Here is a 454406-nt window from a genome sequence, read left to right on the forward strand (position 1 = left end):
GGTCAAGGGCATCCAGACCGTTGAGGACGCCCGCCGGGTTGTTGACCACGGCGCGGACGGCGTCATCCTGTCCAACCACGGCGGCCGCCAGCTGGACCGGGCACCCATCCCCTTCCACCTGCTCCCCGAGGTCAAACAGGCGTTCACCGCGGACAACACCGATGCGGCGATCATGCTGGATACCGGCATCATGAGCGGCGCGGACATCGTGGCAGCCCTGGCCCTGGGCGCCGACTTCACGCTGATCGGCCGCGCCTACCTCTACGGCCTGATGGCGGGCGGCCGGGCCGGAGTTGACCGCACGCTGCAGATCCTCGAGAAGGACATGGCCCGCACCATGGCGCTGCTGGGCGTCAGCAAGGTCTCGGAACTTACCCCGGACCACGTGCGGGTGCTCAACAAGTAGGCGCCCGCCCAACTGAGTAGCGCTAAGTGTCGTTTTGACGGTTCAAAACGACACTTGGCGCTACCTACTTGGGGTTGGCGGCTATTTCTTGCGGCCGAACTTGGGCAGGTTGGCCAGGAGGTCGGCTGCCTTGGTGGCGGCGCGGCCCACGGTCCGGCCGATCTGCTGGGGGACGCTGTCGTCACTCAGCGGCGCCGAGGTTCCGCCAGGAATCACGACGGCGGGACTCAGCTCTGCCCCGGCCGGCGCCAGGACTCCGGCGGACACGGCCTCGGCCGCCACTGCCCCGGCAGTAGCGGGCTCCTTGTGTGCGGCTGCCGCCTTTCGGGCCGGTGCGGGGGCAGCTTCAGGCTGCTGGCCTTCAGTGGCTGCGGCCGGGGCCGGGCTGGCTGCCGCTGCTGGCGCCGGCGCCGCCGAACCGACGTCGAGCGTTTCCAGCCAGCTGGCGATCCCCTCCAGCGGCTTACGGTTCAGCGCGTAGTAGCGCTTTTGGCCCTGTGCCCTCATGCTCACCAGCTGGGCCTCGCGAAGGACTTTGAGGTGCTTGGAGATAGTGGGCTGGCTGGCCGCCAGTTCCTCCACCAGTTCGCCCACGGCCTTGTCTCCGGAACGGAGGGAGACCAGGATGTCCCGCCGGGTCGATTCCGCTATGACGGCAAATACGTCGTCTGTCACCATGCCTCCCACCCTAGCGACATATACGCCGAAAGGCATCAACTATTTCGGCCGGTATCGGTCCCATTGCCCAGGTTTCGCGGCAGTGCTAGAACGGTGTCACTGCTGCCCAAATATCCCGGCAGCGGCCACACTGGCCTAGAGGGGTGGGTGGTGATGGAATTCCTTCGCCAGCAACTGTTCAACATCATCGCGTTCGTGTTCCTGGGCCTTTTTGTAGCGGTCTGGGGCGCGGTGCTGCTGCGCGTCGGATTCTGGGTGCCGGACGGGCGGACGGTCGCGCCGCCCCTCAACGGAGCCCTGGTCACGGCGGCCGGAGTGCTCGCCACGTCCTTGAGTTCACTGACAGCGTCAGCCTTAGGATTCACCATCGCCGAGGTCCGCCGGGACGAGCTCCAGCGCGAGCCGGGCAGGCCATCAGGACCGGGGACCACGGCCAGCACCGTGGCCTTCAATCCTTCCGAGGTCACGGCCAGGCTGTCGGGGCGGATCGTCGCTGCCATCGTGGTCTACCTCGCGGTGGGCCTGGCTGTCCTGCTCCTCTGGCTGGCCAAGGGGACCGCATCCACAGACCTGATCGGCGCGTTCGCGTTGTCCCTGCTGGGCTGGCTCATCGGTGCCGCCGGGGTAGTGTTCCAGACGGAAAAGCCCAGCAGCTGACCCCGTAGTCAGTCAAACCACGGGTCCAGCCCATGCAGCGGGAAGACGGACTTCCGCGTAGCCATGACGGTCCGGTCCACGGCATCGTTCGGGTCGAAGCCCACTTCCCAGGACCGCCACCAGAGCTCCACGTCATCGCCCATCAGGAGGGGGGCGTCCGTGCCGAACTTCGCCAGCACATAGGCGCGCCAGTCCTCGGGGACGGGCGTTCGCAGCGGCACGGGCCGCCCTGACGCGATGGCAATCAGGTGGCTCCAAGACCGCGGGACCACGTCCGTGACGTTGTACCCGCCGCCCCCGGTGGCGATCCAGCGGTTGCCGCAGTGGCGGGCGGCAAGATTGCCGACGGCGGATGCGGCCTCGCGCTGCCCGTCGACGCTGAGGTTGAGGTGCGTCAGCGGGTCGTTGCGGTGGGAATCGCACCCGTGCTGGCTGACGATCACCTCCGGCTGGAAAGCGGCCACCAGCTGCGGCACCACCGCGTGGAACGCCCGGAGCCAGCCGGCATCCCCCGTCCCCGAGGGCAGAGCTACGTTGACCGCCGTCCCTTCGGCCTGCGGACCGCCGATCTCGTTGGCGAATCCCGTCCCAGGGAAGAGCGTGAGGCCGCTCTCGTGCAGCGAAATGGTGAGCACGCGGGGATCATTCCAGAAGATGCTCTCCGTCCCGTCCCCGTGGTGGGCGTCGACGTCGATGTACGCCACCTTGCCAATCCCGCCGTCGAGCAGCTTCTGCACGGCAAGTGCAGCGTCGTTGTAGATACAGAACCCGCTGGCCCGCTCGCGGGCGGCATGGTGCATGCCGCCGCCGAAGTTGACCGCGTGCAGCGCGGAGCCGTCCAGGATCCGGGAGGCGGACAGCAGCGAACCGCCGGCGAGCCGGGCTGCGGCCTCGTGCATGCCCGCGAAGGCGGGATCATCTTCGGTGCCCAGCCCGCGGGCTTCGTCGGGCTCGCCGGGGTTGGCGCTGACCCTGCGGACCGCCGCAACAAAGTCCGCGGAATGCACTGACTCCAGATCGGCGTCGTCCGCCACTTCGGGCGCTTCCACCGCAACGTGGTCCAGGCCGAACAATCCGAGGCTGCCGGCCAGGCGGGCCGTCAGGTCCATCCGCTCCGGCGCCATCGGATGGCCCGGGCCGAAATTGTAGGCGGTCATGTCGGAACTCCACGCCACCACCGTTGGGGGCGCGGGCTGGCTGAGACCCGGGAGGTATGTCATCAATCACAGGCTACCTGAGGCGGCAGCCCCTCCTGCCCGGCCATTACGCCGGCATTAGTGGTTTACTACTGAGGGAAGCAGTTTCGACCGAGGAAAAGCCACACATGACGCAAAGCCAGTCGAGGCCCCGGAACCCGGCCAGCTGGCATCCCGCAGCGCAGGAGCGGGAAGGCCTCTGGATCCTTACGCGGCTGCGCGACTTCATTGACGACATCGCGAACACCTCCCCGGCCAGGCTCGCCCTGACCGTGTTCGCCGCCGTGTGCCTGGTGTTCACCCTCATCCTCTCGCTGCCGGTCTCCTCCGCCGCCGGCACCCCCACCCCGATCCACCAGGCGCTGTTCACGGCTGTTTCGGCCGTGTGCGTCACCGGCCTGACGGTGGTGTCGACGGCGGTCCACTGGTCCTTCTTCGGGCAGCTGGTGATCCTGGTGGGCGTCTTCATCGGAGGCCTGGGCACGCTGACGCTGGCCTCGTTGCTGGCCCTGATGGTCAGCAAGCGGCTGGGCGTGCGGGGCAAAATCATCGCGGCGGAATCCATGAACAACGCAGGCCGCCTGGGCGAGGTGGGCACCCTGCTGCGGATCGTCATCACAACATCGGTGGTGATCGAAGGGATCCTGGCGCTGGCCCTGGTCCCGCGGTTCCTCACCCTGGGTGAGCCGTTCTGGCAGTCAGTCTGGCACGGCATCTTCTACTCCATCTCCGCCTTCAACAACGCAGGTTTCACCCCGCATTCGGACGGCATCGTGCCCTACGAAACGGACCTCTGGATCCTGGTGCCGCTGATGCTCGGCGTCTTCCTGGGCAGCCTCGGTTTCCCCGTGGTGATGGTCCTGCAGCAGAACGGGCTTAACTGGAAGAAATGGAATCTCCATACCAAGCTCACCATCCAGGTGTCCTTCATCCTCCTGTTTGCCGGCACTTTCCTGTGGGCCTTGATGGAGTGGGACAACCTGCGGACCATCGGAACCATGAATTTGGGCGACAAGGTGACGCACTCCCTGTTTGCCTCCGTCATGATGCGTTCCGGCGGCTTCAACCTGGTGGACCAGAACCAGATGGAATCCACCACCATGTTGTTGACCGACGCGCTGATGTTTGCCGGCGGCGGCTCGGCATCCACCGCCGGCGGCATCAAGGTCACCACCATCGCCGTGATGTTCCTGGCGATTGTGGCCGAGGCCAGGGGTGACGCCGACGTGCAGGTGTACGGCCGGACCATCCCGCAGGGCACCATGCGCGTTGCGATTTCCGTGATTGTGGCTGGCGCCACCCTGGTGTCCGTCTCCGCTTTCCTCCTGCTGCACATCAGCGGGGCGTCCCTGGACCGGGTGCTGTTCGAGACCATTTCAGCCTTCGCCACCGTGGGGCTCAGCACCAACCTCAGCGCGGAGGTGGCGCCGGCGGGCGTCTACGTCCTTGCCGGCCTGATGTTCGCCGGCCGCGTCGGCACCGTGACCCTTGCGGCCGCCCTGGCCCTCCGCCAGCGCAGCCAGTTGTACCACTATCCCGAAGAGAGGCCCATCATTGGCTAGTTCCCCAGACGCCCCACGGCGCCCCGCCCACAACGCTCCAGTGCTGGTGATCGGGCTGGGCCGCTTCGGTTCATCCACGGCAGAACAACTGGTGAAGCAGGGCCGGGAAGTCCTGGCCATTGAACGGGACCGGTCCCTGGTGCAGAAGTGGGCCCCGCTGCTGACCCACGTGGTGGAGGCCGACGCCACCAACATCGATGCGCTCCGCCAACTCGGCGCACAGGAGTTCAGCTCCGCCGTCGTGGGCGTGGGCACGTCCATCGAGTCCTCCGTGCTGATCACTGTCAACTTGGTGGACCTAGGCATCGAGCACCTGTGGGTGAAGGCGATTACCCCCTCGCACGGCAAGATCCTCACGCGGATCGGAGCCAACCACGTGATCTATCCGGAGGCCGACGCCGGCGTCCGGGCAGCCCACCTGGTGTCCGGCCGGATGCTCGACTTCATCGAGTTCGACGACGACTTCGCGATCGTGAAAATGTACCCGCCGCGCGAAACGGTGGGGTTCACCCTGGACGAGTCAAAGGTCCGCTCCAAGTACGGCGTGACGATCGTGGGCGTGAAGTCGCCCGGCGAGGACTTCACGTATGCCCGTCCGGAGACCAAGGTGTCCTCCCGGGACATGCTGATCGTGTCCGGCCACGTGGACCTGCTGGAACGGTTCGCTGCCCGGCCTTGACCTGGGGATTAGCCGAGCTGCTTGGTGATTTCGGCTGCCCGCTCCGTAGCCGCGCGGGCCCCGGCCACAATGATGGCGGGAAGGCCCCGCTCGTCAAAGGTGGCGATGGCCCGTTCGGTGGTGCCGTTCGGGCTGGTCACGGCCCTGCGCAGCGCTGATGGATCCGCACCGGGCTCGGCCAGCATATAGCCGGCTCCGGCCACGGTTTCCCTGGCCAGGAGAAGGGACAGTTCGGCATCCAGGCCCAATTCCCGGCCGGCTGCCGCCATCGCTTCCGCCAGATAGAACGCGTAGGCGGGTCCAGAGCCGCTGATGGCCGAGACGGCGTCCACCTGCTCCTCGGGGACCTCCACCACCGTTCCCGCACCCTGCAGGACGTCCTTGACCCTTTGAAGCTGCTCGGGCGTGCAGTTCGTCCCCGGCGACACGGACACCACGCCGCGGCCCAGCTTCGCGGGAGTATTGGGCATGGCGCGGACTACCGGCTGCCCCGGCGGCAGGGCGGCCTCGAGCTGGGCGATGGACACCGCGGCAGCCACGCTGACCACGACGGCGGTCGGCGAGAGGGAGCGGCTGATCTCACGGGCAAGTTCAATGATGCCGACAGGCTTGACGCCAAGGATGACGACGCCGGATCCCTTGGTTGCCTGTTTGTTGTTGTCCGGCTCCTCCTCACCGGCGATCGCGGTCACCCCGTGGTGCCGCTCGGCGAGTTCCGCGGCGCGCTCGGCACGCCGGACCGTGGCGACGACGTCCGCCGGGTCCGTCCCCGCTTCCAGCAGGCCACTCAGAATTGCTTCGTTCATGGATCCACAGCCCAGGAAGGCGATTCGGTTGCTCATGGCTCCATCATTACAGTTGGGCCCTGCCGGTGCCGAACTTGATGACCAGGAGGTGGACATCCTTTTCTTCGGGGAACTCACTAAAAAACACTCACAGCTGGCTCACATGTAAGGCGCAGGTGCCTCACAAGTTGGGCTCCTAACGTAGTAACTACCTCATTGAGGGTGCGAGTGATGCGGCAGGGATGGGGATTCCTGCCAGGGCACCGGTGGTCGGCAACAGGTTTTCCCCCATTTTCCTGTTGCGGACCCCGGTGCTTCCGCCTTTAACGGCCTGCCGGGATTTGACGTCCGCCATGGGCCCGCGGTCCGCAGCGCGCTACGCCGGGGCTTCCACGACCTGCGGCGCCGCCACATGGGGGGCGGGCTCCAGCGGCCCGGAAAACACCAGCTGGTCCAGCCTGCGCAGAATCAGGCCCTCACGCAGGGCCCAGGGGCAGATCCGGAGTTTCTTGAACTTGAAGAGCTCCAGCGCGGCCTCGGCAACCAGTGCGCCGGCCAGCAGCTGGTGGGCACGTGCCTCGGAAACCCCCGGCAGGTGCAGGCGGTCCTCGGCCTTCATCGCCGAGATGCGCTGCGCCCATACTCCAAGGTCCGTTGCATGGAGCTCCCGCTTGACGTACGGGCCGGCCGCGCTCGGGGCCGCGCCGGCGATCCGGGCAAGGGAGCGGAAAGTCTTGGATGTTCCCGCCACAACGTTGGCACGGCCCAGCCCGTCGAATTCCCGCACGGCGGGCTTGAGGGTGGCCTGGATGTACCGCCGCAGTTCCTTGACGCTCTTGGCCGTCGGCGGGTCCTCGGACAGCCAGTCCCGGGTGAGCCTGCTGGCACCCAGCGGCACGGAGGTGGCGACTTCCGGAAGCTCGTCCTGGCCGAAGGCCATCTCGAAGGAGCCGCCGCCGATGTCCAGGTTGAGGATGGGCCCCGCGCCCCAGCCGTGCCAGCGCCTGACGGCGAAAAAGGTCATTGACGCTTCTTCGCTGCCGGTGAGCTCCTGCAGCGTGACGGTGGTTTCGTGCTTGACGCGCGCCAGGACCTCAGGGCCGTTGGTGGCCTCGCGGATGGCCGACGTACAGAAGGCCAGGAGGTCCTCGGCCTTGTGCCTGGCGGCAAACTCCCAGGCTTCCAGCACGAATTCGGTGAGCTCGTGCTGGCCGGCATCGCTGATGCTGCCGTCGGGTTCCAGGTACTGGACCAGGGACAGGGGGCGCTTGTGCGAGGCAAACGGCACTGGCCGCGCGCCGGGGTGCGCATCCACCAGGAGGAGATGGACAGTGTTTGACCCGATATCGAGGACGCCTAGCCGCATGGTGCCATTATTGCTCGTCGGCCCGCTTGAAGTCGCGCTTGATGTTGGCCACGCCCTCGGGGTTGATCTCGAACCCGTACGCCGCGCCCGGGTTGATGACCATGCCAAGCTCGTCGCCGATGTTCGCGATGATGGCTGCGCCCTGGGTGCCAAGCACGTTCGGCGCCGCTTCGAGGTACTGCTGGTCCACGCGGCTGGGGTGCGAGAAGACGGCAAGGACGGGGTCGCCGTCGGCATTGCCCAGGACCAGCGGCTCCACCTGGGAGTCCTCGCCCTCGATGCCGTCCGAACTGATGATGTAGACCTCGCTGTTCAGGAAGGACAGGATGACGTCCACGGGGCTCGCATCAGGCTGCCCGCCCTTGGCGAGCTTCTCCTCGAGGTCGTTCAGGGGCGTAGTGTCATCAATTCCGGGCTGTTCAGTCATCCCCCTACCCGATCACGATCCGATGCCGCATGCAAACATATGTGCTGGCATGCGGGCCACCTGCGCTATTTCTTCGCCGTTGCCTTCTTCTTGGCCGGCGCCTTGCGGGCGGCAGTGCGCTTCACCGGACCCTTGGCACGCTTCTCCGCCAGCAGTTCCACGGCCTGTTCGCGGGTCAGTTCCTCCAGGGAGGTAGCGCGGGGCACGGTGATGTTGGTGACCCCGTCCGTGATGTAGGGGCCGAAGCGGCCTTCCTTCACCACGATGTTCTTCTCCGACACCGGGTCCGGGCCGAACTCCGCCAGCGGTGGGACGGCGGCACGGGCACCGCGCTGCTTCGGCTGGGAATAGATCTCCAGCGCCTGCTCCAGCGTGATGGTGAAGATCTCCTCCTCGGAGCCGATGGACCGGGAATCCGTCCCCTTCTTCAGGTAGGGCCCGAACCGGCCGTTCTGCACCGTGATGAGGTTGCCTTCGGCGTCCTCGCCCAGGACCCGGGGCAGGCTCATCAGCTGCAGCGCCTCGTCCAGGGTCACCGACTCGACGGTCATGGACTTGAACAGCGAGCCTGTGCGCGGCTTGGCCTTGACCGGCTTCTTGGGCGGCTTGGGCTTGCCGTTCTTGTAGTACTCCACCGGCTGGGCGGCGATCTGTTCCTCGGTCATCTCGGGGATGACCTCGGTGACGTATGCGCCGTAGCGGCCGTTCTTTGCGACGACGGTGTGCCCGGTGTGCGGGTCCGTGCCCAGCACGCGTTCCTCGGGGGCGGCGGTCTCCATCAGCTCAATGGCCTTGGCGGCGGTCAGCTCGTCCGGCGCGAGGTCCTCGGGCACGTTGGCGCGGGCCGACTCCACGATCTCGCCTGTCTTCGGGTCAACCGTGGCTGCGGAGCTTTCCAGGTACGGGCCGAACTTGCCCACCCGGAGCGTGATCTGGTCCGTGATGGGGATGGAGTTGATTTCCCGCGCGTCGATTTCGCCGAGGTTGTTCACGATGCTCAGCAGGCCCGGATCGGAATCTTCACCAAAGTAGAAGTGCCGCAGCCAGGAAGCGCCCACGGCCTGCCCGTTGGCGATCTTGTCCAGGTCGCCTTCCATGTCCGCGGTGAACTCGTAGTCCACGTAGTCGCTGAAATGCTGCTCCAGCAGGCGGATCACCGAGAAGGCGATCCAGCTGGGCACCAGGGCCGAGCCCTGCTTCCGGACGTAGCCGCGGTCCTGGATGGTGGAGATGGTGGAGGCGTAGGTGGACGGGCGGCCGATGCCCTTCTTCTCCAGCTCCGCCGTCAGCGAGGCTTCCGTGTAGCGCGGCGGCGGCGAGGTTTCGTGGCCAACCGCCACGATCTCGGATGCGGCCAGCGAATCACCCTTGGCCACATTGGGAAGGCGGCGGGCTTCGTCCGAATCGTCGTCGCCGCGGGTCTCGTCCTTGCCTTCCTCATAGGCGGCAAGGAAGCCGGGGAACGTGATCACGGTGCCGGACGCGGAGAACTCAGCGTCACGCCCGTCCGCAGCGACGGCACCCAGCCGGATGGTCGCCGTCGAGCCCTTGGCGTCAGCCATCTGGGAGGCGACGGTGCGCTTCCAGATCAGTTCGTAGAGCCGGAATTCGTCGCCGGAGAGCTGCTTGGCCACCTGGGCCGGGGTGCGGAAGGAGTCGCCGGCGGGACGGATGGCCTCGTGTGCTTCCTGCGCGTTCGCTGCCTTGCCGGTGTACACGCGCGGGGACTGCGGGATGTATTCGGGACCGTACAGCTCCGAAGCCTGGCGGCGGGCGGCCGTGACAGCTTCATCACTCAGGGCCGATGAGTCCGTACGCATATAGGTGATGTAGCCGTTTTCGTACAGCCGCTGGGCCACCTGCATGGTGCTCTTGGAGGAGAAGCGCAGCTTGCGGCCTGCTTCCTGCTGCAGGGTGGAAGTGGTGAACGGCGCGGCGGGACGGCGGGTGTACGGCTTCGTATCAACGGACCGGACGCGGAACTCGGCGTCCTGCAGCCCTGCTGCAAGGGAGGTTGCCAGCTCCTCGTTGAGGTGCGCGACGTTCTTCGAGGTGAGGACGCCGTCGTCGTTGAAGTCCCGCCCGCTGGCCACCTTGGCGCCGTCCACGGCGGCCAGCTTGGCTTTGAAGGACCCGGCGTCTGCGCCGAACTGGCCGGTGAGGTCCCAGTACGAGGCGGCCTTGAACGCCATCCGCTCGCGCTCCCGGTCCACCACCATGCGGGTCACCACGGACTGCACGCGGCCGGCGGACAGGCCGCGGGCCACCTTGCGCCACAGGACCGGGGAAATTTCGTAGCCGTAGAGACGGTCCAGGACGCGGCGGGTCTCCTGGGCATCCACGAGGGCGGAATCGACGTCGCGCAGGTTGCCCATGGCGCGCTGGATGGCTTCCTTGGTGATTTCGCCGAACGTCATCCGGTACACGGGGACCTTGGGCTTGAGCACTTCGAGCAGGTGCCACGCGATGGCTTCGCCCTCGCGGTCCCCATCGGTTGCGAGGTAAAGTTCGTCGGCGTCCTTGAGCGCGGCCTTGAGCTCAGTCACCTTTTTCTTTTTGTCCGGGGACACCACGTAGTACGGCTTGAAGTCGTGGTCAATGTCGACGGCGAACTTGCCTACCGAGGTCTTCTTCAGCTCAGCGGGGAGTTCGGACGGCTGGGGAAGGTCGCGGATGTGACCAATGGAGGCCTCTACGATGAAGCCCTCGCCGAGGTACTTGGCGATGGTCTTGCTCTTGGCCGGAGACTCCACAATCACGAGTTTCTTGCCGGTTTTGGCCTTGCTTGGCACGGTGCTCCTACAGAAAAAGGTTGCTCGGGCAGATGCGCCCATACTGGCCTAGTTCACCATATTTTGCAGAAATGTGCGCATCCATGTGGAAAAGAGGGGGATTGGCCGGACGGCCTTCAGCGCCCGGATCCCCGCCCTATTCCGCTGCCGGGATCAGGAAGCCGTCCCGCACCAGGTTGGCCACCTCGGTGAGCAGCCCGGCCCGGAAGGAGGCGGCGTCGAACCCTTCCCCGCCGCCCAGCAGCGCCTCCAGCGCCCCGGCGATCTGCCCCGCCGTCAGGTCGCCGTCGCAGGCTGAAACAAAGCCGGCGAGCTCAGTGCTGAGCAGGTTGGTCCGGCGCAGCCCTGCGCCCTGGCGCAGCAGGATCACACCGGGGTGTTCGGCGCCCGGCCGCTGGTGGCGCTCCTCCGTGACGTCCTCTGCCACCAGCAGGTGCGCGTCCTCCAGCGCGTGCGCGGCCAGCCAGTCAGCACGTTCGACGGCGGCCCCCAGGTGGGGTCCGATCGGCTGCTCGATGGGGTACGTGATTTCCTCAAACCGGCTGATGGCGGCCTGCCCGGGTTCAACCGGGCGGCGCAGCCAGACCATGCCGAAGCCGATGCCTTCCACGTTCCTGGACTCGAAGTCTGCAAGATAGGCCGCGTAAGCCTCCCGGTAGTGTTGCCGGTCCCGGCCCTCGGAGGCGTCCCGGAGCCATGTTTCCGCGTACTGTTCCGGCCCCACCTGCTCGCGCTGGATGAACCAGGCGTCAATGCCTGGACCGGCCCAGCTTTGCGGCCGTTCCTGCCATGACGTTCCCGCAATGACCTCCCAGTTGCCTAGAAGCTGGGCTGTTCCGGCAGGCGCGAGGACGGACGGCAGTGCCTTGACGAGCGAGGAGACAATCTCATCGCCCGGCAGGCCGCCGTCGCGGTAGGTGAACTGTCCTGCCGCGTCCTCGCCTGCGCTGCGGGGGGTGATCACGAACGGAGGATTGGACACCACCAGCCCGAACTCCTCCCCCGCCACAGGGTCCAGGAGCGATCCGAGGCGTAGGCTCACCCGGTCCCCAAGCCGCGCCGGATCAACAGAAAGCGCCTCGGCATTAAGGAGGATGTTGAAGCGGGTGAAGGCCAGGGCGCGTTCGGAGATGTCCGTTGCGGTGACGTGCCGGCAGTGCTGGAGCAGGTGGAACGCCTGGATGCCGCAGCCCGTGCCGAGGTCCAATGCCCGGTCAGTGAGGCGCCGGACGGTGGTCTGCACCAGGGTGGTGGACGCATGGCCGATGCCCAGGACGTGGTCGTGCCGGAGCACCCCTTCCTGCTGGTGGGCCGCCAGGTCGCTCGCCACCCAGAGTTCCACGCCCCCGCTGCCGTTCGTGGCGTCCCCCGGGGTGCCGTCCCAGCCGTAGGGCCGCAGGTCCACCTTCGCTGCCAGCAGCCCCGGGCCGGGAACCGGCTCCACCAGCCCCAGCGTGAGCAGGCCTTCAGCACGGATGCCCGGGAGGGCGGCGTCGAGCGTTTCCACCGCCTGCGGCTCGGCGAGGAGCCAGAGGCGGACGACGGCGGCGAGCGCCTTGTTTCCTTCGTCCTGCCGCACGGCCCGGTCGGCGGCGAGCAGGGCGGGGATGGTCTGGTCCCGGTCCAGGGCAGCGGAGGCGGCGGGGCCCAGGAGCCGGGCGACACCGTCGGGCGTGTAGTCCAGCTTGCGCAGGTCTGCGGCGAGGGCCGCGAGGAGCTCCGGCTGGTCGCTGCGGGGCGCGTCCGGTGTGTTGCCGGCGGTGAACTCGTATGGGGATTCAGGCACCGCTCAAGTTTAGTCCGGCGGGCTGCGGGGCCTTGCGGCGGCGTAGACGGGGTAGCGTGGAGCCATGCCTTCCCGTTTTGCCGTCCTTTTGCGCGCCCGGCTGCAGCGTCCGGGGCGCGCCCGCCTTTTCCCATGGTCCGGAGTAGTGGCAGGCGCGGCCGCCCTTGCCCTGGCCGGCTGCTCCCCGGTGGTGTCGGTCGAGAACGCGGACGTTCCACAGTGGCAGGCAACCGCGCTGCCCTCTGCGCCGGGCGCCGTCGTCGAGGACGCCGGCAAGATCCTCAACCGGAACCGCATTGTTAAGGAAGCCGCGGATGTTCCGGCAGGACGCTACGTCCTGACTGCGACGTGCGATGGCGGCGGAAAGGCGTTCTTCGCCGTGTCGCTTAATGGGGCAATGCTGGCGGACGCGGGAGCCGCGTGCAATGGCAGCCGGGAGACAACCAAAATCGCGCTGCCCCAGGCCGGCAAACTGGAAATCAGCGCTTCGAGCGTGGACGCGCCCCTCATCTACGCGTACCGGCTGGATCCCGCCGGATAACGGTACTTTCGGCTCTGGCCCGCCGGCGGCGGCGGGCATACAGTCTGACTATGCCCAGCGTGCGGATCGCCTCCGCGCCTTGTACCGTGCGGACGCCCCACGTTCGCACAACCCCGGTACCGCCGGCCCGGAAGCCACGCGCCGCCGTCGTCATTGCTGCGCTGGCCGCCTCGATGGTGCTTGGAGGGTGCGAATATACGTACGACGACGGCCGGAACCTGCCCGGGCCCGTCGAGGCAGAGGCAACGCGGCTCCCGGGGCCGGTGTTCACGCGCGACCCGCTGCAGAACGACCCCGTCAGCGAGGCTGAACTTGGTTCGTGGGTGGCCCGGACACTGCCGGACACGGGACAACCGGTGGCCCACGCCAGGTCGGGGCTCATTGCAGCCGGGGAGGTACGGACCGAGTCGACGCCCGTCCTGGGGACCGGCACGTATGCCCTGGCCCTGGCGTGCCGCAGCCAGCGGCGCGTGACCTTCACTGTCCGCAGCGAGTCACTTACGCTGGTGGACCTGGGGCTTCGGTGCGGGATCAACCGGGAAAACGTCATTTACCTTTCCTCGGAAACAGCCCTCACCATCCGGGTGGAAGCCAGGACGGGCGCGAACTACGCCTACCGGCTGCGGCTTCTCTCAGATCCTGTTCCCTAGGCTGCGCACCCTTCGGGGCAGCGCAGGGTTTCCGGGCTTGACGCGCAGTCGGCGCAGTACAGGGTGAGGGTGCGGCAACTCGGGTTTGAGCAGTTCTCGAACTTGCTGGTGGGCGCTGCGCAGCGCGTGCACTTGCCGATGGTCTTGGCTTCTTCGCTGAACTCGAGGTGCATGCGCTTGTCGAAGACGTAGAGCGAGCCTTCCCAGAGTCCTTGGTCCTTGAAGGCCTCGCCGTAGCGGACGATGCCGCCGTCCAGCTGGTAGACCTCCTTGAAGCCCCGGTTCACCATAAGGCTGGAGAGCACCTCGCAGCGGATACCGCCGGTGCAGTAGGTGACTACGGGCTTGTCCTTGAGGTCGTCATACTTGCCGGACTCCAGCTCCGTGATGAAGTCGTGGGTGGTGGCGACGTCGGGGACGATCGCGTCCTTGAAGCGGCCGATCTGGGCTTCGAAGGCATTCCGGCCGTCGAAGAAGACCAGGTCCTCCCCGGCCTCCTTCTTGCTGTCCACCAGCTTGTGCAGTTCCTCGGGCTTCAGGTGGATGCCGCCGCCCACCACGCCGTTCCCATCCACCGTGAGTTCCCCGGGCGCGCCGAAGGAGACAATCTCGTCCCGGACCTTGACGCTGAGCCGGGGAAAGTCCTCCGCGCCGCCGTCGGACCATTTCACGTCGATGCCGCGGAAGCCCTTGTACTCCCGGGTGGTCTTCACGTACTGCTTCACGGCGCCGATCTCCCCGCCCACTGTCGCGTTAATGCCGTCCTTGGAGATCAGGATGCGCCCGGTCAGGCCGAGCTTCTCGCACAGCGCGCGCTGCCAGAGGCGTACCGCCTCCGGGTCCGCTATCGGGGTAAAGCCGTAAAAAAGCACAATTCGGTTCAAAGCCACGTATTTAAGGGTACCGGCACGGTCCGCGGGCAGGTGCCTGTGGGTCCGCTCCAGCGTCCGGGACGGTTCCTGGTGGTTTCGGCGCATCACGATTGCATAAGCTCTGTGCCACCCCCTGTTGCTTAAGATCGGGCTGGAATAGTCTCATCCCATGACCCCGGAAACCATGGTTGAAGACATCACTGGCCTTCTTGAGGTGTGGGTGGCAGGCTGGGCCGGTTGCCGCGGCTACAGGACATCCACCGAGGGGCGCTTTCCCGCTGTGCTTCGGGCTGACACCAGCGGCGAGTGGGAATTCTTCGCGTCCGAGCCCACGGACGATGAGTTCGCGGCCCTGGCTGCCAGGACAGCGGAAGTCCCGGCCAGGGTCCTCACCATCCTCACCAATGACACAGCCCGCTATTCCGCCCTCGCCGCAAGGCACGGGCTCAATGTCACCTCCGACTCGCAGGCGATGATGATCGTGGACATGGAGACCCAGGACGCCGAGGATCCCTGGCTCTCCGACGACGAACTGACCTGGACCACGTCCGCGCAGAACGGGGTCCACTACGCAGAGGTCCGTTCCGGCGACACCCTGGCCGCCAGCGGACGGGTTTTTGTGGTGGGCGACACCGCAGTGTTCGACAAGATCATCACGGAACCGGCTTTCCAGCGCCGGGGCCTGGGCAGCTTCATCATGCGGGCCCTGGCAGCCAAGGCCTTCGAGCACGACGTGCAGGAAGGGCTTCTGCTGGCCTCCGCGGACGGCCAAAAGCTCTATTCGCACCTCGGCTGGACCACCGTGTCCCGGGTCCTCATGCTGTCCGCTTCCCACGACGGCTCCGACCTCTCCCTGAGCTGAGCCTGTTTACCCCTGTGGCGAACCGGGGCCTTCAAGACCCTGCCGGGTGAAACAATGTTGGGGTGAACCCCCATGACTCCCTGATTCCTTTGCTGGGCCGCGGCCCGGATCCGGAGCAGCTGCGTCATGTCCGCACTATTCCGGCCCGCGAGGCCGAGCATGAGCCCTGGCCTGCGTGGGTGCATCCGGACCTGGTTGCGGCGTACGGGTCCCTGGGCATCCAGGAGCCCTACCGGCACCAGGTTGAAGCAGCCGGCATTGCCCACGCCGGCGAACACGTTGTGGTGGCCACCGGAACCGCGTCGGGAAAGTCGCTCGCCTATCAGCTCCCGGCCCTGGATGCCATCCACCGTTCCGAACTCCGGGTGCTGGCCGAGCCCGGGAAGATCCACGACGACGGCGCCGTGACGCTCTACCTGTCCCCCACCAAGGCCCTCGCCGCGGACCAGCTCAATGCCATCAGGGCCTTGCAGCTGCCCACCGTGCGGGCGGAAACGTACGACGGCGACACCGATCCCGCGTCGCGCCGCTGGATCAGGGACCACGCCAATTTCATCCTTGCCAACCCGGACATGCTGCACTTCGGGATCCTTCCCAACCACGCCTGGTGGGCCGGATTCTTCCGCCGCCTGCGCTACGTGATCATTGACGAGGCCCACAGCTACCGGGGTGTCTTCGGTTCCCACGTGGCCAACCTGATGCGACGGCTGCGCCGGATCTGCGCGTACTACGGTGCGGGCACGAACTATCCGGAGCCGGTCTTCATCGCGGCCTCTGCCACCGCCTCTGACCCCGAAATCTCCTTCGCCCGGCTGATCGGGGCTCCGGTGAAGGCCGTCTCCAAGGACGGCTCGCCGCACGGTGCCACTACGGTGGCGTTCTGGGAACCCGCCCTGACCGAAGTGCGGGGCGAGAACGGTGCCAAGGAGCGGCGGACGGCGGTGGCTGAAACCGCAGACCTGCTGGCGAACCTGGTGTCGGCCCAAGTGCGCACCATAGCTTTTATCAAATCCCGGCGAGGGGCGGAGACGATCTCCTCCATCACCAAACGCCTCCTGGACGAGGTGGATCCCAGCCTGCCGGAGCGGGTGGCTGCCTACCGTTCCGGGTACCTTCCCGAAGAACGGCGGGCGGTGGAGAAGGCGCTCCGCTCGGGGCGGCTCCTGGGCGTTTCGAGCACTTCCGCTTTGGAACTGGGGATCGACATCTCCGGCCTGGATGCGGTCCTGGTGGCGGGCTGGCCCGGCACCCGCGCGTCCCTGTTCCAGCAGATCGGACGGGCGGGCAGGGCAGGACAGGACGCCATCGCCGCCTTTGTCGCCAGCGATGATCCCCTGGACACCTTCCTGGTGAACCATCCCGAAGCGATTTTCGATGTGTCCGTGGAGGCAACTGTCTTCGACCCCTCGAACCCCTATGTGCTGGGCCCGCACCTGTGCGCCGCGGCGGCGGAACTTCCACTGGGTCCTGCCGAGCTCGGTCTCTTCGGCGGCACGGCGGAGTCCCTCCTGGACCGGCTGGTAACCCAGGGGTACCTGCGCCGGAGGCCCGCGGGCTGGTTCTGGACACACTCCCAAAGCGCGGCGGCCATGGTGAACCTGCGGGCCGACGGCGGCGGGCCGGTGAGCATCGTGGATGCCGAGACCGGGTCCCTCCTCGGAACCATGGATTCCCCCCAGACCCACTACCAGGCCCACACCGGTGCGGTTTACATCCACCAGGGTGACAGCTATGTGGTGGAGGACCTGAATGAAGATGACCACTGCGTGATGGTGCGCCGCGCCAATCCCGACTACTACACCACCGCCCGGGACGTCACGCAGATCGAGGTGCTGGAGACGCAGCGCACGGTGCAATGGGGCGACGTTTCCGTGCACTTCGGTGATGTCAAGGTCACTACGCAAGTGGTCTCCTTCCAGCGCAAGGCCCTGATCTCCAATGAGATCCTTGGCGAGGAACCGCTGGAACTGGGTGCCCGCGATCTCTTTACCAAGGCCGTCTGGTTCGTGGTGGACAACCGCTCCCTCACCGGGGCGGGGCTGATCGAGGCGCAGTTTCCCGGCGCTTTGCATGCCGCGGAGCACGCGGCCATTGGCCTGTTGCCCTTGGTAGCGTCCAGCGACCGGTGGGACATCGGCGGCGTGTCCACGGCCCTGCACGCGGACACCGGGGTGCCCACCATTTTTGTGTATGACGGGCATCCCGGCGGCGCGGGCTTCGCGGAACGGGGTTTCGACAAGGCGAAGGTGTGGCTCACGGCCACCCGGGACGCCATCAAGGCCTGCGAGTGCGATTCCGGATGCCCGTCCTGCGTCCAGTCACCGAAATGCGGGAACAAGAACAACCCGCTGGACAAGGCCGCCGCGGTGTCCCTCCTCGACGTCCTGCTCAAAGACGCCACCGAGGCCAGCTCCCTGAGGATGGAAGCCCAGCGCTGATGGGGCATGCTCAGGGCAAGTAACCGAGGCTCAGGGCGGCGGACCCGCACGCGAACGCCCGGTTGCTGTCCCGAACACGGTCCGCTCCACCAGTTCCGTCCTGACCTCGACCGTCTGCCCTGCACCCTCGGCGCAGCCAAGGACCGTGGCCCCATGCCGGGCGGCAACCTGGGACGCAACGGTGCAGGGTTCCCCGTCAGTAACGCCCCGGAGGGCATCGGCCGCCGCAAGCGCCGCGAGGTCGGCAGCGGACGCGGCCCTGCTTGCCAGGACGGCCGACTGTGCCAGCAGCAGCATCAGCGCCATGGCCATCATCACCACCAGGGCGAGGCCGGACGCCAAAACTGTCCCGGAACCGCGCTCCCGGCCTCCGGCCTGGGCCCGCCGATGCAAGCCTGAATCCTCCAGCCCCGCCCGACGCGAGTAGAGCAACACCCGGTAGGAGCGGCGACCAGGTGCCCACCCCGACGGCGCAGCACGCATCATCCGGCCGTCTCGGTGCGGGTGGAGGCCCTGGCAGTGAGCAACCAGGGGATGGACGATCCCAGGGGGCCGCCCACGCGGCCGCTGACGGTGACGTTGAGCCACTCCCCGTCGGCCGATACCGCCGCCGACGCGGACCCGCCCGTCAGGGTATGGACGATTTTTTCCACAGTGGCTGAATCATCACCGCGGGCCAGGGCCCGGGCACCGGCGCGTGCTCCCTCCTCCAGCCGCAACTGGGTGACCCCGGCGGAGGCACCTGAGAGCAGCATGGCCAACAGCAGCAGGACCGCAGGCAGCGTGACGGCGAACTCGGCCGTCACGGCGCCGCGCGACTCCTCCCGTCCGGGACCGAACGGGAACCTGCGTGATCTTTGGGGCTGCCGGCGGCCCGGCGCGGTGGCGCACGGACCAACAGGCGGGAGTACGGCCGGCGCGACGGTCATGGCAGGGCCAGCGCCGTGCGGATCAGGGTCAGCAGGAAGCCGCGGACCTCCTCGCTGCGGAGGATGAAGACCAGCAGCCCCGCAAAGCCCACGGCAGCGAGAGTGGCTATGGCGTATTCGGCCGTTGCCGTTCCCGCCTCCGATCCCAGGAGCCGCGTACCCCGATTGGGGCTGGATGGAACCTTCAGGCCCGGGTACAGTTCCACCAGGTTGGCTGGCAGGGAACTGTTTCCAGCCGCGCCCGGGCGGTGGATGCTGGTTCGGTGCTCCCGTGCGGCAGAACGGCCAGCGGCGAGCGCGGCGGACCCGTCGGCGTAGTGGCGGCGGTAATGAGTGGACATGTAGTTTTTCCTTCCGTTGAGCCGGTGGTGTTGCCGGCTGCCTCGACTCTTCCCGGCCTTGCCGGAAGCGGTAAGTGCCGCGGACTCCTAAGTGGAAAAGCCGGTGGTTCGGTGGTGTGGATCCCCGCTGTGGAGGAGAAGAGCCAAGAAAAGGCAAAAGCTGCCTTAGCCCGAAGGCACCAGCGCAAGCAGCACCGGGACTACGCCCAGGCAGATGAAGGCCGGCAGGGAACACAGGCCCAGCGGAACCACCAGCTTCACGCCGAGCGACGCGGCGCGTTTTTCTGCCGCCCGGAACCGCTCGCGGCGGAGCCGGGCAGCTTGGGCGTAAAGGATCGCCGACGACGGCGCACCGGTCAGGGCCGCGAACCCCAGCGCATCCCGCAGTTCCAGGACCTCCGGCAGGCGGACGGCGCTGCTGCGCCAGGCGGTTTCCCAGTCGGCCCCGATCGCCAGGGCCGCCACCACCGGCCTGAGCGCATCGCCGTACCTGGCGGAAGCGGAGGCTGACACCAGGTCCAGTGCACGGCCGATGCCCGATCCAGCATCCAGCATGGCGGCCACGAGTTCCAGCATCATGGCGGTATCCCTCAGGCCCTCCGGCGCCCCGCGCGGCAGCGGTCCTCCGGAGCCGGCCGGCGCGTCCCTCATCGAGGGGTTGCCGGACACCGAACGGAGCCTCTTTCCCGGGCTGCCCCTCCCGGCACACACCAGGGCGGCCGCCGCGGCCAGCATAAGGAAGAGGGCGAGTGCCGAAGGGGCAGGCCAGGTCATGCCAGTCCCGCCCCTGCTGCCGCGGCCACCAGCCTGGCGGACCACAGCCTTCCGGCGACTGTCAGGGCAATTCCGGCGGCGAACGCTGCGAGTCCCCATGGCGTTCCCAGCAGCATGGCCAGCGGATCCACGCCCAACGCCATTCCCAGGCCCAACCCCAGCAACGGCAGCCAGGTAAGGAGGCTGACCGTGGCTTTGGGTCCTGCCAGGGCGGTCTGCCGGGCGGCGTCGGCGTCGTCCTCCACGTCGAGCTGCGCGGCGAACCGGGCGAGCACGTCCGCAAGCGGGCAGCCGCTTGCTTCCGCAATGTCAAAGCAGGCCGCAAGTTCCGACCAAATGCGGGATTCCCGGTCCCGGCGGGGAAAGGCGGAGGGCAGCGACCGGCGGATGGCGTCCGAGACCGGAGTACCGCCGGAGGCCGCAGCGCGTGCCGAGCCGAGCATGGCACTGGAGCCCGCTGAGAGGCCGGCCGCGTGGGAACCGGAGGAGCCGTACACCAACCAGATCTCCTCCCAGAGCCGGGCCGGCGTCCGCCCGCCTTTCAGCAGGGCAGCCAGCTGCTGCACCACGACGGTCATGGGTGCTGCGGACTGCTTGTTTCCCTTCCCCGCGCTGCGCCCGGGCGGTAGAAAGAAGCCTGCCCGGACGGCAGTCCGTGCCGGTGCCGGACCGGGGCTTCCTGCACCGCCGGTATTCCCTGCACGGCCGCCGCTCCGTGCACGGCCGGTATTCCCTGCACGGCGCAGCCTGGCAGCAGCGCCACGCGGCGGCTTGACCAGCAGCACCGCGGCAAGCACCAAGACCATAACAAGAAGGAGGATCATTCGACCTCTCCCCGGCCCAGTCCCAGGCGTTCCGCCAGGACCGGCCACGCCGGGCCTTTGCCTGCCGGGCCTTCACCACTTTCCAGGGCAGGCAGAACCGTCAGGCCGTCCGGCCCGCCTCCCACCACACCCACGCACGCTACTTCCCGGCACCGGGGCGTCCGTTCAACGTGGATCACCACGTCCAGCGCGCTTGCCGCCTGGAGCCGTACGCCGTCGGGGCTCAGTCCCGCCAGCGCGCCGAGGGCTGTGAGCCTGGCCGGAACAGCGGTGGCGGTATTGGCGTGGATGGTCCCGCCCCCTCCGGTGTGGCCGGTGTTCATGGCCGTCAGCAGCTCCCGCACTTCGGCGCCCCGGCATTCACCAACCACCAGCCGGTCCGGACGCATCCGCAAGGCCTGCCGGACAAGATCCCCCAGGTCCACTTCGCCGCCACCCTCCAGGTTTCCGTGGCGGGATTCCAGCGAAACGACGTGCGGGTGGACAGGGTTCAGTTCGGACGCGTCCTCGATCAGGACCAACCGCTCTGAGGGAGAGCACAGCCCCAGCAGGGTGGAAAGCAGGGTGGTCTTGCCGGACCCGGTGGCACCGCTGATCAGGAAGCTCAACCTGCGCTCCACCACCCGTTCCAGGACATGCTGCAGTCCGGAACTGAACATCCCGCCCGCCCGGAGCTCATCCATGGTGAACACCCGTTCCCGCCGGATCCTGATGCTCAGCAGCGTTCCCGCCGTAGAGACCGGCGGCAGCACGGCGTGGACCCGGTAACCGCCGGCCAGCCGCACATCAACGCAGGGCGAGCCGTCATCCAGTCTCCTGCCGCCGGCGGCCACCAGCCGGCAGGCCAAGGCCCGCAGCTGGGCTTCATGGTCGAAGGCCAGCGGCACGCGCTCTATCCCGCGACCCCTGTCAACCCAGACAGAGTCCGGGGCGTTCACGAAGATGTCCGTCACTGCGGGGTCGCGGGTGAGGCTTTGGAGAGGGCCCAGCCCGTTCAGCTCGGCGCTGATCCGTTCCACGGCGGCGAGGGATCCCGCGGTGCCCAGCAGTTTGCCGGTGGCCTGCACCGCAGCCGCCACCCGGGAAGGTGTCACGGCTGCCGCGTCAGCCATCATGGACTCGCGCACCGATTCGAGTAGGCCCACGTCCACTCCCTCACGGGTGTCTGCCGCAGGGATGGCTCCCGGCCGGATGCCTGCCTCACGGATCCCCCCACGGCGGTCGCGCCGCCGCCACTCGCCCGATCCATAACCCGATCCGGACCCCGATCCGGGACCGGAACCGGAACCAGAACCAGAACCAGAACCAGGCTGCTGCCTCACTCGAGGTCCCCGGCGGGCAGGTCGTCTCCCAGCAGATCCAGCACGGAGGCGGCGAAGTGCCTGACGCTCCGCCGTTTGCCCAGCTCAAGGAGGCGGCCCGACTCCATGGCGGCCGGGACACCCCGCAGCTCAGGCACGCGCCCCTGGACGGGAAGGCCGATGGCTTCGGCAATGAGGGCAGCATCCAGTGCCGCCCCGTGCTTGCCACGGACAAGGAGGGAAGCCTCCACCGGCGGAAATTCCTGGAGCAGCCGCACCGCTGCGACAGCAGCCTTCAGCTGCGCCGGAACCACCATGGTGATGCGGTCGCAGTCCCAGGCGAACGTGTTGATCGGCTCCGCTCCCCGGCCGATGTCCACCACTACCAGCTCATAGCCGCGGCGGGCGGCATCAAGGACTCCGGCGGTGGTGGCTGCGGCGACGGGCACCGGCTGCTCACGGCTGGCGGGCCAGGACAGGAACGAGAACCCTCCTGCAACAGGCAGGGAGTCCGCGAGTTGGACGGGATCGATGCTGCCCCTGGCTTCGGAAAGGTCGGGCCAGCGCAGGCCGGGGTCTTCTTCGGCGGCGAGGGCGAGCTCCAGCCCGCCGCCCCAGGGGTCACCGTCCACCAGGAGCACCCGGGCCCCCAGCCCGGCCGCGGCCTGGGCAATCCAGATGGCTGCGGTCGTGGCACCGGCGCCGCCGCAGCCGCCGGTCACGCCGAGGATGAGGCCGCCCGGGCCGGGCGAACGGGACCTGCTGAGATGGTCAGCAAGCCAGGCTGCAGCGTCCGGCAGCACAGCCACGCGTTCGGCTCCAAGGACCGCGGCAAGGTGCCACAGACTGTCCCCTTCACCATCAAGGCCCACCAGGACTGCGGGTCCACGGCGCCGGGGAGGCAGTTCGCGGACGTCGCTTCCCACCAGGACTGCTGCCGCCCCGTCCCAGTACCTGCCTGCCTCGGCGGCGTCGGCAGCAGTGCGCAGCTGTGCTCCCGCCGCTGCAACGATCCGCTCCACCTCCGAACGGAGGACAGCGGACGAGGTCACCAGCAACACCTCATCGCCGCTGTCCGGCAGCCAGGCATCCCGGGCTTCTCCCGCGGCGTTCACCGGCAGCGCTGGGCGTGTGGGCGGACCATCCCCTCCCGCAAGGCTGAAGGCAGCGGGAGGGGAAGGTTCAGGGTGGGACGGAATCAGCTGATGCCTGCTCATGGACCCACTCTCCACCGCCGAAAGATGGCCGGTAAGGGCTGCGGCGCCCTATGTGGAAAAGCAGGCCGCGCCACCCGCCCAAAGCGCTGGCTCCAAAGCCTGCGTCCCCGAAAACAAGGCAGAATGGGGACCATGTACCTGCTGCTCGCCGCCCACCCCCATGGCGCCGCCCTGCAGGAACTCTCCCAGGCGGGAGACCCCCTGCCGTCCACCCCGGAGCCAAGGCTTATCAGCACAGGCGACCTTGCCGCCGTCGTGCATGACCTGGAACACAGGAGGCCGAACGGGCAGCCGCCCCGCTGGATCTGGCACCGCACCCAGGATTGGTACCCTGCCCTGCTGGCGGCCGGCGTCGAGCTGGAGAGGTGCCATGACCTCAGCCTGTGCGCCAACATCCTGGCCTTTTCCCGCTTCACCGCCCACACGGACTATGCCCGGAACGCGGACAGGGTGGTTGTTGAGGACCCGCTCCTGCCTCCCAAAGCGCTGCAGCCCCCGCCTCCCCCGGCAGACCAGGGCGCCCTGTTCGAGGATCCCGTCACCGGCCCCGTCGCCGGCCGTACCCCCGAAGAGCTGCGAGCCGAATACGCTGCCCAGCAGACGGCACTGGCCTCGGTCAGCCAGGCGGAGAACCTGAGGAACCGGCTCCAGCTCCTCCTCGCGGCAGAATCCGCCGGTGCCATGATCGCCGCCGAAATGCAGCATGCCGGTGTGCCGTGGCGGGAAGACCTGCACGAGCAGATCCTCGCCGGGCACCTTGGCCCACGCCCGGCCGTGGGCCAACGCCCGGCGAAACTTGAGGCGCTGAACCAGGAGCTGCGCGGACTCCTGAACTCGCCCACCCTCAACCCCGATTCCCCTCAGGACCTGATGCGGGCACTGCACCGCAATGGGATCGAGGTTAAGAGCACCCGCAAATGGGAGCTGCGGGAATCCAGCCATCCCGCCATCGAGCCGCTGCTGGCGTACAAGCAGTTGTCGCGCCTGCACACGGCCAACGGCTGGTCCTGGCTCGACGCCTGGGTAGCCGGTGGCAGGTTCCGGCCCGAATACGTGGTGGGCGGCGTAGTGTCCGGCCGCTGGGCCTCCCGCGGCGGCGGTGCGCTCCAGATTCCGCGCCAGATCCGCGGCGCTGTCCATGCCGATCCGGGCTACAAGCTGATCGTCGCGGATGCCTCACAGCTGGAACCGCGCGTCCTGGCGGCCCTGGCCCGGGACTCCTCCATGGCCGAGGCTGCCCGCGACCAGGACCTCTACGCGGGCATCGCCGCCAAGGGATTCGGCGGGGACCGGGCAAAGGCGAAGATGGCACTGCTGGGCGCGATGTACGGCGCAACCTCCGGCGAGGCCGGCCGCCTGATGCCGCAGCTGGCGAAGACGTATCCGCGGGCCGTGGACTTTGTGGAGCAGGCCGCGCGTGCGGGCGAGTCCGGCGGGACGGTGACCACAAGGCTGGGCCGGAGCAGCCCCCCGCCGTCCGAGCGGTGGTTCCAGAGCCAGCGCTCGGCCACCGCCGAGGAGCAGCGCCAGGCCGAGTCGATCGCCCGCTCCCGGGGACGCTTCACCCGCAACTTTGTTGTCCAGGGCTCCGCCGCGGACTGGGCGGCGTGCTGGCTGGCGGAATTACGACGCCGGCTGCGCACCCTCCGGAAGGACCGTCGCCTTAACGCTGAGCTTGTCTTCTTCCTGCATGACGAGGTGATGGTCCACGCCCCTGTGGAGGCGGTGGACGCGTGCATGGAGGCCATCGAGGACGCAGCCCGCGCCGCGAAGGAGCTGCTGTTCGGCCGCATCCCCGTTGAGTTCCCGGTCAGCGTTGCAGTGGTTGATTCCTACGACCATGCGAAATAGCCGCCCCTGCCCAGCGGTTGGGGCGTTCCGCGCCGCATCCTGACCTTCAAAGTAACCTACCCGGCGGTAGCTCGACCGGCCCCCGCGACCGGCGTTACTGTTCATAACGGCGACTGAAGCAGATCGGTCACAAGCTGATGCAACGACGCATACAGGGGAGGTCCCGGCACATGGCGGGCAGGTTTGAGATACATCGAGTAGGTGACGAGTCGTACCGGCTGCGGCTGACTGACGCGGAGGGCAACACCGTAGCCGTCTCACCGAACTTCAAGTCCATCAGCACACTGCTTGAGGGCGTCAAGGCGGTCCGGGAGAACGCCGCCACCGCCATCGTGGTGGACCTCCGCCAGCAGCAGGCCTGCAGCTAGGCACCCATGGGATGGAGCCTGCTCCGGTCCCACGGAACAGCCCAGCCGAGCTGTTCAAAAAGCCCGTTCAGGACGATCCCGGTAAACCCCCAGACCACCACCCCGTTCACGGTGAAAGCCGGGCTGTCGAAGCTGCGCCCGGCGCGGTGGACTGTTGCCATCACGCGGTTGTCCGGATCCAGCAGGTCCCGGACGGGGATCCTGAACACCTGCGCTGACTCTGCGTAATCGACCACCCTGACGGGCGACGGCGAACGCCACCAGGCCAGGACCGGGGTCACCAGGAAGTTGCTGTGGGCAAGGCCCAGTTCCTGGAGCGATCCCAGGACTTCCACACCGTCCGCATCAAGCCCCGTTTCCTCTTCGGCTTCGCGCAATGCCGCCTGGACCGGCGTTTCCCTGGCGTCAATGGAGCCGCCGGGGAACGCCACCTGCCCGGGATGGGACCCCAGGGTATGGGCGCGTTCCAGCAGGAGGACGTCCAGATCGGCCGGCGCCAGCGGCTTGCGGGACGCGGCGGGGACGTCGTCAAGTGCCCCGAAGAGCATCAGGACCGCCGCCCTCCGCGCCCGTGACTTGTCCACTGTCAGGGCGGCCCAGAGGGGATCCGGCGCAGCATCGGCACCGGATTCCGCCCTCTGCACCAGTTTGAGCAGGTCCTCGCGTGCGCTCACGGTGCCCGCTTCTGGGATTCCATCCGGATTTCGGCGGCGCGGTGGGTCTCGGCCAACAGCTGCTCCAGCAATGCCTCACTGCCGGGAGCGAGCTCGTACTTCAGCAGCTTCGCCGCCTTCGCGGGATCCGTCTCGCCCAGCCCGTAGCTGGGGCACCACGTGGCCACAGGGCAGGCCCCGCACGCCGGCTTCCGGGCGTGGCACACCCGCCGACCGTGGAAGATCACCCGGTGGGACAGCATGGTCCAGTCCTTCCGGTCGAACAGCTCGGCCACATCGTGTTCGATCTGCACGGGGTCGTCGGACTGCGTCCAGCCGAAGCGGTTGGCAAGCCGTGCGAAGTGGGTGTCCACCGAGATTCCGGGGATGCCGAAGCCGTTCCCCAGCACCACGTTTGCCGTTTTTCGGCCCACGCCAGGCAGGGTGACCAGGTCCTCCAGCCGCCCCGGCACCACCCCGTTGTATTCGTCCACCAGGCGGGTGCAGAGCGCAATGACGTTCCTGGACTTGGCCCGGAAGAACCCCGTGGGCTTCAGGATCGCCTCAAGGTCCGCAGGATCCGCCTCCGCCATGGCACGCGCATCCGGGTAGCGCCCGAACAGCACCCGCGTGACCTGGTTGACGGTGACGTCCGTGGTCTGGGCGGAAAGGACAGTGGCCACGAGCAGTTCGAACGGGTTGCGGAAATCAAGCTCCGCGTGGGCGTACGGGTACTTCTCGGCCAACGCCCTGTTAATCCGCCGTGCCCGCCGCTTCAGCGCCAGCACCGACTCGGAAGAGACCACTGGCATCCCGGCGGCCTGGCGTGCGGTTGCGTTGACGCTGCCGGCCTTCGCCGTTCCGGGCCCGGCCATGGGCGTCAGCCGCGCTCGATGTTGCTGAGGTCCCGCAGGACGCCAAGGCGCCCGTCCGTGTGCTGCACCAGGAACTCGTGGCCGCGGTCCTCGAGGGCCAGCACCCAGCCGCCCGGTTCAATCACGAACGCCGGAGCGCCGGTTTGGGGGTCATAGGCAGTACGGTGCTGTGCGACGGCAAACCAGAAGGCCTCGTGGATGGGCTGTTCTTCCGATTCATCGGGACGGCTGGCCGGATCGACCGTGGCCCCGATGGGCTGCTCGATCCGGACCTGCGGGTGCACTGCGGTGGCGTCGTGAACCGGAGCAGGCGCAGCGGAGCTTCCGCCGCCGGCAGCCGGAATTTCGCCCCGCTGGGTTTCCTCGGCGGCAGGGGCGGAAGAAGGACGCACGACGTCGGCGGGCTGGGTTGCCGGGCCCGGGTCGCCTGAGGGAGTCCACTCGGAGACCTCGGGGGCAGTGGAAACGGGCGAAGCTGCGGTAGGGACGGCCGCCGTGGCGGGGGCATGGACTGCAGTGGGCTGCGCGGCGGCACCCGACGGGCGTGCTGACGCTGGCTGCGCGGGTGACCCGTGAGTTTCGGGAGATCCGTGCTGTTCCGGTGAACCGGCTTTGCCGGTTGTACCCGGCCGGACAGCTGACGAACCTGCACCAGCACCGCTGAAGAGCCCGCCGCCCGAGAACACCTTCGCGCCCAGTTTCGACTCTTTCGGCCCGGCTGCGGACTCGTCCTTCGGCTTCTTGGGTGCGCGGGGCTTCTGGACGGGAACAACCGCGTCACGGGCAACCACGTGCGCCGGCACTTCGGCCCGACCCTGGAAGTCGCCGGAAACATACGGCAGGAAGCGTCCCAGCACCGTGACGGCGAACAGGACCAGCGAGCCGATCAGGCCCACCAGGAGGCTCGGCACGTAGGCCCCGGCCACAGAGATAAAGAAGAACGCCACGGCAAAGGAGGCAACCACTGACGCGAACTGGTCAATGGACAGGGAACCGATCCGGAGCTTCGTGGCCGGGGCCAGCCTGCGGGCGGCAAAGAGTGCGCTCACGATCAGGGGCAGGACGATGCCCAGCCCCAGGAAGAAAAGGTTGTTGAGGTTCCACAGGTTGTACCGTGCGCCAAAGATCGGCAGCAGGGAGGCGACGAAAAGGATGAGGGTGCCGGAAAACACAGCCAGGTCCCGGATGGTGAACGGACCCAGCACTGCCTCATTGGCGTTTGGAGCCTTGCCTGCCGTGGAGGCCGCGCCCGCGGTGGCCTGGGACCCTGGCCCACCGGCGGTTCCGGCGCCGTGGCCGGAACCTGCCGTGTCGGGGCCGGTCTTCTGGCCGAAGCCTTGCTGGTTCATTCTGCTCTCCTTAGCGTGGCGGCACCGGGGCCTGTATGGTCCCGAAATCGTGCCGTCTTAACAGCGGTTCCGGCGTTGCCAGGCCCTTGCGGTGCCCGGCAACAGCGGCCCAAAGTGAAGTCACAATTCCATCTCAGCCTAGTCAAGAGCCCAGCTGATCACTAGCTGGCCGCCACCCGCGGTGGGCCGGAGGGGGCGCCCCGCAAACCATTCACCGCTTAATAAATGCCGTTCACGGGCTCACGTGTGACACCGCACACATCAGCGGCAGGGCAAGCATTAGGCTTGGTTCCGGAACAGCTCTTTGCGGAATGTCCGCGACCAGCCGGTGCCCGACGTCGTGCAGGCGGCGGAGCCCGGACGGCCGGCGGACATCCCGCCCAGCAAAGATCGATGAATGATGAGGTTCACATGTCCCAGGACACTTCAAGCGCCGTTGCCACCCCTGCCGCAGCTGCAGGGCAGCAGGTGCCCCACGGGAGCGAAGAGCAGGGCGACGCCTTCGAAAACCTGCTGCATGAGACCCGCGCCTTTCCGCCTACGCCGGAGTTTGCCGCGAACGCCGTCGCGACCGCCGCGGAGTATGACGAGGCCGGCGCCGACCGTCCCGCCTTTTGGGCGAAGAAGGCGCGCGAGCTGCTGACCTGGAGCAAGGACTTTGACCAGGCGCTGGACTGGTCCAACCCGCCGTTCGCCAAGTGGTTTGTGGGCGGGGAGGTCAACGCCGCCTACAACGCGCTGGACCGGCACGTTGAGAACGGACTGGGCGACCGGGTGGCCATCTACTTCGAGGGCGAACCCGGAGACACCAGCACCTACACCTACGCGCAGCTCACCGAAGAGGTGAAAAAGGCAGCCAACGCCTTCGAGTCCCTCGGCGTGGGCAAGGGCGACCGGGTGGCCGTCTACCTGCCCATGATCCCCGAAGCCGTCATCACCCTGCTGGCCTGCGCGCGCATCGGCGCCGTGCACTCCGTGGTCTTCGGCGGCTTCTCCGCGGACGCCCTCCGCTCCCGCATCGACGACGCCGAGGCCAAGCTCGTGGTCACCGCGGACGGCACCTACCGCCGCGGCAAGCCCAGCGCGTTGAAGCCTGCGGTGGATGAGGCCCTCGCAAAGGACGGCCACACCGTCCAGAACGTGGTGGTGGTCAAGCGCAACGGCCAGGACGTGGACTGGCACGAGGGCCGGGACCACTGGTGGGCGGACACGGTGGGGGCCGCCTCCAACCAGCACACCGCCGTCGGGCATGACTCCGAGCACCCGCTGTTCATCCTGTACACCTCCGGCACCACCGGGAAGCCTAAGGGCATCCTCCACACCACCGGCGGGTACCTCACCCAGACGGCCTACACGCACAAGGCAGTCTTCGACCTGCACCCGGAGACGGACGTGTACTGGTGCACGGCCGACGTCGGCTGGGTCACAGGCCACTCCTACGTCGCCTACGCACCACTCATCAACGGTGCCACCCAGGTCATGTACGAGGGCACCCCTGATTCTCCGCACCAGGGTCGCTGGTGGGAGATCGTCGAGAAGTACAAGGTCTCCATTCTCTACACCGCCCCCACTGCGATCCGCACGTTCATGAAGTGGGGCCGGGAGATCCCGGACAAGTACGATCTCTCCTCCCTGCGCGTCCTCGGCTCCGTTGGGGAACCCATCAACCCCGAAGCCTGGATGTGGTACCGGAAGGTCATCGGTGGGGACAAGGCCCCCATTGTTGACACCTGGTGGCAGACCGAAACCGGCGCGCAGATGATTGCTCCCCTCCCCGGCGTTACTGCCACCAAACCGGGCTCCGCGCAGGTGCCGCTGCCCGGGATCGCAGTGGACGTCGTCGATGAACTGGGCGAATCCGTACCCAACGGCCACGGCGGCTTCCTGGTCATCCGCGAACCCTGGCCGGCCATGCTCCGCGGCATCTGGGGCGACCCGGAACGGTTCAAGGACACCTACTGGTCCCGCTTCGAGACGATGTACTTCGCCGGGGACGGCGCCAAGAAGGACGAGGACGGCGACATCTGGCTCCTGGGCCGCGTGGACGACGTCATGAACGTCTCCGGGCACCGGCTCTCCACCACGGAGATCGAGTCCGCACTGGTGTCCCACCCCGCCGTGGCTGAGGCCGCCGTCGTGGGCGCTGCGGACGAGACCACCGGCCAGGCCGTCGTCGCGTTCGTCATCCTCCGCGGCGACGCCGTTGACTCCGGCGACGCCATTGTCCAGGAACTCCGGAACCACGTGGGCAAGGAAATCGGGCCCATCGCCAAGCCGAAGGCCATCCTGGTGGTCCCGGAACTGCCCAAGACGCGCTCGGGGAAGATCATGCGCCGCCTGCTCAAGGACGTCGCCGAAGGCCGCGACCCGGGCGACGCCACCACCCTCTCGGACCCCACCATCATGCAGCAGATCGCGGCGTCCCTCAGGAAATAGGTAGAGCATCAACGCACGACGGCGGCGCCTGGCTTCACAGCCTGGCGTCGCCGTCGTCGTATGCTGGGACCAGCCCCACCGCCTAGTGAAGGATCTCCTACGATGCTCGCCGTCGCCCGCCACCAGGCTATTTTGGACGCTCTCCAGCGGGAGCGGGTTGTCCGGGTGTCGGACCTTGCCCAGCAGCTGGGTGTGTCCCTGATGACGGTCCGCCGCGACATTGAGGTCCTGGAGGAGGGCGGCCGGCTGGAGCGGATCCACGGCGGCGCCAAAATTCCCGGCGACACCAGCACCCACGAGCCCGGATTCGACCTCAAGTCCACGCAGCTGACCGCGGAGAAGCGTGCCATTGCCGTGGAGGCGGCAACGCTGGTCCAGGAAGGCATGGCGGTGGGGCTCAGCGCGGGAACCACCACCTGGGCCCTGGCCAACGAACTGGTCAACGGACCACAGATCACGGTTGTCACCAACTCGGTACGCATTGCGGACCTGTTCCATCATGCGGCCACGGCAGGCTCCGCCCGGTACAGCTCCACCGTGATCCTGATAGGCGGCGAGCGCACGCCGTCGGACGCCCTGGTGGGCCCCATTGCCACCGCTGCGCTGAAGCAGCTGCACCTGGACGTACTGTTCCTGGGCGTGCACGGGATGGACGCCGACGCCGGCTTTACCACCCCCAACCTGCTGGAGGCCGAGACCGACCGGGCTTTCGTGGCGGCGGCACGCAAAACCGTGGTGCTGGCGGACCATACCAAGTGGGGGTTGCTGGGCATCAGTTCCATCGCCTCGCTGGACGAGGTGGACGAGGTCATCAGCGATCCGGGGTTGGGCCCCGACGCGCAGCGGCTGATCGGCGAGCACACAAAGCTTCGGGTGGCTCCCGCCTAGCCCTGGCTCAGGCGGATTCGCGCCACATGATCACAGTTTCCAGCACCCGCGGCGGGCTAGGCTGTCCGCTCAGCTGTGCCAGGACAAGTTCGGCGGCCGCGCTTCCCAGAAGGTCCGCCGGCTGTCGCACGGTGGAGAGCTGCGGCCTGCACCGCAGCGCCCAGCTGCTGTCGTCGAAGCCCACAATGCCCACGTCTTCAGGCACGCGGCGGCCCGCTTCCTGAAGCGCCGTCATCGCACCGGCAGCCACCGCATCCGATGCAGCAAATACTCCGTCGATGGCCGGATCGCGGCGCAGCAGCTCCTGCATCCCCTCCAGTCCCGCGGCGTAGGTGTACAGCGGGTATTCCACAAGCATCCGCCGGTCGAAACGCCCGCCCATTGCCGCCCGGAAGCCGGCAAGGCGGTCCCGGCCCGAATCCCGGTCCAAGGCGCTGGCAATCATGCCCACCCTCTGCCGCCCGGTTTCCAACAGCCTGTGTGTGATGCTGCGCGCTGCCGCCACATTGTCGATGGCCGCGTACGGCAGGTCCGGGTTTCCGTCAGGATGCCCCACAAAGGCGGCGGGCAGCCCGATGTCGGCGACGGCTGCCGCGATGGGGTCCGAGGCGCGGGCCGAGATGATGACCGCGCCGTCAACGAGGCCGCCGCGCAGGTAATCCGCCACCCTGCGGCTGTCCCGGTCTGAATCGATAATGAGCGAAACCAGCTGATAGTCCGCTTTGGAAAGAACTTCGTTGGCCCCGAGCAGGATCGAGCCGATATTCGGGTCCTCGAAGAGCAGGGAATGGGGCTCGTGGATGATCAGGCCTATCGCCCGCGACTCCTGCTTGACCAGGTTCCGGGCGGCGCTGTTGCGGACGTAGCCTACGCGGGCAATCGCCTCCTCCACGGCCTGCCTGGCCTCGTCGGAGACGTACTTCTCGCCGTTGACCACCCTGGAAACGGTTCCGCGGGAGAGCCCGGCCGCGTCCGCCACATCGTTGATGGTGGCGCGGCGGGCACGGGTGCGGGTCAGGGACATATCTGTACTGTAGCGGAGCTGATGCCACCGGCATCTTTCCAACACCGTTGACAGCCCTGCAGTGTGGCCGATACTCTGTGAACGTTCCCAGATTGCGCGCGTCACAGTCTGCGTGCGCTTCTGGGAACGTTCACAGAAAGTCTGACAACAGCGTCCAATCCGCGGGACTCCCCGGGCTTGCGCGTCTGCTGCACGTCAAAGGAGCAGGGTTGAGTCCCACTACAACGCCGGTTAGGGCACTGTCCGGCAACGGAAAGCTTGTCTACGGCTGCGACTACAACCCGGAACAGTGGGACAGCGCCATCTGGCAGGAGGACGTCCGGCTCATGAAGCAGGCCGGGGTAAACCTGGTAGCCGTCAATATCTTCGGCTGGGCGGAACTGGAACCTTCTTCCCCAGGGGAATACTCGTTCGAACGCCTGGACGAGGTCCTGGAGCTCCTCCAAGCAAACAACATCGGGGTCAACCTGGGAACGGGCACCTCGTCCACACCCGCCTGGCTCACTACCCTGCACCCGGAGATCCTGCCCCAGTCGGCGTCCGGGACCCGCGCCTGGCCGGGCGGGCGCCAGGCCTGGTGCCCCAGTTCGCCGCGGTACAGGGAACACGCACTCAGGCTCGTAGGCGAGATCGTCCGCCGCTACGGCTCCCACCCTGCCGTCCGCTTGTGGCATGTCTCCAACGAGCTTGGCTGCCATAACGCGCTCTGCTATTGCGACGTGTCCGCGGCGGCCTTCCGTGTCTGGCTCAAGGCACGGTACGGCACCCTGGAAGCGCTCAACAGGGCGTGGGGCACCACCTTCTGGTCCCAGCGCTACTCGGGCTGGGAGCAGATCCTTCCCCCAAGGACCACCGTCTCCACGAACAACCCCACGCAGGTTCTCGACTTCCATCGCTTCAGCTCCGATGAACTGCTCGGGTACTACCTGGCGGAAGCTGAAGTCCTCCGGCAGCACAGCAGCGTTCCGGTCACCACCAACTTCATGGTCACAGCCCATATCCGCAACCTGGATTACTGGTCCTGGGCACCGCAGATGGATGTCATCGCCAATGACCACTACCTGGACCACCGGCTTGATGCTCCCGGCACAGAACTCGCCTTTGCTGCCGATGCGACCCGCGGACTCGCCCAGGGCCGGCCTTGGCTGCTGATGGAGCATTCCACGTCGGCAGTGAACTGGCAGCCCCGCAATATCGCCAAGGAACCCGGTGAGATGCTTCGCAACTCGCTGGCCCACCTGGCGCGGGGAGCGGATGGGCTCTGCTTCTTCCAGTGGCGTGCATCCGTCCAGGGCAGTGAAAAATTCCATTCGGCGATGCTGCCCCACGCAGGAACAGACTCCCGGATCTGGCGCGAAGTCCTGGAACTTGGCGGCATCCTCGGAAAACTTGCCGAGGTAGCCGGAACTTCGGTGAAGGCAGAGGCCGCCCTGGTCTTCAGCTGGGAGGCTTGGTGGGCCTACGACCAGGAGTCACACCCCTCCTCGGATGTGCGGTACCTCGACCAGGTTCACGCCATGTACAAGGCACTCTGGGACGCGGGTATCACGGTGGACGTCGTGGCCCCGGGCGCCGACCTGGCCGGCTACAAGCTGGCCGTCGTCCCCGGCCTTTATCTCGTCCGGGAAAGTGAGTCCGCAGTCCTGGCCGATTACGTCAGGAAGGGGGGCACCGCCGTCGTAACGTATTTCAGCGGCATCGTGGACGAGAACGAGACAGTGTTCACCGGAGGTTACCCGGGCGCGTTCCGGGACCTGCTGGGTATCCGTTCCGAGGAGTTCTACCCCCTGCCACCCGGAAAGACCCTGGCCCTGGACAACGGTTCAGTTGCCTCACTCTGGAGTGAGGCAACCCGCCTCGAAGGAGCCGAGGCGATGGTGTCCTTCACCGAAGGGCACCTCGCCGGCACCGCCGCCGTCACTCGCAACCGCCATGGCGCCGGCAATGCCTGGTACATCGGCACGGTCCTTGACCCTTCCTCGCTGCGCGACGTCGTAACCAGGGCGGCAGGTGAGGCGGGGATCGCCATCCTTGCCTCGCCTGCAGGCCTGGAAGTCGTCGTCCGCTCCGGTGGAGACAACAGCTATGTCTTCCTTATCAACCACTCCGAAGAGGACCACAAGTACACCGCCCACGGCCATGAACTGATTGTGGGCGAGGACGTGTCCCACGCCGTCGTTGTTCCCGCGGGCGCCGTCCGCGTCGTCCGAACGTCCAATGCTGTACCCCAAACCGCTGGCCTCAGTGCCGGCCAAAAGGATGATGAAAGTGACTAGACAAAGCACCGCTCCGGCATCGGCCCTGGGGGCGCCGAAGACCCGGAAACCCAAAACCAGCGGCGCCCAGCGGCGTGCGGTCTTCCTGTTCGTTGCGCCGTTCGGCGTCCTTTTTCTTGCTTTTTATGCCGTGCCCATCATTTTTGCGGTGGTGCAGTCCCTGCTGACGGTGGAGCGTAAGGGCACGTTCGGCCGGCCGCAACAGGTCTTTGGGGGGTTTGTGCAGTACCAACAGGTTTTCCAGAACAGCGAATTCTGGGAATCGGTGGGGCGGGTGCTCTTGTTTGGAGTAGTCCAGGTGCCCATCATGCTTGGCCTTGCCCTCCTCTTCGCCCTGCTGCTCGATTCACCTCTTCTCAAGGGCAAGAAATTCTTCCGGCTCGCGTTCTTCGCCCCCTATGCGGTTCCCGGCGTCATCGCCGCCATCATGTGGGGATTCCTGTACTCCCCCTCGCTCTCCCCCTTCGACGCCATCACCTCGCAGGTGAATTTCCTGTCGGCAGAGCTGGTGCTGTGGGCGGTCGCGAACATCGTGACCTGGGTCTACGTGGGCTACAACATGCTGATCATTTACTCGTCCCTGCTGGCCATCCCCACGGAGATCTATGAGGCGGCCCGCCTGGACGGTGCCAGCAACCTCCAGATCGCCTGGCGGATCAAAATCCCGCTGGTGGTCCCGGCCATCATCCTCACCGGAGTGTTCTCCATCATCGGCACGCTCCAACTGCTCGCCGAGCCCCAGACGCTGCGCAGCTTCAGCTCGGCCATCAGCAGCACCTTCACACCAAACCTCGCTGTGTACACAACAGCATCGGTCCCGAACTACAACCTGGCCGCGGCATTCTCGGTGGTACTGGCGCTGGCAACATTCGTTCTTTCCTTCGTCTTCCTCAAGGCAACCCAGCGGAAGGTTTCCCAGTGAGTACAGCAACGGCCAGGGCAGCAGAAAACACGTCCGCACCCCATGCGGCGAATGCCCGCGGGCCCCGTCACAGCGTCATGTCCCGCGGAGCAGCGATGCTCATCATGGGCGTCTTCACGCTCTACTTCCTGACCCCAATCTGGTGGCTGCTGGTGTCTTCGTCCAAGACGGGTGGAGAGATCACCAGCACCGCACCGCTGTGGTTCACTATGGATTCTTTTCCCACATTCATGGACAACCTCGGGGATCTCTTCACTTACAGTGACGGGGTTTTCGGGCGCTGGCTCGCCAACAGCGCCCTTTACGCGGGGGTAGGCGCCCTCCTGGGCACCGTCATCGCGGCCATGTGCGGCTATGCCCTGGCCAAATACGAGTTCCGTGGCCGGGAAGCCCTCTTCAACATCGTGCTCAGCGGGGTCCTGGTCCCGGCGACAGCCCTGGCGCTCCCGCTGTTCCTGATCTTCAGCGAAGTGAAGCTGACCAACACCCTGTGGGCCGTCTTCCTTCCGAGCCTGGTCAGCCCCTTCGGCGTGTACCTTGCCCGCATCTATGCCGCGGCCAGCGTCCCCACCGAGCTCCTGGAAGCTGCGCGGCTCGACGGGTCCTCCGAAGCCAGGACGTTCTTCACGGTCTCAACGCGCCTCATGGCCCCGGCGCTGGTGACCATCTTCCTGTTCCAGTTCGTCGCAATCTGGAACAACTTCTTCCTGCCCCTGATTATGCTCCGCGACCAGGTCCTATTTCCGGTCACGCTCGGCCTCTACGCATGGAACAGCCAAATCAGCCAGATTCCCGAGCTCCGCGTCCTGGTGATCGTCGGCGCACTTGTCTCAATCCTCCCGCTTATCGGAACGTTCCTTGCGCTTCAGCGCTTCTGGAGCAGCGGACTTGGCGCCGGAAGCGTCAAATAGCCCGCTCCCCTTCCCACCCAACGCGTCCCGCGGCTCCCGCCCGGTACACCCCCACTGACCCGGTACACCCCCATTGATAGGAATAGAAATGCGCGCGCATTACGGAAAAGCCACTGCCGCCTTTGCCATTGTTTCAGCGCTGGCCCTCGCCGGCTGCTCAGGCGGCGGAGGCACCACGGAAACCAAGGCCGCCGGATCCTGCGAACCCTCATCCGGTCCGGTCGAGCTGACCTTTACCACCTGGGTCCCCGGCATGGAAAAGGTGGTGGATCTGTGGAACAAGGAAAACGAAAATATCCAGGTCAAGGTACAGACCGGCCCCAACGGCAACTCCGGCACGTACCAGAACTTCTTCAACCAACTGCAGGCGGGCAACGCCCCGGACCTAGGCCAGATCGAATACGACGCCCTGCCCAACTTCCGCGTCCAGGACGGCCTTGAGAACATCGCCGCCTGCGAAGGAGTGTCCGACGCCCGGGACAAGTTCGTTGACTGGACGTGGGGCCAGGTCACCTTCGGCGAGGAAGGCTCCGTCTATGCCATCCCGCAGGACAGCGGACCGATGGCGATGTTCTACCGGGCGGATCTCTTCAAGGAGGCAGGCATCAAGGTTCCCACCACCTGGGACGAATACGCCGCGGCTGCCGAGCAGATTAGAGTCCGCGGTTCGTACATCACCAATTTCCCCCGCAGCGATGTCAACTGGTTCGCCGGCAACGTATGGCAGGCAGGCGGGCAGTGGTTTTCAAGCGCCAACGACCAGTGGGAGGTCAACCTGACCGGCGCCGAATCCGAGAAGGTGGCGAACTACTGGCAGGACCTGCTGGACAAGAACCAGGTATCCACGCTGCCGTCCTTCTCCGATGAGTGGAATGCCTCGTTCAATACCGGTCAGCAGTGGACCTGGGTCTCCGCGGTCTGGGGCGCCTCAACGCTGGCCAGCGGTGCCCCAGATACCGCCGGCAAGTGGGCTGTCGCCCCGATGCCTCAGTGGGAAGACGGTGGAAAGCCCGCCGGCAACTGGGGCGGTTCCTCCACCGCAGTCCTGAAGGGCACCAAGCACCCCTACGAGGCATCAAAATTCGCTCTGTGGTTGAACACGGATCCTGAAGCCCTGGCACTGGCCAATGAACTCGGCGGGCTCTACCCGGCTGCGAAGTCGGCCAAGGACCTCGCTGCGTTCACCGGCGGCGTGGACTACTTCGGCGGCCAGAAGATCTACGAAGTTTTCGCCGAGGCATCATCAAACGTCGATCCCAACTTCACCTGGGGCCCCACCATGACCCAGACCTACACCGACGTCTCTGATGGTTTCGGCAAGGCCGTAGGAGGCAACGGCACCCTTCTGGATGCGCTCAAGAACGGCGAAAAGAAGACCATCGATTCCCTCAAGTCCCAGTCGATCCCCGTCAAGGAATAGCCCCAGCGTCAAAGCATGGCTTCCTGAAACAACTGGGCCATCACTTCCGCTGCCGGCGGAGGTGATGGCCCAGGCCATTTAAGGATTTACGTGTCCCGGGGAACCACCCTCGGATGGCGTCCAAGGGCAGCCGCAGGACTGCCTGATCTGGAGTTTCGTGGGGAAAATCCGGTGCCGTGGCGTCTCCCCGCGGGTTGCCCCCACCAGAGCGGCAACCGCCGCTTCGGCCATGGCGGCTACGGGCTGCTCCACGGTGGTGAGCGGCGGCCACGAGTACTCGGCTTCGATGGAACCGTCGAAGGACACTACGGCTATCTCACCTGGAACATCCAAGCCCGCCTCATGCACCGCCCGCAACAGGCCCACTGCCTGTGTGTCCGAGGTGGCAAAGATGGCAGTCGGCCGGTTCACCGAGGCAATCAGGCGCTGGCCCGCGAGGTAGCCCCCGGGCCACGTGAATCCGCTGTAGACGATGGGCCCCTCCGGCAGACCGGCAGCCTGCAAAGCCTGGCGCCAGCCCACCTCGCGGCCATCGAGGCTGCCGGATACGTTGGTGCCCATGGCCAGCCCGATGTTGGTATGGCCATGGCCGATGAGGTGTTCCACGGCCATCCGCGCCCCCTCGGCCAGGTCCACGCCAATACTGTTGAACCCCGGGGCGTCCCGCTCCTGGTTCAGAAGGACCGCCGGGATGTCTGCCGTTTCCAGTACCTCAAGGTCCGGTTCAAAAAGGACGCTGGCCAGCAGGACGCCGTCCACCTGGCGGGCAGCCAGGTTGCGCACGTTTCGGCGCTCCTTGGCGAGGTTCCCGTCGGAATTGCTGAGCACCAGTGCGTAGCCGCGCTCCGCGGCGGCGTCCTCAACAGCGTGGGCGAACTGCGAGAAGAACGGGTTGCTGTTGTCCGGGATAACCAGTCCGAGTGTCTCGCTGGAGCCCAGCTTGAGCGCGCGGGCCGCCGCGTTGGGGCGGTAGCCCAGGACACGGATGGCATCCTGGACCTTCGCTTCGGTGGCCGGGGCCACTTTCTTGGGTCCGCCGTTGACCACGTAGCTGACGACGGCGGTGCTTACGCCGGCATAGCGCGCAACATCCTTGCGGGTTACGGGGCCGCCTCGCGCGGCCTGTACTGCCGGAGTAGTCATGCTGTCCATATTAGGTACCCGTACCCGGCGCATCGCCAAAGTCACGGATGGGGAGCCGTTCGCCGTTGTTGAGGGCGGACTGGTGGGCAACGATCCCGGGAAGGGTGAAGCGGGCGGCCACCCAGGCGTTCACCGGAGGCAGGGTGCCGTTGTTGACCGCAGTCACGAAGTCGTCCACCAGGAAATGGTGGCTGCCCTCGTGGCCGTTGGGCGCGCCCAGGAACTCCTCCGGAAGCCGCCCGGGATCATGGACCGGGGCCAGGCCGGAGACGAAGGCGTCCCTCAGTTCTGGTGCAACGTTCGCCAGCGAGGGGTCATCGAGGGGGATGCTGGGCCGCGTCTCCATCTGTTCGGAGATGTCGTGGACGTTCTGCTTGTCCTGCCAGACGGACACCTTGGCGAGCTGCTCGAAGCTGGCCTCCGTTCCGAAGAACCGGAACCGTGACTCGCGGATGTGGGAGGGGTAGCCCACCCGGCGCATCTCGTTGGTGCGCATTACCCCGCCGTCGTTCAGCTCAAACAGCGCGGTGGCGTTGGAGAAGTCGTTGCCGAACATGCTGACGTCCTTGTCAAAAACACCGTCGTTGCGGTCATCCCTGACGCCCACACAGCTGACGCTGACTGCGTGCGCCGGGACTGCTCCCAGCACGCCGCCAACAGCGTGGGTGGGGTACAGCATGGGCGGGTAGCTGGCGGTTTCCTTCCAGCGGTCGCCGCCGCTGTACTGGTACGCCTCGTAGAAGCCCAGATCCATGTCGTGGACGTAGTCCCCTTCGGAATAGAAGATCCGGCCGAACTTGCCGGCAGCATGTTGGTTCCGCGCGTACACCGTGGCCGGGTTGTAGTAGCTGGTCTCACCCATCATGTACACCAGGCCGGTTTCCCGGACGGCCTCGATGATCCGCGCTATTTCCTCTTCCGAAATGGCCATGGGAACAGCCGAATAGACGTGCTTGCCCGCCCGGAGCGCCTGCTCCACGAGCGGACCATGGGTCCAGCGCTGCGTGAAGACCGCCACGGCGTCGACGTCGGAGGCCAGGAGGTCCTCGAAAGTCGCCATCGTGCTGGCCAAGCGGTATCGCTCCACGGCCTCGGCGGCGCGGCGGGGAACGTCGTCGACGGCGAAGACGCTGCTGACGCCCGGGTGGAGGTTGAACAGGTGTGCGAACTGTGCGCCGAACTGGCCCACTCCCACCACGCCAATTGAAAACGTCATCGTCTGCCTTTCAAGGAGTCTTGGGAGTGGCGCGGCAAGCGCTCTCCGTGCGGCTTCCCAGTGTTTCATCGCTTTCTACTCGAGTCAACAACCCAGTGAATGGACTAAAACCCATTCGGGAGAATAAAAAATTGGCTCTTGCCGTCAGCTAATCTACTCGTGTAGATTGCTTCTCGAGTTGTTATCCACATCACAGTCAGGAAAGGGTCGACGATGACCACCCTTGCCAAGCACGCGAGACCAACACCATCCACGTCGGGCGGCCCACGCCCATCCGGCGGATACCGCCGGCTGGGTGATCTGAAGATCGCCCTGCTCTTCATTGCTCCGGCGATGATCGGGTTCATCGTCTTCTACGTTGTCCCGACGATTCGCGGCGTGTACCTCAGCTTCACCGAATACAACATCCTCGGAGACCCGGAATGGGTGGGGATGGGGAATTACACCGCCATCGCCAAGGATCCCCTCTTCTGGAACTCCCTGGCTGTCACCGGACAGTACGTTTTCCTGAACATCGTCCTCCAAACGGCCCTCGCCCTGGGCCTGGCACTCCTGATGCACCAGGTGGCCAAGTCCACCATCATCCGTGGAGCCCTGCTGCTGCCGTACCTGATGTCCAACGTCATAGCGGCACTGCTGTGGTTCTGGATGCTCGATTACCAGATCGGCGTGGTCAACCAGTTCATCGAGTGGGCCGGGCTGTCCCGCGTGGCCTTCTTTGGCAGTGAAGAATGGGCCATCCCCACCCAGGCGCTGATCAACACATGGCGGCACATGGGTTACACCGCGCTGCTGATCTTTGCCGGCCTGCAGGCTATCCCCGGCCACGTGTATGAGGTGGCGAAGCTGGACGGCGCGACCCCGTTCCAGACCTTTGCCAAAATCACCATTCCGCTGCTGCGGCCTGTGCTGGTCCTCGTCCTGGTTGTCACGGTGGTTGGTTCCTTCCAGGTATTCGACACCGTTGCCGTCACCACAGCCGGCGGGCCGGTGAACGCCACCCGCGTGATCCAGTACTACATCTACCAGCGGGCCTTCACCGAGTCGGACTTCGGCTACGGATCCGCCATCGCCGTCATTCTCTTCCTCATCCTCGCCCTGGTGGCCTTCATCCAGATGAAGTTCCTCAAGGGCAACGAGTCGGACCTGGACTAAGGAGTCCTCCATGACTACCACCACAAACCGTGCGCCGCTGCCAGCCGCAACCCGCCGCCGTCGGCCCTTCAACGTCCGCCGCGCAGGCGCCTGGGCCCTCCTGGTCCTCGCCATCGCAGTCTCAGTCCTTCCTTTCCTCTGGGTCCTGCGCACGGCGCTGTCCACCAACAACGCCCTGGCCACCAACGCCACCAGCCTCTTGCCGGCAGAATTCACCTTCGGGGCCTTCAAACGGGTTTTCGGCCTGCAGTCACCGGCTGAGGCGGTGGCGGAAGGCGGCTCCGGCGCAGCCATCGACTTCTGGCTCTACCTGCGCAACTCCATCGTCTTCTCCTCGATCACCACAGCAGGCGCAGTGTTCTTCAGTGCGATGGCCGCCTATGCCTTTGCCCGGCTGCGTTGGAAGGGCCGGAACGCCGTCTTCAGCCTCTTCCTTGGCACCATGCTGGTCCCGCCGATCTTCACCGCCCTGCCCAACTTCCTGCTGATCAAGAACCTGGACCTGCTCAACACCATGCTGGGAATGGTCCTGCCGTACGTCTTCATGACGCCGTTTGCCATCTTCTTCCTCCGCCAGTTCTTCCTGAACATGTCCAGGGAGGTGGAAGAGGCGGCCATGCTCGACGGCGCCAAGCACCTGCGCATTTTCTTCCAGATTGTGCTTCCCAACGCCGCCGCCCCGATTGCCACACTGGCGCTCCTTACATTCATCGGCCAGTGGAACGAATACTTCTGGCCGCTCCTGGTCGGTTCCCAGGACGACGTCCGCGTGCTGCAGGTTGGCCTCGGCGTCTTCAAGTCGCAGTCCCCGCAGGGCGCGCCGGACTGGTCCGGCCTGATGGCGGCGACCCTCATTTCGGCCCTCCCCGTCCTGATCCTCTTCGCCGCCTTCGGCAAGAAAATCGTCAACTCCATCGGCTTCTCCGGCATCAAATAAGAACCCCATTCCCCGCCTCCCCTCCCATCCCCAAAAGGAAAGTAGAACCATGAAGAAATCCCTCGGCGCCGTTGCCGTTGCCGCAGCTGTGGCACTCTCCCTGTCCGCCTGCAGCGGATCCTCCTCCTCGGCAGAATCAGCCAAGGGCGAGATCAGCTACTGGCTCTGGGACGCCAACCAGCTCCCCGCCTACCAGCAGTGCGCCGACGACTTCACCAAGGCCAACCCGGACATCAAGGTCAAGATCACCCAGCGCGGCTGGGACGACTACTGGAGCACCCTCACCAACGGCTTTGTTGGCGGCACCGCACCGGACGTGTTCACCAACCACCTGGGACGCTACGGCGAACTGGCAGAAAACAAGCAGCTGCTGGCCATCGACGACGCCGTGCAGAAGGACAACATCGAGCTGACCGCCTACAACGAAGGCCTCGCCGACCTCTGGGTGGGCCAGGACGGCAAGCGCTACGGCCTGCCGAAGGACTGGGACACCATCGGCCTCTTCTATAACAAGGCCATGCTCGCCGGCGCCGGGGTCAGCGAGGACCAGATGAAGGACCTCACCTGGAACCCGGAGGACGGCGGCAGCTACGAGAAGGTCATCGCACACCTCACCGTGGACAAGAGCGGCAAGCGCGGCGACGAGCCCGGCTTCGACAAGAACAACGTGGAGGTCTACGGGCTGGGCCTGAACGGCGGCGGCGACTCCTCGGGCCAGACCGAGTGGAGCTACCTCACCAACACCACCGGCTGGTCCCACACGGACAAGAACCCGTGGGGCACCCACTACAACTATGACGACCCCAAGTTCCAGGCAAGCATGGAGTGGTTCGCCGGGCTGGCCGACAAGGGCTACATGCCCAAGCTGGAGACCACCGTCGGTGCGGCCATGGCCGACACCTTTGCTGCCGGCAAGTCCGCCATCAACGCCCACGGCTCGTGGATGATCGGGCAGTACACCGGCTACAAGGGCATCGAGGTGGGCATCGCGCCCACCCCTATTGGCCCCGAAGGCGAGCGCGCCTCCATGTTCAACGGCCTGGCTGATTCCATCTGGGCGGGCACCAAGAAGAAGGACGCGTCCATCAAGTGGGTGGAGTACCTTGCCTCTGCTGACTGCCAGGACGTCGTCGCCTCCAAGGCGGTCGTCTTCCCGGCTTTGAAGGCCTCGTCGGAGAAGGCCGAAGAAGCCTTCAAGGCCAAGGGCGTGGACGTCACCGCCTTCACCGAGCACGTCAAGAACAAGACCACCTTCCTGTACCCGATCACGGACAACACCGCCAAGGTCAAGGGCATCATGGAGCCGGCCATGGACGCCGTGGTTTCCGGCAAGGCGCCGGCGAGCTCCCTCACCCAGGCCAACGAACAGGTCAACGCCCTCTTCAAGTAGGCCCCGAATCCGTGGCTGCGTATATGGTCGCAGCCACCACCCGGCTGGATGCCGTCGCCCCTCCTCGCGGCGGCGGCATCCACCACACCCACTGGACTGATGACCCACGCTTCCGGGTCTACACGCACGAATCAACACTGAAAGAGATCTTATGGACCCCCTCCACCTCCGTTCCGCCGGCACCAGCCTGGTGATCAGCTTCGACAGCGGAGAGGCCGAGGTCATCCATTGGGGTGCGGACCTGGGCACCACCTTGCCGGACCTGGCCATCCTCACCGCCCCGGTCCCCCACTCCGCCATCGACGCGCGCGTTCCGGCGGGCCTCCTCCCCCAGGCTTCGTCGTCGTGGCGCGGCAGGGCCGCCCTGCGCGGTTCCAGGACGGCCGACGGCGTCTCCGGACTTGATTTCTCGCCCCGACTCCGCGTTGTCACGGCCAGCGTCGCCGGCGGTTCTGCCACCATCGTCCAGTCGGATCCTGATGCCGGACTCACGGTGGAATCCGCCCTCTCCCTGCACGACGGCGGCCTGCTGGAGCTGCGGCACACCGTCACCAACGACGGCACCACCCCTTACCAGCTCGACGAACTGGCGACCGTCCTCCCGGTGGCGCCTGACGCCGTCGAACTCCTCGACCTCACCGGCCGCTGGTGCCGCGAACGCCACCCGCAGCGCCGGGCCATCCAGCAGGGGACGTGGGTCAGGACCGGCCGGCACGGCCGCACCGGGCACGACTCCTCCCTGCTGTTCGCCGCCGGCACGGCCGGCTTTGGAAACCGGCATGGCAAAGTCTGGGCAACGCACCTGGCATGGAGCGGCAACCACGAGCAGTTTGCCGACACCATCGGTGATGGCCGAACCATGATTGGCGGTTCAGAGCTCCTGGGCCCTGCCGAGGTCATCCTTCAGGCAGGCGGAAGCTACACAACGCCCGCCCTGTTCGCCGCCTACTCTGACAAGGGACTGGACGGGGTCACCGAAGCCTTCTACAGCTGGTTCCGGTCCCGGCCGCACCACGTGCTCCCCGCCGCTTCCACGGGCCAACCCGCCGGAAAGCCGCGCCCGGTGGTGCTCAACACCTGGGAGGCCGTCTACTTTGACCACAACCTGGACACGCTGATTGAGCTGGCCGAGTCCGCCGCCGATCTTGGCGTGGAGCGCTTCGTGCTCGACGACGGCTGGTTCCGCGGCCGCCGCGACGACCACGCCGGCCTCGGCGACTGGTACGTGGATGAAAGCCTGTGGCCCAAGGGGCTGACGCCGCTCATCGAGGCCGTCACCTCGCGCGGCATGGAGTTCGGGCTCTGGGTGGAGCCGGAAATGGTCAACCTGGATTCGGACATTGCCCGGGCACATCCGGACTGGATTGTTGGCCCGTCAGCCGTCCACCACAAGGACGGCGGGCGCCTTCCCTTGGAATGGCGCAACCAGCACATAATCGACCTGGTGAACCCCGAAGCGTGGCAGTACATCTTCAGCCGTATCGATGCGCTCCTCAGCGAAAACAACATCAGCTACCTGAAGTGGGACCAGAACCGGGACCTCATCGAGCATGGCCATGCCGGCCGCTCCTCGGTCCATGAGCAGACCCTGGCCGCCTACCGGCTGTTCGACGAGCTCCGCAAAGCACATCCCGGCGTCGAAATCGAATCCTGCTCCTCCGGTGGGGCACGCGTGGACCTGGGGATCCTGGAGCGGACGGACCGGATCTGGGGCTCCGACTGCAACGATGCGCTGGAGCGGCAGACCATCCAGCGCTGGACCGGCGCGGTGGTCCCGCCGGAACTGGTGGGCAGCCACATCGGCCCCACCACCTCGCACACCACCGCCCGCACGCACGATCTCTCCTTCCGCGCCATTTCCGCGCTGTTCGGCCATTTCGGCATGGAATGGGATGTCCGGCAGGTCACCGGTGCTGAGCGTGAAGAACTCAAGCGCTTCATCGCCCTGTTCAAGGAACACCGCGGACTGATCCACAGCGGCCGCCGCATCCACGCGGACGTTGCCGGCGACGCCCTGCTGCTGCACGGCGTCGTCACGGAGGCGCCTGCGGCCGAAGGCACGACGGCGGGCCTGTTCGCCCTGGTGAGCACCCGCACCTCCGCTGCCGAGGTGCCGGGCCGGCTGGGCATCCCCGGGCTGGACCCAGACCGGAGCTACAGCGCAGAAGCAATCTTCCCCACCCCGGACGACGCCGATTACGGCCACACGTACACCCAGGTGCAGCCGCCGGCCTGGCTGGCGGACGGAGCGGTGGCAACCGGACGCTTCTTCGCCGAGGTGGGCCTGCCCATGCCCAACCTGAACCCCGAGCACGCGCTGCTGGTGAAGTTCACCGCGCTTTAGGAACCATCGATTGCTCCGCGGGTGTCGTTTTCACGCTTCATAACGCGCGGGCCCACGCCGGCAGGGTTCCCTGGCCGTGGAACCGCCCCGGCGAGGGCCCCGGCCCGAGCTTGCGAGGGCAGGGAGCCGGTGCGGCCTTGCGAGGCTAGGGGGCCGGTGGGGACCAATCGATGGGGAGCGGACGTAAGAATGCGCGGCGCCCAAAGCCAGCCGATAGATTGTCATCCATGAATGAAGCCTCCACCGACCCTGCCGCCCGCCGCACCATCCTGGTGATCAACGGACCCAACCTGAACCTGTTGGGCACCCGCGAGCCGGAAAAGTACGGCACCTCCACGCTGGCGGATGTGGAGCAGTTGGCGGCGGCAGCCGCCGAGGCCCACGGCTTCACGGCCGAATGCGTCCAGTCCAACCATGAAGGCGTCCTGCTCGACGTTATTCACGCCGCCCGGAGCAACGCCGCGGGCATCGTCATCAATGCGGGGGCCTTCACCCACACCTCAGTAGCCCTGCGCGACGCCCTCGCTGCCGTGCAGCTCCCCGCCGTCGAAGTCCACATCACCAATGTGCACCAGCGGGAAGAATTCCGGCACCACTCGTTCCTGTCCCCGGTCTGCTCCGCGGTCATCGTGGGCGCCGGGGTGACCGGCTACAGGCTGGCCATCGACTACCTGGCCGAAGTCCTCTAGCCGCTACTTCTGGATGCACTGCCCGGCAGACACGGGGGCACTCAACGACGCCGCCTGTGTGGCCACGGGGTTCAGGTCATCCATGGTGATGGCAAATCCCATGTCCGTGTCCGAGGTGGCCTTGGCGAAGATCACCCCTGCCACTTGCCCCCCGGTGGTCAGCAGCGGGCCGCCCGAGTTCCCGGGCTGCACGTCCCCGGCCAGGCGGTAGATCTCCTCCGGGGACGCGTTGTTGCCGTAGATGTCAGGCACCATCACCGTGGTGATGTCCTGGACCGTGGCGGGCTTGGACTGGAAAGGGCCGCCGTGGGGGTAGCCGGCAAAGGCGGCGGGGCTGCCGTTGGGCAGGTCCGCGCTCAGTGCCAGCGGATCCGCGGGGAGGTTGTCCACGGCGAGCACCGCGAGGTCATGCTTGGTGTCGAAGTAGACGACGCGCCCGGGCATCGCCCCGCCGTCGGGCAGTTCCACCACCGGCTCCGACACGCCCGCCACAACATGCGCGTTGGTGACCACCCGGTCCGTGGAAACCACAAACCCGGTGCCTGTCTGGTTCTGGCCGCACTGGTAGGCGGTGCCCGCGATCCTGAGCACGGAACCGGCGGCGCGGTTGAGGGCGGGTGTATCGGTGCTGGCGTTCGGCACCGGCACCGCCGGCCCCTGTTCCAGGCCCTCAAGCAGTGTGGGAATGCCGTTGCCGATCACTGTGGAGCGAAGCTGCGCCATAGTGGCCTTGACGGGGTCCGGGGTCAGGCCATCGATAAAGCGGATGACCTTTGATTCAGCCAACTGCTGGGACACAAGCGGCACGCCCAGGGAGCTGATGCTGAAGGCCAGCATGGACATCACCAGCGCGGAAACCACCACGTTGACGGCTCCGCCGATCAGGCGGTCCACCGCGCGCAGGGGCCGGATCCGCACCGCGCCGCGGATATGCCGGCCCGCCATTGTCCCCAGGCCATGTCCCAGGACCACCAGTACGACGGCGGCTGCCACAATGGCGGTCAGCCTCCATCCGGAGTCCTGGACAAAGTCGCTCACCAGGGGAACTGCAAAAAAGGCTGCCACTGCTCCGGCAGCAAAGCCCGCAATACCGCCGGCTGTCACCAGGAAACCGTTGCGCAGGCCGTAAACCAGATAGGACAGCAACGCCAGGATCAGGACCAGGTCCAGGACAGTCAAGCCGACCACTGAGGCTCCTTATTAAGCAGTTGAAACCCCATTCTAATGTTGGACGCTGACAATATTCTGGACAGCTCCCCGCCCTGCTGGCCCTCGGCAGTCCCCTAGCCCGCCGCCTTCCATGCCATCCGCGATTGGTCCGGACCGGCCGTTCCGGCCCTGCATCAGGGCGTTTTGACTGCCAAGTTCGTCACAGAACCTTGAAAATTCTGAAACAATGGCACAAGCGCCACAGCCGACACTTTTATTCAGGAGATTTCATGGACATCGAGGTACTGCGCCGAGCACCCCTTTTCGCCACGCTCGACGACGACGCATTCCGTCTGCTGACGGACGAGCTCACCGAGGTGGACCTGTCCCGCGGCGCTTCGGTGTTCCGTGAGGGCGACCAGGGCGACCAGCTTTACTTCATCGTCTCCGGCAAGGTGAAGCTCGGCCGCACCTCACCCGATGGCCGCGAATCGCTCCTGGCAATCCTGGGCCCGGGTGAACTCTTCGGCGAGATGGCCCTCTTCGATCCAAGCCCGCGCACCGCAACTGCAACCGCCGTCTCGGAGACCCGCCTTGCGGGCCTCCGGAATGAGAGCCTGAACACACTGCTCCGCACCCGACCCGAGGTCTCCGCACAGTTGCTGCAAGCCTTGGCCCGCCGCCTGCGCCGCACCAACGATTCGCTGTCCGACCTCGTATTCTCCGATGTTCCCGGCCGCGTTGCCAAGGCCCTGCTTGACCTGGCAGACCGCTTCGGCCGCCCGGCAACGGACGGTGTCCTGGTGGCCCACGAGCTCACCCAGGAAGAACTCGCCCAGCTGGTCGGTGCGTCCCGCGAAACCGTCAACAAGGCCCTCGCCGAATTCGTCCAGCGCGGCTGGCTCCGGCTCGAAGCCCGCGCCGTTGTCATCCTGGACATGCAGCGCCTCCGCCAGCGCTCCCGCTAGCACCCCACCGCCCCAGCCCCGGCCCCGGCCCCGGCCAAACGCTCTCTCACTCGATGCGCTAAAACCACCGACGCTCTCCCACTCGATGCGGTAAAACCACGGACGCTCTCTCACTCGATGCGCTAAAACCACGGACGCTCTCTCACTTTCCTCAGGAAAGCGAGAGAGCGTCAGTGGAAAACCAGCGTTAAGTGAGAGAGCGTCCGTGGAAAACCAGCGTTAAGTGAGAGAGCGTCGCAAGTGGGCCGGGCTTCGAGCGGGCCCGGCCCACCCGCGGAACTACCGCTCGCGCTGGGGGTCGTCCGGGGTTGTCTTGGCGGCCTCGACTTCGAGCATGAGCTTGCCATCCTCTTCAACCAGGACCGGCTGGTAGACGTGGGCCTTGCGCTTGTAGCTCAGGTAGGCGATGCAGCCGTTGGCCATGGCCATCTTTTCGAGCATGATTTCGGAGCCCGGGACCAGGAGCTCGCCCAAGGTTCGGCCCACCGTGTTTTCCTGGCCCACCTCATCGCCCAGGGCGGTGGTATCACGTTCAGCGATCAGGTCGGCAGCATTCACCCAGCGCCCCCAGACGCCCTTGCCGTCCAGCAGGGTGGGCTGTTGGTTCAGGGGCACTGTGGCCGCGAAGTAGCGGGTGTCGAACCGGCGGTGCGCGAAATCCGGGCTGCGCCAGTTGACCAGGGACTTCAGCAGGTCTGTCCGGACGGACAATCCCCGCTTTGCCAGGACTTCCGGAAACGTCTTTTCCTGCTCCGCAACGGCAACGCGGGCACGCATCCACTCGGGGGTTGACGTCGCTTCAACCGTACTGGCCATGTCTGGGCCGGCCAGCAACACACCCGTTTCCTCGAAGAGTTCGCGGATGGCGCCCAGCACGTGTCGCCGCGCCAGTCCGACGTCGTCCGTTCCCATCTGCTCAGCCCAATGCTGGGGCGAGGGACCCAACCAACCGACCGGATCGTCGTCGGCCGCGTCCAGCGACCCGCCGGGGAAGGCGAGGACGCCCAGCGGCGAGGACCCCGGCCGGTAGGCCAGCCAGGTTTCCAGGCCCGTGGGGGAATCGCGCAGGAGGACCACCGAGGAGGCAAGGCGGGCCGCGCGGGGCGTCCGCTCGCCGTGTTCGAGCCAGCTCTGCGCGGCCCCTTCAAGGTCCTGGGGAAGAGCAAAAAGCCGTCGAGCTAGCTGAGGCAAGAGAAACGACCGGTCCTAGCTGAATTCCGCTATGAGTTCGACCTCAACGGGAGAATCGAGCGGCAGCACGGAGACGCCGACGGCGGAACGGGCGTGCTGCCCCGCGTCACCGAGCACGCGCCCCAGCAATTCCGAGGCGCCGTTGATGACGCCCGGCTGTCCTGTGAAGGACGGATCGGACGAGACGAAACCCACAACTTTGACAATGCGGGTGATCCGGTCAAGGTCCCCAATGACGCTCTTGACAGCTGCCAGGGCGTTGACGGCGCAGATCGCCGCGAACCGCTGGGCGTCTTCGGGGGAAACCGTGGGCTCGTCGGCGAAGCCTTCGGTTCCTGCCGACACTTTGCCGGTTGCCGGGAGTTTGCCGTTAATGAAGGGCAGCTGTCCCGAGGTGTATACGTGGTTGCCGGAGATCACGGCAGGGACGTAGGCGGCCACCGGTGCGGCGACCTCGGGCAGGGCGAGCCCCAGGTCTGCCAGCCGCTGCTCAACAGCCGAAACAGGCGCCGTTGCCGCGCCGGGAGCAGCCTCTGCGGAGGTGCCCATGCTACTGCTTCTCCCTCTTGAGGTAGGCGACCAGGCCGTTGCCGTCCGGTCCGGGGACCACTTGGACAAGCTCCCAGCCGTCGTCTCCCCACTGGTCCAGGATCTGCTTTGTGGCGTGAATAATGAGCGGAATCGTCGCGTACTCCCATTTGGTCATGAGAGAAAGACTAGTCCTTGCCGGTAAAGTGGAAAACATGGCGACTCGTACGAACCCATTATTCGACACTGCCACCACCCTTGGTAAGATCCTCGTTTTCCTTGGCGTGAGTGCTATTTGCGGTGTCCTGGTAGCAGGCCTGCTGGTTCCCGCGGCGGCCGTTTCAGGCAGCGCAGCGAGCGGTTCCATCGAGTTCTTCGACACCCTTCCGGCTGAGCTGAAGGTTGACCCGCCCAACCAGACCACCAGGATCCTGGCCGCGGACGGCAGCGAGATCGCCAGCGTCTACACCGAGAACCGCACCAAGGTCGCCCTGGACCAGATCTCGCCCTTCGTTAAGGAAGCTGTCATCGCCGTCGAGGACAGCCGTTTTTATGATCACGGGGGCGTGGACACGACCGGTATCCTCCGCGCGCTGGTCAGCACCGCCCGCGGCAACAAGCAGGGCGCATCCACCATCACGCAGCAGTACGTGAACAACGTCCTCAACGCCAACCTCGCAGCCGAGGGCAACGAGGACCAGATCAAGCTCAACGGTGTGAACAAGGGCGTGGGCGACAAGCTCCGCGAGATGAAGCTGGCCATCGCCCTGGAAAAGGAGTTCAGCAAGGAGCAGATCCTTGAGGGCTACCTGAACATCGTCTTCTTCAACCGCGACGCCTACGGCATCGAGGCCGCGTCCCGCTTCTTCTTCAGCACCAGCGCCAAGGACCTCACCCTTCCGCAGGCGGCGCTGCTGGCCGGACTCGTCAACAGCCCGTCCGCATTCGACCCCATCAACAATCCGGAGAACGCCAAGCAGCGCCGCGACCTGGTGCTGGGCCTGATGCTGGGCCAGCGAAAGATCACCCAGGCGGAGCATGATGCCGCCGTGGCCACCCCCGTGGAGACCAAGGTGACACAGCCCAAGCAGGGCTGCGCCTACGCGTCCACCGCACCCTACTTCTGCGACTACGTGCTGCACCTGCTGGAGAACAACCCGGCGTACGGCGCGGACCGTGAAGAGCGCCTCCGCCTCATCTACGGCGGCGGCCTGACCATCACCACCACGCTGGACCCGAACGCCCAGGCCGTGGCGCAGGAGCAGGTCAACGCCTCAGCCGGCGCCAACCCGGACAAATGGGGTGCCGCCATGGTCTCCGTGCAGCCCAACACCGGCAAGATCGTCTCGATGGCCCAGAACACCTCCTTCCTGCCCGCCGAAGGCGCCTTCGATTCCCAGGTGAACTTCAACGTGGACAAGCTGGACAAGGACGGCAACGACCTCAACGGCCTCGGCGGCGCCCAGCCCGGCTCTACCATGAAGCCGTTCACCTTCGCTGAATGGCTCAACGAGGGCAAGTCCATGAATACCGTGGTCAACGCGGCCCAGCGCCGCTACCCGCTGAACTTCCCGTGGCGCAACAGCTGCGGCCAGGTCACGGGCGCCTACAACACGGCGCAGAAGTCGCTCGGCGCCGCCGACGATCTTCAGAACGCCGAACCACAGTGGTACCGCCCGCTGTCGGTCCTGGAGGGCCTGTACAACTCCATCAACACCGTGACTTTCGCTTCGGCGGCGCAGCTGGACTTCTGCGGAATCCAGAAGATCGTGGACGCCACCGGCCTTCACGGCGGCCTTCCCGCTGATGGTGACCCGAACCCGAAGATCAACATGTCCACGCTGGGCAACCTGCTGGGTTCCACCCAGACGGCCCCGCTGACCATGGCCAGCGCCTTCGCCACGTTCGCGAACGACGGCAAGTACTGCGAACCCATCGCCATCACTGCTGTGACCGACCAGACCGGGGCGACCCTGCCGGCACAATCCAGCAGCTGCCGGGACGCGGTCAAGCCTGAGGTTGCCCGCGGCGTGAACTACGCACTCCAGGAAGTCCTGAACCGCGGCTCCGGTTCACTGATCCAGCCCAGGATTTCCACCCGCACCAGCTTCCCGATCGGTGCCAAGACCGGTACGTCCAACAACAACGGGTCCACCTGGGTTGTAGGACACACCACGGGCCTGGCCACGGCTGCCTGGTTTGGCGACGCACTCGGCGCCCAGGACCGGTCCGGCCAGAACATCACGGTCAACGGGAAGTTCTACCCCGGCATCGACGGTTACATGATCGCCGGCCCGATGTTCTCGAACTTCATGTCCCGGATCGCGCCGGCCTACGGCACCAACCCGTTCCCGGCCCCGCCCAGCAACCTCCTGAACGGCGGCACCGGCAGCCGCACGCCCGCCACGACGGCACCGCAGGCAACCCAGGCACCGGCTCCGGCACCCGCCACCCAGCCCGCCCCCGCGCCCGCGCCGGGCAACAGCGATAAGAACAAGAACTAGCCGCCGATGATTTCAACCAGCGAGTTGGCCAGCCGCGCCCGGACCATCGGGCGCGGCTTTGCCGTCACCGCAGGGACCGGGGCCGCCGCGGGAATGGCCGCTTTCGGGTACGGCCTGTGGGAGAAAAACCAGTTTGTGCTCCGCGAAGAGACCGTGGCCATCCTGCCGCCGGGAAAGAACCCGTTCCGGATCCTGCACCTGAGTGACATCCACTTTGTTCCGGGCCAGAAGAAGAAGGCTGCATGGCTGCAGTCCCTGGCCGAGCTCCAGCCGGACCTGGTGGTGAACACGGGCGACAATCTCAGCCATGCCAAGGCGGTGGATCCCCTCCTGGCCGCGCTCCGCCCGCTGCTGGAGTTCCCCGGTGTCTTTGTCCCCGGCTCCAATGATTACTTCGCCCCCAGCCTCAAGAATCCCGCCTCGTACCTGCTGGGGCCGTCCAAGGCCAAGCCCAAGCCGACGGCGCTGGACTGGCCGCGGCTGCGGTCAGGGTTCGGGATGGGCGGCTGGGTGGACCTGACCAACCGCCACCAGTCCCTGGTCCTGAACGGCATGCGCTTTGACTTCTCCGGAGTGGACGATCCCCACCTGCAGCGCGAGCGGTACGCAGGGTGGCCGCGCGGGACCGTGAACCAGGACGCCGCGGACCACCTCAAGGTGGCCGTGATCCATGCGCCGTACCAGCGGGTGCTGGACCATTTCACGGAGGACGGCGCTGACCTCCTGCTCGCCGGCCACACCCATGGCGGGCAGCTGTGCATCCCTGGCTATGGCGCACTGGTGGCCAATTGCGACCTCCCCACCTGGCGGGCGAAGGGCCTGCATGACTGGAGCAGCAACGGACGCACGACGCCGGTCAACGTCTCGGGCGGCATCGGCACCTCGCGCTTCGCCCCGGTGAGGATCGCCTGCCGGCCGGAGGCCGTCCTGCTGACCCTGACCTCACCCGCCTGACTCCGTCGCCCTGTCCCTGACAGCTCCCCACGGGCATGTTTGGGGACCAGGAGTGATGGGGCATCGGGGCAGTTGAAGTGTCTGTGAATCGCCTCACGCCATGGCATAGGGTAGTTGCTACGGGAAACTACATTCGTTTTAGAGCTTGAGAAGCGGTCATGGCCAGGCAAACTCCATTTTTTCGATCGATCAGTCGTCTCTACCCCCATGTCCGGCCCATCATTCCCCGGCTCGTGCTGGGACTCCTTTGCGCGTTGCTGGCCAGCGTGGTGGCCCTGGCAATCCCCCAGGTCCTGAGGGTCCTGGTCAACGAATCGCTGCAGCCGGGCGGCGCCACCGGGGCGGTCTGGCTGTCGGCCGGGATCATCCTGGTCCTGGGCGTCGCAGAAGCGGGACTGGTGGCACTCCGCCGGCAGTTCGTCATCAATCCGGCCACCACAGTGGAAACCCGGATGCGCGTCTCCCTCTATGACCATCTCCAGGAACTGACGGTCTCCTTCCACGACCGCTGGGGTTCCGGCCAGCTCCTGTCCCGCGCCATGACCGACCTGAATTTCCTGCGCCGCTGGATGGCGTTCGGGGCCATCATGCTGGTGGTCACCACGCTCACCGTGATCATCGGCATAACCGTCATGTTCACCATGAGCTGGCAGCTGGCCCTGATCTTCCTGGCCGCGGCCGTGCCCATCATGGCGTACAGCTTCCGGTTCCGGACCCGCTTCAGCAAAGTGGCGCGCCGCAGCCAGGACCAAGCGGGGGATCTTGCAACCACGGTGGAGGAGTCCGTCCACGGCATCCGCGTGCTCAAGGCCTTCGGCCGCAGCCGCGAAGCCCTCGAAAACTTCGAAGGACAAGCCGAAGAGCTCCGCCAGACTGAGATCGACAAGGCGCGCCACCAGGCCATGTTCACCATGGTGGTCACGCTGCTGCCGGAGCTCGCCCTCGGAGCAGGCCTGGTGGTGGGGATCATGTTGTGCTCCAGCGGGCAGCTCAGCATCGGCGCCCTGGTGGCCTTCTTTGCCACGGCGGCAGTCATGGCATCACCCGTTGAATTCTCCGGAATGCTGCTGGCCATGGCACTCACGGCCAAGTCCGCCGTCGACCGCCACTACGAAGTGATGGATACTGTCAACACCATCACCAGTCCCCCGGAACCGCGGCGGCCGCGGCAGCTGGCCGGTGCGCTTCGTTTCAACAAGGCCAGCTTCGCCTTCGAGGATGCCCCGGACAAGCCCATCCTGAAGGACATCAACCTGGAGCTGCGCCCCGGTGAGACCATGGCCCTGGTGGGGATCACGGGCAGCGGCAAGAGCGCCCTGATCCAGTTGGTGCCGCGCCTGTATGACGTCACCGACGGCTCCATCAGCATTGACGGCGTGGACCTGAGGGACTTCGAGGTGGAGGAACTCCGCCGCATCGTGGGCGTGGCTTTCGAGGACACCACGCTGTTCTCCAACTCCGTGCGGGACAATGTGCTCCTCGGGGCACCGGAGCGCACCGAGGCCGCGCTGGATGAGGCGCTGGACGTGGCGCAGGCGCACTTCGCGTATTCCCTCCCGGAGGGCGTGGACACGCTGATCGGCGAGGAGGGCCTCAGCCTGTCCGGCGGCCAGCGCCAGCGGATTGCGCTGGCCCGCGCCATTGCCGCCCGCCCGCGGGTGCTGGTGCTGGATGACCCGCTGTCAGCCCTGGACGTCCACACGGAGGAGCTGGTGGAGACCCGGCTCCGGACTGTCCTGAAGGACACCACCACGCTGATCGTCGCGCACCGGCCGTCCACTGTGGCCCTCGCGGACCGGGTGGCGCTCCTTGAGCAAGGCAGGATCGTCGCCGTCGGAACCCACACAGAGCTGCTGGCGGGCAACGACCACTACCGTTACGTCATCGCCAGCCTGGACCAGGAACCCCGGGACCTGGACTCGGAACTGTCAGACCTTGAGGAAGAGGCCGACATCCACGAAGCGGAGGCCACCCGATGAGCGCCGCGGCATTCGGCACCGCCAACGAAGACAACGCCCACCTCAGCAAGAGCGACAGCAGGGCTGTACGACGGCGGTCGCTGGCCCTGTTGCGCTCGCTGATCCGGCCGGTCCGGCTGCGCTTCTGGGTGACCATCGCCATGGTGGTCCTGTCCCAGGCGGCACGCGTGGCCGGCCCGGCGCTGATCGCCTTCGGCATCGACCGCGCACTTCCCGCCCTGCAGGCCGGGGACAACACGCCCCTGGTGCTCACCGGCGTCGCCTACCTGCTCGCAGCCATAGCGACGGCGGGGCTCACGGCTTTGTACGTCACGTCCACCGCAAAGCTGAGCCAGGCTATGCTGCTGGACCTGCGCCTCCGGGTCTTCCGTCATACCCAGCGGCTCAGCCTCGAGTTCCACGAAAAGTACACCTCCGGCCGGATCATTGCCCGGCAGACCTCGGACCTGGAGGCCCTCCGGGAGCTCCTGGACTCCGGTGTCAGCTCGCTGGCCTCCGGCATGCTGTTCATGGTCTTCACCGCCATCACCGTGTTCGCCCTGGACTGGCGCAGCGGGCTCCTGGTGCTGGCCGCCGGCGTTCCCATGTTCTTCCTGGCCCGCTGGTACCAGAAACACTCGCAGATCGCCTTCCGGGAATCGCGCGTGGTCTCCGCCCGGCTGATTGTGCATTTTGTGGAAACCATGACAGGCATCCGCGCCGTCAAGGCCTTCCGCAAGGAGCAGGAAAACTCCGGGCGCTACGGCCAGCTCGCAGAGGACTACCGGCGGGTCACCGTCCGGTCCATCAACCTCAACGGCATCTTCCAGCCGGGGCTGGTGCTGGTGGGCAACGTGTGTGTGGCGGTGGTCCTCCTGTTCGGCGGCTTCCGCGTCCTTGGCGGGGAGCTGGAGGTCGGGGTGCTCCTGGCACTCATCCTGTCCACCAAGCGGTTCTTCCAGCCCGTGGACCAGATGGCCATGTTCTACAACTCATTCCAGAGTGCACAGGCCGCGCTCGAGAAGGTTTCCGGGCTCCTTGAGGAGGTGCCCACGGTCCGGCCGCCAAAAAGTCCCGTCGCCCTCAAGGATGCCAAGGGTGCCATCGACTTCAATGGCGTCGAATTCCGTTATGGTGATGGTCCTGTCATCGTGCCCACCCTGGACCTGCACATCCCGGCGGGGCAGACGGTTGCCCTGGTGGGCCAGACGGGAGCCGGGAAATCCACCCTGGCCAAGCTGATAGCCCGGTTCTACGACGTCACTTCGGGCTCGATCACGCTCGACGGCATCGACCTCCGGAACCTGGGCACCACCGACCTGCGCCGCAACATTGTTATGGTCACCCAGGAAGCGTTCCTGTTCAGCGGCTCGGTGGCGGACAACATCGCCTTGGGCCGGCCGGAAGCGTCGCGGGCGGAGATCGAGGAAGCCGCCAAAGCAGTGGGCGCCCACCACTTCATCATGGCGCTCCCCGAAGGTTATGACACTGACGTCAACAAGCGCGGCGGTCGCGTGTCATCCGGCCAGCGGCAGCTCATCAGCTTTGCCAGGGCCTTCCTGGCCCGTCCCGCCGTGCTCATCCTGGACGAGGCCACATCCTCTCTGGACATCCCTTCCGAAAGGCTGGTGCAGCAGGGCCTGGCCCGGCTCCTCTCGGGCACGGAGGCGGCCCGCAGAACTGCCCTGATCATCGCCCACCGCCTGTCCACCGTGGAAACCGCGGACCGGGTGCTGGTGGTGCACGACGGCCGCATCGTTGAGGACGGCAGCCCGGCCCAGCTCATCGGTGGTGGCGGACGCTTTGCCGACCTGCATGGAGCATGGAAGGACTCGCTGGTCTGATCCCAGTCCTTCGACTCACCGGCAGCCCTGGCGGCGGCTTAGGATTTCGCATCGGACCCCGGCATCGGCTATCCTTGTAAAGTTGCTTTTGCAGCGGATCGGGATGTAGCGCAGCTTGGTAGCGCGCTTCGTTCGGGACGAAGAGGTCGCAGGTTCAAATCCTGTCATCCCGACCAGAGTGGCTTTATTCGAACCATGGTTCGAGTAGACCGACTTTAGTTGAAACAACAGAGATGGCGTCGAGAAATCGGCGCCATTTTTGGTATCCGGGAACTGGTCGGAAAGTACGCCTGAAACGGTTGAGGTCTCTCCCCACCCGCAAACCTACCTAGCTAAGCCCGACCTCAACTGATTTGTCGTTGCTCCCCGGTAGATTGAAATCAACACTAAGTGGCTGCCGTCGTGTGGCTGGAGACTACCGCATGACAAGTTCAACTGAATCAGGATCAACACAAGGGGTACGCGCCGTGGCGCTCAAAAAATCAGACCTTTATAGCTCGCTCTGGAAGAGCTGTGATGAGCTACGGGGCGGCATGGACGCCAGCCAATACAAGGATTACATCCTCACGATACTGTTCGTGAAGTTCGTATCCGACAAAGCCAAGACCGACCCGAACTCCCTGATCGATGTTCCCGCCGGCGGCTCATTTGACGACATGATCGCGCTCAAGGGTGATAAGGAGATCGGCGACAAGGTCAACAAGATCATCGCCAGGCTCGCCGAAGCCAACGATTTGCAGAAGGTCATTGACCTGGCCGACTTCAACGACGAGGAAAAACTCGGCAGTGGCAAAGACATGCAGGACCGTCTGAGCTCGCTGATCACAATCTTCCAGGATCTCGACTTCCGAGGCTCCCGGGCGGAGGGTGACGACCTCCTAGGGGATGCATACGAGTACCTGATGCGCCATTTCGCCACTGAGTCTGGCAAGTCTAAGGGGCAGTTCTACACGCCCGCGGAAGTTTCGCGGACCGTTGCAAAACTAATTGGCGTCGATTCGACAACCCCACGATCATCCACGGTCTATGACCCGACGTGCGGTTCCGGCTCACTACTCCTTAAGGTGTCTGCCGAGGCTCCCAATGGTCTAACCATCTACGGCCAAGAAAACGACGTAGCCACTTGGGCCCTATCAAAGATGAATATGATTCTGCACGGCAACGAGATCGCAGATATCCGCAAAGGAAACACGATAGCCAGCCCTCAGTTCGTTGACGGCCCTAACCTAGAAACATTTGACTTCATAGTTGCGAATCCTCCTTTTTCCAACAAGACCTGGACCAACGGTCTTGAGAACGAGTTTGGTCGATTCGAATATGGGCGTCCACCGGAGAAAAATGGCGATTATGCTTTCTTATTACACATCCTAAAATCCATGAAGAGCACGGGAAAAGCCGCTGTCATCCTACCGCACGGCGTTCTCTTTCGAGGGCACGCTGAAGCATCTATCCGTAAACAGCTTTTGAAGCGTGGATTCATCAAAGGAATTATCGGACTGCCTGCGAATCTTTTTTATGGGACGGGAATCCCTGCCTGCATCATTGTGCTAGATAAGGAAAACGCGCAAAGCCGCACTGGGGTTTTCATGATTGATGCATCTAAGGGCTTCTTAAAGGATGGGAACAAGAACCGCCTGCGCTCCCAGGATCTCCATAAAATCGTCGATGTTTTCACGAAGCAAACAGTGGTCGATAGATACTCACGCATGGTGCCTCTAGCTGAAATCGGCAACAGTATCAACGACTTCAATCTCAATATCCCGCGCTACATCGATTCATCAGAACCAGATGACGTTCAGGATCTCTACGCCCACCTGCACGGAGGCATCCCAAACCGCGACATTGAGGCGCTTCACGACAGCTGGGATGCATTTCCTTCACTTCGCCAGCACCTTTTTAAGAGCAACGGCAATCCTGACTATAGTCAGCTAACCGTCGACATCTCGGAAGTGCAGCAGGCAATTATTGCTTCGACCGAGTTCAAGGGTTTTTCAAACAAAATTCGAAGGCAAGTGGCCGACTGGTACGCAACTCACCAGCCTTCCCTCGAATTGATCAATGCCGACACCAAGCCGAATGATCTTATTGGCGAAGTTGGCGATGACCTGCTCCATCGGTTCAAAGAGACGCCACTTCTCGACGAATATGCCGTCTACGAGCAGCTGATGACGTACTGGCACAGCGTCATGCATGATGACGTATTCCTTCTCATGAACGAGGGGTGGTTGAATGCGGCTAAGCCGCGCAAAACTATTGAGGATAAAGATCGCAAGATCACTGAGACCCCGGACCTCGTGATCGGCTCGGGCCGGAGCGCGGCAAAATACAAGATGGACCTAATTCCACCCGCTCTAATCGTTGCTCGGTACTTTGCCGATGAGCAGAACAAAATTGATGACCTGACGGCAGCGGCCGATGCAGCCACTCGCCATATCGATGAATACATTGAAGAGCATGCGATCGAAGAGGGCCTTCTTTTTGAAGCCATGGACGACGGTAAAATCACGAAGGCCTTGGTAGTTTCTCGGCTGAAAGCTGCAAAGCACGAGAACGCCGTCGCCGAGGAGATTAAAGCACTTGAGTATCTGATCAAACTTTATAACAAAGAATCAACGGCAAGGAAGCTTGTCAAAGATGCGCAAGCAAACCTCGATGCTGCAACCCTGGCCCAGTACGGCAAGCTCAGTGAACAAGACATACGTGAGCTGGTTCTCACCGACAAGTGGCAGACGACTATTACAGTCGGGATCACTGGGGAAATCACAAAGCTCACTCACGATCTTGTTGATCGCATCACGGAACTCGGCAGTCGTTATGATGCCACTTTGCCTGACATCGAGTCAAAGGTTGAAGAATTTAGCGCTCGCGTCTTAGGACACCTCGCAGACATGGGAATCAAATGATCCAGTCCTCTACAGATCACATTCGACCCGTTGGTGAACTGACGAAGTGGATGTCAGGCGGGACACCAGATCGGTCGAATAGGACGTATTGGCAGGGAACCATTCCTTGGATAAGCGCGTTTACACTGAAGACCACCGAGATTTTCACGTCGGATCAGTTTGTTTCTGCCCAAGCGGTTAAAGCAGGGAGCAAGATGGCTCCCATCAACTCGACACTCCTTCTAGTTCGAGGTAGCGCGCTTCACAAGGAGATCCGTGCAGGACTAGTCACCGCTCCCGTAGCCTTCAATCAAGATGTGAAGGCGCTTGTTCCGCTGTCCGGGCTGGAACCGAAGTATCTCACTTTTTCGATACTGGGCAACTCGGAAAAACTACTCCGACTGGTCACGTCCGCAGGCAATACTGCTGGGGTGCTTGACACAAAAGTAGTTCAAGATTTCGAGATTTGGGTTCCCGGTAACCCGGAGCAACGCCAAATTATTACGAAGCTGAACGATGCCGATTCCCTAGTCGCATCATTGGAAAGGCTCGTCGCCAAAAAACAGTCCGTCAAGCAAGGCATGATGCAGCAACTCCTCACCGGGAGAAGGCGCCTGCCAGGGTTCACGCACAGTTGGTTTGATGATGCCAGTATCGAACAAGTTGCCACCCTGACCATGGGCCAAGCTCCCAGAGGGGCCTCTTACAACACCAAAGGTAACGGTCTACCGCTCATTCAAGGCAATGCCGATATTAGGGATCGGCGATCCATTGACCGTCTTTGGACAACTGAGCCTTCGAAGCTCTGCAGGGTAGACGATGTACTTCTGACGGTTCGCGCGCCAGTCGGTTTCACCGCCATCGCTTCTCGCGCCTCATGCATTGGCCGCGGAGTGTGCGCCCTGAGCACTCCTAATAGCAATAGATTCTTGTACCATGCACTCGTACATGCAGAACCCCGATGGTCTGTATTCGAACAAGGCAGTACCTTCACCGCTGTCAATTCAGCTGAGGTCAAAGCATTTACTTTCCCTTGGCCGTCGGACTTAAATGAACGAAATGCTATCGCGGCCGTTCTTGACGATGCCGATGACGAGATCGCACGTCTAAAGGATCGGCTTCAAAAAGCAACAGACATCAAGCAAGGCATGATGCAGGAACTCCTGACAGGACGGACAAGATTACAGCCAGTTAGTGAGTCCTTACTATGAGCGTAGGTAAGTCAGTCCGCCTCTTCCTGGCGGACGGCACACCCGGCGGCCTTCTGACAGCTGAAATCATGAACTGGACTGGTCACGTTGCTGCTGCCCCACGATCAGACCTTGGTGCGCTGTTGAAACGTCCCGAAGCGTCGCGGACGGGCATCTATATTCTTCTTGGAGACGATCCAGAAAGTATGGGTGGATCGCTCGCTTACATCGGCGAAGGTGATGATGTCGCCAAACGTCTCTATCATCACTCTCGCAATGAAGATCAGGGCGGAAAAGACTTCTGGGATCGGGCAATCGTCCTCACCAGCAAGGACACGAACCTAACCAAGGCACACGCCCGCTATTTGGAGTCGCGATTCATCTCACTTGCGCAAGAGGCCAACCGTTCACGGCTAACCAACGGCACAGCGCCTCCCCTCCTGCCACTTCCAGAGTCCGATATATCGGATATGGAGTACTTCGTGACGCAGGCCAAAATCATCTTGCCCGTCCTGGGCGTCAACATCTTTCGAACAACGACGACACTCCGGCAGCCGTCAGACCCAACAGATGTAGCGGCTCCGGCCGATCCATCTGTCTCGCCGATCTTCGAGATATTCGTCAAGAAGTACGGCATCAGAGCATCGGCGCAAGAAATTGATGGTGAGTTCACGGTCAAGAAGGGGTCAATGGCCCGACTCTCCTTTACCGAGAATTCAAGCAATTACGAACTTCTCCACGACGAGCTCCTCAAGAGCGGGCAGCTTGTTCAGGACGGAGAAGACACCGCGATCTTTGCCCAAGACATCGTCTTCCGCAGCCCATCGGCTGCGGCGGCAATCGTGGCGGGCAGAGCGGCAAACGGCCGAGTCGAATGGCGTATTCCAGGAACGGGCATAAGCTTCGGAAGCTGGCAGAATCAGGATGTTGAAAGTAATTTTGGGGGAAATGAATCATGAGCACAGTCGGACAGATTGAACGTAAGACACAGGACCGTGTTGTCGACCTGTTCCAAAATGAACTTGGATACGAATACCTGGGCAACTGGGAGTATCGCGAAAACAATTCTCACCTCGAAGTCAGCCTGCTTGAGCAGAATCTAGAGGCCCGTGGCTATGACGCCAATCTGATCAACAAAGCCGTTGAGCAGTTCAAGAAGACCGCGTCTCTCGGCGGCGGTCGCAACCTATACGAAGCTAACCACGAGGTCTACAACCTTCTCCGCTACGGTGTGAAGGTCAAACCCGGTATTGGCGAACAGACCGAGACGGTCTGGCTAGTGGACTGGCACAACCCCGAGGCAAACCACTTCGTGGTTACCGAAGAAGTCTCGATCAAGGGCGAGCACAACAAGCGGCCCGATGTCGTTCTCTACGTCAACGGCCTGGCGCTCGGCGTCATCGAACTCAAGCGCTCAAAGGTCGCGGTCTCCGAAGGTATCCGCCAGAACATCGGCAACCAGAAGAAGGACTTCATCCGTCCGTTCTTTAGCACGGTGCAGCTGGTCATGGCCGGCAACGACGTCGAAGGGCTGCGCTACGGAGTCATCGATACGGCCGAAAAGTACTGGCTTGAGTGGAAAGAACCATCTGACATCGAGGAGCCGCTCGATCGTGCGCTCGTCCAGATGTGTTCGAAGAGCCGATTCCTGGAAATTATCCACGACTTCATGGTGTTCGACGGCGGCACGAAGAAAACTTGCCGCCACAACCAATTTTTCGGCGTCAAGGCCGCCCAGGACCGCATCGCCAAGCGCGAAGGCGGCATTATTTGGCACACCCAAGGTTCGGGCAAATCCCTCACTATGGTGTGGCTGGCTAAGTGGATTCGCGAACATCAGACGGGCGGCGACAGCCAAGCTCGTGTCCTCATCATCACCGACCGTACTGAACTGGACGATCAGATCAAGCGAGTCTTCAATGGCGTCAACGAGGACATCTACCGCACGAAGAGCGGCGCCGATCTTATAGGTTCGCTAAACAGCAATGACCCTTGGCTGATGTGTTCGCTCGTGCACAAGTTCCGAGGTGGTGACGACGATCAAGCTCAGAATGACGCCGACGGCGACTTCATCGCCGAGCTGAACTCCAAGATTCCGGCCGGTTTCTCCGCAAAGGGCAACCTATTCGTCTTCGTTGATGAGGCCCACCGCACCCAGTCCGGCAAGATGCATAAGGCCATGAAGCAGCTCCTGCCCGGGGCTATGTTCATCGGTTTCACCGGTACCCCGCTGCTCAAAGCGGACAAAGCAACCAGCATCGAGACCTTCGGAAGCTTCATTCATACCTACAAGTTCAACGAAGCGGTCGAAGACGGCGTGGTGCTCGACCTACGCTACGAGGCCCGCAACATCGACCAGGATCTCATCTCATCAGCCAAAATCGATCAGTGGTTTGAGGCAAAGACCAAGGGCATGACTGATCTTTCCAAGGCTGAGCTCAAGAAGCGCTGGGGCACGATGCAAAAAGTCGTCAGCTCCGAGCCGCGATCCAAGCAGATCGTTAACGACATCCTGCTCGACATGGAGACGAAGCCACGCCTCATGGACAACCAGGGCAACGCCATGCTCGTTGGATCCAGCATCTATCAGGCGTGCAAGTTCTACGAAATGTTCTGCCAGGCCGGATTCAAGGGCAAATGCGCCATCGTCACGAGCTATGTCCCTCAGGCCAGCGACATCTCCAAAGAGGACTCAGGCCACGGTGCAACTGAAAAGCTGCGCCAATACGACATCTATCGGCAAATGCTTGCAGATCACTTCGATGAACCAGCTGACCAGGCGGTGACGAAGATCGAGCAGTTCGAAAAGGAAGTCAAAGACCGCTTCATCAACGAGCCCGGTCAGATGCGCCTTCTGATCGTTGTCGATAAGCTGCTGACTGGCTTCGACGCACCAGCAGCAACGTATCTATACATCGACAAGAAGATGCGCGATCACGGACTCTTCCAAGCCATCTGTCGCGTCAACCGTCTCGATGGTGACGATAAGGACTACGGCTACATCGTTGACTATCAGGACCTCTTCAACTCCCTGGAAGACGCCATCACGGACTACACGTCTGGGGCTCTCGACGGTTACGAGAAGTCCGACATCGAGGGGCTACTCAAAGACCGCGTCCAGCAAGCCCGCGAAGATCTGGACGAAGCCCTCGAACGCATCCGTGCGCTCTGCGAAGCTGTCGAACCACCTCAAGGAACGCTTCAGTATCAGCGCTACTTCTGCGCCATCGAACAGGGCAACGCCCAGCAGATCAAGAACAACGAAGCCAAGCGCGTCGAACTCTACAAGTCCGTGGCCGCATTGGTTCGTACCTACGGAGCAATCGCAAACGACATGGCCGAGGCTGGATACAGTGCGCTTGAAACTGCAGCTATTGCCAAGGAAGTCACCCACTACGTCGCTGTGCGTGATGAAGTGAAACTCGGTGCTGGTGAGAATGTCGACTTCAAGCAATATGAAGCCGGCATGCGATTCCTGCTCGATACTTACATCCGGGCCGATGCATCTGAAGTCGTCGCCGACTTCCAAAACGTCGGTCTCGTTGACCTGATCGTTGAACAAGGAGCGGCTGCGATTGACAAGCTCCCGACCGGGATCAAGAAGGATCCTGAAGCGGTCGCCGAAACCATCGCGAACAACATCCGCAAAGTCATCATCGATGAAAACGCGATGAATCCGAAGTACTACGAGAGCATGTCCAGCCTGCTTGACGCCATCATCGAGCAACGCCGCAAGGGTGCCATTGATTACAAGGAATATCTTGAGCAGTTGATCGCCCACGCCAAGAAGGTTGGCTCAAAAGAGTCTGACACTGTCTACCCCGCCTGGGCATCAAACGGCGCGCAGCGTGCCATCGTCGACTTCGGCTGGGCAGATCCGGCGACTCCGATCCAGGTCGACGCCGCCATCATGACGAGCAAACCGCACGGTTGGGTTGGCAACACGTTCAAGGAGAAGGAAGTGGCGCGAGCAATTCGTCGTGTCCTACCGGCTGACTTCGACCGTTTCGATGAACTCTTTGACTTAGTAAAGGCCCGAAATGAGTACCGCTAGCGCCTACCTCACCGTCTCCGGGATCGATGTCGATGTCATCTACAAGAACATCAAAAACCTGCATATCGCCGTCTACCCTCCCCTCGGCCGGGTGCGCGTTGCGGCGCCTGAACGACTCGATGACGATGCCATCAGACTTGCTGTCGTGCAGCGATTGCCATGGATCAAGAAACAGCGCGAGCAGCTCCGCAACGCCGTGCGTCAGACCGAACGCGAAATGGTCACAGGAGAGTCCCACTTTGTTTGGGGCCAGCGATACCGACTAAAGGTCGTAAACGAACCTGGTCGGATTCGGTTTGATATCACCGGCAAGCGCCTGACCTTGCACGCCCCCAAAGAAAGTACTCCGGACGCTCGTCGCGAAGCTATGGATGAGTGGTACCGCTCAGCCCTCAAACACGAGATCCCTGAACTCATAGCCAAGTGGCAGCCGATCATCGGTCGCAATGTGGCGAAGTGGACCGTGCGCCGCATGAAAACCAAGTGGGGCAGCTGTAACCGCGAGACCGCCCACATTTGGTTCAATCTTGAACTCGGTAAGAAGCATCCGAACTGCTTGGAGTACATCGTGGTCCACGAAATGATGCATCTCATCGAACGACACCACAACGATCGCTTCACTGAGCTTATGGACCAACACCTCCCCGACTGGCGTGCTCGAAGAGATGAGCTTAATGCCGCACCACTTGCTGCCGAGGATTGGGCGAAATGACACAAATAGCTCACTTCCCAGTCCCCCATCAGCGTTCAGACCGCCAAGCAATTACGGAGAAGCCAGCACGATGAGTCTTGAAACAAAGTTAGCTGGATGGACAGGCCCATCCAGCGATTCCGAGCAGGAGAAGCAGGATCGCACCGAACGTATGATCCGGGAGGCCATGCAAGGCCACCCAGGATTAGACGGCTGCACACTGAAGGTCTATGCCAAGGGCTCGTACGCGAACAACACGAACGTGCGGTCGGACAGTGATGTCGACATTGTTGTTCAATGCAATGACGTCACCTATTGGGAGGAGGCCGCTCCAGGTGTACATCCGACGTCAACTCCATACACCGGAATTTGGACTCCAGATAAGCTACGCGCTGAACTAGCTTCTGCTCTCCGCGCCAAGTTCCCCGGACATGTCGACACTTCCGGCTCAACTGCCATACGAATAGAGTCAAATACCGCGCGCGTCGAAGCGGACGTGGTGCCGGCCTTCAACTACAAGTACTACTTTGCGAGCGGAGGCCATCGCTCCGGGTCGCGTGTCTACAAGAAGGATGGTACGTACCTCACCAACTACCCCGACCAGCAGCTTGTGAACGGACGCGCTAAGAACACTGCAACTGGTGCGCGCTACAAGAAGGCAGTCCGCATCATGAAGCGGGTTGAAAATGGCATGGTTGCAAGCAACCATCACCGTGAAGTGCCCTCGTTCTTCATGGAGTGTCTTGTGTACAACTGCCCAAATGAAGTCCTCATGCGATCGACCTGGACCGACATTATCCAGGGCGTCATCGTGCATATCTGGAATGAGCTGCAGGGTGCCGAACCCACGGAGACATCAAAACGCTGGCTGGAACCTAACGAGATCAAATACCTATTCCACTCGTCCCAGCCATGGACCCGTGCGGACGGCCGTGATTTCGTGAAGGCTGCGTGGAACTACCTGGGGTACACATCATGAAAACCAACATAGGCATCAGGGTCGGGGCGTCTGTTCTCATAGCGGTTCTTGCGGTCGTCTCGTGGGTGACTAGCGGGGTCCTGAACTTGGAACCCTTGAAGTACCTATCGGGAGCGGTTTTTGTCGCCACAGCGCTCTTCACTCTATGGGACCTGTGGCTATGGCGACTTGCTTGGCTGCAACTGATCCCTGGCGTGCCGTTGTGCGTTCGAGGCACTTGGAAGGGCACCCTCGAGTCATCGTGGATCGATGCCAGTGGCCAAAAAATCGCACCCAAGGACGCCTACTTGGTTGTCCGCCAAACTTATAGCGTGGTACACGTCACACTCTTGACGAATGAGTCCAAGTCGGAATCTTCACTTTCTGGCGTAACCAAAACGGAGGGACTGTCAGTGCTTCATTACCTCTTCTTCAACAAACCGAAGATGAAGCACGAAGCGATCAGCCGCATGCATCACGGCTCCACGACGCTGGAAGTTTCAGGTAAGCCTGCCCGACGCCTAACTGGGCGATACTGGACGGACAGAGACACCAGAGGTGAGCTTGACTTCAACGCGCATAACAAGAAGATTGCCGATGACTTCGAGGAAGCAGCCTCACTCTTCTGATCCACTCGATAAGAGGAAGATGCGGGCGGTGTCGTAGCTACAGCCAACACTCTTAGCTATGTTGCGGATAATCACCCCCTGCCTGCGGAGGCGGAGGATCTCTTTCTCTTTCGCTGGCGTCAAGCCATGAGGCCTGGCGTTGACACCATGCTCGGCAAGCAGACGCAGGAACGTTGACTTAGCAATGCCGCTTTCACGAGCTAAAGCGGTACTCATCTCGCCGGATTGGTAGCGAGCGACCAACTGAGCCAACTCGTCCGAAGTGAAGCGATCAGCGAGACGGTATCGCTGAGTCTTCGGCGCCGCTTGCTGCGGACGCGGCATGCTCTGGCCAGAATCCATCCGCTTCAGCGCCGCCGAGACCGTCGCGAGCTGGTCTACTTTGTGGCGTCCGTGCTTCGAGTAACCTGCAAGGACCTCGACCAATACAAAAGAGGGTCTCCTTGCGGAGGCCCTCTTTTGTATTAACCGGAGTTCCGCAAAATCGGTAACTTTTTGGTAAAGGAAAAGCCCCGGAGCAGGTGCTCCGGGGCTTCCCTCGCCTCCTGTGGTGAGGAAGCTGTTTACACAGGGTCGGGCCAGTTGCCCGTGTAGGTGGTGTAGCTGGTTTCGGTGGTACCGGCTTTCTTGCCCTTCGTCTCCTTGGAGACAGGATCAGGCCAGTTTCCGGTTCCGGCTACAGCCACTCGTTCCGTGTCAGCGATGGAACCTGCAGACAAGACAGCCGGAGCCGCCGCAGAAAACGCCAACGCCCCAGCCAGGACGGCTGCCGCTGCAATCTTCTTCAACATATAAGTTCCTCAATACGAGTCGGATTCGTTACAAAGCCAGCACTGTCCTTGTTGACATACATTGTAAAATGTTTTCCACAGCGGCTGTCAAGCGCTAACAGGAAACCTGTGGAGAAAGGAGGAGTCCCGTGGGCAACGGATTCGGGGAGAAGCTCCGGGCAGAGAGGCTCGATAGGGGGCTGACACAGGCGGAACTGGGCAAGGACCTGTACTCCCCCAGCTACATTTCCCTACTTGAAACAGGCCGCAGGGAACCAACTGCGGAAGTGATCGAGGAACTCGCACGCAGGCTGGAGCTCGCGCCGAAGGCCTTGGAAGCATGGAGCCAGCCCATCACGGTCAGCGACGCCGAGTATGTCCTGGCAGGACTGTACGCCCGCCAGGCGTGGGACCTGAGGGATTACCCGCTCGCCGCAAGCCATGCCGCAGCAGCGGCCCAGATTGCACTTGACGGAAGAAACACCAGCGCCTGGTGGAACATGAGTTACATGCAGGCCGAGTGCTTGCTGAAGCATGGCGACCTGCAGGAGTGCCGGGAGGTCGTGGAACGCCTGCTGGAGCACCCGATGGCCAGGGAATCTGTGGGGCTCGGCGCCCGGGCACGTCAAATGCTCGCTGTTATATGCCAGCGTGAGGGCCAGCTGACGGCCGCCGTGGAGCACGCAACCGAGGCCTTGGCAATCGCCGAGCAGCTGCCAAGGGGCTCGATCATTACCATCGGCGCCCTGCGGGCCCTGATCGGCGCCTTGGCCGAAAGCGGCCGTCTTAATGAAGCGTGGAAGTACTGCCAGGAGTTGCTCACCCAGGTGGACGAGCACGCGATGTCCCAACTTGCCGGCGAGGTGGCCTGGGTCATCGGCAACGTGGCGTTTATGCGCCACGATTATGTGGAGGGCGTCAAACACCACGAACGCGCAGCGAAACTGCTGTCACCGGCAAATGATATTGAGCTGTGGGCACGTTTTAATAAGGCGTCCGCCGCGGTACGGCTGTCATCTGGAATTGTGGAGCCTGAAACCCTTTCATCCATTGAACGGGCTGAGCTTGCCTTTTCAATCGTCAGCGGAACCAAGAGTGATGAGCTGGAAGTCGCTTTCATCCGCGCCCGGTGGCTGTACCTGACCGGGGACATTGTTGCCGCCGTCGAGAAGCTCAGGGAAATCCACGCGGAGCGGGACAGCCTGGCAAAGCACACAGCCGGGGAAGTGTCACTGCTGCTGGGCAAGTCCCTCAAGGCCGCGGGTGAATCAGAGGAAGCGCTGGTCCACCTCGAAGAGGCGCAGAAAGCCTTCAGCGCCGCGGGAGCCGCTGACCGCGTCCAGCAGGCACTGGACGCGGTCCTGGAAATAAAGCTGGCCCAGCGGCGCGCCGCTGCCGCTGTGAAAGCCAGCTAGCAACACGCCGTTCGCCGGGAGCAGCTGGGGCTCCGTCAGGCGAAGGTTTTTCCGGTCAGTTTCTCGTAGGCCTCGACGTAGCGGCTGCGGGTACGGTCGATGACCTCGGCGGGCAGCGCCGGCGGAGGCGTATCCGAGGACCTGTTCCAGCCCGACTCGGCCGATGTGAGCCAGTCCCTGACGTACTGCTTGTCATAGGAGGGCTGAGCGCGGCCCGGCTGGTATGTGGCGGCATCCCAGAACCGTGAGGAATCCGGTGTGAGGACCTCGTCGCCAAGCGTAATGGACCCCGAAACGGGGTCGTAGCCAAATTCCACCTTGGTGTCCGCCAGGATGATGCCACGCTCCCGGGCGATCTTCTCGGCCACGGTGTAGATCTTCAAGGTGAGCTCGCTCAGGCGCCCTGCGATGTCGTCGCCCACCATGGCCACCACGGCGTCGTAGGTGATGTTCTCGTCATGCTCCCCCACCTCGGCCTTGGCCGAGGGCGTGAAGATCGCGTGGTCAAGCCGCGAGCCGTCCACCAGGCCCTCCGGCAGCGGAATGCTGCACACAGTCCCCGATGCCTTGTACTCCTGGAGGCCGGAACCCGTGAGGTAGCCGCGGGCAATGCATTCCACCGGGAACATGTCCAGCTTCTTGCAGATCATGGCACGGCCCTCAACGGCGGCGGGGACGCCGTCCTCCACCGTGGATCCCAGCACGTGGTGTTCCACGTCCAGCTGGTCGAACCACCACAGGCTCAACTGGGTGAGGATCCGCCCCTTGTCCGGAATCTCGCTGGACAGGACATGGTCAAACGCGCTGATCCGGTCGCTGGCCACCACCAGTACACAGTCCTGCCCGACGCGCTGCAGGATGGATTCGTCCGCCGGTTCGTAGAGGTCCCTGACCTTCCCCGAGTAGACATGGGTCCAACCGGGCAGTTCGGGGGCCTCGGTGCTGAAGCCGCGGGATGCTGGAACGTTGCTCATGCTAGGCCTTCGTCTTGGTCCCGTGGAGGGATGCGCTGGCATTGAAGGGGACCTTCACTTCCCCGCGGGCGGCCTTGCCGCCGATGTCCGTGCGGAACTGCGAGCCCTCAAGCTGAACCAGCTCCACGCCGTCGTACGCTCTTTCACGCGCCTCCACCAGGTCGCTGCCCAGCGCGACGACGGCAAGCACGCGTCCGCCGGCGGACACCACTTTACCCTCCTCGTCGAAGGAGGTGCCGGCGTGGATGACGTGCACGCCTTCCAGTTCCTCCACCTTCTTGAGCCCGCGGATGCGGTCCCCGATGCGCGGAGTGTCCGGGTAGTTTTCGGACGCTATGACGACGGCGACGGCAGTTTCCTTCGCCCAGCGCAGCTCTTCCGCCTTGTCCAGTTCGCCCTTGGCGGCTGCCAGCAGCAGGGCACCAAGGGGCGTCTTGAGCCGGGCCAGGACGGCCTGGGTTTCCGGGTCGCCGAAGCGGACGTTGAACTCGATCACGCGGGTGCCCCGCGAGGTGAGGGCCAGCCCCACGAACAGCACGCCGACAAAGGGGGTGCCGCGGCTGGCCATCTCGTTGACCGTGGGCTGGGCCACGCGGTCAATGACCTCCTGGGCCAGGCCTTCCGGCGCCCACTCCAGCGGAGTGTAGGCGCCCATGCCGCCGGTGTTGGGGCCTTCGTCGTTGTCGAAGATCCGTTTGAAGTCCTGTGCCGGTGAAAGCGCCACCGTGTTGTGCCCGTCGCACAGGACAAACAGGGAGACTTCGGGCCCGTCCAGGAACTCCTCGATGACCACGGTGCCGCCGGCGTCGAAGCAGGACTGCGCGTGGGCCAGGGCTTCCTCGCGGTTCTTGGTGACCACCACGCCCTTGCCTGCGGCCAGGCCGTCGTCCTTCACCACGTAGGGGGCACCGAAGGTGTCCAGGGCAGAGGCGGCTTCCTCGGCGTTGGTGGCCACCATGGCCATGGCCGTGGGCACCCCGGCTTCCGCCATGATTTCCTTGGCGAATGCCTTGGAGGCCTCGAGCTGTGCGGCCGCCTTGCTGGGGCCGAACACGGGGATCCCTGCCTCGCGGACAGCATCGGACACGCCTGCTGCGAGCGGCGCCTCCGGGCCCACCACTACCAGGTCCACGGCGAGCTTGGTGGCCAGGGCGGCAACGGCGTCGGGATCGTTGGCGTTGATCTTGTGGGTCGGGACCAGCTTGCTGATGCCGGCATTGCCGGGAGCTGAGTGGACCTCGGACACGTTGGGGTCGGCGAGCAGGGAGCGGACAATGGCGTGTTCGCGGCCTCCGGGGCCGATGACGAGTACCTTCACAGTGTCCAAGGGTACTTTGTGCACCCTGCCCGGTCCTAAGCTGTGTCGGCGCGCACAACAATTGGGCCGCAGGTCCGGTGCTGCAATCCGGGGCTGCCTCCGCTCCGAATCCCCGTCATGAAGAAGCTGAGGAATTCACCCAAGGGACCCACTGCCATGGCCGCGCTGGCAGGCGCGGTGGCGGCCGCCGTCGTCCTTGCCGTGGCTGAACTGCTCGGGGCCTTCTTCACCGCCCGCGCCACACCGCTGATCGCCCTGGGATCCACCTTCATCGACTTCACACCGTCCTGGCTGAAGGACTTCGCCATCGCCACTTTCGGCACCAATGACAAAGCAGCACTCTTTGCGGGCATGGGCCTGACCATTGCCGTGCTGGCGTGCTTACTGGGCGTGGTGGCCTACCGGCGCTGGGCATTGGGCGTGCTTGGGGTGCTGGCTATGGGCGCGGTCATCGTAGCGAGCGTGGTGACCCGTGCAGGCGTGGGGCCGGCTGATGCCCTTCCCTCGGTGGCGGGCACCTTTGCCGGCCTGGCCGCCCTGCGGCTGCTGATGAAGCGCCTGCCGCGGCAGTCAGTGTGGCCGGAAGCCCCTGCGAGCGCCGCAGCCGACCCTGCCGGACGCCCGGGCACCAGCCGCCGCCGCTTCTTCGCGGCAGCGGGGATCACCGCGGCCGCTGCCGGGGTGGCGGCCACGGGAGGCAGGCTGTTGGGCGCGGCCCGCAGCAACATCCTCCAGGCGCGGGATGCCCTGCAGCTGCCCGTCCCGGCCAAGGCGGCACCGGCCGTTCCCGCCGGCGTCCAGTCCCCGGTGCCGGGAGTCACTCCCTGGCTTACGCCCAACGGTGAGTTCTACCGCATCGATACCGCGCTCAGCATCCCGGAAATCGACGTGGACAGCTGGGAACTCCGGGTCCACGGCCTGGTGGAGGAGGAGGTCCGCCTCACCTTCCAGGACCTGCTCGACGCCGACCTGATCGAGTCCCATGTCACCCTCACCTGCGTGTCCAATCCCGTGGGCGGAAACCTGGCCGGCAACGCCAAGTGGCTGGGCTTGCCGCTGCGTGAGGTGCTGAGGCGGGCAAAGCCGAAGGAGGGCGCGGACATGGTGCTGTCCACGTCCATCGACGGCTTCAGCGCCTCCACGCCGCTGGAGGTGCTGCAGGATGACCGGGACGCGATGCTTGCCATCGGCATGAATGGCGAGCCCCTGCCGCTGGAGCACGGTTACCCGGTGCGGATGGTGGTTCCGGGCCTGTACGGTTTTGTCTCCGCCACCAAATGGGTGGTGGACCTGGAGGTGACCCGCTTCGCCGACAATAAGGCCTACTGGACGGAGCGCGGCTGGTCCGAACGCGGCCCCATCAAGACCATGGCGCGCGTGGACGTCCCCAGGTCCTTCGCCAAGGTCCCGGCGGGAAAGGTGGCCGTGGGCGGCACGGCCTGGGCACAGACGCGGGGCATCAGCAAAGTAGAGGTCCAGGTGGACGACGGCGACTGGGTGGCGGCGGATCTTTCCACGGAAGCGTCCCTGGTCACCTGGCGCCAGTGGTCCTACCAGTGGGATGCGGCTCCCGGCCAGCACTACATCAAAGTCCGGGCAACGGACGGAACGGGTGTTGTGCAGACAGACCAGCGCGCGGACCCGGTTCCGGACGGCGCCTCCGGCTGGCAGTCCGTGATGGTCACGGTCCAGTAGGGCCGCCTTCCGCCGCATTCCGTCAGGCGGCCCCTAGACTGGCACCATGCCGCACAACCCGCATGCCACCTTTACCGTGGACTCCGCAGTGGAACTGGCCGTGATCGAACGGAGCGGTTTTGTGGAGTCGCGGCACATCGGTTCTGCCGTCCTCCTGGCCGCGGACGGTTCTGTGGTCACTGAGCTGGGCGACATCAATACCCCCATTTTCGCCAGGTCCACCTTGAAGCCGTTCCAGGCCCTGGCAGCCATGCAGTCCGGCGTCCCGTTGCGGGGCGCGCAGGTGGCGGTGGCCTGCGGCAGCCATACCGGCTCCCTGGACCACATGGATGTGGTGGAAGGAATGCTCAAGGCAGCCGGAGTCCGCGAGGACCAGCTCCAATGCCCGGAGGCCTGGCCCCAGGATGAAACGGCCCGCAACTGGCTGGTGCGGTCGGAACGGGGAAAGTCCAGGCTCGCCTACAACTGTTCCGGCAAGCATGCTGCCTTCCTCTGGGCCTGCACCGAAAACGGCTGGGATACGCACAGCTACCTTGAGCCCAACCACCCGCTGCAGCAGCGCGTCCGCACCGTCATCGAGGAATACACGGGTGAGAAGATCGCGCACCTGGGGATCGATGGCTGCGGGGCGCCGGTCGCCGCGGTGTCCCTCAAGGGGCTGGCCAGGGGGTACTCGCAGCTTGCCAAAGCCCCGGGCGACCAGAGCTTCAGTGCCCGGGCTGCCACCATCGCCACGTCCATGCTGGACTATCCCTGGGCGGTGCAGGGCCGCGGCGAGGCCAACACGCTGGTCATGGACGAGCTGGAGATTATCGCCAAGATCGGCGCGGAAGGCGTCCTGGCCATGGCCACGCCGCAGGGCGTGTCCGTAACCGTGAAGATCCTCGACGGGAACGTCCGCGCCACCTCACTGGTGGCGCTGACCCTCCTGGCCGCGGCCGGCGCGGTGGAGATCCCCGGCGTTGCCAGCGTCCTGGAAAAAGTGGTGGACCCGGTGCTGGGCGGCGGAAGGCCTGTTGGAAAAATTCGGCTGGGGCCCGCAGTTTCGGCGCTGCTGGACTAGGTTGCCGGACCTGGCTGTGGCTGGCCGCATGGGATCTGGGTCCAGGCCCGCCGGGATCCTTCCCCCGCCAGGGTCCGCGGTACTCTGGTTGTCTTTGCCGTTGCACCCCACGAAAGGGGCCCGAAACATGGCTGTAGCCCGTCGCAGGATCGACCCAAAGGAGGGCGCCGCAGCTGTGGAGGCGTGGCGAAAAGCCGCCGGACCGTCGCCGGACGTTCCTGTCCCGCGAAGCATCCTGGCCACTGCGGTGCGCTACACGCTTGAGGAGGTCACCGCGCGGGCACCGGGCAATTCCGTGGAGGTGCGGGTGCCGCCGTTCGGCGTCACCCAGTGCGTGGAAGGTCCGCGGCACACGCGCGGCACGCCGCCCAACGTCATTGAGTGCGACGCCGCCACCTGGCTCGCGATGGTTACAGGCCAGTTGGGCTGGGCGGACGCGGTGGCCGAGCACAAGGTTGCTGCCTCGGGCCTCCGGGCAGACCTCTCGGCATTGCTCCCGCTGTAGACGGGCTCAGCCGCGGCCGATGAATGGCATGCCAGCGGCGGTCACCACCACGGACCCCACGCTGGCTGTCGGCGGCATGTTGGCCATCATCAGGACGGCCCGGGCGGCATCCTCAACGGGGAAGGTGGGTTCAACCCGGCGGCTGCCGTCGGCCTGGAGCGCCCCGGAACCCACACCGATGGTGTCCATGATCTCCGTGGCCGTGTTCCCAATGTCGATCTGCCCGCACGTGATCCCGAAGCCCCGCCCGTCCAGCTCGATGCTTTTTGTCAGCCCTGTCATGGCGTGCTTCGTGACGGCGTAGGCCACAGTCCTGGGGCGTGGCGAATGCGCGGAGATGGAGCCGTTGTTGATAATCCGCCCGCCCTGCGGATCCTGCGCCTTCATGGCCCTGACGGCGGCCGCGGCGCACAGCATGGAGCCAGTGAGGTTCACTGCCAGGGTGGCGTTCCAGTCCTCCAGCGAGATCTCGTCCACGCCGGCGGCCGGGCCGAAAACCCCGGCGTTGTTGAACAAGACGTCCACCCGGCCCCACCGCTGCCGCACGGCGTCGAAAAGGCGCTCGACGTCGTCGGGCCGGGTGACGTCGCAGGTGACCGGAAGCGCCTGCTGGTGGCCGGCCGCCGTCTCCAGCAGGTGCGCCTCGCGGCGCCCGGCAAGGGCGACGGCGTAGCCATCGGCCAGGAGAAGGCGGGCCACTGCCCGGCCGATTCCGGAACCGGCGCCGGTGACCACCGCAACGCGCGCAGCTTTGCCTGTATTGCTCATGGGGTTCCCTTCAGGTGTGGCCATCATTGAATCCTAGGGGCTGCATCCGGCATCACGGCTGCGGCCAAGCCGGCGCCAAGCAGCTCCGCCAGCCCACGTTTGAAACCGGACTTCCCGCCGTGGGAAGGGTGCCGGACCTTTGGCACCTCCTGGCCGCTGCCCAGCAGGCTGCGGTGCGCCACGTTGCCCACGGCCACGATGGTGCCGATCTGGAACAGTTCTGCCAGCGACTGCCAGAACGGCGTTCCGAGCCTGGCTTCGGCTGTGCGCGGCGTGCGGTTGGACTGCGGATTCCCCGGCATGTGGGTGTGCCACGGGCACGCGCTCCACAGGAGGGGAAGGAACTGCAGTTCGGCCAGGACTTCCCACATCACGGTTGCGGTGGGCTCGGCCGCAACGCCTGCCGCGTCCGCCGGCAGCGCGTAGCCCTTACCGGGTCCGAACAAGCCAAAGCTGTTGGCGGGCCCCTGGAACATGGCGCGGTTGGTGAAGGGAACCCCGGTGACGCCCATGCCCCTGAAGCCGGGGGCCTCGCCCAGCAGCAGCACGGTTGGCGAACGGTCCATCATTTCCTGGAGGTAAAGCTCGAGGTTGCGCCGCCGCTGCGCATTTTCCGGCACGCTGTGGTCCAGGAAGTTGTTGCGGGCGGGCGTCGACGGCACGGCCGCGAGCCGGTCCACGAACGCGCGCACGGGGGAAGCAGTCACGGGCATCTTCACACGCGCCGGGCAGGAAACTGGCTCCTACCAGCGCGGGTGGATGGCCTCACGGAAGTAGTGGTCGTAGATCCAGCGGACCCCGGCGTCGAATTCCCCGCCCAGGCTGACGGAGGCCGCGGCGGCGTTCGCTGCCGCCTGCTCCACGTTGCGTGCCCCAGGGATGACGGTGGTGACGCCGTCCTGCGCGGCGATCCAGGCAATGGCCGCCTGGGCGGTGCTGGCCCCGGAGGGAACCAGCTGTTCAAACTCGGCCACGGCCTTCAGGCCCAGTTCGTAGTCCACACCGGAGAAGGTCTCGCCGACGTCGAAGGAGTCACCGTTGCGGTTGTAGTTCCGGTGGTCGTTCTCCGCGAACGCGGTCTCCTTGGTGTACTTGCCGGACAACAGGCCGGAAGCGAGCGGCACGCGCGCGATGATCCCTACGTTTGCCGCCTTTGCTGCCGGAAGGACCTCGTCCAGGGGCTTGAGGCGGAAGGCGTTCAGGATGATCTGGACCGAAGCGGTTCCCCCATGGCGGATCGCCTCCAGGGCCTCGTCCGTGCGCTCGACACTGACGCCGTAATTGCGGATGGCTCCCTCGGACACCAGGGTGTCCAGCGCGTCATAGACCTCGGCGTTGCTGTAGACCGGAGTGGGCGGGCAGTGCAGCTGGACCAGGTCCAGGGTGTCCGTGCCCAGGTTCTTCCGGGAGCGGTCCACCCACTGGCGGAAGTTGGCCAGGGTGTAGTTTTCCGGCTTCTGGTCCACCCGGCGGCCCATCTTGGTGGCCACCGTAACGTCCAGGCCCGGGTTGTCCGCGAGGAACTTTCCGATGGCCTGCTCGCTCTTCCCGTCGCCGTAGACGTCGGCGGTGTCGAAGAAGTTCACCCCTGCATCCACGGAGGCCGCCAGGACAGCCTGCGCCTGCGCCGGGTCAACGTTTCCCCAGTCCGCGCCAAGCTGCCAGGTGCCGAGCCCCACAATGGAGACGTTCCGACCGGTCTTGCCCAAAATCCGCTGTTCCATCCCTCGACTATATGGCGTGGCCCGGAGGAGGCCGGAATCTTACGCGTTCCGCCACGCCCCGACGCCCATCCGCATGGTGGAAAAGCCCTTCCGGCAACCTGTGTAAGCTTAATCACACTGAAACACGCAGCGGACATTCTGGCAGTGCTGTGCGGGTACATTTCCCAGCATCAGGGGTTTGGTTGGCGCGTCGGTCTGGTTCGTACGGGGAGCGTGAAGCATGGACGGAATCGAGATAACCGTCAACGGGCAGGCCCGGGGCTGCGGCGGAACCAGCCCGCACACCAGGCTTCTGGACTGGTTGCGGGGTGAAGGCCTGACGGGGGCCAAGGAAGGCTGCGCGGAGGGCGAATGCGGGGCGTGCGCCGTCATGGTGGCCCGGCCGGACGGCCCGGCCCGCAGCCTCTGGACTTCCATCAACTCCTGCCTCCCTTCCGCGCTGGCATTCGACGGCCAGGAAATTATCACTGCGGAGGGCCTGGGTACTGTAGCCGGGCCGTGCGCGGATGAGGCCCTTCATCCCGTCCAGCGGGAAATGGCAGACCGTGGCGGGTCCCAGTGCGGATACTGCACTCCGGGGTTCATCTGTTCCATGGCCGCGGAGTACTACCGCCCGGACCGCAGCCCCGCGGACGCCAGCCTGGAGACCGGGACGGGGGCCGTGGGCGAAGGGCACGCCGCCGACCATGGATGCGGCCCGAACGGGTTCGACCTGCATGCCCTCAGCGGCAACCTCTGCCGGTGCACCGGCTACCGTCCCATCAGGGATGCGGCCTACGCACTCGGGCCGGCGCAGGACACTGATCCGTTGCTGGGCAGGCAGAACCGGCCCGCCCCGCCGGCCAGGCACACCCGGACGGACGGCGACGCACGGTTCCTGCGCCCCGGGAACCTGGCTGAAGCCCTCCAGGCCCTCGAGGAAAACCCGGAGGCAAAGCTGGTGGCAGGGGCAACGGACCTCGGCGTCGAGGTGAACCTCCGCCACTTCCGGCCGCCCGTCGTCGTCGCCATCGACCGCCTGGCGGAACTGCGGACGTTAACGTTCGACGCCGGCCGGGTGGAGATCGGCGCGGCCCTTACCCTCTCTGAGGTGGAACGGGGCCTCAACGGCCGGGTGCCCCTCCTGGGCCAGCTGTTCCCACAGTTCGCGTCCCGCCTGATCCGGAACGCTGCCACCTTCGGCGGGAACCTCGCCACGGGATCACCCATCGGCGACTCCGCACCCGTACTCCTCGCCCTGGACGCCGGCGTCGTCCTGTGCTCCGCCGGCGGAGAACGTGAGGTCCCGTTGGCGGAGTACTTCACGGGCTACCGGCAGAACGTCAGGAAGCCCAACGAACTGCTGCGCGCAGTGCGGATCCCGCTGCCGCTGGCCGAAACCACAGCGTTCTACAAGATTGCCAAGCGCCGCTTCGACGACATCTCGAGCGTGTCCGTGGCCATTGCACTGCAGGTGGCGGACGGCGTCGTAAGTTCGGCCCGGATCGGGCTCGGCGGCGTGGCGGCAACCCCCATCCGGGCGTCAGCAACGGAAGAAGCCCTGGTGGGCCGGCCCTGGACCGCGGAGACCGTGGCCGCGGCGGCCGCCATCATGGCGGGCGAGGGGACGCCCATCGATGACATGCGGGCAAGCGCGGCCTACCGTTCAGCCATGCTGGGGCAGGCCCTGCTGAAGTTCCACGCCGGGAACGCTCCGGCGCTGGAGGTGGCGAAGTGAAATCCCTGGCAGAGCGTCCCGTCAACCCCGTGGTGGGCATCCCGGTGCCCCATGAGAGCGCCGCGGGGCATGTGACCGGAACAGCCCTCTACACGGATGACATTGTTGCCCGCTCCAGCAACATCCTGCACGCCTGGCCCGTCCAGGCGCCCCACGCGCACGCACGGATCCTGGCCATGCAGACCCAGCCCGCACTTGAAGTTCCCGGCGTAGTCAGGGTGCTGACGGCGTCGGACGTTCCCGGCATCAACGACTCCGGCACCAAACACGACGAGCCGCTCTTCCCCAGCGAGGTGATGTTCCACGGCCAGGCCGTGTGCTGGGTCCTGGGCGAATCGGTCGAAGCGGCACGGCTGGGCGCAGGGGCGGTTGCGGTGGAGTACGAGCCGCTGCCGTCACTCCTGACGCTCACCGAAGCCATCGCGGCCGGCAGCTTCCAGGGCAACCAGCCCACTGTTGCCCGCGGTGAGCCGGACCAGGCGCTGGCGGGCGCCGCCCACCGCTTCAGCGGGGAGTTCGAATTCGGCGGCCAGGAGCACTTCTACCTTGAGACGCAGGCGTCCTTCGCAACCATTGACGAAGGCGGGCAAGTGTTTGTGCAGGCCAGCACCCAACACCCGTCCGAGACGCAGGAGATCGTGGCGCATGTCCTGGGGCTGGCCAACCACCAGGTGACCGTCCAGTGCCTGCGGATGGGCGGGGGCTTTGGCGGGAAGGAAATGCAGCCGCACGGTTTCGCGGCCGTCGCCGCCCTGGGCGCCAGCCTGACCGGGCGCCCCGTCCGGCTCCGCCTGACCCGCACCCAGGACATCACCCTGACCGGAAAGCGCCACCCGTTCCATGCGCGCTGGGAGGCAGGATTTGACGACGACGGGCGCCTCCAGGCGCTGAAAGCCACCCTCACGAGCGACGGCGGCTGGAGCCTGGACCTCTCCGAACCCGTCCTGGCGAGGGCGCTGTGCCACATCGACAACGCGTATTACGTCCCCAACATCGAAGTGCACGGCAGGGTGGCCAAGACCAACAAAACGTCGCAGACGGCGTTCCGGGGTTTCGGCGGACCGCAGGGGATGCTGGTGATGGAGGACCTGCTGGGCCGCTGCGCCCCACTGCTGGGGCTGGACCCCGCCGAGCTCCGCCGTCGCAATTTCTACGAGCCCGGGCAGAGCACGCCGTACGGGCAGCCGGTGCGCCACGCCGAACGGCTCACCGCCATCTGGCAGTCGCTGCTGGACCGGGCCGGCGTGGCCCGGCGGCGGGCGGAGATCGAGGAATTCAACGCGGCGCATCCGCACACCAAGCGCGCCATCGGGATGACGCCGGTGAAGTTCGGCATCTCCTTCAACCTGACCGCGTTCAACCAGGCCGGCGCGCTTGTCCACGTGTACAAGGACGGGTCCGTGCTGATCAACCATGGCGGAACCGAGATGGGGCAGGGCCTGCATACCAAGATGCGCCAGGTGGCTGCCACCGCCCTGGGCGTGCCCCTCGCGTTCATCCGGCTGGCACCCACCCGGACGGACAAGGTCCCGAACACCTCAGCCACTGCGGCAAGCTCCGGGGCGGACCTCAACGGCGGTGCCGTCAAGAACGCCTGCGAGCAGATCAGTTCCCGGCTGTCCGAGGTGGCTGCCCGCAGGCTCAACATCCATCCGGACGATGTGCGGTTCGACGACGGCAAGGTCACCGGGATCGGCTTCCATGACCCCGGCCTCAGTTTCGCCGAGGTGGTGCACGATGCCTACTTCCAGCGCGTTCCGCTCTGGGCTGCCGGGTACTACCGGACCGAAGGGCTGCACTGGGACAGCGCCCGGATGCAGGGCGAACCATTCAAGTACTTCAGCTACGGCGCAGCCGTTACCGAAGTGGAGGTGGACCGGTTCACCGGCACCTACCGGCAGGTGCGCGCGGATATAGTGCACGACGTCGGCGACAGCCTTTCGCCGTTGATCGACGTTGGGCAGATTGAGGGCGGTTTTGTCCAGGGCGCCGGGTGGCTCACCCTCGAGGACCTGCGGTGGGACGTGTCCGACGGCGAGGGGCGGGGGCGGCTCACGACGCAGTCGGCCAGTACCTACAAGCTGCCCAGCTTCTCCGAAATGCCGGAGCAATTCAACGTCCACCTGTTTGAACGGGCCACGGAGAGCGGAGTGGTCTACGGCTCCAAGGCCGTGGGCGAGCCACCGCTCATGCTTGCCATCAGCGTCCGCGAGGCGCTGCGCGAGGCGGTTGCAGCGTTTGGTCCCGGCAGCATGTCAGTGGAACTGGCCAGCCCGGCCACCCCCGAAGCCGTGTTCTGGGCCATCGAACGGGTCACGGCGCCCTCCCCGGCCCTCCCTGGCGACGCCCTCCAGGCGCCCGCCGCGACGTCGGTGCGGTGACATGGACTGGCTCGAAGCCCTGCAGCACCTGAGGTCCTCAGGTTTGCCCGGAGTACTGGCCACCGTGTCTGAGGTGCGCGGCCATGCACCGCGGGAGGCCGGCGCCAAGATGGTGGTGGGGGCCGACTCCACGTGGGGCAGCATCGGCGGGGGAAATCTCGAGGCCACCGTGGTGGACCAGGCCAGGGACATGATGGCGCAAGGTATCTCCGTGCCCCGCAACGCCGAGTTCCCGCTCAACGAGCACGCCACCACCGAGCATGGGCGGCAGTGCTGCGGAGGGAAGGTGCGGGTGTTGCTGGAGCCTTTCCTGTCCCTTCCCACTGTGGCCATCTTCGGCGTCGGGCATGTCGGGTACGAACTCGGCCGCATCCTGTCCCGCCTGCCCATGGCCCTGTACCTCGTGGACAGCCGGGAGGAGCAGCTGGAGGCCGGCCGGCTGGCCGATGTTTCAGCGGGTGTTGCGGACGTCCGGGTTGTGCACACGCCGGTTCCGGATTCGTTCCTTGGCGGCCTGCCTGCCGGCGCCCACGTCTTCATCATGACCCACGACCACTCCGAGGATTTCCTGCTCTGCCACGCGGCCCTGCGCCGTGGAGACCTCGGGAGCGTGGGGCTGATCGGCTCGCGCGCCAAGTGGCTGCGGTTCCGGCAAAAGCTGGCGGCGGAGGGGTTTGCCGAGGCTGAGATTGACCGGATCCAGTGCCCGATCGGCCTGCCTGAGGTCAGGGGAAAGGCCCCGGCGGTGATTGCCGTCAGTGCCGCCGCCGGCCTGCTGGGCACCCTCGCGCCTGCCCGGCAGTAATGCGCCTGCCCGGCACTGCGGATCGGTCACAAACGGGTTTTTCAGATTGTGATGTACACCACCGGCCGGCCGCGCTACGCTGGATGACAACTCGTGGCGCAGGTCACGTAACCTGGGAGCAGCAGGCAGGGTCGTAATGAGCTGGCATCAATCGATGTCGGCTCATTTTTTGTGGGCCGACGGTACAAGAAACGTGCGGGACACGCGCGCTTAATTTCTCTGCGGGACTCTGGTCCCATATACCGGAAGTTGGGAATCTGACCATGAGCAGCAACATCATCCTGGGCAACAACCAGTACGGAAAGGCCGAAGTCCGGGTCGTCAAAATCACCCGCGACACGGACCGCCATGAAATTGAGGACCTGAACGTCACCTCGCAGCTGCGCGGGGACTTCGCCGCGGCCCACCTTGAAGGCGACAACGGCCACGTGGTACCCACGGATACCCAGAAAAACACCATCTACGCTTTCGCCCGGGAAGGCATCGGTTCCCCGGAGGCCTTCCTGCTGCGCCTGGGCGAGCACTTCACGTCCAGCTTCGACTGGGTAACCGGCGGACGCTGGGAAGCCGAGTCCTACAGCTGGAACCGGATCCAGGCCCACGGCGCCGCGCATGACCACTCCTTCGTCCGCAGCGGGCAGGAAGTCCGCACTGCAGTCCTGGTGCGCGACGGCGCCGCGGCCCACGTCATTGCGGGCCTCAAGGACCTCACGGTCCTCAAGTCCACCCAGTCCGGCTTCGTCGGCTACCCCAAGGACAAGTACACCACCCTGCCGGAGACAACGGACCGGATCCTCGCCACGGACGTTTCCGCACGCTGGCGCTTCAAGACCGGCACGGACTTCAGCGCGCTGGACTTCAACAAGAATTACGACGACGTCAAGGCCCTCCTGCTCGAAGGGTTCACCGAGAAGTATTCGCACGCGCTCCAGCAGACCCTGTTCGACATGGGCACCAAGGTCCTTGAGGCACACAGCGAGATCGACGAGATCAGGTTCTCCATGCCCAACAAACACCACTTCCTGGTGGACCTCTCGCCGTTCGGCCTCGACAATCCCAACGAGGTCTTTTACGCCGCCGACCGCCCGTATGGCCTGATCGAGGCAACCGTCCAGCGCGGGGACGCCAGCCCCGCGGACGTCGCCTGGTCCGGGATCGCCGGATTCTGCTGAACGGGAACTCTGCCATGAACACCAAGAACCCCCTCAAAGCCGACGCCAAAAAGCGCGGCAAGCGTCCCGCTTCCAGCCGGCCGGAGGATGAACGGCTTTCGGTCGGGAGCAGCTTCGCCTACGGATTCCAGCATGTCCTGACCATGTACGGTGGCATCATCGCCGTTCCGCTGATCGTCGGGCAGGCCGCCGGCCTCTCCCCCGCGGATATCGGCATCCTGGTTGCAGCAGCGCTCTTCATGGGCGGCCTTGCCACCCTGCTGCAGACCATCGGCGTGCCGTTCTTCGGCTCCCAACTCCCCCTGGTCCAGGGCGTCTCGTTCGCCAGCGTGGCCACGATGGTGGCGATCGTCAGCGGCGGCGGCGGGCTGCCGGCGGTCTTCGGGGCGGTGATGGTTTCCGCAGCAGTCGGCCTGCTGATCGCGCCGGTCTTTTCACAGATCGTCCGGTTCTTCCCTCCGGTGGTGACCGGCACCGTCATCACCACCATCGGCCTCACCCTCATGCCCGTCGCCGCCAACTGGGCGATGGGCGGAAACCGGAGAGCCGAGAACTACGGGAGCACGGCCAACATCGGCCTCGCCGCCGTGACCCTCGCCCTGGTGCTGCTCCTGAGCAAGGTGGGCAGCGCCACCATTTCACGCCTGTCCATACTCCTGGCCATGGTTGGCGGCACCGTTGTCGCGGTCGCCACCGGCATGGCGGACTTCTCCAGGGTCGGCGACGGCCCGATCGCCGCTTTCCCCACCCCGTTCCATCTGGGCGCACCAACCTTTGAGATTGCCGCCATTATCTCCATGGTGATCGTGGTGCTGGTGATCCTGACCGAGACCATGGCGGACATCCTTGCCGTCGGCGAGATCGTGGGCACGCGCACAGACTCCAAGCGCATCGCGGCAGGGCTCCGCGCAGACATGGGCTCCAGCCTGCTCGCCCCGGTGTTCGGCTCGTTCACCCAGAGCGCGTTTGCACAGAACGTCGGCCTGGTGGCTGTCACCAAAATCAAAAGCCGCTACGTGGTGGCTGCCGGCGGGGTGATCCTGGTCCTGCTGGGCCTCCTGCCGGTCCTGGGCCGCGTGGTGGCGGCCGTTCCCACTGCCGTCCTGGGCGGCGCCGGCATTGTGCTCTTCGGCACCGTGGCCGCCAGCGGCATCAGGACCCTGGCCAAGGTGGAATACCGGAACAACATGAACCTGATCATTGTGGCGGCGTCAGTCGGGTTTGGCATGATCCCCATCGCCGCTCCCACTTTCTACGACCAGTTCCCGTCCTGGTTCAGCACCATCTTCCACTCCGGCATCAGCTCGGCCGCGGTCATGGCCATCCTGCTGAACCTGCTGTTCAACCACCTCAAGGCGGGTAATTCCGAGAACCAGTCGGTGTTCGTGGCCGGCACCGGCCGGGTGGTCCGGGAGGAGGACCTGAAATGCCTGGCCGACGGCGACCGCTTCGAGGGCGGCAAGCTGATCGACTGCGACGGCAAGGAAGTCCCGGTCCAGTCATCCGAAAAGGCGTCAGGGCATTAGCACGAAGGCCTCAGGTGCGGTTCATCTCCAGGGAGATGGCTTCGGCAGCCTCGCGGAGGATGGGCACGGCCTTATCGGCGAAGTGCTCATCCACGCGGGACACCGGCCCGGACACGGAAATGGCGGTGGGCGTGGGGGCATTCGGAACGGCCATGGCGAAGCAGCGCACGCCAAGCTCCTGCTCCTCCTCGTCAATCGCGTAACCGCGCTCACGGATGAGCTTGAGGTCTGCCAGGAGCTCGTCAATATCCCCGATGCTCTTGGCGGTGGGGGTTGGCATCCCGGCCCGGGCCACGATGCCGCGGACGGCGTCGTCATCGAGCTGGGCCAGGATGGCCTTGCCGACGCCGGTGGCATGGGTATGGGCGCGCCGGCCCACCTCGGTGAACATGCGCATGGAGTGGAGGGACGGCACCTGTGCCACGTAGATGACCATGTCCGAATCCAGCACCGCCATGTTCGAGGTCTCCCCCAGCCGGTCCACCAGGGTCTTCAGCTGGGGGCGGGCCACGGCACCAAGCTGCTTGTTGGCTCCCTCGCCGAGCCGGATGAGCCGCGGGCCCAGCGCGTACCGCCGGTTGGGGAGCTGGCGGATATAGCCAAGGGACACCAGCGTCCGCAGGAGCCTGTGGATGGTGGGCAAGGGCAGGTCCGTGGACGAGGAAAGCTCGCTGAGCGTGACGTCGCCCCCGGCGTCCGTGACGAGCTCCAGCAGTTCGAACACACGCTCCACCGACTGCACGCCGCCCGAGGTTTTCTCTGCCATTCCGTTGTCTCCTACGGCTCTGATTCCGACAACTCTTATCCGCATCGTGAAATGAGCTGCTTAGAACACCCAAGATACAGCACGGCCGGCTGACGCTGCGAGGCGCCACGTGGCGGGCCGAGGCGCGCTTGTTATTCCATTATCCAGATAATAATATCCATAATACGAGAAACCTTGAGACTAAACCGGCCCGCACAAGGCCCAACAGGAGGAGATTCAATGGCGAACCCCAGCCCCGGAAATTCGATCACCCTGCGCGTGGAAGCGCCCTCGAGCTTCAGCGCCACCAGCGAGCTTGCCGCTGCAGTCGGAGCGGCAGGCGCCGCCATCACCGCCCTGGACGTCAGCGAATCCCACCACGAAACCCTCGTTGTGGACGTCACCTGCAACACCACGGACGACGCCCACGCCGCCCGCGTCAAGGATGCCCTCAACGCGCTTGACGGCGTCACGGTCCAGCACGTCTCGGACCGCACCTTCCTGATGCACCTGGGCGGCAAGCTGGAAGTCGTCCCCAAAGTCGCACTGCGCAACCGCGACGATCTCTCCCGCGCCTACACTCCCGGCGTCGCCCGCGTCTGCCTGGCCATCGCCGAGGACCCCTCGGCAGCCCGCAACCTCACGGTCAAGCGGAACACCATCGCCGTCCTTACCGACGGTTCGGCCGTCCTTGGCCTCGGCAACATCGGCCCGGCCGCGGCCCTTCCGGTCATGGAAGGCAAGGCCGCACTCTTCAAGCAGTTCGCCAATGTGGACGCCTGGCCGGTCTGCCTGGACACCCAGGAGACCGAGGAAATCATCATGATCGCCAAGGCCCTGGCCCCGGTCTACGGCGGCATCAACCTGGAGGACATCGCTGCGCCGCGCTGCTTCGAGATCGAGAACCGGCTCCGCGCTGAACTGGACATCCCGGTGTTCCACGACGACCAGCACGGCACCGCCATCGTCACCCTCGCAGCCCTCGTCAACGCGCTGCGCGTGGTGGGCAAGAAGCTCAGCGAGGTCCGCATTGTGGTTTCGGGCGTCGGCGCCGCGGGCTCTGCCATCATCCAGCTCCTCAAGGCCCAGGGCGCGCGGCACATCATCGCCGCCGGCCGTTCCGGCGCCATCCATTCCGGTGAAACCTACGGGGACGAGCACCGCCGGTGGATCGCCGCCAACACCAACGCGGAAGGCTTCGCCGGCACGCTGCACGAGGCCCTCGTCGGCGCGGACGTGTTCATCGGCGTCAGCGCCCCGCACGTGATCGGCGAGGAGCAGGTCGCCTCAATGGCAGCGGACGCCATCGTGTTCGCCATGGCCAACCCCACGCCGGAAATAGACCCCGTCGTCGCGTCAAAGCACGCCGCGGTGGTGGCCACGGGCCGCAGCGACTTCCCCAACCAGATCAACAACGTGCTGGCATTCCCGGGCTTCTTCCGGGGCCTGCTCGATGCCGGCGCCTCGGACATCACCCCGGAGATGCTGGTGGCCGCCGCGGACGCCATCGCCAACCGGGTAGCTGACGATGAGCTCAATGCCAGCTACATTATCCCCAGCGTCTTCGATCCCCATGTGGCCGCCAATGTTGCCTCAGCCGTCGCCGCGGCCGCCAACGCGGCGGCCGCAGCCCCGGCTCCCGTTGCCGCCCTGGCCAGCGCCTGACTCACTGACTGACTTCAGCACAAGGAAAGGACCAGAAATGGCCATCACCGCCACAGACCCCCGGCCCATGGACCGCGCGGAGGAAATCCTCACCACCGAGGCGCTGGCCTTCGTGGAGGAGCTGCACAGCCGCTTCGCCGGCACCCGCAACGAACTCCTGGCCGCCCGCTCCGCCAAGCGGCAACGCGTCGCGGACACCGGCAGGCTGGACTTCCTGCCCGAGACACAGGACGTGCGCGACGGCGACTGGCAGGTTGCGCCGGCGCCGGCGGCTTTGCAGGACCGCCGGGTGGAAATGACCGGGCCGGCGGCCCCGGCAAAAATGGCCATCAATGCGTTGAACTCCGGTGCCAAGGTGTGGCTCGCGGACCTTGAGGATGCCAGCACCCCCACCTGGCGCAACGTCGTCGAATCCATCCTGAACCTTCGCGACGCCGCCCGCGGCACCCTCAGCTACACCTCGGACGAGGGTAAGGAGTACAGCCTCCGCACCGACGCCCCGCTCGCCGTCGTGGTTGCCCGCCCCCGCGGCTGGCACCTGCCGGAAAAGCACCTGCTCATCAACGGCGAACGTGCCGTGGGCGCGCTGGTGGACTTCGGCCTGCACTTCTTCCACGTGGCCAAACAGCTGGTGGAGAACGGACAAGGCCCCTACTACTACCTGCCCAAAATGGAGGGTTACCTTGAGGCACGACTGTGGAACGAGGTCTTCGTCTTCGCCCAGGATTACCTGGGACTGCCGCAGGGCACCATCCGCGCCACTGTGCTGATCGAAACCATTCCGGCGGCCTTTGAAATGGATGAGATCCTCTACGAGCTGCGGGACCACGCCTCCGGGCTCAATGCCGGGCGCTGGGACTACCTGTTCAGCATCATCAAGTACTTCCGGGACGCCGGCGGGGAGTTTGTCCTCCCGGACCGGGCCTCCGTGGCCATGACGGCCCCGTTCATGCGCGCCTACACCGAACTGCTGGTCAAGACCTGCCACAAGCGCGGCGCCTTCGCCATGGGCGGGATGGCCGCCGTCATCCCCAATCGCCGCCACCCGGAGGTCACGGAGGCTGCGTTTGAAAAGGTCCGGGCGGACAAGACCCGGGAGGCGAACGACGGTTTCGACGGTTCCTGGGTGGCACACCCGGACCTGGTTCCGACCTGCCGCGAGGTCTTTGACGCAGTGCTCGGCAACAGGCCGAACCAGCTGGACAAGCAGCGCCCGGAGGTTTCCGTGACGGCGGAACAGCTGCTGGACGTGGCCTCCGCCCAGGGCCAGGTCACCGAGTCCGGGCTGCGGCTGAACCTCTACGTGGCCGTTGCCTACACGGCGGTGTGGCTGTCCGGGAACGGCGCCGTGGCCATCCACAACCTGATGGAGGACGCCGCCACGGCGGAGATCTCCCGCTCGCAGGTGTGGCAGCAGATCCGCAACAAGTTCGTCCTGGCGGACACCGGCAACACCGTCACCCGCGAACTGGTCGAACGCATCCTCAGCGAAGAAACCGAGCGGCTACGCACCGAGGTCGGCGACGAAGCCTTCCGCCGCTACTACAAGCCGGCCAGCGAACTGATCGCGGAGATCTGCCTCTCCGAGGACTACACGGACTTCCTCACCATCCCGGCCTACGAACTGGTGGACTGAGGCATGGCATCACCCAAGCCCTCGCTCTCCGCAGGGGACCTCGCACACATCGACGTCCAGCTGGCCGCCACCGACCGCCTGCTGGAACGGAACTACCCGGGCGACGACGGCTCCCGCCAGCCCGTCCACACGGTGTACGTCCCCGCGGACCTTTTTACGGCGTCGTTCGCTGCCGACTGGGGCGCCGAGGCGCTGGCGACGGCGGAGGCCCACGGGGGCCTAGAAGAGCTCGGGGCGCTGCTTGGCCAGGACGCCGCACTAGCCGGGGCCGTGGCCCCGCGCGTCGCGGCCAAGCTTTCCAGTGAACCCATCGAGGACCTGCGGCTCGATTTCGAGGACGGGTTCGGGGACAGGGGCGACGACGCCGAGGACGCCGCCGCCGTTGCCGCGGCTTCCGCGGTGGCCAAGGCAGTCGCTGCCGGGTCAGCACCCCCGTTCATCGGCATCCGGTTCAAGTGCTTCGAAGCAGCCACGCGGGTCCGCGGGCTGCGTACCCTGGACCTGTTTGTGTCCGGCCTGGCCTCGGCCGGTGAACTCCCCGAAGGGCTGGTCCTGACCCTGCCCAAGGTGACCACCGTAGCGCAGGTGCAAGCGATGGACTACGCCGTGTCCCGGCTGGAGGAAGTGCACTCGCTTCCCGCCGGACGGCTCCGGTTCGAGGTGCAGGTGGAAACCCCGCAGCTCATCCTGGGGCCGGACGGCACGTCGCCGGTGGCACAGCTGCCGCACGCTGTTCCGGGCCGGATCAGCGGCCTGCACTACGGCACGTACGACTACTCCGCGTCGCTGCAGATTTCGGCCGAGTACCAGTCCATGGAACACCCGGTGGCCGACTTCGCCAAGGAAGTCATGCAGCTGGCCGTTGCCGGCACCGGCATCCGCCTCTCCGACGGGTCCACCAACATCATCCCCGTGGGCGACAACGTGGAGAATGCCTGGCAGCTGCACGGCAGGCTTGTCCGGCGTTCCCTGGAGCGGGGTTTCTACCAGGGCTGGGACCTGCACCCCGCCCAGCTGCCCAGCCGTTTCACGGCCACCTACGCCTTCTACCGGCAGGGGCTGCCCGCGGCCGCTGCACGGCTGCGGAACTACGTGGAACAGACCACAGGCGGCGTGATGGACGAACCCGCCACGGCCCGCGCCCTGGCCGCGTTCGTCCTGCGCGGCGTCCAGTGCGGCGCCGTCGGTGCGGATGAAGTCCAGGCGCTTGCCGCCGTCGGAATTCCGCAGCTCACTGCACTGGCCCACCCGCGGCTCGCCACCACTTCCAACTCCTAGATAAGGATCTCTCTTCATGGGCAAGTACTACTCCCCCACCGGCGGCCTGCCGCCGCAGACGCACCTGACCACCGAGCGGGCCATCGTGACCGAGGCGTACACGGTGATCCCGAAGGGCGTGATGACGGACATCGTGACGTCCAACCTGCCGGGCTTTTCGAACACCCGCTCCTGGATCATCGCCCGCCCCATCTCGGGCTTCGCCACCACGTTCTCGCAGTTGATCGTGGAGATCGGCCCGGGCGGCGGCGCCCCCAGGGCAGAGTTCGAGGCCGGCGTCGAAGGCGTTATCTTCGTGACCCGCGGCAAGGTCAACCTCACGCTCGACGGCGAACTGCACCGGCTGGAGGAGGGCGGCTACGCCTACCTTGCGGCAGGGTCCAACTGGGGCCTGGAAAACGTCTCGGCTGACATCGTGTCCTTCCACTGGATCCGCAAGGCCTACGAGCGCCTCGAAGGGTACGAGGCCAAGTCCTTCGTCACCAGCGACGCCGAAGTGGAGCCGCGCGAGATGCCGGACACCAACGGCGCCTGGAAGACCACCCGCTTTGCGGACCCCAACGACCTGGCACACGACATGCACGTCAACATCGTTACGTTCCAGCCCGGCGGCGTGATCCCGTTCCCGGAAACCCATGTGATGGAGCACGGCCTGTACGTCCTTGAGGGCAAGGCCATGTACCTGCTGAACAACGACTGGGTGGAGGTGGAGGCCGGCGACTTTATGTGGCTGCGCGCGTTCTGCCCCCAGGCCTGCTACGCCGGGGGCCCGGGCCAGTTCCGCTACCTGCTGTACAAGGACGTGAACCGCCAGGTGCGCCTCACCTAATCCCCCGCCCGTCCCCCCAACTAGGTAGCGCCAAGTGTCGTTTTGAGGCTCCAAAACGACACTTAGCGCTACCTAGTTGGGGGAAAATTGGTGGCATGGGCACACGCCGGGGTGGCACGTGGACGCGGGTCACGGCTGGCCTGTGCGCAATCCTGCTGGCGGCGTCCATGACCGCCTGCACCTCGGAGCCGCGACCTCCGGAGCCTGAGCCGGACAAGCCTGCCGCGTTCGCAATCCTGGAAGACTTCAGTGCCCGGATGCTGGCGGAAGGCGCTCCCGCGGTCCTGGTCGCCGTCCGCAGCCGGGGCGCCACCTGGACGCACGCTGCCGGCGTCCGGAACCTGGAATCCGGCGAGCCGGCAACGGTTTCAGATCCTGTCCGCATAGGCGGCATCACGGAATCCTTCATCGCGGTCTCGGTGATGAAGCTGGCGGCGGAGGGCAAGCTTGAGCTGGACGCCGAGGTAAACCGCTATCTCCCCGAGTTCGGCACCGTCCTCCATCCTCCCGGCCCTGTGACTGTCCGCCAGCTCCTGACGCACGAATCCGCGCTTCCCGACTTTTCCGTTCCCCTGCTGGCGTCCGGGAATTGGGCGGAGACCATGAACCGGCCGCTCAGCCTCGAACAGCAGCTGGCCCTGGCCGCCACCGTGCCGTGGAACGCCCGGCTGGCACGGATCTTTGACTATTCCCGCTCGAACTATGCAGCGCTTGCCCTCATTGTTGAGCGGCTCCGCGGCGAGGGGATCGGGCAGGTCCTCGCCGAGGACACGGCCGCACCCCTGGGCCTGGCGAAGACCCGGCTTGGCGGCCCGACGCCGGCGGGCATGGTCCACGGCTATGTCACCTTTGAAGGCAGGCGCACCGACGTGAGCATGCCGGCATGGCAGGCGGAGTCCCCCTCAAGCGGCGCCCTGTCCACTGTGGAGGAAGTGAACAGTTTCTACGCCGCCCTGCTGGAGGGCAGGCTACTCCCACCGGACAGCGTGACCGCCATGAAGGGCGGCTACTCGCAGTACTACGGTTTTGCCCTGCGGCGCTGGAACAACACCTGCAACAACCGCTTCTACTATGGCCTTCCCGGTGACACCGACGGCTACGGCATGGTCGCCATGACCAGCGAGGACGGCCGCAGCCAACTTGCGCTGGCCGTGGCATACCCTCCCGCACCGCCCACCCTCGAACTCAACCCACTGATCTTTGAGATGCAGGACGTCGCACAGGAGGCCCTCAACACGCTGTGCTGAGGGCCTCCCGCTGGAAGCTTTCCGGGGACATCAGGCTCCGGGATTCAGGACCACCTTGATGCAGCCGTCCTCTTTCTTCTGGAACTTCTCGTACAGGGCCGGCGCGCCCTCCAGGCCCGAGCGGTGGGTGACCAGGTCCATCACACCCAGCGGATCGGCGTCGTCCTCCACCAGCGGCAGGATGTCATCAGTCCAGCGCCGGACGTTGCACTGCCCCATCCGCACCTGGATCTGCTTGTCGAACATGGTCAGCAGGGGCATCGGGCTGGCCTGGCCGCCATACACGCCGCTCAGGGACAGGGTCCCGCCGCGCCGTACGGCGTCGATGGATGTGTGGAGCGCAGCGAGTTTGTCCAGGCCCGCGGTCTCCATCGCTTTCTGGGCCAGCTTGTCCGGCAGGAGGCCCAGCGCCTGGTGGGCGAAGCCGGCCACCGGGGAACCATGGGCTTCCATTCCGACGGCGTCAATCACCGCGTCCGCGCCCCTTCCGGCCGTCCTCTCCCGCAGTTCGTCCGCCACGCCCTTGGTGTAATCAAGGGTTTCCACCCCGTGCCGGGCGGCCATCTCCCGACGCTCCGGGACCGGATCCACGCCGATGACCCGCAGGCCCCGCTGGACGCCGATCCGGCTGGCGAACTGTCCCACGGGGCCCAGTCCGAACACCGCCAGGGTGCCTCCCGGCCGGACGTCCGCGTATTCCACCCCCTGCCAGGCTGTGGGCAGAATGTCCGAGAGGAAAAGGTAGCGCTCATCCGGCAGTTCCGTTCCCACCTTCACTGGCCCGTAGTCCGCGTGCGGTACGCGCAGGTATTCTGCCTGGCCGCCGGGAACCGAACCGTAAAGCTCCGAGAAGCCGAAGAGCGCGGCGCCGGAACCCTTGCTCTTGACCTGCGTGGTTTCACACTGCGACTGCAGCCCCTGGCTGCACATAAAGCAGTGGCCGCAGGAGATGTTGAAGGGAACCACCACCCTGTCGCCCTTGCGGAGGTTGGTGACGGCGCTTCCCACCTCTTCCACGATGCCCATCGGTTCATGGCCGATCACGTCACCCTTGTGCATGTATGCGCCCAGCACCTCGTACAGGTGCAGGTCGGATCCGCAGATGGCCGTAGAGGTGATCCGCACGATGGCGTCCGTCGGCTCCTGGATCACGGGGTCCGGTACTTCTTCCACGCTTACCGAGCGTTTTCCTTGCCATGTCAGTGCTTTCACAATTCGCCTTTCTGGAGGTTTTGCCTTCAGTCCGGGCTGGAGCCCATCACTCGACCGTATCGACTTCAGCGGAAAAAAGTAAGCAGGCTGACTAAATACTTGCTGTCCCAGCCCCGGGCTTCTAGCGTTGGAAGGGCCAGCTCCGCAGCTACGTGTGAAAGAGGAACGCCATGACGCTTTACCAGCCGGAACCCGTTGAGATCTCCACCCGCATTCGGCCCGGGGAATGGACGGAAGCCAGCCTGGAGGAGCTTGTGGGCACCTACCGGACCCGCATCATGGAGATGGGTGCCAACATGGCGGAAGTGCGTACGGACATTGAGCGGCACGACGACGGTTCGGTCCGGGTGGCGGTGGTGTGGGACAAGCCCGCGAATGCGGGCGATGAGGACGCCGTGACGGGCGGCCAGGCGCTGTAGTCGGACGGTGCGGGCAGGCTTCAAGGGTTTAGGGCTTGGCGAGCAGCCGGCCTATGGCACTTGAGGTCAGGTTGTGCAGCAGGTCCTGCGGCCCGTCGTAGACCTCTGCCGCCCCGGCTTCCCGGAGCTCGGCGGCGCTGACCCCGCCGCAGGTGACACCGATGGCGGGGATGCCCAGGGCTCCGGCGGCCATCATGTCCCAGACGGCGTCTCCGACAAAGACGGCGTCCGCCGCCGCCACGCCAATCGCATCAAGCGCCGCCACCAGGATGTCCGGGGCGGGCTTGCTCTCCTTGGCATCATTGGCGCTGGTGGCGGCATCGATGAAGGCATGGGCGTCGAGGACGGACCCCATGACCTCAAGGTCTTTCTTGCGTGCGGACGAGGCCAGCGCAACAGCAAGCCCGCCGGCGTGGCACTGGGCCAGCAGATCCTTTGCTCCCTTGAAGGCGCGGAGCGCAGGCCAGTGGGAAGCGTAGAGCGCCCCGTGGCTGGCCATGACCTCCTTATCCGCGGACCGCTCCCGCCCCTCGGGCAGGAGGCTGTCCACCAGCCGGTCGCCCCCCATGCCCACATAGTGGTGGATGGAGGCCATCGGGATGTCGTAGCCGTGCTCCCGGAAGGCGCCCCACCAGGCAATGGTGTGGATGTAGGACGAGTCGATCAGCGTGCCGTCGACGTCAAAAAGAACCCCCCGGCGTCGCCCGCCAGGGGGTGTGGTTCCTTGGGGCACCATCAGCGTACCGCTGCCCTCTTGGCCGCAGGGGCCTTCCTGTGGCGGGCAGCTTCCTCCTTGGGGGTGGCCACGGGGCGGACGCGTTCCCGGAGGACACTCCCGGCGCCGTCGTGGCTCTTGTCCCGGATCAACCCGGTACCGGCAATCTCCCGCGCCATTGCCACGCCCGCAACTGCCGCCCTTTTCGTGGGAAAGGTGACCGAGATGGCCATCAGGCTCCCGGCACCATCCAGCATCCGGACCCTGTAGCCGCCGTCAGGCGCATCCACGAGCTCAAAATACCCGGCCATACAAATCACTCCTCCGTCAGTCACCGCGTCGTGCTTTGTTGGAGCACTCCATGAGGTGTTAGTAAGTATACTTATCTATTCTGCGAAGGAGAAGCCACCCCTGGCCGCGCCGCCTCAGCGCGGTTCCGCTGACTCCGGCGGAATGGGGGTGTCACTCCGGCGAACGGTATCCTGATGAAGCTCCAAGGCGCTAGTCACAAGCGCGAAGTGGCTGAATGCCTGCGGCGTATTGCCCAGCTGCCGCCCGGCCTTCACGGCCCATTCCTCGCTCAGCAGGCCGACGTCGTTCCGCAGGTCCAGCAGCCGCTCGAAAAGTTCCCGCGATTCCTCGTGCCGGCCCGCGCCCAGCAGCGCCTCCACCAGCCAGAAGGAGCACGCAAGGAAGACGCCCTCGTCACCCGGCAGGCCGTCGTCGCTCTCCTCCGGGCGGTACCGCAGGACGAACCCGTCCTGCGTGAGGTCGCGCTGGATCGCCTCGATGGTTCCGATCACCCGCGGGTCATCGGGCGGCAGGAACCCCACGCGCGGGATCAGGAGGAGGCTGGCGTCCAGCCCGGACCGGCCGTAGGACTGCACAAACGTGTTGCGGGAAGCGTCGAACCCGTTGGCCATGACGTCCTGGTGGATGGTGTCCCGCAGCCTTTCCCAACGCTCGGCCGGCCCCGGCAGGCCGGATTCCCGGACGCCTTTCACCATCCGGTCCGCAGCCACCCAGGCCATAACCTTCGAGTGGGTGAAGTGGCGGCGCGGGCCCCGCATTTCCCAGAGGCCGTTGTCCGGCTGGTCCCAGATGGTCTCCAGGTGCTCCATGAGGGCAAGCTGGACATCCCAGGCCTCGTCCGGATGCGTCAGCAGCGAATTCCGGGTCAGCGCGAGGCAGTCCAGCACTTCGCCCCAGACGTCAAGCTGCAGCTGCTCCGCCGCTCCGTTGCCGATGCGGACCGGGGACGAATTTTCGTAGCCCTTCAGCCAGGGCAGCTCCATCTCCGGCAGGCGGCGCTCGCCGTGGATGCCGTACATGATCTGCAGGTCCGCGGGGTCGCCGGCCACCGCCCGGAGCAGCCAGTCCCGCCAGGCGGCAGCCTCCGCCGTATAGCCGGCGGCCAGGAGCGCCTGAAGCGTCATGGTGGCATCCCGGAGCCAGCAGTAGCGGTAGTCCCAGTTGCGCGGGCCGCCCAGCTGCTCCGGCAAGGATGTGGTCACGGCCGCGACGATGCCGCCCGTGGGGGCGTAGGTCAGCGCCTTCAGCGTCACCAGGGAGCGCAAAACCGCGTCCTGGTACTTCCCCTTGACGGTGCACTGGGAAGCCCAGCCGCGCCAGAACGCGGTGGTGGTCCCCAGGACTTCCTCGGCGTCCACGGTGTGCGGCCGGGCCACATGGCTTGGCGCCCAGGTGAGCACGAACGGAACGCGCTCCCCGGCGCTGACCGTGAAGTCGCTGACGGTGTGCATGTTCTCGCTCTGGAGGGGCGCCGGCGTTACGAAATAGACCGCGTCCGGGCCGGCGATGGCGTGTAGCCCCAGCTCATCCCGGCGGACCCACGGGATGATGTGGCCGTAGTCAAAGCGGAGGACCAGCTCACAGTGCATCGGCACGCTGCCGCTGACGCCCTCAACGATGCGGACGATGTCTGCCACGGAGTCGCGGGGCGGCATGAAGTCGATGACCCGCACAGTCCCCTCGGGTGTTTCCCACTCCGTTTCCAGCACCAGCGTGCCTTCACGGTAGCCCCTCCGGGTGCATGGCCCGCCGCTTTGGGGCGCCAACAGCCAGCGGCCGGCCTCGGGCGTGTCCAGCAGGGAGTTGAAGCAGGCCGGCGAATCGAACCGGGGAAGGCACAGCCAGTCGATGGAGCCGTCCTTGCTGACCAGGGCCCCTGTTTGAAGGTCGCCCACCACCGCGTAATCTTCAATGCGCGCCATGTCCTTACCCTGCCACAGCCGTCCCGAAAAGGAAGGGCATCCACCGGTGTAGCCTGAAAGAACGCCCCACGGGAGGAACTATGGCAATCCACATCGGCACCTCCGGCTGGAGCTACGACCACTGGGAAAACGTCCTCTATCCGCCTAAATTGCCCGTCAGGGACAGGCTGGCCCACTACGTCTCCCGCTTCAGCACGGTCGAACTCAACGCCAGCTTCTACCGCTGGCCCCGTGACACCACGTTTGCGGGCTGGAACCGGCGCCTGCCGCACGGCTTTACCATGTCCGTCAAGGCTCCCCGCGGGCTGACCCACGCCCGGAAGCTGCACCAGCCGGAGGTGTGGCTGGAGCGGATCGAGCGGTGCTGGCATGAGCTCGGTGACAAACGGGCGGTCCTCCTGGTGCAGCTGCCGCCCGGGATGGAACGCGATGACGCCCGGCTGGACTACTTCCTGGCCTCGGTACCGGAGTGGATCCGGGTGTCCGTGGAGTTCCGGCACCCGAGCTGGGACTGCCCAGAGGTGTACGCCCTGCTGGAACGGCACCGGGCCGCCTACTGCATCATGAGTGGAGCCAACCTCCCCTGCATCCTGCGGACCACCGCCCCGTTCACGTATGTGCGCCTGCACGGCCCCGACCACCAGCACCTCTATGCAGGCTCCTATTCTGACGCTGACCTGCACTGGTGGGCGGACCGCATCCGGGAGTGGGCCAGCAGCGGCCTGGACGTGTATGCGTATTTCAATAACGACGGCGGCGGCAACGCAGTGCGCAACGCGGAGACCCTGCGCTGGATCCTTGGGGAAGGGTGACGTCACGGAGCGACGGCAAGGGGCCGGGAGTGGCCCCGACCGGTGCAGCCTGTGGCAGAGTGGTCCCATGGACACGGCTCCCCAGACCCCGCCAGAGCATGCAGCAGCGCCCACGGCCCAGAGCAAGACGGACCACACCCAGCTCTACGGAAACCAGGTCTTCAGGCTTGCTCACCGGATCTCCGATGCCGTCAACACGGTGCGCATCCAGGTGGCCAAACGCTGGAAGTTCGTTCCGCAGACCATCGCCTACCAGGGCTACGGCTCAACCAGCATGGTGCGCGTGCTGGGCCGGGTCCTGCTGACCCAGAAGCCGCTGCCTGGCAGCAAGGCCGAACACGCGGCGCAAAACGGCAACCAGAACGTGCGCGGCTGGCGCGCCTTCACCAGCGTTCCCCTGCAGTTCACCGACGTCGAAATCACCATCGGCGATGTTGTCACCCATGTCCGGGCTGACCGCGGCGGACTGATCGACACCGAGGTCAACGTGCGGCTCGAGCCGGGCTGGCACACGGCGGTCCTGCGGGCCGAGGGCACGGAACCGGTTGAGGCAAAGATCCGGGTCATTGCCCCGGACGTCAAGTTCGGCATCGTTTCCGACATTGATGACACGGTCATGGTCACTGCCCTGCCCCGGCCTTTCCTGGCCCTCTGGAACACGTTCGTCCTCAGCGAGCGGGCCCGCATGGCAACCCCCGGGATGGCGGTCCTGCTGGACCGGCTGACCATCGAACACCCGGACGCGCCGGTGATCTACCTGTCCACGGGGCCGTGGAACGCCGCCCCCACCCTGGCCCGCTTCCTGTCCCGGAACATGTACCCTTCCGGGGCCCTGCTGCTGACCGACTGGGGCCTGACCCAGGACCGGTGGTTCCGGAGCGGCCAGGACCACAAGCACCGCAACCTGGAACGGCTGGCCAAGGAATTCCCCGACATGCGCTGGCTCCTGATCGGCGACAACGGCCAGCACGACGAAGCCATCTATTCCGGCTTCGCCCAGGAGAACCCGGACAAGGTAGCCGCGATCGCCATCCGCCAGCTGTCCATCAGCGAGTCCGTGTTCGCCGGCGGCCACTCGGAGGACGGCGACCACACGGCATCCCAGGTGCCATGGATCTACTCACCGGACGGGGCGGGCATCGCCAAACAGCTCGCCACGCTGGACCTGCTCTGAACCTGCGCTGAACCGGCCCTCACGGGACCTACCCGCCTTGGACCTGCCTGCGCTGGACGTTCCTAGGCGCTGGCACCCAAAGCCGTGACGTCGTCGTCGGGCGCGTCCGCTCCAACAACGTCGGTGCCGATGACGTCAACGTCAATGGTGTCGGCCGCCATGGCCTCCGCGATTGCGGCGCCCGCAGCAGCGGCCAGGTCACGCTCCTCGATGAGTTCCTGGAGCCAGAAGTAGGATGCTTTGGGCGTGCGCTCCAGGGTTTCGAAGTCCACGTGCAGGAGCCCGAAGGGCTGGTTGTAGCCCGCGGACCACTCGAAGTTGTCCATGAGCGACCAGACGTAGTAGCCCCGCAGGTCCACCTTCTCCGCCTCTCCGCCCGGGGCTGTTGCCCGCAGGGCAGCCTCCAGGTGGTCCGAAAGGTACTTCAGCCGGCGCTCGTCCGGGATGAACCTGGTGTTGGTGGACTTGTCCCGGACGATGATGTCCTCGAAGCTGGCACCGCCCTCGGTGAGGATGACCGGCGGGAGATTGGGGTACCGCTCCCCCATCTCCTTCAGGGCCACGGCCATGTATTCAGGCTTCACGGGCCAGCCGTAGGAGGTGATGTCCGCTTCCGGCCAAGTCTCCACATGGAAGGGCGTTCCGCCGCTGCCGGCCGCGCTGAGGTCGCTGCCCATGGCCTCGGCCATGCTCGCCGGCACGGCACCGCCGCCCGGCCCCACAGCCACCTTGGTGGGCATGTAGTAATTGAGCCCGTAGAAGTCCAGGGGCTGGGAGATGAGCTCCATGTCCTCCTCTGGATGCTCGAACGAGCTGAAGAACTTGGCGGCCCGGATGAGGTCCGGATACTTTCCGGTGAGGACGGGATCGGCGTAGAGCCGGTTCTGGGCAAGGTCCATCAGTCCCGCGCTGATGTAGTCCAGCGGGTTGATGGAGTTCGGAACCATGGGCGAGTAGACGTTGGTCATGCCGATCTCGCCCGGCACCTTGGCGGCGCGCAGTGCCTGTACCGCCAGGCCGTGCCCCAGCAGCTGGTGGTGGACCGTGGGGAACGCGGCCAGGAGCAGTTCCTTGCCGGGCGAGTGCAGGCCGAGGGTGTAGCCGTTGGTGCTGACCGTGGCTGGTTCATTGATGGTCACCCACCTGGCCACCCTGTCCCCGAATGCCTCTGCAAGGATCCCCGCGTACTCGCCCAGGCGGTAGGCGGTGTCCCGGTTCAGCCAGCCGCCGGCTTCATCCAGGGCCAGGGGCGTGTCCCAGTGGTAGATGGTGGCCATGGGGGAAATGCCGTTTTCCAGCAGCTCGTCCAGGAGCCGGTCATAGAAGTCCAGGCCCGCCTGGTTGGCCGGCCCGCGCCCGGTGGGCTGGATCCGCGGCCAGGCGAAGGAGAACCGGTAGGAGTCCACGCCCAGCTGCTTCATGAGGGCAACATCCTGGGGCATGCGGTGGTAGTGGTCGCAAGCCGTCACCGGGCTGTGGTTTTCGACGATGGCGCCGTCCTTGGCCGCGAAGACATCCCAGCCTGCAGGCCCGCGGCCGTCCTCGTCCAGGGCCCCTTCGATCTGGAAGGCTGCGGTGGCCACGCCGAGGGTAAATCCGGGCGGGATGAGTGCGGCGAGGTCTTTGGCGGTGATGTGCATGGGCGGGCCTTTTGTGACGGAGCGTGTGAGTACGTCTCAGGATTGCACAGCTGGCGGCAACTGACGAGCGGAACCTCCGGACGCTATTGGGTGCCGAACAGGAACTCCTTGGCGTGCGAGACTGCTTTGCGGAAGGCGTCGTTCCGGAGGGTCACCAGGTGCTCCGAATCGCCGTCGGCAGGTTCCAGGTAGCCGGTGTAGCCGGGCCGCAATACCCAGATGTCCCCGGCGGGCGGAAGGTAGAAAACCCCGAAGGACCGTTGCTGCTTTTCCTCCGCGCTCCAGACCGGCACAACGGCAAGTGCAGCGCCGGTGGCCGGATTGATCCACTGGGCACGGGGAAGCGGCTGCTCATGCGCCTCGGGGTCCAGGAAGGGGGCGGTGCCGGGGCCCCAGCGCTGTTCGAAGCGTTCGTGGAATGCCGGGATCAGGGGTGAGTCGTAGCGGCGCCACTCGCTCATTCGGTTCTCCGCCTCCTCGCGGTTGTCATCGTGTTTCATCCGCCCTGCATCAAGACCAGGGCCCGCTCTCCCACCGCACAGGAGTGACCCGGATGGCGGGTTCGGAGGAACCGCCACGGCTGCGGACCTTACGGACGGGTATGGCCTGCGCAGCAGCTGCTGCCAGCTGCCTGTCATAGGCGGCGCGCCGCTGGGGATCCCGCAGGACATTGAATGCCTGCATGATCTCCAGGAGCTCCCCCTCAGGCGTGGTGCCGCCGTCGACGTCCGGGTGGTGGCTGCGCATCAACGCCCGGTAGGCGCGCGAGATCTCCTGTTGGGTGGCGTGTGGCTGGACCCGCAGGGTGGCGTAGTAGTCGGGGGTGTTTGTCATGGCTGCAGGAATGCCGGGGCACGGGCAGCACCGGTTGTTGCCCGTGCCCGCCGGCTGTGGCTAGGTTCCGATCTGGTGCTTCTCGCTTTGCTCCGTCTGGATCTCGATCCTGCGCGGCTTGGCCTGTTCCGCCACCGGGATCCGCAGGGTCAGGACGCCCTGGTCGTAGCTGGCCTTGATGTTGTCAGTGTCCAGGGTGTCGCCGAGGATCAGCTGCCGGCTGAAGACGCCGCGGGGACGCTCGGAGGCCACCAGCTCCACATTGGGCTGCGTGGGGTCCTTGCGCTCCGCCCGGACCGTGAGGACGTTGCGTTCAACGTTCAGGTCCAGCGAATCAATCTTCACGCCCGGGAGATCGAACGCCACCACAAACTCGCCGTCCTCCTGCCAGGCGTCCATGGGCATGGCAGCCGGGCGGGCCGCGGTACCAAAGACCTGCTGCGTGAGCCGGTCCAGCTCACGGAACGGATCCGTGCGCATCAACATCATTTCCCACTCCTTCAGCTTTGTAGATGTAACCCGTGCCATATCCACAACCCTTAATCTATGGTGATGGATATAGATTTTTTATAGCACCCGTGGGAAACTGAGGCAAGACCACTGGACGGATTTTGGAGAACTTATGGCAAACCAGGAAGCCGGGCGGCCACCCGGCCCCAATAGCAGCAGCCGCGCGCTGTACGCCATCTCCGTTGCGGCCAAGTTGGCGGGGACCGGCCAGCAGAACATCCGGCTCTACGAGACAAAGGGCCTGCTGACCCCGTCGCGGACGTCCGGCGGCACACGGCAGTACAGCGACGACGACATTGCCGTCCTGCTGCGGATCGGCGAACTGCTTGAACAGGGCCTCAACCTTGCAGGCGTGGCCAAAGTACTGGAACTCGAGGCCGCCAACGTCAAGCTGCACCGGGCGCTGAAGCGGGCCCGGTCACGGCCGCCAGGCTAGGGCCCGGTCACAGCCGCCAGGCCAGAGCCCGGTTCCGGCTCAGTCCTTGGGCGAATCGGCCTTGGACAGCTCGCCGGTGATCCGCTCCCCCGGGATGCGGGCAGTGCGCCAGGTGTCCAGGGCTATGACTCCGCCGAGGATGATCAGCGAAAGGGACAAGGACGCGAGGGCATCGCTGAGCCAGTGGTAACCCAGGTACAGCCGGCTCACGGCAGCCAGGAAAATGCCGATCCCTGCACCCACGAAGCCCAGGACGGCGGCCCGGGGATTGCGGCGCCGGGAAAAGATCAGGAAGGCACCCACCAGGAGGAAGTCGCAGGCTCCCAGGACATGTCCTGAGGGGAATGAGAAGGTGTGGTCGATCCCGAACAGCATCTGCTCCACGGGCGGCCGCGAGCGCCGCACGATCTGGAGGATGACCTGGGAGACGATGACGCCGGTGACCATCGCGGATGCCAGCAGGATGGGCCGCCAGGCATGCTTCGCGGCGAACCCCCAGGCCAGGATCACCACCAGGACAATGATGGGCAGGGCAATCGGGCCGAAGACCACGGCAAGGACGATCATGATGACTGTCAGTGCCTGGGACCTCAGCCCGAGCAGCCAATCGCGAACGGGCACGTCGGCTGCGGACAGGCCGTCGGCCTGCACCACGCTGACCAGGGTGGCAATGAACAGGACGGTTCCCACCGCCGCCAGGATGATGGCCGCCCGGTACAGCCCGCGCCGGTCTGCGGGGTCCAGGTAGCGTTCCTCCACCACGAACTTGTCGTGGAAGGCACGCCATTTGCCGGTCTTTTGCCTGGTGGTTCCCGAACCTGCTGATCCCTGTTGTCCCACTGTCATGCCCGTCCCTGCGCCTTGAAGATTTGCCTAGGGTGAAGATTATCCCGGCTGGACTGCGTTGGCGCTGTCTGCCTGCAGTTTCCGGGCAGCCTCCTGCCAGCCGGGCCATGTCCTGCCCCCGCGGTAGCCTGTCTGCATGGGTGCCATGAACGAACTGATTGACGCGCCTGCCGTCAATTCCGTTGCCGCCATCCTGGCGGAGTCCGCTCCGGAGGTGCGGTGGGACCGCACGGCTGCCGCCGCCCACCTGCTGGGCGGACTCAACCTGCGCGCCAGGACTGACCTGGTGGCCCAGGCGTTGCAGGATGACATTGAGAACGTCCCGGGCGCGGGGTATACGACGGCGGCGGGCAGCTTCCGGGCCGCACTCGCCTTCCCGGAGTTCACAGGCTGGATCTTGTGGCCGGTGTCCGAGGCTGCCGCGGCACTTGCCGTCGCGTCCGGCTCCGGCAGGGACTTCGACGACGCCATGGCCCTGCTGGCGGAGTTGACGCCCAGGCTTACCAGTGAGTTCGCCATCCGCCGCCTCCTCCGCCAGGACCCGGACAGGGCACTGCCGATCATCCAGGTCTGGACGGCCCATCCGGACGAGCATGTCCGCCGCCTGGCCAGCGAGGGCACGCGCCCCTATTTGCCGTGGGCGGTGCGGGTCCCGGCCCTGGTCCAGCGGCCTGAGGCCACCCTCCCCATCCTCGGCTCCCTGTACCGCGACCCGTCCGAGTACGTGCGGCGGTCCGTGGCCAACCACCTGAACGATCTTGCCCGGCACGCGCCCTCGGCCGTGGTGTCCACTGCCCAGGACTGGCTCTCCGCCGCCGATGCCAATACGGGACGGGTGGTCCGCCACGGCCTTCGCACGCTCGTCAAAAAAGGACATCCCGGCGCCCTGGCGCTCCTTGGCTTCGCGCCGGCTCAGGTAGCGGTGGCCGGGCCTTACCTGGACCGGGATGTCCTGAATCTGCCCGGCGAACTGGCCTTCAGTTTCGAGATCACCAACACCGGCACGGAGGATGTGCGCTTGGCGGTGGATTACCTGATCCACTACCGCAAAGCCAACGGCAGCCATTCGGCCAAGGTTTTCAAGGCCTCAACGGTGGCCCTTGCACCCGGCGAGAGCAGGAGCCTGTCCAAACGCCATGCCTTCAGACAGATGACCACCCGGGTGCACCATCCCGGCCTGCATGCCTTGGAACTTCAGGTCAACGGCGCCGTGCACGGGCGCGTGGAGTTCATGCTCGAAACCGGCTAGTAGGAACCGGTGGTGAACTGCCAGGTCCGGCCGGTGAGCTGGTTCCCGGCCAGGTCCCGGACGGCCGTTCCGCCGCCGGTGACCGTCACGGTGTACTTGGTCTTGGCCGCCAGCGGCTGCTGGGGATCCAGGATCCACTGGTTGGTGGTGCCGTTCCTGAACACGCTGGCCGGAACCTGGGCTCCGGTGGCGGCATTCTTTACCGTAAACGTGGTTCCGTTGACGCCTTGGACGGCCTCGCTGAAAGTGACGCTGACGTTGTTGCCGCGGCGCACCAGCAGGGCGTTGCTGCCGGGAGTGTAGGCGGTGATGGCGGGGGCGGGGCCGGTGAGGAAGCTCCAGCTGGCGGAGGCCAGCGGGGTGCCGGCGCTGTCCCTGATGGCGGAGGTACCGCCAACCAGCGTGGCCGTGAAGGTGGTGTCCGCGGCAAGGGCGGCTGCGGGGTCCAGGGTTGCCGTCCGGGTGGTGGCGTTGTAGGAGACAGCGGCGGGGATGGTGGCGCCCGCAGCGTCCTTGAGCAGGAAGGTCCCGCCGCTCACGCCCTGCACAGCGGTGCTGAAGGTGGCCGTGATATTGGCGCCTGCCGCAACGGCAGTGGCATTGGCGCCGGGCGTCACGGCTGTGACCGTGGGGGCCGGTGCGGGTGCGGGAGCGGGTGCCGGTGCGGGAGCGGCCGCAGCGGAGTACAGCAGGCGGTTCGGCGTGCCGCTGGTGGCCCCCACCACCACCCCTGCCGTGGCGCTGGATGTGAGTGCGCCGGAGACCTGGGCGGGGGTGAGCGCCGGGTTCTGGGAGAGCAGTACGGCTGCTGCGCCGGCCACGTGCGGCGCGGCCATCGAGGTGCCGGACATTGACGCGGTGGCACTGGCGGACGTGTAGTACGCCGAGCTGATACCCACGCCCGGGGCGTAAAGGTCCACGCAGGGACCGAAGTTGGAGAAGGACGCCTGCCTGTCGGCGGAGTCGCTGGCAGCCACTGTCACCGCCGCCGGGACCCGTGCGGGGGAACTTCCGCAGGCGTCCACGGCGGAGTTGCCGGCGGCAACCACGGCGGCAACGCCGTCGTTCACCACTGACTGGATGGCGGTGTCCACTGCCGAGCTGGCGGCCCCGCCCAGGCTGAGGTTCACCACTGCCGGAGAACCTGCTGCGTGGTTCGCTGCCACCCAGTCCAAGCCGGCAACCACATCCGAGTTGTAGCCGGATCCGTTGCAGTCGAGCACCCGGACGGGAACGATCGTGGCGCTCTTGGCCACCCCATAGGTGGTCCCGCCCACGGTGCCGGCAACGTGCGTGCCGTGGCCGTTGCAGTCGCTGGAGCCCCGTCCGTCAGCCACAGCGGTCCATCCGGAAGCGATCCGCCCGGTGAACTCGGTGTGCGAGGCCAGAACGCCGGTGTCCACCACGTACGCGGTCACGCCTGCGCCCGAGGATGACCAGGAGTAGGAGCCGGAAAGCGGCAGCGCCCTCTGGTCTACCCGGTCCAGGCCCCAGGGTGCCGGCTGCTGGGTTTCGGAAATGCTGACCGGGGCGTCGGCTTCCATGGATACCACCCGGCCGGACTTCACGAGCGCTGCCGCCTGGGCAGGGTTGGCGGTGACCAGGGCGCCGCGGAAGGCGTGGGTGAAGGTCCGGCCGACGGCGAGGCCCTGGGCCCGCAGCCCGGCTGCCTCTGCGGCTACGTCGGTGCCGGCTGCGTACTGGACGATATAGCGTCCGGACGCTCCGGGATCAGCCGGCGCAACGGCAGCGGCGGGAAGGGCGGTGGCGGACAGGACTGCTGAGACCAGCACTGCGGCGGCGGGCAGCGCAAAGAAGGGAGTGCGAATTTTGGGGTCCTCGTTCGGCGTTTGCGGGCTGCGGGGGCAGGAGGTGCCCCCGCCCTACCAAAAGGATAGGAGCCCGCAACGCGCCGCCACGGGGTCTTTGCCCGATCCTGCGGCAACCCTTGGCGATTCCTGAGCCGGGCCGGTTCAGCCGGTTTTTGCACCGCCGGCGTTGGGTGAAACGTGCGTCCGCCACGTGTGTTCCGGCTCGAATCCGAGCAGCCGCCGCGCCTTGTCAATGGACAGCATGGTCTCGTGTTCGCCAAGGTCCTTGACCACCTTGACCCCCGGGAACACTTCCGCGGCAAGGCTTGCGCTGGACCGGCTCATGACGGTGTCCGCGTTGGCGATGATGAACGCCTCGAATCCCGGTTTCCCGTTCTCCAGCGCCCTTGCCACCGCCTGGGCACCGTCCCGGCCGTCGATGTAGCCCCACAGGTTCCATTTCCGGAGGGTCGCGTCGGAGTCGAACGAAGGGAATTTCCCGTAATCCGAGGCGTCCATGACGTTGGAAAACCGCAGCCCCACGATGCTCAGTTCCGGATCCCACCGCGTGAGTTCGGCAGCCATCTGCTCCTCAAGGTGCTTCACCAGGGAGTACGTGCTTTCGGGCCGGGCAGGGTATTCCTCATCCACCGGAATGTAGGGCGGGTCGACGTCGAACGGCAGTCCCAGCACGGTCTCGCTGGAGGCGTACACCACCTTCTTGATGCCGGCCCGGCGGGCCGCCTGGAAGACGTTGTAGGTGGACAGCATGTTGTTCTCGAACGTCGCGGCGTCAGGAATTATGCCAGGTGCCGGAATGGCACCCAGGTGCACCACGGCGTCGAACCCTTCGTGCCTGTCGTCCAGGCCCAGCAGGACGTCCAGGACCTGGCCGTAGTTGCGCAGGTCCACCACCACCAGGCCGGGGCTGCGCGCGCCCTCGCGGTCCAGGTTGAGGACCTGGTGGCCGTCCTCAGTGAGCCTGCGGACCACGTGCCGCCCGAGTTTTCCGCTACCGCCGGTTACCGCAATTCTCATCAGGTTTCCTTTTCCGTTTGTGGCTTGCGCCGGGTTTGCCGCGTGGCCGGTGGCGGTCAGCTGCCGCGCCGTGGGGTTCCAAGGAACTTTTCGACGGCGGCGATCGCCAGTCCGGTGATCTCACCGGGATCCCCGCTGCCGTTCACGGACACGAGTATTCCGCGCCCGGCGTAGACCGAGACTACTTCATGCGTCTCACGGTGGTAGAGGTCCAGGCGGCGCCGGAACACCTCCACCGTGTCGTCGGTGCGTCCCTGGTCCGCCGCGCGCCGCCGCATCCGTTCCTCCAGCAACTCGTCAGGGGCGGACAATTCGATCACCGCGTCCAGGGCGTATCCCTGGGAGGCAAGCATGTTGTCCAGCTCCACCACCTGGGGAGCCGTGCGCGGGTAGCCGTCCAGCAGGAATCCGGCCTGCAGGTCGCTGTCCAGGAGGCGGTCCTTGACCAGCGCGTTGGTGAGGTGGTCCGGGACGAAGTCGCCGCCGTCGAGATAGCTGGCAGCCTGGTTTCCCAGCTCAGTCTCCTCGCTGACGTTGCTCCGGAAGATTTCCCCGGTGGAGACGGCGGGGATGCCGAAGTGCCGTGCCAGCTGTTCCGCCTGGGTGCCTTTGCCGGAGCCCGGCGGGCCGATGATGAGCAGCCTGGTCATGATCCTGTCCCACTTCCTGCCCCGCCGGGGCGTGGCGGCCGCTGGTTTTACGCCCTGCCGCCGGGGCACCGGCGCTTGCTTCATTCTGCCGGTAACTTCCCGCCGGGCGCCAGAGAACCTCGAGTTCACGTGTGTCAACATGACGCTACCCCCTGCCGAAGGATGTATATACTTCTGGATATCGGTTTAGCAGCAGGCCGTTGGAAAGTTCTTCGATCCAGCGACCTTCACAGCCTGCCGGCACTGCGGTGGCTGCTGGAAGCCGCCGGGTTGTCCTGAGCGAATGGCACCAAAAAACCGTGGCCAGCGAGTCAACAGCAAAACCCGATACATCCATTACCGAGCACCTGCATGAGCTGGTCCTCAGCAGCCCTGACGTTGAGGACTTCCTCAATGAACTGGCACAGGTGTCCGCACGCAACCTTTCCGAGCCCGGCGACGAAATCATGTGCGCCATCACCCTGCTGCGGCAGCGCAAGGCCGCCACGGTGGCCAGCAGCAGCCCTGAGGCGAAGGCCATCGCGCAGCTTGAGTACGAGTTCAGCGAGACGCCCAGCCTGACGGCTTCCACCATGCAGGAGACCATCAACGTCCCGGACGCGCAGCATGACGGCCGCTGGCCCGAGTACTCCACTGCCGTCCTGGCCCAGGGCGTCCGCTCCGTCCTTGCCCTGCCCTTCCAGTTGGAGGGCGGAACAAAGGCCGCGCTGCTGCTCTACTCCCCCCGGCCCCACCGTTTTGAGTCCCGCATCGTTGAATTCGCCGAGGACTTCGTGGGCCAGACTTCCCTTGCCCTGCGGCTTGCGGTCCGGTTTGCCCACTACAGCGAGACGGCGGCAAACCTCCGCGCCACACTGGAGTCCCGCACTGTGATCGACATGGCCGTGGGGATCATCATGGCGCAGAACCGGTGCAGCCAGCAGGACGCCTTCGAGATCCTGAAGACGGCGTCCAGCACCCGCAATTCAAAGCTGCATGACGTTGCCGCCATAGTGGTCAACTCGCTGGGCCAGGGGCCGGCCCGGACACACTACGACGGATAGCTTTCACAGGCCCAACGCTCTCTCACTTAACGCGGCTTTTCACCCCACGCTCTTCCACTTAACGCGGCGTATCCCCCAACGGTCTATCACTTCCGGCGACGGCGGCCTCCCGCCGCCGTCGCCGGAAGTTTTTCCATGTGTGCCTTACTTGGCGAGGAAGCGCAGCAGGGCTTCGTTCACTTCGGCAGCGTGCGTCCACAGGAGGCCATGCGGGGCGCCCTCGATCTCCACGTACTCGGCGCTGGGCAGCGCCTTGGCGAAGAGCCTGCCCGTTGAATCGATGGGCAGGATGTTGTCCGCGGTGCCGTGGAGGATGAGTGCCGGAACGTCGATCTTGGGGATGTCTGCGCGGAAATCGGTGAGCCAGGTGGGCTGGGCCGCCACGGAAGCGGTGGCACCGGAGCCGGCGGCGAGGTTCCAGCTGGCATCGACTGCTTCCTGGCTGAGGCGAGGCGTACCCAGGAAGGTGTCGGAGTTGTAGAAGTTCTTGAAGAACTCGGTAAAGAACGCATACCGGTCGGCAGTGACGGCTTCCTTCAGCCCGTCGAAGACTTCCTGCGGAACGCCATCGGGGTTGTCATCGGTCTTGAGCAGGAAGGGTTCAAGCGAACCGAGGAAAGCTGCCCGCGCCACCCGGGCAGAGCCGTAGGTGCCCAGGTAGCGGGCCACCTCGCCGGTGCCCATGGAGAAGCCCACCAGCACGGCGTTGTTCAGGTCCAGGGTTGTCAGCACGGTGTTGAGGTCCGCGGCGAACGTGTCGTAGTCGTAGCCCTCCGTGGTCTTGCTCGACTTCCCAAAGCCGCGGCGGTCGTAGGTGATAACGCGGTAGCCGGCGTCCAGCAGGGCGGCGGTCTGCTTTTCCCAGGAGGAGCCGTCCAAGGGGTAGCCGTGGATCAACACGACGGGCTGGCCTGAGCCGTGGTCTTCGTAGTAAAGCTCGACGTCAGTGCTGTTTTCGGTTCCTACGGTGATGAAAGCCATCGCGGCGGGTCCTTTCGAGACTGTGGGATCGGCGCGCTGGCGGGTGCCACGGCACGCAGTTCCTACTCTAGGACGGTCCGCCACCCAGTCCAGCCCCGGCCGTGGAGCCCCACTGCTGCCCGGGCCCGCTGCGATCCCGCTACTGGGAAGGTTGCGGAAGCTCGCAGTTGACCTGCGGATTGGCTCCCATGTAGTTCAACGGGCCGGCGGCGATGGTGATGGCGATGGTGCCAGCCTCCGCACAGTTTCCGGGTGCTCCCCCGAAGTAGCCTCGCTGCCAGGCAGCGACGCCGCCGATGATCAGCCAGATGACAATCAGTGCTCCGATGATCCGCATGAGTCCTCCATTGGCCACGGCGGCGGGTGTGGATCAATTATGCGCCGTTGACCTCGAAAAATGCGAGAGCGAAGGGGAACACAAATGCACCCCCGGTTCCGGGATGAGCCGGAACCGGGGGTGCGTTGACGTGCTTGCAAAGGTGGCCGATCAGGCCTTGGCGGTTTTGCCGGGAAGGGCCAGCCTGAAGATCTTGCCCCACGTGGAGCCAACCTGCTTCAGGAGCGGTCCCGTGGTGTAGTTCAAACCGTAGCGCTGGCAGATTTCACGGACCTTGGGCGCCACCTCGGCGTACCGGTTGGAGGGCAGGTCCGGGAAGAGGTGGTGCTCAATCTGGTGCGACAGGTTGCCGGTCATGATGTGCATGAACTTGGACCCCGAGATGTTGGCGGAGCCGATCATCTGGCGGATGTACCAGTCGCCGCGGGTTTCGCCTTCAGCCATTTCCTCCGTGAAGGTGTCTGTGCCTTCGGGGAAGTGGCCGCAGAAGATGACTGCGTGGGCCCAGACGTTGCGGACGGCGTTGGCGGTCAGGGTTCCGTAGAGTGCCTGCTTGCCGGAGCCGGTCAGCATAGCGACTGCGGGGGTTGCGGCATAGTCCTTGGTGAACTGGGTGACAACCTTCTTGCCGAGGGCCTTGAGGTCCTTGAGCAGTGCTTCCTTGGACTTCTTGCCTTCCTTGAACTCCGTGAGCTCAAGGTCGTAAATAGCGATGCCCCACTCGAAGAGCGGCGCCAGGATGGCGTTGAAAAGCGGGTTGGCCAGGTTAATGGGCTTCCACGGCTGCTGTTCGTCCATCCGCAGGAGGTTGTATCCGACGTCGTTGTCCTTGCCCACCACGTTGGTCCAGCGGTGGTGCAGGTCATTGTGCGTGTGCTGCCAGGAGCGCGACGGCGTGACGAAGTCCCATTCCCAGGTGGTGGAGTGGATGTCCGGGTCCCGCATCCAGTCCCACTGGCCGTGCAGGACGTTGTGGCCGATCTCCATGTTCTCCAGGATCTTGGCCAGGCTCAGCAGCGTGGTCCCGGTGACCCAGGCTGCCTTGTTCTTGCTGACCAGCAGCGCGGCGCGGCCGGAGATCTCCAGTCCGCGCTGGATCTTGATCACGCGGCGGATGTAGGCGGCATCCGAGGCGCCGCGCTTGGCCAGGATGTCGTCCCGGATGGCGTCAAGTTCGCGCCCGAGTTCGGCCACCTGTTCATCAGTCAGGTGGGCGGCGGCCGGTGGCCGCACGGTGGGGCTGCCGGATTCGGCCAGCTTTCCGGGGCGCGTCCGTGACCCTCCGGTAGAAGTGCCTTTGGGTGCGGGCGTGGCCTTGCTGGGTGTAACTACAGACATACCGTTGTGCTCCTCAGATTTCGAGGTTGACGGGTCCGGCGGCTGCCGAGACACACGTTTGGATCAGTTGGCCGGGTTCGCCGTGGACTTCCCCGGTACGGAGGTCGCGCACCTGCCCGGACAGGAGCGGAGTGAGGCAGCTGTGGCAGATGCCCATGCGGCAGCCGCTGGGCATCAGCACCCCTGCGTCCTCGCCGACGTCCAGGATGGGGGTGTCGCCGTCGGCTTCCACTTCCCGGTCCGACGCTTCGAAGGTGACCAGGCCGCCGTCGTGCCCAACGCCGCCGGCGAAGGTGGTGTTAAAGCGTTCAATCATCAAGTTCCCGGCGCTGCCGGCAACTGCGATCTCGGAGCCGGGTGCGGCGGTGGTCAGCGCCGCCCGCTTCCACAGGGCCTCGGCGTCGTCCAGGAAGCTGTCCGGACCGCAGGCATACGCCGCGCGTTCCTTCCAGTCCGGGCAGATCTCGTCCAGCTGGTCCGTGTTGGTGAGGTCCATCCGGCCCTGTTCGCCGGTGTACCAGTGGGCCAGGCGGAAGTTGGGGAACTGGTCCGCCAGCTCGGCAAGTTCCTCGCGGAACAGGCTGTCACCGGGCGTGCGCGCAGAATGGACCAGCACGACGTCGGCATCCGGACGCCGCGGAACAAGGGTGCGGATCATGGACATCACCGGAGTGATGCCGCTTCCGGCCGTAACCATCAGCAGGGGGCGGGGGTGCTCGGGGAGCACGAAGTCGCCCTGCGGAGGGGCAAGGAAGAGGACGTCTCCCGGCTTGGTGGTGCGCACCAGCGTGCCGGAGACCGCGCCGACGTCGGTGACGGTGATGGCCGGGTCCTTGCCCGCAGGGGCGCTTAGGGAGTAGGAGCGCCAGTGGCGGACGCCATCAAGTTCGACACCGATGCGCGCCCACTGCCCTGCCAGGTGGGAGTGCCAGCCGCGGCCGGGCCGGAAAAAGATCGTGGCGGACTGCGCGGTCTCCTGGACCACGCGGGTGACCACGCCGCGAAGCTGACGCGCAGAGTAGACGGGGTTGAACAGCGCCAGGATGTCCTCCGGCGCCAAGGGCGTGGTGAGGACAGAGGCCGCCTGGGCCAGCTGACGTAGCCGGATCATGGGATAAAGCCTAAAACGGCGCGGGCCATATTTCTCTCTCTTCGTTATATGACCGTTCCGCAGTCACGCTGTAATGAAGGCGCTAAGCCCCCAAAGCCGCACTATAAGAGTAACGGCTGCGGTGTGCAGAAGGTTCCCCAGTCTTCAGTAAGCATGCTTATTTTACCGCCTTCCGCCCGGACCCGCTGATGTTTACGGGGGAAGCGTCGAGATTACAGCCAGCGGTTACCGGCTCAGGGGCGGGCCGCCCTCCAGCCCAGTGCCGGCGCGATGTAGCGGGCGATGTTCCCCAGGAGCTTGGCGTTGAAGTCCACTCCCAGCTGGTTGGGGACGGTGAGCAGGAGCGTATCCGCGGCCTGCACTGCGGTGTCGGCAGCCAACTGCTCGGCCAGGACGTCCGGGGCGCCTGTATAGCTCTTCCCAAACCTGGCAGTCAGCCCGTCAATGATTCCCACCTGGTCCCGGCTGTCGCGCAGGGCGCTGCCGGCGAAGTACATGCTGTCCTCAGCGTCCACGATGGGGAGCACACTGCGGCTCACCGAGACCCGCGGCTGGTGGGCATGGCCTGCTGCGGCCCAGGCATCCCTGAACAGCTGGATCTGTTCGGCCTGCAGTTCGTGGAAGGGAACACCGGTATCTTCAGTGAGCAGGGTGGAACTCATCAGGTTCATGCCGAGCTCCGCCGCCCAGACCGCCGTCTTCCTGGTTCCGGCTCCCCACCAGATGCGCTCCGCGAGCCCGGGCGACTGGGGCTGGACGGGCAGGAGTCCCCTGGTTCCGCCTGCGTACCGCGGGTCCGCTTCCGCCACCCCGGCTCCCGTGATTGCCTTCCGGAAGAGGGCTGTGTGCCGGCGGGCCATGTCGGCGTCGGTCTCCCCCGGCCCGGGCACGTACCCGAAGGCGGCCGCACCCTGGCGGGCGGGTTCGGGTGAACCACGGCTGATGCCGAGCTGCAGCCTGCCGCCGCTGATCAGGTCTGTGGCTGCGGCTTCTTCGGCCATATACAGCGGGTTCTCGTACCTCATGTCAATGACGCCGGTGCCGATCTCGATCCTGCTGGTCCGCGCGGCAATCGCAGAAAGCAGTGGGAACGGCGAGGCCTGCTGCCGGGCGAAGTGGTGAACCCGGAAAAACGCCCCGTCCAGCCCCAACTCCTCCGCGGCAACCGAAAGGTCAATGGCCTGGAGGAGGGCGTCGCCGGCGGTCCGGGTGCGGGAGCCCTGCCCGGGACCCCAGTGGCCGAAGGAAAGAAATCCGATGCGCTCCATACCTGCCCCAACCGACCGGGCGCTCCGGGCATTCCCGCCGGCGGCGAACTGCCTTGAGCCAGCGCCTGGCCGCCGGTCGGCACAGCCCCGCCGCGTGGCTAAACTGGCACCGTGACCAACAGTGGGCAGCCCGGCAACGCCTCCGTCCCGCCGTCGCGCGGGAAAATCGCCGAGCGACTGCTGCCCGGCGGCGAGGAGCCGGACCCGCGGTTCACCCTCGCCAACGAGCGCACCTTCCTGGCGTGGATCCGTACCTCGCTTGCGCTGCTGGCCGGAGGAATCGCCATCGAGGCGTTCACCGCCGGCCTTTTCCTCGAGCCGGTGCGCAAGGGCCTGGCGGTGGTGCTGCTGCTGCTGGGGATGCTGCTGAGCGCGGGATCAGCCGTGCGGTGGCTCCGGGTTGAGCGCAGCATGCGGAACAAGGCCCCGCTGCCGCTGCCGCTCATTGTCCCGCTGCTGGCCGGGGCAGGCGCGCTGGCAGCCGCCGTCGTCCTCATCTTTATCCTCTGGCGCTGACCTGTGGCGGCGTCCCGCACCGCCGGCGGCCACGGCGACCCCGGCCTGCAGCCCGAGCGGACCTCGCTCGCCTGGGGCCGGACCATGCTGGCCCTGGTGACGGTGAGTGCCATCTTCCTGCGCTGGCTCCCGCAGCACGGCCTCCCCATCCTGCTGCTGTTCGCAGTCTCCTCGGCCGCAGCGCTGGCCATTTACCTGACCCAACGCCGCCGGTACAGTGCCAGGTCCCGGGGGCTTTCCAAGGAAAGGTTCGACGCCGACATCACGGCAGTGCTTTGGACGGCTTTTGCGGGGGTAGTGTTGGGCGGCCTGGGCATCGGCGTGGTCCTTGCCGGCTGAGGCTGGGCCGTAAACCCCTAGAACATAGGCAGGACAAAACCGGCTAGCAAGGCCACTGCGCCGATGGCGGTAAGGCAGCGGCCAAGCACGGACGCTGTCCTGCCTGCCTCTTCCGGCGCCGTGGTCTGCCACTGGGTTGGCCGTTTGGGGTGGTAGTAGATGGGAAGCGTATCTCCCACGGCCAGGTCCCGGATGTCATGCGGCGACATGGGCGCGTGGTGGACCTGGAACTTGCGGTCGAACCACCGGAAGCCCACCCCGGAGCTGTCGGAATACACCACGGCTTCGGCGACGGCCCACGGATGAACGAAGCGGCGGAGAAACCCGGTATAGAAGAGCAATCCGAGCCCGGCGGGCAGGCACAGCCAGGTGAGCATCTCGAGGATTGGACCTGCCATATCAAGCACAGTGGGCATGATTCTGATGGTACAGGCGTACGCTGGGGGAAAACCGTACCGGCCTAAGGGGTAGACATGAACGATGAAGATCTTCTGGCACGTATCCAGTCCCTTGTGGAGGAGGAGCACTCCCTCCGCGACGCATCCGGAGACGGCCAGGTACCGGACAAGGCGCGGCTGAAGCAGGTGGAAGAGCGCCTGGACCAGTGCTGGGACCTGTTGCGCCAGCGCCGCGCAAAGGCCGATTCCGGCGAGAACCCCAACGACGCCGAAGCCCGCCCGGTCAACGAAGTCGAGGGCTACAAGCAGTAGACGCCGCAGACAGATAGGAGTTCCATGCGCCTGGCAGTCGCCCAGATCATCAGCAGCGCAGACCCTGCAGCCAACCTGGAACTGATCCGGGACTATGCCAGGCAGGCCAGTGCCGCCGGCGCGGAGCTGGTGGTGTTCCCCGAAGCCGCCATGCGCGCGTTTGGCCATTCCCTCCGGGACATCGCCGAACCGCTGGACGGTCCCTGGGCCGGCGAAGTCCGGGCCATCTCACGGGAACTGGGGATAGCGATCGTGGCCGGGATGTTCACTCCCGGGACGGACGGCAAGGTCCGCAACACCCTCCTGGTCACCGGCCCCGGGCTGGACACGTCGTACGACAAGGTGCACCTCTTCGACGCCTTCGGTTTCGCCGAATCCCGGACCGTGGACGCGGGCGAGGCTCCGGTGACGTTTGAACTCAATGGCACGGTGTTCGGCCTTGCCACCTGCTACGACGTCCGCTTCCCCGCCCTTTTCACCGCCAATGCCCGCGCGGGGGCGCAGGTCAACATCGTGTGCGCATCGTGGGGCGCCGGCGAGGGCAAGGCGGAGCAGTGGGACCTCCTGGTGCGGGCACGTGCATTGGACAGCACCACTTTCGTGGTGGCCTGCGGCCAGGGCGATCCCGAAACCATGGGAGCGGGCCCTGCGGGCACCGCACCCACGGGCATCGGCCACAGCGCCGTCATAACTCCCTTGGGCAGTGCTGTGGCGGCACTGGGCGGAAAGCCGGAACTCGCCGTCGTGGACATTGACCCATCCCTGGTGGACGAGGTGCGCAGCAAGCTGCCGGTCCTGGCCAACGCCCGCCAGTTCTAAACTGCGGATTCCAGCGCGCCGGCGCGGTGAGCTGCCGTTCACCGCGCCGTAATCTCCCCCATTCCAGCGGTCGACGGCGGCTTCTCACCTTCCCCACCCCGCCCGCCCGTGTGCCGCGGGAAAAACAGGGCGAAGCCCGGCGGCCGCGCCACCCTGCCGGATGGCGGCTGTTTACATGGCCGAAACAAAACCGACATGGGGACTTCACACGGCGGCCATTTCTGTAACGTGGGCGCAACTTTTAGGCGCGTTTCCCGAAACACAAAACGCGAAAGATGGACTGCGGGGGAAATGCGAGGGCCCGGAAGAGCGCCCCGCTTCGAGGCGCAACGCGAAGGGACCCGCAGGTGGAGATTTCTGCCCAACACGTCTGGCTGATGATTTCAGCCGCGATGGTACTGCTGATGACCCCCGGGCTTGGCCTGTTCTACGGCGGCATGACACGTGCCAAGGCCGCCCTGAACATGATCATGATGAGCTTCATCTCCGCCGGAATCGTCGGGGTTGTCTGGGTCCTGTGGGGCTACTCCATGACAACGGGCGACGGCGTCCTGGGCCTCTTCGGCAACCCGTTCGCCAACTTCGGCCTGCAGAACCTGATGGGCTCCCCGGACCTGATCAAGGCCGGATACAGCGCCACCTTCGCCATCATCACCGTTGCCCTGATCAGCGGCGCCATCGCCGACCGCGCCAAGTTCGGCGCATGGGCCCTGTTCGTACCCATCTGGATCACCGTGGTTTACTGCCCCCTTGCTTACATGGTCTGGGGCGGCGGCCTGATGAGCGCCGGGGGCGCAGTGACTGCCGTGTTCGGCCAGGTCATCGACTTCGCCGGCGGCGCCGTAGTGGAGATCAGCTCCGGAACCGCCGCCTTGGTCTTGGCCCTGATCGTGGGCCAGCGCCACGGGTTCGCGAAAGACCCCAACCACCGCCCGCACAATGTCCCCTTCATCATGCTGGGCGCCGCCATCCTGTGGTTCGGCTGGTTCGGCTTCAACGGCGGAGCGGCAACTACGGCGGAACAGGCCGGCCTGATCTGGGTGAACACCCTGGTAACCCCCGCCGCTGCAATGCTCAGCTGGCTTGTGACGGAGAAGATCCGCCACGGCCACCCCACCTCCCTCGGGGCGGCGTCCGGCGTGGTGGCCGGGCTTGTGGCCATCACGCCGTCCTGCGCCAACATCAGCCCGCTTGCTGCGGTGGGCCTGGGCCTGGTGGCGGGAGCCGCCTGCGCGGTCTTCGTGGACCTGAAGTACCGGTTCGGCCTGGACGACTCCCTGGACGTGGTGGGTGTCCACCTCGGCGCCGGGCTTATCGGAACCCTTGCGCTGGGCTTTATCGCCCTCCCGGCAGACGGCCAGGGCGGCGGGCTCTTCTACGGCGGCGGCATCCAGCAGCTCATCGCCCAGACCGCAGCCGTGGTGATCACCCTGCTGCTCTCCGGTCTCGGAACCCTCGTGATTGGCCGGGCTATCAACAAGGCCATCGGCTTCCGGGTCAGCCACGAGGCGGAAACCGCCGGTGTGGACCTGGCCGAACATGCCGAGAGCGCCTACGCATTCGGGGAAATCGGGGCGGGCTTCAACCCGCTGCCCCATGCCGCATCCCCCTTCCATGCCGCAGCGACCGCCCGTGAAATCCCGGCCGGCTCAGTGTCCAGCAAGGCTGAACGGCACAGCAAGGAAGACTCCTTCGCCTGATCAGTCAGCCAGGATCTTGTACAGCGCCCGGCGGGTCTCATCCATCTTTTCAATGGCGGCGGCACGCTGTTCCTCGGTGACCCCGCTGCGGAACTGGTGAATGGCGCCCATCAGTTTCCCGATGCTCTGGTGGAAGTCCCGGTCCGGGTTGTCCTGCCCGGCGTTCCACGCGTTTTCCATCTCCTCCGCATGCTCTGCCACGTAGGCCCGGCCTGCGTCCGTGAGCGCGAATTCCGTCCCGCGGCCCTCGCTGAGGGCTGAGATCAGGTCCTCGTCAACGAGCTGCTGAAGCGTCGGATAGATGGATCCGGGGCTGGGCCGCCACGCTCCCTCCGTTTTCTCGGCGATCGTCTTGATCAGTCCGTAACCGTTGGAGGGGGCTTCCGCCAGGAGCGAGAGGATGGCCGCACGGACATCCCCCCTGCTGGCCCTTCGTGGCCCACGGCCCAACCCCGGGCCGAAGCCCGGTCCGAAACCGGGGCCAAAGCCGGGACCAAAGCCGCCGCCCCGGTGCCCGTGCGGTCCCCTCCGGCCCCGCCCGCGCTCAAACCGTCCCCTGCTGAATTCAGGTCCCGGAAATTTTCCTTCAGGAATGCCTTTCATGGTGGCATTCTCCTTTCACTTGTAATTTTCGCTGGTCACTTCAGCGATATTTAACGATATGTCGCTAACTATCGCCTCGTCAAGGGAGAAGCGTGACCAAATCCTGATCTGCAATGTGTGGATCGCCCCCGCCCACCGGCGTATTCTTTTGGCACCCCTAGGCATGAGGGCTGAAGAATGGCGAAGAAACGGAAGCGCGGGCGCGGTTTCAGCCTTGCCCTGGGAAGATTTTTCGGGTTCCTGGCGGCGAGTGCCCTGTGTGGCGTCCTGGCCGCCAGCCTGGTGGTCCCGGCCGTGGCGGCCGCCGGCTTCGGCGTCAGCAACTCCATTGGCTTTTTCGACAGCCTGCCGGAGGAGCTCACCGTCCAGCCGCCGTCGCAATCCACCAAGGTCCTCACCTCCGACGGCCAGCCAATCGCTACCTTCTTTGCCGAGAACCGTGTCAGGATCCCCCTGGACCAGATGTCGCCGTACATCAGGGATGCCATCGTGGCTATTGAGGACAGCAGGTTCTACGAGCACGCCGGCATTGATCCCCAGGGGATCATCCGGGCATTGGTTTCCAACCTGACCAAGGGCAGCCAGCAGGGTGCCTCCACCATCACGCAGCAATATGTCACCAACGTGGTCAATGAGGCCAGGCTGTCCCAGGACAGGCCCGACGAAGTGATCCTGAGCGGGCAAAAGGACGTCGGCGACAAGCTGCGCGAGATGAAGCTGGCCATTGCCCTGGAGAAGAAGTTCACCAAGCAGCAGATCCTTGAGGGATACCTGAACATTGTGTTCTTCAACAGCGACGCGTACGGCATCGAAGCTGCCTCGCGCTACTTCTTCAGCACCACCGCCAAGGACCTCAGCCTTCCCCAGGCAGCCCTGCTGGCCGGACTTGTCAACAGCCCCACGTTCTACAACCCGGTGCTCAACCCTGACAAGTCGATTGTCCGCCGGAACCAGGTGCTCGGGGAGATGCTCCGCCAACGCATGATCACCCAGGCCCAGCATGATGAGGCTGTGGCCACGCCGATTGAACTCAAGGTCAGTCCCGAGCGGCAAGGTTGCGCCAATGCCTCCATGGCGCCCTACTTCTGCGACTATATCTCGCACCTCATCCTGAACAACCCCGCCTACGGGGCCAGCCTGATAGAACGCCAGCGGAAGCTGTACCGCGGGGGCCTCACCATCGTCACCACCCTGGACAGCCGGCTTCAGGCTGCCGCCCAGGCGCAGGTGGACGGTACCGCCGGGCCCAACCCGGACCGGTGGGCAGCGGCACTGGTGACGGTGCAGCCAGGGACGGGCAAGATCCTGGCCATGGCCCAGAACACCGTGTTCCTCCCTGAACCGGGCAAGTTCGACACCCAACTGAACTTCAATGTCGACGCCAAGGACCCGCAGGGTAATGACCTCAATGGAGCCGGCGGCTTCCAGCCCGGGTCCACCATGAAGCCGTTCACCTTTGCCGAGTGGCTCAACGAGGGCAAGTCGTTGACCGCAGAGGTGGACGCGTCCCGGCGCGTCTATCCGCTGGGATTCCCGTGGAAGTCCAGTTGCGGGAAGGTCATGGGCGCCTACAGCACCGCCCAGAACAACCCGGAACTGGGCGCGGCTGATGACTTGCAGAATGCCGAGGAGGGCTTCTACCGGAAGATGCCCATCAACTACGGACTGTACAACTCGATCAACACGGCCACGTTCGCGTCAGCCACCCAGCTGGATTTCTGCGGCATCCAGAAGATGGTGGACGCTGTGGGCCTCCACAGCGGACTCGATGGGGCCCCAATCAACATGCACCAACTGGGCAACCTCCTGGGCGGCACCGGTGTGGCCCCCCTCCATATGGCGAATGCCTTTGCGACCTTCGCCAGCGATGGCCGCTACTGCACGCCCGTCGCGCTCGTGGAAGTCAAGGATGCAACCGGCGGCAGTCTTCCCGCCCAGCCCGTGGAATGCCGTGATGCCGTGAAGCCCGACGTGGCCCGCGGAGTGAACTCCGTGCTGCAGGACGTGATGAAGGTGGGTTCCGGCGTCTGGATCAACCCCAAGGTGCATACCAGGATGCCGGTGGCGGCAAAGACGGGTACGTCCAACACCAACGGCGCCACCTGGGTGGTCGGCTACACCACCGGCCTGGCGACAGCTTCGTTTTTCGGCGATGCCCTCGAGGGCCAGAAGCGTGCCGGGCAGAATGTCACCATCAACGGGACTTTCTATCCCCGCCTGGACGGCTACATGATTGCCGGGCCGCAGTGGGCCAACTACATGCTGAACGTAGCCCCGCTCTACCCGGCCGCTCCATTCCCGCCGCCTCCCCCTTCCATGATCGGGCCGAGCCCCTCGCCCAGCCCCCGATAACCGCAGCTTCCCCGTCCAGGTGCGGCCTCCGCATGCGTGGTTCGGGTCGCTGAACAGCCGCGCAGGCATCACTTGAGACCTGCGGGAATATCTCTGCCTCCTGCCGTCCGGAACGCAGTGGTGGTGGGGTGGAGTGGTAGGTGTGGCCGGTGTGGCTGGTGGTGGGTCCGTTGCCCTGGCCAGGCCCCGACCCACATCCATACCCAAAGTCTTCCAGCAGGCCCGCGCCAGGACACCGACCCTCCAGCCCTATGTGGATAACCCGCGCGGTTCAGCCCAGGAGCACAGCGAGGTGGCAGGATTGGCGGAGTGAAGAGCCTCGAAACCGAGCGGCTGGTCCTCCGTCCCTGGAAGCTGGAGGACGCGGACTTCGTGCTGGACCTCTACTCACGCTGGGAAGTGCAGCGCTTCATCGGCAACCACCCGCAGGTGATGAGGGAACGTGCCGAAGCCGAGGAGCGCATCCGCACGTGGCGGAACATGGACCACCCCATCCATGCAATCTGGGCCGTCCAGCTGAAAGGACGCGGTGAGCTGGAACGGCAGTCCGGCCCTCTGGCCGGAACCCTGCTCCTTAAGTCCATACCGGCGTCGGGCGACACATTGCCGCTCCTGCCCTCCGGCGACACCGAGATCGGCTGGCACTTCCACCCCGACTACTGGGGCCACGGCTATGCAGCGGAAGCTGCCGCCGCGGTCCTCGCCTACGCCCTTGCGGCCGGGCCAAACAAGGCCGGGCCGGACAAAGTAGTGGCAGTCACAGCCCCGGCCAACACGGCATCACAAAAGGTCTGCCGGCGGATCGGCATGGCCCACCGCGGACAAACGAGGCGGTACTACAACGCGCTGTGTGAGCTCTACGAGGCGGAAGCGCCGAGCTAGCCCGTCCCCTTCCACAGCCGCTGCCACCACGAGGTCCGCGGTTCAGCTTTCGGCGGTGCCTCGACGGGACGGGCGGCACGGCGTTCGCGCCAGCGCGCCACCTCGTCTTCAACGTCGCGGGTCTTGGTGACCACCGGCGGACCACCCTGAAGCTGGCGCCTGGCGTCGATGACGCGCCGATTGAAGTCCTGCAGGATGTCCCGCACCTGCTGCTCCGTGTACTGGGCATCGAGCTTGGCATCCAGCTCCGAATCCTCGGTGCGGAGCAGGATCGCCGCAGGACCAAGCCCGCTGATGTTCTCCCGCTGGATGAGCCCCTTGACCCACCAATCGGGATCGTACCGCTCCCCCAGCCCCGGAATTGGCTTGCCGGCGTACTTGAGGTTGTCGAATTTGCCCTGCGCCATCGCATCCCGGACCAGGTATTCAGCCCGGGCGGCGTCGCTTACCTTCTTGCGCTTTTCGCGCTCCTGCGCCTCGAGGGCGTCGAGCGCGGCCTCCTCCTCGGCGCTGATACCGGCTCCGCGGTAGGAGCGGGCCTCAGCGGCGCGCTCCAGGCGCCTCCGGAAGTCCTCCGCACCGCCGCCCATCGCTGCCACCGCCTCACTTCTGAATGATGCTTCCTTCCAGTATTCAGAAGCTTTCCGGCCCGTTCAACGCCTGCAGGACACAGCCGGCACGTGGACAAAGGAAAGCGTACGACGACGGGACGTCCCGCCGTCGTACGCTTCGCCAGGTGCCGGAAGGCTTGGCGGGTCAGGCGTTTGCGTGTTCGGCGAGGATGGCATCGATCTGGCCGACAGCCTCGCGCATGCCTTCTTCCATGCCCATCTGCACCATCTGTTCCATCTGCTCTTCGGAGTCGAAGACGGTGGCTACTTTCATGCTGGTCCGGCCACCGGCTTCCTCGAGTGTCACCGTGACATGGCCGGCACCCATTTCCTCGACCGGCTCCCCTTTTTCGTCGGCGAAGCCGTCGTCGAACTCCAGCTTGTTGGGTGCCTGGATGGAGGTGAAGCGCCACCAACCGCGGGGCTTCTCACCCTCGGGAGTGGTCATGTAGTAGCCGGCCTTTCCGCCGGACTCGAAGTCGAACTGTTCAAACGTGGCCGGGTAGCCGGGCGGCCCCCACCAGCGCTCCAGCTGGCGCGGGTCTTCCCAGAGCTGCCAGACGCGTTGGACGCCGGCATCGAACTCTGCTGTCAAAGTGAAGCTGAGCGCCTCAACGTTCTTGGTGGTATCAATAACGGGCATAGCAGAACCCTCCTTATCCTTCAGCCAGAATGTCGGCGATCCGGCCCACACGCTCTTGCCAGATTGCCTCGTACTCATCGAGCAGGCGCCGGGCGTTTTGCAGGCCTTCATGGTTACCCCGCACGATCTGCTCCCTTCCGCGCTTTTCCTTGCTCACCAGGGTTGCGCGCTCCAACACCGCCACATGTTTCTGGACGGCGGCGAAGCTCATGGCGTAGAGGCCTGCGAGGCCGGAGACCGAGTATTCCTGCACCGTGACGCGCCGCACGATGTCGCGGCGGGTGGAATCGGCGAGCGCCTGGAAGAGGCGGTCAAGTTCGGTTTCCCTGAGCTGATCTACAACCATTTGGTTGTACGATAGTCCCCCGCATCCTCGGTGTCAACGCCTTACCGCTTTCTTTCCACCACAGAGTCCCCGCTCCCCGGTACCTTGAAGCCCATGAGCATCTTCCTGGCGGGCGCCGGTCCGGACCCTGAGGCCTTCCCCGAACTGTTTGACCGCTTCGTCCAGGACGTCCAGGCACGCACCGGCGGGGAACGGTCCGCGCGGATCGCCGTTGCGGTGCACCACCGCGGCGGGAACCCCGGGGAGGTCCTCCGTGAGTACGCGGAACCACTCCTGGCCCGCGGACCACTTGAGGTAGTGCCGGTCCTGCTCAAGGCGGGTTGTCCTGCGGATCCGGCCGTGTTCGGCGGCGTCCACGGCCTGGTGGTGGGCGGCGGCCTGACGCCGGCGTACTGGGATGGGCTGGGTGCCTCCGCTGCCGCCATCTCACGGTTGATTGCCGGCGGCGTTCCCTACCTCGGATTCTCCGCCGGGGCCATGGTGGCGCCCGGCAGGGCACTGATCGGGGGTTACCTCATCAACGGCACCGAAGTCTGCGGCGGGGAATGCTCAGAGGACCTCGGGGAAGTCGAGATCCGGGACGGACTGGGCCTGGCCCCGTTCGCAGTGGACGTGCATGCTGCGCAGGCGGGTACGCTCAGCAGGGCTGTGGCGGCGGTTGCCGCAGGCCTGGTGGACAGGGCGGTAGCGGTGGATGAGGACACAGCGCTGGTCCTGGCGGCAGCTGGAGATCACAGCTTTGAGGTGCTCGGCAGCGGCCACTGCTGGGACATCCGCAGGTCAGGACCACGCTGCAGCGTTTCGGTCCTGCGGAGGAGTTAGGAAGCCTGCGGAGGAGTCAGGAAGACCTACCGGTCGAAGTGGGTGCGGATGCTGTCGCCGGACAGCTGTTCGATCAGCTCGGCTGCAACGTCGCGCAATTTACGGTTGCGGTTGCTGGAGACCTTGGTGAGGATCTCCATCGCTTCCGCCTGCGAGCACCTGTTCTGCGCCATAATGACCCCGCACGCCAGGTTGATCGCCGTCCGGCTCTGCATGGCTGCTTCCAGGTCCTCGGCGCGGCTTTGTGCCGTCCCGATGCGGACTGAGAGGTGGAGCGTGTTGTGCGCGGCGCCGGCAAACCCCACGGCTTTGTCGTAGACGTTCGCGGTGAAGACGCCGGGCTTTGATGCAAAGAAGTTGAGCGCGGCGCTGGCCTCGCCGTTGATGTCCAGCGGCACTCCCAGCGAGCTGCGGACGTTCGCTTCCGCGAACCTGCGGGTGAGCTCCGGCCACCGCGGATCCTCGGAGACGTCGTCGATGATCACCGGGGACATCTCGCGCAAGGCCTGGATGCAGGGACCGTCACCCACAGCCTGCTCAATCTCGTCCAGTTCCATGGCACGCTGGCTGCTCCCCGCAACCGTGGTGGGCTTGCGCCTCAGCTTGAGGGTCACTGCACATTCGACGTCGTCGCCCGCAGCTTCGGAAACAGCAGCCGCAGCGAGGCCGGCAAGCCCGGTAAGGAACTCCACAGCATTTTCTGCACCCACCAGAATGCTCTGGAGTTGCTCTATCGGCTCGTTTTCCATGGAATTCGGCATGGACCAATCCTACTGTCCCGCTTGCTGAACCCGGCGGGAGCCCCACCACCCCTCGGGGCAGCGGGACGGGATGGCTTCCATAACGGGACCGGGGCTATTCGTCGAAGTGCGTGCGCAGGCGCGGAGTCGGCGAAACGGAGGCGATGATGCCGGCGGCAATTTCCCTTAGCTTGATGTTGCGGCTGTTCGATGCCTTCCGCAGGATGGTCATTGCGTCCTCCTGGCTGCAGCGGTTTTGGGCCATGATCACCCCGACGGCCACATCGATGGCCGTCCGGGACTTCATTGCCGCTTCCAGGTCCTCCTTGGCCTCCCGCAGGTGCGCCAGCCGCAGCTCAAGCTTCAGGGTTTTGGCGGATTGCTCTCCGAACATCCCGGCCCGCGCAATGTCCTCGATGGAGAATCCGTTGGCCGCAGAAGAGTAAATGTTGAGGGCGGCTGATGAGTCCTCCTCCAGTTGCAGGGGGACGCTCAGGATGGACGAGACACCGTGGGCCGCAACAGCGTGGGTGTAGTCCGGCCACCGGGGCTCCGTGGAGACGTCCTGGACGTAGACGGCGGCGCCGCTTCGCATTGCAGCCAGGCAGGGCCCGTCCCCGAAGGCATACTGCAGTTCGTCCATCGCCGTTGCGCGGGGCGTGCTCCAGGCGACCGTGATAGGCCTCTTGCGGCGCACAACAGTGACGTTGCAGAAGATGTCTACGCCGGGCGGAGCCAGCAGGGAGGCTGAGAAAACGGCGAGTTCCCGGTAGAAGTCCTGGGCGTCACCGGCCTCCAGGACGAGGTCCTGAAGGCGGGAAACGATCCCGTCCTTAAACGCGGCGGTGTGGGGCTCCGCCGCTGTTGCGGTGGTGGGTAAGGCGTCCATGGCACGTCCCTGAAGTTGGGCTTCAACCGCTGACAGTTTCCATGCGGCGTGAACACGCCCACTTCCAAACGCTTCCCCCCAGACTACATCCATTCCCCTGACTAACTACGAACAGGGGCCGGGGGATGGGCCCTTGGCTTTATGCTGAAACCATGGCGCAACTTCCCCTTGATGAGCTCAGCACTGTCATTGCTCGCATACAGGGGCTGCTGCTCACGGAGGAAAAAGCCACCACCGCCGTCCGCCTCCTGGCCCGGGCTGCGAAGGAGTCCGTTCCCGGCACCATCGGAGCGGGCGTCTCCCTCCTGGATGCACGCGGGCGCCGGACCAGCAGCGGCTACACAGACGGAATCGTGAGCCGGGCGGACGCCATCCAGTACGAGTGCGGCGAAGGCCCGTGCCTGACCGCATGGGCAGCCGAGGAGACAGTACTGGCCACGGACCTCACAAGCGAGGACCGGTGGCCCGAGTGGCGCAACGGGGTAGCAGGCCTGCCCATACTGTCAGTGGTCAGTGCACCCCTGATGGCGGGCGGTGCATCCATAGGCGTGCTGAAGCTTTATGCCGCCGCTCCCAACATCTATGACCCGGGCAGCGCCGACCTGCTCCAGCTTTTCGCTGCCCCTGCGGCCACGTTGCTCTCGCACATCCAGGCCACCGAGGCTCCGCACCGGATGACGGAGGGTCTGCAGGCGTCCCTCTATACGCGGGACCTGGTAAACCGCGCCTGCGGGGTGCTGATGGAGCGGCTGGGTGTAAGCCACGAAGCTGCGCTCCAGCTGCTGATCAGGCACGCCCGCGAAGACCAGGCAGCCTTGCACAACATCAGTGAACGCGTCCTCGCCGGGACGCTGTCCCCCGGAGCCTAGGAACTGCCCATGGGCTTTGATCCCAACGAACCGGAACAACGGCGCCGGCTCCGTGCAGCCATGAAGGCAGCCGATATCCCCGTATCCGAACTGTGGCTGAAGTACTTCAGCCTCTCGGGCGACGCAGGCGAATATGAGGTGGAGGCCTACCTGCAGGGTTTGCTTTCCCTGCCCCTGATACAGCGCGACCTGCTGGCGCTGGCGGCAAACGAACTGATTGACGACCTCCCCCGGCCACGTGCGCCCTACTCCGACGACTTCGACGGTCCTGCTTCCGCGGGCGGGCAGCACGTCGGCGGCGAAGGCGGGCAGCCGGCGGGCAGGGAAGCGGGCGGGGAAGACAGCAGTGAAGCCGGCAGCGAAGACAGCACCACCCGGCAACCGGACCCGGACGAATAGCGCGACTCCGCCACCGCATTTCAATAGCTCCCGCAGGGGCGTAGTGTCGGTAGTAGGAGATTTTCGGGATAGAAACGATCCGGAGGTTGAATACCCAGGTCCGCCGCGCAGAGAGCGGCGGCCGACAGCCAGGGCTGTTGCTTCTGGCGCACCAAGGATTGAGGCCTGATGGCCAAGGAAAGCTCTGTTGCCGCTTCGGACCGGATGCAGGATTTGCTGCTCGAAAGTCCCGGGTTTCCTGAATTCCTCCTGGGCCTTGCCACCATCTCAGCTTCCCTGCTCTCCCCGGACGGTCCGGTGATCTGCACCATTACGGTGGAGCGCGACGGCGCACTGACAACAGTTGCCAGCAGCAGCGAGGGCGGCCGCCGGCTGGATGAAACGCAATACGCGTTCGACGACGGCCCCTGCCTCACAGCAGCCCGGCAGCAGCGCCTGGTGTGGGTTCCGGACCTGAAAGGCGACGGGCGCTGGAGCGGCTACGCGGAGGCCGCGCTCCAGGAGGGCGTGCGGTCCGTCCTGGCTGTCCCCATCCTCACGGACGCGTCCTCCCGGGCAGGATTGAACTGTTATGCCCACTCTGTGAGTGCCTTCAGCGAGGAAACGGTGGCGCTCCTTGAACAGCATGCAGCATCCATGTCCAGGATTCTCCGGATTGCGCTGCGCCTGCACGGAGCAGAGGTGCATCCGGAACACCTCCGGGCGGCGCTCAAATCGCGGGCGGTGGTGGATGCCGCAGTGGCACTGATCATGCTCCAGCACCGCGGCGGCAGGGACGGCGCCGTGGAGATCCTCCGCTTGGCCGCCCAGTCCAGCAACCGCAGGGTCCATGAGATCGCCCAGGATATTGTGCAGGGTGCCGATCTCCCTGCAGCCCAAGCGAGCTGAGGACGGGACATGTATCCCCTCGGGGCCGAGGGCCCGGAAAAACCGGACCTGGCAGCTGAACAGCGGCGGGGGGTCGCCCAGCGCTTCCGCGATACGGATCTGCCCCTGGGAAAACTGTGGACGTACTACTACGGCATCGGCGGCGATCTCGACGAGATGTCCCTGGATGCCTTCCTCCACGAAGCCCTGGACATACCGGCTTCGCAGGCGGGCTTGATCGCCACGGCGATGACGGAACTGACAGAAGGCGACACTCAATGACAACCCATGCGAACGGGGCGGCGGGCCCTGTCACACCCAATTCTGCGGAGATAGACAGAACCCTGCAGGAACTCGTCCTGGACAGCCAGGACATCGCCGGCTTCCTCACCGACCTTGCCGTGGTTGCCGCTGCCCGGCTGTCCACGCCAGGCAGCCCGGTCCACGCCGGAGTCACTGTGATCCGCCACAAAAGGCCCAAGGCGGTGGCCAGTAGTGACGCTAAAGCGCGTGCCCTGGACGAGCTGCAGAACGGATTCGGTGACGGACCCTGCCTTACGGCCCTGCGCAGCAAGAGCCCGCTGCTGGTCCCCGAGCTGGCAACCGAGCACCGCTGGGCCGCGTACGTGAAGGTGGCCCGGGCCGAGGGGGTTGCCTCCATCCTCGCCGTGCCGCTGGATTTGGGCGATGACGCAGAAGCGGTCCTGAACCTCTATTCCGGCCGCAGCCACGGCTTTTCGGTCGACGACATCTCCACTGTGGAAACCTTCGCCAGCCAGGCAGCGGGATCGCTGCGCCTGGTCCTCCGCATCACGCAGCTGAGTGAGGCGAAGGCCGATCTCTCCACCGCCTTGCAGTCCCGTACGGTCATCGACATGGCCGTCGGAGCCATCATGGCCGAGAACCGGTGCAGCAGGGACACGGCATTCAAAATCCTCACCAAGGCCTCCAGCACCCGCAACATCAAACTCCGCGAGGTGGCAGCATCCGTGATCGCCTCCATTTCCGGCGAGCAGCAGATCGATACCTACTTCGACGAGTGAGAGCCCTCCCGGCGGCGAAGGCACCACTCCACGCCGCCCGGGACGTGATGAGATTCACTCGCAACAATGTTGAGAGCGCTGCTGCCAACTGGGCACTATGGAAGGTGTCGGCGGCCCTGCACCCAAAGAAATCCGCAGTCCGCCGATGGCCGGTGTGCTTAGTCACATCGGACCGTATTCAGTTGCCAACCTTTCCGGCAACCGCCACTATGGCAGGGGAATGCGCTTTCCCACCTGCAGTCGTCCTCATAGACGAGGACACGGCCCGGGCAATGAAGATTCCAGGCCGCCAACCGCAAGAAATGGAAGTTGAATAATGACGTTCGATGCCAATGACTCCGTGACCCTCAAAATCTGGGACCGGTCCACGCTCCACCACACCCTGGATTCCGCGGTCAGCGACCTTTCCGCGCAGCACAACACCACCACCTGCCGCGTCGCGGTCACCTGCAGCGGCCCCAACACCTTTACCCTGAGCCTGCGCGGCGAGGGGCAGGCGCTGGCCTCCGCCTAAGCGGCCACGCCCACAACGCAAGCGGACGACGCCGGGACCTCCCGTCGTCGTCCGCTTCGGTTAAGCGCCGCCCCGCAAGCTTGCTGCCCGGCATACTGGAGGCATGAGGATGCGCACGTGGCGGGGGCTTGGGAAGCGGCGCGGCCCGGGCGAGGTCTGGCGGGACTGGACGGCCGCGGACGAGGCCGGTGACGCGGAGCGGGCGGCAGCGCTTGCCGCCGAACTGCTGGAGCTGACCCCGCGTTCCTATTTCAGCTGGTTCCATGCGGGGCTCCTCTCCAAGGCGCTGGGGAACTGGGCCGAAAGCTGCGAACGCAACGCGCGCGCCCTTGAGCTCTTTACGCCGGAAGACGCCGAAGCGTTCGACGGCGTAAATCCGGCGGCATGGAACCTGGGCATTGCGGCAACGGCACTGGGCGACTGGGCCACCGCGCGAAGGGCCTGGACTGCGTACGGCGTGGACGGGCTCGGAAGCGGCACGGAGCCCATCGACGGTGATTTCGGGCTGGCACCGGTGAGGCTGAACCCTGACCAGCCCAGCCTTCCGCACCAGGTGATGCCCTCGGCCGGAACCCCAGAGGTGGTGTGGTGCCGGCGCAGGAGCCCCGCCCATGCGGTGATCTCGAACGTCCCGCTCCCGGAGTCCGGCCACCGCTTCGGGGACGTTATCCTGCACGATGGCGAGCCGAAGGGAACACGGCGGCTTGGCGACCGCGAAGTCGCCGTGTTTGACCAGCTCCAGCGCTTAGAGGACTCCGGCATGCCCACCTGGCAGGCGGCGGTTTCAGGAGCGTCGCAGGACGACCTCCAGGAGCTGTCCGAACTCCTGGAAATCCGCGGCCTTGGCATGGACGACTGGTCCGGCATCCGCGCCATGTGCCCGGAGTGTTCCCACGGCTCCCCGGACACAAGCCATGACCACCCGCCCGCGCAATCAGAGGGGACGTTGCTGGGGCTTGCGGGACGGGAACCGGAGCTGACGGAGGTGGTGGCAGGCTGGGCGGCGGCGAGGCCCGCGGTAGCGGTGGACCTTGCCCTGCTCTGGTGAGCGGCACGTAAAATTTGTGGGGTCAGGCGGAAGCGCGCCACCCAAGCACCAAAGGCAACCATGAGGCAGCAACCACAGGCGCGGGCCGAAACCGGTCCGGCAGGAGCGGAAAAGCCAGCAACGACGCCACTAGCCGTGGTCCCTGCGGCCCTTGTGTCGGCGTCGGGCTTCCTGCTCTTCGCGTGGCAGGACCGCCTCTTCGGATTCCTGCTCCTGGCCGCCGCGCTTTTCGTGGCCGGCTTCATCGGCCGCCGCCTCCTGGTTGACTTTGCGCTGATCGGGGTGGGGCTGACGGCCATGAGCCTGGTCCCCATCACCACGGACATCAGCACCGAGCATATGGTGGTGATGGGAACGGCCATGGTCCTCGCCGTCGGCATCCCCTACTCTGTCTCACGCTTCGTCACCAAGGACCACGCCATCCGGTTCCCCATCAGGACCGGAACCCCGTGGACGCGCGCCGAAAAATGGTACCTGCCCGCCGTCCTGGTGATCGGCTACGCCCTGATGCCCGTGTACATGATCCGCACCGGGGTTTACAACAACTGGCCGGCGGTCAGCGACCCGGACGGCATCGCCCGGCTCTTCCTGGGCACCAACGTGCTGGGCATCTGGGACGAACTCTTCTTCATCTGCACCGCGTTCACCCTGCTGCGCCGGCACCTCCCGGACTGGCAGGCCAACCTGCTGCAGGCGGTCCTTTTCACGTCGTTCCTCTGGGAACTCGGCTTCCACGCCTGGGCGCCCTTCTTCATCTTCCCGTTTGCCCTGCTGCAGGCCCGGCTTTTCACGGTGACCAAGTCACTGTCCTACATCGTGAGCGTCCACCTGTTGTTCGACTTTGTGTTGTTCCTGGTCCTGATCCACGCGCACAACCGCGAGTGGATCAACATTTTCCTGTACTGATGGGCGCATCGGAGCAGTACACTTCCGCTGCCAGAGCCGGGCTGGCTACCTGCCCGGGGCACCGCCGCCGGAATGATGAAGCCCTAGGTCGCCGCGCCGAGCTCGATGAGCTCACCGGGGGTCTTGGGATGGTCCCAGGCTGTGGTTTCCGCCGTCAGGTCCTTGCCGCAGGACTGGCACCACGTCCCGGAAGCGGACTCGGAGCCGCACCTGGTGCAAACGATCCGCAGGGCCCTTCCGCTCGGGGAATCGGTGTTCCGCTGGGCCCAGGCCGTGAGGGCGTGCAGGACTGGAAGCGCATCCGCCCCCGCGGCCGTGAGGCGGTATTCATTCCGCGGCCGGACTCCGGCGCTGTAGGGCTCAGCTACCAGGATGTCCGCCTCCACCAGGCGCCGCAGCCGTTCACTCAGGACGTTGTCCGCCACCTTCAGCGCTTTCTTGATGCCGTCGAACCTCCTGTTCCCCATGAAGACTTCGCGCAGCACCAGCAGGGACCACGGATCGGCAAAGACATCAGCTGCGCGGGCAATGGGGCAATTGTCACCTGACCAACTGGTGCGAAGCGGCATGGCATTCCTCCTCAGGACACTAACTATCTTAGAGCAAGCTTATTTACTTTCTTAAAGAAAGCTAGTAGTTTGGGCGAAGCGGTCCTCGCCCGATGGATACCGCACCGCAGCAGCCGCTCCCCCGGCGCCCCCAACCCCGGAGTTCCCCATGCCGTCAGCCCCTGCCCTGTCCGATCAACCACCCGCCATGCACAAGCCCCAATACGTCCTGCCCGAAGGCGTTGCCTTCACCGGCAACGCAGCCGCCTTCATCAGCCTGTATCTTGCCGCTGGGGCACCCGTCCCCCTGCTGGTGCACTACCAGCAGCAGTGGCACTTCGACGCCCCGGAACTGGCCTGGGCCTTCGCCGTCTATGCCGCCGGGTTCCTCGGCGCCCTGCTCACCGTTGGCTCCCTGAGCGACCATGTCGGCCGGCGCCCCGTCCTGCTCGGGGCGCTGCTGATCCAGCTTGCTGCCCTCGTCGCATTCCTGGTGGCGGACGATATCGGCGTGGTTATTGCCGCGCGCGTTGTCCAGGGCATCGCCACGGGAGCGGCCACGAGTACCTTCGCGGCTGCCCTGGTGGAACTCGCTCCGGCACACCGCAAGAAGCTCGGAACCATCCTTGGCAGCGTGGGAATGGCGGGCGGGCTGGCTGTTGGCGCCCTGCTTTCGGGGGTTGCCATCGAATTCGTGCCCCGGCCGGGCGTCCTGATCTTCACCGTCCTGGCCGCCATCACCGTCCTGGGCATCGCCGTCGCAGCCTTTACCCGCGACGGCGGCCAGCGGATGCCCGGCGCCCTCCGCTCCCTCCTGCCCCAGGCCGCGGTCCCGCCCGCCGTACGGCGGGAGTTCATCGCAGCCGCCCCCGCCATCGCGGCCGCCTGGATGGTGGGCGGCCTGTCCCTGGGCCTGGCGCCGTCGATCATCCGCACCGTCTTCCAGCTGGACAGCGGACTCCTGAACGGGTTCAGCAGCTTCATCGGCCCGGCAGCCGCCGCCGTGGCCGGGCTGGCACTTGCCGGGACAGCTGCCCGGAAAGGACTGATTTTGGGCATTGTTGCCGCAGCTGCCGGGATGGCCGGGATGCTGGCAGGCATCGCCGGCGGCAGCCTCGGCGTGATGATTGCCGGGCAGGTCATCGGCGGACTCGGCTTCGGCGCCGCCTTCACCGCCGCCCTTCGGCTGATTATTCCGCTGGCGCCCGCACAGGAAAGGGGAGGCGTGGTGGCTTCGCTGTACATCGTGGCCTACCTCGCCTTCAGCGTTCCAGTCATCCTGGTGGGCCAGCTTGCCGCGCCGCTTGGCCTGGTGCCGGCACTCGTCACCTACGGCGCAGCCACGGTGCTCCTCTGCGCGGTGAGCCTGGTGAATCAGCTGGCACCGCGCAGCCGTGCGGCCGCCTGACATACAGTCGGAACACAACACGAAAGCGGTGAAGCACCATGCCTGGACCCCGGGGTACATCCCGATTCGACCTCTCCGCCTTGGCGCTGCCTGTCATCCAGGCGCCGATGGCGGGCGGACCCTCCACTCCCCGGCTTGCGGCGGCGGTGAGCTCGGCCGGCGGGCTGGGTTTCCTTGCCGCAGGGTACAAGAGCGCCGGCGCCCTGCTCGCTGAGATCGAAGCAACAAGGGAGCTCACCGGAGCCCCCTTCGGGGTCAACGTGTTCGTTCCCCAGCCGTCGGTGGCCAACCCGGACGAGGTGGAGCGGTATGCCCGCTCCTTGGCGCCTGACGCCGCCCGCTTTGGGGTTACCCTCGGCGATCCTCGCCACGACGATGACGGCTGGGACGCCAAAGTGGACGTCCTGCTGAAGGAGGCGCCCGCCGTCGTCTCCTTCACTTTCGATCTTCCGGACCCAGAAGTGGTTGCCGCCCTGCAGGCGCGGGGCGTTTACGTCCTGGCCACGGTGACGTCCATGCCGGAAGCGGGGCGCGCGCTGGACGCCGGTGTTGACGCGCTCTGCGTGCAGGGACCGGAAGCCGGCGGCCACCGGGGGACGTTCGAGGCCGCCGGCCCCGCCCCGGACGTACCGCTCCATGAGATCCTGGCGGAGCTGTCCGGCCTCGGCGCACCCCTGGTTGCAGCGGGCGGAATCGTCACCGCGGAGGATACACGGGCCGCTCTCTCCCGGGGCGCGGCGGCAGTCCAGGCCGGTACGGCGTTCCTGCGGGCCGACGAAGCGGGCACCAAGGCAGCCCATCGAACAGCCCTCACCTCGGAGCAGTTCACCACCACGGCCGTCACCCGCGCCTTCTCGGGAAGGACCGCCCGCGGCCTCCACAACGGGTTCATGCGCCGCCATGACGGCGAGGCTCCCTACGGGTATCCGGAGATCCACCACCTCACCACTCCCCTGCGCGCCGCAGCCGCCGCTGCCGGGGAGCCGGACTGGCTGAACCTGTGGGCCGGGACCGGCTTCCGGCGCACCATCGCCGGACCTGCCAAAGAGATCCTCGCCAGCCTGCGGCCCTAGGCAGTGCACCTGGCAGCGGACGACGGCGGGCCGGCCCCTTCCGGAGCCGGCCCGCCGCACGCCTGCCTCAGGTTAGAGGGTGGCGGTGTCAATCACGAAGCGGTAGCGGACGTCCGACGCCAGGACGCGCTCGTAGGCCTGGTTGATCTTCTCCGCCGGAATAACCTCGATCTCGGCACCCAGGCCGTGCTCGGCACAGAAGTCCAGCATCTCCTGGGTCTCGCGGATGCCGCCGATCATGGAACCGGCGAAGGAGCGGCGTCCGCCAATCAGGGCAAAGGCGTTGACGGGAAGCGGCTCGGCCGGGGCGCCGACGTTCACCAGTGCGCCGTCGAGCTTCAGCAGCTGCAGGTAGGAGCTGATGTCGATCGAGGCGCTGACCGTGTTGATGATCAGGTCGAAGCTGCCGGCGAGGTCCTTGAAGGTGTTCTCGTCGCTGGTGGCGTAATAGTGGTCGGCGCCCAGCTTGAGGCCGTCCTCCTGCTTCTTCAGCGACTGCGACAGCACGGTCACCTCGGCGCCCATCGCGTGGGCAAGCTTGACGGCCATGTGGCCCAGCCCGCCGAGTCCGACGACGGCAACCTTCTTGCCGGGTCCCGCACCCCAGTGCCGCAGCGGCGAGTACGTGGTGATGCCGGCGCACAGCAGCGGCGCGGCGACGTCGAGCTCGATGCCTTCGGGAATCCGGACCACGAAGTCTTCGGTCACCACAACGTGGGTGGAGTAGCCGCCCTGGGTGATGGTACCGTCGCGGTCCACGGCGCCATAAGTGCCGACGTTGCCCTTGAGGCAGTACTGCTCCTCGCCTTCCAGGCAGTTGGCGCACTCCTTGCAGGAGTTGACCATGCAGCCGACTCCGACGCGGTCGCCCACGGCGTGCCTGGTGACGGCGGAACCCACCTCGGTGACCACGCCCGCGATTTCGTGGCCTGGAACCAGCGGGTACTGCTGCGGGCCCCAGTCGCCGCGGACGGTGTGGATGTCTGAGTGGCAGATGCCGGCGAACTTGATCTCGATCAGGACGTCGTTGGGGCCAACGGCCCGGCGTTCGATGGTGGTGGCAATGAGGTCCTCAGTCGAGGACGGGGATACATAGGCCTTGACGGTGGTCATGGGTCTCCTGAGGTCTGTTGGGGGGATATTTCGATGCTACAGGGGGGTGTTCTCGATGTAACCCTGGAATGGGCCGGCCAGCGTGGCCCTGCTGTACCTAGTCTTGGCAGTCCTACCTTCGGCCGTGATACTCCTCGGTTGGCACCCGATTCGTCGTAACGTGTCCTTTATGGATACCCGAGCCGAGGTACGGCAATTTCTGTCCACCCGCCGTGGGCGCATCACGCCCGAGCAGGCAGGAATTGAACCCTACGGCGGGCGCCGCCGCGTCCCCGGGCTCCGCAGGGAAGAAGTGGCCAGGCTCGCCGGCGTCAGCGTTGACTACTACACGCGGCTGGAACGCGGAAACCTCACGGGCGTCTCGGACAGCGTCCTCGATGCCATCGCCGGTGCCCTGGAACTGGACCGTGCGGAGCACGACCACCTGTATGACCTGGCAAGGACTGCCAACCTGTCCGGCCGGAAACGTGCCGCGAGCGCGGCGCCAGCGGGGGCGCGCCCTGAACTGCAGTACCTCTTGGACGCAATCACGGGAGCACCGGCCTTCATCGGAAACAACAGGATGGACATCGTGGCCGCCAACGCGCTCGGCTACGCCCTGTACTCGGACATGTACCGGGGCCCCACGCGCCCGGCCAACCATTCACGCTTCATCTTCCTGGACCCCCGGGCGCACAACTTCTACACGGATTGGGAGCGGGCGGCCAGCACTAACGTGGCCATCCTGCGCCGGGAAGCGGGCCGCAACCCGCATGACAAGGGCATCGCGGAACTTATCGGGGAACTGTCCATGCGCAGCGACGAATTCCGCACACGCTGGGCAGCACACAATGTCCGGCGGCACTACGCCGGGACAAAGCTTTTCCGGCACCCGGTGGTGGGTCTGCTCGACCTGAACTACCAGGTCCTGGGGCTGGAAGAGGACCCGGGCATTCGCTCACGGTCTATCCCGCCACCCCGGGCAGCCCCTCCGAGGAGGCACTGAAGCTTCTCGCCTCCTGGGCCGCCACGGAGAAGATCGCCGAGACAGCCCAGGCACACGCACGGGGCTAGGCTTCGCCGGCCTGGCCGGGCTCCGCAGGCTGGAGCCCCGATTCATACCCGATGAGCCAGTGGAGCCCGTGGCGGTCAATCACCTGGCCGTCCGAGGCGCCCCAGGGCTTGGGGCCGAGAGGGTCGACCACCTGGCCGCCAGCGCCGAGTTTGTCGAACCACTCATGGAGGACCTCCGGCTCCGCCGTTCCCAGCAGTGAGAGCATGACGCCCTCAAGCCGGACGCTCTTTTGGCCTTCTGCCGTATCCGAACCCGCCACGGCAACCACGCCCTTGAGCACCCCATGGGCGATGGCGCCGGCAGGCCCGTCAGTGCGGCCGAAGTCCTCGTAAGTGTGCAGGAAGAGCTCTCCGCCGAAAACGTCCGCATAGAAGCCAAGCGCTTCACGGGCTGTACCGGGGAAGCTGACATAGATCTGGGGTGCCGTCATTCGGCCAGCATACAGACCAAACTGCTTCCGCCCCCGCCGCCCGTCACGCTAACAGGCGTTGCGGGACAGCTGGGAGGACGCGACTGTTGTGGCCGACGCCGGCACCGGAGTTTTGCCGAAACCTCCCGGATCCACCCGATTGAGCATGAGGGCGGGTTCTTCCGGGTAGCTGGTCCGCTGAACACGCCGCGGTCCCCGCAGGGCAGGCCGGTGTTCGTGCAGGCCGGGTCCTCCGTCGACGGGAAGGCTTTTGCAGCCCAGCACGCCGAGGCTGTGTTCACCGCCCACCAGACCCTGCATGGCGCCCAGGGGTTCTACGCCGACATCAAGGCTTTGACGGCCGCCAACGGCCGGAACCCCAAGCAGCTCCTGGCCCTGCCGGGCATGAGCCCCTACCTGGGTTCCACCGAGGCGGAGGCCCGCGCCCTCAAGCAGGAGCTCGACGAGCTGACGCAGCCGGCGTACGGGGCTGGGCATCCTGCGCAAGCTGCTGGGCGTCGGCCTGGACGGCGTAACGCTGGACAAGGCCTTCCCGCCGGAGCTCCTCGCTGAAGTGGGGCGGGCTGGAAGCCGCAGCCAGCTGCTCCTCGACGTCATCCACCGGGAGAACCCCACGGTCCGCCAGCTGCTGCACCGTTTTGCCGGTGCCCGCGGGCATTACGTCTTTGCCGGAACACCGGTGCAGGTTGCATACGAGATCCAGCGCTGGTTCGAAGATGGGCAGCGGATGGGTTCAACATCATGCCGCCGTGGCTGCCCGGTGGTTTCGAGGCTTTCGCGGACGAAGTGGTTCCCATCCTGCAGTCCCGCGGACTCTTCCGCACTGAATACACCAGTGGGGCCCTGCGTGGGCCCTTCGGCCTGGACCGTACGAAAAGCCGGTACAGCAATAGGGCCAAGAGCAGCTGTCCAGGGTGGCCGGGCCCGGGCTCTTGTGGCGCATCGCCTGCCTCCGTAGAGTCGGGGCACAAGTGGCTCCGGCGCCGCCCGGGCCGAGTGTTCCAGCTGGATGACCGGAGGACTGCTGTGGCCGGAGTGGACAGGATCACCGAACCGTGGGGAACCCGGACCCCGTATGGCCCGGGCCAGGAGTGGCCCGTGCGCGTGGATTCGCATCTTGCGGAGGGCCTGGAACCCTCTGGCGTGGACCGGTGGGTCCAGGCGGCCTCCCTGCTCCACTCCAACGGTGACGCGATGGACATCGCCGTGAAGGACGGGAAGATTGCCGGGGTCAGGGGGCGGGCCGGGGACCGGGTGAACCGGGGCAGGCTAGGGCCCAAGGACCTATACGGGTGGCAGGCGAATGCGTCCCCGGACCGGCTGACCACGCCCCTGGTCCGTGAGAACGGGCGCCTGGTGGAAACCGACTGGGACACGGCCATGGACCGTGTTGTGGCCAGGAGCAAGGAGCTGATGGCGGAACAGGGCGGGAGCGCCATCGGTTTCTACACCACGGGCCAGCTGTTCGCTGAGGAGTACTACACGTTGGGCCTGATTGCGCATGGCGGACTGGGCACCAGCCATGTGGACGGCAACACCAGGCTGTGCACGGCGACGGCGGCTGAGGCGTTGAAGGAATCGTTCGGCTGCGACGGGCAGCCCGGCAGCTATACGGACATCGACCACGCGGACGTCATCGCCCTCTTCGGCCACAACATGGCGGAAACGCAGACCGTGCTCTGGACCCGGATCCTGGACCGCCTCGCAGGACCAAACCCGCCGCAGATCATCTGCGTTGATCCCCGGCCCACGCCCGTGGCGAAGGCAGCAACAGTCCACCTGGCACCGCGGCCGGGAACGAACGTGGCGCTGATGAATGCCCTGCTCCACGAGATCATCGCCAACGGGTGGGTGGACTCTTCCTACATCCGGGAGCACACAGTGGGGTACCCGGACCTGGTGGAACGGGTGAAGAACTACACCCCCGCCGTCGTGGCTGGAATCTGTGACGTGCCGGAAGAAGACCTCCGCGAAGCTGCACGGATCCTGGGCCAGGCTAAACGCCTCCTCTCCACTGTGCTGCAGGGCTTCTACCAGTCCCACCAGGCAACGGCCGCCGCGGTCCAGGTGAACAACCTGAACATCATCCGGGGCATGCTGGGCAAATCGGGCTGCGGCATTTTGCAGATGAACGGGCAGCCCAGCGCAGAGAACACCCGCGAATGCGGCGCGGACGGCGACTTTCCCGCCTTCCGCAACTGGTCCAATGACTCCCACGTCGAGGACCTGGCCCGGGTGTGGAACGTTGACCCGATGGCCATCCCGCACCAGTCACCGCCAACGCACGTGATGCAGATGATGCGCTACGCGGAGGACGGCTCCATCCGGATGCTGTGGGTCAGCGGAACCAACCCAGCGGTGTCGCTGCCGGAACTGGCGCGCATCCGGTCCATCCTCTCCCAGGACCGGCTGTTCCTGGTGGTCCAGGACATCTTCCTCTCCGAAACCGCGCAGCTGGCCGATGTGGTCCTTCCCGCCGCCACCTGGGGTGAAAAGACCGGAACCTTCACCAATGCGGACCGCACAGTCCACCTCTCGGAGAAGGCAGTGGACCCGCCGGGCGAAGCGAAGCCGGACCTGGACATCTTCCTGGACTACGCGCGGCGGATGGAACTCAAGGACAAGGACGGCAGGCCGCTGGTGAAGTGGGACAACCCGGAAGCGGCCTTCGAGGCCTGGAAGGAATGCAGCCGGGGCCGTCCGTGCGACTACACCGGGCTGGGCTACGCGAAGCTGCGCGGCGGGACCGGAATCCAATGGCCCTGCAATTCCGCCAACCCCGAGGGGACAGAACGGCTCTACGCTGACGGCAAATTCTGGGCCCAGCCTGACTACTGCGAGACGTATGGCCGGGACCTGGTCACTGGAGCGCCCGTGGAGCCGGACGAATACAAGGGCCTGAACCCCGAAGGGAAAGCCATCATTAAGGCCGCCAAGTACCTGCCGGCGCACGAGCTGCCCAGCGAGGACTTCCCGCTGCAGCTGATCACCGGCCGCACGCTCTACCACTTCCACACCAGGACAAAGACGGGACGGGCGCCGGAGCTGCAGTCAGCGGCACCGGAGGTATGGGCTGAGGTTTCCGCGGCCGACGCCGGCACGTATGGAGTCGCGGAAGGAGACGTTGTGGACATCACCACTCCCCGGGGCACGGTGCGTGCCCAGGCCAGGGTCAGCGGAATCCGGCGCGGGGTGGTCTTCCTGCCGTTCCACTACGGCTACTGGGACACTGCGGGCGGGAAGGAACCGGCGGGCCACGGGCGGGCAGCCAACGAGCTCACCATCACGGACTGGGACGCAGCCTCCAAACAGCCCATCTTCAAGACGGCTGCGGCCAGGCTGGTCCGGGTCGGGACCGGGGACGGCCCGGCGCCCGCACCGGCCATCACCGCATCCGCCCCTGTGGAGGCGCCGGCAGCCGGGGGTGCGCAGTGAAGATCGGGTTGGTCCTGAAAGAACTGCACCGTTCCGAGACAGACTTGGTGCACGCACTGCTGCACGTTTCGGAACGCCACAAGGTGGACCACGAAGTCTTTTACCTGGCCCGCGACCTGGCGGACTGGTCGCGGGACCACCTCCGGCAGTTGGCCGCCGTCGCAAACGACTACGGCCAGGACCTGGATCCGGAGCCTGCGGATGAAAGCAACGTGGGCATGAAGCTGCGGGAGAAGGGCAGCGAACTCCTGGGACGCGACAAGGACGCCGGGCTGCTCCTGCTGCAGGACCTGCGGGAAATCTACCTCAAGGCCTCCGGGGTATCCCTGGACTGGGAGATGCTGGCGCAGGCCGCACAGGGAATCAAGCACACCGGCCTGCTTGAGGTGGCGAAGAGGTGCCACCCGGAAACGCTCCGCCAGGCCAAGTGGGCCAACGCCAAGCTCAAGGAAAGCTCCACCCAGGTCCTCATCAGCTGACCCCTCCCAACTAAGTAGCGCTAATTGTCGTTTTGACCCTTCAAAACGACACTTAGCGCTACCTGGTTGGGCATGGGGCGGCCTGTCCCTGGGCACGCTGCGGATTAGCAGGGCAGGGTATGGCTGGGCGGGTCAGGGGTTGGACGCCGGAGCCTGGGCCGCTGGGTGCACCCGGGTGGTGAGGTAGAGGCGGTGGGCAGTGATTACCAGGGCCAGCCAGGCCGCTCCAAGTGCCCACGCGCCCAGCACGTCGGTAAGCCAGTGGTGGCCGAGGTAGACGCGGCTTAGCCCCATGGTCGCCGCAAAAACCGCCGCCACCACTGCCGTAAGTACCCGGGCGCTGGCCGTGGTGAGCCGGAGGATAACCAGGTAAGCCACGATCCCGGCGATCACCACCGAGTTCAGGGAGTGGCCGCTGGGGAATGAGGCCGAGTACTCGTAGGGCGGGACGGCATCTGCCAGGTCCGGCCTGGTCCTGCCCACCAGTTCTTTGCCCGCGATGGTCATCAGCAGTGAACCCAGCCCGGCAACGAGCATGAGGATGACAGGGGTCAGGGACCGGCGCTTCAACGCGAGCCCGGCCATGACGGCCAAGGCCAGCACTGGCATGCCGACAGTTCCGCCAATGTCCGTGTAGGCGGTGATGAGGAGGTCCAGGCCCGGAGACCTGAGCGTTTTTGCGCCGTCCAGGACGGGATGGTCGAGCCCGGCCACGCCATCGGCTTCGACGACGGATTCGTAGACCTGCGCAAAAACCGCGGCCAACGACACCGCCAGCGCCGCCCCGACAGCCAAGGTGAGGACCAGCACCGCATGGGACCCGAACAGGCGGCTGATGCGTTGGGCCATGGACGCCAGGAGCCGGCCGGGCCGGGTATCCCACCGGGTGAGGTCCTGCCCGCCGACAAAGCGGTCCTGGTGGACTTCGCCTTTAACCCCTGTCTGGGCCGCAGCTGTGTGGGGCGGATTCTTGCCTGCAGCCATGTCGTTTGGCCCTTCCCTGCGGGAGATCAGAAGTTAGTAAGCAACCTTACCTTGTTCCGCGGGCGCGTTCGTGGAGCCGGTCCTCCAGCGGTGTGGAGCTACGCATCCACTGCCTGGCGGGACGGGGTTTTGAGCTGGTCCAGGCAGTAGTCCTTGAACCAGTGCCGGATGCCCTGGGGCAGCTTCGGATAGGTCACGGCCAGGATCTGGAAGGTGCGCTTGAAGCGCCGCTCACGGCTGTCGCTCCATGGCAGGCCGAAATCGCTGCGCAACTGGTACGGCAGGAGGCCCGCCGTGAGGAACCTGGCGAACGGCATGATGGCGCGGTACCACAGCGCTGCATGCCTGGGGTACAGCAGGCCCCGGCCAAAGCGCACCGCATTCTCGTCGGCCCGGAGTGCGCGGATCCGCCCGTCCCAGTAGCGGGCGAACGCCGCCCTGTCCTCGGGCCACATCTGCTCGGGCAGCTGGAGGGCTGTCCCAAGCTTCGCGTAGTCGCGGTACATGGCGTCGGCGGATTCGTCGTCGAGCGGTCCGTAGATCTTCTCGATGATGGTCACGGCGGTGTCGTAGAGCGTGGCCGTCACCCACAACTGCAACTCGGGATCGTAGGCGTTGTAGCCGGGTGACCTGCCGTCGGCGGTCCCGTGCACGGGGACGTGGGCACGGTTCACCCTGCGCCGGACCTCCCTCACCTGCTCGTCGGTGCCGTAAACCACGGCATAGACATAGGTCAGCGTGCCCTTGAGCCTGTTGACGGGGCGGTCGGTAAACGTACTGTGCTCGGCGACGCCGCGCGCCACCCCGGGTTCGGCAAGCTGCAGCAGAATGGCCCGCCCTGCTCCGGCAAGCAGGATGGCCTCTGCACCCAATTCGGCAATTCCACCCACCATTGCATCAGGCTACCGGAGGTGCGCAAGGACCGACGATGCCGGCGGGCGCGAACAGTACGCGCGAAAAATCGAGTACCCACCACTCGTGCCCTCCACCCTGACTGCACGTACCGTCCTTCAAAAGCCCTGCGGGAAAACACCGCGGGTGTTCCGGCTGTGAAGGGGGCGGTCATGAATGGCACGGAGGCCCTCCGGTGACGCAGCCGGACGCCTATGCCCGGCCACTCCTGGACCCCGCAGTGCTGGAGCGCCTGCGCGACGATCTCGAGGATGACGAGGGAGTGTGGAAGGTCTTCGTGGAGAACTTCATCGCGCAGATGCCCCAACGGTTGCAGAAAGTGCGCCTTTCGCTCACTACCGGCGACGTGACGGGTTCCATGGACGCGGTGCTGAGCCTGAAGACCTCCAGCCAGATGGTGGGGGCGGAGAGGCTGGCAGCGTATGCCGCCGAACTTGAACAGTCCCTGCGCCGCGAGGCCGCGAGCACGGACCCGGCCGTCGCCCTGCCGCTGGTCGCGGCGGACCACCTCCGGCGGATCAAGCAGTGCGCCCAGCGGACCGTCTACGTCCTGCAGAACCACCTGAAACAAGGGCATTGAACAGGGCGGGCAGGCTTCGTCACAGCACCCCTCCACAAGGCAAGCGGACGACGGCGGGAGGTCCCGCCGTCGTCCGCTCCAGTGGTGTGGGACTACTGCGTGAAGGGAACCTTTTCCCATGACAGGACCGGCCCGGCCGCGCTGTTCCCCGACGCCGTGAACCGCACATAGTTGGTGGCGTTGGCAGAGCCGTCCACCGTGATTCGCTGAAGATCATCAGCTGCCGCATCCTGGCCGTAGATATCCAGCCACGGCGACCCCGGCGCCAGGGGCTGGTTCTCGGCGAAGACGTGGCTGTCTCCGTTGATGAGGTACACCGGGCCGTCGAACCGGTTCGTTTCCTCAACGATGGCGTCCACGATCTCCCGGAAGCCCGAAACTGCCGCCGGGTTGGCGGTGGCGGCAGCCAGCAGCGAGGGATCGAACATGTCGGCCTGGGCCATCAGCACCACTGCCCTGTCGTTGCGCCGGGCGGCGTCACTGAAAGTGGCGCGGATCTGGTCCAGGACTGCTTCCGTGCGGTATTCGACTTCGGCCTGCTGTTCGGGCGTCACGGCAGTTTTGCCGAGGCCGCTCCACGGCTGGAGCGAGTTGTTGCTGCCCTGGACGTTCACCACGGAAAAGGCAACCCGGTTCTCGGTGAAGCGGACATTTTCCGGAAGCCCGAGGGCCTCCTGGGACTTGACCGGCATGGTGGCGCCGAGGGTCTTGCCGGGTTCGTTGAAGAACACTTCCCTCAGCTTGTCCAGACGCTCGAGCGGGTTGTAGGCGCCGTTGTTGGTGCGGTGGCAGTCCACCCACTCGTTGTCGCCCGGCGTGAACACCAGCGGGAGCTCGAACGTGTCGAACTGTTCCCGGATGAAGGCAAAGTACCCGTCCGAGCAGACGGACGATCCGTTCTTGATGTCACCGACGTGGGCCACAAAATCGAGGCTGCGGTCCGCGTTGAGGTCCTGGATGCGGGCCGGGAACTTCGCGATTTCCTGTTCGCCGTAGGGGATGTCGCCGATGACTCCGAAGCTGAAGGCTTCGTGCCCGTCGGCATTCTTGGGGGCGTTGTCGGCGGCGTTTGCCGGCTGGGAGGCCAGGAGGCCGAGCGCAAGGAGGGCCGCCGTCGTCGTTGTGGTTGCAAGGGTCTTCAAAGCCACGATGTTTCCTGTCTGCTGGCGCGGGGTGGTTACTGCCGGCGGTTACTGCCGGCGGTTACTGCGTGCGGGCCGTCAAGAACTGCTGCAGCCCCTCAAGGTCGTCCGTGTTGATGTGGTCCACGCCGGCGTTGTAGAGCTCGTTCCAGACGGCGTCGCGGGCGTCGCCGGCCTGGTCCGGGGTTGCCCAGAAGCGGACGCGGTAGCCGTTGGCGTGCGCGGTCGCCACGTAGGCGTGCAGCTTGGCCCGCTCCAGCTCCGGCATAGGGCCGACGCCCTGCCAGGTGAAGAGCTTCGTCCAGTTGTTGCTGACCAGCGGCATCAGGGTGGCGGGCATCCCGGAGCTGAGGTCGCTCGCGCGGCCGTCGTAGAACCCGAACCTCTGGTCCTCCGCCTGCATCGTGGCGAGGGGACGGTTTCCGCTGATCACCGCGGTGACGGGACCGGTCTTGGTTTTGCCTTGGCTGTAGCGGCTCATGATGTCGCGGTGTTCAGCAAGCTCCTGCTCGATGGCGGCGTAGGTGGCTTCACCTTCGCTCTTGATGTCGATGAGGAGCTGCAGGCTGCCGTTCCAGCCCGGGTACACGCTGTGGCCCTGCTGGCCACGGACCAGGTCTTCCAGCGGGTCAAGGTAGAGGCTTTCCAGCGTGACGCCGGCCTTCGCGTCCTCAAGGTCGTGCGCCACCAGCAGTTCGCCGTCCACCAACCATACGTCGGCCTCCACGCTGGTGAAGCCGTGCTCCAGGGCGTCGAACAAGGGGCGGTCATGCTCGTAGTCGTTGTGGGCATGGGCGGCGGCCAGCGGCTGTCCCAGGACGGGTGAAGGGCTGGACGTGTGGGCTACGGCCGAGGAGGCTGCGGCCGAGGGGGCTGCGGCGGTCCCTGTCAGGGAGGCCAGGGCAACGAGGGCGGTGATGGCGCTTTTCACGAACACGAAGTTCTCCTTGGTACAGCTGTGGGGATTCACTGCCCGGCTGTTGGGTTGGGGCAGGTGTGCCTGAAAAGACTTGTCGGCGCGCAAGAACACCTGAGGACCCCCCGGTTGCGGGACGGTGAACAGGAAGAGTCGGGCCTAAAGACTCCACCAGGATCCGGCCAGGAGCGGGCATACTTGCGCCATGACTGATGCAGCGCGAAAACCCGACAGGATCATCCTCGTGCTGCTAGGCATCATCGGCGTTTTGGTGGTGGTGGCCCTTGCCGTGGTGTTTTCCCGCGGAGCCCCGGAACCGCTGGACGAGGCCAGCCCGGCAGGCGTCGTCCAGCGGTACAGTACGGCGGTGATCGACGGCGACATCACCACAGCAGAGACCTACCTCACCGATTCCGCCCGGACAGAATGCCGCGGCTCCTTCTCGGGCGAGCCCCGGCCCACCAGGGTTGTCCTGGTGTCGGCGACGGAGCGGGACCAGTCAGCCACCGTGAAGGTATCCATCGTCAACTCGAGCCAGGGAGCGCCGTTCGGCCCCTCCGAGTACGAGATGGAGGACATCTTTACCCTGGTGAAGGCGGACGGGAACTGGAAGATCAGCCAGGCGCCCTACCCGCTGATGGCCTGCTCGGGAATGCCGGTGAAGCCATGACCTCCCCCGCGCAGCTGGCGGCCCCGGCGTCGGGCCACGCCCAGGTCGCCCTGCGCCGGCTGATCCAGTACGCCCTTCTGCTTGCCCTGGTGGTGATCGCGGCTTCCGGCCTCAGCGGGCTGCTCGAACGCCTGTTCACCTCGGGGGCTGTCCTGGCCTCCACGGACGTGGCCGGACTGGCCCAATCGTTGGCATTCACCCTGATCGGCGGACCACTCGCCCTGCTTTTGTGGTGGTTTGTCTGGCGGCGGCTCGACGACGAGGCCGAACGCACTTCCGGCGGCTGGGGCCTGTACATCACCGCCATGTACGGCATCTCACTCATCATCTTCACCACCTCCTTCCTGGGGCTGGCAACCTCATTCATTGGGCAGCGGGGCAACGATTGGGCGCCCACGCTCGCCAACAGCATTGTCTGGGCGGCCATCTGGGCCTGGCACCTTTGGATGTGGAAGCACCCGAAGAAGCCCACGGCGCACCTGGACGACGTGAGGACCGTCGTCGGGTCCGTGTTCGGCCTGCTGCTCGGTGCCGGCGCAGGCATCGCAGCCTTGGGCGGGCTGCTCGATGTCGCGGTCCGCGGTTTCCCGCTGACCGTCACGGTCGAGCCCTGGTGGTACTCCGTGCTCCGTTCACTGGTGTGGGCGGCGGGCGGGGCGGTCGTGTGGTGGTGGCACTGGTTCAGGGAGGGCGGGCGGCGTTTCCAAACGGGCCTTGTTGACGTCATCATGATCGCCGTCGGGATTTTCGCTGCCGGCATCACTGCCCTTGGCGGCGCCGGCGTGGTGGTGTTTGTGCTCCTGCGGCTGGCGTTCGACCGGAACAACCCCATGAGCGAGTTGCTTGAGCCGTTGGGCCCCGCCATGGCCGGGGCGCTGGTGGGGGCGCTGGTGTGGCGGTATCACCGCGCCGTCTCGGTCCGCCGCTCCCCCGGCACCATGCGGGCGAGCCTCCTGGTTACGTCGGCAGTTGCCCTCGCTGCGGCCGCTTCAGGGGTGGGTGTTGTTGTCAACGCGCTGCTGGCTGCGGCCGTGTCGCCGTTGGCAGGAGGGGCCACGCGGACCCTGCTGCTTGGCGGCATCAGTTCCCTCCTGGTGGGCGGACCGGTCTGGTGGCTGGCGTGGAAGCCCCTGAAGCAGCCGCGGACTGCCGAGGACATTCCGCCCGGCCGCCGCATCTACCTCATTGCCTTCTTCGGTGTCAGCGCAGTGGTTGCACTCGTCACGCTCCTGGTGATCGGCTACCGGCTCTTCGAATTCCTGCTCGGGGACGTCACCGGCGGCAGCCTCCTGGACCGCATCCGCGCACCCTTCGGGCTCCTGGTGGCCGCGGGCCTCGTGGCCGGCTACCACTTCGCCCTGTGGCGGCACGACCGTGTCCTCCTCGCCGCTGCGCGGCCCGCCAGGACGCGCACCATCGACGCGGTCACGCTGGTAACCGCGCAACCAGCAGACGCCGAGGCCTTGGCCGCAGGCATCGCTGAAGCCACCGGCGGCGCCAGGGTCACCTTGTGGCTGCGCGCGGACGACGGCGCCTCCGCTGTTCCCGCGTCGGGTGCTGGTACCGGCGGGGCTGCTTCCGGCGGGGCTGCTTCCGTGGCGGAAACTTCGGCCCCGGCCGAGGACGTCATTCCGCGGATCGCTGCGGCGCTGGAAGGCGTAATGGCCCACCACGTTTTGGTGGTTCTGGGCCCGGCGGCGCGGCTGGACGTCATCCCTCTGGCCAGTGCCGGTTCGCGGCGCTAGCAGCTGCCGGAGCGGACGACTTCCCTGCGGCCGGCTGATCGGCTTAGCCACGGCAGCGCGGACAGGCTGCCGGTGGCCTTTGCCAGTTTGCTCGCCAAAGGCCGGCTTTAGGCTCCCCTGGACGCGAGTTCAGAAGGCGCCTTGGCCTCCAGTTCCCGCGCAGCGCCCGCAACCCGCCATACCGTATGCGCCCGTTCCCGGCCCGGAATAGTTTTGCACCGGCAGGACGGGCGGTGCTCTGCCCAACGCCTTAAATGTCAGACCCTCCGGCCATGATGGGTTTATGGGTAAGGCGGCGGTGGTGAAGGCGTTTGAGGACATCAACGCTGCTCTTGCTGTGCTCAATGCGGAAGCGGATGGGTGCGGTTCGGAGCCGTTCTCCGGCGCTGACCCACTGGCCGGGCTAGCCGACGGGTGCCTGGACATCCTTGCCTGGGCCGCCGGGGTCCAGGCCCGGATAGCGGGTCTAGTGGCCAACGCCGCAGGGACATACGCCAACACCGCACGGGCCGCAGCCCCGCCGGACGCCCCGGTACAGGCGCAGGAAATGGCGATCGCAGCCGAGATCAGCTGTGTCATGGCCATCGGGGACCGGGCCGCGGGCGCCCTGCTGGCCCGGTCCCACGCCCTCGCCACCTCCCTGCCCCGGACCCTCGCAGCCCTGCACAACGGAACAATCTCCTGGCAGCACGCCACAGTCATGGTGGACGAGGCCGCAACCCTTGACCCCGCTGGGGCCGCCGCCCTCGAAGCCCACTTTTTGGCCCCGGACACACCACGACTGCCCAATGCCGCCTCCATTGGCGAGATGCCGGCGTACCGGTTCCGCGCGAAAGCCCGGACGTGGCGGGAACGCCACCACGCCGAATCCATCGAGAAGCGGCACGCCAAGGGCGTGGCTGACCGGCGGGTCGAATACCGGCCGGACCAGGACGGCATGGCCTGGCTCTCCGCCTACCTGCCCGCCCACCAAGCCGCAGCCGCCTGGAACCGGCTGACCGCCATCTCCCGGGGGATGCAGGGACCGGACGAGGCCCGCACCCTGTCCCAGCTCCGGGCAGACACCTTCGCCGAAGCACTTCTCACCAGCGGCACCACCAGCAGCAACAGCGGGGGCAGCGGTACCCGGGCCGAGGTGCTGGTCACCGTGCCGGTATTCTCCCTGATGGGCCTCACGGACGAGCCCGCAGTGCTGGACGGGCACGGCCCCATCCCGGCCTCCATGGCACGGGACCTCGTCGCCGGCGGGGCGGACTCGTTCCACCGGATACTGGTTGACCCGCGGGACGGGGCACCAATGGAAATCGGCCGCACCAGCTACCGGATAACCAAGGCGATGCGGACCTGGCTCAGGCTCAGGGACGGAAAATGCCCCTTCCCCGGCTGCAGCAACAGCTCCCTGGACAACGAAGCCGACCACCTCCTCGCCTGGCACCAAGGCGGCACCACCGGAATCAGCAACCTGGGCCAGCCCTGCCCAAAACACCACAAACTCCGCCACACCAGCGGCTGGAAACCCACCCCCGCCACCACAACCGGACCACCCGGCTGGACCTCACCCACCGGCCGCCACTACACAAGCGAACACCAAGACTGGGAACCACCCCACTGGCCCCGGCAACTGGAGCCCGTCACCGGCCGGCCGCCGGACTACGCCTACACCAGGCTCTCCCCAGGAGAAGACGCCCTGACGCGCATCCTTCACGCCCACGGCTAACAGCACAGCAAAGCCGCCGCAGGGCCATTCCCGTGGCGGCTGGGCTGGTGCGATTGTTCCTGTTCCACCAGAAGGCCCTTGGACTTCAGGCCGTCCGTCAGGTTGCACAGGTCGATGGTGGTTCCACCGGCGTTGTACAGGCTGATGAGCTCGCTGGCCTTCAATGGCTTCGGATGACCTGCTGCCGTCCGGAATGCCTGCCGAACACCGGCTGGCCGTTATCGCGGAACTGCAGTCAGAGCTAACGGAGCTCGGGGAATCGAAGGCGGCACTTGAGGAGCGGCGGGTGAACCTCCTGGCCGCGGCGCGCCGGCTCGGAGTGGACGACTTCGGGCTCGCAGCCCTCAGCGGGCTCCAGAGCGATGCCATCGGCAAATTGACCTGGGGGCTTCAGCCCGATCTTCCCTAGACTTGCGAGTGAACGCTGAAACAGTGAACGCTGAAACTACGCACGAGCAAAGGAGCCAGTAATGAGTGGAGTAGTGGTAGTTGGAGTGGATGGCAGCCCGTCGGCATTGAAGGCCGCGGAAAAAGCGCTGGACCTGGCGAAATCGCTGGGAGCTTCGCTGCACGTGGTGACCGCATTCGACGTCGACCGTTCCGAGAGCTTCGGCGTCGGTTCGGACGAGGTGAGGGTCTGGAACTCCGAGGCCGCCGAAAACGTCGCCAAAGCACTGTCCGATACGCGGCCGGGAGTGGAGGTCACCCACTTCGCCGCCCGCGGCAAACCGGCCGATTCCCTCATCAAGGAGGCCATCCGCCTGGACGCCCGGCTGATCGTGGTGGGCAACCGGAGGATGCGCGGCATCGGCCGCCTCCTGGGCAGCGTGGCCAACAGCGTGGCGCACAACGCCCCCTGCGATGTCTACATCGCCAACACCTACGAGGACTAACCAACACACCCCCGAGGACAAGTCAGCGTACCAAGGATGACAGCCAGCAAGCGGGCGACGACGGGGCCTCCCGCCGTCGCCCGCTTGCTATGGCGGGGTGCGGCGACGTGGGGATGATCCGGCGAGGCTGCCCACGGCGGCATCCCAACGGGGCAACTCGAGACTGCAGCCCGAACGCCCGGAAGGCGGGGACACGCCGGGCCATCCTCAAGATTTGCGAAGTTTATCCTGTCGGTAGATAAACCCTCTTCCCATGGCATTGCGGCCTGCCTAGGGTTGCTTCACAAGCACACCAAGGGGGACCCATGAAAAGCTCAAGCAACGCCCTGCCAGAGACCCTATCCGAGGACCCGCAGCAGCAGCCCAGCCCTGAACCGGAGGGCCGGCAGCGGACCGTGGCCGAATGGACGGGCGAACTCCTGCTCGGAATCCGGCAGCCGGTGCAGTTCCGCCTGGCCGACTGGCCCTAGTTAATTCCTCGGCAAAACCCGCCCGCAACACTCGACAGTGCGGGCCACCTGGATCACCGGTATGACTTCGAAAGCCATGCGCCCAACACGGCCAGCGCACTAACCCAGGTTGTTACCCGCCGTTTCCGGCCCGCACAGCCCTTCAGGGAAACCCGCCTAACTCGAGGCGTCCTTTTCGATTTCCTCAGCGAGCTCGTCCACCGCTTCCGGACGCAGGTCGATGCCCGCCTCTTCGAAACGCTCCTCCAGCACGTGGCTCACCTCATCCTGCACGTGGCCAAGGCGGATCTCGTCACGGACCTCGTCCGCGATGCTTTCGGCAGTCTCAACGCCGTCAACCTCCGCCGCGCCGTCGTCGTCGAAAGGGGCACCTGCGGTATCAGCTCCGGAGTCAGTCATACCCAATCGTTGCCGCTTGCAGGTGGAGAGGTCAACAACCGGTCCACCCGCCCAAGGCAAAGCGGACGACGGCGGGGCATCCCGCCGTCGTTCGCTTCCGCCTACCGCAGGACGACTGTGCGGTTGCCCAGCAGCAGGATCCGGCCCTCGCAGTGCCAGCGGACGGCATTCCGCAGCGCCACGCACTCAGCATCCCGGCCCACGGCCACCAAGTCATCGGCGGTGTAGGTGTGGTCCACCTCGATGACCTGCTGCGAGATGATCGGTCCCTCGTCCAGTTCCGCGTTGACGTAGTGGGCAGTGGCACCCACGGTCTTGACGCCGCGCTCGTACGCCTGGTGGTAGGGCTTCGCGCCCTTGAAGCTCGGCAGGAACGAGTGGTGGATGTTGATGGTCTTGCCCGCCAGCCTGGCTGAAAGCTCGTCGCTCAGGACCTGCATATAGCGGGCCAGCACCACCAGTTCCACGTCGAACGCGTCCACGAGTTCCAGGAGGCGCGCTTCGGCGTCGACCTTGGTGTCCTTGGTGACCGGCACGTGGAAAAACGGGATGCCGTGCCACTGGACCAGGCCCTCCTGGTCGCGGTGGTTGGAGACGACGGCCACGATCTCCACCGGGATGTCGCCCGTCCGGGTCCGGAACAGCAGGTCGTTGAGGCAGTGCCCCATCTTGGACACCATCACCAGGACCCTGCGCTTCCGGCCGTGGGGTTCCAGCTGCCAGTTCATCTGCCACTTCTCCGCCACAGGGGCGAAGCCGCTGCGGAGGTCTTCAGTGCCGGCGGGCTGCCGGAGAGGCTGCCCGGCGGCCTGCCCGGCAGGCTGCCCACCAGCCGGCGAACCGGAGGAAAAGTGCACCCGCATGAAGAAGTGCCCCTGCGCCTTGTCGCCATACTGCTTGATGTCGATGATGTCGCACCCCTGCTCCAGCAGGAACGCGGAGACCGCGTGGACAATCCCGGGCGATTCAACGCAGTCAACCGTCAGGACATGTTCGACGGCGGCAGCCGGGTCAGGTGCCCCGGCATCGGTTCCGGGGGTGGCGGCGGGAGTGCTGGGCGGCAGTGTGGTGGCCGTGCTCATTTCTGCACCTTCTCGAGTTCCCTGGCCTTGGACGTTTCCGCTTCCTGGGCAAGATCGGCCTGGAACTGTGCGTAGCGGGCCAGGTGGGCCGGGCGGCGGCGGATGGCAAGCCACGCCACGGCCAGGATGATGAACCAGACCGGCGTGACCAGCAGCGCCAGCAGGGTGTCCGGCTGCGTTGTCAGGGCCCAGAGGACGAAGCCAAAGAACGCGAACACCACCCACACCATCGGGACGCCGCCGGGCATCCGGTACTTGGATGACTCATGCAGGTGCGGGCGGCGGCGGCGGAACGCGATGTAGCTGGCCAGGATGATGGACCAGACGAACACGAAGCAGACGGCGGAGACGGTGGTCACCATGTCGAAGGCCTTACCGATGTCCTGGCCCGCGTACATCAGCACCACGCCGGAGAGCAGCAGGACGCAGGAGAGGAAGAGGGCGTTCTGCGGGACCTTGCGGCGTGACAGGGCGCCGAACGCCGAGGGCGCGTCGCCCTCCTGGGCAAGCCCGTACACCATGCGGGAGGTGGAGTAGATGCCGGAGTTGGCCGAGGACATGGCGGAGCTGAGCACCACCAGGTTCACCACAGTGGCTGCGGCGCCGAGGCCAGCCAGGGAGAACATGGCGATGAACGGGCTGTGGCCGGCCTGGAACTGGGTCCAGGGGGTGACGGACATCAGGACGATAAGGGCGCCCACGTAGAAGAGCAGCACGCGGATGGGGATGGAGTTGATGGCCTTGGGCAGGTTCTTCTCCGGGTCCTTGGCCTCGGCTGCGGTGGTGCCCACCAGCTCGATGCCCACAAACGCGAACACCGCAATCTGGAAGCCGGCCACAAAACCCATGAACTCGTTCGGGAACATGCCGCCGTGGTTCCACAGGTTCGTGAAGGTGGCAGGGCCGGCGTCGGACTGGAAGCCCGTCAAGATCATGAACATGCCCACGATGATCAGCGCCGCGATGGCGATGATCTTGATCAGCGCGAACCAGAACTCGGTTTCGCCGAACGCCTTCACGGTGACGAGGTTCAGGAGCAAGAGGATGGCCACGGTGGCCAGGCCCGGGATCCAGAGCGGCAACCCCGGCCAGAGCTCCTTGGAGTACCCGGCGATCGCGATGACGTCCGCGATGCCGGTGATCACCCAGCAGAACCAGTAGGTCCAGCCGGTGAAGAACCCGGCCCACGGGCCCAGGAGATCGGCCGCGAAGTCGCTGAAGGATTTGTAGTTCAGGTTGCTCAGCAGCAGTTCGCCCATGGCCCGCATGACGAAGAACAGCATGAAGCCGATGATCATGTAGACAAAGATGACGGACGGCCCGGCGGCGGAGATGGTCTTGCCGGAGCCCATGAACAGGCCTGTGCCGATTGCGCCGCCAATGGCGATCAGCTGGATGTGCCTGTTGCTGAGTTGCCGCTCGAGATGCGGCTCCTGGCGGGAAGTAGTGGATTTAGTGGTCACGTGCTGCTCCTCGAATCAATGCTGGCTGGAGTGCTGCGGAAGGGGATGCCTGTTCCGGCGCTGTGTGGACGCCATAGTCCTGCGCCGAAGCAAGGCTGTTGAAGCTGTAAAGGTGGATGCCGGCGATGTTGTCCGGCTGTGTTTCCAGCCCGGTGATCAGGCTGCCTGGCGAGTAGCGGTCCCCGCTCAGAAGCTTGCGGGCCAGCGGGCCCTTGCGGCTGAGGAATTTCAGGGAACTTCCGACGCCGATCTGCGTGGCGAGTGCCACGAGCTTCGTCCGCGGGACGGATCCAGCCACGCCTGCCCACAGGGGCAGGCGTACGCCTTCGCGGCGCAAGAGTGCCGCGTAGTCATGGATTTTTCCCGCGTCGAAGCACATCTGGGTGACCACATGCGAGGCCAGGTGCTGCTTGGCCAGCAGTGCGTCCAGCAGGTCCAGGGGGCTGGCCAGCGGATGGCCCTCCGGGTAGCCGGCCACCCCGACCCGCATGGTCCCGCCGGTGTACTGGGCGATGTCTTCCAGTACCGGAAGGGCGGAGTCGTAGGTGCCGGCGGGCTGTTTCCGGTCGCCGCCGATAACGAACACCTCACCGATGCCGCCGGCGTTGCAGCCACGGATGATCTCCGTGAGCTCGGCACGGCTGCGGATGCTGCGGGCGGCCAGGTGCGGGACCACGGTGTAGCCGAGGTCTGCAGCCTCCACCGCGGTGCGCATGGTCCGCTCGATGCCGTGGTGCGGCAGGCACGTGACGCTGAGCGTGGTGGTCCGGGGCACCAGGGCCTGGACCTGCTCAATGATTCCTTCGGAAGGGATGATTTCGATTCTGATGGGGAACATCATTGGTCCTGTCTATGCATCAGGTTTCTTTGGGTGTCAGCTCTTCGTTGCGGCTGGGACCCTCAGGCCGTGGCGGCGAGCAGTGAGCTGGCTTCCTGGCGGGTGGTGCCGGAGTCCTGGATGCCGTCGGCGATGTGGGCGAGTTCGGCGGGGATGTCGCGGCCCTTCTTGCGCATGGCGGTGGCCCAGAGCCGGCCGGCGCGGTAGGAGGAGCGGACCAGCGGCCCGGACATAACACCCAGGAAGCCGATTTCGTTGGCTTCGTCCTGGAGGTCCACGAATTCCTGCGGCTTGACCCAGCGGTCCACCGGCAGGTGCCGCTCGGACGGGCGCAGGTACTGGGTGATGGTGATCAGGTCGCACCCGGCCTCGTGCAGGTCCCGGAGCGCTTCGGAGATCTCCTCGCGGGTTTCGCCCATGCCCAGGATCAGGTTGGACTTGGTCACCATGCTCAGGTTCCTGCCCTGCGTGATCACGTCCAGGGACCGGTCGTAGCGGAACGCGGGCCGGATCCGCTTGAAGATCCTGGGCACGGTTTCGACGTTGTGCGCGAACACCTCGGGCCTGGAATCGCAGATCGCGGCGATGTGTTCGGGTTTGCCGGAGAAGTCCGGGATCAGCAGCTCCACCCCGGTGCCGGGGTTCAGCTCATGGATCTTTCGGACCGTTTCGGCGTACAGCCACACGCCCTCGTCGGCGAGGTCGTCCCGGGCCACGCCGGTGACGGTGGCGTAGCGCAGCTGCATGGCCTGCACGGAGCGGGCCACCTTGGTGGGTTCGAACATGTCCACCGGCGAGGGTTTGCCGGTATCGATCTGGCAGAAGTCACACCGGCGCGTGCACTCGGACCCGCCGATCAGGAAGGTGGCTTCCTTGTCCTCCCAGCACTCGAAAATGTTGGGGCAGCCGGCCTCCTCGCACACCGTGTGCAGGCCCTCTTTCTTGACCAGGTTCTTGAGCTGGACGAACTCCGGGCCCATCTGGACCTTGGCCTTGATCCAGTCCGGCTTCCGCTCCACCGGGACAGCGGAATTGCGCTGTTCAACGCGCAAAAGCTTCCGGCCTTCAGGTGCCAATGTCATTTCTGTACTTCCCTTAGCATTCGACGACGTTGACGGCGAGGCCGCCCATGGCCGTTTCCTTGTATTTGGAGCTCATGTCCTTGCCGGTCTCGCGCATGGTCACAATGACCTCATCGAGGGAGACCCGGTGCGAGCCGTCGCCCCAGAGCGCCATCTTCGCCGCGTTGATGGCCTTCGCCGCGGCGATCGCGTTCCGTTCAATGCACGGGACCTGGACCAGCCCGCCGATCGGATCACACGTCAAACCCAGGTTGTGCTCCATCGCGATCTCCGCCGCGTTCTCCACCTGCGCCGGGGAACCACCCATCACCTCCGCCAGGCCCGCGGCCGCCATCGACGACGCCGACCCCACCTCGCCCTGGCAGCCCACCTCAGCCCCCGAGATCGACGCCTGCTCCTTGTACAGCACCCCCACGGCGCCGGCGGCGAGCAGGAACTTCACCACCACATCGTCCCGGTCCTCCTGGGACGCGTTCTCCATCCCCGGCGCGAAATGCAGCGCGTAGTACAGCACCGCCGGGATGATCCCCGCCGCACCGTTCGTCGGCGCCGTGACCACCCGGCCGCCCGAGGCATTCTCCTCATTCACCGCCAGGGCAATCAAATTAACCCACTCCTGCCAATACTTCGGGTCATGGAACTCCCCCGAGCCGGCGCCGGCGTCGCTTCCCGCGCCGCCGCCGCGGGCGCTTTCCTTCCGCAACCGGTCGTACCAGTCCGGGGCACGGCGGCGGACCTTCAACCCGCCCGGCAGCACCCCCTCACGCTTCAGGGACGTGGCCACGCAGCCCTCCATAACGGAGTAAATATGCAGCAGGCCTTCCCGGATTTCCTCAGGGGTCCGGCTGTCCTCCTCGTTGACCCGCATCACCTCACTGATGCCCAAGCCGGTGTCCCGGCAGTGCTCCAGCAGCTCCGCGGCGGTCCGGAACGGCAACGGCAGCTCCTTCTTGGACTCCTCCAACTCCTGCAGCGCCGCGTCCTCCTCACCCTCACGGACAATGAAACCGCCACCCACCGAAAAGAATGTGGCGGTGTGCAGGACGTCGCCGCCGGCGTCGGACACCGTAAACGTCATCCCGTTCGTATGCCGCGGCAGGACCGTCAACGGCCGCAGCACCATGTCCTTCACCCCATACGGCAACGCCACCGCACCGGCCAGCTGCAACATCCCGGTCCCGGCGATCGAGGCCAGCCGCTCCTCCACCTCGTCCGGCAGGATCAGCTCCGGGTGGTAGCCCTCCAGCCCCAGCAGGATCGCGGTCATCGTCCCGTGTCCATGACCGGTCGCCGCCAGCGACCCATAAAGATCCACCCGCAACGACGCCACATCAGCAAGCCTCCCGGAACCCTTGAGCTCCTCCGCAAAAACAGCAGCAGCCCGCATCGGCCCCACAGTATGAGAAGAAGAAGGCCCAATCCCGATGCTAAACAGATCAAAGACTCCAACAGCCATGTGCTTGGTTCCTAACTAGAAAGTTCGTGTCGGGGTTGGGTGCGCCTGGCCGAATTCCTCCGCGTGCTCGGTCGCGAAGACGTCCGCTGCGCGGACGTGACGCTCCCTTAGACGCACGTCTCCGGAATCCGCCCAGTCGTCAAGGCCGCCCACCTAAGCGAGGGACCTCGCGAGCGTCAGCGGAGCCGGACTTTTCGAAAGCGTGCGTCAGAGGCGAGGAACGAGCCAGCACGCGTGAAAATGTCTGGTCCGCCGACGCGGACGCAACCAGGGTGAAGCACTTAGGCGAGGTTGGTGATTGACGGGTAGAGGGGGTGTGCTTTGGCGAGGGTTTCGACGCGGTGACGCAGCCCCGAAAGGTCCGCATCGGCGTCGGCCGTCAATGCCTCGGCGATGATGTCCGCAACCTCACGGAAGGCAGCCTCACCAAATCCGCGCGTCGCCAGCGCAGGCGTGCCGATCCGCAGGCCCGATGTGACCATCGGCGGGCGCGGGTCGAACGGCACGGCGTTGCGGTTGACCGTGATGTCGATGGCCGCGAGCCGGTCCTCGGCCTGCTGCCCGTCGAGCTCGCAGTTGCGCAGGTCAACGAGGACCAGGTGCACATCGGTGCCGCCGGACACCACGCTGATGCCCTTGGCCGTGACGTCCGGCTGGACCAGGCGTTCGGCCAGGATCCGGGCGCCGGCCAGCACGCGCTCCTGCCGCTCGCGGAACTCCTCGGACGCGGCGATCTTGAATGCCACGGCCTTGCCCGCGATCACGTGTTCCAGCGGGCCGCCCTGCTGACCCGGGAACACAGCCGAGTTGATCTTCTTGGCGATATCGGCGTCGTTGGTCAGGATGATGCCGCCGCGCGGACCGGCGAGGGTCTTGTGCGTGGTGGACGTGGTGACGTGCGCGTGCGGGACGGGCGACGGGTGCAGCCCCGCGGCCACCAGGCCGGCGAAGTGCGCCATGTCCACCATCAGGTAGGCACCGACGGAGTCGGCGATGCGGCGGAACTCGGCGAAGTCCAGCTGCCGGGCGTAGGCGGACCACCCGGCAACGATCAGCGCGGGCTTGGTCTCCTGCGCCAGACGCTCCACCTCTGCCATGTCCACGGTGTGGGTGTCCTCGCGGACGCCGTACGGGACCACGTTGTAGAGCTTGCCGGAGAAGTTGATCTTCATGCCGTGCGTGAGGTGGCCGCCGTGGGCCAGGTTCAGGCCCATGATGGTGTCGCCCGGCTTGATCAGCGCATGCATCACGGAGGCATTGGCCTGCGCGCCGGAGTGCGGCTGGACGTTGGCGAACCCGGCACCGAAGAGCGCCTTGATCCTGTCAATGGCGAGCTGCTCGATGACGTCCACGTGCTCGCAGCCACCGTAGTAGCGCTTGCCCGGGTAGCCTTCGGCGTACTTGTTGGTCAGCACCGATCCCTGCGCCTGCATCACGGCGACGGCGGTGTGGTTCTCGGAGGCGATCATCTCCAGGCCGTCACGCTGGCGGACGAGCTCGTCGTCGATCTTGGCGGCAATCTCCGGGTCCAGCGCGGACAGGTCCGCGTCCAGCGACGGCGACACCACCTGTTCGAAGGCGGTGGTTACCTCCGCCGCGGTGCTCACAGTTCGCCGCCGTTGGCTGCCGCGTACTCCTCAGCGGACATCAGCGGACCCTCGTCGATGACGGCGACTTTGAAGAGCCAGCCGGCGCCGTAGGGATCGTTGTTGATCAGGGCGGGGTCGGAGACCACTTCGTCGTTGATCTCCACAACTTCGCCGGTGACGGGAGCGTAGAGGTCGGAGACGGACTTGGTGGACTCCACCTCGCCGCAGGTCTCCCCCGCGGTCACCGTGGAACCGACCTCGGGCAGGTCCACGTAGACGATGTCGCCCAGGGCTTCGGCGGCGACGGCGGAGATGCCGATGTTGGCGGGGCCGGATCCGTCAGCAGCAACCCATTCGTGCTCGGCGGAGTACTTGAGTTCAGCAACAACTTTTGCCATGTGTAATTCCTTAGGTTCGTAAGTGAAAAGTGAGAGAGCGTCTGGAGAAAAGACGCATCAAGTGAGAGAGCGTCTGGAGAAAACGCGCATCGAGTGAGAGAGCGTTACTTCTGGCGCTTGTAGAACGGGAGGGCCACTACTTCGAAGGGCTCAGGCTTGCCGCGGAGGTCGATGTCCAGGGCGGTGCCGGGTTCGGAGTGTTCGACGTCGACGTAGGCCAGGGCGATCGGGTAACCGAGGGTGGGTGAAGGCTGGCCGGAGGTCACCTCGCCCACGACGTTGCCGTCCTTGAGGACGGGGTAGTGGCTGCGGCCGGCGCGGCGGCCCAGTCCCTTGAGGCCCACGAGCTTGCGGCCGGAGGTTGAGCCTGCACCGAGTGCTTTGAGCTCGGCGAGGACTGCCTTGCCCACGAAGTCCGATTCCTTGGCCAGCGAAACCACCGGGCCCAGGCCAGCGGCGTACGGGTTGCCTTCACGGGAGAGCTCATTGCCGTACAGGGGCATTCCGGCTTCGAGGCGCAGCGAGTCGCGGCAGGCCAGGCCGGCGGGGATGAGGCCGTGGCCGGCGCCAACTTCCAGGAGGGCCTCCCAGAGGCCGGCGGCGTCCTCGTTGGGGATGTAGATTTCGAAGCCGTCCTCGCCGGTGTAGCCGGTGCGGGCCAGCAGCAGGTCCTGGACAGCTCCGTTGACGGTGATCCCTACCTCAACCGCGGCATAGTACTTCAGCTCAGTCACCAGCGGGTGCTGTTCGGCGGGAACCAGCGTCAGCAGGATGGCCTCGGCGTTCGGGCCCTGCACGGCGATCAGGGAGGTCTCGGCGGACACGTCGTCAACAACAACGTCGAAGCCGGCAGCACGCTCAGCCAACGCCGCGGCAACAACGGCGGCATTGCCCGCGTTGGGGACCACCAGGTACTTCTGTTCGCTACGGCGGTAGGAGATCAGGTCATCGATGATCCCGCCGTCTTCCTGGCAGATCAGCGAGTACTTGGCCTTGCCCACGGCCACAGCGGACAGCTTTCCGGCCAGGGCGTAGTCCAGGAAGGCCGCGGCGTCCGGGCCGGTGACCCAGACTTCGCCCATGTGGGAGAGGTCGAACAGGCCTGCGGCGTTGCGGACTGCGTGGTGCTCAGCCAGCTCGGAGCTGTATTTCAGGGGCATCTGCCAGCCGCCGAAGTCGGTGAAGGAGGCGCCGGCAATCTTGTGCTGCTCGTAGAGCGCGGTGTAGTTCTCAGTCATCACGGAATCCTTAGTTCTCAAATTCGGAAAGCGGAGGGCAGGAGCACACGAGGTTGCGGTCCCCTGCAGCGCCGTCGATGCGGCCCACTGGCGGGAAGTACTTGTCCTGACGGAGCGAGGCAACGGGGAAGGCGGCCTGCTCGCGCGGGTAGGTCCGGTCCCATTCGGAAGAGACGACGGCGGCAGCCGTGTGGGGTGCGTTGCGCAGCGGCGACTTCTCCACAGTGAAATCACCCGCAGCCACCTGGTCGATTTCCTTGCGGATGGTGACCATGGCTTCGATGAAGCGGTCGATCTCCGCAAGGTCCTCGGACTCCGTGGGCTCCACCATCAGGGTGCCCGCCACCGGGAAGGACAGCGTGGGGGCGTGGAAGCCGAAGTCGATGAGGCGCTTGGCCACGTCCTCGGCGGTAACACCGGTGCGGGCGGTGAGCTCGCGCAGGTCCAGGATGCACTCGTGTGCCACCAGGCCGGTCTCGCCGGTGTACAGCACGGGGAAGTGCTCGTCCAGGCGGGCAGCAACGTAGTTGGCCGCCAGCAGCGCGGACTTGGTGGCCTCGGTCAGGCCCTGGCCGCCCATCAGCTTCACGTAGGCCCAGGAAATCGGCAGCACACCGGCGGAGCCGAAGCGGGACGCGGAGATCGCAACGCCGTGGCCGGCTTCGTGGGCAGCCTTGTTGGCGTCGCCCGGCATGAACGGTGCCAGGTGCGCCTTCGCAGCGACGGGCCCGACGCCGGGTCCCCCACCGCCGTGCGGGATGCAGAAGGTCTTGTGCAGGTTCAGGTGCGAGACGTCGCCGCCGAACTTGCCCGGCTGTGCCAGCCCGACCAACGCGTTGAGGTTGGCGCCGTCAACGTAGACCTGGCCGCCTGCGGCGTGGATGGCGTCGCACACCTCGCGGACGTCCGAGTCGTAGACGCCGTGGGTGGACGGGTAGGTGATCATGATGGCCGAGAGGACGTCCTTGTGGGCCTCGATCTTGGCCTCCAGGTCCGCGTGGTCGATGGTGCCGTCGGCAGCGGTGGCAACCACCACAACCTTCATGCCCGCCAGGACAGCGGAGGCGGCGTTGGTGCCGTGGGCCGAGGCCGGGATGAGGCAGACGTTGCGCTGTGCCTCGCCGCGGGAGTGGTGGTAGCCGCGGATCGCCAGCAGCCCGGCGAGCTCGCCCTGGGAACCGGCGTTGGGCTGGATGGACACCTGGTCGTAGCCCGTGATCTCGGCGAGGTCGGCTTCGAGCCCGGCGATCAGTTCGCGCCAGCCCTCGGTCTGGGAGTCCGGCGCGAACGGGTGGATGGAGGCGAACTCGGGCCAGGAGATGGCTTCCATCTCGGCGGTCGCGTTCAGCTTCATGGTGCAGGAGCCCAGCGGGATCATGGTCCGGTCAAGCGCCAGGTCCCGGTCGGAGAGGCGGCGGATGTAGCGAAGCAACTGGGTTTCGGAGCGGTGGGTGTTGAACACCGGGTGCTGCAGGTAGGAGGAGGTGCGCAGCACCGATTCCGGCAGCTCAAAGCCCTCGCCGGACACAACCGGACCGGCGCCGAAGGCGACCGCCACCGCGGAGAGGACCTCCGGCGTCGTGGTTTCATCGACGGACACGCCAACCGTGTCCGCGTCGATGAGGCGCAGGTTGATGCCGCGGGCTTCGGCGGCGGTGATCACCTTGGCGGCCTTTCCGGGCACGCGGACGGTGAGGGTGTCGAAGAAGGTGTCGGACACCAGTTCGCGTCCGGCGGCCGTCAACGTGCTGGCCAGGGCGCGGGCGTTGTTGTGGACGGTTTCGGCGATCGCCTTCAGGCCGTCGGGGCCGTGGTAGACGGCGTAGAAGGAGGAGACGATGGCCAGCAGGGCCTGCGCGGTGCAGATGTTGGAGGTGGCCTTTTCGCGGCGGATGTGCTGCTCGCGGGTCTGGAGGGCCAGGCGGTAGGCGGGGACGCCGGCGTTGTCCTTGGACACGCCGACGATGCGGCCCGGGAGGGTGCGCTCCATGCCGTCGCGGACGGCCATGTAGGCGGCGTGCGGTCCCCCAAAGAACAACGGCACGCCGAAGCGCTGGGTGGAGCCGACGGCGATGTCCGCGCCCTGCTCGCCCGGAGGGGTGATGAGGGTGAGGGCCAGGAGGTCGGCGGCGACGGTGACCAGGGCACCGCGGTCCTTGGCCTCGGCGATGACGGCGGACTGGTCCCAGACGCGGCCGGAGACGCCGGGCTGCTGGAGGACCACGCCGTTGATGTCGCCGTCGGGCAGGCCGGACGTGAGGTCAGCGATTTCCACGTCGAAGCCGAGGGCCTCGGCGCGGCCCAGCACGATGGCGATGGTCTGCGGGAGGAGGTCGGCGTCCAGGACGGTCTTGCCGTCCTTCCCAGTCTTGGACTTGTTGGCCCGGCGCATCAGCAGCACGGCTTCGGCCACGGCGGTGGCTTCGTCGAGCAGGGACGCGTTGGCAACGGGCAGGGCGGTGAGGTCCTGGACCATGGTCTGGAAGTTCAGCAGCGCCTCAAGCCGGCCCTGGGAAATCTCGGGCTGGTACGGGGTGTAGGCGGTGTACCAGGCAGGGGCTTCGAGGATGTTGCGGCGGATCACCGGCGGGGTCACGGTGTCGTAGTAGCCCTGGCCAATCATCTGCACGGCCATCTTGTTCTTGCCGGCGAGCTTGCGGAGCTCGGCGAGGACCTGGACTTCACTCAGTGCGCCCTCAAGGGTGAGGGGCTTGTCCTGGCGGATGGAATCCGGGACCGCGCTGTCCACCAGGCCATCAAGGGTGTCGTAGCCGACTGCCTTGAGCATGGTGTCGATGTCGGACTGGCGGCGCGCGCCGATATGGCGGTCAGCGAAGGTGGTTGGGGACGATTGAACCGTCATGAGAGGAACTCCATAATTCAGGTGGCGAAGGGTGCCACTTTGATTCGGGTTCCTCCCCGCTCTGTATTGGACCTGAGAGTTTTGCATTGCCCTGCTGTTCAGCGGGGCGCCACTTGCACCGTCGGTGAGCCCGGTTGCCCGGACTGCTTTCCAGAGTTGCCTTGCCGCGGCGGTACGTGGGCCTGAGAGATTCCTGGGGAGGATTTGCTCCTACGGCGCCTGCAGAACGTACCGGCAGGACTCTCCCGCCGCAGATCATAAGCACGTGCCACTGGTGGGTGACACGGCTCACACCTTACAGGGTCACGGGGCGGGATGCAAAATCCGCGTCCCTCCAAGGCGGACGCACGACGGCGGGACGCGCCCGCCGTCGTGCGCTTGCCAAAGCGTCAGGAGACGCCGGCGAGGACCCCGTCGATCCGCGCCAGCAGTCCGGGCCACCCGCTGCCCATGCCTTCAATGGCCTGCTTGCCCAAGGGGGTGTCGAGGCGGAATCCGGCGTGTTCGTGGTGGAGTACCGTGCCGCCGTCGACCGGCTCGAGCCGCCAGGTGATGGTGGTGTCAAGCACGCCCTCCGAGAAGAGGAAGCTAATGGATTTGCCGGGGTCGGCGCCGAGGACCTCGCACTGCTGCTGGCCCCAGGAGCCCATGTCCAAGGTGAAGCGGTGGCCCACAACCGGCGCGATATCGCCAGGCGCCCACCAGCGGGCCAGCAGTCCGGGGGTGGTCAGCACGGCCCAGACAGATTCCGCGGGGTGCGCGAAGCGGCGTTCGAGCCGGATGGCGTTCTCGGTCATGACGGTTTCTCCTCGTCCAGAAGTTCTGCCAGCGCGTCGAGGCACCGGTTCCCATGTGCCTATTTAGGGGGCGGCCCTTTTGCCGATCCGATAACCAGCCCAGAACGCCAGCACCAGCAGCCCGACTCCGGCGACGGCCAGCCCGATTTGTGTTCCTTGGGTCACGAAGGCGATGCCGTTTCCGCTGAACAGTTGATTGCTCAGGGGCGCGTAGGCGAACCAGCCAAAGCTTGCGTTCGCGTTGCTCCATGCGACGAGGCAGCCCACATTACCGCTGCCAGGCCTGCAATGGGCACGATGGCGGCAAGCAGGCTGGCAGAGTGCGGTGATTTGCGGCTTTCAGATGTGTTGGTGTCCCCCATGCAGGCGAGTCTAGCCGGGCTGCCCACGGCATCCATCCCGGGGCAAGACAGGCTCAGCCCGCCGGGTTTAGGCTGGGCGGATGTTGACCATCGGCAGCACAGTCCTCGGCGTCAACGACGTCGCCCGCTCAACCGCCTTTTGGCACGCCGCCCTCGGCTACGTCCCGCAGGAGCCCGGCGACGAAACCTGGGTGATCCTGGTGCCGGCATCCGGCCATGGAGCGCAGCTTGCCCTCATGCTGAGCGAGACGCCGGTCCAGGAGCACCCCCGCATCCACCTGGATTTGTATGCCGACGACCAGGACGCCGAGGTGGAACGGCTGGTTTCACTCGGCGCCCGGCGCGTCGACTGGGACCTCTACCCGGAGGACCCCGACTTCGTGGTCCTCGCCGACCCGGACGGTAACCGGTTCTGCGTCGTCGACAAGAGTCCGCGGTAGCACCGGAGCCTCTACCCACACCGGATCGGCGCAGCTGCCGGGACGCTTACAATTCAAGTATGTGAACTGTGGGCATTAGCTTTATGCCCCTCGAGCCCTCACTGGGGAGTAGAAGATGGCCGAAGACCGCGGGAATCCGACAGTCAAGTCGGCGGACCGGGCCCTGACCGTGGTCGAATTCGTCGCCGGTAAGGGCTCCGCCAGCTTCACGGAAATTCTAGAAGGGCTGAGCCTGCCGCGTTCGAGCGCACACGGGCTGCTCAATACCCTCTGCGCCGCGGGCTGGCTCGACCACAACAGCGCTAACAAGCAATACTCACTGGGGTTGCGCGCCTGGCAGGTAGGCCAGCTCTACACCGGCCACCAGACCTTGGCCAACGTGGCCAAGCCGGTCATGGACCGGCTCTCGGCGTCACTGGGCGAAACCGTGCAGCTTGCGCTCCTTGATGGAGTTGAAAACGTCTATATCGCGATCAGCCAGGCCCCGGGCGGCATGCGCCTCGGCTCATCCGTAGGCATGCGTCTGCTGGCTCATGCAACCGGGATTGGCAAGGCCCTCCTGAGCATGCTTGAACCCGAGGAAGCCGAACGGCGCCTTGAGTCCGTTGCGCTGCCCAGGCTCACCGAAAAGACGGTAACGGACATTGGAGCCCTCAAGTCGCTGGTGACCCAGGCCAAAGGTGCCGGGTTTGCCCTTGACGACGAGGAGTACCTGGAGGGCTGCCGCTGCGTGGCCGTTCCCCTGACCAGCAAGGCGGGGGGCGGAATGTACGCTGCGCTCTCCGTGACCATGCCGACGGCAAGGACCGACGCCGGGTGGCCCGGAAACATACTCAGCCCGCTGGTCGCCGCGGCTCAGGAGATCCGCGCCCTCCTTGGTGTACGGGAACCAGATCTAACCATTCCCGCTGAACGCAACTCGGACAACCCGCGCAACATTTCCGCCCGTTCCGCGTAGCACCGCGCCATGCTTGCACCCCTCTGTGAGCTGTGCCATACTCAGGCTTGTTCACATTCGTGAACACTATTTCATATTCATGAACTCAATGAGGAGTTAGTGTGTCACTTCCAATGACAGCTCCCACCGGCCAAGCGCTGGCACCGATCGTCAGCCGCGTCACCCGCCGTCTCATCCCGGTCCTTCTGCTCATGTACATCCTGGCGTTCCTGGACCGCGCCAACCTCGGCTTTGCCAAGGCATCCTTCCAGGCGGACACCGGGCTGTCCGACGCGGCGTACGCCTTGGGCGCGGGCATCTTCTTCCTCGGTTACGCAGCACTGGAAGTTCCCAGCAACATCCTCATGCGCAAGCTCGGCGCCAAGATCTGGCTGGCCCGGATCATGATCAGCTGGGGCATCGTCTCCGCACTCATGATGTTCGCCCAGACTGAGTGGGCCTTCTACATCCTCCGGGTACTCCTCGGCATCACCGAGGCAGGGTTCTTTCCCGGCGTAATCCTCTACCTGACGTACTGGATTCCCACCCAGTTCAGGGGGCAGGTCAACGGACTGTTCTACTTCGGCGCACCGCTCGCCTTCATCTTCGGTGGACCGCTCTCGGGGATGCTTCTTGACCTCGACGGCCTGGGCGGGCTGCAGGGGTGGCAGCTCATGTTCCTCGTCACCGGCGCACTCACGGTGGCCGTGGGCATCTGGGCATTCTCCTACCTGGACAACGGACCGGCGGATGCGAAGTGGCTGAACGACAGCGAGCGCGCCACCCTGATCGCAGCACTCAATGTCGAGGACCGGGTCAAAGCGGACCACTCCCCCAAGGGCGCCCTCCGCGCCCTGACGAACCCCAAGGTGCTGTACTTCTGCCTCATCTACTTCACCATCCAGATGAGCGTCTACGGCGTCACGTTCTACCTGCCCACCCAGATCGCCAAGCTCGTGGGCGCGAAGGTGGGGCTCGGCGTCGGGCTCATGACCGCTGTGCCGTGGGGATTCGCCATTCTCGCCACCTTCCTGCTCAGCCGGCTGGCAGACAGGACCGGAAAGCGCCGTCTCGTGGCCTCTGCGTCCCTGACCGCGGCAGCAGTAGGCATCCTGGCTTCCGCACTGACGGACAACCCGCTGATGGGACTCGCGGCACTCTCCCTTGGCGCTGCAGGCTTCATCTCCGTGCAGCCCGTTTTCTGGACGCTTCCCACCGGAATGCTCGTTGGCGCCGCCGCAGCCGGCGGGATTGCGCTGATCAACTCGATCGGCAGCCTCGGAGGGTTCGTCGCCCCCATCGCCAAGACCTGGGCGGAAGCCTCGTTCGGCCCCAGCGCAGGGCTCTTCCTCCTGGCCGGTACGGCCATGGCCGGGGCCGTCCTGCTCTTCAACAGCCACCGGATCAGCAAGATCGTTGACACCAATCCGCTGGCCCAGCCCATCCCCGAGAAGGTGCACTGATGCGGGTACTCGAACTCAAGGACTTCCGGCAGCTTGTTGTGGCGGAACGGGCCGAACCCGGCGCCGGTCCCGGGGAGGTGCTCATCGACGTCGTTGCAACGGGCATCTGCGGATCGGACATCCATGGATACACCGGCGAAAACGGCCGCCGCGTTCCGGGCCAGGTCATGGGCCACGAGACAGTGGGCCGCATTGCCGCCCTGGGAGCCGGGACGGAAGGCTCCGGCCTGGCTGTAGGCCAGCCGGTGACGTTCAACCCGCTTATCAGCTGCAACCGCTGTGAAGCCTGCGACGCCGGCCAGCAGCAGCACTGCCCGGACCGGACAGTTATTGGGGTCAACCCCGCGATCGTGTCCGCTTTCGCGGAACAGGTGGCGGTTCCGGTTGCCAACGTTGTGGCACTGTCCTCCGGGACGCCGATCGTCTACGGAGCGCTGATCGAGCCCCTGGCGGTCGCCTTCCACGCGGTGCGCCGCGCCCGGATCCGGCCGGGCCAGAGAGTCCTGGTCATCGGCGGCGGTCCGATCGGCCAGTCCGTCATCCTCGCTGCGCTGCAGGAAGGTGCGGAGCAGGTCCTGGTCTCCGAGATGGATCCGGCCCGGCGGGATCTCTGCGAACGCCTCGGGGCGACCGCGCTCGACCCTGCAGAGGGTCCGCTGGACCAGCAGGTCAGGACGCACTTTGGACGCCTCGCAGACACCACCGTGGACGCTGTCGGCATCAGACCCACGATTGCCGGTGCCCTGGATGCGACAAAGTTCGGCGGCGTCGTCTCGCTGGTTGGCATGGGTTCCCCGGAACTTGCCTTCAATGCTTACCGTGTTTCCACGGAAGAACGGGAGATCGTGGGCAGCTTCTGCTACAACAACCAGGACTTCCGCGATGCGGCCGCTTGGGTGGACCAGGGTTCCCCCGTATTGGCGGAGCTCATTAGCCGTGAAGTTCCCATGGAAGACGCCGACGCCGCGTTTGCCGGGCTGGCCGCGGCGGACGGCACCGCCGGCAAAGTATTGATCCGCCTCGATTCAGCAAGGAACAGCCAATGAGCATTGAAAACCGCATCCGCCACGTCCGCGCCTATACGCTGCGCGGCGGCGGAGCCGACTACCACGACCAGGACGCCGGGCACTGGATCGATGACCACATCGCCACGCCCATGTCCGTCTACCCGGAATACCGGCAGTCCCGCCAGAGCTTCGGACTGAACGTCCTGGGCACCCTGGTGGTCGAGATCGAGGCGGACGACGGCACCGTAGGTTTCGCCGTCACCACCGCGGGCGAGCTCGGCGCCTTCATCGTGGAGAAGCACCTCGCCAGGTTCGTCGAGGGTGCACGCGTTACGGACATCGAAAAAATCTGGGACCAGATGTACAAGTCCACTCTGTTCTACGGCCGCAAGGGCGTGGTGCTGAATGCGATCAGCGCTGTGGACCTGGCGCTCTACGATCTCCTGGGCAAGATCCGGCAGGAGCCGGTGTACGCCCTGCTGGGCGGCCCGGTCAGGGACGAACTGACCATGTACGCCACCGGCGCCAGGCCCGACGTCGCCAAGAAACTCGGGTTCATTGGCGGCAAAATGCCGCTGCACCACGGGCCTGCCGAGGGTGAGGAGGGCCTGCGCAAGAACCTGGAAATGATCCGGGACATGCGGGAGAAGGTGGGCGATGATTTCTGGCTGATGTTGGACTGCTGGATGTCGCTGGACCTCGAATACGCCACGCGCCTGGCGCACGGCGCTGCCGAGTACAACCTGAAATGGATCGAAGAAGCACTCCCGCCGGACGACTACTGGGGCTACGCCAAGCTCAAGAAGCAGGTTCCGCCCAAGATGCTGGTGACCACCGGCGAGCATGAGGCCACCCGTTGGGGCTTCAAACTGCTGCTGGACATGGAGTGCGCGGACATCCTCCAGCCCGACGTCGGATGGTGCGGGGGTATCACTGAGCTCACCAAGATCTCAGCCATGGCAGACGCTGCCGGCGCGCTCGTGGTCCCGCACGGTTCGTCCGTGTACTCGTACCACTTCGTCGTGACCCGGACCAACAGCCCGTTCGCCGAGTTCCTCATGATGCATCCAACCGCGGAGGAAGTGGTGCCCATGTTCTCGCCGATGCTGCTGGGTGAGCCGGTGCCCGTTAACGGCAAGATCAAGGTCCCCGAAACGCCGGGCTTCGGCGTCGAGTTGAACCCGGCGCTGGAGAAGCTGCGGCCCTACACGCACTGAACCACGAGTACCGACCGTTACAACAGACAAATTTTGCGAACAGGAACACATTCAATGGAACTCATGCGCCTCGGCGAACCCGGCCAGGAAATCCCGGTAGCCGTCCAGGACGGGAAGTACTTCGACCTGCGCTCTATCACCGTGGACATCGACGGTGATTTCCTGGGCGGCGGCGGCATCGCCAAAGCCCGGGCCGCCGTCGAATCCGGCCTCCCCGAACTTGAGGACGCCGCATCACTGCGCATCGGAGCGCCGGTTGCCAAGCCCGGTGCTGTGCTGTGCATCGGGCAGAACTACGCGGCCCACGCAGCGGAATCGGGGGATGCACCGCCGTCGGTACCCATCTTGTTCTTCAAGCACCCCAACACTGTGGTTGGCCCCTTTGACCATGTGGTCATCCCTCCGGGTGCGGAGAAGGTGGACTGGGAGGTTGAACTTGCTGTCGTGATCGGCAAGCGCGCCTCGTACCTTTCCTCCCCGGAGGAGGCGCTGGACTACGTTGCCGGCTACACCGTCAGCAACGACGTCTCCGAACGCGCCTACCAGGTGGAGCACTCCGGAGGCCAGTGGTCCAAGGGCAAATGTTGCGCCACCTTCAACCCCCTGGGCCCGGCATTGGTTCCGGCCGAGGAAGTGGGCGATCCGCAAAAGCTGCGCCTGCGGTCATCCGTGAACGGTGAGCCCAGGCAGGACTCCACCACGGCAGACATGATCTTCTCCGTGGCGCACATCGTCTGGCACCTGTCCCAGTACCTTGTCCTGGATCCGGGCGACGTCATCAACACCGGAACGCCGCAGGGGGTGGCGCTGTCCGGCAAATTCCCCTATCTCCGCGAAGGGGACACGATGGAAATCGCCATCGAAAAGCTGGGCCGGCAGGAGCAGAAGCTGGTCAGCTTCGAGCGCTAACGCCGGGGGCGCAAGACAAAGCGGACGACGGCGGGACCCCCCGCCGTCGTCCGCTTTGCTTTAAGGCGGCCAGCGATTCTCCTGGCTGGTTTTCCTGCCAAGCCGCTGCCTAGATGCCCTCATCGGGCGAACCAGCTGTGCGTTGACGAAGGCGAGGTTGCACTGCCAGCCGCCTTGAATGGCTCAATCTCCTGGTTGCATATGCAAAAGCCGAGCCAGCGAGAAGTAATCCGGCCGCGGTTGCCCACACAAGGTTGTTCGCCCCAGTGGCAGTTGTACCCGCGGGCGCGGCTTCTGTTGTGCCGCCGACGGGGACGGCGGAAGCACCCAGCGGCGACGGAGCAGAGAGTGCAACTGCTGCTGGCAACGATGCTTCTGAAGGTGCAGTTTCGGCGCCGTTGGCGACGTCATCCGCCGCAGCCGCAGGTGGAGTCGTTTCAGGTTCACCCACCGGCACTTCCGCTTTGCGGGCGTCGGCTGAGTACGGGGCGGAAGCGGAGCCTGCCTGAAGCGCCCGGGCAGGGGCCGGCGCATCATCAGCACCTGGAGTGAAAGTGGAGGCAGAAACAGGAGCTTCAATGGCGGTTAGGACCGGGGCAGGTGGTTCACTGGCGCTTACCGTCGCTTCAGCGGGAGCTGGAACAGAAGCTGCAGTCCCTTGCAGCCCACAATGTGTGCCTACTCCCGCCCATGCATCACCAAGCTGCAAATTCGCGCAGGAGGGAAGAGGCGGAGTGGGCGGGGGTACAAACAGCAACCTGTTAGGAGTTGCACCTTTGTTGGCGCTGACTGCACCGATCGTGGCGTTATTGATCATTGTCTGCTGAACTTCGGCCGGAGACAGCGAACGATCACGGGAAAGCAGGATCGCAGCCGCACCAGAAACGTGAGGAGTAGCCATGGAGGTGCCATCCAAATTGTTGCTAGCGGTAGGAGAGCTATTCCACGCAGACCTGACGGCTACACCGGGGGCGTGAATATCAACGCAGGAACCGTAGTTGGACCATGATGCCTGGGCATCATTGATGTTTGTTGCTGCGACGGTAATGGCAGATGGAACTTTGGCGGGGGAGGTAAGGCAGGCATCCTGACCGGAGTTTCCTGCTGCCGCTATTACTGTTATCCCGTCGTTTATGGCGCTTTGAACCGCCGTATCAAAGGAGGCATTGGTAAAACCGCCGACGCTTAGGTTCATCACCGCTGGTTGGCCGGCATTATGGTGCGATATCGCCCAGTCAATACCCGCCATGACTGTGGACGACCAGCCGCTCCCGTCACACTCAAGGGTTCGGACGGGAATGATGTTCGCTTTCTTGGCAACGCCGTACGTTGTTCCCGCGGCGGTGCCGGCGACGTGGGTTCCGTGGCCGTTACAGTCATTAACTCCATGGCTGTCATTGATTGCGTTCCAGCTCGCAGGGACCCTGCCGGAAAACTCTGAATGGGACATGAGCAGTCCGGTATCAACGACGTAGACGTTCACGCCGGCCCCTTCAGCATCGAAGCCGTACTGCCCGTCTCTTCCGGACCGCTGATCCACCCGGTCAAGCCCCCCAGACGGATGTGGAACTGGCTATCGAAGCACGGCTGTCGAGTTCCACGGACGCTACGTCTGCCGATTCTTTTAGCGACTCCATTTCCTTAGGTGTCGCCACAACTACTGAAGCCTTCATTGCGTGGGAAAGCGTCGCTTTTACTTCTATCCCGTTTTGTTCCAGGGACCTGGACTCCACTTCCGCGTTCACGTTATTGCCGTACTTAACGATGTATCGGCTCTGCCCTTCCGGCAGGGAAGGCGAGTAAGAGGGAGCCGCGGGGGAAAGACTAAGGCCAGCATGAGCCACAGCGGGGCTCAGGAAGAGAGCCATTGATCCAGCAAAAACGGAGCTAACAGCAAAAAGGGCATGGGGCAAAAGCTTCTTCATGCAGTGGCTTTCCGTTCAGAGCTCTTCGCGTGACGGTCGCATAAGGACGGGAACGAAGAGCAGGGCTGGTCGACAATTTCCCTGCCGCGTTACCGGCCGGGCGTAGCAGACGGTCCGGGGCTTCTGGAGCCTGCCAGGTGAAGGGAAGCTGCGCACCGACCCGGGCTTACTGCTTATTGGTAAGGCAACTGTAAGCACGGGTTTGGATGCGAAAACGGGATTTGGTCCGTGACGCGGATTCCTAGGGAAATCCTGCGCATTTTTTGCGATAAGCCTTGCCTGGCGCTGGTTCCGGCCTCATCCGGATCCGCGCCGGCCGGAGGGTTAGTGGAGCGCAGAACACAGCGAACGACGGCGGGACCTCCCGCCGTCGTTCGCTTTAGTTTTGTGCGCCTCCCGCTAGACCTTTGCGGGTTCTGCCACCTTCAGGGGTTCGATCTTGCCCATCACGAAGAGGTAGTTGGCGGCGCCGATCAGGGCCACCGCACCGATGACGGCGAGCGGTGCCACGAAGGAGCCGGTCTGGTCCACAAGGACGCCGATCAGGATCGGGGTAAAGATGCCCGCCAGGTTGGAGGCGAAGTTCTGCAGGCCGCCGATGGAGCCCACGTGGCGTGAGCTCGGGGCGACGTCGGCCGGCAGTGACCAGATGCCTGTTGCCGCGACGGTGAGGCTGGAGTATGCCACCGACAGCAGGGCCAGCGCCATCCAGGCCTCGGGTACCAGGGCCGCGAACATGATGACTGAGCCGCCGGCCAGGCCGCCGGCGATGGCGGTCTTGCGGACGCGGGTGATCGACACGCCCCGCTGGACGGCGCGGTCTGCAACGTAGCCGGCCAGCCAGCCGAACAGCACGGCGCAGATTCCGGGGATGGCGCCGAAGAAGCCGAGCTTGAGCAGGTCGAAGCCGCGCTCCTTGACCAGGTAGCTCGGGAAGAACGTGATGAAGAAGTAGATGGCGCTGTTGAGGCAGAAGAAGCCGAACATCATGCTCAGGACTGTCCGGTACTTGAACAGCGACCGCCACGGAAGCTTTGCGGCACCCTCGTCATCGCTGGCTGCGCTGCGGGCGCCGCCTTCCTGGATATAGGCAACCTCGGCAGCATCCGCCGTCGGGTGCTCCTCCGGGCTGCGGTAGACCTTCCACCAGACGGCCGCCCAGATGATGCCGGCAATGCCGATAATGATGAACACGGCGTGCCAGGACGTGAAGGCAACAATCAGGGTCACGATCGGCAGCGCGATCACCGCGCCTACACGGGATCCGGAGTCCCAGATGCTCGTGGCAAACGCACGCTCCCGGACCGGGAACCAGGTGGCCACCACCTTGGCCGCGGTGCTGGGGGCGGGGCTTTCGCCAACACCGAGCAGGAACCGGGCGGCGAAAAGGGACCAGAAATTTGTGGCGGCAGCGGTAACCATGGTGAAGACGGACCACCAGACGGCCGCGAGCGAGAACGACCTGCGCGGGCCCACCTTGTCCACGTACCAGCCGGCGGCCAGCTGGCAGAAGTCGTAGGCCCAGAAGAAGGCCGCGAAGATCAGGCCCTGCTGGGTTGCCGAGAGCTCGAAGTCCTTGCCCATGAACGGCAGCGCAACACTGAGGCTGGAGCGGTCGAGGTAGTTGATGCTGAGGCCGATGAAGGCGAGCCAGATGATCATCCAGCGTTTGCGGGTCATGGTTCGGGGAGCCTTGGGGGAAGTTTTGGGGGCAAGCCTACTGCCTAGAGCAGTCATACGGTCTCCTTTGACGTAAACAGGGGCTTCGGGCGCAGCGGCCAAGGAAGGGCCGGGCGCATTTTCGGGGGAAACGATCATATAGGAATGTTGTTGATCATATATGGAAAGTGATCCAGGACAAGTCCCCGCCCGGCAAAAACTTCGCCACGGTCCCCAAACCGGCCAGTGGCTTATGATTCCCACAGCGACTCCGGCAACACACTGCGAAGAGGTAAATGCGTGCCACCACGTCAACCGTCCGAGACTTCCCGCATCAAGGCAGCCGTCACCGACGTCTATTCCGCGATGCGGGCGTCCATCCTGAACGGCGAAATCGAGCCGGGCACCCGGATCAACATCGACGCCGTTTCCCGCGCCATGGGCGTATCCCAAACCCCGGTGCGGGAGGTGCTCCAGCGGCTGGAGGGCGACAACCTGGTGGTGTACACGCCTGGCCGCGGCTACAGCACCACTCCCCTGCTGGGCCTGGACGAGCTGCGTTCCCTATTTGAATTCCGGCTGCTGGTGGAGCCGTGGGCCGCCCGGGCGGCAGCAGTGGACCGGCTCGCCAACCCTGCCCGCGCCCTGGAAAGGGAACTGGCCACCTTCCAGGGCCTTATCCAGGCCGGCGGCGACCTGAGGCAGGACCTCGTTGCCCATGACACCCGCTTCCACGACACCATCCTTGCGGCGGCCGGTAACCCGGTGGTCCGGCACGCTTTCGCCCAGACGCACTGCCACCTGCACACCTTCCGCCTCTACCCCGCGGACGTGGACGGCGCCAGCACCATGGCCGAGCACTCGGCCGTCCGGGAGGCCATCCAGGCCTGCCGTCCGGAGGAAGCCGAAGCGGCCATGGCGGAACACATCAGGAATTCCTTTACCCGCTTTGCGCAGGCGTTCGAGGGAAAGGTGGACCTGGAGCCCCTCGAGGAGGGCGGGCCGCCCAGGACCCGCATCGTCTGACCGCAGGCGAGCCAGCAGAAGGAAGCCCGGCAACGCGCCGGGCTTCCTTTTTCGTTGGACCGGCCACAAGACTTGATCTGGGTCACGGACCATATATGATTACGGAAGTTCATATAGGAAAGCCCAGAAATCCTCCCAGTGCAGAGAGAAGACCAGCATGCCTTCCATTTCTTCCATCCGTACCCAGGACGTCCGTTTCCCGACGTCCCTGGAACTCGATGGCTCCGACGCGGTCAACGTTGACCCCGACTACTCCGCCGCCTACGTGGTCATCCGCACGGACGCGGGCGACGAAGGCCATGGGTTTGTGTTCAGCTGCGGCCGCGGCAACGAAGTCATCACCCACGCCATCGATTCCTATGCCGCCCTCCTGCTGGGCCGGGACATCGACGAGCTCATCTACGACCTGGGCAATGCTTCCAAGCGGCTGATCCACGATTCCCAGCTACGGTGGCTCGGCCCGGAGAAGGGCGTCACCCAGATGGCGGCCGGTGCCTTGGTCAGCGCCCTCTGGGACATCCGGGCCCGGCGCGAAAACAAGCCGCTGTGGCTCCTGCTCAGCGAAATGCCCGCCGAGGAGATCGTCGACGTCGTCGATTTCACCCACATCCGCGACGCCCTCAACCCCCAGCAGGCACTGGATATCCTGCGCGCCGGGGAGGACGGCAAGGCGGCGCGGATCGCCGCACTCAAAGCGGACGGCTATCCCGCCTACACCACCTCCCCCGGCTGGCTGGGCTACAGCGACGAGAAGCTGGTCCGGCTCAGCAAGCAGGCGGTGGCCGACGGCTTCTCCATGATCAAGCTCAAGGTGGGCGGCGACCTGAACGATGACCGCCGCCGCATGTCCCTGGCCCGGCAGGCCGTGGGTGACCTCCCCATCGCCATCGACGCCAACCAGCGGTGGGAGGTCTCCGAAGCGATCGAATGGGTGAACCACCTGGCCGAGTTCAACCCGTACTGGATTGAAGAGCCAACCAGCACTGACGACATCCTGGGCCACGCCGAGATCCGCAGGGGCGTCGCACCGGTCCGCGTGGCCACCGGTGAGGCCGTCGCCAGCCGCATCGTGTTCAAGCAGCTCCTGCAGGCCGGCGCCATCGACGTCCTCCAGCTGGACTCCACCCGCGTGGGCGGCGTCAACGAGAACATCGCCAACCTGCTGCTCGCCGCGAAGTTCGGCGTCCCGGTGTGCCCGCACGCGGGCGGCGTGGGGCTCTGCGAGCTGGTCCAGCATTTCTCCTTCTTCGACTACGCGGCCATTACCGGCAGCCAGGACGGCCGCATGATCGAGTATGTGGACCACCTGCACGAGCACTTCGCCGAGCCGGTCCGCATTATCAACGGCCGCTACGCCGCCCCGCAGCTGCCCGGCACCGGCGCAGAAATGCTCAGCGCCTCGCGGGCACGGTGGGAGTTCCCGGGCGGCGCCGGCTGGGCGGAAGTGGGCAACCGCGCCGCCGTCACCGGCGCCCAGCTCGCCCAGGCGGGAGGCGCCCGATGACCACCAGCGTGGCTGAGCTGGACGCCGCCGTCGAAGCCGCCCACGCCGCCTTCGAAAAGGCCCGGACGGCGGACCCATTCACCCGCGCGTCCTGGCTGGAGGCTGTTGCAGCAGCCCTGGACAATGACGCCGATGCGCTCGTGGCCGTCGCGCAGCAGGAAACACACCTGGCCGAGGCGCGGCTCCGCGGCGAACTGAAGCGCAGCACCTTCCAGCTCCGGCTGTTCGCGGACGAAATCCGGCGCGGCGAGCACTTCGACGCCACCATCGACCACGCGGACCCGAAATGGGGGATGGGGCCGCGGCCGGACCTGCGCCGCTACAACGTGCCGCTGGGTGTGGTGGGCGTCTTCGGCGCCTCCAACTTCCCCTTTGCCTTCGGCGTGATGGGCGGCGACAGCGCCTCGGCTCTGGCCGCCGGCTGCGCGGTGGTGCACAAGGCGCACGACGGCCACGTCCAACTGGCCTCGCGCACCGCGGAAATTGTGGTGGCCGCTCTCCAAGCTGCCGGGGCGCCGTCGGGACTCTTCTCCCTGGTGACCGGACGGTCCGCCGCGGAGGCCCTCGTTGACCACCCCCTGACCAAGGCCATCGGTTTCACCGGCTCGACGGCGGGCGGCCGCGCCCTGTTCAACCGCGCCGCCGCACGGCCCGAGCCCATTCCCTTCTTCGGCGAGCTCGGCGGAATCAATGCCGTCTTCGTCACCGAAAACGCATGGGCCGCCCGCCGCGATGAGATCGTGGCAGGGTACGCGGGTTCCTTCACCCTGGGCATGGGCCAGTTCTGCACCAAACCGGGACTGCTGTTCGTTCCCCGCGGGCACACCGACGCCGTCCGCGCGGCCCTGAACGAGGCACTGAAGGGTTTCGCTGCCGCACCGCTGCTCAGCGAGCGGCTGCACCAGGGGTACGCGGGCGCCGTCGAAGGTTTGCGCGGTACGCAGGGCGTGGAGGTGCTGGTGGAGGGAGACTTTGCCGAGGCGCCGTCCCCCACGGTGCTGCGCACCTCGGCGTCCGCGGTCCGCAAGGACCCGTCTATCCTGCGCCAGGAGATGTTCGGGCCGGCGAGCCTCATTGTGGAGTACGGGGACGAGTCGGAGCTCCCGGCATTGGCCGGGCTCCTTGAGGGACAGCTCACCACCACGCTGCAGGCGGAAGCGGACGACGACGTCTCCGACCTTGCCGCCCGGCTCACCGACATCAGCGGCCGGGTGCTGTGGAACGGCTGGCCCACGGGCGTTACCGTCAGCTACGCGCAGCACCACGGCGGCCCGTACCCGGCGACGTCGTCGAACACCACGTCTGTGGGGACGGCAGCCATACGGCGTTTCCTGCGCCCGGTCGCCTACCAGTCCTTCCCTGCGGAGCGGCTGCCGGAGCCGGTGCAGGATGCCAACCCCTGGCGGGTGCCGCAGCGCGTGGACGGAGAGTGGCACCGGCCGGAAGGTGCGCCGGCGACGGCGGGTGGCGGCCAGTGAACGCGCCCAGCGACATCAGCCCGGTGTCGGTCCTTCCGGAGGATGCTGCCGGGGCGCTCCTGATCGGCAGGATCTGGGACGTCGACTCCTTCGGTCCGCGCGTCGTCGCAGTCCAGGGCGGGGACGTCTATGACCTCCAGCCCCTGGCCGGGACAGTCTCAGAACTCCTTGAACGCCCGGACCTCGTAACTGCTATCCGAGCCGCCATGACCGCGCCCCGGTGGGCAACGTCGGAGATCATCGAAGCCTCGCTGGCCCGCGACACCACCCGCCCGCATCTTCTGGCCCCCGTGGACCTCCAGGTCATCAAGGCCTGCGGCGTGACGTTTGTGGACAGCATGATCGAGCGGGTGATCGAGGAGCGCTGCGCCGGCGACGCCAGCCGCGCCGAGCAGACCCGTGAGCTGGTGGCGAAGGCACTGGGCGGCAGCATCGCAGCCATCCGACCGGGCTCCGCCGAAGCCGCAGAGGCCAAGAAGGTGCTGATCCAGGAAGGGCTGTGGTCGCAGTATTTGGAGGTGGGCATCGGACCGGACCCCGAGGTGTTCACCAAAGCCCCCGTGCTGTCCTCGGTGGGACTTGGCGCCCAGGTGGGGATCCCGTCGTTTTCCTCCTGGAACAACCCCGAGCCGGAGCTGGTGCTCATCGCCACCTCGGAGGGTACCGTTGTGGGCGCAACACTGGGCAACGACGTCAACCTGCGCGATGTCGAGGGCCGGAGCGCCCTGCTGCTGGGCAAAGCGAAGGACAACAACGCCTCCAGCGCCCTGGGCCCCTTCATCCGCTTGTTCGACGCCCACTTCACCCTGGATACCCTCCGCGACGAGGAAATCCTGCTGCGGGTCGATGGCGCGGACGGCTACAGCCTTGAGGGGCGGAACTCGGTGGCACGGATCAGCCGGCCCTTCGAGGAACTGGTCGCCGCAACGCGCGGACGCCACCACCAGTACCCGGACGGCTTCGCCCTGTTCACCGGCACCCTCTTCGCCCCCACGCAGGACCGCGACGAGCCGGGGCAGGGCTTCACGCACAAAATGGGCGATACCGTCACCATCCGCAGCCGGCACCTCGGCGCACTCATCAACCAGGTGGGCCGCGCCGAGGAATTGCCGGAATGGTCCTATGGGCTGCGCCAGCTGTTCGAGTACCTGCACCACCAGCGGGCACTCCAGGAGTCCGCTGCCCAGGTGCGGTAGGCGGACAAAAGCGGACGGCGGCGGGAGGTTCCCGCCGCCGTCCGCTTTTGTTGTGGGGAACAAGCCCGGCGTTGGTGCCGTTGAGATACCTACGAGCATGCCGCCTGCCGGCACCCAACAGAACGGAACCACATGGTCAGGGCTATCTGGAACGGAAAAGTCATCGCCGAATCCGCGGACACCGTGGTGGTGGAGGGCAACCACTACTTCCCCCGCGACGCCGTCAACGCCGGCTACCTCAGGGACAGCGACCTGTACTCCTTCTGCCCGTGGAAGGGCAAAGCCAGCTACCACACGCTGGAAGTGGACGGGAAGCTGAACGTGGACGCGGCCTGGTTCTACCCGGAGCCGAAGCCGCGCGCCAAGCAGATCGAGGACCGCATCGCCTTCTGGCGCGGCGTGACCATCGAGAGCTAGCGGGCTCACCCAAAGCGGGACCTCCTTAAAGCAAGCGGACGACGGCGGGACCTCCCGCCGTCGTCCGCTTGTGTGTGGCTCCGCTCCCCCCAGTCGACGGCGGAAGCGTCAGTTCTTAGCCACGTCCAGCTCGATCACGGCCCAGGACAGCGCCGGGAGCGTTGCCCGGAGCTCGGAGCCGCTCGCCTTCGCCCCTTCCAGCGGTTTGAGCCCCACCTGGTCCGGACGGTCCTGGCTGTTGGCGGTGAAGCGGTCCCCGCCCTCAGGGATCTCCAGGACCTCCGCGCGGACCACCTGACGCGCATCAAACCCGCGCAGTGAGACGTCGATGTCCGCAGCTTGGTCAAGGCCGCGGTTTGCCAGGAAGAGCGCCACGCGGCCCGTTTCCTCGTTCCACGTGGCACTGACATCCACGAGGTCGGTGCTGCCGAAGCGGGCATTGTCGTACTTGTCCGAGTCAATGGACAGGCGCAGGATCTGGCCCTTCGCCAGCTCAGCCATGCGGGCGAACGGGTGGAAGATGGTCTGCCGCCACGCCGGGCCGTTCTCCTCGCTGAAGATGGGGGCGATGACGTTGACCAGCTGCGCCTGGTTGGCGATCTTTACGCGGTCGCCGTGGCGGAGCAGCGAGTTCAACAGGGTTCCCACCACCACGGCATCGGTGACGTTGTACTTGTCCTCGATGAGCCGTGGGTGCTCGCGCCAGCCTGCCTTGGTGACGTTGCGCAGCTGGTCCTCGGTGTCCCGGCCGCGCTGGTACCAGACGTTCCACTCGTCGAAGGACAGGTTGATGTGCTTCTTGTGCTTCCCCTTCGCCCGGACGGCGTCGGCGGTGGCGATGACCGATTCGATGAAGTAGTCGGTGTCCACGGCGCTGGCCAGGAAGCTGCTGGCATCGCCGTCGTGCTCCTGGTAGTAGGCGTGGAGGGAGACGTAGTCCACCTCGTCGTAGGCGTGCGTCAGGACAGTCTGCTCCCAGGCACCAAAGGTGGGCATGCCCGAGTTGGAGCTTCCGCAGGCCACCAGCTCGATGTCCGGGTCCACGAAGCGCATGGCCTTGGCGGCTTCCTGCGCCAGGCGGCCGTACTCCTCGGCGGTCTTGTGGCCGATCTGCCACGGCCCGTCCATCTCGTTGCCCAGGCACCAGAGCTTGATGTTGAACGGGTCCTTGTGGCCGTTCTTGGCGCGGAGATCGGACCAGTAGCTGCCGCCCGGGTGGTTGGCGTATTCCACGATCTCGCGGGCGGCGTCCACTCCCCTGGTGCCCAGGTTGATGGCTTCCATGATTTCCGTCCCGGCACTGCGGGACCAGTCAACGAACTCGTGCAGGCCAAACGCGTTGGTCTCCACGGTGTGCCAGGCACCGTCCAGCCGGCGGGGCCGGTCCTCCCGCGGGCCGATGCCGTCCTCCCAGTTGTACCCGGAGACAAAGTTGCCGCCGGGATACCGGATGACGGTGGCGCCGAGTTCCTTGACGAGCTTGAGGACGTCGCGGCGGAAGCCGTTTTCGTCCGCTTCGGGGTGGCCGGGCTCGTAGATGCCGGTGTAGACGCAGCGGCCCATGTGCTCCACGAAGGAGCCAAAGAGGCGGCGGGGAACTTCGCCGATGGTGAAGTCGCGGTCGAGGGTGATCCGTGCACGGGACATGTGCTGCAGCTCCTTGGTGTTGGTTCAGGTCTGTTGCGTAGGTTTGGTAGGCGGAAGGTGCCGGGTCAGGTCCCGGCGAGGCCCGTCGTCGCAACGCCCTTGATGATCTGGCGCTGGAAGAAGAGGAAGACGAGGATGAGCGGGAGCGCCGCGAGCAGGGCGGACGCCATGTTCTGCGCGTACTGGATGCCGTAGGCGCTCTTGATAGTCTGCAGGCCCACCGGCAGGGTGAGGAGTGCGCCGTCGTTGGTGGCAATGAAGGGCCACAGGAAGTTGTTCCAGGCGCCGATGAACACAAAGATGGCGACGGCGGCCAGGATGGGCCGGGACAGCGGCAGGATGATCTGGGTGAAGATCCGCATGCGGCTGGCGCCGTCCATCACCGCGGCTTCTTCAAGTTCGCGGGGAATCTGGTCGAAGAACTTCTTGAGCACAAACACCATGGCCGGGTGGATGACCTGCGGCAGGATGATCGCCCAGGACGTGTCGATCATGTGCAGGGCAAGCATCTGGTAGAAGAGCGGAATGATCAGCACCGGCGGCGGGACGATGATGGAGGCGATAATCACCGTCATCAGCACCTTCTTGCCCTTGAAGTCGATCCGGGACAGGGCGTAGGCCACCAGCGCGGAGATCACCAGGGTGATGGCCGTGATCGCCGCCGAGGTGTAGAGCGAGTTCCACGTCCAGAGCGGGATGTTGCCGTCCTGGAACACCTTCACGAAGGCTTCGGGAGTAAAGCCTGACGGCGGGAACCAGCTGATCTTCGGAGCCGCGGCATCCGTCTCGGTCTTGAAGGCGGTGGCGGTTGCCCAGGCGAAGGGGATCAGCCAGAGGAATGCGATAAGGGCGGCGACCACGACAGCGGCGATCTTCCCGGCGGTCATCTTCTTGCGGGGCTGGCGGAGGTCCTGGCTGGTGCTGATGCCTGACTCGGGACGGTCGAGGGTCTGTATTGCCATGGTTATGCACTCCTGCGGCGGGTGATGACGAACTGCATGACCGAGACGAGCACGATCAGTCCGAAGAAGATGTAGGAGATGGCTGCGGAATAGCCCAGCCGGTAGCCGGTGAACCCGGTTTCAAAGATGTACTGCACCACGGGCCGCGTTGACCCTCCGGGGCCGCCGGCGGTCATCTGGTACACCTGGTCGAAGATCTTGAGGGAGGCGAGGATCTGGAGGAGCACGATCATCACGGTGGTGGGGGTTAGCTGCGGCAGGGTGATGGAGAAGAACTGCCGCCAGGCTCCGGCGCCGTCCAGGGACGCTGCCTCGTAGTGCTGGTGCGGGATGTTCTGCATGGCGGCCAGGTACAGCAGGAAGTTGAACCCCACCGTCCACCAGAGGGTGGCAATGACAATCGCCCACATGGCCACGTTGGGGTCGTTGAGCCACGCCACCTTAGGGATGCCGATTTTGGACAGGGAATCATTGATCAGGCCAAGCTGCGGGTTGTACATCCACGTGAAGAACAGCGAGACCACGGTGGACGCGAGCAGGTACGGCGCAAAATAGGAGAGCCGCCACAGCCACTGGGCCGGCAAACCCACGTTGAGCAGTGCCGCCATCACCAGGGCCACCAGTACCAGCGGGACCGTGCTGATCACCGTGAAGTAGAGGGTGTTGCCGAGTGAGCGCCACATGCCGGCGTCGCCCAGCGCTTCGGCGTAGTTTGCGAAGCCGATCAGGCTGTCATTGGCTCCGGTAAGGGACTTGCCGGTGAGGCTCATGTAGACGCCGTAAAGCAGCGGCCACACAAGGAAGACGAGGAAGAAAACCAGGAAGGGCGCGGCGAACCCCCAGCCGCTGAGGTTGCTCCTGGTGAGGCTCCCGGGGCTGCGCCGGGCCGCTAGTGAAGAACTCATGAAGGACTCCTTTGTCGCTCGGTGCGGTTAGACCGGGTTGGGCCGGGAAAGAAGGTGGTTGGTGCGCTCTTCGAAGGCGCCCCATCCTGCGGCTGCCTTGTCGCGGCCAAGGAGGACGTTCTGGACGTTCTCCGCGAAGTAGGTCTGCCAGTCGGAGCCCGAGCCGCTGAACCAGGACTCGGGATCGTAGGCGATGACGTCGGCCGCGTTGGCATAGTGCGCCTGCGGCGTGAGGTCCTTGTAGGCCTGGGACTGGACCACAGGCTGGTACGCGGGAATGTGGCCCGCTTCCGCCCAGGAGAGTGATCCTTTGAGGACGTCGCTGACGAACTTGTAGACGTCGCGGCGCTTCGTTTCGTCCAGGTTCAGCTGCCGGGGAAGGACAAAGGAGTGCGAGTCCGCGTAGGCGGCCGGTGTGCCGTAGAGCGTGGGAATGGTTGCGGCGTCCACCGGGATGCCTGCTTTTTTCATGGTGGGCAGTTCCCAGACACCGCTGAACAGCATGCCCGAGCCGCCCCGGGCGAATTCCGCGATGCCGGTGCTGATGTCGCCGCTCTTGGCCGCGATGGTGTCATCAAAAAGCGAGGCCATGAATTCCAGCGACCCAATGGCTGCGTCCCGGTCAACCTTCATTGGCTGGCCCGGCGTGAGGGTGATGTCCGCGCCGTGCTGCTTGTAGAGGGTGTAGAAAAGCCGCCACATCTGGGAACCGCTGCCAAGGTAGCCAAAGGACAGTCCGTGGGCTTGGGTGACCTTCTGCATTTCCTTGGCCATGGCCACGAACTCCTGGGGGGAGGCGACTTCCTGCAGTTGCCCGTCGCCCGCCAGGACGCCGGCCTTGCGGGCGATGTCCGTGTTGTAGAACATTACGAACGGGTGTGAATCCAGGGCGATGGAGAATACCTTGCCGTCCTGCTGGCTCTTCTCCCAGATCCGCGGGGCGAAGTTTTCACCCGTCACGCCGTGCTCTGCCAGCAGCGAGAGGTCCCACGGGTCGATCAGGCCGCCCGGGGCGTAGCCCGGCACCCGGCTGGCGTGCATGATCGCAAGCTCCGGCGGACGTCCACCCGCCGAGGCCATGGCCAGTTTGGTGTAGTACGGCGGCCCCCAGGCCAGCACCGTGGGATGCACCTTGAAGTCCGGATTGGCCTGGTTGGCGCCGTTGATCATCGCCTGCATCTTGATGCCGTCGCCACCGGACAGCAAATGCCAGAACCCGATGTCCCGCACGCCGGCAGCCTGGGCATTTCCGCCGCAGCCTGTCAGTGCGCCTGCTGCCAGGACGCTGCCCAGGGCCGCCGTTCCTGTCAGTAACTGCCTCCGGGACACCTGCTTCCCGGGAAAAAATTCAAACTGCTTCACCAATCACTCCTTTGGATGGGTCCGCTGAAAGGTCACTTCTTGCTGCTCAAAATTCCGGTTCCGGCGCGCTCCACTCCCGGTGGATTCTTGGGGGAGGTGACGCAGGTCTCACGTTACATCGATGTAATAGCTGCCGCAAGGACATATTGTTAGCGCCAACAAGCTGGTGGAACGCTCTCGTTTCAGCCGCGGCTGCTGTCCCGCTCCACAATCGTGTAGTCGATGGAAACCACTCGCTGATCCTGCGCCCTGTCCGCCATGCGTTCGGTCAGGAGGCGCAGGGCTTCGCTGGCAATTGCGCGCTTGTCAAAGGAGACGGTGGTCAGGGACGGCACGGCGTAGCGGCCGTCGGCAATGTCGTCGAACCCCGCCACGGCGATGTCGTCGGGTATCCGCAGGCCCCTCTTCCAAAGCACACTCAGGGCGCCGATGGCCATGGAGTCCGTGAAGCAGAACAGCGCCTCGGGAAGCGGATGGGAGTCCAGGTAGGCCGTGAGGGCATCGGCGGCCGTCTGCGGCGTCCATCTTTCGCAGGGGATCAGCAGCGACTCGTCCCGGTCAATGCCCAGGATCCCCAGGGCCTCTTCATAGCCTTGCCTTCTCAGGGTGGCCGCAGCCGATCCCCTGCCCTGGGTGGTCCCCAGAACGGCAATCCGGCGGCGTCCCGTCCTGGCCAGGGCCAGGGTCATGTCCCGCGCGGCCGCTACGCTGTCCACGAACACCCGGTCGGCGAGCTTTTGGGTGACTTCACCGAGCAGGACCACGGGCGGAAGGGCAACGCCCACCTGGACGGCGCTCTCGTCCAGCACCACGGGGTTGAGGATCAGCCCGTCGATCAGGTTGGAGCGGGCGCGCACCATGAGTTCGTGCTCACGCTGGGGATCCAAACCGGTTTCCTCAAGCTGCACGATCCAGCCCTGCTCGTGCGCCACCTCGACGACATTGTGGGCAATTTCTGCCGAGTACGGCGTGCCCAGGTCAGGCAGGGCCAGCGCAATCACGCCGGACCTTCCGTTGCGCAGCCCGCGGGCGGAGAGGTTGGGCACATAGTCCAGTTCGAGGATGGCCTGCTCCACCTTGGCCCGGGTGGCCCCGCTGACCGGAACGATTCCGTTCATGACGTTGGAGACAGTCTTGGGCGAAACACCGGCGCGGCGGGCGACATCCTTGACCGTGGCGCGCAATGTTCCCCTTCCAAACCTTCCGGGCAATCGCCGCCGGCAGCCAGTGGCTGCCGCTGCTGTGGCCCTGCTGACGATGTTACCTCCAGTATGGACGGACGACGGCGGGACCTCCCGCCGTCGTCCGCCTCCTGCCTGAGGGGTGCCGGCGGGGCTACCAGCCGGGGATGCCCGGGGGTAACGTGGCGATCAGGCTGATACCCATTCGAGGAGGAATGCGGCATGGAAGTGGTCACCATCGAAACGCCCCAGCTTGGCGACCGTACCTATCTTGTCCACGACGGCGCGGTGGGCATCGTCATCGATCCCCAGCGGGACATCGACCGGGTGGAAAAGGCCGTGGCGGACGCCGGCGTGAGAATCACGCACGTGGCCGAGACGCACATCCACAACGACTACGTCACGGGCGGGCTGCAACTGGCCAGTGCCCACAGCGCCGCCTACCTGATCAACGCCGCGGACGATGTGCCGTACGCCCGCCAGCCGATCTCGGACGGAGACATGGTGCAGGTGGGAAGGATGACCGTCAAAGCGGTGGCCACGCCGGGGCACACCCACCACCATCTCTCCTACATCGTTACCGACGGCGAGCGCCAGGCCGTGTTCTCCGGAGGGAGCCTGCTCTACGGCTCCGTGGGCCGCACGGACCTGGTCAGCGACGAAGACACCGTGCCGCTCACCCACCACCAATACGCCTCGGTGCGGCGCCTGGCGGACGAGGCGGGCAAGGAGGCAGGGCTCTACCCCACCCATGGCTTTGGCTCCTTCTGTTCCTCGGGCCCGGCCAGCGGGGCGGAGTCCTCCACCATCGGCGAGCAGCTGAAGGAAAACCATGCCCTCACGGACCCTGACGAAGACCACTTCGTCCGCGAGCTGATCCACAACCTTTCGGCCTATCCGTCCTACTACGCCCATATGGCCCCCATCAACCTGGCAGGCCCCACCGCGCCGGACCTTGACCTGCCCAGCTCCCTGGACGGGGACGAGCTGGCGTCCCGGCTGCAGCGGGGAGAGTGGGTGGTGGACCTGAGGAACCGCATTGCCTTTGCCGGCAGCCATCTCAAGGGCAGCGTCAGCTTCGAATACGGCGACGGCACCAAGTTCACCGCCTTCCTGGGCTGGGTCCTGCCCTGGGACGAGCAGCTGACCCTCGTGGGGGAACACCAGGATGTGGAGAACGCCATCCGGGACCTTTCGCGCATCGGCATCGACAACCCGGATGCCGCCGTCGGCAGTGGACCTGGGGAACTGGCGCCCGGGGCGCCCACTTCCTCCTACCGCAGCGTTGGCTGGCAGGAGGTGTTGCAGAGACCCGCAGACGAGTGCATCCTGGACGTCCGCCGCACCGACGAGTTTGAAAAGTCCCACATCCGCGAGGCGGTGAACATCCCTGTCCATGAGCTGCTGCGCCGCATGGACGAGGTGCCCGCCGGACGGCTGTGGGTGCACTGCGGTTCCGGGTACCGTTCTGCGGTGGCGGCGAGCCTGCTGCAGCGCGCGGGCCACGACGTGGTGCACGTCGATGCCAACTTCCGCGACGCAAAGAAGGCCGGGCTCAACCTCGGATGAACCGGCACCCGCGCCGGCACCCCGCCGCGTCAGAGGTTTGCAGCTTCCTCCTCCGCGAGCCTGATCATGCGGAGTTCGTCCTCAACAGCCCGGGAGGGCCAGTAGTCCTTCGCCAGCTCGCTGGCCCGGACCCGGTCCGCGTCCGGGAAGAGCTTGCCGAGCAGCCCGGCGGCCTGCAGCAGGGCGATCAGGGCTATGGTCCTCGGTTCGGGGGCCTTTGTCCCGGTCTTGCTGAAATTGCCGGCAGGAGCTCCGGAGGTGCCGGATCCGGCACCCGGTACGTCGGCAGCACCGGACTCAGGCGGCTCAAGGTTGGACGGCGCACCGCTAAGTGCCGCGTCGAGCTTCTTCAGCAGTGCCGCCTCGGGGGCGTGGTCCTTCTCCGGGTAGCGCACGGGGCGGAACCTGCCCAGGTGCTTTTCGCCGACGTGCTCCACGATGCCCAGGGAGGCCATCCCCTCATAGACGCGCTGCACTTCGGCGCGTCCCTCAAGCACCGAGACCCACCACCGGGGAGTGTGCGGCCGTGATTTGCCGCGGATGAGCTCCAGCTCGTGCTGAAGGTCGGTTTCCGGCGCAGTGCCCGCAGCCCGGACATGCTTGCCCTGCAGCTCGATTGCGCCGAGCAGGTCCAGTTCGGCAAGGACCGCCCCGGCCAGCGTGGTCCGCAGTGCGAACACCGGGACTTCGGGTTTGCCGGTTGTGTCGTTGGTGGCCAACAGCAGGAATGCCTGGGGAAGGTTCAGTTCCACCGCTTGGGATGTTTCAGCGTCCATGGCAACATGGTGCGCCCATCCGGCGGAGACTGCTACGGCCGAAGTACCTAGGTTTCCGGCTGGAACCGCATTCCTGAACCACACCCAAAGGGACGCGGACGACGGCGGGACGTCCCGCCGTCGTCCGCTTGCGTGTCGCATCGGGAGGGGTCGCCGGTGGGCGGCGTTGCTGGCACACTGGCCCCATGAACGAGGCACTTTCACCCTCCCGCAGGCCTGGCATCCGCGCAGCGATGTTTGTTGATTTCGACAACGTCTTTACCGGCCTGCAGGCGCTGGATCCGTTGGCGGCGAAGCGGTTCGCCGAGGACCCCAAGCATTGGGCCGACGCCTTGTCCGCCGGGGGTTCCGGAGAGGGGCCGCGCCGCTTCCTGATCCGCAACTGCTACCTGAACCCGATGGTGTACTCGAAGTACCGGACGTACTGGACCCGCGCCGGCTTCCGCGTGATCGACTGCCCGTCGCTGACGCAGCGGGGGAAGAGCAGCACGGACATCAACCTGGTGCTGGACGCAATGGACGCGCTCTCCGGAAGCGGCGGCATCGAAGAGTTCTTCATTGCTTCGGCCGATGCCGACTTCACGTCCCTGATCCAGCGCTTCCGTGCCGCTGACCGGATGACAACGGTCATCGCGGCCGGCGCGGTGGCTTTCGCTTACCGGGAGATGGCGGACCACGTGGTGGAATCCCACGATTTCGTTGCGATCCTCAACGGGACCACCGCGGAGCCCATCCATGCCGTGGCCTCTGCGAAACAGCCGCAGGTTCAGGCTGCAGCCAAGGCGAAAACCAAAGCCAGCTCGCCCGCCATCCGCGAGGTCCTGGAGTTCGTACGCTCCGCGCCGGGGCCGGTGGTGGGCGCGATGGTGGCCCACCGGGCGCTCACGGCGGACCCTTCCCTGAAGACCGACTGGGGCGGGTTCGGAAAATTCGGGACGTGGGTCTCGCAGATCGGCAAGGACGTGGAATATTCGGCAGCCCAAGGCGGCTGGGTCTGGGACGGGAAGCGGTTCTCGGTCGAGGATCTTCCCGTGCCGGCCGAGCAGCAACCGGGCATCGAGGAGCAGGTCACCCGCGTGACGGATGTGCCCGCCCTTTCGTCCGCCCAGTTCCGGCAGATTTTCCAGTCCATGGCAGCCCGGCTCCGTGAACATCCGCTCAACCGCACCGAGCTGTCCCGGCAGGTGCGGGACGACTGCGTTAGCGCAGGCCAACCAGTGTCACGCAATGCGGTGAGCTTCGTCCTGCAGGGCCTCACCTACGCCAACTTCCAGCTCAGCGACGAGGCGACGGCGGAAGAGCTGGCAGCAGCGTGGACGGCGAACGTGGAAGAACTCTGCCGGGTGGCGCTGCTGGAGTTCGACGCCGCTGAAAAGCTCGCAGTGCGGCGGTGGGCCAGCGGAGGCCTGCTGGAAGCCTAAACGTGCTGGTCGAAAAGCACCGGGTTGCCGTCCGGATCCAGCAGCATAAAGCTCGCAGGCCCGGTGGTCCCCTCGTCCGCCTCGGAGAGGAATTCCATGCCCTTGGCTTTCAGTTCGCGCTGGAGTTGGCGCACGTCCGTGAACGGCTCCACCGGCTCCGCGTTCTGGTTCCAGCCCGGGTTGAACGTCAGCATGTTCTTCTCGAACATGCCCTGGAAGAGTCCGATGACGGTGTCACCGTTCTTCAGGATCAGCCAGTTCTGCGTGATGTCGCCGCCGAACCTGCTGAAGCCAAGGTTCTCGTAGAACGCAGCGGAAGCCGCGATGTCCTTGACCGCCAGGCTGACCGAAAAAGCGCCGAGCTGCATGTGCTACCCCACTCTCCAAAAGGGACGGAACTGCTGCCGGCCGCGATCCGGCGCGGCAGGAATAGACTACAAGCACAACATCCCTTCCAACATGGGGAGGTCCTCATGGATGCCGAAACCGCCGCTGTGACCGGCCACGACGTCACCACAATCGTCTGCGTGTGCGGCAATACCGTCAGCCAGGATGGCCTGATCCAGGCCAACTCCCAGGGCGTGCCCGTTTACGCCGGCGGCCACACACCGGTGCCCGCAGGACTGGCGGCGTGGCCGGAGGACGAGGACCTGTACACCCTGTGTCCCACATGCGGCCGCGTGTACCGCGACGCGGTGATCGAAGAGACCGGGACCGCGCCCGTCGCTTTCCGGGTAGACGTCACCGCTGACCCGATTGCCGGCGCCATCCAGGCCCATTGGAACCTCAGCGGGTAGTAAGGGGCACAGCAGTAAGGGCCACAGCCGAAACCAGCCACATCCTCCGGCGGCTATTATGCTGAGCGGACCATCCTGGAGGAGCAGGCCCTGTCGGTACCTGCCAGCGGCAAGCGGACGACGGCGGGAGGTTCCCGCCGTCGTCCGCTTTCTGTTTCTCAGGCGCCGTCAAAGGCGAGGCCGCAGCGTCTCAGCGGGCAGCTTCAGTTTCGAAGGGCGCCTCGGAGGTGTTTTCCACCGCCGCGGAGGCTGCCGGCGTGCGGACCAGCAGCGTAGCCACCGCCGCAAGGATCAGTGGCACAGCCAAGGCCATGAAGTAACCAGAGACGCCCAGCCCGCCGAGGATCAACCCGCCCAAGGCCGAACCCACGATGGAGCCAAGGCGTCCGATGCCGATGCCCCAACCCGTGGCAGTGGCCCGAAGCTGGGTAGGGTAGGCATTGGCGATGAGGTAGTTGAGGGCAAGCTGTTGGCCGCCGATGCCGAAACCGGCCAGGCCGATCAAAACGAACACCAGCGCAAAGTTTGAACCGGCCAGGCCCAGACCCAATGCAATCAGGATCCCGGCACCGAACATTGCCAGCAGCAATTTACGGGCGTTCACCCTAGGCAGGATGATCGACAACGGAATCGCGAAGAGAATGAACGCGCCGTTGACAGTCACAGTGCCCATAGCCGCCTGAGAGCCTGCCAGCCCCAGTGCTTTCAGGGCGGTGGGCATCCACAGGAGCAACAGGTACCAGGCAATCCAGTTCAAAAGATAAGTAGCGAACACTGCGATAGTGACCACCCGGTACCTCGCAGAGAAAAGCGCCGCAACGGAAGTCCGGTCCGATTTCTTGTCCTCTGTTATCAGTTCGGCCTCCGGGTCCACCGGCTGGCCGAACATAGCCTCCATAATCCGGCGCGCCTGCGCCTGTGCAACTGGGTTTCGCCTGGTGGCGAGGAAGACGGGTGATTCGGGGAGCAGCTTCGCGCAGACGAGCAACAGCGCGAGAGGAAGCACTCCGCCCACGAGGAAGATGCCGCGCCAGCCCATCACGGGAAGCCAGGCCGCGGCCACCAGACCGCCGAGCAATGCGCCGCCGGGCAGGCCCAGGAGCACAAGGGTCATGAACGTGCCGCGGCGTGCCTTTGGGCTGAACTCCGCCGTCAGTGCCAGGAGCGCCGGCGTGGCCCCGCCCATGCCCAGGCCGATCAGGAAACGCAGAACAACAATCTGCTCCAGGGTCTGGGCAAAGGCGCCCGCGAGCGAGAAGACGCCGAAGAGGATCAGTGCCAGGAGGATGGTCTTTTTGCGGCCGATTCGGTCCCCAAAGGTGCCCAAAGTCATGGCGCCCGCGCACATTCCAATGGTGCTGGCAGTGATGACCCAGGTCATGTCGGTAGCCTGAAGACCGAAGTCATCAGCGATCGCCGGGCCGATGAAGGCAATCGACTGGGTATCGAACCCGTCCAACAAAGCGATCACGAAGCACAGGGCCACAACGGACCAGCGCTTCGCTCCCATAGGTGTTTTGTCGATGACGTCCTGGACGTTATAGGCGGTTTTAGTCAACGCTGACTCTCTTTCAACTGTCTGTTGGCGCTCGGCGAACCGGAGAATTGCCGCGGCGGCGCACTGCAGTAGGCACTGCGCTTGCCAGTGGTCACCCCTCGCAATATGGCAACCCTAGGGCGATTATTGACAGAAGAAAAATACCTATTCAGGCGGTATTGATATCCCAAATAGCTGAATCCACCAAGCAACCGGAATCGATTCAGGGCGTCCAGCGAAGGTGCTTCCAGAATTGCTAGGCAATTATCGCCGAGGGCTGCCGCGCAGGAAATCGCCACTGCCGCCATCGTGGCGCCGGAGGCGCGCGCAGTGACCCTTCACATGTATGCCGGGATCCCAGGGACGGCCGCTCGTCGCAGGACCCGGACCACTTCGAGCCGATCCCTAAGAAAACTCAAGGCCGGTACCGACGCCGTTATCAACATTCGAGAATCTTCAGCTCAAGGGCAAGGAGGACGTCGGGTTCTGATTCATCGGACTGGACACGAAGAGAAGTAAGCGGACGACGGCGGGAGGTCCCGGCGTCGTCCGCTTGCTGTTTGCCAGGCGTCGCTTGCCTAGCTGGCGCCGCCCGGTACTTCTACAGCTGTCCGGTGGGGCCGGTGTCCTTGACTTCGCCTCGCCAGGCGCCGGTTTCGGTGCCGCGCGATTCGATGAAGTCCTTGAACTTGCGCATGTCGGCCTTGACCTGCATCTCGTCCATCTTCAGTGCCGCGCCTGCCTTTTCAGTGAGGGTCTCCGGCGCCCATTCGAAATGGACCCTGACCTTCGTGTGGTTGGCATCCAGCGGCGTAAACCTGATGATGCCGGCATGGGATTTGCCGTCGGTGCTGCGCCAGGCGATCCGGTCGTCAGGCTCCTGGTCAACTATTTCTGTATCGAATTCCCGCTGCACGCCGCCCACCTTGGTGACCCAATGGTTGGTAGTGTCTGTCAGCTGGGTTACCGATTCCACACCGGACATGAACTGCGGAAAGGATTCGAACTGGGTCCACTGGTTGTACGCGGTCCGCACAGGTACAGCGACTTCAACGGTCTCTTCAACGTGTTCCATCTGCTTCCTCCTCATGACGGACGGCCGCAACAGCGGACCGGCAGAGCGTGCCATCCTGCCAGCCAGGCAGCCGCCACCCCTGCACGATAAATCCGGCGGCGAGCTGTGTCCAGACCTTCGGAATAACGGACGACGGCGGGAGGTGCCCGCCGTCGTCGGTCACCGGATGCAGGTGGCGGCGTTCCCGGCGCCGCCCGGCGTGATGTGCTGCAGTAAATTTATGCTGGTGATTTCCATTGACCGGGACGATCCCGCACGCGGCGACGTCCATCAGCTCCTCACCGAACACCTGGCGGACATGTACGCCACGTCCCCGGCCGAAAGCGTCCATGCCCTGGACCACACCGCGTTGTCCGGGCCGTCGATCACATTCTGGACGGCCCGCGAGGACGGTGATCTGCTGGGGTGCGGCGCGCTCAAGCTCCTGGAGTCCCCACCCGGGTCCACGCTCCACGGCGAGATCAAATCCATGCGCACCACGGCAAGCGCACGCGGACGGGGCGTGGCGACGCTGATGCTCCGCCACATCCTCAACGACGCCCGCGCCCGGAACCTGGAGCGCGTCTATCTTGAGACCGGAACCGAGGATTACTTCGCTCCGGCCCGGCGCCTGTATGCCCGGAACGGCTTCACCGAGTGCCCGCCGCTTGCCGGCTACACCGTGGACCCCAACAGCGTCTTCATGGAACTCCCCCTCTAACGAAGGCCCGCTTTCCCATCAAGCGCCGGTGACATTGGTCAACACCGTCGTAGGCTACTAACCAGGGCGGACAATGAGGGCGGCCTTGGGCCTCGAAGGGAACATCGAGTGGACAGTAGTGCCGGTTACTGGTTCTTGAGTGGTGCTGAGCGGGCACATGCTGCCACCAGCGTGCACGCGGAAGGTGCCGGATCGCAGGCCTGGTCTGAGGGCAACCTGGTGCGGCCCCTGGTTCATGGGGCAGCCTACTTCGCCCGGCTCCATGAGGAGCTGTCCGCACTTCAACCGGGCGACCGTGTATGGTTCACCGACTGGCGAGGCGACGGCGACGAAAAGCTTACGGACGACGGGCCGACGATCGGCGAGTTGCTGGCGCGGTTGGCCCGGGCGGGAGTGGAAGTGCGCGGCCTGGTCTGGAGGTCCCACGGAGAGCGGGTCTCTGCCCCCATGAGCAACCTGTCCAACGAACACCTCAGCCGCCAGATCAACGACGCCGGCGGCGAAGTGCTGCTGGACCAGCGGGTGCGCCTCTTCGGCTGCCACCACCAGAAACTGTTCGTCATCCGCAACCGCAACGACCCTTCGCGGGACGTCGCGTTCGTTGGCGGAATCGACCTGTCCCACAGCCGCCGGGACGACGCCAACCACATGGGTGATCCGCAGGCGGTGGAGATGGATCCCCGGTACGGGAAACAACCTCCGTGGCACGACGCCGCCCTCGAACTCCGGGGCCCGGTGGTGGCTGATGTGCTGGAGTTGTTCGCGGAGAGGTGGAACGACCCCCATCCCCTGGACCGGCGCACGCCGTACCGGATGCTGCTGCAGCGGCTGGCAGGCATGCCCCGGCATCCCAAACCACTGCCGGAGACTGCGCCGCCGCCGCCGCCGGCCGGCCCCCATGCCGTGCAGCTGCTGCGGACCTACGGCGTGAAGCATCCGCCGTTCCCCTTCGCCCCGGGTGGTGAGCGGAGCGTGGCCCAGGCCTATACCAAGGCCTTCTCCCTGGCCCGTTCCCTGATCTACATCGAGGACCAGTACCTGTGGTCGGCTGAGGTGGCAGCCGGAATCGCGGCGGCCCTCGAGCAGAACCCCGGGTTGAACGTGATCGCCGTGGTGCCGCGCTACCCGGATTCGGACGGTGCGCTCGGCGGGCCGCCCAAGCGGCTGGGCCAGCTGCGCGCCATTGAGACAATACGCCGCGCGGCACCGGACAGATTCGGGGTGTTCAACCTCGAGAACAGGGCCGGGACTCCCATCTATGTCCACGCCAAGGTCTGCATCATTGACGACACCTGGTTCACCTGCGGGTCGGACAACTTCAACCGCCGGTCCTGGACCACGGACAGCGAGCTGACCTGCGCGGTCATTGACACCTCTGCCGGCCAGCGTGGCGAGCCCGGCCTTGGCACGGGTCCGGGTTCTTCCCGTCCGTTGCCCCACTCGCTCCGGCTCCAGCTCTGGGCCGAACACCTGGGCCTGGACCAGGATGACCCCCGGCTCAACGATCCGGCAGACGGCCTCAGCCTGTGGAATGCCGCCGCCGATGCCCTGGACGAGTGGCACAAGCCCGGAAGCCACGGGCCCCGCCCCAAAGGACATGCACGGCACCACGTTACGGAACCGGTGACGCCCCTGCAGCGTCTCTGGGCGGCTCCCGCCAACCGCTTTTTCGTGGACCCGGACGGCCGCCCCCGCAAACTGCGCGGCACCACCCGGTTTTAGCAGGCAAGTCCACGTGTGGAGATGGCAACATCAGTGCTCTTCTTAACGCGGATTCTCCTTTCGTAAGTCCCCCCGGGCCAGCCTGCGCGTCACCTCGGTGAGCAGCTCCATCCCGCGGAGCGCGTCGTCATCGCGGGTGTATTCGGCCTCATTGTGGGAGATGCCCTCCACGCTCGGCACAAATAGCATCACCGTGGGCACCGCGTCCTTCAGGTTTGTCGAATCGTGGCCTGCGACGGTCATGACATCGGCGTGGGTGAACCCCAGATGCTCAGCGCTTTTCCTGCCCAGTTCCACGCCGGCGGGCTGGTAGCCCACGAGTCCCCAGCTGTGCGTCAGTTCCAGGGCGATGGCGGTCCGGGAGCTTTCCGCGGCGTCGATAATCCGCTTGTCCAACAGCGCAACAGCCCGGGCCAGCACATCCTCGTCCGGGGAGCGGAGGTCCAGGTTCATGAGCACCTGGCGGGCAACCGTCACCGGAGAATTAGGCAGCACGTTCATTTCCGAAACGGAGGTGTGGAGCAAACCAGGTTCGAATTCAGCGGTCAGTTCACGCGCGGCCGTGATGACCAATGCTGCCCCATAGAGCGCGTCACGGCGGTCCTCCATGCGGGTGGCGCCGGTGTGGGACTGGGCTCCATCGACGGTGACACGGTACTTGCTGGCGGCCCAGGTCCGGTGGACGATCCCCACGTCGGTTCCGCTCTCCTCCAGCGTCCTGCCCTGCTCAATATGGATCTCGGCGTAGAGTGCGACGCTGGCCAGTCCAGGCGCTTTCCCATCCGGCCTCCGGTGCCCCCCGGCAAGGGCCTGGCCGACAGTTATGCCTCCGCCATCGGTAGTGGCCAGGGCACTCTCCAATGGCATCTTCCCCGTGAAAACGGAGCTTCCCATCATGCTCGGGGCGAACCGGCTGCCTTCCTCGTTGAACCAGTTCACCACCGCCAGGTTGTAGGCGGGCGCCTGGGTTCCGGCCCCGAATTCCTCAGCCACACGAGCACATGCGTACGCTGCGGCCAGCACACCATAGGCGCCGTCGTATCGGCCCGCCAAGGGCTGCGAGTCCAGGTGTGAGCCCACCAAAACGTACGGTGCGCCGGGATTCAGCTCAACGGTCCCGAACTGGTTGCCGGCGTCATCCACCGTTTCTTCGAATCCGTGCCGGGCCAGCCAGTCACCGAACCATTTCCGGGTGGCGTGGTCGGCCTGGGTGCCCGCCTGCCGGTCCACGCCGCCGCCGGGTGTGGCACCAAAGCGGGACATTTCCGCGAAATCTTCCAGGAATTGAGTATCAGTAGTGCTCATCGGGTTTCCTTCCCTGTCAATGCTGGTTCAAGCTCTGCCCCGCTGGTCCTGACGGGCACGTTCAGGTGTCCGAAGCGGATCTCGCCTCCTACCACCGTGGCCAAGACTTCAGTGCTCGCGATGTCCGACGGCGCCACGGCGGTGGGGTCCTGGTCCAGGAACACAATGTCGGCAAGAAATCCCGGGGCCAGGCGCCCTTTGACGTCAGCTGTTCCCGTCGCAGCCGCGGAACCGGTGGTATAGGCGGACAGCGCCTCGGCTGCGCTGATCCGCTCATCCGGGCCGTAGATGCCGCCCGATGGCGTGCGCCGCTCCACGAACGACTGCATGACATCGAGGGGCCGGCCTTTGGAGACGGGGCGGTCTGAACTTCCAGGGAGTACCGCGCCCCGATTCAGCAGGCTCTTCGCCCGGTAGGACCAGGCCGTCCTCCTCGGCCCCAACAGCCCGGCCATCCCGTCACCGAACTCAGTGATGAAGTGCGGCTGGGGCACAAGGACGATGCCGGCGGCGGCGATCCGGTCCAGCTGCTCGGGGCGGACCACGCCGCCATGCTCGATCCGGTTGGGCAATCCGTTGAGCCCGTAGCTTTCCTGGGCCTCAGTAATAATCTCTATGGCATGGTCAACGGCATGGTCCCCGATAGCGTGCATCGCGATGGCCCAGCCCGCCCGGTAAGCCTCGAGCGCCGAGGAGCGCAGCTCGTCCGCACCCATCTGCAGGTATCCGTGGTTGTGCGGGCATCCGAGATAGTCTTCGGTCATGTAGGCGGTACTGCCCAGGAGGGATCCGTCGCTGAAAATCTTGACCGGCCCCAGCCTCAGCCACTCATCTCCCAGGCCGGACCGTATGCCGGCATCAAGACCCCGTGACACCGGGTCAGTCGAGTGGCCAGGAACGGTGTGGAGAGCATCCAGGACCATCATCGTCTGCATCCGGACGCTGAGAAGGCCCTTGTCCCGGGCGTTCTGGTAGGCGGCAAACTCGCGGGGCGAGTAGCCGATCCAGCCGCCGGCAATGCCAGCGTCGGTGACACTCGTGATTCCTTCAGAAAGATAGTGCGTGGTGGCGAGGTCCAGTGCCCGCTCAATGGTTTCCAGTGGATACGGCAGCATAATGTCCTGGACCAGCCGCATGGCATTTTCTTCCAGCAGCCCGGTAGGACGACCGTCCGCATCCATGACCACCAGCCCGCCGTCAATGGGCCCGGTGAGGTCCGCACCGGCTGCCACCCGCGCCAGTGCGGCGCCGTTCAGGGTGCAGGCATGGCCCGAGGAGTGCTTGATCCAGACCGGACGGCCACCGGCCGCCGCGTCCAGGCGGTCCCGGTCCGGCTGCTGGCCCCCGAGCAGCAGAGGGCTGTAGCCCGAGGCCACCACCCACTCGTCCGTTGCCAGCCCTGCTGCGGCCCGGGCGACAATGCGGTACACGTCCTCAAGGCTTGCGGCCTCTCCAAGGTTCGCCTCCATCAGCCCGAGGCCGAACCACACGCTGTGCGCATGGACGTCATTGAACCCGGGAACAACCGTTGTCCCGTCCGCGTCGATGACGCTGTGGGCATACCTGGCAAGATCGCCGTCGGGATCCACCGCAAGGATCTTGCCGTCATGGATGAGCAGGCTATTCGCCCGCGGCCGGGCTGGGTCCTGCGTCAGTATGCGGGCATTGTGGATCAGGAGATCGAAGGGCATGGATCCTCATTGGTGGTCGTCCCGGATGTGGCCCAGGGTCGGGTTGCGTTAAAGCTGCTGCCGTATCATTCAACCCTGGAACATTGCAGCACCCAATGGACAAAAACCGCCGGTTTGGAGCCAATATTTGAGCTTTTGCATAAAATAGTTGCATGACAGCCACAACACAGGGCGAACCCGGCCGCCCTCCGGCGCCACCACGGGAGTTCCGCCTACATGGCTCCAGCGAACCGGAGTGGACCGATCTGATTCAGAAACTGTGGGATCAGCGCCGGTTGCTGGTATCCGACTTCCTGGAGCGCTTCTCCGCGGTTTCCTACGGGGATGCCCAGGTTCCGGAATGGGACGTCCACCGCACCGCCGTGGACACCATGGACATGTTCCTGCTCCAGATGGCGGGCCTCGAACTTCCGGATGACCTGAAGGCCCTTCCCCGGGAGGTGGCCATCCGTCGTGCACGCCAGGGGGTCCCGCTGGATGCCTTCCTTGAAGCTGTCCGCAATGACTTCCGTGTCCTGTGGAAGGGGCTGGAACGGGTCGCGGGCGAAGAGGGAGTAGGCGCCCTGGTTGCCAACATGGACCGGATCCTGGATACGGTCGAGGGCTACGTCAGCAACATCCAACAGGCCTACGCGGAAGAGGAAGCGCTCCTTACCCGCGACAGGCAGTTGTATCGGCAGAGGCTGCTGTCCCGGTTGTTCAACACCGATCTTGACTCCCCGAATGAAGTCGAGGACATGGCCGGGGCACTGGGATTGGATGCCAACGGGACCTTTGAAGTGCTGGCAGTGACGTCAAAGTCACTGCCGCAAGCCCAGCGCCAGTACGCCTCCGACTACCGCACGTGCCTGTATGAAAACGCCGGATCCCTTTATCTCTTCCGCCACCAGCGCAAAGGGAAGACCTGGCAGCAGGAGCACCCGGAATTCCCCGCGGGCTACGTGCCCGACGTCATGGGGCTTGCATCTGTTCCGGCGGCCGCGGCGTCAGCGCTGGCACTGGCCGAGCAGAACGGCACCGGCTCAGGCCTCTCCACGATGCAGGACGCATGGATGCGGATCGCCTCCGGACTGCTGGAAGACACCCTCCCGGGCTTTTCCGATCCCGTGAAGCATGCGCTGGACCGCTGCAGTCCGCACGAACGGCACCGCCTGCTTCAGGTCGCGCGCAGTTACGCCAGGACCGGATCGATCAAGGAGACCGCTGCGGAACTGTACTGCCACCGGAACACCGTAGTGAACCGCCTGCACAGCCTGCAGGATGTGATTGGGCTTGACCTGACAGTGCCAGCGCAGGCCGCCTTGGCACTCGTCTCGCTCAGCCGATACGAAGCCTCCACCGGCGCTTTGTGAAAATGCCCAATCCGTTCCGTAAAACCCGGTGGAAATTGTCATTGTTCAGGGATATAGCACTCTCCTAATCTCGAATAACCATCGCATCTCCGTATGAGCTCCACAGCCCTCGGCCCGTCGACCGCCATGGAAGCGCCGATGCGAATCCCCAACACACGTCCGAAAGGCCCAACAGTGACGACCTCACCTTCAGCACCCGCCGCGGCAGGTGCACCGCCAGCCGTTTCCGGGAAGGACGCGGGCAAGATTGCCCGCGCCGCATTCGTTGGGACGGCGCTGGAGTGGTACGACTACTACCTCTTCGGCACGGCAGCTGCGCTCGTATTCAACCGGCTGTTCTTCACCAACATGGATCCCACAGCCGCGCTGCTGGCTTCCTTCGCCACCTTCGGCGTTGGCTTCGCAGCCCGTCCCATCGGTGCCGTTATTTTCGGCTACATCGGCGACCGCTACGGCCGCCGGCCGGCGCTGCTGACAACCATCGTCATGATCGGAGTGGCCACAGCCTTCATCGGCCTTCTGCCGGACTTTGGGACAATCGGCCTGGCAGCGCCGATCATGCTGGCAGTGCTGCGCCTGGTCCAGGGGCTGGCAGTGGGCGGCGAGTGGGGCGGTGCAGTCACCATGGCCGTTGAGCACGCGCCGGTGGAAAAGCGCGGCCGGTATGCAGCGCTGGTCCAGGTCGGCTCGCCGGTCGCTACCCTGCTGGCCTCCGGCGCATTCGCGGTGGTTTTGCTCTTCCCGTCTGAGGCCTTCGACGCCTGGGGCTGGCGCATCCCGTTCCTCCTGGCCTTCCCGTTGCTGGGCGTTGCACTCTGGATCCGGCTGAAGGTCGAGGAATCCCCCATCTTCAAGGACCTCCTTGCCGAAGGCGAAACAGCCAAGGTCCCGGCGCTTGAAGTCTTCCGCCATGCAGGCGGCCGCCTGGTCGTGGCAGTACTCGCCGCACTGCTCGGCGTCGGCGGTTTCTACATGATCACCACGTTTGTGGTGAGCTACGGCTCAAACACCCTGGGCGTGGACCGCGGCGTCATGGTTAACGCCACGCTGGTGGCGGCGGCCGCCCAGATCGTCGTGACCTTCTTTATGGGCCGCTTGGCCGAAAAGATCGGGCCGGGCAAGGTCACTATGTGGGGCGGCATCCTCAGCGCAATCATGGCCTTCCCCCTCTTCGCCATGATCGACACGAAGTCCCCGCTGATGATTACGTTGGCCATCACCATAGGCATCATCCTCATTGCGGTCGCCTACGCCGTAAACGGCGCCCTGCTGACCGAACTGTTCACGCCAAAGCTGCGCTACTCCGGTGTGGCCCTGGGCTACAACATTGCGGGCGCCACGAGCGGCTTCATGCCGCTGCTGGCCACCGCCATGCTTGGAATCTCCGGCAACCAGTCCTGGGGCGCCGCGCTGATCCTGGTAATCATCTCTTTGCTCACTGCCGTCGGCGGTTTCCTCGGCGAGCACCTGCGCGTTCAGGACAAGAGGCTCGTTGCCAGCAGCTAACGCCGCCGGCCGCGGATCTTAGGTACGCGGCCGCACGATGCGAGCTCAACCATCAGCAAGTGGGGAGCCGTCCACCGGACGGCTCCCCACTCTTTAGGAGAACGAACATGATCAGTGACGACCACACCCAGCGGATCCTGAACGCCGTTGACGCGGCCTTCGATGCCCAACTCTCCTTTACGCAGGAGCTTGTGAGGCACCCATCACTGCGCACCAGGGAGGGCAGCGCCCAGGACCTGATGCATGCAGCCATGGCCGGCCGCGGCCTTGAGATGGACCGGTGGGAGCTGAACGCCGAAGACCTGTCAACGCATCAAGGCCATGGCGCGGTGACCGTTTCATACGAAGGGGTCACCAACGTGGTGGGCACCTACCGGCCTGCCACGGAACGTGGCCGCTCCCTGATCCTTAACGGACACGTCGACGTCGTTCCCGAAGGTCCGTCCGAGTCCTGGTCCCGGTCCCCCTGGGACGCTCCCATTATCGATGGCTGGATGTACGGCCGGGGTGCCGGGGATATGAAAGCAGGGCTCGCCGCGAACCTCTTCGCGTTCGATGCCGTACGGGCCGCCGGATTTGAACCCGCGGGCCGCATCCACTTCCAGTCCGTGGTGGAGGAAGAATGCACCGGCAACGGTTCCCTTGCCGCCCTGATGCGCAATTACCGCGCAGACGCTGTGATCATTCCCGAGCCCGAGGATGACATGCTGGTGCGCGCCAACGTCGGCGTGCTCTGGTTCAAAGTACGGGTCACCGGCAGCCCGACCCATCCGCGCGAGATGAACACCGGGTTCAACGCCATTGACGCCGCCTATACAGCCATGTCCGCCTTGCGGGAGGTCGAGGAAAAGTGGAATGCGGACCGCGGGTCGCACCCGTACTTCGAAAATCTGGAGCACCCGATTAACTTCAACTTCGGCGGCATCGCGGGCGGGGACTGGCCTTCCAGCGTGCCTGCGTGGTGCGAGTTCGACGTGCGGGCGGCATTGTATCCGGGCACCAGCGCGGAAGAGGCCTGGGCGGAACTCCAGGAATGCCTCGCCCTGCTGGCCGGCGGCGAGGCTCCGATCAACGCTGTCGCCACGAAGACCGGCTTCTTCTCAGAAGGCTACGTGCTGGAACCGGGGAGTGATGCCGAGGCTCTGTTGGAACGAACGCACCGGCGCGTGTATGGCCGCGACTTGGAAAGCTTCACCACTCCGGGCTACCTGGACGGACGGGTCTTCAGCCTTTATGCGGATACTCCGGCGCTGGTTTACGGCCCTGTTTCGGAGGCGATCCACGGCTTCGACGAGCGCGTGTCAGTGGAGTCGATTCGCAGCATCACCAAGAGCATCGCCCTGTTTATTGCCGAATGGTGCCGTATCGACGAGCGCCCCTAGTCCGGCTGGACTTACGGCGCGCAGCTTTGGGGTGTGCGAGTTCCCGCCTAGCCGATCCGGAGGTAAAGCTCCACCGGGACGGGCCGGCGCACTGCATCATCGACGGGGCAGTGCTTCAGGCCCCACTCCACGATCTTCCGGACGGCCATCTCATCGGCGGCAGGCCCTACCCGAACGGCCACCCGTATGCTGGCCGGGCCGGCGCTGACGTCCTCGGAGATGCCCAGGATACCGCGATCGTCGGACTCGCTGTCCACGTCGACCTGCAGCCCGGGCAGTTCCACGCCCTGCTCGGCTGCACGCATCACCATCAGGGTAGCCGCGCAGGAGGCGTAGGCAGCACGGAACAGCCAGCCGGGCGACGGCGCCGAACCCGTTCCGCCCACGCCGGCGACCATGTCGGTCTCCAAGGAGGAGCCATCCGTGCCGGTGACCCGGATGCGGAGGCCCTTCACGACAACGGCCGAGGCAACGGAATCGCGGTAGCGAGCCTCGTCGGTATGGGCGCCCAGATATGCTTTGGCCGACTTGATGGCTTTGGCAATTCGCGAGCTGCTCATCGGTCTCCTCAGGTTGGGTCTTGATACTGCCGGCGCTCTCTTCCGTCAGCCGCCGCCAGCCGAGGTGCCACGTCGATGCGTCCCGTTCAATCTCCTCGGCGAGATCGTCCACCTCTTCAGGGCGCATATCGATGCCGGCCTCCTCGAAGCGCTCCTCGAGCACATGGCTCACCTCGTCTTCAATGTGTCCCAGGTGGATCTCGTCCTTAATTTCGTCGGCAATGCTTTCGGGACTCTGGACGTGAGCCGCCGCAACATCATCGTCATCAACAGGGACATTTGGGGTATCGCCGTCAGCCATACTTCATGGTTGCGGTGGCGCGCCGGGCGGTCAATAACCCCGCCGAAAAGAAAGCGGACGACGGCGGCAGGCGCCCGCCGTCTCTACGCCCGAACGGCTTCCCCGAATGCCCGCCGTCTACGTCCTAAACCCCAACGGCGTCTTCATTGAGCTCCACCCATGCTGAAGGACCCGCTCCAACGGGCGCTGCCAACACGGCAAAGCCCATCACGCAGCGAGGCGCATCAGGATGGCCTCCTCCAAAGGGCTAACGGCACCGGGCAGGCAGGCCGATGGCATGAGTGGAGGCTCCCGGTCCGGGTGTTCGGCTGGATAGTATCGACCGCTCGGTGAGATCCAGCCTGGTGGCTCATCTTTCGTCGCCTGCGTCGGTGTCCAGGCCGAGCGGTGTTTGAGCCGGTGGTGTTTTGGGCATGCCTGTCCCAGGTTGCCGATCCCGGTGGTTCCGCCGCGCTGCCAGGCGGTGAGGTGATCCGCTTCATTGTCCAAACTGTGGTTGCTGCAACCCGGGAAGGTACATGTGCCGTCCCGCAACTTGAGCCACCGCTTCAATGCCTCAGGGAGGCGGTAGCTGGTGCGCCCGATTTCCAGCGGTGCCCCGTCCGTCGGGTCAACCAAGACGCGGTAGAACGAGTTGGCACCGTCAGCAACCAGCTTGCGTGCCACGGATGGCGGAACAGGGCCCAGCCCATCGACTTCGGCGGGTTCGTCGGTCAGGCCAAGGAGGGAGAAGACGGGAATGGTCACGAGCACCTCAGCCTTAGGGGAGGGCACGTCTCCGATGTCCTGGTTCCCGCTGCCCAGCAGCACCCCAGCGGCAACGTCCGCGCGCAACTGGCTAAGGTTGCGTGGTTCGTCCGGGCCTTGAAGTCCGCGGGCAAGGGCCGTCGACTTGTTCCAGACGGCCAAGGCTACGTCCCCGGGAAGGTAGAGCGATAGCCAGGCCATGCCGTCCCGGTCCGGGGCGTACTCCATCCTCCGGTCCGCCATGCTCTTTGCGCGACGAATCTCAAGGGACTCGGGGTGGTGGCGTTCGCGCCAGGCCCGGATCTTCCGGCGAAACCGGCTGGGCACCAGTTCTCCGGGCGCAGCACCGCGGACCCGGTTCGACGCGTCCGGGGCGAAGAAATGTGCCTCCAGGGCAGAGGCTGCTGCGGAGGTGAGTCCGGCGGTTTCGTCTACCATGATGCGGGCGTGCTGCCAGGCGATGGCGCCGTTCTGCAGTGCATCAAGTGCCGCGGGCAACGAGGTGGTCAGGGCGTGGGCTTCTCCAAGGAGGGCGGATGCGGCGCGTTCGCCCACTGTGAGCACGCATGCGACCTCGGCCACCACAGTCATTTCCTGTGCCGACGCCTGATATGCGCTGGCCGGCGGACCCTCCAACGCATCTGCGGTTTCGGCATAGGCCGCCACCAGCCGGACCTTCGCTGCCGCCGTCGCGGCCTCCACCCTCGCCAGCACCTTCAACCCGTCCAGGCAGGCCTCGGAAAATTCCTGCAGCGGATCAGCATCAGCCTTGGGAAAACGGCCAGTTTTCTGCGCGGCGGCCGAAGGGGAGGCAAGAACACCGGCAAGCTCATCAACCAGTCCGGCCACCGACGCAACGGCAGCGGCAACCACGGCCCTGACTCCCGTATCGATAACCACACCGGCTTCCATAACCAAAGCATGGCAGGGGGGTCTGACATTCTATGCTCATCGTTGCCCTTGCTCATCAAAGATGCCCCCTCCTCAGTACCCTCAAGGAACAAGGCGGACGACGGCGGGCCCTCCCGCCGTCGTCCGCCTTGATTTGGCATGAGCCAAGGAACTCTTACCGGCCCAGGCGCGCCATCTCCCCGCCCATCGCAGACGCAAAGACGTCGCCCGGCACATGCATCGCGTCGAAGTGGATGCCGCAACACAGGTTGCCGCTGTACGAAACAGCCGCGACACCGAGCCGGACGTCTCCTGCGATAACCGCAACCGGCCAGAGGACCGTAACGGGGGCTCCCGCGAGATGGAATGTCCCTTTCGGACCCGGCACGTTGGTGACAAACCCGGCAACGAGACGCTGTTTCCGGGAGAGGCGGTCCAGGATCCGTGCACCGATCGGCCCGCGCATAAACTCCAACGTGCCCTGGTCCCTCGCCCGCAGCTTCTCCTCCCGGGTCTGCTCGGCGATCAACCGAAGCCGCTCATCGGGGTTGGGCTCCCCGAGCGGCAGCTGTACAAGCATGACTCCCACTTGGTTCCGTGCACCCCCACGGCGGCGCAGCGCCACCGGTTCTGACACCGGAAGCCGGGCGGGAACCGGCTCGCCGGCGGCTTCAAGGACCGCCCGGAAGCCGGCCGCCGAGGCGGCCAGGAGTGCGTCATTTACGGTGGCACACCGAGGGCGCACCGCCGTCGCCAAGGCTTCAATATCTGTCTGGAGAAAAGCGACCCCACGGTGCGCGCTGCGGTCGCCGAGCAGCACCGTGCCGCCCACGCCGTGGCCCCACAGGGTCATCTGGATGCGGCGCAGGCCGATCCAGATCCGCCCCAGGGTCCGGCGTAAACGGTTCCTGGGCTGGTGCTGCGGCGCCTGCTCCGCCCGGCGCACATGCGCCTCACCCGCCGGCTGCTCCCCCGGTTCCCCGGGGTCAAAGAGCTGCTGCACGATCACCGCCGCTGTCATGCCATCGGCCACCGCGTGATGGATCCGCAGCACAACACCCGGTCCCGCCGCTGAGGCGCCCGGTACCACCAGGACCTCCCACAGCGGGCGGTCCCATGCCAGCGGCTGCCCCATCAGCTCGGCACACTTGTCCTGAAATCCCGCAAGGCCATCGACGGGACCTACGAGGCGGATGTGGTGATCAATGTCCGGCACGGATTCCATCCAGTGATGCCGGCGGCCCACTGTGGTTACTCTTTTGCGGAGCGCCGGCAAATCCGCAATCCGTTCGCGGAGAACCGCCCGCAGCCGTGCCATGTCCGGTGTGCCGTCCGGAGCCAGGAAACCGCCCGGCCCGAGCAGGCAGGCGGCCAGGAACACGTTGACCTGCCCGGCGTGGTCGAGCACCAGGTTTGCCTCATCAGCAGGGGCCAGCTTTTGCGTCGCCGGGTGCATCTCTTGACAGTAACTGCGAAATACCGGCTTGTCAGGCCAGGGGCGGCGCCCGAACCACTGGAGCCCCCAGCGTCACACAACGCCACCGCATCCGGATAAGGACAGCCAACGCCCTACCCTTAACAAGTGACTTTGACTAAGATGCGCACGGCCGCCGCGAGCTCCCTCGCCGCCGCCGGTCTCCTGTTTACCCTCGCCGCCTGTTCCGCTCCGGCCAGCCAGCCCACCACCTCGGCTCCGGCCTCCTCCGCAGCCGCTTCGTCGAGCTCCGCCGCCAGCGCCGCGCCCAGCACCTCCGGGCCCTGCGACGGCGTGAAGGTCATCGTCGATTCGGGCTCCCTGAAGCAGGCCGCGGCCGATAAGAACGTGTGCGTTCCTGTGGAGGGTCCCACCGCGGCGTCCAAGGTGCTCGAAGAAGCCAATGTGAAGACCGTGGGCACCACCCAGTACCCCAACGAGCTGGTGTGCCGGGTTAACGGCGTGCCCGCCGCGGACTTCGAGATCAAGCACAAGGCTGGCACGTACAAGGAAGAATGCACCGGCATGCCCGCCGCCTTCGCCTACTGGTCCCTCTGGCTCAAGAAGGACGCCGGCGCCTGGGAGTACGCACAGGAAGGCCTCGCCACCCTGCAGGTCAGCCCGGGCCAGAGCCTGGAACTGCTCTTCACCGTCGACGGCGAACCGGCCGCCCCCGCGGCATGACCTTCCGACCCGCGCCGTTGCGCGCCGGCATTGCTCTCGCCGTCGTGTTCATCGCGGCGCGGGTCATCTACCGCGTCCTCTTCAACGGCGCGGGCCTTGGCTCGCCCCTCCTGCTCGACCTGCCGGCCATGCGACTGCCGGCCCCGTACGCCCACGTGGTCTTCCTTGGCCCGGTCACCGGACCCGGGCTGTGGGCGGCAGTCCTGTCCGCCCTGCCGATTGCCGGGCTGTTTGTTGGTTTCGGGCTGCTGAATTCATTCGTGGATGTGGCCCGCGGCTTTGTGCACCTGGCCCGCCGCGGCCCCATGCAGGGGCTGGCCCGCACGCTCGTCGTGGCATGGGCAGCCCTCCCGGCGCTGGCCGATGCCGTCACCTCCGTGCGCCTGGCGTTCCGGCTGAGGGGCGAAAAGTTTGGACCCCGCGCACTGGTGCCCGTGCTGGAACGCACCCTGGAGCACGCCAGCCGCGTTGCCGCGGCGTTGGAGCTGCGCGGCTTCGGGAGCCGGACGGCACCCCAACGAAGGAACGACGACGGCGGCGCGCTTCTGGTGCGCGACGCCCAGTTCCGGATCGGCGACACAGCCGTCCGCGTCCCCGGGTTCACGCCGCCGAGCGGGTCAGTCACCGTCATTACCGGGCCCACGGGCTCCGGCAAGTCCACCATCCTGCGCGGCATCGCCGGGCTGCTTTCCCACGTCGACGGCGGAGACATTTCCGGCACCGTGCGCGTCGCCGGAGCGGACCGCGCCGCCACGCCGCCGCGCGACACCGCACGCCATATCGGCGTCGTCCTGCAGAACCCCCGCGCTGCCTGCGCCAGCACCCGGGTCCGGGACGAAATCTCCCTCGCCCTTGAGCTGCGCGGCATGCCTTCCGCCGCCATCAAGGCCCGGGTGACGGAGGTCGCCGAACGGATTGGGGTGTCCACGCTGCTGGACCGGAACCTCAGCACCCTCTCGGCGGGCGAGGCCACGCTCGTCGCCATCGCCTCCGCTGTTGTGGATCATCCCGCCCTGCTCCTGGTGGATGAGCCCCTCGCCGACCTGGACAGCGCGGCCCGCGCCCGCGTCATCGCTGTACTTGAAGCACTCGCCCGCGACGCCAGTGTCTGCGTCGTCGTGGCCGAACACCGGGCGGAAGCGCTCGCGCCGGTTGCCGATTCCTGGTGGACCATCGATGGCGGCGCCCTGGTGCCAGGCAGCGCGCCCTCCGCGCCTTTGCACCCGGGCGAGCTCCCGGAACCGCCAGCGGAACCGATTGGCGTCCCGCCCGCGCTGACGGCGGCGAACCTCGCTGTGCACCGCAAGGGCAAGCCACTCGTGCGCGACGCGTCCCTGGCCCTGCACCGTGGCGAAGTGGTGGCCCTGGTGGGGCCGAACGGGGCCGGGAAGTCGTCCCTCCTGGTGGCACTCGCCCTGGCTGAAGGCATCGGTGAAGGAAGTCTAAAAACGTACGACGGCGGCAGGGCCGACGGCGGTCGGGTCGCCCTTGTGCCGGACGCCTCGGACGACCTCTTCACCCGCGACACCGTCGCAGGAGAGCTTCGCGCCGCCGAGCGGCGCCTGGCCCGCCGGACGGGCACCGCGCCCGCGCCCGGTTCGGCGGCGTCGCACCTGGCCCGGTTGCGCGGAGAAGCGATGCCCATTGCCCACGAGCATCCGCGGGACCTTTCTGCCGGAGAGCGAAGAATCCTGGCGATCGCGCTGCAGACAATGGACGATCCCCAAGTGCTCCTGATTGATGAGCCGACGCGAGGCCTCGATCCGGCGGCGCGCCAAGCAGTTTCCGCGGCGCTGCGGGCCGCGGCGGATGCTGGTGCGGCAGTCCTCATCGCCACTCACGACCTCAACTTTGCCCACGGCCTCGGTGCCCGGATCCTGCCGATGAGTGACGGCGTCGTACCTTCTGTTGGAACAGAAGCCGCTCCTGCGGATGCCGCCATTGCCCAGCCCGCCGCAACATCACGGATCCCGGCACCCAAGTTCGTCGACGAACCAACTGACTCCCACAGCGCGAAGAAGCCCCGCCACATTCGCATGCCCCGGGGTGTGGAACTCGCCGTCCTCACAGCAGCGAACATTCTGGCCCTCGGGGCGTTCTGCTGGCCGCTGCTTGCCGCGGCCCTCCCGCAGGATGCTGCGGCCGCCCTCCCCTACGCGGCGCTGGCGGTTGCGCCGCTCGCAGCCGTCGCCGTCGTCGTATCCCTCGACGGGTCGGTCCGCTCCGCACACATGGTGGCGCTGCTTGGCGTCCTGGCCGCAGTAGGTTCCGCGGTGCGGGTGGCGAGCACCGGCGTCGGCGGCGTGGAAGCGGTCTTTATCCTGCTGATCCTTGCCGGACGGGCGTTCGGTGCCCGTTTCGGCCTGCTGCTTGGGGCCGCAACCATCGCGGTGTCCAGTGCCCTGTGGGGCGGGATCGGGCCGTGGACGCCGTTCCAGATCTTCGCCTGCGCGTGGGTGGGCGCGGGAGCCGGGCTGCTCCCCCGCCGCGTCCGGGGCAAGGCCGAACTGTGGATGCTGTGCGGCTACGGCATTGTGGCGTCCTACCTGTTCGGCCTGCTGACCAACCTGTGGTTCTGGCCCTTCGCGGTGGGCGCCGGCACCGGCATCTCCTACGAGCCCGGCGCTCCGCTGGCCACCAACCTGAGCAGCTTCCTGCTGTACTCACTGGTGACGTCGACGGCGGGCTGGGACACGCTGCGTGCCGTCACCACCATCATCGGCATCGCCGTGGTGGGGCGGGCAATCCTCGCCGCACTCCGGCGGGTGAAGCCGGTCTCCAGCGGGGGCGGAGGCGCGGGCGGGCGCGCCGCGGAGCCTCAATCCACTCAAGCCAGGGACCGGCTTCAACTCAGGCTCTGAGCACACCGCTGGGAACCTTTCGTGGGGACTTCTAGGTCTCAGTGAGAGCGCTGCTGCGCTGAGCAAGGGTCCGGAGTATCCCTGTGTGGTCAAGGGGGCCGTCGCCCCTGGCGACCATGTCCTCGAAAAGATCCTGGATTGCCGTGGCCAAGGGTAGCTCCAGGTGTGCTGTTTTAGCCGCCCCCAGCACGAAGTTGAGGTCCTTGAGCTGGTTTTGGGCGCTGCCACCACCTGTGAAGTCGCCGTCAATCCATCTGTGCCCTTTTTGGCGCAGCACCTCGGAGTCGGCCAGCCCACCCCGAAGCAGTTCAAGCATCACCGATGGATCCAGTCCCCCGCCGCGCGCGAGAAGCATGGCTTCGGAAACTGCGGTGACTGTCCCGGCTACCACGATCTGGTTGCAGGCTTTGGCGAGTGCGCCCGAACCTCCCGGGCCCATGTACCGGATGGTGCTGCCCATAAACCCGAACACCGGGGTAACCGAGCTGAACGTGTCCTCGTCCCCGCCCACCATGATGCTCAGGGTGCCGTTGGCAGCGCCCACCGTGCCGCCACTGACGGGGGCGTCCAAGACTCGGACGCCGTGTTCGCGGAGCATCCGTTCGCCAAAGGCCGCCACAGCCCCGGGCGAGACGGTCCCGTGCACGACGAGTATCGGCTGGGCAATATCCCGGGCTGTCCATCCGGCTATCAGCCCCTCTTCTCCCGGAAGCAACGATTCGACGTGGCTTAGGTCCGGCAACACGGTGAGAACGATGTCGGCGGCCGCCTCAAAAGGTGAGGTGGCAACGCGGGCGCCCAGGCCCGCAAAGGCTTCAGCCTTCGAAGCAGTCCGGTTCCAGACTGTCAGCTCGCCGTAGCCCTTCAGCAGCCGGCGCGCCATGGGTTCCCCCATCGGCCCTAATCCCATCAGGGCAAGCGCTGGGTGGTCACGTTCAGGCATTGGGATCCTTTAGGGATTAGGGCGTACAGGTACACGGAACAGGACGGGAGACCGCGGCGCCCCAGTGGAACCGGGAGGCATGGTTTTCCTGTTTCTGCGACTGGATGGGACAGCGAACTAAGGGCAGGCGTTACTGTTTGGTCAGGAGGTCAGACGGCCACAGGATGAGCTGCGGGAAGACGGCCAGCATGACGATGGCAATCACCATGACAACGTAGAGCGGCACCGCGGCCTTCACGATCTTCTCCATCGGCAGTCCGCTTACATAGGACGCCGCGAACAGGCAGACACCGACAGGCGGCGTGACCAGGCCAACGGCAAGGGCGGCAACGAGGAAGACGACGAAGTGGATGGGATCCACGCCGGAAGACACGGCCGCGGGCATGAGCACCGGTGTGCAAAGCAGGATGGCTGCGACTTTGTCCATCACGGTTCCGATCATGATCAGGATCAGGCCGATCAACAGCATGACGATGGTGGGGTCGGTGCTGACGCTCAGCAACCAGCTGCTGACCTTTGCCGGCAGGCCGTCAATGGTGAAGATGTAAGAGGCGACGCCGGCGATCATGGCGATGAGCAGGATGGTGCCGGTGGTGAGGCCGGCGTCCACGATCATCTTGGGCATCTGGCGCCACTTCATGTCCCGGTAGACGTAGATGCCAACCAACAGGCTGTAGAAGACGGCGACGGCGGCCGCCTCCGTGGGCGTGACGAGCCCGCTGAACATGCCCACCAGGATGATCACCGGGCCGCCCATAGCCGGGATTCCCCCGAGGACGATCCTCAGGCCCTTCTTGAAAGGCGTCCTTGAGACCTCGCCGTAACCATGGCGTACCGACAGGAAGAAATTCACAATCATCAGGACCATGATCAGGACAATGGATGGTCCAAATCCTCCCGCGAGCGCCGCGCCTACCGAGACGTTCGCGGTCGAGGCGGCGATGATCATGAGGATGCTCGGCGGTATCAGGGAGGACAGGGTAGCGGTGACCATGGTCATTGCTGCCGCGTAGGGGCGCGGGTACTTGTGGTCCGTCATGGCCTTGATCTCGATCTTGCCGAGGCTGACGATGTCGGCCACCGAGGAACCGGAGATGCCGCCGAAGATCGCGCTCGATGCGATGTTCACCTGGCCAAGGCCGCCACGGAAGCGGCCGAAGATGACTTCGGCGCCACGGAAGATGCGGTCCGAAATACCCCCTCCGGCCATGAGGTTGCCGGCCAGGACGAACAAGGGGACAGCAACCAGCAGGAAGCTGTTCATGGAGCTCATCATGGACTGGGGCAACAGGTCCAGGGGGATGTCGAAGATCAGCAGCGTGGCGATGACGCCAATGCCGAGTGAGACTGAGAGCGGAACGCCCAGCAGCAGCAGGAGGAGGAAAATGCCCAGGAGGGTCAGGCTCATGCGATCATCTCTCCTTGGAGGATCCTCTTACGCAGGTACGGGGAGAAGTAGACGGTCGTGATATGGGCGACGATGGCGAGTGCCGCGCTGATCACCAGGGGCAGGGTTACCAGGAACATCTTCAGTCCCAGGGCAGGACTGGACTCTCCGGCGGCGTACTGCTGCAGCATCAGTTCCCAGGTCTTGTAGAGCAGGACACTGAAGAACACGGTCCCGCAGATGGCGTAAAGATGCATGCTGACTTGCTTAAGCCACGCTGGTCCCCACGCCACCGCGAAGTTCACCCGCGGGTGCACGGCGGCCCGGAAGCCTGCTGCCATCCCCAGGAAGGTGGTGTCCATGAACAGGAAACGGGTCAGTTCCTCGGTCCATGGCAGCGAGGCTCCCATCTGCCGGCTGACCATCTGGGCAGCAAGGCTGAGCAGCATCGCGGTGATTCCGACGAAGAGGAGAGCATCCACGACCTTCCAGATCAGACCATGAGGTTCCGAGACTTCGCTTACCGGAACCACCTTGATGTTGTCTTCGGCCGCCTGATGTTCGGTCCCCCGGGTTGGGGCGGTTCCATCCTGCGCTGAACTCGTCTCCTGCACTGGACCCGCCACCTTAGCGTCCGAGGAATTCAAGGCTTGACTGGACGAATTCCTTGCCCACCTTGCCCTCAAGCTCGGGGTAGACCTTCTGCGCTGCCGCCTGGAACCTTTCCCTGGCTTCGGGCGTCAGCTCGTTGATCTTCACGCCTTCGCCCTTGAGCTTGTCGAGGGTTTTGGTGGCTTCGTCGTTGTCATACTTTGTCTTGAAGCCAGCGGTCTCGTCTGCAGCTTCCTGCAGGACCTTCCGGGTGTCCTCATCGAAGGAGTCCCACTTCTTCTTGCTGAACCCGAGGACCAGGGCGTCGGAGATGTGGCCCGTCATGGAGAGGTAGTCCTGGACTTCGAAGAACTTGTTGTTGACTGGAACTTCCAGAGGGTTTTCCTGGCCGTGGATCGTGCCGAGCTGCAGGGCGGTGTAAACCTCTTTGAAGTCCATCGGCGTCGGGTTGGCGCCCAGTGAGCCGAAGAACTTAACCCAGAGGTCGTTCTGCGGTACGCGGAGCTTCAGGTCCTTGAAGTCCTCGGGCTGGGTGATGGGGCGCAGCGCGTTGGTGGTATGCCGCGGAGTACGGGTCAGCATGGAAACGCCCTTGATTCCCAGCTTGTCCAGTGAGCCCAGCAGTTCCTTGCCCGGCTTGCCTTCAAGGTACTTGGTGACCTCCTCCGAGTCCTTGAAGAGGTAGGGAAGGCTGATGGCATTCATTCGTGGCTCGAAGGACGCGTAAACCGAGGTGGACATGATGGTCGAGTCCAGCGTGCCGTTTCCAAGCAGGTTGACGGCTGCGTTCTGGTCTCCGCCAAACAGCGTGCCATCGGGGAACGTCTCGACCTTGATCTTGCCGTCGCTCAGTTCGGCAACCTTCTCGGCGAAGTGCTTTGCGGAGACGCCCATGGAAGAGGCTGCGGGGTCGCCGATACCGAGGCGGACCGTGGTGCTGGGTGCGCCGGCGCCGGGCGCCCCGCCCCCGCCGCAACCGGTGAGGACAGTAGTAACGGTGAGTGCGACGGCCACAGCTGCGGCGGCCAAGGTGCGTTTTGGCATCTGATTCTCCTTTGAATACTTGCTCGTTCCTGGCCTATACGGACAGGGGTACTGATGCTTTGATGGCGGTGATCAAGGCGTACTGGGCTGTGCGGATATGGTCGAGAAGGCTTGCTCTTGCTTGTTTCCCGGCCCGCTTGCCCAGCGCCTTGCAGATAGCGATTAGGGCGTGCAGGTACACGCCTAGAGAACTTAGTGGAAGATTTCGGCCCCAGTGGAACCGGTACACTTTTTTACCACAGGCAGGCGCGGCTGTAAACATTGAGGAGCGTACGACAGCTTCGTATTACTTCGCTAACTGCAGCCGGGCAACGCTGGACCGTTCGACCAGTTCGGCAGCGACGTGTATGACGTTGGGTTTTCCCGACGTCTTGCCCTGCGTGTTGGACAAGGCGAGCTGCACGGAATGCCGGGCGAGCAGATCTATGGGCTGCCTGACGATTGTCAGCGGCGGGGTCACGAGTTCGGTCCAGGGTGAATCTTCAAAGACGATGACGGACAGCGTCCCGGGGATGTCGATTCCTGCGTGGGAGAGGCGCCGCAGGACTTCGGTTACCTGGGCGGTATTTGCCACCACCAACGCGGTGGGCGGGTCCTCGATGCTGAGCAGCGCCGACGCTGCATCTCCTCCCGCCGATCCGCGGAACGCGGCGTGCCGTATGAGGAGCTCATCCTGATCCAAGCCGGCCGTTTCCAGGGCTTGCCGATAGCCGGCAATCCGGTCCCTGCCGGTAGTGGAGGAAGCCGGTCCGGAGATGATCCCGATGCGGCGGTGGCCGTACGCTGCGAGCAGCGCCGTGGCAGAGCGGGCGGATTCAAAGTTGTCGATGCTGACAACATCAACTTCAGGGAGCGACGGTATCGATCGATCGACAAACACCACCTCGGTGCCCAGATCCTGGAGATGCTTCCAGGTGGCCAGGTTGTTGCCCGTCGGCGTCGCGATAATCCCACTGACCCTGCGTTCGATCAGTGTCGCCAGACGTTCGGACTCCAGCTGATCATCCTCCTGCGTTGTCATCAGCAACACCTGGATTCCGCGCGAGTGCGCTTCCTGCACCACCTGGTCGGCCAGCCTGGCGAAAAAGGGGTTGGAGACGTCGGCGAGCAGCAGCCCCAGGGTTGTAGGCGGGCCGAATTTAAGCTCCCTGGCTGCGGTGCGGGGGTGATAGCCGAGGTTCTTCATCACGTCGTTCACCCTGCCGCGGGTAGCTGCAGCGACGGGACCCGACCCGGGGTTCAGCACCCGGGAGACCACCGCAACGGACACCCCGGCCGCCTGGGCAACATCGCGGATGGTCGGTTGTTTCTGCACGCCTACTCCTTGCCTGGCACTTCGTTGGACATCCGGAAACCTTTTTCAGCCTGGGGCTTGACCTTGAGCCTATCCCTGTGACATAAAAGTGTACCGGTTCCACTTATTTTACCTTAGTTCGGTCCCGCTTGTTCGGCAGCCTCACTACCAACGGGGGCAAGCCGCAAGGTCAGTAAGTAGAGCCCCCAAAGCTGCGGTCAACCTCAGACCAGCCCGCAACCCTTCCGGAACAGCGCCGTATCCCTTGAAAGGCAACCCATGAATCTGCACCACCTCCTGTCCCAGCGCGAAGCCGACGGAAAACCCATCCGGGTCGGTCTGATCGGCGCCGGACGCTACGGAACGATGTACCTGGCCCAGGCAAACAACATTCCCGGGATCCACGTTGTCGCCATCGCAGACATTAACGTCAAGCGCGCTGAAGGTGCTTTCGAACTTGTTGGCTGGCCCAAGAACCAGATCGCCCCCGACATAGCAACCGCGCTGCGGGACCGCTCAACCGCGATCGTGGCCAACGCTGACGAGCTTTTCGACGTCGACATCGACATCATCGTCGAAGCCACCGGCAACCCCATCGTTGGTGTCAAGCACGCCCTGCGCGCCATTGAAACGAAGAAGCACATCATCATGGTCACGGTCGAAGCCGACGCGCTGGCAGGGCCCGCTCTTGCTAAGCGGGCAGAAGCAGCCGGTGTTGTCTACTCGATGGCATACGGCGACCAGCCGGCCCTCATCATGGAACTTGTCGACTGGGCCCGCACCAGCGGATTCGACGTCGTCTGCGCCGGCAAGGGCGCCAAATTCCTTGAGCACTACCACGAGATGAACCCGGACAACGTCTGGGAAAACTGGGAATTTTCCAAGGAACTCACCGACTCCGGGCAGCTGAACCCCAACATGCACACCTCCTTCCGCGACGGAACCAAGGCCGCCATCGAAATGGCCGCCGTCGCCAACGGGGCAGGACTGGTGCCCTCTGACACCGGACTGACGTTCACCCCGGGAGACGTTGAGGAAATCGCCACCATCTGCCGCCCCGCCGACGTCGGAGGAGCCCTCGCACACGAAGGGACCGTCGATGTCATGTCCAGTGTCAACCGCGACGGCACCTGGATCCCCCACAACACCCAGGAAGGCGTTTTCGTTGTCGTGAAGGCAACGAACGCCTACGTCTCCGGCTGCTTCAACGAATACCCCTGGCACCCGGACCCCACCGGCCAGTACGCGGCCCTGTACCGTCCCTACCACTACGTCGGCCTGGAACTGAACCTATCCATCGCCAACGCCGTCCTCCGCGGAATCCCCACAGGTTCGCCCATCGGATTCTTCGGCGACGTTGTCGCCACCGCCAAGAAAGACCTCAAAGCCGGTGAGTTCCTCGACGGCGAAGGCGGATACACCGTCTGGGGCCAACTCGTTTCAGCGAAGCACTCCGTCACTACCGGCGCACTGCCCGTCGCGCTGGCCCACCACGTGGAACTCCGCAATGACGTAGCCAAGGGTGGGATCGTCCTCTGGGAAGACGTCATCATGGACGACTCACTCGCCCAGGCCCTTGAACTGCGCCGCGAAACCGAGGCCCTTGCCCTTGAGGAAAACCTCGCCGCCAGCAGGTAAGTCTGAAGAACACCCTGCGGATGTTCGGCGCGGACCGACGGACTTTTGCCGTCGGTCCGTGCCGCGTCCCCAAGGGCCCTCTCACGCCCTCACGGCACCCCTAGCACCAGGAGAACCCCATCATGACCATCGTCGTTACCGCTGCTTTCAGCCCGAAGGAAGGGGCCTTCGACCAGGTCGTAGCCGCTCTCTCCCCCGCCATCAGCGAAGTACACCAGGAACCCGGTTGCCTGCTCTACGCGATCCATGAAGCCCCAAACAACCAGATCCTCATGATTGAGAAATGGGAATCCGCTGCGCTGCTGGATGCCCACGGCGAAGGTGAACCGGTCAAACGCCTGAATGCTTCCCTCGAAGGCCTGCTGGAAAAGCCTGTCGAAGTGACCCGGATGGTTCCGATCCCCGCAGGAACAGCACAACAGGGAGCGCTGTAGTGCACAGCCCCATCGTCGTCATGGGCGTATCGGGCTCAGGAAAGAGTACCGTCGGCGCCGCCCTCGCAGCCCGGCTCGGAGCAAGGTTCAAGGACGCTGACGACCTGCACCCCTTGCCGAACGTCGAAAAAATGGCAACTGGCACACCGCTCACCGATGAAGACAGATGGCCCTGGCTTCGCCTTGTCGGCGCAGAACTCGCGGCCGAACACCCCCACGGGATCGTGGTTGCCTGCTCGGCCCTCAAACGCGCCTACCGCGACGCTATCCGCGCAGCCGCTCCCTCTACCCGGTTCATCCTCTTAACTGTCGACCCTTCGGTACTGAAGGAGCGGCTGGTCCAGCGTCCAGGACACTTCATGCCTCCATCTCTGCTCACCTCACAGCTGGAGACACTTGAGGCCCTGGAAACAGCCGAAGCCGGAATGGCAGTGACATCCGAAGGCGGCATTGAAGCAGTCGCCGATCGGATTCTCGCAGATCTGGGCCAAGGACAGCTCACAGTACCCGCCGGTGCTGATCAGAATGCAAGATGAGTTTCTAATCATCGACTTGGGCTTCAGCAGCTCGGTTACCTTGCGGCGGTCCTCCGTGCCCCGGCCCGCGGGGTAGCCGAGCGAGAATCGCTCGCCGCGGTACTCGAGTTTGAGATACGCTGCCGTGTCCTTCGGCTCCTCGGCCGCGACGCTCATCTTCGGGCGGGTGCGTGTGTACGAGCCCGGCGCGCCGCTTAGCACCAACCCCAGCAGCTTCCTGCTGTACTCGCTCGTGACGTCGACGGCGGGCTGGGACACGCTGCGTGCCGTCACCACGGTCATCGGAATCGTTGTGGTGGGCCGGGCGATTCTAGCCGCGTTCCGGCGCGTGAAGCCGGTGGCTGGCGCGGGCAGGCACGCAGCAAAGGCTGATTCCACCCAAGCAAAGGACCGGCTTCAACTCAAGGTCTGAGGACCCCGCCAAAAAGTACAAGCCGCGGAGGCGTTCGTGCACTAATTCTGCATGGATATCTTAAAAATCTTGCGCTTTTGTTGCAGCTCCTGTGACCCTAGTCTCATCAGTACAAGCTCTTCCACTGCGGGCCGTCGCCCTAGGGAAGGAAGAGCTGTGCCGTGTCCGTGAAGGGTGCTTCGATGGCGTGGAACCTGGGGAGGTATCCCCATCGAAGCACCGTTCTCGGGCAACGGACCAGCGCCGGCAACTTTGCCAGACCAAGTGCAAGGCCATCCAATCGGAAGGCCCTGCACCACATACCCCTACCAAAAGGAGTGTCCATGTCAGGAAACAGAGCCGTTGCCTACAAAGAACCCGGTGTCGTCGAAATCATCAACACCGACTACCCGACATTGGAACTCAGGGATGGGCCCGGCGTTAATCCGGCCAATGTGGGCCGAAAAGTGCCCCACGGCGCGATCCTGCGTACCGTGACCACGAACATCTGCGGCTCGGACCAGCACATGGTTAGGGGCCGGACCACGGCCCCCAAGGACCTCGTCCTTGGCCACGAAATCACCGGCGAAGTGGTGGAGGTCGGTCCGGACGTGGAGTTCATCAAGGTGGGAGACATTGTCTCTGTACCTTTCAATATCTCCTGCGGGCGTTGCCGGAACTGCAAAGAGCGCAAGACGGGCATCTGCCTGAACGTCAACCCTGACCGCCCGGGCAGCGCCTACGGTTATGTGGATATGGGCGGCTGGGTGGGCGGCCAGGCCGAATACGTGCTGGTCCCCTACGCTGACTGGAACCTGCTGAAGTTCCCGGACCGCGACCAGGCCCTGGAAAAGATCATGGACCTGACCATGCTCTCCGATATTTTCCCTACAGGCTTCCACGGCGCCGTCACTGCGGGAGTGGGCGTTGGGTCCACCGTCTACATTGCCGGTGCAGGCCCAGTGGGCCTCGCGGCAGCCGTCGGCGCGCAGCTGCTAGGTGCCGCCGTCGTCATTGTCGGTGACATGAACGAAGACCGGCTGGCTCAGGCCCGCTCCTTCGGCTGCGAAACGGTGAACGTCACCAAGGGCGATCCGAAGGACCAGATCGAGCAAATCCTTGGCGTGCCCGAGGTGGATTGCGGCGTGGACGCCGTAGGGTTCGAAGCCCGCGGTCACGGGAAGGACGCCTCCCACGAGGCCCCGGCCACCGTGCTGAACTCCCTCATGGACATCACCGCTGCAGGCGGGGCCCTTGGGATTCCCGGCCTCTATGTCACCGGCGACCCGGGTGGAATCGACGACGCCGCAAAGCACGGCTCCCTGTCCCTGTCCCTGGGCACCGGATGGGCAAAGTCCCTGTCCTTCACCACCGGCCAGTGCCCCGTGATGTCGTACAACCGCCAGCTGATGATGGCGATCCTGCACGACAAGGTCCAGATCGCCAAGGCCGTAAACGCCACAGCAATCCCGCTTGAGGACGCACCGCGCGGCTACGCAGAATTCGACGCCGGTTCGGCAACGAAGTTCGTGCTCAACCCGAACGGATACGTCAAGGCGTAGAAACCCATCTGGCCCGTGCCACCGGCGCGCATCCACTCTCCCTGCATCAGCAAAGGTAATTTCATGACCCATCGCAACGACCAAGAATCAATTCTCCGCCTGAGCAGCAACGGGAAGGAGCATGGTGACATTCAGCTCGAAGCATCGAGTCCCGTGACCGTTCGGCTGCAGCTGGATGGTGGCTGCAATTGCCAGCATGGTGCTCAAAATCGTCCCGGTTCGTACGTTGACAGCGACCTCGGCATCCGCTGACAGCATTTAGAAGTACGACGCCGGCCGCCCACCTTCCAAAGGTGGGCGGCCGGCGTCGTTAATCACCGGTCTCAGGAGGTGTAGCCCTGGGGGTTGTTCTTCTGCCAGCGCCAGTGGTCCTCGCACATCTGGTCCACGATTTTGGTGGTGGACCAGCTGAGGTCGGCGAGGGCGGAGGTTGCGTCGGCCCAGAAGGCGGGGAGGTCGCCGGCGCGGCGGCCGGTGATTTCGTAGGGGATGGGCTTGCCCACGGCTTTTTCGAAGGAGCGGAGGACTTCAAGGACGGAGGAGCCCTTGCCGGAGCCGAGGTTCCAGCGGAAGACGCCGGCGCGGTCCGCCACGTGGTTGAGTGCGGCTACGTGGCCTTCGGCGAGGTCGACGACGTGGATGTAGTCGCGCAGGCAGGTGCCGTCGGGGGTGTCGTAGTCGCCGCCGAAGACCATGAGTTTCTCGCGCCGGCCCACAGCGACCTGGGCGATGAAGGGGACGAGGTTGTTGGGGATGCCCTGGGGGTCTTCGCCGATCCGGCCGGAGGGGTGGGCACCGACCGGGTTGAAGTAGCGCAGCAGGGCGATGTGCCAGCGGGGGTCGGCGGCGCCGAGGTCGGAGAGGATGTCCTCGATCTGTTCCTTGGTGCGGCCGTAGGGGTTGTTGGCGCCGATTTCCATCTTTTCGACGTAGGGGATGGGGTTGTGCTCGCCGTAGACCGTGGCGGAGGAGCTGAAGACAATGGACCGGACATCGTGGCGGTCCATCACCCGGATGAGGTTCAGGGTCCCCACCAGGTTGTTGTAGTAGTACTTCAGCGGTTCACGGACGGATTCGCCGACTGCCTTCAGTCCCGCGAAGTGGATGACCGCGTCAATGGGGCTGTCGGCGAAGACACGCTCGACGGCGGCCTCGTCCACGAGGTCGACATTATGGAACTTTGCGGTCTTGCCGCTGAGTTCGGCAACCCGCAGGAGGGACTCTTCACTGGAGTTGACCAGGTTGTCGATCACCACCACGTCATGGCCGGCTTCCTGCAGGGACAAAACAGTGTGGGAACCGATGTAGCCGGTGCCTCCGGTGACCAGAATCTTCATGTACTGCTCTTCCTCCTCTTCGGGACCGATCATTGCGCCACCCTGCCTTCACTCGGGCAAGGTGTGCAGTGTGTTTGTTTGCCGTCCTGGTCTCTGGGTTACGTTCCACCGGAAGGTAGGGCGGTTTGGTCAATGGCCTGTATCGTCCAGCGGGCCGTATGCGTGTTGCCAGGCTGGAGGATATGCAGGTCTGTTGTCGAGTTGAAGGCGTTGGGAGGGCAGGTCATGGGTTCGACGGCGAGGCCGTGCCGTGCCCCGGCCTCGGGTGCGTCCGCGGTGTGGATCTGCACCCAGGGACATTCCTCGCCCCAGATCATGGCTGTTCCGGTGCCGTCGGCCCGGGTGAGCCGCAGGGCCGCCTGACCGGCTGGATTTCGGGTGAGCCCGGTGAAGGCGTGATCGATTGGCAGGGAACCGATGGGCCGGGCCTGGCGGAAGTCATACTCCTGTGCGCCAGGACCGCCGACGTCGGCAAGTCCTGTAGGGACCAGCCGGTCTTCGGTTACCTGCAGCATCTTTTCAGCCGGCAGTTCTAGCGTCCAGTCATTGACCGTCCCTTCGCCTGCGACGAGGTAGGGGTGTGCAGCCACCCCGTAGGGGGCTGCGCCGGGTCCGATGTTCAGTGCGCTGACGGTGGTGGTGAGGCCGGTTTCATCGAGGGTGTAGCGGGCCTGCACGTGGAGGGGAAACGGGTATCCCTGCTGCGCCACAAGGGTGCAGGACAACGTGACCGAGGAACCGGTGGCGCCATCAATGGACCAGTCCTGCCAGACGAGCAAGCCGTGCAGCGCGTGCCCACGCTGGGGTTCGGTGATGTTGAGCTGGTGCCGGACGCCATTGAAGGAGTACCGGCCGTCGGTCACCCGGTTCGGCCAGGGGGCGAGAATTGCCCCGCGATAGGCAGGACGAACGTCATCGGCCGCGTAGGGAAGAACCAGGTCCCTGCCCTTGAAGCGCAAGGTGCGCAATGATGCGCCTACGGTGGCGAGGGAGGCCATGTACGGGCCGTGTTCGAGGTCGATCTGGCGGCCGGACAGGGGCAGCCGGGACATTACGGGCATGGTCTTCCTGTGATGATCTGGGCCAGGGCTGCAACCGGGAGTTTCGGCTTCCGGTTTTCGTCACACAGCCCGTTTGTCTCCTGCCGTGTGTCCGTGATCTGGGTGTAGCAAAAGCCCGAGAGGTGTGCGGAGGCGTTCACTGCGTCGAGAATTGCCGATAGCCGGTCCTGGAAATCGACCGCATTGGCGGCGGCAGAGTAGCCCCAACTGTCATCAAAAGCTGTACCGGGCGCATATGAGATGCCTCCGAATTCGGTCAACATGACGGGCCTGTCAGTGTCAGGCTCCGGGATGACGGACATGCGCCGTCCGGCTGGACCGATGCCCCGGATCATGGCATCGATGTTTGCCTTGCTGCCGTACCGCTGTCGCAGGATTTCGCCGGAGTGTTCGTAGTCGTGGAAGGTCCAGATTTCCGAATCCGTGTGCTCCCAACCGTCGTTGGAGATGACAGGCCGGGACGGGTCCAGTGCGCGGGTAAGGTTGGCCAGTGCCAGGCCATAGGAGCGTTGCGCTTCGGAGTGCGCTCCGTGCTGCACGCCCCAGGATTCGTTCAGCGGCACCCAGGTGATGATGCTTGGGTGCGAGGCGGAAGACCGGACGATGTCCACCCACTCCTTGGTGAGCCGGCTGACGGCAAGTGGGTTGAATTCATACGCGCCGGCGGTTTCACCCCAGATCATCAGGCCCAGCCGATCGCACCAGTAGAGGAACCGCGGGTCCTCCACTTTTTGGTGGATCCGGGCGGCATTGAATCCCAGGGACTTGATGAGCTCAACCTCTTCGCGAAGGGCCTCGAGGGTGGGTGCGGTGTAGTGGGACTGCGGCCAGTAGCCCTGCTCCAGCACCGAGCGGACGTAGGTGGGCCGGTCATTGAGCAGGAACGTTCCGTGCGCCGCCGCGACGGAACGCAGACCTAGGTACGATGCCACGACGTCACTGGTGCCCATGGCATCAGTGACGGTGACGGTGGCGTCGATGAGGCGCGGGTGTTCCGGGGACCAGAGCATTTGCTCATAGTTTTGGCCGTTCCGCTGGGCCTGCAAAGGGATGTCCAGAACTATCTGGTCGCTATGGACAGAGATTTGCTGCCGGGCCAGCTCATGCCCGTCCAAGGACAGGGTGACGTCGACGGAAGCACCATCGAGCGGCCTGTGGCTTAGTTCCAGTTCGGCTCTTACCGAGGCCTCGGGGACGTTGGGCGTCCATGAGAGGTGGCGGACGTGGAGCGCGGGCACCGCTTCCACCCACACGGTCCGCCAGATGCCGGTGGTGCGGTGGTACCAGATGGAGTGGGGCTCCACCTGCCAGTCCTGCTTGCCGCGGGGAACGGTGACATCCAAGGGGTCGTCCTGGGCGCGGACCACGATGCTGTGATCCTCCGTGTCCCGCCCAAGAGCGGTGGTGATGTCAATGCTGAAGGCTGTCTGGCCACCCTCATGGGACCCAACGTGCTGGCCGTCCACCCACACGTCGGCGGCGTAATCCACGGCGCCGAAATGCAGCAGGATAGTGTCGCCCTGCGAGATCCTGCCGGCCTCATCCAGTGCCGACTCATCCAAAGCGATCCGGTACCAGACGATCGGGTGGTAGCCGGTGTCGCCGATGCCGGAGGCTGCGGATTCCGGCGCGAAGGGCAGCTGGATCCTCTGGGTGAACACGTCCGGGCGCAGTTCCCAGTGCTCAAACCGTCCACGGTCGTCGTCGTCGTAGGCGAAGCCGCTAACTACGTCAAGGGTGTGATGGGCCCCCCGGACCAGTTGCGGCCGCGGGTACGTTCCTCCGCTCCTGCTCGCGCGGATATGGTCTGTGGCTCGAGGCGCAGCGTCAGTATGCATGCCTCAAGTGTGTACGATTTTTCCAGCGCTGTAAACAGAAAGCTATTTTTGCTTGCGTTATATGTATCTTTGTCATTGAGACCCGCGAGTCCGGGCTGCCAACCTCAGGGCAGCTGCGGCGCGCTTTCCCTGAGCTCCAGGGAGTAATCCACCAGCTTGTGCCGGCCTGCCCCCGCGTAGCCGGCTATCCGCTCCTCCAGCAGGTCAAGGGCGGCGCTTGCCAGCGCGCTTGTGTCAGCCGCGACCGTAGTGAGGCTTGGGTAGGTGAAAGCCGACATGGAGATGTTGTCCCAACCGATGACAGCGACATCGCCAGGAACGGCAAGCCCGCGTTCCTGCAGTGCCCGCAGGGCGCCAATGGCAGCGAGGTCGTCGCGGCAGAACAGCGCGTCCAGTTGCAGTCCGCGGTCGAGGGCCTCCCCCGTGGCGCGTGCAGCGTCGCGGGAGCTGATGCTGCGGCTGGGAATCAGCAAGGCCGTATCCACGCGCATGCCAGCCACTTCCAGTGCTTCCTGGTACCCCATCAGTCGCTGTTGGGAGGTTGCCGAAAGCTTGTCCTGTTCGTGGCCAAGGAAACCTATCCGCCGCCGGCCCATCGCCAGGAGGTGGCGGGTTGCTGCCATTGCAGCCTCGACATTGTCGATCATCACCCGGTCAACACTCAACGGCGCCGAGCCTTCCCCGAGCAGGACCAAGGGCGTATCCGCGCGGTGGCGCGCGATTTCCAGCGCCGACATGGTTGAAGGCTGGAAAATAATGCCGTCCACAAGTCCGGCCTCAGTCATGGCGATGACCGCCCGCTCCCCCTCAAGGGTGCCGTCTGTCTGTTCGAGCAGCAGACGGTAGCCTCGGCGTGACGCTTCCATGGAGACAATGCGCGCGAGCTCGGAGAAGTAGGGGAGGCTGACGTCGCTGAAAGCCAGGGCAAGCATGCCGGTTTTTCCCGTGGCCAGGCTCCTGCCAAGGGCGTTGGGACGGTAACCCAGTTCGTCTATCGCCTGCTGCACCCGTTCCCGCATGGGCTGGCTGACATGGGCATAGTTGTGAACGACGTTTGACACCGTCTTCATTGAGACGCCGGCCACCTCGGCGACGTCCTGCAGGCGAACCCTACCCATAATGTCATCCTGTCTCTGGCGATTTTCCTCGTGACTACCCGCGACACCGAAGAGACGCCCGCCGGGTAGGACAGCAACCGCGGCCCCCAAAGGCCCTGGCGGAGCAACAGCCAAATCGTGGTGCTCCAACCGCGGCAAGCGATTTGTCCCGCAGCGCCGGCGTGCCCAACCCAGTCCTTGATCTTCTATCGACCTCATCCTAACGGCACCGCTGGTCCTGCCCGGACCGACCAAGGCTGGAGGCTGGCGCGTGAAATAGAAAACACTGGACACCCCGTTTACAGCGCTGTATGTTTTACGGAGGCCAGTGTTCCGTGCGTCACAGGAATGCGGCATGCCGATCAACGATGCCCACGCCAGATGGTGCACGTTTCACTAGGAGGACAATGATGACCTATGCAAAGCGGTCATTCCGCAGTCGCATTTCCACCGCTACGGCCCTTGGCGCCGCAGCTCTTATGGCCCTGACCGCGTGCAGCGGTTCGGGTGGCCAGCAGACCACCGAGCAGGAGTTCACCGGTGAATACACCGGTCCAGCCGTTGAGCTCTCATACTGGAACGGGTTTACCGGCGGAGACGGCCCCTTCATGGAGCAAATGGTTAAAGACTTCAATGCGGAGCACGAGAACATCAAGGTCGTCTCCAACACAATGCAGTGGGCTGACTTCTACCAGCGCCTTCCAGCGGCCGTCACTGCCGGGGAAGGACCCGACGTGGGGGTCATGCACCTGGATCAGCTCGCCACCAACGCCGCCCGCAACGTGATTGTTCCGCTGGACAAGCTGACATCCGGGCTGGACCTTACTGCAGACGACTTCACCAAAGAGGTATGGGAAGCGGGCGTCTACAAGGACAAACGCTACGGCGTGCCGCTGGACGTGCACTCGCTCGCCATGTACTACAACACAGAGCACTTCGCGAAGGCAGGCATCACAGAGGCGCCCACGGACGCAGCTTCCTTCAAGGATGCCCTCGCCAAACTCAAGAACGCAGGGTTCGAAAACCCGTTCTGGATGCCGGCCAAGTGGCCCGCGCACCTGATGCACCTTTCGCTGCTCTGGCAAAACGGCGGGGACCCCTATAACGCCGAGGAAGCCAAGGCCACCTTCGATTCCGAGGAAGGCGTGCAGGCCCTCGCATGGCAGACCTCCGTCATCAAGGACGGCTACAGCCCAAAGGATGTCGCCGTTGATTCCCAGTACGTCGCGTTCAAGAACGGCGAAACGTCAATCACCTGGGACGGCATCTGGCAGCTCAACGACCTCGATGCGTCCGGTCTTCCCTACAAGGCCGTTCCGGTCCCGGTCATCGGAGAAAAAGACGCAGTGTGGGCGAATTCCCACAACTTCTTCCTGCCCCGCCAGGCCTCACCCGATGCGAACAAACAGGCTGCGGCACAGGTGTTCATCGCCTGGATGAGTGAGCACTCAGCAGAATGGGCAGGGTCAGGAATGATCCCGGCACGCGAATCCGTGCGGGCAGCCGGTGCACTGAAGGGAATGCCGCAGGAAGCGATTGCCCAGAAGATCGAGTCGATGCGTTTCCTTCCCCCGGTGCCGGGTATCGGCACCGTCCAGAGCGAAACACTCGAGCTCGCCGTAAGCAACGCGATCCTTGGCACGCAGGAGCCCAAGCAGGCCCTTACGGACGCGGCCAAGCAGGCGAGCACGCTGATGGAAGAAAACCAAGCCTCGTTCGGGAACTGACGGAAATCATGACTTCGACAAAGACGACGGGTGCCCTCTTAGAGAAGAGGGCACCCCGGCCGCAGGGCCCCGACACCAGCAGGACCATCAAAAAGCAGGCCGCGGCCACCCCGTGGCTGTTCCTGGCCCCGTATCTGCTTCTGTTTATCGGGTTCGTGCTGGTTCCAATTGTTTTCGGCGCGTGGATCAGCCTCCACAACTGGGACTACACCCTCCCCCTGAAACCTTTCGTCGGGGCCGAGAACTACACCAGACTGTTTGACCCTGAGTCTGCGCAGTCAAAGAATTTCTGGGGTTCAATGCAGGCAACAGGAATATTCACTCTGTTCAGCGTGCCGCTGCTGCTCACCATACCCCTGGCGGTGGCGCTGCTGATGGCAAAGAAATTCCCCGGCCGAAATTTCTTCCGCGCCGTCTACTTCGCCCCCTATGTGCTCGGTGTCGCCGTGGTGGCCGTCCTGTGGCGGTACCTTCTGGATAACAACATTGGGTTGGTCAACTACTACCTTGGCCTTCTCGGGCTGCCGGACGATACCGCCTGGACCACCTCCACCCCCGCTGCCTGGGTAGCTCTTGTCGGGGTGACGGTGTGGTGGACGCTCGGCTTCAACGCCGTAATCTACTTGGCCGCACTCCAGGACATTCCCGCAGAGCTGTACGAGGCGGCCCGCGTGGACGGCGCAAACGGCTGGCAGCAGTTTCTCAACGTCACTTTGCCCGGTCTGCGACCTGTGCTGTCCTTCGTCACCATCGTCACCCTCATCGCTTCGGTGAACATGTTCGGCCAGTCCTACCTCATGACACAGGGCGGCCCGGGACGGGAAACGCGCACCGCGATCTATCAGATCGCTGAAACTGGCCTGCGCAACTTCTCCATGGGCAGCGCTGCGGCGATGAGTTACGTGCTGACCCTGTTCCTGATGGCGCTTAGCCTCATTGTTTTCTGGCTGTTCCGCGAGAAACGCGACAAGAAGGTGTCCAAATGACCCAGCTCACCCAGCCGCAGGCCCTGCAGAACGAATCCCTTCCCGCCAAACGCCCCACCAACACCAGCCGCAGCATCCTGCGGCTGGTAGTCCTCGGCATCGTGGCACTGGTCTTCATCAGCCCGATCATCTTCATGATCATGACCTCGTTCAAAACCCGGGCAGACGCCACAGCGATTCCCCCGTCCTGGATTCCCAACCCTTTCTCCCTACAGGCCTACGAGGCCATCCTGGCTCCCGGCACCAACACCCCGGTGCTTCGCTGGTTCATCAACAGTATGGTCGCCGCCCTGGCCCACTCCTTCTTGGTAGTCCTGACAGCATCGCTGGCGGCCTACCCCTTGGCGCGCATGAATTTCCGCGGCAAGGGCATAGTTTTTGCGGTCATCGTCGCCACGTTGCTGGTCCCACCGGTGATCCTGGTGATTCCGAACTACCTCATCGTCAGCGAACTCGGCTGGCTGAACTCACTGATCGCGATCATCGTGCCAACAGCGGCATCCGCCTTCGGCGTGTTCTTCATGCGGCAGTTCTTCGCTGCCCTCCCGGACGAACTCGAAGAAGCCGCCCGGCTGGACGGCGCCAACCGCTGGCAGATGTTCACCAAGATCATTCTTCCGCTGGCCAAGCCCGCCATGGCAACCCTGGCGCTGCTTGCCTTCCTCGGAAACTGGAACGACTTCCTGTGGCCCGTATACGTCCTGTTCAACCCCGAGGTGCAAACACTCCCGGCCGGCCTGTCTACCCTCCAGGCTGCCAACGCCGTGCGGTATGACCTGCTCATGGCCGGCGCCGTCGTCGCGAGCGTGCCCGTGCTCGCCCTGTTTGTCGTCCTCCAGCGGTTCATTATCGAAGGCGTATCACGCTCCGGAGTGAAGGGCTAACAACCAAACACCGACTCCTGACGGCGGTCACCGGTCACCGGCACGCTCGTCGCCGTAACGCTGTCCGGGTGCGGGGATTCGCTCCCGCACCCGGAGGCAGTCCCCTCCGCCTTCACAAATGACCGCGACCTCCACTTGGTATTGCTGCCACTTACATGACCTTCGGTCCTTGGCTCCAGGAGCCTGTGATGCGCAGCATGGAAACATGCACGGCACCACAGGAACAGGTGAAGGTGTGTTGATGAGGCGCTCTCATCAACGGCCGCTGGAGTCCGATGCGCGCGGGAACCGCGGAGACGGTCCCAGAGCCTGTTGTTCGACGCTGTGGTGCTCCCCCGCGTACCTGGATGAGCCGAAGGAGCCGTCATGAGTGCTCCGACGAGGAAGATGATGCCCCTGGCGCGCATCGTCGCTCTTACGCTCCTCGCGGCTGTGACCGCCGCCCTCGCTTACGTCGGTCTCGCCTTCCGCAACGTGCCGGTTTCTGCCCCACCCGGGGCAGCAGCTGGTGAGCTGACACTGGAACCCTGCAGCTATGACACCGAGAGCGGCCCCATGGCCGCCGACTGCGGCACCCTGGTCGTCCCCGAAAACCATGCCGATCCGCACTCACGGCTGATCGCACTACCCGTGACCCGCATCCACGCGCGCTCGGAGCAGCCCGGCGAACCAATCTTCTGGTTCGAAGGCGGTCCCGGCAGTACAAACATGGAGTTCGACCAGGCGAACCGGCTCCTCGAGGAACACGATGTCGTCCTGGTTGGCTACCGCGGTATCGACGGCTCAGTCCGCCTGGACTGCCCCGAGGTGGAGGCAGCGCTCCGCGGCGCCGAAGACCTCCTTGGTGAAGAGTTCTTCCGGGCATACGCGGATGCGTTCGGGAGGTGTGCGGACCGGCTGACCGACGAGGGTGTCGATCTCACCCAGTACGGGCTGGTGCAGCAAGTCGATGACATGGAAGTCGCCCGCGCAGCACTCGGCTACGACCGGATCGATCTGTTGAGCCAAAGTGCAGGCACGCGGACCGCGATGATCTACGCCTGGCGCTATCCCGCCAGCATTCACCGTTCTGTCATGATCGCGGTCAACCCACCCGGTCACCTGCTCTACGACGTCCAGATGACGGACGAGCTGGTCGACCGGCTCGCGGCCTACTGCGCCAAGGATGCTCCTTGCCGGGCGCGTACCGCCGACCTCGCTGAAACAATCCGGCAGACCGCGGCTGACATTCCGGACCGATGGGGGTTGCTGCCGCTCCAGGGCGGCGCCGTGCGCGCCCTGTCGTTCATCGGCATGACGCAGCCGGATTCGGCGTTACCGCCGGGACGTGACGCGACGCTCGAAGGCTGGTTAGCGGCTGCCGAAGGTGATCCGAGCGGATTCTGGTTAATCTCGCTGCTCGGCAAAACGATGTACCCGAAGTTCTTCGTCTGGGGCCAGTACGCCGCGGCAGCTACCCTCGACACTGTGGCAGCGCGGAAGTACTTCGCCTCCACAGACCGGGACTATTCGAACCTGGGTTACGCCGCCAGTGCGAGTAGCTGGGGTGAGGCTCGGTGGCTCGACCTTTGGCCCACCACAGCCGAGGAGGACCAGTACCGTCAGGTGCGCACTTCCGCGGTGCCGACCCTGATCATCAACGGCGAACTCGACATGGCCACGCCACCGCAGGCAGCAACGACCGAGCTGCTGCCGTCCCTACCCAACGGCCAGGAGGTTGTGCTACTAGGGTTCGGCCACTCCCCCACGTTCTGGGCCGACCAGCCGGGGGCCGGCAGCCGATTGATCACGACGTTCCTCGACAGCGGCCGGGTCGATGACTCTCTCTACCAGCCACAGCAGGTAGATTTCACCCCCTCGACGACGCTTGGCCAGACCGCGAAGAGCGTGCTGGGCGTGATGCTGGCCATTGCGGTGCTCACTATTGGGTCGCTGGTCTGGGCAGTTCGCAGGACCCGTAAGAAGGGTGGTTTCGGACCCACGGCCAGCGCCGCAATGCGATCGGTGCACCCGATCGTGCTTGGCCTCGGCGGGTGGTTCCTCGCCGTACTGTCTCTTCAGGTAGCTCGGCTCAGCGTGCCACTCGACAGCGAGCCGCTCGTTGTACTCGCGGTGGGCTCCCCGATCGGCCTGGGGATCTTCTTGGGCTGGACCAGCCGAACCCGGACCGCCAAGATCACGCAGGCCGGGTTAGCCGTGGCCTGGGCAGGTGCCCTCGTCGGCGCTTGGCTCGGCTTCAACGCCGTGACGGCCCCGTTCGTCGGGATACTGTTCGCAATCGTCGGTGCAATCGCAGCTGCCAACTTCGCGTTGATTGCACTCGACATCGCCGTCTTCCGGTCTGAGGACCGTCAAGGATATGAGACAGTCGGTTAGTTTCTTGGCCTGAAGGCTATGGGTGATTCGGGAGCACACGCTCCTGCAGGCGAGGTGCAGGAGCGTCCGCCTCCTTGTCGCGAGGTGCAAATTAGTGTTGAGGTCCCTACAGTCCGACCATCACTGGGACGTTACTTCTTCGGGCAGCTCAGGTCCGGGTTGTAGGCTGCGAACATGCCGTCCGGGTTGTCCCTCCAAACCCATGCGTGCAGCGCCCACGACTGTTCGAACGGCCCGGTCTCGAAGTCGACCCCGGCAATCGAAGGCCGGTCGACGGCCGTCGAGATAAACTCAACGGCTACCAGCTTGTACCGCCCGTACTTATTTGGCATGTATACGAGAACCTCAGGTTTTCGGGCCTGGGTCTTGTCATCGAGCAGTTTCTGCTTCGCATAGTGGAAGCCCATAGCACCGACTCCGGGCTTCTCGATGCAGTCGGTGATCCGCTCGTAGCCGTCTTTCTCCGCGTTTTCCAGCCAACGGTAGTGGTCGGTAGCATCTCTCAGGATCCTGACCAGCCGGCGCTGATCGTCGTTGTCCCGCCAGTCGTCGCTGTGGTCCGATGCCCCGTGCCCGGATCCGTCGTGGGCCGCTGCAGTTCCGGGAGCAAGTCCCATGGCAAGCGCTGCGGAAGCCGCCATGGACAGGAGCCCCATCTTGGTGCGATTCATCGTTGATCTTCTACCCCTCTGAGACCAATATGTTCTGTTTCAGGGAGGCGAAGCGTGGGAAGAGATCCCGCCTCCGCCAGGATGCCAGCAGATTTTCCCAGGATCTGCCCGGTGAATAGGCCGCTCGGACGGTCCAATCGTCCAGCGATTTGAGCGGCGCATCCAGTATGCTCCTGCAACAAAAAGAACCGCTACGCTACGGACCGGTATTAGGGGGACGCTCGGGGAGGCTCGAAGAGATTCGGCGGGTGAATTGCCGCTGTCGGCTCCCTTAGCTACTGAGTTCACCCTTCTGGCTCAAACCGGCCTGGTACGTCGGCAGACCCAGCTGGCCCGATTCCAGCTCACACCTTGAAGTACTTCGCCTCCGGGTGGTGGAACACGAACGCGTCGGTGGACTGTTCGGGGTGCAGCATCAGCTCGTCGCTCAGGATCACGCCCATGCGCTCGGGCTTCAGCAGCTCCGTCACCTTGCGGCGGTCCTCCATGTCCGGGCACGCGGGGTAGCCGAGCGAGAACCGGGCACCGCGGTAGTCGAGCTTGAAATACCCCGCAGTGTCCTTCGGCTCCTCCGCCGCGAAACCCAGCTCCTTGCGGATCCGGGCATGCCAGAACTCGGCCAGCGCCTCGGTGAGCTGCATGACCAGGCCGTTGAGCTCGTAGTAGTCGCGGTACTGGTTGGCCGCGAACATCTTGGAGGTGAACTCCTCGATCTTCGAGCCGGCGGTGACCAGCTGCACCGGCAGCACGTCGATCTGGCCGGATTCGCGCGACTTCACAAAGTCGGCCAGGCACAGGTGCCGGTCGCGGCGCTGGCGCGGGAAGTCGAAGCGCAGGCGGTCGGTGCCGATCGGACCCCCTGAACCACCGTCCGGGGCGAGCAGACCGGGGACGCCGAGGACGCCGTCGTGATCCTCGCCGTGGTGCAGCACCACCACCTGCTCCCCCTCGGAAACCACCGGGAAGTAGCCGTAGGCGACGGACGCGTCCAGCATGCCCTCGCCCAGGATACGGTCCAGCCAGTAGCGCAGGCGCGGCCGGCCCTCGCGTTCCACCAGTTCCTCGTAAGATGCGCCGTCCTCACCGCGGCCGGGCTTGAGCCCCCACTGCCCCATGAAGGTGGCGCGCTCGTCGAGGAAGGCGGCGTACTCGTGGAGCGAGACGCCGCGCACGATGCGCGTGCCCCAGAACGGCGGCGCGGGCACAGGATTGTCGGTGGCGACGTCGGACCGGCCGGGCATCGCCTCCGGCTCGGTCACCGTGAACTTCGCGCCGCCCTTGTGGATGCGCTTCTTCAAAGGCGGCAGGCCGACGTCGTCCGGTGACTCGCCGCGGGCAACGCGCACCAGCGGCTCCATGAGGGCGAGGCCCTCGAACGCGTCCTTGGCGTAACGGACCACGCCGTCGAACTGCTCGGCCAGGTCCTGCTCCACGTAGGCGCGGGTCAGGGCTGCGCCGCCGAGGATCACCGGCCACTTCTTGGCCAGGCCGCGGGACTGCAGCTCGGCGAGGTTTTCCTTCATCACCACGGTGGACTTCACCAGCAGGCCTGACATGCCGATGACGTCCGCGTTGTGCTCCTCCGCGGCGGCCATGATCTCGGCGATGCCCTGCTTGATGCCGATGTTGACCACTTTGTAGCCGTTGTTGGTGAGGATGATGTCCACGAGGTTCTTGCCGATGTCGTGCACGTCGCCGCGGACGGTGGCGATCACCATGGTGCCCTTGCCGGACGAATCCGACTTCTCCATGTGCGGCTCGAGCAGGGCCACCGCATTCTTCATTACCTCGGCGGACTGCAGCACGAACGGCAGCTGCATCTCGCCGGCGCCGAAGCGCTCGCCCACCACCTTCATGCCCTCGAGCAGGTGGTCGTTGATGATGCCGAGCGGTGTCATGCCCTCGCTGCGGGCCAGGTCCAGGTCCTCTTCGAGGCCCTTGCCTTCGCCGTCGATGATGCGGCGTTCCAGGCGCGCGCCGGTGGGCAGCGCGGCGAGTTCGGCGGCGCGCTGGTCCTTCAGCGCTGCGGTGTCGACGCCGGCGAACATGTCCAGCATGATGGCGAGCGGATCGTAGGTGGTGTTGCCGTCGGCGTCGTATTCGCGGCGGTCATAGACGAGGTCCAGGGCCACCTTGCGCTGCTCTTCCGGCAGGGAGGCGAGCGGGACGATCTTGGCGGCGTCGATGATGCCGCTGGTGAGGCCCGCCTGCACGGCCTCGTGCAGGAACACGGAGTTCAGGACGATGCGCGCGGCCGGGTTCAGGCCGAAGGACACGTTGGAGACACCGAGCGTGGTGTTGATGCCGGGGTACTTCGCGGTGATCTGGCGGATGGCCTCGATGGTTTCGATGCCGTCCCGGCGGGTTTCCTCCTGGCCGGTGGCGACGGGGAAGGTCAGGGCGTCGACGATGATGTCCTCGACGCGCATCCCCCATTCGCCCACCAGGGCGTCGACGAGGCGGGAGGCGATGGCCACCTTGCCTTCGGTGGTGCGGGCCTGGCCCTGTTCGTCGATGGTCAGGGCGATCACGGCGGTGCCGTGTTCCTTCACGAGGGGCATGATGCGCGCGAAGCGGCTGTCCGGGCCGTCGCCGTCCTCGTAGTTGACGGAGTTGACCACCGGGCGGCCGCCGATGAGTTCCAGGCCGGCCTTCAGGACGGGCGGTTCGGTGGAGTCGATGACGAGCGGGAGGGTGGAGGCCGACGCGAAACGCGAGACGACCTCCTTGATGTCGGCGACGCCGTCGCGCCCTACGTAGTCGATGCAGACGTCGAGGAGGTGGGCGCCGACGCGGATCTGCTCGCGGGCGATGTCCACGCAGTCGTCCCAGCGCTCTTCGAGCATGGCCTGGCGGAACGCCTTGGAACCGTTGGCGTTGGTGCGCTCACCGATGGCGAGGTAGGAGGCGTCCTGGTCGAAGTTCACGTGCTGGTAGAGGGAGGCGACGCCGGCTTCGCGTTCGGTGGGGACGCGGGCGGGGCCGCTGCTGGCTTTCGTCTCCTGGGTGCGGAAGGGCGCAAGGCGTTCGACGACGGCGGCCATGTGTTCCGGCGTCGTACCGCAGCAGCCGCCCACCAGGCCCAGGCCGAATTCGCGCACGAACTGCTCGTGGGCAGTGGCGAGTTCGGTGGGGGTGAGCGGGTAGTGCGCGCCGTTGGCGCCGAGGATGGGCAGGCCGGCGTTGGGCATGCAGGCGATGGCCACGGAGGACTGTTTGGAGAGGTGGCGCAGGTGCTCGCTCATCTCGTCCGGGCCGGTGGCGCAGTTCAGGCCGATGGCGTCGACGCCGAGGGGTTCGAGTGCGGTGAGCGCAGCGCCGATTTCGGAGCCCATGAGCATGGTTCCGGTGGTTTCGACCGTCACCTCCACGAAGATGGGGAGGCGGATGCCGCGGGAGACGATGGCCTGCTTGCAGCCGTTGACCGCGGCTTTGGTCTGCAGGAGGTCCTGGCTGGTTTCGATGAGGAAGGCGTCCGCTCCCCCGTCGATGAGGCCTTCGGCCTGCAGCGCGAAGGTCTGCTTGAGGTAGTCGTAGCTGGTGTGGCCAAGGCTGGGGAGCTTGGTGCCGGGCCCCATGGAGCCGAGGACCCAGCGCATCCGGCCGTCTGTTTCTTCTGCCGCTTCAGCGCGTTCGCGAGCGATCTTCGCGCCCTTCAGGGCGAGCTCGGCGATGCGGTCATCGATGCCGTAGTCGGAGAGGTTGGACCAGTTGGCGCCGAAAGTGTTGGTCTCGACGGCGTCGATGCCCGTGGCGAAGTAGGCGTCGTGAATGTCCCCGATGACGTCCGGGCGGGTGTCATTGAGGATCTCGTTACAGCCTTCGAGGTTCTGGAAGTCCGTTTCGAGCGACAGGTCGCGGCCCTGCAGCATGGTGCCCATGGCGCCGTCGGCAATGACGACCCGGTGGTTCACGGCGTCCAGGAGCTCCTGCGAACGGGCAGGGCGGGGCACGGACTCAATATCAAGCGCAAAACGAGGCATCTAAACAGGTTACGTGCGGAGGCTGAAACGTTGCGCTGTGTGTCCGTGTACTACGGCGGGTGCGGACGTTCCGCCAAGGGCCCCATCGATCAGAGCCTGTCTCCCGGGGCCGGTGCTGGAGGAAGACCGATAACTGCAACTGGAGCCGAAAAGCGCCGGAGGGCTGCTCTCGCGACCTTCGAACGCCGCGAGTTGGGCGGCTGCCTTTCACACGCATCGAAGGGATTCAGCCTTCTTCAGGCGGATCGAAGGTAAGAAAGCCGTCTGGTGGCTCGACACCACTGAAGTAAGCCATATTTTCGACTGTGTTCAGAGTGAAAAGCTCTGTGTACCTCATCCTGTCAACAAGGGATGTCCGTTGTCCATCCAACCTGAAACCAGCCCATGCTTGGATTTCCGGGTCGATCCCTACACCCCTCAGGTCCACCTTCATGTCAAAGCGGGAAATTGCCTTGCTCGTGGTGAAACGGCCGATCAAAAGCTCACCGTCAATGTGCTGAAACGGCTTTACCGACTCGTCAAAAGTTGCCGTCACATCTTCAGGTAGTAGCAGGCGGATGCGATGCGCACTGACCCTACCAAGTCCTATGTGCAGGCTCCGGTGTCGGTCGACGCGGGCTAGCTCATGGACCCAATAGACCAAGGTGCTTTCGGGACCCGAGTCCACCTGATAGGGCTGAGCCATTTCAAGTTTGTCGAGAATGTCAAGGGGAACGCCGGACAAGCGCTTCCGCTGGCTGGCAAATTCCTTGGGTGTTGAACAAATTGGATACTGGATACGCTCGGCCAGGGGAGGTGGGTTCTGGTCGGTGGCGGTTGCGACCCAAGCGTATAGGCCGTTGTCGAGGGCTGCACGAATTGTTGCCAGCCAATCACTGAACGCCAGTGACATCTGTACCGGTGCTTGCGCCCGTGTGACCGCTAGGATTTCGAACGACCTCGGGCTGATGTTGCGGACGTCGATTTCCCAAGGATGGGTCGAAATGTAGTCTTTCCAAGACTCACCAAATTCTTTACGCTTCACTGTGGCGTGATGCAATCTCGCAAAAGCGAAGTCGAAGAGCTGCTGCATATCCTAACTCTAAGCTTCGGCGACAACAGACGATCTCGAAGGGCCGCAAAAGCAGCTAGACGAGAGCCAAACGGTTCCGAAGGTAGATTGCCAGATTTCCAGTGTCCCGGTTGTCCTAGTACGCTCAGTTCGGCTTCCGCTTTTCCCGGGAGCATCTCGTAAAAGATGGGGCATGGATTACGGAATAGTTTCGCGGGACGTCGCTCTGGTCGTGGTGGAATTTCTGAAGGTTCTCGCGTGGCCGGGTGTAATCCTGGTTGCCTTGCGTATGTTCCGACAGCAGATTAACGGCATCTTCTTCCGCGTGAAAGAGGCGGCTTTCGCCGGAGTATCGGTCTCTCTGAGGGAAGAAGCCGGCGAGTTGTCTGAGAAGGTGGGCAAGCTTCCCGAAAAGCTGAAAAAGGGAGACGAGGGTTCCACAGCCTCCTCTCAGGAATCTGAACCTGACGAGATCGATTCGGATGAAGCCGACGTCCTGAACAACGCAAAGGCACAGATAGAGTTCAGCTGGGCTGACCTTGAAGACACTTCCCTAAACTTGCACCAACGCTTGTTCATGGGCTCAGGCGGATCTTCGAATCCCTATAAGCGGCCCAATAGCGTCGTGCACGCATTGGCCGATTTACATCGCAACAAGATGATCGACAGCGAGACGTTGTCGACGTTCCGAGAGGCTCAAAACTTCAAGAAACATCTAGTGGACAACGCCAACAACGCGACGTTCGAGACCTACTCCCAGTTCCTCAACACCATCGACAGCCTCAAGCATCGGGTCAGCTTGTGGGACAAGGGAATGCTCTAGGTGAAGTTCAGCAGCGACCTGGTACGAGAATTCCGGACTTTGTCTGTCCCCTTGCCCAGGGTTACCGCAGTGCTGGTGTGTGGCCACACTGCCGACTGCGGCGAGGCGGCCACGGATCTGGATTTGGCTGATACTGGTGTTCGAGGTTATCGGCAAAATGTCTCGTTGTGTTCAGCGAACCGTAGTCCGCGCCCGATGTGCTTTCGGTTTCCAGGCACTGGTCTTCGAGCCACCCGCTGAAACGGCGGTTAGCGCTTCTCCGGGCCATGAACACCCTTCCGCCCTGGTGGAGAGGGCGGAGACCGTTGACTAGCAGGTCCACAGGTTTCCGCCGAACTTCCTGTCCCTACACTGCCTCCGCACTGCGCAAACTCGATTCTGCCAGACTCTAAAAATGCCAAACGAAAATGAGTACTCACGTGAGTGGAACGACCTAGGCCTGTGGCTGGAGAAAACCCACAAACGCACATCTAACAGAACGTCCTATCCGCCGGACGCGACGAGCCTACTGGCCCGGGATGAAACAGGCATGCCGGAAGGCTCGTCTGTTGCTGCCATCGTCCGATCACTCCTCGATACAGCAGTGGATGACCTCGCGTCCGCCTTTGGTCTCGCTGCCGGACTAGGAAGACTGCATCCCGCAGGCATCCCGACGTTAGTTAGGGGCGCGGTGGAACTTTCGGGCGTGGGCATGTGGGTCCTTACCGGAAAAGGACGCGCCGGAAGGCAGGAACGGGCGCTAAGAGTAGCCCATGATTCACTGTTTAATGCCTCAAAGTTCTTTACACATATGGCTGCCGACCCTGGCGTCCCCGGCAACGTCCAAGCCGATGCGCGCAAATCATCTGAAGACTCGAAAGCGCAAGTCGACAGTCTCTTAGGGAGTGCGGCGTTCCTCGGCTTGAGGAACGCCGCCATTAAGGCACCTTTGAACAGATCCGATGCATTACGCCAAGTAGACAAGGAACGCGGCACAGATTTCTTCTCACGATGGCAGCTTTGCTCAGGCTTCGCCCACGGCTTCGCTTGGGCACCCCAATTCTTTAACGACCTGGCATACAGGCACGTGATGGAAGGGGGAGGGGTACTGACAGGACGAGTTCTTAGCGAAGAGAGAGCTTTGGTATTGCTTCGGTGGGGGAGGCACTCGATCGAGGAGTTTACAGGATCCCTGAACATTGGCTTGATGCCAAACGAAGCAGGCGACCAACTAACCATAGTTGCCAGCCCAAGCCTTCGGGTTCACCCGCTGTTCTCTAGCGGGCAGCCGGAGCAGGCGCTGACAAGGCCTCTTCCATTCTCTGCAGATGCAGAATGACCGGCACTGTGTTGAACTACGACTCGAAGCTAGATACCGCCAGGCGGGACGCTTCTTCAGTCATTCCGTCCGGGCCGGTGGCACGTTCATGCCCATGGCGTCGACGGAGAGCCGCTTGAGCGCGACGAGCGCCGCGTCGACCGGATACACCAATCTCGTTTCCGTTGGTCCATCCCTCCGTCGAATACTTCAAAGGACCCAGCTACGCGACCAGTTCAAGGTCTTGTGCAGGCATCATCATCTTGTAATGACCAGGATTTCCCGAACGGGTGAATATTTCTTCGAACACCTGAAGGTAGATTTCGACACTAACCTCCGTAGGAGAAAAGTCGATTGTGTCAAAAGTTGAAGAATGAGAACCATCATTAGCCCAGGAAAGCAAGGATCGACAGATGGCCTGTTGCTCGTCTTGAAAATGACCAACAATCTCAGAGTCGTCAATGCCACCCAGAATCCTAAAATAGTTTTCAAGTATGCGCCGCATGATGTTCTGCAGGCCAATAGATGCACTCTCAGGTCTAGATTTTGCTGCCGCCACTTCGTCCCAGAGGCTTCGGTAGACAGTTCGTACTGGGTTGGTGCTACCGTGCGCGAGAACCTCACTTGGGCCACCGCGCCGCTTCTTGACAGAAAAATAGCGATTCGTCGCACCTTCTTTTCGGTACGTGATTTCATTGTGGAAATGCGCATTATGGGTTAGCAAGAGGAGCTGAGCCACAGGGCCGGTTCCAGCATCAACTTCTGCCATCAATTTTTTAATGAGGGAACTCACAACGAAAAGTACGTCGCTATCAAGACTTGAAATCGGATCATCAATCACAGCGACCACCTTTGAGCCTGCATCCCCGGTCCGCATATCACGTAATTGATGGTAGTAGTAAAGGAAAGTGATAAAGGTCCGTTCACCCTCACTCAATGATCCAACATCGGCCGGAGTCCCATCAGCGCGCTCCAGGATGTACCCGTCCTCGACTTCCGAGGACTTCCTCAACTTGAAACTATGGAAACCTACGGAACGCAGAACATCATTGACGTGGGTGATGACAGGTTCACTTGAACTCACTTCCTTCTGCAGTGCGGAGAAGCTGTCGTGCATCATACTGAGATTGGTTTCAGCCTCAGCGATTTTTTTCTGCACACCGTCATGCGCAGCAATGAGAGGTCGCGTGGCCTCAGAATATTTCGCAAGGGGAACCGCGAGCCTATCATGGACAAAAAACGACCAGCATCGGGTAATCAAATCGCGCTTTGCTACCGCCCTGTTATCGATGAGATTATTATGGTCGGCAATAAGCCTATTTGCATTGCTAATTAGTGCATTTAAAGTATCAATATATGGACCAATGTTTTCAAGGATCGCAACGTCCGAGGGTCGTTGAACTTTTGCTTTGATAATGTTCAGATTGCGCTCCAGAGCCGCAAGCAAATGATCGGAAGCAAGCTCAAACTGAGCGGCGTCAACCCATTGCAGCATAGGTCCTTTCAACTGCTCCAGATGCTTCTGGACGTCATCCGCAAGCTTCTGGTATTGCTCGTCCAGATTGAGTAGATATTGAAGTCTATCGGTGTATCGAGCATCAAAATAGGCATTAAGCTCATGCTCTAGGCTCGCGGGGACTCCCTGCTGGCAGAAGGGGCACTGCCCTCCGGATTTGTCGAGATATTTCTGGCCGTGATGAACCCAGTCACCGTTATCAAGGAACTCAATCAAACTAGCCAGCTCGACATCCTTGCTGCCAATGACCGGTTGAGCAAGAAGTTGCAAACCATCCGAGGACGGTATGGATGGTAATTCAACACCCTCAAGGGGAGTAATCTTTGTTGCTGTTACATCAAGAACACTCGAGGCTTGACCCACTAGCACGTCAAAAGTCTCAGCGGTGGACACCGCCTGGCGTTGCACTTCGAGTACTTTGACGAGGAAGTTCTCCTTGCTCCCCTTGTAGCCTTTGAACATGTCATGCAATTCGGCTGGCACTTCATCACGTTTGGCCCAAGCCGTTGACTTTAGCTCGTCACGTGCGGCTTCGATGGCGTCAGCTTTGCCTTGCCGAGTTGCTTTCCATTGGCGGTTCTTGATGCTCAGGGCCGATATTTTCCCGGTTAGGCTCTCCAGGGAAGCATGAACATCCCGGCTGTCACTTCCCAAGAGGAATACAGCTGGAAGATTTGGGGACACAGCCCCAAAGGTTGAACGGACATACTCCCTGTTGTAGACCCGTAGGCTCTTGGCGTCATCCGACCAAGTGCGGGTTGTTCCAGGGAAGGAGCGTTCGTCGGCAAGGGCACGACTTATCGTAGTTTTACCGGCACCATTGGCCCCGTAGAAAAAATTGCACTTGCCGAGTGGTCCTACCATTACGCCTTCAGCGGCGAAGCAAGGAGCCCCCATGATGTGAACAGAGTCGAGCAAAATTCCCCCAGTTAAAGCAATCTAGAACGCGCAAAGCATGCAGCAACTCCAGGCTGCCGGTGACGCTGCATCTTCTTATTGTCCTGCCGACTCTCACAATTTATGGACCTCTTTGTGCGTGTCCTACTAGCAATTTTGTCGGCGTCCTCGCACTGCCCCTAGCTGCCCACGGATCGGCAACCTCCGCTCAAACCTCCGCCGCCGGCGCCGCGAACTGCGCCTCATACAGCCGCGCGTATGCACCGCCGGCAGCCAGCAGTGAAGCGTGGGTCCCCTGCTCCACTATCTGGCCGGCCTCCATCACCAGGATGAGGTCGGCGTCGCGGATCGTGGACAGCCGGTGCGCGATCACGAAAGAAGTCCGGTCGGACCGCAGTGCGCTCATCGCCTTCTGCACCAGCACCTCGGTCCGGGTGTCCACCGAGGACGTCGCCTCGTCCAAGATCAGCACCGACGGCCGGGCGAGGAACGCCCGGGCAATGGTCAGCAGCTGCTTCTCCCCAGCGGACACGTTGGAGCCCTCATCCTCCAGAAGCGTGTCGTACCCGTCCGGCAGCGACCGCACGAACCGGTCCACGTACGTCGCCCTCGCCGCCTCAAGGACCTCCTCCGAGGTAGCAGAAGGCCGCCCGTACGCAATGTTGTCCCGGATGGTCCCGCCGAACAGCCACGTATCCTGCAGCACCATCCCCAGCCGCGAGCGCAGCTCGCGCCGGGGCACCGAGGTGACGTCCACGCCGTCGAGCGTTATCCGCCCCGCATCCAGCTCGTAGAACCGCATCATCAGGTTCACCAGCGTGGTCTTCCCCGCCCCGGTGGGCCCGACAATCGCCACCGTCTGCCCCGGCTCCGCCACCAAAGACAAACCGGAAATCAGCGGCTTGTCCGGCGAATACGAGAACGACACATCCTCGAACACCAACCGCCCCCGCCCGAACACCGGCCCGGCAGAAGGCGCAGGCTCCACAGACTCCTCGTCCTCATCCAGCAGCTCGAACACCCGCTCCGCGGACGCCACCCCGGACTGCAGCACGTTCGCCATGGACCCCAGCTGCGCCAGCGGCATGGTGAACTGCCGCGAATACTGGATGAACGCCTGCACGTCGCCCAGCTGCATGGCCCCGGACGCCACCTGCAGCCCGCCCACCACCGCGATGCCCACGTACACCAGGTTCCCGATGAACGTCATGGCCGGCATGATCAGCCCGGAAATGAACTGCGCCCCGAAGCTCGCCTCATACAGCTCCGCGTTCTTCTGCCGGAACCGCTCCTCCACCTCGCGCTGCCGGCCGAACACCTTCACCAGCGCATGCCCGGTGTAGGTCTCCTCGATCTGCCCATTTAACTCGCCTGTGTTCTTCCACTGCGCCACGAACAGCTTCTGCGAGCGGTTGGCGATCAGCGCCGTGATCACCAGCGTCAGAGGAATGGTCACCAGCGCGATCAGCGCCAGCGTGGGCGAGAGGATCACCATCATCACCAGCACGCCCAGCACCGTCAGCACCGACGTGACCGCCTGGCTGATGGTCTGCTGCAGGCTCTGCGAAATGTTGTCCACGTCGTTGGTCACCCGGCTCAGCAGCTCGCCGCGCTGGATTGAGTCGAAATACCGCAGCGGCAGCCGGTGGATCTTCGCCTCGATCTCCCCGCGCAGCCCGAACACTGTCCGCTGCACCACCCCGTTCAGCACATACGCCTGCACCCACATGAACGCGGACGACAGCACATACAGCACCAGCGCCCACGTCAGCACGCTGCCCAGCGCGGCAAAGTCGATCCCCTGCCCCGGCACCAGGTCCATCGCGCTGAGCATGTCCGCGCGCTGCCCCTCCCCGGCGGCCCGCAGCTGCGCGATCACCTGCTCCTTGCTCACCCCCGCAGGCATCTCGCGCGACACAACGCCGGCGAAGATCAGGTTGGTGCCCTCCCCCAGCAGCCGCGGCCCGATCACGGACAGCGCCACCCCGGCCACCGCCGTCGCAAACACCAGCAGCAGCCAGGCCCGCTCCGGCCGCAGCGTGCCCAGCAGGCGTTTGGCGGACGGCCAGAAGTTCATCGCCTTCTCCGCCGGGACGTTCATCCCCGCGAACGGTCCGCCGCGCCCCGGCCCGCCCATGGGACGCGGAATGCGTACGACGGCGGCGCCTCCAGGTGCGGAGGCGGGCGCGGCCTTGGTGCCGGGTGCGGGAGAGGGTTGCCGGCTCATACCGTCTCCTCCGCCGCCAGCTGGGAGTTCACGATCTCGCGGTACGTCTCGGACGTCTCCAGCAGCTCACTGTGCGTTCCACGCCCCACGATCCTGCCGTCGTCGAGCACTAAAATCTGGTCCGCGTCCACGATGCTGGACACGCGCTGGGCGATGACCACCAGCGTGGCACCGGCGGTGCTGCGCCTGAGGGCCTGCCGGAGCCGGGCGTCGGTACCGGTGTCCAGCGAGGAGAACGAGTCATCGAAGATGTACAGCTCGGGCCGCTTCACCAGGGCCCGGGCGATGGCCAGCCGCTGCCGCTGCCCGCCGGAGACGTTGGTGCCGCCCTGGCTGATGGATGCGTCCAGGCCGCCCTCCATCCGCTCCACGAAGTCCCGCGCCTGGGCGATCTCCAGGGCGGACCAGAGCTCGTCCTCGGAGGCGTCCGGCTTGCCGTAGAGCAGGTTGCTGCGGACGGTGCCGCTGAACAGGTAGGGCCGCTGCGGTACCAGGCCGATGTGCCCCCAGAGCAGGTCCGGGTGCAGCTCGCGCACGTCCACGCCGTTCAACCGCACAGAGCCGCTGGTGGCGTCGAACAGCCGGGGCATGAGGTTCACCAAGGTGGTTTTGCCGGATCCTGTGCTGCCGATGATCGCCGTCGTCTGCCCCGCTTTGGCGGTGAAACTGATCCCGGTGAGGACGGGCTGGTCGGCACCCGGGTAGGCGAACCCGACGTCGCGCATCTCCAACTCGCCGCGGCGGCGGCCGTCCTGTCCCGCCGTCGTCCGCACCGGCCTGGCAGGGGGACGCACGCTGGACTCGGTCCGCAGCACCTCGCCGATCCGGTCCGCCGAAACCGACGCCCGCGGGATCATCACGGCCATGAATGTGGCCATCATGACGGACATCAGGATCTGCAGCAGGTAGCTCAGGAAGGCGATAAGCGTGCCCACCTGCATGGAGCCGTCCTGGATCCGGAACGAGCCGAACCAGATCACGGCCACGCTGGAGACGTTCAGCACCAGCATCACCACCGGGAACGCGAGCGCCATCAGCCGGCCGGCGCGCAGGGCGGTGTCCGTGACGTCCTCGTTGGCGCGGGCGAAGCGGTCCGTCTCGATCTCCTCGCGGACGAACGCGCGGACCACGCGGATGCCGGTGAGCTGCTCGCGGAGGACGCGGTTCACGGTGTCGATCCGCTTCTGCATCTTCCGGAACAGGGGCACCATCCGGGCGGTGATGAGGCCGACGGCGATGAGCAGCACCGGGACGGCGACGGCGATCAGCCAGGACAGCTGCACGTCCTGCCGGACGGCCATGATCACGCCGCCGATGCTCAGCATGGGCGCGGTGACCAGCATGGTGGCGGACATGAGCACCAGCTGCTGGACCTGCTGGACGTCGTTGGTGGACCTGGTGATGAGGCTTGGTGCGCCGAACCTGGTGACTTCCTGCTCGGAGAACTCCCCCACGCGTTTGAAGATCGCGCCGCGCAGGTCCCGGCCCACGCCCATGGCCGCCTTCGCCGCGAAGTACACCGCGATCACGGCGCAGACGATCTGCAGCAGGGTGATTCCCAGCATCACGCCGCCCAGGCTCAGGATGTAGCCGATGTCCGCCTTGGCCACGCCCTCGTCGATGATGTCCGCGTTGAGCGTGGGCAGGTACAGGGACGCGATGGACTGCGCCAGCTGGAAAATCACGACGGCGAGCAGCAGCGTGCGGTGCGGCCGCAGGTATTCAACAAGCAGCTTCCAGAGCATGGGCGGCTCCTGACACAGTGTCCGCAAGAGGTGGTGCGAAGGTCAGTTTACGTCCGGAGTCTGGGAAGAGGGCTGGCTGCGGAGGAGAAACTGGGCTGGTTCTCGGACAGAAAGATGCCTTCGGTACTCCAGTGCTACTAGGTGGGAACGGTGCTGTTGGCGGGCGTCAGGACTTTGCTGCCGTTCAAAGCGGTCGCTGCATGGAGCAGGCATCTCCGGACAAGGCGTTTACTCAACCCCGTCCGCTGGGCAAGAACCGCCTCCGTTGGCCGCCGGCCTAAATCGTACTCCGCGGCAAGAACCGCATTAATCCGCTGGATCGCCCATGTCGGCATTGCTTGGTTGGACAACTGCTTAACTCACTTTGTGCTGGTTGTTCCGCTGGGGATGGCACCTCGACGAAAACGACGGCGGGACATCCCGCCGTCGTTCTCTTCCCACATGGGGATCTTTGCCCTCTGTGTGGCACTAGCGGGCGGCTGTAGCGGGCTGTTCCTGGAATGCGGGTACAACATGCTCGATGAAGAGCTCGAGTGACCGCTTCTTCTCCTCATGGGTGAGGCTGTTGTCGGACCAGACGCTGAACTCGGTGACGCCGAGTGCCTCGTACCGGCGGAGACGCTCAATGACCTCACGCGGCGTCCCGATCATGGCCGTCTGGTGGAGGGATTCCGGCGTGAACTCCGGGCGCTCAGCGAACTTCTCCTCAGGGCTCGGCTCAAGGAAACCGTTCTTGGGAGTGGTCTTGTTGCCGAACCAGGCATCGAAGGTTCGATAGAACTTCTGGATGCCCTCCGCCGGGCGGCGCCATCCCTCGGGCTCGTCTTCCGGGTGGACGTGCGTATGGCGGAGAACCATGAGGTCCGGTCGGGTTACGCCGGGATTGTTCTCGACGGCGGTGTCGAACTTGCGTGCCAGGTCCTCGACCTCCTCGTCGCCCTTCATCAGCGGAGTGACCATGACGTTGCAGCCGTTGGCCACGGCGAACTCGTGCGAGGAGATGTCGCGGGCGGCGATCCACATGGGTGGTGTGGGTTTCTGGACTGGCTTGGGGACACTGGTGGAGGTCGGGAACTGCCATACCTCGCCGTCATGGGCGTAGTCGCCTTCCCAGAGCTTGCGCACTGCCGGGACGAGCTCGCGCAGGTGCTTGCCCCCGTCCACTGCGGACATGCCACCCATGAGCCGGTCAAACTCGAACTGGTACGCGCCGCGGGCGAGTCCCACTTCCATCCGGCCGTTGCTGATGACGTCCAGCAGCGCGCACTCGCCCGCCACCCGGAGCGGGTTCCAGAACGGGGCGATGATGGTGCCTGCGCCGAGCCGTATTTTGGACGTGCGTGCTGCCAGATAGGCGAGCTGCGGCATGGGGCTGGGGGAAATGGTGTACTCCATGGAATGGTGCTCACCGATCCACACCGTGCTGAAGCCGCCGGCTTCGGCGATGAGCGTGAGTTCCGTCAGGTTCTCGAACAATTCCTGGTGCGAGACGGTTTCGTCCCAGCGTTCCATGTGGACGAAGAGGGAAAAGCGCATTAGTAACTCCTTTGTTCTGCGGCGTTCAGCGGTGCCTCGTTGAGTGCAGCTTCCTGGGTGGCGGCATTGCGTTCGGCTATGGTCTGGTTGCCGCGGGACCAGTGTTCGTGCTCGATCTCGCGGATTATGACGGTGGTGTTCTCGGGCACGGCACCCACAGAGGTTTCAGCGGCGCGGTGCAGCTCCGCGATGAGCGAGCGGAGCTGTTCCGGGGTCCGGCCCCGGGCGATGGATACTTCGATGAGAGGCATTTAGTGGCTCCTTTAGCTGCGGAGGACGAAGGGGTCGGATACGGGTCCTTCGTCGGTGTTGATCCAGACGCTCTTGAGCCGGGTGTACTCGTGCATGGACTCCAGCCCGTGCTCGATGCCCACACCGGAGTTCTTGAAACCCTGCCGTGGTGACATCGGGGACATGGCGCGGTAGGTGTTGACCCACACCGTGCCGGCCTCCAGGCGTCGTGCCATCCGGTGGGCGCGGGCGAGGTTTTGGGTCCAGACACCGGCGGCGAGGCCGTACTCGGTATCGTTGGCCAGGCCTACCACCTCGTCCTCCGAGTCGAAGGGCATGATCGCGGCGACGGGGCCGAAGATCTCCTCCCGGACAACCCGCATGGAGTTATCGACGTCGGTGAGGACAGTCGGCGCGAAGAAGAATCCCGGAAGGTCGATCTCCGGCCTGCGGCCCCCTGTCCGGACCGTTGCGCCCTCGCTGATGCCAAGGTCGACGTAGGAGCTGACCTTGTCCAGCTGTGCACCGAAGGCAAGGGGTCCGAGCTCAGTCGTGGCCAGGAGCGGGTCACCGATGATGATCGATGCTGCCCTCTCTGCAACCCGCTCAACGAGTTCGTCATAAACGCTGCGGTGGGCGAAAACGCGGCTTCCCGCGATGCAGGTCTGCCCTGCTGCGGCGAATATCCCTGCGATGACCCCCATGGCGGCATTCGAAACGTCGGCGTCTTCGAACACGATGTTGGGACTCTTGCCGCCCAGTTCAAGGGTGGAGCCGATGAAGCGTGACGCGGTCTCCGCGGCGATGCGGGCTCCGGTCTGCGTGGATCCCGTGAAGGAAATCTTAGCCAGGTCCGGGTGGCTTACCAGGGCAGCACCGGCCTCCTGGCCGAAGCCGGTGACGACGTTCACCACGCCGTCGGGGAATCCTGCCTGTGAGGCCAGTTCAGCGACGCGGAGGATGGTCCGCGAGGTGTACTCGCTGGGCTTGATGACCACCGTGTTGCCGGCCGCAAGGGCAGGGGCGAGCTTGGAGGTGGTCAGCGTCAGCGGAGAGTTCCATGGAGTGATGGCCCCGACCACGCCAAGCGGTTCGCGCTGGGTGTAGTTGAGCATCGTAAGCGAATTGGTGGGGATCTGGCTGCCCTGGACCTTGTCTGCGAGCCCGGCGTAGTAATACAGGTACTCGGGCAGGCTGGCGAGCTGGCCGCGCATCTCGCGCAGCAGCTTGCCGTTGTCCAGGGTTTCAAGCTCGGCGAGCTCCTCGGCGTGCTCGCCAATGAGGTCCCCGAGGCGGCGCAGAAGGTGGCCGCGCTTCGTTGCCGAGAGGTCGTGCCACAGCGGCGACTGGAACGCGGTCTTCGCCGCCGCCACGGCCCGTCGCACGTCCTCTTCGCTTCCCCGGGCCGCTTCGTAGAGCACATCCAGGGTTGCGGGGTTGGTGCTGGGGAAGTATTCCCCGCCGACGGGAGCAGACCAGGCACCCCCGATGAAGTGGTCGAGTCGAACAGTCATGCGCGTTCTCCTTCGGAATCTTTTATGAACTCGTTGATGGCCCGGGCCAGGACATCAGCGTCCTGGACGGGGAGCATGTGCCGGGCACCCGGGACGACGACGGCCCTCGCACCGGGGATTGCTGCGGCAAGCCGCCTGGTCATCTCCGGCGTCGACCCCGGGTCGTGCTCGCCGGTGATGGCCAGCACCGGTATCTCGATGCGGCTGAGCTCGTTGCCGATCATCCCGTCTCCTAAGGCGAAGACGCGGTAGGCGTGGACAAAGGACTGCACGTCATTTGCCTCGAGCGTCCGGCGGGTCGCGTCCACCACGCTTTGCGGGACAGCCGTACCTGAGTACCAGCGGTTGATCGAAGCCTCAACCGTTGCCGGGAAGTCCGCTTCGGCAGAGGCCAGCCGGGCGCTGACCGCACTGCGCTCGGCTTCGGTGCGTTGGCACACCGAGCTCACACAGGTGAGGGTCTTGACCCGGCCGGGATGGAACCTCGCGATGTACTGCGCAACCAGCGCACCCAGTGAGAAGCCCACGAGGTGGGATCGTTCGGGGAGGCGCGTCAGCACGTCGTCGGCCATTTCCTGAAGCGTGACCGGTTCCGACAGCGGGGGCTGCTGCCCGTGCCCGGGGAGGTCGATGGCTATGGACTCACGCCCGAGGGCATCCTGGACGGGTGCCCACATGGTGGCATCGAGGCCCACCCCGTGCAGGAGGGCAACAGGCGTTTCCTGGGTTCCGGTCATTGCTCTGTGGAGAGGGGCGCCAGGCGCTGCTGGGGCCGGCCCTGGGCGGAGGCCGCGAGGGCAATGAGGATTTCACCGGGGTGGGGAGCGTCGGCGATCCTTACCTCGACGGTCTGGTGGTGGGAGCGGATGGTCGCGTCCGTGATGTGCTTCATCGGGATGTCGAACACCGTACCGGCGGGCGCGCGTTTCTCGACGGCGGGCAGCAGGGTGGTTGCGGAAGCGGCCTTGCGGTAGTGGTCGCCGAATTTCAGCGTGTGGATCAGGGCCGAGCCGTGCTCCACTTCCCCTTCGATGCCCACAATGGCTGCCTTGCCGTAGGCCTCGACGGGGGCGCCGAGCGCCTCGATGACCTTTGGAGTGAGGAGGGCGCCGAGGTCTGAAGCTGTTGCATCGATCCCTTGGCTGAGGTCCTCGACAAAGCCTTGGCCAGCCCACGGGTTTTCCACGACGGCGATGGCGACGGCGACGCGGGCACCTGGCGTAACTGGACGCCCGCCCTCGGTCAGGATTTCTTCGGACAAAGTAACGATCTTGCGGATATTCACGGCAGGATTCCCTCCAGTATTTCAGCGGTTACGGGGCGGTCGGTTGTTCGGTCGCCAATGCGGGGATGCGGACGCGACCCCGTGGACGCAGCGGCGATCACGACGATTTCATCCGGGTGGGGCGCATCGCTCAGGCTCAGCGTCAGGGTTTGGTAGTGGCTGCGGGTGGACGCGGCCTCTTTGTGCCACATGGGCACGGCGATGGAAGTTCCTGGTTCCGCGCGGTCGTCCGAGAAGGACAGGATGGACGTGCCTTCGAGGAACTCGCGGACAAGATTGCCGAAGAACGGTGTGTGGATCAGGGCCGCGGCATGCTCAACCTCACCGTTCAGCCCAACAACGGCCGACTTTCCGAACGCCTCAATTTCGACGGCACCGCCCAGTGCTGAGGTGAGGCGGTCGGTGAGGACCTTCGCGAGCACCGGAGCAATCCGTTCTGTCTCGGGTGCGAGATCATTCGAGACCGGGGAACCTGCCCAGGGGTTCCGTACAATGGCTGCTGCGGCGGCCCGGGTCACGCTGGTGGGCAGGGACCCCTGGCCGTCGCGGAGCAGTTCCTCCGTGAGAACGGTAATCTTCCGGACACCGACTTGCCGGGCGAGCTCTTCCATGAGGTGCGCCTGGTCAAGATCCGTTCCGCCGGCGGTAAGGGAAGTCAGGGCTGTATCAGACACAGTTCAGGCCCTTCCGTCGGAAGCCAATTGCAGTCAGGGAGCACACTGTGCACATCCTTTCGGTTTCTCCGCCGCTAAGGGCGGTTCGCTGGTATGGCGGCGATGCCGGGCTGGCCACCCGTTCACGACGGATGGAACCAGCAAAAATTTCAGTTTCCGGCCACTTCGGGAGCTTCGATACGTGCCGCGGCAAGGCTTGAGGCATTAACGTGGCCGCGCATCGCAAGTTCGGCGCCGGTGGGATCCTTGTCCAGGATCGCTTCGAGGACCGACTGATGCTCACGGATGGAGGCCCGCATCCGGGCAGGACGCTCAACGGTTTCCAGGACGATCCGGTGGTAGGCAAGCTGGTTCATGAGGCGCCCGTAGTGTTCACGAAGCTTTGAATTATCGGATCCGTTCACGATGGTCCAGTGGAACTCGTGGACCAGTTCGGCATACTTGGCGCTGTCGCCGCGGCGTTCGGCGCCCTCTGACGCCTCGATGTTGCGTTTTAGCCGTTCGAGTTCCGGCACCGGACCACGCCGGGCCAGCAGGCTCGCTGCCAGGCCCTCAAGGCTTTCCTTCAGCTGAAACAGCTCGACAATTTCGCGGCGGGTGGGTATCCGGACAAACGTGCCAACCTTCGGCCGTATCTCAACCAGGCCCTCATTTTCCAACTGCTTGAGCGCCTCCCTGACGGGCGTCCTGCTCACGTCGAACTCTTCAGCCAGGAACAGCTCGGGAAGAGGAGCGCCGGGAGGGTATTCGCCACTGAGGACGAGCTTGCGCAGCTTATCCAGAAGGCTTCCTTGATTCCCGTTCGCCTGTTCTTGGGTTTTTGCCTGAAGAGTCTCTTGCATGCATCAAACCTACGTTGCATACAAGGTGAACGTCAACAAGTTTTCCTAATTCCGCGCTAGAAAGCCAATTTTACAAAGAGGTGTTGACGTAGATCACACTTGGATTTACGGTTGTGGCATGCAACAGACAATCAACCACACCTTGACCGCAGCTTGGACCGCAGCCTGGGACGAGGGTGACGTCGGTGCTTTCGACGCGATCGTCACCGCCGACTACCAGCGTGAGAGCGCCGGCACGAAAAAGATCACAGGCCTGAAGGAGCTCCAGCAGGAAATCCTTGAAATCCGGGCGGCATTCCCGGACCTCACCACACGCATCGACAAGGTCATCGCAGACGGCGACGATGTAGCAATCTTTTGGACAACCACCGGCACATTCACGCACCCGCTTGGTGGAGTTCCGCCCACAGGACGCGTGGTGGAGACCCGCGGATCAAACGCCCTCACGCTGCGCGATGGCCGCATCGCTTACGAACGGGTCACCTGGGACGCGGCCGAACTCCTGGCCGATCTGGGCGTTCCGTCCCTCCACTCGGCATTCGAGGACGAAACGGCGAATGTGGTGGTGGATGAATTGACCGGCAACCTTCCGCTGGAAGTCATGAAGGGTTTCAACCGGCAGTTCATTACTGGTGTCACCGTGGTGACCACCGTCGACGTAGACGGCAAACCCCGCGGCCTTGCGGCCAACTCCTATGCTTCGATTTCGCTGGACCCGCCGCTTGTTCTCGTCTGTGTCCAGAAGACATCGTCCACCTACCCGGCCCTGTTCCAGTCGGAACACTTCGGGATCAATATCCTCAGCAACGAACAGCACGACACTGTACGCACGTTTGCGTCAAAGACTCCGGACAAATTTGCCAACCTGGACTGGCACGCAGGCCCTCACGGTGTGCCGCTGATCGACGGCTCGGCCGCATCCCTCGAGGCCGAGATCAAGGAACGCTTCCAGGCGAAGACCCACACAATCTTCGTGGGCCGGGTACGGCACGCCGAGGTCGCCGACGTGGACCCCATGATCTACAAGGCAGGACATTTCTTTGACGGCGCACGCCTCGAGGAACTCTGAACGCAGCATCGAGCGGCTGCCCGGATCTGCCGGCCCCACGGACTGGTCCGGGCGCCAACTTCCTCCACTTGGAGGCCTCCCCAACCCAAACCTATGCAGTCCACTGCAACCTGGAGCACTCATGACCCACATCAAAATTGCCGAGGACCTGATGGATGAAACATCTCCCGGCATGGGCGAGAACAGCAAGGCATCGCACTCTCCCGCTGCCATTGAGCAGGCAACCGAAACCGCGATGGCCAAAGCCGACCGCCTCCGGCACAGGCCCGGGGCAGTCTTCTGGACATCCGTTGGCCTGATCGGTGCGTTCACTGCGTGGGCATCACTGGCCCCGGAGAACCTGAGCGCCGTAATGACCGCGGCCATGAACTGGGTCGCCGAGAGCGTCGGTTGGAGCTACCTGCTTGTGACCCTCGGCTGCATCGGTCTCCTCATCTACATAGGCATCAGCAGGTTCGGAACCATCCGCCTCGGTGCCGACGACGCAAAACCCGACTTCAGCACCTGGTCCTGGCTTGCGATGATCCTCTCTGCAGTCATGGGTATCGGCCTGATCAGCTATGGCGTCGCGGAGCCCATCTCGCACTTTGCCTCACCTCCGCACGGTCTGGCCGAGGCCGGCACCATGGAAGCCGCGGTCCGGGCCATGCAGTTCTCCTACTTCGACTGGGGCCCACACGCCTGGGCCGTGTTTGGCGTCTTCGGCCTCGCCATCGCCTACTCCACCCACCGCCGGAACAACGCGGGCCTTGTCTCGCCGATGCTGCGGCCAGTCTTCGGCAAACTGGTGGACGGCTGGTTCGGCAAGATGATCGACATCTTCGCCATCATCGCCACCCTCTTCGGAACCACAACGTCCCTAGGGCTCGGTGCCTCGCAGATCGGCGAGGGAGTGGACCGGGTGTTCGGTATCCCCTCCAGCCTTGTGGGCCAGATCCTGATCATCGCCGTCATCACGGTGATATTTACGCTTTCCGCGCTCTCCGGCGTGCATCGCGGTATCAAGTACCTCAGCCAGGGCACAATGGTCCTCTCTGCCGGCCTGGCCCTCTTCGTGCTGTTCACCGGCCCCACCAACTTCATCTCCAACCTGTTCTTCCGCTCCCTCGGCGAATACCTCAGCGGCTTCTTCGCCGTGAGCCTTCTGACGCCGAGCACCCCTGAAGACGTCCAGTGGATGCAGTGGTGGACCTACTTCATGATGGCCTGGTGGCTGAGCTGGGGCGCCTTCGTTGGGGTGTTCCTAGCCAAGATCTCCCGGGGACGCACGGTGCGCCAGTTCATCGCAGGCGTCATGATTGTTCCGAGCGTCGTGTTCTTCGCCTGGTTCACCATCTTCGGCGGCTCGGCAATCAAGTTCGACATGGATAACGGCGGCCTCATCGGTGCCGCGGCGCTGGAGGACGTCAACTCAGCGTTCTTCGCCACCCTCGCCGAGCTCCCGCTGTCCGGCATCACATCGGTGGTGGCCATCTTCCTGGTGGTGATGTACTTCGTCTCCGGCGCTGACGCAAACACCTTCGTCCTCAGCATGATGTCCTCCCGCGGAACCCTCAAGCCCACCAAGCCAGTACTGACCACTTGGGGTCTCCTCACCGGCCTGTGCGCCGTCGTTCTCCTGATCGTAGGAGGCCTGGGCGCGCTCCAGCAGGCGGCCATGCTGTCGGCCCTGCCGTTCACCGTGATCGTGGCGCTCCTCGGTTACGGCCTGGTGGTGGAGCTGAGGAAAGACCCCCAGTTTGAGGGCACCCGAGCGCTGACGCAGCGCGATCTCAGCCGCATCCTCAAGCGTGAGGCCTAAGCACCACTGACAGACAAGTGACGGCGGCGGGAGCACCCCGCCGCCGTCACCGCGTCAACTTCCTGCCCTTGAAATTGTTTCTTCAAAGGAGACCTTCGAATGACCATTTCCCCCGTAGTGCCTTCTGCTATTTTCTCCGAGCGTGAGGCCTCCCTCCTCGCTGCCGTCCCCACCGGCCTGCTGATCGGGGGGCAATGGCGGGACGCGTCCGACGGCGGCACATTTGACGTGCACGATCCCGCCACCGGGGAGGTGCTCGCCACCCTCGCCTCGGCCACCAGCGACGACGCGGTGGCCGCGCTGGACGCCGCCGACGCCGCTCAGTCGTCCTGGGCACGGACCGCACCCCGGGAACGCGCGGAGATCCTCCGCCGCGCCTTCGACCTGGTGACCGAACGGGCCGAGGACTTCGCCCTGCTGATGACCCTGGAAATGGGCAAGCCGCTGGCCGAAGCCCGCGGCGAAGTCACTTACGGCGCCGAGTTCCTGCGCTGGTTCTCCGAGGAAACTGTCCGCGACCACGGTCGCTACCTCACCACCCCCGAGGGCAAGAACAAGATCCTGGTCCAGCACAAACCCGTCGGTCCCTGCCTGCTCATCACCCCCTGGAACTTCCCGCTCGCCATGGCCACCCGCAAGGTCGCCCCCGCCGTCGCGGCAGGGTGCACCATGGTCCTCAAACCAGCCAAACTCACCCCGCTCACTGCCCAGTACTTCGCACAGACCATGCTCGACGCCGGCCTGCCGGCCGGCGTCCTCAATGTCGTCTCTTCCTCATCCGCCTCTGGTATTTCGGGGCCGCTGCTGAAGGACTCACGCCTGCGGAAGGTCTCCTTCACCGGCTCCACGCAGGTAGGCAAACGCCTCATGGCCGACGCCGCCCACAACGTTCTCCGCACCTCCATGGAACTCGGCGGCAACGCCCCCTTCATCGTGTTCGAGGACGCCGACCTCGATGCCGCCGTTGAAGGGGCCATGGCCGCCAAAATGCGGAACATGGGCGAAGCCTGCACCGCCGCCAACCGCTTCCTCGTCCACGAATCCATCGCCCAGGAATTCACGGCCAAGTTCGCAGCCGCCATGGGCGCGCTGGCCACCGGCCGCGGCACAGACCCCACCACCCAAGTCGGCCCGCTCATCGACGCCGGAGCCCGCGACGACGTCCACGCCTTGGTGGCCGCCGCCGTCGACGCCGGGGCAGTAGCCGTCACCGGCGGCGCACCCGCGGACGGACCCGGCTACTTTTACCAGCCCACCGTCCTCGCCGGGGTGCCAAACGACGCCGCGATTCTCGGCCAGGAAATTTTCGGGCCCGTCGCCCCCGTCACCACTTTCAGCACAGAGGAGGACGCCATCCGACTCGCCAACGCCAGCGAATACGGCCTCGCGTCCTACCTCTACAGCCGCGACTTCAATCGGCTGCTGCGGGTGGCGGAGCAGATCGAGTTCGGCATGGTCGGGTTCAACGCCGGTGTCATCTCCAACGCGGCGGCCCCATTCGGCGGAGTGAAGCAATCAGGGCTTGGCCGCGAAGGCGGGTCAGAGGGCATAGCCGAGTACACCACCACTCAATACATCGGCATCGCGGACCCCTACGCCGGCTGAACCAACGCAGGGCTGGCTTGCCCAGTTAGTTCAGCTCGAGCACGTGCAGGCTAAGCCATAGCACCAGCGTGTCCTCGGGCTGGTCCAGATCCACGTCGAAGAGCTCGCGCAGGCGCTTGAGCCGGTACCGGAGCGTGTTCTGGTGCAGGGACAACGCCGCCGCCGTCCTTGCCGAATCCCGGGAGCAGTCAAGGTAGGTTCGCAGCGTCAGGGCATATCCGGTGCCGAAATCAGCGTCGTACTCTTGGATCCTCCGTGCGGCAGCGGAGAGAAGGTGCGGTGCCGCACGGAACGCCGCAGCCAGTTCCAGGAGCGTGAGGCGGCTGCGGACCTCCGCTGCGCTGGCGTACGTGCCGGAGGAGCCGTCCGAGGCAAGCATCAGCAGGACAAGGTCAGCGTCATGCCGTGAACGGCTGATCTCCGAGACGGCGCCGACGGCGGGACCGGCCGCCGCCCGCAGCTCAACTCCCAGCGATGCCCGGGCACGATCGATGAGCCTGCGGGCAAGGGCACCGATTGGGCCAAGGGAAGACGGAGCCGCGGCCGGGAATATCGCGTAGATGGTGGGCCCCACCTGAACGCACTGCGCGCCCTGGCCATGGGCTTCACATTGCGTGGTCACCAAATCCACAATCCGGACCAGCGTTGTCTCGGCTGCCTGCCCGGCCTCCGGCTGCAAGGCGACGACGGCGAAAGGACCGGAGTGCCGCAGCCCCAGCTGTTCTGCAGCCAGGACGGCGTCGTCCCCTCCGTCGAGGAGCCTGCGCAGCAGCTCCGCCCGCTGCTGGCGCGCAAGATCATGGCTATTGCGGGCGCGAAGCATATGGAGCGCCGCGATGTCCGCGGCACGTTCCAGTGCCTGTTCGGCGTCACTGTCCAAGTCGCCGTGCACATCGACAACCCAGATCGATCCCAGGGGCTCCTTCCCTGCCCGGACCGCAATCGCCAACCTGTCCATGGCAGGCCGGACACCCTCGATCCGGACTGCCCCCGAGGCCCGAAACACCGCTGCGTACTGGCTGGCGTTCTCAGGCAGGTATGGAACCTGCCGGCCCAGGATTCCCCTTCGCCGGTCCTCATCAATCGGCTGGTCCTCCAGCGTGGAGTACGCCAGCACCTGCTCCTGCAGGTTCTCGATGGTCGTGGCCCCGCCCACCATCGCGGCAATAGCGTTTGCCAACGCAAAGAGATCACCCACTCCCAGGGGTGAGATTGTGCTGCCGGCATCTGCCGAAGCATTGAGGGCTGAATCCAGGAGCGCGTTGAGATGGCGCCACCTCACGTCGTCGTCCACCACCAGGAGGGCGATGCCGGCCTCGTCCGCCACCGCTGCGAGGTGTCCGATGTCCTGGTGGAGCTTCTTGACCACCACCGCGGCAAATCCGGCTTCCGCCGCGTTCCGGATCACGCTTGCAGTGCCCGGATCTGCGGGGTGCAACCCGATCCCGAGCAAAATGCCCCCGCGCAGCCCTTCAAGCGGCACGAAGGGGTCATAGAGCGACGGACTCATCAAGGACACTTTGGGCGGCACCGCCGTTGAACCCAGGACCAGTCCGGTGTCTTCGAGCATCTTCAGCAGTCGGGGCAGGTGGATGCTGTCATTGGGACGGGCGGCCTCGATCATAACGCTGAGCTTCCCATCTCTAGTGCCGGAGCACAAGAAAGTTGGATAACCTTCGTAGCCTGCACTGAAGCCGTCGCGTGCTGGCACAGCAGATAGTTGACCCATGTCACTTACTCTTGATGCCGGCCCGGCCGCTCTCCAGGCCGCAGAATCAGCAACCGCAGCAGCGTCCAGGGCCGGTGTGCTGGTGGTGGACGAACACGACCGCGACCGGCTCCGGGACGTGGAAGCACTGCTTATTGCCATCTGGGGCATGTCGCCGCACGGAGCACCCATCCCCTTCGACCTTCTGCGCAGCATTTCCCATTCGGGCTGCAACGTGTCCGCCGCCTACAACCAGGCCGGGCAACTGTGCGGAGCAGCGGTGGGCATCGTCTCCCCTGGAGGGCGATCCACCTACTCATTGATTGCCGGCGTGCTTCCCGGCGCCGGCGACAAAGGCGTCGGTTTCGCCCTTAAACAACACCAGCGTGCTTGGTCACTGGCCCGGGGCATCGACACCATGACCTGGACCTTTGACCCGCTGGTCAGCCGCAATGCCCGTTTCAACCTCACCAAGCTGGGAGCGTACGCATCAGAGTATGCCCGCAACTTCTATGGCCAGATGCAGGACGAGATCAACGCCAACGACGAAAGCGACCGGCTCGTGGCGGTCTGGCCGCTGGCCTCCCAGCGGAGCATGGATGCCGGCCGCGGAATCCACGCGGAGATCGAACTTCCACCTGACCACTTGGCTGGCGTCCTCGAATACGGCCCCGATTCGCTGCCTGTCCTCCTGGAATCGGGCGGAACGCTGTGGTGCCGCGCACCGCGGGACATCGTGGCACTCCGCGGCTCGAACCCCGACGCCGCTGCCCGGTGGCGTGTGCTCGTGCGGGAGATCCTCGAGCCTGCCTTCGCCTCGGGACGCCAAGCATCAGGCGTCACCCGCAGCGGCTGGTACAAGCTGACCGCCCCTGACCAGGCCTAACCCCACCCAAGAGGAGTACACATGAGCATCACATCCCGTGAAGTAACGGTCCGGGCGACCGTCCTGGCCGCCGGCCTCGCACTGGCGACAGGCCTGGCCGCTTGCTCGGCAGGCTCAACACCTGCCAGCAATTCCAGCACTTTTTCGGCAGGCGCCGCGGACCCAGCCGCCGCCGCTGCCCTGCCCGAACGCTTCAAGAGCGCGGGCGTCATCAACGTCGCCTCCGACATCCCCTACCCGCCGATGGAGATGTTCGACGAGAACCAGCAGCTCACAGGCCTGGACTACGACCTCGCCCAGGCCCTCGGAGCCAAGCTCGGTGTGCGGTTGGAACTCCAGACCCAGGCGTTCGACAGCATCATTCCCTCACTGCAGTCGGGCAAGAACGACATCATCATGTCGGGGATGAACGATACGCCCGAGCGCCAGGAAACCCTGGATTTCGTGGACTACCTGCACGCAGGATTCTCCATCCTGGTCCCGGAAGGAAACCCGGGAAACATCACCACCGTCCTGGACCTGTGCGACAAAGATGTCGCCGTGCAGAAGGCCACCGTCCAGGCCGAAATCCTGCGCACGTACGACCAGCAGTGCCTGGACAAGGGATCGAAACCTGTCAGGATCTCCGAGCTCCCGCTGGAGACGGACGTCCAGACAGCCGTCCGTTCCGGCAAAGCCGCAGCCGACGTCGTCGACTCGGCGGTAGCGGCCTATGCCGCCAGCACCGCCGGTGGCGGGAAGATCTTCGATCTGGTCAAAGACCCTGCCAACCCGGCCGGATACAACCCCGTGTATACCGGCATTGGTGTGCTCAAGCAGGACGCGGAGCTTTCGAAGGCATTGCTGGCCGCGCTCCAGTCGCTCGTCGCCGACGGCACCTACGGGGAGATCCTGGCCAAATACAACCTCTCGGACTACACCGTCAAGGAGGCAGGACTGAACCTGGGCGGTAAGCCATGACCCCCGCCGTCGCAACCCCTCGCCAGCAGCCTGCTGCCCCCGGAACCGGGCCTGCCCGTGGAGGCGGCCAGGATGACGTCGTAGCCGTCCCCCTCCGGCACCCCTGGCGCTGGGTGGGAGCCGCCCTCCTTGCCCTGGGCGCCGCCGCGCTGGCGTCGTCGCTGTGGACCAACCCGAACATCGACCATGCCACCATCGCGGCGTATCTGTTCCACCCCCGGGTCCTCGGGGGCATCGGCCTGACGATCGTCCTCACCGTAGTCTCCATGGTGGTGTCCACGGTCCTGGGCGTTTTCCTCGCAGTGATGCGGCTTTCCCGGAACCCCGTCATGAACGCCTTCGCCTGGTTCTACGTCTGGATCTTCCGGGGCACCCCACTGCTGATCCAGGTGGTCTTTTGGGGCTACCTGGGCCTGCTCTATTCACAGATATCGCTGGGCATTCCCTTCACGGACTTCACCGTCTTCTCCGTGGATACGAACACCCTGGTCCCGGCCTTCACCGCCGGGCTGTTGGCCCTGACCCTGAACCAGGCCGCCTATTCAGCGGAAATCATCCGCGGCGGGATGCTGTCCGTCGACGCCGGTCAGCACGAAGCCGCCTCTTCCCTGGGAATGTCCCCCGCTTTCACCCTCTTTAGGGTTGTCCTGCCCCAGGCCATGCGGGTCATCATCCCGCCAATGGGCAATGAGACGATCTCGATGCTGAAGAACACGTCCCTGCTCTCCGTCATCGCGGTGCTTGAGCTCTACACCGTGGCCACGCAGATCTCTTCCCAGAACCTGCGCCAAGTGGAACTCCTCATCGTTGTCAGCTGCTGGTACCTCTTCCTCACTTCCGTCCTGTCCGTGCCCCAGTACTACCTGGAGCGCCACTACGGCAGGGGCAACGCCCGGCAGCAGGCTCCCACTCCCCTGGCCAGGATCAGGGCAATACTCGGCAAACAGCGGGCCCCCGGTACCGCAACGTCCCCCGGTTCGGCCCCGAAAGCATCGAAAGGACACCAGTCATGACCCAGGCATTGGCCTCCCCAAGGCCTTCTGGCCACGGCCCGACAGCGCAGCCGCTCCTGGTGGCCAGCAACGTACGGAAGCACTACGGCGGCGTCGAGGTCCTCAAAGGCATCTCCCTGAGAGTCAACAGCGGCGAGGTCATGTGCCTGCTGGGCCCCTCCGGTTCCGGCAAGTCCACCTTCCTCCGGTGCATCAACCACCTGGAAAGGATCGACGGCGGGCGGATCTCCGTTGCGGGCGACCTGATCGGTTACGCGCAACGCCAGGACAGGATCTTCGAGATGAGCCCCCGCGAGGTGGCAAAACAGCGCCGCGGCATCGGAATGGTGTTCCAGCGCTTCAACCTCTTTCCGCACATGACCGCACTGGAGAACATCTGGGCCGCGCCGGTCGGCGTAAAAAGGATCCCCAAGGCAGCGGCAGTCAAGCGCGGGATGGAACTGCTGGACCGGGTGGGCCTGGCCCACCTGGCCAAGGCCTACCCGGCACAGCTCTCGGGCGGGCAGCAGCAGCGCGTCGCCATCGCCCGCGCACTTGCCATGGATCCGCAGCTGCTCCTGTTCGACGAGCCAACCAGCGCCCTTGACCCGGAACTGGTGGGAGATGTCCTGGATGTCATGCGCACCCTGGCAGCGGAGGGGATGACCATGATCGTTGTGACCCACGAGATCGGATTCGCCCGCGGGGCCGGTGACAGCGTGGTGTTCATGGACGGCGGCGTGGTGGTGGAGTCCGGCACGCCGGAAGAGGTGCTGGACAATCCGCAAAATCCCCGGACCACCTCCTTCCTGGAAAGCGTGATGTAGTCCAGCTTCACCTGTCTCCGCCGAACCGTCCCCCTCCTTGAACTGTGAGCCAAGCATTGAAGATCTCCCGCGCCACCATCACCCTTATCGACCTCCCGCTGCTGGAACCGTTCGTGGTTTCCTACGACAGCTACGCCTCCATGCCGAGCGTCATCCTCACCCTGGAGACCGACGACGGCCTGACCGGGTACGGCGAAAGCGTCCCGGACGGGCACATCACCGGAGAGACGCCCACCGGGACGGTTGAGGCACTGCGGACGGAACTGATTCCCGCAGTGCTGGGGCTTGACCCCCGCGACACCACAGCCGTCCACCAGCACCTCAACAAGGCGCTGAAAGGCTGCGGAGCCGCGAAGGCCGCCGTCGACATTGCCTGCTGGGACCTGGCCGGAAAGGCGGCCAACCGCCCCATCTACGGCCTGCTCGGCGGGCGCCGGCCCGAGCAGCCCACCATCGCCCGCGTCATGAGCATTCTTGCCCCGGAGATCCTGGCTGAACAGGCAGTCCAGGCGCGGAGCCAGGGTTACCGCCACCTCAAGATGAAGCTCGGCGGCGGCGACGGCCTGGATATTGAACGCGTCCGGGCTGTCCGCGCAGCAATCGGCCCGGACCTCGCCATCCGGGTGGACGCAAACCAGGGGTGGGCCGATCCCGCAACGGCAAGAGAGATGATTGCAGCCTTGGAACCCTACGGAATCGACTGGGTGGAACAGCCGCTCCACGCGGACGATATCGACGGTTTCAAGCTGCTGCGCCAGGCCACCGGCGCCCGCCTCATGGCCGACGAATCAGTGGTGGACGCCGCCGACTTGGTCCGGTTTGTCCGGGACCGTTCGGTGGACATGGTCAACCTCAAGCTCATGAAGAGCGGCGGAATCACACCCTGCCACCGCCTGGCCACCCAAGCCGAACTCGGCGGCCTCAAGGTCCAGATCGGTTCCATGCTGGAAACCAGCATCGCCTCGGCCGCCGGATTCCACTTGGCCCTGTCCCATCCAAACATTGTGTCCACCGAGCTCTCCGGACCGGTGAAGTTCGCCCGGGAACCCGGAAACCTTCCCTACGTCCTGCCTGAAGTGCAGATCGGCGAGGGCCCGGGGCTGGGGGTAGACGTGGACCTCGATGTCCTGGCCGATCTAACTGTCAGCGAGTGCGGGGTCACTGCGTGATCAATGAGGCAGCGCGCCAACGTCTTCATGACATTTGGAACCACCTGCACGATCACCCGGAACCGAGCATGGAGGAGTTTGCCACCTCCGCGTACCTTGCCGGCCTGCTCGCGGAAGCGGGCCTCGAACCACGGAAATTTTCTGACTTTCCCGGTTTCACCGTGGATGCCGGGAAGGGAATTCCCAGGATAGGGCTCAGGGCTGACATGGATGCCCTGGTGCAGGAGGTGGACGGGAAACGGATTGCCGTGCATTCGTGCGGCCATGATGCCAACATGGCGATAGTCGCTTCCGTCATGCTCGAACTTGCGGAGCAGCCGGAGCCGGTCAACGGAGCCGTCCGTGCCATCTTCCAACCCGCGGAGGAGGCGGGCAACGGGGCGGAACTGGTGGCGTCACTTGGTGTCGCGGACGGGCTTGAGTATCTCTTTGGCGTGCACCTGCGCCCGCAGCAGGAACTCCCCGCTCCCTGCATGGCACCCGCTATCTCCCACGGGGCCTGCCTCTTCGCCATCGGCACCATCACAGGTGAGGACCACCACGGGGCACGGCCCCACCTCGGGGCGAACGCCGTCGAACTTGCGCTTGAAATCTCGGCAGGGCTGCAGCGCATCAAGGTCGATCCGCAAATCCCGAGTTCCGCGAAAATGACGATGCTGCACGCCGGCGGAAGCAACCTCAACGTCATCCCCGGCAGCGGATGCTTCGGGGTAGACCTGCGCGCCCAAACCAACGAAGCCATGGCCACGCTGCGGACGGGGCTGGTGGAGGTGTGCCGATCGGTGGCGGCGAACAGCGGGGCGGAGATCCGCCTCGACTTCCGGGATGAGGTGCCTGCTGCAGTGATAGGGCAAAAGGCCGAGGACGTCCTGGCTTCGTCGGTCACGGCGACATTAGGCAGGGAGCACCTGCGTCCCAGGATCGTCACGTCCGGCTCGGACGACTTCCACTTCTACACCCGGCGGAACCCTGCGCTTCAGGCGGCCATGCTGGCCGTCGGGGCCAACGTCCAACCCGGACTCCACCACCCGGCCATGACGTTCGACGGCGGCGCGATGGAACGCGCCGTGGATGTCCTTCTGGCGTCCTGCCGGCAGTTGCTGGCCCGGAGCGGATAGAAGGCAGGTCGAGTCATGCGGGGAGGTGATTGGGCCTGCCGGGAAGGGCGGCTAAAGCCAAGCACGCACATGACTTGATTCTCTGGAACATGCTGAACACGAAATAGCAGTCAGCGCGTAGAAGGGCGATCGGATACACCGGCCGCCCTTCTACGGCAAGTGCATGTGCAGCCTAGGAACCCACCGTGGGTGTGGCCCTGACAGCATTAACAGCCCTGTCTGCGGCAACCTGTGCGTCGCTTCCTGAATCCAGGATCGTGTTCCGTACTGACCCGGCATCGACCATCACGGCCGTCACCGCGAGACCGTCCGAGGCTTCAGTGGTCAACAGGGCGTCCACTTGGGCCGAGAAGCACGAGTCGCTCGATTTGGCGTGGACGTCCATCGCCACCACATGGTTGTTGGAGACGAAGTTGCCCGCTCCCGCCCTCAGCCGAATGATGACGGGCGTGGCGCCGGCCGGCCGGATGCCCTGCGAGTCGATGACCTCAGAGAAGTGGTTGCCGATGACGGAGTTGTTGCTGCCGCTCACGGAGAGCAATCCGTGGAGGTCGTCCAGTCCGTTGTCCACTCCCACGAACGGCGTCCAGGGCTCGTGGTCCCGCAGGAAGTGGTTCGTGGCCACAAGGTTTTCCGAACTGTTGCCCTCGAGAACCAGCATCCCGGGGTAGAAGGAATGCAAACGGTTACTGGTGACGCTTGAACGCGTGACGCCGTTGAAATGGACGCTGCTTGCACCACGGGGAAAGACGTTGTTGGCCGTGACCAGGAGCCCGCCATGGTTCTCGGCGTAGATCGAGCGGCCTTTGGGCCCTGCTCCGATCAGGTTGTCGGTGATCTTGGATGCCTGTCCCCACCCCCGCAACTCGATGCAGCTTCCGCATTCGGCGATGAAGTTGTCGTGAATCGAAAGCGCGTCCGCGTTGTGGATAGTGAGGGCATTTTCGAGGTAAACAAAGCCCATGCCATTGACGCGGAAGGAGTCATTGGCGCTGGCGACATAGATGCCGGTCTTGCCGTTGACGTAGGTGTTCTCCGCAGGCAGCCCCGAGCCGTCCGGGGTGAAGTGCAGCCCGTCGATGCAGAAGTTGGAGAACTCCACCGAGCTGATCCGCGGGCTCCCGCTTCGCTCAATGTAAAAGGCGGCGCCCCTGGATTCCTCCCCGTCGCCGGAGGCCGGAAGGTCAACGATAATCCGGCTCCCGCCGGGCCACAGCTCATGCAGGTCCGGCCATTCGTCCTCGGGAACGTTGAACCGGATGCTCGACGACGTAAACCCGTGTCCCGAGCCCTCGATGCGAAGGAAGCTGACGTCGATCACCACCTGCGTGCGGAGGTGGTAGTCCCCCGGCGGAAGGTAGATCACCGCGCCCGGCTTTCCGCCATTGTTCACATCATTGGCGTTCTGCCGTTCCTTGATGTCGGCAATGATGCTGTTGATCACTTCGCCGACGTCCTTGGACGGATTGCCCACAGGCCACGTCGTCACGTCGTAGTAGTTGTTGCTTGGCATGGGTTCTTCCCGGTCGAGTTGCGGTTATTTGAGTGTTGAGACGGCGAGTTTCAGGATTGTTGCTGGGCCTCCCGCGGCCGACAGCCAGTTCTCCTGGTCTCCGGCCCCGGGGAAGATGAGGTCCGTGAGGACCACCTTGCCGCCCTGCGCGAAGACCTCCACCGAGCAGTGGTCGACGACGATCTGCAGCTTGAGCACGCCGTCTTCCAGTGCCAGCGGGGCTGACTCCACCGAGGAAAACTTCTTGTGGAATCCGGTGTCGCCTGACCGCGTGCGGTCCAGGACGAGTTGGGCAGTGGCGGTGTTGTAGCTCAGGACAGTCCCCGCGGTTCCTTCATCGTTACCAAGGAGCCGGAAGGCCACGTGGTCGGCGCTCGCGGGCAGGATCTCCGCCTCGATGACCTGGGCGCTGCCGGGTACCGCATCCGGCAACCGGAAAGCTGAATTCCGCAGCTCAAGGGTGCCTGCGTTCATCTGCTCCGCAGCAGCAGGCACGTTCTCTCCTCCGGAGGGCTGGGCAAGCACCGGCTTCTGGACCAGACGCGCGGAGCAGTCCACTGCCGTGAGCCGCAGTTCGCGGGCGAGGGTCATCGAGGACCGCCAAGGCGCGGTGGGCAGTTCATTGGCGTAGTCCCAGTTGTTCATCCAGCCGATGATGATGCGCCGGCCGTCGGGGGCATTGCTGAAGGACACGGAGGCGTAGCAGTCACGGCCCCAGTCCAGCCACAGGCAGTGCTGCAGGGCTGCAGCGACTGCGGCGGGCTCACCGCCGGCACTGACCCCTGCAGGCGCCACAACTGAACCGGCGTCCGGAACGAAGCGGACGCCGTCGAATGTCCCTACAAAGTACTGGCCGCCGGAACCTCCGGCGACGGCACCGGGGTTGACGTTCACGATCAGTACCCATCTGACGTTCTCCGGGTCCCCGTCCACCGCCAGGGGAAACAGGTCCGGGCACTCCCATTCGCCCTGGTCCGCGTTGGCCGGGCCGAAGTCGCTCAGGAAGTCCCAGGATTTCAGGTCGTCCGAGCGGTAGAACACCACCTTCTGGTGCTGCGCCTCGACGGCGACCATGATCCAGCAGGTGCCCTGGTCCCCCTGGTACTTGAAGACTTTGGGATCGCGGAAATGCGCGGAGTTCCGGGTGAGGACAGGGTTTCCGTCGTATTTGCGCCAGGTCATCCCCGCATCTGTGCTGTACGCCAGGGACTGGGCCTGCGTGCCGTGGTGTTCGGACGCCGCCTTGTAGGCACTGGTATAGATGGCTACGAGGGCCGGTTCGTCCGCAGTGCCGAATCCGGCCGTGTTGCCGTGGTCCACAACGACGCTTCCCGAGAAGATGTCCTCTGCCTCGTCACAGGCAATGGCAACAGGGTGTTCCGACCAATGCAGCAGATCGGCCGAGGTGGCGTGGCCCCAGGACATGTTGCCCCAGACGTTGCCGTACGGGTTGTTCTGGAAGAAGAGGTGGTACATCCCGTTATGGAACACCAGGCCGTTGGGGTCGTTCAGCCAGGTGTCCCTTGCCGTGAAGTGGATGGCCGGCCGGAACCTGGAGGTTTCCGCCGGAGGTGTTTCCGGGCGTGCGGCATCAAGGCAACTGGACATGTCTGGCGTTCCTTAGGGAGTGGAGGGGCCGGCTGCTAATGCCGGGGAGCCGCGATGGAATCGCGGCGGACCAGCGGGCAGCCCAGAATGGTCGGGTGGAGTGCCATGAGGGAAAGGTCGGTTTTCCCCTCAACGGCGTCAATCAGGTGCTCAGTGGCCCAGGCACCCATCTCGTAGTGGGGCAGGGCAACAGTGGTGAGGCCCGGGTGAAGGTTGGCGGCGATCAGTTCCTGGTCATCGAAACCGACGACCGAAAGGTCAGCGGGGATGCTGAGCCCTAGTTCGGCAGCGGCGCGGTAGGCTCCCATCGCCATCCGGTCGTTGTAGCAGAACAAGGCCGTAGGCATATCGGCGCGGTCGCTGCGGGACAGCATCCGCCGGGCAGCCTCGTAGCCGCCCTGCACCTCGGACGGCTCAGACTCCATAGGCGCCGCGTCGCCGTCGAGCCCTGCTTCGTTCAGCGTTGCCCGGAAGGCCCGCAGCCGCTGGGTGGTTGCGGGCACGTCGTCGGTGTTGTTGAGGAACCCCACTCGGGTGTGGCCCGCTTCGAGGAGCGCCCCCACGGCGGCGCGCGCACCACCTTCCTCGTCCGGAATCACGGCAGTGATGTTTCCGCCGATGGCCACCGAGTCCACCAGGACAGAGGGCACGCTGCCGAGGTTGGCCGGCAGCTCCACGTTGCGGTGGTACATGGTGGCGTAGAGGATGCCGTCCACCCGGCGCTCCAGGAGGGCCTCGACGTCAGCCTGCCGGGACTCGAGGCTCGCCGAGCCGGAGGTGTTGATGATCATGAGTCCGTATCCCCGGGCTTTGGCGGCCTCGTCAGCGCCGAGGATGATCCGGCCGGCGTGCGGCGTGGTGGCGATATCCTCGCTCACCAAGCCCAGCATGCCGGTCCGCTGGGTGCGGAGGGCCTGGGCGAGGCGGTTGGGACCATAACCCAGTTGCTCCGCTACGGACCGGACCTTGTTCCGGGTCTCGGAACTGATCCGGGCGTAGGAAACATCGTTGAGCACGTGGGAGACGGTTGTCACTGAGACCCCGGCGGCGACGGCCACATCCTTGATGCCGATGTTCTTGTTGCTCATCTGTCTCCCACGTCCTTATGGTTGGTGATGCCCCTGGGGGTTACCAGTAGGCTACTCGTTGCTGGCGCCTAGCCCTTGACGGCGCCGAGCGTCATCCCTGCCACGATCTTGCGCTGCAAGAGGAGGGTCAGGATGATGACCGGGATCGAGTAGACGGCGGCCAGTGCCGTCATGGATCCCCAGTCCAGGCCGAACTGGGTCTGGAAGTTCGCAATCACCACGGGCGTCGTCTGGGACCGGATGGCGGTCATCAGGAGGGCGAAGAGGAACTCGTTCCAGGACGCCAGGAAGGCGAAGATCGCGGTGACGGCTATGCCGCCTGAAACCACCGGGATCACCACCCGCCACAGGGCTCCGAGCCTGCTGCAGCCATCCACGGTCGCAGCTTCCTCCAGGTCCTTCGGCACCGCTTCGAAGAAGCTGGACATCAGCCAGATCGAGAGCGGCAGCGAGATGGTGGTGTGGGCGATGGACAATGCAATCGGCGTATCGGACAGTCCCATGGATGCCATCATCGAGGCCAGCGGAATCCCGATCGCCACGGGCGGCACCATGCGGGTAACCAGGGCGGCCATGATGAAGATCCGGCCGCTGAGGGTCTTGTACCTGGTGATGCCGTAGGCCGCCGGCACTGCCAGCACCAGCGAAAGCAAGGTGCTGATGATGGCCGTCTGGATGCTGTTGATAAAGGAGGCCGCGACTCCGTTGCGGCCCAGCGCGTTGGTGTAGTTCTCCAGCGTCCATTCCCGGGGCAGGATGGTGGGCGGCACCGCGATGGTATCGATCGGCGTCTTGAAGGACGTGAAGAGCAGGTACAGGAACGGGAAACCGTAGAGCACCATGGCAACTGCCAAGAGAATCCACAGCAGCGTCCTGGTGCTCCGCCGGCCCGCTTCCAGGCCTTCGCGGTTGACGCCTCGGCGCTTGCGGGGAGGGACGACGGCGGGTGGCACGGAAGGTGCCGCGGCCGCGCCAGGCCGCGTCCCGCCGTCGTACGTTGTCTTTTCTGCGACGCGCATCAGGTGTCCTTTCCTGGCCGCCAGATGGTGGCCACCGCGAAGAACGCGACGGCGAGCATGGCCAGCAGGTAGATGGTGCCCATGGCGCTTGCCAGGCCGGGATCGCCGAAGCGGATCATGGTGCGGTAGATCAGCAGGCTCATGGTTTCCGAGGCGGACTGCGGGCCGCCATTGGTTTGGATCAGGATGGTGTCAAAGGCCCGGGCGGCGTCGATGCCGCGCACTACCAGGGCCACGGCGATGACGGGCCGGAGCAGCGGGAGGATGATCCGGAACAGCATGGCCGGGGCCCTCGCACCGTCAAGCCGCGCGGCCTCGATGAGGTCCCCCGGGATGTTCTGCAGCCCGGCGAAGAGGACCAGGCACATGAACGAGGTGGTCAGCCAGATGTCCGGGATGGCCACGGAGAACAAGACAATGTTCGGGTCCGAGAGCCAGCCGACCTGGTTGGGGTTGGAGAGGATGCCGGCCTGGTGCAGGAGGGTCCCGATGAGGCCGAAGTTGTCGATCATCAGGAACTTCCAGAGGAGGCCCGCCACGATCGGCGCGATCATCAGGGGATACATAAACACCGTACGCCAGATCTGGGAGCTTCTTCCCAGGCTGGTGAAGAGCAGCGCCATGCCCAGGCCAAGGGCGAATTCGAGCGTGACCACGATCAGGGTGTAGGCCAGGGTCCGCCAGCCGGCACCTGTGAAGGCTTCCGAGGCGAAGGCCCGGAAATAGTTATCCAGGCCCACGAAGTCGCGGGGACCGCCTGCGATCGGTGAGATCTTGAAGAAGCTGTCCGCCACCAGGCGGAACAGCGGGAAGGCGACAAATACTGCCAGGAACAGCGCCGCTGGTGCCATCAGGAACAATGCGAAGCGGCGATCGGAGATACGCACGGTTTTCTCTTCCGCTGGTAGGGGCCGCGGCCGGCACCGGAGGTGCAATGCCTCACCGGCTGGTGCCGGCCACGGAGGTGCTACTTGATGAGGTCCTCGATCTGCTTCTTGGCCTCAGTGAGGAGGGTGGCGGAGTCACCGCCGGCCACGGCTTTCTGCAGCATGGGGACCAGGACGGTGTCCACGATCTGCTGCCACTTTTCGGTGGCCGGGCGGGTGGCGGTGGCCTCGCCGTTGAGGGTTTCGATCAGCGGACCGAAGCTCTCGTAGCCTTCCTTGTCCTGGTACTTCTCGAAGGCGGAGATGCGGGAGGCCAGGCCAAGGCTGGATTCGACGCCCAGGCTGTTGTGGTCGTAGGCGCACTGGACGAACTTCTTGGCCGCCTCGGTGTTCTTGGTGGTCTTCGGAACCGTGAGGTACCAGGGGCCGGGGACGCCGCCGATGCCGGCCGAACCCGCGATCATGGGGGCGGTTCCCACCTTGCCCGCCACCGGGGAGTCCTTGGGGATCTGCCGGTAGGCGTGGGCCCAGAAGCGGGTCATGGCGGTCTGGCCCTGGTTGAAGAGGTTTTGCGCGGCGGCCCAGTCCACCTGTGCTGCGCCGGACGGGGCGGACTTGGTGAGGCTGACGTAGAAGTCCAGCGCTTCCTTGTGGGCCGCGTTGTCGATGACTACCTTGTCGCCGTCCAGGACCATGGGCGAGCCGGCCTGCAGGACGTGGGCCAGCCATTCGGTTTCCACCCCGCCCTTCACGTCCGTGCCGTACATGCCGTCCTTGGTGAAGAACTCGGAGATGTCCTGGTACTGCTTCCAGGTTGTGGGGGCCGCCAGTTCGTAGCCGTACTTGGCCTGGAAGTCCGCCTTGTTCTTGGCGTCCTCGAACAGGTCCTTGCGGTAGAGGATGATCTCGGCGTTGGTCCACGCGGGCAGGCCGATGAAGTGGCCGTCCACGTTTGCTTCCTTGACCAGGGCCGGGAAGATGTCCTTCTTGGCCTCGTCCGTGAAGATTTCGTCGATCGGCTGCAGGGCGTCCTTGAAGCTTGGCAGCCACACAGAGTCCAGTGCCGCGACGTCGAACGAGACGTTGCCGGACGAGAATTCGCTGGAGAGGCGGTTGAACATGCCGTCGTAAGGCAGTTCAACGAAGTTCACGTCGACTCCGGCGTCCTTTTTGCATTGCTCGGCGACGCCGGTCAGTTCGGCGTGGCCGCCGGCCTCGACCAGGACGTTGACGGTGCTGGTGCCGGCGCTACCCGTGGTGGACGGGCCCCCTGCGCCGCACGCTGTTGCGGCCAGTGCGACGGCGGTGCAGATGCCGCCGATGGTGGCGAACCTTGTGATGGTCTTTCGAGTGGACATCGCTGTCGACTCACTTTCTCTCGAACGGAAATGGCGAGACGGTATCGGGGTGAAAAATCGTTTTGCTAAAACGACTTGGCACAAAGATATGATGGCCGCTGCAAGGTGTCAAGCATCACATTCCGAGGCGCGACGCCGCCTCCTGTGCCCCGGCACCAAGGGCAAGGGCCATCACGGGCAGCCCTAGGGCGAGCCTCTACGGGCACTCCGCACGTGGTTACATAGGAGGGTTGAACCGGCCGCCCGAGTCCGCTCCACGGCCTCGGCCACATGGAAGGAAGCAGATGACCGATCCCCAGGAACACCCCCCGGTCCCCACGCCCGGAAGCGCCCAAGGCCTGGACTCCAAGGTTGCAGGCGGATGCCCGGTGGACCACGGCAGCGTGACGTCGCACGGCAGCGAGAGCGAAAACCCGGCCATCGATTCGCCGCAGCCCAAGGGGCACCGGCCCCGGACCGTTGCTGACTGGTGGCCCAACCAGCTGGACCTCTCCGTGCTCCACGCCAACCACCCGAAGGGCAACCCGCTTGGCCCCGGCTTCAGCTACCGGGAAGAGTTCCAGAAGCTCGACGTCGAGGCCCTCAAGCAGGACATCACCGAGGTCCTCACCACCTCCCAGGACTGGTGGCCCGCGGACTTCGGCCACTATGGCGGCCTCATGATCCGCCTGAGCTGGCACGCAGCCGGCACCTACCGCGTCCACGACGGCCGCGGCGGTGCGGGCGACGGCAGCCAGCGGTTCGCGCCGCTGAACAGCTGGCCGGACAACGCCAACCTGGACAAGGCCCGGCGGCTGCTGTGGCCGGTCAAGCAGAAGTACGGCCAGAAGCTTTCCTGGGCAGACCTGCTGGTCCTGGCCGGCAATGTGGCCCTCGAGTCCATGGGCTTCAAGACGTTCGGCTTCGCCTTCGGCCGCGAGGACGTGTGGGAGCCCGAGGAGATCTTCTGGGGCCCGGAAGACACCTGGCTCGGCGACGAACGCTACATCGGCGAGGGCCAGATGTCGGAGGAGGTCGGTTCCACGGAAATGGGCCTGATCTACGTCAACCCCGAGGGGCCGATGGGCAACCCCGATCCCAAGCTCGCCGCGGCGTTCATCCGCGAGACGTTCAAGCGGATGGCCATGAATGACGAAGAGACTTTCGCGCTGATCGCTGGCGGCCACACGTTCGGCAAGACCCATGGCGCAGGCCCCGCGGATGCGCACGTAGGCCCCGAACCGGAGGGCGCCGACCTTGAGGCGCAGGGCCTTGGCTGGCTCAGCACCTACGGCAGCGGCAAGGGCGGCGACACCATCACCTCCGGCCTCGAAGTCACCTGGACGGACCGGCCCACCCAGTGGAGCAACCGCTTCCTGGAGATCCTGTTCGAATACGAGTGGGAACTGGTCAAGAGCCCCGGCGGCGCGCACCAGTGGGTCGCCAAGGATGCCCCGGAAATCATCCCGGACGCGCACGATCCCAACAAGAAGCACCGCCCCACCATGCTGACCACGGACCTGTCGCTGCGCTTCGACCCGGCCTATGAGGCGATCGGGCGGCGCTTCCTGGAGAACCCGGACGAGTTCCAGCTCGCCTTCGCTAAGGCCTGGTACAAGCTGCTGCACCGCGACATGGGACCCGTGGGCCCTCACATGCTGGGGCCCTGGGTCCCGGAGGCCCAGCTCTGGCAGGATCCGGTTCCGGAAGTCGACCACGAGCTGATCGGCGAGGAGGACATCGCCTCACTGAAGGCCCAGCTCCTGGACTCCGGCCTGACCGTCCCGCAGCTTGCGGGCACGGCGTGGGCCGCGGCGTCCACCTTCCGCAAGACCGACAAGCGCGGCGGCGCCAATGGTGGGCGTATCCGGCTGGAGCCGCAGCGGAGCTGGGAGGTCAACGAACCTGAGCAGCTGACGACGGCGGTGCAGGCGATTGAGCGCGTGCAGCAGAAGTTCAACGCGGCCCAGGCCAACGGCAAGAAAGTCTCGCTCGCGGACCTGATCGTCCTCGGCGGCTCCGCGGCCGTCGAGAAGGCCGCGCAGGATGCCGGCTTCGCCGTCACTGTGCCGTTCCGTCCGGGACGCATCGACGCCACCCAGGAGCAGACCGACGTCGACTCCTTCCAGTACCTGCAGCCGCGGGCGGACGGGTTCCGCAACTACGTGCGCCCCGGGGAGAAGCTCCAGCCCGAGACGCTCCTGCTGGACAAGGCCTACCTGCTGGACCTTTCCGCGCCGGAGATGACAGCGCTGGTGGGCGGCATGCGCGCCCTCGGGACCAACACGGGCGGTGCCGCCCACGGCGTCCTCACTGACAAGCCGGGTGTCCTGACAAACGACTTCTTCGTCAACCTGCTCTCCCCCGGCACCAAGTGGAAGGCGTCCGAGAACGAGGAGAACGTCTACGAGATCACGGACGTCGCCACCGGCGAACTGAAGTGGACCGCCACACCCGTTGACCTGGTGTTCGGCTCCAACTCCCAGCTCCGCGCCCTGTCCGAGGTCTACGCGAGCCAGGACGGCAAGGAGAAGTTCGTCAACGACTTCGTGGCCGCCTGGGTGAAAGTCATGGAGCTTGACCGCTTCGATCTGAAGTAACCCCCGCGTATTGACGTGTCAGGCCCGGCTGCAGTTGCAGCCGGGCCTGACCTTCGTCGCAAGGGCCGTGGCCTACAGCCCCGGCGCCTGGCCAAGCTCCGCACGCAGCTGCGAAAGCCGGGCGTAGGCGTTGTCCCGGTACGCGAGGAGGGCATCCTTTTCGGCGGGATCGATGTCCAGGAAGCCGTGTCCGCTCTTGAGCCCGATGTTGCCTTCTCTAACGGTGGCGGCAAGGGCCTCCGGGGCGGCAAACCGTTCACCGTATGCCTTCTCAAGGGTGCGGTATGCGGATTCATACACGTCCAGCCCCGCCATGTCGCCGATGGCGAAGGGGCCGAACAGGGCCAGGCGGAATCCGAACGTGTTGCTCACCACCGCGTCGATCTGGTCCGGCGTAGCCACGCCCTCTTCAACAATCCGGGCAGCTTCCTTGTACAGGGCGAACTGAAGCCTGTTCGCCACGAACCCCGGAGTGTCCGCCACCCTGGCCGGTGTCTTGCCCAGGCTGCGGATGAGCTCCTCGGCGCGGGCGAGGACGGACGGGTCGGTGTCCTCGCCGGGGATGAGTTCGACGCCGGGGATGAACGGGGCGGGATTCATCCAGTGGACGCCCAGGAACCGCTCCGGGCCGGTCACGGACGCGGCCAGTTCACTGATGGGGATGGCGGAGGTGTTCGTTCCGATAATCGCGTGGGACGGCGCGGCGGCCGACACCCTCCGGAGGATCGCGGCTTTCAGGTCCGGCTTTTCCGGGACTGCTTCAGCGATGTAGTCCGCAGCCGCGACGGCTTCCTCGATGCTTGCGGCCGCCACGAGGTTCCCCTCGATGGTTTTCGCGGCGCCCTCGGGCAGGAGCCTCTGGGCCTCAAATCCCTTGGCCTGCTGCACAAGCCGCACGCGGGCACCTTCTGCTGTTTCGCCGTCGACGTCTCCCAGCATGACTTTGTAGCCGTGCAGGGCCAGCACCTGGGCAATTCCGCCGCCCATGTATCCGGACCCGACGACGGCGGCGGTTGAAATGGTGTCTTTGATGGTCATGAACGTGCTCCTCGGAAATGCTTTCTGGGGCGGCGGAACGCAGGGCGGGCCGTCAGCGGATGGTGTAGCCGCCGTCGATGGCCAAAGTGTGTCCCGTGATCAGTGAAGCGGCATCGCTGAGGAGGAACGCCACAGCCCCGGCGATGTCCTCCGGTTCGCCGAAGCGGCCGATGGGGATCCTGGACAACAGCTCGGCGGCCCAGTCGGGGCGGCTGAGGGTTGAAGCGGTCAATTCCGTGCGTACGAAGGTGGGTGCCACCGCGTTGACGCGGATTCCGGACCGGGCCCATTCCAGGGCCAGGATCTTGGTGAGGTGGATCAGGCCGGCCTTGCTGGTGCCATAGGCGGCGCGTTCCTCGATTCCGACGATTCCTGCCTGCGATGCGACATTGACGACCGCCCCCTGCGTTCCGGCCTTTATCCACTGCCGGGCCAGCGCGGTGGTCAGGAAAAAGCTGCCTTTGAGATTGGTGTCAAAGACGGTGTCCCAGTCTTCCACCGTCAGTTCGAGCGCCGGTTTGGGCACGTTGACGCCGGCGTTGTTGACGAGCAGGTCGATGCCGCCGCTTTCCTGCATCAAGTCATCGGCGAATTGCAGTATTTGGGTGGGTTCCGTGATGTCAACGGGAAAGGCAGGGGTCCCGTAGCGTTCGGTGATGAGGCGTGCGCTTTCGGCATCCCGGCTGGTTCCGTAGACAGTCGCGCCGGACTCGGCAAGGCCATCGGCGATGGCCTTGCCGAGTCCGCGGGCTGCTCCGGTGACCAGTGCTTTCTTGCCGTCCAGGCGGAAGTCAGGCACCGGTTATTCCTAGTTGTCGAAGGTGTGGTCCGACCAGGGCAGGGTGGTGCCGCGGTACTTCGCCGCACGGACGTCGCCGGACCGCGCATGCCCTTCGAACCGTTCCACGCGGGAAGCGCGTCCGCAGAGCTCGCCGAAGAAGGCGCTGGATTCGGTGTTGGTCACTTCCTGGTAGGTGACGGTGCGCAGGTACTTGCCGACCCAGAGGCCGCCCGTGTAGCGCGCCGCGCCGCGGGTGGGCAGCACATGGTTGGTGCCGATGACCTTGTCTCCATAGGAGACGCAGGTTCCTTCGCCCAGGAACAGTGCACCGTAGTCGTGCATCTTCTCCAGCGCTTCACGAGGGTTCTCGGTGAGGATCTGTACGTGCTCGTAGGCGTACTCGTCCGCCAGGACATAGGCGTCGTCGAGGGTTTCAACAACGTGGACTGCGCCCCAGTCGCGCCATGCCGCACCTGCGTAGTCCCGCGTGGGCATGTCCACCAGGATTGTGTCGATGTGCTCGATGACCTTCCGGCCCAGTTCTTCGCTGGTGGTGATCAGGACTGCGGGTGAATCGGGGCCGTGTTCCGCCTGGGAGAGCAGGTCGACGGCGACGATGAACGGGTCTGCGTGCTCGTCGGCAACAATCAGGACTTCGGTGGGCCCGGCGAAGAGGTCGATGCCCACTTCACCGAAGAGCTGGCGCTTGGCTTCTGCGACGAAGGCGTTGCCCGGTCCGGCCAGCATGTTGACCGGCTTGATGGTCTCGGTTCCGATCGCGAGGGCCGCGACAGCCTGGATGCCGCCGAGGAGGTAGATCTCGTCGGCGCCGGCCAGGTACATGGCGGCGACAGTGGCGTCCGGGACTTCGCCCTGGATCAGAGGGGTGCAGGCAGCCACGCGTTCGACGCCGGCAACCTTGGCAGTGACGATGGTCATGTGCGCGCTTGCCAGCAGCGGGTACTTTCCGCCGGGAATGTAGGCACCGGCAGCCTGGATGGGTACGTTCTTCTGGCCGAGGAACACGCCCGGGAGGGTTTCGATTTCGAAGTCGCTGAGCGACTCGAGCTGCTTCTGCGCCATGACCCGGACCTGTTCCTGGACAAACTTGATGTCCTCGATGGTCTGCTCGGGAACGCGGGCCACGATTTCCTCCAGCTGCTCCTTGGTGAGCAGGAAGGACTCCGGGGCGTACTTGTCGAACTTCTCGGAGTATTCGCGAACTGCCGCGTCGCCGCGTTCCCGGATGTCCGCGATAACGCCTTCCACTGTGGCGCGGACCTCGGGGGTGCTGCCGCGGTTAACGCTGTTCTGGGCCGGCTCTTTCAACAACACGGAGTTCACGGCCGAGCTGGTTGCTGTTGTAACGGTCATGAGCAATACCTTCCATCTTCATCGATGGGCGACTTATGGAGCGCCCCGGACCAGGCCAGCTGGCCTGCATGTTGAAAGAGTGTATACGTATACATTTTTCTCCGCAAGACGTTGTATCTGGCAAATGTTTACGTATACACTCCTTGTCACGAGGTAGCTGATGTGGCTGCCGTCACTGTCCGGTCGAAGACAAAGGAGTCTCATAGTGAGCACCCCCACGACAACCGCAGCGCCACCCGTTATTGATCCGAAGATGCGCCGCAAGGCCCTGGTTTCATCAGTCCTGGGCAGCTGCATCGAGTGGTACGACTTTTACGTTTACGGCGTCGCCGCCGCCATCATCCTGAACAGCCAGTTCTTCCCCAACGCGAGCCCCTTCGTGGGCATCCTGCTCTCCTTCAGCACCTACGCCATCGGCTTCGCTGCCCGCCCCATCGGCGGCTTCGTTTTCGCCCACTATGGTGACCGCCTGGGCCGGAAAAAGATGCTCATGATGACCCTGGGCCTGATGGGCGGCGGCACCTTCCTCATTGGCTGCCTGCCCAACTTCGCCACCATCGGCATCGCCGCACCGATCCTGCTGGTGCTCCTGCGGATCGTCCAGGGCATCGGCGTCGGAGGCGAATGGGGCGGAGCGGCGCTCATGGCCACCGAATTCGCTCCGGCGAAGCGCCGGGGCTTCTTTGGCTCCTGGCCGCAGATCGGCGTGCCCGCAGGAACCCTGCTGGCCAACGGAGCCTTCTACGTCATGGGTTACCTGATCTCACCGGAGGCCTTTACGGCGTGGGGATGGCGCATCCCGTTCCTCGTATCGATCCTGCTGGTAGTGCTCTCCTTCTACATCCGCAGCAAGGTGGACGAATCCCCCGCGTTTGAGGAAATCAAGCGCAAGGGCGAGATCGAGAAGATGCCGGTGGTCAAGGTCATCAAGACCCGGCCGCTGACCATCCTCAAGGTCATCATGATGCGCTTCGCCGAAAACGCGAACTACTACATCTACACAACCTTCCTGCTCGCCTACGGTCCCGCGGTTCTGCTGGAAAAGAACACCATCCTGCTGGCAACCATGATCATGGCCGGCCTGGGCGTCTTCTCCATCCCGTTCTGGGGCTGGGTGTCAGACCGCTGGGGCCGCCGCTACACGGTCATCGCCGGCGCCGTCACGATGCTCCTCATGGCGTTCCCCTTCTTCTGGGCCGTCCAGACCGGTGACTTCTTTATGGTCCTGCTCGTCCTGATCCTGACCTGCAACGTGGGCCGCGACCTCTGCTACTCCGTGGAACCGGCCTACTTCACCGAACTCTTCGAGCCCAAGCTCCGCTACTCGGGGGCATCAGTCGGCCCGCAGGTGGCAGCCGTCTTCGCCGGCGGATTCGCTCCGCTGATCGCCACCGCGCTGATCGGTCCGGAGTTCGACCGCTACTGGCTGGTCGCCCTGTACATGATTGTCACGTCGATCATCACCATTATTGGCGCTCTCTGGTCACCTGAAACCGCGCCCCAGGTGCGGCTCCGGAAGGGGCTCAGCCCAGAGCACGATCCCACAACAACCCGCTAGCCACTTGCACCCAGCACCCTCCGGCACCCGGCACCGAGCCGGATGCCGGAGGGTACCGGCAGCCGTGATTGGCTAGTCTGAAAGCCCGCACAATGGCGGAAACCCGCATTAAGGCCGCCAAGAAGGAAAGAGGACGGATCAGATGGTGACGAGCCGCGACGTCGCAGAACTGGCCGGGGTCTCGCAGGCCACCGTCTCCCGGGTCATGTCCTCGTCCCCGAAACTCTCCGCTGCCACCAAGGCCCGCGTGCAGGCGGCCATGGAAACCCTGGGCTACGTCCCCCACGCGGGGGCCCAGGCCATGAAAACCAGGCGCACCAACACCATCGGTGTTGTGGTTGCAGACCTGAACAACCCCTTCTACTCGGAGGCCCTCGACGAGCTCACCCGCGAACTCGATACGTCCGGCTTCAGGGTGGTCATCTGGAACGCCGGCGGCGGCAGCCACAAGGATGCCCTGAAGGCCATCAGGGAACACGCCGTGGACGGCGTCATCTTCACAACCGCCACCGAGGACTCAATCGAGCTGCAGGCGGCCATCGAAAAGAACAGCCCCATCGTCCTGATCAACCGGGTGGTGGAAGGCCTTGACTGCGACCAGGTCACCAGCAGCAACACCGACGGCGGCGCCGCGGTGGCCGACTACCTGCTGGCCCACGGCAAAACACGGGTGGCTTTCATCGGCGGACCGGAAAACGCGAGCACCACCCGTGACCGTGGCCGGGGCTTCTTGAACAGGATGGCCGACCAGGGGCAGGCTGTACCCGAACACCTCCGCTTCAACGGCCAGTTTTCCCACGACATCGCGGCACAAATCATGAACAGGCTGCTCTCACGGTCCGACCGTCCCCAGGCCGTGTTTTGCGCCAACGACCTCATGGCCTTCGGCGCCCTGGACGCCCTGCGCGCCCAGCAGATGACGGCGGAGCACTGCTGGGTCATCGGCTACGACGACGTCGACATGGCGGCCTGGGATTCCTTCAGCCTCACCACGGTCCGCCAGCCAAGCCGGGAGATGGCGCGCATTGGGGCCCGAATGCTGGTCGAACGGATTCTCACCCCCGGCCAGCCAACACGTCAGGTAGTTTTTCCCTGCGAACTGATTGTCCGCGGAAGCGCACGGCAACTTTGAGGACCAGTGCAATGAACCACGACGACGGGCAGTTACGGGATCAGCTTGGCCGCCTTGGCTTTGGGGGCACCGGTGTAGGAAACCTGTACCGGGCCATCCCCGACGGGCAGGCGGCTGCAACAATCCAGGCAGCCTGGGATGCCGGCATCCGCTACTTCGATACGGCACCCCACTATGGGCTCGGCCTGTCCGAACGGCGCATCGGTGAAGTCCTCGCCGCCAAACCGCGCCAGGAATTCGTCCTCTCCACCAAAGTAGGCAGGGTCCTGGTGCCTTCACCGGCAACAACGGACACAAAGGATCCGGAGGGCTTCCACGTGCCGGCTGACTTCCGCCGTGAATGGGATCCGTCCGAAGCAGGAGTGCGCCGCAGCATCGAGGATTCCCTGGAACGGCTGGGCCTCGACTACATCGACATCGCCTACCTGCACGACCCCGACGTCTACAGCATGGACGACGCCGTGGAGTCGGCCCTTCCCGCCTTGGAGAAGGTCCGGACCGAAGGCCTGGTGCGGGCCATCGGCGTCGGCACCAACACCGCGGGCGCGGCGCTCCAGTGCGTCGAAGCAGCGGACCTGGACTTCCTCATGCTGGCAGGCAGGTTCACCATGCTGGAACAGCCGGGCTCGGACGGGCGTCCCGGCGCAGGACTGCTGGACCGCTGCCTCGAGCTGGGCACCGGGGTGGTGAGCGTCGGCGTCTACAACTCCGGCATCCTCGCGAAACCCGAACTGCCAGCGGATGCGCACTACAACTATGCACAGGCCAGCGAGGAAGTCCTGGAACGGGCCCGGATGCTGGCAGGCACCTGTAAGGAGCACGGCGTCGAGCTTCCCACCGCCGCCATCCAGTACCCCTTCCGCCATCCCGCCGTCGTCAATGTCACCGTCAGGGCCAGCAGGCCCGAGCAGATCAGCCAGAGCGCAGGACGCATGGCCGCCAAGGTCCCGGAAGAACTGTGGCAGGACCTGCGGGAACGGGGACTGATCAGGGTATGAGGTTCTCGGCCCTGTAACGGCCCAAACTTTTCGTAATCCGGGACGCTCGGAGCCTGCGGCTGGTCCCCTTGCCACAAGCCACGGCATCGGGTGAATATTCCTCGACCCGCTGCCACGCCGCTTCTAGACTTAAAGCGCTGGGACTACGGCGCCGGGGGGGCCCTTGACCGGGGGCGGCGCGGCGGCGGCCCGTCCCTTAGACCCTGGCATCCCATCAGGCGGCGTCATGCGAACGTCCTCCAGGTCCTTTCTCGGTGCAGTGGCCGCGGCCGCGCTGGCGCTCGGGGCGTGCACTTACTCGGAACCGGCTCCCGCGCCGGCCTCCTTTGGCACCGCTCCCCCGCCCACCAGGTCCATCGACAACACCATGCGCGCATTCGTGGACCAGGGCTCCGTGGCCGTGGTGGCGGAAGTCCGGTGGCCGGGAGGGACGTGGTCCCGTGCCTACGGCGTCCGCAACCTGGAGTCCAAAGTGGCCGCGACGCCGGATGACCAGGTTTTCGTCGCCAGCATCACCAAGTCCATGACCGCCGTCTCCGTGATGAAACTCGTGGAAGACGGCCTGATCGGCCTGGACGATCCCGTCAACGGAATACTGGACAGCTTCGCCACGGTCCTGAAACCGCCCGCCCCCATCACTGTCCGCCAACTTCTGGGCCACACCTCGGGCATGCGCTCCTTTGAAGAAGTCACCGAGAAAACGGCCGACGACGTCCTGCAGGTTATTGAGGAAGACATCAGTCCCCAGCGGGGACTTGAGCTGACCGGGCAGCTGCCCTGGGACACGCGGGACGTGGGCTCTTTCCGGTATTCCAACTCAAACTACCTGGCGCTTGGCCAGCTCGTGGAGAAGCTGCGGGGACGGCCGTTTGCGGAGGTCCTGCGTGGGGACGTCATCGACCCGCTGAAACTGGAGCGCACCACCCTTGATCCGGCCGCAGCTGCCGGTGCCGCCGTGATCCGCAGCTACATTACCTACCGTGGTGAACGCCTGGACGTGACGGAAGCGCCCGGAGCACTTGGGTCGGCCGCCTCCGGAGCAATGTCCACGATGTCCGACGTCAATGACTTCTACGGCGCCTTGTTCCGCGGAGAGCTCCTTGCCAAGGAATCCGTGGAGGAGATGACCCGGGCCGAGGCCATCCCCCTGTACGGACTGGGGCTGCGGAGGTGGAACCAGCACTGCGACGGCGTTCACCGGTTCGGCGGCACGGGCGGGTACTGGACCTACCGAACGGCCTCCGTCGCAAGCCTCGACGGCCAGTACCAGGCCACCATGACCCTTGTCCCGCCCCCGATGCCTACCGCCCTCGAGGATGCCAAAACTGACGACAAATTGAACCTCTGGGATGACCAGATGGCGTCCGCCCTGCAGGAGACCCTGGACCGCCTCTGCCCATAGGCTGCTGCCGAACAATGCTCGTCAGGGAGTGATCCTGGCGCAGCACTGCCCCGGGCTGCTGTTGGCCGCCACCCGTTCCTCCGGCTCGCCGCAGCCGGCAGCCGCCCCGCTGAGGAAGGCCCCGTTCATGGCACAGACGACGGCGGGGTGCCCCTCCGAGAGGCGGTGGAAGGGGCAGTTGGGCAGCGAAAAGCCGCCGCTGCCATCCGCGCGCGGGCCGTAGCCGAGGGCGACAAGAAAGTCCTCAAAACCACCGCTGTCCTGGGCCAGCGCCTTGCCCCTGGCGTAGGCGGTGGCCAGGAGGGCATCACGCACCGGCTGGTTGGCGTCCGCGGCAACCTCAATGGCCGTTGCCATGAGTTCCCCGGCGAGGTCGTAGTTCCGGTCCGGCACGGAAGCGCCCACTTCACGGGCAGCCGCACGGTACAGCTTCGAGGGGCGCCCCGACCCCGGCCCGGACCTTTCCGCCGGCTTGTGGAACTCCACGGCCAACAGCCCGTCCGCCACCAGCCTGTCCAGATGGAATGACACCGTGCTCCGGGGAAGGCCTGTCGCTTCGGCAGCCTGGTCCCGGTTCATCGCGCCAGGGGCAGACAGCACAAGCTCGTACAGCTGCCGGCGCTTCTCGTCCCCCAGGGAAGCAAGTGCCGCCAGCCGGCGCGCCCACGGAAGCCTGGTCATGCTGCTACCTCTTTCTAAAACAATGTCTCTTGTTTAAATCTACGGCACTTTCTAAAATAACAGAACCTACTTTTAGAAGGAGCTCATCATGACAACAAAAGCAGCCCACACGCCGGCGCAGGCCAAGGACCGGCCGGGGGAACACCAGGCCTTCCTGCTGCTCCGTACGGTCTTCACGGTTGCGCCCATCGTTTTTGGGCTGGACAAGTTCTTCAACCTGCTCGTCGACTGGACGATGTACCTCGCCCCGGTGGCCACGTCCGTCGTGCCGCTGCCCGCCCGGACCATCATGTACGTGGTGGGGGTGGTCGAGGTGATCGCCGGCATTGCCGTGGCTGTGCGGCCGCGGTTCGGCTCACTGCTTGTGGCCGTCTGGCTTCTCGGCATCATCATTAACCTCCTGGTCCTCGGCGGCTTCTACGATGTGGCGCTGAGGGACTTCGGGCTCCTCGTCGGCGCACTGGCCCTGAACCGGCTCTCCCCGGGGACAGGCATCTTCAGGTGACCCTGCAGGGGTGACACGGGTGGGCCTTCAGGCCCGCCCGCGCAGGAACCCGTGGCTCGGAACCTTCGAATACGATCGTGTGATGGCCACCCTGACCACTCCCGACGTACGTTTCCACTCCTCCTGGCTGGATGCGGCCGCCGAATTCGACGGAGCCCGCCAGGACGGTGCGGGTGCAGACGGCTGGCCGCTGGAGGAACTCAAGGATCCGCAGTTTTTCGGCCGCTTCGTCGATTGGCTCGTGAAGGACGCCCTCCCGGAGAGCCCGCGGAAGCCCGGGTACGTCCCCTGCAGCTATTTGTGGATCATTGAGGGCGAGACGTTCCTTGGCTCGCTGGCCATCCGGCACGAACTGACCGACTTCCTCCTCAACGAGGGCGGGCACATCGGCTACAGCGTCCGGCCCTCCGCGCGGCGCCGCGGCCATGCAGCCAGGGCGCTGGCTGAAGCCCTGCCGATAGCCCGGGAACTGGGAATCCAAAGAGTCCTCCTCACCTGCGATGAGGACAACGCAGGCTCCCGTGCCACCATCGAAAGAAACGGCGGCATCTACCAGGACACCCGCAACGGCAAGCGCCGCTACTGGATCGACACCGCGTAGCCAGCCCCCAAGGCTGGAGCAGCCGCGGGTCTAGAGGACTTGCCGCCAGCCGCTTCGGGAATGAACGTCCTCCCGCGCCGCTTCCACGAACTCTTCAACCTCAACCCGGCAGTGTTCCCCCTGCTCATTCAAGCTTTTGCGGTTTTCGAGTTTCTTCAGGGCAGTGATGTGTGTGAGAACTTCGTGGCCCAGATCCCCGATGGCCTTCTTACTGGACAGCAGGCGTACACCGTAGTAGGCCGACCAAGCCGCGCCGCGGGCGCGGTGAACATCGTCGTCCTCAGTCCTGGCGTCAACGCCGTGGCCCTCGAACCATTCATCCATCACCGTCCGCCGGTACTCCATGGCAGCTTCCGCGAAGCTCTTGTAGGCATCAATTCGGGCCTCATGGAGCCGCATTTCGGCGGCACTCTTCCGGTTAAGGGCGTATGCCAGGATCGCGCCGAGCAGAGCCCCAAGAAGGCCGATAATTGCAGCATCCATCGAACCAGCCCTTCCTACCCCGCCGGCCGCAGCGACGTAATCATCCGCTTGATGTCCCGGTACTCCTGTGTCCCCGCGTACAGCTTCGCCTTCTCCAGGTACGGCAGAGAGGCATCCCCGGGAGTCCGGTTCAGCTCGGGGTTGTAGAACGCCCCGAACGTGGCGGCATTGGGCGGCCAGGTGAAGAAGTGGAACATGTAGCAGGCTGAATCCCCTTCGGGATGCGGCGCGGACGTGATGCCGTAGGCCGCTGCAGGGGTGTCCGGCGGGCCCGCGGCGGCGCTGTTGCCGCGGGTTTCAAACGTGTAGCGCGGCACGGTGCCGTACTGCGCCAGCTGCGGCATCTCCTGCGATTCCAGCACCGAATAGGCGTACTTTTCGGTGCAGGTGGAGCCGGTGGCCATGTTGGTGCGCAGCGTCGCCAGCAGCCGGCCATCCTCGCTGGTCACCTCCGCGAATGCCCCGCCGCCCTCCGCCAGCTCCCCCGCCGGGTCCTTGATGTTCCACGTGGACGGAAGGTCGAAGGACAGGTCACCGGCCGCCGTGGTGTACGTGGTCCAGGAGGCCGACGGCGGCGACGTAACGGCAGCGCTGCCGGTCGCGCTTGGGGAGGGTGCCGCCGTCGTCGTTTCCGTGGGTGTCGCCGTGGCGGAAGCGCCCGACGGCGTAGCTTGCGGCGGGGCGGCCGGCCCACCGCACGCAGTGAGCAGCGAAGCTGAAAGAAGTACTGCCGCGCCGGGCCACACTGACCGCCGCATGTCCGCCTCCTTGAGGGCCGTTTGTGATCCCTTAATTGTCCGGCCGCCCCGCGGCCCGGGACCTGTTAGTCAACCGATTGGAGCCAAACCGTTGCCCTCATAACGAAACCGCTCCCGGCCGGCCCGGCCACGCGCCGTCGAACGTCACGTCCCCTTCAGCGCGCCCTGCCGTGCAGGCTGTTTAGGTGATCGGATGGCCACGATGGTGAACACGAACGCCACTGCTGCCGTGACCACCAGCAGCATGAGGCCGATGAAGTAGCTGTTGTCCGCGGCGTTGTAGGTGGCGCCCATGACCAGCGGCGGGAAGTAGCCGCCCATTCCGCCCGCTGCGCTGACGATGCCGCTGATGCTGCCCACCTTGCCGGCCGGCGCGAGCCTGCCTACCCAGGCGAACACGCCGCCGGTGCCCAGGCCCAGGGCTGCCGCCATGGCCACGAAGGTCAGGCCGGCGGGAATCTCGCCGTCGGGCCGGAGGTTCACGATGAAGGCCAGGACCGCAATGCCGGCCAGGGACGCCAGCACCACTGGCTTTGACCCGATCTTGTCCGCGACCACACCGCCGATGGGCCGGAACAGGACGGCGGCCAGGGCAAACCCCGCCGTGCGGGTACCGGCGGCCGTGGGATCGAACTGGTAGATGTCCCGGAGGTAGGTGGGCAGATACGTGGCGAAGGAAACGAACCCGCCAAAAACAAGGGCGTAGAGGAAACAGAGTTTCCAGGTGACGGCCAGACCGGCGGCGTCCTTGAGCTTGGGGATGACGGGGGCGGTGTTCGCGTGCCAGTCCGGGGACTCTTTCAGGTTGAACCAGATCAGCGCCCCCATAACTACCAGCAGTCCGGCTATCAGCAGGTGCGTGGGCAGGTAGCCGATCCAGTTCACCAGCCGCGGGGTCAGGAAGGCCGCCAGCGCCGTCCCGCCCATCCCGGCCCCAAAGACGCCGGTGGCAAAGCCGCGCCGCGACGGCTCATACCAGGCGGAGACAAAGGGGATTCCGACGGCGAATACCGTCCCTGCGATGCCCAGCAGCAGGCCCGCGCCCAGCACCACGGCGTACGAGCCGAGGCTGCCGCCAAGGGCCACCAGCAGCACCGGCGGCACAGTGCCCAGCAGCACGAACGTGAACATGGTCCGCCCGCCGAACCGGTCCGTCATGGCCCCCACAACGATCCTGCCGAGTGATCCAACAAAGATCGGCATGGCCACCAGCACCGCGGTGGCCGTGGAATTCAAACCCATTTCCTGCGTGTAGCGGGCGCCCAGCGGCGCCACGATGTTCCACGCCCAGAACGCCATCACCGAGGCGCTGGTGGCCAGGGCAAGGTTCTTTCCCTTGCCGGAATGGGAGGTTTCAGCAGGTGGGACGGGGTTAGTGGCGGCAGATTCGGCCATTCTATTTTCCTCTCACCGGTTCCGGGTGTCCCGGTCCTGGGTCCCGACGGCGGACCAGCCCCGTCTGCCGGCGGGGGCGTTGGGATTCTGCGCGGCATTGGCATTGGACTTCCTGCCTGTCCGCCCGCCCGGGCGGCCGGACGCCGTGATCCTGTCCCGCGAGCGGTACACAATGTACGGCCGGAACAGGTAGTGGAACGGGGCGGTGAAGGCGTGCACCAGGCGCGTGAAGGGCCAGATGATGAACAGGGCCATCCCCACCAGCGTGTGCAAGTGGAAGGAGAACGGCGCGGCCGCCATGGCCGCGATGTCCGGCTGGAAGATGAACAGCGAACGGAACCAGGGCGCCACGGTTTCGCGGTAATTGTGCCCGTGCTCGCCCTCGAACACGCTGGCCAGCGTGGTCCACAGACCGAACACGATGGCGGCCGTCAGCACCACGTACATTGCTTTGTCGTTCCGGGTGGTGGCCATGAACACCGGCCCGGTGGTGCGGCGCCGGTAGATCAGCAGGATGATGCCGCCCAGGGTCCCCACGCCCGCGATCCCGCCCACAAACAGGGCGTTGAAATGATAAAAGTCCTGGCTCATCCCCACCGCTTCCGTCCAGGACTTCGGGATCACCAGCCCGAAAAAGTGCCCGGCGATCACGGCCAGCAGGCCGAAATGGAACAGCGGCGAGGCAATCCGCAGCAGCTTCGACTCGTACAGCTGGGAGGACCTGGTGGTCCACCCGAACTGGTCGTACTTGTACCGCCAGGCCAGCCCGCCCACCAGGACCACCACCATGACGTAGGGCAGGACGCCCCACAGCACCATGTCCAGGGCGGAAAGTTCGACGGCGGCACCGGGCTGTGTTTCAAAGGGCAGCGTTTCAGAAGCCAGCGTTTCAGAAGCCAGCGTTTCAAGGGTCACCATGTCAGGCCCCCTTCACGGGCAGCAGGCGCGGATCGTAGGGGTCAAGGCCCACAGCTTCGGTGGGCGGCCCGTAGCCCGCCATCCGCATCACGGCCTGTTCATCGGCCGGTGATTTTCCGGGCAGCGTGGCGCAGATGGCCTGCAGGATCCGGGCGTGCGGCAGGTTGTCCTTGAGCAGGCCGAACTTCAGCATCTCCAGGCTGGGCCGGTACTGGATGAGCAGCTCCCGCCCGGCCTCAAAGTCCACCAGCGCCGTGTATTCCAGCACCATGGGCAGGTAGTCCGGCAGTTCCCCCTGGGTGTCCACCAAAATGTCGCTTTGCCGGTACGCCTTCTTGAAGCTGCCCAGGACCTCACCCCGGCGCCGCGTGTCCCCGTCCGTCCAATAGCTGAGGTGCAGGGCGTGCCGCCGGCTGAGGTCGAACTCACGCACGTAGTGCGCCTGGCTCTCCATCAGCGGCGTGGCCTCGAGCGCGTCCAGCACCTCCCGGAAATGTTCGACGACGCCGGGGAACTCCGCGAGCGCGGCGCGCATGAGCGGGACCTTGGCCAGCAGGTCCTCGTCCGGGTAGGACAGGCACCACGCGCCGGCCATGTACACCACCTGGTCCCGGCGGCTCACGGCTGGTCCTCCGCCGCGGCCAAGGTTCCCGGTTCTGGCCCCTTGTCCGGGAAGAGACCGGGCGGCGCCCCGCGGCCGTCCCAGTTCAGGAGGTTCACCCGGCCGCGCAGGCCCGGTCCGGACGCGATCTCGTCCGTCGTCTGCCGGTCCTTGAGGGCGTTGAAGGTGTCCACGGCAACCGGGACGGGCCTCCCGCTGGCCTCGCCAAAGGGTGAGGAACCCTGCATGCCCGGGCCGCCGTCGAAATCCAGCGAGCAGCCCATCTCCTCCAGGTCGTGGGCCTGCTCCACGTGAGCCTTGGGGATAACGTACCGCTCGTCGTACTTGGCGATGGCCATCAGCCGGTACATCTCGTACATGGTTTGCCCGTCCATGCCCACGGACTCAGGGATGGACTCATCCGGATCGTTGCCCAGGCTGATGCCGCGCATAAAGGAGCGCATGGCCGCCAGCTTGCGCAGCACCGCGGTGACCCGGCCCGTATCCCCCGCCGTGAACAGCTCCGCCAGGTACTCCACCGGGATGCGCAGCGCGTCAATGGCGCCGAACAGGTTGCCGTGGTCCTCGCCGTCGTGCCCCTGGTCCCGCAGCAGGTCCACCACCGGGGACAGCGGCGGCACGTACCAGACCATCGGCATGGTGCGGTACTCCGGGTGCAGCGGCAGAGCCACCTTGTACACCTTGGCGAGTGCGTACACCGGCGAGCGCCGCGCGGCGTCGATCCAGTCCTCCGGGATGTTTTGTGCCCTGGCCTCTGCCTGGACGGCGGGATCATTCGGGTCCAGCAGCACGTCCATCTGGGCGTCGTAGAGTTCCTGCGGATCGGTGACGGACGCCGCGGCGGTGACGGCATCGGCGTCGTACAAAAACAGCCCCAGGTACCGCAGCCTGCCCACGCACGTCTCCGAGCACACGGTGGGAATCCCCACCTCCACCCGCGGGTAGCAGAACGTGCACTTCTCCGCCTTGCCGGTCTTGTGGTTGAAGTAGATCTTCTTGTACGGGCAGCCGGTGACACACTGCCGCCAGCCGCGGCACTTGTCCTGGTCCACCAGCACAATCCCGTCCTCCACCCGCTTGTAGATGGCGCCGGACGGGCAGGACGCCATGCAGGACGGGTTCAGGCAGTGCTCGCAGATCCGCGGCAGGTAGAACATAAACGTCTGCTCGTACGCGAACTTGATCTTGTCCTCGGACTCCCGCCTGACCTTCTCCACCAGCGGGTCCAGGTGGCCGTGCTCCGCGGAGCCGCCCAGGTTGTCATCCCAGTTGGCGGACCAGGTGACCTTGGTGTCCTCCCCGGTAATCAGCGACTTGGGCCGCGCCACCGGAAAGTCGTCGCCCAGGGGCGCGTCCACCAGGGTCTTGTAGTCGTACGTCCACGGCTCGTAGTAGTCCTTGAGCTCAGGCTGGACCGGGCTGGCGAACAGCCCGAACATCTTCTTCACCCGGCCGCCGGCCTTAAGCACCAGCTTGCCCCGCTTGTTCAGGTCCCAGCCGCCGCGCCACGTGTCCTGGTCCTCGTACCGACGCGGGTACCCCTGCCCCGGGCGGGTCTCCACGTTGTTGAACCATACGTACTCGGTGCCCGCCCGGTTGGTCCACGCCTGCTTGCAGGTGACCGAACACGTGTGGCAGCCGATGCACTTGTCCAGGTTCATCACCATGCCCATCTGGGCCATGACACGCATCAGTACTGAACCTCCTGTGAACGGCGGCGGACCGTGGCCACCATGTCGCGCTGGTTTCCGGTGGGGCCCAGGTAGTTGAACGCGTAGGCCAGCTGGGCGTAGCCGCCGATCAGGTGCGAGGGCTTCACCAGCAGCCGGGTGACCGAATTGTGGATGCCGCCGCGCCTTCCGGTGGCCTCCGACTTCGGCACGTCAATGGTGCGCTCCTGCGCGTGGTGGACGTACACCGCCCCGGCCGGCATCCGGTGGCTGACAATGGCCCGGGCCACCAGGACGCCGTTGATGTTCAGGCATTCCACCCAGTCGTTGTCCCTGACCTGGATGGAGTCCGCGTCCGCCGGGCTCATCCACACCGTGGGCCCGCCCCGGGAGAGGGAGAGCATCAGCAGGTTGTCCTGGTACTCGGAGTGGATGGACCACTTGGAGTGCGGCGTGAGGTAGCGGACCACCACCTCGAGCTGCCCGTTTTGCCCGAGTTTGGGTTCGCCGAAGAGGCGGTGCATGTCCAGCGGCGGCCGGTAGATGGGGAGTGCTTCGCCGATGTCCGTGATCCAGTCGTGGTCCAGGAAGAAGTGCATCCGGCCGGTCAGCGTGTGGAAGGGCTTGAGCCGCTCAATGTTGATGGTGAACGGGGCGTAGCGGCGGCCGCCGGTCTCTGAGCCGGACCATTCCGGCGACGTGATCACCGGGACGGGGGCCGCCTGGGTCTGGGCGAAGGTGATGAACTTTTCCTCGGAGCCCTCGGACAGGTCCGCCAGTTTCCTGCCCGTGCGGACCTCCAGGTCCTTGAAGCCCTGGACGGACAGCATGCCGTTGGTGGTGCCGGAGAAGGCCAGGATGGCCTCCGCCATCTTCGCGTCGGTGTCCATGGCGGGGCGGCCGTCCGCGGCACCGCCGAGCATCACGCCGTTGGAGTGGCTGAGCCGGTTGAGCGGCCCTTCCAGTTTGTAGGTGACGTTCTTGACGGTGAAGCCGAGCTTGTCCGCGAGGGGCCCGACGGCGGCGAGCTTGTCCGCGATGGCCGTATAGTCCCGCTCCACCACGGAGAAGACGGGCATGTTCTGCCCGGGGACAGCGGGAATGTCCGGCTCCCGCCAGTCCCGGACGATCCCGCCGGGCTGGGCCAGCTGGCCGGGGGTGTCATGCTGCAGCGGCACACTGACCAGGTCGCGGCGGACGCCCAGATGGGTCTTGGCGAGCCGGGAGAACTCGCGGGCCAGCAGGTGGAAGGTGTCGAAGTCTGTCTTGGTTTCCCAGGGCGGGTCGATGGCCGGGGTGAACGCGTGGACGAACGGGTGCATGTCCGTGGAGGAGAGGTCGTGCTTCTCGTACCAGGTGGCGGCAGGGAAGACGACGTCGGACAGCAGGGTGGTGGAGGTCATCCGGAAGTCGGCGGAGACCAGGAGGTCGAGCTTCCCTTCCGGCGCCTTCGCGTGCCACTTCACGTCCGTTGGTTTGAGTCCCTCGGCGTGGTCCTGGCCCAGGACGTTGTTGTGGGTGCCCAGCAGGTTCCGCAGGAAGTACTCGTTGCCCTTCGCGGATGAGCCGAACAGGTTGGAGCGCCATAGCACCAGGGTGCGCGGCCAGTTCTCCGGGGCGTCCACGTCCTCGATGGCCGGGTTCAGGGTGCGGTTCTTCAGGGCGTCCGCTATGTACGTGGGTGTGTCCTTGGCGGTTCCGGCGGCGACGGCGGCCTCCGCCTCGTCCGCGAGGTCCAGCGGGTTGCGGTCGAACTGCGGGTAGAACGGCATCCAGCCCAGCCGCGCGGACTGGGCGATGGCGTCGGCGGTGTGCAAACCGTCCAGGGCGCCGGTGGACAGGGGGGACTTCAGGGCGTCCGCCGAGTAGCCGTCCTGCCGCCACTGGTCCGTGTGCATGTACCAGTACCCGGTGCCGATCATGGTGCGCGGCGGCCGGGACCAGTCCAGGGCATTGGCCAGGGACACCCAGCCGGTGACCGGACGGGTCTTTTCCTGCCCCACATAGTGCGCCCACCCGCCGCCGTTCCGGCCCATGCAGCCGGTCAGCATCACGAGTGCCAGGATGGCGCGGTAGGTGGTGTCGCCATGGAACCACTGGCAGATGCCCGCGCCCATGATGATCATGGACCGGCCCTTGGACTGCTCCGCGTTCCGGGCGAATTCGCGGGCCACCCGGATGCAGGCCTGCGCCGGAACGGAGGTGATCTCCTCCTGCCAGGCCGGCGTGTAGGGGGTCGCGGCGTCGTCGTAGCCGGCGGCCCAGTCACCCGGGAGCCCCTCGCGGCCCACCCCGTACTGGGCGAGCATGAGGTCGAACACGGTGGTGGCCAACTGGCCCTCCACCTGGATCACGGGCACGCCGCGCCGGAGCACGCTGCCGGCGCCGTCCGCCTGCTCGAAGCACGGCAGCAGGATCTCGGCGCTCTCCCCCGAGACCTCGCGCAGGGACAGCGCGGGTTCGATCCCCTCCAGGTCAAGGTTCCACTTGCCCTCGCCGCTGCCGGAGTAGCGGAACCCCATGGAGCCGTTCGGGACGGCCGGACGGCCGGCCTTCTTGTCGAACAGGACAGTGCGGAACGCAGCGTCCTCAGCCCCGGACTCCGCCGGGATGTCACGCGCCGTAAGGAATTTCGACGGCGTCAACGCGCCGTCGTCGCGCCTTTCCAGCCTGACCAGGAACGGCAGGTCCGTGTACTGCTTCACGTAGTCCGTGAAGAACGGCACCTGGCGGTCCACGAGGAATTCCTTGAGCATCACGTGGCCCATGGCCATGGCCAGCGCGGCGTCGGTGCCGGCCTGCGCCGGCAGCCATTCGTCGGCGAACTTGGTGTTGTCCGCGTAGTCCGGGCTGACGGTGACCACCTTGGTGCCCCGGTACCGCACCTCTGCCATCCAGTGCGCGTCCGGAGTGCGGGTGACGGGGACGTTGGAGCCCCACATCATGAGGTAGCGGGCGTCCCACCAGTCTCCGGATTCGGGAACATCGGTCTGGTCGCCGAACACCTGGGGGCTGGCCACGGGGAGGTCCGCGTACCAATCGTAGAAGGAGGTCATCACCCCGCCGATGAGCTGGATGAAACGCGTACCCACGGCGTGGGAAACCATGGACATCGCCGGGATGGGCGAGAAGCCGGCGCAGCGGTCGGGGCCGTAGGTCTTGATGGTGTTGACGTGGGCGGCGGCGGCGATTTCGATGGCCTCCTGCCAGGAAACCCGCACCAGGCCGCCCTTGCCACGGGCCTGCTGGTAGCGGCGGCGCTTTTCCGGGTCGGCAGCAATCTCGGCGAATGCCAGCACCGGGTCACCCAGCCGGGCCTTCGCCTCGCGGTACATCTCCACCAGGACGCCGCGGGCGTAGGGGAAGCGGACGCGGGTGGGCGAGTAGGTGTACCAGGAAAAGGCCGCCCCGCGGGGGCAGCCTCTTGGTTCGTATTCAGGACTGTCGGGGCCTACGGAAGGGTAGTCGGTCTGCTGCGACTCCCAGGTGATGATGCCGTCCTTGACGTACACCTTCCAGGAGCAGGAGCCGGTGCAGTTCACGCCGTGGGTGGAGCGGACCACCTTGTCGTGGCTCCACCTGTCGCGGTAGAAGATGTCCCCCTTGCGGCCGCCCTCCCTGAAGACTGCCCTGCCGTCGTCGGTCTGGTCCCACTTCGTGAAGAACCTGCCCAGCTTCAGCATTGCATCCGACGCTGCTCCGTCCACCCCCGCGACAAAACGCTCCTCAGCCATGCTGCCACCGTAGGGTGCGGTGCGGGCGGGCCAGTAGGGTCTTTGGACGGGTTGCGGTTACCTGGAGGCAGGCCTAGGCTCTGGCTGCCTGCCGCGTGCCTGCGCCGGAGCGCTTCCCGCCGTAGGCTGGGTTCCGCACACGATGGACAGGAGGCCGCGGTGGCTGAGACGACGTTGACCGGGGCGGGCGTGGCGGAGCTGATGGCCGAACTGGCAGGGCTCCAGGACCCGAGGGCGCGTGAGGTGAACCAGAGGCACGGCGATGACCACGGCGTGAACCTCAGCAAACTGCGTGCCATCGCCAAGCGGCTCAAGACCCAAGAGGAACTTGCCCGTGACCTCTGGGCCACCGGCGATACCGCGGCGAGGCTGCTGGCGCTCCTGGTCTGCCGGCCAAAGGCGTTCGGGCGGGGCGAACTGGATGCCATGCTGCGGGAGGCGCGGGCGCCCAAGTTGCAGGACTGGCTGGTGAACTACGTGGTGAAGAAGAACCCGCACGCCGAGGAGCTGCGGGTGGCCTGGCTGGCCGATCCGGATCCGGTGGTGGCAAGTGCCGGCTGGGCTTTGACGAGCGAGCGCGTGGTGAGGGCGCCTGACGGCCTGGACCTTGAGGGGTTGCTGGACGTGATCGAGGCGGAGATGAAGGACGCCCCGGACCGGCTGCAGTGGGCCATGAACACCTGCCTGGCGCAGATCGGTATTGAGCATGCCGGGCAGCGTGGCCGGGCACTGGAGATCGGCGAGCGCCTGCAGGTGCTCAGGGACTACCCCACGTCCCCGGGCTGCACCTCACCGTACGCGCCCACGTGGATCAACGAGATGGTGCGCCGGCAGGCCGGTAAGTAGGGGCCGTCACCGGAAGTCGGCCGTTGATTCCTTGGCCACCTCCAGGAGTGTGGTCTGGAAGGCTATCTCGGCGGCGGCCCGCACCCTGTCGTGCCGGTGCGCGAGCAGGACCCGCCGGGAGGGTGCGGTGGCGCCAAGGGAGACGATGCTGACACCCGGGTGTTTATTGACGACGGCGGTTCGAGGGGCCAAAGCGATGCCCAGCCCCACGCTGACCATGGCCTGGGCTTCCTGGTAGTCGTTGGCGTGGAAGGCGATCCGGGGCGTGAAACCGGCTGCACGGGCGCTGCGTTGGAGCACCTCCACCACCGGGTGCGCTTCCTCGCGGACAATCCATTCCTCATCGGCAAGGTCGGCCATGTCCACCTGCTTGCGCCGGGCCAGCCGGTGGTCCTTTCCCACAACGAGGGCGGTTGCGTCCTCGAACACCGTGGTGAGGGCAAAGTCCTCCGTGTTGATCCTGCTCCATTCGTAGTCCCAGAGCAGGGACATGCCCACCTGCCCGTTCTCCAGCATTTCAACCAAATCTTCAAAACGGCTGCTGCGCACGTGGAGCTCGATGGCGGGGTACTGGCGCTTGAACTTGCTGATCACCAATGGCAGGAACGAGCCTCCCAGTGTGGGGAAGGTTCCCATGGTGAGGCTGCCCCTGTTCAGTCCGGCGATTTCGGCGAGGTCAGCTTCCGCGGCAGCCATCTGCCGCAGGATGCGGCGTGTGTGCGCCGCCAGGACGTGGCCGGCATCCGTTGGCACCATTCCGCGGGTCTGCCGCTGGAGAAGCGGCTGGCCGATCTCCGATTCCAGCCGTCGCAGCTGCTGGGACACACCGGACGGCGAGTACACGTGCTTCTCTGCTGCCGCCGTGATGGATCCCAGTTCCACCACGTCCAGCAGCAGTTCCAGCCTTCGAACGTTCAGCATTGGCGCGTTCCCCTTTGAAGTGTTTCTTACATCCCTTGAAGAATTCTAACCCGGACCTTCATCCAAGGCCTTAGCGCGGGACCGTTTGACAGCACGCGGCAGGCACACGGGTTGTGAAGACACAGGAAACGTCCCTCAGTCCGGGTAGTGATTGAAGTAAAACTGCAGCATGGTGCAGAAAATTGCGTTTGTAATTCAATGAAGTGACACATCACACTTGGTGCTAGCCGAAAGGCTGAACCGCCCAAAGAAGGGCCCCAGGAAGGTGTGAAAGCAATCATGTTTAGAATCCCAGCAGCGTGGATGCGGGGCGGAACCAGCAAGTGCTGGGTGTTCGAATGGGACAACCTCCAAGTCCCCGGAAAGACCGTGGACGAAGTATTGCTCCGGTTGTTCGGCAGCCCTGACAACCGCCAGATTGACGGTGTGGGCGGGGGAACCTCCACCACCAGCAAGGCCGTCATCCTGTCCCGTTCCACCAGCGCCGAAGCCGACGTCGACTACACCTTCGCCCAGGTGGCCATCGAGGAGCACAAGGTTGACTGGGGCAGCAACTGCGGCAACTGCTCAGCGGTGGTGGCACCCTACGCAATTGATCGCGGCTGGGTTGACGCCGGCCAGGACACCACGTCAGTCCGGACCCTGAACACGAACACCGACCAGCTCATTTTGCAGAAGGTCTCCACCCCGGACGGAAAGCTCCAGGAAACCGGAACCCTCATGATTCCCGGTGTCCCCTTCCCGGGCCTGTCCGTAGGCATGGGTTTCTTCGATCCTGCAGGACGGACAACCGGGAAGCTGTTTCCCACCGGCGAGCCGGTGGAGAAGGTGACCTTTGACGGACGGGAAGTCCCGGCCACGCTGATTGATGCCGGTGCACCGCTGGTCATCCTGGAGGCTGCTTCCGTCGGACTCACCGGGCATGAAACCGCCGCGGAGATCGATGGGCGGGCGGAACTCCTGGTGCACCTGGACGACGTGCGGCGGGACGCAGCCGTCCGAATGGGCCTGGCTGCCACGCGGGCCGAGGCCGAGCGTGCCATCCCGAAGCTCGCACTCGTGGCCCGGGCGCCGTTGAATGACGGGGCCGACCTGGTAGTCCGGATGCTGTCGATGGGCAAGCTCCACCCTGCCCTGGCGATCACGGGAAGCGTCGCCCTGACCATGGCCGCACAACAGGAAGGCACCGTGGTGCGGGACCTGATATCCACCGATGCTTCCGCAGGGCTTGCCATGCGCACACCTGCAGGCCTGGTTCAGACCTGGGCAGAGATCCGCGACGGCATCCCCGTTGTGGGCACCCTCAGAAGTGCCCGCCGCCTGGCCGACGCAGAACTGCTGCTGCCGGAAACCTGGTAACCGCACCTCCCCAACAATCTGCCCCTCGCGCACCTGGAAGGCGCTGCGGCGAGACAGGCACCCGATCAAAGGATCTTCTCAATGACGAGCAACAAGTCATCCTTGGAACCACCCGGAAGCACCCCGCAAGAGTCACTTGCCGGGGTCTACGAAGAAGCCGACCAGCCCGAGCCGCCCAAGCACTCCCGGCGGACCATCCTGTCAGCCGTCGGCGCCTTCGCCTTGCTGGGCACTGCCACCACAGTGCTCGGCGGAAGCCTGCTGAACCCGCCCTCCAGCACGGAAGACGGCGATTTCAGCGGGGAAACCCTGGAATTCCTGATCCCCCTCGCCTCCGGCGGCGGCACCGATACCTGGGCACGGTTCATCGGCACCGAACTGACGAACTACGTCCCCGGCCGCCCCGGTTTCGCGCCCGTGAACGAAGCAGGCGGTGAAGGCATCCTGGGCACCAACAGGTTTGCCCGGTCGGCCAAGACGGACGGCACGGAAATCCTGGTGGGCACGGCGTCGACCGTTGTCCCCTGGGTGCTGGGGCGCTCGGCTGTGAAGTATTCGTTCGAAGACCTCAAGCCCGTCGTCGTCAACGGCACAGGCGGAGTCATCTATGCCCGCGCCGAAGCAGGCGTGTCAGGCCTGCAGGACCTGATAAACCGGGACACGCCCTTGGAATTCGGCGGCATCAGCGCCACCGGCCTGGATATAACCACCCTCGTGGCATTCGACCTGCTCGAAGCGGACGTGACGAGCACGTTCGGCTTTGAAGGCCGGGGGCCGGTCAACCTGGCGCTTCAGCGCGGGGAAATCGACCTGGACTACCAGACCACCTCCGCCTACGGCTCGGCTGTTGCCGGCATCGCCAAGGAGGGCAAGGCCGTTGTGCTGATGTCCTTTGGCCAGCTGGACGAAGCCGGCGAGGTTGTCCGCGACCCCAACTTCCCCGACGTACCCACTGTCGCGGAGGCCTACGAGACGCTCCACGGAAAGAAACCCTCGGGCGAGAAGTTCGAGGCCTACAAGACCCTGCTTGGGCTGACCTACACCTACCAAAAGGGCCTGTGGGTTCCGCAGGAGACTCCCGAAAAGGCCTATGAGCTGCTCCGCCATTCCAGCGAGGAACTCGGGACGGACAAAGGCTTCCAGGACAAGGCAGCCAAAGTGCTGGGCGGCTACCCCCTCATCGCGGACACCGGCGTGGCAGACCGCGTCCGTGCTGCCTACACCGTCAGCAGTTCCGTCCGGTCCTATGTCACAGGGCTGCTCGCGGACAAATACAACATCCACGTTGAATAAGGACCATCATGCTTGACTCCGCAATGGCAGCGCTGGCATCCCTCGCTGACCCCTCCCTCCTCATCATGCTCTTGATCGGCACTGTAGCCGGCCTGATCATGGGCCTTATCCCGGGACTTGGCGGCACGGGAGCCGTGGCCATCCTCCTGCCCATCACGTTCGGCATGGAACCGCCCCAGGCGCTGGCCCTCCTGATCGGCGCCCTCGCCGTCGTCCATACCTCCGACACTGTTTCCGCCGTCCTGCTGGGCGCACCCGGATCCGCCTCGGCGAGCGTCACCATGCTGGACGGCTACTCCATGGCGAAGAAAGGCCAGGCCGCCCGTGCGCTGACACTGGCATTCCTCTCGTCCATGGCCGGTGGCATCATCGGCGCCATCGGCCTGACCCTGGCCATACCGCTTGCCCGGCCCCTGGTGCTCTCCTTCGCCAGCCCGGAACTGTTTATGCTGACCGTCCTGGGTGTGGCCCTGGCCGCAGTCCTGTCGCGGGGAAACATCATCAAGGGCGTCTCCGCCGGCCTCCTGGGCCTGGTCCTTGGCATGGTGGGAACATCACCCACCACGGCTGAGGAACGCTTCACCTTCGGCAGCCTGTTCCTCGGCGATGGCTTGTCCCTCGTGGCCGTCGCCCTCGGAATCTTCGGCCTGGCTGAAATCGCATCACGTGCAAGCCAGCGCCGCGGACAAAAGCAAACCATTACCCTCGGCGGCGGCTGGGGCCAGGGCATCAGGGAGTGGCTGACGCACTGGACCCACGTCATCCGCGGAGCGCTCATCGGCATCTGGGCCGGTGTGCTCCCCGGCGTCGGTGCAACAGCGGGAACCTGGCTGGCCTACGGGCAGGCCGTTGCCACCGCCAAGGACAAGCGCCAGTTCGGCAAGGGAGATCCCCGCGGCATCGTTGGCCCCGAAAGCGCCAACAACTCCGTGGAGGCCGGCGACCTGATCCCCACCCTGCTCTTCGGCATCCCGGGCGGTGTCCCCTCCGCGATGCTCCTCGGCATGCTCCTGACCTATGGCATCCAGCCGGGCCCTTCGATCATCACCGAGCACCTGGACCTGATGTACCTGATCGTCTGGTCCTTCGCCATCGCATCGATCCTCGGCGCGCTGTTCTGCTTCCTCAGCGTCAAGCAGCTGGCAAAGCTCACCAAGGTGCCCTTCGCCGTCCTGGCCGCGGGCCTCGTTGCCGTGATGCTCCTCGGTTCCTTCCAGGAGGGCGGCCAGCTGGGCGACCTCTGGGTGATGATCATCCTCGGCGTGTTCGGCTGGCTGCTGAAGTCCACCGGCTTCCCCCGGGCCCCGTTCCTGATCGGCTTCGTGCTGGCAATCCCGCTGGAGCGCTACTACTTCCTCACGGACAGCCTGTACGAAGGCTTCGACTGGATGGCCCGGCCCGGCGTCCTGGTCTTCCTTGCAATCCTGGTCCTGCCAATGATCTGGGCCTTCATCAAATTCATCCGCGCCCGCCGCAACAGCAACTTCGACGACGGACACCGGGACGAACAGCCGGAGGACGACGAAGCACCCCTCAAGAACTCCACCTGGTCCCTGGCAGCATCCGGCATCTTCGCCGTCGCGTTTGCCGCAGCCCTCATCTCGTCGGCATCCTTCTCACCGGAGGCAAGGCTCGTCCCCCAACTGGTGAGCATCGGCGGGCTTGTCTTCTCCGGGATCTTGCTGTTCATCGAGATCCGGGCACGGGTGCGGACCAGGACCGAGCGGGCCGGCTGGACGCTCGACGCCGGGTTCGCGATGAAAACCTTCGCATGGATGACCGGTTTCCTGGCGCTCACAGCGGTGTTCGGATACCTCGTGGCCGTGACGGTCTTCATCCCCGCGTTCCTGCTGGTGGTGGCGAGGGCACGCCTCAAGGTCGCCATCATCTATACAGGCGTGCTGTACATCGTGCTCCTGGCACTCCCCTCGCTGCTGCCGATCGACCTGCCGCAAGGCTGGCTCAACACATTCGTCTAGCATCCCCTACCCGCTTAGAAACCATTGGAGAAAGACAACATGACGGTACTTGTGGCCTATGCGCCCGCTCCCGAAGGCCGGGAAGCACTCACGGAAGGCATCAAGGAAGCGCACCTGCGAAAGTCGGACCTCCTGATTGTCAATATCGGCCGGGGGCACCATGACCTCAACGACCACGAGATCGCGGAACTGGAAGGCAAGCTCTCCGACGCCGGGCTGGCGCTGACTGTCGAGTCCTCGGTTCTGTCCGATCCGGGAGATGCAGTGATCCAGATTGCGCAGGACCGGGACGTCGAAATGGTGGTCATCGGCCTGCGGCACCGGTCCATGGTGGGCAAGCTCATCCTGGGAAGCACCGTGCAGCGGATCCTCCTGGATGCCACCTGTCCCGTGCTCGCCGTACGGGCCGACAAGCTGTAAGAACCGCGCGACCCGCCGGACCCCGTCCGGCGCGCGTGCCGCCGTTCACGCACTCCACCGCAACAGGAAACCCGAAAGACGGGCGCGGGGACAGCGCGGCACGCACAGGAGGCAGGGCCATTTCCGGGCCCTGCCTCCCTGTATGCAGCCACCTTCCCGACACGCACCACCAAGGACAGCCACCATGACCAAGACCGCGCAGCCACTTGCAGACCCGGCGAACGCCGACACCCAGGACCGGCCATCCCGGGCATCCGCCCGCCGCCGCCGTATCCTGCTGGTGGCGGCCGTAACCACACTCCTGGGCTTGGGCGCCCTCCTGCTGGGCAATGCCATCTTCAACCCGGCGGCCGCCACGGAACCGGAGCCTGCCATGACAGCTGTTCAGATCATTCCCCTCGCCATTCTGGTGGTGATGTTCGTCGTCGCCACGAAATGGCCGCTGAACATCGGGGTGATGGGGCTGGTGGCGTCCTTCGGCGTCGGCTACTTCATGCTTGGAATGACCGACAAAGAGATCCTCGCGGAGTTCCCCGCCAGCATTGTGCTGACCATCATTGGGGTCACCTACTTCTTCAGCATGGCCCAGCGGAACGGCACGATCGGCATTATTGTCCAGGCGTGCGTGCGCCTCGTCAGGGGAAGGACAATGCTTCTTCCCTGGGTGTTCTTCCTCATGGCCGCCGCGCTGACCGCACTGGGGACCTTCTCCCCGGCCGCCGTCGCCCTGCTGGCCCCGGCCGCCATCGGTTTTGCCTATGAATCCCGGATCCACCCCGTCCTGATGGGCGCCTTCATCATCAACGGGGCCCACGCGGGAGGCTTCTCTCCGCTGTCCGTGGCCGGTGTCCTGGTCCACGACATTGCGATGGAAAACGGCTTTCCCATCTCCCAGGGCTCGCTCTTCGCCGCGAGCTTTGCCCTCAACCTCATCCTGTCAGTCCTGACCATCGTGCTCTTCGCCCTCCTGGGCAAGCTCCGCGACAGCAAGGGCGGCCAGCACGCGGATGTTGACGCGTCACTCCCCGGGCGCCCCCACGGCCAGCAGATCCTCACCCTGGCCCTCATCGCGGTGATTCTGGTGTGCACGCTGGGCTTCCACATGCCGATAGGTTTCGTCGCCCTCTCCGCCGGCCTCCTCCTGGCATTGGTCAACATCAAGGAACACCAGACGTTCATTGGCGGCATCTCGTGGTCCACCGTCCTGCTGGTGGCGGGCATGATCACCTATGTCTCCCTGCTCCAGCATGTGGGAGTAATAGATACCCTCGCCGAGCATGCGCTGGCGTTGGGCGCGCCGCTGGTCATAGCGCTCGTCCTTTGCTACGTCATCGGCGTCGGCTCGGCCTTTGCCTCGTCAACGGCTCTGTTGACTGCGTTCATCCCCATGGCCGGCCCGCTGCTGGCCACCAGTTCCCTGAGCGCCTCCGGCACGGTGGCGGCCCTGGCCATCGCCGCCACAGTGGTGGACGTCTCCCCCTTCTCCACGGACGGGGCACTGATCGTAGCCAACGCCCGGGCGGATGACCGGCAGCGCGTGTACCGCCAGCTGATGGCCTACGCCGGCGCGGTAGTGCTGGCCGCCCCGCTGCTGGCCTGGGCCATGCTGGTGCCCACCGGCATCATGTGACCTCCCAGCCCTGGCAGGACAGCCCCGGCAGGACAGTCCCGGGCGAATGCAGGCAGGCGGGCAGATGGCGAAGCCCCCGCGCGAGTCAAGCTCCAGCGCGGGGGCTCCCTGGCTTCCGTGTTGGGGAAATAACGTGGAAACAGACAGAAATGTACCCGCTGGCAACCTCACCGAAAGTCCATTTTGCGGGGGTCGCCGGGAATCTTGATCGAACCTTGAGGAACCAGCAAGTGCCCCGGCCGGAGATCGGCCGGGGCACTACTGATGTTTCTATGGCCTGGACCTCACGAGCCCAGGAGGAGCGTGATGAGGCGGATGGATGAGGCCACGATGGTGACCAGGCCGATGGCTCCAAACAGGTTGTGCCACCAGCGGTTCCGCAGCTCCCCCATAACTGCCGCCTTGTTGCTCATGATGAACAGCAGGACCCCCAGCAGCGGTGCGATGAGGACTGTCAGGGACTGGGCGATGACGATGAGCCCCACGGGGGAGGACTGGAACGAGAGCGTGATGATCAGCCCGAAGGCGAGGATCATTCCGGTGACGATGCGTGCCGCCGGTGATCCGGCATGGGCTCCCCTTCCCATCGCGTCGGAGAGCATGGTGCCGCCGGCCGTGGCGTTGGCGATCATGGACGAGAAGGCGGCCCCGGAGAGTCCGAGGGCGAAAAGCATGGAGCCGACGGGGCCTGCGAGGGGTTCGAAGATGGAGGCAAGGGCGGTGATGGAGCCGGCTTCCCCGCCGGTCTTGCCCAGGACAGCAGCTGCCACCAGGATGACCAGGGCCGTCATGATGCCCGGGGCAACGATTCCAGGGATGGTGTCCGCAAGTGTGATGTCCCGGTAGTCGGCGCGGGTCCGCCTGTGTTCTTTGATGCCGTAGGACGTGTAGAACGCGGCGTTGATGGAGAAGTTGGTGCCTACCAGGGCAACGACGAGGATTTCGCTGCCGGCAGGCAGCGTGGGTGCCATCCCCTCAAGGGAGCGGTACCAGTCCGGCTGTGCGACGACGGCGCTCGCCACGAAAGCGACAGCCATCAGCGCAACAATCACCAGGAGAGCTTTTTCGATGATGCCATAGACGTTACGGAAAGCGAGGACGAATGCGACGGCGGCGGTGCATACCACCGTCCAGACCACAGGGGAGCCGCCGAACACCAGGGACAGGCCGAGTCCGGAACCCACGGCGTTCCCTACCGAGAACATCAGTGTGATGCCGAAGACGCCAAAACCCGCAAGTATCCCGACCGGTTTTCCAAGATGATCCTTGATGGAGGTGATCAGTGACGTCGGTGTCACGATCCCCAGGCGCACGCTCATGTCCGTGAAGAAGATCATCAGGATGGTGGAGACCGCGATCACCCAGACGAGGCTGTAGTCGAAGCGGCTGCCGGCCTGGACTGCGGTGGTCAGGTTGCCCGGACCGAATTGCCAGGCCCCCACCACGAACGCTGGTCCCATCAGCGCAAGGTAGCCAAGGAAGGTTCGGCGTTTTCCTGTTCCTTCAGGAGCGGGGCTTACATGTGGGGCGGCCATCTGCTGTTCCCTTGGTCCGGGACGGGTGATGGTCTTATTGTGCTCGCGCATCTGCGAGTCCTCCTTCTACAGCTGTTTGCTGTGGGTCGTCATTGACCGGGTGGAGAGTTCAAAAAGCGGTGACCGGGTGGCGGGCATTGCGCCCGCCACCCGAAGCGTCCGAGGGAATCAGACAGTAGCGGTGACGCTGCCGAGGTTGGCCGACTTCAGTGCCAGGGCGATTTCCTGGCCGGCACCTTCTGCCAGGGGCAGCAGTGGCGGGCGGACCGTTGCGTGTTCCAGGATGCCGCGGGCAACCAGGCCCTCCTTCAAGGCCACTGTGCCCTCCATGTGGGATCCGCGGTGGTACACATTCTTGGTCACGGGCAGGAGCCGGTCATGGATCGCGCGGGCAGCCGCGTAATCCCTGGCCTTGCCTGCTGCGATCAGTTCCACCAGCGGCTCCGGAGCGAGTCCGCCGTAGCCCACCAGGGCGCCGTCCACGTCAAACATGGTGTGCAGGAGGTACTCGTCATGGCACGTCAGGATCTGCAGGTCCGGGAAAGCCGCCCGGAGTACCGGGATCTCGGTGTCCCAGCGCTTCATGTTGCGGACGCCGTTCTTGGTGGCGAATACGCCTTCCTGGCCGGCGATGTCGAGCTGGGTCTCCAGGTCGTAGGTGGCCTTGGTTGCATCCGGGTACTGGAACAGGATGAGCGGCAGCCCGGAGGTTTCATAAATTTCCTTGTACCGGGTCTGCGGAGCGCCCTTCTGGTATCCAAAGCGGAGCCAGCCGTGGGACGGGTAGACCAGGCCAGCCTCGGCTCCGGCTTCCACGGCGCGCTTGGCTTCCAGGGCCGCGACGGTGTTTCCTTCGCCCGTGATGCCGGCGATGATCGGAATCCCGCCGTTCACCGCATTCTTGAATTCGCGGATCACCAGGGCCTGCTCGTCCTGCGTCAGGAAGGTGCCCTCGCCGGCGTGGCCCAAGACGACAAGGCCCTTGACGCCCTCCACGCTTGCCAGCCAGCCCCCCAGGCGGTGGATGGCTTCGACGTCAACGCTGCCGTCGCGGTTGAAAGGGGTGACAGGGGCGGGAACCAGCCCGCGGAGATCGATGGTCATTTCACTACCTCTAGTCTTCATTGATGGTCGGCAGTCCCGCCGTGAGAACGTTTGCGGGAACGTTTTCATTGTGCGCTGTGCTCTACGTCACTGTCAAGAGAACGTTTGCAGAAAGGGGGAATAGAGTGTCTGTACACCGCCCCGCTCAAGAGGAGACCCGACATGGAGCCCACGGCCCCCGGCACGATCGTGACGCTCAGGGACGTCGCTGCGGCCAGCGGCGTCAGCATTTCCACCGCGAGCCGCGCGCTCGATGAACGAACGGCTTCCCGTTCCGCCGCTGCCGCACACGTGCGGAAAGTCGCGGAAGAGCTCGGCTACCGGAGGAACTCCTTCGCCTCGAGCCTTCGCCGGGGGGAGACCAGGACCCTGGGCGTGCTTGTTCCCCGCCTGAGCGACACGGTGATGGCCCTTATGTTTGAGGAACTGGAACGTGCCGCTTCCTCGCGTGGATATTTCGCCATGGTGGCCACCAGCGGGGATGACCCGAACGACGAACGCCGGGCCGCGGAGACGCTGCTCGACCGGAACGTGGACGGGCTGATACTGGCGACGGCGCGCCTGGATGACGAGCTTCCGCGCCGCCTGCGTGAGCGGCGGGTAGCGCACGCCCTGGTGCTCCGCACGGACGGCGTTAGCCCCTCCGCACTGGGAGACGATGAGGTAGGGGGTTACCTCGCGGTCCGCCATCTCATAGATCTTGGACACCGCGACATCGCCGTCGTCACAGGACCGTCATTTACGTCGACAGGGATTGCCCGCCTTGCTGGAGCGCGCAGGGCCCTTGACGAAGCCCGGCTTACCGCACGCGACGAGTGGATCATTGCTGGGGGCTACGGCATTGAAAACGGCTTCAGCGCGGGCGAAGCGCTCCTTGGCGCCGTTGTTCGCCCCACCGCCGTTTTCGCCGCTAACGACAACATTGCCATGGGAATCATGGCGGCAGCCCACCGCCAAGACCTTCGGGTCGGCGCCGATTTGGCGCTGGTCGGATACAACGACACACCCCTCGCGGCGAGGCTGCCCACTCCCCTGACCTCCGTGCACGTGCCCCTGGATCAGATAGCACGGACGGCCATCGACCTTATCGTGGAGCCAGGCAAGGAACCACTGGTCAGAACGTCCATGCCCACCCTGATTCCCCGGGAATCAAGTGGCCCCGGGATTCGCGGGGGCGCCGCGGAAAAATAACAGGCCGGGGCGGTCCCGCTAGTCGCTCTCCGGCCCGTACGGCTCGTCCGGGTCTTCCTCGGGCTCGAAGGTGTTGGGCTCGGCCTCTGCTCCGATGCCCACGCCATCACCGCCGCCGGGAACATCGCCGTCGCCCTGTCCCTGGCCCGTGGACGCGCCCTCCTGCGGCTCGTCGCCGGGCAGTGAATCCGGTGAACTGATAGTCATCGCTCCTCCTTCTTTGGCCGGTCCTTCACGCTAACAGCCCCGCGCAGGAAAGGCGCCGGTGAGGGGCGAACATTTTATGGCCGACGGCGGCAGGGGAAAGGTGCCGCATCCCGCCGTCGCCCTGTCCCCGGGCCAAGTGCCGCTACGTCCAGTCCGACGAGAAATCGAGCGGCGGCCACCACCGCGTCCGCGCGTGCACCGCGAACCTGCGTCCGGTGACCTCAGTAGGGCTGATCCGGACCAGGTGCTCCTTAAGCCCTGGTTCCCATGGTTCACGGTCCGGATCCGCAAGTTCCAGGGGCAACGCGCCGTCTTCCACGGGTTCGGGAATGCCTTTGACCACCACGCTCCACACCTCGGTGCTGTAGGCGTTCAGGCCGTCTGTCTCCAGCGCCACAGCGGCCCCTGAAAGCAAGGAACGCAGCTTGGTTCCCGGCGCGGTCCGGAAATAGAGCGCCTGCTCGGCGGGCACGATGTTCACCGGGAAGATTTCGGGGACGTTCCCGTTGATGACCGCCAGCCTGCCGATGTATGAGGAGCGCAGGTACTTCCAGCACTCCTTTTCGGTAAGGACTTCGGTGTTCGATCCCGGCTGTTGCATGTCCATGGCACCGATCCTAAGCCGCCGCAGCAGGCGGGTGCAGCTCCAGGTACTTCTTCAGCGCCATCCAGTTGGCGCGCTCCTGGCGGTTGCCGAGAGTCCACACCAGGGGCCCGAGGAGCCGCAGCGGGCCGTGCGGCTCCAGCCTCCAGACCCAGCGGAGCCTGCAGTTGTTTCCCTGCGGGGCGAAAGTCAGCTCGCCGGTGATGTCCATGCCGGCGGTCCGGCTGTGCGACTTCAGCGAACGCGGTGGGTTGAACCCCGTGCATTCAATGGTCACGCGGGTGCCGCGCCGCCCTTTCATGACGGCGGCATACCTGGTTCCGAGGCCGACGGGCCCGGGGGTGAGCTTCTCCACCTGCACCATGTTCGGGTTGTAGAGGGGCTCGTTGGTTTCGTCGGCCACAAAATCGAAGACGGCCTCCATCGGGGCCGCGATCACAATCTCTCCGATGATCGGTTTCAATCGTTCCCTCCATGGCCGCTGTTCGCAGGACCCGCGCAAACACGGGCCCTGCGAACAGCTTTGACTCAGCCCCGCGGGAGCGGAAGTGCCGAAGGTCCCTCAGCCCTTCCGCCGGCCTGCCAGGCCAGGTTCCCCTGGTATCAACGCTGGGCGGCCAGCTGCCTGCCGGCCGCCAGCCGGATCCAGGTGTCCACTACGGTGTCCGGGTTAAGGGAGACGGACTCGATCCCCTGCTCAACCAGCCACTCGGCAAGGTCGGGGTGGTCGCTGGGGCCCTGACCGCAGATGCCGACGTACTTGCCGCGCGCCCGGCAGGCCGTGATTGCCATTGCCAACAGCTTCTTGACGGCGGGATCGCGTTCATCGAAGCCCTCTGCCACAACTGCCGAATCCCGGTCCAGGCCCAGGGCCAGCTGGGTCATGTCATTGGAGCCGATGGAGAAACCGTCGAAGTAGTCCAGGAACTCGTCCGCGAGCAGCGCGTTGGACGGCAGTTCGCACATCATGATGACCTCGAGGCCGTTTTCACCGCGCCGCAACCCGTTCTCGGCGAGGAGGTCGATGACGCCGCGGGCTTCATCCAGGGTCCGCACGAAGGGGATCATGAGCTTGACGTTGGTCAGGCCCATCTCGTTGCGGACGAAGGACAGCGCCTCGCATTCGAGGTCGAAGCAGTCCCGGAAAGACGGTTCCAGGTAGCGTGAGGCGCCGCGGAAACCGAGCATCGGGTTTTCTTCATGCGGCTCGTAGGCGGGTCCACCGATCAGGTTGGCGTACTCGTTGGACTTGAAGTCGGACATGCGCACGATGACCGGCTCCGGCGCGAAGGCCGCAGCGATGGTTGCCACTCCCTCGGCCAGGCGCTTGATGTAGTACTCGCGGGGGCTGTCGTAGGCGGCAATCCGTTCCCGGATCACATCAGCCACGTCCGGCGCCTGGTCATTGAGGTTCAGCAAGGCTTTGGGGTGGATGCCGATCTGGCGGTTGATGATGAACTCGAGGCGGGCAAGGCCCACGCCGTGGTTGGGCAGCTGGGCAAAGGTAAACGCCTGCTCCGGGGTTCCCACGTTCATCATCACCTTCACCGGCGCCTCGGGCAGCTGGGTGATTCCCGTTTCCTCGACGCTGAAGTCCAGCAACCCTTGGTAGATGACCCCGGTCTCGCCGTCGGCACAGGAAACGGTGACCTCGACGCCGTCTGCCAGCGCATCCGTGGCGTGCCCGGTTCCCACAACCGCGGGGATCCCGAGCTCGCGGGCGATGATGGCGGCGTGGCAGGTCCGTCCGCCGCGGTTCGTGACGATGGCGGAGGCACGCTTCATGATCGGTTCCCAGTCCGGATCGGTCATGTCCGCGACCAGGACGTCGCCCGTCTGGAACGCGGCCATCTGGTCGATGGCGGTGAGGATGCGGACACTGCCGGCGCCGATGCGCTGGCCGATCGCGCGGCCTTCGGCGAGCACCGGACCGGTTTCGTTGAGGCGGAACCGGGTCTGGCTTCCGGGCGCACGGCGGGACTGCACGGTCTCCGGACGTGCCTGCAGGATGTACAGGCCGCCGTCGACGCCGTCCTTGCCCCACTCAATGTCCATGGGGCGGCCGTAATGCTTCTCGATGGCGACGGCGTGCCGGGCGAGCTGCTCGACGTCGTCGTCCGTGAGGCTGAAGCGGTTCCGCAGCGCAGCGTCAACGGGGACGAAGTCAATGGTGCGGCCCACTTCCTGGCTGTTTGTGTACGTCATCTGGAGGGCTTTCTCCCCCAGGCCGCGCTTGAGGATGGCGGGTCGGCCCGCTGCCAGGGCGGGCTTGTAGACGTAGAACTCATCGGGGTTCACGGCACCCTGGACGACGGCTTCGCCCAGGCCGTAGGAGGACGTGACGAACACTGCGTCCTGGAAGCCGGATTCGGTGTCCATGGTGAACATAACGCCGGAGGACCCGACGTCGGAACGCACCATCCGCTGGATGCCCGCCGAAAGTGCCACATCGGCGTGCTCGAATTTGTGGTGCACGCGGTAGGCAATGGCCCGGTCGTTGTACAGGGACGCAAAGACGTCCTTGATGGCCTGCAGGATGTTCTCGATGCCGCGGACGTTCAGGAAGGTTTCCTGCTGCCCGGCGAAGGACGCGTCGGGCAGGTCTTCAGCGGTGGCACTGGACCGCACCGCCCACGAGAGGTCCGCAGAGCCGCCGTGCTTCTCCACCAGCTGCTGGTAGGAGTGCCGGACCTGTTCTTCGAAATCCGGAAGGAAAGGCGTTTCGCGCACCAGGGACCGGATCTCCTGGCCGGCTGCGGCCAGGGCCGTCACATCGTCGGTATCCAGGCCCACCAGCCTGTCGGCGATCTTCTGGTCCAGGCCTGAATCGGCCAGGAAGCGGCGGTAGGCATCAGCGGTGGTGGCGAAACCGTCCGGTACCTGGACGCCGGCAGAGGTCAGGTTCTGCACCATTTCGCCGAGGGAAGCGTTCTTGCCGCCCACCCGGTCCAGGTCCTTGAGCCCGAGTTCCGAGAACCACAGGATGTCTGTTGTCATAGTTTGCTGCTCCTTTGCAGAGGGTCGCGCGGGATCCGCCCCCGCGCATGGCGGAAGCAGGTAGGTGCGCACAGTTCCTGTCAACACTGTCAGGTCTCCAAAGGTCGTGCCACATGACGTACGCCACACCCGGATTGTGAAACTTTTCCCTAATGCTTGAGGTTCATCTTCTGAAGGATGGTCGCCGCCATTTCCTCGATGGACACACTGGCCGAGTTCAGGAACGGAATCCCGTAGGACTCGTATAAACGCTCTGCGCTGCGCAGCTCGAAGCCGCATTGGCGCAGGGAAGCGTAGGGGGAGCCGCGCCGCCGTTCGGTGCGTACCTGGCTGAGCCTCAGCGGATTGGTGGTCAGCCCGAAACACTTCGACACAAAGGGCCTGAGCGGCTTCGGCAGTCCCTCCCGTTCAAAGTCCTCGTCCACCAGGGGAAAGTTGGCGGCGAAGATCCCGTGCTGCAGTGCCAGGTACATGGTGGTGGGGGTCTTGCCGCACCGGGACGGGGCCACCAGGATGACCTGCGCCTTCTCCAGTGCGCGCAGGCTCTGGCCGTCATCGTGTTCCATGGCGTATTCCACCGCGGCCATCCTGGACTGGTACCGGGCAGCGTTCCCCAGCCCGTGCGCCCTGCCCGGTTCCCCGCTGGCCGCTGTGCCGAGGCCCTTCTCCAGGACGCCAATATGGGTCCCGATGAGGTCCACGACGATTCCCTGGCATGTGCCAAGGATCTGCCGTATTTCACTGTTGACCGCGGTGGAAAAGACAATCGGCTGCAGGCCGGTGGCAGCGACGCCGTCAACAGTCTCGACGACGGAACGTGCCTGCCCCGGCGTGGTGATGAATGGGATGGTGATGCGGTCGAAATTGTTCACGGGGAACTGCGTGAGCAGGGTATTGCCGAGCGTTTCAGCCGTGATGCCGGTACTGTCCGAGAGGAAGTAGACCGGGCGGAGGTCGATGGCGGTCACGATGCTTTTCGCACTTCCACGGCGGCGCCGGAGAGGTTGAGCCAGGTGTCATGGCGGTGGAACGTCATGGGATGCCTTTCGTTCAGCGACGGTGGGGAACGGGCCCGGCGCGCCCCGCGGTGGGCGCGCCATATTGACATCGAGTTTACGGGGGCCTGGGCTCCCGCCCCGAACCAGTGGGCGCCGCGCCTCGCGGCCACGGCGACTGCCGGCGCGCCACGGCAGCCGCGTCCCGCCGTCGTCCTATTTGCCGAGGTGGTGCACGGTGAAGGCGGCGAGGAACCCCAGGGAAGCCGTCAGGCCGGTGAGGTTGTGGTGCTCCTCGAAGGCCTCGGGGATCATGGTGTCCGCCAGCATGGCCAGGATGCCGCCCGCGGCCACCGCGGTAATGAACGCCACCACTGATCCGGGAGCGTTTTCCAGCGCGGCGTAGCCAATGAGCGAGGCAACCCCGCACAGCACGGCGATCCCGCCCCACAGGCCGAAGACGTAGCGGGCACTCCGGCCGGCCTTCTTCATGCCGGCGCTTCCGGAGAGGCCCTCGGGGACGTTGGAGATGAACACGGCGGCCATCATGGCCGGGCTGACGGCTCCGCCTGCCAGCATTCCCACGCCCAGGACCACGGATTCCGGGACGCCGTCCAGGAGGGCACCCACGGCAATGGCGGTGCCGCTGCCGGGATTTTCCGCCTCGGACGGCTGCTGGTTCCCGGAACGCTTCCGGTGCTTTGCCCCGGCCCGGGACAGCATCATGTTGGCCCCGACATACACCACGGCGCCCGCCAGGAAGCCGGCCACGGTGGGCCACAGCCCGCCGCCCTGGTCCGCTTCATCCACCAGTTCGAAGGCCAGTGCCGAGATGAGCACGCCTGCCCCGAAGGACATGATGGAGGAGACCAGCTTGGCCGGCAGGTTCCAGCGCCAGGACAGAGCCGCCCCCAGGACCAGCGCCCCGCCCGCGGCTGTGCCCCACAACAAAGCCTGCAACCACAGCGGCATGTGCACCACTTCCCGCTCCCCCGGCGGGAGCCATCCGACCCTAGGAAAGCCGGCTCCGGGTCCGGAAGCCGGTAAGCGCTAAGACAGCCAGAGTAGTGGACCCGCCGGCCGCGCCAAGAATTGATGTGATCTTGAGGTAAACCTTGCTGGCTGTTGACGTTTCAGGTCCACGCTGGAGCCATAGCATCAAACAGCTTGCGGGGAGCAGGAAGCCATGAGGGACCAGACAGCAGTTGACGAAGACGTCATCGCAGTGGGAGGCGTGCTCACGGATCAGCATCCGGTGGACTTCCACACCTTGGGGCTTGCCGGCTGCATCGACCGGCTGACCCGGCCCCTCCGCCAGCACGGGACCGCGGTCCGCTGGGATACTCCGCACTGGGGCATCGAGATTCCGGCGGACTGCGCGTCCCTCCTTTACCAGTCGGCCCGCGAGGCCCTGAGCAACGCCTACAAATACTCCAGAGCCTCCCGCCTCACCGTCCAGCTGGCCGCCGTGGACCACGGCATCCGCCTGGTGGTGTCCGACGACGGCACGGGCTTTGACAGCGAGCTCGCCACCTGCGGGCGGCACCACGGCTACGGGCTGCGGCTCATGGCTGTGGCCGTGCAGGAAGCCGGCGGCTCGGTGGACATCAGCTCCAGCCCGGGGCACGGGACCAGCGTCACGGTGACGCTGCCGCTCGATTAAAGACTCGGATGCCCGCCGTACTGGGACAGCGGGCATCCGTAATCATTGACAGTCATTAGCGCGGGTATTGGCGCGGGCAGGCATTTGGCGCCCGGCAGCGCGGGACCGCGGCCCGCCTACCTGGTGAGCTTCTCCTCATCCAGCTCAAGGTCGCCGATGTGGCCGGGGGCGTTCGCGGCCAGGACGCGTGCAACGAACGCGCTGTACTCCTCCATGTAGTGGCGCAGGAACTTGGAGGTGCCCTCGTCCTTGACTTCGCCGCCCTCACCGAACACGGCAGCGTTGTAGTGGATGTAGGCTTCCGGGGCGTTCAACTGCGGGGCATCCAGGAAGCTGAGGACGCTGCGGAACGAGGACTGCATCACCGCGGTGCCGATGCTGCCCACGGACGCCCCAATAATGCCGGTGGGCTTGCGGGCGAACGAGTTGCTCCCCCAGGGCCGGGAGCCCCAGTCGATGGCGTTCTTGAGGGCGCCGGGAATGGAACGGTTGTATTCGGGAGACACAAAAAGGATTCCGTCGGAGGCTTCGATGGCCTCCTTGAGGGCGCGGCCGGCGGGCGGAAAGTCGGCGTCGTAGTCGTAGCTGTACAGGGGTAGGTCCTTGATGGGAATCTCTGTGAACTCCAAGTCCTCCGGAGCCAGTTTGATCAGTGCCTGGGAGAGGACCCGGTTGATGGAGCCGGTTGCGAGGCTCCCCACGAAGTATCCGATCTTGAACGGTGCCATGAGTGTTCCTTCCAATGGCCGGTCAGCGCCGGCCGTCCATGTTCTGTTTGGAAAAGATGCCGCCCGCGGCCGGGCGGCGGTTGATGCCCACTGCCCCATCAGTCCAACACAGAAGTCCGGGCCCTGCCAGAGCCGGACCGCAACTCCTTGACACCCTGCGCGGGGAAGCGCTGAATGATCTGTAGCGAAGTCCCCGGCGCGGTCAGGAGCAGCCATGAGCGAGAACCCATTGCAGGATGAGCGGATCCACTCGGAGGCCCCCGCCGAGGGCGATCCGGACGCGGACGCCACGGAGATCCGGGTCCACGCTCAGGATCCGGCCGAGGGACCGGACACCGACGAAGCCGCCGCCCAGCCCGGCCATCCCAACTAGGTAGCGCCAAGTGTCGTTTTGAAGCTCCAAAACGACACTTAGCGCTACCTAGTTGGGGGGGTCTGGAGGGGTGGTGAGGAGCGCGCAGGCGGAGCAGACTTAGAACTACCTGATGACCAGTTTTCTCATCGGTTTCGGTTCAGTCAAAGGAGACATGATGAGCACGAAAGTGGAGAAACGGATTGTGGTCGATGTACCGGTCAGCACCGCCTATAACCAGTGGACCCAGTTCGAGGAGTTTCCACGCTTTATGGGAGGCGTGGAGAGCGTGACCCGGCTCGGAAATGACCGGCTCAAATGGGTGGCCCACATTGGCGGCGTACGGCGGCATTGGGAAGCAAAAATCCTTGAGCAACTTCCCGGCCGGCGAGTGGCTTGGGCCGCGATCGAAGGCGTCACCAACTCCGGCGCGGTCGATTTCAGGGACGCCGGCAATAACCGGACGGAGCTTGCCCTGACCCTGGAATACCAGCCGGCAGGGGTGGTGGAAAGGGTGGGCAACCTGCTCCATGTGGTGGGCCGCCAGGCGGAACACGACCTGAAAAAGTTCAAGGAATTCATCGAACACCAGAGCCGCCGCACCGCCGAGGCCGGGACCGGCGCCCCAGCCGAATCTCCCGCCCCGGCCGAAGCCGCTGCCCCGGCCGAGCCGCAGCCCTACAACCGCTTCGCCCACCCGTTCGACCAGACCGGCGGCCTGGTGGATTTGGAGGGCGAGTCGGACGAGACGGCCGAGGGCGAAAGCTACAGTTCCGCTGAACGCCGGGCGCGCCGCAGGGGAGGCAACCTCCCGCCGGTCGACGGCAGCCTGGGCCAGCACTGACCCTCCCCTTTCCCAACTAGGTAGCGCCAAGTGTCGTTTTGGAGCCTCAAAACGACACTTGGCGCTACCCAGTTTGGGGAGGTGCTCTGGAAACCGGACCGCCCAAAAGGTATGTTGGTAAGCATGCTGATGATTTTTACCGACTCGTCAGCTTCCGGTAACACAGCGAAGGAGACGTTATGAGCACGAAGGTGGAAAAACGCATTCTGGTGAACGTACCGGTAAGCACCGCTTACAACCAGTGGACCCAGTTCGAGGAGTTCCCGCACTTCATGGGCGGCGTCAAGAGCGTGACCCAGCTCAGTGACGACCGGCTCGAATGGGTAGCCGAGATCGGCGGCGTCCGCCGCCAGTGGGAAGCCAAGATCCTGGAGCAGGTCCCGGACCGCAAGATCGCCTGGGCAGCTACGGAGGGTGCCACGAACGCCGGTGCGGTGGAGTTCGAAGACGTCGGCGGCGGCCAGACCTCCCTGCAGCTGACGCTCGAATACGAGCCCGAAGGAATCATCGAGAAGGTCGGCGACAAGCTCAACGTGGTGGACCGCCAGGCTGAGGCAGACCTCAAGCGGTTCAAGGAATTCATCGAGGACGAGGGTTACGCCAGCGGAGCTTGGCGCGGCAGCGTCAGCTCGGGCGCGCCTGTAGGCACCCCGGGCGTGGAAGACGCCGCGGGCTCGCGGGGCGATTCCGGCAAGGCCGGCGTGTCCGGCAAGGTGGCCGCCGGTGTTGGAGTAGCAGCGGCAGCAGGCGCGGCAGCCGCAATGGCCGGCTCCAAGAAGGACACGGCGGAGGGCGCGGACGTAACGGTCACTCCAGTGGAATCCGGGGAGCCCGTGACCGTGACTCCGATTCCGACGGACACCACCACTGATGAGTCCGTGACCAGCGGCACCTACGCCGGCACGGCTCCAGGCACAACTACAGGCACGACGGCGGCAGCCGGCTCCACCGGTTCGGTCGCCGATTTGGGCGATGACAGGATCGGCCACGCCTTCGACCAGACCAACGGACTGGTGGACACCACCGGGGAGTCGGACGAGACGGTGGAAGGTGAGAACCTGAGCGCCGGCGAACGGCGCGAGGATGACCGCCGGCCCGACGGCGGCCTGCCGCCTGTTGGCGGCAACCTTGGCCAGCACTGACGGTAAGCGAACCGCCTAGGGTCCGTCCCGTCGTCGCACGTTTTCCGGCCGCGGTGCGGGACCGCCTGGCAGCAAAAGCGCCGCCCACCTCCTTCCGGGGCGGGCGGCGCTTTTGCCGTTAAGTACTGACCAGGCCGTGGATCCAGCGGGCCGGGCCCTCTCCTACGCCCGTCCCGCCGCCGCCTGCAGCAGCGGCAGGGTCCTCGCCGGCATGACTTCCACCAGGGACATGGCCGTGCTGGTGCGTACGACGCCGGCAATCGCCAACATCCTGTTGGTGACCCTGTGCAGGTCCGCCGGGTCCTTCGCGGCCACCTTGGCGAGCAGGTCGGCATCGCCGGTTGTCGCGTGCATCTCGATGATTTCCGGGATGGTGCGCAGCGCGGCCATGGCCTCGTCGCTGGCGGACTGGCTGATGGAGATGGAGATGAAGGCGATCAGCGGCAGCCCGAGGGCGCCGGTGCGGACGCGCTGGCTGAACGGGCCCAGGCTGCCGTCGTTGACCAGGCGCCGGAGCCGGGCGTGCACGGTGTTGCGGGCCACGCCCAGCGTCCGCGACAGGGACAGGACCGTCGCCTGCGGGTCCGCGTCCATGGCCATGAGGATTTCGGCGTCCAGCGCATCGATGAGGTGCATAGTGAGCATTTTGCCACCCTGCGGGCATCCAGAGCCCGGATCTGTCCTGTATAAACCGTGTGTGTTGCGCAGATGCTCCGCCCTGCCCCACGATGCCTTCATGACCATCATCCTTCCCCAGGCACCGGCACCCGAGGTGCGTGCCGCCATCGCAAGCCTCCCCGCCTACATTGCCGGGAGGAGCGCGGAAACGGCCCTGACTGCCGCCCTCGCCTCGAACGAGAGCCACTTCGCTCCCCTGCCCTCGGTGGTCGATGTGATCTCGGCGGAGGCCGGCAGGATCCACCGGTACCCCAGCATGGGAGCTGTGGATGCCCGGGAGGCGATCGCCCGCCACCTCTCGGTATCCCCGGACGAAGTCGCTGCAGGGCCGGGAAGCTCGGGCGTGCTGCAACAGATCATTTCCGCGGTCTGCGGCCACGGCGACGAGGTGGTTTTCGCGTGGCGTTCCTTCGAGGCCTACCCCATCCTGGTGACGGTGGCCGGCGCCGTGCCTGTCCCCGTCCCACTCCGCGATGACGAGCACCACGATCTTCCCGCGATGGCGGCTGCCGTCACCGGGCGGACCCGGCTGGTAATCCTCTGCTCCCCCAACAACCCCACCGGCGTATCCATCACCGCGGAGGCGCTGGAGGAATTCCTCGCAGCCGTGCCGCCGCAGGTCCTGGTGGTGCTGGACGAGGCGTACGTCGAATTCCAAAGGGGCCCGGGTGTGGATTCCCTGGAGCTCTACGGCCGGTATCCGAACCTCTGCATCCTGCGGACCTTCTCGAAGGCCTACGGGCTGGCCGGGCTGCGGATCGGTTACGCCATCGCCCGCCCGGCCTTGGCTGAGGGGCTGCGTCGCACCGCCATTCCCTTCGGCGTCAACCGCATGGCGCAGGCCGCCGCAGTGGCGTCACTGGCCGCGCAGGGCGAGATCCGGGAGCGGACCGATACGGTTGCCGGGGAGCGCACCCGGGTCGTGTCTGCCCTGCGCCAGTCCGGCTGGAACGTCCCGGACAGCCAGGCCAATTTCTACTGGCTGCGGGCATCGGACGGGCTGCGGGAGCAGATCCTCGCAGCGCTTTCCGACGCCGACATCCTGGCACGCGGGTACGCGGGCGACGGCGTGCGGGTCACCTTGGCGGACAGGGAAACGAACAACCGGGTGCTCGCAGTGCTCGCGGACCGTGCGCGGTTCACCGCCCAGTGAGCACGCCCGCGGCACCCGCAACCACCACCGCCCCAACCACGCCGGAAGCCAGGCCGGCGGCACCAAGCCCCGCGCCGCCGTCGGCCGTCCGGCATTCCACCGTCGAAGATGTCCTGGGGATCCTTACCGGCGCCTTCGCCGCCTCCCTGGGGCTGTTCCTGCTCAAATCCAGCGAGGCAGTCACGGGCGGAACGGCGGGCCTTGCGCTGCTGCTCAGCTACTCGCTTCCGGTCCCATTCGGCGTCATCTTCATGGCGGTCAATGCGCCGTTCCTTGCCCTGGCGGTCTGGAAGAAAGGCTGGAACTTTGCACTCCGGACAGGCGCCGCCATTGGCCTGGTCTCGGCCATGTCCGGCCTGCACCCGTGGGCACTCGGCGCCCTGCACACCGACCCGGTGTACGGGGTTCTGGGCGGGAACCTGCTCGCCGGCGTCGGCCTGCTGATCCTGTTCCGGCACCAGTCCAGCCTGGGCGGTTTCAACATCCTTGCCCTGCTGCTGCAGGAGAAACTGAAATGGCGCGCAGGGTACGTCCAGATGGTGCTGGACGTGGCGATCGTCCTGGCGGCGCTGGCCCTGGTGGCTCCCCTGATGGTGCTGCTCTCCGCTGCCGGAGCAGTCCTGCTGAACTTCATCCTCGCCCTGAACCACCGCCCCGGACGCTACCTGGGAAAGTGAGCGCCGGAGCGCGGATTTATTCCCGGAGCAGCCCTGAAATATCTATGCGGAGGCCGCTGTTGCCGGGGACATGACAACAATTGGAATCATCGGTGCAGGACATATTGGAAGCCAAGTTGCCCGGAAGGCTGTGGAGCTGGGCTATGACGTAGTCATCAGCAACTCCCGCGGCCCTGAAACGCTGGCCGACCTGGTGGCGGAACTTGGCCCGAACGCCCGCGCCGCAACGCCTGCGGAGGCAGCGGCGGCCGGCGATTTCGCCGTCGTCGCCGTTCCGTTGAAACACTACAAGGACGTCCCGGTTGCGCCGCTTGCCGGGAAGATCGTGATCGACGCCAACAACTACTACTGGGAACGGGACGGCCGCATCCCCGCCCTGGACAAGGGCGAGGCCACCACGTCCGGGCTGTTCCAGGAACACCTGCGGGATTCGAAGGTGGCCAAGGGCTTCAACCACATCATGGCGTCCCAGATCACCACGGACGGCAAGCCTGCCGCTGCCGAGGACCGGCGTGCCCTGGCAACGGCCAGCGACTACCCGGAGGCCGCCGAACTGGTCACCCGCCTTTATGACGAGTTCGGCTTCGACACCGTGAACATCGGCCTGCTGGAGGACAGTTGGCGCGTGGAGCGGGACCGCCCGGCGTACGTGGTCCGGCAGAACGCCGCCGAGCTGAAGGAAAACCTGGGCAAGGCAACGCGGACCGTCTGACGGAACGCCGGGCAGGCTGTCGGGCTGCCGGTCCCCGGCCCGGCTAGCCCCGCGCCGGGACGAGGACCACCTCGAACTCGGTGGCGGGCTGGCCGAACTTGGCGTTCACCGCCGCGAGGGTGCTGCCGAACTTGGCAATCGTGGTGGGGACGTTGAAGTCGGGGCTGGTGATGACGTCTTTGACAACCCCGGACGAGAGATCGTTGGAGAGCTTGATCCTGCTGATCTGGTTCTTCTGGTTCTGGACGGCCCACAACTGGCGGCCCTGAACCAGGATGCCGTCCACGTTGGGCACGTCAATGCCCTCGATCCGGGCTGTAGCCGCCGTCTCAGGGTCCTCGCCGTCAGTATCTTCACCATCGGATGCCACACCGCCAGGATCCACGGTGAACAACGCCCCGAACGCCGAGTGCGCCAGGATCAGGGTCTTGCCCCCGTTGACTGCAGCTATGCCGTTGGGGCCGAAACCCGTCCATGTATCTGCTGCAGGTCCCGTCAAGGCCACTGTTTCCACTTCGCCCAGCCGGCCGTCCTTGTCCACCGGCAGGAAGTACAGCTCGGCGGCGAAGGAATTGGTGAACCACGCGCCGTCCTTGGTCAAGGTGACGTCGTTGATGAAGGCGTTCGCTTTGGCGGTCAACTCGACCACAGAGACCGTTTCTCCTGTCTCCGTGCTGTAGACGTAGGCGTCACCGGTTCCGCCGCCGGCAACGAACAGGAGGCTGTGCGTGACGTCCACCTTCATGCCGATGGCCACCCTGCCGTCCGGCGCGTCGATAAACAGTCCCGCGGTGTCATCGCGGATGTCGCCGCGGTAGATGTCCCCGTTGAGGCGGTCGCCGGCGTAGAAGGTGGTGCCCTGGCCGGCTGCGATGCCTTCGGTGGCTGTGGCGCCCTCCAGGAGTATGACGCCGTCCCCGGAAGGCGGTGCGGCAGTTGCAGGCAGGGCGCTGGGAACGATCAGGGCTATCAGTGCAAGAAGTCCGACGGCGGCACGGCGTTGTACGGTTCGGCGCATGATGCTTCCTTGGTTTTGGGCTGATGCGCGGGGCCGATCTGCGGCAGCTCCGCACGATGGTGTTGCCAGTCTAGGCACCCGCAGGGAGCCCGCCAAGACATCGGGGCCCCTGTTCTGCTTACAATCGAAGCCTCAATCAACTACTGAGGGACCGATGAAGAAACTCGCCACAGCCCTGATCGCCGCCGGACTCGTTGTCTCCGCGACGGCCTGCACCGCCTCGAACCAGCTCACCACCGCGGAAACCTGCGAGCGGATCCAGTCCGTTGTGTCGAACCCGGCCAACAACGCCGGCAAGACGGGCATGAACCGCCTGGCCAACCAGATCCGTCCCATCCATGCCGTCGCCTCGGACGACCTCAAGGGTGCCCTCGCCTCGATCCTCGCGTACACGGATGAGCAGGCCAAGGAAACGCCGGACGAGGCCAAGCTTGGCGAGCTCCAGACCGGTTACGAGAAAGCCGGCGCCACGTACAGCCAGTTCTGCAGCTGATAGCCGGCTGATCCCGGCCCCCGGCGGCGGTCCTGCCGGGCGGATCTGGTCACGTGAGGGTGGCCGGATCCGTATTGGCGCCGCACAGGATGACCGCCACGCGTTCGCCCACGCCCGGGACATAGGCGCCGCACGTCAGCGCGGCATAGGCGGCAGCGGCGCCGTGTTCCACGATGATGCGGTAGTCATCCCACAGCTTCTGGCGGGCGTCGATGATGTCGGCGTCGGACACCAGGACGCTTTCGACGCCGGCGCGGACCGCCACGGAGAAGCCGATGTCGCCGATGCGGCGGGCGCCGAGGGAGTCCGCTGCTACCCCCGATACCTGGACATCAACCGGTGCTCCGGCGGCCAGCGCTGCCTGCAGCGTCGGTGCCGTCTCCGGCTCCACCGCTACCACTTTGGCCCGGCCCTCCACTGCCGCGGCGATTCCCGCCATCAGCCCGCCGCCGCCCACGGCAACCAGGACGGTGTCCAGCCCGCCCACCTGGTCCAGCAGTTCGAGCCCTGCTGTTCCGGCGCCGGCGGCAATTTCGGGCTGGTCATAGGCGTGGCAATACACAGCCCCGGTTTCCTGGGCATGCTTGATGGCCGCCTGGTACGCCTCCGCGTACTCTGCTCCGCCCCGCACCACAGCAGCGCCGATGGCTTTCAGCTTGTGTACCTTCACTGCAGGCGCGGCTGCGGGGACAAACACGGTGGCCGGGACGCCCAGCTGCGCGGCTGCGTAGGCGTTGGCCAGTCCGGCGTTGCCGCCAGAGGCCACCACCACGCCGACATCCGGATTCAGCTCCCCGCGTTCTTTGGCAGCGAGGACCCTGTTGAGGGCACCACGGGCCTTGAACGTTCCAGTGTGCTGCATGAACTCGCATTTGAACCACACCGGGCCGGGGAAGACTTCCGGATCGCCTTCCAGGACAGGCGTGACACGGGTGAGGCCGGCGGTCGTCCGAGCTGCGCGTTCCACGTCGGCGCGGGTAATCATTGGTGGGTTTAGACCTCGTCGTCCCAGGTTCCCGGCTCCTGCAGGGCTTCCTCAGGCTTGTGCTCCCGGGGCGGTTCGCCGCTGCCGGAGTAGGATGCAGGCACGGTTCCTGCGGCATGCGCCTGCTGCTCCTCGCGGATGTTCCCGGCCCCGGGCAGTTCCGGGTGTTGTCCGCTTTGCGGGGCTTGCTTGGCTTCGTTGGATTCCAGGGCTTCGTCCGGATCCCCCGGGCCGCGAAGGTCTGCGGTGTTCTTCGGCTCGTCATTGCTAGCAGTCATGGTTCTGCCTTTCGCTTGGGAACTGCGGTGTCCGGCGGGGTGTACCCGTACCGTTCCGTTCTCCAGCCTACGGGCTGGGGCCTTCCGGCGGCCGGAACCTGTGAATTGGCACTCAAAAATCTGTGAATCGCGGGTCAGCCGGGACTTCCGGGGCGTACCCTGCGTTAACCCGATGGCGAGAGGAGGCCAGATGATCATTGTCCTGACCGGAATTGACGGTTCGGGAAAGTCCACGGCCGCCCGAGCCCTGGTGTCAGCCGTTGAGGCCGACGGCTGCCGGGTGCTGCTGCTGAACAACCATGCGGGCAGGCGCAGCATGTCAGTCCTGGGTGCAAAGCTGGGGATCCGCCTGCCCGACCGCGTGGCGGACGCGATCGAGACCACATTCCGGGTGTGGAACGTGCTGGTAAACCATCTGCGGGCCAGCCGCTTTGACGGCCTGGTGGTAATGGACCGGCACCTGTACTGCCAGCTGGCCCTCCGCGGAACGAAAGGCCTGCGACGCGGCCGCCTCCTCCCGTGGCTGCTGGACGCGCTGCCCGCCCCTGCCGCCGTCGTGCACCTCGAGGTGGACCCGCGGCTGGCGCACCACCGCATCGTCTCGCGCGGGACGGACGCGGAGACGCTGGATGACCTGGTCGCCTTCGACCGCGCCTACCGCCAGCTGCCGGAATACAGCAGCTTCCTGAAGGTTGACGCTTCGGCGCCCAGCCCCGAGCCCGCGCGGCGGCTGGCCGTCGTCGTCCGCCAGCTGAAGACCGCGGAGGCACAGGCGGCGCTCCAGAACGACTGAGCGGCACATCCGGGGAGGGCGGACGGACCCACAGTCCGCCTGCCCTCCCCAGGAGGCGTTAAGCGCTAGCGTGTTGCAGTAGGTGTAGCCGAGGACGTCGCGGACTCGGTCTCCGTCGGCGTAGGTGAGGCCGAACGGTCCGGTGAGGATGTGCTCGTTGAGCGGGACGTGCTGGTGGACGTCGGGCTGGAAGTCCCGCTGCCGCCGTCGGCCTTCTTCAGCACCTCGTTGATGAGGTCCTCAAGCTCCTTCTGGTCCGGGTCGCCGAGGTTCGCGCCGCTCTTGGTGGCCACCACCAGCAGCCGGCCCTGGGCAGCAGAAACCTGCATCAGCTTCTCCTGGTTCTCGCCGCTGCGGGTGCTCAGCGTGGCGAAGGTCTTCTCGGCCGCAGTCTCGGCCTTCAGTTCCTCGCTGTTGACCTCGTACTTCTGTCCCAGCGCCGAAACGGAGAACTTTGCGCACTGGTCCATCTTGCCGCTGATCCCGTCCAGGACCTCGACGGCGTCGGGCCCTTCGCTGCCCGACTGTGCGGACACGGTGCGGGGCTGGTCGCCCTCGGAAAGCGCGACGGCGACGCTTCCGCTCTCCACGGTATCCAGCAGCCCGGCCGTGGCGATGTCCTTGCAGTCCGCAGGATCCACGGTTGCGGTGCTCAGGAGCAGGTTGGCGATGTTTCCGCCCTGGTCCACCTGTTCCTTGGAGTACAGCTTCAGCTCGTTGCCGTCGTCGTCCTTCATGCCGGAGATCAGCTCGCGGAGCTCATCCTCGCTGTAGACCTTCGCCTCAGCCGTGGCGGAGGCAGACGCCGAAGTCGCCGAAGGGGAGGGGCTGGCAGCACCACCGCCGCCGCCCGTACAGCCGGCCAGCGCAATCATCGCTGCTGTCATCAATCCAAGCGCAGGAACTTTTCGCATCAGGTACAACCCCTTTGAAAATAGGAAGCATGCTTAGTGTTTCTAGCCTAAGGGGTTTGGAGCGCTGAGCGAAATATCGGCGCGGTAACTTTTCTGGCGGATGCCCAGTCCAAGGGCCCGACACGAATGGTGCTGTATGGAATAATCCGAAGAAGTGGTCCTTACCGGACCGCTCCACCGATCGGAGGGGCAGACGTGCCAGCCACAGCAGCAGGGAGCAGCGCCCCGTCGGCGGGACCAACCATCAACAACTCGCAGGTCCCCAAGCATGAACAATTGCGCCTGATCATCCTGAAGCTTGCCAAGGACGAGCTGGAGCCCGGCGCCCGACTGCCAAGCGAGCGGGCCCTTATGGACTCCTACGGCGTCAGCCGGATTACCGTCCGCGCCGCCATCGGCCGACTGGTCAATGAAGGGCACCTGGTCCGGGTTCCCGCAAAGGGCACTTTCGTGGCGGACTCCCCCGTGCAGTCCACCCTCCACCTGGCCTCCTTCACGCAGGAGATGGAAGCCATGGGACATGTTCCCAGCACCGTGGTGCTCGTGGCCGAGGCCTCCGCAGCCCCGGATGACACTGCGGAGGCGCTAAGCCTGGACCCAGGGTCAGAAGCGATCCACCTCAAGCGCCTCCGGCTGGCAGACGGCCGTCCCGTAAGCGTTGACGATGCCTGGTACAACCCGGCGCATGCGGCGGGGCTGCTTGATATCGACCTGACCGGCTCCGTATACAAGGCGCTGGCAGCGCAGTTCGGCCACCAAATCGACAGGGCACGGCAGAGCGTGCGTTCCGAGGGCGCCCCGGCGGACGTCGGGGCGCTCCTCGGAACGGGAACAGGTGCGCCGGTGCTGGCCTTCGACAGGGTGTCCTATTCAGGGCCCCTGGCCATCGAGCACTCGCGCTCCTGGTACCGCTCGGACCGCTACTCGCTCACCATGGAAGTCCGGCTCTAGGACCGCCCTGCCCGCGTTTTAGTCCAGCGAAAACAGGCCGGCGCCGGCCGTTACGGCACCGGTTGCCATGAGCGTTGCCGCGTCCGGCTTGGTATCAAGCACGACGACGGGACTCACCATCGAGTAACCGGCGGCCAAGGCGGCGGCGGGGTCCACATGCATTACGGGCTCACCGGCGCCCACGGTGTCGCCCTGGGCGATCAGCAGCTTGAAGCCTTCGCCCTTGAGCTTCACGGTATCGATGCCCACATGGGTGAGCACTCCCCTCCCCGCTGACTCCACCACCACGAAGGCGTGCGGCAGGAGCTTGACGACTTTTCCGGCGACCGGGGACACGACGTCGAACACCTCCCCCGCCGGCGGCTCAACGGCCGCGCCGGAACCCACCATCTGGCCTGCGAAGACGGGATCGGGGACGTCCGACAAAGGAACAACGCTGCCGCTGATGGGCGCGTGGACAACAAGCGTTTCCGGCATCAGAGCAGGTCCTCGATGTCTTCCGCCAGGTTGTCCGCTTCCGGGCCAACAATGACCTGGACTGCGGTGCCTGCTGCGAGGACGCCGTGGGCTCCGGCCGCCTTCAAAGTGGCTTCGTTGACCAGAGACCCGTCCTTCACCTCGGTGCGCAGGCGGGTTATGCAGGCCTCGACCTCCACGATGTTGGCCGCTCCGCCAAGGCCCTCAATGATCTTTTCTGCTTTGGACATGGCTGCCCTTTCTGACGGTGCCCCGGGGAGCACTGCTTCAGCACCAGGACCGGCGGCCCAAGTGCGACCAATTATGTTCCCGTTCATCGGAACTGTCAGCGCCTGCCCTGTAGAAGTTCTACCTTGACATGCGCTCGTGGGATGAATCACACTGAACTGGTCATAACCAGACAGTACCGGCTGGAACCGTTTCTTCACAAGCCCCACCCGATCCCCGCAGAGGTGTAACCATGTCAACGTCCGAGACCACCGCCCTGGCTCCAGAGAAGAAGCCGAACAGGGCCTTCGCAACCCTCCAGCGGCTGGGCCGCTGCCTGATGCTGCCCATCGCCGTCCTCCCCGCCGCCGGCATCCTGCTTCGCATCGGGCAGGCAGACCTGTTGGGCGCGATCCCCGGTTTCGAAGGCGGCGCAGCCGTCATCTCCGCCGCGGGCAACGCCGTCTTCACCTGGCTGCCGCTCATCTTCGCCGTCGGCATCGCCATCGGCTGGGCCAAGAAGGCCGACGGTTCCACCGCATTGGCAGCAGTGGTGGGATACATGGTGATTGACGGCGTCTTCAAGGCCATGTCCCCCCTGGTCCTGGCCGACCAGGTTGACCCCGCCGGCAAGCCCGCCATGATCAACTACGGCGTCCTGGCCGGCATTGTGGTGGGCCTGCTGTCCGCCATGCTTTGGCAGCGGTTCTACCGCACCAAGCTGCCGGACTTCCTGGGCTTCTTCAGCGGCCGCCGCCTGGTGCCCATCCTGACGTCCGTCACCAGCCTGGCAGCCGGCGTCGTCCTTGCCCTGTTCTACCCGCTCTTCAACGCCGGGCTCTCGGCAGTGGGTGAAGCTGTAGCCGGCAACGCCGTGGCCGGTGGCGGCGTCTATGGTTTCGCCAACCGCATGCTCATCCCGGCCGGCCTGCACCACATCCTCAACTCCGCCGTGTGGTTCCTCATTGGCGACTACACCGACGCCTCCGGCCAGCTGGTCCGCGGCGACCTGAACCGCTTCTTCGCCGGCGACCCCAGCGCAGGCATCTTCATGACCGGTTTCTTCCCTATCATGATGTTCGGCCTGCCGGCAGCAGCCCTTGCCATCTGGCGCCATGCAAAACCCAGCCAGAAGAAGGTGGTTGGCGGCATCATGCTCTCCACAGCCCTGACCGCATTCTTCACCGGCATCACCGAACCGCTTGAGTACTCCTTCATGTTCGTCGCTTTCCCCCTGTACATCGTGCATGCGGCCCTGACCGGAACGTCCATGGCCTTGGTGAACGCGCTCGACATCCACCACGGCTTCACCTTCTCGGCAGGCCTGATCGACTTCGTCCTCAACTTCGGCAAGGCGCAAAACGGGTGGCTCCTCATTCCCATCGGCCTGGGCTACGCGGCGATCTACTACTTCCTCTTTTCCTTCGTCATCAAGCGCTGGAACCTGCGCACCCCGGGCCGCGAGGACGACGAGATCACCGTGGACACTGACGCCGCCAAGTAAATCGCGGCCGATCCCCGCACCAGCAAACTCCGCACCGGCAATCGAAAGCATTCGTATGGAAATCGTTATCCTCCCGACCTCCACCGACGTGGCCCGCGCGGCCGCAGACTCCATCGAGCAGCAGGTCCGCAGCAGCCCGACGGTCCTTGGCCTGGCCACCGGTTCAACGCCCCTCGGCGTGTACCGGGAACTCATCGGGCGGCACCGGAACGGCGGGCTGAGCTTTGCCGGCACCCAGGCCTTTCTCCTCGATGAGTATGTTGGACTGCCCAGCACGCATCCCCAGTCCTACCACTCGGTGATCCGGGAGGAATTCGTGGACAGTGTGGATTTCACAGCGGGTGCAGTGCATGGACTCGATGGGGTGGCGGCGGACCTCGAAGCCGAGGCTGCACGATATGAGGCTGCCATTGCAGCATCGGGCGGGGTCGACATCCAGATTCTGGGAATCGGAACGGACGGCCACGTAGGCTTCAATGAGCCCATGTCCTCGCTGGCTTCCCGGACCAGGATCAAGACGCTCACGCAGCAGACCCGCCGGGACAACGCCCGCTTCTTCGCGGATCCCGTGGCCGTTCCGGACCACGTGCTGACCCAGGGCCTTGGAACCATCCGGGAGGCGCGGCACCTGCTCCTGCTGGCCATGGGTGAGGCCAAGGCGGAGGCCATCGCGGCTGCCGTGGAAGGTCCGGTGGCGGCACTGTGCCCTGCGTCCGCGCTCCAACTGCACCCGCACGTGACCGTCATGGTGGACGAGGCCGCGGCGTCCAGGCTCGCGCACCGGGAGTACTACCAGGACACATTTGGGCGGAAGCCCGCCTGGCAGGGGCTCTGACGGTGGCAGGCTTCCTGGGCGGGGCGAGGATGCCGCAGCTTGAGCTCGCGGTGGAAAATGCAGAGGGAGTGCGGCTCGCAGCGGCTGTTGGCGCCGCGCGGGTTGAGCTCTGCGCCGCACTCGCGGAAACGGACGGCATCACACCGAGTATCGGTATGGTGGAGCAGGCGTGCCGGGCGGGCGTCCCTGTCCACGTGCTGGTCCGCCCGCGCCCCGGCAGCTTCATTTACACGGATGAGGAGCTTGAGGTGCTCGAACGTGACGTAGAGGCGGTGGTGGACGCTGGTGCCGCGGGAGTCGTCGTGGGAGTTTTGGCGGACGACGGCGGCCCGGACGTTCCGGCGCTTCGGCACCTTTGTGGGGCAGCTCGCCGTCGTGATCCTGCTGTGGAAGTGACGTTCCACCGGGCGTTTGATGCTGCCCTCGCCGCGGGCACGGGCCCTGCGCACGCATTGGCCAGCTTGGAACGCGCCGGCGTGAACCGCGTCCTCACCAGCGGCGGAAGCCCCGACTGCGCCGCTGGACTTCCCATGCTGGCACGCTTGGTGGAGCTGGGACGCAGTCATGCGCCGTCGGTACAGATCATGGCGGGCGGCGGGGTGCGGCTGGAATTGATGGCCGCGCTGGTTCACAGCGGGGTCCACGCCATCCACACGTCGGCGCGGGGGCTGGACCTTTCCGCAGGGACCAGGGCACGTGCCGCGGACCCGTCACTGGCTGCCGGAATGGCGGCAGCCCTACTGGAGGCCGGGCCATGGGCAAGGAATTGATCCTCCGCGGCCGGGTGGTCTCCGCAACAATGGACATTACGGACGGCCTGGTAGCGGTCGACGGCGGACTGGTCACCTACGCCGGGCCGGCGTCGGAATTTCACGGCGAACTTGCGCCCATTGGCGAGGTGCCCAAGCGCATCATCCTGCCGGGCTTGGTGGACCTGCACTGCCACGGTGCCCATGGCTCGGACTTTTCCGAGGGATCGGTGGAAGGGGCCCGGGCTGCCGCCCGCTACCTGCACAGCCGCGGAACCACCACGTTGCTGGCGAGCCTGGTCACGGCGGCTCCCGCGGATCTTGTCCGGAACCTGGAAGTGCTGCGGGTCCTGGCAGAAGAAGGACTGCTTGCCGGGTCGCACCTGGAAGGACCTTTCCTCTCCCCCGGGCAGTGCGGCGCCCATGATCCGGAGCTGCTGCTGGAACCCGACGCCGGGCTGATGGCCCAATTGTTGGAGGCGGCTGGACCTTCCCTGGCTTCCGTGACGCTGGCAGCCGAACTGCCGGGCGCGTCCGGACTGGTCGATCTGCTGGCGTTGCGGGGAATCATCCCATCCCTGGGGCATACGGGGGCAGACACCGCCGCCGCTTGTGCGTTCCTGGAGCGGGCAGCTGGGGGGCTTGCGGGGGCCACCAATCCCACCGGCCGGATCCGGCCGACCGTGACGCACCTTTTTAATGCCATGCCCAGCCTGCACCACCGCTCCCCCGGGCCGGTGTCCGCCAGCCTGAGTGCGGCCCACGCCGGAAACGCCGTGGTGGAACTGATTGCCGACGGCGTCCATCTGGCCCCCGAGACGGTCAAAATGGTGTTCGACCTGGTGGGGGCGGAAAACATCGCGCTGGTCACGGACTCCATGGCGGCGACTGGCTTGGAAGACGGCCAGTACCGGCTGGGCACGCTTGCGGTGACGGTTGACGGCGGCGTGGCCCGGGTGGACAGCAACAATGCGATCGCCGGCGGTACGGCGACCTTGCTCGACGTCGTGCGGTCCACGGTGGCCGCCGGCGTCACCCTTCAGGAAGCCACGACGGCGGCCACGGCGGTTCCTGCGTCCGTCCTGGGATTATCTGCGCAGGCAGGCGACCTCCGCGAAGGCATGCCGGCCGACGTCGTCGTGGTTGACCCTGAGCTGACCCTGGCTGGAGTCCTGCGGCGGGGCGAGTGGGTGACCGCGCTTCAGCGGTCCGCTTAGCGTCGCACCTCAAAATGTCAGACCCCAGTTAGAGGATGTTTCTATGGGAAACGGCGCGGGGACTGACCCCGGGATCGCAGCGGGGACTGCAGCGGTGATGGAGGGCATTCACGCCTCCGTCGGTGCCCTTGACGCGCTGTTCCTTGAGGACGCTTCCCTGGACACGGCAGCCGCGGCCGGTGCCGGGGTTGATGCCCTGCAGCGCGCCTACGAGATCCGCCTGGAACGGCTGGCACAGACCAAGCGGATGGAAGCCCAGCTCGCCGCGCTCAAAGCCCGGGACACTGCCGAAGCCATCGAACTCCAGCACGCCATGACCCCACCCGGAGCGCCCGTGCACGAACGGGCCTACGCCGAAATGTCAGCGGTCGAGGAAATCGCCGGGGTCCTGACCATCAGCTCCCCCGCCGCCGGGGCGCTCGCCACCTTGTCCCGGCAGCTCTGCGCCCTCCCGCTGGCCCTGGACGCCCTGGCCGCCGGGACCATCTCCTGGCAGCACGCCACAATCATCGCCGACGAAACCCACGGCCTCGGCCCCGCCGGCGCCGCCGCCCTCGTAGCCCACTTCCTGAACCCGGGCACGCCCCGCCCGGCCCGCGGCGCCGCACCCGGTGACCTCGTCCCGGCACGGTTCCGCGCCAGAGTCCGCACCTGGCGGGAACGCCACCACCCCGAAACCCTCGAAAAACGCCACACCAAAAGCGCCGCCGACCGGCGCATGGAATACGCCCCGGACCGCGACGGCATGGCCTGGCTCTCCCTCTACCTGCCCGGCCACACCGCAAACGCCATCTGGAACCGCACCACCGCCCTCGCCCGCGGCGCCCAAAACCCCAACGAACACCGCACCCTCACCCAACTCCGGCCCGACATCGCCGCACACCTCCTCCTCAGCACACCCAACACCCGCCACGCACACACCTGGGACGGCGGGCACACCGGGGACACCGCGGACGGCGGGCACACCGGGGACACCGCGGACGGCGGGGACAGCGGGGACCCTCTCAAGGGCGACGCAGCGGGCATCAGCAGCGTCCCAACACCCAAGGCAGACGTCCTTGTCACCGTCCCGGTATTCTCACTTCTGGGCCTCACCGACGAGCCCGCCATGCTGGACGGCTTTGGTCCGATTCCCGCCACCATCGCCCGCAAACTCCTCACCGACGGCGCCAGCTCCTTCCACCGAGTCCTCGTCGACCCCCGCGACGGAGCACCACTGGACATCGGACGGACCAGCTACCGGCTCACCAAAGCCATGAAACACGCACTCCGCCTCCGCGACGGCAGATGCACCTTCCCCGGCTGCAACAACCACACCCCCGACAACGACGCCGACCACCTCACCGCCTGGCACAACGGCGGCACCACCGCCATCAACAACCTCGGACAACTCTGCCCCAAACACCACCGCCTCAAACACAACAGCGGCTGGACACCAAGCCCGGCAACCACCAACGAACCACCCAGCTGGACCTCACCCACCGGACGCCACTACACAGCCGAACACCACCACTGGGAACCACCACAATGGCCACCCGGGACACTCTCCACCGCAACACCCAGGCCCCTGCCACCCGCACGCCGGCCACCCCAAAAAAGCCCCCTCGAACACGCACTCCAAAACCTGCTGACCGGCTGAGGCAACCGACGCAATGCTCAGTCGGCCCCCGGCAGGCACACCTCAACGAGGCCGCCGCTCACGCGCGTTTCGAACAGCGGCTGCCTTGCCGTTGCGGGACCGGCAAGCACTTCTCCTGTTCGCAGCGAGAAGGTGCTTCCATGCCATGGGCAGACGACGCAAGCGTCACCGCCGGCAGCGGCCCCGCCCTGAAGCCTGCCGCCCTTCAGCTTGCCTTCGTGAAGCGGCCCGGAGAGGTGGCTGCACACGTCGGACAGCACGCGGACATCGTCCGCCTCCCGGTAAACAAGCAGCGGAATCTCGGCAACAACAATCTTGTGGAGCTTTCCCTCGGGCAGTTCCGCCAGCGGCCCCAAGGGCTGCCATCCACTCGGGAAACGGTGCGGGAGGTCCTCACTGTGGTTTACTCCGGACGCCTGCCGGTAAGTGAGGTGGCCGCCCAGGAAACCGCCGGCACCCACTACGGCAAGGCCAAGGTACGCCAGCACCTTGCCGCTTCCCCTGCCTCCCTGTGCACGTGCCACCAGGGAGGCAACATAGAGGCTCGTTGCCGTGATGTTGGCAGCAGCGTGGACCAGCCCAACCCGCTGCTGCTGGCTGTGCAGCTGCGACCAGTCAGTAAACCCCGCGACGGCCGAAGGCACGGCCGTGCCCGCCCCCACCCCGATCAGGACCGCGGCAGCCCGGTCATTACCGGGGAATGCATCCAGTACGGCGGCCGATATCCACGCCCCGAGCGGCACCTGGACCGCCAGCGGATGCACCGGGTGCCCAATCGGAACCCCATGGAGGACGTCGCGCGCCCACTTCGGGCCGATAACCCGCTTCACCACTTTTCGGACCTTCTTGGCCACGGGATCCAGCCATTCGGCATCCTCCAGGCGGGTAACAAGTTCCAGTGCAGGCAGCGGCTTCATGCGTCTTCCTTACCCCATTGCTCCGTGTCGAGTCGTTGCCGGGAAGCTTACTTGCTGGAGCAGGCGGGGCACAGGGTCTCAGCGCAAGGGCGAACCCAGCACCGTGAACGGGTGGCCGCCCATTTCGCCGGAAAGCAGGGGCATGGCCTCAGTTATCGCAGCCTGTACGCTGTCCAGTCCCAGCGAAGCCCGGTGGGCCTCCGGTGATTCCCACAGTTCACACACGAATACCGTGTCCGGCGCGGCATCGTTGATGCCCACTTCGTAGAGCAGGCAGCCTGCCTCCTTCAGCCCGGCCATGGGCCGGACCAGGATGCCGACGACGGCGTCGCGCTGGCCGGGTTTGGTCTCAAGAGTCCCCACATTCGCAAAGGTCATAGGGACAGTGTGCAGGACGGGAACGGCAGAGGCGACGGTGACGATGGAGACCGCAGGCTACCGCGCCGCTGCAGGGGAAGCTGCCACGGGTGAAGTTTCCGCCGAAGGTGACGGTTCGATCCCAGCCGCCGTAACTTGGCCGTCCGGCACGGGGGTGCTGCCCGGCTCCGTCCCCTCCGCCGTCGTCGTGTCACCGGCAAAGGCGCGGAGCATGGCAGCGTGGTCGAACTGGCCCTCCCACTTAGCCACCACAAAAGTGGCCACGCAGTTCCCCAGCAGGTTCACCACCACGCGCATGGAGTCCATCAAGCGGTCCGCGCCAAGGAGGAGGGCCACGCCGGCCACCGGGAAGATCCCCAGCGCACCGGCGGTGGCGGAGAGCGCCAGGAACGCCGAACCGGGTACGCCGGCCATGCCTTTCGAGGTGAGCATGAGGACCCCAAGGGCGGCAAGTTGCTGGCCCAGGTCCAGGTTGTACCCGAAGGCCTGCGCCAGGAACAGGAGCGAGATGGACAGGTACAGCGCGGCACCGTCCAGGTTGAAGGAGTAGCCGGTGGGGATCACCAGGCCGGTGGTGGCACGGGAACAGCCGGCATTGGTCAGCTTGGTCATGATGCGCGGCAGCACGGATTCCGTGGAGGCGGTGCCCAGGGCCAGGACGAACTCTTCGCGCGTGTACTTCACGAACTGCCACAGCGGCACGCGCGGGTAGACCCATGCCACCACGAACAGCAGGCCGATGAACACCAGCGCTGCACCGTAGCAGGCAGCGATCAGCAGGGCGTAGGTGCCCAGCGAACCAAGACCGTACTGGCCAATGATGAATGCCATTGCGCCGAAGGCACCCACCGGAGCCACGCGCATCACCCAGCCCATGATCTTGAAGAACAGTTCCAGCACGGTTTCCATCAGGGTGAGCACGGGGAGGCAGCGTTCACGCCCGACGACGACGATCGCCGCGCCGAAGAACACTGCGAAGCACAGGACCTGCAGCAGGTTGTTGCTGGCAAAGGCGCCCACCACGCTGGTAGGGATGATCCCAAGGAGGAACGCGCCGGCATCCTTGGGCGGGGCGGTGGCGGTTTTCGCGTTGAGGGCGTCCTGGGAGAGCGACGCCGGATCGATGTTCAGTCCCGCGCCCGGTTGGAAAAGATTCCCCACCACGAGGCCGAAGACCAAGGCGAAGAGCGTGGCACCCGTGAAGTAGGCCAGTGCCTTCACTCCGACGCGGCCAACGGCCTTGACGTCGCTGACAGCGGCGATGCCCGTGACGATCACCAGGAAGATCAGCGGCGCGATGATCATCTTGATCAGTTGGATGAAGCCGTCACCCAAGGGGCGGAGGGCTGCGCCGATGCCGGGCCAGAAATGGCCGATCAGAACCCCCGCAACGACTGCTGCCAGGATCTGGATGAAAAGGGACTTGTAGAGCGGCTTCCTGGGTGCCCCGGTGTGTGGTTGCGGGGAGGGAGCTCGGTTGGCGGTGATGTTCATGCCAGGCCTGTTCGTTTGGGGACGGACGACAACAAGGGATGCCGCAGGGTCACGAGCAACGCTAGGGAGCCCATGTTTCCGGAAAGATAAATCCGTAATGCGGAATCATTAAGCCGACGGAGGCCGGCGGTGCGAAATGAGCCGGCAACTTATGTGACATGACAGCGCCACAGGCGGGTGACAGTATCCCCTTGTCTCAGCTGCACGGGCTGCATGCCAGCCCCGTAGAAAAGGAGCATCATGCCCCTCACTCCCCCCACCGACGCCGAACTGGACACGATGATCAGGGCCCGCCTCGCCTCGCTCGGCATCGACCTGAACCAACTCCCGCCCGGAACCACCAGCGATCCGGAGACGGGAAGCCCCGGACAGGCATCAGTGCTGGCCAGCCTGCGCAGCTTCATGCGCACCACGGTCGCCGAACTCAGCGCCTACCAACTGCCTTTCGCTGGCCCGGCAGGCAATGCGGACCCCGCGCTCTTGTCACAGCAGGCCGCCCCTCCCGCCCTGTACCCCTCGATCGACACTGCACGGAGGACGGCATGAACCCGGTGGGAAAGCTGGAGAACCAGCCCCTGGACCGCACCATCGACCGCCGGTCGTTCGTCAACAGGTTCGCCGTGTTGGCCGCGGCCACCTCACTCGGCGCGGCGGCGCTTCCCGCAGTTGCCCACGCAGCGCCGTCGTCCGCGGTGCCCGCCGGCATCAACCCGGATGCCTACGGCGACGTCCGGCCCGAGGCCCTGGCCGATATCACCGAGCTGACCATCTCGGAAGCGGCAAGCCTCATCCGGCAGGGCCGGCTCAGCGCAGAACTGCTGGTGGAGGCCTATCTGGACCGGATCGGCGCCTTTGATGCGAGCTACCAGGCGTTCAACCTCGTCGCCGCGGACGACGCCCTGGCCAGCGCCCGAGCCTTGGCCGGCGCGGCGTACAAGGGTCCCCTGCATGGCATTCCCCTCGCCATCAAGGACAACTACTACACCCGTGCCTATCCCACAACGGCCAACTCCTACATCTTCAAGGACTTCGTTCCGCCTTTTGACGCGACGGCGGTCTCGAGGCTGGCAGGGGCCGGCGGCATCGTCCTTGGCAAGACCCAGATGGGGCCGCTCGCCACCACCCGGGCCACCACGCCGGACGGCCGCGTCACCACGGTCAATGCGTGGACACCCGGGAACCCGCAGACGAATCCCGGCGGTTCCTCGTCCGGTTCAGCCACGGCAGTGGCCGCACGGATGGCAGCCTCCAGTGTCGGAACGCAAACAGGCGGCTCCATCACCGCGCCTTCCAACGCCCAGAACCTCACCGGGCTCAAGCCGACCATGGGCCGGGTTTCGTTGTACGGCATCATCCCCCTGAGCTACACCCGCGACCACCCTGGGCCCCTTGCCAGGGACGCAAAGGACGCCGCCATCATGCTGACCGCCATGGCGGGCGAGGACCCCAACGACCCGCGGACACTGGGGCTTCCGCCGGTTCCGGACCTGGTCCAGGCCGCCACCCCGGTGAGGCGCGGCAACAAGGTGACCATGCGCTGGGGTACCCGCGTGGGCGTCATCCCGGACTTCACCGCCGGGTCCTCGGAAACCGCGGCCGCACGGAAGGCCTTCCTGGACAAGCTCGCCGGGATTGAGGGCATCCAGGTGGTTGACGTGCGGCTGCCGGAGGACTGGGACACCCTCACCAGCACGGCCTTCAACAATGTCCGGCTGCCCGAACGCAGCGAGCCCTTCCTGCCGGTGCTGCGCAAGGACCTGCGCAGCTTCGGGGTCTCCGTCACCGGCTGGCTCCAGGGTTCCATGCTCGGGGCCAACGAGTACGTGCTGGGCCAGCGTGCCAAGGTCCTCCTGCTCGAACGCGTATTGAACGACCTCTTCGAGCAGTGCGACGTTGTGCTGCAGACCAGCCCCAACCCGTTTGACGCCATCGGCCTGCCGGAACTCGCCCTGCCCATCGGCTTCGACTCCGCGGGCGTTCCCATCGGCACCATCCTGGGCGGCCAGCCCTTCGCCGAAGACCGGCTTCTTGCCGTAGCTGCGGCCTACCAGGCCGTGACGGACTGGCACCTGCGGCGCCCGGCCAACCCTGCCGGCGAATCCCCCGAGGCAATCTCCGTTGATCCGTCCAAGTCCCGGAAGCCCTTCAGCAAGAGCGCCCGGGGCAAGGTGGCGGCTTCGCCGGTCCCGCCGGGCCGGGGCCGCCTCGAGGCGCACGAGGTTGCCGAGCTGTCCCAGTAGCCGGTCCCCCCAAGCCCTCGGTCCGCCCCCTCCCCAAGCGGGCGGACCGGGACGTCCCCGTTTCAGTCCGCAGCCGGCAGCCCTTCGGCCTGCACCACCACAGCACCGCTCGACGTCGTGTCCTCCCTAAGCATCCAGCCCACCCGCTTCACCGTTCGCAGCATCACAACGCTCTCCACCAGTTCGATGTCCGGGACCTTCTGCTGCAGCGCCAGCTCGGCGTTCATAACATCCGCCAGGGACTGCAGCCACATGATGATCACGAAATTGGTGGGGCCGGTGGTGGAAGCGCTGAGCCGGACATTGCTGATGGTGCGGATTTCGGCGGCGGCAGCCTCATGCCGGCCCGCCGGAACATTCGCGAACCACTGGCAGGTCACCGGGTAGGAGGAGTAGGCCTGCGCGATTTCGCACCGGAACAGCAGGATGCCGCTGGCCAGCACCCGATTCAGCTGCCGCTGCACCGTCGCCGGATGGCGTCCCAGCCCCCGCGCGATGTCCGCCGCGGTGGCGCGTCCGTCCCGTGCCAGGTACGGCAGCAAGTCCAGGTGGCTGGCCGGCAGTTCCCCCTGTGGGCCGGGCCGCCGCGCCGCCGTACCGGCCGAGGCGCCAAGGGTCCTCAGCGCTGCCAGCTGGGATCGGTCCAGGACGTTCAGGCGCCACTCATCCGCGCTCGTGTGCAGGCGTGTGCACAGCGCCGTCTGGTATTTGGTGAGCCCCTCGACGGTCTTCAGCCTGGAAACCACCCGGCTGCTGAACTCGTCCAGTGATTTCGTGATGACAGTCAACATCAGGTCCCGGTTGCTGGCCGCCTCCTCCACGGTGACGATCTCCGGGACGGCGGCCAGTTGCGCCGTGACATGGTCGCGCAGGTGCATCTCGCAGTCCACGGCAACGAACGCGAGGAGCATCTGCTGGGGATCCCCCACCAGGTGCGCCGTGACCCACGCGGCCCCGGTTGATGCCAGCCGCTCCCACCGGCCGGCCAGCGTGGTGGCATGGACGCCCAGCACCTTTGACGCATCTGCCCAGCCCAGCCTCGGAGACGACTGCAGGACCTGGATGAGCGCCAGGTCCTCTTCGCTGAGTTCCACTGGTGCCCTCCCTTTCGCCTGCACGAATCCTGCCTAACCAGCGCGCTTCCAGAATATTTCCAGCGCTTTCGCTGCATGTGAACTGCGCCACTCCAGAATAGTCGACAGACCCGGAACACCAATCCAAGGAGTAGCCAGTGCCCGTTACAGAAGATGCCCAGGAACTGCAGGGGGAGCTCGTCCGCCTCCGCCATGACCTGCACAGGCATCCGGAAATCGGGCTCCATCTTCCACGGACCCAGGAGAAGGTCCTCCAGGCCCTGGACGGGCTTCCCTTCGAAATCACCCTGGGCAAGGAAACCACCTCCGTCACCGCGGTGCTTCGCGGCCGTGGCGGCACCGATTCCGGAAACACCACAACCGATCGGCCCGCGGTCCTCCTCCGCGCGGACATGGACGGCCTCCCGGTGCAGGAAAAGACAGGGGTGGACTACTCATCGCGGGCGGACGGCGCCATGCACGCCTGCGGCCACGACCTGCACACCTCGATGCTCGCCGGGGCCGCCACGCTCCTCGCCGAGAAGCAGCACCAGCTCCAGGGCGACGTCGTCCTGATGTTCCAGCCCGGCGAAGAAGGCTGCGACGGAGCAAGCTACATGATCCGCGAAGGCGTCCTGGACGCCGCCGGTCCCCGAGTCCAGGCGGCCTACGGGATGCACGTGTTTTCCTCCCTCGAGCCGCATGGCACCTTTTGCACGAAGCCCGGCGTGATGCTCAGCGCCTCGGACGGGCTTGAAGTCACGGTACTCGGCGCCGGCGGCCACGGCTCCGCCCCCCACGCGGCAAAGGACCCCGTGACCGTGGCGGCCGAGATGGTCACCGCCCTGCAGGTCATGGTGACCCGGCAGTTCAACATGTTCGATCCCGTGGTGCTCTCGGTGGGCGTGCTCCACGCGGGCACCAAGCGGAACGTCATTCCCGAAACGGCGCGCATCGAGGCGACGGTCCGGACGTTCTCCGAAGCATCCCGCCTGAGGATGAGGGAGGCCGTGCCGCGCCTGCTCCAGGGCATCGCGGCCGCGCACGGGGTGGAAGTCCACGTTGACTACCAGGAGGAATACCCCCTCACCATCACCAACGAGGACGAAACTCATACCGCGGAAAAGGTCATTTCAGGGCTCTTCGGCGAGCGCCGCCTTTCCCGCTGGGCCACTCCCCTGAGCGGCTCCGAGGACTTCTCCCGGGTACTGGCCGAAGTGCCGGGCACCTTCGTCGGGCTCAGCGCCGTCGCCCCTGGCGGCGATCCGGCCACCTCACCCTTCAACCACTCGCCTTACGCAACGTTCGACGACGGCGTGCTGGCTGACGGGGCAGCGCTTTACACGGAACTCGCCACCTCGCGCCTGGCGGCGCTTGCAGCGGCGTCCTAGCCGCCGTCGCCATCCCAACCCATCCCCGCCATCCTCTTCACCACGATCCTGAGGAAGTAACCATGTCCATGGCAGTAACCAAGCAGCAGACTGGACGCGTGTCCACTGCTAAGACCATCGTCGGAACCGGCATCGGCAACGCCGTGGAATGGTACGACTGGGCCATCTACGCCACATTCACGCCCTTCATCGCCAGCCAGCTCTTCAGCAAGGCCGACCCGGCGTCGGCGGTGCTGTCCACGTTGGCGATCTTCGCCGTCGGCTTCGTGGCACGGCCCTTCGGCGGCTTCCTCTTCGGCTGGATCGGCGACAGGGTGGGCCGGAAGACGTCCATGACGCTCGCCGTCGGGCTCGCCTCCTTGGGCAGCCTGATGATCGGCATCGCGCCCACGTTCGCAAGCATCGGCGCCTGGGCCTCGCTCATGCTGCTGGTGGCCCGCCTGGTGCAGGGCCTGGCGCACGGCGGTGAGCTGCCGTCGTCGCAAACCTACCTCTCCGAAATGGCACCCAAGGAGCACCGCGGGTTCTGGGCAACGCTGATCTACACGTCCGGCACAGTGGGCATCCTGTTCGGCACCCTGCTGGGCGCAGTCCTGAACATGACGCTGACCACCGAGGCCATGAACGCCTGGGGCTGGCGGATTCCGTTCCTCCTGGGCGCGGCAATGGGCCTCTACGCACTGATCATGCGGTCACGGCTGCACGAGACCGAGGCTTTCGAAGGCGAGTCCACCGCCGAAAAGCGTGCGCCCATCTGGCCGCAGATTGTCCGCCACCGCAAGCAGGCGCTGCAGGTAGTCGGGCTCACGGTGGGCCTCACGGTGATCTACTACATCTGGGGCGTCGTGGCACCGAGCTACGCCACCACAGCCCTGAAGATCGACCGCGGCGAGGCGCTGTGGGCAGGCGTGATCGCCAACATCGTGTTCATCGCTGCACTCCCCTTCTGGGGCAAGCTGTCCGACCGCATCGGACGCAAAAAGGTCCTGTGGTGCGGCGCAATCGGTGGAGGGATACTGCATTTCCCCATGACGTGGCTGCTGAAGGACTCCGCGTGGCAGCTCGCGGTAAGCATGTCCGTCATGCTGATCTTCATCGCCGCAAGCGCCGCGATTGTTCCGGCCGTTTACGCCGAGCTTTTCCCCACCTCCATCCGCACGGTGGGCGTGGGCGTGCCGTACTCCATCTGCGTGGCGGCCTTCGGCGGAACGGCCCCGTACTTGCAGCAGTGGCTGGGCACCACCATGGGAGTGCCCCAGGTGTTCAACGTGTACGCCGTGGTCCTCCTGGCCATCAGCGCCGCATTCGTCTTCACAATTCCGGAGACAAAGGGCAAGGACCTGACCCACTAGGAATCCGGCCGCCTTCCCGGCACACCACCAGTCCCCTGCCGCACGCAAGTGCGGCAGGGGACTTTTTTGTCCGGTGCTGCCTTAGATGCGGGCGTGCATCCCGAAGCTGCGGGGCCGGCCGAACGAGGCCGCGCCAAGGAATTCGACGGCGACGAACGGCTCATCGCCCACCACCCATTCGTCGTGCCCGGGAGGCAGCGCATAGGTGTCGTGGGCGTGGATCGTTGACCGTCCGCCGTCGGCCGTTTCCACCTCCAGCTGTCCTGAGATGCAGTAGCCAAGGTGGTGGTGCTCGCAGTAGGCGGTCAACTCAGCTGGCCTGGCAGAGTCGGACCACCGCCAGCCCGGCGCGAGGATCAGCCGCGCCACGGAGTAGTCGTCAACGGTGACAAGGTCGAATTCCGCCTTATCCGGGCAACGCTTCGAGTCCGGTGAATCCAGGGACTTGACCGCCAGCGCCCTGATGAAATTTGCCGTCATGAGGTCACAGCCTGTGAGTGATGGTGGGAACGCCCGGCGCGGACCAGGCGATGGTTTTGGATGCCGCCGAGCGGCGAAGTTTATCGAGACCACATAGCCGCATGCGCCTCTGCCCCGGCGCACGCCCATCCACCGGACCCTGCCGATGTATCTCTAACCGTATCCCTGCGGCGCCTGAAGTCAATGGGAAATTTGTTGGGGGCCCGCAACCCGGTTCGCCTTGACTACTCGCCCCACCCTTCCCTAAGCTTTTCATAAAGCAGAATCTAATTTCCACAAAGCGGAAACACAAGCAGCTCCGCCGCAAGGGAAGATAGATCAAAGCCCTCCTTGGAAGGACCTACGATGACGTACACAGTGAACTGCTCCATCCTCCTCACGGAACTGCCGCTGCTCGAACGCCCTGCAGCAGCCAAGGCAGCCGGCTTTGACGCTGTCGAGTTCTGGTGGCCGTTCGAGGCCTCCGTGCCCGAGGACTCCGAGGTGACCCGATTCGAGAACGCCATCAAGGACGCCGGCGTCCAGCTCACGGGCCTGAACTTCAATGCCGGCAACATGCCGGGAGGCGACCGTGGACTGGTGTCCTGGATGGGACGCGAGTCCGAGTTCAAGGACAACATCGATGTTGTGACCGGCATCGGTGAGCGCCTTGGCTGCAAGGCCTTCAACGCCCTCTACGGCAACCGGCAGGACGGCTTCACCCCCGAAGAGCAGGACGAGTTGGCGGTCAGGAACCTCGCGGCCGCAGCAGAAGGCGTCGCCCGGATCGGCGGCACAGTCCTCCTCGAACCTGTCAGCGGGGCACCCAGGTATCCGCTCCTCACGGCGGAGGACGCACTCAGGGTCATCGCCCGCGTGAAGGCGGAGGCCGGCGTCGGGAACATCAGGCTCCTCGCGGACTTCTACCACCTGTCCGTCAACGGCGACGACGTCGAAGCCGTTATTGAGAACCACGCCAAGGACTTCGGCCACATCCAGATCGCCGACAACCCTGGCCGCGGCGCCCCCGGAACGGGCACGCTCCCCCTGGGCGAATGGATCGCCCGCAGCCGCGAACTCGGCTACACGGGCTACATCGGCCTCGAGTACAAGGAACCCCAGGAAACCGCGTTCAGCTGGGCCACCCGCGAACACGCCTCCAACTAGACCCAACTAGGTAGCAGCAAGTGTCGTTTTGAACGCTCAGAACGACACTTAGCGCTACCCAGTTGGGTCCGGCATACACCACGCAGACTTCAGGAAAGAGAACCACCATGAGCAACGTTGCAGTTATCGGACTCGGAATCATGGGCCTGCCCATGGCCATCAACCTGGTCAAGGCCGGCCACGCCGTCACCGGCTTCAACCGCAGCCGGGACAAGATCGACAAGCTCGTCTCGGAAGGCGGCAAGGGCGCCGCGAGCATCGCTGACGCCGTCAAGGATGCCGACGTCGTCATCACCATGGTGCCGGACTCCCCCGACGTTGAGGGCGTAGTCAGCGGCAAGGACGGCGTGTTCGCCAACGCGAAGCAGGGCACCCTGTGGATCGACGCCTCCAGCATCCGCCCGGACGTGGCGGTCCGCCTCGCGGCCGAGGCCAAGGAAGCCGGCATCCGCCCGCTCGATGCCCCGGTCTCCGGCGGCGAACAGGGCGCCATCGACGCCGTCCTCTCCATCATGGTTGGCGGCGACAAGGCAGACTTCGACGCCGCGCAGGACGTCCTGAACGCCGTCGGCAAAACCATCGTCCACGTGGGCCCCTCCGGCTCCGGCCAGACCGTCAAGGCTGCGAACCAGCTGATCGTCGCGGTCAACATAGAAGTCCTGTCAGAAGCAGTAGTCTTCCTCGAGGCCTACGGCGTGGACACGGACGCCGCCCTCAAGGTGCTCGGCGGTGGCCTGGCCGGCTCCAAGGTCCTGGACCAGAAGGGCCAGAAGATGCTGGACCGCAACTTCGATCCCGGCTTCCGCCTGGCCCTGCACCACAAGGACCTGGGCATCGTCACCTCAGCCGCCCGTGAGGCCAACGTCGCCATCCCGCTCGGCGCGGTCGCCGCACAGCTCGTAGCCGCCACCGTCAACCAGGGCGACGGCGCACTGGACCACTCCGGACTCTTCAAGCAGGTCCTCCAGCTCAGCGGCAGGAAATAGGCACCGGCGCCAAAGGCGCCTAAGAAACACCAGCAGGGTGCCCGCCGTCGTACATAAAACGACGGCGGTCCCCTCACCACACCCAAAAACACTCAGACTTCGCCCCAAGAGGGGCACAACAAGGAGCACCCCATGAGCAAGATGCGTACCGTTGATGCAGCGGTGGCCATCCTGGAAAAGGAAGGCGCCATCGAGGCGTTCGGCCTGCCAGGCGCCGCCATCAACCCCTTCTATTCCGCAATGCGCGCCCACGGCGGCATCCGCCACACCCTGGCCCGCCACGTTGAGGGCGCCAGCCACATGGCGGACGGTTTCAGCCGCGCCAAGGACGGCAACATCGGCATCTGCATCGGCACCTCCGGCCCGGCCGGAACGGACATGATCACCGGGCTTTACGCCGCCTGGGCAGACTCCATCCCCATGCTCTGCATCACCGGCCAGGCGCCGGTGGCCAAGCTGCACAAGGAAGACTTCCAGGCCGTGGACATCGAGTCCATCGCCAAGCCCGTGACCAAGATGGCCATGACCATCCTGGAGCCCGGCCAGGTTCCCGGCGCGTTCCAGAAGGCCTTCCAGCTGATGCGCTCCGGCCGCCCCGGCCCCGTGCTGCTGGACCTGCCCATCGACGTGCAGCTGGCCGAGATCGAGTTCGACATCGACACCTACGAACCCCTGCCCATCGAAAAACCGAAGGCCTCCCGCAAGCAGCTGGAGAAGGCATTGGACATGCTCACCGCGGCCAAGCATCCGCTGATCGTGGCCGGCGGCGGCATCATCAATGCCGGCGCCTCTGAACAGCTGGTTGAGCTGGCCGAGATCCTGAACATCCCGGTCATCCCCACGCTGATGGGCTGGGGCACCATCCCGGACGACCACCGGTTGATGGCCGGCATGGTGGGCCTGCAGACGAGCCACCGCTACGGCAACGAGAACTACCTGCAGAGCGACTTCGTGATCGGCATCGGCAACCGCTGGGCCAACCGCCACACCGGCGGCCTGGAAACCTACACGGCCGGCCGCACGTTCGTACACATCGACATCGAGCCCACGCAGATCGGCCGGGTATTCTCCCCGGACCTGGGCATCGCGTCCGACGCCGGTGCGGCGCTGGCAGGGCTGGTTGAGCTCGCCAAGGAGCGCAAGGCGGCAGGCTCCCTGCCGGACTACGGCGCCTGGGTTGCCGAATGTGCCGAGCGGAAGGCATCCCTGCACCGCAAGACCCACTTCGAGAACATCCCCATCAAGCCGCAGCGCGTGTACGAGGAAATGAACAGGTCCTTCGGCCGCGACACCATCTACGTGTCCACGATCGGCCTGTCCCAGATTGCCGGCGCGCAGATGCTGCACGTATTCGGCCCGCGCAAGTGGATCAACGCCGGCCAGGCAGGCCCGCTGGGCTGGACCGCCCCGGCAGCCCTCGGCGTCGTCCGCGGCAAGCCCGACGAAACCGTGGTGGCCCTCTCCGGCGACTACGACTTCCAGTTCATGATCGAGGAACTGGCCGTGGGCGCGCAGTTCAACCTGCCGTACATCCACGTGGTGGTGAACAACTCCTACCTGGGCCTGATCCGCCAGTCCCAGCGTGGCTTCAGCATGGAGCAGAACGTGTCCCTGGCGTTCGAGAACATCAACAGCACGCACCTGTCCGAGGAGACCCGCGGCTACGGGGTGGACCACCTGAAGGTGGCCGAGGGCCTGGGCTGCAAGGCCGTACGCGTGGAGGACCCCAACGATCTCGCCGCCGCCTTCGACAAGGCCAAGGCCCTCATGGGCGAATTCCAGGTTCCCGTGGTGGTGGAAGTGATCCTCGAAAAGGTCACCAACATCTCCATGGGACTGGAAATCAACGCCATCAACGAGTTCGAGGAACTGGCAGAGACCGCTGCCGATGCGCCCACCTCCATCCTGGCGCTGCAGGCCTGACCATGCGGATCGTCATTGCCCCGGACAAGTTCAAAGGATCCCTGTCCGCACCGGAAGTGTGTGCGCACTTGGAGAAGGGCCTGCAACGCGGGGCCGAAACGGCACACATCCACAACCTGGATGTGGTCCGGATTCCGGTGGCCGACGGCGGCGAGGGCACCCTCGACGCCGCCGTCGGCTCCGGTTTCACACGCCGCGGCGCGGTGGTGGCAGGACCCACCGGCGACGCGGTCATGGCGGAGTTTGCCGTCCGCGGCAATGAAGCGGTCATTGAAATGGCGGCTGCCTCGGGCCTGGCCCTGCTCCCCGCCGGTGCCCTGGTGAACGGACGGCCAGGCCCGACGGCGGCACGCACCGCCACCAGCATGGGCACGGGCCAGCTCATCCGCGCCGCCCTGGACGCCGGCTGCAACCGCATCATCCTCGGGGTGGGCGGCAGCGCCAACACCGACGGCGGCGCCGGCGTCCTGCAGGGCCTCGGCGCCAGGTTCCTGGACAGTGCGGGCCGCGAACTTCCGGCCGGCGGGGCGGCACTGGCCCACCTGGACCGGATCGACCTCAGCGGATTCGAACCCCGGCTGAAGGACACGCGCTTTGTGCTGGCGTCCGACGTCGACAATCCCCTGCTAGGTGCCCGGGGCGCCGCGGCGATCTTCGGCCCGCAGAAGGGCGCCGCACAACAGGACGTCGAGCTGCTCGACGCCGCCCTGGCCAGGTTTGTCGAAGTCCTGGCCAGGGAGATCGGATTCCGCGCGGTGAAGGCCGCCGAGGCTCCCGGTGCCGGGGCAGCCGGCGGCGTTGGCTACGCAGCCATCGCCGTGCTGGCCGCGACGCGGCGGCCGGGAATCGACGTCGTCCTGGAATTCACGGAAGTGGAGCAGAAACTTGCCGGCGCCCACCTGGTGATCACCGGCGAAGGCAGCTTGGATGAGCAGAGCCTGCTCGGCAAAACACCCCTGGGTGTGGCGCGGGCAGCCGCAGCTCAAGGGGTCGCGGTGATCGCCGTGTGCGGACGGTCCACCCTTACGCAGGGCGAGGCGAATGCCGCCGGATTCGAGGACGTTTACGCTTTGACGGAACTCGAAAGCAATGTAGACAGGTGCATAGCAGGGGCAGCGCAGCTTCTGGAGCAGTTGGGCACCCGGATCGGCGGACGGCTGGCAGCCAACACGCCTGCCACCGCAAGCACCAAGGAGGACCTCCGTGTCTGAAGAACGTCTTGACCTCGTCATCCGGGGCCGGCGCATCCTTACCACCGCCGGCATCGCGCCGCGCGAGGTTGGCGTCCGCAACGGCAAAATCGTCGCGATCGAACCGCTCGGCACCAACCTGGCCGGCACCGAGGTCCTGGAACTGGCCGACGACGAAACCCTGATCCCCGGCCTGGTGGACACCCACGTCCACGTCAACGAACCCGGCCGCACCGAGTGGGAGGGCTTCGCCTCGGCCACCCGCGCCGCGGCGGCGGGCGGCGTGACCACCATCATCGATATGCCGCTGAACTCCGTCCCGCCCACCACTACGGTGGAAAACCTGAAGCTCAAGCGCGAGGTGGCCGAGGACCAAGCGTTCATCGACGTCGGATTCTGGGGCGGTGCCGTCCCCGGCAACAAGGCCGACCTGCGCCCCCTGCATGACGAGGGTGTCTTCGGCTTCAAGTGCTTCCTCCTGCACTCCGGCGTGGACGAGTTCCCGCACCTGGACGCGGACCAGATGGAGGAGGACATGAAGGAACTCAAGTCCTTCGACTCCCTCATGATCGTCCACGCCGAGGACCCGCACACCATCGACCGCGCACCGCACCCCGGCGGCGCCCATTACTCCACGTTCCTGGCCTCCCGCCCCCGCGGTGCCGAGAACAAGGCCATCGCCGAGGTCATCGAACGGGCCCGCCGCACCGGTGCGCGCGCCCACATCCTGCACCTGTCGTCGTCAGACGCGCTGCCCATGATTGCCTCCGCAAGGCGCGACGGTGTCAAGCTCACCGTTGAGACGTGCCCGCACTACCTGACGCTGACGGCGGAGGAGATCCCGGACGGCGCAACGGCCTACAAGTGCTGCCCGCCCATCCGCGAGGCCTCCAACCGGGAACTGCTCTGGCAGGGGCTGCTGGATGGCACCATCGACTGCATCGTCTCGGACCACTCCCCCTCCACACTGGACCTCAAGGACCTGGAAAACGGCGACTTCGCCGTGGCCTGGGGCGGCGTCTCATCGCTCCAGCTGGGCCTGTCCCTGATCTGGACGGAGGCCCGGGACCGCGGCATCCCGCTCGAGCAGGTGGTGTCCTGGATGGGCGAAAAACCCGCCGCCCTGGCGCAGCTCTCCGGCAAAGGCCAGCTGGCGGTGGGGTTCGAAGCCGATTTCGCCGTTTTCGCTCCGGACGAAGCCTTCGTGGTGGACGTCTCCAAGCTCAAGCACAAGAATCCCATCACCCCCTACGATGGCAAGGCCCTCTCCGGCGTGGTCCGCAAGACGTTCCTGCGCGGCGCCTTGGTGGACGGCAAGACCCCCATGGGCAAGCTGATCCGCCGCGGCGGAGCCTAGGACGCGCCATGGCAGTGGAAGCCCACCATCCGAGGGGGTTGTCCCGGCATCCTGTTCCGGCCGAGCGCCCTGCTGCCCAGCCTCCCCGGGCAGCTGCCCGCGGCCTTGCCGTGTGGGTGGTCCCCAGGGAAGGCACCAGTCCCGAACTCATCGCCCGCGCCGCCCAACTGGTGCTTGCCCGGGCCCTCCAGACCGCTCCGGAGGCGGAAGTCCACGTGCCTGCCGCCGGAGCACCCACACCCGCGACACCCAGCCAGTCAGCGTCGGAGAACCCAGGCGGTAAGCAGGACGACGACGGTACGCGCCTCCCGCCGTCGGCCGGCCCTGTCAGCAGGGTGGCCGTGGACCTGGCGGCGGATACCGTCCTGCTGGACGGGCGCCCGGTGCCGCTGACAGGCGTCGAATTCAAGGTGCTCAGGTACTTGGTGACCCACCTGTCGCGGCCCGTGGACCGGGAGGAATTGCAGGCGTTCCTGGAGTCGCTGCAATTTCCCGGTGCGTCAGCCCGGGCCATCGATGTGTATGTGGGCCGGATCCGCCGGAAACTCGGGAATGCGCGCCATGCCGTTGCCACCGTCCGGGGCGGCGGATACCAGTTTGTGCCCGGTCCCTGCGCCACGGTTCGCGGCCCGGCGGAATACTGCATATGACGCCGGAGTTGTATGACTAAGCGGAAACCCGCTTCACTTGATGTTTTGCCATTACCTGACAAAGACTTCCAAAGGAATGCCATGAGCCAGACCCTGACCACCAAGCTTCAGCCCGGAACCCAGGCCCCTGATTTCACCCTCCAGGACGCCCAGGGCCGCGGGACTGCCTTGGCCGACTACCGTGGCAAGAACGTCATTGTGTACTTCTACCCCAAGGCCGCCACCCCGGGCTGCACCACCGAGGCCTGCGACTTCCGCGACAGCCTGGCCTCCCTGCAGGGCAAGGGCTACGAGGTCATCGGCATCTCCCCCGACGCCCCCGAGGCCCTGGCCGGCTTCACGGGCGACTTCTCCCTGACCTTCCCGCTGCTCTCCGACCCCGACCACGCCGTTGCCTTGGCCTACGGCGCCTGGGGCGAGAAGCTCGTCAAGGGCGAAATCGTCGAGGGCATCGTCCGCTCCACCGTGGTGGTGGACCCCGAAGGCAAGGTCACCCTGGCCCAGTACCAGGTGAAGGCCGACGGCCACGTCGCAGCCCTGAAGGAAGCCCTGGGCATCTGACGCTCTCTCACTTAACGCGGCATTTCCCCGGACGCTCTCGCACTTAACGCGGCATTTCGACCAACGCTCCCGCACTGCGCACCTGCGCACTGCGGGAGCGTTCAGGGTTTAAGGCTCTGCCCCCTTCGCCGCCCGCTCGTCTGCCGCCGCCTGCTCGTCTGCGGCCGCCCGGGCGTAGGAGACTGAGATCCGCCGGTAGACCGGGGTCAGGAAGGCCAGTAGCGCGGCCACAACCATGATGGTGCCGGCAACCAGGAACACCAGGGCGATCCCGCGGGAGGTGCCTTCGCCCAGGAGCGGAGCCAACTGGGCGGCGCCGTCGGCGGAGCGTGCGTAGGGGATGATCCAGAACTGGGCGATCGGTGCGATGAGGAATGCCGTGACCGGCGAGGCCGCGGACTCGAACGCCATGGCGAATCCGAACACCCGGCCCTGCCGCTGCAACGGCACCACCTGCTGGATGACGGTCTGCTCCGCCGCCTCCACAAAAGGCACCAGGACCAGGTACGCCCAGATTCCGGCGATGTAGAGCCATGCCCACTCCCGCAGCGTGAACACCGCCCCGAGGACCCCCATCAGGACCACGGCGAGGAGCAGGGTGCGCAGCGGGTTGGACCCCAGCCCGAACTTTCCGATCAGGGCACCGCCCACCAATATCCCGGTGAAGCCGACAGCAGAGAAGATGCCCCACAGCTCTACCGGGAACATTTCCAGGCCGTACGGGTCCATCAACGCCATGTACACGCCACCGATGAAGTTGTTGAACGTGGAGAAGAGGATCAGTGCGAAAAGCCCCGAAATGGCCAGCACTGCGGCGAGGGAGCCGCGCAGGTCGAACCCGCCGTGGGCGTCGGTTGCAGCCGCGCGCACCTCCTCGGGCATGCGCAGGGTGAGCAGGTGCGCGAACGCGAGTGCGGTGAGCACCAGGGCGGCTCCGATGGTCCAGCCCATGCCCAGCAGTCCCACCGAGAGCCCGGAAAGCACTGAAGTGACAATGAACATCAGTCCCTGCACCATGCCCACCAGCCCGTTGGCGTTAGCGCGCCGGTCCGGCTCGATGAGGATGGTGACAGTGGTGGAAAGGGCGATGTTCCGCATGTTCTCCACCACGGCGCCGATCAGGACGACCAGGACGAAAATCCAGAACCACGGCCGCGCCAGGTCCAGCAGCGCCGACGAGGGCGTCAGCAGGAACATGACCCCGGACAGCACGAACATCACCAGGGTGAAGGCAGCGGCAAAGCGCATCACGGCCAGTTTGCGGTAGCGGTCCACAAAAGTGCCGAAGCTGATGCTGGAAAGGGCGATCAGCAGCATATAGGCGCCGCCCACCACTCCGGTAGCTATGACGTTGCGCGTTTCCAGGTACACCCAGAACGTCAGCGCGAACCAGAGGTAGCTGGTGGTGACATTGGCGAGGGCGGTGTTCACCAGGATCCCGGTGAAGGTGCGGGAGCGCTGGGCCGGAGTGCGCAGCGAAGTGTCGACGGCGTCCGGATCAGTGAGGTGCGGAGCCTCCCCTACCTCCACGGGCGCGGACGTGTCCGCCATGTCCTCGCTGGGTCTTTTCCCGCCGTCGGAAGCCGAAGCGGCGCGCGGCCGGACCGGTTCCTGCTCGGTCATGCGTCCCAGTGTAGTGACAACTGACACTCATGGACACGGCCAGGACCAGCAAGAGGGGGTCAGCGTTGGTCGCGGTCGTTGAATTCAACATCCAGTTCGTAGTGGCGGAACTCCGTTTCACGGTTCACTTCCCCGTCGACCACCACTTCGTGGTCAAGCTGGCGTTGAACCCGGCTGTCCAGGACCTGGAGTTCCTGGTCAGACACCTTTTCCAAATCATCCGGGAACTGGTCTTCCGGAGTGAGGTGCAGCTTATCGTTCATTGACCGCCATGCCTTCCTGCAGTTGCCTGGCTGCCCAGTCTAGCGCTGCTTGCGCGCCGTTGCCGGACTCCCTGCCCGGTGACAGGATGGCCGCATGGCGATCCACGTCCGTCCCGCAACAACGTTCGAGGACGTCAAAACCGTGCTGGGGCCAAAGCGGCCGGACGCGAACGTGTGCTGGTGCCTGAGCTACCGCGTCCCGTCCAGGCTGAACCAGGCCCTGCGCGGGACCGAGCGCGGGGACCTGGTCAGGCAGTTGGTGGCGGAGGATCCTCCGCCAGGGGTTTTAGCGTACGACGGCGATGAGCCAGTTGGGTGGGCAGCGGTCCACCCGCGTGCGGACACGAGTTTCGCCGGCAACCGGAAGATCCCGCACGTGGACAGCCTGGACGTGTGGTCCGTCTGGTGTATCAGGGTGCGGCCGGGATACCGCGGCAGGGGCATTTCGCACCATTTGCTGGCTGGCGCCGTGGACCTGGCCCGGAGCTATGGCGCACCGGCCGTAGAGGGCTATCCGGTGGATAACGGCGGCAGGAAAGTGGACCTCACCATGGCCTATGTGGGCACCCGGAAACTGTTCGAGGACGCGGGTTTCAGCAAGGCCGCGGACACGGAGTCAGTCCTGAATGGCTTCCCGCGGGTGCTGATGCGACTTGAGTTGCAGCCGCGCTGAAGACGCCCAGACCTTAGGGGGCCCAGGGCTGAAAGGCGTCAGGGCTTCTTCCACCAGCTACCCGGCCAGCCCTCATCAATTGCCCACAGCGCCAGGAGCAGCGCGTCGGCAGTCATGAGGCCAGCAATAAGGTACGCCCACCCTGTAAACCAACTCATCGCAATCTCCTGACTTGGTAAAACCCCCAGCCACTCGATTGCTCATAAGTGTGGCACTTAAAGCGCCGCTACGGAACGGCTCCAGTCCGCAGTCCTGAAAAGCGCTTCCAACCTGTGGTGCGCTTCGGTTTCCAGCTTGAGGCGGCGGGTCAGCTTCTCCACCTGCTGGGACATTTCGGCGCCTAACGGAAGCCTGTCCCCCGGCCAGCTCCAGACCTCCCGCGATTCCGCCAAGGCCTCGGCCAGCGCACTGGCGGCAGCGCGCACCTTCCGCCTGTGAAAGTAGACGCGCAGTAACGCCCGGCCCTTGACAAGGGCCGCATCCAGGGCCGCGCAGGCCAGGGCAGTGACCGCCTGGTCTTTGATGTTGATTTGTCGCATGGGCTGCACCTTCTCCGAGCCGTTCAGCTTCCCGGCGGGTCGTCTTTGACCCTCGTCCGTGGAAGCTGCTGCCTGTCTTCGAGTGTCCCGCGCGCACCTCAACGTCCAGGCAAGCCGGCCTAAGGATTTCCGCAAGATCGGGTAACGCGGCATCTGTTGTAGTCTCTTGACACCACAGCCTGACTGCTTTTCAATATTACGTATGCTGAAATAACAGTTCCATGATGCGGAATCCGCGTAGCAGTCCTGCTGTTGCCGGCGCCGGAAAGGCCGGCCTCCGCATAGCCGTCGCCATGGATGCCAGCAGATCGCACCTAGGAACCAGCCAGCATGAAGCTTGCCGAATTCAACAGCGCGGACCCCGGGCGGGCCGCGGAAACCTTGAGGCCCTGCATCGACGTCACACGATGGGTGGATGCCATCACGGCCAGCCGCCCGTTCACCAGCAAGGACGCCCTGCTCGCTTACGCGTCGCAGGCAGCCAGCCCCTTCACCCCTACTGAGGTTGAGGCCGCCATGGCGCACCATCCGCGCATCGGGGAACGTCCGACGGCGGCCAGCACCGAAGCGTCCATGTCCCGTTCCGAGCAGGCCGGGGTAGATCCTGCGGACACCGCCATCGCCGAAGCCCTGGCCCGCGGCAACAGGGATTATGAGGAGAAGTTCGGGCGGGTTTTCCTCATCCGGGCCGCCGGCCGCACCGCTCCGGAAATCCTGCAGGCCCTGAACGAACGGCTGGCGAACTCCCCGGCCGAAGAAGACACCATCGTGGCCCAGCAGCTGCGCGAAATCGCCGTACTCCGGCTTGAAGGACTGATCACCGAATGAGCGTCTCGCACATCACTACGCACATCCTCGACACCGGCGCCGGACGCCCGGCGGCGGGAGTCGCCGTCGTCCTTTACCGGAATGATGGCGGCACCTGGCGCCACGTTGCAGATTCCACCACCGACACCGACGGCCGCGCCAAAGACCTAGGACCGGAACGGCTGGAGGCCGGGCACTACAAACTCAACTTCGCCACCGGCGACTACTACGCGGGCCTGCAGACAGCCACGTTCTTCCCCGAGGTTGACCTGGTGTTCGAGGTGACCGGGCCGGAGCACTACCACATCCCCCTCCTCCTGAGCCCGTTCGCCTACTCCACCTACCGCGGCAGCTGAGGGCCGCGAAAAATGTAGGCTTGAAGCATGCCTTCTGAACAACCCCCCGCCGAGCGGCGCGAAGTTACGGTCCGCCGTGCGCCCAAGTATGTGCCGTTCCTCATCCTCGGCGCACTGGTGGGCATCGGGGCCGCAGCGGTGGCGGCCTACGCTGTTCCGGCGAACCCCAGCTTCGACGCCGGCGCCGTCTTCGGGTTCTTTATGGTCCTGTTCGCCGGCGGTGGCGCCATCCTCGGCGCGGTGCTGGCACTGGTCCTGGACCGCCGCAGCGTCAGGCGGCAGGAGCGGGCCGTGGTGGAAGCCGTGCCGGACTCCGAGCCGGACACAGATCCCCAGCCGTAGGCCCGGTGCAACGGGCCCGGGTCACAAACGGGCTGCCGGAAAAGTCCTACCCCATGTCGTGAGATAATCGACCAGTGGCACGCGGCGATGGAAAACTTTCCCATGATCTTCTCCCTGGCGAAAAAGGCCCGCAGGACGCTTGTGGCGTCTTCGGAGTCTGGGCACCAGGTGAAGAAGTAGCAAAACTTACCTATTACGGGCTGTATGCACTGCAGCACCGCGGTCAGGAGTCGGCTGGTATTGCCACCAGCGACGGCAAGCGGATCAACGTCTACAAGGACATGGGACTCGTCTCCCAGGTCTTCGACGAGACCACGCTGAACACCCTGACCGGGCACCTGGCGGTAGGACACTGCCGCTACTCCACCACCGGCGCGAGCCACTGGGCCAACGCGCAGCCCACCCTCGGGGCCACGAGCACCGGCACCGTCGCCTTGGCACACAACGGCAACCTGACCAACACGGCCGAGCTCAACGCCATGATCCAGGAGCGCCACGGCGACCAGCTCACCGGCGAAATGAAGCAGGGCAACACCTCGGACACCGCCCTGGTCACCGCGCTGCTGGAGGGTGAACCGGGCAAGAGCCTCGAAGAGACCGCCATCGAGCTCCTGCCCAAGATCAAGGGCGGCTTCTGCTTCGTCTTCATGGATGAAGGCACGCTGTATGCCGCCAGGGACACCTACGGCATCCGCCCGCTGGTCCTTGGCCGGCTGGAGCGCGGCTGGGTGGTCGCTTCCGAGCAGTCCGGCCTCGCCACCGTGGGCGCCAGCTTCATCCGCGAAATCGAGCCGGGCGAATTCATCGCCATTGACGAGCAGGGCGTACGGTCGCAGCGTTTTGCGGAGCCGACGCCGGCCGGTTGCGTTTTCGAATACGTCTACCTTGCGCGTCCGGACGCCGCCATCGCCGGCCGTTCCGTGTATGAGTCCCGCGTGGAGATGGGCCGCCAGCTTGCCCGCGAGAACACGCAGGTGGCGGACATCGTCATCCCTGTCCCGGAGTCCGGCACGCCGGCAGCCGTGGGCTACGCCGAGGAATCCGGCATTCCCTTTGCCCATGGCTTCGTCAAGAACTCCTACGTGGGCCGCACCTTCATCCAGCCGTCCCAGACCCTCCGCCAGCTGGGTATCCGGCTGAAGCTCAACGCCCTCGAATCCGTGATCCGCGGCAAGCGCGTTGTGGTGGTGGATGACTCCATCGTCCGCGGCAACACCCAGCGCGCCATTGTCCGCATGCTCCGGGAGGCCGGGGCAGCCGCCGTCCACGTCAAGATCTCCTCCCCGCCCGTACAGTGGCCCTGCTTCTACGGCATCGACTTCGCCTCCCGGGCCGAGCTGATCGCCAACGGCGCCACCATCGACGAAATCTCGCAGGCCATCGGCGCGGACTCCCTGGCCTACATCTCCGAGGACGGGATGATCGGCGCCACCCGGCAGCCGCGGGAACGGCTCTGCACCGCCTGCTTCACAGGCAAGTACCCCATCGAACTTCCGGGCTCGGACAAGCTGGGCAAGAACCTGCTGGAACGCAAGGACCTCGGCGGACTGAAGCCCTCGCCGTCGGCCCTTCCGGGCGCAACAGCGGCCCTTTCCGTCGATTCCGAGGAGGATCCGGCGGAGAAGTCCGGAGCCACCGGGTGCGATCCCGGACCGGACTCCGAGTTTGAAAACCTGCTGACCGACGCCGATCTCGTGCCGGAGATTCATCAGGCAGTCACCACCCCCGACGCTGACAAGAAAGAGTCCGTATGACTTCCGCTGCTCCTGCCCCTGGCAACACCCCCGGTAACGCAGCCGGCATCACCTACGCCTCTGCCGGCGTCGACGTTGAAGCCGGGGACCGCGCCGTCGAGCTGATGAAGGGTGCCGTCAAGGCCACCCACAACTCCTCGGTGATTGGCGGGGTGGGCGGGTTCGCCGGCCTCTATGACGTCTCCAGGCTCCTGACCTACAAGAGGCCGCTGCTGGCCACGTCCACCGACGGCGTGGGCACCAAGGTTGCCATCGCACAGGCCATGGACATCCACGACACCATCGGGTTCGACCTGGTGGGCATGGTGGTTGATGACATCGTTGTGGTCGGCGCGGAGCCGCTGTACATGACCGACTACATCGCCTGCGGAAAAGTAGTGCCTGAGCGCATCGCCGATATCGTCCGCGGCATCGCTGCAGCCTGTTCCGTGGCCGGGACAGCACTGGTGGGCGGCGAGACCGCCGAGCACCCCGGCCTCCTGGGCGAGCACGAGTACGACGTCGCCGGGGCAGCCACCGGCGTGGTTGAAGCCGACCAGCTCCTGGGACCGGACCGGGTCCGCGCAGGCGACGTTGTAATCGGCATGGCCTCCTCCGGCCTGCACTCCAACGGCTACTCCCTGGTCCGCCGCGTGATCAACCACGCCGGTTGGGCACTGGACCGCCAGGTCTCAGAACTGGGCCGCACGCTGGGCGAGGAGCTCCTCGAGCCCACCCGGGTGTACGCCGCGGACTGCCTGGACCTTGCCCGCGCCTTCCCCGTCACCGGGACGTCCGCCGTGCACGGCTTCAGCCACGTCACCGGCGGGGGCCTCGCCGCCAACCTGGCACGCGTCCTCCCCCAGGGCCTGGTGGCTACCGTGGACCGGAACACCTGGGAACTGCCGGCCATCTTCAAGCTGGTGTCCGAACTGGGCAACGTGCCGCTGGCAGACCTTGAGCGCACCCTGAACCTGGGCGTGGGCATGGTGGCCATCGTCTCCGCCGATGCCGCCGACGCCGCAGTTTCACGCTTGAACGACCGCGGCCTGCCGTCCTGGATCATGGGCACCGTCACCGAGGATTCGGATTCCATCCTCAAGTCCGGCCCCGATTACGTGCAGGGCGCCAAGGGCGTTGACGGCGGCGCTGTCCGCCTGGTGAACGCATACGCTTAAACCCTTAGCGAGTGCTCCGTACCTGCCGTTTTGACCCATCAGAACGGCAGGTACGGGGCACTCGATTGCTTTTAACCGGTGCCCCTGGAATGCCGCCAGAACCGGAAATCCGAGGTAGAACACTCAGTTCCCTTGACTACTAAGCATGCTTAGCTTTAGGCTGTTAATTGGAAGCGCAATACAGATGATCAACGCGGGGCCTTCCGAAGGCCTGATGCCCAGCCCGAACAACCGGCGCTTGGGCGCCCGCACAGTTGGTCCGCCTTCCCCGCCGATCCGGCGGAAGCCAGAAGAAGCAACCACAGACACGCCAGGTACTTGCGCCGCGCACCAGCACGGTAGCAGCCAGTCGGAGTACTCATTCCGGACTGCCCGATAGGGCGCCAGGCCAATATCCAAGGGAGCAAAAACCATGTCAGTTCTTAAGAAAGCCACCGCCGCAGCCGCTGGAAGCCTGTTCCTGCTGGGCGCCGTTGCCGGACCTTCGCAGGCAGCAAACAACAACACCCTGAATGATGGCCTCGTCAACGTCACGGTCGGCGACGTCACCGTCAAGGATGCTGTTGACGTCAACGTGGCCGCCAGCGTCGCAGCGACCCTTTGCGACGTCGCTGACATCGGATCGATCGCAGTGCTTGGTGAAGCAGTAGACGCCACCGGCACCGAGCAGACCGTCTGCGATACCGCCACCGGCCCGGTTCGCATCGTGAATAACTAGCAGTTCAGCGGACTGGATTGAGGGACAATCCACAACGCGCCCAGCGCACCGTCCCCAATCCGGATCCACGCAAAGAGCCCCAGCCACCGGCTGGGGCTCTTTTGTGCCCAACAGCCAACCCCTGGATCCATCCTCCAATCCAGCCCGGACTACATGCGGGCACCAGTCCCGCCCCGATGACGTACACGGCGTCAGGCTCTGGACGACGGGCCGTCCGGCCGGTCAACGCCTACACCAAAACCCTATCGAGTGCTCCGTACCCGCCGTTTTGACCCATCAGAACGACAGGTACGGAGCACTCGATTGCTTCCAAAGGACCTAATGTCCAAGGATGCCATGCAATAAAGAATGTGATCCAGAACACTCGTTTCCCTTGACTGCTAAGCATACTTAGCTTTAGGGTCGAAGCATGGAAGGTGGCCAGGAGATGCTGGGGGACGCTTCTTCCGGGGCTTAGTATTTGGGCCCAAACCCGAGCCGAGATTTCTTCACGCGGATCGGATGGACTGTCTTTCACCGCACATTCGCGGAACCACGAATGCAACCACAGAGACGCTTGTTCCCTGCGCAATACAGCGCGGCCTGATTCAGCCCACGAGTCGTACCACGGGCTCCCTGAGGCCGGGATCAAGCTCAAATCAAGGGAGCGAAAAATGTCAGTATTCAAAAAAGCAGCCGCAGTAGCCGCCGGAACCCTATTCCTGCTCGGTTCAGTCGCCGGACCCTCCCAGGCGAAGGACAACACCACTATTAATGACGGTTTGGTCAACGTGACGGTCGGCGACGTCACCGTTCGGGATGCCGTCGACCTAAACGTTGCGGCATCCGTGGCGGCCACGGTCTGCGCACTTGTTGACGCAGATGTCCTGGTTCTCGCCCAACAGGTTGACGCTACAGGCAAGAAGGAAGTTGTCTGCAAGACGGACGCGGGCGCCGTGAAGCTTGTAAATAACAAGTAATACGCACATTGCGAGGGCCGTCGTCCGCGACCACCCTCACCGAAAATCCCTGGCCGCCCTGGCCGGGGATTTTCGTTTACGCATCGCAACAAATGATAATGATTCTTGATAGCATGTGTCTCGACCCTTAGTGATCCGCCCAAGAATCGACGTTTCCATGCCTCCGTCCGCCCTGTCCGTGACAGACCTTGCCCTCTCCAGCGGCACCGGGCAACTGGTGCATCCCCTGACCTTTTCAATAGGGGCTGGTGAGTGCGTTGCCCTGCTGGGAGCCTCGGGGTCGGGCAAGTCCCTCACGGCGTCGGCGCTGGCTGGCTCGCTTCCCGAGGGCATCACTGCCAGTGGGACGATCTCCTATCCGGCGGGACCAGTGCCGGGCAAGGCAGCCTTCATCAGCCAAGACCCGGCAACAGCCCTCAACCCGCTTGTTCCCGTCGGCAAGCAGCTTGCCATCCCGTTGCTCGCCAAGGGGTCCAACCGCGCAGAAGCAACGGCTGAAGCGGCCCGGCTGCTGGCACGGGCAGGCATCGAGGACCCCGACCAAGTTCTTCCGCGTTATACAGGCCAGTTGTCCGGCGGACAGCTGCAGCGCGTCTGCATCGCCCTGGCCCTGGCCTGCGGCAGTTCCGTCCTGGTGGCCGACGAACCCACCACCGCCCTTGACGCCGTCAGCCAGCTGAACGTACTCGCGACCCTCCGTGCATGGGGCACCGGGGGCCGCAGCCTAGTCTTCATTACCCACGACCTCACTGCAGCCGCCGCGCTGTGCACCCGGGCCATTGTGATGGAAGCGGGACGGATCGTGGAGCAGGCACCCATGGCCGAGTTGTTCGAGAGCCCGCAGCACCCCTACACGCGCCGCCTGGTCCAGGCAGCCGCCCGCGCGGCACAGCCCCTGGCCGCTGCACGGACGGCCGCTGCCGCGTGATGGAACCGCTCACCGCCGACGGCATCTCCTTCGGCTACACCAGGCCCGGTTTCCGCAAGGGCCGGCCCGCAGGAACACTGCACAACGTCAGCCTGCAGATTTCCCCGGGCACCAGCACTGCCTTGGTGGGGAGCTCCGGCTCCGGCAAGTCCACCCTGGTGCGGATCCTGCTGGCACTGGCAAAGCCCGACGCCGGCACGGTCACACTCGGCGCCCGGGCGGTAAGGCCCGGGCCCGTAAAGTCGCTGCGCTGGTACCGCAAGGCAGTTCAGTACATCCCGCAGAACCCGGCCGGTAGCCTCGACCCCCGCATGACTGTTGCGCAACTGTTGAAGGAGCCGCTGCGGCAGCTCCGGGCACCGGGAAACCATGGCCAGCTGGCGGTCCGGGCGCTGGAACGCGTCGAGATGTCCGCTGCCCTGATGGAACGCCGCCCCGGCGAGCTATCCGGCGGCCAGAACCAACGGGTGGCCACCGCCCGCGCGCTGGTGCTGCAGCCGGCCTACCTGCTGGCAGACGAGCCCGTCAGCGGCCTGGACCTCCCCCTGCGGGACAATGTCCTCTTGCTGCTGGACCGCCTGGTGCGGGACGAGGGACTGGGCCTACTCCTGGTGACCCACTGCCTCGCCACGGCCGCGAGGATGTGCGGCACCACGGCCGTCCTTTCACGCGGCCGGATCGTGGAGCACGCGCCCACCGACCAGGTGCTGTCGAGTCCCGCCAGCCCGGCCGCCGTCGCGCTCGTGGAGGCTTCAGCCGGCACCCAACTCCCCTACGCCGTCCCGGCGGCCGCTCTGTGACGGCCCTCAGCGGTGCAGAACGGACAGCAACAACGCCGCGCCCGGCACCCCGCCTGCTCCTGGCAAGCCAGCTTGTTTTCAACATCGGCTTCTATGCCGTGGTGCCGTTCCTGGCCCTGGTCATGACCCAGGACTTCGGCATGACCGCCACGGCCGTGGGTGTTGTCCTGGGAGCCAGGGTCTTCAGCCAGCAGGGGCTGTTCCTGGCGGGCGGGATGATCACGGACAGGTGGGGGCCGCGGCGGGCCATGCTGGTGGGCTGCCTCGTGCGCATTTCCGGCTACCTCACCCTGGCCCTGGCCGGCAGCTTTCCGCTGTTCCTCCTGGGCGCGGTCCTCACAGGCATGGGTGGTGCGCTGTTCTCGCCGGCGCTGGAGTCCTTGGTGGGCAAGGCGGAAGAACGACGGCGGAACACCCGCGGGAAGGCCGCGGGACTTTTTGCGCTCCTCGCCATCTGCGGAGAGATCGGTGCGGTGGCCGGGCCCCTGCTGGGCGCCCTCCTGCTGGACGTTTCCTTCAGCTGGGCAGCCGTGGCGGGGGCAGCGGTGTTTGCGGTGATCACCGTGGTGCTGTGGCGCAGCGTGCCCGCCGAGGCGCCGGACACCGTGCGCGGCCCACCTGCGGGTATCCGGCCCGCCGCACCTCGCGGTGAAGGGATTGCGGCGATGCTGCGGGAGAGGCGGTTTGTGGCCTTCGCGGCCCTGTACAGCGTCAACCTCCTGGCGTACAACCAGCTCTATTTCGGCCTCCCCATCGAACTAACCAGGAGCGGGGCGGGGGCCGGCGCGCTGGCCGGGCTCTTCGCCGCAGCCTCGGTCCTGACCATTGCGCTGCAGCTGCCCATCTCCCGGCTGACCGGCCGGATAGGCCCGGGACACGCGCTCACCGCCGGCTTCACCCTCAAGGGCCTCGCCTTCGCCGGAATGGCCCTGCTCGTCCAGTTCCCTGCCACCGGCACACTCCAGCTCCTGCCGGCACTGCTGCTGGTGGCGGGGCTCTGCCTGGGGCACATGTGCGTCGGTCCGGTGGCCATGCCGCTGGTCCTCGACTTTGCCTTGGGCCGCCGGTCCGGCATCTACTACGGACTCCTGGCGAGCATGGGCGGGTGCGCGGTGCTGCTGGGCAACGTCGTCCTGGGACCGCTCTACTCAGGGGCCACCCAGCCCGGCCCCGCCGCCGCCTGGCCCTGGGTGGTGATGGCGGCACTCACGGTGATTCCCGCCGTCGGACTTTCCAAGCTCCTGCCACCCGCGCGCCCTGCTCCCTAGCACTTAAAACCGGGCCAGAGCCTTGGCCAACCCACATCACACATCGAAACAGGTAATCAACGTGCCCAAAATGCGACTGGAAACCGGCGTCATGACGCTCTCAGCCCTCCTCCTTACGATCAGCCTCACCGGGTGTTTCGCCGGCGGGCAAGCTGCGGACAGCGGCGACGGCGGGGACCGCATCAAACTGGCAATGCTCCAGCCGCCGCGCTCGGGACTGTCGCCCCTCAGCGATGACGCCTTCAAGCTTTCCCGGTGGAAGACAGCAGAAACCCTGGTGGAACTGGACGAGCTCGGCGAGGCGCAGCCGGCCCTGGCAACCGGGTGGCAGCAGTTGGACCAGACCTCCTGGCGTTTCGCAATCCGGGACAACGTGGAGTTCCACGATGGAACAGCCATGACCCCGGTGGAAGTCGCTGCATCCCTGACTGCCGCGGCGCAGGCCAGCCCGAAGCCCCGGATCCTGGACGGCGTGGAACTCACCGCCCGGGCGGAAGGCGTGGGATCAGTCATCATCACCACGGCCACGCCCGATCCGCTCCTGCCCCAGCGCCTCTCCAGCCCCCAACTGGCCATCCTCGCAGCCTCGGCGTACAAGGAAGGCGGCGTGGTCAGTCCCGTGAATGCGGGTACCGGGCCCTACCGCCTGGTTTCGGTGGAGGGCACCAGCTCGGCCCGGCTGGACCGCTTCGATGCGTACTGGGGCGGGCCGGCGGAAGCCGGGGGCGTGGACGTCCAGTTCGTTCCGGACGGCACTGCGCGGGCAGCAGCCCTCCGGACCGGGGACGCGGATGTTGTGGAAGCCATTCCGGTGGGCCAGGTGGCCCAGATCGACCCCGAACTGGTCCACGAAGTGCCCATGCCGCGGACCAACACCCTGTACCTGAACACGGCAGAGGGCGCCTTCGCGGACCCGGCCGTCCGTGCCGCAGCCCGTGCCGCAATCGACGCCGGCACCATCGTGGACCGGGTCTATGAAGGCCGGGCAGACAAAGCCGCCGGGTTGCTGGGCCCGGCACTCCCGTGGGCGGCGGAGCAGCGGGAAAGCGGGGAGTACGCGGCAGCCCTGGCCACCCGGGCGGCGGCCGCGGCGGTGAAGGGAACAACCATCCGGCTCGGCACCTTCACGGACCGCGCTGAGTTGCCGGAGGTGGCGGTCCAGCTGGAACAGCAGCTGGAAGCCGCCGGCTTTACCGTGGAACAGGACGTCCGGGAGTACCAGCACATCGAGGCGGACGCGCTGGCGGGGAAGTTTGATGCCTTCATCCTCTCGCGCGCCACCGTCCTGGATTCCGGTGACCCGGTGGCTTACCTGTACAGCGATTTCTCGTGCGCCGGGTCCTTCAACATCTCCCAGTTCTGCGATCCCCGGGTGGACGCAGCCCTGGCCAAAGCCGCGGCCATTCCTGCCGGCCCGGAACGCCGCGCCGCCATTGCCGCCGCAGAAAGCCTCATCCTGGCCCGGGACGCCGCCATTCCGCTGCTCCACGAACGCGTCATCCAGGGCGAATCTGCCCGGGTTCGCGGGGTGGAGCGGGATCCGCGCGAGCGTGCACTGATGACCAGCAGGACTGGGATTACGGGCGGCGCACGCTGATGTCCGGCGTATCGGCTTCAGCGAAAACCACCGCGTCGCGGGTCCTCGCTCTGCTGGCCCTGGTAATGCTGATCGGAATGATGCCGTGGCTTTCGGGCCGCGGCGCCGAATACACCGTCCTGCGGGCCAGGTACTCGGACCGGGAACCCACACCGGAGGCACTCGCCGCCATCCGCGCAGAGCTCGGCCTGGAGCAGGGGCCGGCGGCCATGCTCCTGTCCTGGGCCCAGGGGATCTTCGCCGGGGACCTCGGCACGTCCTGGATCAGCAACACAGCCGTGGGACCCGGGATTGCGGCCGCGCTGGGCGTCTCGGTGACCCTGATGGGGTTCGCGGTAGGTTCGGCGGCGTTCGTTGCGCTCCTGGCATGCGTGCCGGCGGTGTGGGACGGGCTGCAGGGGCGGCGCAGGCCGGCGTCGGGCGCCCTGTCCGCTGCGCTGACGTCCCTGCCGGAATTCCTCCTGGCCGCCGTGTTGCTGGTGGTGGGCGCCATCTGGCTGCGGTGGTTTCCGCCCTTCGGCTGGCAGGGTCCGGAGCATGCCGTCCTGCCGGCCCTTTCGCTTGGGCTTCCGGCAGGCGGGCTGATGGGGCTGCTGGCCTCCGACGCCATCCGGGCAGCGTTCGCGGAGAAGTGGGTGGCCACGTGGCGGATGGCAGGGGCTGGACCTGCACGGCTGACTGCTGCGGTGCTCCGCCGTGCGCTTCCCGCCGTACTGCCGCAGACCGGCCTGGTCCTGGTGGGGCTGACCGGCGGCGCAGTGGCAGTGGAAAAGACGTACGCCATCCCCGGGCTCGGCCGGGCGCTGCTGGGCGCCGCCAGCGCGCAGGACATCCCTACGCTGCAGGCGGGCATGCTGGCCCTGATGGGGTTCGCCCTGCTGGTTGGGACGCTGACGACGGCGGTGCGGCACCTGCTGATCGGGCCTGCGGTCCGCTTCGGAACGGTTCCGCTTCCTGAGCCGCTGCGGCCGGGGAACCGCCGGCAGTTGGCCGTACCGGCGGCCGCCGGACTGGCCCTGCTCCTGGTCGTCGGGGCAGGGCTGCTCCGCGACCCCTTCACCTCCGCGCACGCCCGGCTGGCCCCGCCCACCTGGGCGCTTCCGTTCGGTGCCGACGCCAGCGGCCGGGACCTCCTGGCGCGGGTGGGGCACGGGGCCGTGGGGACACTGGGGACAGCGCTGGTAGTGGTGCTGGCCTGCCTCGCCGTGGGAATCGCCGTCGGACTCTTCCCGCTTGCCGCCACGGGGCCGCTGGAGGTAACCAACGCGGCACCGCCCATCCTGGCCGGCCTGGTTGTTGCGGCGCTCACCGGCCCCTCGGCCCACGGCGCGGCCCTCGCCGTGGCCGCCGTGAGCTGGGCACCCCTGGCCGCGCATACGGCGGCTCTGGCCCAAGAAGCAAGGGCCCAGCCCTATGTGCGGATCCTGCCGGTGCTCGGGGTGGGCAGGTCGCGCATCATGCTTCGCTATGTCCTTCCGGCGGTGGCCGCCCCGCTGCTGCGCCATGCGATGCTCCGGCTGCCGGGAACCGCACTCGCCCTCGCGGCCCTCGGGTTCCTGGGGCTGGGCCCGCAGCAGCCCTCGCCGGAGTGGGGACTCGTCCTGGCCGAAGGGATGGGCTATGTTGAGCGCGCGCCGTGGGTGGTCCTGGCGCCCGCATCCGCCCTGGTCCTGGCGTCCGTCCTGGCCGTGGGACTGGCCGGCGGAGGGCAGCAGAAAGCCCGCCGCCTGCACCGGTGAGGTGCGGGCAGCGGGCCCAATAACTGAAGTCAGCACCTGGGGCCCGTGAGGATCCAGGTGCCGAAAAAGAAGCGCCGCACCGGTCCGGGGACCAAGATCCGCTATGGATCCGTTAGTGCTGCGGCGTCACAGGGCTGCCCGGTAACGGCAACAGCACCTTGCGACAACTAGCCGATCCGACGGGTATCTACCTCGTCGTCGTCTTCTTCCAAATCATCCGCGTACTTATCCACATAAGCCGAATAGTCCGGCTCAACCGGCTCATTCGCGTAATGGCTCGTGGCACGACTGCTAGGACCCGTCAGCTCACGCTGAAGTGCCGAATAGTCAGTGTTCGGGGAGTAGTACTTGATATCCCGAGCCTGCTTGGTAGCTTTTGCCTTTTGACGGCCGCGCCCCATGGCGTGACCCCCTTTTGTACTTGGACCGGAGGTGGTCACCTTGGCTATCGGTGAGGCCCCGGAATGTTTGGTCAATTTGTCGTACACCTAGATTACATGCTTTCGACTGCCCCCGCTTGCCACGCACGCCCCCCGGACGTGGTTTGGGTTACCATCCGCGGCCCCAACCCGCGGGTTTCCGGCTTTTTTCTTCGGTAGAGTCACTTGGACAACTGCTGATACAGGCCGCAGACCGGCTGCCCGCCGCGGAGAGAACGCAGGAGGATCCATCCCCGTGAACAACCAGGACGTCCCGCCCAGGCCCTCCTCGCCTCCCACGGCCGGGCTGCCGCGCGTGCCTGCCCCCGCAGCCCAGCCGGTCCTCCACCCGCACATAGAACCGCAGGACGGCCATGCGCCGGGGCCCGGCCCGGTGAAGCGGCGGACCCTGTGGATAGCGTTTTTTGTGGCCGTGCTGCTGGCCGTAATCGGCTCGCTGGTGTGGCTTGCCCTGTGGCTGGACTCCAACCCGGATACGGGCACTTCACGGGGCCCGGTTCCCGGCGTGCTGGAAACCGCTGTCACGCCGCCTGCAACACCGTTGCCGCTCCCCCGTGAAGGGGTCCCGCCCGCCGATTACGCTCTGGGCGACTGCTTCAAGGACTTCGACCCCGAGTCCCTGTCCTCCACCGTGGTGCCCTGCGATACCGGACATTCCGCCCAGCTCGTGGCATTGTTCCGCTACCCGGAGGGAGGGTCCTACCCGGGCGCCGAGGCGCTGAAGGCCAAGGCACTGGAAGCGTGCCAGGCGGCCAGGCTGGGCCCGGCCGCCAACGACTACGACCTGAACTACGAGCGCAGCTTTCCCAGCACCACCAGCTGGGAGTCCGGCGACCGCAGGGTTGACTGCTATGTGACCGCCCCGGGCGGCAATGTGATCAACGCAAGCGTGCTGCCCTAGCGGCCAGGCCGCCAGGGCAGCAACCCTGCAGTCAGTCCTTCCGCCGGACCGAGAGCCCGGAGCCGGGTGCCCCCGTTAGGACATCCACGCTGCCCTCGGAGAGCTCCCCCAGGTCCGCCGCCGTGTCCACCAGCACGGTGTCGCCGTCGCTGATCTCGCCGGCCAGGATGGCTTTCGCCAGGCGGTCGCCGATTTCGCGCTGCACGAGGCGGCGCAGCGGCCGGGCGCCGTAGGCGGGATCGTAACCGGAGAGCGCCAGCCATGCCTTGGCGCCCTCGGTGACTTCCAGGGTTAGCCGCCGCTCGTACAGCCGGCGCCCCAGCTCCGCCACGTGCAGCTCGACGATGTGCGCCAGCTCCTCGACGCTCAGGGCGTCGAACAGCACAACCTCATCCAGCCGGTTCAGGAACTCGGGCTTGAAGGAGGCGTTGACGGTGGCCATAACGGCGTTCCGCTTGGCTTCGGCGTCCAGCGACTGGTCCACCAGGAACTGGCTGCCCAGGTTGGAGGTCAGCACCAGGATCACGTTGCGGAAATCCACCGTGCGGCCCTGGCCATCGGTAAGGCGGCCGTCGTCGAGCACCTGCAGGAGGATGTCGAACACCTCGGGGTGGGCCTTCTCCACCTCGTCCAGCAGCACCACGGAGTACGGACGACGGCGGACGGCTTCCGTCAGCTGGCCGCCCTCCTCGTAGCCCACGTAGCCCGGAGGCGCGCCCACGAGCCGGGCCACGGAGTGCTTCTCGCCGTACTCGGACATGTCGATCCGCACCATGGCGCGTTCGTCGTCGAACAGGAAGTCCGCGAGCGCCTTGGCCAGCTCCGTCTTGCCGACGCCGGTGGGGCCCAGGAACAGGAACGAACCGGTGGGGCGGTTGGGGTCGCTGATCCCGGCACGCGCGCGCCGGACGGCATCGGAGACTGCAGTAACAGCCTTCGACTGGCCGATCAGCCGCTTCCCGAGCTCCTGCTCCATGTGCAGCAGCTTCTGGCTCTCGCCCTGCAGCATGCGGCCGGCGGGGATGCCGGTCCAGGCGGAAATGACCTCGGCGATATCCTCTGCCGTGACTTCCTCGGCCACCATCTGCGAGGACTTGTCCGTCACGGCGGCTTCCGCTTCGGCGGCGGCGTTCAGCTCGCGTTCCAGCGCGGGGATTTCCCCGTAGAGGATCCGTGATGCGGCCTCGAGGTCGCCCTCGCGCTGGGCCTTGTCCGCAGCGCTGCGCAGCTCATCCAGTTTCGCCTTCAGGTCACCCACCCGGTTGAGCCCCGCTTTCTCGGCCTCCCACCGGGCGTTCAGGGCAGAGAGCTCCTCTTCCTTGTCAGCCTTGTCCGCCCGGAGAGCCGCCAGCCGCTCCACTGAGGCCGGGTCCGATTCCCCGGTCAGGGCCAGCTCCTCCATGGTGAGCCGGTCCACCTGGCGCCGCAGCTGGTCGATCTCCTCCGGGGCGGAGTCGATCTCCATCCGGAGCCGTGAAGCGGCCTCGTCCACCAGGTCGATGGCCTTGTCCGGCAGCTGGCGGCCTGAGATGTAGCGGTTGGAGAGGGTTGCGGCCGCCACGAGGGCAGAGTCTGCGATGGACACCTTGTGGTGCGCCTCGTAGCGTTCCTTGAGGCCGCGGAGGATGCCGATGGTGTCCTCCACGCTGGGCTCGCCGACGTACACCTGCTGGAAGCGGCGTTCGAGGGCCGCGTCCTTCTCGATGTTTTCGCGGTATTCATCCAGGGTGGTGGCACCGATCAGCCGCAGCTCGCCGCGGGCCAGCATGGGCTTGAGCATGTTTCCGGCGTCCATGGAGGAGTCACCGGTGGCGCCCGCCCCGACCACCGTGTGGATTTCGTCAATGAAGGTGACGATCTGGCCCTCGGAGCCCTTGATTTCCTCGAGGACCGCCTTCAGCCGCTCCTCGAACTCGCCGCGGTACTTCGCGCCGGCAACCATGGAACCGAGGTCCAGGGAGATGAGCGTCTTGCCGCGCAGGCTTTCGGGGACGTCGCCCGCCACCATCCGCTGCGCCAGCCCTTCCACCACGGCAGTCTTGCCCACGCCCGGCTCGCCGATGAGCACCGGGTTGTTCTTGGTGCGGCGGGACAGGACCTGGACCACGCGCCGGATTTCGGAGTCCCGGCCGATCACGGGATCCAGCTTGCCGGCACGGGCCATGGCAGTAAGGTCGGTGCCGTACTTCTCCAGTGCCTGGAAGGTGTTCTCCGGATCCTGGCTGTCCACCTTGCGGTCTCCGCGGACACCCGGCAGCGCGGCGAGGAGCGCCTCATGGGAGGCACCGGCGTCGCGCAGCAGGCGTGCTGCGGCGTCATTTCCGGCGGACAGGCCCAGCAGGAGGACCTCGGTGGACACGAAGGTGTCCCCCAGCCGGTCGGCTTCATTCTTGGCGTTCTGGATTGCCTGCAGGGCGGGGCGCGAAAGCTGGGCCTGCTGGCTGGAGCCGCCGGAGGTGGCCGGCAGCGCCTTGATGGCGCTGCTCGCCTGCACGCTGACGGAGTCCGGATCGGCGCCGGTGGCGCGCAGCAGGGCCACGGCCACCCCTTCGCGCTGGTCCATCAGCGCCTTGAGCAGGTGCGCGGGCTCCACCTGGGGGTTTCCCGCCGTGGAGGCGTTCATGGCCGCAGCCGAGAGAGCCTCCTGGCTCTTGGTGGTGAATTTGACGTCCAAAGAGAGCTCCTTTCGGGGGGCAGATTTCCTAAGTTGAGTGTACTACGCTCAACTTTGATTTGGGGACGCTTTACCGGAACTGTTTGCCTACAGCGAAACAGCCCTCGGGGCGCAATGGAAGAGGCAACCGGCCCTATCTGCCTCCACCACTCCTGTTCCCATTCGCAGCCATGCGCTCTACTATCGGCCTGTGGCCGGGAGCAGCGTGCCGCCGGCGCAGTACAGAGGGGACAATCCATGAAAAAGTTTGTTGTTCTTTACTTCGCACAGCAGTCAGCCCAGGCCCAGATGGCGGAAAGTTCGCCCGAAGCCGCGCAGGAGGGGATGAAGGCCTGGATGGAATGGGCCGCGCGTGCCGGGGACGGCATCGTGGACATGGGAAGCCCCTTGGGCGCCGGAACGGAAATCACTGCGACGGGGGCCACTGAAGCCAAGACGGGGGCGGCAGGCTACAGCATCCTCCAGGCTGACGATCTTGCCGGAGCCCAGGCGCTGCTGGACGGCCATCCCCACCTGATGATGCCCGGAGCCAGCATCCAGGTCTACGAAACCCTGGACCTGCCCGGCATGTAGGCGCTCCGCGCGGCTTTCCTCCTACAACGGGTAAACCGAAACCGCCGTCGCCTTCACCACGAAGTGCACCGGCAGGCCGGGGACCAGGCCGAGGTCCGCCGACGCCGCCGGAGTGATGTCCGCCGCGAGGCTTCCTGCCCTGACCCGGATGAAGTCGCCGTGCGGTTCGAGGTCCGTGATGGCCACCTCGAAGGAATTGCGCGGACTTCCGTGGGCGTCGGTGAGGAACACGGATACGGACGACGGCGGGAACACGGCCACGGCGGCCTGGCACGGCGGGATGGGGTCCTCGCTGTGGCCGGCAATGTGCTGTCCCCGGCCTGCCAGGACGCCATCCCCGGCATACGTTCCGGGAATGAAGTTGAGCCCGGCGAGCCCGGCTCCGAAGGCGCTGCGCGGCCGCTGCAGCACCTGCCGCGTGGGGCCCTCCTCGGCGATGCGCCCGTTTTCAAGGATGACCACCCTGTCCGCCAGCATCAGCGCGTCCAGGACGTCATGGGTAATGATAATGGCCGGCCGGTCCGCGAGGACGTGCTTGAGCAGCCGCCGGAGCAGCGGGGCCGAGTGGATATCCAGCGCGGCCATCGGTTCATCGAGGAGGAGGAGCCCTGGATCCGCGGCGAGCGCCCGGGCCACGGCAACGCGCTGCGCCTGCCCGCCGGAAAGCTCCGCGGGGCGGCGGGCTGCAAGGCCTGCAGCCTCCACTTCGGCCAGCCACTGCAGCGCCTTGGCCTTGGCCAGGCCCTTGGGGTTACCCGCGCTGCGTGGACCGAAGGCCACGTTGTCCACCGCGGTGAGGTGCGGGAAGAGCAGCGGTTCCTGTGCGAGCAATGCCGTGCCGCGGAGGTGGGGCGGGACCCACTGGTTCCGGCCGTCCCCCACCTGAAACAGGGCCCGGCCGTCCAGCTCGGCCCGTCCGCTGTCCGGCCGCAGCAGCCCCGCAATAATCGAGAACAGCGTCGACTTGCCCGCCCCGTTGGGCCCCATCACTGCCACGGTTTCGGCAGGCCCCAGGGAGAAGGCGACGTCGAAACCGCGCTCCGCCACGGCTGCCTGGAACGAGAACGTCACGGCACGTCCCCGCCCGGTGCGGCAGCCGCCGTCGGCCGCTGTCCGGAAGCCTTGAGGCCGCGTGTCCTGCCCGCGGGGCGCCGGTAGGCGAGTGCCACCACGGCGACTGCCACGGCCACCAGCACCAGGGAAAGCGCGACGGCGGCGTCCGGGTCGGTCTCTCGCTGCAGGTAGATTTCCAGCGGCAGCGTCCGGGTGACCCCCTGCAGGCTGCCCGCGAACGTGAGGGTGGCGCCGAATTCGCCCAGGCTCCTGGCAAAGGCGAGGACCGCCCCGGATGCCAGGCCCGGCAGGACGAGCGGCAGCGTGACGCGGCGGAAGACGGTTCCCGGCGATGCGCCGAGCGTCGCTGCCACGGCCTCGTACCTGTGTCCGCCGGTGCGCAGCGCACCCTCGAGGCTGACCACCAGGAACGGCAGTGCCACAAACGTCTGGGCCAGGACCACGGCCGTGGTGGAAAACGCGATCTGCAGACCCAGCACGTGAATCGCCCCGCCGAGGAGGCCCTGCCGTCCGAATGTGTACAGGAGGGCGATGCCGCCCACCACGGGCGGCAGGACCAGCGGGAGCAGCACCAGCGAGCGCAGGAGCCCCAGCAGCGGAAGTGTGCCGCGGGCAAGGACCACGGCAAGCGGAACGCCCAGCACGATGCACAGGGCAGTACTCGCCGCCGAGGTCCGCAGGCTCAGGCCCAGCGCCGCAAGGGCGGACTCGGACGTGACCAGCGGCAGGAAGTTGGCCCAGTTGACCCGCGCCACCATGGCCACAAGCGGCAGGACCACCACTGTGGCGGCCAGCACTGCCAGCGCGTACAGCCACCGGGGAATGCCTGTGTACCTCTGGTGCCCGGTTCCCTTGTGCCGTTGGCCGGCCTGCCGCCCGCCCGGACGCCTGCCGGTCACGCGCTGCGCCTCATCTGCTGCCATTAGCGGCCCGGCCCAAACCCGGCGGCAGCAAGGATTTCCCGGCCACCGGGGCCGGTCACCAGTTCCAGGAACTTTGCGGCGGCGGCCTTGTTCCGGCTGCCGGCCAACGTTGCGATCGGGTATGTGTTCACCGCTCCGGCGGCCTCCGGGAAGGGAATGTTTTCCACCTTGCCTCCGGCTGCCCGGACATCGGTGACATACACGAGTCCGGCGTCGGCTTCGCCGGAGGTCACTTTGCCCAGGACATCGGCCACGGAGTTTTCCTCGCTGACCGGACTGAGGTCCGTTCCCGTTTGCTGTTCGACGGCGGCCGCGGCGGCTCCGCAGGGCACCTGGCGGGCGCACATCACAAGTTTCGTACCGCTCCTGGCAAGGTCCGCGAAGGATCCGATCCCTGCCGGGTTGCCTGCCGGAACTGCGATGGCCAGGGTGTTGGTGGCGAAGTCGCGCGGGTCGCCGTCCACCAGGCCCCCATCCTGCAGCTTGGCCATGTTCCTGTCATCCGCCGAGGCGAACACGTCCGCAGGCGCACCCTGGCTGATCTGGGTGGCCAGGTCCGCTGAACCGGCAAAGCTGAGGGTCACGCTGGTTCCGGGGTTCTCCTTTCCGAACCGTTCAGCAAGCTCGGTGAAGCTGGTTTTTAGGGACGCCGCGGCGAAAACCGTCAGCGTTTCCTGGTCCGCTCCCTTGCCCGTTCCCTGAGTGGCGTTGCCGCCGGCGGTACTGTTGCCCGCGCCGCCGGCACAGGCGGCGAGCGGTGCCGCGAACAGGACTGCCGTAAGCAAGGCCACGGCCCGCCGCGCCCGCGTCACGCGGCGCCCTTTCCCTGCGGGGTTTCGATGATGACCGTGGTGGCCTTGACCACGGCCGTGGCCACGGAGCCGAGTTCCAGCCCCAGTTCATTGACGGCCTCGCTGCTCATCAGGGACACCACGCGGAAGGGTCCGCACTGCAGTTCCACCTGGGCCATGACGCTGTCCGCCTTGATGCCGGTGACAAGTCCGACGAACCGGTTGCGGGCCGAACTGCCCGTGCGGTGCGGATCGTCCGGGAGCTGCGCCAGTTTCTGTGCGTGCCGCGCCAGTTCCAGGCCATCAACCGCGAGCCGGCCGGCGTTGTCCTTACGCGGCGTCAGGCTCCCGTTCTCCGTCCAGCGCCGCACGGTATCGTCACTGACACCCAGGAACCGGGCAGCTTCGGAGACGCGAATAAGACCCATCCGGCCATAATAGTCCGCATCTGCGGATAACAGGGCACCGCAAAACCGCTTATCCGGAAACGCGTTCGCACCCTAAGCTTCAGCTTGCCGCGTGCGTTCCAGCCCAGTTACTTCCGGTTTCCCCAGCACGGACACCCGGAATTCCGCGCAGCAGCGGGCTGAGCGGACCCGCAACCGGGAAGCAACTGGGCTGCAAGGCACAGCCGGGACACGCAGTCGTGCGGCTGTGCCTTCCTTCGGCCCGTGTTCATGGAACGAAGTGCTGAAGCTTTTCGGTGCCCAGAGGAGGAAAGGTGGGTAGATTCTCGGCATGGGGATTCAGAAAGTGTGGACTGAAATTGTTGAGTGGCTGAGTGTTAACGCACCAGAAACAGCCAGGACCATACGAGCCCCCGCGCCCGAAGCACTCATTCGCTCATTTGAAGAGGCAGCACCCAACGGGTGGCACAAAGACCTGTCGACTCTCTATCGGCTCTTCGACGGCGCCGAGCCGTCAACCGCAGGCTATGTCTTCCCGAACTATCGGCCGCTCCCACTGAAAGAAGCGGGGAAGACACAACAAATGTTGCTCGACATCTGGGCGCGGGTTGGAGAGGAAGCAAATGCCGTGGACGAACGGGAGAAGAGGTCGCCTCTTTACTTGAATCTGCGCGCCGTCCACGAAGCTTACGGCGGTACTCTTGCGCCCACGCCCCATCAACCGTACGACCCGGCACGTGCTGCAGCTGAAGAAGCCGGCACCAGGGTTTCTATGTTCATCTCATCCTTCCTCCCGGTCGCAGACGACGGTTCCGGCGACTTCCTGTTCGTCGACCTCAGAAAAGGACGGCGGCACGGCTGCATAAGTGAATATTTCAAGGACGAGGCCGATTGGCGCCCGGCGATTTGGCCATCGCTTGAAGCTCTCTTGGCTGACACTCTGTTAAGCCTGCGGACTGGCCAACCTGCGCTGGCCTTCATACCCACAGTTGCAGAGGGCAAGCTCCGTTGGGGAATATCTCCGGGACGTTGAGGTTCTCCCGGCCGCGTGTTGCTGGCACAAGGTCTGGAATTCCGAATGATGGAACGACGGACCCGAGCGGCGCTAGGATCTTTTCAGCAGGCGTCCGAAAGGTTCCGGGGCTCGGAAAGGATCACTTGATATACATCGACCCGCCCCTCTGGCCTGCGCACGGAACACACTTCTCGCACCTCATTTCCGACGACTCGCTGGCGGAACTGCATGCGTTTGCGGCTGCGGCCGGTATCCCCCAGCGGGCCTTTGACGGGGACCACTACGACGTTCCGGAGCGCCGCTTTGATGACCTCGTGACAGCCGGCGCCGTTCCTGTGGAAGCCAGGATCCTGGTCCGAAAGCTGATCGCCAGCGGCCTGCGCATCCCGGCCCGGCAACGGAACAAATCGCTCAAGATGCCCCTGCTGAACCGCTGGAACTCGATCATGCCGGGCCATGACTCCCTGTTCCTTGACCTCCTGGACCGGTGGAGCGAGGACCACCGCCACTATCACGGCTGCACGCACCTGCTGGGAGTGCTCGAAGCCCTCGACCTCCTCACCGATCCCACCGACCCACCGCGGACGGTCCTGTTGGCGGCCTGGTTCCACGACGCCGTCTACCGCGGCATAGCCGGCCAGGACGAGGAGGAGTCCGCCCGCCTCGCCGAGGAGCGGCTGCATGACGCCGGCCTTCCGGAGGCAGAGGCGGCCGAGGTGGCACGGCTTGTCCGGCTGACCGCCGATCACCGCCCCGAACAGGGGGACGACGACGGCGCCCTCCTCTGCGACGCCGACCTGTCCGTCCTCGGCGGGGACCCCGAGGAATATGCCAGGTACGTTGCCGCCGTCCGGAAGGATTACGCGCACATCGGCGACGCCGACTTCGCGGCCGGGCGCGCCGCCGTCGTACGCCAACTGCTGGAACTGGAGCCGCTGTTCCACAGCGGCAGGGCACGGGAGCTGTGGCTGGCTGCCGCGCACCGCAACTTGAAGGGCGAGCTGGCGTGAACGCACCCACCTCCAATCCCCGCCACACGTTCACCGCAAGCGCCGCGCACCGGCAGCTGCCCTATGAGGTCCGGGTGGAATGGGGGCCCGACGGCGCCGGCACAGTAACGTCCGGCGCGGACCTCGCCGTGGTGGTTGACGTCCTGTCCTTCAGCACCTGCGTGAGCGTCGCCCTGGACCGGGGCGCCACGGTTTTCCCTTTTCCCTGGAAGGACACCGGCGCGGAGGACTTCGCCGCCCGCCACCGGGCTGTCCTGGCCGGGCCCCGCGACGGCGGCGGGCTCAGCCTCTCCCCCGCGAGCCTGCGGGCCGCCGATGCCCTGGATAGGGTGGTCCTGCCCTCCCCCAACGGTTCCGCGCTCTGCCACGGACTTGCGCGCGCCGTTCCACTGGTGGCCACTGTGTGCCTCCGGAATGCCGCGGCCACTGCGGACTGGGTGACTGCCAACATGCCTGAGGATTCAGTGATCGCAGTGGTTGCGGCCGGCGAACGCTGGCCGGACGGCACCCTCCGCCCGGCCGTGGAGGACCAGATAGGGGCAGGGGCGTTCATCGCGGGCCTTGTGGCAGCAGGCAAGGGCGGCTATGAGGCCGAAGACGGCAGGCACGGATACTCACCGGAGGCGGTGGCGGCCATGGCCGTCTTCGAGGCCGCAGAGCCGCGGCTCCGGGAGATCCTGCACGGCTGTTCCAGCGGCCGGGAGCTGACCGGCGGAGGCTACGCGGCCGACGTCGATATTGCCGCGGAGCTGGACGACAGCGACGCGGTGGCCATCCTGGTGGACGGGACGTTCAGCCCCCGCTGACGTTGTCCCTGTTCCGCGCCGGCGCTTAGCGGTAGGCGGAAACGAACGGCTGGCTGGTGGGCACGATCTGCTTGCCCAGCGGCATCAGGGACACCGGGATGAGCTTCAGGTTGGCGATGGCCAGCGGGATCCCGATGATGGTCATTGCCATGGCGAAGGCTGTGACCACGTGTCCGATGGCGATCCAGATGCCTGCCACCAGCAGCCAGATGACGTTGCCCAGCAGGGAGAACACCCCGGCGCCGCCGGGCTTGTCCACCACCGTCCGGCCAAATGGCCAGAGCGTGTAGGCGGCAATCCGGAACGACGCGATGCCCCAGGGAATGGTAACGACCAGCAGGCAGCAGATGACCCCCGCGAAAAAATAACCCAGCGCGAGCCAGAAACCGCCGAAAACCAGCCAGATGATGTTGAGCAGTGCCTTCATCCCTCCATTGTGCCCCGGGGACTGCGGCAGCGGGATGGGGGCCCGCCCTGACGGGCCCCTGAATCCACTGCTAGGCCGGGGCAGCCACACCCTTGGCTGCCTGCACGAAAGCGCTGACCTTTGCCAGGTCCTTGACGCCGCGGGACACCTCGACACCGGAGGAAACATCGACGCCCCACGCGTGTGCCGCCGTTGAGGCCTGCGCAACATTGGCGGCGTCGAGCCCGCCTGCCAGCAGCCATTTGCGTCCCCGAAGCACAGGAAGTTCGGCCACGGATGCATAGTCCCAGGCCTCGCCTGAACCGGGGACGGCGGCGTCGATCAGGAGCAGGTCCTCTCCCCAGTCCTCCAGCTCCTCCGCCGTGGCACCCATGGTGACGGCCCTGACCAGCTTCATGCCGGCGTCGTGCACTGTGGCCACGTCAGCGCGCGAGCGCCGGCCGTGCAGCTGGATCCACTCCAGCCCGGCGGCACGGGCGATGGCCACGGCGTCGGCGGCCGGCTCGTCACGGAACACGCCGATGGGCGAAACCCGGTCCGGCACTTCGGCCAGCAGCGCGGAGGCCTGGGACGGCGAGACCACGCGGGGGCTGGCCGTCAGGACGAACCCCACCGCGTCCGCCCCCGCCTCAACGGCAACCCGGACGGATTCTGGCGTGCTGAGGCCACACACTTTGACGAACATTCCCGGCTCCTTCAGGCTGTTTTGATGTTGTCCCCCGCAGGAGAGTAGCAGGGAAGGCGGGCAGCTGCCGATAGGGGCAGGAAGGGCAGGCCAACTAGGCTGGACGGATGGAGATCATCCGCTTCGCTGACCGCAAGCCCCAGCCCTGGCGTAACGGCGGCGGCGTCACAACCCAGATTGCCGGCCATCCCGACGCCGCGTCCCTCCAGGATGGCGGATGGGACTGGCGGGTAAGCATCGCCGAGGTCACCAAAGCCGGGGACTTCTCGCCGTTCCCCGGCATGGAGCGGGTGCTGACGGTGGTGGAAGGCGAACTCCTGCTCCTGACGGTGGACGGCTCCGAGCATCCCCTGGAGAAGTACCGCGCGTTCCGGTTTCCCGGCGGGGCCGCCACCTCGTGCGCCCTTCCCACGGGGGATGTCACGAACCTCAACGTCATCACCCGGGCCGGCAGCTTCAAGGGCTTCACGTCCATCATCGAGATCTCCAGGAAACGCGCCCATCCGCTGTTCGCCGGCCAGTTGGGGATCCTGCTGCAGGGGCAGGCCACGGCCTCCGAGGGAACCAGCGAAGCTGAGGTCCTGGGCCGCTACGACGCCGTGGTGGGCTCCGATACGGCGTCCCCGGAGATCCTGGGCCGCGGCTTCCTGGCCGTTGTGTCCATCGACCCGGTCACTGCCTCAGGCTGAACGAGCCAACCTGAACCACGGCGCTGCTCCTGCGGGCCTCCTCGGCGGCGAAAACGGCAGCGTGGCTGACGAGGGACTCTTCCAGCCCGGACACCACCGCCGACCAGTCACCGGTGGCAAGCGCCGCCACCCACGCCTGCACCAGGCCGCGGTCGCCGCCCTCGTGCTTTTCCCCCTGGACCTGCGGTGGGGCAGCAGGGACGGGGTGGACAGTGGTTGCCCCGGTCAGGAAATCGAAGACCGAGATGGCGTCCGCTTCGACCGAGATCTCCCCGTGGCTGCCGAAGATCCGGGTGCGCCGCGGGCCGGCGGCGGTAAAGGCCGTGGCTGTGAAGGACGCTGTTGTGCCGTCTTCGTATTCAATGTTCACCACCTGGTGGTCCACAGCGTCGTTGTCCGAAAAATAGACGCAGCGGCCGTAGGGGCCGGTTGCCAGGGCGTGCAGCAGCGTCTCGGGCGTGCCGCCGGGATCCACCACGTCCGCAAAATACGCCCGGGCGGGGTCAGCCTTGGCCCCGTTCGTGGGGCGCCCCGCACCATAGATTTTCAGCGCGGAGTAGGGGCAGCGGGGCTCCGCGGGACAGCCGACGCAGCGCCGGGCAGCGCCCTCCGGCGCCCCTTCAGGGCGAAAGTGGGCCAGAGATCCGAAGGACGACACCTTCAGCGGCCTGCTGCCGATGATGTAGGAAAGCCAGTCGACGTCGTGCGTGCATTTGGCAAGGAGGAATGGGCTCGAGTCCTCCTCCCGGCGCCAGTTTCCGCGCACGTACGAATGCGCGAAATGCCAGAAGCCCACGGGCTCCAGGTGCTGGACGGAAATAATCCGGCCTACCGCCCCGCCCTCCAGGAGCTGCCTGAGGAGCGCGGTCAGGGGGGTGTAGCGCAACACGTGGCAGACAGTTGCGCTGGCGCCGGTTTCGCGCCCCACGCGTTCCAGCTCGGCGCAGCCGGAGGCATCCACCGCAACCGGCTTCTCCAGGAGGATCGGATAGCCGTGGGCTGCGGCTGCCGCGAAGGGAGCCCCATGCTGGCGGTCAGGTGTGGCGATGATGATGCCATCGGCGGGCAGGCGGTTCCCGAGCATTGACTGCCAGTCCGCGAAGACACCCTCCGCAGGCACTTTCAGTTCGGCTGCCAGGCGGCTGCGCAGCACGGGGCGCGGCTCGGCCATGCCCACCACGATGGCCTGGCCGGTGGCAACGGCGAGCCGGGCATAGGCTGCACCCCTGGCACCGGCACCGGCGATGAGGAGCCGCACCGGGTTCCGGCGCACCGGCACGGCGTCCACCGGTCAACCGTTCCGGGGATCGGCAAGCCATTCAAGCGCGACGGCGGCCGTCCACGACTGGTCCATGCTGCCCAGCGGTTCGCCGGTGAAGGGTTCGTAGTACTCGCCGAAATGGCCTTCCATGAGCTGGGCGAGGGAGGCCTCGCGCAGCTGGCGGTAGCGCTTCTCGTCGCCGCGCCTCCGCAGGCAGTGGGCCAGGTACCAGTTCATCACCGGCCATACCGGTCCGCGCCAGTACTGGCGCGGCTTCAGCCCCTCATACGTGGTGGACGTGGAGGCCGGCAGCGGGAAGGCCAGGCGGGGGTCGCCGGTCCAGTCCGGCCCTTCGAAGACCTCCAGTTGCCGGTCCAGGAGGGCCTGGTCCGTTGTGGAAATCAGCGGCGCGAAGCCCGCCATGGTGGGCGGTCCGATCCATTCCCCGGTCAGCACGTCCCGGTCGCGGGCAAGTCCGGTCCCTTCATCCACCGTCGCGTCAACGCCCTCGCGGAATTCCCGGGCCCACTGCCGCAGCTGCGGGGCCTCCCCCGGCAGTCCGAACTGTTCCGCCAGCACGGCCAGGTCCTCGTTGGCCGCGGCATAAATGGCGGACATAAAGACGTCCTTGACCTGGAAGGCCATCACCCGCGGCAACTGCGCGTCGTCGAACCCCACGTCCGCCATCTGTTGCACCAGCCACAGGTAGCGGCTGTATTCCTCGTCGCTGGGGCGCTGGCTGTGGTCCTTGACCTTCTGGGTGTCCGTGCGGACGAACGGCTCCATCTCGCCCGGCTTGACCCTGGAGTACGGTCCGTCGAAGCGCGGGGAGTTGTCCATTCCGGACTCCCAGCCGTGGTAGATGGTCAGCAGGCCCGAGCCGTCCCCGCCGCGGGCGCTGCGCAGCCAGGCGTGCCAGTCGATCCATCCCGGCAGCGTCCGCCGGGTGAATTCATCGGCGAGCCTGGCATCCTCGCCTCCCGCCGCCGTCGCCCGTTCCACGATGCGGCGCAGCATGGTGGCATGCACCGGCGGCTGGCAGATGCCGCTGGACTGCACGCCCTCCGGCGCGGCCCCGCGCGTCCCCCAGCGCTCAACGTCGGGGAAGTAGCCGGGGACGTCGGAGAAGACGATGTGCGGGATCATCCCGCTCTTCCACTGGGCGGCCAGCAGGTAGTCGAGCTCCCGGAGGGCCCGTTCGACGCTCACGGTCGAAAGTCCGGTGGCGACGAAGGCGGCGTCCCAGCTCCACATGTGCGGATACAGGTTGGGTGCGGCAGTCACCATGGTGCCGAGGTCGTTTGCTGCCAGGACGTCCCTGGCACGGCGCCCGAGCTCCTCGGGGTCCTGGATCGGATAAGTGTCCCTGTCCGGCGCCGCGCTCATGCCGTGAGCCCCAGCTGCGTCTCCGTGTCGAAGAACCGGATGGCAGCCTGGTCGAACCTCAGGCCAACCTTTTCTCCCGGGGAAACCCGTACGGTGGAGGCAACCTGCACCTTGATGGTCTGGCCGCCCAGGTCCACGGTCAGCAGGGTTGCATGGCCAAGCGGTTCCACCACTTCCACGGTGGCATCAAGGGTCCCCGGCGCTCCGCGCTGCTCAAGATAGATGTTTTCCGCACGGATACCGACCATTACCGGGAGACCTCCGGACCGGACTGCGGAACGGGCCAGGAATTCAGGCGCCTCGGTGCTTTGGCCGGCGACTTCCAGGGCGCCCTGCTGCGTCACGCGGCCCTCGAGGAAGTTCATTGGCGGCGAGCCGATGAATCCCCCGACGAATCGGTCCGCAGGCTCCTCGTAGACGGTGATGGGATGCCCCAGCTGGGCAATCTGCCCTTTCTTCATCACGGCCACCCGGTCCGACAGGCTCATCGCCTCCACCTGGTCGTGGGTCACGTAGAGCGTGGTGGATCCCAGCTGCTGGACGATCTTTTTCAGTTCCGCGCGGAAGTCGAGTCGCAGGAGGGCGTCCAGGTTGGACAGTGGCTCGTCCATGAGCAGCACGTCTGCGTCCATGACGATCGCCCTGGCGACGGCGACGCGCTGCCGCTGCCCGCCCGAGAGCTGGGCTGGGTAGCGGTCCAGGTAGGGGGTGAGCTGGAGGAGGTCGGCCGCCCAGGCGACCTTCTTCTCGAGTTCATCCCGGGGAACCTTCTTCATCACCAGGCCAAACCCGATGTTGGTGCGGACCTTGCGGTGCGGGAACACGGCGTAGGACTGGAACACCATGGAGAGGTTCCTGTCCTGCGGTGGCAGGTAGGTTACGTCCCGCCCGCCGATGGAGATGCTCCCCTCATCCGGGAAGTCCAACCCCGCTACCATGCGCAGGAGGGTGGTCTTCCCGCAGCCCGAGGGCCCCAGGAGCACCATGAACTCACCCTCTGCAACCTCGAGGGACACGTTGTTCGTGGCCAGCTCGGTGCTTCCGGGGTAGGTCTTGTGCAGACCCTTGATGGAGATGTCAGCCATGGAACAGCCTCTCTGGGGAGAACTAGCGGATCGTGGAGCCCCACATGTTTGTGAGGTAGCGGCGCATGAAGAAGATGAAGATCAGTGCCGGGACCACCAGCAGGAAGCCGCCGGCGAACCGGTAGGCCAGCGGTGACTCGGCGAGGGAACTGAGGACCTGGGCGGGCAGGGTGCGCTGGTTCAGGGTCAGGATCGACGCACCCAGGACTTCATTCCAGGACATGACGAACGTGAAGATGGACGCCGCGGCGATGCCGGGGATGGCCATGGGCATGACCACCTTGAGGAAGGCCTGCACGGGGCTGCAGCCGAAGATGCGGGCAGCTTCCTCGACGTCCCGGGGTACTCCCAGGAACACCGAGGACGTGATCAGGATGGTGGTCGGCAGCGCCAGTGCGGTGTGGAGCAGGACGACGGCCAGGACGCTGTCGTACAGCCCGGTCTGGAGGAACAGCTGGGCCAGCGGCACGGAAAGCACCACGATGGGCAGCGCACGGGTGAAGAGCAGGAACAGCTGGTAGGGGTCCCGCCCGGGGAAGGCGAACCGTGCTACCGCGTACCCGGCGGGGACGCCGATGAGCAGGGACAACACGAGGGTGAAGACGCCCACCTGGACGGAGTTGATGAGGCCGGCCAGGATGCCCGTGGACTGCAGGAACGTCTGCATCGTCTCCAGGGAGAAGTTGTCCGGAATAAAGCTCAGGGGGAACTTCTGCAGGGCCGCCCTGCTGGAGGTGGCGGACAGTGCGATCAGGTAGATGGGAAGTGCCATGAAGAGCGTGATGAGGATGCAGCCCACTTGGAGCAGTATCCGGCTCCGGCGCCGCCGTGCCAGCGGCCTGCGGTCCACCTCCGGCTGCGGCCGCGATTCGGGAGCCGTTTCCTTGTTGGTGGTGGCGTGGCTCATCGGGCTGCCTCCGATTGGTCTCTCAGGAGCTTGAGGTAGCCGACGGCGGTCACCATGGACACCGCCATGACCACCAGGGCCAGGGCAGAGGCCACGTTGGCGTCCTGCAGGCCGGTGTACCACCGGTATGTCTCACCGACCACCAGCGGGAAGTTCTGGCCGGTGAGGGCCAGCGCGACGGCGAAGGTCTGGAACGCGAGGATGGTCCTCAGGATCAGGGCCGTCTGGAGGCTGGGGCGCAGCAGCGGGAGGGTCACGTGCCAGAGCCGGTCCCAGAAGCCGGCGCCGAACACGCCGGCGGCCTCCTCATAGTCCTTGGGGATGGACTGCAGGCCGGCCACCACGATCACGAACACGAGGGACGTGGCGCGCCATACCTCCGCGATCAGCACGGCCATGAACATCGAGGCGTAATTGTCGTAGGCGAGCCAGGAGACGGGCTCAAGGCCCGCGGACGCCAGGATGGAGTTGAGGTATCCCCGGTCCGTGAAGACGGTCAGCCACACCAGGCCGGCGGCAAGGTCGCTGACGGCCAGCGGTATGGCCCAGATGTAGAAGTACACCGACGAGCCCCTCGGTTTGGCCCGGATCAGCAGGGCCATGGCAAGCGCCAGCACGAACTGGATCGGAATCATCACCACGATGAGGAGCAGCGTGTTGCCCACGGAGGACCAGAAGTAGGGATCCTGCGCCATCCGCGTGAAGTTCGCCGTCGTAAGCCCTTCGGGGCCGCCGAACGCCTGGAGGATGCCGCTGACCATCGGCCAGCCGAAGAGCAGCGTCATGAAAACGATGGACGGGGCGATCAGCAGCATCGCCGCCGACGTGCCGCTCCTGCGCGGCGGCCGGCCCCGCGGCGCTGCGGGCCGGGGCCGAGGCTTGGCTGCTGCCGGGGCGTCGGGGGCGGCCATCAGGCAACCCTGCATTGATCGGCGTCAGGATCGGGGGCCCAGCAGGGAACGTTCAGCGTCTCCATGATGCTGGCAAGCTCAGCCCCTTGCCGGTCCAGCGTCGCCTTGACGTCCGCGTTGTTCAGGCAGATCTCCTGGAAGCAGTTCTTGAACAGCTGCGAGACCTGGGGATCCTTGTCTCCCAGTCCCACCGGCGGGAGGGCCAGGATCGCGTCCTGGGCTTCCTGCTGCGCCTTGACCGCCTTGGCTTCAAGGGCGATGCCGCCGGGCAGGTCACTGCCAATGTCTGCCTTCACCACCGGGAAGAAAGCGTTGGACTTCAGCGTCTCTATCTGCGCCTCAGGCTTGGACAGTGCCTTGATCAGCTCAAACGCCTTGTCCTTCTCCGGTGAACCCTGCGGCACGGCCATACCGCCCACCACCAGCAGGTAGCCCTTGCCCTTCGGTCCGGACGGTGCCGGCACCATCATCCAGTCGTCCGGCTTGTCCTTGACGGCGTTGATGAGGCGGGCCACGTGGTCCCAGGCCACCAGGACCTCGCCGTTGCCCAGGGGTTCCTGCATGAAGTCGTAATTCGCGGAGGCCGGGTTCATGTTGGCCCACAGGTCCCGCATGTACGTCCAGGCGGTGACCGCATCCGCGTTGCGGAACGTGGTGATCTGCCCGCCGGTGAAGCTTGGCAGGAGGAAGCCCTGGTAGAAGCGGTGGTGGAGGCCCTTTGGCCCGGCTGGGATGCCGAAGACCGGGCGGCCGCCGTTGGCCGCCTTGGCGGCCTGCGCCCATGCGAGGTAATTCTCGTAGGTGAGGTTGTTGACGTCCGCGCCGGAGGGCAGCCACTCAAGCGCCTTCTTGTTGACCGCAACCACGTAGGTGGCCTGGATCCAGGGGATGTACCGGGGAACATCCGTGCCGAGCTTCGCCAGCTTCAGCAGGTCGTCGGAGAAGCCGGCGGATGACAGGTCCTTGGTGAGGGAGCTGAGGTCCTCGAACTGCGAGGCGAACGGGATGAGGTCGCTGTGGAGGCCGGCGGCGATGCCGATCTCCACTTTCCCTGCGGCGAGCTGGGACTTCAGGGTGGTGTTGAAGACGCCGGTGTCAACGGGGTTGTAGGCCACCTTGATGTCCCCTGCAAACTTCTTCAGCGTGGCTTCGTACTTCTGGCGTTCCTCCACCGGGGAGAACTGGGTAGACAGGAAGTTGACGGAGCCTTCCCCTCCGCTTCCGCTGGTATTCACACCGCAGGCCGCGAGGAGTGGGCCGGTAGCCAGCGCCAGCAGGCCTCCCTTCAACAAGGTCCGCCGGCTGACGTCGAAGTGAGCGAGATCGGACATGAGAGCCTCCTGCTTCAAGGGCAGATAGTATTTTTGTCTGATGATCGATCATAATTGTGTGATCCAGACCACGTCAACGTCCGGCGCGCTGGACCGCCCGTCCGTACTTCCGAGGGAGCAAGCAGCATGACCCAGCAGAGGACGCTCGTCGGGGGCTCGGGCCAACCTCCGGTGGGGCTTGCCACCAGTGCCGGCCATGTCCTCCAACTGCTGCGCTCGAACGCGGGCGGATACAGCCGGGCGGAACTGCTGGACATCACGGGTATGGCGCGGTCCACCCTCTATGAGCGGCTCGATGCGCTTTTCGCCGCAGGCCTGGTCTACGAATCCTCGCCACTACATGCACAGCGCGGCAGGCCGCCGCGCGCCCTTCGCTTCGATGACCGCAACAAGCTGGTCCTCGGCATCGAGATCGGCCACACCCACGCCGGGATCCATCTCCTGTCCCTGGGCCGTGACATCGTGGCCTCCGCACGGCTGCCCATCGACATCAGGCAACCCCAGGAGGCGGTGGCCGGCCAGGTCATCGGGGAGTCACTCCGGCTGCTCGACGGGCGGCAGCCGGTGGGAGCGGGAGTGGGCCTGCCCGCCCCCGTGGACCCGCTCCACCGCCTGGGACTGGAGCGGACTGTCCTGGCCCACTGGAACCTGCAAAACCTGCAGGAAGTGATGGAGTCAAGGCTGGACTGCCCGGTCCTGCTGGAAAATGACGCCCGCTCCATGGCTGTGGGCGAGGTACGCGAGCCCCTCGAATCCCTCGTGGCCGTCAAAGTCAGCACCGGCGTCGGCTCCGGCATCATCGTGGGCGGCGCCCTGGTGCGGGGCGCCCACGGGGCCGCGGGGGACATCGGACACGTCCGCATTCCGGAGGCGGCCGGCCGGCGCTGCCGCTGCGGCAGGGACGGCTGCCTTGCCGCGGTGGCCTCGGGACGGGCGTTGCTGGCCGATCCCAAGCTCTCCAGCTACGGTTCGCTGCGGCAGCTGGTGGATGCCTGTGGCAGCGATCCCGCCGTCCGCGCCGCCGTCGCAGAGGCCGGCCAGCTGCTCGGGCGGACGCTCGCGGCGACGGTGGGCACGCTGAACCCCGGCCGCATCGCCGTGGGCGGGCTGGTTGGCGTGCTCCCGGACTTCCTGCTCGCCTGCCGCCGGCAGATTCTGGACGACGCCTTCGAGCCCTCGCTGGTGGACCTGGAGATTGTGCCGGCGGACAGTCGGACCGCCACCGCCATTGGACTCTGCCGGCTGGTGGAGGAGAGCCTTTACGCTCCGGAGCGTGTGGAACAGCTGCTGGCCCAGCGGGCCGGCTGAGAAGCAGAGCCTTCCCACACTGGCCACTCCCCGCGGCCGTCCCTAGACTCGGGCTATGACCACTTCAAACTTCAATGCCCTCCTGTCCACCCAGATCGGCAATGAGTTCGCTGCCTCACAGCAGTACATTGCCGTGGCCACTTGGTTCGCGAACCAGGACCTCCCCCAACTGGCCAGGTACTTCTACCGCCAGTCCGTGGAAGAGCGGAACCACGCCATGATGATGGTCCAGTACATGCTGGACCGGGACATTCCCTTCACCATTCCCGGTGTTCCGGCCGTCCGCAACGATTTCGACTCCGTCACGGAACCGCTGGCCCTTGCCCTGCAGCAGGAAAAGGACGTGACCCGCAACATCGAGGACCTGTTCCGGGCCGCCCGCGGCGAGAACGACGCCCTGGGCGAGCAGTTCATGCTGTGGTTCCTGAAGGAGCAGGTGGAGGAAGTGGCGTCCATGACCACACTGCTGAACATTGCCGAGCGCGCGGACAACCTGTTCGACATCGAGAACTTCATCGCCCGGGAAACAATCGGCGACGGCGGCCGGGACTCCTCTGCGCCCGAAGCTGCGGGTGGCGCCCTCTAGCCCCTCCCCTGCCCAACTAAGTAGCGCTAAGTGTCGTTTTGGCGCCCCATAACGACACTTAGCGCTACCCAGTTGGGGGGCCAGGGATGGTGAGGTTGGGCACCACCGGTGGCCCGCCGTCGTCGCGCGTTGCTACGCTGGAAGCCAAGGCTCAGCACCCGGGCCTCCGGACGACGGTTCAGTACCCGGCACTCGACAAGACTGGCCAAAGGATCCTTTATGTCGTGGCTGATACTTATTCTTTCCGGCGCCCTTGAAGCCGTGTGGGCCGCAGCCTTGCACCGTGCCTTCCAGGCTTCCGGACGCCGCCGCATCGGCCCCGCCGCCCTCTTCCTGGTGTCCGCCGCGGCAAGCACCGGCGGCCTGGCCCTCGCCATGCAGTCCATTCCCACCGGCACGGCCTACGCGGTGTGGGTAGGCGTGGGGGTGGTGCTGACCTCGGCATATGCCATTGCCACCCAGGTGGAACGTCCGACGGCGGCACGCCTCCTCCTGCTGTCCGGCATCGCCGTGTGCGTGGTGGGCTTGAAGGTGGTGGCGTGATGCGGCAGCACAGGGTTCCCTGGCTGGTTCTGCTGGCCTCGGCGGTCCTCGAAGCGGTGTGGGCAACGGCACTGGGCCTGTCCGACGGCTTCAGCCAACCGCTCCCCACCTTGGTTTTCGCTGTTACGGCAACACTGAGCATGCTGGGACTGGGCTGGGCCATCCGGCACATCCCGCTGGGCACTGCCTACGCCGTGTGGGTGGGAGTCGGCGCTGCGCTGACCGTCGGCTGGGCGATGGCCACCGGAGCGGAAGCCTTCAGCGTGCTCAAAGTGGCTTTTATCGCGGGGATTGTTGGCTGCGTTGGCGGCCTGAAGGCTTTGCCGCAGGACCAGTAGAGCCGCGCAGCACCAGGTCGGACGCCAGAACCACCGGCGAGTGCGTGGACTGCTCACCTGCCATGTCGGCAGCAAGCGCATGGACGGCAGCGTGGGCAATCGCCGCAGTTGGCTGCCGCAGCGTCGTCAGCGGCGGATCGGTAAGTGCCATCAACGCCGAATCGTCAAAGCCTATGATGGACACGTCTTCGGGCACCCGCAGCCCCCTGGCGCGGGCTGCGCGGATGGCCCCAAGGGCCATGACGTCGGAAGCACACACAATCGCAGTATGGCCGGAGTCGAGGAGCTCGTTGGCCGCGCTTTGGCCGCCTTCCACCGTGAACATACTCGTGGCCGTGTGGGCCTCGGGGTTGTCCACACCCAGGAATTCCGCGAGTGCCGAGCGGAAGCCGGCAAGTTTCTGCCGGCTGGGAATGAAGCGGTGGGGCCCAATGGCCAACCCCACTTTGCGGTGTCCCAGACTGGCAAGGTGCTGGACAGCGGTGCTGATGGCCGCTGCATCGTCGTTGGCGACCGACGCCGCGCCGAGTTCCGGCCGGGGGCCGTTGACCAGCACATACGGAATGCCGCGGCCGCGTAGCCGGTGGTAGCGCTCCAGGCTGGCCTGGCCGTCCGCATGCGCGGTGCAGATGAAAATGATGCCGGCGGCTCCCTGCGCCACGAGCATCTCGATGTACTCGTCCTCCGAACGCCCTCCCCCGGGCAGGGCACAAATGACGGGAATGAAGTCCTCCTGGGAAAGCAGGGAGACCACGGCCTGGGCAATGGCGGGAAAGATCGGGTTGGCCAGGTCCGGGACGATGATGCCAACCTGGCCCCTCACGTCGCTGCGGGCACGGTCGGGGCGTTCATAACCGAGGTCGTCCATTGCCGCAAGGACCGCCTGGCGGACTTCCCGTGAAACGCCCTTCCGCCCGTTGACCACCCGGGACACGGTGGCGATGCTGACGCCGACCTTCCGTGCGAGGTCTTCCAGTTTTGGCCGTTCGGCTGCGGCGGGTGGGGTCCGGCTCCCGGTCATGCTCATGCAGCTCCTTCACCGGAACAGGAGTCCGGAAGTCTTGGTGCCTTCAAGTGTACGGACAGCAGACCGGTAGCTTAATGAAAACAGGACGTGAAATTTTCAGCAAACGGTTGACGCTGCGTGAAACGAATCCTAGGCTCAGGGGTACCCCGCTCCTCACCGCTGACGGCCGGGGCGTCTCCAAGGAAGGTCTTCCATGACTCATCACCCCACATCCTCCGGGCTGCCCCCTGCCCTCAGAAGGAAGCTTGCAGCGGCCCTGGCCGCGGCCTGTGCCACGCCCCTGGCGCTGGGCGGCTTTGCCCTCCCGGCGTCCGCGGACCACACGGCCGCGCCCCAGGCCGTGGCGCTCGTTGGCTCCCTGCAATCCGAAATTGGCTGCCCCGGGGACTGGCAGCCCGACTGCACGGCCAGCAGGCTGCAGCCCGTCGAGGGCTCGGCAACGCTGTACCGCGCCACCTTCGACATACCGGCCGGCACCTACGGCATGAAGGTCGCCCTCAACAATTCCTGGGATGAGAACTACGGTGCCGGCGGAGCAGCCGGCGGCGGGGACCTGGTGCTCAACGCGCCCGGCGGTCCCGTGACCTTCACCTATGACCACGCCAGCCACACGCTGAGCGACGATGTCCCTGATGCGCTTGGAACAGAGGCCGGCGCGCACTGGCTCTCGGCGGACACCATCGCCTGGCAGGCGCCGGCCGCGGAGGGAACTACGTACCGGCTCTACAACGCGCCCGACGGCGGCCTGGCGCTGGCGGACGGCCAGGTCACCGGCGGCAGCTACACAGCGCTTGAGAAAACGCCCGGCGCTTTGGATGCAGGGCTGGCAGCGAAGTACCCACACCTCGCCGGTTTCACCCCGTTGCGGCTGGCGGAAGGTGATTCCGTTCGCGCAAAGGAACTGCTCAGGGGCCAGCTGCTGGTGGCCGCCGTTGGGGCCGACGGCAAGGTCACCGCAGCCACCGGCGTCCAGGTCCCCGGCGTCATGGACACCCTGTACCAGGGCGCGGCCGGCCAGGAGCTCGGGCTGACGTGGAAGGGCAACCGCCCCCGGCTTTCCCTCTGGGCGCCGACTGCCCGCAGTGTCACTGTCCACACTTACGCTGCCGGTTCGGGCGGCGATCCTGTGGCCAGCCGTGCCATGGAACCGGGCGCGGATGGCGTCTGGTCCCTGACGGGGGAGAAGGAATGGAGCGGCGCCTACTACCTGTACGAGGTGGAGGTCTTCGTGCCGGAAACCGGCAAGGTGGAACGGAACCTGGTCACGGACCCCTACAGCGTGGGGCTCTCCGCCAACTCCGAACGCAGCCTGTTTGTTGACGTGGAGGACAAGTCCCTGGCCCCCGAGGGGTGGAAGAAGCTGCAGAAGCCCGCGCTCAACAAGCCGGAGGACCTTTCCCTGTACGAGCTGCACGTCCGCGACTTCTCCATCACCGATGCCTCCGTCCCGGAAGAACACCGGGGAACGTACAAAGCCTTCGCACAGCAGGACAGCAACGGCATGCGCCGCCTCCGCGAACTGACTTCAGCGGGCCTCAACGCCGTCCACCTGCTGCCGGTGAACGACATCGGCACCATCGAGGAACGGCGCAGCGAACAGCTCGAACCCGCCTGCGACCTCGCCGCTCTGCCGGCAGATTCGGAGGAGCAGCAGGCCTGCGTCGCAGAAACTGCCTCCAAGGACGGGTTCAACTGGGGCTACGATCCCCTGCACTACACCACTCCAGAAGGCTCTTACGCTACCAACCCTGACGGCGCGGCACGGATCACCGAGTTCCGGGAAATGGTGGCCGGACTCAACGCCGCGGGGGCACGCGTCATCCAGGACGTGGTCTACAACCACACCTCCAGCGCCGGCCAGTCCGGGTCCAACAACCTTGACCGGATTGTTCCCGGCTACTACCACCGCCTGAACGCCACCGCCGGCTCGCTGGAGACCTCCACCTGCTGCGCCAACACGGCCACCGAGAACACGATGATGGGCAAGCTCATGATCGATTCCCTGGTGACGCTTGCCAAGACCTACAAGCTGGACGGGTTCCGCTTCGACCTCATGGGCCACCACTCCAAGCAGAACATGCTGGACGTGCGGGCAGCCCTGGACGAGCTGACCATGGCCAAGGATGGCGTAGACGGCAAAAACATCACCCTCTACGGCGAGGGCTGGAACTTCGGCGAAGTGGCCAACAACGCAAGGTTCGTCCAGGCAACGCAGGAGAACATGGCAGGAACCGGCGTCGGCACGTTCAATGACCGGCTGCGCGACGCCGTACGCGGCGGCGGCCCCTTCGACCCCGACCCGCGGGTCCAGGGCTTCGCTTCGGGCCTGTTCACCGACCCCAACAGCTCCCCCGCCAACGGCACCCCGGAGCAGCAGAAAGCATCCCTGCTCCTGGCCCAGGACCTGATCAAGGTGGGCCTGACCGGCAATTTGAAGGACTACTCCTTCGTTGACCGCACCGGTGCAACCGTCAGGGGCTCTGACGTGCCGTACAACGGCGCCCCGGCCGGATACACCAGTGACCCGCAGGAGGCCGTCACCTACGTGGAAGCGCACGACAACGAGACGCTGTTTGACGCCCTTGCCCTGAAGCTGCCGCAGGACACCCCTATGGCGGAACGGACGCGGATGCAGACCCTCGCGCTCAGCACCACGGCCTTCAGCCAGGGCATCTCGTTCTGGCATGCCGGCGGGGAATCCCTCCGCAGCAAGTCCCTGGACCGCAACAGCTACGACTCGGGCGACTGGTTCAACATCCTTGACCACACGGATGCCACCAACGGCTTCGGCCGCGGACTGCCGCCCAAGCCCGACAACGGGGACAAGTACGGCTACCTGCGCCCGCTGCTGGCGGACCCCGCACTGAAGCCTGCTCCCGCCGCGATCGCCGAGGCGCGCAGCCGGGCGGCAGAACTGCTGCAGATCCGCAAGAGCACGCCGCTGTTCCGCCTGGGTGAGGCCGCCCTGGTGCAGCAGAAGGTCTCGTTCCCCACGGCGGGCCCGGACCAGGCGCCCGGCGTGGTGGTCATGCGGATCGACGACTCCGTGGGCCCGGACGTGGACGAGGACCTCACCGGGCTGGTGGTGGTGTTCAACGCCGCCGACGAGGCCGTCAGCCAGGCAGTCGCCGGCACCACAGGCACCGCTTACGGCCTGCACCCGGTCCAGGCCTCGGGCAGCGACCCGGTGGTCAGGACTGCCGCCCATGACCCGGCAACCGGGACCTTCACCGTCCCGGCCCGCACCGTAGCAGTGTTCCAGGCCGGCTAGCGCCCGGCAAAGCCGGCCGGGTGCCCCTGGCCTCCGGCCGGCCCAACTGAATCTCCCACCGCTGAGTCTCCCCGCCTGTAAGGACGGACGACGGCGTGTCCCGGCAAAACGCCGTCGTACGCTGCCTGTGCCGAACCAAAGGTGGGGAGACTGAGCGCATGTCCGGGGCCCGGTCTAGGCTTTTGCCATGGACTCACCCGAGATAGCCGAAGCGATGGATGCCCTCCGGCGCCGACTGGTTCCCGGGACGCGCGTCATACTGGGCATTGCCGGGACGCCCGGCTCCGGGAAATCAACGTTCGCGGAATGGATCCGGCAGCAGTTTGGTCCGGGGCAGGCAGTGGTGGTGCCCATGGACGGCTTCCACCTGGGCAACGCGATCATCGACGGCCCGCCCCTCCGGCAGCGCAAGGGAGCCATGGAGACCTTCGACGCCGGCGGGTACCTTTCATTGCTCCGCAGGCTGGTGCGCCGGGACGAGCCAGTAGTGTACGCCCCGGAGTTCCGGCGGACCCTGGACGAGCCGGTGGCGGCATCGATCGCTGTCCCTGCCGAGGTGCCCCTCATCATCACCGAGGGCAACTACCTCCTGATGGAGCATCAGCCGTGGAAGGATGTCCGGGCGCAGCTGGACGAAGTGTGGTTCGTGGACACGCCCCCGGTGCTGCGGTTGGCCCGGCTCGTGGAAAGACACGTCTCGTTCGGCATGGATAGGACTGCGGCGGAGGCCTGGGCCAACGGACCGGACGAAGCGAATGCGGTGCTGATCCAGGCCACCCGCCCGGCCGCGGACCGGCTCATCCCCTGGAAGTAGCCCACGACCGCAATCTTGAACCCTGCAACAGAGAACGAACAGGAGAACCCATGCCAGCAACTGTGGACCTCGGCGACGGCCTCAAGGTCAGCCCCCTCGGCTTCGGCGGAATGGCGCTCACCCCGGTGTATGGGGAGGTGGACCAGGAGGACGCGCTCCGGACGCTGCATCACGCCGTCGATTCCGGTGTCAGCTTTATTGACACCGCGGACATCTACGGCGGGGGCAGCAACGAGGAACTGATCGCCCGGCTGCTCAAGGAGCGGCGGGACGAGGTGCAGCTGGCCACCAAGTTCGGGCTGGTGGGAACTCCGACGGACGGCTACACGGACATCAGGGGCGACGCCGCCTACATCCGGCAGGCGGTGGACCGCAGCCTGCAGCGGCTGGGAACCGACCGGATTGACCTCTACTACATGCACCGCCGTGACCTCCGCGTTCCGATTGTGGAAACCGTGGAGGCCATGGCAGAGCTTGTGCAGCAGGGCAAGGTCAGGCACCTGGGGCTGTCCGAAGTGACGGCCCAGGAGCTTCAGGAAGCCTCTGCCGTCCACCCGATTGCGGCGGTCCAGAGCGAATGGTCCATCTGGAGCCGCGACGTGGAACGCAACGTTGTTCCTGCCGCGGCCGCCCTGGGAGTGGGTTTTGTCCCGTACTCGCCGCTGGGCCGCGGGTTCCTCACCGGCACTGTGGACGCCTCGAGCCTTGGCGAAAAGGATTTTCGACGCCGGATCCCCCGTTTCGCCCTGGACGCGGCGGACGCCAACCAGGCGGTCGTGGACACCGTCCGGTCCGTGGCTGGCGAACTGGACGCAACACCTGCCCAGGTTGCCCTGGCCTGGCTGTTCGCCCAAGGCAGGCGGCTGGGCCTGCCGGTCGTCCCGATCCCCGGCACGCGCAAGCGGCACCGGATCGACGAAAACCTGGGCGCCCTGGCGTTGGACCTCACCCCTGCCCAACTGGACGCGCTAGGTGAAGCCTCGGACGCCGTCGTCGGCTCCCGCTCAGCGGATCCCACCTGGGTGTCCGAGGGCCGTGAATAGACTCAGAGCCATGGACTCACTTCTGTATGACCTGCCCGCCCTGACCATCCGCCGGATCTCCGTGAGCGAGATGGACAACAACGTTTACCTGCTGACGGCGAAGGCCAGCGGAGAACAGGTGCTGATCGACGCCGCGGACGATTTTCCGGCCATCCAGCAACTGCTGCAGGATGCGGCCGGAGACACCTCCGCAACGCCTCGGCTTGCACTGATCGCCACCACCCACCAGCACTGGGACCACGTCCGGGCGCTGAAGGAACTGGTGGAGGCTACCGAGGCGACCACCGCAGCAGGAACGGACGACGCCGAGGCGCTGCCGGTTCCGGTGGACCGGCCCCTTGGGCACGGGGATACGGTTGCCGTGGACGGCTTTGAGCTGGCGGCGGTCCACCTGAGGGGACACACGCCGGGCTCGATCGCCTTTGTGTACGAGGACCCCGAAGGGCCTGCGCACATTTTCTCCGGCGATTCGCTGTTCCCCGGCGGCGTTGGCAACACACAGAAGGATCCCGGGCGTTTCAACCAGCTTTTGGACGACGTGACCCAGCGGCTGTTCGGCACTTACCCGGACTCCGCCGTCGTCCATCCCGGCCACGGCAAGCCGACAACCCTGGGCGCCGAGCGGCCGCACCTCGAGGAGTGGCGCGCCCGCGGCTGGTGACGACCACATCGATTGCTCCGCACCTGCCGTTATGGACCTTCTAAACGGCAGGTGCGGAGCAATCGATGGACGTTAAGGGGCCTTGTTAGCGGCTGCGGCGTTCGTTCGACGCCGGAGCCGACGCGCGGCGGGGACCGCTGCGGGCGGGACGGCCGGAGCCGCCGCCGTTGCCTGCGCTGTAGGAGCCGCCTGAGGTGCCACCGGTGTTGGAGGACCAGACTGCCTTGTTGCCGCCGGCTGCGCCTGCACCTGCACGTGAACCGCCGCTGCGGGTACCTGCACCGGCACCTGCTGCGGCGCGCTGCCCGGTTGCGGGGCGACCGCTGCGCTGGCCGCCCGAGGCTGCCGGACGTCCTGAGCTTGCCGGCCGGCCGGTGCCGCCGCGGGGCGCTTCGCTGCGGGTTACGCGTGACTCTGCGCGGCCGTCCGAACCGCGGCCGGCCGATGCACGGCCACCTGCCGCGGGGACGTCGTTGCGGTGCGTGGAAGCGGTGCCGCGGCCGCGGTTGTTGCGGCGGGCAGCCGCTGCGGCAACGGCGCGGTCCTCGTTCTGCTCGGCCACGCGGTCAAACGCTGCGCGGGCTTCGGTGCGGCCCTCGAAGGCAACTGCCCGGCGCTCGGCGCGGGGTACGTCGGTGCGAACGGGCTCGGCCCCAACCTTGCCGCGTCCACCACGGCCGCCACGGCCGCCGGCCGTGGGTGGAGCCTGGCGGCGGGCGCGCTTGCGCTCCGCGTTGGCGCCGGTGGAGGTGCCGCCGCCCTGCTGTGCAGCCTTCTTAGCCAGCAGTGCAGCGCGGGTGCGCGGGTCGATCTTCTCGGCCATCTCGCCCACGAGTTCAGCAACGATGGGCGAAGAGGCGGTGACGCGCTCAAAGTTCACCTCGACGCCGGCGGCCTTCATCAGCTTCTTCACGTCGGTCTGCTGCTCCGGCAGGGTCAGCGTGACCACGGTGCCGTCGGAACCGGCACGCGCGGTACGGCCTGAACGGTGCAGGTACGCCTTGTGCTCGGTGGGCGGGTCCACGTGGATGACCAGTTCGACATCGTCAACGTGGACACCACGGGCGGCGACGTCGGTGGCCACCAAGACGCGGACGTCACCGTTGGAGAACTCGGCGAGGTTGCGGTCACGGGCGTTCTGCGAGAGGTTGCCGTGCAGGTCCACGGCGGGGATCCCGGCGTCCGTCAGGGTCTTGGCCAGCTTGCGGGCGTGGTGCTTGGTCCGCATAAAGAGGACACGGCGGCCGGCGCCGGAGGCTAGCTCCACGATCAGCTGCTTCTTGACGGTCTGGTCGTTGACCACCAGGACGTGGTGCTCCATGGTGGTCACCGCGGCCTGCGGGTCATCCACGGAGTGGGTCAGCGGGTTGGACAGGTAGCGCTGGACGATCTTGTCCACGCCGTTGTCCAGGGTGGCGGAGAAGAGCAGGCGCTGGCCCTGGCTGGGGGTCATGTCCATGAGCTTCTTCACCACGGGCAGGAAGCCGAGGTCGGCCATGTGGTCCGCCTCGTCCAGCACTGTGATTTCCACGGCCTCGAGGGTGAGGATCCGCTGGCGGATCAGGTCCTCCAGGCGGCCCGGGCAGGCGATGACAATGTCGACGCCGGCGCGCAGGGCCTTCTCCTGGCGCGCCTGGGAGATGCCGCCGTAGATCACGGTGGTGTTCAGGCCGGCAGCCTTGGCCAGCGGCTCGATGGTGGCGTTGATCTGGGTAGCCAGTTCGCGGGTGGGTGCCAGGACCAGGCCCATGGGGCGGCCGGGCTTGCGGAAGTACGGGGCTTCGCGCTCGGCGAGGCGGGCCACCAGCGGGATGGCGAAGGCGATGGTCTTGCCGGAGCCGGTGCGGCCGCGGCCCAGGACGTCGCGTCCTGCAAGGGTGTCAGGGAGGGTCTTCACCTGGATGGGGAACGGGGTTTCGATTCCCTGGGCGGTGAGGGTGTCGGCGAGGGCTTTGGGCGTGCCGAGGGCAGCAAATGTAGTCAAAGTCAAAGGTCTTTCAGGCGGTATCCGTGTGGATATCGGCCCCCGATGCCGGTTGGCTCAAGGGTTCGCCGAAGAAAATTCAGGTGGTCAACCAGCCTGCTGCCGCTTATGCAAAGCGGCGGCCGGGACCAAATGGAATGCGTTCATCGACGCAGGATGTGCCTCTCACATGAAAAAAGCCCTGTCCCCTGGATGAAGGGGTACCTTCACACAGGAAATCCTGGGCATCACTGCACATCAAGTTCCACCAGTCTAGCATCCCTGGCCCACCCCACTTTTCCGCCCCCTCCCAAGTAGGTAGCGCCAAGTGTCGTTTTGAACCCTCAAAACGACACTTAGCGCTACTTGGTTGGTCGTTGCCTTGGGGGCGGGGCCGGGGCACGCTTGAGGCATGAGTGAACACGCCGCCCCCGGGAATGACGCGCAGCATCCTGGATCACGCCAGCAGCATCCTGAAACGCACCAGACGATGCACGACGCCGGTTCTGGCCATTCCGACGCCACGCTCGGCGAGGGTTTGGCAGTCCACAGCGGGGCCGACGCCGCGGCCATCTGGGACGACCGCTACCGCAGCAAACCCCGGATGTGGAGCGGCAAACCCAACCCGCAGCTGGTCCGGGAAGCCGGTGGCCTTCGCCCCGGGAAGGCGCTGGACCTCGGCTGCGGGGAAGGCGCTGACGCCATCTGGCTTGCCCAGCAGGGGTGGACCGTCACCGCCGTCGACGTCTCCGCGGTGGCCCTCGACCGGGCACACTCCCACGAGAAGGCCGCGCTGGCCCGCGAAAGCGTCCATGCCGCAGAGGGAACAATTGCCAGCAGGATCACCTGGCAACAGGCAGACCTCAGCCAATGGCAGCCCGGCGACTCCTTCGACCTCGTGACGTCGCAGTTCCTGCACTCGCAGGAGCTCGCCTGGCAGGGCCCGCTCCGCACCGCGGCGGCCGCAGTCAAGCGCGGCGGCACGCTGCTGGTGGTGGGCCACCACCCGGACAGGCTGCCGCCGTGGGGCGGCGGGCACGACCACCAGGGGATGTTCTACACCTGTGATGAGCTCGTCCAGGAACTGGGGCTTGACGGTCCCGAATGGCAGCTGGAGGTCCAGACCAGCCGGGAGAGGCCGGTAACCGGGCCTGACGGCCAGCACGCAACCATCGCCGACGTCGTCCTGCGGGCCACACGCTTGCCCTGACTGCCGCCCGCCCAGGCCACGGAGTTTTTGTCCAACTCAGGGGGTTTTGGCGGCGGTGACCCGGGGCGCGACGGCGGCAGCGGCGACGGCGAGCACGGCGGCGAGGCCGAAGACCCCGGCGAAGGATTCCGTCGTCGTCGTAAACGCTGCGAAGACGATGCCCGTCGTTGCGAGGGCCAGTGCGCCGCCCAGGGAGTCCGCGATGGACATGGCGGAGCTGTTGAAGCCCTCGTTTTCCTTGCTGGACAGCGCCAGGGTCATGACACTCAGCCGCGGATACAGCAGTCCCATGCCGCCGCCGGCGAGGATCCAGCCGGCAATGACGACGGCGGGCGGCCAGTGCAGCGCGGTGGTCACCAATGCGAGGATCACCGCCCCCAGGACCATCAGGGCGCCGATGCCCACAGCACGGCGATGGGACAGCCTGGTGCCCAGGCGCCCCTGCACTGCCGACGCTGCGGCCCAGGCCAGCGCCCCGCCGGTAAGCGTAAGGCCGGCAAATGTGGGCGAAAAGTCGTACAGCTCGATCAGCAGGTAGGGCAGGTAAACCTCGGCTCCGAAGAACGCTGCCGCGGCGAGCCCGCGCACCAGTATCACGCTGGGCAGGCCGCGGCGGGCGGTGAGGGTGCCCCGCGGAACCAGCGGGCGGACGGCCAGCAGGGCAAGGACGACGGCGGCAACGGCCAGGAGCGCCGGCGCGGCGGGAAGGCCGGGGATCCGGAGCTCTCGTGACAGGTTGAGCGCCAGGACAGCGAGCGCCGCCAGGGTTGCCCAGGCAAGTCTGCCCGGCGCCCAGGGCGGCAGCGCATCCCCCGGCTCCCCGGCCGGTCCGTGAGGCGGCTCGAGTCCCTTCAGCACGGGCGCAATCATCACCAGCGCGGGGATGACCAGGCCTACCACGCCCAGGAACACCCAGTGCCAGCTGAAGACCTGCGCCACGATTCCTGCCGCAAACGGCCCTACCAGGGACGGCACCACCCACGCGGCGGAGAACGCGGCAAAGATCTTGGGGTGCAGGCTGCCGGGATAGATGCGCGCCACCAGCACATACAACGCGACTGTCAGGGCTCCCCCGCCCAGCCCCTGCACCAGCCGGCCCGCAACCAGCACGGGCATGGACGCCGCGGTCCCGGCAATCAGCAGGCCCAGCACGAACAACGCCACTGATGCGTAGAGCGGGGCTGTGGGCCCGCGCCTGTCGGACCAGTTTCCGGCGGCAACCATGCCGATCACGCCTGTTGCCAGCGGACCGGCAAACGCGAGCGCGTAGAGTCCGGCGCCGTCGAGTTCGCGGCTGACCAGGGCCATGATGGTGGTGACGGCAAGGGATTCGAACGCGGCCAGGAACACCAGGGCACACGTCCCCACGGTCACCCAGAGGTACGGCCCCCGGAGGATGCCCGCCGCGGGGCGGGTGGCCGGAACAACGGAATCCCGCACGGCAGCCCGCCCCTAACTGACGAACCGGTCGCGGCCGGCGCGGTACCCGAAGATCCCCGCCAGCAACCCCACCGCCAGGAACAGGACCCCGGCGGCGGTGAAGGATCCGGTGGCCTGGTGCAGCTGGCCCACCAGCAGCGTGCCGGTGGAGCCCAGCCCGTAGCCCACGCCCTGCATCATTCCCGACAGGTGCGCGGCAGTGTGCCCGTCGCGGGTCCGGAGCATGATCATGGTCAGCGCCACGGCGGTGAGGCTTCCCTGGCCCAGTCCCAGCAGGCCGGCCCACACCCAGACAAGCTCCAGGGGACCGAAGATGCTCAGCGCGAAGCCGGCGCCGGTCATCAAAGCAACGATGGTGTTGATGGCGCGCTGGTCCTTCAACCTGGCGGCCAGTGCGGGCGCGAACAGCGAGCCGAGCATCTGCAGCACGATGGACCCCGAGACGATCAGTCCCGCCGCTCCCCCGTCCACGCCCCGCTCGCGCAGGATCGGCGCCAGCCACGCGAAGACGCTGAAGGACATCATGGCCTGCAGCACCATGAAGATGGTCACCTGCCAGGCCACCGGGGAGCGCCACACGTTCACGCCCTCCCGGACGGCCTGGTGCCGGATGCGCGGCTGGCGGAGTGCCACGGGGAGGAACAGCACAAGCACGACGGCGGCAGGCACCGCCCAGGACCACAGCGCCAGGGTCCACTCCCCCGTAGCCGTGTAGACCGGGTAGGTGAAGCCGGCGCCCAACGCCGCGGAGGCGCAGATGGCGGTGGTGTAGAGCCCGCCCATCAGGCCCAGCCGGTGCGGGAAGTCCCGCTTGACCAGCCCGGGCAGCAGCACGTTGCACAGCGCGATGGCTGCCCCGCAGGCAGCCGTCCCGGCCAGGAGCGCGGGCAGGTGGCCGGCGCCCTGTCCTGTTGCTGCCAGGCCCAGTCCGGCGGGGCGCAGCAACAGTCCTGCCGTGAGGAGCGCCATGGCGCCCAGGAGCACCCGCTCGGCACCGAACCGCCTCGCCAGGACCGGGGCCAGGGGTGCGAACACGCCCAGGAGCGTGACGGGGACAGTGGTCAGCACCACCACAGCCCAGCCGGGGAGGGCAGCCTGGGCAGTTACCTCGGGAAGGACCGCGGAGAAGCTGGAAAAGACCGTCCGCAGGTTGAGTCCCACCAGGACCAGGCACAGCCCCAGGTACACGAGCTGCCGGCGGCTCCCAACCCGGGTGGGTTCCGGTGCCGGGGTCTCGTCAACCTCGGCGTCCACCAGGAACCCTGGTTGCTCGTTTGCCGCAGGGCCACCAGCCCGGCGGTTCCTTGCCTCGGCGTCGGTCGCTTCCCTCATCCGCCCATTCTTGCAGGCTGGGTTGCCTCCCTGGGTTATCCACATAGGGACCGCGGTGCCTTCTGGCAGTTCCGCCCCACGCCTACGTTGGAACCAGCAGCTGCACGGCAATCAGAGGAGGAACATCGTGGCAGCACCTGAACCCGGTCCCGGCCCTCCACGCCCTGATCCGAAGTCATCCGCAGAGGAGGGAGTACCGTCGGGGCCGTCACTCCACACACCCTCTTGTCGGGATCGCCCGGTGATCTGGCTGGCTGCCGCCAGCCTGGTCCTTGCAATTGCTGCCCCTGCCTCCCTCTTTGTTACTGCCCTCGTGCATATGCTCGTCGCAGTGCTGGCCTTCTCCTTTCGTTGGTCTCCCTTGCCGCCATGGGCAGTCGACATCCTCATCCTGAGTCTGCCTTCCGTTCTCATGTCAGCTTCCTTGGCCCTGGCATTCCACGCTGTGAAGCGGTCGGAGCAGAGGACCCCCGGCCGGACGTTCTCCGTAGCGTCGATGTGCCTATCCACTGCCCTCGTTGCCGTGTACGTGGGCGTCTGGCTGTTCCTCGAGCGGTCTCCATAAGTTGTTCCCCTCCGGCGCCGCTATTCTGGAAGGGATGAGCGAATCCCCAGAAAACCCCCAGCAGCCGCATGTCCCGAGGCCCGTCACGCCGGGGACGCAGGCTTCCTTTGGCACGTACGGCGGCCGGCCGGTCAGCTTCGTCCGCCGCGGCACGCGCCTGCAGGGCCGCCGGCAGGCGGCCTGGGAAGAGCACGCCGAACGGTGGGCGGTGGACGTCCCGCGCCACGTTGCGAACACCTCGGTCCATCCCGACTACACGTTCGACGCCGAAGCCGAGTTCGGCCGCAAGGCTCCCCTCATTGTGGAGATCGGCTCTGGCCTGGGCGATGCCGTGTGCCACGCCGCCGAGCAGAACCCGGACACCGACTTCCTGGCCGTTGAGGTCTACACCCCGGGCCTGGCCAACACCATCATCAAGATCAACAGCCGCGGCCTCAGGAATGTCCGGGTGGTGGAGGCCAACGCGCCCGAGGTCCTGGCCACGATGCTCCCGGCAGGCTCCGTCAGCGAACTGTGGGTCTTTTTTCCCGATCCGTGGCACAAGTCCCGGCACCACAAGCGCCGCCTCATCCAGCCAGAGTTCGCGGACCTCGCAGCCCGCGCGCTGAAGCCGGGCGGGCTGTGGCGGATCGCCACCGACTGGTCCAACTACGCCGTCCACGTCCGGGATGTCCTGGCGGGTTCCAAGGATTTTGACAACCTGCACACCGGCGAGCGGCGCGGGCCGGAAAGCCCCCTGACCCAGGTGTGGCAGTCCGGCGTCGAGTCCGTGGTGGGCGGAGCGCCGGTCAGGGAGGGCCGTGCACCGGTGAGCACCGAGCACACCGGACCCAACGAGGGAATCGACGAGACCGGAGGCTGGGCGCCCCGTTTCGAAGGCAGGATCCGGACCAGCTTCGAGGCCAAGGCCCACGAGGCCGGCCGGCTGATCTTCGATCTCTGTTACCGCCGGCGCTAGGGACAAGGCTGTCAGGCCGGGCTGATGCCGGCCACAATCTCCTTCAGCATGCCCAGCCGCGGCTCCAGGGACGGGTCGGTGGACGGCCAGATGACCACCACGCCGATGAACTGCGCGTTTTGCCACACGCCCACCGTGGCCGCGACCTTTGGCGACCCTCCGGCGTCGTTGTAGCCCACCACCACGGCGTATGCTGCCTTCCCTGGAAGGTCCAGTCCGCCCTCGGCCAAGAGGGTCCCGCCCCGCTCCTCCAGGTAGAACTCCGACATCAGGTGGGCCCAGCCGGTGGCCTGCGGGGCGCCGTGCACGGAGGTATCGTCCTTGACAACGGTGACCAGGACGCCGCCCAACAGACCGTACTGCCCAGTGTTGGGGCCGGCCGTGGAATCGGCCAGGACCTGGGTGTGCTCCGGAAAGTCTGCCGTGAACCCCAGCGGGGATTCGATGTGCACGGACATGGTCACAGCCTCTCGAGCCTGGTGTCGTTGGGCACCTTATAGTACGTGGACACGTTGGTGGTTGCCTTGTTCTCGGTCTTGACCTCCACCTCGCCGAGCTTCACGTCGAGGCCCGCCCCGGTGGAGGCAGTGACCACGTTATTGACCCGGATGGTTGCGGACCCGGCCTCATACAGCCTGGCGGCGTCGCGGGCGGCGTCGTACTCATTCCCCAGGGCGACGTTGCGGAGGTAGCTGTCAATGACTGGCCTGTTCTCCGGGGAGTAGTCCACGTCGATTTTCACGGTGCCCTGTGTCCCCACGCTGACCGAGGATTCGATCTTGGCCGCCTTGACGTCCGTACCTGCCTCGATCCCCCGCGCCACCGTTCCGTCCAGGGATACAGACACCGAGTCGATGTTGTTGTCCTTGTCCAGGGAAACCTGCAGCCCGCCCTTGCCCGAAGCCTCGAACACCCGGCCGTCCAGGTTCAGCTTGCCCTGGGCAGAAACCTCGCCCGCCGCCGTCGCGGTCCCGTCCGTGAGGTTCCGTTCGTACCCCAGGTCCAGCTTCGCGGAGCCGGTGGCGGCGCCGGTTTCCGCCCCGGCCTCCAGGGAGAGCGTGCCCTTGGCCTTGTCCGCCTGGCCGGTGGAGCCGTTGTCTCCGGCGGCTTCGTTGATGGTGTCCAGGATGTAGCCGGGCGGGTTGCCAGCAACATCCCTGATCTCGCCTACGCTGTCCGGCGGAAGGTCCCGGTACATCTGCTCCCGGGCAGCCATGGCCTCTTCCACGCTCCCGAACGTGTATTCCCGGGACACCTGGCCAGTGAGGGTGACCCCGGCGGCTCCCGCGGTGTCGTTGACACCGAGCCCCATGTTCCCGTAGACCTTCATGGTGGCGGAGCCGTCAACGTTCTCCACCACTTCCGTCCCCACTTCGGCGCCGCCGTGGACCCAGGCCACCCGGGCCTCAATCGACGCCGTTCCCGTCTCGGAGTAGACAGGGATGTCCGCCTTGGCCAGCTCCTGGAGGTGTTCCCGCGCCAGCGCCTGCACGGACGAGGGGATTCCGCCGTCCATGCGCATCAGGTCCACGGCGAACGGCCCGTCCCCGTCCCCGCCCACGATCAGGTATCTCCGGTCGGCCGCGGACAGGCTGCCCCACCAGGCGGCTTGCTCCACCGGGCCGGCGTCAAGCAACTGCTCCAGGTCCGCCTGCAGCTCCCGGCGATGTTCAGCAGCGGCTGCGGCGGCAGCGGCCTGGTCCGCCAGCCATCCCCCGGCCCGGCCGGCCAGCGACGTTACGCTGCCCCAGAAGCTGCTTCCGCCTCCGGTTGGGGAAGCCGAGGAGGACTTTTCCTGTTCCTCCGCGTGCAGCAGCAGGAGCCTGGCGTTCTCCCGCAGGCTGGAGGCGACCTTCTCCAGGCCGGGGTGGTGGCTTCCGCTCCACTCCTGCCGGAAGCGCTCCGCGTCGTCGCCCTTCCACGGTGCCGACTGGATCTGGCTGTGGAGTGACGTTGCCCGGGTGCCCAGCATGGACGCCGCCTGATCGGCCGCCCTGGCCAATGCCCGCAGCTGGCTGACGTCAGCGCCGTAAAAAGTCATGGTGTTTCCCCCGGCAGGAACTGGTGCGTGTTCAGTCGCTGGTCACATGCTTGCACAGCCCCGGTTGCCGGGCGATGGGGATTCCTCCCCATCGCCTGCCGTCCGTTGACGGGCTGCCCGCGCACCCACTCCGGGTGCCGTGGGGCGGCCACTGTTCCGGACTGTCTTGGCGTGGCACGATTGCCCTGTGTGCGGGGGGCGCACGCCAGCTCAGCACATGCACAAAGGAACAGCCATCAAAAAGGAAATGAAGCAGGCCGTCGACGCGGCTGAGAACGTCACCAACTCGCGGACCCTGGAACTGCTGGCGAGGGCCGGGTTCGCGGCGAGCGGCATCCTGCACCTGCTGGTCGGCGCGATCGCCATCCGGTTGGCGTTTGGAGGCACGGGGAACGCTGATTTCAGCGGTGCGGTTGCCGAGCTCGCCACCCAGCCCGCGGGGCCGTTCCTCCTGTGGGCGAGCTTCGCGGCCTGCGCGGGGCTGGCACTCTGGCAGCTCAGCGATGCCATCTTTGACTACAACCGCCTGCCCACCAAGGAAAAAGCCGGAAAGAAGGCGAAGGCCGGCGCCCAGGCCCTCGTTTTCACGGGGCTCGCGCTGACGCTTATGTCCTTCGCCAGGGGAACAGGTTCCGGCGCAGACAACCAAAAGGCCGCCTCTGATCTCACCTTCACCCTGCTGAAAGCACCCGGCGGTGTGGCTTTGCTGGTGCTGCTGGGCGCCGCCATCGCGGTCACGGGAGTCGTCTACGGCATCCGCGGCCTGAAAAAATCCTTCGAAAAGCACCTGGTCATGCCGGCTTCCCCGACTCCGAGGACCGCCGTTACGGTCCTCGGAGTCACGGGATACGTGGCCAAGGGAACGGTACTGCTGCTGACCGGCCTGCTGATCGCCGTCGCAACCCTGCAGGCCCATCCGGAGGACTCCACCGGGCTCGACGGCGGCCTCCGGGCCCTGCGCGACCAGCCACTCGGCGTCTACCTCCTGGCCGCCGTGGGGGCAGGCCTGATCTGCTACGGGGTGTTCATGATGGTGCGGGCCAAGCTGGGCAAGATGAACCACTAAGGCCCCAGGCAGGCCGCAGCCAGGGCCAGGCCTCAGGGGACGGTGATGACCGCCACGGCGTGTTCGGTGGCGTCGCGCAGTTCAACGCTTGCGATGCTCCCCAGCTGAAGCGGCGTGGCCCCGGTGACCTTGACCCTGCCGCTGGGCGTGGCCGTCCATGCGCACGCCCGGTCCTCACCGCCGTCGCGGTCCCGGACCCACAGGGACAACGTCCCGTCGACCGGGAGGCTGCTGCCGTTCACGGCGAGCTCCGTTCCCCAGGTCTTCCGGGCGAGGTCGACGCTGAACTGGAGGCCGGCGCCGGACTGCACGGAATACGTGGCGTCCGGCTGCGGCGGCCGGACCAGGAGCGGACCGCCGGCCAGGCCCAGGGCAAGGCAGGCGGCAGCCGCGGCGGCTGCCAGCGTCGTCCACCGCCGTCGTAATGTCCGACGGCGGTGCGCCAGTTTGCGGAGCAGCGGCACCGGATCGGGGGACGGCAGCGGATCCGGCGCCCTCCCCGGCGCAGCCGTAAGCGCCACGGCATCCGGCACGGGGAGGGCGTCCAGCAGCATGGGGATCTTCTCCAGGCCTGCAAGTTCCTTCCGGCATGTCCCGCACTCCTCCAGGTGGGCCTCGAACGCCTCCACGTCCGGCCCGTCCAGGCCGCCCAGGAGGTAGGCGCCCAGCAGCCTGTGCGGTTCGGCGCTGTTCACCGTTCCACCCCCATCTCGTCCAGGATGGTGCGCAGCGCCCGCACGGCATAGTAGGCGCGCGACTTGACCGTTCCGCTGGGGATGTTGAGCTGGACTGCGGCCTCGTTGACAGTGAAGCGCCGGTAATGCAGGGCCACCAGGACGTCCCGGTGTTCCTTGCTGAGCCGGACCAGGGCTTCCTCGACCAGCACCCGGTTGAGGAGCTCGTCCACTCTTTCCATAACGGCGGCCGGCTCGGTAACGTCGCCCTCCAGCATTTCGGCGGGGCGGCGCTGCGCCCTGCGGTAGTTGTCGATCATAATGTTCCGGGCGGTCCGGTACAGGTAGCTGCGCAGGCTTCCGGTGATCTCGGGCGTTTGCTGCCAGACGCGCAGCACGGTTTCCTGGACCACATCCTCGGCGAGCTGCGGATCCCGGGAAACCCCCAGCACAAAGCGGCGCAGGGCGGGGCCGTGGTCGCGGTAGATGGACTTCACCACGTCCTCATCAAGCGGCACGGCGTCCCTCCTGCCGGGGTTCTTCCACAGTTCTTTTATACGCCCGTAAAGACGCCGCGGCCCGGCAGAAGGTTCATCACGCAGGTAGGCGGGGGTGAACCATTCCTGGTCCCGGTGCGTCGTACGGGTTAGCGTCCGGTGATCCGACGCCGGGCCCAGCCAAGGAGCAACCCCATGAAACACAACTTGGGCGCAGGCCTCGCCGTCCTGGCCCTGTCCGCGGCACTTGCTGCCTGCGGCGGCAGCACCGGAACCGCACCGGCAACCACCGCTCCGGCGGCCACGTCCGGTTCACCTGCGGCCCCTGCAACCGCGAGCACCGCCGTCGACCTCAAGACGGCGTCTTCAACCGCAGGGGCCATCGTTGTGGATGCGAAGGGCATGAGCGTCTACTTCTTCACGAAGGATGTAAAGGACTCGGGAACCAGCGCCTGCACGGACGCGTGCCTGGCGGCCTGGCCACCGGTCACCACAACCGCCGAACGGCCGTCCGCGGATGGCGTCACGGGGACGCTCGGCACCATCGCGACGCCGGACGGGAAGAAGCAGGTGACGCTGGAGGGACTGCCGCTGTACTACTACGCCAAGGACACCAAGCCCGGCGACATCCTGGGCCAGGGGGTCAATAACGTCTGGTACCTGGCCGCCCCGTCGGGCGCCATGGTCAAGGCAGGCGGCACAGCGGCCTATTAAGGGCAGGCCTAAGAACAGCGCTTAGGGTAGCGGCACAGGGGGCAGCGTACGGGGCAGCGGGATGTCCGACGGCCCAGGGACGGGGACCGGCGGACGGCTGAGTCCGTCCGCGAGGTCCTCCGGAACGGCGGAGGGCAGCGTGCCGGACCCCGGGACGTCCGCGGGCTTGTCCTGTGCTGCCTTGCCGGGGGCCGTCTCCGGGACTGCGGGCCCGCCGGACGGCACAGCGGCCGGGTGTTCCCCGGCCGGAACGGACTCCGGTCCGGGGGCTGGTGCAGCCGGGGCGGTTGCCGGGCCGGCGGGATTCGCCGGACGGGGTGCGGCGGGTTCCTCGGCCTGGTTGCCGGCAGGTCCTCCCGCGGAGCCGGTGACAAACGAGGTGATGCTGTGGCCCAGCTGGGCGAAGGACTCGCGGATCCCCTGGTCCGAAGCCGCCGCAACAGCGCCGCCCGCACTCAGCGAGACTGCCACGGAGAGCGTGGTGAGCGCGAGGCGCCGCTTGGCCCGGCGGCGTGCAGCCAGTTCATCCGTACGGGGAATTTCATCAAAGGTTGCGGCCTGGGGGGCCGCAGCCCCGGCAGGCGCCATCAGGGCAGCGACCGCGGCGGAGGGCTCCGGCGCAGCGTCCGCGAGCGCACGAAGCTCCAGCAGCGCGGGGCGGAGCTGGCCGTCGTCGTCCATGCCTGCTTCGAGGAGCAGCTGGCTGACGAACGCGTCGCTGCGGGATGCTGCGGTGTCACTCATGATTTCGCCTGGTTTCTTTGAAGCGTCTGTGCCTTGAGGTTGTGCAGTGCCCTGCGCTGGAGCTGCTTGACGGCTCCCGTGCTTTTGCCCATGATGCCTGCCACCTGTTCCACGGACAGGTCTGCCACGACACGGAGGGCCAGTACTTCCTGGTGTTCCTCGCTGAGTCCGTCCAGCATTGCGGCGGCACCGCCCTGGAGCTCCACGGTGTGTTCTGCGGACGGCGTGGTCCGTGCGTCCTGTTCGGGATCGTAGGGGCTCAGCTGGGGCCGGCGCTCCAGCCGCCGGTAATAATCAACCATCCGCGCATGCGCAATGGAAAAAAGCAGTGACTTGGCGCCCTGGAGCCCGCCGGTGAGAGCGCCGATTTTCGGATAGAAGGCAAGGAACACGTCCTGCGTTACCGCTTCAGGATCGTCCACCCCGCGGGCCCGGAGGTACCCCTGGACGGGGCCGGCGAAGGACCGGTAGGCAGCACCGAACAGCACAGCCGGATCTGTTCCGGCCGTGCCCTCAAATATGTCGGTCTCTTCTTGGGCCAAAGTGCTTAGCACCAGCGGCTCCTCCATCCCGGGGCGCGGCTCACGCCTGTCCCGGTTTCCGGTTCGGACTGCCAGTCTCCATGGTGTTGCCTGCCGTCATTCGGCATCTGGTCCAGGGCAGACCGCCGCGCGTGCGGCTGGCGTTCGTGCAGTCCCGGACTGCTGTACTGCGGGAACGGTGCAAAGCCGTTCCCGCAGTACAGACTAGCGACTGGCCCCTAGCGGACTGAAACGGAAGGGGCGTCCACTACGTTGCCGCCCTCGGCGGGGACAGCGGGGATGGCGGGAACGGCCGGCTCGCCGTCGACGCCGGGAACCGCGGGAACTGCCGGAACAGCAGGCGCCTCGGGAAGTTCAGCATCAACAGCTGCAGACCCCGTGGCGGCGGCGCCGGCCTCGGCGGCGGTGTCAGCCTCGGCAACGACGTCGGCGCAGAAGCTTCCGATGTTCGCCTCGCCTTCAGCGGCGATCACCAGCGAGGAGAAGCCCTCGGCGGAAGCGTCCAGGCCGCCGTTGGTGAAGGCGGTGCACAGGCCCAGGGCTGCGGCGCCGGCGGCATCAACGGCGGTGTTGGCGCCGGCGGAGGCGGAGGCCTGGCCTGACACGTTGCGGTCCGTGACGGTGGCGTCGCCTGCGGCTTCAGCATCGGCGGTGGCAGCAGCGGAGGCCTCGGTGCCGGCGGCGGCGTCAGCGGCGGCCTCGGCGGTTGCCTGTGCGTCCGCGGCAGCTTCTGCTGCGGCCTTCGGCGCCGGTGCGCCGAAAAGGTTGTGGGCGGTCTGCTGTGCCTCGGCGGGGAGGACACCGGAAACGGCGGCGGCGCCGGTTCCGCCGACGGCAATGGTGCCTGCTGCCAGGACTCCGGCGGCTACTTTGCTGGTGGCAAGAACGGTGAACAACGACATAAGAGACTCCAAAAACCTAGACAACACGTTCAATCCGGGCCCTGCTGGCGGACCCATCACCTCCTACATCGCAGGGGACGGCGGAAAGGTTACGGGTGGCCGGAAATTCTTTTTTGGCCCTGCTGCCGTGGGCTGCGCCGGCGGCCGGGCGGCTGGAACCGGGCCGCGCTACGATCGATCCATGCCCACGGATCCGGAAGCGACAAAGAAGGCCGGCACCTGGCGGCTGATGGTGGACAACAACAGGGCGCTGCTTCTGCGGAAGACCGGCAAGGACACTGCGCACTGGGTAGAGCAGGCCCGCGCCGCCGGAATCAAGGACGACGGCGGGCTCCGCACCTGGATGCGGGACAGCTTCGGGGTCACTGGGTACGCCCGGTATGCAGTGTCATGGGAGATGTTCGGCTACCCGGACTTCATGCTGCGGGATGCCGATGAGCTGATCGACGGCCAGTACGCCCACCACCCCCAGTTGCGGCCCATCGCGGATGCCATCCTGGGCTGGGCGTCCGCCACCGAAGGCGTGCAGGTCCAGATGCGGAAGGGCTACGTCTCACTGCACAGCCCGCGGCGCAAGTTTGCCCAGGTCACCCGCACCACCAATACCGCAGTGGACGTGACCCTACGGCTCGACGCCCCGGCCGAAGGCAGGATCCAGGCGGCAAGGGCCCGCGCGGACGACCCCTTCACCCGGAAGGTGCGCCTGACTTCCGCGGACCAAGTGGACGACGAACTGCTGGACATCCTGGTCACGGCGTTGGAACAGAACAGCTGACGGGCCCGGGCACCCTGGCAGATGGCGGCCCGGGCCTGCAATGCCCTTAGGCGTTGGCCATCTCGGTGTCGGCTTCCTCGAACTCCACCGCGGCCACGATCTCCTGGGTCTCCGGGTTAATCATGAAGGCCTCGTCCTCTTCCTCGACCATGAGGAAATCGCCGTGGTCGGTGGAGAAGTGCCACGCCAGGACGCGCTCGCCGTCGTGCATGTAGTTGGGGTCGCCCATGGTGATCTTGAGGAGCTCATACCCCGCGATGCTGCAGAGCTCGCGGATGATGATCTCAAAGTCGGGGGCTTCCTCCAGCGCTTCCGCTTCGGCCTGGGCCTTGCGCTCGGGCAGGTCGGGGATCATTGACACCAGACGCTCGATGTATGCGCCGACCTCTTCGTCGTCGAGCACCAGCAGTTCGCTCTGGCCGCGCAGCCATGCCGCGTTCAGGGCAGTGATGTTCTCGCTCTCCAGCAGTTCCTCGAACTCGCCGTCGAGCTCCTCCATCCGGAGGACGCCGTCGGGCGTGTCCTCGGTGTCATCCAGCCCGCCGTCGAGGTAGTGCTCCTCGTCCTCTTCCGAGAGGTCGTCGAACGCCTCAACTGCCCTGTTGAAAAGGTCCAAGTGGGCGGCGGCGCCCATGCCGGCCATGCCTTCGCGGATCAGCGTGTCCGTTTCGGACCTGTCGACGGCGGTGAACACGTACTGGGCGAAACCACCCTCCAGTGCCTGGGTGAGGTAAAAGTCCACGTAGTAGCTGCGGACGGCCACGGGGGACATCTCCTCGGTCCGGAGCAGGGCAGTGTGCATGGCATCCACGATGCTGACATTGGCCTCCACGACGTCCTCGTCGCTTGAATCGATGCTGCTGCTGGTCAGGACGACGGGCTGCTGGCTGGTGATCATGGCAATCCTCACTGCTGTTTACGGGTGGTGCTGGGTACGTTTTCACGCTACGTCGGGCGGGCCGGCCCTTTGCTGAGGAAGAAATGAACGTCGGGCGAAGTTTGTGGGGCGGCGAAGTTTCCGCCCCGGACGGGAGGGGCCGGAGAGGAGAGGCCGGGCACGCGGGAGCCGCTGGAGTCGCGGCACGCCCCGCCCTGCCGGCGAACTAAGATGGATCAGATAACCACCCACCGGCCGCGGCCCCGCCGCAGCCTGCTGAAAGTAGCGCGCACCATTCCATCCCAACCGGACGAAAGTACGGCACTGGCAATACAAACCCCCGCCATCAACGACCGTTCCCTGGCGGCCGGGCTGGCGTACGCCATGGGCAGCCGTGTCTCGGGCATCTCGTTCGACGCCGCCACCGGGCTCATGCTGGGCAAGGTCCGCGGCGGGGCCGACGTGCCCTACTCCACCACCGCCAAGCTGGTCCGCAAGGGCGGCGGCTGGAGCTGCACCGTGGGCGTGTGCAGCTGCCCGGTCCGGAAGGACTGCAAGCACGTGGCCGCCCTGCTCTTCGCCGCCGAGGACAGCCCCGCCATCCGCGTGCAGCTACTGACGCCGTCAACGTCCGCTCAGGTGTCCCGCAACCCCTCCGGACCGGGCCTCTCCGACTGGGAGCAGGCCCTCAGCCCGCTGATCTCGCAGCCGGGAACCGCCCCCTCCGGCGCCGGTGTTCCGCTGGCGCTCCAATTCGAGGTCGAAGAACCCGCCCCGCATTTCTCCTACACGGGCCGGCGGGATCCGCTCCGCAGCGTCCGCCAGCTCAAGGCCCGCCCGGTCATCATGGGTGCCAAGGGCAAGTGGATCCGCGGCGACGTCTCCTGGACCACGCTGAATTACCTGAACTTCCGGCGCGAGTGCAACCCGGCGCACGTGGAGTGGATGCAGGAGTTCCTGGCCGGCCATTCCGCCGCTGCCGGCCGGACGTACAACTCCTCCGGCTTCTGGCTCGGCCTGAACTCCTATGCCGGCAAGAACCTGTGGAGCCTGCTGGCGGACGCCCGCAAGATCGGCCTCGCCCTGGTTCACTCCCGCGGCAGCGAGCCGGTTCGGCTCGCCGAAGTCCCTGCCGCCGTCGGCCTTAACCTGGGCCGTTACGGAACCCCCGCGACTGAACCCGCTGCGGGAGCCCCTGCCACGGAGCAGGCGTCCGACGGCGGGCTGGAGCTGGCTCCCACTATCACCGTTGAGGGGGCGGAGGTTGATCCTGCGTCGGTGGGTACCATCGGCCGTCCGGCGCACGGGATCTTCTTCACCTCCGGGGAAGCGTCGCTGCCGGGTGTCCCGGACCCGGACGGGACCATCACCCTTGCACCGCTTGAAAGCGGCTTGAGCGAGGAGCTGCTGGCGTTCGTGACGGCGGGCAGCACCCTGCATATTCCGGCCAAGGACGAATCGCGCTTCCTGACAGGTTTCTACCCCAAGCTCAAGCAGACGGCCCGGGTGACTGCCCGGGACGAGTCCGTTGAGCTGCCGGCGCTTGCCGTCCCCACCCTGTCCCTGTTGGCAAACTACGGCGCGGACCACCGGGTGCGGCTGCACTGGGAGTGGCACTACAAAACCGGGACCATGGTCACTGCCCAGCCCCTCTGGCGCCACCCCGGCGACCACGGCTACCGCGACGACGCCGCCGAAGCCCGCATCCTGGAAGGCGTCGGCCAGCCGTGGGACACGGTGCCGGCGCTCGGCGAGTCCGCCACCGACGGCTGGGGCACTCCCCGGCTCGCGGCATCCGCCGAGCTGAAGGGCCTGGACACCCTGGCCTTCACCGAGGAGGTCCTGCCGCGCCTGCGTGAGGCCCCCGACGTAGAGGTGGACACCGTGGGCGAGATCGCGGAGTACCGCGAGGCCGAGGAAGCACCCGTGGTCTCCATCTCCACCAAGGCCACCGAGCAGCGCGACTGGTTCGATCTCGGCATCCAGATCTCGCTGGAGGGCCAGCCCGTCTCCTTCGCCGCCGTGTTCTCCGCCCTGGCCGCCGGGCAGACCAAGATGCTGCTGCCCAGCGGCGCCTACTTCTCCCTGGACCTGCCCGAGCTGCACCAGCTGCGCGCGCTCATCGAGGAAGCCCGCTCGCTGCAGGACAACAAGGATGCGCCGCTGCAGATCAGCCGCTTCCAGGCCGGCCTCTGGGATGAGCTGGCCCAGCTGGGGGTGGTGGACGAGCAGGCGGCCGCGTGGCGGTCCGCGGTGGGCGGCCTGCTGGAGGGTGGCATGGACGGCCTCCCCCTGCCGGACACGCTTAACGCGGACCTGCGCCCGTACCAGCTGGAGGGCTTCAACTGGCTCACCTTCCTGTACCGGCACAGCCTGGGCGGCATCCTCGCGGATGACATGGGCCTGGGCAAGACCGTTCAGGCGCTGGCCCTGATGTGCGCCGCGAAGGAGCTGTCGCTGGCCGCTGCTGGGCAGGATTCCGCGTCCGACGCCGGTGCTCCCTTTTTGGTGGTTGCGCCCACCAGTGTGGTGGGCAACTGGGCCGCGGAGGCGGCGCGCTTTGCGCCCGGCCTGAAGGTCCATGCCGTCAGCGAGACGTTCGGGAAGAGCGGGCAGGATCCCGCGGTGGTCCTGGCCGGGGTGGACATCGTGATCACGTCCTACGCCCTGTTCCGGATCGACTACGAAACGTACGCCTCCCGCACGTGGTCCGGCCTGGTGCTGGATGAGGCGCAGTTCGTGAAGAACCACCAGTCCAAGGCGTACCAGTGCGCCCGGAAACTGCCGGCGGCGTTCAAGCTGGCCATCACGGGCACGCCCCTGGAAAACAACCTCATGGAGTTCTGGGCCCTGACCTCGATCGTTGCGCCCGGGCTGTTCTCCAGCCCCAAGCGCTTCGCCGAGTACTACCAGAAGCCGGTGGAGAAGAACGGCGACAGGGCCCAGCTGGACAAGCTGCGCCGGCGGGTCCGTCCGCTGATGATGCGCCGCACCAAGGACCAGGTGATCAAGGACCTGCCGCCCAAGCAGGAGCAGATCCTGGAGGTGGTGCTGAACCCGCGCCACCAGAAGGTGTACCAGACCCACCTGCAGCGCGAGCGGCAGAAGATCCTGGGCCTGATCGAGGACGTGAACAAGAACCGGTTCACCATCTTCCAGTCGCTCACGCTGCTGCGGCAGCTCAGCCTGGACGCCTCGCTGATTGACCCGTCGCTCTCCGGCGTGCGCTCCAGCAAGCTTGACGTGCTGTTCGAGCAGCTGGAGGACCTGGTGGCGGAGGGCCACCGCGCGCTCATTTTCAGCCAGTTCACCGGCTTCCTGGGCAAGGTGCGGGAGCGGCTGGACGAGGAAAAGATTGAGTACTGCTACCTCGACGGCGGCACCCGCAACCGTGCGGACGTGGTCAACGAGTTCAAGAACGGCAGCGCGCCGGTGTTCCTGATTTCGCTGAAGGCCGGCGGGTTTGGTCTCAACCTCACCGAGGCGGACTACGTGTTCCTGCTGGATCCCTGGTGGAACCCGGCGTCGGAGGCGCAGGCCGTGGACCGGACCCACCGGATCGGGCAGGCCCGGAATGTGATGGTCTACCGGCTGGTGGCCAAGGACACCATCGAGGAAAAGGTCATGGCGCTGAAGGCCCGCAAGTCGCAGCTGTTTTCCGATGTCATGGAGGGCGACGCCCTGGCTGGCGGAGCCATCACGGCGGAAGACCTTGCGGGGCTTTTCCAGGAGTAGCGGTGAAGGCGGGGCTTTGTGCCCTACGTACGGTTCGGGCTGCGCCTTAACCTGAAACGGGCAGAGCGGCTGGGGCGCCTGCCGAATTCCTGGAGGCAAACAGTGAAATCGGCAAACACAAGCATCATTACCGGCGTCATCCTGATTGCGGTCGGCGTGCTGCTGCTGCTGGACCTGCTCGACGTGGTCGAGAGCGCGGCCTATGTGCCCATTATGATCTTCACCGCGATAGGGGCTGTGTTCGTGTCCCTCTTCATCCGCGGCCGGGAGTACTGGTGGGCGGCGATCCCCGGATCGGTGTTCCTGGGCCTGGCGGCGGTGGTTGCCGTCACCCAACTCACAGGGGGTGCCGCGGGAGCGAGCTTCCTGTTCCTGTTCATGGCCGCCGGATTTGCCGCGGTTTACCTTCGCCAGCCAGCCAACTGGTGGGCCGTGATCCCGTGCGGGGTGATGTTCACGCTGGCACTCATCGTGGCCCTCCCGCCGCAAGTGCAGGGCATGCCCACCGCCGCCGTCCTGTTCCTGGGCCTTGCCGCCACCTTTGGCGTGCTGTCCGTTCTTCCGGTCCAATCGGCCGGTCAGGCCGACCGGATGAAGTGGCCCTTGATTCCCGCCGCCGTCCTTGCAGTGCTCGGGATGATTTTCGCGCTGCAGTCCACGGCGCTGCTCCTCGCCGCGGACTATGTTGTGGTTGCCGTCATGATCCTGGCGGGCATCGCCCTGCTGGTCTACGCCTTCCGGGCACGCCATGGCGGACAGGACAGGGCACATGGGTGAGTCCCTGCACCGAACATCAGGCACGACAAAGGGCCAGCCCCCGGAACTATAAGCCAGCTGCTGCTGGCACCGGTCCGGAGGTTGGCCCTCTGCCTGACTCGTCATCCGGATGGCCTGCATCCGGGATTTTGTCGGTCCGCTAGCTGCGCTGCGGGGAACCCAGCTCCACCGGATCTTCATCCGTGAGGTAGGCGAGTTCGGAGTGGGCGGCGAGGTCGATCCCGCGCATCTCGTCTTCCGGCTTAATGCGCAGCCCGATGGTCCGGTCGAGGATCTTCGCCAGGATCCAGGTGATGCCGAACGAGTAGGCCAGCACGGTGACTGTTGCGAGCGCCTGGACGCCCAGCAGTTCCACGCCGCCGCCGTAGAAGAGCCCGCTGACTCCGTTCGGGGCAGCATCGGTGGCGAAGAGGCCGATCAGCAGGGTGCCGAGGATGCCGCCCACCAGGTGGACACCAACCACATCCAGCGAGTCATCGAAGCCGAGGCGGAACTTGAGTTCGATGGCCAGCGAGCACACGGCCCCGGCAATCGCGCCGATGGCCACAGCGCCGAGCGGGCTGACAGAACCACAGGCGGGAGTGATGGCCACCAGCGCCGAGATCAGGCCGGACGCGGCGCCCATGCTGGTGGCAGCTCCGTGGCGAAGCCGCTCAACGAGGGCCCAGGCGAGGAGGCCTGCCGAGGCAGCGACGGCGGTGTTCAGGAAGACCACCGACGCCGACTGGCCGGCGGACAGCGCCGAGCCGGCGTTGAAGCCGAACCAACCGACCCAGAGGAGGCCTGCGCCCACCAGCACCAGCGGGCGGCTGTGCGGCTTGGCGTGTTCCACTTTCGGCCACCCGGAGCTCTTGCCGAGCACCAGTGCCAGGGCGAGGGCGGCCGCACCGGCGTTCATGTGCACGGCGGTGCCGCCGGCGAAGTCGATGGCCTTGATCCCGCTGGCGATCCAGCCGCCGGTCACGCTGCCGTCCGCCGAAGAGAAGGCGAAGACCCAGTGCGCGATGGGGAAGTAGACGATGGTGGCCCAGATGCCGGCGAACAGCATCCAGGCGCCGAATTTCATGCGGCCCGCTGCAGCGCCCGCCACGAGTGCCGTGGTGACGCAGGCGAAGAACAGCTGGAAGGCAGCGAACAGGATGACCGGGATGGACGCCTCCTCATCCACGGCCAGCAGCTGCCCCATGCCGGGGAACTCGGTGACGTCACCGATCAGCCCCAGTCCGCCTACCGAGTTCCCGAACGCCATCGAGTACCCGAACAGTGCCCAAAGGACGGCCACCAGGCTGGCGCCGCCGAAGCACATCATCATCATGTTGAGAATGCGGCGCGACCCCACCATGCCCCCGTAGAACAGGGCCAGGGCGGGGATCATCATGCAGACCAGCGCCGAGCTGGCCAGTATCCAAGCGACATTTCCCGAATCCATGGGAAACCCCTTTCGTGATGCGAAGAGAGAACGGAAATCGCCCGTTGAGGCCACTCCGGAGGAGGGACGCGGAGTCAGTACCACGTTCATCGGAGGGCAGCTATTGCCGTCTGGTTCCAACTGTATGGCGGCCATGAAGGGGTGGGTTTCGGGTGTGTTAAATCATCGTTTCAGTCATCCGCATCCGAGTTTCAGCCGTCCCGCTGATCGCAGGAGCAGGGCAGGAACTGCGGGACGGGCAGCACCAACGCAGGGCCCCTTGAGCCAAACCTGAGCTGATGTCCGCACGCCGGCTCCCTGCCGTTCACTGCACATTCACAGTCCTGTTAGTGGCACGGTGTGGATTGGGACTACCCATTACTCCGCACCTTGAATTGAGCATCCCTGTGCCACCCATGTCCCTGCTGCGCCGAGGCGCCGGGCTTCTGTTATTGGTCGCCGTGTTCCTGGTCTCCGGGGGCCTTCCCGCCTACGCCCATGTCAGGGATTCCACAGGCTACTCGAAGATCACGGCCAACGGCGCAGAGGTCTCCTACGCCCTGAGCCTCGAATACGAAATGCTCGCTCGGGCGGTGGACCTTGGGCCCGAAGCCTTGTCGGCCAGCGACGACGCCCAGAGAGGTGCCCTCCTGACCGCCGCGCGGGGCAACGTCGAAGCGTACCTCTCGGAGCGCGTCACCATTTTCCTCGACGGGGCAGCGTGCAGGCCCGCTTTGGAAGGCACTGCCATCAGGAGCCGTGACGGGGTTCCCTACGCCGAGCTGGACCTCGCGTACGGCTGCGGGGCGGTCCCGGGCTCGTACCAGATCAAATACGGAGTCTTCAGCGCCTCCGACGCCGCGGCCGACGACCATTCGAACGTTGTGGAGTACGCGCTGGGCGGTCAGGAAGGCCAGACGGTCCTGGACAGCGGCCACGCGGAATTCACCGTGGGAGGCGGATCCGTGGCAACGGCAGCCGCCCGCTTCGGGGCCATGGGCGTGGAACATATCCTGTCGGGTTTGGACCATGTGCTGTTCGTCGTCGCACTGGTTCTGGGTGCGGCCAACCTGCGGAGCCTGCTGGGGGTGGCCTCCATGTTTACCCTGGCCCATAGCGTGACCCTCATCAGCGCGCTCCTCGGCTGGATCAACATCCCCTCAGTGGTGGTGGAACCGCTGATCGCCCTGTCTATTGCCTTTGTGGCCATCGAAAACCTGCTTGGCGCAACGCGCCGGCGGCTGCCGGTGGTGTTCGTCTTCGGTTTGCTGCACGGACTGGGCTTCGCCGGATCCCTCCGCGTCACCGATGACTTCAGTTGGAGCCTGGTCACGTCCCTGCTCAGCTTCAACGTCGGAATTGAGGCGGGGCAGGCACTGCTGCTCCTGGCCGCCTTTCCCCTGATCCTGCTCGTGCGCCGGAGCGGCTGGTCCGTTCCGGTGTTGCGTGGGGCGACCATCACGGTCGCAGCTGTTGGTCTCTTCTGGTTCATTGAAAGGTTCCTTTTCGCATGAAACTCACACGCCCGGCACCCGACCCCCAAGCGGGTTCCGGGAAGCGCAACCTACGCCTGGCCCTCTATGCCAGCACAGCCGCCCTCGGCGGCCTTGTCATCGCCGCACCGGTGAGCACCGCCGTCGGCGAGGCGCTTAACCCGCCATCCGCAGCGGTCTCCGGCACGGTCTTCGAGGACCGCAACGGCAATGACGCCTTCGACCCGGGAGAGCCGGCCCTTCCCGGCGTCTCGGTGTCCGACGGTGCGACCGTTGCGGTAACCGATGCGAACGGCAAGTACAGCCTGGAAACGCGCACCGAGCGGCGGAACACAGACATAGTCTTCGTCACCCAGCCCGCGGGATACTCCGTGGGCACGGACGAATTCATGGCGCCCCGCTTCTACCGCAACCTGGGCCTGCTGGCAGCGGACGAGAAGAAGACCGCGGATTTCGCGCTGACCAAGGATGCAAAGTCTGAACGCAGCAACTTCACCTTCGGCAACATCGCCGACCCGCATGTGAATGCGCAGCTCCCGGAACAAATCCAGGAAATCAACGCCACCGGCCAGGAACTCGGCTTCATCCAGGTAAGCGGCGACCTCACCAACAACGCCACCGACGCGGAATTCAACACCTACAAGGCCGCCACTTCCCTGTCGAAGGTTCCGGTGTGGCCGGCCGTGGGCAACCACGAGTACACTTCCGGCACCGGTTACGCCAACCGCATCAACAACTACCGCAACCACGTGGGCCCCGAGTGGTACTCCTTCGACTACGGGAACCGCCACTTCCTGGTGCTTGAGAACAACGGCAGCGCGCCCTTCGACGAGCAGCTGGAGTGGGCCAGGCAGGACCTGGCAAAGAACGTCGGGGACAAGGAGCTGGTAGTCCTGACCCACCAGCCGATGAACGTGCCCTTTGGCTCGCAGAACATGTACGACCAGTACGGCGCCCTGCTCGAGCAGTACAAGGCGCAGCTCATCCTGGTGGGCCACGAGCACTCCAACGACGTGGAGCCGGACAGTGCGTTCGCCAGCACCGCCAAGCACGTCCAGACGACCTCAAGCTCCTACACCATCGACAACTCACCCCGCGGCTTCCGGTACGTCTCCATGACGGACGAATCCTTCGAGAACCCGGTCCGCAATTACGGCGCGGAGAAGGACCTGACCATCACCAGCCCGGCTGACGGCAGCAGCATCCCCCTGGACGGTTTTCCGGGCATCCAGGCCAACGCCTATGACACAACGGACGCTCCCGTCAAGGTCCAGTTCAGGATCGACGGCGGAAACTGGCGCCCGCTGGCATCCACCGGAGAGTTCACCTGGCACTCCGACCTGCAGGGTGACCTCCGCAAGGCCGGCAAGCACACGGTCGAGGTGCAGGCCACGGATGCCACCGGAGCATCGTGGAACAAGACCTCCACCTTCACCTTTACCGCCGAAAAGGCCATCACCCCGGTGAAGGGCGCCGACTGGTCACAGCACCACGGCGACCAGGGTCACACCGGCGTCGCAGCGGACCGCATTGATGCGGGACAGCGCCTGGCCTGGTCCTACCGGACGGAGGGCACTTTCCTGACGGGTTCACCCGCACTCGTCAACGGCGTGGTCTACGCCGGCACACGTGATGAAAACGGCGATGGCAACAGCGCGGTGCACGCCGTGGACCAGGCCACCGGGAAGCAGCTGTGGAGCTACAAGGTGCCGTCCTCGGTGCACGGAAGCATCGCCGTCTCCGACGGGCTGGTCTTTGTTCCCACCCTCCGTGGCAGCCTCTTCGCCGTCGACGCTGCCACCGGGCAGCTGAAGTGGCAGCACGATCCGGAGCCCGCGCCCGAAGGCTACAACCAGCGCACGTACGGCTACTACGGAGTCACTGTGGCCGACGGCAAGGTCCTTTACCCCTACCAGACGCGCCACGGCGAGGCGAAGCAGGGGCTGCTGCTGGCCCTGGACGTGAAGACCGGCTCGCGGGTCTGGGCGTCCCCCATGAGTGGCAGCACGATGAGCGACGGAACACCCGCCGTATCCGATGGCCGCGTCTACGTGGGCAACCAGACGGCAGACCGGGTCATGGCCTACGACCTTGCCACGGGCCAGCCGCTGTGGACGGGCGCTGCCACCCTGGGCGGCTGGCAGGACGGCATCCCCTCCGCAGGCAACGGCCGCGTCTACATCGGCTCCGGCAACGGCATCATTGCCCGGGACGGCGCCACCGGCCAGACCCTGTGGACCTACAGGAGCCAGCACCCGTCGCTGGTCAACGGCAACGCTACCCCCGCCGCGCCCACCATTGCCGGAAATGTCATCTACATGGGCTTCCCCTCGGGCGCCGTGACCGCCCTGGACGCCACCACCGGCGCAGTGCTGTGGGACCGGTTGCTTCCGGGTGAGCAGTACCGGGGAGGCGTGCACACCTCCCCGGCCCTGAGCGGTGACACCCTCTTCGTCGGAGCCAACAACGGGAACTTCTACGCCCTGGATTCCCGCACCGGCCAGCCCCTCTGGCATCACAACATCGGCACCTGGGTGGCTGCAGGCCCGGCCGTCAGCGGCAACACCGTCGTGGCGGGCGCGTTGGACGGCAACCTCTACGCCTTCACGCCGGGCGGCACTGCCGCGGAGCGCTGGTCCTCTGTTTCGGGGCGGGTGACCCACGCGGGCACCGGTGAAGCAGCGTCCGGCATCGGCGTCCAAGTGATGCGTGACGGCGTCATGGCGGGCACCACCACCACCGCAACTGACGGAACGTACCGGCTGGGCCTTGAACAGGGCGCCGGCACCTACACTGTCCAGGCGGCCCAGCTCGGCTCGGCCACAGCCACCAAACAGATCGAAGTACCGGCCGGGCAGTCTCGCACCGTGGACCTCGAACTGCGCCCGGTGAACGTGGATGCCAGCACGGGCAAGCGCCTGACCGGCAGCCTCGTGGAAGCCGGCGTCCAGGACATCGTGATCGAAAACAGGAAACTGGCCCTCGCCATTTCCAAGATGTTCAATGATCCGCAACTGGACCAGTCCACCGTCGGCAAGCCGCTGGACATGGCCATCACCGGCCAGCCGGACCAGCTGGACTGGATCAACCTGCCGTACGTTGCAACAGCTGAACCTACGGGAGGGAACGCCTGGGCGCAGACCCAGGTCCGCACTGATTCCGTGGAAATCCTGGAGAACTCCGGCGAGCGCGCCGTTGTCCGGGCATCGGGCACCTCCGCCGAGCACCCGGGACTGGTGGTGACCACCACCTATTCGGCCAACGCCGAGGACCCGTGGATCACGGCGAGATCGGAATTCCGGAACACAACCCAGGCAGCGCTCCCGCTCTGGGTTGGTGACGCCATGGACCACGACGGCACCGGCCAGCGCAGCGGGGTGGCCGGCCACCCCGTGATCAATACGGGCACGGCAGCCAGCTATGAGCCCAGCGGCAACTGGATCGGCCAGACCGGGACAGGTGCGGACCAGCAGACGTACGGCCTGGTCTACACCGCGGAGAGCGGCAAGTTCACCGGATACGGCTTCCGCAACTGGATCATGAGCAAGTTCCAGGTTGAGATCCCCGCCGGCGGCAGCCACACCCTGGACCGCAGGATCGTGGTGGCTCCGAACGGGGGAGCCGAGAATCCCTTCACCGTGCTGGACCAACTGGCCGCCCCGTAGTTTGGGCGACACGTAAGACCATCAAGGGGAGGGCCGGATCGCGGCCCTCCCCTTGATGCGTTTGCGTAACAGGCCTTCGTCCAGGCCTTCAGGGGACGAAGGCGGCGTTACGCGATGATCCGCGCCGCCCCTGCCAGCCCGGCCAGGGAGTCGGCCAGGGCGAGCGCGCCCGCCTCCGCGTCCCGGTCCTCCACCAGCTCCTCGGGGGAATGCGAGATGCCCGTCGGATTCCTGACGAACAACATGGCGGTGGGGATCTGCGAAGCCAGCACGCCGGCGTCGTGCCCTGCCCCGGTGTCCAGGACCGGCGCGTCCGGCAACAACGCGCGCAACCGGTCCCGCAGTCCGGCGTCGAAGTGCACGGTGGGGCTGAGCGACTCAGTGGTGAGGCTGGCAGCGCAGCCTTCCTCGGCGGCCAGGACCTGGGCGGTGAGCCCGATGGCCTCCACCAGCGCTGCCGTGACGGAGTCGTCCGGATGCCGCACGTCGATCCACAGGTCCACGCGGGAGGCAATGACGTTGGTGCCCCCGGGGACAGGCTGGAGCCGGCCCACGGTGGCCCGCGCATCGCGGTACTTGCGGGCAGTGTCCCGGATGGCCACCATCACCTTGGCCGCTGCGATCATGGGATCCTTGCGGTCCTTCATGAGGGTGGTGCCGGCGTGGTTGCCTTGCCCGGAAATGCTGAGCTTCCACCGTCCGTGGCCCAGGATGGACGAGCCGATCGCCACGGGCCGGTTCAGGTCAGCCAGGCCCCTCCCCTGCTCCACATGCAGTTCCACGAACACGCCGAGCTGTTGCAGGGCCTTGTAGTCGGCGCCGACCAGCCGCGGATCCTGGCCGTTCGCCGCTGCAACGTCCGCATAGGTGTTGCCGTCCGGATCCTTCAGCCGGCGGGCCTTGTCCGAATCCAGCCCGCCTGTCAGGAGCCGTGACCCCAGGCAGGCCACACCGAAGCGGGAGCCTTCCTCTTCGGGAAAGACGGCGATGGCCAGCGGCCTCCGGGGACGGAGGCCGCGGGCTTTGAGGAGGTCGACGGCGACCAGCGCCGAGGCGACCCCCAGCGGACCGTCGTACTCGCCTCCGCCGGGGACGGAATCCAGGTGGCTGCCGGTGACGACCGCGTCCTGGCGAATGCCGGCGGCGGTGTCCCACCAGGCCCAGATGATGCCGTTGTGGTCGGTGTGGACATCCAGGCCGCGCCGTTCTGCCTGGTCAATGAACCAGCTGCGCAGGTCCGTTTCCGCCGTGGAGAACACCGGCCGCGAATATCCGCCCCGGGATGCATCCCTGCCGATGGTGGAGATGTCCTGCAGCAGGCTGGTGACAGTGGGGGCGCTCGTCCGGCCGGAAGGCAAGGCCTCCGCCGTGGGGACTGTTTGTGGAATGCTCACTGGTTTCCGTCCTGGATGGTGGCAGGTGTTGACGTCGCGGCCCGGAACCGGCCCGGAACCGGCCCCGCACCGGTGGCCAGGTCCGCGGCCCACTGGCCGATGAGCGGCGCGAACTTGGCACCATGCCCCGAGCACGGCGAGAGCACCGTAAGGTTGTCCGCCCGGTCGATCACGAAGTCCTCGTCCGGCGTGTTGGTGAACAGGCAGGTGGTCTCGGCATACGGTTCGGGGTCCAGCCCGGGCAGGTAGCGGCGGACGTAGTCCACCACCCGCGCCCGGTTGGCCGGGTCCACCTCACCGGTCTGGTGTGCCGCGGAAGGGATGAGCTTGCCGCCGTTGTATTCGGCGACTTTCTGGCCGGCAAAGCCGGCGTCGCGTCCACCCGGCAGGCCGTAGGCCTGGATATCGGCGGCCTTGTGGATGAACGTGGGCCAGGCAGCGGCACCCGAGGCTGCACCGCCGTCGTAATCCCTGTATGTGAAGTGGAACGCCTGCTCCTGGCGGACCGTGATCTCGGGAAGACCGGCCAGGAAACCCGCCGGCAGGGCCAACCGCCCCAGCAACCCCGGCAGCCAGCCGCCGGCGCTGACCACCACATTGCCCGCGTCCACCGTTTCCCCCGTGCTGGAATGCAGCCGGTAACCGCTGCCGTTCCGCTCCACGCTGTGCAGCTCCCAGCCGGTCAGCAGCCTGGCGCCATGCCCGACGGCGAGGCCCACCATGGCGTTGACGGCGGCTTCCGCATCAACCACCCCGGCGCCGGGATGCCAGAGGACCTCCGTATCGAAGGCGATCTGCGGCCAGCGCTTGCGGGCGTCGGCCGCGGAGAGCAGCTCGTGCTCAATGCCCTCAGCAGCAAGCACCGAGGCCAGGAGCCGCGGATTGCGCTCCGGGCCGTAATCCGCGGCGCCGGACGGCGTGATCAGCTCGCTTCCGGATGCGGCGGTCAGCCCGTTCCACAGCTCCTTCGACTCCAGCACGGCCCGGGTATAAAAAGCATCCGGGTAGGCGTAGCGGAAGATCCGGGCGGAGCCGTGGGAACTGCCGTCGTGGGCGGCCGGAACGTCACGCTCCAACAGGGTGATCTGGTGGCCGCGGGAGGCCAGCTGCCAGGCCGTTGCGGCCCCCGCCAGTCCGGCGCCCACCACCACATAATCTGAGGCGTCGGATAAAGCCGCAGGCATCAGAAGCTCCCCTGCACTCCGGGAATCCAACTGGTGCCCGCCAGCGGCACGCGGGCCATGGCGGAGGCCTCGATGGTCAGCGCCACCAGGTCCTCGGGCTCAAGGTTGTGCAGGTGGGACTTGCCGCAGGCCCGGGCAATGGTCTGGGCCTCCATGGTGAGGACGCGCAGGTAGTTGGCCAGGCGCTTGCCCGCAGCCACCGGCTCCAGGCGGGAGGACAGCTCCGGGTCCTGGGTGGTGATGCCGGCGGGGTCGCGGCCGTCCTGGAAGTCGTCGTAGAAGCCGGCCGCGGAACCCAGTTCCGCGTATTCGGCGGCGTAGCGGGGATCGTTGTCGCCGAGCGCGATGAGGGCTGCCGTGCCAATAGCCACCGCGTCGGCACCCAGGGCCATGGCCTTGGCCACGTCCGCCCCGGTGCGGATTCCGCCGGAAACGATCAGCTGGACCTTGCGGTGCACCCCGAGTTCCTGCAGCGCCTGCACCGCCTGCGGGATGGCGGCGAGCGTGGGGATGCCCACATTCTCGATGAACACCTGCTGCGTCGCCGCGGTGCCGCCCTGCATGCCGTCCACCACCACCACGTCCGCACCCGACTTCACGGCGAGCGCGGTGTCGTAGTACGGCCGGGACGCGCCAACCTTGACGTAGATGGGGGTCTTCCAGTCGGTGATTTCGCGCAGCTCGCCAATCTTGATTTCCAGGTCGTCCGGGCCGGTCCAGTCCGGGTGGCGGCTGGCGGAGCGCTGGTCGATGCCCACGGGCAGGGTGCGCATTCCGGCCACGCGCTCGGTGATCTTCTGGCCCAGGAGCATGCCGCCGCCGCCGGGCTTGGCGCCCTGGCCCAGCACGATCTCGATGGCGTCGGCCTTGCGCAGGTCGTCCGGGTTCATGCCGTAGCGGGAGGGCAGGTACTGGTACACGAGGTGCTTGGACTGGCCGCGCTCCTCCGGCGTCATGCCGCCGTCGCCCGTTGTGGTGGAGGTGCCCACCTCGGACGCGCCGCGGCCCAGCGCCTCCTTGGCGTTGGCGGACAGGGCGCCGAAGCTCATGCCGGCGATGGTCACGGGGGTCTGAAGGTGCAGCGGGCGGGTGGCGTGCCGGTCCCCGAGGACGACGTCGGTATCGCACTTTTCGCGGTAGCCCTCCAGCGGGTAGCGGGACATGGAGGCGCCGAGGAAGAGCAGGTCGTCAAAGTGCGGGACCTTGCGCTTGGCGCCCCAGCCGCGGATGTCGTAGACGCCGGTGGCGGCGGCGCGCTGGATGTCCGCAATGGTGGCGCGGTCGAACGTGGCGGACTCGCGGAGGCCGAGCGCAGCGATATCGGCAGGAGCGGGAAGGGAGGTGATGGTCATGAAGGCCTCCTAGTAGGCAGTCGAGTTGTCGACGTGGAAGTGGTAGAGGTTCCGGGCTGAGCCGTAGCGCTTGAATTCGGCCGGGTTGTCCGTGCGGCCGGCAGCGGCCAGCAGTTCCGCGAGTTCGGCCAGGTGCTCTTCGCGCACCGGCTTTTCGATGCAGTCGGCGCCGAGCGAGGCCACCGAGCCCTTGACGTAGATCCGGGCCTCGTAGATGGAGTCGCCCAGCGCGTCGCCGGCGTCACCACAGACCACCAGCCGGCCGGCCTGGGCCATGAACGCGGACATGTGGCCTATGTTGCCGCCCACCACAATGTCCACGCCCTTCATCGAAATCCCGCAGCGGGCACCGGCGTTCCCGTCGATTACAACCAGGCCGCCATGGCCGGTGGCCGCTGCGGACTGGGACGCGTCACCCTTGACGTGGACCTTCCCGGACATGATGTTTTCCGCCAGTCCGACGCCGGCATTGCCGTTGATGGCCACGCTCCCCTTTTGGTGCATCCCGGCTGCGTAGTACCCGGCGTGGCCGTCGATGGTCACCGTGATATCCGCATCGATGCCGACGGCCAGGCTGTGCTTCCCGCCCGGGTTGGCCACTACCCAGGACTTCCCGTCTGCCGCGTTGTGGATAGCCTCGTTGAGTTCCCGGACGGTGCTGGCGGCCAGGTCAACGGCCGTTGCCTGTTCCGCGCTGGCAGCTGCAGGGGCAAGGGTTTCGGGGGCTGTCAGAGTGACCATGTGTAGACCTTTCCGGGTTCCGGTTCAAAGATGCGCGCGTTGTTGATGCCGGGCAGGGATGCCAGTGCCCGGTATTCGGAGGCCATGGCCACGTAGTCGTCCGTTTCCGCGATGATGGCGGGCTTGCAGGCGATGGGGTCGCGGACCACGGCCATGCTGTCCGCGGTGGTGACCACCAGGGTGTAGAAACCGTCCAGGACCTTGCCCAGGTTCACCAGGGCTTCCTCAAGGGTGTCGCCCTGCTTCAGCCGGGAGGCGACGTAGCGGGCGCCCACCTCGGTGTCGTTTTCCGAGTCGAATACCACGCCCTCGCGCTTGAGCTCCCGCCGGACGGTGGCGTGGTTGGAGAACGAGCCGTTGTGCACCAGGCACAGATCGTCCGCAACGGAGAACGGGTGCGAGCCGCCCGCGGTAACCGCGGATTCGGTGGCCATCCGGGTGTGGGACAGGCCCTGGCTTCCGGCCATCGCCTCCAGCCCGTGCTCGGCGGCGACCTCCATCGGGTGGCCCACGCTCTTCATCACGGCAACGTGCTCGCCGCGGCCGATAATGGTGGAGCCGGGCACGGTTTCGCTGACGGCCTTCACCAGGAGGTCGGTCCCGACGGCGGCGCTCACCAGGGTGGTATCGCCCACCACTTTGACGGCTGCCTGTGCTTCAGACGGGAGGAGAGACGCGACGCCGGCGGTAATTGCCGCCGTCGTCATCCCCTGGTCCTTGCCCAGGAGGCTCAGGGTGGAGGTGCCCTCCTGGACGAGGCCGGGGGTGTTGTAGACGGCGAGGCCGGCCGAGTCTGGTCCGCGGTCCACGATCTGGCAGAGCATCGAGGACAGCAGGCTGCCCATCCGGGGACGCAGCGAGGGGTTGCGCAGCTGCAGCGCGGCGATTCCGCACATGGTGGTCCTTTGCTTGGGTAGTAGGGGATCAGATTGATGTGAGGTACGTGCGGATTTCCCAGTCACTGACCTGGTTGTGCCAGGTGAGGAATTCCTCTTCCTTGGCGTCCGCGTAGTAGCTGCCGATGGCGGGGTCGCCGCTGAGGCTGGCCAGGATCACTGGGTCTTTGCGCAGCGCTTCCACCGTATGGAGCAGGGTGGCCGGGAGGGAATGCGCGGCCGGCCTGGACTCCCCTGGCCCGGACGGCATGCCCGGGTCCAGCGACTTCTCCACGCCGTCCAGCCCGGCGGCAATGGCAGTGGCGATGGCAAGGTACGGGTTGGCCGAACCGTCACCGGAGCGCAGTTCGATCCGCTTGTTGTCCGGCACCCGGATCATGTGGGTGCGGTCGTTGCCGCCGAAGGAGGCCTTCCGCGGAGACCAGGTGGCGCCGGAGGAGCTGGTGGTGGCGCCGGTCCGCTTGTACGAGTTCACGGTGGGAGCGAGGAAGGCCTGCAGCGCGGGGGCGTGGTCCAGGATGCCGGCAATGAACGAATAGGCGAGGCCGGAGAGCCCAAGGCCGCGGCCGTCGTCGTCCGTTCCCTCGGCGGGGAACAGCGCGGTGGCGCCTTGCCACAGGGAAAGGTGGAAGTGCAGGCCGGTGCCGGTGCGGTCCGTAAACGGCTTGGGCATGAACGTGGCGGTCATGCCCCGCTGCCCGGCCAGGATGTTCAGGATGTAGCGGAGGGACACCACACGGTCCGCGGTGGTGAGGGCGTCGGCGTAGTTGAAGTTCTGCTCGAACTGGCCGGCGGCGTCCTCGTGGTCGTTGGCGTAGTTGCCCCAGCCCAGGCTGTTCATCGCCCCGGAGATGGAGGTCAGGTGGTCGTACATGCGGGTCACGCCGCGGGCGTCGTAGCAGGGGCGGGGCGAATCGTCCTTGTCATCGGCGGTACTCAGCGTCCCGTCGTCGTTCTTCTTCACCAGGAAGTATTCAACCTCGGCGCCCACTTTTGCCTGCATGCCCTGGCCTGCCAGGCGGGCGAGCGTGTTCTTGAGGATGACGCGCGGGGCGTAGGGCCAGGGCTTGCCGTCCACGTGCGGGTCGCAGTGGATGATGGCCAGGCCCTCCTTGATGAAGGGAACCGGGGTGAAGGACGCGGGATCCGGGATGGCGATCAGGTCCGGGTCCTGCGGCTTCTGGCCCATCAGGCCGGCAGCGTAGCCGGCAAAACCCATCGCTCCGTTTTCGAGCTCATCGGCGGCTTCCACCGGGACCAGCTTGGCGCAGGGCTTCCCCGTCATGTCCACAAAGGTGGCCAGGAGGAAGCGGACGTCGTGTGCCTTGGCGATGTCTGCAAGGGAAATACGGGCGGCGCCCTCCGCCAGGGGTGCCTCTGTTGGTACTTCAGGTGTCGCGACACTTGTCATCGGAACTGTCCTGTTCGCTTGCTGTTACTTGATATGAAACATTGTTGAACCACAGTAGTCAAAGTGGTGTTTCAAGAGGGCGCAGGAAATGTTAAATCTGGATGACGGAGAGCGCGGCTTGCCGCACTGGATGATTAACCTGCCGAAAACCAACCCGCTGAAGGGTTACTCGAGGAGTTATCGGGGGTGCGGCTGGGGCCTGTGGAGTTTGCTGATAAATGGCGGCGTTTTGTGATCGCTCTTTGTCGCACCACTGCTCGCTGGCTGTCTTGAATCTATAGGGATTCGAGGCAGAAAGGTTTTGAGACACCCCAGATTAGGAACGCCAACGGGATACTCGACTACCGGCAGCGGCGTATTTCTGCCGTCAGTATTCACCCGGTAATAGGTGGACTCATTCTGGTGGTTCGGACACTGAGGTATGAGTGGGCATCAGAATCGGCCTGTCCTCACTCAATGGAATCAGGTAGGTTCGCGGGAGACTCGTGGAAAAACTGCGGATTGGGGGGAGAGATCGGATGCCGGGAGCAGAAGTTGAGGTTGTCTGGACTTCGCTGTCAAAGGCGTGGCGGAAGGCCCAGTACGAAGAACTGTGGCTGCAGTTCCGGCCCCGTGGCTCGAAGGATGTTTTTGAGGCAGTTGAGGCTGCGGTCCAGGTGGCGAACCAGGCCGTTCTGGACTCCGGTTGGGATGACGTGTTCACGGAAGGAGTCTCGGATTCGGTTGCCGGTCCGGTGGCGCTGATGAGCAGGGCCGGGAGAGAGGAAGGAGTGCGCTGCTGGTTCGCTGCCTTCGCGCAACATTTGGAGTCCGTCGGGAAATCCGGGCGAGTCACCGCGGCTCCGGAGGCGTTTTTGCCGGAATGGTTGAGCGGCGGACAGGTACCACAGCAGCTGACCGCGTTTGTGTCCTACCAGACCAAGGATCTGACCCTATTGGACGCCGAAGAAGAACGCCGCACCTGGCACGTCCCGGAGGCCCTGACAGCACAGATCGCCGACGCTGCCACGGCATGGGGCCGCTTCGAGGGAGCCGACGTCTACCTTTACCGCAACATCCACCAGATCCGATCCAAGAACCCTGACGTGGGGCCCGCGATAGCTGCCGGCGCGATCAAATTCGCCATGGCCGGCGTGACCTACCTGCGGTCCAAACCACGCCGCTTCACATCAGCTTCGATGAGCCCCCTGGGACGGACCTGTTACGGGGTTATGGACGACACGATGTCCTGGCAGGACCGCTTGGCCCAGGTCAGCCGGGCCATGACCGCGTTCCCAGTGGACACCGATCTGGCGTTCATACGACATAGCAAAGCGCTCACCATCTCCTGGAGTGACCTCGCCGGTGCCAGGCCAGCTCTTCCTCACGTCGAGGAACATCACGTCCGCTACAACAGGCACCTGAACGGCCAGTACATCCCCGATGCCCACGGAATCCAGCTCCTCACCGACGCCCACCTGAAACACGCCAACGACCTCTCCGACTGGAACATCATTGACCTTGGCGGGGGAAAGCATCTCGTGCAGGCCAAAGATCTGCAGCCCTGGTATGCCACTATCGACCCCGAACCGGAAACACTGGCAAAGGCACGCGCTGACTTCGGCGGCATGATTCTGACCGAGCAGATTATCGCGGACATCCCTCCACCCTGGTCTCGGCCGGCGGGACTGCCGGAATAACGGTGGATCCGTGGTTGGCCTGACACGCCGGGTGTTGCCTGGCGGGGAGGACTGATCATGAGCGGAACCATGGATCCCGTGGCACCAAGGCCTCTCATTACCCTAGGGTTATGCGGCGGAGGCTTCCCGTACGTAGAGCAGTCTTCCAACAAATCCGGCTGTAACCAGGATCGCGGCAATGAACCAGTAGTTCACGCCCTCCCAGGGAACGTGCCGCGGACACTTAACAACGTCTGCTGGGATTCTTCGAAAGAATGGAACGCAGTTCCGCCAAGCTTTGAATTGAACCCTCTGATGGGTTGCTCCCCCGGGCGAGGTGTACGGCTTGTAACCCGGCATTCCGGGCGCCTTCAACGTCGACGGTGTAATTGTCACCGACGTATAGAACCTGGGCTGGCGATACCTTCAGTTCCTTGCACGATTCTAGGAAGGCCTCTGATGCGGGTTTGGCGTGGCCGATCAGTTCCGAAGTGAAAATCCTGTCCACGAGTGGTTCGAGACCTATTTTCTTTACTTTCGCCCTCTGCTGGTCGTCATTTCCGTTAGTGAGGACGCTGACTGGCATACGATCCTTGCGTAGTCCGCGCAGAACGGGAACGGCGTCTGGAAACGCCGTCCATCCATTCTCATAACTACTGAGGTAGGCCAGGAAGAGCTCGTCAAGCATTCCTTCCGATTCGGGGACCGTAACCCGGGCAAAGGGGAGGAAGCGGCGCAGCCGCTCACGCCGCTGCTCATCGAAAGAAATCTCCTTTCGGAGGAACTGGTCGTAGCAGGCCTGTTCGATTTCGAACCAAGAAAAGCGCAATTCCTCGGAAAACTCAGCTCCTAGATGCTTGAGGAATCCTGCCACCCCGGCGGTGGCGGACGCCTGATGGTCGAACAGTGTGTTGTCAAGATCAAAAAGAACCGCGCGAATTTCCACCTGCCAAGGCTAGCGGCCCTAGGCAAAATAGCAGATTCAGGCGAGAAAAGTTCGGCACGGATGACCCTTTGCTATCCAAAGCCCCGGGCCCGGCGTCACCCGTAAAGGGCCTGCCCGCACAGCGTCCCGTTAGCCGGTCGGTCGACGCGCGGCTGGTTTGAAAAAATCATGGCGTAGCGCGGTCCTCCTTACTAATTCCCGTATGCCCCGCCCGATAAACCTCTCCGCGAGGTTGCCTTATCTGCGACCCTCCGGTGTCTCGAAACCCTTGGGATACGAGACGTCTCATTGGCCCTGTCCCGCGGGATCCTAGTTCCCGTGAAATCATGTGACTTTCTCTGCGTCCGGCGATTCTCATAACTATGTATCGAAACCTTCTACTCGAATCGGCGAACAAATCATTAGTTATGAGACACATCCGAGGCAGTCATGTCGAAGCTTATTGGCTGTGCACGAGTTTCGACACGGCAGCAGTCCACGGACCGGCAGCGGGTGGATCTATTGGCCGCCGGCGTTCGACGCGATCACCCCTACATCGACCAGGGCGTCTCCGGAGCACGCGCGCCGCGACCAGAGCCTGATCAAGAGCGCTTGATGCCCTTATGGAGGGTGACACCCTCGTCATCACGACTCTGGAACGGCTCAGGCGATCCACCCAAAACATGCTCGCGTTTGCCGATGAACTCCGCAGTAGGGGCGCCGCCCTGCGCGTCCTCAACCTGGGCGGAGGGGGACGTCGACACAGCGACACCGATGGACTCTATGTTGCGAAGAGAAGCTGGCAGGGACCTTGGCGGCAGGCCCCGCCTGGTTACTGATAGTCAGATCAGGAGCGCTGTTCGCCTGGTCAAAGGTGGCGAGCCCGCTGCGCAGGTTGCGGGGGATCTCGGAATGTCCCGAGCGGCGTTCTACAGGAGGTCAAGAGCGCTTGCGGACTAGCAGGGCGAGACTTAGCGCCACAGAAAGACCGCCATTTACCGCCAACATTCACAGCTGAGGACCACAGCCGCAGGCGATGTCCTGTCGTGACGTGGAATGGGACCTACCTGGCAGCGACGGCAAGGAACTTGATGGGAAGCTCCTGGAGTTCCAGGGGGCCGTGCGGCCCCTCGCCGTCAAGCAGGAGCGAGTCGCCGGGTTCCATGGTGTATTCGTACCGGCCGTGCCCGTACACCATCCTGCCGGCAAGCATGTAGATGAACTCCGTCCCAGGGTGCTGGAAGAGCGGGAAAACGTCCGAGGCGTCCGTCAGCGTCACCAGGGTCGGCTCCAGCGCGTCCGTTCGGTCCTTGAGGGTGCCGAGGACGCGGTATTCGTGCCCGTGCTGGGTGCCGCTGCGCACTGTGAGGCTGCCCTCCCCGCTCTTGGTGAAGGTGGCGTCCCGGTCCGTGTCCGCACCGCGGAACAGCGCAGTCACCGGGATCTTAAGCCCGTCCGCGAGGCGTTGCAGCGTGGTCAGGGAACAAGAGGTGCTGGCGGTTTCAATCTTCGAGATCATCGCCTTGGACATCCCGGTGCGGGCAGCAAGCTCGGCAGAGGACATGCCCTGGGAAGTGCGGTAGTGCCGCAATTGGGCGGCGATTACCCGCTCGAGTTTTCCGGCAGCCTCGTCCCGGGCGCGTTCGGTCATGAGAGCCATCATAGGTGGCCGGACGGAACGGCCCGGTGGCAGCCGCCCCGGCCGCCGAACCGTGGGACAAGGCCCCCGTCAGCGGACGCACCCTTGGGCGGGCGGCTAAGCTGGGGACACCCCCGCCGCTGCGACGCGCGGCACGGGTGGGGCAGCGGTGACCCATAACACTGGTCGCGGGAGGAAAGACGGAGATGGCGCGAGCGACAGTGCAGGACGTCGCGAAGACGGCAGGGGTGTCCGTGGGCACCGTCTCCCGGGTCCTGAACGGAAGTCCGGCCGTCAGCGAGTCCAGCAAGGAAAAGGTCACCGAGGCCATCCGCCAGCTCAACTACCGCCCGCTCGCCTCCGCCCGCGACCTGCGGCGGGACCGGACCATGCGCATTCTGGCGCTGGCCAAAAACCTCAATTCCCCCATCATCAGCGAAGTGTTCCGGGGGATCAGCGATGCCGCGGCACTCTCCGGCTATGTCAGCCTTATTGCCCCGACCGCCGGGGACCCCGAACGGGAGCAGCAGCTGGTGGACATGCTGCGCAATGGCTCCGTGGACGGCCTGGTGATGTTTTCACCAACGATGCCCGATGAGGACATCGGGGACATGGCCGAGCAGCAAAGCGTCGTCCAGGTCTGCGAGATCGCCAATGCCGAGGCCGCCTTCGGCGTTGCCATCGATGACCGCCAGGCCGCCTTCGACATCACCCGGCACCTCATCAAGACGGGCGGCCGCCGGCTGGCGATGATCGGCAACAGGGCAGCACGCTCCGGCCGGCTGCGCGAGGAGGGCTTCCGGCTGGCGGCCGCCGAGGCAGGCCTGCCCGCGGACCAGATACTCTTCGTGGAGGGAGACTTCGACTTCCGCACCGGGCGCGTCCAAGCCAAGGACCTCCTGAAGGCGGAGCCGCTTCCCGACGCCGTCTTCTGCGGCAGCGATACGGTAGCCGCAGGATGCGTCCGCGCAATTACCGACGCCGGGCTGCGGGTTCCGGAGGACATCGCAGTGGCAGGTTTTGACGATTCCGTGCAGGCGGAAATGTGCATCCCGGAACTGACCACCATCAGGCAGCCGGCCTACGAGATGGGCCGCCTGGCCTTTGAGGCCCTCCTCGCCAGGATGACCACACCGGGCCCGCACCGCAGGGGCAGGACATTCCTCCCTCATGAGCTCGTGGTCAGGGACTCCACCAACAGCTGACGGAGGGTTGACAGCCTCGCGTGGCGCCTGTCACACTTCTTTGGAATCGATTCCAAAGAACAGAAGCAGCCATCGCGGCACACCTTGGAATCGATTCCAAAGCAACTCGAAAATGACGCCAGCCCGGCAAAGGAGCCACTTGTGGACTTGATTCGACGTACTTCCCCGCGCCTCACCGTTGCCGCCGCTGCGGCAATAGCCGTAGGCCTCGCGCTCAGCGGGTGCGGCGGTGGCGCGGCCCCCCAAGGCGCGGACCAAGCGGCAGCTGCCGATCCGTCGTCGGCAGCCAACGCAGCCGGCAACCTCAACGTATGCGGCGGCAAAGACGCCTCCGGCATCTACAAAGGCACGGCCGAGGCCTTCACCAAGGCGAACGGCAAGGTCACGGCCAAATACACCGAAATCGGGGCCACCACCGACGAAGCCCGCACGCAGGCCGTGCAGCGGCTCGAGGGCAAGTCCACCGAATGCGATATCCTCCTCACTGACGTCATCTGGACCTCGGAGTTCGCCTCGCAGGGCTGGCTCCTGGACCAGACCAAACTCGTCGAAGCCAACAAGGACAGGCTCATTCCGTCCACCGTTGAGACCACCAAGTACGAGGACAAGTACTGGGCCTCCCCGTTCTTCACGAACGCGGGGCTCATTTACTACCAGAAGGACAAAGTAGCCAAGCCGGAAACGTGGCAGCAGCTCTACAGTGAGGCAGCCGGGGCGCCGGGCAACAGCTTCGTCTACCAAGGCAAGCAGTACGAAGGCCTCACCGTGAACTTCCTTGAAATGCTCTACAGCGCCGGCGGAGAAGTGCTGGACAGTCAGGGCGAGGTCAAGATCGACTCCCCCGAAACCCGTGAGGTACTCGACTTCATGGTGAAGGGCCTCAAGGACGGCGCGGCGGACCGTGCGGTGCTGACCTACAACGAGGACCCCGCGCGCCTGGCCTACGAATCGGGCAACTTTGGTTACCAGCGCAACTGGCCGCACGTCTACCGCCTCCTCAATGCCACCCCGCTGGCCGGGACCTTTGGCGTCGCCCCGCTGCCGGCATGGGAAGGCGGCAAGGCCTCCGGCGTCCTGGGCGGCTGGAACCTGGCAATCTCGGCCCATTCGACCAACCAGGCCGCAGCCGTTGCCTTCATCGACTTCGCCACCACCCCGGACTGGCAGAAGCACGTAGCCATGGACTTCTCGCAGGCTCCCGTCAACGAGGCAGCCTACTCGGACGCGGATGTCCTGGCGAAGATGCCGTTTGCCACCGAACTGCTTGCCTCCGTCAAGGGTGCCAAGCCACGGCCCATCTCCCCCGTCTACCCGCAGATCTCGCAGGCGATCTACAAGAACGTGTACGCCGTGCTCTCCGGCACCGCCACAACCGAGGACGCCGTGAAGACGATGGCCGAAGAGCTGAAGGCCGCAAAGGCGAGCTTCTGACCATGGCCACCAAGTCCCTTTCCCCCGGTAACGGGAACAGTCACGGGGTGGCCACGCGCGGCGTGAACGGCCGCGACCGGGCGGAGCGGAGGCTCGCATTCCGGATGACCGCCCCGTCCCTGGTCCTGATGGCCCTGGTGGCGGCAGTCCCCATTGGCTACGCACTCTGGCTGTCGCTGAACCAGTACAGCGTCCGCACCGCAGGCCTGTCCCGGTTTGTGGGCCTGGAAAACTACATCAGCGCCCTCAGCGGCCCCCAATGGTGGGCTGCGTTCGGCCAGACCTTCCTCTTCGCCGGACTCTCGGTCTCGCTCGAACTGGTCCTCGGGACGGCCATGGCCTTGCTGCTGAACCTGGCGTTCAGGGGCCGTGCACTGCTGCGCACCGTTGTGCTGCTGCCTTACGCGGTGGTGACGGTGGTCAGCGCCATCACGTGGGAAACGATGTTCCAGCCCAACCTGGGACTCGTCACGAACGTCCTTTCGATGCTGGGTCTGCCTGGCGGGGATGTGGTGTGGCTCGGCGAACATGGCTACGCCATGGCGGTGATCATCCTGGCCGACGTCTGGAAGACAACGCCGTTCGCTGCGCTGATCATCCTTGCCGGCCTCCAGGTCATCTCCGCCGAGACCTACGAGGCAGCAGAACTTGACGGGGCCAGCAAGTGGCAGACCTTCACCCACATCACCCTGCCGCTGCTGCGTCCGGCGATTGTGCTCGCGGCGATCTTCCGCACCATGGATGCCCTGCGGGTTTTCGACCTTCCATTCGTGCTGACCCGCGGCGCCAACGGCACCGAGTCCATGTCGATGCTGGCCTACACCCAGCTGCGCGAAAACCGCCTGGTGGGCGAGGGATCGGCCCTGTCCATCCTGACTTTCCTCACCGTCATGGCCGTTTCGGTGGTCTACATCCGCTTCGCCGGGGGCAACATCCGCGAAGTCGCCAAGGAGGAACAATGAGCACCCTGACAGCACAGCGGGCGACGGCGGCACCGGCCACCGAGCGCAAGGCACCGAAGCGGCGTCTCCGGGGCGAGGCGAAGCTGCACCCCATCGTGTGGGTCTTTGTGGTTGCCGTGATGGGCTTTTCACTCATACCGTTCTACTGGCTGGTCAACACCTCCCTGAAGACCGGGCCCAGCCTGTCCAAGGGGGAACTCTTCCCGAGCCAGCCCACCCTGGAAAACTACCTGGCGGTGTTCCAGAACCCCGAGTTCCTCCTGGCCCTGCGCAACTCGGTGATTATCGCCGTCGTCACCACTACGGTGGCGCTGGTGTTCGCGTCCTTCGCCGCCTACGCCCTGGCCAGGCTCAAGATGCGCCGCAAGGCCTTGATCCTGACCCTGATCCTCTCGGTCACCACGTTCCCGGCCATCGCCATCGCGGCCCCGATCTTCTCCATCTGGCGGGAAATCGGGCTCTATGACACCCTGCTGGGCCTCATCATCCCGAAGCTGACCTTCGCGCTGCCGCTGGCCATCTACACCTTGACGTCCTTCTTCAGGGAAATCCCGCGCGAGCTTGAGGAATCAGCGTACATTGACGGGGCCACGCCCTTCATGGCCTTCCGCAAGGTCATCCTGCCGCTGGCTGTCCCGGGCCTGGCAACCACCGCGATCCTCGTGTTCATCTCGGTGTGGAATGAATTCCTGCTGGCCGTCACGCTGACCACCTCACCGGAGTCCCGACCCGTTCCGGTGGCAATCGCGTTCTTCAGCGGTACCAGCGAGTTCGACCAGCCGCTGGGCACCATCAGCGCGGCGTCGGTGATTATCACCGTCCCTCTGGTCATCCTTGTGCTCCTTTGCCAAAGGCGTATCGTGTCCGGCATGACTGCCGGTGCCGTAAAAGGCTAGAAACCCCAACCCAAGTACCAGTAACACCACACAAGATAAGGAAAATCCGTGAGCCACGAGCAGTCCCCAGGACAGCATGCCGCTTCCCGCGAAGAACCGCGATCAGAGGAACTGAGGGTGGGCGTGGTCGGCATCGGCTGGGCCGGCCAGCAGCACCTGATGGCCTACCACGCCCTGGACGGCGTACGAATCGTTTCGCTGGCCGGAATGGAGCAGGAACTCCGCGACTCCCTGCAGGCCGAATATTCCATTCCCAACGCCTTCGCGGACTGGGAAGAGATGCTGGACCACGGCGGCCTGGACGCGATCAGCGTGGCAGTGCCCACCTTCCTGCATGCACCCATCGCCGTCGCCGCGTTGGAGCGGGGCATCCATGTGCTGAGCGAGAAGCCCATCGCGCGCAACGCCGTCGAAGGCCAGGCCATGGTGGATGCAGCCCGCAAGGCGGGGCGCGTCCTCGACGTCGCCTTCAACCACCGCCGCCGCGGCGACATCCAGGCGCTCAAGGGTGTCATCGACGACGGCGGGCTGGGCCGGCCATACTACGCCAAGGCATCCTGGCTGCGCCGCTCCGGCATCCCGACGCTGGGCAGTTGGTTCACCAACCCGGAGCTTGCCGGCGGCGGACCGCTGGCCGATATCGGCGTCCATGCCCTGGACTACGCCCTGCACCTCCTGGGCGAACCGAAAGTGGTGGCGGTATCTGCCGCCACCCATTCGGAGCTGGGCCCGCAGGGCAGGGGCGGCGGGAACCGCTACTCGGCGCAGGCCACCAGCCATGCATTCGAAGTGGAGGATTTCGCCTCGGCGTTCCTCCGGCTTGAGGGCGGTGGAACCCTCGTGATCGAAGCCAGCTGGGCCACCTACCGTGAGACGGACGATCTCCTGGACTTCACTATTTACGGAACCGACGGCGGCGCCGAGCTCAAGGTGCAGGGTGCGCCCTTCCCGCCCGTCGGCCAGCTCCGGGTGTTCACGGACAAGGACGGCGAATCCGCCGATTACGTCCCGCCGGTACTTCCGGGCCGCGCCCACGACGCAGTAGTGGAAGACTTCGTCACGGCAGTCCGGGGCGGCGAGGCAGTCTGGGGTGAGCATGACGGATCCCTGGCCCTCTACCGGGCACAGATCATCGACGCGTGCTACCAGTCCGCGCTGGAACAGAGGGAGGTTCGGCTCTAAATGAACGACAAACTGAGGATCCGGGTGTGGAACGAGGGTGTCCACGAAGCCATCAACGAGCCGTCTCACATCGGGGAGATCTACCCTGACGGCATCCACGGTGCCATCGCCGCCGGGCTCCGCTCCTATTACCCGGAGGCGGAGATCACGACGGCGGTCCTGGCCACCGACGATGAGCACGGCCTGGACGAGGAGGTGCTCGCCGAGACGGACGTCCTGCTCTGGTGGGGGCACATGGCCCACCACGAGGTGAGTGACGCCGTCGTCGAACGCGTCCACCGGCACGTCCTCGGCGGCATGGGCCTGATAGTGCTCCACTCGGGGCACTTCGCCAAGGTGTTCACCAGGCTGCTGGGCACCAGCTGCTCACTCGCCTGGCGGAACGACGGCGAGCGCGAGCTCGTGTGGACAGTGAAGCCATCACACCCGATTGCCGAAGGCGTGGACAGCCCCATCGTCATCCCCGAGCAGGAGATGTACGGCGAGCTGTTCGACATCCCGGACCCGGACGACCTGATCTTCATCAGCTCCTTCGCGGGCGGCGAGGTGTTCCGTTCCGGCGTCACGTTCACCCGGGGCAAGGGGCGCATCTTCTACTTCAGCCCCGGCGACCAGGAATACCCGGTGTACCACCACCCCCAGATCCAGCGGGTCCTGGCCAACGGCGTGAAGTGGGCGGCCCAGCCCGGACTGCAGCGCTCGGCGCCGGAGGTCACCAACCCGGCCCGCGACTGGTTCGGCGAAGGCTAGCCGCGCCCGGCCTCCGGCATGGGGACCGCGGCCCGCAGCTGCGGTTTTTCCCATAGCCGGGGCCGGTTCCAGCAGGTACAACTGAGGGATGAATACCCCAGCACTGGTGCTCGGACCCATGATGCGGTACGTGGACCAGACCTCGGCGAGCATCTGGCTGGAAACCCGGAACAACGCGCGGGTGACGGTGCGCGCCGGCGCCGGGGAGTGGCAAACCCGGACCTTCGCCGTCCACGGCCACCACTATGCCCTGGTGGAAGTGGACGGTCTGGATCCCGGATCCGTGACGCCCTATGCCGTGGCAATCGACGGAGTGCATGCGTGGCCGGAACCCGGAGACGGCTTCCCGGCTCCGGTGATCGCCACGCTCAAACCCGGCAAGCCGCTCCGCCTGGCGTACGGCTCCTGCCGCACCAGCGTCCCGCACGACGAATCCGGAAACCGGAGGCACGGGGTGGACGCGCTGCGGGCGTATGCACTGGCAATGAGTTCCGGCGGCAAGGAGCCGTGGCCGGACCTGGTGGCATTCCTTGGAGACCAGGTCTACGCGGATTCCACCAGCGACCAGATGCAGGAATTCATCAAGGCCCGGCGTGACATCAAGGCGCCTCCCGGCGAGGAGCTCAAGGACTACGAGGAGTACGCACACCTCTACTACCTGGCGTGGTCCGACCCCGCGAACAGGTGGCTGCTGTCCACCCTGCCCAGCGCCATGATTTTTGACGACCACGACATCCGGGACGACTGGAACGCCTCACGGACCTGGCAGGAGGCGATGCGGGCCACCACCTGGTGGCATGGGCGCATTGTGGCGGGCCTGGCCTCGTACTGGGTCTACCAGCACCTGGGAAACCTGTCGCCCAGGGAGCGAGCGGCGGACGCCATCTGGCAGAAGATTGCCTCCCACCGCTGGGACGATGAGCCGGACCTCAGCGCCGAGTTGGACGGGCTGGCCGAACGGACGGACAAGGATCCCGAGACATACCGGTGGAGCTTCTGCCGGGACTTTGGGGACACCCGCCTGATAGTGGTTGATTCCCGGGCCGCCCGGAACCTGGACCCGGACCGCCGCGCGCTGCTGGACGACGCCGAGATGGCCTGGCTCGACGGGCGGATGGAGGGCGGTTTCCGCCATCTGTTCGTTGCCACGTCCTTGCCGTTCCTCCTGCCGATGGGCCTGCACCACCTTGAAGCCTGGGATGAGGCAGTCTCCGAAGGCGCCTGGGGGAAATTCCCGGCGCGGGTAGGCGAGAAATTGCGCCAGGCTGTGGACCTGGAGCACTGGGCCGCTTTCCAAAACAGCTTCCGGCGGGTGGCCGCTATGGCCGCGGAGGTGGCAGCGGGGACGCGTGGTCCGGCACCGGAGACTGTCACGTTCCTGTCCGGCGACGTGCACTTTTCCTACGTCTCCGAAGTGGACCGGTCCTCGGGCAGCCGCATCCTCCAGGCTGTCTGCTCACCCATCCGCAATCCGCTCCCCCGGCTGATGCGGTCCTTCGGTGCCGTCATGTCCTACGGACTGGCCGCGCCGGTCGGAGCGCTGGCCGCACGGTCGGCCAAGGTTCCGGACCCGCCGTTCCGCTGGTCGGGCATCAAGGGCCCCTGGTTCGACAACAATCTGGCATGCCTTGAAGTGGTGCCGGAAGGTTTGAAGCTGTGGTGGCAGCGGGGCGTGGTGGACGGCGGCGACAACCTGAACCCCCGCTTGGAACGCGTGGCGGAAATAACCGTAGCGTCGCGCAAAACCGGGGCGCCCGCCGTCGGCCGCTCCTAGCCCCACCCCCGCCGGCCGCACCGCGGCACCTGCCGTGGCATACTGCCGTAGAGTGCCTGCCGGATCCGCCGGTGGGAGGTCGGAAGGGGTTCTTCAATGCAGGAATTCGTCAGTGTGGACGAAACAGTGCGGCAGCACGTGGTCGACGCCCTCGCGCAGGCGGGCATCGCCACAGACCACGGCTTTCAGCAGCGGCTCGACGCACACTTCGCCGACCTATGCCGGCTCTTCCGCACCTTGTACGGATCCCGGCCGGACTGGCAGGACCAGCTTGCCGCCTTGGTGGTCCAGGGTGCACGTTCGTGGGAGGAACGTCCGGCCGAGCTGAAGGCACTGGACGCCGAACGGGAGGCCAACAGCGGCTGGTTCCTGTCCAACAACATGCTCGGCGGCGTCTGCTACGTGGACAGGTACGCCGAAAGCCTCGAAGGGCTGCGCACCCACATCCCGTACTTCAAGGAACTGGGCCTCACCTACCTGCACCTCATGCCGCTGTTCCTGGCGCCCGAGCCGCACTCCGACGGCGGCTACGCCGTTTCCAGCTACCGGCAGGTCAACCCCAAGCTGGGCACCATGGAACAGCTCCGTGAGCTTGCCGCCGAGTTCCGCGCCCACGGCATCAGCCTGGTGGTGGACTTCATCTTCAACCACACCAGTGACGAACACGAGTGGGCCAGACGGGCCGCCGCAGGCGACCCGGAGTTCAGCGATTACTACTGGATCTTCCCGGACCGGACCATGCCCGACGCCTTCGAGCAGAACGTGCGCGAGATCTTTCCGGAGAACCACCCGGGATCCTTCATCCAGATGGAGGACGGCCGCTGGGTCTGGGCCACCTTCCACACCTACCAATGGGACCTGAACTACTCCAACCCGGACGTTTTCCGGGCCATGGCCGGTGAGATGCTGTTCCTGGCAAACCAGGGCGTGGACATCCTGCGCATGGATGCCGTGGCGTTCATCTGGAAGCAGCCGGGCACCCCCTGCGAAAACCTGCCCGAGGCGCATATCCTCCTCCAGGCCTTCAACGCCGTGTGCCGGCTGGCCGCGCCGTCGCTGCTGTTCAAATCCGAGGCGATCGTGCACCCGGACGAGGTGGCGCTCTACATCGATCCGGCCGAATGCCAGCTCTCCTACAACCCGCTGCAGATGGCGCTCATCTGGGAATCCCTGGCCACCCGGGACGTCTCGCTGCTGGCCCAGGCGCTGGAACGGCGGCACAATATCCCGGCCGGCACCTCCTGGGTCAACTACGTGCGCAGCCACGATGACATCGGCTGGACGTTCGCCGACGAGGACGCGGCGGAACTCGGCGTCAACGGCTTTGAACACCGCCGTTTCCTGAACTCCTTCTACGTCAACCGGTTCCCGGGCAGCTTCGCCCGCGGCGTCCCCTTCCAGGACAACCCCAAGACCGGTGACTGCCGGATCTCAGGTACCACGGCGTCCTTGTGCGGCATGGAGGTGGACCCGGCTGAGGCGGTGGAGCGGATCCTCCTGGCCCACTCGGTTGCCTTCAGCACCGGGGGCATTCCGCTCCTGTACCTGGGTGACGAGGTGGGCCAGCTCAACGACTACGGGTATGCGGAAGAAGAAGGGCACGACGCCGACAGCCGCTGGGTGCACCGGCCCCACTATCCTGCTGGGCAGTACGCCCTCAGGCACGATGCTTCGACGCCAGCGGGGGCGGTGTACGCCGGCCTGAAGCGGATGATCGACGTCCGGGCCGCCACCCCGGAACTCGCCGGCACCACGCTGATCGATTTCGATACCCGCAACCGGTCCGTCCTTGCCTACCAGCGCCCCGCAAGCGCAGCAGCAGGGGGCGAAACGCGCGTCCTGGCGCTGGCCAACTTCAGCGACCAGCCCCAGTCCCTGCCCGCTGAAACCTTCTCCGGATTCTCAACGGCCGCCGTCGACCTCCTCTCAGAAGCCGCGCTGCAGCTGGGCGAGGGCGTCACGCTCCTGCCCCGCCAGTACGTCTGGCTGCGCGTCACTCCCGTTTAGTCCCGTCCCCTCCCAACTAGGTAGCGCTAAGTGTCGTTTTGACCGCCCAAAACGACACTTAGCGCTACCCAGTTGGGCAGCCGGGCGTAACGCGTGAAAGCATACGGATCATGGCCTCGAAGATTGCGTACCAGGGTGAGCCCGGCGCCAACTCCAATATCGCGTGCAAGCAGATGTTCCCGGACATGGAAAGCGTGCCCTGCGCGAGCTTCGAGGACGCGTTTGAGCTCGTGTCCAGCGGCGAGGCCGAGCTGGCCATGATCCCCATCGAGAACTCGATTGCCGGCCGGGTGGCGGACATCCACATCCTGCTGCCCCAGTCCAACCTGCAGATTGTGGGGGAGTTTTTCCTGCCCATCCACTTCGACCTGCTGGGCATCCCGGGCAGCACTATCGAGGGTGCCACGGAGGTGCACAGCCACATCCACGCCCTGGGCCAGTGCCGGAAGCTGATCCGCGAGCACGGCCTCAAGCCCGTCATCGCCGGAGACACCGCCGGGTCCGCCCGGGAAGTGGCCGAGTGGAACGATCCGCGCAAGCTGTCCCTCGCTCCCCCGCTCGCCGCGCAGATCTACGGCCTCGAAGTCCTGGCCAAGCGGGTTGAGGACGATCCCTCCAACACCACGCGCTTTGTGGTCCTGGCCCGGGAAAAGAAGCTACCGGCGCGGGATGAGCTTCCCGGACCGGCGGTCACCAGCTTTGTGTTCCGCGTCCGCAACGTCCCCTCCGCCCTGTACAAGGCGCTGGGCGGTTTCGCCACGAACGGCGTGAACATGACCCGGCTGGAAAGCTACATGGTGGGCAATGAATTCGCCGCCACCATGTTCATGGCCGACGTCGAAGGCCACCCCGAGGACCTGCCGCTGAAGCTGGCCCTCGAGGAACTGGACTTCTTCACCACCGAGGTGCGCATCCTGGGCGTCTACGCAGCCGCGGACTACAGGACTGCTCAGACCGTCAGCGGCTGACCCGCCCCCTGGCGCGGCTTCAGGAGGCCGGCGAAGAACTCCGCCAGCTCCGCCATCGCCGTGAGCGGCAGGACGTTGGCAACGTACTGGTCCGGGCGGACCACCACCACCACGCCCCCGCGGTCCAGCCCCCGCAGCTCGAAGATGTCCGCGCTGGGATCGGTGGCGTACACCTTCTCGTAGTCGGTCAGCTTGAACGGGCCCACCTGCGGCTTGAAAACCGCCGGCACCGCGTTGATGTCCACAGCCGTGTGCGGCTGCTGGTAGACCACCTTCACGTCGAACCACGCGTCAGGATCAGCGTCCGACGGCGTCGCGGCCAGCGGCGACTGCGGCGAGTTCGCGAGCCACTCGGCGAAGTCCGCCACGCTTGATTGCCCGCCGGCCGGCGCCGCGTCGGCGAAAACGTAGATCCGCCAGCGGCCGTCAGCAGTGGCGTGGTGGCCCAGGTGCATCGGGTTAGTGTCGCCCACCCGCACCACGGGTGCCGACTTGAAGCGTTTGCCCACGGGAAAGCCCGTGGCCAGGTCCTGGTGGGCGTTGCTCCCGGTCACCATGGACGCTGTGTACTGGGTCATGAAGCCGGCAGGGAATTCGGCGGTGCGGACGTAGAAGTCCTCGAGGTCAGAGGGGTGCTCGAACTCTTCGGGCTTCTTGGCCATCATGGTGGACCATTCCTTATCGAAGTCGATAAGGTTCTTCGCCACCACCTGGCGCTCTTCGGAGTAGGTGGACAGCAGGCTCTCCGGGCTGCGGCCTTCCAGCACGTGCCCCAGCTTCCAGGCCAGGTTGAAACCGTCCTGCATGGAAACGTTCATGCCCTGGCCTGCCTTGGCACTGTGGGTGTGGCAGGCATCGCCCGTGATGAACACCCGCGGAGTCCGCGTGCCGCGCTGGTCCGGGAGGACGTCGTCGAACCTGTCCGTCAGGCGGTGGCCCACCTCATAGACGCTGTGCCATGCAACGTTCCGCACGTCCAGCGTGTAGGGGTGGAGGATCTCATTCGCCTTGTGGATGATCTGCTCGATGGTGGTGTTCCGCACCGCGTGGTGGGTGGCCGGGTCCACCTGGCCAAGGTCCACGTACATCCGGAAGAGGTAGCCGCCTTCCCGGGGGATCAGCAGGATGCTGCCTTCTTCACCCTGGATGGCGCACTTGGTGCGGATGTCCGGGAAGTCGGTGACGGCCAGGACATCCATGACGCCCCAGGCGTGGTTGGCCTGGTCGCCGGCGAGCGTGCAGCCGATTGCCTGGCGTACCTTGCTCCGCGCGCCGTCAGCGCCCACCACATACTTGGCGCGGACCACGCGCTCCTGGCCCTCGTTGGGGCCGGCGGTGTGGGCGAGGGTCACAGTGACCGGGTACTCCCCCTGGCCCACTTCGAGGCCGTGGAATTCGTAGCCGTAGTCGGGCGTCATGCGGGTGGGCGAGTTGGCCATGAATTCGGCGAAGTAATCCAGGACGCGGGCCTGGTTCACGATCAGGTGCGGGAACTCGCTGATTCCCATCTCGTCATCCACCGCGCGGGCGGCCCGGACGATCCGCGAACGGTCCGCCGGGTCCGGCTTCCAGAAGGCCATTTCAGTGATCCTGTATGCCTCGGTGATGATCCGCTCGGCAAAACCAAAGGCCTGGAACGTCTCCACGCTCCGGGCCTGGATGCCGTCCGCCTGGCCAATGGGAAGACGGCCTTCCCGGCGCTCAACGATCCGGGTGGTGACATTGGGGAACTGGGACAGCTGGGCGGCTGCGAGCATGCCGGCAGGTCCGGTGCCCACAATCAGAACGTCGACTTCGTCCGGGAGTTCGGCAGGGCGGTTGATTCCGACGCCCGCCGCAGGCCTGACCCGCGGGTCTCCTGATACGTAACCGTGGTGGTGGAACTGCACGGGATTCCTCACTTCGTTGTGGGTGCTTCAGCTGAGCTGTTCGATAATAGAATTTAGGTTTCCATATAAGAAACCCCTGCGATTGACCACCACAGTACGCCACCTGTGACGCGGACTACAAGGGAGGTGAATTTGCTCGGGAAAAGGGGTTGACTGGGGCCCGGCGGCAGCGCGATAGTGATCGTATACGATTTTGTACTCGATGAGGAGATGCTTTGGAGCAGGTCAACGGAGACACCCTCGCGGCGGCACGCAAGGTGATCGCGGTGCACATCAACTACCCCAGCCGCGCCGCCCAGCGGGGACGCACCCCGGCCCAGCCCTCCTACTTCCTCAAGCCGTCGTCGTCGCTCGCTGTGAGCGGCAGCTCGGTAGAGCGACCCGCCGGGTGCGAACTCCTGGGCTACGAAGGCGAGATCGCGCTCATCATCGGCAAGCCCGCCCGCCGGGTTGGCCTCGACGACGCGTGGAGCCACGTCGCCGCGATAACGGCCAGCAACGATCTCGGTGTGTACGACCTTCGCTACGCGGACAAGGGCTCCAACCTCCGGTCCAAGGGCGGCGACGGCTTCACCCCGGTGGGCCCGGCACTGATCCCGGCAGACGCCGTCGACCCCGCACGGCTGCGCATCCGCACCTGGCACAACGGCCAGCTGGTCCAGGATGACACCACCGAGGACCTGCTGTTCCCGTTCGCCCGGCTCGTGGCGGACCTGTCCCAGCTGCTCACGCTCGAGGAGGGGGACATCATCCTCACTGGCACCCCCGCCGGCGCCTCCGTGGCCAGGCCCGGGGACGTGCTGGAGGTTGAAGTTTCTGCGGGTGACCTCACCACGGGCCGCTTGGTCACCCGGGTGGAGGAAGGCACGACGCCGTTCGCTGACTATGGTGCCGGACCGAAGGTTGATGACGTGCAGCGTGAAGAGGCGTGGGGTTCGCGCGAGGCTGCCGGGCTGGCTTCCCCTGCCAGCGCCCTTGCCCCCGGCCTGAAAACCAAACTCGAAAGCGTCGCCACGGCCACTCTCTCCTCGCAGCTGCGCAAGCGGGGCCTTAACAACGTCAGCATCGACGGCCTGCAGGCCACCCGCCCTGACCGCCGCGTCGTCGGCCTGGCCCGCACCCTGCGCTATGTCCCCAACCGCGAGGACCTCTTCAAGACCCACGGCGGCGGGTTCAACGCGCAGAAGCGGGCGATCGACTCCGTGAACGAGGGCGAAATCCTGGTGATGGAGGCCCGCGGGGAAAAGGGCACCGGAACTGTTGGCGACATCCTGGCCCTGCGCGCCCAGGTTCGCGGTGCCGCGGCGATCATCACGGACGGCGGTGTCCGTGACTACGCCGCCGTGGCCGGGCTGGACATGCCCACCTATTTCGCGAATCCGCACCCGGCCGTGCTGGGCCGCCGCCACGTTCCATGGGACACGGACATCACCATTGCCTGCGGCGGTACAACGGTGCAGCCCGGCGACATCATCGTGGCCGACTCGGACGGCATCCTGGTGATCCCGCCGGCCATCGCCGAAGAACTCGTGGAGGACTGCATCACCCAGGAGCAGGAAGAGGCCTTCATCTTCGAGATGGTGAAGCAGGGAAACAGCGTGGACGGCCTCTACCCCATGAACGCGCAGTGGCAGGCGCGGTATGAGGAGTGGAAGGCGGACAATATGACACCGGTTGGCAGCTCTGATGACTGAAACAGCCCTGACCGAACTTCCCGCCCCCGCGGGCAGCAAGTCCCAGCAGGCCTACGAAGCCGTGAAGGCCCGGATAGTGGAAGGCACGTACACGCCCGGGTACCGGCTGGTCCTGGGCAGCATCGCCAAGGACCTCGGGTTCAGTGTGGTGCCTGTCCGCGAAGCCATCCGCCGGCTGGAGGCCGAGGGCCTGGTGACGTTCGAACGCAACGTGGGCGCCACCGTGGCCGGGATCGACCCCACCGAATACCTCTACACCATGCAGACCCTGAGCATTGTGGAGGGGGCTGCCACGGCACTGTCCGCTCCGCTGATCGATGCCGTGGCGATTGCCCGCGCCCGTGCCGTGAACGAGGAGATGCGAGAGTGCCTCCAGCACTTTGACCCCGTCCGCTTCACCCAGCTCAACCAGGACTTCCACAGCGTCCTTTTCGAGCACTGCCCCAACCCGCACATCCTGGACCTCGTCCACCGGGGCTGGAACCGGCTGGCAGCACTGCGGTCCTCAACGTTCCGCTTTGTCCCCGGCCGCGCCCGCGACTCGGTGGACGAGCACGAGGGCCTGCTCCAGCTCATCGAATCAGGAGCAGACGCCGATTCCATCGAGAAGGCCGCCCGCCGGCACCGCTCCGCCACCCTGGACGCCTACCTCGCCCAGGCAAAGACCATCTGAACCTCAAAGCAAAGACCCGCCAGAGCAGTAAGGAAACAACAATGACGTTCACTGCAGAACAGGCCGCCACCCACTACGTGCCGCAGGACCTTCCCACCCACATCCAGCACTACATCAACGGCCGGTTCGTTGACTCGGTGTCCGGGAAGACCTTCGACGTCCTGGACCCGGTGTCCAACCGGAACTATGCCACCGCAGCGGCAGGCCAGAAGGAGGACGTCGACCTCGCCGTTGCCGCCGCCCGTGAGGCTTTCACCAACGGCCCCTGGCCCAGGATGAAGCCCCGCGAACGCGCACGGGTGCTGAATAAGATCGCGGATGCCGTTGAGGCGCAGGAGTCCCGGCTCGCTGAACTCGAGACTTTTGATACCGGCCTGCCCATCACCCAGGCCAAGGGCCAGGCCCTCCGGGCGGCGGAGAATTTCCGCTTCTTCGCTGACCTGATCGTGGCCCAGTTCGATGACGCCATGAAGGTCCCGGGCTCGCAGATCAACTACGTGAACCGCAAGTCGATCGGTGTGGCAGGCCTGATCACCCCATGGAACACCCCGTTTATGCTCGAGTCCTGGAAACTCGCGCCGGCCCTGGCCACCGGCAATACCGTGGTCCTCAAGCCGGCCGAGTTCACGCCTTTGTCTGCGTCCTTGTGGGCCATCATTTTCAAGGACGCAGGCCTGCCCGACGGCGTGTTCAACCTTGTCAACGGCCTCGGCGAGGAAGCCGGCGACGCCCTGGTCAAGCACCCGGACGTCCCACTGATCTCCTTCACCGGCGAGACCACCACCGGCCAAACGATCTTCCGGAACGCCGCCGCGAACTTGAAGGGCCTGTCCATGGAGCTCGGCGGCAAGTCCCCCTGCGTTGTCTTCGCCGATGCCGACCTGGACGCCGCCATCGACTCGGCCCTGTTCGGCGTCTTCTCCCTCAACGGCGAACGCTGCACCGCTGGCTCCCGGATCCTGGTGGAACGCGCCATCTACGACGAGTTCTGCGAGAAGTACGCCGCCCGGGCCAAGAACATCGTGGTCGGGGACCCCCACGATCCCAAGACCGAGGTGGGCGCCCTGGTCCACCCCGAGCACTACAAAAAGGTGGCCTCCTACGTGGAGGTCGGCAAGTCCGAAGGCCGGCTGCTGGCCGGCGGCGGACGGCCTGAAAGCCTGCCCGAAGGCAACTACATCGCACCCACGGTGTTCGCCGACGTCGCGCCCGACGCCAGGATCTTCCAGGAGGAAATCTTCGGACCTGTCGTGGCCATCACCCCGTTCGAGAACGACGACGAAGCCCTCGCCCTGGCCAACAACACGAAGTACGGCCTGGCCGCCTACATCTGGACGCAGAACCTGACCCGGGCGCACAACTTCTCCCAGAACGTCGAGGCCGGCATGGTGTGGCTGAACAGCCACAATGTCCGGGACCTGCGCACCCCGTTCGGTGGCGTCAAGGCCTCCGGCCTGGGCCACGAGGGCGGCTACCGCTCCATCGACTTCTACACCGACCAGCAGGCCGTGCACATCACCCTCGGCCCTGTGCATACTCCTAAATTTGGCCACACCCCCACATTCGGCGCCTAAGCCGGAGCAGCCCAACTGGGTCGCACTAAGTGTCGTTATGGGCACCCAAAACGACACTTAGTGCGACCCAGTTGGGGAAGAACCTTTCAAAGAAGAGAGACCATCATGACCAACTTCGTCCCCACCCCCTCCGTCCCGGCACCGGACATTGTCCGCTGCGCCTACATGGAAATCGTGGTCACCGACCTCGCCAAGTCCCGCGCGTTCTACGTGGACATGCTCGGCCTGCACGTGACTGAGGAGGATGAGAACAACATCTACCTGCGCACCCTCGAAGAGTTCATCCACCACAACCTGGTGCTCCGCAAGGGGCCTGTTGCCGCCGTGGCAGCCTTCGCGTACCGGGTGAAATCCCCCGCCGAGGTGGACGCCGCCGAAGCGTATTACAGGGAACTCGGCTGCCGGACCGAACGCCGCAAGGAAGGCTTCACCAAGGGCGTCGGCGACTCTGTCCGCGTGGAGGACCCGCTGGGCTTCCCCTACGAGTTCTTCTACGAGGTGGAGCACGTGGAGCGCCTCACCCAGCGCTACGACCTCTACTCCGCCGGTGAACTGGTCCGCCTGGACCACTTCAACCAGGTCACCCCGGACGTCCCACGCGGCCGCAAATACCTCGAGGACCTCGGCTTCCGGGTCTCCGAGGACATCCAGGATTCCGACGGCGTCACGTACGCCGCGTGGATGCACCGCAAGCAGACCGTCCACGACACGGCCCTCACCGGCGGGAACGGACCGCGCATGCACCACGTCGCGTTCGCTACGCACGAGAAGCACAACATCATCCAGATCTGCGACAAGATGGGCGCCCTGCGCATCAGCGACCGGATTGAGCGCGGCCCCGGACGGCACGGCGTATCCAACGCGTTCTACCTCTACATCCTGGACCCGGACGGCCACCGCGTGGAGATCTACACCCAGGACTACTACACGGGCGATCCGGACAACCCCACCATCACCTGGGACGTCCACGACAACCAGCGCCGCGACTGGTGGGGCAACCCCGTGGTCCCCTCCTGGTACACCGAGGCCTCCCTGGTCCTGGACCTGGACGGCAACCCGCAGCCCGTCGTCGTCCGTGAAGAGAAAAGCGAAATGGCGGTCACCGTGGGCGCGGACGGCTTCTCCTACACGCGCAAGGACGGCTCCCCGGAAGGCGACCGGACGGGCTTCAAGCTGGGGGCGCAGGTCTAAACCATGCTGGATGCCACCACGATCGAGGCCATAGCGGACGAACTGCTTGAGGCCGGCCGCAACCGGAAACCCGTTCCCCGACTGACAGCCCGCTACCCGGACATGACCGTGGAGGACTCCTACGCGGTACAGCAGCTGTGGCGGCGCCGGAACGAGGAAGCGGGCAGGACCTTGGTGGGCCGGAAGATCGGCCTCACGTCCAAGGCGATGCAGGACGCCACCGGCATCACCGAACCGGACTACGGTGCCATCTTCGACGACATGGTGCTGGAAACCGGGTGCTCCGTGGTGTGGGACCAGTACACCCACCCGCGGGTGGAAGTGGAGCTCGCGTTCGTCCTCAAGGAAGGGCTCAAGGGCCCGGGCTGCACCATTTTTGATGTCCTGAACGCCACCGACTACGTGGTCCCGGCCCTCGAAATCCTGGACTCCAGGATCGAGATGGAGGGCCGGACCATCGTGGACACCATCTCGGACAACGCGGCGATGGGCGCGATGGTAGTGGGCGGCCGGCCCGTAAAACCCGACGCGGTGGACCTCCGCTGGGTGTCCGCCATCCTGTACAAGAACCAGACCGTGGAGGAGACCGGGGTGGCTGCAGGCGTCCTGGACCACCCGGCCAACGGGGTGCACTGGCTGGCCAACAAGATCGCCGCCCACGGGGATTCGCTGAAAGCCGGCGACATCATCCTGGCCGGCTCCTTCACCCGCCCGCTCTGGGTTTACAAGGGGGACACCATCCACGCCGACTACGGGCCCCTGGGGAGCGTCACATGCCGCTTCCACTAGGGAACACCTTCCGCGACGCCCTCGCCAAGCAAACGGGCAAGGCAGGCCGTCCGCTGGCCGGGATGTGGGTATGCTCCGGCAGCCCGCTGATCGCTGAGCTGTGCGCCGGGTCCGGCCTGGACTGGCTCCTGGTGGACGCCGAGCACAGCCCCAACGGCCTGGAATCCATCCTTGCCCAGCTCCAGGCCATCCACGGCTACCCGGTCCACACCCTGGTCCGCCCGCCGGTCAACGACACCGTGATGATCAAGCAGTACCTGGACCTGGGCGTGCAGAACCTGCTCATCCCCATGGTCAACTCCGCGGCGGAGGCTGAGGCGGCAGTGGCGGCAACGCGCTATCCGCCGCAGGGCGTGCGCGGGGTCGGGTCAGCCCTGGCCCGGGCGGCCCGTTGGAACCGCGTCCCGGACTACCTGGCGCGGGCAGTCGAGACGATCAGCGTCACCGTCCAGGTCGAGTCGACGGCGGCGGTGGAGTCAGTCGGGGACATCCTGAAGGTCGACGGCGTGGACGCCATCTTCGTGGGCCCGTCCGACCTCGCCGCCTCCATGGGCCTGCTGGGACAGCAGGAACACCCCGAAGTGCGCGCCGCCGTCGAACATTGCCTGGCGGCCGCGAGGGAAGCCGGGAAACCGGCGGGGGTCAACGCCTTCAACCCGGACACCGCCCAGCACTACCTGGACAAAGGTGCGGACTTCATCCTGGTGGGCGCCGACGTCGCACTCCTCGCCCGGGGCTCCGAAGCCCTCGCTGCAAAATATGTCCCGCGCCCCGGCAGCGAAACCCCTGGCAGCTACTGACGTTAAAGAGGACTGCGCCCGTTAAAGAGGACCGCGCCCGGGGCAGGTTGGGGGACCTGCACCCGGCGCGGTTTCTGTGATACCGCCTGGTTAGGCGAGGGAGAGGAAGAGCTTCTCCAGCTCTTTCCTGTCCATGGTGGCGTCCTCGCGGACGATGCACTGCTCCAGGCCGCTGGCGATGATGGCGAAGCCGGCCCGGTCCAGGGCCTTCGATACCGCGGCCAGCTGCGTGACGATGTCCTTGCAGTCCCGGCCCTCCTCCAGCATGCGCGTCACCGCGGCGAGCTGCCCCTGTGCGCGCTTGAGGCGGTTGACCACTGGGGCCAGTTCAGTCGAGTCGAGTTCCATGAAGTCTCCGTAGGTGGGGTTCTTGTCCTCAACTATATACCCCTCGGGGTGTTTGACTACCCCCGGGGGTATCTGTAATACTCGGTGGGGTATTCACCATCCCCCATCGAGAGGCCAGCAATGACTTCCCCTTCCACGGCAACCGCCGTCACCGCACTCGCTCCGGAAACCCTCCAGTCCTGGTTCAAAGAGCACCAGGACCTCGTGGTCATCGACGTGCGCTCCGCCGCAGAATTCGAGTCCATGCACATCCGCGGCTCCTACAACGTGCCGCTGCCGCTGCTATCCGAGCACACCGACGAGCTCGCCGCCCGGCTGGGTTCCCGCGTGGTCCTGGTCTGCCAGTCCGGCGTGCGCGCCGAGCAGGCCCGCCAGCGCCTTGCCAAGGCCGGAATTGAGACCGCCTACGTTCTGACCGGCGGGGCGCCCGGCTTCGCCGCGGCCGGCGGAGACGTCGTCAAGGGCAAGGACCGCTGGGACCTGGAGCGGCAGGTCCGCCTTGTGGCCGGCTCCCTGGTGGTCCTGGGCCTGGCTGGCGGCAAGTTCGTCTCCCCGAAGATCCGGACCCTCGCCGGCGTCATCGGAACCGGACTGACGTTCTCGGCGGCCACCAACACCTGCGCCATGGGCCAGGCCATCTCCGCCATGCCGTGGAACAAGGCCGCCAAGGAACCCACCCGCGAAAGCGCCATCCTTGCCCTGCCCGTCAACACCGAGGTAAACGCCGAGGCCAAGGCGTCATGACCCTCACCCTCATCCTGGTCCTTGCCCTGTCGGTAGTCATCGGACTCTCGCTCGGCGTCCTGGGCGGCGGCGGCTCCATCCTGACCGTGCCGATCCTGGTCTACGTGGCCGGGTTCGAGGCAAAGGAAGCCATCGCGGCGTCGCTGTTCGTCGTCGGCGTCACGTCCGCGGTGAGCGTGCTCAGCCACGCCCGCGGGGGCCGCGTGATGTGGCGGACCGGCCTGATCTTCGGCGCAGCCGGAATGGCCGGCGCGTTCGTCGGCGGCCTGCTTGGCGGCCACATCCCCGGCCAGATCCTGCTCATCGCCTTCGCGGTCATGATGGTGGCCACCTCCGTGGCCATGCTTCGCGGGCGGAAGAAGAAGAAGAACGACGGCGGCGCCGCACCGGTGAAGCATGAGCTTCCCCTTGGCAGGGTGCTGCTGGACGGGGCCGTCGTCGGACTGGTCACCGGCCTGGTGGGTGCCGGAGGCGGCTTCCTGGTGGTCCCGGCCCTGGCGCTCCTGGGCGGCCTGCCCATGTCCGTTGCCGTGGGGACCTCCCTGGTGGTCATTGCCATGAAGTCCTTCGCGGGACTCGCCGGCTACCTCACCACCGTCCAGTTGGACTGGGGCGTAACCCTCGGCGTGACTGCCGCGGCCATTGTTGGCAGCCTCATGGGGTCGAAGCTGGCCGGCCGGATCCCCGAGGCCGCCCTTCGCAAGGCCTTCGGCTGGTTCGTCCTGGCCATGGGCACGTTCGTCCTCGTCCAGCAGGCCCCGGCCGACCTGCGCTGGTTCATCGCTGCTGGCGTGGCAGCCCTCACGGGAGCGAGCGCCGGAGTCTGCTGGTTCTTCATCAGCTCGTGCCCGCTGCGCAAACGGAGTGGGCGGCGCAGCAGCGTCCCCTCCCCCGCCTGAACCACCCGCAAGCACCAAGGAGAACAACATGGGTTTCATCAGCTCCCTGAAGCAAGCCTTCAGCAAGCCCTACAAGACGGTCTCGGTTGCCGAGGCCAAGGAACTCCTGGGCTCGGGCGCCACGCTGGTGGATGTCCGCTCAGCCCAGGAATGGCGCTCCGGACGTGCACCCCAGGCCAAGCACGTTCCCCTGGACCGGCTCCAGGCCAGCACCGCCGGCATCAACAAGAACAAGCCCGTGATCGCCGTCTGCGCCTCCGGGGTCCGCTCCGCATCGGCAGCCCGGCTGCTGGCTGCCAAGGGATACCAGGCCTACTCGATCCGCGGCGGAATGAACGCCTGGCGCCAGGCCGGCGAGCCGGTCCGCTAAACAACCACCACCATTTTCGAAGGAGAAACCAATGGCTGAAATCACCGTCACCGAAGCAGAACAACGGCGTTCCAGCGCCCGCATCCTCGATGTCCGCGAGGACTTTG

415 protein-coding genes, 1 tRNA gene, 2 pseudogenes and 2 riboswitches (2 of these 420 running past the window's edge) are annotated in these 454406 nt (G+C 65.6%); of the genes and pseudogenes, 223 read left to right on the plus strand and 195 right to left on the minus strand.

Going from position 1 to position 454406, the window contains the following annotated elements:
* Positions 1 to 406, plus strand: partial view of an alpha-hydroxy acid oxidase gene (locus KTR40_RS15325; protein WP_304940884.1) — the 3' end only. It extends 932 nt beyond the left edge of the window; 406 of the gene's 1338 nt are visible here — the last part of the coding sequence; its start codon lies off the left edge, out of view; it ends in the stop codon at positions 404 to 406.
* Positions 407 to 487: 81 nt separating this feature from the next.
* Here KTR40_RS15325 and KTR40_RS15330 read toward each other — a convergent pair whose 3' ends face one another.
* Positions 488 to 1084: a helix-turn-helix transcriptional regulator gene (locus tag KTR40_RS15330; RefSeq protein ID WP_139030316.1), complete on the minus strand. Its 597-nt coding sequence runs from the start codon at positions 1082 to 1084 to the stop codon at positions 488 to 490.
* Between the two features lie 153 nt (positions 1085 to 1237).
* On the opposite strand from KTR40_RS15330, the gene KTR40_RS15335 reads away from it, so the two are divergent.
* A complete protein-coding gene (locus tag KTR40_RS15335) occupies positions 1238 to 1741 on the plus strand; it encodes a hypothetical protein (RefSeq protein WP_228406161.1) in 504 nt (167 codons plus the stop codon).
* An 8-nt stretch (positions 1742 to 1749) separates the two neighbouring features.
* Here KTR40_RS15335 and KTR40_RS15340 read toward each other — a convergent pair whose 3' ends face one another.
* Positions 1750 to 2961: an acetoin utilization protein AcuC gene (locus KTR40_RS15340; protein WP_228404288.1), complete on the minus strand. Its 1212-nt coding sequence runs from the start codon at positions 2959 to 2961 to the stop codon at positions 1750 to 1752.
* A gap of 104 nt (positions 2962 to 3065) precedes the next feature.
* On the opposite strand from KTR40_RS15340, the gene KTR40_RS15345 reads away from it, so the two are divergent.
* Entirely contained in the window at positions 3066 to 4499 is a 1434-nt protein-coding gene (locus KTR40_RS15345) for a TrkH family potassium uptake protein (RefSeq protein WP_139030318.1), read from the plus strand.
* A gap of 40 nt (positions 4500 to 4539) precedes the next feature.
* Positions 4540 to 5178, plus strand: coding sequence for a TrkA family potassium uptake protein (locus KTR40_RS15350; RefSeq protein ID WP_171059109.1), 639 nt, complete (start codon positions 4540 to 4542; stop codon positions 5176 to 5178).
* Positions 5179 to 5186: 8 nt separating this feature from the next.
* Here the strand turns inward: KTR40_RS15350 and proC are convergent, their stop codons facing one another.
* From proC to KTR40_RS15375, 5 genes are all read right to left on the minus strand, one after another.
* Complete coding sequence (gene proC / locus KTR40_RS15355) at positions 5187 to 6020, minus strand: pyrroline-5-carboxylate reductase (protein WP_139030319.1); 834 nt, start codon at positions 6018 to 6020, stop codon at positions 5187 to 5189.
* A 319-nt stretch (positions 6021 to 6339) separates the two neighbouring features.
* The gene (locus tag KTR40_RS15360; protein WP_228404289.1) at positions 6340 to 7329 is read right to left on the minus strand and encodes a Ppx/GppA phosphatase family protein; all 990 of its coding nucleotides are present in this window, start codon (positions 7327 to 7329) and stop codon (positions 6340 to 6342) included.
* Positions 7330 to 7336: 7 nt separating this feature from the next.
* Positions 7337 to 7756 carry an SseB family protein gene (locus KTR40_RS15365; RefSeq protein ID WP_228404290.1) on the minus strand — a complete coding sequence of 140 codons (420 nt, stop codon included), beginning with the start codon at positions 7754 to 7756 and terminating at the stop codon, positions 7337 to 7339.
* Between the two features lie 65 nt (positions 7757 to 7821).
* Entirely contained in the window at positions 7822 to 10548 is a 2727-nt protein-coding gene (gene topA / locus KTR40_RS15370) for a type I DNA topoisomerase (protein WP_228404291.1), read from the minus strand.
* Positions 10549 to 10684: 136 nt separating this feature from the next.
* Positions 10685 to 12334, minus strand: coding sequence for a methyltransferase (locus tag KTR40_RS15375; protein ID WP_228404292.1), 1650 nt, complete (start codon positions 12332 to 12334; stop codon positions 10685 to 10687).
* A gap of 64 nt (positions 12335 to 12398) precedes the next feature.
* Between KTR40_RS15375 and KTR40_RS15380 the strand changes: the two genes are divergently transcribed.
* On the plus strand, positions 12399 to 12875 hold the full coding sequence (locus KTR40_RS15380) for a hypothetical protein (RefSeq protein ID WP_139030324.1): 477 nt from the start codon (positions 12399 to 12401) through the stop codon (positions 12873 to 12875).
* 50 nt (positions 12876 to 12925) lie between these two features.
* Positions 12926 to 13525 carry a hypothetical protein gene (locus KTR40_RS15385; RefSeq protein ID WP_228404293.1) on the plus strand — a complete coding sequence of 200 codons (600 nt, stop codon included), beginning with the start codon at positions 12926 to 12928 and terminating at the stop codon, positions 13523 to 13525.
* On the opposite strand, the gene KTR40_RS15390 is transcribed toward KTR40_RS15385, so the two are convergent.
* Positions 13522 to 14415, minus strand: a complete 894-nt coding sequence (locus KTR40_RS15390; protein ID WP_228404294.1) for a rhodanese-related sulfurtransferase — start codon at positions 14413 to 14415, stop codon at positions 13522 to 13524. The two genes, KTR40_RS15385 and KTR40_RS15390, sit on opposite strands and share 4 nt — an antisense overlap.
* A 151-nt stretch (positions 14416 to 14566) precedes the next feature.
* Here KTR40_RS15390 and KTR40_RS15395 point away from each other — a divergent pair, with 151 nt between their 5' ends.
* On the plus strand, positions 14567 to 15259 hold the full coding sequence (locus KTR40_RS15395) for a GNAT family N-acetyltransferase (RefSeq protein WP_139030326.1): 693 nt from the start codon (positions 14567 to 14569) through the stop codon (positions 15257 to 15259).
* 62 nt (positions 15260 to 15321) lie between these two features.
* Complete coding sequence (locus tag KTR40_RS15400; RefSeq protein WP_228404295.1) at positions 15322 to 17697, plus strand: DEAD/DEAH box helicase; 2376 nt, start codon at positions 15322 to 15324, stop codon at positions 17695 to 17697.
* Between the two features lie 30 nt (positions 17698 to 17727).
* Here the strand turns inward: KTR40_RS15400 and KTR40_RS15405 are convergent, their stop codons facing one another.
* From KTR40_RS15405 to ssd, 7 genes are all read right to left on the minus strand, one after another.
* A complete protein-coding gene (locus tag KTR40_RS15405) occupies positions 17728 to 18090 on the minus strand; it encodes an Rv3654c family TadE-like protein (RefSeq protein ID WP_228404296.1) in 363 nt (120 codons plus the stop codon).
* A gap of 89 nt (positions 18091 to 18179) precedes the next feature.
* The gene (locus tag KTR40_RS15410; RefSeq protein WP_228404297.1) at positions 18180 to 18503 is read right to left on the minus strand and encodes a TadE family type IV pilus minor pilin; all 324 of its coding nucleotides are present in this window, start codon (positions 18501 to 18503) and stop codon (positions 18180 to 18182) included.
* Positions 18504 to 18622: 119 nt separating this feature from the next.
* Positions 18623 to 18967, minus strand: coding sequence for a DUF4244 domain-containing protein (locus KTR40_RS15415; protein ID WP_228404298.1), 345 nt, complete (start codon positions 18965 to 18967; stop codon positions 18623 to 18625).
* A gap of 165 nt (positions 18968 to 19132) precedes the next feature.
* Positions 19133 to 19741 carry a type II secretion system F family protein gene (locus KTR40_RS15420; RefSeq protein WP_139030330.1) on the minus strand — a complete coding sequence of 203 codons (609 nt, stop codon included), beginning with the start codon at positions 19739 to 19741 and terminating at the stop codon, positions 19133 to 19135.
* On the minus strand, positions 19738 to 20565 hold the full coding sequence (locus KTR40_RS15425; protein WP_228404299.1) for a hypothetical protein: 828 nt from the start codon (positions 20563 to 20565) through the stop codon (positions 19738 to 19740). Before KTR40_RS15425 ends, KTR40_RS15420 begins: the two co-directional genes overlap by 4 nt.
* Positions 20562 to 21758: a TadA family conjugal transfer-associated ATPase gene (locus tag KTR40_RS15430; RefSeq protein ID WP_228406163.1), complete on the minus strand. Its 1197-nt coding sequence runs from the start codon at positions 21756 to 21758 to the stop codon at positions 20562 to 20564. Before KTR40_RS15430 ends, KTR40_RS15425 begins: the two co-directional genes overlap by 4 nt.
* Before the next feature lie 125 nt (positions 21759 to 21883).
* On the minus strand, positions 21884 to 22948 hold the full coding sequence (gene ssd / locus KTR40_RS15435; protein WP_228406165.1) for a septum site-determining protein Ssd: 1065 nt from the start codon (positions 22946 to 22948) through the stop codon (positions 21884 to 21886).
* A gap of 267 nt (positions 22949 to 23215) precedes the next feature.
* On the opposite strand from ssd, the gene KTR40_RS15440 reads away from it, so the two are divergent.
* Both KTR40_RS15440 and KTR40_RS15445 read left to right on the plus strand, forming a co-directional pair.
* A complete protein-coding gene (locus KTR40_RS15440) occupies positions 23216 to 24934 on the plus strand; it encodes a bifunctional 3'-5' exonuclease/DNA polymerase (protein ID WP_228404300.1) in 1719 nt (572 codons plus the stop codon).
* A 170-nt stretch (positions 24935 to 25104) separates the two neighbouring features.
* Positions 25105 to 25302 carry a DUF1508 domain-containing protein gene (locus tag KTR40_RS15445; RefSeq protein ID WP_139030333.1) on the plus strand — a complete coding sequence of 66 codons (198 nt, stop codon included), beginning with the start codon at positions 25105 to 25107 and terminating at the stop codon, positions 25300 to 25302.
* Here KTR40_RS15445 and KTR40_RS15450 read toward each other — a convergent pair.
* The 3 genes from KTR40_RS15450 to KTR40_RS15460 form a co-directional block, all read right to left on the minus strand.
* Positions 25299 to 25976 (minus strand): CoA pyrophosphatase, encoded by a 678-nt coding sequence (locus tag KTR40_RS15450; protein WP_228404301.1) that lies wholly within the window; start codon positions 25974 to 25976, stop codon positions 25299 to 25301. The genes KTR40_RS15445 and KTR40_RS15450 overlap by 4 nt on opposite strands.
* On the minus strand, positions 25973 to 26767 hold the full coding sequence (gene nth / locus KTR40_RS15455; protein WP_228406167.1) for an endonuclease III: 795 nt from the start codon (positions 26765 to 26767) through the stop codon (positions 25973 to 25975). Before nth ends, KTR40_RS15450 begins: the two co-directional genes overlap by 4 nt.
* Before the next feature lie 68 nt (positions 26768 to 26835).
* Complete coding sequence (locus KTR40_RS15460) at positions 26836 to 28179, minus strand: hypothetical protein (RefSeq protein WP_228404302.1); 1344 nt, start codon at positions 28177 to 28179, stop codon at positions 26836 to 26838.
* A 411-nt stretch (positions 28180 to 28590) separates the two neighbouring features.
* Here KTR40_RS15460 and acs point away from each other — a divergent pair, with 411 nt between their 5' ends.
* Together acs and KTR40_RS15470 are read left to right on the plus strand one after the other, a co-directional pair.
* Positions 28591 to 30615, plus strand: coding sequence for an acetate--CoA ligase (gene acs, locus KTR40_RS15465; RefSeq protein WP_228404303.1), 2025 nt, complete (start codon positions 28591 to 28593; stop codon positions 30613 to 30615).
* A 102-nt stretch (positions 30616 to 30717) separates the two neighbouring features.
* A complete protein-coding gene (locus KTR40_RS15470) occupies positions 30718 to 31503 on the plus strand; it encodes a DeoR/GlpR family DNA-binding transcription regulator (RefSeq protein ID WP_139030337.1) in 786 nt (261 codons plus the stop codon).
* 7 nt (positions 31504 to 31510) lie between these two features.
* Here KTR40_RS15470 and KTR40_RS15475 read toward each other — a convergent pair whose 3' ends face one another.
* The gene (locus KTR40_RS15475) at positions 31511 to 32527 is read right to left on the minus strand and encodes a LacI family DNA-binding transcriptional regulator (RefSeq protein WP_139030338.1); all 1017 of its coding nucleotides are present in this window, start codon (positions 32525 to 32527) and stop codon (positions 31511 to 31513) included.
* 209 nt (positions 32528 to 32736) lie between these two features.
* On the opposite strand from KTR40_RS15475, the gene KTR40_RS15480 reads away from it, so the two are divergent.
* The 4 genes from KTR40_RS15480 to KTR40_RS15495 all read left to right on the plus strand — a co-directional run bounded on the left by KTR40_RS15480 (position 32737) and on the right by KTR40_RS15495 (position 38056).
* A complete protein-coding gene (locus tag KTR40_RS15480) occupies positions 32737 to 34803 on the plus strand; it encodes a beta-galactosidase (RefSeq protein WP_228404304.1) in 2067 nt (688 codons plus the stop codon).
* Positions 34790 to 35725 (plus strand): carbohydrate ABC transporter permease, encoded by a 936-nt coding sequence (locus KTR40_RS15485; RefSeq protein ID WP_228404305.1) that lies wholly within the window; start codon positions 34790 to 34792, stop codon positions 35723 to 35725. The genes KTR40_RS15480 and KTR40_RS15485 overlap by 14 nt, the downstream gene beginning before the upstream one ends.
* Before the next feature lie 77 nt (positions 35726 to 35802).
* Complete coding sequence (locus tag KTR40_RS15490; RefSeq protein ID WP_139030386.1) at positions 35803 to 36636, plus strand: carbohydrate ABC transporter permease; 834 nt, start codon at positions 35803 to 35805, stop codon at positions 36634 to 36636.
* Between the two features lie 88 nt (positions 36637 to 36724).
* Positions 36725 to 38056, plus strand: a complete 1332-nt coding sequence (locus KTR40_RS15495) for an ABC transporter substrate-binding protein (RefSeq protein ID WP_228404306.1) — start codon at positions 36725 to 36727, stop codon at positions 38054 to 38056.
* Positions 38057 to 38134: 78 nt separating this feature from the next.
* On the opposite strand, the gene KTR40_RS15500 is transcribed toward KTR40_RS15495, so the two are convergent.
* Both KTR40_RS15500 and KTR40_RS15505 read right to left on the minus strand, forming a co-directional pair.
* Positions 38135 to 39199, minus strand: a complete 1065-nt coding sequence (locus tag KTR40_RS15500; RefSeq protein WP_139030342.1) for a LacI family DNA-binding transcriptional regulator — start codon at positions 39197 to 39199, stop codon at positions 38135 to 38137.
* Positions 39200 to 39209: 10 nt separating this feature from the next.
* Complete coding sequence (locus tag KTR40_RS15505) at positions 39210 to 40415, minus strand: Gfo/Idh/MocA family protein (protein WP_139030343.1); 1206 nt, start codon at positions 40413 to 40415, stop codon at positions 39210 to 39212.
* 213 nt (positions 40416 to 40628) lie between these two features.
* Between KTR40_RS15505 and KTR40_RS15510 the strand changes: the two genes are divergently transcribed.
* The 5 genes from KTR40_RS15510 to aroQ all read left to right on the plus strand — a co-directional run bounded on the left by KTR40_RS15510 (position 40629) and on the right by aroQ (position 46930).
* Positions 40629 to 41570, plus strand: coding sequence for a carbohydrate ABC transporter permease (locus KTR40_RS15510; RefSeq protein ID WP_228404307.1), 942 nt, complete (start codon positions 40629 to 40631; stop codon positions 41568 to 41570).
* Positions 41571 to 41580: 10 nt separating this feature from the next.
* Entirely contained in the window at positions 41581 to 42507 is a 927-nt protein-coding gene (locus KTR40_RS15515; RefSeq protein WP_228404308.1) for a carbohydrate ABC transporter permease, read from the plus strand.
* A 49-nt stretch (positions 42508 to 42556) separates the two neighbouring features.
* Positions 42557 to 43897 (plus strand): sugar ABC transporter substrate-binding protein, encoded by a 1341-nt coding sequence (locus KTR40_RS15520; RefSeq protein WP_139030346.1) that lies wholly within the window; start codon positions 42557 to 42559, stop codon positions 43895 to 43897.
* A 151-nt stretch (positions 43898 to 44048) separates the two neighbouring features.
* Positions 44049 to 46241: an alpha-galactosidase gene (locus tag KTR40_RS15525; RefSeq protein WP_228404309.1), complete on the plus strand. Its 2193-nt coding sequence runs from the start codon at positions 44049 to 44051 to the stop codon at positions 46239 to 46241.
* 227 nt (positions 46242 to 46468) lie between these two features.
* Entirely contained in the window at positions 46469 to 46930 is a 462-nt protein-coding gene (gene aroQ, locus KTR40_RS15530) for a type II 3-dehydroquinate dehydratase (RefSeq protein ID WP_139030348.1), read from the plus strand.
* A 3-nt stretch (positions 46931 to 46933) separates the two neighbouring features.
* On the opposite strand, the gene KTR40_RS15535 is transcribed toward aroQ, so the two are convergent.
* On the minus strand, positions 46934 to 48118 hold the full coding sequence (locus KTR40_RS15535) for a MarP family serine protease (protein ID WP_228404310.1): 1185 nt from the start codon (positions 48116 to 48118) through the stop codon (positions 46934 to 46936).
* Between the two features lie 251 nt (positions 48119 to 48369).
* Between KTR40_RS15535 and KTR40_RS15540 the strand changes: the two genes are divergently transcribed.
* Positions 48370 to 49047 (plus strand): Crp/Fnr family transcriptional regulator, encoded by a 678-nt coding sequence (locus KTR40_RS15540; protein WP_050684013.1) that lies wholly within the window; start codon positions 48370 to 48372, stop codon positions 49045 to 49047.
* A 279-nt stretch (positions 49048 to 49326) separates the two neighbouring features.
* Here KTR40_RS15540 and KTR40_RS15545 read toward each other — a convergent pair whose 3' ends face one another.
* Genes KTR40_RS15545 through KTR40_RS15555 form a run of 3 tightly spaced genes read right to left on the minus strand, consistent with a single transcriptional unit; the run spans position 49327 to position 50944 of the window.
* A complete protein-coding gene (locus KTR40_RS15545; RefSeq protein ID WP_139030350.1) occupies positions 49327 to 50238 on the minus strand; it encodes an NUDIX hydrolase in 912 nt (303 codons plus the stop codon).
* 15 nt (positions 50239 to 50253) lie between these two features.
* On the minus strand, positions 50254 to 50787 hold the full coding sequence (locus KTR40_RS15550; RefSeq protein ID WP_139030351.1) for a RidA family protein: 534 nt from the start codon (positions 50785 to 50787) through the stop codon (positions 50254 to 50256).
* Position 50788: 1 nt separating this feature from the next.
* Positions 50789 to 50944, minus strand: coding sequence for a DUF4177 domain-containing protein (locus KTR40_RS15555; protein WP_003797879.1), 156 nt, complete (start codon positions 50942 to 50944; stop codon positions 50789 to 50791).
* A gap of 37 nt (positions 50945 to 50981) precedes the next feature.
* Here KTR40_RS15555 and KTR40_RS15560 point away from each other — a divergent pair, with 37 nt between their 5' ends.
* From KTR40_RS15560 to KTR40_RS15615, 12 genes are all read left to right on the plus strand, one after another.
* Complete coding sequence (locus KTR40_RS15560) at positions 50982 to 53270, plus strand: transglycosylase domain-containing protein (protein ID WP_228404311.1); 2289 nt, start codon at positions 50982 to 50984, stop codon at positions 53268 to 53270.
* Positions 53271 to 53276: 6 nt separating this feature from the next.
* Entirely contained in the window at positions 53277 to 54224 is a 948-nt protein-coding gene (locus KTR40_RS15565; protein WP_228404312.1) for a metallophosphoesterase, read from the plus strand.
* A gap of 158 nt (positions 54225 to 54382) precedes the next feature.
* The gene (locus KTR40_RS15570) at positions 54383 to 56203 is read left to right on the plus strand and encodes an ABC transporter ATP-binding protein (protein ID WP_228404313.1); all 1821 of its coding nucleotides are present in this window, start codon (positions 54383 to 54385) and stop codon (positions 56201 to 56203) included.
* Positions 56200 to 58026: an ABC transporter ATP-binding protein gene (locus tag KTR40_RS15575; protein WP_228404314.1), complete on the plus strand. Its 1827-nt coding sequence runs from the start codon at positions 56200 to 56202 to the stop codon at positions 58024 to 58026. The genes KTR40_RS15570 and KTR40_RS15575 overlap by 4 nt, the downstream gene beginning before the upstream one ends.
* Positions 58027 to 58125: 99 nt before the next feature.
* Positions 58126 to 58202: transfer RNA gene (locus tag KTR40_RS15580), tRNA-Pro, on the plus strand.
* Between the two features lie 246 nt (positions 58203 to 58448).
* Positions 58449 to 60929 carry a class I SAM-dependent DNA methyltransferase gene (locus tag KTR40_RS15585; RefSeq protein WP_228404315.1) on the plus strand — a complete coding sequence of 827 codons (2481 nt, stop codon included), beginning with the start codon at positions 58449 to 58451 and terminating at the stop codon, positions 60927 to 60929.
* Between the two features lie 50 nt (positions 60930 to 60979).
* Positions 60980 to 62119 (plus strand): restriction endonuclease subunit S, encoded by a 1140-nt coding sequence (locus tag KTR40_RS15590; RefSeq protein ID WP_255708933.1) that lies wholly within the window; start codon positions 60980 to 60982, stop codon positions 62117 to 62119.
* Positions 62116 to 63057 (plus strand): GIY-YIG nuclease family protein, encoded by a 942-nt coding sequence (locus tag KTR40_RS15595; RefSeq protein ID WP_228404317.1) that lies wholly within the window; start codon positions 62116 to 62118, stop codon positions 63055 to 63057. Before KTR40_RS15590 ends, KTR40_RS15595 begins: the two co-directional genes overlap by 4 nt.
* Positions 63054 to 66152, plus strand: coding sequence for a type I restriction endonuclease subunit R (locus KTR40_RS15600; protein WP_228404318.1), 3099 nt, complete (start codon positions 63054 to 63056; stop codon positions 66150 to 66152). Before KTR40_RS15595 ends, KTR40_RS15600 begins: the two co-directional genes overlap by 4 nt.
* The gene (locus KTR40_RS15605) at positions 66139 to 66864 is read left to right on the plus strand and encodes a M48 family metallopeptidase (protein ID WP_228404319.1); all 726 of its coding nucleotides are present in this window, start codon (positions 66139 to 66141) and stop codon (positions 66862 to 66864) included. Before KTR40_RS15600 ends, KTR40_RS15605 begins: the two co-directional genes overlap by 14 nt.
* Positions 66865 to 66934: 70 nt before the next feature.
* Positions 66935 to 67822 carry a nucleotidyltransferase gene (locus tag KTR40_RS15610; protein WP_228404320.1) on the plus strand — a complete coding sequence of 296 codons (888 nt, stop codon included), beginning with the start codon at positions 66935 to 66937 and terminating at the stop codon, positions 67820 to 67822.
* Positions 67819 to 68430, plus strand: a complete 612-nt coding sequence (locus tag KTR40_RS15615; RefSeq protein ID WP_228404321.1) for a hypothetical protein — start codon at positions 67819 to 67821, stop codon at positions 68428 to 68430. The genes KTR40_RS15610 and KTR40_RS15615 overlap by 4 nt, the downstream gene beginning before the upstream one ends.
* On the opposite strand, the gene KTR40_RS15620 is transcribed toward KTR40_RS15615, so the two are convergent.
* Positions 68419 to 68856 carry a helix-turn-helix domain-containing protein gene (locus KTR40_RS15620; protein WP_228404322.1) on the minus strand — a complete coding sequence of 146 codons (438 nt, stop codon included), beginning with the start codon at positions 68854 to 68856 and terminating at the stop codon, positions 68419 to 68421. The two genes, KTR40_RS15615 and KTR40_RS15620, sit on opposite strands and share 12 nt — an antisense overlap.
* A 137-nt stretch (positions 68857 to 68993) precedes the next feature.
* Entirely contained in the window at positions 68994 to 69221 is a 228-nt protein-coding gene (locus tag KTR40_RS15625; protein ID WP_139030356.1) for a hypothetical protein, read from the minus strand.
* Positions 69222 to 69349: 128 nt separating this feature from the next.
* Here KTR40_RS15625 and KTR40_RS15630 point away from each other — a divergent pair, with 128 nt between their 5' ends.
* Entirely contained in the window at positions 69350 to 70615 is a 1266-nt protein-coding gene (locus KTR40_RS15630) for a helix-turn-helix transcriptional regulator (protein WP_139030357.1), read from the plus strand.
* A 35-nt stretch (positions 70616 to 70650) separates the two neighbouring features.
* On the opposite strand, the gene KTR40_RS15635 is transcribed toward KTR40_RS15630, so the two are convergent.
* Entirely contained in the window at positions 70651 to 71589 is a 939-nt protein-coding gene (locus tag KTR40_RS15635) for a phosphoribosylaminoimidazolesuccinocarboxamide synthase (protein ID WP_139030358.1), read from the minus strand.
* 1 nt (position 71590) lies between these two features.
* Positions 71591 to 72907 carry a phosphoribosylamine--glycine ligase gene (purD, locus tag KTR40_RS15640; RefSeq protein ID WP_228406169.1) on the minus strand — a complete coding sequence of 439 codons (1317 nt, stop codon included), beginning with the start codon at positions 72905 to 72907 and terminating at the stop codon, positions 71591 to 71593.
* A 117-nt stretch (positions 72908 to 73024) separates the two neighbouring features.
* Between purD and KTR40_RS15645 the strand changes: the two genes are divergently transcribed.
* The 3 genes from KTR40_RS15645 to KTR40_RS15655 all read left to right on the plus strand — a co-directional run bounded on the left by KTR40_RS15645 (position 73025) and on the right by KTR40_RS15655 (position 76170).
* Positions 73025 to 74602, plus strand: a complete 1578-nt coding sequence (locus tag KTR40_RS15645) for a molybdopterin-dependent oxidoreductase (RefSeq protein WP_139030359.1) — start codon at positions 73025 to 73027, stop codon at positions 74600 to 74602.
* A gap of 46 nt (positions 74603 to 74648) precedes the next feature.
* The gene (locus KTR40_RS15650; RefSeq protein WP_228404323.1) at positions 74649 to 75665 is read left to right on the plus strand and encodes an asparaginase; all 1017 of its coding nucleotides are present in this window, start codon (positions 74649 to 74651) and stop codon (positions 75663 to 75665) included.
* 127 nt (positions 75666 to 75792) lie between these two features.
* Positions 75793 to 76170: a sterol carrier family protein gene (locus KTR40_RS15655; RefSeq protein WP_139030361.1), complete on the plus strand. Its 378-nt coding sequence runs from the start codon at positions 75793 to 75795 to the stop codon at positions 76168 to 76170.
* A gap of 6 nt (positions 76171 to 76176) precedes the next feature.
* On the opposite strand, the gene KTR40_RS15660 is transcribed toward KTR40_RS15655, so the two are convergent.
* From KTR40_RS15660 to KTR40_RS15670, 3 genes are read right to left on the minus strand one after another with little or no spacing between them, the layout of a single operon-like run.
* Positions 76177 to 76938, minus strand: a complete 762-nt coding sequence (locus KTR40_RS15660; RefSeq protein ID WP_228404324.1) for an SDR family oxidoreductase — start codon at positions 76936 to 76938, stop codon at positions 76177 to 76179.
* A 23-nt stretch (positions 76939 to 76961) separates the two neighbouring features.
* Entirely contained in the window at positions 76962 to 77645 is a 684-nt protein-coding gene (locus KTR40_RS15665) for a uracil-DNA glycosylase (RefSeq protein ID WP_228404325.1), read from the minus strand.
* Between the two features lie 36 nt (positions 77646 to 77681).
* Positions 77682 to 78662: an aldo/keto reductase gene (locus KTR40_RS15670; protein WP_228404326.1), complete on the minus strand. Its 981-nt coding sequence runs from the start codon at positions 78660 to 78662 to the stop codon at positions 77682 to 77684.
* A 220-nt stretch (positions 78663 to 78882) separates the two neighbouring features.
* Between KTR40_RS15670 and KTR40_RS15675 the strand changes: the two genes are divergently transcribed.
* The 5 genes from KTR40_RS15675 to KTR40_RS15695 all read left to right on the plus strand — a co-directional run bounded on the left by KTR40_RS15675 (position 78883) and on the right by KTR40_RS15695 (position 86263).
* Complete coding sequence (locus KTR40_RS15675; RefSeq protein ID WP_228404327.1) at positions 78883 to 80379, plus strand: xanthine dehydrogenase small subunit; 1497 nt, start codon at positions 78883 to 78885, stop codon at positions 80377 to 80379.
* Positions 80376 to 82760, plus strand: coding sequence for a xanthine dehydrogenase molybdopterin binding subunit (gene xdhB / locus KTR40_RS15680; RefSeq protein ID WP_228404328.1), 2385 nt, complete (start codon positions 80376 to 80378; stop codon positions 82758 to 82760). Before KTR40_RS15675 ends, xdhB begins: the two co-directional genes overlap by 4 nt.
* Position 82761: 1 nt before the next feature.
* Positions 82762 to 83565 carry a xanthine dehydrogenase accessory protein XdhC gene (gene xdhC / locus KTR40_RS15685; protein WP_228404329.1) on the plus strand — a complete coding sequence of 268 codons (804 nt, stop codon included), beginning with the start codon at positions 82762 to 82764 and terminating at the stop codon, positions 83563 to 83565.
* A gap of 263 nt (positions 83566 to 83828) precedes the next feature.
* Entirely contained in the window at positions 83829 to 84737 is a 909-nt protein-coding gene (gene pucL / locus KTR40_RS15690; RefSeq protein WP_228404330.1) for a factor-independent urate hydroxylase, read from the plus strand.
* A 14-nt stretch (positions 84738 to 84751) separates the two neighbouring features.
* A complete protein-coding gene (locus tag KTR40_RS15695) occupies positions 84752 to 86263 on the plus strand; it encodes a nucleobase:cation symporter-2 family protein (protein WP_228404331.1) in 1512 nt (503 codons plus the stop codon).
* A 10-nt stretch (positions 86264 to 86273) separates the two neighbouring features.
* On the opposite strand, the gene KTR40_RS15700 is transcribed toward KTR40_RS15695, so the two are convergent.
* Positions 86274 to 87029: an IclR family transcriptional regulator gene (locus tag KTR40_RS15700; protein WP_139030370.1), complete on the minus strand. Its 756-nt coding sequence runs from the start codon at positions 87027 to 87029 to the stop codon at positions 86274 to 86276.
* Between the two features lie 219 nt (positions 87030 to 87248).
* On the opposite strand from KTR40_RS15700, the gene KTR40_RS15705 reads away from it, so the two are divergent.
* The 5 genes from KTR40_RS15705 to KTR40_RS15725 all read left to right on the plus strand — a co-directional run bounded on the left by KTR40_RS15705 (position 87249) and on the right by KTR40_RS15725 (position 93663).
* Complete coding sequence (locus KTR40_RS15705; protein ID WP_228404332.1) at positions 87249 to 88673, plus strand: NAD-dependent malic enzyme; 1425 nt, start codon at positions 87249 to 87251, stop codon at positions 88671 to 88673.
* A gap of 37 nt (positions 88674 to 88710) precedes the next feature.
* The gene (gene aceB / locus KTR40_RS15710; RefSeq protein WP_228404333.1) at positions 88711 to 90309 is read left to right on the plus strand and encodes a malate synthase A; all 1599 of its coding nucleotides are present in this window, start codon (positions 88711 to 88713) and stop codon (positions 90307 to 90309) included.
* 3 nt (positions 90310 to 90312) lie between these two features.
* Positions 90313 to 91587: an aldolase gene (locus tag KTR40_RS15715; RefSeq protein WP_228404335.1), complete on the plus strand. Its 1275-nt coding sequence runs from the start codon at positions 90313 to 90315 to the stop codon at positions 91585 to 91587.
* Between the two features lie 16 nt (positions 91588 to 91603).
* A complete protein-coding gene (locus KTR40_RS15720; RefSeq protein ID WP_228404336.1) occupies positions 91604 to 92416 on the plus strand; it encodes a bifunctional allantoicase/(S)-ureidoglycine aminohydrolase in 813 nt (270 codons plus the stop codon).
* Between the two features lie 95 nt (positions 92417 to 92511).
* Positions 92512 to 93663 carry a serine hydrolase gene (locus tag KTR40_RS15725; RefSeq protein ID WP_228404337.1) on the plus strand — a complete coding sequence of 384 codons (1152 nt, stop codon included), beginning with the start codon at positions 92512 to 92514 and terminating at the stop codon, positions 93661 to 93663.
* A gap of 30 nt (positions 93664 to 93693) precedes the next feature.
* On the opposite strand, the gene KTR40_RS15730 is transcribed toward KTR40_RS15725, so the two are convergent.
* Complete coding sequence (locus KTR40_RS15730) at positions 93694 to 94875, minus strand: zinc-dependent alcohol dehydrogenase (RefSeq protein WP_228404338.1); 1182 nt, start codon at positions 94873 to 94875, stop codon at positions 93694 to 93696.
* A gap of 170 nt (positions 94876 to 95045) precedes the next feature.
* Here KTR40_RS15730 and KTR40_RS15735 point away from each other — a divergent pair, with 170 nt between their 5' ends.
* Positions 95046 to 95294 (plus strand): hypothetical protein, encoded by a 249-nt coding sequence (locus KTR40_RS15735; RefSeq protein WP_228404340.1) that lies wholly within the window; start codon positions 95046 to 95048, stop codon positions 95292 to 95294.
* Between the two features lie 28 nt (positions 95295 to 95322).
* Here KTR40_RS15735 and KTR40_RS15740 read toward each other — a convergent pair whose 3' ends face one another.
* The 3 genes from KTR40_RS15740 to KTR40_RS15750 all read right to left on the minus strand — a co-directional run bounded on the left by KTR40_RS15740 (position 95323) and on the right by KTR40_RS15750 (position 98243).
* Positions 95323 to 96030 (minus strand): HAD family hydrolase, encoded by a 708-nt coding sequence (locus tag KTR40_RS15740; protein ID WP_228404341.1) that lies wholly within the window; start codon positions 96028 to 96030, stop codon positions 95323 to 95325.
* Positions 96030 to 96320 carry a hypothetical protein gene (locus KTR40_RS15745; RefSeq protein ID WP_139030391.1) on the minus strand — a complete coding sequence of 97 codons (291 nt, stop codon included), beginning with the start codon at positions 96318 to 96320 and terminating at the stop codon, positions 96030 to 96032. Before KTR40_RS15745 ends, KTR40_RS15740 begins: the two co-directional genes overlap by 1 nt.
* 114 nt (positions 96321 to 96434) lie before the next feature.
* Positions 96435 to 98243, minus strand: coding sequence for a glycoside hydrolase family 15 protein (locus KTR40_RS15750; RefSeq protein WP_139030392.1), 1809 nt, complete (start codon positions 98241 to 98243; stop codon positions 96435 to 96437).
* Between the two features lie 80 nt (positions 98244 to 98323).
* On the opposite strand from KTR40_RS15750, the gene KTR40_RS15755 reads away from it, so the two are divergent.
* Together KTR40_RS15755 and KTR40_RS15760 are read left to right on the plus strand one after the other, a co-directional pair.
* Complete coding sequence (locus KTR40_RS15755; RefSeq protein WP_139030393.1) at positions 98324 to 99055, plus strand: DUF72 domain-containing protein; 732 nt, start codon at positions 98324 to 98326, stop codon at positions 99053 to 99055.
* A gap of 67 nt (positions 99056 to 99122) precedes the next feature.
* Positions 99123 to 100229: an App1 family protein gene (locus tag KTR40_RS15760; RefSeq protein ID WP_139030394.1), complete on the plus strand. Its 1107-nt coding sequence runs from the start codon at positions 99123 to 99125 to the stop codon at positions 100227 to 100229.
* Between the two features lie 62 nt (positions 100230 to 100291).
* Here the strand turns inward: KTR40_RS15760 and KTR40_RS15765 are convergent, their stop codons facing one another.
* The 4 genes from KTR40_RS15765 to KTR40_RS15780 all read right to left on the minus strand — a co-directional run bounded on the left by KTR40_RS15765 (position 100292) and on the right by KTR40_RS15780 (position 103189).
* Positions 100292 to 101869, minus strand: coding sequence for a glycoside hydrolase family 1 protein (locus tag KTR40_RS15765; RefSeq protein ID WP_139030395.1), 1578 nt, complete (start codon positions 101867 to 101869; stop codon positions 100292 to 100294).
* An 83-nt stretch (positions 101870 to 101952) separates the two neighbouring features.
* Positions 101953 to 102330: a hypothetical protein gene (locus KTR40_RS15770; RefSeq protein ID WP_139030453.1), complete on the minus strand. Its 378-nt coding sequence runs from the start codon at positions 102328 to 102330 to the stop codon at positions 101953 to 101955.
* A gap of 49 nt (positions 102331 to 102379) precedes the next feature.
* Positions 102380 to 102703 carry a J domain-containing protein gene (locus KTR40_RS15775; RefSeq protein ID WP_139030396.1) on the minus strand — a complete coding sequence of 108 codons (324 nt, stop codon included), beginning with the start codon at positions 102701 to 102703 and terminating at the stop codon, positions 102380 to 102382.
* A gap of 60 nt (positions 102704 to 102763) precedes the next feature.
* The gene (locus tag KTR40_RS15780; protein ID WP_139030454.1) at positions 102764 to 103189 is read right to left on the minus strand and encodes an Hsp20/alpha crystallin family protein; all 426 of its coding nucleotides are present in this window, start codon (positions 103187 to 103189) and stop codon (positions 102764 to 102766) included.
* 136 nt (positions 103190 to 103325) lie between these two features.
* Between KTR40_RS15780 and KTR40_RS15785 the strand changes: the two genes are divergently transcribed.
* Positions 103326 to 103649, plus strand: coding sequence for a MerR family transcriptional regulator (locus tag KTR40_RS15785; protein ID WP_139030397.1), 324 nt, complete (start codon positions 103326 to 103328; stop codon positions 103647 to 103649).
* 39 nt (positions 103650 to 103688) lie between these two features.
* Here KTR40_RS15785 and KTR40_RS15790 read toward each other — a convergent pair whose 3' ends face one another.
* Entirely contained in the window at positions 103689 to 104495 is an 807-nt protein-coding gene (locus tag KTR40_RS15790) for a phosphatase PAP2 family protein (RefSeq protein ID WP_228404343.1), read from the minus strand.
* Positions 104496 to 104631: 136 nt separating this feature from the next.
* Between KTR40_RS15790 and KTR40_RS15795 the strand changes: the two genes are divergently transcribed.
* Complete coding sequence (locus tag KTR40_RS15795) at positions 104632 to 105744, plus strand: DNA alkylation repair protein (protein ID WP_228404344.1); 1113 nt, start codon at positions 104632 to 104634, stop codon at positions 105742 to 105744.
* On the opposite strand, the gene KTR40_RS15800 is transcribed toward KTR40_RS15795, so the two are convergent.
* The 3 genes from KTR40_RS15800 to KTR40_RS15810 form a co-directional block, all read right to left on the minus strand.
* Positions 105741 to 107537 carry a S8 family serine peptidase gene (locus KTR40_RS15800; RefSeq protein ID WP_228404346.1) on the minus strand — a complete coding sequence of 599 codons (1797 nt, stop codon included), beginning with the start codon at positions 107535 to 107537 and terminating at the stop codon, positions 105741 to 105743. The genes KTR40_RS15795 and KTR40_RS15800 overlap by 4 nt on opposite strands.
* Positions 107538 to 107717: 180 nt before the next feature.
* Positions 107718 to 108593: an NAD(P)-dependent oxidoreductase gene (locus KTR40_RS15805; RefSeq protein WP_228404347.1), complete on the minus strand. Its 876-nt coding sequence runs from the start codon at positions 108591 to 108593 to the stop codon at positions 107718 to 107720.
* Between the two features lie 56 nt (positions 108594 to 108649).
* The gene (locus KTR40_RS15810; RefSeq protein WP_139030402.1) at positions 108650 to 109243 is read right to left on the minus strand and encodes an adenylate kinase; all 594 of its coding nucleotides are present in this window, start codon (positions 109241 to 109243) and stop codon (positions 108650 to 108652) included.
* A 299-nt stretch (positions 109244 to 109542) separates the two neighbouring features.
* On the opposite strand from KTR40_RS15810, the gene KTR40_RS15815 reads away from it, so the two are divergent.
* Complete coding sequence (locus KTR40_RS15815) at positions 109543 to 110286, plus strand: GAF and ANTAR domain-containing protein (protein WP_139030403.1); 744 nt, start codon at positions 109543 to 109545, stop codon at positions 110284 to 110286.
* A gap of 144 nt (positions 110287 to 110430) precedes the next feature.
* Here the strand turns inward: KTR40_RS15815 and KTR40_RS15820 are convergent, their stop codons facing one another.
* The 5 genes from KTR40_RS15820 to KTR40_RS15840 form a co-directional block, all read right to left on the minus strand.
* The gene (locus KTR40_RS15820) at positions 110431 to 111267 is read right to left on the minus strand and encodes an alpha/beta fold hydrolase (RefSeq protein WP_228404348.1); all 837 of its coding nucleotides are present in this window, start codon (positions 111265 to 111267) and stop codon (positions 110431 to 110433) included.
* A gap of 139 nt (positions 111268 to 111406) precedes the next feature.
* Positions 111407 to 111604 (minus strand): hypothetical protein, encoded by a 198-nt coding sequence (locus KTR40_RS15825; protein WP_139030405.1) that lies wholly within the window; start codon positions 111602 to 111604, stop codon positions 111407 to 111409.
* A gap of 150 nt (positions 111605 to 111754) precedes the next feature.
* On the minus strand, positions 111755 to 112942 hold the full coding sequence (locus KTR40_RS15830; RefSeq protein ID WP_139030406.1) for an acyl-CoA desaturase: 1188 nt from the start codon (positions 112940 to 112942) through the stop codon (positions 111755 to 111757).
* 13 nt (positions 112943 to 112955) lie between these two features.
* Entirely contained in the window at positions 112956 to 114053 is a 1098-nt protein-coding gene (locus KTR40_RS15835; RefSeq protein ID WP_139030407.1) for a ferredoxin reductase, read from the minus strand.
* A 233-nt stretch (positions 114054 to 114286) separates the two neighbouring features.
* Positions 114287 to 115321, minus strand: coding sequence for an LLM class flavin-dependent oxidoreductase (locus tag KTR40_RS15840; RefSeq protein WP_228404349.1), 1035 nt, complete (start codon positions 115319 to 115321; stop codon positions 114287 to 114289).
* 111 nt (positions 115322 to 115432) lie between these two features.
* On the opposite strand from KTR40_RS15840, the gene KTR40_RS15845 reads away from it, so the two are divergent.
* Together KTR40_RS15845 and KTR40_RS15850 are read left to right on the plus strand one after the other, a co-directional pair.
* Positions 115433 to 115837: a YidH family protein gene (locus KTR40_RS15845; protein WP_228404351.1), complete on the plus strand. Its 405-nt coding sequence runs from the start codon at positions 115433 to 115435 to the stop codon at positions 115835 to 115837.
* A 3-nt stretch (positions 115838 to 115840) separates the two neighbouring features.
* Positions 115841 to 116176, plus strand: coding sequence for a DUF202 domain-containing protein (locus tag KTR40_RS15850; protein WP_228404352.1), 336 nt, complete (start codon positions 115841 to 115843; stop codon positions 116174 to 116176).
* Positions 116177 to 116193: 17 nt separating this feature from the next.
* Here the strand turns inward: KTR40_RS15850 and KTR40_RS15855 are convergent, their stop codons facing one another.
* Positions 116194 to 116592, minus strand: a complete 399-nt coding sequence (locus KTR40_RS15855; protein WP_139030411.1) for a hypothetical protein — start codon at positions 116590 to 116592, stop codon at positions 116194 to 116196.
* A gap of 57 nt (positions 116593 to 116649) precedes the next feature.
* On the opposite strand from KTR40_RS15855, the gene KTR40_RS15860 reads away from it, so the two are divergent.
* From KTR40_RS15860 to KTR40_RS15870, 3 genes are all read left to right on the plus strand, one after another.
* On the plus strand, positions 116650 to 116886 hold the full coding sequence (locus KTR40_RS15860; RefSeq protein ID WP_139030412.1) for a DUF2630 family protein: 237 nt from the start codon (positions 116650 to 116652) through the stop codon (positions 116884 to 116886).
* 24 nt (positions 116887 to 116910) lie between these two features.
* On the plus strand, positions 116911 to 117705 hold the full coding sequence (locus tag KTR40_RS15865; RefSeq protein WP_139030413.1) for a carbon-nitrogen hydrolase family protein: 795 nt from the start codon (positions 116911 to 116913) through the stop codon (positions 117703 to 117705).
* A 347-nt stretch (positions 117706 to 118052) separates the two neighbouring features.
* Positions 118053 to 119405 carry an ammonium transporter gene (locus KTR40_RS15870; protein ID WP_139030414.1) on the plus strand — a complete coding sequence of 451 codons (1353 nt, stop codon included), beginning with the start codon at positions 118053 to 118055 and terminating at the stop codon, positions 119403 to 119405.
* On the opposite strand, the gene KTR40_RS15875 is transcribed toward KTR40_RS15870, so the two are convergent.
* Complete coding sequence (locus KTR40_RS15875) at positions 119406 to 120008, minus strand: PadR family transcriptional regulator (protein WP_228404354.1); 603 nt, start codon at positions 120006 to 120008, stop codon at positions 119406 to 119408.
* A gap of 177 nt (positions 120009 to 120185) precedes the next feature.
* Between KTR40_RS15875 and KTR40_RS15880 the strand changes: the two genes are divergently transcribed.
* Entirely contained in the window at positions 120186 to 122360 is a 2175-nt protein-coding gene (locus KTR40_RS15880) for a transglycosylase domain-containing protein (RefSeq protein WP_228404355.1), read from the plus strand.
* Between the two features lie 309 nt (positions 122361 to 122669).
* A complete protein-coding gene (locus KTR40_RS15885) occupies positions 122670 to 123242 on the plus strand; it encodes a GNAT family N-acetyltransferase (RefSeq protein WP_139030417.1) in 573 nt (190 codons plus the stop codon).
* Here the strand turns inward: KTR40_RS15885 and KTR40_RS15890 are convergent.
* From KTR40_RS15890 to KTR40_RS15900, 3 genes are all read right to left on the minus strand, one after another.
* Entirely contained in the window at positions 123239 to 123832 is a 594-nt protein-coding gene (locus tag KTR40_RS15890; protein ID WP_228406170.1) for a DUF1992 domain-containing protein, read from the minus strand. The two genes, KTR40_RS15885 and KTR40_RS15890, sit on opposite strands and share 4 nt — an antisense overlap.
* 166 nt (positions 123833 to 123998) lie before the next feature.
* Positions 123999 to 124496 (minus strand): SRPBCC domain-containing protein, encoded by a 498-nt coding sequence (locus KTR40_RS15895; RefSeq protein ID WP_228404356.1) that lies wholly within the window; start codon positions 124494 to 124496, stop codon positions 123999 to 124001.
* A 13-nt stretch (positions 124497 to 124509) separates the two neighbouring features.
* On the minus strand, positions 124510 to 124842 hold the full coding sequence (locus KTR40_RS15900) for a metalloregulator ArsR/SmtB family transcription factor (protein ID WP_139030419.1): 333 nt from the start codon (positions 124840 to 124842) through the stop codon (positions 124510 to 124512).
* Positions 124843 to 124935: 93 nt separating this feature from the next.
* Here KTR40_RS15900 and KTR40_RS15905 point away from each other — a divergent pair, with 93 nt between their 5' ends.
* Positions 124936 to 125664, plus strand: a complete 729-nt coding sequence (locus KTR40_RS15905) for a hypothetical protein (RefSeq protein ID WP_228404357.1) — start codon at positions 124936 to 124938, stop codon at positions 125662 to 125664.
* 26 nt (positions 125665 to 125690) lie between these two features.
* Here the strand turns inward: KTR40_RS15905 and KTR40_RS15910 are convergent, their stop codons facing one another.
* Complete coding sequence (locus KTR40_RS15910; protein WP_228404358.1) at positions 125691 to 126425, minus strand: GAF and ANTAR domain-containing protein; 735 nt, start codon at positions 126423 to 126425, stop codon at positions 125691 to 125693.
* 94 nt (positions 126426 to 126519) lie between these two features.
* A complete protein-coding gene (locus KTR40_RS15915) occupies positions 126520 to 127293 on the minus strand; it encodes a GAF and ANTAR domain-containing protein (RefSeq protein WP_228404359.1) in 774 nt (257 codons plus the stop codon).
* 152 nt (positions 127294 to 127445) lie between these two features.
* Between KTR40_RS15915 and KTR40_RS15920 the strand changes: the two genes are divergently transcribed.
* The 8 genes from KTR40_RS15920 (at position 127446) to KTR40_RS15955 (ending at position 132939) form a co-directional block, all read left to right on the plus strand.
* Positions 127446 to 128162: a GAF and ANTAR domain-containing protein gene (locus tag KTR40_RS15920; RefSeq protein WP_228404360.1), complete on the plus strand. Its 717-nt coding sequence runs from the start codon at positions 127446 to 127448 to the stop codon at positions 128160 to 128162.
* A 9-nt stretch (positions 128163 to 128171) separates the two neighbouring features.
* Complete coding sequence (locus KTR40_RS15925) at positions 128172 to 128561, plus strand: hypothetical protein (protein ID WP_139030424.1); 390 nt, start codon at positions 128172 to 128174, stop codon at positions 128559 to 128561.
* 168 nt (positions 128562 to 128729) lie between these two features.
* Positions 128730 to 129449, plus strand: a complete 720-nt coding sequence (locus KTR40_RS15930) for a GAF and ANTAR domain-containing protein (RefSeq protein ID WP_139030425.1) — start codon at positions 128730 to 128732, stop codon at positions 129447 to 129449.
* 9 nt (positions 129450 to 129458) lie between these two features.
* Positions 129459 to 129710: a hypothetical protein gene (locus KTR40_RS15935; protein ID WP_139030426.1), complete on the plus strand. Its 252-nt coding sequence runs from the start codon at positions 129459 to 129461 to the stop codon at positions 129708 to 129710.
* On the plus strand, positions 129707 to 130471 hold the full coding sequence (locus KTR40_RS15940) for an ANTAR domain-containing protein (RefSeq protein WP_139030427.1): 765 nt from the start codon (positions 129707 to 129709) through the stop codon (positions 130469 to 130471). The genes KTR40_RS15935 and KTR40_RS15940 overlap by 4 nt, the downstream gene beginning before the upstream one ends.
* A 316-nt stretch (positions 130472 to 130787) precedes the next feature.
* A complete protein-coding gene (locus KTR40_RS15945) occupies positions 130788 to 130985 on the plus strand; it encodes a hypothetical protein (protein WP_228404361.1) in 198 nt (65 codons plus the stop codon).
* Between the two features lie 103 nt (positions 130986 to 131088).
* On the plus strand, positions 131089 to 132033 hold the full coding sequence (locus KTR40_RS15950; protein ID WP_228404362.1) for a tetratricopeptide repeat protein: 945 nt from the start codon (positions 131089 to 131091) through the stop codon (positions 132031 to 132033).
* A gap of 60 nt (positions 132034 to 132093) precedes the next feature.
* A complete protein-coding gene (locus KTR40_RS15955) occupies positions 132094 to 132939 on the plus strand; it encodes a CPBP family intramembrane glutamic endopeptidase (protein WP_370633146.1) in 846 nt (281 codons plus the stop codon).
* Positions 132940 to 133022: 83 nt separating this feature from the next.
* Here the strand turns inward: KTR40_RS15955 and KTR40_RS15960 are convergent, their stop codons facing one another.
* Positions 133023 to 133508 (minus strand): helix-turn-helix domain-containing protein, encoded by a 486-nt coding sequence (locus KTR40_RS15960; RefSeq protein ID WP_139030430.1) that lies wholly within the window; start codon positions 133506 to 133508, stop codon positions 133023 to 133025.
* 187 nt (positions 133509 to 133695) lie between these two features.
* Here KTR40_RS15960 and KTR40_RS15965 point away from each other — a divergent pair, with 187 nt between their 5' ends.
* Positions 133696 to 134895 carry an MFS transporter gene (locus tag KTR40_RS15965; protein WP_171059110.1) on the plus strand — a complete coding sequence of 400 codons (1200 nt, stop codon included), beginning with the start codon at positions 133696 to 133698 and terminating at the stop codon, positions 134893 to 134895.
* A gap of 38 nt (positions 134896 to 134933) precedes the next feature.
* Positions 134934 to 135968, plus strand: a complete 1035-nt coding sequence (locus KTR40_RS15970) for a nitronate monooxygenase (protein WP_139030431.1) — start codon at positions 134934 to 134936, stop codon at positions 135966 to 135968.
* 72 nt (positions 135969 to 136040) lie between these two features.
* Here KTR40_RS15970 and KTR40_RS15975 read toward each other — a convergent pair whose 3' ends face one another.
* Positions 136041 to 137081, minus strand: a complete 1041-nt coding sequence (locus tag KTR40_RS15975) for an NAD(P)-dependent alcohol dehydrogenase (protein WP_139030432.1) — start codon at positions 137079 to 137081, stop codon at positions 136041 to 136043.
* A gap of 169 nt (positions 137082 to 137250) precedes the next feature.
* On the opposite strand from KTR40_RS15975, the pseudogene KTR40_RS15980 reads away from it, so the two are divergent.
* Positions 137251 to 138134: pseudogene (locus KTR40_RS15980) on the plus strand (helix-turn-helix transcriptional regulator).
* Here KTR40_RS15980 and KTR40_RS15985 read toward each other — a convergent pair.
* Positions 138131 to 138565: a VOC family protein gene (locus tag KTR40_RS15985; RefSeq protein WP_139030434.1), complete on the minus strand. Its 435-nt coding sequence runs from the start codon at positions 138563 to 138565 to the stop codon at positions 138131 to 138133. The pseudogene KTR40_RS15980 and the gene KTR40_RS15985 sit on opposite strands and share 4 nt — an antisense overlap.
* Here KTR40_RS15985 and KTR40_RS19155 point away from each other — a divergent pair.
* The 3 genes from KTR40_RS19155 to KTR40_RS16005 all read left to right on the plus strand — a co-directional run bounded on the left by KTR40_RS19155 (position 138470) and on the right by KTR40_RS16005 (position 142479).
* A complete protein-coding gene (locus tag KTR40_RS19155; RefSeq protein ID WP_205677054.1) occupies positions 138470 to 139117 on the plus strand; it encodes an LLM class flavin-dependent oxidoreductase in 648 nt (215 codons plus the stop codon). The two genes, KTR40_RS15985 and KTR40_RS19155, sit on opposite strands and share 96 nt — an antisense overlap.
* 474 nt (positions 139118 to 139591) lie before the next feature.
* Positions 139592 to 142000 carry a molybdopterin oxidoreductase family protein gene (locus KTR40_RS16000; RefSeq protein ID WP_139030458.1) on the plus strand — a complete coding sequence of 803 codons (2409 nt, stop codon included), beginning with the start codon at positions 139592 to 139594 and terminating at the stop codon, positions 141998 to 142000.
* A 47-nt stretch (positions 142001 to 142047) separates the two neighbouring features.
* Positions 142048 to 142479 carry a hypothetical protein gene (locus KTR40_RS16005; RefSeq protein WP_228404365.1) on the plus strand — a complete coding sequence of 144 codons (432 nt, stop codon included), beginning with the start codon at positions 142048 to 142050 and terminating at the stop codon, positions 142477 to 142479.
* Between the two features lie 132 nt (positions 142480 to 142611).
* Here KTR40_RS16005 and KTR40_RS16010 read toward each other — a convergent pair whose 3' ends face one another.
* The gene (locus tag KTR40_RS16010) at positions 142612 to 143463 is read right to left on the minus strand and encodes a phosphatase PAP2 family protein (protein WP_139030436.1); all 852 of its coding nucleotides are present in this window, start codon (positions 143461 to 143463) and stop codon (positions 142612 to 142614) included.
* A gap of 98 nt (positions 143464 to 143561) precedes the next feature.
* Positions 143562 to 144356, minus strand: coding sequence for an oxygenase MpaB family protein (locus KTR40_RS16015; protein ID WP_139030437.1), 795 nt, complete (start codon positions 144354 to 144356; stop codon positions 143562 to 143564).
* A 194-nt stretch (positions 144357 to 144550) separates the two neighbouring features.
* Between KTR40_RS16015 and KTR40_RS16020 the strand changes: the two genes are divergently transcribed.
* Entirely contained in the window at positions 144551 to 144955 is a 405-nt protein-coding gene (locus KTR40_RS16020; RefSeq protein ID WP_139030438.1) for an Hpt domain-containing protein, read from the plus strand.
* A 92-nt stretch (positions 144956 to 145047) separates the two neighbouring features.
* Here KTR40_RS16020 and KTR40_RS16025 read toward each other — a convergent pair whose 3' ends face one another.
* Positions 145048 to 146103 carry a metallophosphoesterase gene (locus KTR40_RS16025; RefSeq protein WP_139030439.1) on the minus strand — a complete coding sequence of 352 codons (1056 nt, stop codon included), beginning with the start codon at positions 146101 to 146103 and terminating at the stop codon, positions 145048 to 145050.
* Positions 146104 to 146158: 55 nt separating this feature from the next.
* Complete coding sequence (locus tag KTR40_RS16030) at positions 146159 to 147034, minus strand: phosphatidylinositol-specific phospholipase C/glycerophosphodiester phosphodiesterase family protein (RefSeq protein ID WP_139030440.1); 876 nt, start codon at positions 147032 to 147034, stop codon at positions 146159 to 146161.
* Positions 147035 to 147218: 184 nt separating this feature from the next.
* On the opposite strand from KTR40_RS16030, the gene KTR40_RS16035 reads away from it, so the two are divergent.
* From KTR40_RS16035 to KTR40_RS16045, 3 genes are all read left to right on the plus strand, one after another.
* Positions 147219 to 147683, plus strand: coding sequence for a hypothetical protein (locus KTR40_RS16035; RefSeq protein ID WP_139030441.1), 465 nt, complete (start codon positions 147219 to 147221; stop codon positions 147681 to 147683).
* Positions 147680 to 149428: a DUF5671 domain-containing protein gene (locus KTR40_RS16040; RefSeq protein WP_228404366.1), complete on the plus strand. Its 1749-nt coding sequence runs from the start codon at positions 147680 to 147682 to the stop codon at positions 149426 to 149428. The genes KTR40_RS16035 and KTR40_RS16040 overlap by 4 nt, the downstream gene beginning before the upstream one ends.
* A gap of 283 nt (positions 149429 to 149711) precedes the next feature.
* The gene (locus KTR40_RS16045; protein WP_228404367.1) at positions 149712 to 151145 is read left to right on the plus strand and encodes an HNH endonuclease signature motif containing protein; all 1434 of its coding nucleotides are present in this window, start codon (positions 149712 to 149714) and stop codon (positions 151143 to 151145) included.
* Here KTR40_RS16045 and KTR40_RS16050 read toward each other — a convergent pair.
* Positions 151142 to 151309 carry a hypothetical protein gene (locus KTR40_RS16050; protein ID WP_228404368.1) on the minus strand — a complete coding sequence of 56 codons (168 nt, stop codon included), beginning with the start codon at positions 151307 to 151309 and terminating at the stop codon, positions 151142 to 151144. The genes KTR40_RS16045 and KTR40_RS16050 overlap by 4 nt on opposite strands.
* Here KTR40_RS16050 and KTR40_RS16055 point away from each other — a divergent pair.
* The 3 genes from KTR40_RS16055 to KTR40_RS16065 all read left to right on the plus strand — a co-directional run bounded on the left by KTR40_RS16055 (position 151309) and on the right by KTR40_RS16065 (position 152508).
* A complete protein-coding gene (locus tag KTR40_RS16055; protein WP_228404369.1) occupies positions 151309 to 151554 on the plus strand; it encodes a hypothetical protein in 246 nt (81 codons plus the stop codon). The genes KTR40_RS16050 and KTR40_RS16055 overlap by 1 nt on opposite strands.
* A gap of 61 nt (positions 151555 to 151615) precedes the next feature.
* On the plus strand, positions 151616 to 152038 hold the full coding sequence (locus tag KTR40_RS16060) for a universal stress protein (protein ID WP_139030447.1): 423 nt from the start codon (positions 151616 to 151618) through the stop codon (positions 152036 to 152038).
* Between the two features lie 305 nt (positions 152039 to 152343).
* Entirely contained in the window at positions 152344 to 152508 is a 165-nt protein-coding gene (locus KTR40_RS16065) for a hypothetical protein (protein ID WP_228404370.1), read from the plus strand.
* 156 nt (positions 152509 to 152664) lie between these two features.
* Here KTR40_RS16065 and KTR40_RS16070 read toward each other — a convergent pair whose 3' ends face one another.
* From KTR40_RS16070 to KTR40_RS16125, 12 genes are all read right to left on the minus strand, one after another.
* Positions 152665 to 152907 carry a hypothetical protein gene (locus tag KTR40_RS16070; RefSeq protein ID WP_139030448.1) on the minus strand — a complete coding sequence of 81 codons (243 nt, stop codon included), beginning with the start codon at positions 152905 to 152907 and terminating at the stop codon, positions 152665 to 152667.
* A 101-nt stretch (positions 152908 to 153008) separates the two neighbouring features.
* On the minus strand, positions 153009 to 153989 hold the full coding sequence (purU, locus tag KTR40_RS16075) for a formyltetrahydrofolate deformylase (RefSeq protein WP_228404371.1): 981 nt from the start codon (positions 153987 to 153989) through the stop codon (positions 153009 to 153011).
* The gene (gene cycA, locus KTR40_RS16080; RefSeq protein WP_139030450.1) at positions 153986 to 155452 is read right to left on the minus strand and encodes a D-serine/D-alanine/glycine transporter; all 1467 of its coding nucleotides are present in this window, start codon (positions 155450 to 155452) and stop codon (positions 153986 to 153988) included. The genes purU and cycA overlap by 4 nt, the downstream gene beginning before the upstream one ends.
* Positions 155442 to 156293 carry a methylenetetrahydrofolate reductase gene (locus KTR40_RS16085; RefSeq protein ID WP_228404372.1) on the minus strand — a complete coding sequence of 284 codons (852 nt, stop codon included), beginning with the start codon at positions 156291 to 156293 and terminating at the stop codon, positions 155442 to 155444. Before KTR40_RS16085 ends, cycA begins: the two co-directional genes overlap by 11 nt.
* 59 nt (positions 156294 to 156352) lie before the next feature.
* Complete coding sequence (gene lipA / locus KTR40_RS16090) at positions 156353 to 157372, minus strand: lipoyl synthase (RefSeq protein WP_228404373.1); 1020 nt, start codon at positions 157370 to 157372, stop codon at positions 156353 to 156355.
* A gap of 13 nt (positions 157373 to 157385) precedes the next feature.
* A complete protein-coding gene (locus KTR40_RS16095) occupies positions 157386 to 158828 on the minus strand; it encodes an L-serine ammonia-lyase (RefSeq protein ID WP_228404374.1) in 1443 nt (480 codons plus the stop codon).
* Between the two features lie 281 nt (positions 158829 to 159109).
* Positions 159110 to 160435 (minus strand): serine hydroxymethyltransferase, encoded by a 1326-nt coding sequence (glyA, locus tag KTR40_RS16100; protein WP_304940885.1) that lies wholly within the window; start codon positions 160433 to 160435, stop codon positions 159110 to 159112.
* Positions 160432 to 160815, minus strand: coding sequence for a glycine cleavage system protein GcvH (gene gcvH, locus KTR40_RS16105; RefSeq protein ID WP_228404375.1), 384 nt, complete (start codon positions 160813 to 160815; stop codon positions 160432 to 160434). The genes glyA and gcvH overlap by 4 nt, the downstream gene beginning before the upstream one ends.
* Positions 160816 to 160919: 104 nt before the next feature.
* Positions 160920 to 162053 (minus strand): glycine cleavage system aminomethyltransferase GcvT, encoded by a 1134-nt coding sequence (gcvT, locus tag KTR40_RS16110; RefSeq protein WP_228404376.1) that lies wholly within the window; start codon positions 162051 to 162053, stop codon positions 160920 to 160922.
* 10 nt (positions 162054 to 162063) lie between these two features.
* Positions 162064 to 164916: an aminomethyl-transferring glycine dehydrogenase gene (gene gcvP / locus KTR40_RS16115; RefSeq protein WP_228404377.1), complete on the minus strand. Its 2853-nt coding sequence runs from the start codon at positions 164914 to 164916 to the stop codon at positions 162064 to 162066.
* Positions 164917 to 165076: 160 nt separating this feature from the next.
* Positions 165077 to 165174, minus strand: a riboswitch (glycine riboswitch).
* Positions 165175 to 165305: 131 nt separating this feature from the next.
* The gene (locus KTR40_RS16120; protein ID WP_228404378.1) at positions 165306 to 165713 is read right to left on the minus strand and encodes an SRPBCC domain-containing protein; all 408 of its coding nucleotides are present in this window, start codon (positions 165711 to 165713) and stop codon (positions 165306 to 165308) included.
* 63 nt (positions 165714 to 165776) lie between these two features.
* Positions 165777 to 165980, minus strand: coding sequence for a hypothetical protein (locus KTR40_RS16125; RefSeq protein ID WP_370633147.1), 204 nt, complete (start codon positions 165978 to 165980; stop codon positions 165777 to 165779).
* 175 nt (positions 165981 to 166155) lie between these two features.
* Here KTR40_RS16125 and KTR40_RS16130 point away from each other — a divergent pair, with 175 nt between their 5' ends.
* From KTR40_RS16130 to KTR40_RS16155, 6 genes are all read left to right on the plus strand, one after another.
* Entirely contained in the window at positions 166156 to 166515 is a 360-nt protein-coding gene (locus KTR40_RS16130; protein ID WP_139030466.1) for a VOC family protein, read from the plus strand.
* A 115-nt stretch (positions 166516 to 166630) separates the two neighbouring features.
* Complete coding sequence (locus tag KTR40_RS16135; RefSeq protein WP_228404379.1) at positions 166631 to 167473, plus strand: IclR family transcriptional regulator; 843 nt, start codon at positions 166631 to 166633, stop codon at positions 167471 to 167473.
* 101 nt (positions 167474 to 167574) lie between these two features.
* On the plus strand, positions 167575 to 168915 hold the full coding sequence (locus KTR40_RS16140) for an MFS transporter (protein WP_228404380.1): 1341 nt from the start codon (positions 167575 to 167577) through the stop codon (positions 168913 to 168915).
* Positions 168915 to 169961 (plus strand): zinc-binding dehydrogenase, encoded by a 1047-nt coding sequence (locus tag KTR40_RS16145; protein WP_139030469.1) that lies wholly within the window; start codon positions 168915 to 168917, stop codon positions 169959 to 169961. Before KTR40_RS16140 ends, KTR40_RS16145 begins: the two co-directional genes overlap by 1 nt.
* Entirely contained in the window at positions 169958 to 171139 is a 1182-nt protein-coding gene (gene rhmD / locus KTR40_RS16150; RefSeq protein WP_139030470.1) for an L-rhamnonate dehydratase, read from the plus strand. Before KTR40_RS16145 ends, rhmD begins: the two co-directional genes overlap by 4 nt.
* Positions 171140 to 171193: 54 nt before the next feature.
* Positions 171194 to 172048: a fumarylacetoacetate hydrolase family protein gene (locus tag KTR40_RS16155; protein ID WP_228404381.1), complete on the plus strand. Its 855-nt coding sequence runs from the start codon at positions 171194 to 171196 to the stop codon at positions 172046 to 172048.
* 109 nt (positions 172049 to 172157) lie between these two features.
* Here the strand turns inward: KTR40_RS16155 and KTR40_RS16160 are convergent, their stop codons facing one another.
* Positions 172158 to 173531, minus strand: coding sequence for a S8 family serine peptidase (locus KTR40_RS16160; RefSeq protein ID WP_255708200.1), 1374 nt, complete (start codon positions 173529 to 173531; stop codon positions 172158 to 172160).
* An 841-nt stretch (positions 173532 to 174372) separates the two neighbouring features.
* Entirely contained in the window at positions 174373 to 175653 is a 1281-nt protein-coding gene (locus KTR40_RS16165) for an MFS transporter (protein WP_228404383.1), read from the minus strand.
* Positions 175654 to 175932: 279 nt separating this feature from the next.
* Here KTR40_RS16165 and KTR40_RS16170 point away from each other — a divergent pair, with 279 nt between their 5' ends.
* The 5 genes from KTR40_RS16170 (at position 175933) to KTR40_RS16190 (ending at position 181253) form a co-directional block, all read left to right on the plus strand.
* Positions 175933 to 176658 (plus strand): GntR family transcriptional regulator, encoded by a 726-nt coding sequence (locus KTR40_RS16170; protein ID WP_228404384.1) that lies wholly within the window; start codon positions 175933 to 175935, stop codon positions 176656 to 176658.
* 157 nt (positions 176659 to 176815) lie between these two features.
* A complete protein-coding gene (locus KTR40_RS16175) occupies positions 176816 to 178162 on the plus strand; it encodes an L-fuconate dehydratase (RefSeq protein ID WP_228404385.1) in 1347 nt (448 codons plus the stop codon).
* Positions 178159 to 179640, plus strand: coding sequence for an aldehyde dehydrogenase (NADP(+)) (locus KTR40_RS16180; protein WP_228404386.1), 1482 nt, complete (start codon positions 178159 to 178161; stop codon positions 179638 to 179640). The genes KTR40_RS16175 and KTR40_RS16180 overlap by 4 nt, the downstream gene beginning before the upstream one ends.
* On the plus strand, positions 179637 to 180836 hold the full coding sequence (locus tag KTR40_RS16185; RefSeq protein ID WP_228404387.1) for a fumarylacetoacetate hydrolase family protein: 1200 nt from the start codon (positions 179637 to 179639) through the stop codon (positions 180834 to 180836). The genes KTR40_RS16180 and KTR40_RS16185 overlap by 4 nt, the downstream gene beginning before the upstream one ends.
* A gap of 132 nt (positions 180837 to 180968) precedes the next feature.
* On the plus strand, positions 180969 to 181253 hold the full coding sequence (locus KTR40_RS16190) for a DUF427 domain-containing protein (RefSeq protein ID WP_139030477.1): 285 nt from the start codon (positions 180969 to 180971) through the stop codon (positions 181251 to 181253).
* A 108-nt stretch (positions 181254 to 181361) separates the two neighbouring features.
* On the opposite strand, the gene KTR40_RS16195 is transcribed toward KTR40_RS16190, so the two are convergent.
* The 5 genes from KTR40_RS16195 to KTR40_RS16215 all read right to left on the minus strand — a co-directional run bounded on the left by KTR40_RS16195 (position 181362) and on the right by KTR40_RS16215 (position 187313).
* Positions 181362 to 182900 carry an alpha-N-arabinofuranosidase gene (locus tag KTR40_RS16195; protein ID WP_228404388.1) on the minus strand — a complete coding sequence of 513 codons (1539 nt, stop codon included), beginning with the start codon at positions 182898 to 182900 and terminating at the stop codon, positions 181362 to 181364.
* 65 nt (positions 182901 to 182965) lie between these two features.
* On the minus strand, positions 182966 to 183862 hold the full coding sequence (locus KTR40_RS16200) for a carbohydrate ABC transporter permease (RefSeq protein WP_139030479.1): 897 nt from the start codon (positions 183860 to 183862) through the stop codon (positions 182966 to 182968).
* A gap of 2 nt (positions 183863 to 183864) precedes the next feature.
* Positions 183865 to 184767 (minus strand): carbohydrate ABC transporter permease, encoded by a 903-nt coding sequence (locus tag KTR40_RS16205; RefSeq protein WP_139030480.1) that lies wholly within the window; start codon positions 184765 to 184767, stop codon positions 183865 to 183867.
* Between the two features lie 27 nt (positions 184768 to 184794).
* Positions 184795 to 186129, minus strand: a complete 1335-nt coding sequence (locus tag KTR40_RS16210; protein ID WP_228404389.1) for an extracellular solute-binding protein — start codon at positions 186127 to 186129, stop codon at positions 184795 to 184797.
* A 182-nt stretch (positions 186130 to 186311) separates the two neighbouring features.
* Positions 186312 to 187313 (minus strand): LacI family DNA-binding transcriptional regulator, encoded by a 1002-nt coding sequence (locus KTR40_RS16215; RefSeq protein ID WP_139030482.1) that lies wholly within the window; start codon positions 187311 to 187313, stop codon positions 186312 to 186314.
* A 219-nt stretch (positions 187314 to 187532) separates the two neighbouring features.
* Here KTR40_RS16215 and KTR40_RS16220 point away from each other — a divergent pair, with 219 nt between their 5' ends.
* Positions 187533 to 188879: an MBL fold metallo-hydrolase gene (locus tag KTR40_RS16220; RefSeq protein ID WP_228404390.1), complete on the plus strand. Its 1347-nt coding sequence runs from the start codon at positions 187533 to 187535 to the stop codon at positions 188877 to 188879.
* A gap of 29 nt (positions 188880 to 188908) precedes the next feature.
* On the opposite strand, the gene KTR40_RS16225 is transcribed toward KTR40_RS16220, so the two are convergent.
* Positions 188909 to 189655, minus strand: coding sequence for a GPP34 family phosphoprotein (locus KTR40_RS16225; RefSeq protein ID WP_228404391.1), 747 nt, complete (start codon positions 189653 to 189655; stop codon positions 188909 to 188911).
* A gap of 185 nt (positions 189656 to 189840) precedes the next feature.
* Between KTR40_RS16225 and KTR40_RS16230 the strand changes: the two genes are divergently transcribed.
* Positions 189841 to 191076: an NYN domain-containing protein gene (locus tag KTR40_RS16230; protein ID WP_228404392.1), complete on the plus strand. Its 1236-nt coding sequence runs from the start codon at positions 189841 to 189843 to the stop codon at positions 191074 to 191076.
* Here the strand turns inward: KTR40_RS16230 and KTR40_RS16235 are convergent.
* Positions 191073 to 191444, minus strand: a complete 372-nt coding sequence (locus KTR40_RS16235; protein WP_228404393.1) for a VOC family protein — start codon at positions 191442 to 191444, stop codon at positions 191073 to 191075. The two genes, KTR40_RS16230 and KTR40_RS16235, sit on opposite strands and share 4 nt — an antisense overlap.
* A gap of 105 nt (positions 191445 to 191549) precedes the next feature.
* Here KTR40_RS16235 and KTR40_RS16240 point away from each other — a divergent pair, with 105 nt between their 5' ends.
* On the plus strand, positions 191550 to 191873 hold the full coding sequence (locus KTR40_RS16240; RefSeq protein ID WP_228404394.1) for a hypothetical protein: 324 nt from the start codon (positions 191550 to 191552) through the stop codon (positions 191871 to 191873).
* A gap of 190 nt (positions 191874 to 192063) precedes the next feature.
* Here KTR40_RS16240 and KTR40_RS16245 read toward each other — a convergent pair whose 3' ends face one another.
* Both KTR40_RS16245 and KTR40_RS16250 read right to left on the minus strand, forming a co-directional pair.
* Complete coding sequence (locus KTR40_RS16245) at positions 192064 to 193431, minus strand: MFS transporter (RefSeq protein ID WP_228404395.1); 1368 nt, start codon at positions 193429 to 193431, stop codon at positions 192064 to 192066.
* Positions 193432 to 194011: 580 nt separating this feature from the next.
* Positions 194012 to 194485, minus strand: a complete 474-nt coding sequence (locus tag KTR40_RS16250; RefSeq protein ID WP_139030488.1) for an SRPBCC family protein — start codon at positions 194483 to 194485, stop codon at positions 194012 to 194014.
* Between the two features lie 226 nt (positions 194486 to 194711).
* On the opposite strand from KTR40_RS16250, the gene KTR40_RS16255 reads away from it, so the two are divergent.
* Positions 194712 to 195185 carry a GNAT family N-acetyltransferase gene (locus tag KTR40_RS16255; protein ID WP_228404396.1) on the plus strand — a complete coding sequence of 158 codons (474 nt, stop codon included), beginning with the start codon at positions 194712 to 194714 and terminating at the stop codon, positions 195183 to 195185.
* Between the two features lie 171 nt (positions 195186 to 195356).
* Positions 195357 to 196907 (plus strand): phospholipase D-like domain-containing protein, encoded by a 1551-nt coding sequence (locus KTR40_RS16260; RefSeq protein WP_228404397.1) that lies wholly within the window; start codon positions 195357 to 195359, stop codon positions 196905 to 196907.
* Positions 196908 to 196949: 42 nt separating this feature from the next.
* On the opposite strand, the gene KTR40_RS16265 is transcribed toward KTR40_RS16260, so the two are convergent.
* Positions 196950 to 198212 carry a M20 family metallo-hydrolase gene (locus KTR40_RS16265; RefSeq protein ID WP_228404398.1) on the minus strand — a complete coding sequence of 421 codons (1263 nt, stop codon included), beginning with the start codon at positions 198210 to 198212 and terminating at the stop codon, positions 196950 to 196952.
* Positions 198209 to 199903 carry an amidohydrolase gene (locus KTR40_RS16270; protein ID WP_228404399.1) on the minus strand — a complete coding sequence of 565 codons (1695 nt, stop codon included), beginning with the start codon at positions 199901 to 199903 and terminating at the stop codon, positions 198209 to 198211. Before KTR40_RS16270 ends, KTR40_RS16265 begins: the two co-directional genes overlap by 4 nt.
* A 152-nt stretch (positions 199904 to 200055) precedes the next feature.
* On the opposite strand from KTR40_RS16270, the gene KTR40_RS16275 reads away from it, so the two are divergent.
* From KTR40_RS16275 to KTR40_RS16285, 3 genes are all read left to right on the plus strand, one after another.
* Positions 200056 to 201255: a helix-turn-helix domain-containing protein gene (locus KTR40_RS16275; RefSeq protein WP_228404400.1), complete on the plus strand. Its 1200-nt coding sequence runs from the start codon at positions 200056 to 200058 to the stop codon at positions 201253 to 201255.
* Between the two features lie 174 nt (positions 201256 to 201429).
* A complete protein-coding gene (locus KTR40_RS16280) occupies positions 201430 to 202761 on the plus strand; it encodes an MFS transporter (protein WP_228404401.1) in 1332 nt (443 codons plus the stop codon).
* A 107-nt stretch (positions 202762 to 202868) separates the two neighbouring features.
* On the plus strand, positions 202869 to 204143 hold the full coding sequence (locus tag KTR40_RS16285; RefSeq protein ID WP_228404402.1) for an ArgE/DapE family deacylase: 1275 nt from the start codon (positions 202869 to 202871) through the stop codon (positions 204141 to 204143).
* Between the two features lie 47 nt (positions 204144 to 204190).
* Here KTR40_RS16285 and KTR40_RS16290 read toward each other — a convergent pair whose 3' ends face one another.
* The gene (locus KTR40_RS16290) at positions 204191 to 204703 is read right to left on the minus strand and encodes an OsmC family protein (RefSeq protein ID WP_228404403.1); all 513 of its coding nucleotides are present in this window, start codon (positions 204701 to 204703) and stop codon (positions 204191 to 204193) included.
* Here KTR40_RS16290 and KTR40_RS16295 point away from each other — a divergent pair.
* A complete protein-coding gene (locus KTR40_RS16295; protein WP_228404404.1) occupies positions 204675 to 205154 on the plus strand; it encodes a hypothetical protein in 480 nt (159 codons plus the stop codon). The two genes, KTR40_RS16290 and KTR40_RS16295, sit on opposite strands and share 29 nt — an antisense overlap.
* 57 nt (positions 205155 to 205211) lie before the next feature.
* Here the strand turns inward: KTR40_RS16295 and KTR40_RS16300 are convergent, their stop codons facing one another.
* Both KTR40_RS16300 and KTR40_RS16305 read right to left on the minus strand, forming a co-directional pair.
* Positions 205212 to 206663: an HNH endonuclease signature motif containing protein gene (locus KTR40_RS16300; RefSeq protein WP_228404405.1), complete on the minus strand. Its 1452-nt coding sequence runs from the start codon at positions 206661 to 206663 to the stop codon at positions 205212 to 205214.
* A 154-nt stretch (positions 206664 to 206817) separates the two neighbouring features.
* The gene (locus KTR40_RS16305; RefSeq protein WP_228404406.1) at positions 206818 to 208098 is read right to left on the minus strand and encodes a wax ester/triacylglycerol synthase domain-containing protein; all 1281 of its coding nucleotides are present in this window, start codon (positions 208096 to 208098) and stop codon (positions 206818 to 206820) included.
* A gap of 126 nt (positions 208099 to 208224) precedes the next feature.
* Here KTR40_RS16305 and KTR40_RS16310 point away from each other — a divergent pair, with 126 nt between their 5' ends.
* Together KTR40_RS16310 and KTR40_RS16315 are read left to right on the plus strand one after the other, a co-directional pair.
* Positions 208225 to 208800 (plus strand): hypothetical protein, encoded by a 576-nt coding sequence (locus tag KTR40_RS16310; RefSeq protein WP_228404407.1) that lies wholly within the window; start codon positions 208225 to 208227, stop codon positions 208798 to 208800.
* Positions 208797 to 211661, plus strand: coding sequence for an ATP-binding cassette domain-containing protein (locus KTR40_RS16315; protein WP_228404408.1), 2865 nt, complete (start codon positions 208797 to 208799; stop codon positions 211659 to 211661). The genes KTR40_RS16310 and KTR40_RS16315 overlap by 4 nt, the downstream gene beginning before the upstream one ends.
* A gap of 31 nt (positions 211662 to 211692) precedes the next feature.
* On the opposite strand, the gene KTR40_RS16320 is transcribed toward KTR40_RS16315, so the two are convergent.
* The 5 genes from KTR40_RS16320 to KTR40_RS16340 all read right to left on the minus strand — a co-directional run bounded on the left by KTR40_RS16320 (position 211693) and on the right by KTR40_RS16340 (position 216962).
* Complete coding sequence (locus KTR40_RS16320) at positions 211693 to 212604, minus strand: NAD(P)-dependent oxidoreductase (RefSeq protein ID WP_139030498.1); 912 nt, start codon at positions 212602 to 212604, stop codon at positions 211693 to 211695.
* 130 nt (positions 212605 to 212734) lie between these two features.
* Entirely contained in the window at positions 212735 to 214012 is a 1278-nt protein-coding gene (locus tag KTR40_RS16325) for a TRAP transporter large permease (protein ID WP_139030499.1), read from the minus strand.
* The gene (locus KTR40_RS16330) at positions 214009 to 214473 is read right to left on the minus strand and encodes a TRAP transporter small permease (RefSeq protein ID WP_139030500.1); all 465 of its coding nucleotides are present in this window, start codon (positions 214471 to 214473) and stop codon (positions 214009 to 214011) included. Before KTR40_RS16330 ends, KTR40_RS16325 begins: the two co-directional genes overlap by 4 nt.
* 145 nt (positions 214474 to 214618) lie before the next feature.
* On the minus strand, positions 214619 to 215647 hold the full coding sequence (locus KTR40_RS16335; protein WP_139030501.1) for a DctP family TRAP transporter solute-binding subunit: 1029 nt from the start codon (positions 215645 to 215647) through the stop codon (positions 214619 to 214621).
* A 286-nt stretch (positions 215648 to 215933) separates the two neighbouring features.
* Positions 215934 to 216962, minus strand: coding sequence for a LacI family DNA-binding transcriptional regulator (locus tag KTR40_RS16340; RefSeq protein WP_139030502.1), 1029 nt, complete (start codon positions 216960 to 216962; stop codon positions 215934 to 215936).
* A gap of 258 nt (positions 216963 to 217220) precedes the next feature.
* Here KTR40_RS16340 and KTR40_RS16345 point away from each other — a divergent pair, with 258 nt between their 5' ends.
* The 6 genes from KTR40_RS16345 to KTR40_RS16370 all read left to right on the plus strand — a co-directional run bounded on the left by KTR40_RS16345 (position 217221) and on the right by KTR40_RS16370 (position 221754).
* Entirely contained in the window at positions 217221 to 218579 is a 1359-nt protein-coding gene (locus KTR40_RS16345; protein WP_139030503.1) for an NAD(P)H-dependent oxidoreductase, read from the plus strand.
* A 122-nt stretch (positions 218580 to 218701) separates the two neighbouring features.
* On the plus strand, positions 218702 to 219013 hold the full coding sequence (locus KTR40_RS16350) for a putative quinol monooxygenase (protein ID WP_139030504.1): 312 nt from the start codon (positions 218702 to 218704) through the stop codon (positions 219011 to 219013).
* The gene (locus KTR40_RS16355; RefSeq protein ID WP_228404409.1) at positions 219013 to 219549 is read left to right on the plus strand and encodes a gluconokinase; all 537 of its coding nucleotides are present in this window, start codon (positions 219013 to 219015) and stop codon (positions 219547 to 219549) included. Before KTR40_RS16350 ends, KTR40_RS16355 begins: the two co-directional genes overlap by 1 nt.
* 109 nt (positions 219550 to 219658) lie before the next feature.
* Positions 219659 to 219961 (plus strand): hypothetical protein, encoded by a 303-nt coding sequence (locus KTR40_RS16360; RefSeq protein WP_139030506.1) that lies wholly within the window; start codon positions 219659 to 219661, stop codon positions 219959 to 219961.
* A gap of 323 nt (positions 219962 to 220284) precedes the next feature.
* Positions 220285 to 221502: a formaldehyde dehydrogenase, glutathione-independent gene (gene fdhA, locus KTR40_RS16365; RefSeq protein WP_139030507.1), complete on the plus strand. Its 1218-nt coding sequence runs from the start codon at positions 220285 to 220287 to the stop codon at positions 221500 to 221502.
* A gap of 63 nt (positions 221503 to 221565) precedes the next feature.
* Positions 221566 to 221754, plus strand: a complete 189-nt coding sequence (locus KTR40_RS16370; protein WP_139030508.1) for a hypothetical protein — start codon at positions 221566 to 221568, stop codon at positions 221752 to 221754.
* Positions 221755 to 221825: 71 nt separating this feature from the next.
* On the opposite strand, the gene galE is transcribed toward KTR40_RS16370, so the two are convergent.
* The 4 genes from galE to KTR40_RS16390 form a co-directional block, all read right to left on the minus strand.
* Positions 221826 to 222839 carry a UDP-glucose 4-epimerase GalE gene (gene galE / locus KTR40_RS16375; RefSeq protein WP_228406174.1) on the minus strand — a complete coding sequence of 338 codons (1014 nt, stop codon included), beginning with the start codon at positions 222837 to 222839 and terminating at the stop codon, positions 221826 to 221828.
* Positions 222840 to 222937: 98 nt separating this feature from the next.
* Positions 222938 to 223891 (minus strand): aldose 1-epimerase family protein, encoded by a 954-nt coding sequence (locus KTR40_RS16380; protein WP_139030768.1) that lies wholly within the window; start codon positions 223889 to 223891, stop codon positions 222938 to 222940.
* The gene (locus tag KTR40_RS16385) at positions 223891 to 225738 is read right to left on the minus strand and encodes a glycoside hydrolase family 2 protein (RefSeq protein WP_139030562.1); all 1848 of its coding nucleotides are present in this window, start codon (positions 225736 to 225738) and stop codon (positions 223891 to 223893) included. The genes KTR40_RS16380 and KTR40_RS16385 overlap by 1 nt, the downstream gene beginning before the upstream one ends.
* Positions 225739 to 225842: 104 nt before the next feature.
* Positions 225843 to 226856 (minus strand): LacI family DNA-binding transcriptional regulator, encoded by a 1014-nt coding sequence (locus tag KTR40_RS16390; protein WP_139030563.1) that lies wholly within the window; start codon positions 226854 to 226856, stop codon positions 225843 to 225845.
* Between the two features lie 389 nt (positions 226857 to 227245).
* Between KTR40_RS16390 and KTR40_RS16395 the strand changes: the two genes are divergently transcribed.
* The 4 genes from KTR40_RS16395 (at position 227246) to KTR40_RS16410 (ending at position 232808) form a co-directional block, all read left to right on the plus strand.
* On the plus strand, positions 227246 to 228562 hold the full coding sequence (locus KTR40_RS16395; protein ID WP_179997648.1) for an ABC transporter substrate-binding protein: 1317 nt from the start codon (positions 227246 to 227248) through the stop codon (positions 228560 to 228562).
* Positions 228563 to 228717: 155 nt separating this feature from the next.
* On the plus strand, positions 228718 to 229548 hold the full coding sequence (locus KTR40_RS16400) for a carbohydrate ABC transporter permease (RefSeq protein ID WP_228404410.1): 831 nt from the start codon (positions 228718 to 228720) through the stop codon (positions 229546 to 229548).
* Positions 229545 to 230432, plus strand: coding sequence for a carbohydrate ABC transporter permease (locus tag KTR40_RS16405; protein ID WP_139030566.1), 888 nt, complete (start codon positions 229545 to 229547; stop codon positions 230430 to 230432). Before KTR40_RS16400 ends, KTR40_RS16405 begins: the two co-directional genes overlap by 4 nt.
* A gap of 366 nt (positions 230433 to 230798) precedes the next feature.
* The gene (locus KTR40_RS16410; protein ID WP_139030567.1) at positions 230799 to 232808 is read left to right on the plus strand and encodes an alpha/beta hydrolase; all 2010 of its coding nucleotides are present in this window, start codon (positions 230799 to 230801) and stop codon (positions 232806 to 232808) included.
* Between the two features lie 131 nt (positions 232809 to 232939).
* On the opposite strand, the gene KTR40_RS16415 is transcribed toward KTR40_RS16410, so the two are convergent.
* From KTR40_RS16415 to KTR40_RS16425, 3 genes are all read right to left on the minus strand, one after another.
* Positions 232940 to 233479 carry a hypothetical protein gene (locus tag KTR40_RS16415; protein WP_139030568.1) on the minus strand — a complete coding sequence of 180 codons (540 nt, stop codon included), beginning with the start codon at positions 233477 to 233479 and terminating at the stop codon, positions 232940 to 232942.
* Positions 233480 to 233823: 344 nt separating this feature from the next.
* Positions 233824 to 237462 (minus strand): methionine synthase, encoded by a 3639-nt coding sequence (gene metH, locus KTR40_RS16420; RefSeq protein ID WP_139030569.1) that lies wholly within the window; start codon positions 237460 to 237462, stop codon positions 233824 to 233826.
* A 226-nt stretch (positions 237463 to 237688) separates the two neighbouring features.
* On the minus strand, positions 237689 to 238534 hold the full coding sequence (locus KTR40_RS16425; RefSeq protein ID WP_139030570.1) for a hypothetical protein: 846 nt from the start codon (positions 238532 to 238534) through the stop codon (positions 237689 to 237691).
* Positions 238535 to 238706: 172 nt separating this feature from the next.
* Here KTR40_RS16425 and KTR40_RS16430 point away from each other — a divergent pair, with 172 nt between their 5' ends.
* Both KTR40_RS16430 and KTR40_RS16435 read left to right on the plus strand, forming a co-directional pair.
* A complete protein-coding gene (locus tag KTR40_RS16430; RefSeq protein WP_139030571.1) occupies positions 238707 to 239336 on the plus strand; it encodes a hypothetical protein in 630 nt (209 codons plus the stop codon).
* Positions 239337 to 239730: 394 nt separating this feature from the next.
* Positions 239731 to 240654, plus strand: coding sequence for a hypothetical protein (locus KTR40_RS16435; RefSeq protein ID WP_139030572.1), 924 nt, complete (start codon positions 239731 to 239733; stop codon positions 240652 to 240654).
* 202 nt (positions 240655 to 240856) lie between these two features.
* On the opposite strand, the gene KTR40_RS16440 is transcribed toward KTR40_RS16435, so the two are convergent.
* The 10 genes from KTR40_RS16440 to KTR40_RS16485 form a co-directional block, all read right to left on the minus strand.
* The gene (locus tag KTR40_RS16440) at positions 240857 to 243013 is read right to left on the minus strand and encodes an AAA family ATPase (protein ID WP_171059121.1); all 2157 of its coding nucleotides are present in this window, start codon (positions 243011 to 243013) and stop codon (positions 240857 to 240859) included.
* A 241-nt stretch (positions 243014 to 243254) separates the two neighbouring features.
* Positions 243255 to 245273 (minus strand): ABC transporter ATP-binding protein, encoded by a 2019-nt coding sequence (locus KTR40_RS16445; RefSeq protein ID WP_304940886.1) that lies wholly within the window; start codon positions 245271 to 245273, stop codon positions 243255 to 243257.
* Positions 245270 to 247018, minus strand: coding sequence for an ABC transporter ATP-binding protein (locus tag KTR40_RS16450; RefSeq protein WP_139030575.1), 1749 nt, complete (start codon positions 247016 to 247018; stop codon positions 245270 to 245272). Before KTR40_RS16450 ends, KTR40_RS16445 begins: the two co-directional genes overlap by 4 nt.
* 468 nt (positions 247019 to 247486) lie before the next feature.
* Positions 247487 to 248554: an LLM class flavin-dependent oxidoreductase gene (locus KTR40_RS16455; RefSeq protein ID WP_139030576.1), complete on the minus strand. Its 1068-nt coding sequence runs from the start codon at positions 248552 to 248554 to the stop codon at positions 247487 to 247489.
* Complete coding sequence (locus KTR40_RS16460; protein WP_139030577.1) at positions 248554 to 248805, minus strand: tautomerase family protein; 252 nt, start codon at positions 248803 to 248805, stop codon at positions 248554 to 248556. Before KTR40_RS16460 ends, KTR40_RS16455 begins: the two co-directional genes overlap by 1 nt.
* Positions 248806 to 248817: 12 nt before the next feature.
* On the minus strand, positions 248818 to 250299 hold the full coding sequence (locus KTR40_RS16465) for an aldehyde dehydrogenase (RefSeq protein WP_139030578.1): 1482 nt from the start codon (positions 250297 to 250299) through the stop codon (positions 248818 to 248820).
* The gene (locus tag KTR40_RS16470; RefSeq protein WP_139030579.1) at positions 250296 to 251036 is read right to left on the minus strand and encodes an alpha/beta fold hydrolase; all 741 of its coding nucleotides are present in this window, start codon (positions 251034 to 251036) and stop codon (positions 250296 to 250298) included. The genes KTR40_RS16465 and KTR40_RS16470 overlap by 4 nt, the downstream gene beginning before the upstream one ends.
* Complete coding sequence (locus KTR40_RS16475; RefSeq protein ID WP_139030580.1) at positions 251033 to 251584, minus strand: amino acid synthesis family protein; 552 nt, start codon at positions 251582 to 251584, stop codon at positions 251033 to 251035. The genes KTR40_RS16470 and KTR40_RS16475 overlap by 4 nt, the downstream gene beginning before the upstream one ends.
* The gene (locus KTR40_RS16480) at positions 251581 to 252258 is read right to left on the minus strand and encodes an amino acid synthesis family protein (RefSeq protein ID WP_228404411.1); all 678 of its coding nucleotides are present in this window, start codon (positions 252256 to 252258) and stop codon (positions 251581 to 251583) included. Before KTR40_RS16480 ends, KTR40_RS16475 begins: the two co-directional genes overlap by 4 nt.
* A 149-nt stretch (positions 252259 to 252407) precedes the next feature.
* Positions 252408 to 253100: a GntR family transcriptional regulator gene (locus tag KTR40_RS16485; RefSeq protein WP_139030581.1), complete on the minus strand. Its 693-nt coding sequence runs from the start codon at positions 253098 to 253100 to the stop codon at positions 252408 to 252410.
* Positions 253101 to 253218: 118 nt separating this feature from the next.
* Between KTR40_RS16485 and KTR40_RS16490 the strand changes: the two genes are divergently transcribed.
* The 3 genes from KTR40_RS16490 to KTR40_RS16500 all read left to right on the plus strand — a co-directional run bounded on the left by KTR40_RS16490 (position 253219) and on the right by KTR40_RS16500 (position 257575).
* Positions 253219 to 254169, plus strand: a complete 951-nt coding sequence (locus KTR40_RS16490; protein ID WP_139030582.1) for a flavin reductase — start codon at positions 253219 to 253221, stop codon at positions 254167 to 254169.
* A 121-nt stretch (positions 254170 to 254290) separates the two neighbouring features.
* Positions 254291 to 255970, plus strand: coding sequence for a BCCT family transporter (locus KTR40_RS16495; RefSeq protein WP_139030583.1), 1680 nt, complete (start codon positions 254291 to 254293; stop codon positions 255968 to 255970).
* A 99-nt stretch (positions 255971 to 256069) separates the two neighbouring features.
* Positions 256070 to 257575: an NAD-dependent succinate-semialdehyde dehydrogenase gene (locus tag KTR40_RS16500; protein ID WP_228404412.1), complete on the plus strand. Its 1506-nt coding sequence runs from the start codon at positions 256070 to 256072 to the stop codon at positions 257573 to 257575.
* A 25-nt stretch (positions 257576 to 257600) separates the two neighbouring features.
* Here the strand turns inward: KTR40_RS16500 and KTR40_RS16505 are convergent, their stop codons facing one another.
* Positions 257601 to 259199, minus strand: a complete 1599-nt coding sequence (locus tag KTR40_RS16505) for a CdaR family transcriptional regulator (protein ID WP_228404413.1) — start codon at positions 259197 to 259199, stop codon at positions 257601 to 257603.
* A 103-nt stretch (positions 259200 to 259302) separates the two neighbouring features.
* Between KTR40_RS16505 and KTR40_RS16510 the strand changes: the two genes are divergently transcribed.
* The 6 genes from KTR40_RS16510 (at position 259303) to KTR40_RS16535 (ending at position 265235) form a co-directional block, all read left to right on the plus strand.
* Positions 259303 to 260169 (plus strand): GNAT family N-acetyltransferase, encoded by an 867-nt coding sequence (locus KTR40_RS16510; RefSeq protein WP_228404414.1) that lies wholly within the window; start codon positions 259303 to 259305, stop codon positions 260167 to 260169.
* Positions 260170 to 260190: 21 nt separating this feature from the next.
* Positions 260191 to 261129: an ABC transporter substrate-binding protein gene (locus KTR40_RS16515; RefSeq protein ID WP_228404415.1), complete on the plus strand. Its 939-nt coding sequence runs from the start codon at positions 260191 to 260193 to the stop codon at positions 261127 to 261129.
* Positions 261126 to 262142: an amino acid ABC transporter permease gene (locus KTR40_RS16520; protein ID WP_139030588.1), complete on the plus strand. Its 1017-nt coding sequence runs from the start codon at positions 261126 to 261128 to the stop codon at positions 262140 to 262142. The genes KTR40_RS16515 and KTR40_RS16520 overlap by 4 nt, the downstream gene beginning before the upstream one ends.
* Positions 262139 to 262948 carry an amino acid ABC transporter ATP-binding protein gene (locus tag KTR40_RS16525; protein ID WP_228404416.1) on the plus strand — a complete coding sequence of 270 codons (810 nt, stop codon included), beginning with the start codon at positions 262139 to 262141 and terminating at the stop codon, positions 262946 to 262948. Before KTR40_RS16520 ends, KTR40_RS16525 begins: the two co-directional genes overlap by 4 nt.
* A 44-nt stretch (positions 262949 to 262992) precedes the next feature.
* On the plus strand, positions 262993 to 264117 hold the full coding sequence (locus KTR40_RS16530) for a mandelate racemase/muconate lactonizing enzyme family protein (RefSeq protein WP_228404417.1): 1125 nt from the start codon (positions 262993 to 262995) through the stop codon (positions 264115 to 264117).
* 68 nt (positions 264118 to 264185) lie between these two features.
* Positions 264186 to 265235 (plus strand): amidohydrolase, encoded by a 1050-nt coding sequence (locus KTR40_RS16535; protein WP_255708232.1) that lies wholly within the window; start codon positions 264186 to 264188, stop codon positions 265233 to 265235.
* A gap of 172 nt (positions 265236 to 265407) precedes the next feature.
* Here KTR40_RS16535 and KTR40_RS16540 read toward each other — a convergent pair whose 3' ends face one another.
* From KTR40_RS16540 to KTR40_RS16565, 6 genes are all read right to left on the minus strand, one after another.
* Positions 265408 to 266748 carry a right-handed parallel beta-helix repeat-containing protein gene (locus tag KTR40_RS16540; protein WP_228404419.1) on the minus strand — a complete coding sequence of 447 codons (1341 nt, stop codon included), beginning with the start codon at positions 266746 to 266748 and terminating at the stop codon, positions 265408 to 265410.
* A 24-nt stretch (positions 266749 to 266772) separates the two neighbouring features.
* Positions 266773 to 268356 carry a glycoside hydrolase family 32 protein gene (locus KTR40_RS16545; RefSeq protein WP_228404420.1) on the minus strand — a complete coding sequence of 528 codons (1584 nt, stop codon included), beginning with the start codon at positions 268354 to 268356 and terminating at the stop codon, positions 266773 to 266775.
* A gap of 35 nt (positions 268357 to 268391) precedes the next feature.
* Positions 268392 to 269444 carry a LacI family DNA-binding transcriptional regulator gene (locus tag KTR40_RS16550; protein ID WP_228404421.1) on the minus strand — a complete coding sequence of 351 codons (1053 nt, stop codon included), beginning with the start codon at positions 269442 to 269444 and terminating at the stop codon, positions 268392 to 268394.
* A gap of 68 nt (positions 269445 to 269512) precedes the next feature.
* Positions 269513 to 270463: a carbohydrate ABC transporter permease gene (locus KTR40_RS16555; RefSeq protein WP_228404422.1), complete on the minus strand. Its 951-nt coding sequence runs from the start codon at positions 270461 to 270463 to the stop codon at positions 269513 to 269515.
* A complete protein-coding gene (locus KTR40_RS16560; RefSeq protein WP_228404423.1) occupies positions 270463 to 271350 on the minus strand; it encodes a carbohydrate ABC transporter permease in 888 nt (295 codons plus the stop codon). The genes KTR40_RS16555 and KTR40_RS16560 overlap by 1 nt, the downstream gene beginning before the upstream one ends.
* Positions 271351 to 271430: 80 nt before the next feature.
* Positions 271431 to 272708 carry an ABC transporter substrate-binding protein gene (locus KTR40_RS16565; protein ID WP_228404424.1) on the minus strand — a complete coding sequence of 426 codons (1278 nt, stop codon included), beginning with the start codon at positions 272706 to 272708 and terminating at the stop codon, positions 271431 to 271433.
* Positions 272709 to 272992: 284 nt separating this feature from the next.
* Here KTR40_RS16565 and katG point away from each other — a divergent pair, with 284 nt between their 5' ends.
* The gene (katG, locus tag KTR40_RS16570; protein ID WP_228404425.1) at positions 272993 to 275287 is read left to right on the plus strand and encodes a catalase/peroxidase HPI; all 2295 of its coding nucleotides are present in this window, start codon (positions 272993 to 272995) and stop codon (positions 275285 to 275287) included.
* Between the two features lie 72 nt (positions 275288 to 275359).
* Here katG and KTR40_RS16575 read toward each other — a convergent pair whose 3' ends face one another.
* Genes KTR40_RS16575 through hisD form a run of 3 tightly spaced genes read right to left on the minus strand, consistent with a single transcriptional unit; the run spans position 275360 to position 278480 of the window.
* Complete coding sequence (locus KTR40_RS16575; RefSeq protein WP_228404426.1) at positions 275360 to 276325, minus strand: 3-hydroxyacyl-CoA dehydrogenase family protein; 966 nt, start codon at positions 276323 to 276325, stop codon at positions 275360 to 275362.
* A gap of 52 nt (positions 276326 to 276377) precedes the next feature.
* Positions 276378 to 277124, minus strand: a complete 747-nt coding sequence (locus tag KTR40_RS16580) for an SDR family NAD(P)-dependent oxidoreductase (RefSeq protein WP_228404427.1) — start codon at positions 277122 to 277124, stop codon at positions 276378 to 276380.
* 9 nt (positions 277125 to 277133) lie between these two features.
* Positions 277134 to 278480, minus strand: a complete 1347-nt coding sequence (hisD, locus tag KTR40_RS16585) for a histidinol dehydrogenase (protein WP_139030600.1) — start codon at positions 278478 to 278480, stop codon at positions 277134 to 277136.
* 205 nt (positions 278481 to 278685) lie between these two features.
* On the opposite strand from hisD, the gene KTR40_RS16590 reads away from it, so the two are divergent.
* From KTR40_RS16590 to KTR40_RS16605, 4 genes are all read left to right on the plus strand, one after another.
* Positions 278686 to 280038, plus strand: a complete 1353-nt coding sequence (locus KTR40_RS16590; protein WP_205677058.1) for an MFS transporter — start codon at positions 278686 to 278688, stop codon at positions 280036 to 280038.
* A gap of 142 nt (positions 280039 to 280180) precedes the next feature.
* Positions 280181 to 281170, plus strand: a complete 990-nt coding sequence (locus KTR40_RS16595) for a LacI family DNA-binding transcriptional regulator (protein WP_228404428.1) — start codon at positions 280181 to 280183, stop codon at positions 281168 to 281170.
* Positions 281171 to 281181: 11 nt separating this feature from the next.
* The gene (locus KTR40_RS16600; protein WP_228404429.1) at positions 281182 to 282168 is read left to right on the plus strand and encodes an aldo/keto reductase; all 987 of its coding nucleotides are present in this window, start codon (positions 281182 to 281184) and stop codon (positions 282166 to 282168) included.
* A gap of 226 nt (positions 282169 to 282394) precedes the next feature.
* Complete coding sequence (locus KTR40_RS16605; protein ID WP_228404430.1) at positions 282395 to 283570, plus strand: serine hydrolase; 1176 nt, start codon at positions 282395 to 282397, stop codon at positions 283568 to 283570.
* Positions 283571 to 283591: 21 nt separating this feature from the next.
* Here KTR40_RS16605 and KTR40_RS16610 read toward each other — a convergent pair whose 3' ends face one another.
* A complete protein-coding gene (locus KTR40_RS16610) occupies positions 283592 to 284251 on the minus strand; it encodes a metalloregulator ArsR/SmtB family transcription factor (protein WP_139030605.1) in 660 nt (219 codons plus the stop codon).
* Between the two features lie 88 nt (positions 284252 to 284339).
* Here KTR40_RS16610 and KTR40_RS16615 point away from each other — a divergent pair, with 88 nt between their 5' ends.
* Together KTR40_RS16615 and KTR40_RS16620 are read left to right on the plus strand one after the other, a co-directional pair.
* A complete protein-coding gene (locus tag KTR40_RS16615) occupies positions 284340 to 284756 on the plus strand; it encodes a hypothetical protein (protein ID WP_228404431.1) in 417 nt (138 codons plus the stop codon).
* Between the two features lie 82 nt (positions 284757 to 284838).
* The gene (locus KTR40_RS16620; RefSeq protein ID WP_228404432.1) at positions 284839 to 285357 is read left to right on the plus strand and encodes a GNAT family N-acetyltransferase; all 519 of its coding nucleotides are present in this window, start codon (positions 284839 to 284841) and stop codon (positions 285355 to 285357) included.
* 30 nt (positions 285358 to 285387) lie between these two features.
* On the opposite strand, the gene KTR40_RS16625 is transcribed toward KTR40_RS16620, so the two are convergent.
* The 7 genes from KTR40_RS16625 to KTR40_RS16655 all read right to left on the minus strand — a co-directional run bounded on the left by KTR40_RS16625 (position 285388) and on the right by KTR40_RS16655 (position 294937).
* Entirely contained in the window at positions 285388 to 285840 is a 453-nt protein-coding gene (locus KTR40_RS16625; RefSeq protein WP_228404433.1) for a hypothetical protein, read from the minus strand.
* 14 nt (positions 285841 to 285854) lie between these two features.
* Entirely contained in the window at positions 285855 to 286598 is a 744-nt protein-coding gene (locus KTR40_RS16630) for a hypothetical protein (RefSeq protein ID WP_228404434.1), read from the minus strand.
* A gap of 144 nt (positions 286599 to 286742) precedes the next feature.
* A complete protein-coding gene (locus KTR40_RS16635; protein ID WP_228404435.1) occupies positions 286743 to 287993 on the minus strand; it encodes an MFS transporter in 1251 nt (416 codons plus the stop codon).
* A 12-nt stretch (positions 287994 to 288005) separates the two neighbouring features.
* Positions 288006 to 288911 (minus strand): respiratory nitrate reductase subunit gamma, encoded by a 906-nt coding sequence (gene narI / locus KTR40_RS16640; RefSeq protein WP_370633148.1) that lies wholly within the window; start codon positions 288909 to 288911, stop codon positions 288006 to 288008.
* Position 288912: 1 nt separating this feature from the next.
* Entirely contained in the window at positions 288913 to 289533 is a 621-nt protein-coding gene (gene narJ, locus KTR40_RS16645) for a nitrate reductase molybdenum cofactor assembly chaperone (protein WP_228404436.1), read from the minus strand.
* Complete coding sequence (gene narH, locus KTR40_RS16650; protein WP_228404437.1) at positions 289530 to 291224, minus strand: nitrate reductase subunit beta; 1695 nt, start codon at positions 291222 to 291224, stop codon at positions 289530 to 289532. Before narH ends, narJ begins: the two co-directional genes overlap by 4 nt.
* Positions 291224 to 294937 carry a nitrate reductase subunit alpha gene (locus KTR40_RS16655; protein WP_228404438.1) on the minus strand — a complete coding sequence of 1238 codons (3714 nt, stop codon included), beginning with the start codon at positions 294935 to 294937 and terminating at the stop codon, positions 291224 to 291226. The genes narH and KTR40_RS16655 overlap by 1 nt, the downstream gene beginning before the upstream one ends.
* A 159-nt stretch (positions 294938 to 295096) precedes the next feature.
* On the opposite strand from KTR40_RS16655, the gene KTR40_RS16660 reads away from it, so the two are divergent.
* Complete coding sequence (locus tag KTR40_RS16660; RefSeq protein ID WP_228404439.1) at positions 295097 to 295783, plus strand: DNA alkylation repair protein; 687 nt, start codon at positions 295097 to 295099, stop codon at positions 295781 to 295783.
* A gap of 6 nt (positions 295784 to 295789) precedes the next feature.
* Here KTR40_RS16660 and KTR40_RS16665 read toward each other — a convergent pair whose 3' ends face one another.
* Entirely contained in the window at positions 295790 to 296704 is a 915-nt protein-coding gene (locus KTR40_RS16665; RefSeq protein ID WP_139030609.1) for a LysR family transcriptional regulator, read from the minus strand.
* A gap of 279 nt (positions 296705 to 296983) precedes the next feature.
* On the opposite strand from KTR40_RS16665, the gene KTR40_RS16670 reads away from it, so the two are divergent.
* From KTR40_RS16670 to KTR40_RS16690, 5 genes are all read left to right on the plus strand, one after another.
* Positions 296984 to 298063: a PrpF domain-containing protein gene (locus tag KTR40_RS16670; protein ID WP_139030610.1), complete on the plus strand. Its 1080-nt coding sequence runs from the start codon at positions 296984 to 296986 to the stop codon at positions 298061 to 298063.
* 81 nt (positions 298064 to 298144) lie between these two features.
* Positions 298145 to 299356 (plus strand): tripartite tricarboxylate transporter substrate-binding protein, encoded by a 1212-nt coding sequence (locus KTR40_RS16675; protein WP_228404440.1) that lies wholly within the window; start codon positions 298145 to 298147, stop codon positions 299354 to 299356.
* An 8-nt stretch (positions 299357 to 299364) separates the two neighbouring features.
* Positions 299365 to 301335, plus strand: a complete 1971-nt coding sequence (locus KTR40_RS16680) for a tripartite tricarboxylate transporter permease (protein ID WP_139030612.1) — start codon at positions 299365 to 299367, stop codon at positions 301333 to 301335.
* Between the two features lie 39 nt (positions 301336 to 301374).
* Positions 301375 to 301755: a universal stress protein gene (locus KTR40_RS16685; protein ID WP_139030613.1), complete on the plus strand. Its 381-nt coding sequence runs from the start codon at positions 301375 to 301377 to the stop codon at positions 301753 to 301755.
* A gap of 184 nt (positions 301756 to 301939) precedes the next feature.
* The gene (locus KTR40_RS16690) at positions 301940 to 303385 is read left to right on the plus strand and encodes an SLC13 family permease (protein WP_228404441.1); all 1446 of its coding nucleotides are present in this window, start codon (positions 301940 to 301942) and stop codon (positions 303383 to 303385) included.
* Between the two features lie 284 nt (positions 303386 to 303669).
* On the opposite strand, the gene KTR40_RS16695 is transcribed toward KTR40_RS16690, so the two are convergent.
* Both KTR40_RS16695 and KTR40_RS16700 read right to left on the minus strand, forming a co-directional pair.
* Complete coding sequence (locus KTR40_RS16695) at positions 303670 to 304971, minus strand: Nramp family divalent metal transporter (RefSeq protein WP_228404442.1); 1302 nt, start codon at positions 304969 to 304971, stop codon at positions 303670 to 303672.
* Between the two features lie 117 nt (positions 304972 to 305088).
* A complete protein-coding gene (locus tag KTR40_RS16700) occupies positions 305089 to 306024 on the minus strand; it encodes a dihydrodipicolinate synthase family protein (RefSeq protein WP_139030616.1) in 936 nt (311 codons plus the stop codon).
* Between the two features lie 162 nt (positions 306025 to 306186).
* Here KTR40_RS16700 and KTR40_RS16705 point away from each other — a divergent pair, with 162 nt between their 5' ends.
* Positions 306187 to 307215 (plus strand): LacI family DNA-binding transcriptional regulator, encoded by a 1029-nt coding sequence (locus KTR40_RS16705; protein WP_228404443.1) that lies wholly within the window; start codon positions 306187 to 306189, stop codon positions 307213 to 307215.
* An 18-nt stretch (positions 307216 to 307233) separates the two neighbouring features.
* On the opposite strand, the gene KTR40_RS16710 is transcribed toward KTR40_RS16705, so the two are convergent.
* The 6 genes from KTR40_RS16710 to KTR40_RS16735 all read right to left on the minus strand — a co-directional run bounded on the left by KTR40_RS16710 (position 307234) and on the right by KTR40_RS16735 (position 312990).
* Positions 307234 to 307422, minus strand: coding sequence for a hypothetical protein (locus tag KTR40_RS16710; protein ID WP_228404444.1), 189 nt, complete (start codon positions 307420 to 307422; stop codon positions 307234 to 307236).
* A 142-nt stretch (positions 307423 to 307564) separates the two neighbouring features.
* A complete protein-coding gene (locus tag KTR40_RS16715; RefSeq protein ID WP_139030619.1) occupies positions 307565 to 308029 on the minus strand; it encodes a pyridoxamine 5'-phosphate oxidase family protein in 465 nt (154 codons plus the stop codon).
* Between the two features lie 10 nt (positions 308030 to 308039).
* Complete coding sequence (locus KTR40_RS16720; protein WP_139030620.1) at positions 308040 to 308489, minus strand: SRPBCC family protein; 450 nt, start codon at positions 308487 to 308489, stop codon at positions 308040 to 308042.
* Between the two features lie 140 nt (positions 308490 to 308629).
* Complete coding sequence (gene ppsA, locus KTR40_RS16725; protein WP_228404445.1) at positions 308630 to 311023, minus strand: phosphoenolpyruvate synthase; 2394 nt, start codon at positions 311021 to 311023, stop codon at positions 308630 to 308632.
* 149 nt (positions 311024 to 311172) lie between these two features.
* Positions 311173 to 311991 (minus strand): pyruvate, water dikinase regulatory protein, encoded by an 819-nt coding sequence (locus tag KTR40_RS16730; RefSeq protein WP_228404446.1) that lies wholly within the window; start codon positions 311989 to 311991, stop codon positions 311173 to 311175.
* 243 nt (positions 311992 to 312234) lie between these two features.
* Complete coding sequence (locus tag KTR40_RS16735) at positions 312235 to 312990, minus strand: ZIP family metal transporter (protein ID WP_228404447.1); 756 nt, start codon at positions 312988 to 312990, stop codon at positions 312235 to 312237.
* A 214-nt stretch (positions 312991 to 313204) separates the two neighbouring features.
* Here KTR40_RS16735 and KTR40_RS16740 point away from each other — a divergent pair, with 214 nt between their 5' ends.
* On the plus strand, positions 313205 to 313681 hold the full coding sequence (locus KTR40_RS16740) for a sensor histidine kinase (protein WP_228404448.1): 477 nt from the start codon (positions 313205 to 313207) through the stop codon (positions 313679 to 313681).
* A 116-nt stretch (positions 313682 to 313797) separates the two neighbouring features.
* Here KTR40_RS16740 and KTR40_RS16745 read toward each other — a convergent pair whose 3' ends face one another.
* Positions 313798 to 314409, minus strand: a complete 612-nt coding sequence (locus tag KTR40_RS16745) for an NADPH-dependent FMN reductase (RefSeq protein ID WP_228404449.1) — start codon at positions 314407 to 314409, stop codon at positions 313798 to 313800.
* A gap of 214 nt (positions 314410 to 314623) precedes the next feature.
* On the opposite strand from KTR40_RS16745, the gene KTR40_RS16750 reads away from it, so the two are divergent.
* The 3 genes from KTR40_RS16750 to KTR40_RS16760 all read left to right on the plus strand — a co-directional run bounded on the left by KTR40_RS16750 (position 314624) and on the right by KTR40_RS16760 (position 316747).
* A complete protein-coding gene (locus KTR40_RS16750) occupies positions 314624 to 314782 on the plus strand; it encodes a hypothetical protein (RefSeq protein WP_171059123.1) in 159 nt (52 codons plus the stop codon).
* A gap of 157 nt (positions 314783 to 314939) precedes the next feature.
* Positions 314940 to 315605 (plus strand): SRPBCC family protein, encoded by a 666-nt coding sequence (locus KTR40_RS16755; protein WP_228406181.1) that lies wholly within the window; start codon positions 314940 to 314942, stop codon positions 315603 to 315605.
* A gap of 179 nt (positions 315606 to 315784) precedes the next feature.
* The gene (locus KTR40_RS16760; RefSeq protein WP_228404450.1) at positions 315785 to 316747 is read left to right on the plus strand and encodes an SRPBCC family protein; all 963 of its coding nucleotides are present in this window, start codon (positions 315785 to 315787) and stop codon (positions 316745 to 316747) included.
* Positions 316748 to 316909: 162 nt separating this feature from the next.
* Here KTR40_RS16760 and KTR40_RS16765 read toward each other — a convergent pair whose 3' ends face one another.
* A complete protein-coding gene (locus KTR40_RS16765; protein WP_228404451.1) occupies positions 316910 to 317392 on the minus strand; it encodes an Lrp/AsnC family transcriptional regulator in 483 nt (160 codons plus the stop codon).
* Positions 317393 to 317483: 91 nt separating this feature from the next.
* Between KTR40_RS16765 and KTR40_RS16770 the strand changes: the two genes are divergently transcribed.
* From KTR40_RS16770 to KTR40_RS16780, 3 genes are all read left to right on the plus strand, one after another.
* Complete coding sequence (locus tag KTR40_RS16770) at positions 317484 to 318578, plus strand: histidinol-phosphate transaminase (protein ID WP_228404452.1); 1095 nt, start codon at positions 317484 to 317486, stop codon at positions 318576 to 318578.
* The gene (locus tag KTR40_RS16775) at positions 318575 to 319255 is read left to right on the plus strand and encodes a YitT family protein (protein ID WP_228404453.1); all 681 of its coding nucleotides are present in this window, start codon (positions 318575 to 318577) and stop codon (positions 319253 to 319255) included. Before KTR40_RS16770 ends, KTR40_RS16775 begins: the two co-directional genes overlap by 4 nt.
* Before the next feature lie 70 nt (positions 319256 to 319325).
* On the plus strand, positions 319326 to 319967 hold the full coding sequence (locus KTR40_RS16780) for an NADPH-dependent F420 reductase (RefSeq protein WP_228404454.1): 642 nt from the start codon (positions 319326 to 319328) through the stop codon (positions 319965 to 319967).
* Positions 319968 to 320010: 43 nt separating this feature from the next.
* Here KTR40_RS16780 and KTR40_RS16785 read toward each other — a convergent pair whose 3' ends face one another.
* Positions 320011 to 320985, minus strand: a complete 975-nt coding sequence (locus tag KTR40_RS16785; protein WP_228404455.1) for a hypothetical protein — start codon at positions 320983 to 320985, stop codon at positions 320011 to 320013.
* Between the two features lie 154 nt (positions 320986 to 321139).
* Between KTR40_RS16785 and KTR40_RS16790 the strand changes: the two genes are divergently transcribed.
* Positions 321140 to 321478, plus strand: a complete 339-nt coding sequence (locus KTR40_RS16790; protein ID WP_139030632.1) for a hypothetical protein — start codon at positions 321140 to 321142, stop codon at positions 321476 to 321478.
* Positions 321479 to 321527: 49 nt separating this feature from the next.
* On the opposite strand, the gene KTR40_RS16795 is transcribed toward KTR40_RS16790, so the two are convergent.
* Positions 321528 to 322463, minus strand: coding sequence for a threonine/serine dehydratase (locus KTR40_RS16795; protein ID WP_228404456.1), 936 nt, complete (start codon positions 322461 to 322463; stop codon positions 321528 to 321530).
* A gap of 8 nt (positions 322464 to 322471) precedes the next feature.
* Positions 322472 to 322741 (minus strand): hypothetical protein, encoded by a 270-nt coding sequence (locus tag KTR40_RS16800; protein ID WP_139030634.1) that lies wholly within the window; start codon positions 322739 to 322741, stop codon positions 322472 to 322474.
* A gap of 190 nt (positions 322742 to 322931) precedes the next feature.
* Between KTR40_RS16800 and KTR40_RS16805 the strand changes: the two genes are divergently transcribed.
* Positions 322932 to 323534 carry an AAA family ATPase gene (locus KTR40_RS16805; RefSeq protein ID WP_228404457.1) on the plus strand — a complete coding sequence of 201 codons (603 nt, stop codon included), beginning with the start codon at positions 322932 to 322934 and terminating at the stop codon, positions 323532 to 323534.
* 65 nt (positions 323535 to 323599) lie between these two features.
* On the opposite strand, the gene KTR40_RS16810 is transcribed toward KTR40_RS16805, so the two are convergent.
* Positions 323600 to 324421, minus strand: a complete 822-nt coding sequence (locus KTR40_RS16810; RefSeq protein ID WP_228404458.1) for a hypothetical protein — start codon at positions 324419 to 324421, stop codon at positions 323600 to 323602.
* Positions 324422 to 324643: 222 nt separating this feature from the next.
* Here KTR40_RS16810 and KTR40_RS16815 point away from each other — a divergent pair, with 222 nt between their 5' ends.
* Positions 324644 to 325399: a GntR family transcriptional regulator gene (locus tag KTR40_RS16815; protein WP_228404459.1), complete on the plus strand. Its 756-nt coding sequence runs from the start codon at positions 324644 to 324646 to the stop codon at positions 325397 to 325399.
* An 18-nt stretch (positions 325400 to 325417) separates the two neighbouring features.
* Here the strand turns inward: KTR40_RS16815 and KTR40_RS16820 are convergent, their stop codons facing one another.
* On the minus strand, positions 325418 to 325876 hold the full coding sequence (locus tag KTR40_RS16820; RefSeq protein ID WP_228404460.1) for a glucose PTS transporter subunit IIA: 459 nt from the start codon (positions 325874 to 325876) through the stop codon (positions 325418 to 325420).
* Positions 325876 to 326106: a glucose PTS transporter subunit EIIB gene (locus tag KTR40_RS16825; RefSeq protein WP_079595209.1), complete on the minus strand. Its 231-nt coding sequence runs from the start codon at positions 326104 to 326106 to the stop codon at positions 325876 to 325878. The genes KTR40_RS16820 and KTR40_RS16825 overlap by 1 nt, the downstream gene beginning before the upstream one ends.
* A gap of 230 nt (positions 326107 to 326336) precedes the next feature.
* On the opposite strand from KTR40_RS16825, the gene KTR40_RS16830 reads away from it, so the two are divergent.
* Genes KTR40_RS16830 through KTR40_RS16850 form a run of 5 tightly spaced genes read left to right on the plus strand, consistent with a single transcriptional unit; the run spans position 326337 to position 332027 of the window.
* Positions 326337 to 327587: a PTS transporter subunit EIIC gene (locus tag KTR40_RS16830; protein WP_228404461.1), complete on the plus strand. Its 1251-nt coding sequence runs from the start codon at positions 326337 to 326339 to the stop codon at positions 327585 to 327587.
* A gap of 55 nt (positions 327588 to 327642) precedes the next feature.
* Entirely contained in the window at positions 327643 to 328422 is a 780-nt protein-coding gene (gene nagB, locus KTR40_RS16835) for a glucosamine-6-phosphate deaminase (protein WP_228404462.1), read from the plus strand.
* 2 nt (positions 328423 to 328424) lie between these two features.
* The gene (locus KTR40_RS16840) at positions 328425 to 329192 is read left to right on the plus strand and encodes a copper homeostasis protein CutC (RefSeq protein ID WP_228404463.1); all 768 of its coding nucleotides are present in this window, start codon (positions 328425 to 328427) and stop codon (positions 329190 to 329192) included.
* The gene (locus tag KTR40_RS16845) at positions 329177 to 330388 is read left to right on the plus strand and encodes an N-acetylglucosamine-6-phosphate deacetylase (RefSeq protein WP_228404464.1); all 1212 of its coding nucleotides are present in this window, start codon (positions 329177 to 329179) and stop codon (positions 330386 to 330388) included. Before KTR40_RS16840 ends, KTR40_RS16845 begins: the two co-directional genes overlap by 16 nt.
* 43 nt (positions 330389 to 330431) lie before the next feature.
* On the plus strand, positions 330432 to 332027 hold the full coding sequence (locus KTR40_RS16850) for an HNH endonuclease signature motif containing protein (RefSeq protein ID WP_228404465.1): 1596 nt from the start codon (positions 330432 to 330434) through the stop codon (positions 332025 to 332027).
* Between the two features lie 17 nt (positions 332028 to 332044).
* On the opposite strand, the gene KTR40_RS16855 is transcribed toward KTR40_RS16850, so the two are convergent.
* The 3 genes from KTR40_RS16855 to KTR40_RS16865 all read right to left on the minus strand — a co-directional run bounded on the left by KTR40_RS16855 (position 332045) and on the right by KTR40_RS16865 (position 334816).
* Complete coding sequence (locus KTR40_RS16855) at positions 332045 to 332944, minus strand: Rieske 2Fe-2S domain-containing protein (RefSeq protein ID WP_139030642.1); 900 nt, start codon at positions 332942 to 332944, stop codon at positions 332045 to 332047.
* A 78-nt stretch (positions 332945 to 333022) separates the two neighbouring features.
* Positions 333023 to 333322: a putative quinol monooxygenase gene (locus KTR40_RS16860; protein ID WP_228404466.1), complete on the minus strand. Its 300-nt coding sequence runs from the start codon at positions 333320 to 333322 to the stop codon at positions 333023 to 333025.
* Positions 333323 to 333379: 57 nt separating this feature from the next.
* Positions 333380 to 334816: a cation:dicarboxylate symporter family transporter gene (locus KTR40_RS16865; protein WP_228404467.1), complete on the minus strand. Its 1437-nt coding sequence runs from the start codon at positions 334814 to 334816 to the stop codon at positions 333380 to 333382.
* A 240-nt stretch (positions 334817 to 335056) separates the two neighbouring features.
* Here KTR40_RS16865 and KTR40_RS16870 point away from each other — a divergent pair, with 240 nt between their 5' ends.
* Together KTR40_RS16870 and KTR40_RS16875 are read left to right on the plus strand one after the other, a co-directional pair.
* Positions 335057 to 335362: a hypothetical protein gene (locus KTR40_RS16870; protein WP_228404468.1), complete on the plus strand. Its 306-nt coding sequence runs from the start codon at positions 335057 to 335059 to the stop codon at positions 335360 to 335362.
* Complete coding sequence (locus KTR40_RS16875; protein ID WP_228404469.1) at positions 335359 to 337056, plus strand: amidase; 1698 nt, start codon at positions 335359 to 335361, stop codon at positions 337054 to 337056. Before KTR40_RS16870 ends, KTR40_RS16875 begins: the two co-directional genes overlap by 4 nt.
* Before the next feature lie 62 nt (positions 337057 to 337118).
* On the opposite strand, the gene KTR40_RS16880 is transcribed toward KTR40_RS16875, so the two are convergent.
* The gene (locus KTR40_RS16880) at positions 337119 to 338150 is read right to left on the minus strand and encodes an Lrp/AsnC family transcriptional regulator (protein ID WP_228404470.1); all 1032 of its coding nucleotides are present in this window, start codon (positions 338148 to 338150) and stop codon (positions 337119 to 337121) included.
* Between the two features lie 137 nt (positions 338151 to 338287).
* Between KTR40_RS16880 and KTR40_RS16885 the strand changes: the two genes are divergently transcribed.
* Together KTR40_RS16885 and KTR40_RS16890 are read left to right on the plus strand one after the other, a co-directional pair.
* A complete protein-coding gene (locus KTR40_RS16885) occupies positions 338288 to 339520 on the plus strand; it encodes a M20 family metallopeptidase (protein ID WP_228404471.1) in 1233 nt (410 codons plus the stop codon).
* A 62-nt stretch (positions 339521 to 339582) separates the two neighbouring features.
* Positions 339583 to 340872, plus strand: coding sequence for an MFS transporter (locus KTR40_RS16890; RefSeq protein WP_139030649.1), 1290 nt, complete (start codon positions 339583 to 339585; stop codon positions 340870 to 340872).
* An 81-nt stretch (positions 340873 to 340953) separates the two neighbouring features.
* Here KTR40_RS16890 and KTR40_RS16895 read toward each other — a convergent pair whose 3' ends face one another.
* Positions 340954 to 341352, minus strand: a complete 399-nt coding sequence (locus KTR40_RS16895; RefSeq protein WP_139030650.1) for a cupin domain-containing protein — start codon at positions 341350 to 341352, stop codon at positions 340954 to 340956.
* A 345-nt stretch (positions 341353 to 341697) separates the two neighbouring features.
* On the opposite strand from KTR40_RS16895, the gene KTR40_RS16900 reads away from it, so the two are divergent.
* The 7 genes from KTR40_RS16900 to bcp all read left to right on the plus strand — a co-directional run bounded on the left by KTR40_RS16900 (position 341698) and on the right by bcp (position 349165).
* A complete protein-coding gene (locus tag KTR40_RS16900; protein WP_228404472.1) occupies positions 341698 to 342498 on the plus strand; it encodes a hydroxypyruvate isomerase family protein in 801 nt (266 codons plus the stop codon).
* 107 nt (positions 342499 to 342605) lie between these two features.
* Complete coding sequence (locus KTR40_RS16905; RefSeq protein ID WP_255708269.1) at positions 342606 to 343484, plus strand: 2-hydroxy-3-oxopropionate reductase; 879 nt, start codon at positions 342606 to 342608, stop codon at positions 343482 to 343484.
* A gap of 132 nt (positions 343485 to 343616) precedes the next feature.
* Positions 343617 to 345407, plus strand: coding sequence for a glyoxylate carboligase (gcl, locus tag KTR40_RS16910; RefSeq protein WP_139030653.1), 1791 nt, complete (start codon positions 343617 to 343619; stop codon positions 345405 to 345407).
* A 2-nt stretch (positions 345408 to 345409) separates the two neighbouring features.
* On the plus strand, positions 345410 to 346618 hold the full coding sequence (locus KTR40_RS16915) for a glycerate kinase (RefSeq protein ID WP_228404474.1): 1209 nt from the start codon (positions 345410 to 345412) through the stop codon (positions 346616 to 346618).
* Positions 346611 to 347954 (plus strand): allantoinase AllB, encoded by a 1344-nt coding sequence (gene allB / locus KTR40_RS16920; protein WP_228404475.1) that lies wholly within the window; start codon positions 346611 to 346613, stop codon positions 347952 to 347954. The genes KTR40_RS16915 and allB overlap by 8 nt, the downstream gene beginning before the upstream one ends.
* Before the next feature lie 8 nt (positions 347955 to 347962).
* On the plus strand, positions 347963 to 348604 hold the full coding sequence (locus tag KTR40_RS16925) for a winged helix-turn-helix domain-containing protein (RefSeq protein WP_228404476.1): 642 nt from the start codon (positions 347963 to 347965) through the stop codon (positions 348602 to 348604).
* An 81-nt stretch (positions 348605 to 348685) separates the two neighbouring features.
* Complete coding sequence (gene bcp, locus KTR40_RS16930) at positions 348686 to 349165, plus strand: thioredoxin-dependent thiol peroxidase (RefSeq protein WP_139030657.1); 480 nt, start codon at positions 348686 to 348688, stop codon at positions 349163 to 349165.
* 108 nt (positions 349166 to 349273) lie between these two features.
* Here the strand turns inward: bcp and KTR40_RS16935 are convergent, their stop codons facing one another.
* Entirely contained in the window at positions 349274 to 350788 is a 1515-nt protein-coding gene (locus tag KTR40_RS16935) for an MFS transporter (RefSeq protein ID WP_171059124.1), read from the minus strand.
* A gap of 59 nt (positions 350789 to 350847) precedes the next feature.
* A complete protein-coding gene (locus tag KTR40_RS16940; RefSeq protein ID WP_139030658.1) occupies positions 350848 to 351051 on the minus strand; it encodes a hypothetical protein in 204 nt (67 codons plus the stop codon).
* Positions 351052 to 351145: 94 nt separating this feature from the next.
* On the opposite strand from KTR40_RS16940, the gene KTR40_RS16945 reads away from it, so the two are divergent.
* The gene (locus tag KTR40_RS16945) at positions 351146 to 351724 is read left to right on the plus strand and encodes a GNAT family N-acetyltransferase (protein WP_139030659.1); all 579 of its coding nucleotides are present in this window, start codon (positions 351146 to 351148) and stop codon (positions 351722 to 351724) included.
* A gap of 215 nt (positions 351725 to 351939) precedes the next feature.
* Here the strand turns inward: KTR40_RS16945 and KTR40_RS16950 are convergent, their stop codons facing one another.
* Entirely contained in the window at positions 351940 to 352263 is a 324-nt protein-coding gene (locus tag KTR40_RS16950; RefSeq protein ID WP_228404477.1) for a hypothetical protein, read from the minus strand.
* A gap of 330 nt (positions 352264 to 352593) precedes the next feature.
* On the opposite strand from KTR40_RS16950, the gene uraD reads away from it, so the two are divergent.
* The 12 genes from uraD to KTR40_RS17010 all read left to right on the plus strand — a co-directional run bounded on the left by uraD (position 352594) and on the right by KTR40_RS17010 (position 364688).
* A complete protein-coding gene (uraD, locus tag KTR40_RS16955) occupies positions 352594 to 353091 on the plus strand; it encodes a 2-oxo-4-hydroxy-4-carboxy-5-ureidoimidazoline decarboxylase (protein WP_139030661.1) in 498 nt (165 codons plus the stop codon).
* On the plus strand, positions 353088 to 353426 hold the full coding sequence (gene uraH, locus KTR40_RS16960) for a hydroxyisourate hydrolase (protein WP_139030662.1): 339 nt from the start codon (positions 353088 to 353090) through the stop codon (positions 353424 to 353426). The genes uraD and uraH overlap by 4 nt, the downstream gene beginning before the upstream one ends.
* Positions 353427 to 353453: 27 nt before the next feature.
* A complete protein-coding gene (locus KTR40_RS16965; protein ID WP_228404478.1) occupies positions 353454 to 353768 on the plus strand; it encodes a hypothetical protein in 315 nt (104 codons plus the stop codon).
* Positions 353769 to 353842: 74 nt separating this feature from the next.
* A complete protein-coding gene (gene purF, locus KTR40_RS16970; protein ID WP_139030664.1) occupies positions 353843 to 355522 on the plus strand; it encodes an amidophosphoribosyltransferase in 1680 nt (559 codons plus the stop codon).
* Positions 355519 to 356679 carry a phosphoribosylformylglycinamidine cyclo-ligase gene (purM, locus tag KTR40_RS16975; RefSeq protein ID WP_139030665.1) on the plus strand — a complete coding sequence of 387 codons (1161 nt, stop codon included), beginning with the start codon at positions 355519 to 355521 and terminating at the stop codon, positions 356677 to 356679. The genes purF and purM overlap by 4 nt, the downstream gene beginning before the upstream one ends.
* A gap of 412 nt (positions 356680 to 357091) precedes the next feature.
* The gene (locus KTR40_RS16980) at positions 357092 to 357397 is read left to right on the plus strand and encodes a hypothetical protein (RefSeq protein WP_139030666.1); all 306 of its coding nucleotides are present in this window, start codon (positions 357092 to 357094) and stop codon (positions 357395 to 357397) included.
* Between the two features lie 653 nt (positions 357398 to 358050).
* Complete coding sequence (locus KTR40_RS16985; protein ID WP_228404479.1) at positions 358051 to 358356, plus strand: hypothetical protein; 306 nt, start codon at positions 358051 to 358053, stop codon at positions 358354 to 358356.
* A gap of 157 nt (positions 358357 to 358513) precedes the next feature.
* Positions 358514 to 359284, plus strand: a complete 771-nt coding sequence (locus tag KTR40_RS16990; RefSeq protein ID WP_228404480.1) for an ATP-binding cassette domain-containing protein — start codon at positions 358514 to 358516, stop codon at positions 359282 to 359284.
* Positions 359284 to 360084, plus strand: a complete 801-nt coding sequence (locus tag KTR40_RS16995) for an ABC transporter ATP-binding protein (protein ID WP_228406183.1) — start codon at positions 359284 to 359286, stop codon at positions 360082 to 360084. Before KTR40_RS16990 ends, KTR40_RS16995 begins: the two co-directional genes overlap by 1 nt.
* Positions 360081 to 361352, plus strand: coding sequence for an MFS transporter (locus tag KTR40_RS17000; RefSeq protein ID WP_228404481.1), 1272 nt, complete (start codon positions 360081 to 360083; stop codon positions 361350 to 361352). Before KTR40_RS16995 ends, KTR40_RS17000 begins: the two co-directional genes overlap by 4 nt.
* Before the next feature lie 70 nt (positions 361353 to 361422).
* The gene (locus KTR40_RS17005) at positions 361423 to 362949 is read left to right on the plus strand and encodes an ABC transporter substrate-binding protein (RefSeq protein WP_228404482.1); all 1527 of its coding nucleotides are present in this window, start codon (positions 361423 to 361425) and stop codon (positions 362947 to 362949) included.
* Positions 362949 to 364688, plus strand: coding sequence for an ABC transporter permease subunit (locus KTR40_RS17010; RefSeq protein ID WP_228404483.1), 1740 nt, complete (start codon positions 362949 to 362951; stop codon positions 364686 to 364688). Before KTR40_RS17005 ends, KTR40_RS17010 begins: the two co-directional genes overlap by 1 nt.
* Positions 364689 to 364855: 167 nt before the next feature.
* Here the strand turns inward: KTR40_RS17010 and KTR40_RS17015 are convergent, their stop codons facing one another.
* Positions 364856 to 365089, minus strand: coding sequence for a DUF3073 domain-containing protein (locus KTR40_RS17015; RefSeq protein ID WP_009359485.1), 234 nt, complete (start codon positions 365087 to 365089; stop codon positions 364856 to 364858).
* A gap of 274 nt (positions 365090 to 365363) precedes the next feature.
* On the opposite strand from KTR40_RS17015, the gene KTR40_RS17020 reads away from it, so the two are divergent.
* Positions 365364 to 366029, plus strand: a complete 666-nt coding sequence (locus tag KTR40_RS17020; protein ID WP_228404484.1) for a septum formation family protein — start codon at positions 365364 to 365366, stop codon at positions 366027 to 366029.
* Positions 366030 to 366060: 31 nt separating this feature from the next.
* Here the strand turns inward: KTR40_RS17020 and clpB are convergent, their stop codons facing one another.
* Positions 366061 to 368703: an ATP-dependent chaperone ClpB gene (gene clpB, locus KTR40_RS17025; protein ID WP_228404485.1), complete on the minus strand. Its 2643-nt coding sequence runs from the start codon at positions 368701 to 368703 to the stop codon at positions 366061 to 366063.
* Between the two features lie 237 nt (positions 368704 to 368940).
* On the opposite strand from clpB, the gene KTR40_RS17030 reads away from it, so the two are divergent.
* A complete protein-coding gene (locus KTR40_RS17030) occupies positions 368941 to 369276 on the plus strand; it encodes a YciI family protein (protein WP_139030673.1) in 336 nt (111 codons plus the stop codon).
* Between the two features lie 21 nt (positions 369277 to 369297).
* Here the strand turns inward: KTR40_RS17030 and KTR40_RS17035 are convergent, their stop codons facing one another.
* Genes KTR40_RS17035 through KTR40_RS17050 form a run of 4 tightly spaced genes read right to left on the minus strand, consistent with a single transcriptional unit; the run spans position 369298 to position 372492 of the window.
* Positions 369298 to 370347: a sulfate/molybdate ABC transporter ATP-binding protein gene (locus tag KTR40_RS17035; RefSeq protein ID WP_228404486.1), complete on the minus strand. Its 1050-nt coding sequence runs from the start codon at positions 370345 to 370347 to the stop codon at positions 369298 to 369300.
* Positions 370344 to 371249: an ABC transporter permease gene (locus KTR40_RS17040; protein ID WP_228404487.1), complete on the minus strand. Its 906-nt coding sequence runs from the start codon at positions 371247 to 371249 to the stop codon at positions 370344 to 370346. The genes KTR40_RS17035 and KTR40_RS17040 overlap by 4 nt, the downstream gene beginning before the upstream one ends.
* Before the next feature lie 23 nt (positions 371250 to 371272).
* Positions 371273 to 372085, minus strand: a complete 813-nt coding sequence (modA, locus tag KTR40_RS17045) for a molybdate ABC transporter substrate-binding protein (protein WP_228404488.1) — start codon at positions 372083 to 372085, stop codon at positions 371273 to 371275.
* Positions 372082 to 372492, minus strand: coding sequence for a molybdopterin-binding protein (locus KTR40_RS17050; protein ID WP_139030675.1), 411 nt, complete (start codon positions 372490 to 372492; stop codon positions 372082 to 372084). The genes modA and KTR40_RS17050 overlap by 4 nt, the downstream gene beginning before the upstream one ends.
* 310 nt (positions 372493 to 372802) lie before the next feature.
* Here KTR40_RS17050 and KTR40_RS17055 point away from each other — a divergent pair, with 310 nt between their 5' ends.
* The 3 genes from KTR40_RS17055 (at position 372803) to KTR40_RS17065 (ending at position 375302) form a co-directional block, all read left to right on the plus strand.
* Positions 372803 to 373504 carry an SMI1/KNR4 family protein gene (locus KTR40_RS17055; RefSeq protein ID WP_228404489.1) on the plus strand — a complete coding sequence of 234 codons (702 nt, stop codon included), beginning with the start codon at positions 372803 to 372805 and terminating at the stop codon, positions 373502 to 373504.
* 125 nt (positions 373505 to 373629) lie between these two features.
* Positions 373630 to 374496: a DUF4031 domain-containing protein gene (locus KTR40_RS17060; RefSeq protein WP_228404490.1), complete on the plus strand. Its 867-nt coding sequence runs from the start codon at positions 373630 to 373632 to the stop codon at positions 374494 to 374496.
* Positions 374493 to 375302, plus strand: a complete 810-nt coding sequence (locus KTR40_RS17065; RefSeq protein ID WP_228404491.1) for a 2-phosphosulfolactate phosphatase — start codon at positions 374493 to 374495, stop codon at positions 375300 to 375302. Before KTR40_RS17060 ends, KTR40_RS17065 begins: the two co-directional genes overlap by 4 nt.
* 25 nt (positions 375303 to 375327) lie before the next feature.
* On the opposite strand, the gene KTR40_RS17070 is transcribed toward KTR40_RS17065, so the two are convergent.
* Positions 375328 to 375729, minus strand: a complete 402-nt coding sequence (locus tag KTR40_RS17070; RefSeq protein ID WP_139030679.1) for a YccF domain-containing protein — start codon at positions 375727 to 375729, stop codon at positions 375328 to 375330.
* A 70-nt stretch (positions 375730 to 375799) separates the two neighbouring features.
* Positions 375800 to 376414, minus strand: a complete 615-nt coding sequence (locus tag KTR40_RS17075) for a phosphoribosylanthranilate isomerase (RefSeq protein ID WP_139030680.1) — start codon at positions 376412 to 376414, stop codon at positions 375800 to 375802.
* 107 nt (positions 376415 to 376521) lie between these two features.
* Here KTR40_RS17075 and KTR40_RS17080 point away from each other — a divergent pair, with 107 nt between their 5' ends.
* A complete protein-coding gene (locus tag KTR40_RS17080; protein WP_228404492.1) occupies positions 376522 to 377103 on the plus strand; it encodes a HutD family protein in 582 nt (193 codons plus the stop codon).
* Here the strand turns inward: KTR40_RS17080 and KTR40_RS17085 are convergent.
* Genes KTR40_RS17085 through KTR40_RS17110 form a run of 6 tightly spaced genes read right to left on the minus strand, consistent with a single transcriptional unit; the run spans position 377087 to position 383984 of the window.
* On the minus strand, positions 377087 to 378391 hold the full coding sequence (locus KTR40_RS17085; protein WP_228404493.1) for a Gfo/Idh/MocA family oxidoreductase: 1305 nt from the start codon (positions 378389 to 378391) through the stop codon (positions 377087 to 377089). The genes KTR40_RS17080 and KTR40_RS17085 overlap by 17 nt on opposite strands.
* Positions 378392 to 378394: 3 nt before the next feature.
* Positions 378395 to 379750, minus strand: coding sequence for a glycogen debranching protein (locus tag KTR40_RS17090; protein WP_228404494.1), 1356 nt, complete (start codon positions 379748 to 379750; stop codon positions 378395 to 378397).
* Positions 379747 to 380835: an ABC transporter ATP-binding protein gene (locus KTR40_RS17095; RefSeq protein ID WP_228404495.1), complete on the minus strand. Its 1089-nt coding sequence runs from the start codon at positions 380833 to 380835 to the stop codon at positions 379747 to 379749. The genes KTR40_RS17090 and KTR40_RS17095 overlap by 4 nt, the downstream gene beginning before the upstream one ends.
* 22 nt (positions 380836 to 380857) lie before the next feature.
* Positions 380858 to 381742 carry a carbohydrate ABC transporter permease gene (locus KTR40_RS17100; protein ID WP_139030684.1) on the minus strand — a complete coding sequence of 295 codons (885 nt, stop codon included), beginning with the start codon at positions 381740 to 381742 and terminating at the stop codon, positions 380858 to 380860.
* Complete coding sequence (locus tag KTR40_RS17105; protein ID WP_205677059.1) at positions 381739 to 382653, minus strand: carbohydrate ABC transporter permease; 915 nt, start codon at positions 382651 to 382653, stop codon at positions 381739 to 381741. The genes KTR40_RS17100 and KTR40_RS17105 overlap by 4 nt, the downstream gene beginning before the upstream one ends.
* Positions 382653 to 383984 (minus strand): ABC transporter substrate-binding protein, encoded by a 1332-nt coding sequence (locus KTR40_RS17110; RefSeq protein WP_139030685.1) that lies wholly within the window; start codon positions 383982 to 383984, stop codon positions 382653 to 382655. Before KTR40_RS17110 ends, KTR40_RS17105 begins: the two co-directional genes overlap by 1 nt.
* 126 nt (positions 383985 to 384110) lie before the next feature.
* Between KTR40_RS17110 and KTR40_RS17115 the strand changes: the two genes are divergently transcribed.
* The 4 genes from KTR40_RS17115 (at position 384111) to KTR40_RS17130 (ending at position 386759) form a co-directional block, all read left to right on the plus strand.
* Complete coding sequence (locus tag KTR40_RS17115; RefSeq protein WP_139030686.1) at positions 384111 to 385292, plus strand: ROK family protein; 1182 nt, start codon at positions 384111 to 384113, stop codon at positions 385290 to 385292.
* Positions 385293 to 385347: 55 nt separating this feature from the next.
* Positions 385348 to 385878, plus strand: coding sequence for a ferritin (locus KTR40_RS17120; RefSeq protein WP_139030687.1), 531 nt, complete (start codon positions 385348 to 385350; stop codon positions 385876 to 385878).
* Between the two features lie 144 nt (positions 385879 to 386022).
* Positions 386023 to 386088, plus strand: a riboswitch (guanidine-III (ykkC-III) riboswitch).
* A gap of 9 nt (positions 386089 to 386097) precedes the next feature.
* Positions 386098 to 386421, plus strand: coding sequence for a multidrug efflux SMR transporter (locus tag KTR40_RS17125; RefSeq protein ID WP_228404496.1), 324 nt, complete (start codon positions 386098 to 386100; stop codon positions 386419 to 386421).
* Complete coding sequence (locus KTR40_RS17130) at positions 386421 to 386759, plus strand: multidrug efflux SMR transporter (protein ID WP_228404497.1); 339 nt, start codon at positions 386421 to 386423, stop codon at positions 386757 to 386759. Before KTR40_RS17125 ends, KTR40_RS17130 begins: the two co-directional genes overlap by 1 nt.
* Here the strand turns inward: KTR40_RS17130 and KTR40_RS17135 are convergent.
* Entirely contained in the window at positions 386701 to 387786 is a 1086-nt protein-coding gene (locus tag KTR40_RS17135; RefSeq protein WP_228404498.1) for a LacI family DNA-binding transcriptional regulator, read from the minus strand. The genes KTR40_RS17130 and KTR40_RS17135 overlap by 59 nt on opposite strands.
* Positions 387787 to 387979: 193 nt before the next feature.
* On the opposite strand from KTR40_RS17135, the gene pulA reads away from it, so the two are divergent.
* From pulA to KTR40_RS17155, 4 genes are all read left to right on the plus strand, one after another.
* Positions 387980 to 391057: a pullulanase-type alpha-1,6-glucosidase gene (gene pulA / locus KTR40_RS17140; RefSeq protein WP_228404499.1), complete on the plus strand. Its 3078-nt coding sequence runs from the start codon at positions 387980 to 387982 to the stop codon at positions 391055 to 391057.
* A gap of 187 nt (positions 391058 to 391244) precedes the next feature.
* A complete protein-coding gene (locus tag KTR40_RS17145; protein WP_228404500.1) occupies positions 391245 to 391871 on the plus strand; it encodes a nucleoside/nucleotide kinase family protein in 627 nt (208 codons plus the stop codon).
* 50 nt (positions 391872 to 391921) lie between these two features.
* Positions 391922 to 392914, plus strand: a complete 993-nt coding sequence (locus tag KTR40_RS17150; protein ID WP_228404501.1) for an aldo/keto reductase — start codon at positions 391922 to 391924, stop codon at positions 392912 to 392914.
* Positions 392915 to 392924: 10 nt separating this feature from the next.
* Positions 392925 to 393575 carry an MBL fold metallo-hydrolase gene (locus tag KTR40_RS17155; protein WP_228404502.1) on the plus strand — a complete coding sequence of 217 codons (651 nt, stop codon included), beginning with the start codon at positions 392925 to 392927 and terminating at the stop codon, positions 393573 to 393575.
* A gap of 85 nt (positions 393576 to 393660) precedes the next feature.
* Here KTR40_RS17155 and KTR40_RS17160 read toward each other — a convergent pair whose 3' ends face one another.
* Complete coding sequence (locus KTR40_RS17160; RefSeq protein ID WP_228404503.1) at positions 393661 to 395559, minus strand: DEAD/DEAH box helicase; 1899 nt, start codon at positions 395557 to 395559, stop codon at positions 393661 to 393663.
* 391 nt (positions 395560 to 395950) lie between these two features.
* On the opposite strand from KTR40_RS17160, the gene KTR40_RS17165 reads away from it, so the two are divergent.
* A complete protein-coding gene (locus KTR40_RS17165; protein WP_228404504.1) occupies positions 395951 to 396748 on the plus strand; it encodes a bifunctional 2-polyprenyl-6-hydroxyphenol methylase/3-demethylubiquinol 3-O-methyltransferase UbiG in 798 nt (265 codons plus the stop codon).
* Positions 396749 to 396784: 36 nt separating this feature from the next.
* On the opposite strand, the gene KTR40_RS17170 is transcribed toward KTR40_RS17165, so the two are convergent.
* On the minus strand, positions 396785 to 398188 hold the full coding sequence (locus KTR40_RS17170) for an MFS transporter (RefSeq protein WP_228404505.1): 1404 nt from the start codon (positions 398186 to 398188) through the stop codon (positions 396785 to 396787).
* Between the two features lie 12 nt (positions 398189 to 398200).
* Positions 398201 to 399520 carry an MFS transporter gene (locus KTR40_RS17175; protein WP_228404506.1) on the minus strand — a complete coding sequence of 440 codons (1320 nt, stop codon included), beginning with the start codon at positions 399518 to 399520 and terminating at the stop codon, positions 398201 to 398203.
* Positions 399521 to 400119: 599 nt separating this feature from the next.
* On the opposite strand from KTR40_RS17175, the gene trmB reads away from it, so the two are divergent.
* The gene (gene trmB / locus KTR40_RS17180) at positions 400120 to 401043 is read left to right on the plus strand and encodes a tRNA (guanosine(46)-N7)-methyltransferase TrmB (RefSeq protein ID WP_228404507.1); all 924 of its coding nucleotides are present in this window, start codon (positions 400120 to 400122) and stop codon (positions 401041 to 401043) included.
* An 11-nt stretch (positions 401044 to 401054) separates the two neighbouring features.
* Here the strand turns inward: trmB and KTR40_RS17185 are convergent, their stop codons facing one another.
* Together KTR40_RS17185 and KTR40_RS17190 are read right to left on the minus strand one after the other, a co-directional pair.
* Positions 401055 to 401501, minus strand: coding sequence for a hypothetical protein (locus KTR40_RS17185; protein WP_228404508.1), 447 nt, complete (start codon positions 401499 to 401501; stop codon positions 401055 to 401057).
* Positions 401502 to 401503: 2 nt separating this feature from the next.
* Positions 401504 to 403084: a hypothetical protein gene (locus KTR40_RS17190; RefSeq protein WP_228404509.1), complete on the minus strand. Its 1581-nt coding sequence runs from the start codon at positions 403082 to 403084 to the stop codon at positions 401504 to 401506.
* A 217-nt stretch (positions 403085 to 403301) separates the two neighbouring features.
* Here KTR40_RS17190 and KTR40_RS17195 point away from each other — a divergent pair, with 217 nt between their 5' ends.
* On the plus strand, positions 403302 to 404150 hold the full coding sequence (locus KTR40_RS17195; protein WP_228404510.1) for a DUF1206 domain-containing protein: 849 nt from the start codon (positions 403302 to 403304) through the stop codon (positions 404148 to 404150).
* 32 nt (positions 404151 to 404182) lie between these two features.
* Here KTR40_RS17195 and KTR40_RS17200 read toward each other — a convergent pair whose 3' ends face one another.
* Positions 404183 to 404845 (minus strand): zf-HC2 domain-containing protein, encoded by a 663-nt coding sequence (locus tag KTR40_RS17200; protein WP_228404511.1) that lies wholly within the window; start codon positions 404843 to 404845, stop codon positions 404183 to 404185.
* Positions 404842 to 405342, minus strand: coding sequence for a sigma-70 family RNA polymerase sigma factor (locus KTR40_RS17205; protein ID WP_139030702.1), 501 nt, complete (start codon positions 405340 to 405342; stop codon positions 404842 to 404844). Before KTR40_RS17205 ends, KTR40_RS17200 begins: the two co-directional genes overlap by 4 nt.
* 174 nt (positions 405343 to 405516) lie before the next feature.
* Here KTR40_RS17205 and KTR40_RS17210 point away from each other — a divergent pair, with 174 nt between their 5' ends.
* Entirely contained in the window at positions 405517 to 406035 is a 519-nt protein-coding gene (locus KTR40_RS17210) for a hypothetical protein (protein ID WP_228404512.1), read from the plus strand.
* A 21-nt stretch (positions 406036 to 406056) separates the two neighbouring features.
* On the opposite strand, the gene KTR40_RS17215 is transcribed toward KTR40_RS17210, so the two are convergent.
* The 3 genes from KTR40_RS17215 to KTR40_RS17225 form a co-directional block, all read right to left on the minus strand.
* A complete protein-coding gene (locus tag KTR40_RS17215; RefSeq protein ID WP_228404513.1) occupies positions 406057 to 406779 on the minus strand; it encodes a hypothetical protein in 723 nt (240 codons plus the stop codon).
* Positions 406776 to 407348 (minus strand): RNA polymerase sigma factor, encoded by a 573-nt coding sequence (locus KTR40_RS17220; RefSeq protein ID WP_228404514.1) that lies wholly within the window; start codon positions 407346 to 407348, stop codon positions 406776 to 406778. Before KTR40_RS17220 ends, KTR40_RS17215 begins: the two co-directional genes overlap by 4 nt.
* Positions 407349 to 407539: 191 nt before the next feature.
* On the minus strand, positions 407540 to 408223 hold the full coding sequence (locus tag KTR40_RS17225; protein WP_139030706.1) for a protein tyrosine phosphatase: 684 nt from the start codon (positions 408221 to 408223) through the stop codon (positions 407540 to 407542).
* A 181-nt stretch (positions 408224 to 408404) separates the two neighbouring features.
* Between KTR40_RS17225 and KTR40_RS17230 the strand changes: the two genes are divergently transcribed.
* Positions 408405 to 408998, plus strand: a complete 594-nt coding sequence (locus KTR40_RS17230; protein ID WP_139030707.1) for a DUF5655 domain-containing protein — start codon at positions 408405 to 408407, stop codon at positions 408996 to 408998.
* A gap of 46 nt (positions 408999 to 409044) precedes the next feature.
* Here the strand turns inward: KTR40_RS17230 and KTR40_RS17235 are convergent, their stop codons facing one another.
* Complete coding sequence (locus tag KTR40_RS17235) at positions 409045 to 409896, minus strand: hypothetical protein (protein WP_139030708.1); 852 nt, start codon at positions 409894 to 409896, stop codon at positions 409045 to 409047.
* A gap of 273 nt (positions 409897 to 410169) precedes the next feature.
* Between KTR40_RS17235 and KTR40_RS17240 the strand changes: the two genes are divergently transcribed.
* Both KTR40_RS17240 and KTR40_RS17245 read left to right on the plus strand, forming a co-directional pair.
* On the plus strand, positions 410170 to 413610 hold the full coding sequence (locus KTR40_RS17240) for a DEAD/DEAH box helicase (protein ID WP_139030783.1): 3441 nt from the start codon (positions 410170 to 410172) through the stop codon (positions 413608 to 413610).
* Positions 413611 to 413712: 102 nt separating this feature from the next.
* The gene (locus tag KTR40_RS17245; RefSeq protein WP_139030709.1) at positions 413713 to 414387 is read left to right on the plus strand and encodes a hypothetical protein; all 675 of its coding nucleotides are present in this window, start codon (positions 413713 to 413715) and stop codon (positions 414385 to 414387) included.
* Between the two features lie 139 nt (positions 414388 to 414526).
* Here KTR40_RS17245 and KTR40_RS17250 read toward each other — a convergent pair whose 3' ends face one another.
* Entirely contained in the window at positions 414527 to 415816 is a 1290-nt protein-coding gene (locus KTR40_RS17250; protein ID WP_139030710.1) for an ammonium transporter, read from the minus strand.
* Between the two features lie 395 nt (positions 415817 to 416211).
* Between KTR40_RS17250 and KTR40_RS17255 the strand changes: the two genes are divergently transcribed.
* Together KTR40_RS17255 and KTR40_RS17260 are read left to right on the plus strand one after the other, a co-directional pair.
* On the plus strand, positions 416212 to 417309 hold the full coding sequence (locus KTR40_RS17255) for a HupE/UreJ family protein (RefSeq protein WP_171059128.1): 1098 nt from the start codon (positions 416212 to 416214) through the stop codon (positions 417307 to 417309).
* Positions 417306 to 420953: a PQQ-binding-like beta-propeller repeat protein gene (locus KTR40_RS17260; RefSeq protein ID WP_139030712.1), complete on the plus strand. Its 3648-nt coding sequence runs from the start codon at positions 417306 to 417308 to the stop codon at positions 420951 to 420953. The genes KTR40_RS17255 and KTR40_RS17260 overlap by 4 nt, the downstream gene beginning before the upstream one ends.
* A 107-nt stretch (positions 420954 to 421060) precedes the next feature.
* On the opposite strand, the gene KTR40_RS17265 is transcribed toward KTR40_RS17260, so the two are convergent.
* Genes KTR40_RS17265 through glnT form a run of 6 tightly spaced genes read right to left on the minus strand, consistent with a single transcriptional unit; the run spans position 421061 to position 427931 of the window.
* Complete coding sequence (locus KTR40_RS17265; protein WP_370633201.1) at positions 421061 to 422341, minus strand: allantoate amidohydrolase; 1281 nt, start codon at positions 422339 to 422341, stop codon at positions 421061 to 421063.
* Positions 422342 to 422343: 2 nt separating this feature from the next.
* Entirely contained in the window at positions 422344 to 423531 is a 1188-nt protein-coding gene (locus KTR40_RS17270; RefSeq protein WP_228404515.1) for an FAD-dependent oxidoreductase, read from the minus strand.
* Complete coding sequence (locus KTR40_RS17275) at positions 423531 to 424883, minus strand: FMN-binding glutamate synthase family protein (protein WP_139030715.1); 1353 nt, start codon at positions 424881 to 424883, stop codon at positions 423531 to 423533. The genes KTR40_RS17270 and KTR40_RS17275 overlap by 1 nt, the downstream gene beginning before the upstream one ends.
* A 9-nt stretch (positions 424884 to 424892) precedes the next feature.
* A complete protein-coding gene (locus KTR40_RS17280; protein WP_228404516.1) occupies positions 424893 to 425624 on the minus strand; it encodes a protein glxC in 732 nt (243 codons plus the stop codon).
* Entirely contained in the window at positions 425612 to 426520 is a 909-nt protein-coding gene (locus tag KTR40_RS17285; protein ID WP_228404517.1) for a glutamine amidotransferase, read from the minus strand. Before KTR40_RS17285 ends, KTR40_RS17280 begins: the two co-directional genes overlap by 13 nt.
* Before the next feature lie 28 nt (positions 426521 to 426548).
* Entirely contained in the window at positions 426549 to 427931 is a 1383-nt protein-coding gene (gene glnT, locus KTR40_RS17290; RefSeq protein ID WP_228404518.1) for a type III glutamate--ammonia ligase, read from the minus strand.
* 518 nt (positions 427932 to 428449) lie between these two features.
* On the opposite strand from glnT, the gene KTR40_RS17295 reads away from it, so the two are divergent.
* On the plus strand, positions 428450 to 429610 hold the full coding sequence (locus tag KTR40_RS17295) for a hypothetical protein (protein ID WP_228404519.1): 1161 nt from the start codon (positions 428450 to 428452) through the stop codon (positions 429608 to 429610).
* Positions 429611 to 429833: 223 nt separating this feature from the next.
* Here the strand turns inward: KTR40_RS17295 and KTR40_RS17300 are convergent, their stop codons facing one another.
* The gene (locus KTR40_RS17300; RefSeq protein WP_228404520.1) at positions 429834 to 430535 is read right to left on the minus strand and encodes an HAD family hydrolase; all 702 of its coding nucleotides are present in this window, start codon (positions 430533 to 430535) and stop codon (positions 429834 to 429836) included.
* Between the two features lie 429 nt (positions 430536 to 430964).
* On the opposite strand from KTR40_RS17300, the pseudogene KTR40_RS17305 reads away from it, so the two are divergent.
* Positions 430965 to 431474: pseudogene (locus KTR40_RS17305) on the plus strand (recombinase family protein).
* Between the two features lie 103 nt (positions 431475 to 431577).
* Here the strand turns inward: KTR40_RS17305 and KTR40_RS17310 are convergent.
* Positions 431578 to 432165 (minus strand): XRE family transcriptional regulator, encoded by a 588-nt coding sequence (locus tag KTR40_RS17310; protein ID WP_228404521.1) that lies wholly within the window; start codon positions 432163 to 432165, stop codon positions 431578 to 431580.
* Between the two features lie 194 nt (positions 432166 to 432359).
* On the opposite strand from KTR40_RS17310, the gene KTR40_RS17315 reads away from it, so the two are divergent.
* The 9 genes from KTR40_RS17315 to KTR40_RS17355 all read left to right on the plus strand — a co-directional run bounded on the left by KTR40_RS17315 (position 432360) and on the right by KTR40_RS17355 (position 443328).
* Positions 432360 to 433358 (plus strand): LacI family DNA-binding transcriptional regulator, encoded by a 999-nt coding sequence (locus tag KTR40_RS17315; protein WP_139030725.1) that lies wholly within the window; start codon positions 432360 to 432362, stop codon positions 433356 to 433358.
* Between the two features lie 141 nt (positions 433359 to 433499).
* The gene (locus KTR40_RS17320; RefSeq protein ID WP_228404522.1) at positions 433500 to 434789 is read left to right on the plus strand and encodes an ABC transporter substrate-binding protein; all 1290 of its coding nucleotides are present in this window, start codon (positions 433500 to 433502) and stop codon (positions 434787 to 434789) included.
* A gap of 2 nt (positions 434790 to 434791) precedes the next feature.
* Positions 434792 to 435751, plus strand: a complete 960-nt coding sequence (locus KTR40_RS17325; RefSeq protein ID WP_228404523.1) for a carbohydrate ABC transporter permease — start codon at positions 434792 to 434794, stop codon at positions 435749 to 435751.
* Positions 435748 to 436647, plus strand: coding sequence for a carbohydrate ABC transporter permease (locus KTR40_RS17330; RefSeq protein WP_228404524.1), 900 nt, complete (start codon positions 435748 to 435750; stop codon positions 436645 to 436647). The genes KTR40_RS17325 and KTR40_RS17330 overlap by 4 nt, the downstream gene beginning before the upstream one ends.
* Before the next feature lie 48 nt (positions 436648 to 436695).
* Positions 436696 to 437829, plus strand: a complete 1134-nt coding sequence (locus tag KTR40_RS17335) for a Gfo/Idh/MocA family protein (protein ID WP_139030727.1) — start codon at positions 436696 to 436698, stop codon at positions 437827 to 437829.
* Positions 437830 to 438579, plus strand: a complete 750-nt coding sequence (locus KTR40_RS17340) for a ThuA domain-containing protein (protein WP_139030728.1) — start codon at positions 437830 to 437832, stop codon at positions 438577 to 438579.
* Between the two features lie 88 nt (positions 438580 to 438667).
* Complete coding sequence (locus KTR40_RS17345) at positions 438668 to 440353, plus strand: alkaline phosphatase D family protein (RefSeq protein ID WP_228404525.1); 1686 nt, start codon at positions 438668 to 438670, stop codon at positions 440351 to 440353.
* Positions 440354 to 440449: 96 nt separating this feature from the next.
* On the plus strand, positions 440450 to 442360 hold the full coding sequence (locus tag KTR40_RS17350) for an alpha-amylase family glycosyl hydrolase (protein ID WP_228404526.1): 1911 nt from the start codon (positions 440450 to 440452) through the stop codon (positions 442358 to 442360).
* A 110-nt stretch (positions 442361 to 442470) separates the two neighbouring features.
* Positions 442471 to 443328 carry a prephenate dehydratase gene (locus KTR40_RS17355; protein ID WP_228404527.1) on the plus strand — a complete coding sequence of 286 codons (858 nt, stop codon included), beginning with the start codon at positions 442471 to 442473 and terminating at the stop codon, positions 443326 to 443328.
* Here the strand turns inward: KTR40_RS17355 and KTR40_RS17360 are convergent.
* Complete coding sequence (locus KTR40_RS17360) at positions 443310 to 445217, minus strand: FAD-binding monooxygenase (protein WP_228406185.1); 1908 nt, start codon at positions 445215 to 445217, stop codon at positions 443310 to 443312. The two genes, KTR40_RS17355 and KTR40_RS17360, sit on opposite strands and share 19 nt — an antisense overlap.
* 215 nt (positions 445218 to 445432) lie before the next feature.
* Between KTR40_RS17360 and KTR40_RS17365 the strand changes: the two genes are divergently transcribed.
* From KTR40_RS17365 to KTR40_RS17390, 6 genes are all read left to right on the plus strand, one after another.
* Positions 445433 to 446911: a fumarylacetoacetate hydrolase family protein gene (locus KTR40_RS17365; protein WP_228404528.1), complete on the plus strand. Its 1479-nt coding sequence runs from the start codon at positions 445433 to 445435 to the stop codon at positions 446909 to 446911.
* A complete protein-coding gene (locus tag KTR40_RS17370; RefSeq protein WP_228404529.1) occupies positions 446904 to 447584 on the plus strand; it encodes a GntR family transcriptional regulator in 681 nt (226 codons plus the stop codon). Before KTR40_RS17365 ends, KTR40_RS17370 begins: the two co-directional genes overlap by 8 nt.
* A gap of 41 nt (positions 447585 to 447625) precedes the next feature.
* Positions 447626 to 449158, plus strand: coding sequence for a 5-carboxymethyl-2-hydroxymuconate semialdehyde dehydrogenase (hpaE, locus tag KTR40_RS17375; RefSeq protein ID WP_228404530.1), 1533 nt, complete (start codon positions 447626 to 447628; stop codon positions 449156 to 449158).
* Between the two features lie 105 nt (positions 449159 to 449263).
* Positions 449264 to 450349 (plus strand): 3,4-dihydroxyphenylacetate 2,3-dioxygenase, encoded by a 1086-nt coding sequence (gene hpaD / locus KTR40_RS17380; protein ID WP_228404531.1) that lies wholly within the window; start codon positions 449264 to 449266, stop codon positions 450347 to 450349.
* Between the two features lie 3 nt (positions 450350 to 450352).
* On the plus strand, positions 450353 to 451138 hold the full coding sequence (gene hpaH, locus KTR40_RS17385; RefSeq protein WP_228404532.1) for a 2-oxo-hept-4-ene-1,7-dioate hydratase: 786 nt from the start codon (positions 450353 to 450355) through the stop codon (positions 451136 to 451138).
* Entirely contained in the window at positions 451123 to 451938 is an 816-nt protein-coding gene (locus tag KTR40_RS17390) for an HpcH/HpaI aldolase/citrate lyase family protein (protein ID WP_228404533.1), read from the plus strand. Before hpaH ends, KTR40_RS17390 begins: the two co-directional genes overlap by 16 nt.
* Positions 451939 to 452028: 90 nt before the next feature.
* Here KTR40_RS17390 and KTR40_RS17395 read toward each other — a convergent pair whose 3' ends face one another.
* Positions 452029 to 452286, minus strand: coding sequence for a metal-sensitive transcriptional regulator (locus tag KTR40_RS17395; protein ID WP_104999301.1), 258 nt, complete (start codon positions 452284 to 452286; stop codon positions 452029 to 452031).
* A 120-nt stretch (positions 452287 to 452406) separates the two neighbouring features.
* Between KTR40_RS17395 and KTR40_RS17400 the strand changes: the two genes are divergently transcribed.
* The 4 genes in view from KTR40_RS17400 to KTR40_RS17415 are tightly spaced (at most 31 nt apart) and all read left to right on the plus strand, a layout consistent with a single transcriptional unit that may run on beyond the window.
* Positions 452407 to 453030 carry a rhodanese-like domain-containing protein gene (locus KTR40_RS17400; protein WP_228404534.1) on the plus strand — a complete coding sequence of 208 codons (624 nt, stop codon included), beginning with the start codon at positions 452407 to 452409 and terminating at the stop codon, positions 453028 to 453030.
* A complete protein-coding gene (locus KTR40_RS17405) occupies positions 453027 to 453929 on the plus strand; it encodes a sulfite exporter TauE/SafE family protein (RefSeq protein WP_139030738.1) in 903 nt (300 codons plus the stop codon). Before KTR40_RS17400 ends, KTR40_RS17405 begins: the two co-directional genes overlap by 4 nt.
* Before the next feature lie 28 nt (positions 453930 to 453957).
* Positions 453958 to 454299 (plus strand): rhodanese-like domain-containing protein, encoded by a 342-nt coding sequence (locus tag KTR40_RS17410; protein WP_139030739.1) that lies wholly within the window; start codon positions 453958 to 453960, stop codon positions 454297 to 454299.
* Positions 454300 to 454330: 31 nt separating this feature from the next.
* A protein-coding gene (locus KTR40_RS17415) for a rhodanese-like domain-containing protein (protein WP_139030740.1) crosses the window boundary here: on the plus strand, positions 454331 to 454406 show its beginning. It continues 221 nt past the right edge of the window; 76 of the gene's 297 nt are visible here — the first part of the coding sequence; it begins with the start codon at positions 454331 to 454333; its stop codon lies off the right edge, out of view.

The organism is Pseudarthrobacter sp. L1SW (assembly GCF_020809045.1).
Classification (GTDB): domain Bacteria; phylum Actinomycetota; class Actinomycetes; order Actinomycetales; family Micrococcaceae; genus Arthrobacter.

What these genes read in the sequence shown, in the direction of transcription:
- KTR40_RS15330 (WP_139030316.1), bottom strand. Translation starts at nt 1,084, where the DNA reads ATGGTGACAGACGACGTATTTGCCGTCATAGCGGAATCGACCCGGCGG.
- KTR40_RS15335 (WP_228406161.1), top strand. Translation starts at nt 1,238, where the DNA reads ATGGAATTCCTTCGCCAGCAACTGTTCAACATCATCGCGTTCGTGTTC.
- KTR40_RS15340 (WP_228404288.1), bottom strand. Translation starts at nt 2,961, where the DNA reads ATGACATACCTCCCGGGTCTCAGCCAGCCCGCGCCCCCAACGGTGGTG.
- KTR40_RS15345 (WP_139030318.1), top strand. Translation starts at nt 3,066, where the DNA reads ATGACGCAAAGCCAGTCGAGGCCCCGGAACCCGGCCAGCTGGCATCCC.
- proC (WP_139030319.1), bottom strand. Translation starts at nt 6,020, where the DNA reads ATGAGCAACCGAATCGCCTTCCTGGGCTGTGGATCCATGAACGAAGCA.
- KTR40_RS15360 (WP_228404289.1), bottom strand. Translation starts at nt 7,329, where the DNA reads ATGCGGCTAGGCGTCCTCGATATCGGGTCAAACACTGTCCATCTCCTC.
- KTR40_RS15365 (WP_228404290.1), bottom strand. Translation starts at nt 7,756, where the DNA reads ATGACTGAACAGCCCGGAATTGATGACACTACGCCCCTGAACGACCTC.
- KTR40_RS15380 (WP_139030324.1), top strand. Translation starts at nt 12,399, where the DNA reads ATGCCTTCCCGTTTTGCCGTCCTTTTGCGCGCCCGGCTGCAGCGTCCG.
- KTR40_RS15385 (WP_228404293.1), top strand. Translation starts at nt 12,926, where the DNA reads ATGCCCAGCGTGCGGATCGCCTCCGCGCCTTGTACCGTGCGGACGCCC.
- KTR40_RS15395 (WP_139030326.1), top strand. Translation starts at nt 14,567, where the DNA reads ATGACCCCGGAAACCATGGTTGAAGACATCACTGGCCTTCTTGAGGTG.
- KTR40_RS15415 (WP_228404298.1), bottom strand. Translation starts at nt 18,967, where the DNA reads ATGTCCACTCATTACCGCCGCCACTACGCCGACGGGTCCGCCGCGCTC.
- KTR40_RS15420 (WP_139030330.1), bottom strand. Translation starts at nt 19,741, where the DNA reads ATGACCTGGCCTGCCCCTTCGGCACTCGCCCTCTTCCTTATGCTGGCC.
- KTR40_RS15425 (WP_228404299.1), bottom strand. Translation starts at nt 20,565, where the DNA reads ATGATCCTCCTTCTTGTTATGGTCTTGGTGCTTGCCGCGGTGCTGCTG.
- KTR40_RS15440 (WP_228404300.1), top strand. Translation starts at nt 23,216, where the DNA reads ATGTACCTGCTGCTCGCCGCCCACCCCCATGGCGCCGCCCTGCAGGAA.
- KTR40_RS15445 (WP_139030333.1), top strand. Translation starts at nt 25,105, where the DNA reads ATGGCGGGCAGGTTTGAGATACATCGAGTAGGTGACGAGTCGTACCGG.
- nth (WP_228406167.1), bottom strand. Translation starts at nt 26,767, where the DNA reads ATGCCAGTGGTCTCTTCCGAGTCGGTGCTGGCGCTGAAGCGGCGGGCA.
- KTR40_RS15460 (WP_228404302.1), bottom strand. Translation starts at nt 28,179, where the DNA reads ATGAACCAGCAAGGCTTCGGCCAGAAGACCGGCCCCGACACGGCAGGT.
- acs (WP_228404303.1), top strand. Translation starts at nt 28,591, where the DNA reads ATGTCCCAGGACACTTCAAGCGCCGTTGCCACCCCTGCCGCAGCTGCA.
- KTR40_RS15470 (WP_139030337.1), top strand. Translation starts at nt 30,718, where the DNA reads ATGCTCGCCGTCGCCCGCCACCAGGCTATTTTGGACGCTCTCCAGCGG.
- KTR40_RS15475 (WP_139030338.1), bottom strand. Translation starts at nt 32,527, where the DNA reads ATGTCCCTGACCCGCACCCGTGCCCGCCGCGCCACCATCAACGATGTG.
- KTR40_RS15485 (WP_228404305.1), top strand. Translation starts at nt 34,790, where the DNA reads ATGAAAGTGACTAGACAAAGCACCGCTCCGGCATCGGCCCTGGGGGCG.
- KTR40_RS15490 (WP_139030386.1), top strand. Translation starts at nt 35,803, where the DNA reads ATGTCCCGCGGAGCAGCGATGCTCATCATGGGCGTCTTCACGCTCTAC.
- KTR40_RS15495 (WP_228404306.1), top strand. Translation starts at nt 36,725, where the DNA reads ATGCGCGCGCATTACGGAAAAGCCACTGCCGCCTTTGCCATTGTTTCA.
- KTR40_RS15500 (WP_139030342.1), bottom strand. Translation starts at nt 39,199, where the DNA reads ATGACTACTCCGGCAGTACAGGCCGCGCGAGGCGGCCCCGTAACCCGC.
- KTR40_RS15505 (WP_139030343.1), bottom strand. Translation starts at nt 40,415, where the DNA reads ATGACGTTTTCAATTGGCGTGGTGGGAGTGGGCCAGTTCGGCGCACAG.
- KTR40_RS15510 (WP_228404307.1), top strand. Translation starts at nt 40,629, where the DNA reads ATGACCACCCTTGCCAAGCACGCGAGACCAACACCATCCACGTCGGGC.
- KTR40_RS15515 (WP_228404308.1), top strand. Translation starts at nt 41,581, where the DNA reads ATGACTACCACCACAAACCGTGCGCCGCTGCCAGCCGCAACCCGCCGC.
- KTR40_RS15520 (WP_139030346.1), top strand. Translation starts at nt 42,557, where the DNA reads ATGAAGAAATCCCTCGGCGCCGTTGCCGTTGCCGCAGCTGTGGCACTC.
- KTR40_RS15525 (WP_228404309.1), top strand. Translation starts at nt 44,049, where the DNA reads ATGGACCCCCTCCACCTCCGTTCCGCCGGCACCAGCCTGGTGATCAGC.
- aroQ (WP_139030348.1), top strand. Translation starts at nt 46,469, where the DNA reads ATGAATGAAGCCTCCACCGACCCTGCCGCCCGCCGCACCATCCTGGTG.
- KTR40_RS15540 (WP_050684013.1), top strand. Translation starts at nt 48,370, where the DNA reads ATGGACATCGAGGTACTGCGCCGAGCACCCCTTTTCGCCACGCTCGAC.
- KTR40_RS15550 (WP_139030351.1), bottom strand. Translation starts at nt 50,787, where the DNA reads ATGGGCACCTCCGCAGAGGCTGCTCCCGGCGCGGCAACGGCGCCTGTT.
- KTR40_RS15555 (WP_003797879.1), bottom strand. Translation starts at nt 50,944, where the DNA reads ATGACCAAATGGGAGTACGCGACGATTCCGCTCATTATTCACGCCACA.
- KTR40_RS15560 (WP_228404311.1), top strand. Translation starts at nt 50,982, where the DNA reads ATGGCGACTCGTACGAACCCATTATTCGACACTGCCACCACCCTTGGT.
- KTR40_RS15565 (WP_228404312.1), top strand. Translation starts at nt 53,277, where the DNA reads ATGATTTCAACCAGCGAGTTGGCCAGCCGCGCCCGGACCATCGGGCGC.
- KTR40_RS15570 (WP_228404313.1), top strand. Translation starts at nt 54,383, where the DNA reads ATGGCCAGGCAAACTCCATTTTTTCGATCGATCAGTCGTCTCTACCCC.
- KTR40_RS15575 (WP_228404314.1), top strand. Translation starts at nt 56,200, where the DNA reads ATGAGCGCCGCGGCATTCGGCACCGCCAACGAAGACAACGCCCACCTC.
- KTR40_RS15585 (WP_228404315.1), top strand. Translation starts at nt 58,449, where the DNA reads ATGACAAGTTCAACTGAATCAGGATCAACACAAGGGGTACGCGCCGTG.
- KTR40_RS15590 (WP_255708933.1), top strand. Translation starts at nt 60,980, where the DNA reads ATGTCAGGCGGGACACCAGATCGGTCGAATAGGACGTATTGGCAGGGA.
- KTR40_RS15595 (WP_228404317.1), top strand. Translation starts at nt 62,116, where the DNA reads ATGAGCGTAGGTAAGTCAGTCCGCCTCTTCCTGGCGGACGGCACACCC.
- KTR40_RS15600 (WP_228404318.1), top strand. Translation starts at nt 63,054, where the DNA reads ATGAGCACAGTCGGACAGATTGAACGTAAGACACAGGACCGTGTTGTC.
- KTR40_RS15605 (WP_228404319.1), top strand. Translation starts at nt 66,139, where the DNA reads ATGAGTACCGCTAGCGCCTACCTCACCGTCTCCGGGATCGATGTCGAT.
- KTR40_RS15610 (WP_228404320.1), top strand. Translation starts at nt 66,935, where the DNA reads ATGAGTCTTGAAACAAAGTTAGCTGGATGGACAGGCCCATCCAGCGAT.
- KTR40_RS15615 (WP_228404321.1), top strand. Translation starts at nt 67,819, where the DNA reads ATGAAAACCAACATAGGCATCAGGGTCGGGGCGTCTGTTCTCATAGCG.
- KTR40_RS15625 (WP_139030356.1), bottom strand. Translation starts at nt 69,221, where the DNA reads ATGTTGAAGAAGATTGCAGCGGCAGCCGTCCTGGCTGGGGCGTTGGCG.
- KTR40_RS15635 (WP_139030358.1), bottom strand. Translation starts at nt 71,589, where the DNA reads ATGAGCAACGTTCCAGCATCCCGCGGCTTCAGCACCGAGGCCCCCGAA.
- KTR40_RS15645 (WP_139030359.1), top strand. Translation starts at nt 73,025, where the DNA reads ATGAAGAAGCTGAGGAATTCACCCAAGGGACCCACTGCCATGGCCGCG.
- KTR40_RS15650 (WP_228404323.1), top strand. Translation starts at nt 74,649, where the DNA reads ATGCCGCACAACCCGCATGCCACCTTTACCGTGGACTCCGCAGTGGAA.
- KTR40_RS15655 (WP_139030361.1), top strand. Translation starts at nt 75,793, where the DNA reads ATGGCTGTAGCCCGTCGCAGGATCGACCCAAAGGAGGGCGCCGCAGCT.
- KTR40_RS15660 (WP_228404324.1), bottom strand. Translation starts at nt 76,938, where the DNA reads ATGAGCAATACAGGCAAAGCTGCGCGCGTTGCGGTGGTCACCGGCGCC.
- KTR40_RS15670 (WP_228404326.1), bottom strand. Translation starts at nt 78,662, where the DNA reads ATGGAACAGCGGATTTTGGGCAAGACCGGTCGGAACGTCTCCATTGTG.
- KTR40_RS15675 (WP_228404327.1), top strand. Translation starts at nt 78,883, where the DNA reads ATGGACGGAATCGAGATAACCGTCAACGGGCAGGCCCGGGGCTGCGGC.
- xdhC (WP_228404329.1), top strand. Translation starts at nt 82,762, where the DNA reads ATGGACTGGCTCGAAGCCCTGCAGCACCTGAGGTCCTCAGGTTTGCCC.
- pucL (WP_228404330.1), top strand. Translation starts at nt 83,829, where the DNA reads ATGAGCAGCAACATCATCCTGGGCAACAACCAGTACGGAAAGGCCGAA.
- KTR40_RS15695 (WP_228404331.1), top strand. Translation starts at nt 84,752, where the DNA reads ATGAACACCAAGAACCCCCTCAAAGCCGACGCCAAAAAGCGCGGCAAG.
- KTR40_RS15700 (WP_139030370.1), bottom strand. Translation starts at nt 87,029, where the DNA reads ATGGCAGAGAAAACCTCGGGCGGCGTGCAGTCGGTGGAGCGTGTGTTC.
- KTR40_RS15705 (WP_228404332.1), top strand. Translation starts at nt 87,249, where the DNA reads ATGGCGAACCCCAGCCCCGGAAATTCGATCACCCTGCGCGTGGAAGCG.
- aceB (WP_228404333.1), top strand. Translation starts at nt 88,711, where the DNA reads ATGGCCATCACCGCCACAGACCCCCGGCCCATGGACCGCGCGGAGGAA.
- KTR40_RS15715 (WP_228404335.1), top strand. Translation starts at nt 90,313, where the DNA reads ATGGCATCACCCAAGCCCTCGCTCTCCGCAGGGGACCTCGCACACATC.
- KTR40_RS15720 (WP_228404336.1), top strand. Translation starts at nt 91,604, where the DNA reads ATGGGCAAGTACTACTCCCCCACCGGCGGCCTGCCGCCGCAGACGCAC.
- KTR40_RS15725 (WP_228404337.1), top strand. Translation starts at nt 92,512, where the DNA reads ATGGGCACACGCCGGGGTGGCACGTGGACGCGGGTCACGGCTGGCCTG.
- KTR40_RS15735 (WP_228404340.1), top strand. Translation starts at nt 95,046, where the DNA reads ATGACGCTTTACCAGCCGGAACCCGTTGAGATCTCCACCCGCATTCGG.
- KTR40_RS15740 (WP_228404341.1), bottom strand. Translation starts at nt 96,030, where the DNA reads ATGGTGCCCCAAGGAACCACACCCCCTGGCGGGCGACGCCGGGGGGTT.
- KTR40_RS15745 (WP_139030391.1), bottom strand. Translation starts at nt 96,320, where the DNA reads ATGGCCGGGTATTTTGAGCTCGTGGATGCGCCTGACGGCGGCTACAGG.
- KTR40_RS15750 (WP_139030392.1), bottom strand. Translation starts at nt 98,243, where the DNA reads ATGGCGCGCATTGAAGATTACGCGGTGGTGGGCGACCTTCAAACAGGG.
- KTR40_RS15755 (WP_139030393.1), top strand. Translation starts at nt 98,324, where the DNA reads ATGGCAATCCACATCGGCACCTCCGGCTGGAGCTACGACCACTGGGAA.
- KTR40_RS15760 (WP_139030394.1), top strand. Translation starts at nt 99,123, where the DNA reads ATGGACACGGCTCCCCAGACCCCGCCAGAGCATGCAGCAGCGCCCACG.
- KTR40_RS15765 (WP_139030395.1), bottom strand. Translation starts at nt 101,869, where the DNA reads ATGCACATCACCGCCAAAGACCTCGCCGCACTCATCCCGCCCGGATTT.
- KTR40_RS15770 (WP_139030453.1), bottom strand. Translation starts at nt 102,330, where the DNA reads ATGAGCGAGTGGCGCCGCTACGACTCACCCCTGATCCCGGCATTCCAC.
- KTR40_RS15775 (WP_139030396.1), bottom strand. Translation starts at nt 102,703, where the DNA reads ATGACAAACACCCCCGACTACTACGCCACCCTGCGGGTCCAGCCACAC.
- KTR40_RS15780 (WP_139030454.1), bottom strand. Translation starts at nt 103,189, where the DNA reads ATGTTGATGCGCACGGATCCGTTCCGTGAGCTGGACCGGCTCACGCAG.
- KTR40_RS15785 (WP_139030397.1), top strand. Translation starts at nt 103,326, where the DNA reads ATGGCAAACCAGGAAGCCGGGCGGCCACCCGGCCCCAATAGCAGCAGC.
- KTR40_RS15790 (WP_228404343.1), bottom strand. Translation starts at nt 104,495, where the DNA reads ATGACAGTGGGACAACAGGGATCAGCAGGTTCGGGAACCACCAGGCAA.
- KTR40_RS15795 (WP_228404344.1), top strand. Translation starts at nt 104,632, where the DNA reads ATGGGTGCCATGAACGAACTGATTGACGCGCCTGCCGTCAATTCCGTT.
- KTR40_RS15805 (WP_228404347.1), bottom strand. Translation starts at nt 108,593, where the DNA reads ATGAGAATTGCGGTAACCGGCGGTAGCGGAAAACTCGGGCGGCACGTG.
- KTR40_RS15810 (WP_139030402.1), bottom strand. Translation starts at nt 109,243, where the DNA reads ATGACCAGGCTGCTCATCATCGGCCCGCCGGGCTCCGGCAAAGGCACC.
- KTR40_RS15820 (WP_228404348.1), bottom strand. Translation starts at nt 111,267, where the DNA reads ATGGCTTTCATCACCGTAGGAACCGAAAACAGCACTGACGTCGAGCTT.
- KTR40_RS15825 (WP_139030405.1), bottom strand. Translation starts at nt 111,604, where the DNA reads ATGCGGATCATCGGAGCACTGATTGTCATCTGGCTGATCATCGGCGGC.
- KTR40_RS15830 (WP_139030406.1), bottom strand. Translation starts at nt 112,942, where the DNA reads ATGTCTGTAGTTACACCCAGCAAGGCCACGCCCGCACCCAAAGGCACT.
- KTR40_RS15835 (WP_139030407.1), bottom strand. Translation starts at nt 114,053, where the DNA reads ATGATCCGGCTACGTCAGCTGGCCCAGGCGGCCTCTGTCCTCACCACG.
- KTR40_RS15840 (WP_228404349.1), bottom strand. Translation starts at nt 115,321, where the DNA reads ATGGAGCGCATCGGATTTCTTTCCTTCGGCCACTGGGGTCCCGGGCAG.
- KTR40_RS15855 (WP_139030411.1), bottom strand. Translation starts at nt 116,592, where the DNA reads ATGCCCACTGTGCTTGATATGGCAGGTCCAATCCTCGAGATGCTCACC.
- KTR40_RS15860 (WP_139030412.1), top strand. Translation starts at nt 116,650, where the DNA reads ATGAACGATGAAGATCTTCTGGCACGTATCCAGTCCCTTGTGGAGGAG.
- KTR40_RS15865 (WP_139030413.1), top strand. Translation starts at nt 116,911, where the DNA reads ATGCGCCTGGCAGTCGCCCAGATCATCAGCAGCGCAGACCCTGCAGCC.
- KTR40_RS15875 (WP_228404354.1), bottom strand. Translation starts at nt 120,008, where the DNA reads ATGAAAGGCATTCCTGAAGGAAAATTTCCGGGACCTGAATTCAGCAGG.
- KTR40_RS15880 (WP_228404355.1), top strand. Translation starts at nt 120,186, where the DNA reads ATGGCGAAGAAACGGAAGCGCGGGCGCGGTTTCAGCCTTGCCCTGGGA.
- KTR40_RS15890 (WP_228406170.1), bottom strand. Translation starts at nt 123,832, where the DNA reads ATGGGCGGCGGTGCGGAGGACTTCCGGAGGCGCCTGGAGCGCGCCGCT.
- KTR40_RS15895 (WP_228404356.1), bottom strand. Translation starts at nt 124,496, where the DNA reads ATGCCCGTTATTGATACCACCAAGAACGTTGAGGCGCTCAGCTTCACT.
- KTR40_RS15900 (WP_139030419.1), bottom strand. Translation starts at nt 124,842, where the DNA reads ATGGTTGTAGATCAGCTCAGGGAAACCGAACTTGACCGCCTCTTCCAG.
- KTR40_RS15905 (WP_228404357.1), top strand. Translation starts at nt 124,936, where the DNA reads ATGAGCATCTTCCTGGCGGGCGCCGGTCCGGACCCTGAGGCCTTCCCC.
- KTR40_RS15910 (WP_228404358.1), bottom strand. Translation starts at nt 126,425, where the DNA reads ATGCCGAATTCCATGGAAAACGAGCCGATAGAGCAACTCCAGAGCATT.
- KTR40_RS15915 (WP_228404359.1), bottom strand. Translation starts at nt 127,293, where the DNA reads ATGGACGCCTTACCCACCACCGCAACAGCGGCGGAGCCCCACACCGCC.
- KTR40_RS15920 (WP_228404360.1), top strand. Translation starts at nt 127,446, where the DNA reads ATGGCGCAACTTCCCCTTGATGAGCTCAGCACTGTCATTGCTCGCATA.
- KTR40_RS15925 (WP_139030424.1), top strand. Translation starts at nt 128,172, where the DNA reads ATGGGCTTTGATCCCAACGAACCGGAACAACGGCGCCGGCTCCGTGCA.
- KTR40_RS15930 (WP_139030425.1), top strand. Translation starts at nt 128,730, where the DNA reads ATGGCCAAGGAAAGCTCTGTTGCCGCTTCGGACCGGATGCAGGATTTG.
- KTR40_RS15935 (WP_139030426.1), top strand. Translation starts at nt 129,459, where the DNA reads ATGTATCCCCTCGGGGCCGAGGGCCCGGAAAAACCGGACCTGGCAGCT.
- KTR40_RS15940 (WP_139030427.1), top strand. Translation starts at nt 129,707, where the DNA reads ATGACAACCCATGCGAACGGGGCGGCGGGCCCTGTCACACCCAATTCT.
- KTR40_RS15945 (WP_228404361.1), top strand. Translation starts at nt 130,788, where the DNA reads ATGACGTTCGATGCCAATGACTCCGTGACCCTCAAAATCTGGGACCGG.
- KTR40_RS15950 (WP_228404362.1), top strand. Translation starts at nt 131,089, where the DNA reads ATGAGGATGCGCACGTGGCGGGGGCTTGGGAAGCGGCGCGGCCCGGGC.
- KTR40_RS15955 (WP_370633146.1), top strand. Translation starts at nt 132,094, where the DNA reads ATGAGGCAGCAACCACAGGCGCGGGCCGAAACCGGTCCGGCAGGAGCG.
- KTR40_RS15960 (WP_139030430.1), bottom strand. Translation starts at nt 133,508, where the DNA reads ATGCCGCTTCGCACCAGTTGGTCAGGTGACAATTGCCCCATTGCCCGC.
- KTR40_RS15965 (WP_171059110.1), top strand. Translation starts at nt 133,696, where the DNA reads ATGCACAAGCCCCAATACGTCCTGCCCGAAGGCGTTGCCTTCACCGGC.
- KTR40_RS15970 (WP_139030431.1), top strand. Translation starts at nt 134,934, where the DNA reads ATGCCTGGACCCCGGGGTACATCCCGATTCGACCTCTCCGCCTTGGCG.
- KTR40_RS15975 (WP_139030432.1), bottom strand. Translation starts at nt 137,081, where the DNA reads ATGACCACCGTCAAGGCCTATGTATCCCCGTCCTCGACTGAGGACCTC.
- KTR40_RS15985 (WP_139030434.1), bottom strand. Translation starts at nt 138,565, where the DNA reads ATGACGGCACCCCAGATCTATGTCAGCTTCCCCGGTACAGCCCGTGAA.
- KTR40_RS16010 (WP_139030436.1), bottom strand. Translation starts at nt 143,463, where the DNA reads ATGGCTGCAGGCAAGAATCCGCCCCACACAGCTGCGGCCCAGACAGGG.
- KTR40_RS16015 (WP_139030437.1), bottom strand. Translation starts at nt 144,356, where the DNA reads ATGGTGGGTGGAATTGCCGAATTGGGTGCAGAGGCCATCCTGCTTGCC.
- KTR40_RS16035 (WP_139030441.1), top strand. Translation starts at nt 147,219, where the DNA reads ATGACTGATGCAGCGCGAAAACCCGACAGGATCATCCTCGTGCTGCTA.
- KTR40_RS16040 (WP_228404366.1), top strand. Translation starts at nt 147,680, where the DNA reads ATGACCTCCCCCGCGCAGCTGGCGGCCCCGGCGTCGGGCCACGCCCAG.
- KTR40_RS16045 (WP_228404367.1), top strand. Translation starts at nt 149,712, where the DNA reads ATGGGTAAGGCGGCGGTGGTGAAGGCGTTTGAGGACATCAACGCTGCT.
- KTR40_RS16055 (WP_228404369.1), top strand. Translation starts at nt 151,309, where the DNA reads ATGGCTTCGGATGACCTGCTGCCGTCCGGAATGCCTGCCGAACACCGG.
- KTR40_RS16060 (WP_139030447.1), top strand. Translation starts at nt 151,616, where the DNA reads ATGAGTGGAGTAGTGGTAGTTGGAGTGGATGGCAGCCCGTCGGCATTG.
- KTR40_RS16065 (WP_228404370.1), top strand. Translation starts at nt 152,344, where the DNA reads ATGAAAAGCTCAAGCAACGCCCTGCCAGAGACCCTATCCGAGGACCCG.
- KTR40_RS16070 (WP_139030448.1), bottom strand. Translation starts at nt 152,907, where the DNA reads ATGACTGACTCCGGAGCTGATACCGCAGGTGCCCCTTTCGACGACGAC.
- purU (WP_228404371.1), bottom strand. Translation starts at nt 153,989, where the DNA reads ATGAGCACGGCCACCACACTGCCGCCCAGCACTCCCGCCGCCACCCCC.
- KTR40_RS16085 (WP_228404372.1), bottom strand. Translation starts at nt 156,293, where the DNA reads ATGATGTTCCCCATCAGAATCGAAATCATCCCTTCCGAAGGAATCATT.
- lipA (WP_228404373.1), bottom strand. Translation starts at nt 157,372, where the DNA reads ATGACATTGGCACCTGAAGGCCGGAAGCTTTTGCGCGTTGAACAGCGC.
- KTR40_RS16095 (WP_228404374.1), bottom strand. Translation starts at nt 158,828, where the DNA reads ATGGCTGTTGGAGTCTTTGATCTGTTTAGCATCGGGATTGGGCCTTCT.
- gcvH (WP_228404375.1), bottom strand. Translation starts at nt 160,815, where the DNA reads ATGGCAAAAGTTGTTGCTGAACTCAAGTACTCCGCCGAGCACGAATGG.
- gcvT (WP_228404376.1), bottom strand. Translation starts at nt 162,053, where the DNA reads ATGACTGAGAACTACACCGCGCTCTACGAGCAGCACAAGATTGCCGGC.
- gcvP (WP_228404377.1), bottom strand. Translation starts at nt 164,916, where the DNA reads ATGACGGTTCAATCGTCCCCAACCACCTTCGCTGACCGCCATATCGGC.
- KTR40_RS16120 (WP_228404378.1), bottom strand. Translation starts at nt 165,713, where the DNA reads ATGACCGAGAACGCCATCCGGCTCGAACGCCGCTTCGCGCACCCCGCG.
- KTR40_RS16130 (WP_139030466.1), top strand. Translation starts at nt 166,156, where the DNA reads ATGTTGACCATCGGCAGCACAGTCCTCGGCGTCAACGACGTCGCCCGC.
- KTR40_RS16135 (WP_228404379.1), top strand. Translation starts at nt 166,631, where the DNA reads ATGGCCGAAGACCGCGGGAATCCGACAGTCAAGTCGGCGGACCGGGCC.
- KTR40_RS16145 (WP_139030469.1), top strand. Translation starts at nt 168,915, where the DNA reads ATGCGGGTACTCGAACTCAAGGACTTCCGGCAGCTTGTTGTGGCGGAA.
- rhmD (WP_139030470.1), top strand. Translation starts at nt 169,958, where the DNA reads ATGAGCATTGAAAACCGCATCCGCCACGTCCGCGCCTATACGCTGCGC.
- KTR40_RS16155 (WP_228404381.1), top strand. Translation starts at nt 171,194, where the DNA reads ATGGAACTCATGCGCCTCGGCGAACCCGGCCAGGAAATCCCGGTAGCC.
- KTR40_RS16165 (WP_228404383.1), bottom strand. Translation starts at nt 175,653, where the DNA reads ATGACCCGCAAACGCTGGATGATCATCTGGCTCGCCTTCATCGGCCTC.
- KTR40_RS16175 (WP_228404385.1), top strand. Translation starts at nt 176,816, where the DNA reads ATGCCTTCCATTTCTTCCATCCGTACCCAGGACGTCCGTTTCCCGACG.
- KTR40_RS16180 (WP_228404386.1), top strand. Translation starts at nt 178,159, where the DNA reads ATGACCACCAGCGTGGCTGAGCTGGACGCCGCCGTCGAAGCCGCCCAC.
- KTR40_RS16190 (WP_139030477.1), top strand. Translation starts at nt 180,969, where the DNA reads ATGGTCAGGGCTATCTGGAACGGAAAAGTCATCGCCGAATCCGCGGAC.
- KTR40_RS16195 (WP_228404388.1), bottom strand. Translation starts at nt 182,900, where the DNA reads ATGTCCCGTGCACGGATCACCCTCGACCGCGACTTCACCATCGGCGAA.
- KTR40_RS16200 (WP_139030479.1), bottom strand. Translation starts at nt 183,862, where the DNA reads ATGGCAATACAGACCCTCGACCGTCCCGAGTCAGGCATCAGCACCAGC.
- KTR40_RS16205 (WP_139030480.1), bottom strand. Translation starts at nt 184,767, where the DNA reads ATGAGTTCTTCACTAGCGGCCCGGCGCAGCCCCGGGAGCCTCACCAGG.
- KTR40_RS16220 (WP_228404390.1), top strand. Translation starts at nt 187,533, where the DNA reads ATGGAAGTGGTCACCATCGAAACGCCCCAGCTTGGCGACCGTACCTAT.
- KTR40_RS16225 (WP_228404391.1), bottom strand. Translation starts at nt 189,655, where the DNA reads ATGGACGCTGAAACATCCCAAGCGGTGGAACTGAACCTTCCCCAGGCA.
- KTR40_RS16230 (WP_228404392.1), top strand. Translation starts at nt 189,841, where the DNA reads ATGAACGAGGCACTTTCACCCTCCCGCAGGCCTGGCATCCGCGCAGCG.
- KTR40_RS16235 (WP_228404393.1), bottom strand. Translation starts at nt 191,444, where the DNA reads ATGCAGCTCGGCGCTTTTTCGGTCAGCCTGGCGGTCAAGGACATCGCG.
- KTR40_RS16240 (WP_228404394.1), top strand. Translation starts at nt 191,550, where the DNA reads ATGGATGCCGAAACCGCCGCTGTGACCGGCCACGACGTCACCACAATC.
- KTR40_RS16250 (WP_139030488.1), bottom strand. Translation starts at nt 194,485, where the DNA reads ATGGAACACGTTGAAGAGACCGTTGAAGTCGCTGTACCTGTGCGGACC.
- KTR40_RS16265 (WP_228404398.1), bottom strand. Translation starts at nt 198,212, where the DNA reads ATGAGCACTACTGATACTCAATTCCTGGAAGATTTCGCGGAAATGTCC.
- KTR40_RS16270 (WP_228404399.1), bottom strand. Translation starts at nt 199,903, where the DNA reads ATGCCCTTCGATCTCCTGATCCACAATGCCCGCATACTGACGCAGGAC.
- KTR40_RS16275 (WP_228404400.1), top strand. Translation starts at nt 200,056, where the DNA reads ATGACAGCCACAACACAGGGCGAACCCGGCCGCCCTCCGGCGCCACCA.
- KTR40_RS16285 (WP_228404402.1), top strand. Translation starts at nt 202,869, where the DNA reads ATGATCAGTGACGACCACACCCAGCGGATCCTGAACGCCGTTGACGCG.
- KTR40_RS16295 (WP_228404404.1), top strand. Translation starts at nt 204,675, where the DNA reads ATGGCTTTGGCAATTCGCGAGCTGCTCATCGGTCTCCTCAGGTTGGGT.
- KTR40_RS16290 (WP_228404403.1), bottom strand. Translation starts at nt 204,703, where the DNA reads ATGAGCAGCTCGCGAATTGCCAAAGCCATCAAGTCGGCCAAAGCATAT.
- KTR40_RS16300 (WP_228404405.1), bottom strand. Translation starts at nt 206,663, where the DNA reads ATGGAAGCCGGTGTGGTTATCGATACGGGAGTCAGGGCCGTGGTTGCC.
- KTR40_RS16305 (WP_228404406.1), bottom strand. Translation starts at nt 208,098, where the DNA reads ATGCACCCGGCGACGCAAAAGCTGGCCCCTGCTGATGAGGCAAACCTG.
- KTR40_RS16315 (WP_228404408.1), top strand. Translation starts at nt 208,797, where the DNA reads ATGACCTTCCGACCCGCGCCGTTGCGCGCCGGCATTGCTCTCGCCGTC.
- KTR40_RS16320 (WP_139030498.1), bottom strand. Translation starts at nt 212,604, where the DNA reads ATGCCTGAACGTGACCACCCAGCGCTTGCCCTGATGGGATTAGGGCCG.
- KTR40_RS16325 (WP_139030499.1), bottom strand. Translation starts at nt 214,012, where the DNA reads ATGAGCCTGACCCTCCTGGGCATTTTCCTCCTCCTGCTGCTGCTGGGC.
- KTR40_RS16335 (WP_139030501.1), bottom strand. Translation starts at nt 215,647, where the DNA reads ATGCCAAAACGCACCTTGGCCGCCGCAGCTGTGGCCGTCGCACTCACC.
- KTR40_RS16345 (WP_139030503.1), top strand. Translation starts at nt 217,221, where the DNA reads ATGAATCTGCACCACCTCCTGTCCCAGCGCGAAGCCGACGGAAAACCC.
- KTR40_RS16350 (WP_139030504.1), top strand. Translation starts at nt 218,702, where the DNA reads ATGACCATCGTCGTTACCGCTGCTTTCAGCCCGAAGGAAGGGGCCTTC.
- fdhA (WP_139030507.1), top strand. Translation starts at nt 220,285, where the DNA reads ATGTCAGGAAACAGAGCCGTTGCCTACAAAGAACCCGGTGTCGTCGAA.
- KTR40_RS16370 (WP_139030508.1), top strand. Translation starts at nt 221,566, where the DNA reads ATGACCCATCGCAACGACCAAGAATCAATTCTCCGCCTGAGCAGCAAC.
- galE (WP_228406174.1), bottom strand. Translation starts at nt 222,839, where the DNA reads ATGAAGATTCTGGTCACCGGAGGCACCGGCTACATCGGTTCCCACACT.
- KTR40_RS16380 (WP_139030768.1), bottom strand. Translation starts at nt 223,891, where the DNA reads ATGTCCCGGCTGCCCCTGTCCGGCCGCCAGATCGACCTCGAACACGGC.
- KTR40_RS16385 (WP_139030562.1), bottom strand. Translation starts at nt 225,738, where the DNA reads ATGCATACTGACGCTGCGCCTCGAGCCACAGACCATATCCGCGCGAGC.
- KTR40_RS16390 (WP_139030563.1), bottom strand. Translation starts at nt 226,856, where the DNA reads ATGGGTAGGGTTCGCCTGCAGGACGTCGCCGAGGTGGCCGGCGTCTCA.
- KTR40_RS16395 (WP_179997648.1), top strand. Translation starts at nt 227,246, where the DNA reads ATGACCTATGCAAAGCGGTCATTCCGCAGTCGCATTTCCACCGCTACG.
- KTR40_RS16405 (WP_139030566.1), top strand. Translation starts at nt 229,545, where the DNA reads ATGACCCAGCTCACCCAGCCGCAGGCCCTGCAGAACGAATCCCTTCCC.
- KTR40_RS16410 (WP_139030567.1), top strand. Translation starts at nt 230,799, where the DNA reads ATGAGTGCTCCGACGAGGAAGATGATGCCCCTGGCGCGCATCGTCGCT.
- KTR40_RS16415 (WP_139030568.1), bottom strand. Translation starts at nt 233,479, where the DNA reads ATGAATCGCACCAAGATGGGGCTCCTGTCCATGGCGGCTTCCGCAGCG.
- metH (WP_139030569.1), bottom strand. Translation starts at nt 237,462, where the DNA reads ATGCCTCGTTTTGCGCTTGATATTGAGTCCGTGCCCCGCCCTGCCCGT.
- KTR40_RS16425 (WP_139030570.1), bottom strand. Translation starts at nt 238,534, where the DNA reads ATGCAGCAGCTCTTCGACTTCGCTTTTGCGAGATTGCATCACGCCACA.
- KTR40_RS16430 (WP_139030571.1), top strand. Translation starts at nt 238,707, where the DNA reads ATGGATTACGGAATAGTTTCGCGGGACGTCGCTCTGGTCGTGGTGGAA.
- KTR40_RS16435 (WP_139030572.1), top strand. Translation starts at nt 239,731, where the DNA reads ATGCCAAACGAAAATGAGTACTCACGTGAGTGGAACGACCTAGGCCTG.
- KTR40_RS16440 (WP_171059121.1), bottom strand. Translation starts at nt 243,013, where the DNA reads ATGGTAGGACCACTCGGCAAGTGCAATTTTTTCTACGGGGCCAATGGT.
- KTR40_RS16445 (WP_304940886.1), bottom strand. Translation starts at nt 245,273, where the DNA reads ATGAGCCGGCAACCCTCTCCCGCACCCGGCACCAAGGCCGCGCCCGCC.
- KTR40_RS16450 (WP_139030575.1), bottom strand. Translation starts at nt 247,018, where the DNA reads ATGCTCTGGAAGCTGCTTGTTGAATACCTGCGGCCGCACCGCACGCTG.
- KTR40_RS16455 (WP_139030576.1), bottom strand. Translation starts at nt 248,554, where the DNA reads ATGCGCTTTTCCCTCTTCGTCCACATGGAACGCTGGGACGAAACCGTC.
- KTR40_RS16460 (WP_139030577.1), bottom strand. Translation starts at nt 248,805, where the DNA reads ATGCCTCTCATCGAAGTATCCATCGCCCGGGGCCGGACCCCGGAACAG.
- KTR40_RS16465 (WP_139030578.1), bottom strand. Translation starts at nt 250,299, where the DNA reads ATGACTGTTCGACTCGACCACTTCATCGGGGGTGCCTGGTCTGCTCCC.
- KTR40_RS16470 (WP_139030579.1), bottom strand. Translation starts at nt 251,036, where the DNA reads ATGACCGGAACCCAGGAAACGCCTGTTGCCCTCCTGCACGGGGTGGGC.
- KTR40_RS16485 (WP_139030581.1), bottom strand. Translation starts at nt 253,100, where the DNA reads ATGCAAGAGACTCTTCAGGCAAAAACCCAAGAACAGGCGAACGGGAAT.
- KTR40_RS16490 (WP_139030582.1), top strand. Translation starts at nt 253,219, where the DNA reads ATGCAACAGACAATCAACCACACCTTGACCGCAGCTTGGACCGCAGCC.
- KTR40_RS16495 (WP_139030583.1), top strand. Translation starts at nt 254,291, where the DNA reads ATGACCCACATCAAAATTGCCGAGGACCTGATGGATGAAACATCTCCC.
- KTR40_RS16500 (WP_228404412.1), top strand. Translation starts at nt 256,070, where the DNA reads ATGACCATTTCCCCCGTAGTGCCTTCTGCTATTTTCTCCGAGCGTGAG.
- KTR40_RS16505 (WP_228404413.1), bottom strand. Translation starts at nt 259,199, where the DNA reads ATGATCGAGGCCGCCCGTCCCAATGACAGCATCCACCTGCCCCGACTG.
- KTR40_RS16510 (WP_228404414.1), top strand. Translation starts at nt 259,303, where the DNA reads ATGTCACTTACTCTTGATGCCGGCCCGGCCGCTCTCCAGGCCGCAGAA.
- KTR40_RS16515 (WP_228404415.1), top strand. Translation starts at nt 260,191, where the DNA reads ATGAGCATCACATCCCGTGAAGTAACGGTCCGGGCGACCGTCCTGGCC.
- KTR40_RS16520 (WP_139030588.1), top strand. Translation starts at nt 261,126, where the DNA reads ATGACCCCCGCCGTCGCAACCCCTCGCCAGCAGCCTGCTGCCCCCGGA.
- KTR40_RS16525 (WP_228404416.1), top strand. Translation starts at nt 262,139, where the DNA reads ATGACCCAGGCATTGGCCTCCCCAAGGCCTTCTGGCCACGGCCCGACA.
- KTR40_RS16535 (WP_255708232.1), top strand. Translation starts at nt 264,186, where the DNA reads ATGGAGGAGTTTGCCACCTCCGCGTACCTTGCCGGCCTGCTCGCGGAA.
- KTR40_RS16540 (WP_228404419.1), bottom strand. Translation starts at nt 266,748, where the DNA reads ATGCCAAGCAACAACTACTACGACGTGACGACGTGGCCTGTGGGCAAT.
- KTR40_RS16545 (WP_228404420.1), bottom strand. Translation starts at nt 268,356, where the DNA reads ATGTCCAGTTGCCTTGATGCCGCACGCCCGGAAACACCTCCGGCGGAA.
- KTR40_RS16550 (WP_228404421.1), bottom strand. Translation starts at nt 269,444, where the DNA reads ATGAGCAACAAGAACATCGGCATCAAGGATGTGGCCGTCGCCGCCGGG.
- KTR40_RS16555 (WP_228404422.1), bottom strand. Translation starts at nt 270,463, where the DNA reads ATGCGCGTCGCAGAAAAGACAACGTACGACGGCGGGACGCGGCCTGGC.
- KTR40_RS16565 (WP_228404424.1), bottom strand. Translation starts at nt 272,708, where the DNA reads ATGTCCACTCGAAAGACCATCACAAGGTTCGCCACCATCGGCGGCATC.
- katG (WP_228404425.1), top strand. Translation starts at nt 272,993, where the DNA reads ATGACCGATCCCCAGGAACACCCCCCGGTCCCCACGCCCGGAAGCGCC.
- KTR40_RS16575 (WP_228404426.1), bottom strand. Translation starts at nt 276,325, where the DNA reads ATGACCATCAAAGACACCATTTCAACCGCCGCCGTCGTCGGGTCCGGA.
- hisD (WP_139030600.1), bottom strand. Translation starts at nt 278,480, where the DNA reads ATGACCGTTACAACAGCAACCAGCTCGGCCGTGAACTCCGTGTTGTTG.
- KTR40_RS16595 (WP_228404428.1), top strand. Translation starts at nt 280,181, where the DNA reads ATGGTGACGAGCCGCGACGTCGCAGAACTGGCCGGGGTCTCGCAGGCC.
- KTR40_RS16600 (WP_228404429.1), top strand. Translation starts at nt 281,182, where the DNA reads ATGAACCACGACGACGGGCAGTTACGGGATCAGCTTGGCCGCCTTGGC.
- KTR40_RS16605 (WP_228404430.1), top strand. Translation starts at nt 282,395, where the DNA reads ATGCGAACGTCCTCCAGGTCCTTTCTCGGTGCAGTGGCCGCGGCCGCG.
- KTR40_RS16610 (WP_139030605.1), bottom strand. Translation starts at nt 284,251, where the DNA reads ATGACCAGGCTTCCGTGGGCGCGCCGGCTGGCGGCACTTGCTTCCCTG.
- KTR40_RS16615 (WP_228404431.1), top strand. Translation starts at nt 284,340, where the DNA reads ATGACAACAAAAGCAGCCCACACGCCGGCGCAGGCCAAGGACCGGCCG.
- KTR40_RS16620 (WP_228404432.1), top strand. Translation starts at nt 284,839, where the DNA reads ATGGCCACCCTGACCACTCCCGACGTACGTTTCCACTCCTCCTGGCTG.
- KTR40_RS16625 (WP_228404433.1), bottom strand. Translation starts at nt 285,840, where the DNA reads ATGGATGCTGCAATTATCGGCCTTCTTGGGGCTCTGCTCGGCGCGATC.
- KTR40_RS16630 (WP_228404434.1), bottom strand. Translation starts at nt 286,598, where the DNA reads ATGCGGCGGTCAGTGTGGCCCGGCGCGGCAGTACTTCTTTCAGCTTCG.
- KTR40_RS16635 (WP_228404435.1), bottom strand. Translation starts at nt 287,993, where the DNA reads ATGGCCGAATCTGCCGCCACTAACCCCGTCCCACCTGCTGAAACCTCC.
- narI (WP_370633148.1), bottom strand. Translation starts at nt 288,911, where the DNA reads ATGGTGACCCTTGAAACGCTGGCTTCTGAAACGCTGGCTTCTGAAACG.
- narH (WP_228404437.1), bottom strand. Translation starts at nt 291,224, where the DNA reads ATGCGTGTCATGGCCCAGATGGGCATGGTGATGAACCTGGACAAGTGC.
- KTR40_RS16655 (WP_228404438.1), bottom strand. Translation starts at nt 294,937, where the DNA reads ATGGCTGAGGAGCGTTTTGTCGCGGGGGTGGACGGAGCAGCGTCGGAT.
- KTR40_RS16665 (WP_139030609.1), bottom strand. Translation starts at nt 296,704, where the DNA reads ATGCTGAACGTTCGAAGGCTGGAACTGCTGCTGGACGTGGTGGAACTG.
- KTR40_RS16670 (WP_139030610.1), top strand. Translation starts at nt 296,984, where the DNA reads ATGTTTAGAATCCCAGCAGCGTGGATGCGGGGCGGAACCAGCAAGTGC.
- KTR40_RS16675 (WP_228404440.1), top strand. Translation starts at nt 298,145, where the DNA reads ATGACGAGCAACAAGTCATCCTTGGAACCACCCGGAAGCACCCCGCAA.
- KTR40_RS16680 (WP_139030612.1), top strand. Translation starts at nt 299,365, where the DNA reads ATGCTTGACTCCGCAATGGCAGCGCTGGCATCCCTCGCTGACCCCTCC.
- KTR40_RS16685 (WP_139030613.1), top strand. Translation starts at nt 301,375, where the DNA reads ATGACGGTACTTGTGGCCTATGCGCCCGCTCCCGAAGGCCGGGAAGCA.
- KTR40_RS16690 (WP_228404441.1), top strand. Translation starts at nt 301,940, where the DNA reads ATGACCAAGACCGCGCAGCCACTTGCAGACCCGGCGAACGCCGACACC.
- KTR40_RS16695 (WP_228404442.1), bottom strand. Translation starts at nt 304,971, where the DNA reads ATGCGCGAGCACAATAAGACCATCACCCGTCCCGGACCAAGGGAACAG.
- KTR40_RS16700 (WP_139030616.1), bottom strand. Translation starts at nt 306,024, where the DNA reads ATGACCATCGATCTCCGCGGGCTGGTTCCCGCCCCTGTCACCCCTTTC.
- KTR40_RS16705 (WP_228404443.1), top strand. Translation starts at nt 306,187, where the DNA reads ATGGAGCCCACGGCCCCCGGCACGATCGTGACGCTCAGGGACGTCGCT.
- KTR40_RS16710 (WP_228404444.1), bottom strand. Translation starts at nt 307,422, where the DNA reads ATGACTATCAGTTCACCGGATTCACTGCCCGGCGACGAGCCGCAGGAG.
- KTR40_RS16715 (WP_139030619.1), bottom strand. Translation starts at nt 308,029, where the DNA reads ATGGACATGCAACAGCCGGGATCGAACACCGAAGTCCTTACCGAAAAG.
- ppsA (WP_228404445.1), bottom strand. Translation starts at nt 311,023, where the DNA reads ATGACAACAGACATCCTGTGGTTCTCGGAACTCGGGCTCAAGGACCTG.
- KTR40_RS16735 (WP_228404447.1), bottom strand. Translation starts at nt 312,990, where the DNA reads ATGCCGCTGTGGTTGCAGGCTTTGTTGTGGGGCACAGCCGCGGGCGGG.
- KTR40_RS16740 (WP_228404448.1), top strand. Translation starts at nt 313,205, where the DNA reads ATGAGGGACCAGACAGCAGTTGACGAAGACGTCATCGCAGTGGGAGGC.
- KTR40_RS16745 (WP_228404449.1), bottom strand. Translation starts at nt 314,409, where the DNA reads ATGGCACCGTTCAAGATCGGATACTTCGTGGGGAGCCTCGCAACCGGC.
- KTR40_RS16750 (WP_171059123.1), top strand. Translation starts at nt 314,624, where the DNA reads ATGAGCGAGAACCCATTGCAGGATGAGCGGATCCACTCGGAGGCCCCC.
- KTR40_RS16755 (WP_228406181.1), top strand. Translation starts at nt 314,940, where the DNA reads ATGAGCACGAAAGTGGAGAAACGGATTGTGGTCGATGTACCGGTCAGC.
- KTR40_RS16760 (WP_228404450.1), top strand. Translation starts at nt 315,785, where the DNA reads ATGAGCACGAAGGTGGAAAAACGCATTCTGGTGAACGTACCGGTAAGC.
- KTR40_RS16765 (WP_228404451.1), bottom strand. Translation starts at nt 317,392, where the DNA reads ATGCTCACTATGCACCTCATCGATGCGCTGGACGCCGAAATCCTCATG.
- KTR40_RS16770 (WP_228404452.1), top strand. Translation starts at nt 317,484, where the DNA reads ATGACCATCATCCTTCCCCAGGCACCGGCACCCGAGGTGCGTGCCGCC.
- KTR40_RS16780 (WP_228404454.1), top strand. Translation starts at nt 319,326, where the DNA reads ATGACAACAATTGGAATCATCGGTGCAGGACATATTGGAAGCCAAGTT.
- KTR40_RS16785 (WP_228404455.1), bottom strand. Translation starts at nt 320,985, where the DNA reads ATGCGCCGAACCGTACAACGCCGTGCCGCCGTCGGACTTCTTGCACTG.
- KTR40_RS16790 (WP_139030632.1), top strand. Translation starts at nt 321,140, where the DNA reads ATGAAGAAACTCGCCACAGCCCTGATCGCCGCCGGACTCGTTGTCTCC.
- KTR40_RS16795 (WP_228404456.1), bottom strand. Translation starts at nt 322,463, where the DNA reads ATGATTACCCGCGCCGACGTGGAACGCGCAGCTCGGACGACCGCCGGC.
- KTR40_RS16800 (WP_139030634.1), bottom strand. Translation starts at nt 322,741, where the DNA reads ATGACTGCTAGCAATGACGAGCCGAAGAACACCGCAGACCTTCGCGGC.
- KTR40_RS16805 (WP_228404457.1), top strand. Translation starts at nt 322,932, where the DNA reads ATGATCATTGTCCTGACCGGAATTGACGGTTCGGGAAAGTCCACGGCC.
- KTR40_RS16810 (WP_228404458.1), bottom strand. Translation starts at nt 324,421, where the DNA reads ATGACAGCAGCGATGATTGCGCTGGCCGGCTGTACGGGCGGCGGCGGT.
- KTR40_RS16820 (WP_228404460.1), bottom strand. Translation starts at nt 325,876, where the DNA reads ATGCCGGAAACGCTTGTTGTCCACGCGCCCATCAGCGGCAGCGTTGTT.
- KTR40_RS16825 (WP_079595209.1), bottom strand. Translation starts at nt 326,106, where the DNA reads ATGTCCAAAGCAGAAAAGATCATTGAGGGCCTTGGCGGAGCGGCCAAC.
- KTR40_RS16830 (WP_228404461.1), top strand. Translation starts at nt 326,337, where the DNA reads ATGTCAACGTCCGAGACCACCGCCCTGGCTCCAGAGAAGAAGCCGAAC.
- nagB (WP_228404462.1), top strand. Translation starts at nt 327,643, where the DNA reads ATGGAAATCGTTATCCTCCCGACCTCCACCGACGTGGCCCGCGCGGCC.
- KTR40_RS16845 (WP_228404464.1), top strand. Translation starts at nt 329,177, where the DNA reads ATGGGCAAGGAATTGATCCTCCGCGGCCGGGTGGTCTCCGCAACAATG.
- KTR40_RS16850 (WP_228404465.1), top strand. Translation starts at nt 330,432, where the DNA reads ATGGGAAACGGCGCGGGGACTGACCCCGGGATCGCAGCGGGGACTGCA.
- KTR40_RS16855 (WP_139030642.1), bottom strand. Translation starts at nt 332,944, where the DNA reads ATGAAGCCGCTGCCTGCACTGGAACTTGTTACCCGCCTGGAGGATGCC.
- KTR40_RS16860 (WP_228404466.1), bottom strand. Translation starts at nt 333,322, where the DNA reads ATGACCTTTGCGAATGTGGGGACTCTTGAGACCAAACCCGGCCAGCGC.
- KTR40_RS16865 (WP_228404467.1), bottom strand. Translation starts at nt 334,816, where the DNA reads ATGAACATCACCGCCAACCGAGCTCCCTCCCCGCAACCACACACCGGG.
- KTR40_RS16870 (WP_228404468.1), top strand. Translation starts at nt 335,057, where the DNA reads ATGCCCCTCACTCCCCCCACCGACGCCGAACTGGACACGATGATCAGG.
- KTR40_RS16875 (WP_228404469.1), top strand. Translation starts at nt 335,359, where the DNA reads ATGAACCCGGTGGGAAAGCTGGAGAACCAGCCCCTGGACCGCACCATC.
- KTR40_RS16890 (WP_139030649.1), top strand. Translation starts at nt 339,583, where the DNA reads ATGTCCATGGCAGTAACCAAGCAGCAGACTGGACGCGTGTCCACTGCT.
- KTR40_RS16895 (WP_139030650.1), bottom strand. Translation starts at nt 341,352, where the DNA reads ATGACGGCAAATTTCATCAGGGCGCTGGCGGTCAAGTCCCTGGATTCA.
- KTR40_RS16900 (WP_228404472.1), top strand. Translation starts at nt 341,698, where the DNA reads ATGACGTACACAGTGAACTGCTCCATCCTCCTCACGGAACTGCCGCTG.
- KTR40_RS16905 (WP_255708269.1), top strand. Translation starts at nt 342,606, where the DNA reads ATGAGCAACGTTGCAGTTATCGGACTCGGAATCATGGGCCTGCCCATG.
- gcl (WP_139030653.1), top strand. Translation starts at nt 343,617, where the DNA reads ATGAGCAAGATGCGTACCGTTGATGCAGCGGTGGCCATCCTGGAAAAG.
- KTR40_RS16915 (WP_228404474.1), top strand. Translation starts at nt 345,410, where the DNA reads ATGCGGATCGTCATTGCCCCGGACAAGTTCAAAGGATCCCTGTCCGCA.
- KTR40_RS16925 (WP_228404476.1), top strand. Translation starts at nt 347,963, where the DNA reads ATGGCAGTGGAAGCCCACCATCCGAGGGGGTTGTCCCGGCATCCTGTT.
- bcp (WP_139030657.1), top strand. Translation starts at nt 348,686, where the DNA reads ATGAGCCAGACCCTGACCACCAAGCTTCAGCCCGGAACCCAGGCCCCT.
- KTR40_RS16935 (WP_171059124.1), bottom strand. Translation starts at nt 350,788, where the DNA reads ATGACCGAGCAGGAACCGGTCCGGCCGCGCGCCGCTTCGGCTTCCGAC.
- KTR40_RS16940 (WP_139030658.1), bottom strand. Translation starts at nt 351,051, where the DNA reads ATGAACGATAAGCTGCACCTCACTCCGGAAGACCAGTTCCCGGATGAT.
- KTR40_RS16945 (WP_139030659.1), top strand. Translation starts at nt 351,146, where the DNA reads ATGGCGATCCACGTCCGTCCCGCAACAACGTTCGAGGACGTCAAAACC.
- KTR40_RS16950 (WP_228404477.1), bottom strand. Translation starts at nt 352,263, where the DNA reads ATGCGACAAATCAACATCAAAGACCAGGCGGTCACTGCCCTGGCCTGC.
- uraD (WP_139030661.1), top strand. Translation starts at nt 352,594, where the DNA reads ATGAAGCTTGCCGAATTCAACAGCGCGGACCCCGGGCGGGCCGCGGAA.
- uraH (WP_139030662.1), top strand. Translation starts at nt 353,088, where the DNA reads ATGAGCGTCTCGCACATCACTACGCACATCCTCGACACCGGCGCCGGA.
- KTR40_RS16965 (WP_228404478.1), top strand. Translation starts at nt 353,454, where the DNA reads ATGCCTTCTGAACAACCCCCCGCCGAGCGGCGCGAAGTTACGGTCCGC.
- purM (WP_139030665.1), top strand. Translation starts at nt 355,519, where the DNA reads ATGACTTCCGCTGCTCCTGCCCCTGGCAACACCCCCGGTAACGCAGCC.
- KTR40_RS16980 (WP_139030666.1), top strand. Translation starts at nt 357,092, where the DNA reads ATGTCAGTTCTTAAGAAAGCCACCGCCGCAGCCGCTGGAAGCCTGTTC.
- KTR40_RS16985 (WP_228404479.1), top strand. Translation starts at nt 358,051, where the DNA reads ATGTCAGTATTCAAAAAAGCAGCCGCAGTAGCCGCCGGAACCCTATTC.
- KTR40_RS16990 (WP_228404480.1), top strand. Translation starts at nt 358,514, where the DNA reads ATGCCTCCGTCCGCCCTGTCCGTGACAGACCTTGCCCTCTCCAGCGGC.
- KTR40_RS16995 (WP_228406183.1), top strand. Translation starts at nt 359,284, where the DNA reads ATGGAACCGCTCACCGCCGACGGCATCTCCTTCGGCTACACCAGGCCC.
- KTR40_RS17005 (WP_228404482.1), top strand. Translation starts at nt 361,423, where the DNA reads ATGCGACTGGAAACCGGCGTCATGACGCTCTCAGCCCTCCTCCTTACG.
- KTR40_RS17010 (WP_228404483.1), top strand. Translation starts at nt 362,949, where the DNA reads ATGTCCGGCGTATCGGCTTCAGCGAAAACCACCGCGTCGCGGGTCCTC.
- KTR40_RS17015 (WP_009359485.1), bottom strand. Translation starts at nt 365,089, where the DNA reads ATGGGGCGCGGCCGTCAAAAGGCAAAAGCTACCAAGCAGGCTCGGGAT.
- KTR40_RS17030 (WP_139030673.1), top strand. Translation starts at nt 368,941, where the DNA reads ATGAAAAAGTTTGTTGTTCTTTACTTCGCACAGCAGTCAGCCCAGGCC.
- KTR40_RS17050 (WP_139030675.1), bottom strand. Translation starts at nt 372,492, where the DNA reads ATGGGTCTTATTCGCGTCTCCGAAGCTGCCCGGTTCCTGGGTGTCAGT.
- KTR40_RS17055 (WP_228404489.1), top strand. Translation starts at nt 372,803, where the DNA reads ATGGGGATTCAGAAAGTGTGGACTGAAATTGTTGAGTGGCTGAGTGTT.
- KTR40_RS17070 (WP_139030679.1), bottom strand. Translation starts at nt 375,729, where the DNA reads ATGAAGGCACTGCTCAACATCATCTGGCTGGTTTTCGGCGGTTTCTGG.
- KTR40_RS17075 (WP_139030680.1), bottom strand. Translation starts at nt 376,414, where the DNA reads ATGTTCGTCAAAGTGTGTGGCCTCAGCACGCCAGAATCCGTCCGGGTT.
- KTR40_RS17080 (WP_228404492.1), top strand. Translation starts at nt 376,522, where the DNA reads ATGGAGATCATCCGCTTCGCTGACCGCAAGCCCCAGCCCTGGCGTAAC.
- KTR40_RS17090 (WP_228404494.1), bottom strand. Translation starts at nt 379,750, where the DNA reads ATGAGCGCGGCGCCGGACAGGGACACTTATCCGATCCAGGACCCCGAG.
- KTR40_RS17095 (WP_228404495.1), bottom strand. Translation starts at nt 380,835, where the DNA reads ATGGCTGACATCTCCATCAAGGGTCTGCACAAGACCTACCCCGGAAGC.
- KTR40_RS17100 (WP_139030684.1), bottom strand. Translation starts at nt 381,742, where the DNA reads ATGAGCCACGCCACCACCAACAAGGAAACGGCTCCCGAATCGCGGCCG.
- KTR40_RS17105 (WP_205677059.1), bottom strand. Translation starts at nt 382,653, where the DNA reads ATGGCCGCCCCCGACGCCCCGGCAGCAGCCAAGCCTCGGCCCCGGCCC.
- KTR40_RS17110 (WP_139030685.1), bottom strand. Translation starts at nt 383,984, where the DNA reads ATGTCCGATCTCGCTCACTTCGACGTCAGCCGGCGGACCTTGTTGAAG.
- KTR40_RS17115 (WP_139030686.1), top strand. Translation starts at nt 384,111, where the DNA reads ATGACCCAGCAGAGGACGCTCGTCGGGGGCTCGGGCCAACCTCCGGTG.
- KTR40_RS17120 (WP_139030687.1), top strand. Translation starts at nt 385,348, where the DNA reads ATGACCACTTCAAACTTCAATGCCCTCCTGTCCACCCAGATCGGCAAT.
- KTR40_RS17125 (WP_228404496.1), top strand. Translation starts at nt 386,098, where the DNA reads ATGTCGTGGCTGATACTTATTCTTTCCGGCGCCCTTGAAGCCGTGTGG.
- KTR40_RS17130 (WP_228404497.1), top strand. Translation starts at nt 386,421, where the DNA reads ATGCGGCAGCACAGGGTTCCCTGGCTGGTTCTGCTGGCCTCGGCGGTC.
- KTR40_RS17135 (WP_228404498.1), bottom strand. Translation starts at nt 387,786, where the DNA reads ATGAGCATGACCGGGAGCCGGACCCCACCCGCCGCAGCCGAACGGCCA.
- pulA (WP_228404499.1), top strand. Translation starts at nt 387,980, where the DNA reads ATGACTCATCACCCCACATCCTCCGGGCTGCCCCCTGCCCTCAGAAGG.
- KTR40_RS17145 (WP_228404500.1), top strand. Translation starts at nt 391,245, where the DNA reads ATGGACTCACCCGAGATAGCCGAAGCGATGGATGCCCTCCGGCGCCGA.
- KTR40_RS17150 (WP_228404501.1), top strand. Translation starts at nt 391,922, where the DNA reads ATGCCAGCAACTGTGGACCTCGGCGACGGCCTCAAGGTCAGCCCCCTC.
- KTR40_RS17155 (WP_228404502.1), top strand. Translation starts at nt 392,925, where the DNA reads ATGGACTCACTTCTGTATGACCTGCCCGCCCTGACCATCCGCCGGATC.
- KTR40_RS17165 (WP_228404504.1), top strand. Translation starts at nt 395,951, where the DNA reads ATGAGTGAACACGCCGCCCCCGGGAATGACGCGCAGCATCCTGGATCA.
- KTR40_RS17175 (WP_228404506.1), bottom strand. Translation starts at nt 399,520, where the DNA reads ATGAGGGAAGCGACCGACGCCGAGGCAAGGAACCGCCGGGCTGGTGGC.
- trmB (WP_228404507.1), top strand. Translation starts at nt 400,120, where the DNA reads ATGAGCGAATCCCCAGAAAACCCCCAGCAGCCGCATGTCCCGAGGCCC.
- KTR40_RS17185 (WP_228404508.1), bottom strand. Translation starts at nt 401,501, where the DNA reads ATGTCCGTGCACATCGAATCCCCGCTGGGGTTCACGGCAGACTTTCCG.
- KTR40_RS17190 (WP_228404509.1), bottom strand. Translation starts at nt 403,084, where the DNA reads ATGACTTTTTACGGCGCTGACGTCAGCCAGCTGCGGGCATTGGCCAGG.
- KTR40_RS17195 (WP_228404510.1), top strand. Translation starts at nt 403,302, where the DNA reads ATGCACAAAGGAACAGCCATCAAAAAGGAAATGAAGCAGGCCGTCGAC.
- KTR40_RS17210 (WP_228404512.1), top strand. Translation starts at nt 405,517, where the DNA reads ATGAAACACAACTTGGGCGCAGGCCTCGCCGTCCTGGCCCTGTCCGCG.
- KTR40_RS17215 (WP_228404513.1), bottom strand. Translation starts at nt 406,779, where the DNA reads ATGAGTGACACCGCAGCATCCCGCAGCGACGCGTTCGTCAGCCAGCTG.
- KTR40_RS17220 (WP_228404514.1), bottom strand. Translation starts at nt 407,348, where the DNA reads ATGGAGGAGCCGCTGGTGCTAAGCACTTTGGCCCAAGAAGAGACCGAC.
- KTR40_RS17225 (WP_139030706.1), bottom strand. Translation starts at nt 408,223, where the DNA reads ATGTCGTTGTTCACCGTTCTTGCCACCAGCAAAGTAGCCGCCGGAGTC.
- KTR40_RS17230 (WP_139030707.1), top strand. Translation starts at nt 408,405, where the DNA reads ATGCCCACGGATCCGGAAGCGACAAAGAAGGCCGGCACCTGGCGGCTG.
- KTR40_RS17235 (WP_139030708.1), bottom strand. Translation starts at nt 409,896, where the DNA reads ATGATCACCAGCCAGCAGCCCGTCGTCCTGACCAGCAGCAGCATCGAT.
- KTR40_RS17250 (WP_139030710.1), bottom strand. Translation starts at nt 415,816, where the DNA reads ATGGATTCGGGAAATGTCGCTTGGATACTGGCCAGCTCGGCGCTGGTC.
- KTR40_RS17255 (WP_171059128.1), top strand. Translation starts at nt 416,212, where the DNA reads ATGTCCCTGCTGCGCCGAGGCGCCGGGCTTCTGTTATTGGTCGCCGTG.
- KTR40_RS17260 (WP_139030712.1), top strand. Translation starts at nt 417,306, where the DNA reads ATGAAACTCACACGCCCGGCACCCGACCCCCAAGCGGGTTCCGGGAAG.
- KTR40_RS17270 (WP_228404515.1), bottom strand. Translation starts at nt 423,531, where the DNA reads ATGCCTGCGGCTTTATCCGACGCCTCAGATTATGTGGTGGTGGGCGCC.
- KTR40_RS17275 (WP_139030715.1), bottom strand. Translation starts at nt 424,883, where the DNA reads ATGACCATCACCTCCCTTCCCGCTCCTGCCGATATCGCTGCGCTCGGC.
- KTR40_RS17280 (WP_228404516.1), bottom strand. Translation starts at nt 425,624, where the DNA reads ATGGTCACTCTGACAGCCCCCGAAACCCTTGCCCCTGCAGCTGCCAGC.
- KTR40_RS17285 (WP_228404517.1), bottom strand. Translation starts at nt 426,520, where the DNA reads ATGTGCGGAATCGCCGCGCTGCAGCTGCGCAACCCCTCGCTGCGTCCC.
- glnT (WP_228404518.1), bottom strand. Translation starts at nt 427,931, where the DNA reads ATGACAAGTGTCGCGACACCTGAAGTACCAACAGAGGCACCCCTGGCG.
- KTR40_RS17295 (WP_228404519.1), top strand. Translation starts at nt 428,450, where the DNA reads ATGCCGGGAGCAGAAGTTGAGGTTGTCTGGACTTCGCTGTCAAAGGCG.
- KTR40_RS17310 (WP_228404521.1), bottom strand. Translation starts at nt 432,165, where the DNA reads ATGACCGAACGCGCCCGGGACGAGGCTGCCGGAAAACTCGAGCGGGTA.
- KTR40_RS17315 (WP_139030725.1), top strand. Translation starts at nt 432,360, where the DNA reads ATGGCGCGAGCGACAGTGCAGGACGTCGCGAAGACGGCAGGGGTGTCC.
- KTR40_RS17325 (WP_228404523.1), top strand. Translation starts at nt 434,792, where the DNA reads ATGGCCACCAAGTCCCTTTCCCCCGGTAACGGGAACAGTCACGGGGTG.
- KTR40_RS17330 (WP_228404524.1), top strand. Translation starts at nt 435,748, where the DNA reads ATGAGCACCCTGACAGCACAGCGGGCGACGGCGGCACCGGCCACCGAG.
- KTR40_RS17340 (WP_139030728.1), top strand. Translation starts at nt 437,830, where the DNA reads ATGAACGACAAACTGAGGATCCGGGTGTGGAACGAGGGTGTCCACGAA.
- KTR40_RS17345 (WP_228404525.1), top strand. Translation starts at nt 438,668, where the DNA reads ATGAATACCCCAGCACTGGTGCTCGGACCCATGATGCGGTACGTGGAC.
- KTR40_RS17350 (WP_228404526.1), top strand. Translation starts at nt 440,450, where the DNA reads ATGCAGGAATTCGTCAGTGTGGACGAAACAGTGCGGCAGCACGTGGTC.
- KTR40_RS17355 (WP_228404527.1), top strand. Translation starts at nt 442,471, where the DNA reads ATGGCCTCGAAGATTGCGTACCAGGGTGAGCCCGGCGCCAACTCCAAT.
- KTR40_RS17370 (WP_228404529.1), top strand. Translation starts at nt 446,904, where the DNA reads ATGACTGAAACAGCCCTGACCGAACTTCCCGCCCCCGCGGGCAGCAAG.
- hpaE (WP_228404530.1), top strand. Translation starts at nt 447,626, where the DNA reads ATGACGTTCACTGCAGAACAGGCCGCCACCCACTACGTGCCGCAGGAC.
- hpaD (WP_228404531.1), top strand. Translation starts at nt 449,264, where the DNA reads ATGACCAACTTCGTCCCCACCCCCTCCGTCCCGGCACCGGACATTGTC.
- hpaH (WP_228404532.1), top strand. Translation starts at nt 450,353, where the DNA reads ATGCTGGATGCCACCACGATCGAGGCCATAGCGGACGAACTGCTTGAG.
- KTR40_RS17390 (WP_228404533.1), top strand. Translation starts at nt 451,123, where the DNA reads ATGCCGCTTCCACTAGGGAACACCTTCCGCGACGCCCTCGCCAAGCAA.
- KTR40_RS17395 (WP_104999301.1), bottom strand. Translation starts at nt 452,286, where the DNA reads ATGGAACTCGACTCGACTGAACTGGCCCCAGTGGTCAACCGCCTCAAG.
- KTR40_RS17400 (WP_228404534.1), top strand. Translation starts at nt 452,407, where the DNA reads ATGACTTCCCCTTCCACGGCAACCGCCGTCACCGCACTCGCTCCGGAA.
- KTR40_RS17405 (WP_139030738.1), top strand. Translation starts at nt 453,027, where the DNA reads ATGACCCTCACCCTCATCCTGGTCCTTGCCCTGTCGGTAGTCATCGGA.
- KTR40_RS17410 (WP_139030739.1), top strand. Translation starts at nt 453,958, where the DNA reads ATGGGTTTCATCAGCTCCCTGAAGCAAGCCTTCAGCAAGCCCTACAAG.